The sequence below is a fragment of the Methylobacterium sp. CM6246 genome, from assembly GCF_054818005.1.
In genome coordinates this window covers 5,291,342-5,738,725 of record NZ_JBTXKY010000001.1, presented here as the reverse complement: position 1 = coordinate 5,738,725, position 447,384 = coordinate 5,291,342, and the positions used below count along the sequence as shown (strand labels likewise).

The following is a 447,384-nucleotide window of genomic DNA, read 5'->3' as shown; positions in this document are numbered from 1 at the left end:
GGGGATAGAGCCAAGTGCGCCACAGCCGGGCGAGGAGGGGGACGGTGTCGCCGGGCAGGCGCGCCATGGAGCTTACCGGTTCGGGCCTTTCACCGGGCTCCTTTGGCAAGACCCGCGGCGGCAGCGGTTTGCAGCCGCTGCCGCCGCGGATCAAGTTTTTTGGTTCTTCTGGATTTTTAGATTTTTAGGTTTTTGATCGGGCGCCGTGCCGTCAGCGGTCGTCGCCGCCAGGGCCGCGCTCGCCGTCGCGGTGGTGATGCCAGCCGCCGTGGCGATGGCCGCCCATCGGGCGGGCGAGGATCATCGCGCGCCGCTTCTGGCCCTCGTCGAGGCTCGCGTAGAGCGGCTGCGAGGCGTCGGCGAGCTTGCGCAGGGCCTCGCCCCGGGCGGTCGTGGCGTCTGCCATCGCCCGCAGGGCGGCCGGCGCGTCGTCGGCGATCTTCGGACGATCGCGCATCGCCGCGCGCCGCTCCTGGCGCAACTTCACCATGTCGCGCAGGGCGGCCTCCACCGGCGGCCACAGCTTCTCCTGGTCGGGATTGAGCTTCAGCCCGGCATGCAGGCCGGCGATCCGGGCATCCGCGAAGGCGGCCCGATCCTCCGGGGTCAGGGCGCTCCAGCGCCCGTGGCCCCGCGCGCCGTCAGGACCGCGGTCATGCGCTGCGGCCGCGCCGACGAGGCCGAGGCCGAGAACACCGGTGACGAGAAGGGCGGCACTCAAACGTCCAGTCATGGCATGCTCCATCTTACGCTCGGCTGCCGCGGCGATGACCCGGCGGCGGCCCACGACCCGCATCAGGGGCCCCCCCGTGTATCCCGCTTGTGTATGTAACATTGTTACACTACAGGCTCGCTGGCTCCGGTGGATTGGGAGGACGACAGGTGCGCGGGACGGTTCGGTTGGCGTGGCTCGCGGGCCTCGCCCTGTGGCTCGGCGTGTCTCCCCCGGCCCGGGCGGCCCCGGACGGCGAGAAGGTCCGCGCGGTGGCGAGCTTCTCGATCCTGGGCGACCTCGTGCGCGCGGTCGGCGGACCCTACGTGGCGGTGACCACCCTGGTCGGCCCGGATTCCGACGCGCACGGCTTCAGCCCGTCCCCGGCCGACGCCAAGAAGCTCGCAGGAGCCGACATCGTGTTCGTCAACGGCCTCGGGCTGGAGGGCTGGCTCGATCGGCTGATCCGGGCCTCGGGCACCCGCGCCCCGGTCGTCGTCGTCTCCGCGGGGGTGAAGACCATCGCGGCCGTCGACGATCACGCGCATGCGGAGGACGGGCACGACCACGGCACCCACGCGGTCGATCCGCATGCCTGGCAGAGCGTCGCCAACGTGCGGATCTACGTCGCCAACATCCGCGACAGCCTGGCGAAGGTCGATCCGGCCCATGCCGACGCCTACCGGGCGGCCGCCGAGGCCTACACGGCGGAGCTCGATCGTCTCGACACGGCGGTGCGACAGGCCGTGGAGAAGATCCCCCCGGCGAACCGCCGGATCATCACCACCCACGATGCGTTCGGCTACTTCGCCGACGCCTACGGGCTGCGCTTCATCGCGCCCCAGGGCGTGTCCACCGACAGCGAGGCGAGCCCCCGGGACGTCGCGACGATCATCCGGCAGATCCGCCGGGACAAGGTGCCGGCGGTGTTCCTCGAGAACATCAGCGATCCGCGCCAGATGGAGCTGATCGCGCGGGAGGGCGGCGCCCGGATCGGCGGCAAGGTCTATTCGGACGCCCTGTCTGGTTCGGACGGGCCGGCGGCGACCTACCTGGACATGATGCGCTCGAATCTGCGGGCGTTCGACGCGGCCCTGGCCCCGGGCTGAGCCGCCGGAGCCGCGGCTTATGCACCCCGATCCGCCCCGGTGCTTCAACCGGCGCGTGCGCAAGCCCGCATTCTTTCCCGCCCCGGGAATGACATAGCGTAAACTGCCGGTTAAGAGGCCGCCTCTACCCTGAAACGAAACGGGTGCCAGCCGATCCTCGTACCCGGGGGCTCGGGCCCTTGGGGCCTGGCGAGATCGCGTGGCTCGGAGATCGCGTGGCTGGGATATTGCGTGGCTTGGGGGCCTGACCGCTGGCGCTTTTATCGGCTCGTGGGGCGCGAGGCCGCGCGGACCCTCCGTGCCGTCGGCGCCAGCCTGACCGCCTCGCCCGACATCCTGACGCGGATGCGCGTAACCGGGCTGGTGATCGCCCCGCAGGACCTGCGCACCTCCGACGCGACCTTCGCGGACGACATCTATTCCGGCCTGTTCGTCTTCGCCGGACGCTCGCTGGCGGCGAGCGGCGGCTCGCCCTTCGACTACGCGGCGCCCTCGCTGGAATGGGCCGATGAGCTCTACGGCTTCGGCTGGCTGCGCCACCTCCGGGCGGCCGACACCGCGCTCGCCCGGGCTAATGCCCGCGCCTTCGTGGCCGATTTCATCGCTGGCCGGGGCGATGCCGCGCTGGCCCGCCACACCCCGGTGGCGGCGCGGCGGCTGATCTCGTTCCTGTGCCAGTCGCCCCTCGTTCTCGAGGGCGCCGACCACACCTTCTACCAGAACTTCCTCAAGGCCATCGCGCGCAACGCCCAACAGCTCGAGCGCGACCTGCGGCGGGGCGTGCCGCCGCAATGGCGCCTGAGCGCCGCCGTGGCGCTCTGCTACGCCGGCCTGTGCTGCGACGGCATCCAGCCGATCCTGCGCCGGGCGACCCGCATCCTGTCGCGGGAGCTCGACCGGCAGATCCTGACCGACGGCGGCCACCGCTCCCGCGACCCGCGCTACGCCATGGAGCTGCTCCTCGATCTCCTGCCCCTGCGCCAGAGCTATCTCAGCCGCAGCGTCGAGCCGCCGGCCGCGCTGCTGCGGGCGGTGGACCGGATGCTGCCGCTGCTGCGGCTCCTGCGCCACCCGGACGCCTCACTCAGCCACTTCAACGGCATGGGCGCCACCGATGCCGACCATCTCGCGACGCTCCTGGTCTACGACGGCGCGCTCGCCCGGCCGATGATGCACGCGCCGAATTCCGGCTACGAGCGCCTGGAGGGCGGCCGGGTCATCGTGGTCGCCGATGTCGGCAAGAGCCCGCCGCTGCCCTACTCGCTCAACGCCGGAGCGGGCTGCCTCGCCTTCGAGATGTCGAGCGGGCCGCAGCGCATCGTGGTCAATTGCGGCCTGCCCGCCAGCGGGCCGGACCTGCGCCTGCTGGCCCGCTCCACGCCGGCCCATTCCACCGCCAGCGTCGCCGACGCGTCCTCTTGCCGATTCCTCACCGCGACCGGGTGGTGGGGCGAGCGCCTGGCGGCCGCGTGGCTGATCCGCCGGCGCGGCGCCGTGGTCCTGCGCGGTCCCGCCGCCGTCGCGTCCGAGCGGGTCGAGGAGGCCGACAGCGTGATGCTCGCCGCCCGGCACGACGGCTACGCCCCGGATTTCGGCATCGTGCACGAGCGGCGCTGGCAGCTGTTCCCCACGAATACCCGGCTCGAAGGCCGGGACGCGTTCCTGCGCCAGGGCAAGGCCCGGGTGCGCGGCCACGACGTGGCGATCCGCTTCCACCTGCATCCCGGCATCGCCGTGCGCGGGGTGCCGGATGGGCTCGAACTGGCCTCCGCGCTGGGCGAGGTCTGGGTGTTCCGGGCGTCGGCCGCGGAGATCGCGATCGAGGAGAGCGTGTACTTTTCCGGCCTGACCGGGCCGCGCCGTACCGACCAGATCGTTCTGTATCTGCGCGTCTCCGACGACGTCGAGGTGCGCTGGAGCTTCGAGCGCCTGGCCTCGGCGCCGATGCGGGGCGCCATCGCGCCCTGACTGGGGCGGCTGGCCCCCCGCACCGGTTCCATGCTACCGCGCGCCGAAATCACAAGGTTCGGCAAGCAGCTATGGCGCACGATAAGGTGCGGGTCTCCCGCGCGCTCCTCTCGGTCTCGGACAAGGCCGGCCTCGTCGATTTCGCCCGGGCGCTGCATGCCCGCGGCATTGCGCTGATCTCGACCGGCGGCACCCATCGCGCCCTTCAGGAGGCCGGCCTGCCGGTCACCGAGGTCGCCGACCTGACCGGCTTCCCCGAGATGATGGACGGGCGGGTGAAGACCCTGCACCCGGCGGTGCATGGCGGCCTGCTCGCCATCCGCGACAACCCCGAGCACCAGGCCGCGCTCGCCGCCCACGGCATCGGGGCCATCGACCTGCTGGTGGTGAACCTCTACCCGTTCGAGGCGACCATCGCGGCCGACAAGCCGGAGGCCGACTGCATCGAGAACATCGACGTCGGCGGCCCGGCGATGATTCGCGCGGCCGCCAAGAACCACGCCGACGTCGCGGTCGTCACCGACGTCTCGGATTACCCCGCGGTGCTGGCGGCGCTGGAGCAGACCGGCGGCGCCATCGGGTCCGAACTGCGCCGGCATCTGGCCCAGAAGGCCTTCGCCCGCACCGCTGCCTACGACGCCGCCATCGCCAACTGGATGGCGGTCCAGTTCGGCACCGAGACGCCCGGCCAGTTCCGCGCCTTCGGGGGCGCGCTGGCGCAGGGCCTGCGCTACGGCGAGAACCCGCACCAGTCGGCCGCCTTCTACCGGGCGCCCGGGAAGGTCCGGGCCGGCGTCGCGACCGCGCGCCAGCTGCAGGGCAAGGAGCTGTCCTACAACAACTTCAACGACACCGATGCCGCCTACGAATGCGTCGCCGAGTTCGATCCGGCCCGCGCCGCCGCGGTGGCGATCATCAAGCACGCCAATCCCTGCGGCGTCTCCGAGGGGGCGAGCCTGCTCGAAGCCTACGAGCGGGCGCTGAGCTGCGACCCGACCTCGGCCTTCGGCGGCATCGTCGCGCTGAACCGGACGCTCGACGCGGAGGCCGCCCGCCGGATCGTCGAGATCTTCACCGAGGTGATCATCGCCCCGGACGCGACCCCGGAGGCCGCCGCGATCGTGGCCGCCAAGAAGAACCTGCGCCTCCTGCTGGCCGGCAGCCTGCCCGACCCGCGGGCGCCGGGCGAGACCGTGCGCACCCTCTCCGGCGGGCTGCTGGTCCAGGGCCGCGACGCGGTCGTGGTCGACGACATGCCGCTCACGGTCGTGACCAAGCGCGCGCCGAGCGAGGTCGAATTGGCCGACCTCCGCTTCGCCTACCGGGTCGCCAAGCACGTGAAGTCGAACGCCATCGTGTACGCTAAGGGCGGCGCTACCGTGGGAATCGGGGCGGGCCAGATGTCCCGGGTCGATTCCTCGCGCATCGCCGCCTGGAAGGCCGCCGAGGGTGCCAAGCGCCTGGGGCTCGCCGACAGCCTGGCGGTGGGATCCGTCGTGGCCTCGGACGCCTTTTTCCCGTTCGCCGACGGCCTGCTGGCCGCGGCCGAGGCGGGGGCGACGGCGGTGATCCAGCCGGGCGGCTCCATGCGCGACGCCGAGGTGATCGCGGCCGCCGACGAGGCGGGCTTGGCCATGGTGTTCACCGGCCACCGTCACTTCCGTCACTGACGGCCCCGATCCGGCAGAGATCGCGACGTTCGCGCAAACGACGGAGCGGTGGTTCGCCGCCGCCGCTCCGGGGGCGGTTCGGCGTTAACGCTTTGCGGAGAAACGTGCGCCGCTGCGAAGGCTTGAGACGCGGCGGATGCGCCCGCCGGTAGCTTGCCGACCGATCTATTGGCGCAGCCTCGACCAGCGACAAGCCGGTCTAGCAGAATCGATTTTACAGAACAGAATAATAGATAGCCGAATACGCGGCATTTGACACGATTTGCGTCGGATCTATCCGGGGCTTGATATTTTGGCGCCCGGGCGTCATGAAAAATTTGCCGCTCGACGGAACTTTGTCGTCGGACTACGCGCTCTCTTCATGGATCGCGTGTGCGGTGCCCGTGGCATTGGGCTTCGGAGCCCCCATTTCGGGGATGTTGTTTCAGTGTCCTGCGCTGAACAACCTTGGGCCAGGTGACGCGATGTTACTCGCTGCAGTTCTGTTCGTGATCGGATTGCTGATCGGCTGGGCTTATACCATGCTGGTCATGATCGCGACGTCGTTTCTGATCCTGGTCGGCGCCGTGCTTCTGTTCGCGTTCGGCCCCGGTCTCGACCTGCTCCACGTGCTGATCATCCTCGGCTATCTCACCGCGCACCAGTCCGGATACCTGTTCGGAGCCTATTGCAGCGGGTATTTCGACGGTAAACGCAACCGCCAATCGCCGCTACCATAGCCAGACCGGACCGCCGGCGAGGTTGTAGATAAGCGCCCAGACGGCAATCATGGTTGTGTTGGCACCGATAACTGCGACGAGCGGCGGCCTGCGTCCGGCCCTGCGATGTAAGTGCGTCACAGCCTCGTCCACGATCCGTTCCCTCTTGTGTCTCAAAGCGTATCGAAGACGGAAGAGAACCGCTTTTGGTTCCACCAAGACTGATTCTTGATCGGCAACAAGCGGTTGTCAGCATACAACCTGTGTGTTTGTGTCGGCCGACTTCGGAGCTGCCCGTACCATTGGGTGCAAAATAATAATAGCCTTTTCGTGTCCGAATTCGCGGCAATGCCAATCTTGAGGCTGGCCGTCCCTTCTTCATGAGGCGGGATCCTCAATAGGCTGCCGATCAGCCAGTACCGAAGTTGTCGGAGCGGATGCGTGACGAAGCGCACCGGAGGCAGCAGCCCCCGAGCCCGCCCGCGCAGGTCCCACCGCGACCCTGGAAACGAAAACACCCGGACCGCGTCGGCGGCCCGGGTGTCGTCACCTGAGGAGGGTCGTGGGTCGGATCAGGTATCGGCGAAGATGTCGCGATCCTTGGTCTCGGGCACGAAGATCAGCCCGATGACGACCGTCGCGACCGCGATGACGATCGGGTACCAGAGGCCGTAATAGATGTCCCCGGTCTGGGCCACCATGGCGAAGGCGGTGGCCGGCAGCAGGCCGCCGAACCAACCGTTGCCGATATGGTAGGGCAGGGACATCGAGGTGTAGCGGATCCGGGTCGGGAACAGCTCCACCAGCATGGCGGCGATCGGGCCGTAGACCATCGTCACGAACACCACGAGGATGAACAGCAGGCCGATCACCTGCGCCACCTGGGGCCGGAAGATGTCGAACGGGTTCGCCATCTTGACGATGTCGGCGTCGCCGGCCTTCGGGTAGCCGGCCGCCTGGAGCGCAGCGGTCACGGCCTTGTTGGCCTCCGGCGCGCCGCCCTGCGGATAGGCGATCTCGGTGTCGTTCACCCGAATCGTCGCGGGCTGGCCGGGGGCGCCGGGCGCGGTGGCGTATTTCACCGAGGCCTTCGACAGGAAGTCCCGGGCGAGGTCGCAGGGCGCCGTGAACACCCGGGTGCCGACCGGATTGAACAAGGTCCCGCAGGCGGCCGGGTCGGCCGAGACGGTGACCTTCACGTTCTCGATCGCGGCTTCGAGCTTCGGGTTGGCGGTGGCGGTGATGCCCTTGAAGATCGGGAAGAACGTCGCCGCCGCGATCGCGCAGCCCGCCAGGATGATCACCTTGCGGCCGATCTTGTCCGACAGCCAGCCGAACACCACGAAGAAGCCGGTGCCGAGCAGCAGCGACCACGCGATCAGCAGGTTCGCCGTGTAGCCGTCGACCTTCAGGATCGATTGCAGGAAGAACAGCGCGTAGAACTGGCCCGTGTACCAGACCACCCCCTGGCCGGCGACGAGGCCGAACAGGGCGATGATCGCGAACTTGGCGTTCTTCCACTGGCCGAACGCCTCGGTGAGCGGCGCCTTCGAGGTCTTCCCGTCCTCCTTCATCTTCTGGAAGGCCGGCGATTCGGACAGCTGCAGCCGGATCCAGACCGAGATGCCGAGCAGCAGGACCGAGACCAGGAACGGGATGCGCCAGCCCCACTCGGCAAAGGCCGCCTCGCCGGTGAGGCTCCGGGTCGCCAGGATCACCAGCAGCGACAGGAACAGGCCCAGCGTCGCCGTGGTCTGGATCCAGCTCGTGTAGAAGCCGCGCCGGCCATTGGGGGCGTGCTCGGCCACGTAGGTCGCCGCGCCGCCATACTCGCCGCCGAGCGCGAGGCCCTGGGCCAGCCGCAGGACGATCAGGATGATCGGCGCCGCGATCCCGATGGTGGCGGCGTTGGGCAGGATGCCGACGATGAAGGTCGACAGGCCCATGATCAGGATCGTGATCAGGAAGGTGTATTTGCGCCCGACGAGATCGCCGATCCGCCCGAACACCAGCGCGCCGAACGGCCGGACGATGAAGCCGGCCGCGAAGGCCAGCAGCGCGAAGATGTCCCGGGTCGCCGGCGGGTAGGCCGAGAAGAACTGGGCGCCGATGATCGCGGCGAGCGACCCGTAGAGATAGAAATCATACCACTCGAACACGGTGCCGAGTGAGGAGGCGAAGATCACCCGCTTCTCGGCCGAACTCATCGGCCTCGCGGCGTCCCCCGCCCGTGGGATCGCAGTTGCCCCAGCCATGACCCGGTTCCTCCCTGACGACACGTGCGGCCGATGGCGTCGGCTGCGAATCTACGGACTGCGGGCCCTGCACGGGGCGCAGATCACGTATGCGTGACTGTAAGGAACCTGTTGGTCAATCCGCAATCTGGCGGTGGGGCCGGTCATCAACATGGCGGCTTGCGGTGGGTGCGATCCGCCGCTCCGGCGCCGGCCCGGGCGCTCGAACGACGAAGGGCGCGGCTCGCGCCGCGCCCTCCGATCCGTCTGCGTCGGCTCGGCTCAGTGAGCGTGCGCGCCCACCGCTCCGATGCCGGTCTCGGAGCGCACGAACTGCGCCTCGAAGGCGGCGCGCTCGCGCTGGGCCTTGCGGGACCGGTCGAGGCTCGACACGGCCCAGATCGTGAAGAACGCCAGCGGCATCGAGAACAAGGCCGGGTTGTCGTAGGGGAAGATCGGTGCGGCGTTCCCGAACGTCACCACCCAGACCGCCTTGGACAGCACGACCATCCCGACCGCCGAGATCAGCCCGACGAGGCCACCCGCGAGCGCCCCCCAGGTGGTCGTGCCGCGCCACAGGATCGACATGGCGAGCACCGGGAAGTTGCAGCTCGCCGCCACCGCGAAGGCCAGCCCGACCATGAAGGCGACGTTCTGGTTCTCGAACACGTAGCCGAGATAGATCGCCACGATCCCGATCACCACGGCCGAGAGCTTCGACAGGTTGACCTCGTGCTTCTCGGTGGTGCGCCCGCGGGCGATCACCTGGGCGTAGAGGTCGTGGCTGACCGCGGAGGCGCCAGCCAGCGTCAGGCCCGCCACCACCGCCAGGATGGTCGCGAAGGCCACCGCCGAGATGAAGCCCAGGAAGTACGGGCCGCCCACCGCGTTGGCGAGGTTGACGGCGACCATGTTGGTGCCGCCGATCATGTCCTTCAGCTTGTCGAAGGTGCCCGCCGCGCCGAGCTTGAAGTAGCTCGGGTCCGACATCAGCAGGGCGATGCCGCCGAAGCCGATGATGAACGTCAGGATGTAGAAGTAGCCGATCAGGCCGGTGGCGTAGAACACCGACTTGCGTGCGGCCTGCGCGTCGGCGACCGTGAAGAAGCGCATCAGGATGTGCGGCAGGCCGGCGGTGCCGAACATCAGGCCGACGCCGAGCGAGATCGCCTCGATCGGGTTCGAGACCAGGCCGCCGGGCGCCATGATGGCGTCGCCCTTCGGGTGGACCTGAACCGAGCTGGCGAACAGCGCCTCCGGGTTGAAGCCGTATTTCAGCAGCACCGCGCCGGCCATGAAGGTCGCGCCGCCGAGCAGCAGGCAGGCCTTGATCACCTGGACCCAGGTGGTGGCCTTCATGCCGCCGAAGGCGACGTAGACGATCATCAGCACGCCGACGATGATCACCGCGTAGAGGTAGGGCAGGCCGAACAGCAGCTGGATCAGCTTCCCGGCGCCGACCATCTGGGCGATCAGGTAGAAGGCCACCACCACCAGGGTGCCCACCGCCGAGATGATGCGGATCGCGGTCTGGTCCAGGCGGAAGCTCGCGACGTCGGCGAAGGTGAACTTGCCGAGGTTGCGCAGGCGCTCGGCGATCAGGAACAGCACGATCGGCCAGCCGACCAAGAAGCCGGTGGAGTAGATCAGCCCGTCGAAGCCCGAGGTGTAGACCAGGCCCGAGATGCCCAGGAACGAGGCGGCCGACATGTAGTCGCCGGCGATCGCCAGGGCGTTGGTGCCGGCCGAGATGCCGCCGCCCGCGGCGTAGAAGTCGGCGGCCGACTTGGTGCCCTTGGCGGCCTTGTAGGTGATGCCCAGCGTCAGCAGGACGAAGAACAGGAACATGCCGATGGCCGGCCAGTTCGTGGCCGATTGCGAGACGGCGCCGAGGTCAGGCCCGGCCGCATAGGCCGCGCAGGCCGTGATCGTGGCCAGCGTGAGGCCGAGGAGTATGCGGTTCATCGGCCGACTTTCCGCTTCAGTGCGTCGCTCAGCGCGTCGAAGCGCGTGTTGGCCCGGGCCACGTAGATGCCGGTGAGCGCGAAGGCGAACAGGATCACGAACACGCCCATGAACAGCCCGAGCGAGGCGGTGCCGCCGCCGACCTTCACGGCGAGCAGCGACTTGTCGAAGGCGATCAGGCCGATGAAGCCGAAATAGACCACCAGCATCAGGATCGTCAGGATCCAGCCGAACCGGGTGCGCTCGGTGACGAGCTGCTTGAATTCCGGGGTCCGGACGATCCGGTCGATCTGCGGATCGACCGTCGCGGCGGGCTTGCGGGTTGATGGGGGCGCCGTGCCCCCGCGAAGGCCGAGTGTCGAGCCGCTCATGGCGTATTCCTCCCGCGAGGGCGCTTCGGCCCTCCGGTTCCTCTTGAGACCAAGGTTCGTGATTTGTGTTGGGAACGGGCGCCGGACCGGCACCCGCCTCGTCGTTCCTGCGCGGTCCGGCCGATCAGGGCCGGTTCTGCCGGTTCTCGATCAGATCCTCGACCACGGCAGGTTCGGCCAGGGTCGAGGTATCGCCCAGCGAGCCGAAATCGTCCTCGGCGATCTTGCGCAGGATGCGGCGCATGATCTTGCCGGAGCGGGTCTTGGGCAGGCCGGGGGCGAACTGGATCAGGTCCGGCGAGGCGATCGGCCCGATATCCTTGCGGACCCAGGTCACGAGCTCCTTGCGCAGGGCGTCGTCGCCTTCCTCGCCGTCGTTGAGGGTGACGTAGGCGTAGATGCCCTGGCCCTTGACATTGTGCGGGTAGCCGACCACCGCCGCCTCGGCGACCTTGGGGTGGGCGACCAGCGAGGATTCGACCTCCGCGGTGCCCATCCGGTGGCCCGAGACGTTGATCACGTCGTCGACCCGGCCGGTGATCCAGTAATAGCCGTCCACGTCCCGGCGGGCGCCGTCGCCGGTGAAGTACTTGCCCGGATAGGTCGAGAAGTAGGTCTGCTCGAACCGCTCATGGTCGCCGTAGACCGTGCGCATCTGGCCGGGCCAGGAATCCGCGATGCAGAGGTTGCCCTCGCACGGGCCCTGCAGAACCTTGCCCTCGGCATCGACCATCTCGGGCTTCACGCCGAAGAACGGCCTCGTCGCCGAGCCCGGCTTCAGGGCTGTGGCGCCCGGGAGCGGGGTGATCAGGATACCGCCGGTCTCGGTCTGCCACCACGTGTCGACGATGGAGCAGCGCCGATCGCCGACAACATTGTAGTACCATTCCCAGGCTTCCGGGTTGATCGGCTCGCCGACCGAGCCGAGCACCCGCAGCGAGGCCCGCGAGGTCTTCTTCACCGGACCTTCGCCGCCGCCCATCAGCGAGCGGATCGCGGTCGGCGCGGTGTAGAAGATGTTGACCTTGTGCTTGTCGACCACCTCCCAGAACCGGGAGGTCGACGGGTAGGTCGGGATGCCCTCGAACATCAGCGTGGTCGCGCCGTTGGCGAGGGGCCCGTACACGATGTAGCTGTGGCCCGTGACCCAGCCGACATCGGCCGTGCACCAGTACACGTCGCCCTCGCGGTAATCGAAGACGTATTGGTGGGTCATCGAGGCGTAGACCAGGTAGCCGCCGGTGGTGTGCACCACGCCCTTCGGCTGGCCGGTCGAGCCCGACGTGTAGAGGATGAACAGCGGGTGCTCGGCCTCCACCGGCTCGGCCGGGCAATGGTCGGTCACCTGCTCGGCGGCCTCGTCGTAGTAGACGTCGCGGCCCGCTTCCATGGCAATGCTGCCGCCGGTGCGGCGCACGACGATCACGTGCTCGACCAGATCGGTGCCGATCCGCTTGATCGCCTCGTCGACATTGGCCTTCAGCGGCACCTTGCGGCCGCCGCGCAGGCCCTCGTCGGCGGTGATCACCACCTTGGAGGTGCAGCCCTGGATGCGCGATGCCAGCGAATCCGGTGAGAAGCCGCCGAACACGATGGCGTGGATCGCGCCGAGCCGCGCGCAGGCCAGCATCGCGTAGGCGGCCTCGGGGATCATCGGCATGTAGAGGGTGACGCGGTCGCCCTTGCCGACGCCGCGGTTGCGCAGGACGTTGGCCATCCGGCAGACCTGCGCGTGCAGCTCCCGGTAGGTGATGTGCTTGGATTCGTCCGGGTTGTCGCCTTCCCAGATGATCGCGGTCTGGTCGCCGCGGGTCTCCAGGTGCCGGTCGATGCAATTGTAGGCGACGTTGGTCTTGCCGTCCTCGAACCACTTGATCGAGATCTTGCCGGGCTCGAAGCTCGTGTCCTTCACCCTGGTGAAGGGCGTCATCCAATCGATGCGCTTGCCGTGCTCGGCCCAGAAGGCGTCCGGATCGGAGACCGACGCCTCGTACAGCGCGCGATATTGGGCGTCGTCGACGTGAGCACCCTCACGCCACGCAGCCTGCACCTCGACGACCTTGCCTTCCATGGCGTTCCATCCCTGTTTGGTGCCCGATCGTATCGCGGCGTCGGCCGCGCAGCCAGGACTTCCAAAGTAACGTAGCCTACATCGTGCGATGTCGGTATCGTCGCCAAGCCGCTTTCCCCGCCGACAAAGACGCGGAAATAAGTTGGGCGCAATTTAAGGCTTGAGTGAAGGTCGGCCGATGCGCTGTCAAGCGGAGCTTGGCGGCATGCACGTCAGCCGCGGCCGGGTGTTTCCGAATACTTCGCGGAAACGGTCAGGTGAGTGCGCCGGGGGGGCGAACTCACCCGTTCGCCGCCCGCCGCGTCGGCATGATGATCTCCACCAGCGTGCCGTCCTCCGGCCGCGCCGAGAGCTTGAGACGGCCGCCATTGGCCTCGACCAGGGCACGGGGCAGGGCGAGGCCGTCCTCGACATCGCCGGCCGATCCGGCGGCGGGCACCGTTGCCCCGGCGCCGGTATCCCGCACCCGCAGCGCGATCGCCGCGCTCTCGGTCGAGCCGGTGGAGACGATCACCTGTCCGCCCGCAACCGAGCGCCGGATCGCGTGCTCGATCACGAGGCAGGCCGCCCGGCTGACCGAGCGCTCGTCGGCCTCCAGGTCGTCGAGGTCGGTGGAGAAGCTGGTGCGCACCACGATCCGGCCGCGGGCGGCCTCGCTCTGGAGCCGCGCGACGCAGCCGGCCACCACGTCGTTCAGCGCGATGCGGCGCGGATCGAGCCGCAGGGCACCGGCCTCGACGGTGGCGAGGTCGAGGAGTTCGCCGACGCGCTCCAGCATCAGCTCGCCCGATGTCCGGATCTGGGCGAGGCAACCGCGATAGCGCACGTCCCCGAGGGGGCCGAACGGCTCCTTCAGCATCGCGTCCGCCAGCTCGATCATCCCGGTCAACGGACCCCGGAAGGCCCGATCCAGGCGCGCCAGCGCCGAGTCGAGGCCGCCGCCGGGGGCCGCGGTCGGCCCCTCGGCGCTCGGCTCAATCTGGGCGGCAAGGGGCGGCGCGGCGTTCAGGACGGCGACCCGGCGCCCGTCGACCCGGGCGGGCGAGACGCCGAGCGTCAGCGCCCGTCCGGCCACAGAGACCGAGCCCGGGCTTCCGGCCGCACCGCGCAGGACGTCGGCCACGGCCAGCACGCTCCCCCGATCGAACAGCGCGACGAAGCTGCCGCCGACGATCTCGCGGGGATCGCACCCGAACAGCTCGGCGGCCGCCCGGTTCAGCGCCACGATCCGGCCGGCGGCGTCGAGGGTCAGGACGCCCGCCTCCAGCGCGTCGAGGGCGGCTTCCGCGGCGGCGGTGCGTTCGGCTTGCGCGGCGCGCGCGAGCCGCTCGGCCGTGAGCGCGCCGGCCGGGTCGGCCTCGTCGAGGGGGCGCAGGACCAGGCAGGTCGCCGGCCGGCCTTCCCAGGTGCAGGCGCCGCCCATCACTTCGACCGGCCGGCTGCTGCCGTCGGCCGCCGCGACGGCCGTCCGCCGCGCGGCCGGCTCCGGACCGTCCGGCTGGGGCACCCCACGGAACAGCCGCTCGAGGCCGGCCGTCGTGAGTGCCGGAACGTCGGCGTAGCCGGTCAGCGCAAGGGCGGCCTGATTCGCCGCCAGGATCGCGCCGTCGCGATGCACCAGCGTCGGCAGCGGCAGTCCGGCCAGGAAATCGGGATCGCGCGAGACCGCGGATTCGCGGGCCTCCGGGCCGTCGGCGAGGGAGCCAGGAATGGAATCGGCAAGAGAACCGGCAAGAAAGCCGGCATGCGGGCCGGGGAACGGCATGACCGCGCCGCCCCGGGGTGCCGGGATGTCGGTCTCCGCGTCGTCGCCGGCGTAACGGGCTCCGAGCGCCCGCGCGATCTCCCGGAAGGCGGCGTGCTCGTCGGTCGAGAGCGGCGGCGGCTCGACGACGGTTGCGGCAGGGGAAGGCGGCTCGGAGAACGGCTCGGAGGGCGCGGGAGCGGCGTCGGCCGGCGTCTCGGTCGGCTCCTCAGCCGCCTCCGGTTGCCTCTCCACGCTGGTGATCGCGGGCTTCGGCCCGGCCGGGATCGGGGCGGGAAGCTCGGCCGGCGGGACAGCCTCGGCTGCCGCCGGCTCGACGCTCGCGGGTTCCGGCGCGGTCGGCACCGGTACGGACAAGGCGGAGGCATCGGGCGCCGGCACCGGCTCGGGCGACCGCTCGGGAGCCGCGGCCGGCGCGATCGGGGCCGTGGCCGCCTTCGAACCCAGCGCTGCCGGCACGCTGCGCACCAGCCCGAACCCGCCGAAGCCGGAGAACGCCACATCCCCCCGCCCCAGTGGTGCGCCGGACAGCTCCACCTGGAACGGGCCGTCGCCGAGATCCAGGCAGGCCGGCTCGGCGCGGAAGGTCATGCGTTCGGCAAGCGCCGCGAACATCCCGTCGGCGCCGGTGATCCGGCCGGTCCCGGCGAGCTCCTGCCAGCGCTGGCCGATGAGGCCGGTGAGGCCCTCGGACCCGGTCAGCGTCGTCAGCGCCCCGGAGGCATCGCTGCGCCACAGGAAGCGGTCCCCCGTGTTCAGGGCCGGCGCCTCGACCGGGACGGCGGCGGGCGCCGGTTCGCTCGCGGGTGCCTCCGGCTGCCGCGCCGCCGGGACACCGTGTCGTGGGCGCGGCAGCTTCACCGGGGCTGTCGGAATCACCAGGAAGACCGGCCGGCCGTCGTCTCGGGTCCCGCGGACGACCTGGCAGAGCGTTGGCGGGGCGATCCGCCTCGCGTCGAGGGCGAGGCGCGCGAGCCGGGGCGCGGTGTCGTGCGGGTTGGCCCGGGCGACATGACCGGCGAGGGTCGCGCGGTCGGCCTGCCCGAGTGCCGCGCAGAGGGCCTGTCCCGCCGGGGAGGCGAGCAGGATCCGCCCGTCGACCGGGTCGATCACGAAATGAAGGCCGTCTCGGTCGGCCAGCGCGGCGGCCAGGCTGGGCAGGCGCGCCCAGGCCGCGAACGCAGCGACGAGGTCGGCCTCGGCTGCTCCAGCGGTCGATGTCTGTCTCGTCTGCAAAGCCCGCGACCCCGAACCTACGCCCGATCCCTCGTCCCCCGGCCCGCTTTGCCCGAGAAACACGCCCAACCGTACCCCTATTGTAAAGCCACCTGGGTTGCGACGCTGGACTCTTGCGCCGAGCGTCACACGTTTACGTCATGTCAACCTTAATGATGACGGCGCAGGTGGCATATGGCGGCGAATCAGTTATTGTGCAGTGCACAAGGCGCCATCAAAAGCCGAATTGAGAGGAGACGTCCATGAGCAACCCCCCGAATTACGAAGTCCCGACCGAGATGCGCGACTTCGCCGAGAAGAGCGTCGATCAGGCCCGCAAGGCGTTCGATAGCTTCATCGGCGCGGCCCGCCGCACCGCCGACACCGTTCAGGGTTCGGCCGAGGTCGCCCGCACCAATGCGCAGGACGTCTCGTCCCGCGGCTTCGAATATGCCGAGCAGAACGTGAACGCCGCGTTCGACTTGGCGCAGAAGCTGGTCCGCTCGCGCGACGTGCAGGAGGCCATGCAGCATCAGGCCGAGTTCGTGCGTAGCCAATTCGCCGCCATCCAGGCGCAGGCGAAGGAGTTCAGCGGCATCGCTCAGAGTGCGATGCAGCAGGGCGCCGAGCGGGCCAAGACGGCGATGCAGCAGAGCGCCGACGAGACCCGCAAGGCCATGGAGCAGGGCCAGGATGCCGTCCGGCAGACGACCCAGAACGTCCAGGACGCCGCCGACCGCTCGTCGCACTGACGCCGTCCGCGCTTTGACCTGTCTCTGCGGCCCGCTTCCGGTTTCCCGGAGGCGGGCCGTCTCGTTTTCGCCGGTATTGCCATCGAGAGCCGCCGGAGCAGGAACGATGCGCCTGCGTCGCGCGAAAGGATCACGGATGCGCCTCACCTCACACGGCCGATCCGGGCTGCGGGCCCCGTTCCGGCTGACCCTCGCCGCCTTGGCGTTCGCCGCCGCGCTTCCGGGCTCCGTCGCTCAGGCTCAGTACGGCGGTGGCTATGGTGCGCCGCCGCCGGGTTACGACGATCCGGCCGACGAGGGCCCCTATCGCCCCGCCCCGCGCCGCCGTGAGCGCCAGCCGGTCGGCTACAATTGCGATGCCATTCAGCAGGGCCTCACCGGGCCGAAGCCGTTCGCATGCCCGCTTCCGGGTCCGCGCCCCCTCGGGGTCCGCTGCTTCTGCGACCTCCCGATCGCCTCGTTCAGCCCGCCGCAGACCGCGGTCGGCCGCGTGGTCCCCTGAGAGGACGCGGGTCTTCAAGCCCAACAGGATCGCCGCTGCGCCTCCACCCAAATGTCTCCGGTGGTTTGAATTCGTGGACGAAGCGCGGGTCTCCTCTTCCGCGCCAACTGGCGGATTCAAACATCGAGGTCGGCAGAAGGCACGGGGGACACCGCGGATCTCCCTCCCCCCTCTGCGGGGGAGGGTGGCCCCCGAAGGGGGTCGGGAGAGGGGAGCGACGGTGCAGGATCGGGCTCTGCCCGGCATGCCGGTCGCGCCCTTATCTGAACCCGGGTCCCCTCTCCCGACCCGGCCTAACGGCCGGCCCACCCTCCCCCGCAGAGGGGGGAGGGAGACGCGCTTGGGGTCAGCCTTGGCCCTCATCCGGCAGCGATGTGTGAACGTCGCAGCTCGCTAGGGGAGGGGGCAACGCGCGCCCTTCACGAGCCGATGCGCGAAAAACCTGGCACTTCCGCAGGCAGATTCCACCCGCATCGGGTCATGCGTGACTCTGCAATGTCCTGTCGAGCGGATCGGCGCGTTCCATCAAAACGCCGTCCGTCGCCCCTGTCATAAGCCGGCTTTCGTTCGCCGCCCACGCACATCCCACCTTGCGTAATCCGAAGCCCGCCACCTACAAGTTGGGCAAGGGAAACGTCGCCCCAACCGGGTGACGACGGGACGGCGCGGGCCGCGTGGCACCGCCCCGCAGGGAGAGAGACGCGTGACATTCGCTCGGTACGGCGCAGCCTTGGCGCTGCTCTGCGGACTCGGCTCGCTGTCGCCGGCGCGGGCCGCCGAATGCGCCAATCGCGGCCAGCTCGACGACACCTATTGCGACACGAACCAGGATCTCGTCGCCGACATCCCGGCCAAGACCCGCGATCCGAGCGTCATCGTGTTCGCCTACACGCCGGTCGAGGACCCCGCGGTCTACGAGAACGCGTTCAAGCCGTTCACCGCCCACCTGTCGCAATGCACCGGCAAGCGTGTCGTCTACTATCCGGTCCAGTCGAACTCGGCCGAGATCGAGGCGATGCGCTCGGGGCGGCTGACGGTGGCGGGCTTCTCCACCGGGCCGCTGGGCTTTGCCGTGAACATGGCGGGCGCGGTGCCGTTCGCCGCCAAGGGGACCGAGAAGGGGGCCGAGGGCTACAACCTGATCGTCGTCGTGAAGGCGAGCAGCCCGTACAAGACGCTCGCCGACCTCAAGGGCAAGCGCGTCGCCCACACCGCCCCGTCGTCGAATTCCGGAAACCTCGCCCCGAAGGCGCTGTTCCCCGAGCAGGGCCTCAAGCCCGGCGAGGATTACAAGATCGTCTATTCGGGCGGTCACGACAAGTCGGCGCTCGGCGTCGGCACCGGCGATTACGACGCCGCGCCCGTGGCCTCCGACGTGTTCAACCGGATGGTCGCCCGCGGCACGATCAAGGGCGACGATTACCGCGTGATCTACACCAGCGAGAAGTTTCCGAGTTCCGGCTTCGCCTACGCGCACGATCTCAAGCCGGAACTCGCCGAGAAGCTGAAGCAATGCTTCTACGACTTCCGCTTCCCGCCCGACATGGTGAAGGATTTCGAGGGCGATGACCGGTTCGCGCCGATCACCTACCTCAAGGACTGGGCCATCGTGCGCAAGGTCGCGGAGGAGTCGGGCACGCCCTACAACAAGGCGGCCTACGAGCGCGAGGCCGCCCGCGAGGCCGAGGCCGCGCGCAAGAAGGCCGAAGGCGCGCCCAAGCCGTGACCGCGTCCGCTGCGCTGCGCGCGCCCGGGACCGAGGTGCGGGCGGAGGATCCGCGCGCCCTGGTGATCCGCGGGCTCGTCAAGGAATACCGGGCCGGGCAGCCGGTCCTGCGGGGCATCGACCTGGTGGTGCCGGGCACGGGCCTCACCGCGATCATCGGGCCGTCCGGCACCGGCAAGAGCACGCTGATCCGGTGCATCAACCGATTGGTGCAGCCCACCGCGGGCGAGATCCTGTTCCGCGGCGAGGACTTGGCCAAACTGTCCGGCCGCCCCCTGCGCCGGGCGCGACGGCGGATCGGCATGGTGTTCCAGGAATACAACCTGGTCGAGCGCCTCTCCGTGATGGAGAACCTGTTGTGCGGGCGCCTCGGCTACGTGCCGGTCTGGCGGGCGTGGCTGCGCCGGTTCCCCGAGGCCGATATCCAGCGCGCCTTCGATCTCCTCGAGTCCGTCGGGCTCTCCGGCTTCGCCACGCGCCGGGCCGACGCCCTGTCGGGCGGCCAGCGCCAGCGGGTCGGCATCGCACGGGCGATCATGCAGGAGCCCGAGATCGTGCTGGCCGACGAGCCGACCTCGTCGCTCGACCCCAAGAGCTCGGTGGAGATCATGGAGATCCTGTCCCGGCTCGCGGCCGAGCGCGGGGTGCCGGTGGTGGTCAACATCCACAACGTGGCGTTGGCCCAGCGCTTCGCCACGCGGATCGTCGGCATGTCGGGCGGGCACGTCGTCTATGACGGGCCGCCCGATCGCCTGAGCGAGCGCGACCTGCGCGGCATCTACGGCGGCGAGAACTGGCTCGAATGAGCGCCGTCCCCCAGCCGGCCGACCGGAGCGCGGCCGCCCGCGTCGCCTTCCGCCCCAACTGGACCGCCCGGGCCGGCTGGCTGCTGCTTGCGGCCTACGCCGTGTATGCCGCCAGCCAGCTCGGCTTTGCGCCCGAGCGCTTCGCCACCGGGCTCACCCACGGCCGGCAATTCCTGGCCCGGATGTTCCCGCCGAACTTCTCCCGGTGGGAGCTGATCCAGTCCGGCATCGTCGAGAGCGTGCAGATCGCCGTGATCGCCACCGTGATCGGGATCGTGATCGCCCTGCCGATCGGCTTCCTGGCCGCCCGCAATCTGATGCCGGCCTGGGTCACGTGGCCGACCCGGGCGCTGATCGCCCTGTGCCGGTCGTTCCACCCGATCATCGTGGCGATCCTGTTCGTGAAGGCGATCGGCTTCGGGGCGCTGGCCGGCGTGATGGCGCTGATCGTCGCGTCCGTCGGCTTCATCGCCAAGCTGTTCGCCGAGGCGATCGAGGAGATCTCCCTGAAGCAGGTCGAGGCGGTGCGGGCGACCGGCGCCGGCTTCCTGTCGACGCTGATCATGGGCGTGCAGCCGCAGGTGTTGCCGCGCTTCATCGGCTTCGCGACCTACCAGCTCGATTCCAACCTGCGGAACTCGACCATGGTCGGGATCGTCGGCGGCGGCGGCATCGGAGCGACCCTGTTCACCGCCTACCAGCGCTTCGACTACGACGTGGTGCTGGCGATCCTGATCGTCATCGTGGCGCTGATCATGGTGGCCGAGATCGTCTCGGGCTGGGCCCGGAAGGTGTTCCAGTGAGCGCCGGCACGGCCTTGGCGGCCCCCCCGCGGCGCTGGCAGCGCTTCTCGCCGTGGAAGCGCGTGGCACGGCTCGCCTTCACGCTGTTCGCCGTCGCCGCCTTCGTGGCGAGCCTGCGCACGATCGAGGTGATCCCGGAGTTCCTCTACGACGCCCCCGACCAGATGGCCGACCTGTTCGGCCGGATGTGGCCGATGGATGCCGGCTATATCGGGCCGACGCTGCGCGCGCTGGTGGAGACCCTGCACATCGCCACGCTGGGCACGCTGATCGCCATCGTGATCGCGGTGCCGATCGGGCTGCTCGCCGCCCGCAACATCACCCCCAGCCTCCCCCTGAACCTGTTCGCCAAGTTCGTGTTCGTGACCTCCCGGTCTGTGAATTCCCTGGTCTGGGCGCTGCTGTTCGTGGCGGTGTTCGGCCCGGGACCGCTCGCCGGAACGCTGGCGATCGCGCTGCGCTCGGTGGGCTTCACCGGCAAGCTCCTGGCCGAGGCGCTTGAGGAATCGAACCGCGGCTCGATCGAGGCCCTGCAGGCTGCGGGCGCCGGGCGGCGGGCCACGCTGCTGATGGGCTACTGGCCGCAGGTGAAGCCGGCCTTCTGGTCGATCGCGCTGTTCCGGTGGGACATCAACATCCGCGAATCCGCCGTCCTCGGCCTGGTCGGGGCAGGCGGCATCGGGGTCGCGCTCGATACGGCGCTGAATCTGCTCTACTGGGATCAGGTCGCCGTGGTGCTGGCCGCAATTTTTGCGGTGGTGATCGTGGCCGAGATCGTCGTCACCACGGTGCGGGCAAAGGTTCTCTAGCCTTCATCGAGATGTGGTGAACGCGGGATAAGGCGCGTTCTCAGTCCGGGCTTCGCATCGGAGAACCGGAACGATCGGTGCGATGCATGGACGGGGCGCCGATCCGGACTCCACGGGCGGAACCTTTCGAAGCTCACGATCGCCGTGTTCGCCTGACGCCGCCGTTCCGATACCCGCGCGGCACGCGGCATTATCAAAAGTTGTCAAATGGCGGCGCAATACGCGCGCAGTCGCGATAAGGCGCCGCCAATTTTTAATCCCCACCGGTGCGTGCGCGCCGGCACGTCACGATGGCGTTGGCGTCCCCATATCAGTCTCAAGCAAGAGGAAGCGGGTTCGACCAATCGAACCGTACTTGTAAGAGCGTGAGTTTATTTATGAAGACCCGTATCGCCGCCGCCGTCACCGCCCTTCTCCTTGGCGTTGCCCCGCTCTCGTCTGCCATGGCCGATAACGGTGCCCGCTGGACCGGCTTTGCGCCCTACGACGTCGAAGCCACGCATTCGCTCGGCCTCGGCGTCCACGACAACCCCTACTACGAGGGCTGTCCGATGAGCTCGGCGGCCGAGGGCAACGCCAACCAGCAGACGCGTCCCGTGAAGCAGTACGGCCAGACCGCCGGTGGAAACCGCTGCTGATCGGTCGCGGGACCCGTCCCCCGCCCGGGATCGGAACAGCGTGATGGGTGCGACCCCGGCGTAAGCGGCGCGCCTCGCACCCCAAACCTCTCGCGCTTGGGAGAGGGAGCCCGTCGCAGCCGCCATGAGCGATGGCGGGCTCTTGATGGAAGACTTCGCCATCAACCCGAAGGGCATTGAGGAGCCGTCGCGCCATGACACGCACGAGCCTGAAGCGAGCCGGACTGATCCTCGGCCTGATCGCGTCGCCGGCGTGCCTCGACGCTTCGCAGGCCGACCCCGTCACCGGCACGGGCGGCGGACCCGAGACGACCGTGAACGCGCCCTACCGCTCGTCGGTGGGCCAGACGGTCCCGCCGGGGCGTGCGGCGGCTCCGCTGCACGATCCGAACGCGCGGACGACGCGCCAGAAGGATCTCGACCCCGTCCTCGGCAGCATCTGCGACGCTTGCTGAGCCGGTGTCCAACCACCCTGATACCCGATCGAAACCAACGGGATAGGTCATTTGGATTGTTTGCACCCCTCCGGTGCCCTCGACAGTCAGGGCCAGGAGGTCGCCCTGCGTCAGGGTGGCGGCCGCGGTAGGCGCAGTCCGACGCCGCGGCCCCGGTGGTCCGTCAACGACGGTGGGTTGCCATCGCCCCCCCCTGGCCGCGGCTCTTCGGCCGCTCGCGGTGGTCGAAGTGCTGTCGCCCTCGACGATGGACTATGGCAGGGGCGGCAAGCTCAAGTTCTACAAGTCCCTGCCGACGCTGCGCCACGTCGCTCCGATCTACCGGGACCAGATGCGCGTCGAAACCTTTGAGCGGACGGATGAGGGGTGGCGCATTCATGTTTCGACCGCACCAGAAGGCGTCTTGAGGTCCGATGCGGTCGATCTCGAGATCGACCTCGACCGGACCCGTTTCGATGCCCCCGTGCGGCGACCGAGCTTGGACGCCGACGAAGCGCGCTGAGCCTCGTTCCGTCCGCCATCTGCGACGGCCGGGGTCGAGGGATGGTGGTGGGCCGAGGTGGAGGCGCGGAGACTTACCGTTATGCGGCGGTCGTCCAGACGACGCCGCGTCGTTCCGGCGACGATGCAGCGCCGACAGGTGCTCGGCAACGAAAAAGCCGGCCGGTCACGACGGTGACCGGCCGGCTTCATGCCCAGAAAGCTCTGTGCGCCCGGATCACCTCACCCTCAGCCTCACGATGAGGCGGGTACCGAAGATCCGGATCCGTCGTCAGCTCAGTTCAGCACGACGACCTTGGCGCCGACCTTCACACGCTCGTACAGATCGGTGACATCGTCGTTGGTCATCCGGATGCAGCCCGAAGACACCGCCTGGCCGATCGTGTCCGGCTCGTTGGAGCCGTGGATGCGGTATTCGGTGCTGCCGATATACATGGCGCGGGCGCCGAGCGGGTTCTCGATGCCGCCGGCCATGTAGCGCGGCAGGTCGGGGCGGCGGGCGATCATGGCCTTCGGGGGCGTCCAGGACGGCCACTCGCGCTTGGCGGTGACCTTGTTGACGCCGCTCCAGCTGAAGCCCGGCCGGCCGACGCCGACGCCGTAGCGGATCGCCTCGCCGTTACCCATCACGTAGTACAGGCGGCGCTCGGCGGTGGAGACCACGATCGTGCCAGGCGCGTACGGGGCGTTGAACGCCACGATCTCGCGGGGGATCGGCTGGACCTGCGCCTGCGGCGCGTCCTGCACGCCCTGGCCGTAGCCCGGGGTGCCCTGGTACCCGTACTGGCCCGGATCCGAATAATACTCCTCGGCGCCGTTGGTCCCGAAGGGATCGTAGGCCGGGGCGGCCAGCGCCGGCGCGGCGGACAGAACAGTTGCGGCAAGGAGCGCCGCGAGGGCGGTGGCCGAGGTCTTCATGGTGTGCCTGCCTGTGCGATAACCTTTGCTATTACAAGCGTGAGCATAGGTTGGCAGTTCCACCCGCCGAAGAAGATTTTCGCTGACGTTGGAATACGTAAGCGGGTTCGCGCGTGCCGCGCGCCACACCCTGCGCTCTGCATCGCCCCGCTCCGAACATCAGTAACCATCGTTCGTGATCACCGACGCGTCACGCGACCTCGTCGGTGTGAACGTCGAAGCGCGCCAGGTGGGCGTAGCCGAAATTGGTCGAGATCGCGCAGTCGGTGGCATCGCGGCCCCGGGCCATGACGATGCGGCCGATCCGCTGGCGATTGTGCCTCGCGTCGAACGTGTACCAGCGCGGGCCGTCGGGTCCCTGGAGGTAGACCTCGAACCAGGCGGAGAAATCCATCGGCGCCGGGTCCTTCGGCACGCCGATGTCGCCGAGGTAGCCGGTGGCGTAGCGGGCCGGGATGTTCATGCACCGGCAGAACGCCACCGCGAGATGCGCGAAGTCGCGGCAGACGCCCTCGCGCTGCATGAAGCCGTCATGGGCGGTGCGGGTCGCGTCGGCGCGCTGGTAGTCGAACCGGATGCGCTCGTGCGTGTAGGCGACGATCGCCTGCACCCGGGCCCAGCCCTCGAGCGTGTTGCCGAACAGCGACCAGGCCGTCTGGGAGAGCTTGTCGGTGTCGCAGTAGCGGGAGCCCAGCAGGAAGACCATCACGTCGTCCGGCAGGTCCTGGACCGGGATCTGCTGGGCCTCCGGGACGTAGGCGTCGAGGAGCCCGGAATCCTGGATCGTGAAGTCCGCCGAGATCGTCATCAGGCCGGGCGGCGCGACGATGCGATGGCAGACGTTGTCGTACACGTCCCGGTACGTATGCGACGGGACCCACGGATCGAACCGGATCTCCTGCGGGGTCAGCAGGTCGGGCATCCGGGAGGGATGGACGCTGAGCATCAGGACCATGGGCGTGGGCTGGGTCAGGCTGAAGCCGATATCGTAACCCGTCCTGATCTTCATCGCGGCCACCTGCTGTCCTCTCGCCCCGGCGGGTCGCCCCGCATGTTCCATCCGGATCCGCGGGCTCAACGCGCCACGATCGGCGGATGAGCTTCAAATCCTGGTGTTCGTGCCTCGTCGTCAGGCAGTTCGACCACATCGACGTCCACCCGCATGCCGAGATCGTCGCTGGCGAGCCCGAAGAACGAGCCGTGCAGCGGCACGGCCTGCGCCGGATCGCGCGCCACCGCCACGCGGATCAGGTCGCGGTTGCCGACGATCCCGTTGGTCGGGTCGAACTCGATCCAGCCGGCGCCCGGCAGGTAGACCTGCAGCCATGCATGGGTCGAGCCGCCGCCGACATGGCGGGCGCGGTCGTTGCGCGGGTTATACAGGTATCCGGAGACGAACCGGGCGGCCATGCCGAGCGCCCGGACCGCCTCCATCATCAGCACCGCGAAGTCCCGGCACGAGCCGCGCTTGCTGCGCAGGGTCGTCAGCGGCTCCTGCACGCCCTTCTCGGAGCGGGCGAGGTAGGTGAAGTTCGCCCGCACGCTCCGGGTCATGTCGGCGAGCAGCTCCTGGGTCGGGATCCGGCCGTCGGCCGGGATGAAGCTGCGCGCCCAGGCATCGACCTCGTGGCGCGGATCGGGCCATTGCCGCTCGATCGACCGGGACAGGTCGGGCATGTCCTCGACCCCGTACCCGAACGGGTAATGGGTGGCGTGGGGCGCCAGCGGGAAGACCGGGGCGTGCTCGGGGGTGTGGTCGAGGGTGATCCCGCACACGAAGGTCAGGGTCTCGGCCCGGCCCCCGAAGGTCGCCACCGCGACGCAATTGCCGAACACGTCGAACATCCAGCGCAGGGCCGTGGGCTCGGGTGTGATCTCGAGTGAGGCCTCGATCAGGCGCTGGTCGTAGCTGTCCCGGGGCCGGAACATGATCCGGTGCTCGCCGAAGGCGACCGGGCGCCGGTACCGGTAGACCGTGCGGTGACGGACGGACAGGATCGGCAAACTGGAGGCTCCTCGCGCCGATACGTCGACCGTCAATGCAAGGGCCGGGCCTGTCGCCGTCTCAGGTGACCGGCGGTGCCGGATCCGTGGTCGCCCGCTCGGCCTCCACCAGCACGTCGAAGGGGCGCCAGGGCTTTGCGATGAACACCGCTTCGCTCGGCAGGTCCGGCCGGCGGGCGCCCTGGCCGGTGGTGACCACCAGGCGGGCCCGGGGCCACAGGGTCGCCACCGCGCGGGCGAGCTGAAGACCGGTCATGGCGCCCGCGAGCTGGATGTCGGCGAAGACCAGGGCGACGTCGCCGCCGCGGGCCTGGAGCACGACCAGGGCGGCCTCGGCGCTGTCGCAGCCGACGACCTCGAGCTCGGTCTCCTCCAGCAGAGTCTCGGCCAGCGCGCGCAGCTGCGGGTCGTCCTCGACCACCAGCGCCAGGCGCGGGCTCGCCGCCTCGGCGGCCTGCGGGCTCGGCGTCGGAGCGACGGACGGCTCGACCTCGGCCTGCCGCACCCGGCGCACCAGGGCGGCAAGGTGTTCCGGCACGCCCTCCGACATGAGGTCGTCGTAGATCGACGCCAGCGTCTGCCCGATCTGGTCGAGCGGCATGCTGCTCGGCGAGAGCGTATCGGTGAGCGGCGCGGCCGTGCCCGTCAGAGGCTTTCTCAAGAACTTCCCCCGAAGTCTCCGTGTCACGCCGCAGGTGAGCGCGGCGCTTGTGGACGAACGTCGACGGGACGCCGGGAGTTGCGCGCGAGACCGCGAATAGAGGCCCGCTCGCTGTGCTGTTACTGCGTGGCGACGCCGGTGGCGGCGTCCGCGTAGGCCATGATCCCCGAGACCGCCTGGACGTTCTGGTACCGCGTGCCGCGGGTGCTCATCATCGCCTCGAACTTCTCGTGGACCTGCGCCACCGAGAGGCTGGCCGGCTTGCGGTGCCGGCCGCGGCCGACGAAGCGTCCGGCGGCGAAGAAGATCGAGCGGTTGGCCCGGGCCGGGCCGGGCAGCAGCACGGCCGCGGCGGCGGCCGGCTTGTTGACGACGTTGGCCAGGAACTCCCCGGCATCGTCGGCGCCCAGGAAGTGGGCGAGGTAGACTTCGCCGAGGGTGAGTTCGCGGCCGATGCGCTGGGCGATGCGGCCGGCGTCGCGCTTCAGCATCTCGCCGGCCATCAGCGCCGAGAGATAGGGGTCGCGGCGCAACTCGAGCACACGGGCGCGCTCGGCGGCGTCGGTGATCGCCGGCCGGTCGTTGGGGTCGGCGGTGACCAGCGCGGCCTCCTTCTCCAGCCCGTACTTGGCGCCGAAGTCGCGGACCACGCCGAGCCAGGTGCGCTCGATGAACTGATAGAGGCCGGTGGCCGAGGAGGTCTTGGCCTGGACCGCGGTGACGAAGCTCGACTCCTTGTCGGCCACCGCCATGAGCAGGACCGGGTCGGTCTGCACCGCCTGGGCGGCCCGCACGATCGTCTGCACCAGGTGGCGCCGGATCTTCATCGGGCCGAATTCGAGGATGTCGTTCGGGTCGCCGCCGGCGCTCTCCGAGAGCAGGAAATCGTAGGACACGCGGTCGACGCCGTTGGAGCCTACGGCGGTGTCGAGGTCGTGCACGGCGGCAAAGCTCGCAGACGCGCGCAGCGGGGTCCGCTCCAGCTCCTCGCTGAGAGCGACGGTGTGGATGCGCGGGCGCGGCATCGGCGGCTCGGTGGCGGCCTGCGCGGAGGAGACCGCCTGGCTCAGCCCGACCTTGCCGAGATCGACCCCCGAGCCGATCAGCGCGGCGCTGAGGCCGCCGGCGATCAGCGATATCGTCAGCACCGAGCGGGCCAGCGCCGGGACGCTCCCGTGGGCACGGCCGAGCATCGGCTGTGCGGTGATGGCATCGGCCCGGCCGGAGCCGAACCGGCCCTGCTGACCCGTGACGTTCCTCGGCGATCCGACCGTGCGGCCCTGCATCGTCTACCCGAATCCTCACGCGCCCTTGACGGCGCCACGGACACACCATCGCTTGACAGATGTGGCGACAACACGGCCGTGCTTGTGGCGGCGATGGGGCGGGCCGGGGTGATTTCGCGGCGGGGCGCCCGTGACTCGGGCCTGATCCGTCCTTAAGAGGGCGGCATGCGGGTCGCGCCTGAAACGGGTGGCGGCCCAGTCCCTTGAGCCCTGCTTAGAGTTCTGCCCCGATGAGCGGCGTCAACGAGATCCGGTCGACCTTCCTCGACTTCTTCGCGCGTGCGGGACACGAGGCCGTGCCCTCCTCGAGCCTCGTTCCGAAGAACGATCCCACGCTGATGTTCACGAACGCCGGCATGGTGCAGTTCAAGAACGTCTTCACGGGCGTCGAGAAGCGCGGCTACGACCGGGCCACCACGGCGCAGAAGTGCGTGCGGGCCGGCGGCAAGCACAACGACCTGGACAACGTCGGCTATACCGCGCGCCATCACACGTTCTTCGAGATGCTCGGCAACTTCTCGTTCGGCGACTACTTCAAGGACCGCGCGATCGAGCTGGCCTGGACGCTGATCACCAAGGAATTCGGCCTCAAGCCCGACCGGCTGCTCGTCACCGTCTACGCCGACGACGACGAGGCCGCGAACCTGTGGAAAAAGATCGCCGGCTTCCCGGATGAGAAGATCATCCGGATCGGGACCTCCGACAACTTCTGGCAGATGGGCGACACCGGCCCCTGTGGCCCGTGCTCGGAGATCTTCATCGACCAGGGCCCGGCGCTCCAGGGCGGACCGCCCGGCTCGCCGGACGAGGACGGCGACCGCTTCCTCGAGTTCTGGAACCTCGTGTTCATGCAGTACGAGCAGCTGGAGCCGGGGGTGCGCAACCCGCTGCCCCGGCCCTCGATCGATACCGGCATGGGCCTGGAGCGCATGGCCGCGATCCTCCAGGGCGTGCACTCGAACTACGACACGGACCTGTTCAAGGCGCTGATCGACGCCGTGGCGCACGCCGTCTCGCGGGCGCCCGAGCCCGCCACGATGGCGTCCTACCGGGTGATCGCCGACCACCTGCGCGCCGCCTCGTTCCTGGTCGCCGACGGCGTGCTGCCGGGCAACGAGGGGCGCGGCTACGTGCTGCGCCGGATCATGCGCCGGGCCATGCGGCATGCCGAGATCCTCGGCGCCCGCGAGCCGACCATGTACCGCCTGGTGCCGACGCTGGTGCGCGAGATGGGCCAAGCCTATCCCGAGTTGATGCGCGCCGAGGCGCTGATCGGCGAGACCCTGAAGCTGGAGGAGACCCGCTTCCGCCGCACCCTGGAACGGGGTCTGTCGATCCTCGATTCCGAGACGCGCGATCTCAAGACCGGCGAAAACCTCTCGGGCGACACCGCCTTCACCCTGTACGACACCTACGGCTTCCCCCTCGATCTCACCCAGGACGCCCTCAAGGCCCGGGGCATCGGGGTCGATACCGAGGCGTTCACGGCCGCGATGCAGCGCCAGAAGCAGGCGGCGCGCGAGGCCTGGAAGGGCTCCGGCGAGGCCGCCACCGAGACGGTCTGGTTCGGCATCCGCGAGCGCGTCGGCGCCACCGAATTCCTGGGTTACGAGACCGAGGCCGCCGAGGGCATCGTGACCGCGCTGCTGCGCGACGGCGCCGAGGTGAAGAGCCTCGAGGCGGGGCAGACCGGCCTCGCGCTGGTCAACCAGACGCCGTTCTACGCCGAGTCCGGCGGACAGGTCGGCGATACCGGCCTGATCCTGGCGCCAGGCCTGAAGGTCCGCGTCACCGGCACCGAGAAGAAGCTCGGGGACCTGTTCGTCCACCACGTCAGCGTGGAGGCGGGTACCCTCGGGCTCGAACAGGCCGTGGAGCTGAAGGTCGACCACGCCCGCCGCAAGGCGATCCGTGCCAACCACTCGGCCACGCACCTCCTGCACGAGGCCCTGCGGCAGGTTCTCGGCGACCACGTCGCCCAGAAGGGCTCTCTGGTCAGCCCCGAGCGGCTGCGCTTCGACATCAGCCATCCGAAGCCGATCGAGGCGGACGAGCTGGCCCGGGTCGAGGACATCGCCAACGCGGTGCTGCTCCAGAACGCCCCGGTGGTGACCAAGCTGATGGCCGTGGACGACGCCATCGCGTCCGGCGCCCGGGCCCTGTTCGGCGAGAAGTACGGCGACGAGGTCCGGGTCGTCTCGATGGGCCTGCCGGTGGACGCGTCCGGCGCCGAGACCGACCGCGGCCGGCTCAAGAACTTCTCCATCGAGCTGTGCGGCGGCACCCATGCCGGGCGCACCGGCGATATCGGGGCGATCACCATCGTCAGCGACAGCGCGGTCGGGGCCGGCGTCCGCCGGATCGAGGCGCTTACCGCCGACGCGGCGCGCCGCCACCGGGCCGAGGAGGCCCGCACGCTGGCCGCGCTGGCGGGCATCCTGAAGGCCCCGGTCGCGGAGGCGCCAGACCGCCTCACCGTGCTAATGGAGGACAAGCGTCGCCTGGAGCGGGAGCTCGCCGACACAAGGCGCAAGCTGGCGATGGGCGGTGAGACCGGATCGGGGTCCAACGCCCGCCAGAGCGAGATCGGCGGCGTGGCATTCCGGCGCTCGGTGGTCGAGGGGCTCGACATGCGCGACCTCAAGCCGATCATCGACGAGGAGAAGAAGCGCCTGGGCTCCGGCATCGTGGCGATCGTCGGGGTCGCGGCCGACGGCAAGGCGGGCCTCGTGGTCGGCGTCACCGAGGACCTGACCGGACGTTACGACGCGGTCGGGCTGGTGCGGGCCGGGGCGGGCGCGCTCGGCGGCAAGGGCGGCGGCGGCCGTCGCGACATGGCCCAGGCCGGCGGCCCCAACGGTGCCGGTGCCGAGGCTGCGCTCGACGCGATCGAGCAGGCGCTGACCGACGCGGCTTGAGGCGGGACGGTCCCGCCCACGGCCTCATCGCGAGGTGGCGTAGCGCAGCGAAGCCCTCGAAGGAGGGCTCCAGAACGCTCAAAGCTTCTTGAAGCCTACGAACCACTTAGGTTCGAGGCGCCCCCTCTCCCGTGCGGGCAAACGGATTCACGCATCGGGGTCGGCAGGATACGCTGGAGACTCCGCGGCACTCCCCCCCCCTTTGCGGGGGAGGGTGGCCCCCGAAGGGGGTCGGGAGAGGGGAGCGAGGCTGCTGGATAGGGCGCTCGCCCTCACGCCCGCTCTGCTTCACCCGGAAGCCGGGCTCCCCTCTCCCGGCCCCTGATGACGCAGGGGCCACCCTCCCCCGCAGAGGGGGGAGGGAAGGCGCGGGGTCGTTCTGGAGTGCCATACCCGTCGATCGGACGGTGAAACCAAACGCGAAATGTGAATCCGCTGGCCTGCTCGGGAGAGGGGACCCGCGCCTCCTGCGCCAGCGGCAGAACCACGCCTCTGACCGAAACCTGTGTCGGCGGTAGCCGCAAGGGTGAGGAGAGCGCGTCGCGCTTCGCCGAAGACGATGTGCGCACAGCGTAGGGATGAGGTGAAAGGTTTGGATATCCGCCGGTCGGCCGCGACCTCACCGTCATTGTCGGCGCAGCGAGGCAACCCAAGACTGCACGCGATGGTAACCTCGCCCCAAACGCAAAACCTGCGTCCGGGGCGAAGTGATGCGTCCTACTTCCCGCCGCCGCCGCCCTGGGGGGCGACCTGCGAGGGCTGGTTGGCGTTGCCGGCCGCGGCGGAATCGGTGGAGATCGAGTCCGCCGGCCGTCCCGTCGGCGAGTAGGTGAGGGCGCCCTCGGCACCGGTGGCGTTCGATTGCGGCGTCACCACCCCGGGGGCGCCGGGCGGCACGACCACCACGGTGCCGGTGGGGGATTCGGTCACTTGGGCGGAGGCCGGTCCGACCAAACAGGTCGCGAAGGCGGCGGCAAGAATCATCCGGGTCATGAAGGTTCCTGTCTCTGTGGAGAAGGAAGCTTCGGTCGTGCGCAATTGATCCGTCGCGGGACCGCGACTGCGTCACCGTGAGCGCGGGTCAGTTCACCCGCGTCCAGGTCTGGCGCTTGCAGAACACGCTCATCACGCACCCCGAGACTTCGAGGGCGTTCGGGCCGGTCAGCCGCAGCGCGCCGGAATAGGTCTTCCCGTCGTTCGGGTTGTAGAGAGAGCCGCTGTAGCCCGATCCGTCCGCCTGGGGGGCGTTCAGGATCTGCACGCCGACGACGCTGCGGACCCGCAAGGCCGGGTCCGGGTTCTTGGCGTCCAGCGCCTTGCCGGGGGCGCTGACGATGGTGCCGCAATAGCCGCCGCCGCAGGGGGTGACCTTCACCCGGGAGCTGCCGGTCTCGGTCAGCCAGAGGCCCGCCGGATCGGCCGCCAGGGCCGGACCGCCGGCCGCCAGAGCCGCCAGTGCCGCCGAGACCGCAAGTAGCGCCGAAACCGAACGCCGCATCCTCATCCTCCCGAACCGATTCTGTGGGACGCCGTCTTACCGCGACGCTTCGGGCAGCGCACCGCCCAGATAGGTCTCGGCGACCTCGCAGAACGGTTGTCCGGCCCCGGTGGAGAGCACGGCGTCGATCTCGAACAGCTTGTCGTCGGGGCCGGGTGCCGCCGGCTGCGCGAAGGGGCGGACCGCGATGGTCTGCCGGGTCGGCTCCAGGGGGCGCACCACCCGGCCGAAGGGCGTGCGGGTGCCGTCGAGGGTCGCGTTCATCTCGGGCGTCAGGCGCGCCGGGACGTACCAGTTGTCCGCCTCCGACAGCACCCGGTCGCCGCAGGCCAGCCGGACCCGGCGGTAACGCACGGGCTCGTCGGGGCCGATCGCCAGGCGGGCACGCTGGGCGGCGCTGAGCGGCTTGTCGGCCACGTCCATGCGCCGGGCGACGAGATGCGGGTCGCCGGCGAGCTTGTGGTCGGCGCACCAGCTCTCCAGCGCCAGGGTCGCGCTGTGCGCCGCCAGCACGCGGCCCTGCAGCGCGGCGATCAGCGCGGCCTGCGGCTGGGTCGCGGCCGGAGCCTCCGCCGCGACTGCCGACGGCCTCATCGGAAGGCCCGCCAGCGCCGCCGCGAGACCGAGATGGAGCGCCCAGTCGCGCCGGACCAGGAAGGCGACGCAGCGTCTGACGGCCCGTGGATCAAGGGCGGCGAAGGTGAGTCTGGGCATCGGGAATCCCCGGAGAGCGTAATTCGGTCCACCGCATCGTCTCGGCCCGAATCCCCCCGGGTGGAGGCGTCCTGTTGGTCTCACGCCCGGTCGGGCGCGTCCGGCCTCGCGGGCGAACGTTTACCCAACCTCGGCCTTTGGGTCGAGGCCGCTGCTACCGCCGGGCTGGCGGCAGGTCGGTGCAGAGGCCGAGCGCCGCCTCGGCCGCGAGCCCGATGGTCTCGCCGAGCGTCGGGTGCGGGTGGATCGTGCGGCCGATGTCGGTGGCGTCGGCGCCCATCTCGATGGCGAGCACGATCTCGCCGAGCATGTCGCCCGCGCTCGGCCCCACGATGGCGCCGCCGACGATCCGCTGCGTCTCCGCGTCGAACAGCAGCTTGGTCAGCCCGTAATCGGCGCCGTTGGCGATGGCCCGGCCCGAGGCGGCCCAGGGGAAGCGCGCCACCGCGACGGCCCGGCCGGCGGCTTTCGCGGCGGTCTCGGTGAGGCCGGCCCAGGCGATCTCGGGATCGGTATAGGCCACCGACGGGATCACCGCGGCGTCGAACCCGGCCTTGTGGCCGGCCGCCACCTCGGCGGCGACGTGGCCCTGGTGGACCGCCTTGTGGGCCAGCATCGGCTGCCCGACAAGGTCGCCCACCGCCAGGATGTGCGGCACGGTGGTCCGCATCTGCGAATCCACGGGCACGAAGCCGCGCTCCACCGCGACGCCCGCCGCGTCGAGGCCCAGCCCATCGCCGTTCGGACGCCGACCCGCGGCCTGGAGTACGAGGTCGTAGACCCGCGGCTCCGGCTCGCCCGCGAGCGTGACGGCGATGCCGTCCGGGGTGGCGGTGGCCGAGACAACCTCCGCGCCGGTCAGGACCCGGTCGAACCGGTGGGCGTTGCGCTTGGTCCAGACCGCCACGAGGTCCCGGTCCACCCCCTCCAGCAGGTTCGGCAGGCGCTCGACCACGTCGACCCGGGCGCCGAGCGCGCTGTAGACCGTCGCCATCTCCAGGCCGATGATGCCGCCGCCGATCACCAGCAGGCGGCGGGGCACGAACGGTAGCTCCAGCGCGCCCGTCGAGTTCACGATGCGGGGGTCGTCCGGCAGCATCGGCAGGGACACCGGCGACGAGCCCGCCGCCACGATGGCGCTCCTGAACGCGACGGCGCGGCTGCCGCCCGCCTGCAGCGCGACCGAGACCGCGTTCGCCCCGGTGAAGCGCGCGGTGCCGCGCACGACGTCGACCTTGCGCTGGCGCGCCATCTGGGTGAGCCCGTCGGTCAGGCGCCGCACGGTGCCGGCCTTGAACGTCCGGAGCTTGTCGAGGTCGATCGCCGGCGGGCCGAAGCTGATCCCGTGGGCGGCGAGGCGACCGGCTTCTTCCGTGACGGCGGCCACGTGCAGCAGCGCCTTCGAGGGGATGCAGCCGACATTCAGGCAGACGCCCCCCAGCGTCGCCTCCCGCTCCACCAGGATCACGCGCTGCCCGAGGTCCGCGGCCCGGAAAGCGGCCGCGTAGCCGCCGGGCCCGCCGCCGATCACGAGGACGTCGCAGGACTCATCCGGGGGCGCGACGGCGGGCGCATCGACGGACGCTGTCGTCTCCGCCTCCCTGGCCACGCGGGCGATCAGGGTCCCGGCCGAGACGGTGTCGCCGAGGCCGACCAGGATCTCGATCAATCGGCCGGCGAAAGGCGCGGGGATGTCGAGGGTCGCCTTGTCGGATTCGACCACCAGCAGAGTCTGGTCGCGCGCGATGGCGTCCCCCGGCGCCACCGGGATCTCGATGACGGGCACGCCGGAAAAGTCGCCGATATCGGGGACGCGGATCTCGCGGGTCTCGGTCATGGCGGCGTCCGTCACAGCACGGCCCGGCGCAGGTCCGACAGGACCGACGCGATGTGGCCAAGGAAGCGGGCGGCGGCGACGCCGTCCACGACCCGGTGGTCCCAGGACAGGCTGAGCGGCAGGATCAGGCGCGGCTGAAACGCCTTGCCGTCCCAGACCGCCTCCGTGCGCGAGCGCGCCGCGCCCAGGATCGCGACCTCGGGGGCGTTGATGATCGGGGTGAAGCCGTCGCCGCCGATGCCGCCGAGCGACGACACCGAGAAACAGCCGCCCTGCATCTCCGAGCCCGCGAGGCTGCCGGCCCGGGCCTTGTCGGCGAGCGCCGCCATCTCGGTGGCGATCTCGATCAGGCCCTTGCGGTCGCAATCGCGCACCACCGGCACCATCAGGCCCTTCGGGGTGTCCACCGCGAAGCCGACATGGACGTAGTCCTTGAGGACGAGGTCGGAGCCCTCCAGGGAGGTGTTGAAGCGCGGATAGGCCCGCAGCGCGAGGGCGGCGGCCTTGATCAGGAAGGCCACCATGGTCACCCGCGCCGGCGGTGTCCGCGTCTCCGTGTTGAGTCCGACCCGGAACGCCTCGATCTCGGTGACGTCGGCCCGGTCGAAATTGGTCACGTGTGGGATGGTCAGCCAGTTGCGGCTGAGATTGGCCCCGGAGATTGTCTGGATCCGCGACAGGGGCTCGCGCCGCACCGGTCCGAATTTCTCGTAGTCGACCTGCGGCCAGGGCGGCAGGCCTGCGCCGATGCCCGAGGAGCCTGCCGGTCCCTGAGTGAGGGCCGATCCCTGAGTGGGGGCCTGGAGCGCCGCCTTGACGAAGGCGTGCAGGTCCTCCCGCAGGATCCGCCCCTTGGGACCCGTGGGGAGCACGCGGTCGAGGGTGATTCCGAGTTCGCGGGCGAGCTGGCGCACCGACGGGCTGGCGTGGACGTCGCCGGCGGGGGCGGTGCTTGGGTTGTCACGCGCCACTGCAACGCGCGCGCTCCCTCCCCCCTCCGCGGGGGAGGGTGGCCCCCGAAGGGGGTCGGGAGAGGGGAGCGCCGTATCCGGAAGAGTGGCGACAGGTGTGAAACCCGCCCCGTCGCGCTGCCCCTCTCCCCCCCTGCTTCGCAGGGTACCCTCCCCCGCAGAGGGGGGAGGGAGAGGCGCGTCGGCCGCCTCACCGCCCTCCGCAGGCTCGACCATAAGAATCGGTGTCCCCTCCGAGACCTTCGATCCGATCCCGACCAGCAATTCCCGCACGGTGCCGGCCACCGGGGAGGGGACTTCCATGGTCGCCTTGTCGGATTCGATGCTGAGGATCAGGTCGTCCACGGCGAGGCGGTCGCCCGGCTTCACCAGGAGTTCGATCACAGGCACGTCCCGGTAATCGCCGATATCCGGGAGGGCGATCTGCAGCGCGGCGCTCATGCGGGCGGGTTTCCGTGGCTTGTCTGGAGCGGATTGTCGTTTGGTGCGGGCGGGGCCCGGGGGGCCTCGCGAAGCGTCTGCGACGTCCGGTGGCTTCCCACCCGCGACCTCATCCTGAGGTGCTGCGCAGCAGCCTCGAAGGAGATCTCCAGGGATCGCGCGGCCGGCTGGAGGGCTCCTTCGAGGCATCCGCTACGCGGACGCACCTCAGGATGAGGTCGCGGGTGGGAGTTCCTCAGGTCGCACTGGCCGTCAGATCGTCCAGGGCGCCGGCGTGTCCGCGTCGATCCCGTAGCGCCGGATCGCCTCGGCGACCGTGGCGCGCGGCACTGTGCCGGCCTCGGCCAGCGCGTGCAGAGCTGCGACCACGACGTGCTGCCGGTCCACCTCGAAGAAGCGGCGGAGCGCGTTGCGGGTGTCGCTGCGGCCGAATCCGTCGGTGCCGAGCGTCACGAACCGGGCGCCGAGATAGGAGGCGATCAGCTGCGGGTAGGCCCGGACGTAGTCGGTCGCCGCCACGATCGGCGTCGCGCCCGGCAGCAGGGCCGCCACGTGGCTCTTGGGCGGTTCGGCCTCCGGGTGGAGCATCGCCCGGCGCTCGGCCTCTCGCGCGTCGCGTGCGAGCTCGCTGAAGCTGGTGACGCTGAACAGCTCGGCCGCGATCCCCCAATCCTGCGCCAGCAGGGCTGCGGCTGCGATCACCTCGGGCAGGATCGCGCCCGAGCCGAGGAGCCGCACCGCCGCAGGGCCGGTGTCCGGGCCCGCCAGGCGGTACATCCCCTTCAGGATGCCCTCTTCCGCGCCCGCCGGCATCGACGGCTGGGCGTAGTTCTCGTTCATGGCGGTGAGGTAATAGAAGGCGTCCTCACCCTCTTCCATCATCGCCCGGGCGCCGCGATCGACGATCACCGCCATCTCGTACGCGAAGGCCGGATCGTAGGCCCGGCAGTTCGGGATGCCGGCGGCGGCGAGGTGGCTCGACCCGTCCTGGTGCTGCAGGCCCTCGCCGCCGAGCGTCGTGCGGCCGGCCGTGGCGCCGATCAGGAAGCCGCGCGCCCGCTGGTCGGCCGCCGCCCAGATCAGGTCGCCGACGCGCTGGAACCCGAACATCGAGTAGTAGATGTAGAACGGCAGCATCGACAGGCCGTGGACGCTGTAGGCCGTGGCCGCCGCGGTCCAGGACGAGATCGCCCCGGCCTCGGTGATGCCTTCCTCCAGCAGCTGACCGTCCCGCGCCTCGCGGTAATACAGCATCGAGCCGGCATCCTCCGGCTCGTAGAGCTGCCCCTCGGGGGCGTAGATCCCCACCTGCCGGAACAGGTTGGCCATGCCGAAGGTGCGCGCCTCGTCGGCGACGATCGGGACGATGCGCGGCCCGAGATCCTTGTGCTTCAGCAGGTTGCCGAACAGGCGGACCACCGCGGTGGTGGTCGACATCTCCTTGCCGGCCGCCTCGAGGGCGAACCCCGCATAGGTCGAGAGCGGCGGCACGGTAACGGTCGGCGCCGTGCGGCGGCGGGCCGGCAGCACGCCGCCCAGCATCTCGCGGCGTTCGCGCAGGTAGCGCATCTCGGCGCCGTCTTCGGCCGGCTTGTAGAAGGACAGGCCCTCCACCTGCGCGTCGGTGAGGGGCAGGGCGAAGCGGTCGCGGAAGGCGCGGAGCGCATCCACGTCGAGCTTCTTCGCCTGGTGGGCGGTCATGCGCGACTCGCCCGCGCCGCCCATGCCGTAGCCTTTCTTGGTCTTGGCCAGGATCACGGTGGGGCGGCCCTTGGTGGCCTTGGCGGCGGCGAAGGCCGCGTAGAGCTTGCGGAAATCGTGGCCGCCACGCTTCAGCCGGTCCACGTCGGCATCCGACATGTGCGCGACGAGTTCGCGGACCTCCTCGTCCTCCCCGAAGAAGTGGGCGAGGTTGTAGGCGCCGTCCTTGGCACCGAGCGTCTGGTACTTGCCGTCCACGGTGTCGGCGAAGCGGCGCAGCAGGGCGTGGTTGGTATCGCGGGCGAAGATCCCGTCCCACTCGGAGCCCCACAGCACCTTGATGACGTTCCAGCCCGCCCCGCGGAACAGGCTCTCGAGCTCCTGGATGATCTGGCCGTTGCCGCGCACCGGGCCGTCCAGCCGCTGCAGGTTGCAGTTGATCACGAAGGTGAGGTTGTCGAGCTTCTCCCGGGCGGCGAGCGCGAGGCCGCCGATCGATTCCGGCTCGTCCATCTCGCCGTCGCCGAACACACCCCAGACGTGCCGGGCGGAGGTGTCGGCCAGCCCCCGGTGGCCGAGATAGCGCATGAACCGCGCTTGGTAGACGGCGTGGATCGGGCCGATGCCCATCGAGCCCGTCGGAACCTGCCAGAAATCCGGCATCAACCAGGGATGCGGATAGGAGCACAGGCCGTCGCCGGCGATCTCCTGGCGGTAGTGCTTCAGCTGCTCCTCGGAGAGCCGGCCTTCCAGGAAGGCGCGGGCGTAGACGCCCGGCGCCGAGTGCGGCTGGAAATAGACGAGGTCGCCGTCCGGACCGCCCTTGAAGAAGTGGTTGAACCCGACCTCGAACAGCTCCGCCGCCGAGGCGTAGCTCGCCACGTGCCCGCCGAGCTCGCCGTAGGCCATGTTGGCCCGCACCACCATGGCCAGCGCGTTCCAGCGCATGATCGAGGTGAGCCGTTCCTCGATGTCGAGGTCGCCCGGGTAGCGCGGCTGCTTCTCCAGCGCGATGGTGTTGCGGTAGGGCGAGTAGGGCAGGGCCTCGTCGAGGATGCCGATCTCCTTCGAGCGCCGCTCCAGCCGGTCGAGGATGAACCGCGCCCGGGCCGCGCCCTCGGTGCGGAACAGCGATTCGAGGGCGGCCAGCCAATCCTGGGTCTCGGCCGGATCGTGATCGACCTCGGCGGACCGCGCGATCGTCGTCCTCGGCGGTATGGCGTTCATGGGTGCGGCTCCCGATTTTGATCGGAGCATACGAGCTTCCCGGCGGCGGGATGTGCCGAATTTTTGTCATCGAGGGCCGATGATTGGAATGTTTTGCTCGATATTTGCGTTACGACGGTCAATCGTACCGCTTGTGAGCCGCTAAAGTGGCTTCAAGATAAGCGACCCGGTCATTTCGCGGCGCCGCAGGCAAACAGGAACACAGGCAGAGTGAGATCCTGCACCCTCGGAGGCTCCGGATGACGGGGAGGCATTTGGGTTTGGGTGCAAGACCCAGGGCGGCCGGACGAACAGAGAATCGAAGGCGCTTGCCCGGCGCGCAGCGGTGCCGCCAAAAAACTTTCCTGCCGTCACGTGCTCAGCGGCATGCTATGCCCGTGGCAAACCGGAGAGCGAAACAATGGCCTCCCGACCGGCCCATCTCGACCCCGCCAGCCTGCGCATCCTCGAACGCCTGCAGCAGGACAGCGAGATCAGCATCGCCGACCTCGCCGAGCAGGTCGGGCTCTCGACCTCGCCGTGCTGGCGCCGGGTCAACGACCTGAAGGAGGCCGGAATCATCCGGGGCTGCGTCGCGGTGGTCGATCCGATGAGCCTCGGGCTCGCGGTGAACGTCTTCGTCCACGTCTCGCTGGAGAAGCAGACCCAGGCGGCCCTCCAGGCCTTCGACGAGGCGGTCCGCAGCCGCCCCGAGGTGATGGAATGCTACCTGATGAGCGGCGAGGCCGACTACATGCTGCGGGTGGTGGTGGAGGATCTCGGCCAGTACCAGCGCCTGGTGCTCGACCACCTCACGCGCATTCCGGGCGTCGCCAACATCCGCTCCAGCTTCGCGCTGGGTCAGGTGAAGTACACCACGGCGCTGCCGCTCGGGCACCTGACGCGGTGAGCCGGCCGTTCGCGGAATAAAGTATTGTCAGATCGGCCAGCGGAGCCGGCCTGAACCGGCGGCGTCACGCTGAAAGTAAAATGGTGGAGCCTAACGGGATCGAACCGATGACCTCTTCCATGCCATGGAAGCGCTCTCCCAGCTGAGCTAAGGCCCCACTTGTCCGCCGCGGTTTGGGTCCCGCAGGGTCTCGCCGACCGGCTGGCGTCCGGCGAGGCCGGTTCTATAGGCGGCTCTTTCCGCGGACTCAACCCCCTTTTTCGGGATTCTTCGTCGAAACGCCGACCGTCTTGGACTCTCCACGGACGCTTCGTGAACTCTTCGAAGTCTGGGCGCCGGAACGGGTCGAGTTTCTTCGTCAGTCTCGAGATCGCTGCCGATCAGACCGCAAGCGTCGTCGCCGGGATTTTCCTCCCCGACGACGGTGTCGCCCCCGGCCGAATCCCGTCCTCGGCGTCGGCTGGCCGCGCCTCAGGGGTGGCGCCGCGACACGCCTGCTCGCCGCGAGGTATACCGCACCGCATCTCGGGCAGGCGACAGGCCTGCGGGCGCCGTCGTCGAACGTCGCGCCGCCACGCGGGCATTGGCGCGTCATGCCAAGTTCGTGGCGGGCCACGCACTGATACCTCGTCGCCTCCGCTGCCTTTAGAAGTCGCTCCCGGTAGTCGCGGCTCCCGCACCTGTCCATCGCGCTGCAGACCCCGTTTCCGGCGGGACGTCGGGGGAGCGCGACGGATGACGCGGGCCGGTGCGCGTGTTAACCGCGCCGCCAGCTCACGGTCCGATTGCAGCGCCGCGGCGCACCCGCACGACGCGCCGGATCCCGTCCCACCTGAGATTCCCGAACGGACATCCCGTGTCGCACGACTCGCCTCCACAGCCCCTCACCGCCGCACCGGGCAGTCCGCTCAAGGGGCGCCTGCGTCCCCCGGGCGACAAGTCGATCTCCCACCGGGCCATGATCCTCGGGCTGCTGAGCCAGGGCGAAACCCGGGTCGAGGGCTTGCTCGAAGGTGACGACGTGCTGCGCACCGCCGCCGCCGCGAAGGCGCTGGGCGCCGGGATCGATCGACTCGGCGAGGGGCGCTGGCTCGTGCGCGGCGTCGGCATCGGCGGCCTCACCGACCCGGCCGACGTGCTCGACTTCGGCAATGCCGGCACCGGCTCGCGGCTGATGATGGGTGTGGTCGGCGGCCAGCCGGTCACCGCGACCTTCGACGGCGACGCGTCGCTCCGCTCGCGCCCGATGCGCCGCATCCTCGATCCGCTGACCCGCATGGGCGCGCAGGTCCTGTCCGAGGCCGAGGGCGGGCGCGTGCCGCTGACCCTGCGCGGCCTCAACGAGGCGATTCCGATCACCTACGAGACCCCGGCAGCCTCCGCGCAGATCAAGTCCGCAGTGCTGCTTGCCGGCCTCAACGCCCCCGGCATCACCACGGTGATCGAGGCGGCCGCCACCCGCGACCACACCGAGCGGATGCTGCGCCTGTTCGGCGCCGAGGTCCGCGTCGAGGCTCACGGCCCTGGCGGCCATGGCCGCAAGGTGTCGCTCACCGGGCAGCCCACCCTGCGCGGGACCGACGTCGTGGTCCCGGCTGATCCGTCCTCGGCGGCGTTCCCCCTCGTGGCGGCGCTGATCGTGCCCGGATCCGACGTGACGATCGAGGGCGTGATGATGAATCCGCTGCGGACCGGGCTGATCACCACCCTGCTGGAGATGGGCGCGCAGATCGAGCGCTTGGCCGAGCGGGAGGAGGGCGGCGAGACCGTCGCGGACCTGCGTGTGCGCGCGAGCCGCCTCTCTGGGGTCGATGTCCCGGCCGAGCGGGCGCCCGCGATGATCGACGAGTACCCGGTGCTGGCGGTGGCCGCGAGCTTCGCCGAAGGCCGGACCCGGATGAATGGCTTGCACGAATTGCGGGTGAAGGAATCCGACCGGCTCGCTGCCGTCGCGGCGGGCCTTGCCGCTACCGGCGTCCGGCATAGCGTGGAGGGGGACGACCTTGTCGTCGAAGGCGACGGCACGGCTGCGCCCGGAGGCGGCACGGTTGCGACGCATCTCGATCACCGGATCGCCATGGCGTTCCTGGTGATGGGGCTCGCAGCGAAGGCTCCGGTCGCGGTGGATGACGGGGCAATGATCGCCACCAGCTTCCCGAGCTTCCTGCCGTCCATGCAGGCCCTCGGCGGCCAGATCGGGGCCTGACATCATGCCGCTCGTCATCGCGATCGATGGACCGGCCGCCTCCGGCAAGGGAACGCTGGCTAAGCGACTGGCCGACCATTACCGGCTGCCGCATCTCGACACCGGGCTCCTCTACCGCGCCGTTGCGCTGTCCATGATCGATTTCGGCCTGTCCCTGGACGATTCGGAGGCCGCGTCCCGGGCGGCCCAGGCCCTCGACGCCGACAGGTTGGATGATCCGCGCCTGCGCGACCGCGCCATGGGCGAGGCGGCCTCGCGGATCTCGGCAGTCCCAGAGGTGCGCGCCGCCCTGCTGGCTTGGCAACGCCGCTTCGCGGCCGATCCTCAGGGCGCCGTGCTGGACGGTCGCGACATCGGCACGGTGGTTTGCCCGATGGCCAGCGTGAAGCTGTTCATCACCGCCTCGTCCCAGGAGCGCGCCCGCCGTCGCCACCTTGAACTCAGCGGACGCGGCGAAGCCGCGACCTTCTCGGCGATCCTGTCCGACATCGAGGCCCGCGACGCCCGCGACGCCTCCCGGGCCGCAGCGCCGCTGCGCATGGCCGACGACGCGGTCCGCTTGGACACCACCACCCTCGACCCGGACGCAGCCTTCGCCGAGGCCCGGAGCATTGTCGAGCGCGCTCGCGGGGACGGCGAATAGGCGCCACCCACAACCCCGTGTTGACCCCCCGGCCCCGCTCACCTATTGCGAACGCGCCGTCCCCGCGCGGCCGCCGCAGGGCGGTCCCCGGACGCGAGCGCGTAGCTCAGCTGGTAGAGCAACGGACTTTTAATCTGTAGGTCTTGGGTTCGAACCCCAACGCGCTCACCAATAAATTCAGTGGCTTGCTGGTTCGCCTAGCGATTCAGACCACGCATCGGGTAACAAATGGGGTAACGGGAGCTTTCGGCTTATTGGCGTTACCCAAGTCATCGCCGACCGCTCGCCTCGTTCGGACCCATGCTGCCAGCCCTGACCGCCCGGTCAATGACGGGTGAGCTATCGGTGCTCCGAAACGTCGCTGACGAGCACCGCCACTGCGGGGCCTCCCATCTCTGCCTCGAAGCCATCGCCGCGAGGGTAAGTGTGTCCCGCTCCTTCGCCAAGTGCGCCATCCGGACGGCTCGGCGGCTGGGCATGGTCGAGGTGGTGGAGCGCCGACGTACGGGTGCCAAGAGCATCTCTAACGTCGTGACCATCGTCGCCCGGGAGTGGTTGGCCTGGATAGCCCGCGGTGCCCGCATAGGGGGCAGAAATCAGCCCACCACGGGTAAGAGAGATTTACAGAGGGAATTCTAAGCGGCGGCAATGGCGAAGGGCTGCCGGGAGCAGCGGTTGACACGCCACGGCGCGAGTGGGCGAGATTTGTGCGTGGGTGGTAGGCTGCTACAGCCCCGCCGACCTCTACGGCGGCAGCAGTAGGTCGAGGCATGATACGAGTGAGCCCGATCCCGCTGGGTGTCTTATGCGCCTGAGGCTTGTACTGGCGATTCTCGCGATCGGGATGGCGTACCAAGCGCTAGCCGTGGACGGGGTTACCGACCCTCTGCGGCAGTGGACGGGCGAGATCAGCGCAGCGATCCAAAGGCAAATGAATCCGCAGGCCGCTGCGGGTACTCGTGGAGGCACAGTCGTTATCCGATTTACCGTGCTGCGCTCGGGCGATGTGAGAGACGTGAGCCTCGCCCGTTCGAGCGGCGTTGATGAAATCGATATAGCCGCGCTGGCGGCAGTGCGGGGTAGCCTGCCGGTTGCTCCAGCCGGTGTGACGCAGCAGAGCCTGACAGTCTCGATGCCGCTCAACTATCGTGTGCGGCAGCCCGCTTCTGGAAGTATCAACAATGATTTACTACCGTCGACAGGCGGAAGCGGAGAAAAGCCAGAACAGGTCCAAAATCTGGAAGGCACAATTCAGAAATCATTTGTAGGTCCAGATATACCCAAGTTTGACGTTGATCGTGAATGTGCATCGTACATTCAGCCCGATCATATTCGCCTCTGTGTCGACCTAGAACAGATGGCTTATAATAATTTGAAAACAGTATGGAATAGTAGTTCCGTTTCTGCGCGCAATTCGGCTATCAAATCTGCTTCTGATGCTATGAATTCAAAAGCATACTATCAAGTATTGTACGAATATGTTCTGCTAGAGATTCGCTTAGAAGAACAGCGACACCCAAAGGCTCCGCCGCAGTTCAGGCGCTGAGCGAGCGTAATGAGTAGCAGGATGAGGCCAAGCGGGGGAACCTTAAGCTGTCGCATGGATGAGTTCATGTCGACTGGCCTCGCGCGAGGGCCGGCCGGGATTCGCCAAATGCCATTTATGGAACGCGATTCCGGGTCGGTTTCAAATGCTCGCCATTAGAATTCCGGGGCCGCAATTAATCCGGATTCGAGCCGGCCGCGGGCCTGGTGATTCCGATCCCGCGGCCGCGCGCTCTATTTGAAATGGGCGAACAGTCCTGTCGGCTCGAAACTTGCCTGGAATGGCCCTTGTCTCCGATCACGCCAGCGGTTGCCAAGCGGCGCCACGATGCTCTGCGCGCCTGTGCTGCGAACCCACAGGGGCTACGCGGCGGCGCCTATCCGAGCGTGATGCCGGTGTTGGAAGCCGCGGGGCTGGTGACTCGGCGGGCCGAAGGACGCCGAGCTACATACTGGTTTCTCACGCCTGCCGGGCGCGAGGCGCTCGTTGGGACAGGCAAATGATCGACAATGCCATCACGGACGCTCTGATGGCTCGCCCTCGACGATCTGATCGCAGAGGTCCGGGCGAAGGGGTCGAGGCGGATCATAACCACCACCGAACGCGATGCCGTCCTATGCTTGAGGGCTCAGACCCGATCGCAGTGGGCGTAACCGTTATCACGTCCCGCGGCCACACCGTTGAGGCTGACGACGACATCGAGAACTGGCGCGTGGAGGGCGGCGACTGGCTCACCGTCGGCGATCTGCTGGCGCTGGTTATCTGCTTTGGCCTGAACCCGGGGACCGGGAGGCTGCAGTAGCGATGCCCGTCGAACGCAACGGCGCCCGTCCACGCAGGGACACACGCGCCCGCATCCTGGCGGTTCTGACCTGGTAGCCTGCGACCGCTGTACAGATCGCCGAACGGGCCGGGACCCCGGGCCGGGAGGCCGCCCAAGTGCTGGCCCGCCTCGAGGCTGATGGCCTGGCTACTAGGGAGGAAGGGCGCCGACAGTTTCCGCGGTGGCGGGCGCTTCCGGTCGCTCTCGCCGCGCTACGACCCGACAGCGATCCCGAAACGTGACTTCGTGCTTGGGCTACAACTCGCAGGCTGCCTAAAACGTGACCCGTGCCATGGCGATGGGATAGATCGCCGCGAGCTGCGCCTCGACACAGCCCCTCGTCTCCTTCCAGACTTCGATCGTGAACGGCACGCACGGCGGGACCGGTGTCGTGGGCTGGACCGGCGGCGGCAGCGTAATCGCGGCCAGGCACAGGTGCTCGTATTTCCGGGCCGGCGGCGACCCGGGCGGGCGCTGGTAGCGGCACAAGGCCGTTAGGTGGCGCAGTACCTCGAGGGTCGACATGTCTCGGTCGAGCCGCTCCCGCAGACTGGTGACGGTGTACTGGCCGTCAGATCCCTCGCTCGGTGCAGAACACGTAGTCCGGAATTGGCGGTAGGCAGTAAGAAGGGCTGACCTAAAAGCAGATGGGGTGGATGGCTCCCGCTCCAACTGACGGCATCTCGGTGCCAAGATGTGGTTGCTGTCGAAGCAGCAGCCACGCAGATGCAGGAGCCATCCCCATGGAGATCACCACCGTCGGCATTGATCTGGCCAAGAGCATTTTCTAGGTTCACGCCGTTGATGCAGCTGGGCACGTCGTCGTGCGCAAGGCGCTGCGGCGGGCGCAGGTCGTGCCGTTCTTCGCCAAGCTGCCTCGATGCCTGGTCGGCATAGAGGCGTGCGGCACGTCCCATCACTGGGCCCGGGAACTGACGAAGCTCGGCCATGAGGTTCGGCTGATGCCGCCCGCTTACGTGAAGCCGTATGTGAAGCGCGGTAAGACCGATGCGAACGACGCCGCTGCCATCTGCGAGGCGGTGACGCGCCCGAGCATGCGCTTCGTGCCGGTGAAGTCGACCGAGCAGCAGGCGGCGCTGGCGCTGCACCGGACGCGCGACCTGCTGGTCAAGCAACGCACGCAGTTGGTGAACATGATCCGCGGCCTGCTCGCCGAGTTCGGGATCGAGATGGCGCGGGGCCTGCGGCACGCGCTCGAACTGGCAGCCCGGCTCTCGGCCGGAGACGCAGCCGAGGTACCACCACTGGCGCAACGCGTGGTGACCGGGCTGGCCGACCAGATCGGCGCCTTGCAGATCCAGCTCACCCGCCTGGAGAAGGAGTTGCTCGCTTGGCATCGGGAAAACGACCTGTCGCAGCGCCTGGCGACGATCCCCGGTGTCGGTATCGTCTCGGCAACGGCGCTGGCCGCCTCGGTGAGCGAGCCCGAGCGCTTCCGCTCCGGTCGGCAGTTCGCGGCCTCGTTGGGACTGACACCGCTGCAGAACTGTAGCGGCGGCAAGGAGCGCCTGGGTCGGATCTCGCGCATGGGCGACCGCTACCTGCGCCGGCTGCTCGTAGTCGGCATGACTTCTCTGGTCCGGCGCGCGAAGGCCGCGCCGACGTCGGTCGACTCGCGGCTGCCGGCCCTTCTCCAGCGCAAGCCGGTGCGCGTCGTGACCGTTGCGGCCGCCAATCGCACCGCGCGGGTCGCCTGGGCGATCATGACCCGCGGCGGCACCTACCGCGCACCCGCGGCCACGGCCGCCTGACCGCACGGCGCGGAGGTTTTTCCAGGTTGCGAGGACGATGAGAGTTGATGGCGAACCGGTCAGACCGGGAGCCGGGACACCCCGCTGAATGTCCAGGGCATCATAGCCCGCAAAGCAGAGTGGGACCCAGCTCGCGGATACCATCAGGGCCAGCGGTCACATGAACGACTGCATCAACAGGCCGGACACAAGACTGCACCCGACCAACGCGTCAGAAGCTCAATTCGCCGCTTGCAATGCGGGAGCCATCCACACAGGACATTCAGCTTTGCGCCCAACCCGGCCATTCGGCGAGCCCGAGACGCATCTCCGAAGCGGACGTTATAAGATGTGAGCTCCCCCGCCGGTCTAGCGCAAAATCAGAGGGCCCTCAGCGCGATCTCGATGATGCGACGTCTTGCTGACGACCTGCTTGCCATACCTCGACGATGCGGGAGCTGTTGGCGATGTCCTCGGACGGGTCCGCGGCTAGGATGACGAGATCCGCGCGGCGGTTAGCTTCCAGGCTGCCGCGATCGGTTAGATCGAGAAGTTCCGCCGCCCGCGACGTCGCGGTGATCAGAGCCTTCATGGGTGTGAAGCCCGCCTGTACCATCAGCGTCAACTCGCGGTGCTCCGCCACGCCTGGTATGCGCTCGGGTGCCGCGCCGCTGTCCGTCCCGAACCCGATCCGCACGCCGGCGTCGTCAAGACGCTTCAGGTTGGCAAGGTTCACAGCTAGAGAGTCGCGAGCGGCCTGTGCTTTGGCGCTCGTGCGCGTCTCGCGTTGCCAGGTGGGATCCTCGAAAAGGGCCTTGAGCTCAGGCGCGAGCGCCGTTTGGACGAAGGAGTTCTGCGCCCAAGCCGGTGCGTCAGCGTAGGCGAAAGTCGCCTCATCCAGGGCGAGTGTCGCGATGTACCAAGTGTTGCGCGCCTTCAGCAGCGCGATGAAATCCGCATCGACTGGCTTGTCACGCACCCCATGCGCCAGCACATCCACGCCGGCGTTGGTGACCGCACGCGCGTCCTCCAAGTCGTGTACGTGCGCAGCGACCCGCAAACCAAGCCGATGTGCCTCGTCGATCACGGCCGCGTAGATCACTGGCTGCATCTTGGCCGGCACGGACCCGCCGAAGTCGTCGAGCCATAGCTTCACCATGTCGGTGCCGCGCGCCTTCATCGCACGGACCGCCTCGCGACCCTCATCAGCGTTCGCAGGGCGGAAAAGCTGATCCGCGCTCACGCGGATCATCGCCTGTGGTGGTCCTCCATTGGGTACGCCAATACCGCGATCGACGCCGAACAGATCCGCGCCGGGGATCCGTCCCGCGTGGGCCTCGGCACGGATCTCGGGCATGATCGCGCCGTTGAGCCCAAGCGCCATCACCGTAGTCACACCCCGGGCCGTATAGGCCTTGAGCTGGGCGAGGATGTTCTCGCGCGTGTAATTCTGGGCGCCCACCTCAACGCCCTGCACGATGCCGACATGGGAGTGGTCGGAGATCAGCCCCGGCATGATCGTGCGGCCGCGCTGCTCCCGGACCTCAGCATCGGACGGCACCGTGACCGCGGATTTTGGACCTGCTGCGACGATGCGGTCGCCGTCGACGATCAGCACCGCATCCTCGATAGGCTGGGCCGATCGACCGTCGATCAGCCGCACTCCCGTGAAGGCCAACGGTTTTGCGACGGCACTTCCGACGCAAATCAGGCTCATGGCAGTCCCCACAGCCGGCAGAAGCGCGTCCCATCGCATCGCACATTCCTCCCGATCCACCGCAAGACATTGGCGGTCGCTATGTTTGGCGTGCGACCTCAGATCCTGCGTATGTTCCAAGCGTCGATGTGAGGGCTTTCCGGCGCGGTTGTCGAGGTGTGTCGTTCAGCTCAAGCGTCGCTGGTCTGTGACAAACATCGCGGTAAGGGAGATCATGATGCGGCGGCGTGAACTGCTCCTGGGCATGGCGAGCCTCGCCTCGACCTCGTCCGCACGGGCTCAACAGCCTGACTCTGTTCTTCATCTAACTCTGGGGACCGCCACGCCAGGCGGTTCTTTCCCCGCCTTCGGTCGCGCACTGATCGCAGCGGTCCATGAGATCGACCCAGGTGTGATAATCGGGCCGAGGATCACGAAGGGCTCGACGGAGAACCTGACCCTGCTCAAATCGGCTGAGCTCGATCTTGCCCTTGTGCAGGGCGAGTACGCCTACGAGGCTCTATCTCGCCAGAGTGCCGACGGCGGTGGCTTGAAGGTTGTGGCCCCCATCGATGCCTCGCCCGGCATGTTTGTGGTCCGAGCCGCCAGTCCGGTTCAAAGCATCCCGGATCTGCGCGGTCGTGCCGTCGCGCTCGGCACGCGCGGCTCCGGCTTTACGATCATGGGTCGAACCGTGCTCCAGGGCTCTGGAATCGATCCTGACCACGACATTACGCCGATCCTTCTCGACGATGCCGGCGACGGCGCCACACAGGTTCTCGACGGCCGCGCAGCGGCCTTGTGGGGTGCGAGTCTCGGCTGGCCGGGCTTCAAGACCCTCGCGGATGCGCCGGGTGGCGCCCGCTTCTTCGGCCCGCGCCCGGAAGCGGTCCCCAAGATCCTGACGATTCGGGCCTCAATGCGCCGCCTGACTGTTCCGCCCGGCTCCTTCCGCGGACAGGACGCGGCGATCGCGACCGTCGGGTCTTGGAGCTTCATCCTAGGCCGGCCAGGGCTTGATGACGCCTATGTCACGCGCCTCGTGCGGGCGATCGATCGCGGCCGGAACACTTTGGCCCGGCTCTATCCTCAGGGCAGCGAGAGCGACCCGCGCAACCTGGTCTCGAACGTACCGACCACATGGCTGCATCCGGCGACTGCGGCGTATCTCCGTGAGGTCGGGGCCAATCTCGAGTGATAAGCGAGCGACGACTTTTAGGCTGCGGCGTTTCGAGCTAAGCCGGTGCGGCCAAACTCGGCGTTTGAACCGACTGGCCCGTGAGGAAGCCCGAGATGATCCGCTCGCTGTGCGTTGCCGTGGCGACGCTCGCCCTGACGCTGCCCGCCGTACGCGCCGACGAGATCAAGTCGGGTGAAGCACCTGCTTCCTCCGTAACGACATCCTCGGCACCCGCGACGCAGGTCCCCGAAATCGCGTTCGACTCGGTCCCAGACTTCCTGAAGCTGCCGCCGGACATCAATTTCGGCGAGGTGGCGGGCATCGCCCTGAACTCGAAGGGCCATATTTTCATCCTGTCACGCGGGGCGACACAAGGGCCGGCCTACGGCGCCGCCGCCGCCCAGCTCCTGGAGTTCAATCCGGACGGCACCTTCATCCGGGAGATCGGCCACGGCCTTTACGCTTGGTCCTACGCCCACGTCGTGCGCGTCGATCGCGAGGACAACATCTGGGTCATGGACAAGGGCTCGGACATGGTGGTGAAGTTCACCCCAGAGGGCCGCGTCGCCATGGTCTGGGGGCGTAAGACCGAGGCTGCCGACGATACTGCGGAGCCTTGGAAGCACCCCACGCCGCCGCTGCCGCCTGTGCAGGGCCAATTCCGGCAGGTCACCGATGTGGCCTGGGACAAGGCGGGCAACGCCTACATCAGCGACGGCTACATCAACTCGCGCATTGCCAAGATCGACAAGGACGGCAACTGGGTTGATTCGTACGGCAGCTACGGCACCGAGCCGGGTCAGTTTCGCACCCTGCATTCCATCGCCGCGGACGCGAATGACAACATCTACATCGCCGATCGTGGCAATGCCCGCATCCAGGTGATGGATACCGCTGGCCACATTCAGCGGATCATAAAGATCGAGGTGCCGTTCGATTATGACAAGGCGCGCGCCATCATCCGCGGCAAGCCGGCAAGGGACCGCACCACGGTCGATCTGTTCACGCCGGGCGCGCCCTGGGCTTTGTGCATCACGCCCGGGCCCAAACAAGTGCTTTTCGTCGCCGACGCCTTCCCGGGGCGGATCTACAAGCTGTCTCTCGACGGCAAGGTGCTGGGCGTGCTTGGCGAGACGGGCAAACAGCTCAAGCAGTTCGGCTGGATCCACGAGATCGCCTGCCCGTCCGAGAACGAGATCTATGTCGGCGAACTGCTGAACTGGCGCCCGCAAAAGCTGGTGCTACACCCGTGATTGTGCAGGCGTTCGCTTCGCGCCCATCTGAGACGTTCAAAATCTTCGCCTCAGTGCCTTGAAGCGGGGCCCGGCCGGATCAAGCTGTCCCCGTAGCGCGAACTGCGTTCACCGTCTGAAAATAGCGGTCAAGCCGCATAGGCCAATGAAGGTCCGCATGGTCTCGTTCGGGATCGCGACGTCTACCGCATCGAACGATAGGCCGCCGGCCCGGCACCCGTGTCGTCCGAGAACAGTCGCGAATTGGGAGCGCGAATGGGCCAGCTCCATCACGCCATCATCTAAGCGGAAGCAAAGTTCGCCGCAGCGGTAGTCCAGTTCATCACGGCGCGTTGAGCGCTCGGCGAGCGGTTCAAGCCCGCACGGCAAGCTATTCCCGCCGTCAATGACGACAAAAAATGCTGCACCGACCTTAGATGGAGAATTGTATCTCCATGTTTCTGGTCGTCTCGCATGAACGAACTCATCAAATTGCCGCACTGGCCCGATGAATGCATAATACGATATGCTGCTGTACGTAGCCGTCGAGCCCCCCGTCCAGATTGATCGAGGCGAATTTAAGGTATGGCGGCGATTGTCCGACTGGCCCTGTTGCGGCCCTACACCTTTGTCGTGATGTCGATCCTGATCCTAATCTTCGGGGTCATGGCGATCGTGCGCACCCCGACCGACATCTTCCCCCGTATCGGCATACCGGTGATCAGCGTCGTCTGGCAGTACACCGGGTTGCAGCCCGACGACATGGCGGGGCGCATCGTCTCTGTGTTCGAGCGCTCGCTGACCACCACGGTCAACGATATCGAGCACACCGAGTCGCAATCGGTCCCGGGCTACGGGATCGTGAAAATTTACTTCCAGCCAGGTGTCGACATCACTGCGGCGCAGGCGCAGGTCACCTCTATCTCTCAGACGCAGCTCAAGCAGCTGCCGCCGGGCGTCACGCCGCCCCTGATGCTCGCCTACAACGCGTCGAGCGTGCCGATCATCCAGCTCGCCCTGTCCAGCGACAGCCTCTCGCAGACAGCGCTCAACGACCTCGCGCAGAACTTCATCCGGCCTCAGCTCACCACGATCCCCGGGGCGCAGCTGCCCTACGCCTACGGCGGCGCCGCGCGTCAAGTGCAGATCGATCTCGACCAGTCAGCGCTGCACGCCCACGGCCTGTCGGCGGCCGACGTCGGCGCAGCCTTGGCCCGGCAGAACCTGATCAACCCGGTAGGCACCCAGAAGATCGGGACCTTCGAGTGGATCGTCGACCTCAACGACTCACCCAAGACCATCGAGGCGTTCAACGACCTGCCGGTCAAGGTCGTGGACGGCGCCGTGGTTTTCATGCGCGACGTCGCCCACGTGCGCAACGGCTCGCCGCCCCAGACCAACGTCGTCCAGCTTGACGGCAAAAAGGGCGTGCTGATGTCGATCCTCAAGATCGGCAACGCCTCGACCTTGGACATCATCGCCGACGTCAAGGCGCGCCTGCCCGCCATCCAGGCGGGGCTGCCGACGGGCGTCGACCTCAAGTACGTGGCCGACCAGTCGGGCTTCGTGCGCGAGTCCGTGGTGGCGGTGGTGCGCGAAGGGGTCATCGCCGCGGCGCTGACAGGCCTGATGATCCTGGTCTTTCTGGGCAGCTGGCGCTCGACCCTGATCATCACCGTGTCGATCCCGCTCGCCGTGCTGTGCTCGCTGATCGCGCTCTCGGCGCTCGGGCAGACCATCAACGTGATGACGCTTGGCGGGCTCGCCCTGGCGGTCGGCATCCTCGTGGATGACGCCACCGTGACCATCGAGAACATCAATCGACACATGGAGGAGTTCGGCGAGGACATCGTCACCGCGATCACCCGCGGGGCGCAGGAGATCATGCCGCCGGCCACCGTCGCCCTGTTTTGCATCTGCATCGCCTTCGTGCCGCTTCTGGCGCTTGGCGGCGTGGCGGGCTTCCTGTTCCGGCCGCTGGCGATGGCGGTGGTGTTCGCGATGATCGCGTCCTACGCGCTTACCTACACCCTGGTGCCGACGCTGGCGCGCTACCTGCTGACCGAGCACGCCCACGGACAGGATCCGGCCGGCAAGCCCAGCGTCTTCGCCCGGTTTCAGCGCGGCTTCGAGCGCCGCTTCGAGGCCCTGCGGCAGGCCTATCTCGGGCTGCTCGGCTTGGCGCTGTCGCGCCGGAAGTCCTTCGCGGTCGGCTTCCTCGCGGTAGTCGGCCTGTCGTTCGGCCTCGTCCCCTATCTCGGGCGGGACTTCTTTCCGGACGTGGATGCGGGGGCGCTACGCATCCACCTGCGGGCTCCCACGGGCACGCGCATCGAGGAGATGACGGCGTTGACCGGGCGGGTCGAGGGAAGGCTGCGCGCGCTGATCCCACCGGGACGCGTGGCCAGCGTTGTCAACAACATCGGCCTTCCGATCAGCGGCATCAACATTTCCTACGGCAACAGCGGCACCATCGGTACCTTCGACGCCGACATGCTTGTGACCCTCGACGAGGCCGGAGGCGGCGGCGAGGGCGGCCGATCGACCGCGGCCCTGACCCGGCAGCTGCGCGAGCGTCTGCCGCAGGATTTTCCAGGCGTGACCTTCGCTTTCCTGCCCGCCGACATCGTCAGCCAGATCCTGAACTTCGGCTCCCCCGCTGCGCTGGATGTGCAGGTCGCCAGCCGCGACGTGGCGGGGGGCCGCGCCTACGCCAACACGCTCCTGGCCCGGGTTCGCCGCGTGGCCGGGGTGGCGGACGCGCGCATCCAGGAGCAGGCGCGCAACCCCGCGCTGCGGGTCGATTTCGACCGCGCGCTCGCCGGGGTCGTCGGCCTGACCGAGGGCGACGCGGCCGCGAGCCTCCAAGCTACGCTGTCGGGCAGTACGCAGACCGCCCCGACCTACTGGCTCGACCCACGCAACGGCGTGTCCTACCCGGTCTCTGTCCAGACGCCGCAATATTCGATCGACACGCTGGGCGCGCTCAACAACCTGCCGATCACCGCCGCCCGCTCGGAGCAGCTCCTGGGGGGCTTGGCGACGATCCACCCGGAGCCGCTCAGCGCGGTGGCGACCGACTACAACATCGCCCCCACCGTCAACATCCTGGCCACGACGCAGGACCGTGATCTCGGCGGCGTCACCGCGGACATCCAGCGGGCGATTGACGAGACGCGGGCCGACCTGCCGAAGGGGGCGACCGTCACAGTGCGCGGGCAGGCGGTAACCATGGCGCAAGCCTACCAGCAACTGCTCGTGGGCCTCGCCTTCGCGATCGTGCTCATCTACCTGCTCATCGTCGTCAACTTTCAGTCCTGGGTCGACCCGTTCGTCATCGTGACGGCGCTGCCGGCGGCGCTCGCCGGCATCGTGTGGATGCTGTTCGCCACGCACACCCACGTCTCGGTGCCAGCGCTGACGGGGGCGATCATGTGCATGGGTGTGGCGACCGCCAACTCGATTCTGGTCATCAGCTTCGCCCGTGAGCAGCTCGACGCGGGACGCACGGCGATCGAGGCTGCCCTGGCGGCCGGGGCGACGCGTCTGCGGCCTGTGATGATGACCGCGCTGGCAATGATGATCGGCATGGCGCCGATGGCGATCGAGCCGGGTCAGAACGCGCCGCTCGGCCGCGCCGTGATCGGCGGACTGCTGTTCGCCACGCTTGCGACGTTGTTCTTCGTGCCGGTGGTGTTCGGCATCGTGCATGGGCGGCCCCGCCGCGCCGGGGCCCGGCGCGAAGACGCTTCCCCCCAAGCCCTCTCATCCCCATCAGCCTAACCCCAGATCCCGCATGCACCCCACCCAACACGTCAAATCCGAGGACGCCGCGCACGCGGGCGCCCAGCCAGCTGTCGCGTCGCCTCGCCCCCCATCGGGGCGCCGGGTCAGCCTGCTGCTGGCGGGCGTGGCAATCGGCGCCGCGGCGCTCGCCTGGGTCGGCATCAACGACCGGGCGAAGGGGATGCAGGAGGTCGAGAGCTGGACCGAACAGCAAGCAGTGCCCACCGTCCGTATAGTGCACGCGCGGCGCGGGCCCATGGACGAGGACCTGACCTTGCCCGGGTCGCTGAGCGCCTTCTACACCGGTACACTGTATGCCCGCGCCAGCGGCTACGTCACGGCCTGGCATCGTGATATTGGCGCCCGCGTGCGCAAGGACGAGGTCCTAGCCGAGATCTCGGCGCCCGACCTCGACCAGCAACTCGCCGAGGCGCGCGCCACCCTCGTTCAGCTCCAGGCCGCGGTCGACCAAGCTCAAGCGAACGCCGATCTCAGCGCGGCCACCAACAAACGCACCGCCCGCCTGGTAACGCAGGGCTGGTCGAGCGAGGAACGCGGCGACACCGACCGCTTCACCGCGGCCTCGCGTACGGCGGCCCTATCGGTGGCCAAGGCGAACATCGTCGCCCAGCAGGCAAATGTCGGGCGTCTGGAGGAACTGACACGGTTCAAGGAGGTCCGAGCACCCTTCGATGGGGTCGTGACCGCGCGCAACGTCGATATCGGCGACCTGCTCACCGCGGGGGGCACCTCGGGTCGGCCGCTCTATCGGGTCTCGGACCTCCACCGGGTGCGTGCCTACGTGAACGTGCCGCAGGTCTTCCTCGCCGTGATGAGGCCGGGGCTGAAGGCTTCCTTGCACGTGCCTGGGCAGGAGGCATCGTTCGACGCAGAGGTGACCTCGACCGCGAACGCCATCGCGGAAGACTCCCGCAAGGGTCTCGTGGAGCTCCAGGCTGACAACCCGGAAGGCAAACTCTGGCCGGGGGCGTTCGTGGAGGTGCGGTTCCACGTGCCTTCAGACCCGGGGACGCTGCGCGTGGCCGCCACCGCGCTGGTTTTCGACCGCAACGGCACGCAGGTGGCGCAGGTGGGCGACGACCACCGGGTCGCGCTCAAGCCTGTGACGCTCGGGCGGAACCTCGGCAACGAGGTCGAGGTGCGCGCCGGCGTGGGCATTGCCGATCGGCTGATCGACAACCCTCAGGAGTTCCTGGCCAGCGGAGACGTCGTCCGCGTCGCTGGAGAGGAGGCTGCGCCGCGCACCGCCTCAGCGAACTGACGATCGCCCCCCGCGGCCGACGTTCCCGGCCCCCGCGCGGTGCAACTCTACCCGCTATCGCGATTGGAACAGGCTGTCGTGCCGCCGGACCGCACGGCGCTTCCACTGGCCGCCGGCGGCCACGTAATGGCAGTTGGCCGCGGCTGTCTGCTTTGCCGTCTCGAACGCGCTGAACCTGCCGGACGGCTTCCGGCCAGATCCCGCCGTTCCAGATAGGTTGTATGAATGTCTGTGATAGGTGGTTTACTGCTTGTCTGATTTCGGCCGGTAACTATGTAGCGCGGACGCCTTTTCGAAGTTTGACGAGATGCAAAAAAGTTCGGCGATCGCTGGCACTCAAACTCGACATCAACTTTATGATTGTAATTGACGATGCCGCGCCCAATCAGGCCGCATGCTGCTGATAATCTTTGATCTCGGGCTCAGTGATCCGCTTTACGGATCAAAGTTCCGCGTTAACGACCTAGGGTTGGACGCGACCACTTTACCGATGAAGTGGCCTCGTTGATGTTTGCCCCTTGCCACTGTTACGCCTTCGCCGCGATCATGGCGCTGACGCGTGTGGCCAATGTCTCGACTGGGAAAGGCTTGGTGATCATGGCCATCCCAACATCGAGGAACCCCGTCGGGGTCGCAGCGCCCTCGGCATACCCGGTGATGAACAGGACCTTCAGGTCGGGGCGGGTCTCACGTGCCTGATCGGCCATCTGACGACCGTTCAACCCAGGCAGGCCGACATCCGTGATGAGAAGGTCGATTTTCGCGGATGTCTGCAGGACCTGCAGTCCGGTGGGGCCGTCAACGGCCAGGAGCGTCCGGTAGCCGAGGTCGTGGAGTACCTCGACGACAAGGTCGCGAACCACCTGCTCGTCCTCGACCACCAACACGATCTCGCCCTCGCCACGCTGGAGTTCGGGCACCTCCGCCACGGTCGCCACCTCGGCACCGGCGCCGTGATATCGAGGGAGGTAGATGCCGATGGTGGTGCCGACGCCGACCTCGCTCTCGATACGGGCATGCCCCTCGGACTGCTTGGCGAACCCGTATATCATCGAAAGGCCGAGACCGGTGCCCTGGCCGAGAGGCTTCGTGGTGAAGAACGGGTCGAAGGCCCGTGCGATGATCTCCGGCCGCATGCCCGTACCGGTGTCCGTCACCCGGATGCAGACGAACTCTTCCGGTATGTCGCCGGGCCTCGGGTCCGCGACCGCCTCGGAAAGATGACCATTGCGGGTCTGAATGGTGAGGGAGCCCCCGTTTGACATAGCGTCGCGCGCGTTGATGGCGAGGTTGAGGATCGCGTTCTCAAGCTGGTGCGGGTCGCATAGCGTCGGCCAGAGGCCGTGTGCCGTCTCGATCCGCAGCTCTATGGCCTCGCTGATGGTCCGCCGCAGCAGGTCCGACATACCGATGATGAGGGCGTTCGCATCGGTCGGCTTCGGGTCTAACGGCTGCCGGCGCGCGAAGGCGAGGAGGCGGTGCGTCAGCGCGGCCGCCCGGTTGGCCGATGACATCGCCGTCTCGACGTAGCGGCCGATGTTTTCCATGCGGCCCTTGGCCATGCGCGATTGCAGCAGGTCGAGCGACCCGACGATGCCGGTCAGCAGGTTGTTGAAATCGTGCGCGATGCCCCCGGTCAGTTGGCCGACAGCCTCCATTTTCTGGGCCTGCCGCAGATCATGTTCCATGCGCCCGCGTTCGAGGGCCTCGGCCCGAAGCCGCTCGTTGGCCTCCGCAAGCTCGGCGGTCCGGGCGGCGACCTGGCTCTCCAAGTTGGCGCCCGCCTCGCGAAGCTGGACTGCCTGGGTTTCAAGCTCGGCATAAAGCGCCACGACCCCGCGGTTGGTCTCAGCGAGCTCGGCGTTGAGGCGGAGTGCCTCTTCCTCGCGCTCGGCGATCTCCGCCAGGCTCCTGAGCAGGTCGCGGTTCTGCTCCCGCATCGCCGCGCTCGGGTCCTCTGGGCGGGCCCGGGCCACGGCGTCCGCCATCGCGGCCAGCCCGGCCCCGGTGAAGGACTTACCTCCGGCGGGCAGGAGCTTGCCGAAGGTGACGACGGTGCCGCGTCCGACGGTCGAGGAGATCTCGAACCGGTCCATCAAGCGACGCGAACCCGTGATGCCGATGCCGAGCCCGGTGGTCGACCGGTAGCGGCCTTCCAGGATCGCGTCCAACTCGGGGATACCCGGCCCCGCGTCGCTGATCCTGATTGCGAGGGATTGTCCTTCCCTGCCGTCGTCGACGCCGTACTCGACCTTGCCGCCGCCGGCGTAGCCCAAAGCGTTCCGGGCGATCTCCGAGACCGCCGTAGCGATCCGGGTCTGGTCCTGCACTCCGAACCCGAGGCGCTCACCGAGGCCGCGGACGCGCTGGCGCACCGCGATGACGTCCTCCTCCCGTTCGATCGAAGTGGTGAGGAGTGGCCACCTCACGAGGATCCTCCTCGGATGACCACGACCGTGGCGTCGTCGCGTACGCGGGTAAAGTCGCGATACAGCACCCCGGCGATGAGGCTCGGGTGCGCCCCGACGAGCCCGGGATAGGCTTCGAGCGACCAGCTCGTCCCGATACCGTCGGAGCACAGCACGAACAGTCCGCCGACGGGAAGCGGGTACTCGAACTCCTGGATGCGGCGGGCCACATGGCCGGCGGTCCCGGCGAGGGAGACCGTACGCTTGGTCTCGCCGCGGCCCACGACGGCCCCTGCGACGTTCCCGATGCCGGCGAAGGTCACCAAGCCCTTGTCCGGCTCATAGCTGGCGACAGAGACCGCCCCTCCACGGGTATGGCCTAGACCGGCATGGACGGCGGCGAGAATGTTGCCCGGCGCCTCGTGCTCGTACTTGCGGAACAGCCGCACCGCCTCCTGGGAGGCCTTCGCTGCCTCAGGGCCATGTCCGAGCCCATCGGCGACGATGATGGTCCATCCTGTACCGCGCCGACGGATGCAGTACGCGTCCCCGTTCACCGTCTCGCCTCTCAGCGGCACCGCCACCGCGCCGGCGAAGGGCTGGACCGCCGCATCCGCATCCTTGGCCGTGGGGTTGGCGACGAGGCGGGAGAGGATCCCGGTGCCCTTGCCAGGCCAGGACACGATGTCGAAGGCCTGGGACTGTCGTCGCACCGCCCCAAGACCGTTGCCGGCGCTTCCCCCGGTCGAATGCCCGTCGCGCATGGCATCGGCGAGATTGGCTAGGCCGGTACCCTTGTCCAGGGCCAGGATCTCAACCCCGGTCCCGGTCTCGTCCTCGAACGCGTTCAGGATGATCTCGCCGGAAGCCCCGTACTTGACGAGGTTGGTCGACAGCTCCGTCGCGACGATGGCGACGCGACCGGTCGCTGTCTCCCCGAACCCCAATCCCTGTGCCAATCCGGTCGCACGCCGGCGGGCCTCGGCGACCTGGCTGGCCTCCGTCACGGGTACGCTGATCATCGCCTACTTCCAGCGCGCGATGGTTACGCGGGTCCCGACGCCGACGGCCGACTCGATATGGAACTCGTTGGACAGACGTTTCGCTCCGCCCAGCCCGAGGCCGAGGCCGCCGCCCGTGGTATAGTGATCGGTCAACGCCTTCTCGATGTCGGGAATGCCGGGCCCCTTGTCCGAGAACGACAGCCGTACGCCCTTGCGCATGCCTTCCTGCAGGACATCGATGCGGACCTCCCCGCCGCCGCCGTAGTCGAGGGCGTTGCGGGCGAGCTCGCTGGCCGCGGTGACGATCTTGGTCTGGTCGACGAGCCCGAGACCGACCTCGATGGCACGCGCACGCACGGCCTGCCGAACACGGACCACGTCATCGCCGGAGCCGATGGGAAGGGTCTCAGTCTTCGCGACGGGCACGTGCGCTCCCGTCTTCATCGTCCTCGTGGAGGCGGGCCTGCATCATCGCCATGCCGCGCTCGACGTTCAGGGCCGTCTTGATGCCGGTCAGTTCGAGCCCGAGCTCGACGAGGGTGATGGCAACCGCCGGGCGCATGCCGACCACGACAGTCTCGGCATCAAGTACGCGGGAGATGGCGGCGATGTTGTCGAGCATGCGCCCGATGAAGGAGTCGACGATTTCCAGCGCCGAGATCTCGATCAGCACGCCGCGGGCGCCCGTCGAGACGATCCGGTTCGTCAGATCCTCCTCCAGGGCGAGGGCGAGCCGGTCGTGCATGTCGACCTGGATGGTGACGATGAGCACGCCGCCGAGCTTGAGGATCGGGATGCGGTCCATGATGGCGGTCCCGGTCCTCAGGAAGCCGACGGGACGACGGGTTGCTTGCGCACCACCGTTCGGCCGGTCCGCCTCAGGGCAAGGGCGAAGGCGTCCGCTAGGGTCGCTTTGGAGACCACGTTCAACTCCACGCCAAGGTGGACCATGGTCTGCGCGATCTGTGGCCGGATGCCGGAGATGATGCAATCGGCGCCCATGAGGCGCGCCGCCGCGATCGCCTTCAGAAGGTGCTGCGCCACCAAGGTGTCGACGGTGGGCACGCCGGTGATGTCGATGATGGCGATCTCCGCTTCCTCGTCGACGATGGCCTGGAGCAGGTTCTCCATGACGACGCCGGTGCGGGCGCTGTCGAGGGTGCCGATCAGCGGCAAGGCGAGGATGCCGTCCCACAGCCTGACCACCGGGGTGGACAGCTCGGCGATCTCCTGACCCTGGCGCCCGATTACCTCCTCGCGGCTCTGGAGGAACACCTCCATCGTGTGGAGCGACAGCTGGTCGAGCAGGTGGCTCGTCGATAGGATCCCACCGGCCAGGGCCTTGGCGTCATCAGCGTGAAGCCGGGTCAACGAAGAGAAGATCGGCTCTTTGAGCGACAGGACGAACTTGGCGGTGTCGGTCGGCGTGAAGCCCTGGATGGCGCGGGACCGCGAAATTTCGCCGAGGGTATCGCGAAGGGTCGCGTAGGCCTCCAGGTCCCCGTTCGAGCTGCCGGACGCCAGGGCATCGCGCAATTGCCCGAGTACCGTCTTGGCCTGGGTCTGAAGTTCGGCCTCCCGGATGCGGCCCGTCTGTAGCGCTCCGCCGGACTTGAGAAGGTTCAGCCATCCCGTGAGGATCGCGTCTTCTTCCTCGGATACGACCCGTACCAGGGCCGCGGTTCCCTCGTTCGCCATTCGTAGATTCCTCGTGCCCGCGCCCGTTTGGCAAGGGTCACTGCAATGCTCGGGTGGGCATAGCCCCTTGCCGAGGGAAAACCTAGCGAGCCCAAACGTTTGTACCTGGGCTGCATGCTTCGAGCATCGTCATTCGTCGAAGTTGCGACCTCCCCGCACGGAACCGGCGGTCACCACCGCCCTGGATCCCGTCGCGATAACGAACGGCGGATCGTGCGCCCGACCGGATCGAACCGCTAAGATCCGTTTAAACGAGTCGTTCATTCGGGAAGCAGGTCTTTCTCTCCCGGGAAAAATGGAGGTTCTGCGACGAATTTCGTTCTATCGGATACCAAGCGGCGGCGAGAACCGGTCGCTTTCCAAAGCATCCGGGGCGTGACACTCCCCATCCATGAGCAGCCTGCACAAACTGATCGGGACGGTCGCCCGCCGACGTCATTCGCCGGTCACGGATTACGGCGTCACGTTGCTGCTGGTCGGCGCCATGACGTTCGTCCGGTTTCTGGCACCGGCCCATGTCGCACCGTTCCTGCTGTATATTCCGGTCCTGCTCGTCGTCACCCTGGCTTTTGGCTGGGGTGCCGGAACGTTTGCGCTGTCGTTGTCCACCCTGATCGCCGCGTGGTTCTACACGCGCGATGGGATGCTCGGCAGCGTCGACGTGGCCCTGCTGTGCCAGTACGTGACTGTCGGCGCGACCATGGTTTGGATCTGCCACGCGCTGCGCCGGTCCGTGGTGCAGAACGAAGCCACTCTGGAGCGGCTCAACGCGGCGAACCACATTCTCGTCGACAGGGAGACGGCGTTGACCAACGCCAACGCCGTGGCGGAGGCCGCTAAAAAAGCGGCCGAGCAGGCCAACGCCGCGAAGAGCGACTTCCTTGCGAACATGAGCCATGAACTCCGGACCCCGCTTTCCGCCATCATCGGCTACAGTGAGATGATGGGCGAGGAGATCGCGGACGGCTGTGCGGCGCCGGACCTCGTGGCCGACATCGGCAAGGTCGAACGTAACGCGCGCCACCTGCTCGGGCTCATCAACGACGTGCTGGACCTGTCCAAGGTCGAGAGCGGCAAGATGGAGGTCTACGCCGAGGATTTCGCGGTGGAGGACATGATCCGCGACGTCGCGGGTTCTGTCGCGACGTTGGTCGGCAAGAAGGGCAACGGCCTGGAAATGCAGTTCGCCCCCGGGCTGGGCCGGATGCATTCCGACCTTACCAAGACGCGGCAGGTGCTGTTCAACTTCCTGAGCAACGCGGCCAAGTTCACAGACAAGGGTACCATCACGGTTGCTGCCTGCCGCATGACGGACGCATCGGGTGACGACCAGCTATCGTTCTCCGTCTCGGACACCGGAATAGGCATGACGGCCGAACAGGTGTCGCGCCTGTTCCGGCGCTTCGAGCAGGCCGACGCCTCCACGACGCGTAACTTCGGCGGCACCGGTCTTGGTCTTTCGCTCACGCGTGCCTTCGCCGACATCCTCTTCGGGACCATCACGGTGTCCAGTGTACCCGGCCAGGGCAGCACCTTCACGTTCGACGTGCCGGCGACCTACGTCCCACCCGTCGACGAGCAGGCCTCGCCCGATCCGGACGTCATCGGCGATGGCGGGGCGGAGGGCGACATCATCCTGGTCATCGACGACGATACGGATCAGCTCGCCCTCACGACGCGGTTCCTCCACCGCGAGGGCTTCCAGGTACGGACGGCCACGAACGGCAGGAGCGGGCTTGACCTTGCCCGGAAGCTGAGGCCGCGAGCCATCCTGCTGGACGTGATGATGCCGGGCGTGGACGGATGGTCTGTGCTGAGCCAGATCAAGGCTGACCCGATGCTGGCGCCGATCCCGGTCGTGATGGTCACCTCCGTCGACCAACGCAAGCTGGCGGCGTCCCTCGGCGCCTCGGACTACATGCTGAAGCCGGTCAACTGGGCTCGGTTCGGCAAGATCGTGAACCAGTTCAGGCTGGCGGAGCCGGACCGGCGTGGCACCGTCCTCCTGGTCGAGGACGAGGCCATGACCCGCATGGCGATGCGCTCCACCCTGGAGGAGGACGGCTGGTCGGTCGTAGAGGCCTCGAACGGCGAGGAGGGCCTGAAGCAAGTGGCCAATGCGAGGCCGGATGTTGTGATCGTCGACCTAAACATGCCCGTCATGGACGGCTTCGCCTTCCTGGAAGGCGTTCGGGCCGTGCCCGGCTGTGCGGACATCCCGGTGCTCGTCCTGACAGGCCGGGAGTTCTCGGCAGACGACCGGAGCAAGCTTCGCGGTGCCAGCCAGATCCTCAATCGTGGCGACCTGGCGTCGGCGAGCCTAGCTGAAAGGCTGAGGAACCTAACGGTCTAGTAGGGGGCGAGGATGGTTCAGCACATTGGTATCATAGCCATTTCGGCGTCTGCTTCGGAGCATCTAATTTCGCAGTCTGAACGACCGGGTTGGGTTGGTAGCAGGATGGCGGCTTTTCCGAACGACCCTCTCCAAAGCGGATAGGCGGCTTTCGGCCAGACTACGCCATGCCGGATAGCCGATGGGCGCAAAAGCGGTCGTTCGGCTTTGCGCCCCAATCGGTCGTTCGAAGCACCATCCCCGATCCCCTGAAGCGGACGTCAGGAATTCTCATCCCAGTAGCTACCCGCGTCCAACGCCGCGCGGCTGAGATCAAACAGGTCAACGGCTTTCACTCGATGCGCACAATGTCCGTTCAGGTTCGGTCCGGGATATCCAGATCGAGCAGTGCTGAGCCCAGCCCCTTACCGTGTGCATCGAGCGCCAACGAGCGCGTCACGCCGCCGCCCAGGGCGCCCTGCAACACGAAATTCAGCGCCCCGATCTTGGGTAGCGCGTAGCGGATGACCTCGCCGGTCACGATCTCGCAGAAGTGCTCCTTCACCCGCTCGGGCGTGACATGCGCCTCGAGATGCCCGTAATCCGCCATGTCGTAGGCGATCAGCGCGATGTTCGACGTATTGCCCTTGTCTCCGGTGCGGGAGTGGGCGAGCGCGCGCAGCTTCATCCTTGAGTCTCCCGGCTCTCAGGCTTCAACGAACTGCACGCGCGGCTGAGCGAGCGTGGCCGGGACGAGGACCGACTGCACCGCCACCACCTCGCGTGCCGACTTCCAGGCGCCGCCGCCGCCGGCCGGCCCGTTGGTGTAGAGCGTCTCGACCTCGTTGCCGATACGCACCGCCTCGGCGAGGGTCTCGGTGCGACCGGCGACGCGGAGCCGGACCTCGTATGGCTCCCGCCCGCCCGACAGCGCCTCCCCGTGCAGGCTATCGACGCCGATCAGGTCGCAGCGCAACTCGCTAACCACCACGCCAGTGAGCGCAAGGCGCTCACGCACCACCTCAAGGGCGAGCCGACCTCGGGCCAGGGCGCCGGGCCCAGCATAGGAGATCTGCCCCTCGCCGATGTAGGAGTCGACGTACCCGACCGAGACCTTCAGGAACCCAGTCGCCGGCGAGCCCGTCGCACCTGTCGCCCGCACGCGATTCGGGCCGATCTGTTCCATCTCGACCTCGGAGAAATCGCCGACCACATCAGGCTGGAGATAGCGGGCCGGGTCGTGCACCTCGTAGAGCATCTGTTCCTTGCAGGTAGCGAGGCTGATCCGGCCACCTGATCCGTCGACCTTCGTGATCTCGACTGTCCCATCCTCCGCCACGATACCGATGGGAAAACCGAGGCGCGCCAGACCGGGGACGTCCTTGCAGCCGGGATCGGCGAAGTAGCCGCCGGTAATCTGGCCGGCGCATTCGAGCAGATGGCCGACGAGGGTGCCGCGGCCCAGGCGCTTCCAATCGTCCATCGCCCAGCCGAACTCGTGGACCAGGGGAGCGAGGAACAGGGCCGGATCGCCGACGCGGCCGGTGACGACCACGTCGGCCCCGTCCGCGAGGGCTGCGACGATCGGGGCCGCGCCGAGATAGGCGTTGGCCGAGACGATGCGATTGCCGAGGCTGGCCGCTGGCGCGCAGCTCTCCTCCAGTGTGAAGTCGCCGGCTCGCACCGCGTCGAGCAGGTCGTCCCCCGTGACGGCGGCGATCCTCAGCCCGGTAAGACCGAGGTTCCGCGCGAGTGTCCGGGTCTTCTGCGCGGCGGCGATCGGGTTGGCCGCGCCCATGTTGGTAACGATGCGGATGCCGCGGGCCCGGCACGGCGCGAGCACCGCCCGCATGCGAGCCTCCAGCAGCGGGTCGTAACCGCCCTCCGGGTCTCGCAGCTTGGCCTGCTGAGCCAACGCGATTGTGCGCTCGGCCAAGCACTCGAACACGAGATAATCGATCTCGCCCCTCTCTGCGAGTTCGACTGCGGGCTCGATACGGTCGCCGGCGTAGCCCGCGCCGGCGCCCAAGCGGACGGTTCTCATGGACGGATCTCCGCTGTCAGAGGGGGAAGACGCCGAGGACGACGCAGGCGAAGGTCATCACCACCGAGGCCGCGAGCAGGAACGGGAAGGTGAACTTCTGGTGGTCGGCGAGATCAATCCCAGTCAGGCCGCAGACCAGGAAGGTCGCCGGCGTCAGCGGGCTCACAGGAAAGCCCGTAGTCATCTGACCTAGCAGCGCGCCCTGCGCGACCTGTACCGGCGGCACGCCGAGCTGGTGGGCGACCTCGGATACGATGGGTAGGACGCCAAAGTAGAACGAGTCCGGGTCGAACAGCATCGACAGCGGCATCGACACCAGGCCCAGCGCGAAGGGGATGTGGCCGCCCATTTCCGGCGGCACGAAGGTCACGGCGGTCTGGGCCATCGCCTTGAGCATGCCGGTGCCCTGCATGATTCCGGTGAACACGCCGGCGGCCAGGAGAATCGAGGCCATCAGAATCGCGGCTTTGGCATGCGCGTCGATGCGCTGACGCTGGGCGTCGACCTGCGGATAGTTGATGATCAGCGCCAGCGCCGTGCCGAGCATGAACATCAGGGCCGGTGGCACCTTCTCGGCCATGAACACCATCGTCCCGAGAACGGCGACGGTGAGTAAGATGTTGATCCAGAACCGGCCCGGACGGCGCAAGGCTCGCTCTGCATCGCTCAGCGTGCGAGCAATCGTAGCCGAGCCGGGGGCGATCCCTGCAGCGGCGGTACCGGGAGCAAGCGCGAGACGACGCTCCTCCCGCAGGCCGAGCCAGTACGAGACGGCGAAGATAAAAACTAAGCCGACCAGTTGCACCGGCACCAACGGCGAGAAGATCTCCGGGATCGGTAGCTTGAGCGCAGCCGAGGCGCGGATCATCGGCCCGGTCCAGGGCAGGAAATTGACCCCCGCCGCCATCGACGCGGCGCAGGCCAGGATCCGCCGGTCGATCCCGACCCGGTCGTAGAGCGGCAGCATCGCGGGAATGGTGATCAGGAAGGTCACCGCGCCCGAGCCGTCGAGATGAATGAGCAGGGCAAGCAGGGTGGTCCCCGGCACGATCCGGGTCGGGCGCGTCCCGACAGCAGCGAGGATCCGATCGACGATCGGATCGAGCATTCCCGCGTCGCTGACGATGCCGAAGAACAGGATCGCGAACACGAACATGCCGACGACACCGGCGAGGTTCTGCAATCCGGTCAGGACGAACTTGCCGGTGTCGAGCCCGAACCCGCCGATCAGCGCGGCCGCCACCGGTATGACAATCAGGGCCACAAGCGGGGACATGCGCTTGGTCAGGATCACGGCGAGCAGCAGCGCAATCGTGCACAAGCCGAGCAAGGCCAGCATCTGTTCCCCCCAATGGACTGCAGCGCTGTTTGAGTCCGCGCTTCTGCCCGACCAGAAAACGGTGAGGTACTGCATGATGCAATTGAAAAGATCCGATGGCAGAGATAGCCGGAGATTATGGATCTCAATCTGCGACAGGTGCGGGCCTTTGTGTCCGTCGTCCAAGCCGGAAGCTTCACCCGCGCCGCCGCCCTGCTGAACCTGTCCCAGCCTGCGCTCACGGTGCAGGTTCAGCGCCTTGAGGAGATGCTCGACGCACGTCTCCTCGACCGTACCAGCCGCACGGTCGCGCCGACGCGCCTTGGCCGCGAGTTGCTACCGGTGTTTCTTCGGGTCCTGCGGGACCTCGACGCAGTAGTGATCGACACCCGCGATCTTGCAGCTCAACGCCACGGGATTGTGCGCGTCGCAACGCTGCCATCCTTCGCGGCGAGTTCGCTATCGGAGGCGATCGCTCTCTTTCGTGCCGAGCATCCACGCATGAAGTTCGTGATCAAAGACGTGATCGCGCAACGGGTGCTCGACCTCGTGCGAAGCGAAGTAGTCGATCTGGGTATCGTCGGCGGCGATGTCTGCGATCCGGAGATCAGTGTGCTGCATCGGACCAATGATATTTTGCACGTGGTCTATCCCCGCGACCATCCGATCAGCGTGTTGCCGAGCGTCACCGTCGAAGCTCTGGCCGCGTATCCTCTGATATTGATGGATCCTGCCACGAGCGTGCGGACCGTAGTCGATTTGGCGTTTACCGCAGCTGGTCGGCTCCCCATCGTGGCCTGCGAGGCGACTTACATGATGACCGCAGTCGGCATGGTTCGGGCCGGCCTCGGCCTGACGATCCTACCTGGCTCGGCGCGTGAGATACGGGCTGAGCCCGAACTTCATTCGCGTCCGATCGATGATCCGCACTTCAAGCGTCCGGTCTGCCTGATCAAGAAAGCAGGCCGGACGATACCCACAGCTGCCGAGACGTTTTGTATGCTGTTGTCAGGACTGATCGTACACCCGGTGGGTTAGTCGGGCTGAACCATGCCGGGTTTCCCGGAGACTCCAATGCTTGGGAGGATGGAGCGATGACGAAGTGACCCCAACCATATTCCTCCGAGATCCGCCCCCGCGCACAGCACGATGCACGGGCACTCGGAAGGGTTGCATCTCATCTGGCTTCAACCGGATGCGCTCTTGCAGCTCGAACATGAGCACCGTCTCGACATCTCCGTGACCAACCTGCTCGGCGACTTAGCGACCTTCGAGGGCACCGTGAACGTGCCGGAGTTCAAGTTGATCGTCCTGCGTGTGCGGCGCGGTTCGAACTCATCCGAACGCTAAGAACGCCTAACAGAACGGCACCGAGCTTGGTTTTCAGCGTTGGTTTGGCATGGCCAGACTGCTTCTCCCCGATGATCTCTGGGATGAGATCGCGCCGCTCCTCCCGCCGCCTCGGCCGCGTCCGAAGGGCGGGCGTCGTCCAATTGAGAACCGGGCCGCACTCACGGGCATCCTGTTCGTGCTGCGCTCGGGGCTGCCGTGGGAAATGCTGCCGGCCGAGATGGGCTGCGGCTCCGGCATGAGTTGTTGGCGGCGACTGCGGGATTGGCAGGCGGCGGGCGTTTGGAGCCGTCTGCATGACTTGTTGCTGGAGCGCCTGCACGCAGCAGGGGAGATCGACTGGAGCCGGGCTTGCCTGGACAGCGCGTCTGTCCCGGCCAAAAAGGGGGGCCTGCCACCGGCCCGAACCCGACGGATCGGGGCAAGCCGGGCACGAAGCGCCATCTCGTCACCGACGCGCGCGGCACGCCGCTCGGCTTCTGCCTGAGCGGTGCCAACCGGCACGACACCGTCATGATGGCGGCCACCCTCGATGCCATCCCGTCTGTGCGGAGCGGTCGGCGCGGACGACCGCGACGTCGTCCAGACAAGCTGCACGCTGACAAGGCTTACGATGCCAGACCCCGCCGCCAGGAGTGCCGGGTGCGGGGGATCGTGCCGCGCATCGCACGTAGGGGCATCGAGAGCAGCGAGAAACTCGGTCGTCATCGTTGGGTCGTGGAGCGCACCCACGCTTGGTTCAACCGATTCCGTCGATTGCCCATCCGCTACGAGCGACGCGCAGACATCTACGAGGCCTTCACGAGCCTCGCCGCCAGCCTCATCACTCTCAACCAGATCAGACGGTTCTGTTAGGCGCTCTAAATGTGTGGTCCAAATCTGAAGGCTCTGTACCGATCGCGAGGGGCTGCTTGCAACCCTTCTCTGAAGTTGGGGGGCCGCTTCTATGCAATTGGTGGGAGTCGCTCTTACGTCCGGAGCGGCCGGATTTCTGCCGATCCGCTTCGGGCGGCAATGCCATCGCAGCGGACATGGGCGTCCCGACCGCTTACGACCCACCCAGGTCGCGCAGATCGCCACTGGCGCACCCTGAAGTCAGCCCTTCGTCGGGCGTTCGCCAGCTTCTGCAGCTAGCCGGGCCGGCCCGCCAGCAACCGATATAATCTCCGGCGATCGTCAAGGCACGATTTCTCCGAAACCTTGCAGCTTGAGCATCGCGAAAGCTACGCTCCGGCCCGGCGCCGTCGAAGAACGTGCGCTGTGCAACGGGATCTGCAGGCCGACGCACCGACCAACGGCGCGCGGCGGCGTCCCGCGGGAGGTTGGACAATGGCAGATTTGTCGCGTCGTACCTGGCTCGGACTCGCTGGCGCCGTGGCGGCCGTGGGGCCGGCCGCCGCCGTGCCCGACCGCTTCGACCTGCTGATCAAGGGTGGGGAGGTCATCGACCCGAGCCAGTCGCTGCGGGCCAAGCGTGACGTCGGCATCCGCTTCGGCGTGGTGGCCGCCCTCGAGCCGGATATCCCCGCCGAGCGCGCCAAGCAGACGATCGACGCCTCCGGCAAGCTCGTGCTGCCAGGGCTCGTCGATCTCCACGCCCACACCTATCCCTACGGCTCGGCGATCGGCATCCCGGCCGACGAGACCGTCCCGTTCTCGGGGGTGACCACCGTCGTCTCGGCGGGCGACGCGGGAGCCAACAACATCGCGGCGCTCCGGCGTCACATTGCAGCCCAGACGCGGACGCGGATGTTCGCGTTCATTCACATCGCCAACAACGGCCTCTCCGCCTTCCCGGTGGCCGAGCTGTACAATCTCGACAACGCGCAAGTGGAGGCCTGCGCCCTGGCGATCGCCGAGAACCCGGACTTCGCCATCGGAGCCAAGGTCCGGATGTCCGAGAACGTCATCTTCAAGCATGGGGCCGAACCGCTGAAGCGGGCCATTCAGGCCTGTGAGATGTCGGGGCGGCCGGCGAAGGTGATGGTCCATATCGGCGGCGTCGAGACGCCGGCGCTGATGAGTCAAATCCTCGATCTGCTGCGGCCGGGCGATATCCTCACACATTGCTACTCGGGAGCGCCCAACAGCGCCGGTCAGTTCACGAACATCGTTCAGGACGGCAAGCTGCTGCCGGCCGCCCTGGAGGCCAAGCGCCGGGGGGTCGTGTTCGACATCGGCCATGGCGGCGGCTCGTTCGACTTCACCGTCGCCGAGGCTGCGATCGCGCAGGGCGCGCCGCCGGACACGATCTCGTCGGACCTGCACGTCTTCTCCGGCAACACCCCCGGCATGCCCTTCCTTCCGGTGGTGATGAGCAAGTTTCTGCCGCTGGGCTTCAGCCTGGAGCAGGTGATCGCGATGGCGACCCACAAGCCGGCCGGCATTATCGACCGCGTCCCGAAGCTCGGAACCTTGCAAGTCGGCGCGCCCGGGGATGTCTCGGTGATGGAGTGGGTTGAGCGCCCGCTCTCGATGGTGGACACCCGCAACAATCGACGCGACGGCAAGGGCTTTCTAGCGCCGGTGCAAACGGTCAACAACGGCGTCCCGTTCGGCCGCCCCTACCAGTCGCCCTTCTCCGTGCGCTAATCCGCGGAGCGATGCGGGCGGCATTCCACACCAGCAGGAGCTATCGGCGTCGCTACCGAGCGTCGCATTGGGACCACTCGGCATTGTCGCGCGGAAGCGGACCGCCGCAAAACCGCACCGTGCCAAAAGTGTTGGACGGTTGACGAAGGGCAGCTTTCAGGACGCGCCTACGGCTGTCTGCACCGCTGCCATGGGTGGCAAGGGGATCGTCTGCTTTTGCGCCGGGCCGTCTCTGAAGCGGACATGCGGCTATCGGCCAGTTCCGGTCCAGTCGGCGGGCGCCTCCGAACGGCTGGGTTGGGTGGTTTGCGGTCCGTCGGCTTCGGAGCGGAGCCTGCGTCAAAGCCAACATTGCTCAAGCAGGTTCACCAGCCTCAATCATGCGCCGAACCATTGCGTCATAGCTTGGCCGATGGCCGCCGCGTCGGGCGCGGTGTCACCTGCCCAGGCGACGATCCCGTCGGGCCGCACCAGCACGGCCTGCAAGCCCAGCCGGTCCTGCACGTTCCCCGCGACATAGTCGATCCTTACGGCTCGTCGGTCCGCTAGCGCCCGAAGCGGCGAACCGGGAACGAAGTCCAAGAGCAAGCCCCTGCCTTCGCGCAAGGGGCTGCAGGCCCTCCGCCCGTCGCTCAGCACGAAATCGGGAACGCTGCACCCCGTCAGCGGATGGCTGCCGCCGAGATCGTAGCGGATTGAGACGCCCCACACGCGCTCGGCGAAGTACGTCGCGCCGTCTGGGGTCTGGATAAGGTCGCGGATGATGGCTTCGAGCGCGCGCGAGCTTCGGCTCGGCCGCATCAGCGCGACCTGGGCCCGCGACCAGTCGAGGACGCGTGCACCGACCGGATGCCGTTCGCGCTCATAGCTGTCGAGGAGGCCCGCCGGCGCATCACCGCGGATCGTGGCTGCGAGTTTCCAGCCCAGGTTCATCGCATCGCCGAGTCCGAGGTTGAGGCCCTGCCCACCCAGCGGCGAATGGATGTGAGCGGCGTCGCCGGCTAGCAGCACGCGGCCGGTGCGATACGCGCTCGCCTGAAAGGCGCGGTCGGTCCAGGTGGTGGCGAGTTCGAGCTTGGTCACGGTGACATCGACGCCCGAGATCCTGCGCAGGACCGCCTCAACGTGTTCGCGCGTGATCGGCGTGGTGCGATGGAAGGCGCCCCCGTCGAAGTCGGCCATCGCGATCGTGCCGGGCGGCGTGAACAGGTACATGCCCTCCGCGGTGTAGTGGCGGCCGGGCGCGAGCGCGTCCGCGCCGGCTAAAGCGGCTTGGATGGAGTACCCTGTAAATTCAGGCTCGGTGCCCTCAAAGCCGATGCCTGCCGCCTTGCGCACCACGCTGCGGGCGCCGTCGCAGCCAACGAGCCAGCGGCCTTGGAACGCCTGACCGCCTGCGTGGACGACAACGCCCTCATCCATCTGAGCGAAGCCCTCGACACCCCTGCCTCGTAGGAGCTCTACGCCCGACGCCTGCACGCGCGCGGCCAGCACGCCTTCGATGCTCGCCATATCCGCAGCCAAGTTGCTGACCGGTCCGGGAAGGCGATGTGGCCAGCGCGCGGTGTCGATCTGGTCGTGGAAAAACTGGATGCCGGCAAAATGGCCGCCCGGACGGCGCGGCTGCTTCATCCCATGCGCTGTCCCCGGCGTTGCGCGGGTGGCCGCGCGGGCCTCAATCTCGCCCAGCAGACCGCGTCGGTCGAGGCTTTCGATCGTCGGGACCGAGAGGCCACACAGCCCGAACGGAGCACGCTTCAAGGGTGAGGACGGATCGCGCGCCTGTTCGAGGACCAGGACAGAGCAGCCGGCTAGCGACAACTCGCAGGCGAGGAACAGGCCGACGGGACCTGCGCCAGCGATGATCGTATCGTAAAGCGTCGTTGATGCGGGCATGATTGGGCTCCGATGTCGATGTTCGACCGGAGCGTTTCCCGAACCTGAGACCCGCACGGACGAACAGCCGGACGCGCCAGGGCGTCCTTCGTTCGTCGTGGGGATCTGCGGCACGGAGCCAAAGACCAGAGCTTTCGTCACCGAAAGGACTTGGGCTTACCAAACCAAGTCTGCCTTTTCCGACGTCGTCAGGATAGCGCGCCCGCAAACAGGCTGCAATGGCCACGCTGCGCAGGTTGGAGAACCGCGTTCTCAACAAGGTCCGCTTGCGGGTACGGCACAACGTTAGTCCACCGTCTGGCTAGGGTCGGTAGGAGCTCGTCCGCTTTTGCGGCCGGTCTGCTCCGAAGCGGACCAGCCGCTTACGGCCAGATTACGCCATGCCGGATAGCCGATGGGCGCAAAACCGGTCGTTCGGCTTTGCGCCCATCCCGGTCATTGGAAGCTTGCGAGCAACATCTCCAAAGCGGACTTCACCCTCCGCACCGGACTCGAGTTCGGCATCACTGCCCTCGATGAAAAAAACGGAAGCCGATGAAGTCTTGCCGAGGTAGCAAACTGACGTCTGAGGCGAGGAAGCGAGCGATAGGTCGAAAGGTCGGCTGGGTGAAGATGCCCAGAATCTCCCGCTACGGCTGCAGGATCTTGGCCGCATGGCCAGCCACGCTGGGCGTCGAGCTTCCCCAGCGGCTCGTCGGTGAGCAACAAGCGCGGCTCGTTGTCGAGTGTCCGGGCGAGGTCCGCCCGCTGTGCCATTCCATCGGATAGCTGGTGCGAGAAGACCTCCGCGAAGCCGTTGAGGCCGACAAGCGCTAGCGCGTGATCGACCCAAGCGGGAAAAAATCGCCCGATGCCGCGGGCCGCATGTTGTGTCTGGCGCCATCATCCGGTGGAGGCCCGCATCCGGCACCAGGAAAGGATAGGGCGATGTTTGTCCAAAAATTGGACTAAATAGCTATAAATTCGGCCATGAATGAAATTTATTTCCTCATTAACCAAGTTGTATTTCGTATATACCGGCTGGACTCGACGATCAGCTAGGTGCATGTGCTTGTGAAATCTCGATTTTGGATGCGCCTCAGGGCCCGGCCACCGCTCCAGGCGGTTGCGGCAACGGCCGCCCTGAGTCTCTGCCTCTCGGCGCCGGTGCATGCCTCCGAAAGCGTTAAGGTCGGCCTCGCCATACCACCGACGGTCACCGACGGCAGTGTTCAAGCGATCGCCGAGGAACTCGGCTTCTTCAAGCAAGAAGATCTTGATGTCGCTTACGTTGTACTGCCAGGGGCCGGGGCACTGCTTCCGCAGCTGCTGCAGAAGACCATCACGGTCGCTCTACCACTGCCCGAAACTCTGCTCAGCGCGCACAAGGCGGCCGAGCCGCCGCTGCCGGTCGCCTACTTCTACAATGCCGGGCCCCGCAACACGCTCGAACTCGCTGTCCGCGCCGATTCCGACATCCGCAGCCTCGCCGACCTGAAAGGCAAGCGGATTGGCGTCGGGGCGCTGACCTGGGGAACGATCCCTCAGACGCGCGCACTGATGCGCTCAGTCGGCCTGGAGCCCGGACGGGATGTCAGCATCGTGGCGGCCGGTGTGCTCGGGGCCGGCTTCCACGCCTTGCGAGAGGATCGCGTCCAGGCGCTCAACTTCAATAGCTCCTGGATCGACATCATGGAAGATCAGGGGATTCCGGCGCGCCGGCTGGACTATCCACCCGTTTTCCGACGCATGGTCGTCAACGGGTTCCTCGCGCACCGCTCGACGCTGGATCAGAACCCCGCGCTTCTTGAGCGCTTTGGGCGGGCCTGGACGAAGGCGCTCGCCGTATGCGACCTCAACCCGAAAGCATGCATCGAGGCGTTCTGGCGCAAGAATCCATCCGTGGCGCCGCAGGCGGACCGCGACAAGGCCCTGGATTCGAGCGTCCGGCTGCTCAGGCGGTGGATTGAGCCGGTGATGCGAGACGAGGCCGGCGCCGCCCGCGTTTCGGGCGCCTTCGACCTGACGATCATCGCGGCCTATGTCCACGAGATGCACCGCTACGGCGAGTTCGCGACGGCCGACCTGCCCCTCAATGCTTATTTCTCAAACGCCCTCGTGCCGGCCTTCGCACGGTTCGACCGCGCGGCCCTCGAGGTGCAGGCGCGCGCGCTGAAATGACGGACGCGCCCGATCTCGACCATGTCCGCCTCGAGGCCGTTCGCTTCGCTTATCGCGGGTCTGCCGGAGCTCCCATCCTCGAGAACCTGTCGCTTTCGGTGGAGGCTGGGGCCTTCGTCGCGATCCTCGGGCCGTCGGGCGGCGGCAAGTCCACGTTGCTGAAGCTTTTGTCCGGCTTGGTTCGGCCGCAGGGCGGAAGCGTCCGGATCGACGGCACACCGGTGACCGGCCCGCGCCGCGACGTCGGCACGGTGTTCCAGAAGCCGATGCTCCTGCCGTGGCGGACCGTGCACGACAACGTCCTGCTGCCGGCCGGCTTCGCGCGCGCGGCGTCAACCCACGAGGTCGCGCGCGCCGACGCGCTGCTGGCGACCGTCGGCCTCTCCGACAACTCGAAACTTTATCCGAGCCAGCTCTCTGGCGGCATGGCCCAGCGGGTCGGGCTAGCGCGGATGCTGCTGCACGATCCGCGCCTCCTGCTGCTCGACGAGCCCTTCTCGGCCCTGGACGCTATGACTCGGGAGCATCTCTCCCTCGAGTTGCAGCGGCTCTGGATGGAGGAACGCCGCACGGCCCTGTTCGTCACACACTCGATACCCGAGGCGCTGTTCCTGGCCGACCGGGTCGTCGTGCTCGCGGGGCGACCGGGACGCATCCTCGCCGACATGCAGGTGCCCCTGCCGCGTCCGCGCACTCTCGAGACGCTTAGCGGCTCGCAGTTCGGGACCCTCGCGCTCGAACTCCGGCGGCTCTTCGACGAAGCCGCACGGAAGGGAGCCCACGCCGCATGATCCTCTTCCGCAACGTCGTCCCGCCTTTGATTACGCTGGCCCTGGTGCTGGCTGTATGGACCTACGTCACCGGACCGGGAGGACTGCCGAGCTACCTGCTGCCGGATCCGGTCTCTGTCGGTCGCGCCTTGTGGACCGGGCTCGTCAGCGGCGAGTACGGGCCTCACATCCAGTACACCCTAACGTCGACGCTCCTCGGCTACGGCATCGGGTCGGTCGCAGCCATCATGATTGGCATCTTAGTGGCCGAAAGCCGGACCTTCGAGCGCTTCGTCTTCCCCTACATCGTGGCGATCCAAGCCATGCCGAAGGTCGCGCTCGCGCCACTGATCCTGGTTTGGTTCGGCTTCGGTCTCGCCTCCAAGGTCGTGCTGGTCGCGCTGATCTGCTTCTTCCCACTCCTCGTGAACACGATCGCGGGCATCCGTCGGACCGACCCCGAGCTCATCGACATGGCCCGCTCGTTCTCCCGCCCGGGCTGGTGGATCTTTCTGCACGTGAAGCTTCCGGCGGCCGCAGGGGCGATCTGCGCAGGCCTTGAGATCGGGATCGTGCTGGCGCTCATCGGCGCGATCGTCGGCGAGTTCGTCGCCGCCGAGAAAGGAGTTGGCTACCTGATCGGCTCCGCGACGGTGAACATGAACGTCGCCACCATGTTCGCGGGCGTCCTGATGCTTGCCGGGTTCGGCATCGTCGGGAGTACGCTCGTGCGCTTCGCTCAAAGGCGGATCGTCTTTTGGGAGCAGGCGCCGGATCAATCGAAGCAGGGAGAGCGCGCATGAGCCTGAATTTGATGCTGACGGAGGCGCTCGCCTTCGTATCGGCTTCTGAACTCGTTCAGCGCCTGAAGACCCGCGAATTCACGGCTCGTGAGCTGCTCGAGTTTCACCTCGACCGCGTGGAGCGTCTCAATCCCCAGATCAACGCGATCATCTTCACCGATCTTCCGGCGGCGCGGGAACGCGCCGACGCGGCCGACGCCGCCCTGGCTCGCGGAGAGATCTGGGGACCGCTTCACGGACTCCCGATGACCGTGAAGGAAACGAACAATGTCGCCGGTTGGCCGACGACCTACGGCGATCCGGTCCTGACGGAGGCGATCCCGACGCACAGCGCCGTCATCGTTGAACGGCTGCAGGCGGCCGGCGCGATCATCTTCGGCAAGACCAACGTGCCGATCAACGCTCTCGACTGGCAGAGCTACAACGCGATCTATGGCACCACTCGCAATCCATGGGATCTAGACCGGACACCAGGCGGCTCGTCCGGAGGATCGAGCGCGGCGCTCGCCGCGGGGCTCGTTCCGCTTGAGCTCGGGAGCGATGCGGGCGGCTCGATCCGGTTTCCGGCCCATTTCTGCGGGGTCTACGGCCACAAGCCGACACCCGGCATCGTCCCCGTTTCTGGCAACGAGCGCGGGACAAGCCTTCTTGACAACGACCTCGTGGTGAGTGGCCCGCTGGCCCGGACTGTCGCTGACCTCACCTGCGCGCTCGACGTCATCGCGGGATCGGCGGGGCCGTCCGCCAAGGCCTGGCACCTGGACCTCCCGGCGCCGCGGGCGACGCACCTGGCCGAGTTCCGGGTAGCCTACGTGACCGACTCACCCGTCGCCGAAGTGGACGAGCCAATCAGGGCCGCGATCCGGGCCCTGGCCGAGCGCATCGCAGGCCTCGGTGCCCGGGTCACGGCCGACGCGCTTCCCTTCCACGATCATGCAGCGCATCACGCGACCTATCTTCAGCTATTGCGCGGATCGGCTTCGGCTCGCCTTCCACAGGCAATTTTCGAGGATGCCGTTCTTCGCCTCACGGAAACGGGCTCGAACGCGACGCCCTACGTCGCGCGGATGGCCCAAGCGCACGCGCAGCGCCACCGCGACTGGATCCTGGCCGAAGAGCGCCGGGCCGCTTTGAAGCGGGATTGGGCAGCTTTCTTCGAGCGCTACGACGTCCTCCTCGCCCCGGTCACGGTCTGCGCCGCCTTCCCGATCGACGAGGCGCGACCGCGGGAAGAGCGCGTCCTGCAGATCAATGGACACGCGGTCGACTACAACGATCAGTTGTTCTGGGCGGGGTTGGCAACGCTGCCGTCCCTGCCGGCGACGGCGGTCCCGATTGGCTTCGATGGTCACCTGCCGATCGGCATTCAGATCATCGGGCCGTATCTCGAAGACCGGACGACGCTTGCCTTCGCGGCCGAACTCGAACGTCTGCACCCGTTTGCGCCGCCCCCGCGCTACGCGCCGCCGACCGGCCGATGAAAGCCTAACTGTTTGGTTGCGGAACGTCGTTGGGATGCGGCGCGTTGGGCGATCAAAGCCTATGCGTGGCGGTTTGCAGGTGTGCGCCGCCGTTCTTCCAGGAGGGCTCGCTGATGCTCGCCATCCATCCCCAAGCCCGCACCACCCCGGCTGTCCGCGCCGAGATCGCCCGCTCGTACGAGCGCTCCGGTGTGCTGGCCAAGCGCTACGGCGTGTCCACCGAGACCATCCGCAAATGGCGCAATCGCGGTCCCGATGCGTGTCAGGACCGCTCGGCTCGGCCCCACAAGCTGCCCTGGAAAGCCACCGATGAGGAGCGCGCCATCGTGTGCGCGCTCCGCCGCTCCACCGGCTTTCCTCTGGATGCACTGACCTTCATCGTCAGCCACTTCCTGCCACACCTGAACCGGGATGCGGTCTACCGCATCCTCAAGGCCGAGGGCCTGAACCGGCTGCCGCCCGCCGAGCAGGCCCGCAAGCCACACGGCAGCTTCAAGGACTACGAGGTCGGCTTCATCCACGTCGATGTGAAGCTCCTGCCCAAGCTGCAGGATCGCGACCGCGTCTCGCGCAAGCGCTACCTGTACGTCGCCATCGATCGCGCCTCCCGCTACGTGCACCTCGCCGTCAGAGACGACGAGACCACGGCCTCGGCGGTGGCCTTCCTCACGGACGCGCTCGGGGCCTTTCCGTTCAAAGTCACCCACGTGCTCACCGACCGCGGCTCATGCTTCACGGCCGATGCGTTTGAGGCCGCCTGCCAGCGGCATGGTGTGCAGCATCGCAAGACGCGTCCCTACACGCCGAAGACCAACGGCATGGTCGAGCGCTTCAACGGGCGCGTCCAGCGCGAGGTGCTGGGGATCACGCTCTACAGCCACGCCGACCTGGAGATCGTGCTGCGCGGCTTCAACGCGGCCTACAACGGCCGCCAGCAGCGCGTGCTCTAGGGGCTCTCGCCCGAGATGGTACTGCGCCAGCGTCTCGAAGCCGATCCCGCATTGGCCAACCCAACCTACAGACCGCCCAGTTCTACTATCATCAAACGCGTCCTCCGCGTCGTTGCAGATGCCAAGGAGGTCTCACATCCAGACAGATTTCGTCTTCGTAGAGGCCCTAGCACTTAGTGATTTTGGCAGGAGATTTATATGCTTCTGGGCGGCTTAATGTCGGAAAGTACTTTCACAGAAATGCGCTAATCGAGATTTAAGCAATCAAATTGGCGGCAAGCGCACCGATAGGCTGGCGTTAGGGCTGGCACGCTCCATGCCTCTGTGGGATGCTCACCAGGGCAGGTAAGTGTCTCAGAGGGTTCATGCGGAAGTCGTACGCCGAACTGGCGTCCATTCAGCCGATGAGTGTAGTGGGCCTGCCGTCGGCTACACTGAAGGCGAACCAAGCCTATGACGCCCTCCGGCGGGAGATCGTCTCCTGCCGCCTGCTGCCGGGCACGCGGTTCACTGAGACGGAGCTTATGGAGCGCTTTGCGCTGGGCAAGGCCAGTTGCCGGATCGCGCTCCAGCGCCTCACGCAGGACGGCTTCGTCGCCTCTATGCCGCGGCACGGCTACCGGGTCGCGCCGGTCACCGTGAAGGACGTGGACGAAATCTTCGCCCTGCGCACCGAGCTGGAGCCGCTGGCGGCCCGCGGTGCCGCCGGGCGGGTGAACCGAGGGCAGCTGGAGCGGCTCGAACAGGCCTGCCGCCGACGCATCAACGTCGATGTCGGCAACCAGATCGACTTCTTCCTGGAAGCCAACCGCAGCTTCCACATGGCGATCGCCGTGGCGTCCGGGAATCAGCGGCTCTGCCGCGCCCTCTCGGGCCTTCTCGACGAGATGACCCGCCTCGTAGCTCTCGGCTTTGGCGTGCAGGGCGTGCGGCCCAACATCGAGAACGACCACACCGCCATGATCGAGCATCTCGTGGCGGGGGACGCCGAGAGCGCCGCCATGGTGGCGCGCCGCCACGTCGAGACGTTCCGCGCCATGACCCTGGAGAAGGTGATCGCGAGCCTGCGCGACACCGCCGTGATCGGGCCGGCCGCGCCTGTCCAGGCGGACGGGAGCGGGCGGTGAACGCGGTCGAGATCGACCATGTCGGCAAGTGGTTCGGCCAGCGCGAGGGCGCGCCGCTCCACGTCCTCCAGGACATCGACCTGACGGTGCCGCAACGGGCGGTGGTGGCGATCGTCGGCGCGTCGGGCTGCGGGAAGAGCACGCTGCTCAACATCATCGCCGGGCTGATCGAGCCGGATGCCGGCGGCGTGCGCCTGTTCGGCACGGCGGCCCGGGAATTCCGCAACTGGCGCGCCATGACCTACATGTTCCAGGAGGACCGGCTCCTGCCGTGGCGCACGGCGGCGCAGAACGTCGCCTTCGGGCTGGAGGCCAGCAGCATGCCAGCCGCCGAGCGCCGCCGGCGCGTTGACGAGACCCTCGACCTCGTCGGCCTGTCGCGCTTCCGCGATGCCTACCCGCACGAGCTTTCCGGCGGCATGCGCAGCCGGGTCGCCCTGGCCCGCAGCCTCGTGACCGAGCCGAGCCTCCTGCTCCTCGACGAGCCGTTCTCGAAGCTCGATCCGACGATCCGCGCCCAGATGCATTCCGAGTTGCTGCGCATCGCGGCCTTGCGGGCGATGACTCTGATTTTCGTGACCCACGATGTGGAGGAAGCGGTGGTGCTGGCCGACCGGATCGTCGTGCTGCAGCCGTATCCGGGTCGCGTGCGCCTCGTTCAGGAGGTTGCCCTCAACCGCCCGCGGGATCCGCTCTCGGAGGCGGTGACCGAACAGGTCCGCCGCCTGCGCCTCGCCCTCTCGGGGGAGCCGGTCCCATGCTAGTTCGAACGCCCGAAGCGGTGCTGCGCCGCCCGAAGGCCGGCGTCGTCCGCACCCATGGCGGCACGCTCCTGCAGCGTCTGGCCCTGATCGGGCTCGCCCTAGCCGCCTGGTATGTCGGCTCTCTCCACGCGCCGAGCTTCGTCCTGCCGAGCCCGGCCCGCGTCTGGACGGCCTGGACCGGCCTCGTCGCCACGCCGAGCTTTGCCGCCGATCTCGGCATCACCCTCGGCCGCGTCGCTGCGGGCTTCGCGCTCGCCGCCCTGGTCGGCCTGCCGCTGGGCCTCGCGCTGGGCGTAAGCCGGGCGCTCGGCGGGTTCTTCGAGCCGGTGCTCACGGTGATGAACACCGTCTCGTCGGCGATTTGGGCGATCTTCGCGCTGATCTGGTTCGGGCTGTCGAACTGGACCACGATCTTCGTGGTGTTCATGACCGCGATGCCGCTGATCCTGACGAACGTCTGGCAGGGCACCCGGACGGTCAGCGCCGAGCATCTCGAACTCGCCCGCACCTTTCGCATGCCCCGGCGGAAGGTGCTGACCAAGATCTACCTGCCGACCATCCTGCCGGCCTTCTTTTCGGGCGCCCGGCTCGCCATCGGCTTCGGCGCCCGGGTGGTGCTAGTGGCCGAAAGCCTCGGGGCGAGCAGCGGCATCGGATACCGGCTGCGTCAAGCCGCTGACCTCGTGCAGACCGATCAGGTCTTCGCCTGGACCCTCACGCTCGTCGCCCTGATGATCGGCCTGGAGACCATGGTCCTCAAGCCAGTAGAGCGGCGCCTGTTCGCCTGGAAGAAGGCGAGCCCGGCATGAGCGCGGCCCCGGTCACCCTCGTCGCCCCGCCAACCGAGTTCAGGAGTCCGCATTGACACGGATCGGTGCCCTTCTCGCCTGCGCGCTGCTCGCGGCGGCGTTACCCGCCCGCGCCCAGGCGCAGAGCGTCCGCATCGGATACTGGAGCTCGGGCATCAGCCTCGGCTTCGGCGCGGTGCTCGAAGCCGGCCAATTCATGGAGAAGCAGGGGCTGACGCCGGAATACGTCAAGTTTCCGGACGTCAACGCACCCACCAAGGCGATGGCGGCCGGCGCCATCGATTTCGCCATCGCGGCGAGCGCCGGGACCTCGCTGAGCGTCATCGCCGACGGCCTGCCACTCAGCATCGTACTGGCGACTCAGGTGGCCGATCTCGACTTCGTCGTGCCGGCGGATTCGCCGATCCGGTCGATGACGGATCTCAAGGGCAAGAAGATCGGCACGTCGCCGGCGGGCAGCGGGACCGCCGCCATCGCGGCCGCAATTCTCGAAGGCAATCACGGGCTCAAGCCCGCCGATTATCAGGCGGTGCCGGGCAACGACTCACGGCTGGCGCAATTCCTCGTCCAAAAGGACATCGACGCGGCCGCCTTGCGGACCGTCACCCTGGCGCTTCTGCCGGACGTCAAGATGCGCCGGCTCGGGACGTTTCGCGAGGAATGGAAGCGTCTCACCCAGCAGGACGCCCCGCCCGTGCTCGGCGTCGGCCTGATGCGCAATGCCTGGATGACGCAGAATCCGGAGGGCGCCGCCAAGGTGGTCGTGGCGATGCGCAAGGCCTTCGAATACGGCAAGGCGGACAAGCCCGGCGTGGCCAAGATCCTGATGGCCTCCGCCAACCTGAGCGCCACCGATGCCGCGGCCTACGCGGCGCTCTGGGACGGCATTTACACCGTCAGCCTGGAACCTGCCGACATCGCGTCGCTCAGGCGGGAATTCGAGGTCTTCAAGGCGGTCGGCGCCGTCCAGGGTAGCCTGCCTGAGGGGGCCCTCGTGCCGGGACCCTACGAGCAGTCGAAGGCCATCCCCTAACCGTCGGCAAGAAGACCCGACGCTTTACCGAGAGGAAACAGGTCCCCCATGTCAGACACGATGCGAGCTCTCGTGCTGGAGGCGCACGGCGACATCGACACGCTGAAGGTCGTCGCCGACTACCCGAAGCCCGCTACGGGCCCCGACGAGGTCCTCATCCGGGTGGGCGCGTCCTCGTTCAACTACCACGACGTGTTCACCGTGAAGGGCATGCCCGGCATCAAGGTGCCGATGCCGGTGGTGATCGGCCTCGACATGGCCGGCCAGATCGTCGAGCTCGGCGCCGGCGTCGCGGGCTGGCGCGTCGGCGACCGGGTGCTGGTCAACCCGCTGAACAAGGCCAAGGGCCTAATGGGCGAGATGCTCGACGGCGGCATGGCCGAGTATTGCCGGGTCTCGACGAGCCAACTGATCGCGATGCCGCCCGACGTGAGCTACGCGGACGCTGCCTCGCTACCCGTGGCCTACGGCACCGCCCACCGAATGCTGATCACCCACAACACCGTGAAGGCCGGCGACAAGGTCCTGATCCTAGGCGCCAGCGGCGGCGTCGGCACCGGCTGCGTGATGCTGGCCAAGCAGCTCGGCGCCGAAGTGATCGCCTGCGCGGGCAGCGCCGAGAAGATGGAGGCGCTGACGGCGCTCGGGGCCGATCACGTGGTCAATTACCGCGAGACCGACTTCTCGAAGTGGGCAATCCAGACCTACGGCAAGCCGCAACGCCGGACTTACGAGGGCGGCGTCGACGTGGTGATCAACTTCACCGGCGGCGACACCTGGGTGCCCTCGCTCAAATGCCTCAAGCGCGGCGGCACGCTCTTGGTCTGCGGCGCCACCGCGGGGCACGATCCGAAGGAGGATCTCCGCTACATCTGGAGCTTCGAGCTTAAGGTGATCGGCTCGAACAGCTTCTACGACGACGATCTCGCGGCCCTGATGGACATGATCCAGGCTGGCACCCTGAAGCCCACGATCGACAGAATTTTGCCCCTGGAGGAGGCCGCCGAGGGCCTGCGGATGATCCGCGACCGCGAAGTCATGGGCAAGATCGTCGTCACGCCGTAGGAGCAACCGCTATGTCAGATACCCAGACGCCCGCGCCCCTGAGCCGGGAAGAGGTGGAGGCCCTGCTCCAACGTGGGCCGTTCCACCAGTGGCTCGGCCTGTCCGTCGTCTCGGTTGGCGAGGGCGAGATCACCTTGAAGGCGACGTGGCGTCCCGAATGGGTCGTCAACACCGAGCGCGGCTACGTCCATGGCGGCATCCTGGCGACCCTGGTCGATCTGACCGCCGACTGGGCGCTGGTGTCCAAGACCGGTCGCGGTGTGCCGACCGTGGACCTGCGCGTCGACTATCACCGCCCGGCGATGAAGGGCGACCTGACCTGCCGGGGCATGGTGGTGAAGTACGGCGGCCAGCTCTCGGTGGCAGAGGCGCAGATCCTAGACGCCGAAGGCCGGCTGCTCGCCAGTGGCCGCGGCGTCTACATGACCGCACCGCCGAAATGAGCGGTTGCGCGGAAAGGGCGGCCCTTCCGGATCCCGCCCTCGACCACGTGGTTATCAACGTCCTTCGGCGCATGGATGCCGCGGCGGCGTTGTTCACCGCTCTTGGCTTCCAGTTGACCCCGCTTGGGCGCCACTCCCTCGGATCCATCAATCACCTGATGATGACGCCCGGCGCCTATCTAGAATTGATAGGTGTTCCCGAGGACGGCCCACAGCGACAGGACGTGCTTGATAGCCCGTTCGGGCTGAACGGGCTGGTCCTAGCGAGTAGCGACGCGGACGAGATCTTCGCGCAGCTCACGGCGGCCAGCCTGCCGGTCGGGCCGCCAGTGGCGTTCTCGCGGCCGGTGACCCTCGGAGACAGGATTGAGGAGGCTCGCTTCCGGACGGTGCGCCTGCCCACGCCGATGTTTCCCGCGGTCCGGATCTACCATTGCCAGCACCTAACCCCGGATCTGGTCTGGCGGGAGCCCTGGTTCGCGCACCCGAACGGGTTCTGCGGCATTGGAGGCCTTACGGTCACGAGTCTGGAGCCCGACGCGGAGGCACCGCGCTACGCCGCCGCCTGCGGCGCGACGGCCGAGCGAGCCGAGGGGGCGTGGACCATCCGCCTGGGTGAGACCCGCGTGACGATCAAGTCGGGTCCGGCGGCGCGCTTCGCCGGCTTGGTGCTGCACTTCACCGACCTGATCGTGCTCGAGGCCCGAGCTCGCGCCGTGCCGGACGCAGACTGGGCCTGGGTCTCCTCCGAGGAGGCGGAACTAACGCTGCCGGAATTCCAGCTCAAGCTTTGCTGCAGGAGCGCCCGATGCGCCCTGTGATCAATCTCGGTGACCTCATCGACCGCACCGGCGATGCCGACGCAGCCATGATCATCGGGCTGCATTCGGGAGCTGAGCCGGCCATCCTGTCCAGAGCTGTCCTCGACGCCATGGCCGACGCCTTCGCTCGCGGCCTGCTCCGCGGCGGCCTGCGCCGGGGCGAGCGCGTCGCGATACTGTCGGCCAATCGACCCGAATTCATCGCGCTCCTGCTAGGGGCGATGCGCGCTGGAATCGTCCCGACGCCGGTGAACTACAAGTTCCCTGCAGCCACAATCCGGCGCGTACTTGTCGATTGCGGCGCGCGTCTCGTCGTCTGTGATGCAGCGCGGCGCGTGCAGCTTCCCGTCGACCTACCGCCGGATTTGCGCGTCGCCAATTTTGATGCCGCGGGTGAGCATGGGATCGGACCCTGGCTCGATCCGGGTCCGTTCGACCCGGTAGACCCGCGTCCCGACGAAATGGGCCTGCTTCTGTACACGTCCGGCTCCACCGGCCATCCGAAAGGCGTGATGCTCTCACACGCCAGTCATCTCTGGGTAGCCCGCACGCGAATGGCGGAGGACGACCTGCGGGAGGACCGGGTCCTGATTGCGGCGCCGCTCTACCACATGAACGCGCTGGCGCTGGCGCTCCTGGTCTGCGCGTCCGGCGCCACCATGGTGCTGCTGCCGCAATTCGAGGCCCGGGCTTACATCCAGGCCATCAGCCAGCATCGCTGCACGTGGCTGACTGCGGTGCCGCCGATGATCGCTATGATGCTGCGGGAGGTCGATACTCTCGCGCAGGCCAATCTGAAGAGCGTGCGAGTGGTGCGGATGGGCTCTGCGCCAGTCAACGACACGCTAGCGCTCCAGATCCGGGCGCTCCTGCCTAATGCTCGGATCATCAACGCGTACGGTACCACCGAGGGCGGGCCGATCGTGTTCACGCATCACCCCAACGGACTGTCAACGCCAATAGCATCTGTGGGCTACCCACATCCAGGCATCTCCGTGCGTCTTGTCGGCCCGGAGGCCCCAGAAACCGGGGTGCTGCAGATACGCAGCCCGGCCCTCATGCTGGGTTATCACAACAGGCCGGATACGCCGTCGCCGATTACCACTGACGGCTACTACGACACCGGTGATATCTTCCGCCGTGATGAGCACGGCTTCCATACCGTCCTCGGTCGGACAGACGACATGTTCGTTTCAGGCGGCGAGAACATCTTCCCGGGCGAGGTCGAACTGGTCATCGAGAGTCACCCGGACGTGCTGCAGGCCTGCGTGGTCCCGGTCGAGGACGCGATCAAGGGCACCAAGCCGGTGGCCTTCGTCGTGCTGCGCCCGGGTGCCCGAGGCGACGAGGCTGCGATCAAGCAGCACGTCCTGGCCAACGCCCCTGCTTATCAGCATCCGCGGCGGGTCTGGTTCCTCGATACGATGCTCCTCGCCTCGACCAACAAAATCGACCGAAGCGGTCTGCAGCAAAAAGCAGCGTCGGAAATCGGGTGAGATAGATTGCAGTAGTCGATCGCTGCTGCGCTGAAGGGACAACGAATTCGCGCAAAGGTCCGCTTTATTACTAAAACTTTCGTACAGCGCACCGGCTGCTTACGGCCAGAACCCGTCGTTGCAAATAACCCCTATAAATGTCTGTGACGGGTGGATTTGCGACGGTCCGCTCCCGGGCGGGAGTTGGAAAAAGCAGACACTGCCGTCGCGCCCGCTCACGACACTTTGCAGGCCTTGGGAAGGTCCGCTTCCAGGCCGCCGATGGAGCAGAGGTCGACATCGAGATTTGGGGAGTCTGCCGTCCCGCTATCAGCTTCGATGCCTGCCTTGCCGAACGTGTTAATCCGGTAGCTCGATATGGGCTGCGAAACCGGTGAGGTTCAGTCTGACCCGCTCGGGACGCAACTCCATTGACGGGATCGTGTAATCCCCGCCGTTCTGGCGGCGGAATGGCAGGCTGAGCCGGTCAGCGTCGGATCGTTGGGGACAATGAATAGGCCCGTGTTCGCGCCGATGGGTCAGGGCTTCACATCCGGCCGGGGATCGGCCACGAAGCCGTCGCGGTTCGGCATCCGGATCGCGGCCAAGGTGCCGGCATCCAGGATCGCCCCGTCCGCCACGACGCCGTTCAGGTGGAGGATGTAGGCCGAGACTGCGTAGACGTCTGCGTCACTCAGGGATTGTGGTGCATTCAAAGGCATTGCGCGCCTTATGTAGTCGAACAGCGTCGGCGCGTAGGGCCAGAAGCTGCCGACGGTCTTAATCGGCTTGACCGTGGCCAGCGTTCCCTGGCCGCCGACCAGTCTCTCGCCGGTTCCACCCTCGCCGTGGCTCCCGTGGCAGGACGCGCATTGCGCCTCGAACACCGAGCGTCCCTGGGCGACGCTGCCGCTGCCCGGCGGTAGTTTTCGGCCGTCGCGGTCGATGTCGATGTTCCAGGCCGCGATCTCCGCCTCCGCCGCCGGCCGGCCGATCCCGAGGCGCTCGGCCGCATCGGCGGCCGCGGTCGTTGCAAACAGGAACAGTGTGGCAATCAGGGCCCGCTCTTCAAGCGTAGCCATTGGCGACCTCGCCGCTTGCCGCGATACACCAGGGCACAACCGCGTTGTTGTGGTAGAAGGAGTTGAGCCCGCGTACCGATGTAAGGCCCTCGAAGCTCGGCTGGATGTACCCGGTCTCGTCGATCGCCCGGCTTGAGATGGTCGTCGGCTCCCCATTCCAGGTCCAGGGGAGGCGGAACCGAGTCAGCGCCCGGTTCAGGACCGGCTCCTGTAGGGCGGCGTCCTGCCAAGTCCTTCCGGCATCGACCGAAACCTGCACGCTGGTTATCTTGCCGTGGCCAGTCCAGGCGAGGCCTGTGATCTCGTGGAAGCCTGGAGCGATCCGCTGCGTGCCGGAGGGCCGCGTGATGATCGACTTTGCCTCCATGACGAAGGTGAATTGTCGTGCGGTCCCGTCCGGCATCAGGTCGGTGTACTTGGCCGTCTCCTCCCGGGAGAATGCCGGCTCGGCGGTCACGTTCAGCCGCCGCAGCCACTTCACGCTCATGTTGCCTTCGAAGCCGGGCAGGAGCACCCGCAGGGGATAGCCCTGCTGCGGGCGCAGGCGCTCGCCGTTCTGGCTGTAGACCAGCAACGCGTCGTCGAGGCATTTCGCGATCGGGATGCTGCGGGTCATCGCGGCGGCGTCGGCCCCCTCGGCCACGACCCAGCGGGCGTCGGGCTTGAGACCGGCCTCCCGCAGCACCGTCGCCAAGCGGACGCCGGTCCATTCTGCGCAGCTGACGAGGCCGACCAGATCCGAGGCGGTGCGGCCCGCCTTGATCGCCTCGAAGCCCGGATTGCCGGAGCATTCCAAGAAATGGATGCGCGATTCCGAGGGGAAGCGGCGGATGTCGTCCAGGGTCAAGACGAGGGGCGTCTCCACCAGCCCGTGGACCAGCAGCCGATGCTGGGTAGGGTCAATATCGGGGATACCGCCGTGGTGGCGCTCGTAAAACAGCCCGTTCGGCGTGAGGATGCCATCGAGGTCCTGCAGCGGCGTGCGGCTCGAGGCCGAAGTGTATTGCTTCAGGCCCTTCGGCACGTTGCGGATGAGGCCGCTCTCGAAGCGCGAGGGCTGGCCGTAGGTCTGGCTGCCGACATCGGCGCCCGGGGCCTTCATCCAAGGGGGGATGTCTGGCGGCGATGCTTCCTCGGCCCGGCCGCGGCCGGGCGTACCGCTGCCAGCCAGAAGGCCGGCTGCCGCCGCCGCGCTTTGCGTGAGAAAACGTCGCCGGGCTGCGGGGTGCCTTTTCGGATCGTCCTGACTCATCGCATCGCCCTCCGTGTTCGCGATGGGCGGCTTGGAACCTGGTGCAAGGCAATTGGGCCGGGCCTACGCAACGCCGGACGAACGAATGCCTCGCACCCCGCTGCAGCTGCCATCAATGCAGGATCCACCCGATCAGACAGATCAACGCCGCGGACGCAGCGATGTAGCCACGCATCCGGCTTTCCGCACAGGCAGACTGCGGATCGAAACCGTGAGGCGGCTCATGATCTCGGATGTCGTCGCTCAGGGACATGGTCAAAGCTAAGCCGTGCTCCGTCTCGGTGGCGGCGAGGCCCAAGCCTGCATCCGCTCGATCCCGCTGCACACCCGGCCGGTGGATCCTGCCGTCCCAAGGGGACGGTCGAGATCCGATCCCGCTCGTCGCGGGCCTGCAAGGAAGATGCGCTGCGGAGCCATGATCGTGTCGATCCCGGCGCCGGCGGTCAAACGAAACGAACGCTTTTATTCGGCCGCTTCGGAGGACAGCGTTCTTCAGATCTCAGGCGGAACACGCACGCCTTTGCTCAATCGACGGCCACCCCGCAAAACCGGCTTTCGATTCACACGCCGGCCGGATCGTCCGGAACCGTCGCGGCCCGGACGGGCGGGCGCGAGCCCAGGTGGTCCCGGAGTGTCCGGCCCTCGTAGTCGTTACGGAACTGGCCGCGGCGGCGCAGCTCGGGCAGCACCAGCTCGATGAAGTCGTCGAGGCCCCCGGGCAGGGTCGCCGGCATGATGTTGAAGCCGTCGGCGCCCTTGGCCCGGAAGCGCTCCTCCATCTCGTCGGCGATCTGGGCGGGCGTCCCGACGATCTGCGAATGGCCCCGCGCGCCGGCGATCCGCAGGTAGAGCTGGCGGAGCGTCAGGCCCTCCCGGCGAGCGAGATCGAACATCAGCTGCTGGCGGGATTTCGCACCCTCGGCCTCGGGCAGCTCCGGCACGGGACCATCGGGATCGTAGCCCGACAGGTCGAAGCCGCCGACCATGCGCTCCAACAGGGCCAGGCCCACCACTGGGTCGATCAGGTCCTGAAGCGCGTCGAACTTGGCACGCGCCTCCGCCTCGGTGCGACCCACCACCGGGAACAGCCCCGGCATCACCTTGAGGTCGTCCCGGGCCCGGCCGAAGCGGGCCATCCGCTCCTTCAGGTCGCCGTAGAACGCCACCGCCTCGTCGAGCGTCTGGTTGGCGGTGAACACGATCTCGGCGGTGCGCGCCGCCAGATCCTTGCCGGGTCCCGAGGACCCCGCCTGGACGAGGACCGGCTGCCCCTGGGGCGTACGCGAGATGTTGAGCGGGCCCCGGACCTCGAAATGCTTGCCGCGATGGTTCAGCGGCCGGAACCCGTCCGGCTTCGAGAACTGGCCAGAGGCGCGGTCGAGGATCACCGCCCCGTCGTCCCAGGTGTTCCACAGGCCCAGGACGACGTCGACGAACTCCTCGGCCCGCTCGTAGCGGTCGGTGTGGCGGGCGATCTGATCGGTGCCGAAGTTGGCGGCCTCGGCATCGGTCGTCGAGGTGACGAGGTTCCAGCCGGCCCGTCCGCCGCTGAGGTGATCGAGCGAGGCGAAGCGCCGGGCGACGTTGTAGGGCTCGTTGAAGCTGGTCGAGGTGGTGGCGACAAGCCCGATCCGGCTCGTGACTGCCGCCAGCGCCGACAGCAACGTCACCGGCTCGAAATGGGCCGAGCGGGCGGTGCGCTCGCTGGAGCGCAGGTTGCCATCGCGGATACCGGTGCCGTCCTCGAGGAACACGAGATCGAACTTCGCGGCCTCGGCCCGGCGCGCCCAGCCGACATAGCGTTCGAGATTGAGCCCGCCATCGGCTTCGCTCGACGGGTGGCGCCATCCGGCCACGTGATGCCCGGTGGCGTAGAAGAAGGCACCGAGGCGAAGCGTATCCTGTGTCATCGGCCCATCGGGGTTGGAGGAGGGCCGCGCCGCGTCAGCGCACCATGCCCCAGCGCCGGACCGTGAGCCGCTCGAACGTCGCGAACACGACGTTCTCGACGATGAGCCCGATCGCGATGACCAGCAAGAGGCCGGCGAAGACCCGGTCGGTATAAAGCTCGTTGCGGTTTTGGTAGATGTACCAGCCGAGCCCGCCCTGACCGGAGGCGGCGCCGAAGACCAGCTCGGCCGCGATCAGCGTGCGCCAGGCGAAAGCCCAGCCGATCTTGAGCCCGGACAGGATCGCCGGCAGGGCCGCCGGGATCAGGATCTGCCAGACATAAGCCAGACCGGTCAGGCCGTAATTGCGCCCGGCCATGCGCAGGGTCTCGGGCACGCCCTGGAAACCCGCAAACGTGTTCAGCGCCAGCGGCCACAGCACCGCGTGGACCAGCACGAAGATCAGGCTGCCGGATCCGAGCCCGAACCAGAGCAGGGCCAGCGGCAGCAGCGCGATGGCCGGCAGCGGGTTGAACATCGCGGTCAGGGTCGAGAGCAGGTCACGGCCGAACTGGGTCGAGACCGCGAGCGTCGTCAGGCCGAAGGCCAGCACCACGCCACCGAGGTACCCTTCCGCCAGCACCGTGAGGGAGATCCGGGCCCGCGCCAGGAGTTCTCCGCTGCCCAGGCCCTCCGCGAGGGCCGACAGGGTGGCGCCGAAGCCGGGCAGCAGGAGGTCGTTGTCCTGCCAGCGCGCCAGCGCCTCCCAGACGAGGGCGAGCGCGACCAGGATCAGGCCTTTGCGGAGCCAGCCCTGCTGCCAGATCCGGGTCGACAGCGGCAGCACGCGCACGACCGGAGCTTCCACGAAGGGCGGGAGCACAAGGTCGTATTCGGAGCGGATCGGCGGGCGGACGTGCTGAGTCATCGCGCTGGGGCCGCCGGCCCGGAGGGGTCGGTGGGCGTCTCGAACAGGCGCTCGTGCAGGCGCCGAATCGCGGCCTGGAACGCGTCGCTGCCGACGCTCGTCAGGTCGAAGGCGTGGCTGTTGTACTCGCCCCGGATCCGGCCGGGATGGGGCGAGAGCAGCGCCACCCGGTTGCCGACCACGAGCGCCTCCTCGATCGAATGCGTGACGAACAGCAGGGTGAAGCGCACCTCCTCCCAGAGCGCCAGCAATTCCTCCTGCATCTTGCGCCGGGTCAGCGCGTCGAGGGCCGCGAAGGGCTCGTCCATCAGCAGCACCTTGGGCTGCGTGGCGAGGGCGCGGGCGATGGCGACGCGCTGCTTCATGCCGCCGGAGAGCTGGTGCGGGTAGCTGTCGGCGAAGGGCGTGAGGCCGACCTTGTCGATGTAGTGCCGCGCCCGGGACTCGGCCTCGCGCCGGCCGAGGAGACCGGCGGCACGCAGCGGGAAGGCCACGTTCTGCAGGACGGTCTTCCACGGCGGCAGCTGGTCGAATTCCTGGAAGACCACGATGCGGTCCGGCCCCGGCCCGCGCACGAGCTCGCCGCCGAGGGTAATCGATCCCTCCACTGGCGGGATGAAGCCGGCGATCGCCTTGAGCAGGGTGGACTTGCCGCAACCCGAGGGGCCGAGCAGGATGAAGCGATCCGCCTCGTAGACATCGAACCCGACCCGGTGGGTCGCCCGGACCACGCGCTCCGGGGTGCGGTATTCCAGGGTCAGGTCCGAGACCCGCAGCAGCGGCGCCGGCAGGGACGCCTGCGGTGTCAGAGCTTCGTCGTGTCGGGGGCTCGGCTGAACCGCCCCATGCCGCTGCCCCGTCGCAAGATCGTGGTGCTCCTCGACCAGGCTCATCCGCTCAGCTGCCCGTCGCGATACGGGGATTGGCGAAGAAGTATTCGTCGAGCGCCTTCGGTTCGTTCCGGATCGCGCCGACCCGGTGCATGAACTGCCCGAGCCCGAGCGTGTTCTGCGGCTCGACCTTAAACGTGACCTCCGGGTTCCGGATGACCTTGAGCAGCAGGTCGCGGTCGATCCGGCTGTTGGTGGTCCGGATGTAGATGTCGGCCGCGATCTCCGGATTGTCGGTGATGAACTGCGCCGCCTCCGCGAGGGCGTCCACGAAGGCCGTGTAGGTTTTCGGGCTGTCCCGGTAGAATTTCTCCGTGGCGTACAGGACCGTCGAGGAGGCGGGGCCGCCCTGGACCGCGTAGGAGTTCAGGACGACGTGGGCGTTCGGGGTGCCGGCCAGCTCCTGCTCCTGGAACGGCGGGTTGCCGAAATGGCCGGTGATCTCGGTCCCGCCCTTGATGATGGCGGCCGACGCCTCCGGGTGCGGGACCGCGACGCTGATCGTGTCGAGCCGGGCGAAGTCCTTGTCGCCCCAGAGCTTGGCGGAGGCCCATTGCAGGATGCGGGCCTGAACCGACACGCCGACCGCCGGCAGAGCGATCCGGTCCTTGTCGGTGAAGTCGCCGATCGTCTTCACCTCGGGCCGGTTGGAGACGAGGTAATAGGGAAAGTTGCCGAGCGAGGCGACGCCCTTGACGCCCTGCCGGCCGCGGGTGCGGTCCCAGAGCGTGAACAGCGGCCCGACCCCGGCTGCCGCAACGTCGATGCTCCCCGACAGGAGCGCATCGTTCACGGCCGAGCCGCCGGAGAGCTGCGCATACGTGACCGTGATGTCGAGGTCGGCTTTCGCGCCGTGTTTCTCGATCAGCTTCTGGTCTTCCGCCACGTTGAGCAGCAGGTAGACGATGCCGAACTGCTTCGCGATGCGCAGCTGCCCCTCGGCGGCCTTGGCGGGGCCGACGATGGCGGCGGCCAAGCCGGCCCCGAACACGGCGGCCGCTCGCCTGCGCGAGAACAGTCTCTGTCGCGTGCCAGTCATGTTTCCTCGCGGTATCAGTCTAAGGCACGCGAACACGGCCTGATCACCGACCGGAATCTGCCTTCGACGGGGCTCACCGTCAACGGGAACGTTCTTTTTACAGAACGAGGTCCGAGAGATACTGCTTCTCTCCGGGCAGGAGATCGAAGAATATTCTCTTCAGCAGCCCGCCGAGCCCAGCGAATTTGGTCGCCAATGCCGGAATAAGAAAGCCTATTTTTCCTGCCCGGGCCCGCTGCGGCGATCCGTTCCCCAAAACGACCGGACGCGTCGGCGCCCGGGCGATCGGAGAGGACCAAGCCGCTATCCATCCTTCGAAGCGGAGATGGTTTGCGTCGAAATCCGATGATCTTTGGAATACTCGATCCGGCGGCTCTGGTTTAGTTTGCACGTCACAATCAACGCCCTGCGGCAACAGCAATCGCCCTGACCGGATCGCATCCGGACCTCCCCGCTTCGTCCCGAGCGGGGTTGGTCTCGCGGGCCGAGCCTGCGCGCGGCGGCTGCAGCATCCCGTCAGACACATCGGGGATGCGCCTGAGCGCGCCCGCGACTGCGAAAGCGACCATGAAGTCCCGCGCAACCCTCCGCCGCCCAGCCGCCGCAGGCCTGTCGACCCACAACACCGGCCCCGCGCTGCGCTGCGTCGCGGCACTGCTGCTCCTCGCGTTGGCTGCTGGCCCGGCGCTCGCCCGGGTGAAGGTCGGCGTCACCCCCGGCTCGCTGGCCGATTCCGTTTACGTCGCCGCGGAGGAGGCCAAGGCCCAGGGGCTCGATGTGCAGGTGGTCGAATTCACCGATTGGACGACGCCCAATCTTGCCCTCGCCAACGGCGATCTCGACGTGAACTACTTCCAGCATCAGGCCTTCCTCGGCAACGCCGTGAAGGAAACCGGCTTTCCGCTGAAAGGCGTCGGCCTCGGCATCCTGCCGAATATCGGTCTGTACTCGGAGAAGCACGCGAGCCTGGCCGCCCTTCCGGACGGGGCCAGGGTGGCGGTGGCGAACGATCCGGTGAACCAGGGCCGGGGCCTCGCCCTGCTCGAGACCGCCGGGCTCATCAAGCTCAAGGACGGCGTCGGCGCGAAGGCGACCCTCGACGACGTGGTCGCCAATCCGAAGAAACTCACATTCGTCGAGATCGAGGGGCCGCAACTGGTCCGCGCCGTCTCGGATGTGGATCTCGCCCAGGGCTATCCCGGCCACTACGTCAATGCCGGCCGAGCCGACTACGCCAGCAAGGCGCTGATCTACTCGGGCGTGGGCGACCAATATTACGCGATCCGGTTCGTGACCCTGGCCGACCGGGCCGACGACCCCGAGATCGCGAAGTTCATCGGCCTCTACCAGACCGCGCCGGCGGTGCGGGCGCGGATCGACGCGTCCTTCGCCCACGATCCCAACCTCTATTCCCTGCCCTGGCTGCCGCACGCAGCCCCATCCCAGAGTTCCGTCCGATGAGAATCCTGAATGTCCTCGCCGCCGCCGCCGTCCTGTCGCTCGGCGCGATGGCCGCCCGGGCGGAGACCCTCAAGGTCGGCGTCGTGCCGGGCGCCTATGCCGACGCAGTCAACGTCGCGGCGGCCGAGGCCAAGACGCAGGGCATCGACGTCAAGGTGATCGAGTTCAGCGACTGGACGACGCCGAACGTTGCGCTGGATGCCGGCGACATCGACGTCAACTTCTTCCAGCATCGCCCCTTCATGGAGAATGCCGAGAAACAGAAGGGCTACGCGTTCGCGATCGTCGGACTCGGGATCCTGCAGAATCTCGGGCTCTATTCCCTGAAGCACAAGAGCTTCGAGGCGATCCCCGTGGGCGGCACGGTGGCGATCGCCAACGATCCGGTGAACCAGGGCCGCGGCCTGCTGCTGCTCCAGAGGGCCGGTCTGATCAAGCTGAAGGACACGGTCGGCTTCCTCGGCACCCTCGACGACATCACGGAGAACCCGAAGAGGCTCAAGTTCACGGAGGTCGAGGGGCCCCAGCTCGCCCGCATCACCGGCGATGTCGATCTCGCCCAGGGCTATCCGCACTTCATCGTCGCCGCCGGCACCTTCGATCCCACCAGCGGCCTCATTTATACCGGCATCGAGGACAAGCTCTTCGCAGTGAGCTTCGTCACCAAGGCGGCGCGCAAGGACGATCCGACCGTCACGAAGTTCGTCCGGATCTTCCAGAGTTCGGAGGCGGTCAAGCGGCAGATCCACAAATCCTTCGCCAACAGCGACAAGCTCTACGTTCTGGCGTGGCAGAACTGATGGCCGGCCTCGCCTTCGACAGCCTGCGCGCGCCCGCCCGCTGGATCGCCCGGGACCGGCCCGGAATCGCCGCCGCCGCGCCCGCGATGACGCCGGCGCCGGAGAACCGCACGGCCGGCACCGTGCGGTTCGAGGCGGTCTCGAAGACCTACCTGTCCGCGGCCGGCCGGGTTCGGGCCCTCGATACCGTCGACCTCGACGTGCCCGCGGGCGCGATCTTCGGCATCATCGGCCGCTCGGGAGCGGGCAAGTCCAGCCTGCTGCGCACGGTCAACCGACTGGAGGAGCCGACATCTGGCCGCGTGCTGGTGGACGGCGCGCCGATCGAGGCGCTCGACACCGCCGGGCTGGTGGCCCTGCGCCGACGCGTCGGCATGATATTCCAGCACTTCAACCTGCTCTCGGCCAAGACCGTGCGCGGGAACGTGGCGCTGCCGCTCAAAGCCGCCGGCCTGCCGACGCATGAGATCGCAGCCCGGGTCGACGAGGCGCTGCGCCTGGTCGGGCTTGAGGGCAAGGCGGACACCTATCCGTCGCGGCTCTCGGGCGGCCAGAAGCAGCGCGTGGGCATCGCCCGCGCCCTGGTCAGCCGCCCGGAGATCCTGCTCTGCGACGAGGCGACCTCGGCGCTCGATCCGGAGACGACCCTCACGATCCTGAACCTGCTGCGGGACATCAACCGGCGGCTCGGGATCACCATCATCCTGATCACCCACGAGATGAGCGTGATCCGGGAGATCTGCAGCGACGTGGTGGTGCTGGAGAAGGGCGCTGTCGTCGAGACCGGGCCGGTCTGGCGGGTGTTCGGCGCTCCGGAGCATCTCACCACCCGGGCGCTCCTCGAACCGTTGAGCCGCGGCCTTCCGGCGGATCTGGCCTCCCGCCTCCGGCCGCACCCCGCGCCGGGGACCGCGACGGTGCTGGCGATCACCTATGCGGGCCAGGCCGCGCCGGATCTGTCGGCCCTGGCCGCTGCCGCGGGCACACCCGTGCGCCTGCTCCAGGCCGGTATCGAGCAGATCCAGGGCCACGCTGTCGGCCGGATGCTCGTGGCCATCGAGGCGGCGGGGCCGGACGCGGAGGATAGGCTGCGCGGGCTCGGAGTAAGCGTCGAGAGGATCGGGTATGTCGCCGCAGATGATTGACCGCCTCTGGCAGGCCTTCCTCGACACGCTCGTGATGGTCGGCGTCTCGGCCGGGATTGCGGTGCTCGCCGGCATCCCGCTCGCCCTCTTCCTGGTCACGTCGGAATCCGGCGGCATCTTCCCGGCGCCGAAGGCCAACCGGGTGGTCGGGACGATCGTCAACGGCTTCCGCGCCGTGCCCTTCATCGTCCTGCTCGTGGCGCTGATCCCGTTCACCAGGCTTGTGACCGGCACCACCATCGGCGTCTGGGCGGCGATCGTCCCGCTCTCGGTCAGCGCGACGCCGTTCTTCGCGCGGATCGCCGAGGTGTCTCTGCGCGAGGTGGATGCCGGGCTGATCGAGGCGGCCCAGTCCATCGGCTGCCGGCGCCGGCACATCCTGCTGCACGTGCTCCTGCCCGAGGCGCTACCGGGGATCCTCGGCGGCTTCACGATCACGGTCGTCTCGATGATCGGCGCCTCCGCGATGGCGGGGGCGGTCGGCGCCGGCGGCCTGGGCGATGTCGCGATCCGGTACGGCTACCAGCGCTTCGACACCACCGTGATGGCGGCGGTGATCGCGGTGCTGATCGCCCTGGTCTGCCTGGTGCAGTTCACGGGCGACCTGACGGTGCGGCGGCTGCGCGCCCGCTGACGGTCCCCCCGGCAGGCGCGCCACACCCGGCGGCCTTCGCGCGCGCCCTCTCTCCGTCCGAGATGATCCGATCATGAGCCTGCAGCACCGCGCCGACGACCGCGTCGGCGGTCCCGAGGACCGGCGGCCGCTGCCGCCCAGCCGCCCGCACCGGATTTCCACGGATGCGGAGGCGATCGAGGTCGCCCGGGTGGTGGCCGCCCGCTTCGCCGACGGCGCCGCCGGGCGCGACTGCGACCGCATTCTGCCCTGGACGGAGATCGAGGCGTTCACCGCGAGCGGCCTCGGCGGCATCACCGTGCCGCGGGCCTATGGCGGCGCGGATGTGGCGCACGCGACCCTGGCCAAGGTGTTCGCCATCCTGGCCGCCGCCGACGGCTCGGCCGCCCAGATCCCGCAGAGCCAGTTCGGCGTGCTGGCGCTGGTGCGGGCGGCGGCGACCCCGGACCAGCAGGCGCGGATCTTCGAAGCGGTGCTGGCCGGCCACCGGATCGGCAATGCCGGGCCGTCCCGCAACGGCAAGGCGATCACCCAGGTCGAGACGCGGCTGGCGTCGGGGCCGGACGGCCACCGCCTCACCGGCACACGCTACTATTCCACGGGCGCCCTGTTCGCCCACTGGATCCCGACCCGCGCGGTGGGCCCGGACGGGCAGCCGCTGCTGGTCTGGGTGCGCCGGGACGCCCTGGGGGTGCGGGTCGTGGACGATTGGCAGGGGTTCGGGCAGCGGACCACGGCCAGCGGCACGGTGCTGTTCGAGGCGGCGCCGATCGAGGACGGCCTGACCATCGAACTCGCGCCCCTGGCCGAGCGGCCGGCCCTGTTCGGCCCGGTCTCGCAGCTCGTGCAGGCGGCGATCGATGCCGGGATCGCCCGGGGCGCGACCGAAGCCGCCCTGGACTTCGTGCGGACCCGGACGCGGCCCTATCTGTTCACCGTCGAGACCATCACCGAGGATCCGCACCTCCTCGGCGAGGTCGGGCGGCTGGAGGTCGACCTGCACGCCGCCGAGGAAGTGCTCGCCCGGGCCGGCCGGACGCTGGATCGCATCGCCGCCGCTCCGGTCACCGCGCAGAGTTCGGCCGAGGCGTCGGTCGCCGTCGCCGAGGTCAAGATCCTGACCACGGAGGTCGCGCTGGAAGCCGCCGAGCGCCTGCTGGAACTCGCCGGCGCCTCGGCGACCCGCGCGAGCTATAATCTCGGTCGCTTCTGGCGCGACGCGCGGGTGCATACGCTGCACGATCCCGTCCGCTGGAAATACCATCTGCTGGGGGATTACACCCTGAACGGCGCGCTGCCCGCCCGGCACCAGTGGAACTGAGCGCCATGCCGCTTCAGCCGCACGAATCCGCCTTCACCCGGAAGCCCGAGCCGCCGCGCCGGGTGCCGGTGCTCGCCGACGATGCCGCCGCCCTCGCGGCCGCCAGGACCCTGGCCGACGACCTCGCCGAAGCGGCCGTCACCCGCGACCTCGACCGGCGGCTGCCCTTCGCGGAGATCGAGCGTTTCACCGAGACCGGCCTCTGGGCGATCACGGTGCCGTGCGAATACGGCGGCCCAGGCGTGAGCGCCGCCACGGTCGCGCAGGTGATAGCGATCATCGCGGCATCGGACGGGTCGATCGGCCAGATCCCGCAGAACCATTTCTACGCCGTCGAAGTGCTCCGCAACGGCGGCACTGAGGCACAGAAGCGCGATCTGTACGGGCGGGTTCTGGCCGGCGAGCGGTTCGGCAACGCGCTCGCCGAGATCGGCCAGCGGGACCACACCCGTCGCACCCGGCTCGTGCGCGATCCGTCGGGCTGGACCGTCGAGGGGCGCAAATATTACTGCACCGGCTCGCTGTTCGCCCATCGCATCCCGGTGATGGCGAATGCCGAGGAGGACGGCCGCGCCGTGGCCTATCTAGTGTTCATCCCCCGGGACGCCCCCGGCGTCACCCTGGTGGACGATTGGGACGGGTTCGGCCAGCGGATCACCGGCTCGGGCTCGATCCTGTTCGAGCGCGTGCGGGTGGAGCCGGACTGGGTGGTGCCGTTCCAGGCCTCGATGGACCGCCCCACCGCGATCGGCCCCTTCGCCCAGATCCTGCACGCCGGGATCGATCTCGGCATCGGACAGGGCGCCTTCGCGGCGACGCTGCCGTTCGTGCGCGACCGGGCCCGGCCCTGGATCAATTCCGGCGTCGCGCGCGCGAGCGAGGACCCGCTGACCCTCCACGCGCTGGGCGACGTCCGGGTGCGTCTGGCCGCGGCCGATGCCCTGCTGGAACGGGCCGGCCGCTTCGTCGATGCCGCGCAAGGTGAGCCCGACGCGGACAGCGTCGCTGCGGCTTCCGTGGCGGTGGCCGAGGCCCGGGCGTCCAGCCATCGCGCCGGGCTGCTCGCGGCCAACACGCTGCTCGAACTCGGCGGCACCTCGGCGACCGACCGGGCCGAAGCGCTGGACCGCTACTGGCGCAACGTCCGCACCCACACCCTGCACGATCCCGTGCGGTGGAAGTATCACTGGATCGGCGCCTACCACCTCGACGGCCGGCTGCCGCCCCGGCATGGAGCGCTCTGATGGCCGCCAGGAAGCAGATCCAGCTGAACGCGTTCAACATGAACTGCGTCGGCCACATCAACCACGGGCTGTGGACCCATCCACGCGACCGCTCGTCGGAGTACAACACCCTGCGCTACTGGACCGATCAGGCGAAGCTCCTGGAGCGCGGCCTGTTCGACGGGCTGTTCATCGCCGACATCAGCGGCGTCTACGACATCTACGGCGCCGGCATCGACGTGACCGCCCGCGAGGCGGTGCAGCTCCCGGTCAACGATCCGAGCCTGCTGGTCCCCGCCATGGCGGCGGTGACCGAGCATCTCGGCTTCGGGGTGACGATCAACGTCCACACCGAGGCGCCCTACACCTTCGCCCGGCGCCTCTCGACCCTCGATCACCTCACCGGCGGCCGGATCGGCTGGAACATCGTCACCGGCTACCTCGACAGCGCCCATCGCGGCCAGAGCGGCGGCGCCCTGCCCGCCCATGACCGGCGCTACGACTATGCCGACGAGTATCTGGAGGTTCTCTACAAGCTCTGGGAAGGCAGCTGGGACGACGCGGCCGTGCGCCGCGACCGGGAAGCCCGGGTGTTCAGCGATCCGGCCCATATCCGGCCGGTCTCGCATCACGGCGCGTTCTTCGACGTCGAAGGCTACCACCTGTCCGAGCCGTCCGTGCAGCGGACCCCGGTCCTCTACCAGGCGGGCGCCTCGGGCCGCGGCCGGGCCTTCGCCGGGCGCCACGCCGAGTGCGTGTTCATCTCCGCCCGCGACCGGGGGGCGGCCCGGGAGGCCGTCCGGGCGATCCGGGCCGAGGCGGTGGCCGCCGGGCGCCATCCGGAGGACGTGAAGGTGTTCGTCGGGCTGGCGGTGATCCCCGGGCACAGCCGGACCGAGGCCGAGGAGAAGCGGGCCGAGTACCAGCGCTACGCAAACCCGGAGGCGGGCTTGGCGCATTTCTCCGCCTCCACGGGGATCGACTTCGCACGCTACGGCCTCGACGAGGCGATTCCCTACGGTCCGGGGAACGCCATCCAGTCCGCCAATGCGGCGGCCGCCAAGCGCGGATTGACCAAGCGCGACCTGCTCGGGGAGCTGCAACTCGGCGGGCGCTACGCGGTCCTCGCGGGCGACGCCGTCTCGATCGCCGACGAACTCCAGGCCTGGGTCGAGGAGGGCGAGGTCGACGGGTTCAACCTCAGCCGGATCGTCGTGCCTGAGAGCTTTTCCGACTTCATCGACATTGTAATCCCCGAACTTCAGGATCGAGGGCTCTACAAGACCGCGTACGCGAACGGATCATACCGGCACAAACTGTTCGGGCAGGGCGACCGGCTGCCCGAACGCCACGCTGCCCATGCCTTCCGGGGTCCGCCAGTCGGCCGCGCGCGAGCTGTATAAGGGATGCGTGGAGCGTGCGCTGAGGCGAGCGGGCGGCGCTTCGTTGCTGAAGCTACCATCCTCTCCGAAGTGGACTGGTAGCTTTCGGCCACCTTCGGTCATCTGGAAGCGATGAAATTTCCGGCAAGCAGACGTTCCGACGCTCTAAGTAGGGTCGTGAACGACGCGACGGCGGTAAGGGTTGGCGCAAGCGACGGCCTGACCGGGTAGGTCGACGCGATGGCGGCGGGCGAACTCGACAAGCCGCCGCAGGGCAGTCTGCCGAAGCATGCTGCGGGGATCCCCGCCGCAGCGGCATCACGGCCGGGGAGGTGCGGGGTCACCTCCAGAGGATCGAAGGCCACAAGCTGACGTTGTGCGGCTTGCCGGAGCGCTGGCTCGCGGTCGCCCTTCGTCATCCGCAGCACGTCCAATGGGCGCATCGTCAGCACCTTGCTTCCGGCGGTGCGAGCCAGCGCAACGCTGTCTTGGCCGCTGCCACGGAAAAGGTCCGGCCCTGGCCGAGCCCGGCGCGCATAATTTCGTACCGGATGTTCGTTCGCAGGACGATGCGGCCAATATCGATGTCAGCGCCAAGGACTCCCGCCAATTCGGTGGAGTCGATCGCCAGGGCCGCGGCGATTTCCTCATTGCTGGCCCCGTATGCCGCAAGCGCCGTCGCACACCGCCTTCGCCGGCCCGCTTCTCCGCAGGGCAGACGGCTGAGCACGTCGACCAGAGCAATAATCGGATCTGGAGCGATTACAGGCCCCGGTTTCCGCCCTGCGCCAGGGCGATTTCCGCCGTGCTGACCGGCCATTTTTGCCCCCAACTTGAATTGAGAAATCGGGCTTGAGGAAATTAAATCTGCGAATGCGACCCTGTGCGGTCAGAAGCCCTCGCGGCCCGGACTTTTGCCTCCCCCCTCCCTTGGTAATCAGAGCGGGCGATCAAGCTGACACGGGCTCCAGCGTGGTCCGCATCATGTCGGCGGCTGCAGCGGCCCGCGCGTAGGCGTCAGGAGCGACACGACGGTCTCGGGGTGGGCTACCTCCCGGATCTTTGCGACGGGCGCTGTTGCCTCTCGCTGACACTCTGTGACGGCTCTCTGGTAGGCGGTGGCAGGGAGGTCGCCTTCAGCCTGCACCGTCTTCACGTCGATCGGCAGGACGGGCGTGCGCCGGATCAGGTCTATCAGCATGTCGGTGGTATCGTCCCGGGTCATGCCGCCACCGGCTCGGGAGCTGCGCGAGCGGCGAGCGCATGCACGGCAACATCGATGTCGTGGAATTGCCCGATGGCTTCACAGGCTGGGATGTAGGCGTAACAACCGCCCCGACAGGGGGCAACGGATCCAATCAGGACTCCGGCTTGATACAGGTCGAGGGCCATGACGAGGCCTCCATGTACGCGTTACAAGCATTCACGCTAGCACGATAATCTTTCCAAGTTAAATCCGTTCCCGGTTTGGACACAGAGCCGATCTGGAGGCGTGCACGGCCTTTGCTTGGCCGGATCGATCGCGCCGACTCCGTTACGCTGGTCCTCAGCAGCTCCTTCCTTGCTCGGGTGCCGGTGCTGTTTGGCTTCCGAATGTCCGACTCCACTTCGGCGGATCGTCGACTCGGCCTTCCGCTCTTCATGCTCTAGGCTGGCGAGCTGCGCCCGGGTCGGGATTGGATCGGTCATCACGCTACCATCTAATCCGAATTACGGTGTGAGCCTGTACTGCCAAATCCGATTTGACAACGGCCGCCCCGGTGCGGAGCGGCCGACAGACCCGCAAGCTGCGGTTTTTACAAGGTCAGGTGTCCGGCGTCGCAAATTTCTTGAGGTGCTTCATCACTTCCGGAACGGGACGCCTTAGAAGGGCAAGTGCTTTCCGAAGGTCCTCCAGCTCGTCCTCCATCATAGAAATGTGCTCCATCGCGTGGCCAATTGCTCCCGTCCGCTCTCTGTCGCGTAATTCAGCACCCCGTTCATCTCCGAACTCGCTGAGGCATTTCGCCAGGAACACCTCACGCTCAATCTTTATATCCGGTTCGATATATTTATCAGACTCCCGATAGCAGACATCCCAAATATTATTGAAAAGCCATACACCACTGTGATATATTTCGGAAGACATGCGATTTATTCCACTCAATGCCGCGTCGCGGTCAGGTCGAGCGTCTCACCCACCGTGGACCTGAAGCCACCGATCCGGATCTGAAACTGCCACTGGTCCGCCTTCTCAGGCTTTGCGCCGCCGCATCGCCAGACCTGCCACTCCCAGCGCCCGTTCACTTCCTCTGGCAGGAGAGTGACAACCTCGAACCGGCCCGGGTCGGACCAGTCGTTGCGCCGGGCGATGTGAAAGCCAGGGCGCGCCTCGTCATCTTCGAGGCACGGCGTGAGGCGGGGGGAAACGGTGATCGCGCGGGCCATCAAGCTTTCCCTCCGGTGACCCGCTGGCGCAAGATGCGGCGCTCGATGACCACGGCCGGGCGAGGCAACGGCTGAGAAACAGGCAGCGGTAGCTCTTCCGGCCGCGACACGACCGCCTCTCTCAGGGGAGGCATTACCGAAGCGACCTGTGCGAACACGGCGAACTCGTCATCGTGCCGCTCAGCCAGGACCCGTGCTTGCGTCTCAGCCTCGGCAAGGCTGGCATGCTCGAAAGGTCGGCTCGCGATCCGGATCAAAATCCCGGACTCCTTGTGGCGCCGTGCAGTCAGATAGCCACCGCGGATGCATTGTCCCGGCTTTCCGATGGGGCCGGTGGTCTCAGGGGAGGTTGGTTTTGGGTAAGTCATGGCGATCTCTAACTAAGGAATTGCGGACAGAGGCTCAGCGGTGCGCGAGCCGGGTGGTGATCGCGTCGAGACGGTCGATCGTGTCGAGATCGGCGGCGATCTGCCGGATGAGGGCGGCGCGCAGCGAGCGGATAGCCTCGCGGTCGGGCTCCGGGCCTCGCATGGTGGCTATTGCGGTCGAGACCGGGCCGAGCTGCGGGCGCGGGTGCGGGGCGGCCGAAGCCGTGTTATGGATTTGCATGGCTGATTTCCTGCTCAGGGATTTGGCTGAGGCTCGGGGGCGCCGGCCGGCGCTTCCCGGGCCGTTTCGTCTCAGGCGCGCGGCGAGCCGCCGCCGTATTGATCCGCGAGCGCACAGAGCGCCTCGACGGCCTCCATGGTCCTCTGAGCGTGCCCGCTGGCCTGGGTCGTGGCCGAATCCGATGGTGGGCCGGCCGCTGACACCGCCGCCGCATATCCCAGCGCTGCCTGCAGGTTCAATGCGGTCGCCGCCATCAGAGCCGCCATCCGCAGAGTGATCCCGTGCTTGCTCCACTCACCGCTTGCCGACGTCGAATTGAATAGCTCCTGAAATTCGTCGGCAGTGATCGCACCAGCGCGGGCTGCATAAAGCCGCTGGGCCATATGCGCCGCCATCGCGACCGCGGGATGCAATGGGCCGTGATCATTCCGGTGAGGCTCATTTTTTCTCTTTCAGACATGACTTCTCCTTCGGGCCAGAGCCCGGCTGCACACCGCCACAGCCTGCGGCGGATTTCTAATGCGTGAGTGAGGTCGATCGAACGTCTGTGTCGTCGATTGATCGACAGGCATCTAGATACCTGTTTCTCTATCCCTGTAGATAGCTAATCGACGAAGACGAATACTTGGATTACCGAAATACTCAAATCGAATAGTTCGGGTAACTCGAGAATTGCGGATATCGGGAGGCTGCTACGATGAAGAGTGTTCGCGTCAGGATGTCGGGGAGGCGGAGGCGCCGGGCGATGCGCTGACCCAAGCCAATCCAGCCAAGATATTAATAGTAGTTACAGAAGTGACACTGGCCACAGCGGTTACAGAAGTGACACTGGAACACGTGCACAAACGTCACTGGCACAAAGTCAGAAACGTCACTGGCTTCTGATTTTATTCCCGAACTTTGCACCCCGTTTTTGAGCCGGCATTTGACCGGTATCAGCCGGTCGGTCCGTCGCGCTGTGTCGAGCTTCCGCCGCGGCTTGCTCTGCCTCTGACAGGGTATTGAACCGCTTCCATCGGACCGTAGCGGCGCCGTTCTCGCTGGTCGGCAGCCATGCCAGGCGAAAGAGGCTGGGTGCCCCAGGAAAATCGCCATACCCTCGAGTGCCCTTCCGAGGCATATCGACGAAGCCGAGGACAAGTGCTTCGGCTATCGCCCTGCGGATGCTCCCGCGCCGAATCCCGGCTCGCTCGAAATCATCGTAGGTGACCGGGAGCGAACCGTTCTGGCCGCCGCCGTGAGACATGTGTTCGACACACACACGGTCGACCACGAGGCGTGCATTCTGGGACATCGCACGCCATGCCGGACTCTCCACCATCTCGCGTGTGAACCAGACAAAGGCTTGGCCCTTTGGGACGCTGTTCAACTTCCTGAATTTCGAATCCAGGAATTTGCCAGTTGAGCGCCCAGTTGCGTTGACCCTTCGGGCGGTGAGGTTCTCGCTCATGCGGCACCGCCGGGTGCCAGCAGCAAAGTCCAGCATGCGGCCCTAATATTTCCCTCAATCGCCTGAAGCTCAGCGCGAGCGATGTCAGGGGCGACGCCGCGCCGCCGAAGTGTCTCGGCTTGGATGCCGAGCTGCCGAGTGAGATGAGCCTCGGCCTTCGTGGCTGTTCTGGCCTGCGCCATGTGCGCGGCGTGTCGGCGGATAAACCCCCGATCTCGTGAGCGGGGAAACGGAACGACGATCGCGCTCATGCCGCATCTCGACGACGCGCTGCGGACGCCTGGGATCGCTCCCAAATCAGAAGCTTGGAAAGCGGATAAAGCTTGCGCCGGTTGATCACCATCGGCGCCGGGAAGCCCAGTGCTTCATCCCGGTCCCATCTATTCAGCGTCGCCGCCGAAATTCGATATCTGCTGCGCACCTCGGCGCTGTTTAACCAGTTCTCTGTATCGCTCATCGGTCGTTCCTGTTTGTCTGCGAGCGACCGATTCAATATGCGTGTTTCTAGGTGCCTTCCATGGCATCCGTATTACCGGGCAAATTACCAAAATACCATGCGTCGTTGTCCGCACGGTCACGCCGCGGATCTAGCTTCCAACGCTGAATGGCTCGATTTAATGTATTCAAACTGGGTTTTCCAAGACCGGTCGCCTCATGTACTAAGTTGACGAAGCGATGAAGTTTGTTTGTGCCGGTCGCAGACCCAGCAACTTGTCTGCCGTGTTGTTCCCAAGTCGTGAAAAGACTTGGCCATATAATAGATGTTACAAGGTTGTTGTTTGCCTCGTGGCGCGGAGGAAGAAAATAATATCCCCTTAGCAAATTATCATTGTTTGCAAGAATACTTGAACTGCTTGCAACATCTGCGACCAAATTTTGTAATTTCTCCAGAGATATTGATTTATCTCGCCATAGTGGCTTACGTTCAAGTCCTTTTATGCCAAGCTCATGGCCCAATATTTCAAATAAATCATGCAATGGAGTATCGCAAACTGTTTCGTCTGATAAAAGATTTGAAAGTAGGAGCGCTGCGGCGGAGATCTGAGATAGTTTGGATCTAATCTTGCCGACCGAACCCATTTTTTTTTTCGTAATATAAGACATTCGATACAATTCAACTCGCATATATATGGAAATGGCTGCGTGGCATGATTGCTCATAATGTTTTAAGCTAAGAAGTGTGCCTATTTCTTGGATTTGCTCGCGTGAAAACGGCAATTCCCGACATATCTCTTCACAAGTCATTACGATTGCTTTTTTGCCGTATGAATGCAGGCTTTTTTTGATAGAAGTACGTCGAGGTGCGCGGCCCACAGCTCCATCGCTTCGCGTCGGTCATCTTCGTAATCGTGGCGCTGGTAAATGCCGACGATTCCGGCGTGCGTGCCCGACGTGTGATTCAACGCCTTCTCGACGACGTGCACCGGTATCTTGAGCCGCCCGCATCCGCTGGCGAAGGTCCGTCGCAGATCGTGCAGCCGCCAGGGCGCAGCTTCATCACCATCAGGCAGCAGCGCAGCAGCAAGGCTCTGGAGCCGCTCCGTGGCCTTCGATACACCGCTGAACGCCGTCTCACCGGTGGTGGTGAACAGCAAGCGTGGGCGTTGGCCGACACGCGGTAGTCGGCGGAGAATCTGCAAGGCGTGCGGGGCGAGCGGCACGACGTGGGCGCGATCGTTCTTCGCCCGGCCGCGCGGGATCGTCCAGGTCGCGGCGTCGAGGTCGAATTCCCGCCATTCCGCTTCGAGCACCTCGGACCGGCGCTGGCCGGTCAGAATAAGCAATTGGACGACAGGACCGAAGGGATAACCGATCTGTTCTGCTGCCTTCCACGCGGCGACCAATTCGCTATCGGACAGCACGCGGTCGCGCGACACCTCGGGGGAGGGCGGTTTGAGGCCGGCCATCGGCGATGCCTCCAGGATCCCGCGCTCGACCGTCCAGGCGAAGAACCGCCTTAGGGCCGCGAACAGCCGATTCGCGTGAATGGTGGCACCGCGAGCGACCACTGCGTCGAGGGCATGCAGCACATCTTTCCGGCCGATTGTTCGGACGTCTCGATCTTGCCACCGGTCCGTGGCGTCGAGGGTGCGGGTCAGGAACGATTCGGTTTCGCGCCAACTCCGATTCCGAGGTTTGGCGTATCGCTCGATGTAGTCCGCCGCGACTGCACCGAATCGCATCGTCTCCGTTGCCGAGGGCTCAGATTTGGCAGCCTGTTTCTCGCCGGCCGGATCCCGCCCTTCAGCAACAGCTCGGAGCGCGGTACGGGCGGCCTCGCGAGCCTCGGTCAGGGGCACTCGCGGATAGGGCCCAAGGGTGAGCTTCTTAGGCTTGCCGTCTGCCCGGTACCGGACAGCCCAGGACTTCCCGCCGCTCGGTTGGACCACAAGGTAGAGGCTGGGCAGCGCGCCGTCCGGCACCTCACGACGCTTGGTCGGATCAGGCTTTGCCGCTTCGACCGATTTCAGGGTCAGGACAGCCAACGTGTACCCCGGGGCGGCGTTACCCGGGCCAGGATGCGGCAGCGGGGTATCGCTCGGGTAACGGAAATGCCGCGCCCGATGGCGTTACCCCATGAGTGATGGATGAGCGATCACTGCGCGTCAAGCCATTGCGTGCCAGTGACTTGATGAGCGGTAGATGCACGGATTTAAGCGGCGACGAAACGGTCTCGAACGGACTTTTAATCTGTAGGTCCTGGGTTCGAGTCCCAGCGCGCTCACCATGCAATTCACGATGATGAAGACCCGAATGAGATCGGGCTCCGGCTTGATCCGATCGCGTACGGATGACCAAAGGCGGCAGACGAGAAGTAAATAGTTAGAAAATCAGAAAAATTCTACGTTGTCCTTGTGTGTGCTTATCTTGTGTGCCGTGAAGATTGCGATTCGCAGTTTCGGGCCAATCGGTCCTCACACGCAGAACAGAACCCCGGCCGTCCGCTCTTTCCGCCAGATTAGTTTCACGGCGTAGCGTATTTCGGTGTTCGCCAGCACGAGGTCGAACGCCGTCTCCAACGTGACAGCCTGGGAGCCGAGGAATTCCAGCATAGCGCCGCCGTCGGAAAGGTTCTGGATCCGGCAGGGAAAGCGCGATCCGTCGGGGTGCTGCGCGAAGGCCAGGAGCGCCGTTGCCTTGCGGTCGCTGGTGCGTCGCTCGACGAAGCCGCTCGGGGGCCTGGCGGTGCGGGGCATGGCCGAATGACCCTGGAAATCTCGGCCGATATGCCGCGATGTCAGTAAAAATGCGCCGAAAACACTAATGATCGATTGACTATGGTTGTATCTTCACGAAATTAAAGTTCCGGATTGAGCCTCCGACGTTGTGCGCGGATCGGCGCACGCCGCCCTCTGTCACGAGCGGCGTGCATCCGGCGATGCGCTGAGGCTGCTACCGACGCTCATCCTTGGGCATTGACGGTCCTTTGCCCGCCTTGATGAAGCGGCCGACGAACAACCCGACCGGGATCGACAGCAGGAACCAGTTCCGCAGGAATCGCAGCGACTTCGACACAGGTCGCTCTCCTCATCTCGATGTGTTGCGCATCAGATCACGATGCTCTGTGGGACCCAAACGCACGGTCCGACCACCGCGTTCGAGCCAGTTGCCGGAATCATGGCTTTTCCGATGCCGAGCCGGCAGGCTCGGCGCACAACCTCGACGCCCCCAGCACCCACGGGGCCCCGGAGACGTTCCATGCGCATCCGCCCCCGCCTCGCAGTCTTGTCATGTCTCGTCTCGGCCGCCTTGCCGGCCACCATCCGCGCCGAGGCGCCCGGCGTCGCGCCCACCCCTGCAGCGCCCCCATCCTGGACCACGGGGCTCTCCCACGATGTCCAGGGCAGCGGCCTGCCGGGCCTCGACGGCGGCCACGCATTCCTGTGGAACCGTCCAGGGGGTTTCGATCCTGCTTCGACGCTGCGGGTCGACCGGCACATCCCGGAGGGGTCGGGAGAGCCGGGCCACACCTACAAGGCGCTGTGGGCGCTGGGCTCGTCGGGCCCGCAGAATGCTGGCTACGAGTGGACGATCACGGGCGAACTGCACAACCGGAGCCTGGCCAGCACCGGAGCGCAGAACGTTGCCGTTAACGGCACGATCTTCAAGGAGCCCAACGGCATCGGTCCGGTGGGGCCGTCCTGGGCCGGAAACTTCAACTGCGTGGACATGACCCAGGAGGCCGACCCGGTCGCCTCCTGCATCGGAGCCGAGATCGACGTTTCCGCGCAATCGCCGACGACGGATCGCAATCGCCAACGGGTCGGCCTTCAGATCTCCACGGGCGGCGTTCCGGGCGCCCACACCGGCTACGGCGTCCTGCTGGGCAACCTCCCCGGCTCGGTGACCGACCGTGGTTTCTCGTTCCAGGGGGAGGGCACCTACGGGATCGGGATCGACACCGCGGCCGGCCGTTTCACCGGTGTGCCGATCCTGCTGGGCGCGGGCCAGTCGATCGCGCTCGACGGCAACCGTGACGGTGCCTTCGCGCGCACCTTAGGCTTCGATGGCCGGGATCTGGTCTACGGGACCGGGAACGGTCCCGTGTTCCGGGTGAGCGATGGGGGACGGGTTCAGGCCGCCTCCGTCCGGGAGACGCCATCGAACCCGCCGCGGAGCAGCCGTGAGACCTGCTCGCCGGGCGATCATGCCTGGGACGAAGCCTTCGAGTATCGCTGCGTCGCCCCCGACCGCTGGAAGCGCGCTGCGCTCAGCGACTGGTGAGTGTGGTGCTCAGGCTCGGCGGAAGGGCAGGATCGCCACAAAGGCGGCAGCCGCGGCGCCGATCACGCGCAGGAGCGCAGAGACCGGACTGTCCGGCGAGATCACCATCCACTCGAACAGCATCGCCCCCGACAGGAGGAGCAGCACCGAGACGAGCAGCGCTTCGCCCGAGACCACGTATGGCTTGGCCTTCATGTATTTCCCCCTGGCGCTTTTCTTGATCGTTCGCACCAGGGTGTTAGCGGATCGGCGACCGGAAGGCGAACCAGCGCCGGTTCAGGCTCAGCGGTCGAAGATGCGTACCACCGCGCGGGTCGCCGGATCCACAACCACGACTTTGTCGCCGGGGGCCACGAAGTAGCCGTAGCGGCGCAGGCGCGGGTTCTGTGTATCGGTGAACGGCGCAAGTTCGACATCAGCCGGCACGATGGTACCCGGCCGAAGCGGGATCGATCCGACGATCGGGCCCGGGCCGACCGGACGGCGCACGATGTAGTCGCGCACGACGACCTCATCGTCGGGACCGAAATCGTCCTGATCCACGACCACGCCCTGCGCGAAAGCGGATCCGGTGAACAGCGCGGCAAGCCCGAGGGCTGCGGCGAGGCTTGCGCGTGTCGACATGCGAGGCTCCGTGACGTCCAGGACCCGCGGAAACACCGCCCATCACGAATGCGTTCCCGCACGCTACAACGCGCGGCGTCAGCGCCCGACCTGCGCGGCCTCGGCCAACGGCACCGGCGACCAGCGGGTGATCTGCACGTAACCGTCCAGCGCGGCGATCACGACGTGCCGGCGATGGCGGTGCACGACGGTGCCGGGCGTGTGCGGGTGGCGCTCGCGCCAGCCCTGCGCCGCGGCGACGTAGACCCGCGCGTCGCCCAGCCGGGCGATGGTTTCGACGGTACCGAATGCCCGGACCCGGCGCAGGATCGACTCGACATCCTGGCGGAAGTCGAGGGTCCGGTCGCCGTCGGTGGCCCGGGGCCAGTACGACCCGTCGCCCTGAGGCTCGGCACGTCGCCAGCGTGCGGCAAGGTCCTTGCCGATCGGTCCTGACGCGAGACGCCGGGCCGCCATCTGGCACTTCGCGAGCACGGTCTCGTGGGACTCGGCCGATTCGAGGCCGAAGATCTCCTGGGCCAGGATATCGCCGGTGTCGAACCCGTCGGCGAGCACGTGAGCCGTGACACCCCAGGTCTCGTACCGGTCCAGCACCGCGCGAAACAGCGGGTAGGGGCCGCGTCCGGTCGGTAGCGGTGAGGGGTGGATGTTCAATCCGTAGGCAACCCGTCCGCGCCAGCCCTTCACAAGCCAGGGATAGCCGGCGACAACCAAGGCCCAATCCTTGCCATGCTCTGCCTGAAGGGCCTCGATGTCGCGCTCGTGGATACGCGACAGTTGGATCGGCAGGCGCATCGAACGAGCGCGGGCGACCAGCACGTCGTTGTGGTCGTAGACGCCGTCGCAGGGCCGGGTGAACAGCTTGACCGGCTTCCAGCCGGCCTCGACGAGGCCCTCGAACACGCCGCCGAGGAAATCGATGCCGGCGAACGCGAACTTCATGCTTGCCGCCTGCGACCTTGTGCACGTGGAGAGGGTGGGCCGGCCGCCTGCTCGGCAACAGCACCGGCCTTACTTTGTCCGGGCCAGGTTGGGTAGCAAGAGGCCCGTGCGTGCGACAGGTTCTGATCTACGGAGGCACGGGGGGAATCGGCCTGGCGACCGCCCGGGTTCTGCGGGCGCGCGGCTACGCCCTGCATCTCGCGGCCCGGGACGGCGACCGGCTGGCGCAAGCGGCCGACGAACTCGGCGATACGACCTTTACGGCGGGGGACGTCGGCGATCCGGACTTCTTCGCAGCTGCCAGCGAGGCGGCGGGGCCTTGCCTCGCGGGTCTGGTCTACGCGGTCGGCACCATCAACCTGCGACCGCTCGGACGGCTGACCCGGGCCGATGTGGAGGCCGACTTCCGCTTCAATGCGCTCGGCGCCTTCTCGGCCGTGCAATCCGCCGCAGCCGCACTCAAGTCCGGCGCCGGCGATTCGGGCTCCGGTGTCGTGCTGTTCTCGACGGTGGCCGTGGCACAGGGCTTCCCGGCGCACGCCTCGGTGGCGATGGCCAAGGGTGTCGTCGAGGCGCTCGGCCTGTCGCTTGCGGCCGAACTGGCACCGCAGATCCGGGTCAACGTGGTTGGGCCTTCACTGACCCGGACGCCGTTGGCCGCCGCCATCACCGGAAACGAGACTTTGGCCCAGGGAATCGCCGCCATGCACGCACTCCAGCGTCTGGGGCGGCCGGAGGATATCGCGGCGCTCGCGGCCTTCCTGGTGTCGGACGAGGCTGGCTGGATCACCGGGCAGGTAATCGGGGTCGATGGTGGGCGCGCCAACCTGCGCACGAAGGGCTGACGGGGTGCCGGCGAAGCTCGCTCGGCGGACCGGAGGGGTCTTACGGTTCGTCCTCGGCGATCAGCTGAACCGGCGCGTGTCGAGCCTGCTCGACCTTGATCCCGAACTCGACGTCGTCCTGCTCGTCGAGGTGCGGGGCGAGGCGACCTATGTCCGCCACCACAAGCAGAAGATCGCCTTCCTGTTCGCCGCCATGCGCCATTTCGCGGCCGAACTGGAGGCCGAGGGTATCGCAGTCGACTACGTCCGCCTGACTGATCCCGGCAACACCGGCAGCTTCACGGGCGAGCTGGAGCGGGCTGTCGCTCATCATGCACCCGATACCGTCGTCGTCACCGAACCCGGTGAGTGGCGGGTCTGGGAGATGATGCAGGACTGGCGCGAGACGCTGCCCGTCCCGGTGGAGATCCGATCCGACAACCGCTTCCTGTGCCCGCGGGCGGATTTCGACCGCTGGGCCGAGGGGCGTCATCATCTGCGGATGGAGACCTTCTACCGCGGCATGCGGCGTCGGACCGGACTCCTCATGGATGGTGGCGAGCCAGTCGGCGGTCGCTGGAACTTCGATCCTGATAACCGTAAGCGCTTACCGAAAGGGCACCAGCTGCCGGACCGGATCGGGTTCCAGCCCGATGCGACCACCCGGGATGCCATCGCGCTGGTGGAGCGTGAGTTCGCCGGCCATTTCGGCGACCTCGCGGCCTTTTCCTGGCCGGTAACGCGGGCCGACGCGCTGGCCGCCCTCAAGCACTTCATCGAACAATGCTTGCCCACCTTCGGCGATTACCAGGATGCCATGAAGGCCGGTGCGCCGTACCTCTACCACGCGCTGCTCTCGCCGCCGCTCAACGCTGGACTGTTGACCCCGGAGGAAGTCTGCTGGGCCGCCGAGCACGCCTATCGGGACGGCACTGCGCCGCTCAACTGCGTCGAGGGGTTCATCCGGCAGATCCTCGGGTGGCGGGAATATGTCCGCGGCGTCTACTGGGCGCGGATGCCCGAGTATCGGGAAACCAATGCACTGGATGCTGGAAGGAACCTCCCGTGGTTTTATTGGTCGGGTGAGACGAAGCTGAATTGCATCGCCAATGTGGTCGCCGATACCCGGCGCCACGCCTACGCCCATCACATCCAACGCCTGATGGTGACCGGAAACTTTGCCCTGATCGTAGGCCTGGATCCGGCACAGGTCGAGGAATGGTACCTGATCGTGTTCGCCGATGCCTACGAATGGGTCGAGCTGCCCAACGTGCACGGCATGGTGCTGTGGGCCGATGGGGGCGTGATGGGCTCGAAGCCTTACGCCGCCTCAGGCGCCTATATCGACCGGATGTCGGACTACTGCACGGGTTGCGCCTACGACGTGAAGGTCAAGGCGGGGCCGGACGCCTGCCCATTCAACTACCTGTACTGGAATTTCCTGATCGAGAACGCGGATACGCTTTCCGGGAACCCGCGCATGACGATGCCGTATCGGACCCTCCGGGCCATGAGCGACCAGCGCCGGGCCGAGATCCGTGCGGATGCGGGCCGTTTCCTCGGCGCCCTCGAATCCGAGCGCGCTCACCAGGGCGACCAGACCGCCAACGCCACGTAGGGTGAGGCGCTTCGCCGGGCCGTCTCGGTTTGGAGACCGGCCGACACACGGAAGCTGTAGCGGGCGATGGCGAAATCGGTTGCGTGCAAGCCGAGATTCCATTTCCGATAGCCCGTCTCGTCTCCGTAGACGCTGATTTCAGGGCCGAGATAAGCACCGCCTATCCGATAGCCCCAGGCCAGCCGTGTCCATAAACTGTCGCGCGTCGAGCCGGCGACAGCGGTCGCCTGCAGGAGCGTATTGTCCGTCGGGCGTGCCCAGATTTCGGCGTGTAGGCGCAAGCCATACGCGGCTGGCGAAACCGCCACGGCGCGCCCGTCGGCCAGCATCTCCATCGAGCCTTCAGGCCCCGCGAAGATTGCGGCCGTTCCCCAATCGAAGAACCATTGGTAACCGAGCACCGCGGCCGCGTTGAACGCGTAGCGCGTGCGCGGAAGGCCGAAGTCGCCGCGTTCGCGTTGCAGGCCGCTTCCGACGCTCGCGAGTATGACGAAGCCGTCCTGATCGAGGGGGCCGAGCCCGAGCTTCGCGCCGATGGTCAGGAACGTCGCAGCGCCGGCGTCGACGCTGCCGAACAGAAGCGCATCGATCTCTCCGCCGCATGCCGGAGAAGCCTGCGCAAAGAAAAGAAAAGCCGCAAGGGCGGGTCCGAGCCGTCTGCTCCGGCTTATTACGAAGGCTTTGCTCCTGCACACGGATCCGTCCTGTGTGGCGAGCCTTATACCTACAGGCAAACGACGTAGAGTGTCGCTCTACTCATCGTAGGTTCACTGGAAAATTACGTGAAGCTGCGCCAACGTGCTGTCCGAGATCTGCGCCGATTCGAAAATATGCTTTGATTGACGTAAGATATGCTTCAGGGTGAATCGAGCTGACCTCAGGTAGGGATCTCCGGCCGGGCGCCCACGATAAATTCGTGCGGCAGCCCCGCGCTTGGCCTGCCGGGTGATCTCGGCTAGAGCCCGCGCCAGGACAGCGAAGGTTGGCGGATCCTTGACTGCCGGTTCACGAACGTCGGACGTCCTCACTGTGCTGGCGAGCCAGGAGGGGGAGCGCCTTACCGTGGGCGACATCGTCGCGGTCCTGCGGGATCGCGCCTTCGCGCTGCTCGTGGTGCTGCTCGGCTTGCCGAACTGCTTGCCGATGCCGCCGCCGATCCCGCTGATCTGCGGGCTCCTGCTGCTGCTTGTGGCGGTTCAGATCGCGGCCGGCATGTCGGCGCCGTGGCTGCCACGGATCCTGCTCGGCCGATCGATCGCGCTCACCGATGTAAGGCGCGCCGTCACCCGGGCGGTGCCGATCCTACGGCGTCTGGAGCGCTGGTCGCGTCCCCGCGTCAGCGTGTTCGAGACCGCGCTGGGCATGCGCGGGATGGGGATCGCCCTGTTGGCGCTGGCGCTGGCGCTGATCGTGGCCGCACCGATCGTCGGGCAGATCCCTCTGGGGCTCGCCGTCTGCCTCGTGGGCCTCGGCCTCGTCGAGCGCGACGGCCTTGTCGTCATGGGCGGATTGGTGATCGGCCTCTTCGGCGTCGCCATCAATGCGGGCTTCGCCTACGCGGTCATCGCCGGGATCGTTAGCCTCCTGAACCTTTAAGCCGCACGGATCAGAGCCGGTAACGGATCTGGTCGGTCCAGAAACGCTCGAGGCGGCCCAGAGCCGTATTCAGCCGGCCGAAGTCGTCGTCCGAAATGCCTCCGATCGGCGCGATCGTGCGGGCATGCTTGTCGTAGAGCCCCTGGATGATCTCGTGGACCTGCTGGCCCTTCTCGGTCAGGCTGATCCGGACCGAACGACGGTCGGTCTTCGAGCGGGCGTGGTGCAGGTAGCCGGCCTCGACGAGCTTCTTGACGTTGTAGGAGACGTTGGAGCCGAGATAGTAGCCCTTCGTCCGCAATTCGCTCGCGGTCAACTCCTTGTCGCCGATGTTGTACAGTAGCAGCGCCTGGACGCTGTTGACGTCTTCCCGGCCGCGGCGCTCGAACTCGTCCTTGATCACGTCCAGCAGCCGGCGGTGCAGCCGCTCGACCAAGTGAAGCGCCTCCAAGTAGGAGCCCTTGGCGGACGGGGTCTCCTCGGGGGCCTCGCTCTTCGCGACACGGGCGCTCTGGGTCTTCATCGTCTGCCTCACCGTCTGATGCCGCGGCGCCCGTTCGATGCGGTGCCGCTGATGATGGCTAAGCTACGTACCGGGAATGAAAGGCGATTTAAGCGACAGGATGAATTCCCGATTTACTCTTCGCGTTAAAGACAAACTGAAGCGAAGATCAGAACGCTTCGTTCACCGTGCTTCCTGGGCGGCCAGCCAGGACAGCATGAAGTACATCAGCACGACGGTCAGGCCGAATACGAGCAACGGCACCGGCATCGGCACAAGTTGCGGGGTCAACACCGCCAGCGTCATCGCGGATGTCACGGCCAGCAACCAGATCACGCCGCCCCACGCGCTCGTCAGCCACAGGCCGATGGCGGCCGACGCGTCCACCACGGCGAAGTAGACGATCGCGGCCTGGCGGCCGAACGGCTCGATTTCGAAGGGGCGCGACTCTGGCAAGACGTCGAGGATCGTCGCCCAGGACGCGATGCTCTTGGCCAGCCAGAACAACGCGGTGATCCGCATGAACCAGACGAGGACCGTGTCCCATGTCCCGGGAGCGGGCCCCGGCGCGCGCTCGATCCGGTCGGTGGGCGTATCGCCCGGCCGAACACCCTTGCGCCGGATCGGGAAGGAGGCGGGCACTACGGCGTGTCCGTGGGTGAGAAAAGCCAATGCATCGTCGGGGGCCGCGATTGATGGGGGATGCGCTGGGTTGAATCGGTTCCGGCGCCCTGCGTCAACGGTCTGATTTCACCGTGCTCGGAGGGTGTGCTAGTCCGACAGCCCCAGCGCCGATGCGCCGCGCGACCCACGCTTCACCGCGCGCACGATACCGAAGCCGCATGTCAGACACCTTGCCAGAGCCGCGCCCGATCGCCCTGGAGGCCGCTCGCGAGAGCGCGCGTCCGGACGTGCTGAAGATCACGCAGCGCCCGCGCCGCAACCGAAAGGCGGAGTGGTCGCGGCGGTTGGTGCGTGAGCATACGCTCACGGTCGACGACCTGATCTGGCCGATGTTCGTGATCGAGGGCGAGGGCCGGCGAGAGCCGATCGCCTCGATGCCAGGGGTCGAGCGGCTCTCCGTGGACGAGATCGTACGCGACGCGGAACGTGCGGCGCGGCTCGGCATCCCGGCGGTGTCGTTCTTCCCCTACACCGAGGTCGCGCTGCGCGATCCGACCGGCTCCGAGGCGCTCAACGCCAACAATTTGGTCTGCCGCGCGGTGCGGGCCGTGAAGCGGGCGGTGCCCGAAATCGGCGTGATGACCGACGTGGCGCTCGATCCCTATACCAGCCACGGCCACGACGGGCTGATGAAGGACGGCGCGATCCTGAACGACGAAACGGTTGCGATCCTGGTGGAGCAGAGCCTGATCCAGGCCGAGGCCGGCACCGACATCATCGCTCCTTCTGACATGATGGACGGGCGCGTCGGCGCGATCCGGGCCGGGCTCGACAAGGCCGGTTTCCTCGACGTGCAGATCATGGCCTACGCGGCCAAGTATGCGAGCGCATTCTACGGGCCATTCCGCGATGCGATCGGCACCCAGGCAGCGCTGGTGGGCGACAAGCGCACCTATCAGATGGACCCGGGCAACTCTGCGGAGGCTCTTCACGAGGTCAGGCTCGATCTCGCAGAGGGAGCCGACTCGGTGATGGTGAAGCCGGGGCTGCCCTATCTCGACATCATCCGGCGGGTACGGGACGAGTTCCAGGTTCCGACCTTCGCGTATCAGGTGTCCGGCGAGTACGCGATGATCGAGGCGGCGGCCCGCAACGGCTGGCTCGATGGTGACCGCGCGATGGTGGAGGCTCTCCTCGCTTTCAAGCGCGCCGGTGCCGATGGGGTTTTGACCTACCACGCGCCCCGGGTCGCAGAGCGCCTGCGCACCATCCGGTGAGGCATGGGCGCCGCTGGCTCCTCGGAGCGGCGGTGGTGGCGGGTTTCCTAGGGGGGCTCGCGGCCTGCCAGGACACGCTCCGCCAGGAACGCGTCGCGACCTGCCGGCGTGCTCTCCCGGCTGTGGCGCCGCAGCCCGGCATCCGGTTGCTGCGCGCCGCGCCGGGGCCAGCCGCGGATACTGTCCGGGTCGATTATGCCGAGGGCAACCGTCAGCATTGGCTGACCTGCCGCTTCGATGCTGGCGCGACGCTCATCGCGCTGGCCACCGAGGGGAGCAGCCTGTCCGGTTCTTCGCTCTACCTGCTGAAGCGGTTCTACCTCGACACGCCGGACGCGGAGGCCGATGATCCGGCGCAGCGCTGAACGCACGCGCATCCGCTCTTGCGGCGGTCGCTTTCCGCACCCACGTTTCGATCGGCCGCCTCGCTTGCAGGACGCGACACCATGCAGAATCCCCAACCCGGTTATGCCGAGCAGCGCTACGAGGCCCCCGGCTACGCGGCTTCGCTGCCCATCCCGTTCGTGCGTGCCAGCCTCGGGGCCCGCACCGTCGCGTACCTCCTCGATATCCTGTTCATCTTCGGCTTCACCGCCCTGTTGACGCTGTTGATCACGGTCGTCGGCGTGGTGACCTTCGGGCTCGGCTGGACCTTGTTTGCGGTGCTTCCGGCGAGCGGCGTGATCTACAGCGCCATCACGGTGGGAGGAGCCAAGCAGAGCACCATCGGGCAGCGCCTGATGGGCCTCCGGGTTGTCGCCCCCGAGCGCGGCGGCCCCGTGGACTTCATCAGCGCGGCTGTCCACGCGCTGCTGTTCTACGTTGCGGTCTCGACCTTCCTTCTGTGGTGCCTCGATGTCGCGTTCGGCCTGATGCGCGCCGATCGACGCCTGGGCCACGACCTGCTGCTCGGCCTGGCCGTCGTCCACGACCGCTGAGATCCCGTAGGCGCGACGAAATTCTCATGCGGCGAGCGGCCGGGGGCATTGAGCCCGGCCGCGTCGCCTGTACATTGGTACGCCGGCGCCGCAAGGACCACCCGGTGCAGGGCCAAGACCAAGCGTGACGAGTCACCCGCGCGACACTCCGCAATTCTACCTGACCGCGCCTTCGCCGTGCCCGTACCTTCCGGGCCAGGAGGAGCGAAAGGTGTTCACGCATCTGGTCGGGCGCCGTGCCCGGGACCTCAACGAGATCCTGACCCAGGGTGGCTTCCGCCGCTCGCAGACCATCGCGTATCGCCCGGCCTGCGAGACCTGCCGCGGCTGCATCTCGGTGCGGGTGGTGGTGGATGACTTCCAGCCGACCGCCAGCCAGAAGCGGATCCTGGCGCGCAACGACGACTGGATCGGCGCGCCGGAACCGAATCGCCCAGCCTCGGAGCAGTACGCTCTGTTCCGCCGTTACCTCGACGCCCGCCACGGCGATGGCGGCATGGTCGACATGACGGTGCTCGACTACGCCATGATGATCGAGGACAGCCACGTCGACACGCATCTGGTGTCGTACCGGCGGCGTGGTCCGGACACGGCGATTACCGGCCGCGGGTTCGGCCCGCCGCTCGCCTACTGCCTCACCGACGTCCTCGCGGACGGCCTGTCGATGGTCTACTCGTTCTACGATCCGGAGGAGGCCGGGCGCTCGCCGGGCACCTACATGATCCTCGACCACATCCAGCGCGCCCGTCGCCTCGGGCTGCCGTATCTCTACCTCGGCTATTGGGTCGAGGGCTCGCGCAAGATGGATTACAAATCCCGGTTTCGCCCGCAGGAGCGCCTGATGGGACAGGGCTGGGTCCGCGTGCCCTGACCGGGATCGACATCAAACGGCATGCTCTCGCGTGGCGCTGGCCTGCGTGAACCGCATTGAGCGGCCGGGCCGCCGCATGCTACCGGCCACGCACGAACTCCGGACCGTGCCGAGGCCCCCATGATCCCCCGTTACAGCCGCCCGACGATGACGGCGATCTGGTCGCCCGAGAGTCGCTTCAAGATCTGGTTCGAGATCGAGGCCCATGCCACCACGGCGCTGGCCGAGATCGGTGTCGTGCCGAAGGCGGCGGCGGAGACGATCTGGGCCAAGGGCAAGGATGCGGCGTTCGACGTGGCCCGTATCGACGAGATCGAGGCGGTGACGAAGCACGACGTCATCGCGTTCCTCACCCACCTCGCCGAAATCGTCGGCCCGGAGGCGCGCTTCGTCCACCAGGGCATGACCTCGTCGGACGTGCTCGACACCTGTCTCAACGTCCAGCTCGTGCGCGCCGCCGACATCCTGATCGCCGATGTCGACGCGCTGCTGGCGGCCCTGAAAAGCCGGGCGCTGGAGCACAAGCTCACCCCCACCATCGGCCGCTCACACGGCATCCATGCCGAGCCGGTGACCTTCGGCCTCAAGCTCGCACAGGCCTATGCCGAGTTCGAGCGCAACCGCCATCGCCTGGTCGCAGCCCGCAAGGAGGTCGCCACCTGTGCGATCTCGGGCGCGGTCGGCACCTTCGCCAACATCGATCCGCGGGTCGAGCAATACGTCGCCGAGAAGATGGGCCTGACCGCCGAGCCGGTCTCGACCCAGGTCATCCCGCGCGACCGCCACGCGATGTTCTTCGCGACGCTGGGCGTCGTCGCCTCGTCACTCGAGCGCTTGGCCATCGAGATCCGCCACCTGCAGCGCACCGAGGTGCTCGAAGCGGAGGAATTCTTCTCCGAAGGTCAAAAGGGATCTTCGGCGATGCCGCACAAGCGCAACCCGGTGCTCACCGAGAATATCACCGGCCTCGCCCGGATGGTCCGGGGCTACGTCGTCCCAGCCATGGAGAACGTGGCGCTCTGGCACGAGCGCGACATCTCGCATTCCTCCGTAGAGCGGATGATCGGCCCGGATGCTACGGTGACCCTCGATTTCGCGCTGGCCCGCATGACCGGGGTGATCGAGAAGCTGCTGATCTACCCGGCCAACATGCAGAAGAACCTCGACCGCCTTGGCGGCCTGGTCCATTCGCAGCGGGTGCTGCTGGCGCTCACCCAGGCCGGCGTGTCCCGCGAAGATTCATACCGGCTGGTCCAGCGCAACGCGATGCCGGTCTGGCGCGGGGAGGGCGACTTCCTGGCTCTGCTGAAAGCGGATGCCGAGGTGACGGCGGCGCTGACGCCCGAGCAGATCGAGGAATGCTTCGACCTCGGCTATCACTTCAAGCACGTCGACACGATCTTCGCGCGCGTCTTCGGCGCAGCCTGAAAACCGCTGCACGAATCCTGCTTGGGCCCGTGACGAACACAGGAAGGCAATCCGTGACCGCTCCCCGCATCGTCTACCTCAACGGCGCATTCCTTCCTTTCGAGGAGGCGCGCGTACCGATCATGGACCGTGGCTTCCTGTTCGCGGACGGAATCTACGAGGTCTCGGCGATTATCGACGGCAAGCTCGTCGACAACGCCGCGCATCTCGCCCGCCTGGATCGCTCGCTCGGCGAGATCGGCATCCGCAACCCGCACGACGCGGCCGGATGGGAGAAGCTGCAGACCGAGCTCGTCGCGCGCAACGGCGTCCGCGAGGGGCTCGTCTACATGCAGGTCACCCGCGGTGTCGCCGAGCGCGACTTCGCCTTCCCGAAGGCCGGGACAGAGCCGACCGTGATGATGTTCACGCAGGCCAAGACCGTCCTGGCCAACCCGCTCGCCGAGACCGGCGCCCGGGTCATCACCGTCGAGGACCTGCGTTGGAAGCGGCGGGACATCAAGTCGGTGGCCCTGCTGGCGCAGGTTCTCGCTAAGCAGCAGGCCGCCGAGGCCGGTGTCGCCGAGGCCTGGATGGTCGAGGATGGCGCCGTGACCGAAGGCTCGTCGTCCACAGCGTTCATCGTGAGCCGCGAGCGCGTGCTCGTCACGCGGCCGCTCTCGACGGCGCTGCTGCCGGGCATCACCCGGGCCTGCGTGTTGAGGCTCGCCGGGGAGGCTGACCTCAAGGTCGAGGAGCGGTTGTTCTCGGTCGCCGAGGCCTACGACGCCCAGGAGGCGTTCTTCACCAGCGCCTCAGCCTTCGTGATGCCGGTGGTCGAGATCGACGGCCGGTCGATCGGCGAGAGCGGCCCCGGTCCGCTGACCCGGCGCCTTCGCGAACTCTATATCGAAGCCGCGCGTCAGGGTTGAGTGGCCCGGGCCACGCAGCAAACAGGAACGGATCCGACACAAGTCTGTTGCTCTCGGAACTCGTGTTCCAAGAGGGGAGACCAACCTTGTCGCGGAAAATCCTGCTCGCCGCTTTTGCGGCGGCCCTGTTTGCTGTTCCCGCCTATGCCCAGAACCCGGATGCGCCGCTGAAAGGCCGCGATACCGATCCGGCCCTGCCGCCATCGACCCAGACGCCACCGGATCGCGTCCGCCCCAGCGCCGACGCGCCACCCAAGGATCAGTCGCTCAGCGACAAGCTCCAGAAGAACGACGGTGTGATCAAGCCGCCGGAGTCCGGCACCACTGGCACCGTGGTGAAGCCGGACGAGACCGGTTCGATGCCGGTGATCAAGCCGCAGGAACTCCCCGGCCGGAACTCCGGCACCGAGGCGAAATAAGCGCGTTCCGCGGAGCGTGCGGGCTGCCATGTGGCAGCCTTGCTTGATTTCGCCGCGCGGATCGCGGAAACGGCTCACGACGTACGCAGCCCGCACCCGTGGGCTGCTCCGTCCCGGTTTCCGTCGCGGGTAAGCAGGCAGGCATGGCCAACGTCGTCGTTGTAGGCGCCCAGTGGGGTGACGAGGGCAAGGGCAAGATCGTCGACTGGCTCTCCGAGCAAGCCGACATCGTCGTCCGGTTCCAGGGCGGCCACAACGCCGGCCACACGCTCGTCATCGACGGGGTGACGTACAAGCTGGCGCTCCTGCCATCCGGGGTCGTGCGCGGCGGTAAGCTCTCGGTGATCGGCAACGGGGTCGTGGTCGATCCCTGGCACCTCGTGGACGAAATCGAGCGCATCAAGGCGCAGGGCGTCGAGGTTTCGCCTGCTTCGCTGCGGATCGCCGACAACGCCACGCTGATCCTGCCGCTCCACCGCGAACTTGATCATTTCCGTGAGACCGCCAACGCCGGCCTGAAGATCGGAACCACGAAGCGCGGCATCGGGCCCGCTTACGAGGACAAGGTCGGCCGCCGCGCGATCCGGGTGGTCGATCTGGCCGATATCGATGCGCTGCCGGCCAAGATCGAGCGGGTTCTGACCCACCACAACGCGCTTCGGCGCGGCCTCGGCATCGAGGAGGTGAACGCCGAAGCGCTGCTCGCCGAACTCACCGCGATCGCGCCCAAAATCCTGCCCTTCGCAGACACCGTCTGGTCGCTCCTCGACGACCAGCGTCGGGCCGGCAAGCGCATCCTGTTCGAGGGCGCGCAGGGCGCGCTGCTCGACGTCGATCACGGCACCTACCCCTTCGTCACCTCCTCGAACATCGTGGCCGCTCAGGCGGCGACGGGGTCCGGCCTCGGCCCGGGCGCGATCGGCTACGTGCTCGGCATCGCCAAGGCCTACACGACCCGGGTCGGCGAGGGGCCGTTTCCCACCGAGCTGCATGACGAGATCGGCGAGACCATCGGCGCCCGTGGCCGCGAGTTCGGCGTCAATACGGGCCGCAAGCGCCGCTGCGGCTGGTTCGACGCGGTCCTGGTGCGCCAGACGGTTCGGACCTCCGGCATCCATGGCATCGCGCTCACCAAGCTCGATATCCTCGACGGGTTCGACGAGATCCGCGTCTGCACCAGCTACAAGCTCGACGGGCAGACGATCGACCACCTGCCGGCGAGCCAAGCCGCGCAGGCCCGGGTCGAGCCGGTCTACGAGACCATTCCGGGCTGGTCGGAGACGACTGCGGGCGCGAGATCCTGGGCAGATCTGCCGGCGCAGGCCATCAAGTATGTCCGCCGGATCGAAGAGCTGATCGGGGCGCCGGTGGCGCTGCTGTCGACGTCGCCCGAGCGTGACGATACCATTCTGATGCAGAATCCCTTCGAGGATTGAGGGCTGAAGCCCTATCCCGTTGATGACGCACCTTTTCTGCTGTTCGGCATGTATCCAGCCCGCGTCCGCTTGATCTAGAACCAGCCTATGGCGGGCGGCGGTCTCAGGGATCGACCGCCCGGTACGATATCGGAGGAACCGACTCGCGGGTGCCGATCCGCGCGGCGGGCAGACATCACCGGCCGGCGGCCGATCCCGATCGTCGTTCGGGAACGAACGTCGGTCCTCGGCCATCGACCGGTCCTGCCGGGCGACGGCCGAAGGCGCGGACCTGGGCAACATGGCCGATTATTACCCGCTTCTGGCACGCGCGCTCGATGCGCTGCCCGACCGATCACCCGCCCTGCGCAAGGCGGTCTACGACCGCGCCCGCAACGCCCTCATCAGTCAGCTCCGCTCGCTGGATCCCCCGCTCTCGGAAGCGGATATCGATCTCGAACGCCGGGCGCTCGACACTGCGATCGAACGGCTCGAAGTCGATCACGGGGGGCTTCCGGCGCCGGCCAACGACGCCGCGGTCGCTCCGCCGGAGACAAGCCCCCGGCCGGCCCCGCCCGCGGAGATCCCAGAGCCGGCGCCGCCCATTCCTTCGCCGCCAACCCCGTACCGCGAGCCCATCCCGGTCCAGGCGCCGGAGCCGGTTCTACCCGCCGCGCCGCCGCCCTTCGCCCCAGCGGCTGCGCAGGAGCCGGAACTACGCGACGCGCCGATCGCGATTTCCTCACGGCGGCCGGGGCCGTCGCCGGCCGCTGCGACCTTTGAGGAGCCGCAGTCCGAGGCCGATCCGGCTCCCGACACCGGGGATGATGCGGATCCCGCGGCGGCATCGGGCGACGGCGGCAACGGTCGCCAGCGTCCACGGATCGAGGTCGTCCCGCCGCGGTCGGGGCGCTCGCGCATCCTGCGCAACGCCTTCGTTGGAAGCGTCCTGGCGATCGTGATCGGATTGATCGCGGTGGCGGCGTTCCTGCTTCGCGACCGGCCCCAGAATCTGCCGTCCAGCTCGACCGAGACCGCAGATTCGCAGCAGACGGACAGCGAAACGAAGTTCGGCGACCGGGTCGGCGGCGAGTCCGCACCCACACCGCGGACGCCCCCACGTGCGGAGAACGGCACGCCGCCTCGCGTCGCGCCGGCGCCGGCCCAGTCAAACCTTGCCGTCGCCCAGCGTGCGGAACTGATCGAGGAGGGGACGGGCACCGACAATGCGCAGCCGACGCGGACGACCGGCCGGGTAACTTGGCGGCTCGACACGGTGAATGGCGAGCAGGGTCAGCCGCTCCAGAACGCCGTGGTCGCGACTGTGACGATCCCGGATGCCGGGCTGACGCTGGTGATGACGATCCAGCGCAATCTCGACGCGACGCTGCCGGCCTCACATACGGTGAGCCTCGCCTTCACCCAGCAGAGTGGGACGGGGCGGACGGTGCAGGATGTCGGCCTGCTTCAGGCCAAGGACGACGAGAACGGGCGCGGCTCGCCGGTCTCCGGCCTGCCGGTGCGGGTCCGGGACAACCTGTTCCTCATCGGTCTGTCGTCGCTACAGAACGACGTCGATCGCAACACGGACCTGCTGCTCCACCGCAACTGGTTCGATCTGGCCGTCCGCTACACCTCGGGCAAGCGCGCGGTGCTGACCTTCGAGAAGGGCAGCGCCGGCGCCCAGGTGTTGCAGAGCGCTTTCGACGCCTGGCAGTAATCGTGGCCGGCGCGCTCCGGCGCGCCGGATTGCACGGTCAGTGAGCCTCGATGCCGGTGCGCGGCAATTCGCGGTTGGCGATGTTGCGCTTCACCGCCTCCTGCACCTTCTCGAACGCCCGAACCTCGATCTGGCGCACACGCTCACGTGAAACGCCGAACTCGCCGGATAGGTCTTCCAGCGTGATCGGATCGTCCGCGAGGCGCCGGGCCTCGAAGATCCGCCGCTCCCGCGGGTTCAGCACGCCGAGGGCGTCGCGCAGGGCCGAGAGGCGGTTCTGCCCCTCCTGTTCACGGGCCAGCACCGTCTCCTGGCTCGGGGCGTTGTCGACCAGCCAGTCCTGCCACTCACCTTCGCCTTCCTCGCGCAGGGGAGCGTTGAGCGACGTGTCACCGGACAGGCGCCGGTTCATGTCGATCACGTCCTGCTCGGGCACGCCCAGGCGAGTCGCGATCTGCTTGACCTGATCCGGCCGCAGGTCGCCCTCGTCCAGCGCCGAGATCTTCCCCTTCGCCTTGCGGAGGTTGAAGAACAGCTTCTTCTGGTTGGCGGTGGTCCCCATCTTCACGAGCGACCAGGAGCGCAGGATGTATTCCTGGATCGCCGCCTTGATCCACCACATGGCGTAGGTCGCAAGCCGGAAACCCTTGTCGGGATCGAAGCGCTTGACCGCCTGCATCAGGCCGACATTGCCCTCGGACACGACCTCGCCAATCGGCAGGCCATAGCCGCGATAGCCCATGGCGATCTTGGCCACGAGACGCAGGTGCGAGGTTACCAGCCGATGTGCGGCCTCACGGTCGCCGGCATCCCGCCAACTCTTGGCCAGCGTAAATTCTTCCGTCGGCTCCAGCATAGGGAACTTGCGGATCTCGTCGAGGTAGCGCGAGAGGCCACCTTCATTGGCGAGCACGGGCAGCGTACCGGCCATGGCATTCTCCTGGACTCTTGTCCCCCTGACGGGCGGACGCGACGGGCAACAGTGCCGTCCACTCGGGCCGCTCTTGAGCCGACCCTCCCGACCACCCATGTCATACGGGTACGTCGGACGGGCCGGTCGCGGTTGGGCACCCCCATATTGCCATCAACGCGCGACCGGCCGATTGGTCGTACCATGTCACGATCTGACGCGGCTCGCCGTGACCTTTCGCACGCCGCGCGGCTACGGTTTCATCCCCGATCCTAAGCCGTCAAGCTTTCGCCAGGGCGTTCACCAGCGCGGCGATATCGGGCGGGATCGGGCTTTCGAACCTGAGGGTCTCGCCGGTGCGCGGATGCCTGAAGCCCAGCAGTTCCGCGTGCAGCGCCTGACGTCCCAGCGTGGCGAGCGCGTCGCGTGCATCCGGCGACAGCCGGGCCGCCTTGGTGCGGAACGCGCCGCCATAGACCGGATCGCCCAGAAGCGGGTGGCCGCGATGGGCGAGGTGGACGCGGATCTGGTGCGTTCGGCCCGTCTCGAGGCGGCAGCGCACGAGGGCGACCTCCGGGTAGGTCTCGGCGACCGCGTAATGCGTGACGGCGTGCCGCCCGGCCTCCTCGGAGACCACGGCGATCTTCTCGCGGTTGTGGCGCGACCGGGCCAGGCTCGCCTGGATCGTTCCCGCTCGCGGATGCGGCACGCCCCAGACCAAAGCCGCGTAGGCCCGCTCCAACGGCCCCGTCCGGCCATGGTCCGCGAACTGCGCCGTCAGTCCCTGATGGGCTGCATCGTTTTTCGCGACCACGATCAGGCCGCTCGTGTCCTTGTCGAGGCGATGCACGATGCCGGGCCGGCGCACGCCACCGATCCCCGACAGGCTCGCGCCGCAATGACCGATCAACGCATTGACCAAGGTTCCTCGCTCGTGTCCCGGCGCCGGATGCACCACCAGCCCGGCCGGTTTGTCGATCACGACGAGGTCGTCGTCCTCGTAGGCGATCACCAAGTCCACAGCCTCGGCCGCGGGTTGGGCATCCGCGGCCGGTGGCACGTCCAGGCTGATCTGTGCTCCGACGGCGACCTTCGCAGACGGGTCGCGCACCTGCGTGCCATCCCGGCGCACGCAGCCCGTACGCACGAGATCCTGGAGCCGCGCCCGCGACAGATCCGGAAACAGCGCCACCAGTGCCCGGTCGAGCCGGATCCCCCCCTCGGCCACGGTCCCGACCCGTTCTTCGTCGTTTGCGTTCACCACGACCTCAATCTGCGCTCCACCGCACCGAACCGTGCGGAATCTCGAGAGAAGGCCCTTGCCCCCCCGGCGGGGCGTGGCTATAGCACCTGCGCGCCGCCGGAAAGCTCCCATCGTCTAGCGGTCTAGGACGTCGCCCTCTCACGGCGAAAACAGGGGTTCGATTCCCCTTGGGAGCGCCACCGGTGCATTTCTCCACATCGTTGGGTTCGGTAGGGCGCGAGCGAGCGCTTGCGCTGAACCTATTGAGCGAGCCGCACCACCTCGCTAGCCGGTTGGGTGCCGGATAGCGGGTTGTCGCCCGATGTTGCGGCCTCTGACAGCAGGTTTCCTGCACACCCCCGGAATGAGTTTTCTGCATCTCGGCTTTGAATAATTTTAATCGGCGTTCCAGCCGAGCGCCGGATTAAGCGGCTTGAGCGGACGTCTACACCTCACTGCGCCAGGCTTCGCTTCGCCATCCGTCCCGCCTGGCCGAAGAGGAAATCCATGCGTTCTTTCGTTCTCGGCGCTGTTCTCGCCGCCCTGATCCCGCTTTCGGCCCAGGCCCAGGAGGCTGGTGACGCGGCTGCCGGCGAGAAGGCGTTCGCCCCCTGCAAGGCGTGCCACAACTTCCAGAAGAACGGGGTGGGTCCGGATCTCAAGGGCGTGGTCGGGCGCAAGGCCGGCACCTACGAGGGCTACAATTACTCTGCCGCGCTGAAGAATTCCGGCCTCACCTGGGACGAGGCCAACCTTCACGAGTGGCTGAAGAACCCGAAGGCAAAGGTTCCCGGCAACAAGATGATCTTCCAGGGCTTCACCGACGACAAAAAAATCAATGACGTGATCGCCTACCTGAAGGCCCAGTCCTGAGGAGGCTCTCGATCGAAGGATCGAGCGACTCAGCACAGATGAGATATTCCGAGTCATTGAGGTCGGAATAATCCCTGGTGATCACAAAAAATTTGTGGCAGATATTTCGTTCTGGAAGTCATCACGATAGCTTTACTTCGGTGAATGGTATTGCTATCGTTTGATCGGTCGCCGGCGTAACGCACCGAGCGTCATATTCCTTGAGCCCCGCCGGCTTCTGCCGCGCGGGGTTTTTCTTGCTCTCGAATCTTTGGCGCACCGCGTCGGCGACCGAGATCGCAAAAGTCCAACTTGTCGCGACAGCGGATGACCCTGGCAGTCCTGGCCGTCGCGCGTCACCTGATGCTAGCGAAGGCCCAGCGCTTGATGGACCAGAACGAATGTCCGGAAGCCCTCGAGAACCACGGCACCATCTATCTGATCTGAGGCGGCTTGGCCTTAGAGGCCCGGACCTGTCGGACCAGCTCCGGATGCAAATTTGGGTGGAACCGCCCGACGCATGGTTGCAGGTTTACTGCGCGTTCTGCTTGTTGCGCCGGCTTTTGAACCGTTGGGCGTGTGAGTGCGTTCCCGAAGACTTCGGTCAATCAGGATAAACGATGCCCATTCGCGTTCTCACAGCTGCGGCCGTCGCCAGCCTCTTCCTTGCCGGGCAAGCGTCTGCACAGGCCCCTGCCACCGTGCCCGCGGCCCCTGGAACGCCGGGCGTCGTGGCGCCTCAGAGCAGCACCACCGGCGGCAACGCCGCCGTGACGGCATCGCCGACAGGTCAGCCGGCCGATACGCGGTCCAACAGCTCCTCGTCCGCCGGAAATGCCAACCAGCCCGAGCGCGCCGTGCCCCAGGGCGGCGGCGGTGGCGGAAGCAGCAAATAACGATCGAGCCTCTTCGGGCTGCGTCGTTCAGCATGTTGAATGGCGCGACGATCAAGACGGCCTCGGATCCCGCAGTGACGCAGGGGTCCGGGGCCAACAGTTCGCCCCAAGAAAAGGGGCCGCGTTTTATATCGGCCGGCTTATGAGCTGCAGCGCGCTTGCTGCCAATCAGCAGCTGAGACGGCGGCCTTCGGCCATTCCGATCTTCCGGTAGTGATACAGACCGGACTTCACTTGCCCGCTGATGACCGCACGGCGGACGTCCGGATTGCAGCGCAGATACTCCATCTCGTCGAACGCATAATCGCCTCGTCCGCCGCGGGGTGCACGATCATAATCCCGCCCGTAATCACGGCGGTCCCGCGAATCGTAGTCCCGTTCGCGACGGTCATAGTCGCCGCGGTCGTAGCCGTAATCTCGGCCGCCATAGGGTTGGGCCAAGGCTGGGGCCACGGCGCTGAGGAGCGCCAGACCCAAAACGGTCGCTGAAATCGCCTTCATGCGGACTTCCTTATCGGTACGAAGCAAGAACGAGTTTGGGGAAATGTGGTTCGACGCCGGAGTTGCAGTCGCTGTCTCTACGTCAGTCGTCATGTTCGTGGCCGGCCTTGCAGGACAAAGCGGCGTACCGGAATAATCTCTCATGTGCGCGGGTTCCGTCCAGGACAAAGAGCTGGAGGAGAACCACGAGACCGGTTCGTGCCGTTCACGAATGCGCGGCGTTCTGCATGGTTGGAGGCGCCTGCGGACATCGTGTCGATCATCGCGGTGTCGCGCGGTTAAGTGCGCGCCAGGTGCCGCCCGAAACCACCATCTGTGCTAATCGATCACCTCGTCGGCCGTCGCGAGGAGCGACGGCGTGATCGTCAAGTCGAGGGACGCGGCGGTTTTCAGGTTGATCAGGGTCATGAAGCGCTCGCTCGCCTGCACCGGCAGGTCGCCGACGGACGCCCCGCGCAGGATCCGGTCGATGTAGCCGGCGGCCTGCTGGACGTCCCGGGCCACACTGGTCGTGTAGGCCGCGAGCCCGCCCATGCGGACCTGGGCCGCGTAGGCGTAGACCGCAGGCATGCGTTGCCGGGCGGTCAAGTCGATGATCTGCCGGCTGTAGACTCCGGTGATCGCATCCGGCAGCACGATCAGACCGCCATGAGGTTCCTCGGCGAAGGTAGTGATCGCCCGTACGATCTCGGCCGCGTCGTGGACGCCGCTGGCCTCGGCCTGGATGTGAAGTTCCGGGCCGATCCGGGCGAGCTCGGCACTGTAGCCGGCAAACCGCGTGCGGTAATCCGGATTGATGATGGCGCGCGCCCGCGTCACGCCGGGGCTGAGTTCCTTGAGGAGCTGCAACCACTTACCGACGAATGTGTAGTCGAAATTCGTGAACCCGGTCAGGTTGCCGCCTGGACGCGACAGGCTGGCGACCAGGCCGCCGCCGACCGGATCCTGCGCTTGGATGAACACCACCGGTGTGGTCGTGGTCGCCTGCTGAAGGGCCGTCGTCCCCACGACACCTTGCGCGAAGACCAGATCGGGCTTGGCCGCCAGGATCTCGTCGGCCTGCCGGCGCATCTTCGCGCTGTCGCCGTCGCCGTACCGCAGGTCCACGGCGAGGTTCTGGCCCCAGGTCCAGCCGAGCTTCTGCAGGCTGTCCTTGAGCGTGCCGACAATGATCGACACATCCGGATGACCCTCGTCGTAGACCAGGAGGACACCGAGACGGCGCCGAGCCGGGGTCTGGCCGCATCCGGCCGCGGGCCAGGCGACGGCACCGCCGAGGCCCACAAGGACGTCGCGTCGCCTCATGCGCGTATTCCCGGAGAACTCCGGCTGAGGCAGTTGCGCGGTCGGCCGATCGAAGGACGCGCCATCCCGCCTGCTGCTCGATTGACAGAGAACCGTATTTCGCGTGTCGGCCATCGCGGACTGCGGGTCGAGGGCATGATCGGGCTCAACGGACTTCGATGCGCGTTCCGGACGCGCCGTTGAGCAGGCGCTTGAGATGGAACGCCGACAGGGCATCGTCGGGCCGAAGCCCGATCAAGGCTGCGAAAGCCGGCATGGCGCCGGCCTCACCCGCCTCCAGCTTGGCGAAGGCATCGAGATAACGGTCCAGCATCGCCGCGTCGTACTCGGCCTCGGTCAACGGCTCGAACGCACGCAGCGCCCCCTGCTTGCCGCGCAGGACGAGATCGCCGACCGGGCGCCCGCGGAACTGCTCCGTCCGGATCACCACGCTCTGGCTGACGCAGATCCGCGTGCCGAAAGCCTTGTTGGCGTTCTCGAGACGTGCGGACGTGTTGATGGTGTCGCCGTAGGCCGTGTAGTCGAAATACCGGCCCCCCCCGAAATTGCCCACGATGGCCGGCCCGGCATGAACGCCTATCCGGGTCGCGCCGATCTCGATCCCCCTGTCCCGCCAGCGGGCCCGGAAAGCCTCGGAGGCGGTGTCGAGGGTGAGCGCGCAGGCGACCGCCCGCGCGGCATGGTCTGGTTGGTCGCCGGGGGCCCCGAAGAGGACGTGGATGGCATCTCCGACGATCTTGGCGACCGTGCCCTCGTGCGCGAACACGAGATCGGTCATCTCGGCGAAGTAACCGTTCAGGATTTCGGCGAGCTGGGTCGGGTCCAGGCTCTCGACCAAACTGGTGAACCCGGCGATGTCGGTGAACAGCGAGGCCACCTCGCGCCGCGCGCCGCCGAGTTCCAGGCCCGACGCGTCGCCGGCCAGGCGTTCGGCGAGATTGGGCGAAAAGTAGCGCGCCAGGGAGGCGTGCGCGCGCTCGGCCAGCATCTGTCTCCGGCGACCCTCGCGCAGTGTCCCGACGTGCCGGAGCGTCCGCGCGATGGTGGTCTCGAAATCGGTGAAATCGATCGGCTTCGTGAGGAAGTCGAACGCCCCGCGATTCATGGCGGTGCGGATGTTGGCCATGTCTCCGTAGGCCGAGACGATGATCGTCGAGGGCTTGTCGTCGGATTCCTGCAGCTTGGCGAGCAGCGTCAGCCCGTCCATCCCCGGCATGTTGATGTCGGATACGACCATGTCGACGTCGCAGTTCTCGGCCAGCAGGTTGAGCGCCTCGTTGCCGTCATGCGCGAACAGGAATCCGACCTGGCCGTCGCGGATCTGACGGCGGAACTTCTGGGTGATCAGCGCCTCGAGATCCGGCTCGTCGTCGACGACCAGGATCTTTGCCGGCGGTGCCTCGGCGATCATGCCGTCCCCGCGATGGAGGCCAGGCGACGGTCGATCTCACCCCGCAGCAGGTCGAAGTCGATCGGCTTGGTGATCAGATCCACCGCGCCGCCCGCCAGGACCTTCTCGCGCGTCTCCGCGTCGCCGTAGGCTGTGATCATGATCACCGGGACGTTGGGGCGTGCGGCCCGAACGAGCGGGAGGAGCTCCAGCCCGGTCATGCCCGGCATGTTGATGTCGGAGAACATCAGGATCAGGCTGGCTCCGTCCGCGGCTTTCACGCAGGCCAGGGCCTCGGGAGCCGAATGCGCGAATTCCATAGCGAAACGCCCGGCGCGCAACTCGCGGCGAAACTGCTGCCGGAACAGGTCGGTGACATCGGGCTCATCGTCCACGACGAGGATGATGACGTTCATGGCTCGCTCTTTTCCGCGGCGACGATCAGCTGCGCGGCCTTTGCGCCGTCGCGCGGCAGCGTGATCGTGAATTCGGTGAACTGGCCGGCCTCGGTGGCCACGTCGATGGCCCCGCCATGCTGCTTCACCAGGATGTCGTGGCTCAGGGACAGGCCGAGGCCCGTACCTTCTCCGGCCGGCTTGGTCGTGAAGAACGGATCGAACATCTTGGCCTTGACGCTGTCCGGGATGCCGGTGCCGTTGTCGCGCACACGGATTTCGACGCTCTCGCCCAGATCGCGGGTCGTCACCGACAGGGAAGGCTCGTAACCCGGCCCGGTTTCCACGGTCTTGCGCTTCTCGGTGGCGTAGAATCCGTTCGACATCAGGTTCAAGAGGACGCGGGTCAATTCCTGCGGGTAAACATCCGCGGCGCCGGCCGCCGGATCGAGATTGCGGTTCAGGGTGATGTTGAAGTCCGGCTGGGCCGCGCGGGCGCCGTGATAGGCGAGGTTCAGGCTCTCTTCGACCAGGGCGTTGATGTCGACCATGCGGTGCTCGCCGGACCCGGAACGGGAGTGCAGCAGCATGTTCTTGATGATTGAATCGGCGCGCTGGCCGTGCTGCACGACCTTTCCGAGGTTGCCCTTGAGCAGATCGGCGATCTCGTCGACCTCCTCGCGGATCTTCGGATCGAGCGCGGCGGGCTGAAGCGCCTCCTGCAGTTCCTCGACAAGTTCGGAGGACAGGGACGCGAAATTGTTCACGAAGTTCAGGGGGTTCTTGATCTCGTGGGCGATCCCCGCGGTGAGCTGCCCCAAAGAGGCGAGCTTCTCGGACTGGACCAGCCGGTCCTGCGCCTTGTGAAGATCGTCGAGGGACTTGTTGAGGTCGTGGGTCCGCTCCTCGACCTTGGCTTCCAGAGTCTCGTAGGATTCCTGGACGCGGCTCGCCATCAGGTTGAATCGGTCGGCCAGGGTCTCGATCTCGTCGCCGGTGCGGATCACGATGCGCTCCGACAGGTCACCGGATCCGAAGCGTTCCGCGCCGTCCTCGAGCTGGCGGATCGGCACGACCAGGCGGTGGGCGAGGAAGGTCCCGGCGACCGTCGCAAGCATCACGCCGAGACCCATCAGGGCTAGGGTCTGGACCACTGAGGCGTAGAGCGGCGCCATCGCCTCGCTCAGCGGCACCTGCACGAACACGATCCAGTCGACCCGCGGGATGGCGGCATGGGCCGCCAGCACCGAGCCACCGTCGAACGCGGTGGCGATCCCGTAATCCGTCGTGTCCGGATTGGCGCCGGTCCGGCGGGCCGCCAGGGCGGTCGCGACCTCCGGCAGGGTGGAGAGGTCCGTGTCCCGCAGGACGAGGCTCAGATCCGGGTGCGCGATCAGCCGCCCGCTGGCTGTCACCACGAAGGCGTAGCCGCCCGCGCCGTTGTGGATGCTGCTGACCACGTCCCAGATCAGCTTCAGGTTGACCTCGGCCACGGTGACGCCGGGGTTGCGCCCGGTATGGGCGACCGAGACGGTCATGTACGGCTCGGATCCCCGCCGGAAATAGACCGGGCCGAACCAGACCTTCTCGGCGAGCGCTTGGATGAAGCGTGGCGCCGTCGAGAAATCCTTGCCGCTGCCGACGACGTCAGGTTCCAGGCGCGAGATCCGCAGCTGCTCCCTGCCGCTCGGATCGAGATAGGCGACCTCCGTGATCGCGGGCGCCTGCCGCAGCAGTCGGATGAAGTCGTAGCGCTGCTGTTCCGGAGTGATGCGGCGCCATTCGGCCCGGGTGGTCCAGCCGATTTGGCTCTCGATCTCGGAGATGAAGGATTCGACCCGCTCGGCAGCCGCGTGCGCCTTCTCGCGCTGAACCTCGATCGCGGTTCGTTTGGCGTCGCCGTAATTCAGCAGCAGGTCGACCACGCCGTTGATGAGCAGCACCAGGGTCACGAGGCCCACAAAGGCGACCGCGAACTTCGCCGCCAGCGGCAGGCGGAAGCGTCGGGCCCGGATCTCCAGGCCCGCAGGCGCAGGGACAGGGTCCACCCGCATCATTCGACGATCTCGTCCGCTTGGGCGAGCAGCGCCGACGAGATCTCCAGTCCCAGTGTCCGTGCCGTCTTCAGGTTCACGATGAAGTCGAACTTCGTCGGCGCCTGCACCGGCAGGGTCGCTGGCTTCTCGCCGTGGAGGATGCGATCCACGTAAGCCGCCGCACGGCGCACGGCATCCGCCGGGTCGGGACCGTACGACATCAGGCCGCCGCGATGCGCGAAGCGCCGGATCGCGAATACCGCCGGGACGCGATGCTGAGCCGTCAGAGCGACGATGCGGTCACCGTTGGCCTCGCTGAACGTCCCCGGGGCCACGATCAGCCCGGCCTCGCCCCGGCGCCCCAGATCCGCGACGAGCGGCTCGATCGCGTCGGCATGGCTGACCATGACGACATCCGTCTCGATGCCGAGGGAGGCCGCCGCCGTCCGGAGCGCCTCGGAATAGAAGTTGCCGCGCCGGATTTCCGTGTTGGCATTGGACAAGAGCGCGACGTGTCTGATCGTCGGCAGCGCTTCCTTGAGGGCCGCCAGCCATTTCCCGGCCAGAGACGCCTCGTACAGGGTGAAGCCGGTGACGTTGCCGCCCGGTCTCTGAAGGCTGGCGACGTATCCGGACCCGACCGGGTCGGAGGCACCGACGAAGATGATCGGAATCGTTCGGGTCAGGGACGACACGGCGGAGAGCTGCGCGTTCAGGAACGCGAAGATCACGCGCGGCTCCGACCGCACGATCTCGGCCGCCAAGGCGCGGGTATGCTCCACATCCGCCCCACCCCAGCGGTCCTCGACGCGCAAGTCCGCGCGGCCGTGATCGCGCAGGGCCGCCCGGAACAGGGCCGAGAGGGTGCGGCCCTCGGTGCCGCCGTCCGCGAACGGCCAGAGCGCCGTCACCCGGGCTTGCTCCTCGGCCGGTGCAGCCAGCGGCCATCCCGCAGCGGCCCACGACAACCCGGCAAGGACGCTGCGCCGCCTCATCCGATCACCGCGCCGGTGCTTCCGCCATCGCGACCCAAACCCTGATTCCCCCCGACGCCCGATCGAGAACTTACGGCACGCTTGCCCACGCCACCAAGGCTGAGCCCTGGACGCGGTTATCAGAATGCCAGGCGCATCCCCCCGACGATGTTGCGTGGCGCACCTGCGAACACGGACCCCGTGGTGGTCGCCAGTACGGCGGCGCCGTTCTGGAGGCCGGTCGTGCCGCTAAGTGAGTTGGCGATCGTCTGGGCCGATGCGGCGTAGGTCGTGTCGAACAGGTTGCGCACCTCCAGGTAGAGGTTCAGCCGCTTCGCGTAGCCGCCGGTCAGCTCCGTCGCATAGTGCACGTTGGCGTTGACGATCGCGAAGCCGGGTGCCTTCAGCTGGTTGGCGTTGTCGATGTAGAAATCGCCCTGCACCACCGTCTCGACGAACGCCCCGAGCCCGGCCAGCGGCCCCGCCGGCACGTCGTAGCCGACCCGGGCCAGGAGCTGGTGGGCCGGCACGCCGGGGATCTGGTTGCCCGCCCGGTCGAACCGGCGCGTGAAGCTGCCGGCACTCAGCTGCTCGGTGTACCGCGTGTAGATCTGGTCATCGAACGTGTAGGCCAGGACCCCACGCCAGCCCGGCGCGAAGGCCCAGTCGGCCCCGACCTCGAGGCCCCGATGCTCTGAGGCCGGCGCGTTGAACGTGTAGGACAACAGGCCAGCGCCCGGCGATTGCGAGACCAGCTCGTTGCGGAAGAACTCGTAGAAGCCGGTCACGCTGAAACGCAACGTCTCGGTCGGGCTCCAATCCGCCCCGAGGTCGAAGCCGAGATTCTCCTGGGTCTGAAGCTGGGTGTTGTTGCCCGGCAGGCCGGCCGATGTGACGAACAGGTTGCTGGCGGCCGGCGTGGTGTACCCGGTGGCGACCCGGCCCCGGAGCGCCCAGGTCTCGTCCGGCCGGTAGACCAGCGCGATCTCGGGGGCGACGTTCAGGAAATTGCGGTCGGCATCCGCCACCGTCCGGGTCGCTCCCCCGGCGGTGTAGCTGTAGGCGAGGTTGCGGCCGGTGATGGCTGTATCCTCGGCGCTGATCCCGAGCACGCCGGTCCACCGGTCAGACAGGGCGAGCTCCAGCCGCGCCCGCCCGCCGAGATTCGACTGCACCGCGTCCTGGACGCCGATCAGCGCCCCGAGCCTCGGGCCGCCATAGGGCGCCCGGTTGTAGGTCGTGCTGTGGTTGTCGATCGTGTTGTAGGCGAGCGCGACGTAGCCCACCGCCGGCAGGCCGAACAGGTCGCCGCGCCGCGTCAGGTCGGTCAGGAAGTTCCAGGCCGGGAACGAGCCGCGGCCCGAGGTCGTGTAGAACGGCTGGTTGAAGTTGCGTTCGTCGAAGCCGAGCTGCGTGCGCCAGGTGGTGAACGCGTCGATGTCGTGCTCCCAGCGTGCCGCCACGACCGTGCGCCGGTCCTTGCGGCCGAACGCGCCCTCGTCGGCGGTGACCGGCACGGTCGCACCGAATGCTCCGTTGCGGAACAGGCTGAAGGTCGTGCAGCCCGGGGCAGCGATCGCGGCCGCCGCGCAGCCGCGTTGGTACGGATTGATCCGGTACTGCGCCAGGGAGGAGCGGGCCGCGAGATTCGTGTCGAGGTTGTTGTTGATGACCTTCAGGGTGAAGCGGTTGTCCGGCGTCGGCGTGTAGCTGGCGAGCAGGTTGATGGTCTGCGTGTTGAAGCTCGAATGATCCTGATACCCGTTGGCGCGGACGTCGCTGGCGAACAGACTGATCTCGAACGGCCCGCTGGCCTTGCCGACGGTGAAGTAGGTGTTCAGGTAGCCGAAGCTGCCCGCGTCGGTGCCGATCTCGTAGCCGTCGATCTCGCGGCCGGTGCGGGTGCGGAACGCGATGGCGCCGCCCGTGGCATAGTTGCCGAACAGGGGCGATTGCGGTCCGCGGAACACGTCGATGCGGCTGTAGGCCCGCGGGTCGGTCAAGTCGAAGCGGGACGCGCCATCGGGCTGAGTGAGGATGAAGCCGTCCTCCAGCACCACCGTATTCTTGATCACCCCGGTGGACCGGGCATTGTTTCCCCGGATCGAGATGATCACGTCGCGCCCGCCATTGCCCTGGCGGACGGTGACGCCCGGGCTGTTGGCGAGCACCGAACCGATGCTGGTCGCGGGGCGATCGGCGATAGTGTTTTCGCGGCCGATCCCGGTGACCACCTGGCCGACCGGGTGCTCGATGACCGACGGGGCCGAGCCGGGAGGGGCGGCGATGCCGAAGGGTGACGCGATGGCGGTCCGCCCGGAGCCGGGATTGGCCGCACCCTCTACGGAGAGTTCGTCGAGCGTGACGGATTGCTGCGCCGAGGCGGGGAGGGCGCCGCCGCCGAACAGCAGGGCCAACGCGCCGAACCGCGCGGCATTCTGGTGGATCAACATCCTGAATTCTCGTCTGATCGATCTGGGGACCGGACGGCACAGTCGCCGCACGGGAGCGCACGTGATCAGGCGATGAGGGGCGGCGCCCGGGGTTGGCCGGTGATGCGCTGTGGCGCGTCCGGCCGCGATGGGGGCGGAATCGGCCACGCCACCGCGATCCAGCGCAGCGGCCGGGCGACGGTGGGGCTGCCCGTAAGGGGCGGGGGGACGATCCCGGCGCGACACAGCCGACAGACCTCACAGGCCGGGGGCGCGACCGGTTGCTCCACGGTGGCGCTGATCGCGTCGTCTCCCGCCGGGTGACCGCACAGGATCGCCCCGGGCAGCATCCCGGGTGCGGTCAACGCCATCCGCAGAGCGGCCATCGGGGCGAGCGCCTGCACCCAGAGGGCGAGCAGGATCAGCCCGGCTCCGAGGAATCGGGTACGCGTCCCAGGATGCGCGAAATCGGTCGTCACGGGCGTCGAGCCCGTCAGTCTGGAGTCAGGCGGTCCTACGCCGGTGGGCGACCTGAACGGCGCAGTCGATCGTGAGCATGCCCAGGATCGCGAGTCCGGTCAGGGGAAACAGCACGCCGAGCCCGGCGATCACCAGGGCGACGGTCGCCACCACCCGCCGGTCCCGCGGCCAGGGCGGCACACCGAGTCCGCCGGCTGGGCGCCGCTTCCACCACATCGTGGCGGCGGTGACGGCGAGCAGGATCGTGGCAAGGCAGAACGCCAGCATGGCGAACTGGTTGATCCGGCCCCAATGCTCTCCCTTGTGGATGCCGATCCCATACTGGATCGCGCGCGCGACCGAGCCGAGGTCGGCAAAGTGGACGTCGACCAAAGGTGCGCCGGTGTACTGATCGAGGGAGATCATCCGTTGCTGCGCGACGTCGTGCGGGTAGACGGCGGCCGCGTAGACGCCGTCGACTCCGACCGGGAGCGCGAGTTCGTAGCCCCGCTCCATCCCGAGCCGCGTGAGAATGTCCGCCGCCTGATCGATCCCGATCGGTTCAGCCGTCCGCCCAGCCGGCAGCGAGCGCGGCACCGGCGCATCCTGCAAGGTCCAGCCCGCATCCGGCAGCCGCGCGCGCAGCGGCACTCTCGAGACCGGTTTGCCGGCCCACAGGATCGCCGGCTGGCCAAGGCCTGCAGCGTTCGACCAGGTCCGGAGCTGCTGCCCCCACCAGATCGACCAGGGTAATCCGGTGATCGCCAGGAACAGCAGGCCGCTGCCAGCCACGAGCCCGGTCACCGCGTGCAGGTCGCGCCACCAGACCCGGCGGCGCGGCGTACCCCGCAGGCTGACGATGCCGCCGCCCTGGCCGCGCGGCCACCACAGGTACAGGCCGGTGACGACCAGGATGATGGCGAAGCCCGCCACAACTTCGATCACCGCGTTGGCCAAGGCGCCGAAATAGCTGAGGCTGTGCAGCTGCCGCACCACCATCATGAACTCGCCGTCGCGATCCACACGGTCGAGCACCGAGCCGGTATAGGGATCGAGGTAGACGAGGCGCTTGCGTCCCCCCTCGGACAGCGTGACCACCGCCGATGCGTCGGGTGCGGCCGGGTCCGCATAGGAGACCGGTACCCCATCCGGTTCGGCCTGCAGGGCGTTGAAGATCAGGCGGTCCGGCCCGAGCGGTGCCGTCGCCTGGACGGCCACGCGGGTCCGGTAGGCGAACAGGCTGCCGTTGATCTCGTCCTTGAACAGGTAGAGCGCCCCGGTGGCCGACAGGGTGATCAGGAACGGCAGGCACAGCAGGCCGGCGTAGAAGTGCCAGCGCCACACGGCACGATAGACGGCCTCGCGGGATGCGCGCAGAGCGGCGACGGCCCCGAACACTGGGGCATCGCCGTGCAGAAGAATCGACATGGGAACGGTCCGGGCCTGAACGATCGGGAAGCGGGATCGTCAGGCGGCGGGCGGACCTCGGGCGGAGGTGGCGGTGCGCGGCGGGCCCGTCTTCGGGCGCTCGGCTTCCGGCTGCCAGGCGAGGCGCGAAGCCGGCGCGAACGGCCACACGACCAACGCCGGCTCGGGCACGGGCAGCGCGACACTTCCGGCCTGCACGAGCGTGCAACACGGATGGGCGTGGTGCGCGACAGTTTCGTTGTCCGGCGCCCCCGAGCCGTGCTCGGCGCACAGGACCGCACCGGGCAGCCCGACCGCGCGGGCCGGCGTCGCAAAGCCGAGGAAAGCCTGAAGCAACAGCGCGTAGAGCGCGACCATCCCGATGATCGCGCGGCCTTGAACCGTCTGGGGCAGGCACCGGCGCATGGCGTCGTTGTTAGGCGTCTCCGCCACCTGCCGTCAACGGGATGCCGGAAGCGCGGAAGCGGCTTCCCACGCGACGTTCGTTCAGCCGGCTGCGCGCAACTCCGGCAGCGCCTCGGTGCTCCAGACCCGGACATGGGCGTCGATAGCCAGCGCCTCGTCCACGTCGGCGGGTGCCGTGCGGTACGGGCCGGCGAAGTGTTCGCAGGCCCGCTCGACGATGTCGCTGATGCCGTAGAATCCGATCCGGCCGGCGATGAAGGCTGCCACCGCCACCTCGTTGGCCGCGTTCATCACGGTGGGCGCCGCACCGCCAGCGGCCAGCGCCGCCCGGGCGATGCGCAGGCACGGAAAGCGCTCCTCGTCGGCCGCCTCGAAGGTCAGCGCGCCGAGCTTCACGAGATCCAGGGGCCGGCCCCGGGCGATGGTCAGGCGGTCGCCGAGCCCGAGGCAATGCGAGATCGGCACGCGCATGTCGGGCAGGGCCAGCTCCGCGGTCACGGCGCCGTCGAGCCAGTAGACGAGGCCGTGGATCACCGATTGCGGGTGCACGACCACGTCCAGGCGCTCGGGCTCGATGCCGAACAGGTGGTGGGCCTCGATCAGCTCCAGACCCTTGTTCATCAGGCTGGCCGAATCGATGTTGATCTTCATGCCCATCGACCAGGTCGGATGGGCCGCGGCCTCGGTGGCGGAGGCGGCGGCGATCCGCTCGCGGGTCCAGGTCCGGAACGGGCCGCCGGACGCCGTGATCATCATGGTGCGGACATCCGCCAGCGGCCGGCCGGCGAGCGCCTGGCTCAGGGCGTCGTGCTCGGAATCCATCGGCAGGATCGTGGCGCCGTAGCGCGTGGCGTCGCGCATGAAGGCGTCGCCGGCACAGACCAGGCTCTCCTTGTTGGCGAGCGCGACCTTGCGGCCTAGCCGGAGCGCGGCGTGGGTCGATTTAAGACCGGCGGCGCCGCTCACCGCGGCGACCACGATGTCGGCGTCCCGGGCGGCGGCCTCCATCACAGCGCTCTCGCCGGCTCCGTTGGCGATGCCGCTGCCCGAGAGCGCCTCGGCCAGCGCCGGGCCAGCGGTCTCGTCGGCCAGCGCCGCGAAGGATGCGCCGAGCTCGCGCGCGACCTTGGCCAGCGCGATGGCGTCGCGACCGCCGACGACGGCGCCGGTGCGGAACCGGTCCGGATGCTGGGCGAGCAGGTCGGCGGTGGAGCGGCCGATCGAGCCGGTGGCGCCGAACACGGTGACGATCTGGGTCACGGGTTAAACTCCCTCATCGTCATGGAATAGCGTCATGGGATCAGGCCGCTCCCGCGCAGGGCGAGATAGAGCCCGGCCAGCACGGCGACTGCGAAAAACCCGTCGAGCCGGTCCATGACGCCGCCATGGCCCGGGATGATCTTGCTCGAATCCTTGACCCCGTAGCGGCGCTTCAGACCGGACTCCACAAGGTCGCCGGCCTGGCTCAGCACGGAGGCCAGGGCGCTCACCCCGGCGACCATCGGCAAGGAAGCGGCGCTCGGCAGTTCCAGACCGGCGAGGTCGGCTGCCATGGCCGCAAGCGACCCGGCCACGACGGCGCCGATCAGGCCGCCGATGGCGCCCGACCAGGTCTTGTTGGGCGAAACCCGGGGCATCAGCTTCGGGCCGCCGATCTTGCGGCCGGCGAAGTAGGCGGCGATGTCGGTGGACCAGACCACGGCGAACATCCAGGCCGGGCCAATGAGGCCGATCCCGGGATCGTCGCGCAGGGCCACGGGCACCGAGGCGATCGCGGCCGCCCCGAGTACGCCGGCGAGCACACGCAGGCGGCCGGAGGCGGTGCGGGCCACCGTGGCGCAGGCCGCGGCCCCGAGGAGCAGGACGGCGATGCAGGCGAGGGCGGGTGCGCCGCCACGCTGGCACAGCAGGAGGGCGGCGAGCGTCGCCGCGCCGAGCGCGATCAGCACCTCGCACGGCTCGGTGCGGCTCATCACCATCCACTCGGCGAAGCCGATGATGCCGGCAGCGAGCCAGATCCCGGCGAACGGCCAGCCGCCATAGACGAGGGCCGCCAGGATCGCGGGGGCGAGCACCACGCCCGAGGCGACGCGCAGCCAGAGTTCGCGCTGCCCGGAGGGGCGTGCGACCGGTGGGGCGGTGGGGGTCACGCGCGTCTCGGCCTTCGCCTCAGACGTGCATGATCTCCTTCTCCTTCGAGGCGAGCACGCCGTCGATCTCGGCGATGTACTGGTCGGTCGCCTTCTGGACGTCGGCAGCCTGGCGCTTCTCGTCGTCCTCCGAGATGGCGCTGTCCTTCAGGAGCTTCTTGAGGTGGTCGAGCCCATCCCGGCGGACGTGGCGCACGGCGACGCGCGCCTCCTCGGTGTACTTGTGGGCGACCTTGACCATCTCCTTGCGGCGCTGCTCGTTCATCTCGGGGATGCGCAGCCGGATGGTCTGGCCCTCAGTTTGCGGGTTGAGGCCGAGATCGGATTCGCGGATCGCCTTCTCGACGGCGGTGACCATGCTGCGGTCCCAGACCGAGATCGAGAGGAGCCGCGGCTCCGGCACGCTCACGGTTGCGACCTGTGCCATCGGCATCGAAGAGCCGTAGGCATCGACCTGGATCGGATCGAGCAGCGAGGGCGTGGCGCGTCCGGTCCGCAGGGATCCGAGATCCTTGGAGAGCGACGCGACCGCGCCCTGCATGCGGCGCTTGATGTCGTTGAGGTCGAATTCCGGTGTGGCCATGGTGGTGGTCCCGACAGATCTGACGTCGTCTTCTCGCCCAGTACGGGCAGTCGCGGCCTCAATGGCGGAATTTTCCCGGTGCCGCAAACCTCTGGAGCATCGTCCCGAAAGGTGACGACCTGTTTTTGGACACCAACGATGCGCGTCGAGGAGCGCGCGTCGCGGGCCGGATCAAGGCGCCACGAGGGTCGAGGGTGCCTCGCCGGACAGGATCCCGGCGATCGAGCTCGGCGGATGCAGCGAGCCGACCACGATCGACAGCCGGCTCTCGCGGGCGAGCGCGAAGGCTGCGGTGTCCATCACCTTGAGGTCGCGGGCGATCGCCTCGTCGTGGGTCAGGCGGTCGTAGCGCGTGGCGTGCGGGTCTTTCTTGGGGTCGGCCGAGTAGACGCCATCGACCTGCGTGGCCTTGAGCACGGCGTCGCAGCGCAACTCGGCGGCGCGCAGCACCGCGGCCGTGTCGGTGGTGAAGAACGGGTTGCCGGTTCCGCCGGCCAGGACCACCACCTGACCCTTGTCGAGGTGGTGCAGGGCCGGTTGGCGGGCATAGGTCTCGCAGATCGTCGGCATCGATACCGCCGACATGGTCCGGGCCGGCACGCCCGCAGCGTTGAGCGCGGTCTCGATCGCCAGTGAGTTCATCACGGTGGCCATCATGCCTAGGGAATCACCCGTGGCCCGGTCGATCCAGCCGGCCGCCGAGATGCGGGCGCCACGGATCATGTTGCCGCCGCCGACCACAATGGCGATCTCGGCCCCGGACTCGATCGTGCGGGCGATGTCCTCGGCGAGTGCCGCCAGCGTCGGCGGATGGAGCCAGTAGCCGTCCGGGGCGGCCAGGGCCTCGCCCGACAGCTTGAGGAGGATACGGCGAAACGGCGTCGCTTCCGGCATCTCGATCTCCGGTTCCATACCGCATCACCCGAACCCGCGAGGCTTCTACGTCAGCCGCGGGATCGGCGTCGAGGGGCGGACGCCGATCCCGGCGGGGATCACGGGGACGAAGTCCCACCGACACGCGATCGACGTGCAGCTTTGGCAGAGGAGCGGGGCACGCCATCGGGATGACCACCCGGGATTTCATGCGCATCGCACTCGTCATTAACGTCGCGTCCGGGGCCGTGGCGTCCGGCACGACGCCGGAGGCGATCCGGGAGAAGCTCGTGGCGGCCGGGATCGAGCCCCTGGGGGAGGCCGACCGCGGGGCGGCTCTGCCGGTACGGATCGCCGCCGCCGCGTCGGAGCCGGGCATCGACGCCCTGGTGGTCGCTGGTGGCGACGGCACCATCGCGTGCGCGGCCGCCGCCCTCGTCGGGAAAGCGACGCCACTCGGCATCCTGCCGCTCGGCACCCTGAATCTCCTGGCCCGTGACCTCGGCGTGCCGCTCGATATCGATGCCGCGGTGGCGGCCCTCGTCTCGGGCACCCGGCGGCGGATCCACGTCGGTGAGGTCAATGGCCGCACGTTCCTGATCAACTCTGTGCTCGGCCTGCCGGCGCGGGTGACGCGGCACCGGGAAGTCCATCGCCGGCAACTCGGCTCGCGCAGCCTGCTGCGCTGGATCCACGGGGTTTTGCGCCATCTCGTACGCTATCCGCGGCTGACCGTGACCGGCACGATCGACGGCGTAGCGCGAACCTGGCGGTCCCGGCTGCTGGCGGTGGTGATCGGCGACTATGTCGAGCGGCCCGGCCACGTTCTGGTGCGGTCACCGAACGATGCCGGGCAGCTCACCCTCTACGTCCTGTCGCAGCTCTCGCTGGTGCGAACCCTCCGCCTCGCCCTCGGCTTCGCGTTGGGCGACTGGCGGCGGCTGCCGGACGTGGAACGGCTGCCGGCCGCCAACCTGACCATCGCATCGGAGACCCGGGCGCTGCGGGTCATGAACGACGGCGAGGTGATGCTGCTCCCGACTCCGCTGCGCTACCGGATTCACCGGCGGGCACTGACCGTAATCGTCCCCGGGATGGGCGAACGCCGGTGAGACGGATCAGTCACATCTCCGACCTGCATTTCGGCCGTACCGACTCGGCCGTGGCGGAGGCCCTGATCAACGAGCTGAACGCCGATGCGCCGGACCTGATCGTAGCGTCTGGCGACTTCACCATGGCTGCACGGCCGTCGGAATTCGCGCAGGCCCGCGCCTTCCTCCATCGCCTGAAGACGCCTTGGATCGGGGTGCCGGGCAACCACGACATCTCGCCGTTCCGGCTGGTCCAGCGCTTCGTGTCCCCGTTCACGCGCTATCGGCGCGCCATCGCGGCCGAGACCGAGCCGTGCTTTGAGGACGCCGAGATCGGGGTCGTCTGCCTCAACACCGCACGGCGCTGGGCGCCGGAGCCGAATTGGTCGCACGGCGTGATCCGCCGCAGCCAGCTCGCCCGAGCGGAGGCCCGTCTCTGTGCGATGCCCGACCAGCTGTTCAAGATCGTGGTCGGCCACCACCCGTTCCTGCCGCCGCCCTGGGACCCGGGAACGCGCACGGTCGGGCACGCCGACCGGGCCTTGGCCTTGTTCCGCCGGTGCGGCGTGGGGCTGACGCTCGCCGGCCACCTGCATCGGCACTATGCGCGCTACGCGGAAGGAGGGGGATCAGTCCCCGATACGCTCGACCGGACTCTGGTCCCAGCACGCCCGGGGCGGCTGCTGACCATTCAGGCCGGCTCGGCGGCCTCGACGCGCCTGCGGGGCAACGAGCCCAATTCCTATAATCGCATCATCGTCGCGGAGGGCTGCGCCACCGTCCGGGTCCGGGTCTGGGACGGGGGCGCCTGGATCGATCTAGCGCCGGCATGACTGAAGCGTTCACGCCGGCGCCGTGTTTCAGCTCCCGGCGAACAATCCGACGGAGCCCAGAAGGGTCATGACCAAACCGGACGCGAACACGCCGATCATCAGGTAGGAGAAGGTTTTCAAAGCCATGGACGGCATGTAGCGCGGCCGTATCGAATCGCGTGTGCGCTGCAGCACGGGGCGTCGGGGATGAGGATCCGAACGCAGCCCGCGCAGCGTCTTATGGGCAGCGATGGGCGGAGATCAGCCCGGCCGCTCATAGGCAAGGTTCGGACCGAAGCAGGCACTTCAGTTCTTCGCAAGACCCCGTCCGGACCTTCTAACTCGCCGTATCCGAGGTTACGCTCGCAACCCGGATTGCCACCGCGAAAGGAAGTGCCGTGCCGGACGGAACGACTGCATTGAAGCCAAATGAACCGGACTACGACCGCCTGCTTCGGGCGAACCTCGAACGGGTGTTCAACGAACGCGACAGCGCCAAGCGTGATCACGCGTTGGATGAACTCTTCGTTGCCGATCCGGTCATGTATGAACCGGCGGACGTCGTCAGGGGGCGCGCCGCAATTTCCGCCGTCGCCGGCAAGCTCCTCGAGGAGTTCGGGGCAAATTTCCGCTTCGTGCCTGATGGCACTGCGACCGGGCATCACGGGTTCGGCGTTCTGCGCTGGCATGCCGGCCCACAGGATGGCCCGGTCATCCTCAACGGCTCAGACGTTGCGGAAGTCGTCGAGGGTCGGATTACGCGCCTTTGGGTGATGCTGGACCCACCGCCACAGTAGTGGCGCGTGCTGGACGTCGACACGGTGCATCAGATGCCGAGATGAGCGTCCGCTCGAGGGCAGCAATCGATCGGTGTCGAGGGAACGATTCCAGCCCGCCACCGCCCTGGAACGGCCAAGCCGCGTCGTTCAAATCGTGGCCCCGCCCATAAGAAACCCCGCCCGGCTCGCACCGGGCGGGGTTTCGAATTTCCGAACCCAAAGGTCCGAAAAGGATCAGGCGCGGCCGGCCTGCTGGGCGACTTCGGTGGCGAAGTTCGGGCCCTCTTCCTTCTCGATGCCTTCGCCCAGGGCGTAGCGGACGAAGCCGGTCAGGGCGACGGCGCCGCCGACCTTGCCGGCGGCTTCCTTGAGCACCTGGCTGACCGTCTTCGAGCCGTCGTGCACGAAGGGCTGCTCCAGGAGGGTGACCTCCTTGTAGTAGCTCTTGAGGCCGCTCTCGACGATCTTGGCGAGCACGTGATCCGGCTTGCCGGCGTTCTTCTCGCGCAGGATGTTCGACTCGCGCTCCAGGGTTGCGGCGTCGACGCCCGACGCGTCCAGCGCCACCGGGTTGGTGGCGGCGACGTGCATGGCAATCTGGCGGCCGAGCGCCGACAGGGCCTCGACGTCACCCTCGGACTCGAGCGCCACCAGCACGCCGATCTTGCCGAGGCCGTCGGAGACCTGGCTGTGGACGTAGGAAGCGATCACGCCCTTCTTGATCTCGAGCTTGGCGACCCGCCGCAAGTTCATGTTCTCGCCGATTGTGGCGATCAGGCTCTGCAGCTTCTCCGAGACGGTCTCAGTGGCGCCCGGGAAATGGGCGGCCTGGAGACCCTCCAGCGTGCCGTCGGTGTTGAGGGCGATCTTGGCGGCTTCGCGGGCGAAGGCCTGGAAGGCGTCGTTGCGGGCGACGAAGTCGGTCTCGGAATTGACCTCGACGATCGCGGCGTGATGGCCGGCGGATTCCACGGCGACCAGGCCCTCGGCGGCGACGCGGCCGGCCTTCTTGGCGGCCTTGGCGAGGCCCTTCTTGCGCAGCCAGTCGATGGCCGCCTCGATGTCGCCCTGCGTCTCGTTGAGCGCGCCCTTGCAGTCCATCATGCCCGCGCCGGTCTTCTCCCGGAGCTCCTTCACCATCGCGGCGGTGATGTTGGCCATGGCGGTCCCTTTCGTATGGTCTGGATGAGAGAGGCCCGGCACGCGGGTGAGCGGCCGGGCCCGATAAGGTTGGATCCGCGACACCCCGATGGCCGGAGCGTCGCGAGGTCCGGAAGGCTTACACCGCGGCGGCGGCCTCGACGAAGCCGCGAGCCTGCGAGACCCACGAGTCGCGATCGATGCGGCCGTTAAGCTTCAGGTCGGAATCGACCTTAGCGACCTCCTCGGGCGCCATCGCGGCGATCTGCCAGTAGTGGTAGATGCCGGCATCGTTGAGCTTCTGGACGATCTGCGGACCGGCGCCGTGGAGCTTGGTCAGGTCGTCCGGCGCGCCGCGCGGGGCGGCGAGCAGCTCGAAATGCTCGGTGGTCTCGGCGAGCATCGCCACGTCGGCCGGATCGAGCGCGTCGGACTCGACCGAGACGGCGGCGGCGTCGTTGGCCGGCAGCTCCTCGGCCTGCGGCTCCTCGGAGGCGCCCAGATCGACGCCCGACGACCCTTGGGCCCGCGAGATGCCGTCGATGGCGGCCTTCGCGATCAGGTCGCAGTAAAGCGCGATGGCGCGGCCGGCGTCGTCGTTGGCCGGAACGATGTGGGTGATGCCGTCCGGGTTGCAATTGGTGTCGACGATCGCGGCCACCGGGATCCCGAGGCGGTTGGCCTCCTTGATCGCCAGCTGCTCCTTGTTGGTGTCGATCACGAACAGCAGGTCCGGCACGCCGCCCATGTCCTTGATGCCGCCCAGTGCCTTCTCCAGCTTGTCCTTCTCACGGGACAGCATCAGGCGCTCCTTCTTGGTCAGGCCCGGGCCGCCGGTCTCGAGCGTCTCGGTGACCTTGCGCAGGCGCGAGATCGAGCCCGAGATGGTCTTCCAGTTGGTGAGCATGCCGCCCAGCCAGCGGGAGTTCACATAGTACTGGGCCGAGCGCTTGGCGGCGTCCGCGATCGTGTCAGCGGCCTGGCGCTTGGTGCCGACGAACAGCACCCGGCCGCCCTTGGCCACGGTGTCGCTCACCGCCTGAAGCGCGGTATGCAGCGCCGGCACGGTCTGGGCCAGGTCGATGATGTGGATGTTGTTGCGGGTGCCGAAAATGTACGGCTGCATCTTCGGGTTCCAGCGGTGCGACTGGTGACCGAAATGGGCGCCCGCCTCGAGCAGCTGACGCATAGAGAAATCGACGGCCATATCTTTTTACTCTCCGGTTGGATCCGCCGCGGAGGGATGCAGCCGCCCGAAAGATTCGGTCGGCCACCGGAAGACGCCTCATTCAGGCATGAGGCCGGCTCCGCGTGTGGGATGGGCGGGCGCTTAGCAGAGGACGGGGCTCGATGCAAGGATTCGGGTGACGCGCAGGGAGCGGCTCGAGGCGTTCGCAACCGGTCGCGCTCGGCTCTGACGATGCTCCGATGGCTGCCGTCGCATTCGCTATGCTGACGTTCGCCGGAGGCCGCTTCAAGGGGCGGCAAACACCGCCGCAACATCGGGCTCGTTCATCACCCGATACCCCCCGGCCGGAAGGTCGGTCGGCAGGTCGAGCCCCCCGATTCGGTCCCGATGCAACGCCACGACATGATTGCCGATCGCCGCGAACATCCGGCGGACCTGGTGGTAACGGCCCTCGGTCAGCGTGACCGCGCAGTGGGCCGGATCTTCCACCTCCAACTGCACCGGCAGCAACGGCCGGTCCTCACCCTCCAGCATCAGCGTGCCGGACGCGAAGGTGGCCGCTTCGGTCCCGTCGAGTGGCCGGTCCAGGGTGACCCGGTAGCGCTTCGCCACGTTCGCCTTGGGGGCGATGATCCGATGCAGCAATGCGCCGTCATCGGTGAGCAGCAGCAGGCCCGAGGTCTCCTTGTCGAGGCGCCCCACCGTCGAGAGCGGCGGGTCGCGCCGCCGCCAGCGCTCCGGCAGCAGCCCGTAGACCAGCGGGCCGGCCTCCTTGTGCGAGCAGGTCACGCCCAGCGGTTTGTGCAGCATCAGGCACAGCCCCGGCAACGGATCGACCGGTGCGCGGTCGATGGTCAGCCGCTGCGGGAGGTCCGGATCGAGGGCGATCCGGTCACCGGCATCCGCCACCTCCGCGCCGTCCAGCAGGATCGCGCCGCCCCGCGCCAGATTCTGGATCTCGCGGCGCGATCCGTAGCCGAGGTTGGCGAGCAGCTTGTCGAGCCGGACGGACTTCGTCGCCTTCATCGGCGCGCCTCGTAGACCCGGTAGCCGCCGGCCTGCACCGTGACCGCGACGTCGCGGAAGGCCGCCCCCAGGGCGGTCTCGTACGGGAGGTGCGCGTTGGCCACGAGCCACAGCGTGCCGCCCTTCCGCAACGCCTCGGCGGCCCGGGCGATGAACGTCCGGCCGAGCGCCTGGTCCTCGGTGCCGCCATCGTGGAACGGCGGATTCATGACGACGAAATCGAGGCTCCCCGGTACCGTGCCGCCAGCCCGGATGTCGGCCCAGACGATCGTGGCGCGCGGGTCGGCGACGTTGCGATGCGCCATGTCTACGGCGCGACGATCGACCTCGACCAGCGTCAGCGCCGTGACGGCGGGCGAACCCAGGATTACCCGGGACAGGATCCCGAGGCCGCAGCCGAGATCGGCGCCCCGTCCCTTCATCGCCGGAAGGTTGGCCAGGAGCAGCGCCGTGCCGGGATCGAGCCGATCCCAGGAGAAGATGCCCGGCTGCGTGCACAAGGCCAGGTTGTCGACGTGGCGCGGCCCGCCCTCGTCGATCGCGGCCGCGAGCCCGGCCGGTTCCGGCGGCCGCACCAGCGTGCAGATCCGGTGGTGGCGGCGCGGCTCGTCGGCCGCTTGGCATTCGAATGCGGCCAACTCCTTGGCCAGCCGGGCACCACCCCGGTCCTTCGGGGCGAGCGCCATCATCCGGCCGCCGGGCACGAGGGCCCGCAACGTATGGGCGAGGACGTAGCGCCGCTCGATAGTGCCGGGCGGTGCCAGCACGGTCGCGGCGTCGAGGCTGCCCTCGGACAGATCTTCGAGCCGGGCAGAGCCGGGGATCAGGGGGGACAGCTGGACGGCGTCACCGGGGACCTCGGCGAGGTCAACCGGCGGCAGGCCGTAGACGGCGTGGCGCATGAATGATTCAGGATCTGGAGAGCTGGCATCGGAACGCGAATCCACGGCGGAGCGGGAAACCCGCGCCCGACTCGGATCATCCGGGGGGAACGATGCCTGTTACACTGGAATGGGCCCGGAAGCCCAGCCTCAGGATCCGCGCACCTCGCCGTCCGATCCCGACCGAGCCTCCAACCGGCAACCGGTGCGTGTGTGCAAACTGACGCGGCCACAGCCGTTCACGAAACCCCGGATCCGGGTCTATCGTGTCCGCCATGAACGTTCCGATCGATCCGCGCCCGTCCCTGCAGCATCCGGACGACGATCCCTATCTCTGGCTGGAGGAGATCGACGGGCCGGAGGCGCTGGCCTGGGTCGAGGGGCGCAACACCGAGACCCTCGCCCGCTACGGCGATGCCGCCTTCGCCCGGGACCGCGACATCGCGCGTGTAATCCTCGATCGGCCGGATCGGATCCCGCTGGTCTCGCGGCGCGGCGGACAGCTGTACAATGTCTGGAAGGATGCCGAGCATCCGCGCGGTCTGTGGCGGCGCACCGACGAGGCGAGCTTCCGGACCGGGGTGCCGGACTGGGACATCCTGATCGATCTCGACGCCCTGGCCGTCGCGGAGGGCGAAGATTGGGTCTGGGCCGGATCGTCGATCCTGAAGGACGGCCATGATCGCGCCCTGCTCTCCCTCAGCCGGGGCGGCGGCGATGCGAAGGTCGTGCGCGAATTCGACCTGACGGCCCGCCGCTTCGTGGCCGACGGCTTCGTCCTGCCCGAGGCGAAGGGCGGCGCTGCCTGGCTCGACCGCGATACGCTGCTGGTGTCGAGCGCCTACGGCGACGGAATGGCCACACGTGCGGGCTACCCGCGCACCATTCGGATAGTATCGCGCGGCTCGGATCCACAGGCCGCCGCGGTGCTGTTCGACGTGCCCGAGACCAGCATGGCCGCATGGGCCTCGGTCGATCGGGAGACGGGCGTCGAGCGGCTCGTCTTCATCGAGCAGGTCGGCTTCTTCGATACGAAGATCCACTTGGGCGACCGGACTGGCCCGCGCACGGAGCTCGACCTGCCCTCCGACGCGGATGTGCAGATCGACCGGGATTACCTCGCCGTGCGACCGCGCCGGCCCTGGCCCGTGGACGGCGTAGAGCACGCGACCGATACCGTGCTGGCGCTGCCGCTCTCCGGGTTCCTGGCCGGACGCCGCGACTTCGCGGTGCTGTGGCAACCGGACGAGCGCCGCGCGCTCCAGGACGTGTTCTGGTCGGCGGGGCGCCTGTTCGTGCATGCGCTCGACGATCTGCGCCCGACCTACACGGTTTGCACGCCGGGGGACGATACCTGGACGACGCAGCCGTTGGAGGGGCTGCCGGCGCTCGGCAGCGTCAATGTCTGGCCCCTCGACGGCGATCCCGAGGAGGCGGACGGCACGCTGCTGGCGCTGGTGCACGACCCCGTGACGCCCGCGACGCTCCTCATCATCGCGCCGGATCTCGGAGCACCCGCGGTCTTACGCGCAACGCCGCCGGCCTTCGACGCGCGTGGATTGCGCGTGACCCGGCATGAGGCGATCTCGGCCGACGGAACGCGCGTTCCCTATGTTCAGACCGGCCCGGAGGGCCAGACCGGCGAGGCCCCGGTGCACATGACCGCCTACGGCGGTTTCCGGATCCCGCTGCTGCCGAGCTACGCGCCGGTTCTCGGGAAGCTCTGGATGGAGCGGGGCGGTACGAACGTCGTCGCCAATATCCGCGGCGGCGGCGAGTTCGGGACGCGCTGGCACGGTGCCGGCCGCCGCGAGGGCAAGGCCCGGGCGCATGACGACTTCGCAGCGGTCGCGGCCGACCTCGTCGCGCGCGGCGTGACGCGGCCGGGCCGGATCGCCGCGGAGGGCGGATCGAACGGCGGCCTGCTCATCGCCAACATGCTGACCCGCTATCCGGAGCGGTTCGGGGCCCTGTTCTGCACGATCCCGCTGATCGACATGCGCCGCTACACCAAGCTCCTGGCCGGGGCGAGCTGGATCGCCGAATACGGCGATCCGGACGACCCGCAGGACTGGGCGTTCATCCGTGCGATCTCGGCCTACCATGCGGCTGAAGCAGACCGGCCCTACCCGCCGATCCTGCTGGCTACGAGCCGCCGTGACGACCGCGTGCATCCGGGCCACGCACGCAAGATGGCCCGGAAGCTGAACGCGCTGGGCTATGACGCGGCCTTCTACGAGCCGGCCTCGGGCGGACACGGCTACGGCAAGGACAATGCCGAGGCGGCGGCCTTCCTGGCGCTGGGCCTGACCTTCCTGCGCCGGTCGATCGGCTGGTCCGAACCGGACGCCTGACGAACGCGAGACCCCTGAATGTCTCAGGGGCTCAGCCGCCGAACCCCGCCAAAGGGCCTCGCCCCTTGATACCCGGTTCAGCCGCGCGGGAATTCGAGACCCATCTCGCGGTAGCGGGCCGGGTCGTCGGCCCAGTTCTCCCGGACCTTCACGTGCAGGAACAGGTGGACCATCGTGTCCGCCGCCTCGGCGATTTCGATGCGGGCCGCCTGGCCGATCGCCTTGATGGTCTGGCCGCCCTTGCCCAGGACGATCGAGCGCTGGCTCTCGCGCTCGACGAAGATCGTCTGCTCGATCCGCACCGACCCATCCGGCCGGATCTGCCACTGGTCGGTCTCGACCGTGGACCGGTATGGCAATTCCTCGTGCAGCCGGTCGTAGATCTTCTCCCGGGTGATCTCGGCGGCGAGCATGCGCAGCGGCGCGTCCGAGACCTGATCCTCCGGATAGAGCCACGGACCCGATGGCATCCGGGCGGCGAGCGCCCGACGGAGATCGCCGACGCCATCGCCCTTGAGCGCTGAGATCATGAAGGTCTCGGCAAAGGGAGAGGCCGCATTGAGCTTGGCGGCGAGATCGAGCAGCCGCTCGCGCGGGATCAGGTCGATCTTGTTGAGGATCAGCATCTTCTCGCGCTTCACCCCGCCCAGTCGGCTCAGGATCGCCTCGACCTCGTCGTCCAGGCCCTTGCGGGCGTCAACCAGCAGGCACACCGCATCCGCGTCGGCGGCGCCGCTCCAGGCCGAATGCACCATCGCCCTGTCGAGCCGACGCTTCGGCGCGAAGATGCCGGGGGTGTCGACCAGGATGACCTGGGCTGATCCCTCGATCAAGATGCCGCGCACCAGCGCCCGGGTCGTCTGCACCTTGCGTGAGACGATCGAGACCTTCGTGCCGACCAGGTTGTTGAGGAGCGTCGACTTGCCGGCATTCGGCACGCCGATGAGCGCGACGAAGCCCGCCCGGGCATCGGCGGGCGTGCCCGGGAGCGCCGAGGGGGCCTTCGGTGCCGAGCCCTCGGCCGGGCCGTCATCCTGTGCGTCGTCGTGATCGTGATCGGTCATGCTGTCTCCGTCGGTCCCGCCTCGGGGACGGTACCGATACCCTCGCGCTCCATCAGCGCGCGGGCGGCCTCCTGCTCGGCGACACGCTTCGAGGTGCCCTCGCCGTGTCCCGGCTCGAGCCCCTCGACCTGTACGGCAATGCGGAACCGGGGCGCATGATCCGGGCCGGTGCGCTCGACCACCGCGTAAATGGGGATCGGCAGGCTCCGGCCCATTGCCCATTCCTGCAAGGCGGATTTCGCGTCGCGGCCGCGATGGGCCGACAGGGGCTCGGTCGGGTGGAAATGCGCCTCGACGATCAGGCGCGCCGCGTCGAAGCCGGCATCGAGGTAGACCGCCCCGAGGATCGCCTCGCACACGTCGGCCAGGATCGTCTGGTTGCGGCGACCGCCGCCCATCACCTCGCCCTGGCCGAGGATCAGGTGCGGCCCGACCTCCCAGGAGGCCGCCACCGCCGCGCAGGTCTCCCGGCGCACGAGGCCGGCCAGGCGACGCGACAGGTCACCCTCGTCGGCGTCCGGAAAGGCGGCATAGAGCCGGTCCGCCACCGCCAGCCCGAGCACGCGGTCGCCGAGGAATTCCAGGCGCTGGTAGCTGCCGCCGCGTCCGATGGCCTTGCTGGTATGGGTCAGGGCCCGGGTCAGCAGGTTCTGATCGGCGAAGGTGTGGCCGATCCGCTCCTCCAGGACGCCGAGCGGCGGCCTGGGCTTGTGGGAACGCCGCGCCCGGGAAGACGGTCGGGCCTGTCCAGCCTCGTCCAAGTCCGGGCCGTTCAATGGATGGTCGAGAACAGGCGCGACCAGCGCACGTGGGCCGGCCAGTTCCAGAGCTGCCAGGCCGGGGTGCCCTCGTCGATCGAGAAGAAGATCATCTCGGCGCGCCCGACCAGGTTGGCGAAGGGCACGTAGCCGACGCTGGCGAGATCCCGCGAATCGGTGGAATTGTCCCGGTTGTCGCCCATCATGAAGAAATGACCGCTCGGCACGGTGTAGAGTTCGGTCTTGTCCCAGAACCCGTTGTCGCCGTCCCGCTCGATCACCCGGTGGACGACGCCGTTCGGCAGCGTCTCGAGGTATTGGGGCACCTTGGTCGCCTGGCCGTAGGGATCGGTCGTCTCGTAATCCGCGATCCGCTCGCGCTTGACCGCCTTGCCGTTGATGTTGAGCACGCCGTCGATCATCTGGATCTTGTCGCCCGGCAGCCCGATCACGCGCTTGATGTAATCGGTTGCATTGTCCTTGGGCAGCTTGAACACCGCGATGTCGCCGCGCTTCGGCTCGGCCGCCCAGACGCGCCCATCCGCCTGAATCGGAATGTATTCCGACAGCGGAAGCGAGTACTTCGAGTACCCGTAGGAGTACTTGGATACGAACAAGTAATCGCCGATCAGCAGCGTCGGCACCAGCGAGCCCGACGGGATGTTGAACGGCTGGAAAAGCAGCGTGCGCACCACGAGGGCGATCAGCAGCGCCTGGACGCCGACCTTCAGCGTCTCGCGGATGCTGGCCCAGGTGCCGGTCTCGACCGGTTTCGTCAGCGGCTTGCCGTCGTGATCCACGCGTGCGCGTTCCATCTTCAGACTCAGATTCCGTCGCCGGAGCACGCCCCGGCTCTTCCGTTATCGTACGATGGTCCCGGAAAGCCTGCTTCCGCAATCCCGCATCATACGCCCGCCGCCAGCAGGGCACGGCCCCGCCGCTCGCGGCGGATCAGCGGTTGTCCCGAGGAATGCGCCGCAATCGTGTCCGCTGCGTGCGGCGGTCTAGACCAAGCGCGAGCCCCCCGCAACGCGCGAGGGGTGCGGGGTAATCCGCCATCCCGAATCTTAACCGGATGACGAAGTCGGCAGCGCCTCGATGATCACGAAGGCTTGAGCCATCGGCGGGTCGTCCGTCAGGCTGACGTGCAGGCGGCCCTCATGCCCCGCGGGCAGCAGTTCGGAGAGGCGTGCGGCGGCGGCGCCGGAGAGCCGCAGGGTGGGCTGGCCGGAGGGCAGGTTCACCACCTCCATGTCGCGCCAGAACACGCCGGCGCTAAGGCCCGTCCCCAGGGCCTTGGCACACGCCTCCTTGGCGGCGAATCGCCTGGCATAGCCGGGCGCCCGCGCGGCGCGGCGATCGCAGCGCGCCCGCTCCCCGTCCGTGAACACCCGGTGTGTGAAGCGATCGCCGTGCCGCTCCAGCGTCCGGGCGATCCGGTCGATGTCGCAGAGATCCGAGCCGATGCCGATGATCATGCGCGCCGGCCACGATCCATCGCGGCCCGCATGTTCCGGACAGCCTGGGCGAGCCCTACGAAGATCGCGTCGGCGATCAGCGCATGGCCGATATTCAGCTCCCGGATCTGCGGCAGCGCCGCCACCGGGCCGACGCTGTCGACCGTGAGCCCGTGGCCGGCATGGATCTCAAGGCCGAGGCCGGCGCCGTGCTGGGCGGCCCGCGTGATCCGGGCCAGCTCGTGGGCGATGCGCCCGTCGTCCCCCGCCACGGCGGCCTCGCAGTAGCTGCCGGTGTGCAGCTCGACGACCGGAGCGCCGAGCGCGGCGGCCGCCTCCATGATCGCCGGTTCGGGCTCTACGAACAGCGACACCCGGATGCCGGCCTCGGCGAGGGCCCGGATGCGGGGGGCGAGATGAGCGCGGCCGCCGACGATGTCGAGGCCGCCCTCGGTGGTGCGCTCCGCACGTTTCTCCGGCACCAGGCAGGCGGCGTGGGGCCGGGTCGCCAGGGCGATCGCCACCATCTCGTCGGTCGCGGCCATCTCGAAGTTCAGCGGCACCGTGAGGTCGCGCTTCAGCGCGGCGATGTCGGCGTCCCGGATGTGGCGGCGGTCCTCGCGCAGATGCGCGGTGATCCCGTCCGCTCCGGCCTCGACCGCCAGGAGGGCCGCGCGAACGGGATCGGGATACTGCTCGCCGCGTGCATTGCGCACGGTGGCGACGTGGTCGATGTTGACGCCGAGGCGCTGCTTCTCGAAGGTCGTGTTCTCGGACGTCATGGGCTCATCGGTCCCGGGGCCGGCCTGCTCCGGCAGGCGCCCTCGAAGCGCCGATATGCTGGCGGCGCGCCCCATCGGCAAGACGGACTGGCACGTTGGCCGAGCGGACGCGTTCGGACCTGCCGCCCTTGCCAGTGCGGGAAAAAACCAGTATGCGCCGCCCCTCGCGTTCGCTCCGGCCGGGGGCTGAACGGACGGTGCCGCTCGCGGCATAGGGTCTTGAACGACCCGTCGTCCGGTGTCTCCGCCTTCGATCAACCGCTCGGGCCTGAAAATCGGCTCGAAGGGCTTGGCGCCGAGCGTATCGCGAAATGAACCGGCCCGAACCAGCTGCCTTCGGGCGGCCGGGCTCCTTTTGACACTGAAAGGCCCGAATATGCCTCTCTACGAGCACGTGCTCTTGGCCCGGCAGGACGTGACGTCCCAGCAGGTCGAGACGATGATCGACACCTACAAGGGTGTGATCGAGCAGAACGGTGGCCGCCTCGAGAAGATCGAGATGTGGGGCGTGAAGTCCCTGGCCTACCGCATCAAGAAGAACCGCAAGGCGCATTTCGCGCTCCTCAACATCGACGCCCCGCCGGCTGCCATTGCCGAGATGGAGCGCCAGATGCAGATCTCCGAGGACGTGCTGCGCTTCATGACCGTCCGGGTCGAGGATCTCGATTCCGAGCCGTCCGCGATGATGCAGAAGCGCGACCGCGACGACCGCAAGGATCGCGAGCGCGGCCGGCGTCGTGACGATGACGGCTTCGGCGGTGGTGGCGGCGGCGGCTTCGGCGGCGGCGACCGTCCGGACCGTGGCGATCGCGGTGGCGATCGTCCCGAGCGTACGTTTGGCGGGGAGGCCTAAGCCATGGCATTTGGTGCTGGTGCGGGTGCTGGCGGCGGACGCCGTCCCTTCTTCCGTCGTCGTAAGACCTGTCCGTTCTCCGGCGCGAACGCGCCGAAGATCGACTACAAGGACGTCAAGCTGCTATCCCGCTACGTGTCGGAGCGCGGCAAGATCGTGCCGTCGCGCATCACTGCGGTGTCGGCCAAGAAGCAGCGCGAGCTCGCCCAGGCGATCAAGCGCGCCCGCTTCCTCGGCCTGCTGCCCTACGTGATCAAGTAGGCTGATTCGACCGTCCGGCCCGGGCTAGACCCGGGCCGGTCCTCACAGAGCGATCTGGCATCGCTCGATCGTTGGGGCGCAGTGTCGCCTCTAACCCTGCCTTGATGGCAGCGGGACAGCGGAATCCATGGCACAACATATCGGCATCGGTATCGGCGCGGGCCTCGTCTCCGCACTCCTGTTCGGAGTGTTGTTGAAGGCGACCCCGCTGGCGATCGTGCTCTACCTCGTGGCGCCGCTGCCGATCCTGATCGTCGGCCTGGGCTGGAGCCACAAGGCGGCGTTGGCCGCCGCAGCGGCCGGCAGCCTGGCGCTGGCCCTGGTGATCGCGCCCTTCATGGGCCTCGCCTACGCCGCCTACATCGCCCTTCCGGCCTGGTGGCTCGCTTATCTGACCCTGCTCGGCCGCGAGACGTCTTCCGGCCTCGAATGGTACCCCACCGGCCGCCTGCTCGGCTGGACCGCCGCCACCGCGGCGCTGGCGTTCATCGCCATTGCGGTTCTGTCCTCGCCGAACCACGCGGCCTTCGACGCGCAACTGCGCGGGCTCGCCCGTACGCTGGTCCAGGTCCGCGATCCCGCTGCCCGTCCGACGCCGGACCGTCGTGCCGAGGTGCCCCAGCCGGAGGTGACCGAGTCCGGTTCGGACCCCGCGTCGGACACGGAGCAAGCACCCAAGGCCGGCGCCGACGAGGCCGAGGTGACCCGGACCGAGGTCGCGGACGCGCTCGCGCGCGTCGTCCCGGCCTTCGCGGCCAACGGTCTGGCTTTGCTCCTCACCTTCTATCTCTGGGCCTCGGCCAGGATCGTGAAGATCTCCGGCCGGCTGCCGCGGCCCTGGCCGGACCTGCCGGCGACCGCAATGCCGCGCACCACCCTGGTGACCCTGGCCGCGGCCGTGCTGATGTGCTTCGCCCCCGGCTACGTCGGCGTGTTCGGCGTGGCGCTCGTGGGGGCGTTCAGCGCGGCTTTCGCGCTCCAGGGTCTCGCGGCGTTCCACGACCGCTCGCGCGGCCGGCCCGGTCGCGGGCTGATGCTGTTCGGCATGTACCTCATCCTGTTCGTGACCCAGGGTGTGGCCCTGGTGGCACTCACCCTGTTCGGCTTGGCCGACACCGCCCTCGATCGCCGACGTCCCAAGGACAACCCGGCGCCGTGAGTCCCCGGCCCGCGAGGCCGACCAACTGAAGGAGAAAAACGATGGAAGTGATCCTGCTCGAGCGCGTGGCCAAGCTTGGCCAGATGGGCGAGACCGTGAACGTCCGCCCGGGCTTCGCCCGCAACTTCCTGCTCGCCCGCGGCAAGGCCCTGCGCGCGACGGAATCCAACAAGAAGCACTTCGAGTCGCAGCGCGCCCAGCTCGAGGCCCGCAACCTCGACCGCAAGAAGGACGCCGAGGCCGTCGCCGAGAAGCTGAACGGCCAGAGCTTCATCCTGATCCGCCAGTCGGGCGAGACCGGCGTGCTCTACGGCTCCGTCTCCACCCGCGATCTCGCCGAGGTGGTGGCCAAGGACGGCTTCACGGTCGATCGCGGCCAGTTCATCCTGAACCAGCCGATCAAGACCCTCGGCCTGCATAACGTCCCGGTGGTCCTGCACCCCGAGGTCGATGTCCAGGTCACGGTCAACGTCGCCCGCAGCCCCGAGGAGGCCGAGCGTCAGGCCCGCGGCGAGTCGGTCACCGAGCGCGAGGCGTTCAACCTCGACGACCTCGGCCTAGAGGTCGGCATGGCGTTGGCCGATGCCGGCGAAGGTGCCGACGACCGCGGCTGATTCTCTCGGGACGACCGGTTTTCGCCGCTCCGCAAGGGCCCTCCGGGTCGCGCGGGGCGGCGCAGGCCGGAGCCCTGTATACCGGTGAAGACTGGGGATCGGTCCCTCCGAGACTTGACACGTTCCAGTTTTGTTCCAGCATGGACGCCCGCCCCTCGCGAGAGTCGGCGGGCGTCCGTTCGTCCGGGCCGGGGCCGGACGAACCGGCCGTCGGCTAGGCTTCAGTAACCATACTGAGGCCAAGGTCGCGCGGTGTGATCCTGGTGCGCCCGCCGCGGCGCCTGAATTCGGAGTCGTCCGCCGATGGCCCTGCCCAATGCGCTCACGGCCAAGCTGGAAGCGGTCCAGGCCGAGTACCGCGTCGCCCCGCACAACATCGATGCGGAGCAGGCGCTGCTCGGCGCCATTCTGGTGAACAACGACGCCTATTACCGGGTGTCGGACTTCCTGCTGGCCGAGCACTTCATGGAGGATGCCCACCAGCAGATTTTTTCCGTGGCGGCGTCCCTGATCCGGGCCGGCAAGCTCGCCACGCCCATCACTATGAAGACCTATCTGGGCGACGCCGATTTCGGCGGCCAGACGGTGATGCAGTACCTCGCTCGGCTTGCCGCCGACGCGACTACGGTGATCAACGCCGGCGCCTACGGCCGCACGATCTACGACCTCGCCATCCGCCGTCGCCTGATCACCATCGGCGAGGATCTGGTGAACGGGGCCTACGAAGCTCCGGTCGAGCAGGCGCCCCGCGACCAGATCGAGGAGACCGAGCGGCGCCTCTACGAGCTCGCCGAGGCCGGCAAGTACGATGGCGGCTTCCAGAAGTTCTCCGACGCGCTCACCGCCGCGGTCGACATGGCCGCGAAGGCCTACCAGCGGGACGGCAAGCTCTCGGGCATCGCCACCGGCCTGTCCGACCTCGACGCCAAGATGGGCGGCCTGCAATCCTCCGACTTGATCATCCTCGCGGGCCGCCCGGCCATGGGCAAGACCTCGCTGGTGACCAACATCGCCTTCAATATCGCCAAGGCGTATCGCGGCGAGAAGCAGGCGGACGGCACGATGCAGACCGTCAACGGCGGGATCGTGGGGTTCTTCTCCCTTGAAATGTCAGCCGAGCAGCTCGCCACCCGCATCATCGCCGAGCAATCGGGCGTGCCGTCCTACAAGATCCGCCGCGGCGACATCCGGCCGGAGGATTTCTACAAGATCACCGACGCCGCGCGGGATATGCAGACGATCCCGTTCTACATCGATCAGACCGGCGGCATCTCGATCGCCCAGCTCGCTGCCCGCGCCCGGCGCCTCAAGCGCCAGAAGGGGCTGGACTTGCTGATCGTCGACTACCTGCAGCTGCTCTCCGGCTCCGGCAAGCGCAGCGACAACCGCGTGCAGGAGATGACCGAGATCACCACCGGCATGAAGGCGCTGGCGAAGGAGCTGGCTGTGCCGATCATCGGGCTGTCGCAGCTCTCGCGTCAGGTCGAGAACCGCGACGACAAGCGCCCGCAGCTCTCGGATCTGCGTGAATCGGGCTCGATCGAGCAGGACGCCGACGTGGTGATGTTCGTGTTCCGCGAGGAATACTACGTCAACAACAAGAAGCCGCGGGAGGGCACGGAGGAGTTCTTCGCCTGGGAGGCAGAGATGAACCGCGTCCACGGCAAGGCCGAGGTGATCCTGGGCAAGCAGCGCCACGGTCCGACCGGGACGGTGGAGCTGCAGTTCGACGCGAACATCACCCGGTTCTCGAACCTCGCCCAGAGCGAGCGGCTGCCCGAGCAGATGTGATAGAGACTCGTCCCGAAAGGCGGCTGCCGAATTTCGGGAAAAGGTCACACGGATCAAAAGGCTACCGCATCTTGTGGGTTCTGATACCCGGCATGATGCGGTCGTGTGGCGATGACCGTGTGAACGGGCGGCTGCGAGGATGTGGTCGTGACAGATCCGAACCGGGCGCCGCAGAAGCTGTAGCCGGCGCGGTACGAGGACGATGTCTATGCCTGGACGCAGGAGCAGGTGCATCTCCTTCAGGCGGGTGCTTGGGCGCGTCTCGCCATCGAACATCTTGGGGACGAGATTGCCGAAGTGGGCCGCAGCGAACGCCACGTGCTGACGAGCGCCGTCTGCGTGATCCTGCTTCACCTACCGACGTGGGATCATCAGCCCACGCGGCGGAGCCGCAGCTGGATGACGTCGATACCGACGCAGCGCAGCTTAGTGGCGGAGCGTCTTGAGGACAGCCGAAGCCTCAAGTCGCAGATCCAGGCGTTCATGAATCGGGCCTATCATCGCGCGCGGATCGAGGTGGCAGGGGAGACTGGGCTTGATGAGGGCGCCTCCCCGCCGTTCTGCCCCTACGACTTTACCGCGATCATGACCCGGCCGATTCCCTGGCTGCCGGACGACGGCGAGCCCCGATCGACGCGCAGGTAGGGTCGCCCCCGGCGGTCTGCGGTCGCTGCGAACCATCGCCGGATCCGGCCGTTGAGCGGAAGACGAATGTCCCGCCGCCGCAGGATCGACGATGACCGAGCCGACCCCTCCCAAGATGCCGTATTGGCACGTCTATACCGACGGGGAGGGGGTGAGCCGCCAGGAGCTCTTTTCCATCGAGCGCTTCACGTTCGAAGGGATCAACCCCGAGACCGCGCCGCAATGGAACGACAAGATGGACCCGGCGCCGTCGGTGGTGACCTTCACGGTGCTGCCGGTGGGTTGGGTCGGCGAGTGGCATGAGAACCCCCGACCGCAATGGATCGCGATCCTGTCTGGCCGCTGGTTCGTGGAGACCATGGACGGCCACCGGGTCGAGATGGGCCCGGGCGAGCTGATGATGGGCGAGGACCAGAACACCAGGGTCCGCGATGGTAAGAAGGGCCACCTCTCGGGCACCGTCGGCGACGAGCCCTGTACCATGATCGTGACGGGGCTCCAGGTTGAGCCGACCGTCAACCAGCCCGGCCGCTTCAAGTAGGGCCCGCGGCATGGACGGCTTCGAGCTGACGCAGCCGCGCTTCAAGGCGTATGTGCTGCCGAACGCGCCACTGGAAAAGCTCGCCGACGGCTTTCGCTGGACCGAAGGCCCTGTCTATTTCGGCGACCGCAACGAGTTGCTGTTCTCGGATCTTCCCAACAACCGGGTGATGCGCTGGACGGATCAGGCCGGGCTGAGCGTCTATCGCGAGGGAAGCGACTTCGAGAACGGCCACACCCGGGATCGCCAGGGGCGGCTTCTGTCCTGCTCGCATCGCGGCCGGCGGATCCACCGGACCGAACTCGACGGCCGCATCACCAGCCTGGTCGAGCATTATCAGGGGCGGCGGCTCAACTCGCCCAACGACATCGTCTGCAAGTCCGACGGCACGATCTGGTTCTCGGATCCGCCCTACGGCATCCAGACCGATTACGAAGGCGGCAAGCAGGAAGCCGAGCTTCCTGCTTGCCTCTACCGGTTCGACCCCCGCGACGGGTCGCTGCGCGTGGTCGCAGACGACTTCCAGGGTCCGAACGGCCTGTGTTTCTCCCCCGACGAGCGTAAGCTGTACGTTGTCGAGACCGGGCTGCAATTCGCAACGGACCCGATCCAGCACGTGCGCGTGTTCGACGTCGCCGAAGATGGCGGCCTGTCCGGTGGGGCGATGTTCTGCAAGATCGCGCCCGGCAATGCCGACGGGATCCGCTGCGACGAGCATGGCAATGTGTGGTCCAGTGCCGGCGATGGCGTACACTGCATCGACCCCGGCGGCGAATTGATCGGCAAGATCCTGGTGCCGACGACGGTCGCGAACCTCACCTTCGGTGGCCGCAACGACAGCCGCCTGTTCCTATGCGCCTCGCATACGCTGTACGCGATCTACACCAACGTGCGCGGGGCGCGGCTGCTATGAGCGGCGTCCGGGCCATCGTCGGCTTCGGCCGCACCGTGGCGGACCTCGCCGTCACGGAGGCCTTTTATCGCGACGGTCTCGGCTTCGAGCGGATCGCTCCGCCGGAACCGGTGCCGACCGCCCAGGCCGAGGCGATGGGTCTGACGGGGCTGCAGGCCCGGCAGCTGCGCCTGCGTCTCGGCGGCCAGATGGTGACGTTCCTCACGGTCGAGCCCCCCGGCGCGGCTTACCCGGTCGATCCTGCGGCGACCGATCCGTTCTTCCAGCACCTCGCGATCCCGGTGCGCGACATCGATGCTGCGATGGCGCAGCTCGGCCGGGTCGAGACGACGCCGATCAGCCAGGGCCGCGCGCAGGTCCTCCCCGCGTCCTCGGGTGGCGTCACCGCGTACAAGTTCCGCGATCCGGACCGGCATCCTCTGGAACTGATCTTCTTCCCCGACGGGGAGCCGGCCGCGCGCTGGCGGGCCGCGCCGGGCCTGTTCCTCGGGATCGACCATTCGGCGATTACCGTCGCCGATCTCGATCGGACGCTGTCGTTCCTCACCGGCGCCCTGAACCTGCACGTCGCGCAAACCGGCCTGAACCGGGGGCCCGAGCAGGCGCGGCTCGACGGCCTCGATGATCCCGTGGTCGACGTGATGGCGCTCACGCCGCCCGCACCCGCGCCGCACATGGAACTGCTGCACTACCGTCAGCCGGCCGGCTCGAAGCGGTCAAACACGGTGTTCGGCGCGGCCGACCGTGCCTCTACGCGATTCGTCTTTTCCGTGGCCGATATGGACGGGCTGCTCGAGGCACTCCGTGTCGCAGGGTTTGCACGTCGTTCGTCCGTGGATGGCGAGGCTGCCTATTGTGTGGGACCGGATGGCCATGGGTTCCTGTTCGTGAAGGCTTGAGCCCGCGGACGGACGCTGCGTGTTGCGCACTTGACGCGTCGCCCCTCCGGCGTCCAATCCGGCCGCCCCGGAGGTCAGACCGATGCCGTTCCTCGCACTGCCCTTTCCGGCCATCGATCCGGTGGCGCTCGCGATCGGGCCGATCACGATCAAATGGTACGCGCTTGCCTACATCGCCGGCCTGATCGGCGGGTGGTACTACGCGCGCCGCCTCGTGATGGCCGACAGCCTGTGGGGTGTGGTCAAACGCCCGCAGGTGGTCGACATCGACGACTTGGTCGTCTGGGTCGCGCTCGGCGTCGTGCTGGGGGGCCGGATCGGCTACGTGCTGTTCTACAATCTGCCGATGTACCTCGCCGACCCGATGGAGATCCTGGCGATCCGCAACGGCGGCATGTCGTTCCACGGTGGCTTCCTGGGCGCGATCCTGGCCTTCCTGCTGTTCGCTCGAGCCAAGAAGCTCAACGGCTACACCCTTCTCGACATCGGCGCCGTGGTCGTGCCGATCGGCCTGTTCTTCGGGCGGATCGCGAACTTCGTGAACGGCGAGTTGTGGGGCCGCGTCGCGCCCGACTTCGCTTACGCGATCGTGTTCCCCACCGGCGGGCCGCTTCCGCGCCATCCGAGCCAGCTCTACGAGGCGGCAACCGAAGGGCTGCTGCTGTTCATTGTCATGGCGTTGAGCGTCCGCCGGTTCGGCTTCCGCAAGCCCGGTCTGCTCGGCGGGATATTCGTGTTCGGCTACGCCCTGGCCCGGACGATCTGCGAGTTCTTCCGCGAGCCGGACCGGCAGCTCGGCTTCCTGTTCGGCGACCATCTCGGGCCGATGGGCGGCGGCGTGACCATGGGCATGCTGCTCTGCGTGCCGATGATGATCGTCGGCCTCACCTACATCGTTCTGGCGGCGACAGGGCGGACCCGTCCGCGCAACGCGGTGGCGGCGTCCGACCCACGGGAGGCGGCGCGCGAGGCGCCCGCGAAGGCGTGACGCCGCTCGGAGCCGAGATCGCGGCGCTGATCCGGCACGGCGGCCCGATCGGCGTCGACCGCTACATGGCCCTGTGCCTGGGACACCCGGTCCACGGCTATTACCGCACCCGCGATCCGCTTGGGGTGCAGGGTGACTTCACCACGGCGCCCGAGATCAGCCAGATGTTCGGCGAGCTGGTCGGCGCCTGGGTGGCCTACGTTCACGGGCGAATGGGGCGGCCGGACCCGCTCATTCTGGTGGAACTCGGCCCCGGTCGCGGCACGCTGATGGCCGACGCCCTGCGAGCCCTGAGGGTGGCGGCCCCGGGCGTGCGGGTGTCGCTTCACCTGGTCGAGACCAGTCCGGTCCTGCGGGACGTGCAGGCGCGCGCCCTGGCCGGAACGGATCCCACTTGGCACGCAGGCCTGGAGACTCTGCCCGAGGGTCCGGCGATTTTCATCGCCAACGAGTTCTTCGACTGCCTGCCGGTCTGCCAGTTCGAGCGCCGGCCGAGCGGTTGGCACGAGCGGCAGGTCGGCCTTGGGCCGGAAGGCGGGCTCGTCTTCGGGCTAGCCCCCGAGCCCGCGGTGGAGATCGAGGCCCCGGGCACGGAAGGCGCTCTGCTGAGCGTCCCCGGTGCCGGGCTCGCGCTGATGCGGACGCTGGCCCGCCGGCTGCGCGCGACCGGCGGCACGCTGCTGGCGATCGATTACGGCCATGTTCGGCCGGGCTTTGGTGATACCCTCCAGGCTCTCGCGGGGCACCGCTTCGCCGACCCGCTCGCGGCACCGGGCGAGGCGGATCTCACGCATCACGTTGATTTCGCGGCCCTGGCCCGGGCCGCCCGTGCCGAGGCGGCAACGATCCTCGGTCCGGTTGAGCAGCGGGAATTCCTTCTTGCCCTCGGTCTGCTGGAGCGCGCCGAGCGGCTGAAGGCGCGCGCCACGGCAGATCAAGTGCTTACGATCGATTCGGCCGTGGAACGGCTGACGGATGCTAGCCTGACCGGCATGGGCAGCCTGTTCAAGGTCCTGGCGGTAACCGACCAGGATCTCGGGCCGCTGCCCGGATTTCCCGAAGCCTGAGGCTTCGCGTCCGGACGGCGGCTGAGGATGTGGTCAGCCGAACGAGCCGAAACCTGCGTCGGATCCACTCGCGGCCCGCGGGGTGGGCGGTGCCGGCGGGTTCAGGTCAGACGGGTCGATGTCGCCGCGCTCGCGCACGACGGGATGCTCGGCGGTGCTGGGGCTCCGGTGTTCCGGAACCTCGGGCGCCCTGGTCTCGATCGGGGAGTCGTTCTCGGTCCGTCGTGACATTGCGATCCTTCTCGGAAGAATCCGGTACCCGGACTCATGCTGCAATGCAGCAAGAATCTGACGGTTCCACGACATCGTCAAGGGCCGGCCGTTCCGCTATCGAGCGCGGCAGCACAACCGCTAGGGAGCCGACCGTGACCGCAGGCATGTCCATCGAGGCGCCGGAACTTTCGTCGCATGCCGGTCTGCGCCATGCCTTCTTCACGCGGGCCGGCGGCGTCTCGGAGGGCGTCTACGCGTCGCTCAACGGCGGCCTCGGCTCGCACGACGCACCGGACCATGTGGCCGAGAACCGGACCCGGATGTGCGCCCAGTTGGGCCTGGCGTCGGACCGCCTCGTGAGCCTCTACCAGGTCCATTCTGCCGTGGTCGTCACCGTGGAGGCCCCGTTCCCGGCTGCGGACCGCCCAAAAGCCGACGCCATGGTGACGCGGGTCCCGGGCCTCGCCCTGGGCATTGCCACGGCCGATTGCGGCCCGATCCTGTTCGCCGATCCCGAGAACGGGGTGGTGGGCGCCGCCCATGCCGGCTGGAAGGGCGCGTTGACGGGGGTGATCGCCGCGACGGTGCAGGCCATGGAAGCCCTCGGTGCGCGGCGGCAGCAGATCGTAGCTGTACTCGGTCCGACGATCGGGCAAGCCTCCTATGAAGTCGGCCCGGACTTCATCGCGCGCTTCCGCGCCGAGGCTCCCGGCCAGGAGCGCTTCCTGGGGGCGGCGAATCGCGATGGGCATGCGCAGTTCGATCTTCCGGGCTTCATCCTGGCAAGACTCGGCGAGGCGGAGATCGGCGAGGCCGCGATGCTCGGCCTGTGTACCTACGCGGACCCGGAGCGCTTCTACAGCTATCGCCGGACCACGCATCGCGGAGAGGCGGATTACGGGCGGCTGATCTCCGCTATCGCACTGACCCCATGATGGTATCGGACGACGCCCAACGCCAGCGTGGACGTTGCGTCCAGGGGGGTGCGACACTTTGTCAAACGAAAATCGTGCGAAAAAGCGTGGCCATAAGCGAACCTTGACCATTCGAGCGCGTTTTGACCCACGAGGTGCCGGGGAAAAACGGCGGATTGCCAGAGGGGCCGCGATGAGCGGTCGGCGATACCGCCCGCGTAAAGCAGCCCTGGAACCGCTGGACGATTGTCAGATCCGCGTTCCGTATCGGTCCCGAGAGGCCGAAGCGGAGCAACCCGTGAGGACCAGAAGATGAAATCCCTGCTTCGCGCCACCACCGCCCTCGCGGGCGTCGCTCTCGCCGGCTCGGCCTTCGCCGCCGACCTGCCGCGCCGCGCCGCCCCGCCGCCGATCTTCACCCCGGTTCCCGTGTTCACCTGGACCGGCGCTTACTTCGGTATCAACGCCGGCTACGCCTTCGACGCCAGCAGCCGCTCCAACAACTCGGTCTTCGGCATCCCGGCCCCCTACGCCGCCGTCGGCACCACCGCCACCTTCCGCGACCGCAGCCAGGACGGCTTCTCGGGCGGCGCCCAGGTCGGCTACAACTATCAGTTCACCCCGGGTTCGGGCGTGGTCGTCGGCATCGAGGCCGACGCCCAGTACCTCGACTTCGGCCGCAACCGGAACAACGCCTTCATCAGCGGCGCCGTCGCCCCGGGCTACTACGTCACCGACCCGCGCGGCCTGTCGAGCCTCGACTATTTCGGCACCGTGCGCGGCCGCCTCGGCTACGCCTTCGACCGCACCCTCGTGTACGGCACCGGCGGCTTCGCCTACGGCTCGGGCAGCGCCGACCGCTCGTTCGGCGGCTACGCCGGCAACGACAGCTTCCGCACCGGCTACGCCGTCGGCGGCGGCATCGAGTACGCGCTCCCCACCGACTCGTTCCTGAACTTCTTCCGTTCGAGCGCCGTGACGCTCAAGGTCGAAGGCCTGTACGTCAACCTGGATCGCGGCAACCGCAACCAGGGTGCCCTGGTCGTCAACGCCGCCAACCTCGTCCCGGTGGCCTACAGCGCCATCGGTCGTCGCGACGACGAGTTCGCCGTCGTCCGCGCCGGCCTGAACTACAAGTTCGGCTCGTACTAAGATCTGAGTTCGGCGCGCTCCCCGCGCCGGCCTCGTGGGAACAGGTGAGAAAGCCCGGCCGAAAGGTCGGGCTTTCTTGCGTCGGGGGCCTGCACGCGCTGAGATGAAGTTTTCGCAACCGCCCCTGACAAAGCGTCACCGCACACCCATGTCCTCTGCGGCCGTGCGGCGCGTTCGAGCCCGCGGGTACGACTCGAGGAGGACGACTCCATGAATAGCGAAGAACGCGACGTCATCTCCGGTATCTTCCAGCGTCTGGAGCAGGCCCAGACCCAGCCCCGCGACGCGGAGGCCGAGCGCTTCATCGCCGACAAGCTCCGCACCCAGCCCTATGCTCCCTACGCAATGGCTCAGCTGATCTATGTGCAGGAAGAGGCGATCAAGAGCCTGAACCAGCAGCTCGAGCAGGCGCGCAGCCAGGCCGCTCCGGCTCAGTCCTCCGGCGGTGGCGGTTTCCTGTCGAGCATCTTCGGTGGCGGTGGCAGCCAGCGCCAGGAGCCGCAGCCCGGCTACGGGCAGCAGCAGCGGCCTGGCGGCCAGCCCTGGGGCGGCGCGCCCCAGGGCAATCCCCAGCAGGGCTATCCCCAGCAGGGTTACCCGCAGCAGCCGGGCTACCCGCCGCAGCAGCAGGGCGGTCCGTGGGGCGGGCAGCCTCAGGCAGCTCCGGCCCGGGGCGGTGGCTTCATGGCTACCGCGCTCCCGATGGCGGCCGGCGCGGCCGGCGGCATGCTGCTCGGCAGCGCGCTGTCGAACGCCTTCGCGGGTGGGCATTCGAGCCTCGGCAGCGCCGCGGCAGCAGGCCTTGGCGGTGGCGGTGAGACGGTCGTGAACAACTACTACGGCGACGGCGGCAACCAGGATCTCGGCTCGGCCCTCGACGGCGGCGGCGGTGGCGGCAGCGACTTCCAGGATGCCAGCTTCAGCGATCCCTCCGGTGATTTCGGCGGCGATCTCGGCGGTGGCGACGACAGCGACTGGACCTGATCGATCCAACCAGACCGAAACGAGGCCCGGTCGCGCCCATGCGCGGCCGGGTTTTTTCTTGCCGACTTGGACGACTATGCGAGGCGGCTACAGTTTCGAACGCACTGTCGACAAGGCGCCAATGGCCGAAGCTTCGATGTTCAGTCGTGTCGACTTCAGCGCGCGAGCTTGAGCCGATCCGACGCGGCCGGACTTTGTATCGTGGCCGGCGTCGCTCCGGGTTCCGGTCCTGAACTCTCCCAGTGGGCGAAGGCGACGCTGGCGAGAATGAGTGCGATGGCGACCGGGAACAGGAAGCGTGACATGGGCCGGAAACCGAGGTGTGGGGCCTCGGTTCCGGCGGTGCGGCTATCGGGCCGGAGCCGTGGTGCCTGTGCCAGCTCCGACGCCCGGCCGCGCGGTGCCGGTGCCCGGCACAGTCGCCGCACCCGCCGCGCCCGTTGTGGTGCCGGTGGTCGCGGCAGGTGCGCCCTCGTTCATCTTCTGGCTGTTGCTCTTGACCGAACCGGGATTGTTCATGTTGCCGGTCGCACTGCCGCCGCCGGCGGGCTGCTGGGCATAGGCGGTACCGGTCAGGGCGACGGCGAGCGCGGCCGCGAAGCCGTAAGTCTTGATGCGCATGTGCGTTTCCTCGGTTCGGCCCGTCTTCGGGCTCCTAAGACAACGCGGCCGGACCCGGTCTGTTCGCTGGGGATGTGACTTCACCTGAGGCGGAGCAAAGGAGCGGCGTGGTCAGCGGCTCGGCGGATCGATCCACACCCGCGGGCCCGGGACCGCGGGATGGGCCGGGGCCTCGCTTTTCCGGGCCGGCCGAATCGGGGCAGCGTCGGCCTTGGTCGCCGGCGTGATCGATCCGGTCGTCAGTGGATCGGCCCAGGACGATGCGAGTTCGGCGACCTGCAAGGGCGGCGCCGGCAAGTTGCTCTGATACCCCGCCACGATGGCAGCTAGCCCGGTGCCGACCAGGACGAGGGCCAGCCCGTCGATGATCCTATGGCCCAGTCTCGGCATATCACCCACGCGTGTTGAGGAGCCTCCTGGCTACGACCGTAGGCTTAACGAACTGTGCCCTGATCCGGCGGATCGGCACGGGCCTGCGCAACGATCCGGGTCGCCGGGCGCTTACCGCGACACGATCCGATGAGAGGCGACATCCGTGGAAGCCAGTGACCTGAAGCAGCACCCGCCCTTCCGGGTGATCACGTCTCGCGATGGCCATGAGGTCATCTCCGAGGATGTCGAGACTGAAATCGCCGCGCGGACCCGGTTCGCGTCGGCGATCGACCTGTGCAAGACCCGGGACGACGCGCATTCCCACCGCGTCACTCTGCAATCCGCCGGCGCGACGATCGCGGTCTGGCCTGAAGCCTGCGCGTGATCGAGAGAATTGGCCATGCGTGATTTGTTGCCGAGGGCCTCGAGCCTTGGGGCTCTGCTCATCGCGCGCAAGCAGACGCTGGCGGTCGCCGAGTCGTCCTCCGGGGGGCTCGTCGCGGCGGCGCTCCTGTCGGTGCCTGGCGCCAGCGCGTATTTCCTCGGTGGCGCCATCGTCTACACGGCCGAGGCCCGCGCCTGCCTGCTCGGCATCGACGCCGCTGCGATGGCCGGCCTGCGCTCGGCCTCCGAAGGCTATGCCGCACTCCTGGCCCGAACGGTCCGGGAACGGCACGGCGCGACCTGGGGTATCGCCGAGACCGGCGCCGCCGGCCCAAGCGGCAACCGCTACGGCGATGCGGCCGGGCACACCTGCCTGGCGGTCAGCGGACCGGTCACGCTGGTGTCCACGATCGAGACCGGCGGCGCGGACCGGGTCGCGAACATGCGGGCCTTCGCTGGCGGCCTCCTCGATCTGCTGGACCGGGTTCTCACGGAGGAGCGCTGACCGGCGCGGGGCGTCGGCGGGCCGGAACGGGCCTGTCGGCCCGACGTTCCGCCTTGTCGAACCGGCCTCGCTCCAGGAGATCCACGTGCCTCAGAGATACCCGCTTTGGTTGTGGGTCGTGCGCCATGGCGAAAGCTCCGGGAACGTCGCCCGCGACGCAGCCCAGGCTGCGGGCGCCGCGCGCATCGACATTCCGGAGCGCGACGTGGACGTGCCGCTCAGTGCGCTCGGCCATTCTCAGGCGGAGGCTCTGGGGCGCTGGTTCGCCAGCCTCCCCGACGACGAGCGCCCGAACCTCGTCCTCGCCTCGCCGTACCGGCGCGCGGTCGAGACGGCCGAGGGGATCTGCAGGGCGGGCGGCGTCGCATCGGCGACGCCGCGGCTCCTCGTGGACGAGCGGCTGCGCGAGAAAGAGTTCGGCATCCTCGACCGGCTGACGCGGATCGGGATCGAGAGACACCATCCCGAGCAGGCCGAACTGCGCCGCGATCTCGGCAAGTTCTACCATCGCCCGCCGGGCGGCGAGAGCTGGTGCGACGTGATCCTGCGCTTGCGCAGCGCCCTGGACACGGTCGGCCTGCACCATGATGGGCGCCGGATCCTCCTGGTCGCCCACCAAGTGGTTGTGCTGTGTCTGCGCTACCTGTTGGAGGAGATGACCGAGGCCGAGATCCTGGCGATCGACGCCCGGGGGGACGTGCCGAATTGCGGCGTGACCGAGTATGCATTCTCGGCCTCCGCGGCACCCGGCGGCGGGCTTGTGCAGATCCGCTACAACTTCGTCGCACCCCTTGAGGCGGAAGGCGCTCCCGTTACCTCCGAACCCGGTGCCGACGCGACTGCGACGTAACTCGTGCACGGCGGCAGCCTGAGCGCCCGGGGGAAACCATGAGCACCGTCACGCCGGTCACCGAGCACATCCTCCGCAGCATGGCCCCGCCCGAGCCGGACGGCGACAGCAAGGACGGACGTGGCCGCGTCCTCATTGTGGCCGGATGTACGGGCCTGCCCGGCGCGGTGCTGCTGGCGGCCCATGCGGCACTCCGGGTCGGCGCCGGAAAGCTGCAACTTGCGGTCTGCCAGGACCTGGCGATCCCGATCGGGATCGCGGTGCCGGAGGCGCTGGTCGTCGGGCTCAAGCAGACCGAGGACGGTGGCATCGACCGATCCTGCGCCGAGGCGCTCGCGAAGCGGGCGGCCCGCGTCGATGCGGTTTTGGTCGGACCCGGCATGTCCGAGGATGCCCACGCAGAGGGCGTCACCGAGGCTCTGGTCCGCGGAGCCGCCGAGGCCGCGCTCGTCCTCGATGCCGGCGCCCTTGCCGCGTTGCGTGCCGTCCCCGACCTGACGCGGAGACTGACCAAGCCGGCGATCATCACCCCGCATGCCGGCGAGATGGCGCAACTCCTCGATGAGGATCGTGCGGCGATCGAGGCGGATCCATTGGCAGCGGCCCGACGCGCGACCGAGCGCTTTGGCACGGTCACGGTCATGAAGGGTGGCCGAACCCATGTGGTCGCCCCGGATGGCCGCGCCTGGTGCTACGAAGTCGGCCATGTCGGGTTAGCCACGTCGGGCTCCGGCGACACGCTCGCGGGCCTCGTCGTCGGCCTGCTGGCCCGCGGTGCCGAGCCGGAGGCGGCCGCCCTTTGGAGTGTGTACGCCCACGGCGAGGCCGGGCGCCGGCTCGCGCGCCGCTACGGCGGCATCGGGTTCATGGCCCGCGAGATCCCGGGGGAGATCCCTTGCATCCTGGCCGAGGTCATGACGTAGCGGCTTGCCGACGGCACCGGACCGGAGCGTTCGCAACGGCAGAGGATGGCTTAAACGCTGGGTCTCACTCCGCCGCAGTCGCGGAAAATTCGCCTTCCGGAGGCGAACCGAACTGTGCCGCGTGCAGGCGGCGATAGACGCCGTCGGCATCGAGCAATGCCGCGTGCCGCCCCTGTTCGACGATGCCGTCCTCACCCAGGACCACGATGCGGTCGGCGTCGCGGATCGTCGCCAGCCGATGGGCGATGACCAGGGTCGTGCGTCCCTGTGCGAGGTCGGCCAGCGCCTGCTGGATCTCGCGCTCGGTCTGCGTGTCGAGGGCCGAGGTCGCCTCGTCGAGGATCAGGATGGGCGGATTCTTGAGGAACACCCGCGCGATGGCGATGCGCTGCTTCTGCCCCCCGGACAGCCGCACCCCGCGCTCGCCCACCACCGTGTCCAGCCCGGTGGGCAGGCTGTCGATCAGCGCGCCGAGCCGGGCGCGGCGGGCCGCCTGGTCGATCTCGGCCTCGGTGGCGTCGAGGCGTCCGTAGGCGATGTTCTCGCGGATCGTGCCGGCGAACAGGAACACGTCCTGCTGAACGATGCCGATTTGCCGCCGGAGGGAGGCGAGGGTGAGGGCGCGCACGTCGATGCCGTCCAACGTCACCCGCCCCGCCGCGACCTCGTAGAAGCGCGGCAGCAACGCGCAGAGCGTCGTCTTGCCGACGCCCGACGGGCCGACGAAGGCGATTGTCTCCCCCGCGGCGATGGCCATGTCGAGCCCGGCGAAGATCGGGCGGCTCGCGTCGTAGCCGAAGCTCACGCCCTCGAAGCGGATGTCACCGCGCAGGGTCCCCGCATCGATGGCGTCCGGCCGGTCGACGATATCGGGTTCGGTGGCCAGCAGGTCCTGGTAGCGGCGAAAGCCCGCCACCCCCTTCGGATAGGTCTCGATCACCGCGCCGATCTTCTCCAGCGGGCGGTAGAAGACGCCGACCAGCAGCAGGAAGCCGACGAAGCCGCCGGCGGTCAGGTCGCCGCGGACCACGAAGGCCGCGCCGCCGAGCAGCACTGCGATCTGGACCAGGCGTAGGCCGAGATAGTTGATCGACAGGCTGGCCGCCATGAGCCGGTAGGCTTCGAGTTTGGTGTCCCGGTAGCGGGCGTTGTCGCGGGCGAACAGGGCGCGCTCGTGCTGCTCGTTGGCAAACGCCTGCACGACCCGCATGCCGCCGACATTCTCCTCGATGCGCGCATTGAAAGCGCCGACCCGGCCGTATTGCGTCTGCCAGTTCCGGGTCATGCGGCCGCCGTAGCGCAGGCTCACGAAGGCGATGACCGGCAGGATTGCACCGGTGATCAGCGCCAGGGTCGGGTGAACCCAGACCATGAGGGCGAAGGCCCCGATGAGTGTCATCACGGCGATGAACAGATCCTCGGGCCCGTGGTGGGCGACCTCGCCGATCTCTTCCAGATCCTTCGTCACCCGGGCGACGAGGTGACCCGTCTTCTGCCCGTCGTAGAACCGGAAGGAGAGCTTCTGCAGGTGATCGAAAGCCCGAGCCCGCATCGTGGTCTCGATGTTGATGCCGAGCACGTGGCCCCAGTAGGTCACCACCACCATCAGGCCGGCATTGGCCACGTAGACCAGAGCGAGGCCGCAGGCCGCCAGCACGATCAGGCTCCAATCCTGCTGCGGCAGCAACCGGTCGACGAAGACCTTCACGGCGATCGGAAAGCCGAGTTCCAGCAGGCCGGACAGCACGGCGCAGCCGAAATCCGTCAGGAACAGCGTCCGGTGCGGCCTGTAATAAGCGAGGAAGGCCTTCAGCATGGCGGACGGGTCAACGCTTGGTGGCGCGTTCGAGGGGGCAGAGCGCCCCGCAGGACGGGACGCCCGGAAGGCGGTGGCGCAGGCAGCAGACTCGCCGCCGCCGGCAGCCCGACGCATCTGCGCACAGGGCCTGCGCGAGGGGGTTCCTACCGCAGGCGAGCGTACCGCGCCATCCGAGCCTGGTCGCGGCGGCCGTGCAAGCCGGGTCATTTGCGCCGCCGAGTTCCCCGGCGACGTAGTCGAGGATCACCGCCGCGTTCCCCCACAGGACCCGGGGGGCGATGCCGCATCGGGCGTGGCACATCTCGACGAACGGGCTCAGGTGCCCCTCGACCAGACCCGCCAGGCCGGACGCGCAATCCGACGACCGGCAATCCGGGGTCTCCGCCGGGACCAGGAGGCGGGCGGGCCGGCCGGCATCGTCGAGTTCGAGACGTGTCGTGTCGAAGCCCAGCGGCAGCGGGCGCCCGAGGCGGATCAGGGCGGTCAGGGCCGGTGTCGCGAGAGCTGCTAGGTAGAACTGGCTCCAGTACGAGACCAGGACGCGCCGGTCGGCGGCCCCGTATCCGGCTCCGAAGGTTGCCAGCGTCGCGTCGAACACGGCCGGCTCGCGCAGCGCGGCGACGGGAAGCGCCGTGGGACCGCCGGGCCCGACGGCGACGCCGCCCCGGTACGCCTGCAGGGAGGCCGGGACGCATGCGGCGATCTCGGCGATCATCGTGCCCCCACTCCGTCGGCCCGCAGGGTCCGATCGACCGTCACCACCAGCGCCGCCACCGCGGCGGCGTAGATCGGCAGCGCGGCTCCGAAATAGGAGGGCCACCCGATCCACTCGGCCAGAGCCGGGGCGGCGACCCGGAGCGGCATCGCCGCGAAGAATGCCGCGCCGAACAGCAGCGCATAGTCCGTGGCCGGCCTCGGTCCCTGCGCCCAGCGGTAGATCATGTTGAACACCGGCACGCCCAGGATCCCACCGCAGACGAAGTTCAGGATGGTCGCCGCGACCGCAACACCCACTGCGCCGGCGGCACAGGCGGATGCCATCACGCCGCCGGAGGCGAGGACGCCGACCGCCCCGATGGCGATCAGCCGGGCCGTGCCGAAACGTGCGGCGAGGCCGCCCGCGACAAGCGCCATGACGAGGTTGATCGCCGGCAGCACCGTGCCGGTGAGAAAGCCGACCTGCGCGAGCGGCACGCCGAGATCGAGCAGCGCCAGCGTGTTCGGCCCCGACAGGAGGTAGGCGGCGGCGAAGTAGGAGCCGAGTACCAGAATCCGCGCGCCGAGGGCGCGCAGGCGGGCGAACGACCCCGACCACCGTTCCGGCAGACCGCCGGACCCGCGGAGCCGGGCCTCCGGGTAGCCGAGGATCGGCAGGAGACAGAGGGCGTCGAGCGCGGCGCAGGCGAGAACGGCAACCCGCCATCCAAGGATATCGTAAGAGCCGACCAGGACGCCCACGCCGAGGATGCCGCCGAGGGACGCCCCGCAGAGCTTGGCCGAGGCGACGAACGCCCGTCGCTCCGCCGGGATCGTTTCGACGACCAGGGCCTCCAGGGCGATGTCCATGGTGGCGACGCAGGCGCAGGCCGCGATCGCCAGCAGGAGCAGCGCCGACACCGGCCAGTGCTCGCCGAAGCTCAGGACGCCCAGCAGCAGGACCGTCACGCCCTGTGCGGCGACGATCCATCCGACCCGGTGGTCGAGGAACGGCAGGCGGATCCGGTCGATGGCACCGGCCCACAAAAAGGTCAGGCCCACCGGCAGGTTGATGAGCTGCAACAATCCGACTTCGGCGAGATCGAGCCCCCGGACCCGCAGGATCAGCGGCGCTCCGCCGGCGAGGAATCCGAGGGTCGCCCCGAAGGTCATGTACAGGCAGAAGAACGGCGCGAGGGGGCGAACGCCCGCCAGGGACCCGCCCAGACGCACCCCGACCTCGGCGTCGCTTGCCCGGGTCACCGGGTGCAGCATCGCATGCGCCGTCCGGCCTCGGGATCTTTGCCCCAAGCCTCATCGTGCCCCGATCGAGGTCCGTGTCGGCAGCGCCAGTTTATAATCAAACTAATTCAATATTCTTCTTTCGGTATACATGTTTAAACCGTGCGAATCGAACCCGGCAAGCCTTCGATGCTGGACAATATGCGCGCGGAGACCCGCGACATCGACCCGCCCTACCGCTCCGGCCCATACCCGGCCAGGAACACCCGGACTGCGCCGTCGACCTGATATCGGATCTCGGCCGCGCCCGCCGCATTGCCGGCCGCAAAGAGCAGCCGCGTCATCTGGCCGGCCTGGCAGAGGTGCAGGAAGTGCCTTGCCGCGAGTTCGGTGTCGGCGACGCGGAGCCGGCCGGCCCGCACCTGGGCGTCCAGATAGCTAGACAGCCGCGCCACGCCGCAGGCCGGACCGGCCTCGTAGAAGGCCTGTCCGAAGCGCGGGAATTTCTCGCAGGCGCCGATCACCATACGGACCACCGCCACGTGCTCCGGCCGACCCATCTCGGTCAGGAAGCTGGCGCCGAGTTTCGTCAGCACGGCCGGCACGTCGGGATCGTCGGCGTCCAGGGTGAACAGGGCCTCGGCCAGGCTGCTCTTCTCCCGGATGATCAGCGCCTCGAACAGATCCTCCTTGCTGTCGAAGTAGACGTAGAGCGTGCCCTTCGAGACGCCGGCCGCCCGGGCGACCTCGCCCATGCTGGCTCCGTCAAACCCCGCCGCCAGGAAGACCGTGCGCGCGCCGTCGAGGATCTGTCGCCGCTTGTCGCTCTCGATCGGTGACGATCCCCGTTCCAGCACCGCGCCCTGAATCATCGCCCACTCCGCGTCCAAGACGCCGTTTCCCTTGACCGAACCGTTCGGTCAATTTACTCTGAAGTCAGATTCGACGTGCGTCAAGGCACGTCCGGTGTGTTGACCGAACGGTTCGGTCATCAGGTCAGAGGCGTACGATGTCCCTACGCGAGGATGGCGACCGGTCCGGTGCGCACAGCGAGCCATCGGACGAGGAGCGTGCCGAAGGGCCCGCACCGGCGACCGTTCAGCCCCGTCCCGCCGTGATGTCCACGACGGCCCCGATCGTTCAGGAACCCGGACCGGCCAGGAAGCGCCCGCTCCGGCGCATGGTGCTTCTGGGAGTTCTGGCTGCAGCCCTGGCCGGCGGCGGCTACGAGGGCTGGCAATGGTGGAGCGTAGGGCGGTTCTTCATTTCGACCGACGACGCCTATGTGCAGGCCGATATCTCGGTCCTGGCCGCCAAGGTCTCCGGCTATCTCGAATCCGTGCCCGTGGTGAACGGCCTCTCGGTCAAGAAGGGCGACGTGATCGCCAAGCTCGACGACGGCGATTATCGCCTCGCGCTCCAGGCCGCGCAGGACAAGCTCGCCACGCAGGAGAGCACGATCGTACGGATCGGCCGGCAGGTCGAGGCCGCGCAGGCGCAGGTCGCCCAGGCCTCCGCCCAGATCGACGCGAGCCGCGCCGATGCCGTTCGCGCCCAGGCCGACTTCGCCCGGGCGACCCAGATGCAGGCGGATTACGTCGCCAAGTCGCGGATCGACCAGGCCCGCGCCGACCGGGACCGGACCGAGGCTTCCGTGAAGGGCATGGAGGCCGGGCTGCTGGCGGCCCGGGCCAACGTCGACGTGCTCCAAGCCCAGAAGCGCGAGGCGGAGCGCCTGTCGGCCGAGTTGCGCACCGCGGTCGACCGCGCCCGGCGCGACCTCGATTTCACGGTGATCCGCGCCCCGTTCGACGGCGTGGTCGGCAACAAGGCGGTCGAGGCCGGCGCCTATGTGGCGCCGGGCACCCGGGTCGCGGCCCTGGTCCCGCTCCAGAGCGTGCGCATCGACGCGAACTTCAAGGAGACGCAGGTGCAGCGCATGCGCCCGGGCCAGCCGGTGATCGTGACGGTGGACGCCTACCCCGATCGCGAGATCCACGGGGTGGTCGAATCGTTCTCGCCGGCCTCCGGTTCGGTGTTCAGCCTGCTGCCGCCGGACAATGCCACCGGCAACTTCACCAAGATCGTCCAGCGCCTGCCCGTGCGGGTGCGCGTGCCCGATGAGATCGCCCGCGAGGGGCTGCTGCGGCCCGGCCTCTCGGCCGAGGTGCGGGTCGATACCCGGACCGGCACCGACCGCTCGGTCCTCGACCAGGCCGCGAACCGGCGGTTCGACGCGGCAAGCCGCTGAGCCCGACCATGGCCGCCACCGTCGCCGCCATCCCGGCCGGAGCCCCGGCCGCCGAGCCGCCGATGGACCGCCGCCGCATGGTGGCGTTCTTCTGCATGGTGTTCGGGATGTTCATGGCGATCCTGGACATCCAGATCGTCTCGGCCTCCCTCAACGAGATCCAGGCCGGCCTTTCGGCCTCCGGGGACGAGATCCCCTGGGTCCAGACCAGCTACCTGATCGCCGAGGTCATCTCGATCCCGCTGTCGGGTACCCTGTCGCGGGTGCTCTCGACGCGCTGGATGTTCGCGATCTCGGCGGGCGGCTTCACGCTGATGAGCGTGATGTGCGCGACCTCCTCGTCGATCTCCGAGATGATCGTCTGGCGCGCCGCGCAGGGCTTCATCGGCGGCGGCATGATCCCGACCGTGTTCGCCGCCGCGTTCACGATCTTCCCACCGTCCAAGCGTACCATCGTGTCGCCGATGATCGGTCTGGTGGCGACGCTGGCGCCAACCATCGGGCCGACGATCGGCGGCTATCTCACCGACCTGATGTCCTGGCATTGGCTGTTCCTGATCAACGTCGTGCCCGGCATCGTCGTGACGGTCTCCACCTGGATCCTGATCGATTTCGATAAGCCGAACTACGGCCTGCTGAAGTCGTTCGACTGGGCCGGCCTCGCGTTCATGGCGGGTTTCCTCGGCTGCCTCGAATACGTCCTCGAGGAGGGTCCGAACCACGATTGGCTGCAGGACGAGGCGGTCTTCGCCTGCGCGGTGGTCTGCGGGGTCTCGGGACTGCTGTTCTTCTGGCGTGTGTTCACGGCCAGGCAGCCGATCGTCGACCTGCGCGCCTTCTCCGACCGCAACTTCGCCAGCGGCTGCGTCGCGAGCTTCGTGCTCGGCATCGGCCTGTACGGGCTGACCTACATCTACCCGGTCTACCTCGCCCGGGTGCGCGGCTACTCGGCGCTGATGATCGGCGAGACCATGTTCGTCTCGGGCCTGTGCATGTTCGCCACGGCGCCGATCGCCGGCCGGCTGTCCGGCAAGGTCGATCCGCGGATCATGATGGGGATCGGCTTCGTGGGCTTCGCCTGCGGCACCTGGATCGTCACCGGCCTTACGAAGGACTGGGATTTCTGGGAGCTGCTGTGGCCGCAAGTGCTGCGCGGCTGCTCGCTGATGCTGTGCATGATCCCAATCAACAACATCGCGCTCGGCACCCTGCCGCCGGCCCGGATGAAGAATGCCTCCGGGCTCTACAACCTCACCCGCAACCTCGGCGGCGCGGTCGGCCTGGCTCTGATCAACACCGTGCTGAACGCCCGCTGGGACCTGCATCTCGCCCGGCTCCACGAGCGCTTCACCTGGGCCAACACCGCCGCCCTGGAGCGCCTCGACTCCATGCAGCGCGGATTCGACTCCTACGGCAGCGCGGCCCCCGGCATGGCGCTCAAGGCCATGTCCAACACGGTCCGGATCCAGGGCCTCGTCATGGCCTTCGAGGACGTGTTCCTGGCGCTGACGGTCCTGTTCCTGGCGATGGCCTGCGCTGTGCCGCTGATCCGCCGGCCCCGCGCGGCGGCTGGCGGGGGCGGGGGACACTGACGGCTTGCACTGCGTAGGCCCGAGGATATCGGGGATCGTCTGTCGCGATGTGCGCCCCGCGACCACCCGCGTCAGGCCCGGAGGATTGCGTTGGCGGTCAACCGCACCGATCTGCTAGACCGGCCGGATGGCCGGCCTGAGAAGCCGGTGCAGAGACGGCCAGGGATCGGCTTATGGACTTTCTCAACGCGATGGGCGGGACCGCCGGCGGCTTCTTCGGAGCCGTGATCCCGTTCCTGTTCGTGCTCACCGTGGTGGTCTTCGTCCACGAGATGGGCCACTTCCTGGTCGGCCGCTGGTGCGGGGTCGGCGTGCACGCCTTCTCCCTCGGCTTCGGACCGGAACTGGTCGGGTTCAACGACCGGCGTGGCACCCGCTGGAAGCTCTGCGCCATCCCGCTCGGCGGCTACGTCAAGTTCCACGGTGACGCCAACGGCGCCAGCATGCCGGATCCGGAGACGATCGCCCGGATGTCCCCGCACGAGCGGGCGATCAGCTTCCCGACCCAGCCCGTGGCCAAGCGCGCCGCGATCGTCGCCGCCGGACCCGTGGCGAATTTCATCTTGGCGATCCTGCTCTTTGCCGGAGCGATCTGGCTGGCCGGGCGCTACGAGCTGCCCGCCCGGGTCTCCTCCGTGGAACCCGGCAGCGTCGCAGCCCAGGCCGGCTTCCAGCCCGGCGACGTGATCACTGCCATCGACGGCGAGAAGATCGGCGACTTCAACGCCATGTACCGCACCGTGACCGGCAGTGCCGGCACACCGCTGACCTTCACGGTGGAGCGGGCCGAGCAACCGATCACCATCCAGGCGACGCCCGCCACCTACGAGGAGAAGACGCCCTTCGGCCGTCACCGGATCGGCCGGCTCGGCATCCGCTCGCCGGCCGGGTCGGAGGCGCGGCTGGTCCGGTACGGAGCGCTCGATTCCCTCGATCTCGGCGTGCGCGAGACCTACTTCGTGGTGGAGCGGACCTTCTCCTACCTGAGCAAGCTCGCAACCGGACGGGAATCGGCCGATCAGCTGTCGGGTCCGATCGGCATCGCCCGGGTCTCCGGCGAGGTCGCCAAGAACGGCGGCGTCGGAGGGCTTGTCGGCCTCATCGCGCTGCTCTCGGTCTCGATCGGCCTCTTGAACCTCTTTCCGGTGCCGCTTCTCGATGGCGGGCACCTGTTGTTCTACGCCTTCGAGGTCGTCCGCGGTCGTCCGCTCAGCGAGCGCGCCCAGGAGATCGGGTTCCGGATCGGCCTCGCGCTGGTCCTGATGCTGATGCTGTTCGCCGCGTGGAACGACATCCTCAACCTCGGCGCGTCCTGGCGGAACACCTGATCCGGGGATCCCGCGCGGGCACCGGTCCGGTCTCCACCGGAATCGGTGCCCTAATCCCGCCGCGATACCGCCCGGAGACTGCCCCGAAGGCGCCCCGGGCGGTGCCTAAAACAGCTTTAATGCCAGCATTGGCGGGTGCGAAAACAGGTGTGGCCTCAGAGATTTACGGGCCATTCACCATGATTGGGGCTTTGCCCGCGTGGTCCGCCCTCCGTTAAGTGGCGCGAAGGCCACGACCCCCCAAAATCCCCTGACGATGGCCTCCCGCGCGTTTGCTTGGCAGGGGAATCCCGCTAAGAGCTACGCTTGGACCTGAAGCCACGCTTGGACCAGGGTGACAGGACGACCGGTCAACGGTCGCCTGTGACGGGCTAACCCCCGCGACCAGAACAGAAACGGGCGATTGCATGATGTCGTTGACGGGGAAGCCCCGACGTAAGTCGGTGCGGAAGACCATCGTCCTAGTCGCCGCCGGTGCGGGCCTGGTCCTGAGCGGTGCCGCTCAGGCGCAGCAGATCGTCGTCCAGGGCAACCAGCGCGTCGATGCCGACACGATCCGGTCCTACGTGACCGGGACGGCGTCCGGCTCCGCCGAGGAGGCCCGGCGCAACCTGCTCGCCAGCGGCATGTTCTCGGACGTGAAGGTCGCCCAGTCCGGCGGTCGCACGGTGGTCACCGTCCGCGAGAACAACCTGATCAACCGGGTCGTGTTCGAGGGCAACAAGAAGGTCGAGAAGGCGACGCTCGAGGGCATCGTCGAGGCCAAGGCGCGGGGCCCCTACAGCGAGGCCATCGTCAACGCCGACCTCGCCCGCATCCGCGACGTCTACAAGCGCTTCGGCCGCGGCACCGCCAAGGTCACCTACCGGACCGTGGACCTGCCGAACGGCCGGGTCGACGTGATCTACCAGGTCGACGAGGGCGACAAGACCGGCATCATCTCGATCAACTTCGTCGGCAACAACGCCTACTCGGAGCGGACCCTGAAGGGGCTGATGAGCTCCTCCGAGATGAACTTCCTGTCGTTCATCAAGACCTCCGACGTCTACGATCCGGATCGCATCACCACCGACCTGGACCAGGTGCGCCGCTACTACCTGAAGAACGGCTACGCCGACTTCCAGGTGGTCAGCGCCGACGCCCGCTACGTCGAGGCCGACAGCTCGGGCTACGTCATCACCATCACGGTCAACGAGGGTGAGCAGTACAAGGTCGGCGCTGTGGCGGTGGATTCCCGCCTGCCCGGCATCGACACCGCCAAGCTCGACAGCAACATCACCGCCGCGGTGGGCGACGTCTACAACGCCGACGACGTGGAGCGGACGCTCAACAACGTCACCCGCGAGGTCAACCGCGCCGGCTATCCGTTCGCCCAGGTCCGCCCGACCGGCCAGCGCGATCCCGCGACCCACCAGGTCTCGCTGGGCTTCGTGGTCGAGGACGGCCCGCACGTCTACGTCGAGCGCATCAACATCCGCGGCAACACCCGCACCCGCGACTACGTCATCCGCCGCGAGCTGGATATCGCCGAGGGCGATGCCTACAACCGCGTGCTGACCGATCGGGCCGAGCGGCGCCTGAACGGCCTCGGCTTCTTCAAGAAGGTCCGGTTCTCCAACGAGCCCGGCTCCGCTGCCGACCGCGTGGTCATCAACATCGATGTCGAGGATCAGCCCACGGGTTCGTTCTCGGTGGCGGGCGGCTACTCCACCCAGGACGGCATCATCGGCGAGGTCTCGGTCTCCGAGTCCAACTTCCTCGGCCGCGGCCAGTATGTCCGCCTCGCCGGCACGGGCGGCCAGTACTCGCGCGGCGTCGATTTCTCGTTCACCGAGCCGTACTTCCTCGGCTACCGGCTCGCCGCCGGCTTCGACGCCTTCTACAAGTACTCCGACCTGACCCGGTACTCGCGCTACGAGACCACGGTGTATGGCGGCCAGCTGCGCCTCGGCCTGCCGATCACCGAGGAGTTCGGCATCACCCTGCGCTACTCGCTGTACAACACCGAGCTGAAGGTCCCGAACACCCTCAAGCGGCCGTACAACGACTGCTCGACGCCGATCCCGGGCTACACCGCCACCTACGCGGGCGGCACGATCGACCCGAACAGCGGCCGCAACATCGGCGGCCAGTCGGTCTACCCGAACTGCGCGTATGACGGCGAAGCGTCGATCGCCATCAAGGGCTCGCAGGGCAACACGCTGACCTCGCTGGCCGGCCTGACGCTCGCCTACTCGACCCTCGACGTGGTCGGCGCACCGCGCAACGGCCTCTACGCCGAGCTGAAGCCCGACGTGGCCGGCCTGGGCGGCGACTCGAAGTTCTTCCGCGTCACCGCGGATGCGCGCTACTACAAGGAGCTGTTCGAAGACGTGATCGGGTTCGTCCGGTTCCAGGGCGGTCACATCAACGCCATCGACGGCAAGCCGCTGCGCGTCACCGACGAGTTCTTCCTCGGCCCGTCGCTGGTCCGCGGCTTCGCGCCGAACGGCATCGGCCCGCGCGACGTCGGCATCGCCGACGCCCGCTCCAATGCCATCGGCGGTTCCACCTATATCGGCGGTACCCTCGAAGTGCAGTTCCCGCTGCCCCTCATCCCGCGGGATCTGGGCCTGAAGGGCGCGGTCTTCGCCGATGCCGGCACGCTGTTCGGCTATAGCGGACGGCGTAACTTCAACGTGAACGGCGACGGCTTCATCAACGGCATCTCGCCCCAGACCGGGAAGTGCAACTTCTCCGCATTCAACATCGGCGTCGAGCCGGAATGTGTGAACGTCCGCGACACGGCTGCGATCCGCTCCTCGATCGGCGCGTCCATCCTGTGGAACTCGCCGCTCGGCCCGATCCGGTTCGACTACGCCTACGCCCTGACGAAGGACGAGGGCCAATCGGTCTACGTGCCGCTGCTCGGCAAGGTCGGCCATATCGGCAAGGATCAGACCCAGGCGTTCCGCTTCTCCGGCGGCTCGCGGTTCTGATAAAAACCACACGCGCTGGCCGGATTTCTCCGGCCGGCGCGTTGCCCTGCATGTCAGATCCCGATTTCTTCGCCGCGACCGGCTTCCTCACCCTCGCCGATGTCGCCGCCGCCGCCGGTGCGTCCCTGCCCGAGGGTGCGGACCCGGAATACCGGCTTACCGCCGCGGCCCCGCTCGAGAGCGCTGGGCCGAACGACCTCGCCTACATGGACAATGCCCGCTACGGCGACGCGCTCACTGCGACCCGCGCCGGCGCCTGCCTGGTAAGCCCGCGCTTCGCGGCGCGCTGTCCGGCCGGGACCGTTGCGCTGGTCAGCCGCGACCCATACCGCGCCTACGCGGCCCTGCTCGGCCGCCTGCACCCGGACGCCCTGCGTCCCGGTTCTCAGTTCGGCGGCCGCAGCATCGCTCCAGGCGCCCATGTCCACCCGGAAGCGCGGCTGGAGGAGGGGGTCACGGTCGATCCCGGCGCCGTCGTCGGGCCGGGGGCGGAGATCGGGTCCGGGAGCGTCATCGGCCCGAACGCGGTGATCGGCCCCGGCGTCCGAATCGGGCGCGACTGCTCCATCGGCGCCGGCACGACCCTGAGCCACGCGTTCCTCGGCAACCGGGTGATCCTGCATCCCGGTGTCCGGCTCGGACAGGACGGTTTCGGCTTCGCCATGGGCGCCACGCACCTCAAGGTGCCGCAGATCGGCCGGGTGATCGTCCAGGACGATGTCGAGATCGGCGCCAACACCACGATCGACCGGGGCGCCTCGCGCGATACGGTGATCGGCGAGGGCACCAAGATCGATAACTTGGTCCAGATCGCCCACAACGTCGTCATCGGCCGCCATTGCGTGATCGTCTCCGGGGTCGGCATCTCGGGCTCGACCACGCTGGAGGATTACGTGGTGCTCGGCGGCCAGGTCGGCGTGGTCGGCCACCTGCGCATCGGCCGTGGCGCCCAGATCGCCGGCTCGTCCAACGTAAACCGCGACGTCCCGCCGGGCAGCCGCTGGGGCGGCACCCCGGCCAAGCCGGTGCGGGCGTGGTTCCGGGAGTTGACGACGCTGGCGCGCCTGGCCGAGCGCTCGGGCAAGGATGCGGAGAAGGATCCGCCTTCGGACGCCGTCTGATCGTAGCCCGGTGCCGGGAAACCCTTGCGCTTCCGCCGATTTCTTCCGAAGAGGGCGTCCGCCCGTCATGGCGGGCGGATATCGGTCCGCCCGAAGGCGGTGACGCAAGGTACGGGATTCGATGAGCGAGGCGGCGCGCGACACCGACGAGGAGCTGGGCACAGCCGACATCCAGACGTTGCTGGAGCTGCTGCCGCACCGCTACCCGTTCCTGATGATCGACCGCATCGTCGAGATCGATCGCGACGAATCCTGCGTCGGCATCAAGAACGTCACCGCCAACGAGCCGCAATTCATGGGGCATTTCCCCGGAATGCCGGTTTTCCCCGGCGTCCTGCTGATCGAAGGCATGGCCCAGACCGCCGGCGCGATCTGCTGCCGCCACATCCGGACGGATGAGTTGCGGACCAAGCAGGTGTTCTTCATGACCATCGACAAGTGCAAGTTCCGCAAGCCGGTCACCCCCGGCGACCAGGTGCGCTTTCACATGAAGAAGATGAATCACCGCCGGACCATGTGGTGGTTCCGGGGTGAGGCCCGGGTCGACGGCGTGCTGGTGGCGGAGGCCGAGATCGGCGCCATGCTGGTGACGGAGTGAGCGACGCCTTCATCCACCCGAGCGCGGTGATCGAATCCGGCGCCGAGATCGGGGACGGCGTGCGGATCGGCCCGTTCTGCCACGTCGGCCCAGAGGTGGTGCTAGGGGAGGGGTGCGAGCTCCTCAGCCATGTGGTCCTTGCTGGCCGAACCACGATCGGCCCCCGCACCCGGATCTTCCCGTTCGCCTCCATCGGTCACCAGCCGCAGGACCTGAAATATCGGGGCGAGGCCTCGACGCTGACGGTGGGCTCCGACTGCCTGATCCGCGAGGGCGTGACCATGAACCCCGGCACCAGCGGGGGCGGCCTCGAAACTTCGGTCGGGGATCACTGCACCTTCCTGGCCAATTCCCATGTCGGGCACGATTGCCGGGTGGGCGACCACGTCATCTTCTCCAACAACGTGATGCTGGCCGGCCATTGCAGCGTCGGCGATTACGCGATCCTGGGGGGCGGCGCCGCCGTGATCCAGTTCGCGCGGGTCGGGGCGCACGCCTTCGTGGGCGGCCTCTCCGGCCTGGAGAACGACTGCATCCCGTACGGCATGGTGCTCGGCAACCGCGCCTACCTGTCCGGGCTCAACATCATCGGCCTGCAGCGCCGGGGCTTCGCTCGGGAAGACATCCACGCGCTGCGCAGGGCTTACCGGCTGCTGTTCGCGCCGGAAGGTACGCTGATGGAGCGGGTCGAGGACGTCGCCGTGACCTTCGAGTCCCACGCCGCCGTGTCCGAGATCCTTGCCTTCATCCGGGCGGGCGGGAAGCGCTCGATCTGCACGCCCCGCGAGCTTCCGGTTCCGATCGGGGCGGCCTGAGCCCTCCGCCATGGCCGATGCCGCGCCGCTGCCCGAGGGTACGCTCGTCCTGATCGCCGGCGCCGGCCGGCTGCCGGAGCTGGTCGCCGAGTCGTTGAACCGGACAGACCGGCCGTTCCGGCTGATCGCGCTCCGCGGGTTTACCGAGCGGTCCCTGCGCGCCCGGGCCGACGCCACCGTCGACCTCCTCGATCTCGCGGCGATCCTCAAGCTGCTGCGCCGATGGGGGCCGGCCGTGATGGTCCCGGCCGGCGGCGTGTCTCGGCCGAGCCCGGCGGCGCTCCTCAATGCCGGTGCGGCCTTGCGAAATCGCGAGACCCTGCGCGCGATCGCCGGCGGCGGCGACGACCGGCTCCTGCGCGCTGCCCTGGCGCTGGTCGAGGAGGAGGGCCACCGGGTGCTCGGCGTCCACGAGGCCGCGCCGGACCTGCTCTGCCCGGTGGGCCGGCTCGGACGCCTGGGTCCCGATATGGATGCCGGCCTGTCGATCCGCACCGCGCGCAGGGTGCTCGACGCGCTCTCGCCCTACGATCTCGGGCAGGCGGTGGCGGTCTCCGGCGAGCGGGTGATCGCCGTCGAGGGGCCGGAGGGCACCGACCGCATGCTCGCCCGCGCCCGGGCGCTCGGGCGCAAGCCGTTCGGTCGGGGGCGGGCGCTGCCCGCGACCGTGCTGGTCAAGGCGCCGAAGCTCGGCCAGGACTTGCGCATCGATTTGCCGGCGATCGGCCCCCGGACCGTGCGCAACGCCGCCGCGGCCGGCTGCGTTGGCCTCGCGCTGGAAGCCGGCGGCACCCTCGTGATCGACCGGGCCGCCACTGCCGCGGAGGCCGACCGCCTCGGCCTGTTCCTGGTCGGCTACGGAACCGCGCCATGAGCGCCGCTCCCGTGTCCGCATCGAAGAAAATCTGGCTGGTGGCCGGCGAGGATTCCGGGGATCAACTCGGTGCCAAGCTGATGCGTGCGCTGCGCGCTGCGGCGCCCGGGACCGTGTTCGGCGGCGTCGGCGGCGAGGCCATGACCGAGGAGGGGTTCACCTCCCTGTTCCCCCTCGATGACGTCGCCGTCATGGGTTACCTGCCGGTGCTCGCCCGGGCTCGGACGCTGCTGCGGCGCATTCGCGAGACCGCGACCGCGGTGGTGCGGGCCCGGCCCGACGTCCTGGTGATCATCGACAGCCCGGGCTTCACCCACGCGGTCGCCCAGCGGGTCCGGAAGGCGGCGCCCGGCATCCCCATCGTCGATTACGTGTCGCCGAGTGTCTGGGCCTGGCGGCCATGGCGGGCCAAGGGCATGCGCGGCTTCATCGACCACGTGATGGCGTTGCTGCCGTTCGAGCCGGACGCGCATCTGCGCCTCGGAGGCCCGCCCTGCACCTATGTCGGCCACCCGTTGATCGAGCGGTTTCCGGACTTGCGCCCGTCCGCGACGGAGGTCCGGCGGCGGGCGGCGGTCCCCTACCGCCTCGTGGTCCTGCCGGGCTCCCGCCGGGCAGAGATCGACCGGCTGATGCCGGTGTTCGGGCGGGCGTTGGAGCTTGTCTCCCGCGTCCTCGAGGTGGAGGCTGTCCTGCCGGCCGTGACCCGCCACCGGGCCCTGATCGAGCGGCTGGCTCTGAACTGGCCGGTTCCCGTTCAGGTGCTGACCGGCGAGGCGCCGAAATATGCCGCGTTCCGAGGGGCCCGGGCGGCGCTCGCGGCCTCCGGCACCGTCACGCTGGAACTGGCGCTGTCGGGCGTCCCGATGGTTGTGGCCTACAAGGTCTCACGCGCGGAGGAGTTCATTGCCCGCCGCCTGATCCAGGTGCCCAGCATCGTGCTGCCGAACCTGATCCTGGCCGACAACGCCATGCCGGAATTCGTCCAGGCCGATTGCACGCCCGAGCACTTGGCCGAGGCCCTTCTGCCGCTGCTGGCGGGCGGCCCGGAGCGCGACGCGCAGAGCGACGCGCTTGCCCGGATCGACGGAATGATGCGGCTCTCCGGCGACGACATGCCGAGCCGGGCCGCAGCGCGGATCGTTCTGAACGCCGCCGGGGAACGGACGATCGGGCTGGCCTGACGGGTGAGTTGCTCGCTCGCTTCAGGAGCAAACCCAAGTCCTGACTTGGGGCGCATCAGCCGGAGCGGTCCGACCGCGATACGAAACGCGATAATCAGCCGCCGCGCCGCCCGCAGCGCACGTAGGCCGCTGTGCCGCGCCCGCTCGACCAGGTGAGGCGGTCGCCTTCGACCACGAGCCGCACCTGCGAGGACCAGTGCCGGCCGCGGTCGCTGCATTCGGCGGCGACCACCCAGGCGTTGCCGACGCGGTGGCCGTCGTGGAAATTGCAGATGGTGCGGCCGGCCCGGGCTCGCTCCGGCGTGATGGTGGCCGGGATGTAGCCCCTGCGTCGGGAGCGTGCCGAGCAGGCATCTGCGGTTGGCCCCCAGATGCCGGCATAGTCGGGATTGGCCGGGCTCGCTTGCCTCGGGGATACCGGTGCCGCCGGGGGAACGATCGCCGCCTGCGCGCCTGGATCCGCAGGGCTCCGAACACCGGGCGAGGCCACCGGAAGCGCGGCATCCAGGCCCTGCACCGCTGGTGCGGCCTCGTCGAGCGCGTCGAGCATCACGACCCGACGGCCCTGGGGCTTCGGGGCCGGAGCGGGCCGGGTTTCGGCCGGCTGCGTCCGGAACGGCATGTCCTCGGTGAGGTAGATCGCGCTGTAGGCGAAAAGCCCGGCCCAGCCGAGAACGAGGAACGCGGGCACGACGAAGCGGCGCTTGGAGCCGGTACGGGGTTCATCACCCGGATCGGCCAGCACGACCGCACCCATCCTCACCCCCTGATCCAGGCATCCGACGCCGATTCGGTCGCCAAGATGATGGGGAAAAGGATGCCCGAACAAAGGGCTATGGGGAACTGTCGTGTCGCTCAGCGTCCGAAGATCCCTTTCAGGAACTGGGCGGTGCGGTTGCGCTTGCGCTTGCGCTCCAGTTCCGCGGCGTCCTTGAGCCAAGCGACCTGCACCACCCGGCGCTCACCCTCGAACGGCTCGTGGCCGTGCCAGGAATTGTCGGCCCGCAGGAACGCGAACATCGTCCCCATGGTCGGGGGAACCTCCACGGCGAAGGGCGCGTAGTTGCGGCCGTCGTAGAGCACACGCAGGCGTCCGGCGGCCGGGGCGTCCCAGGCGTCGTTCATGTAGACGAGCAGCGTCAGCACCTTCGACGGGCCGTCGGTGTGGATCGAACCGTATTTCAGCTGGCTCTTCCGCATGATCGTGGTCAGCCGCGGACAGGAGACGAGATCGATGGCGAACTTCTCGCCGAGGATCTCCGAGAACGCGTCGCTCTCCAGTTCGTCGATCAGCGCCTTGAACCGGCCCTTGAGGGCGACTTCATCCACCGTGAGGTAGCCGGGCTTGGCGATGTCCGGGAAGTCGCGCCGGATTGCCTCGATGGCGTCCGGGTTCAGGACGTTGGTACCAAGCGTGTACGGGTAGGGCTCGCGGGCCACCGGGGCGGCACGCACCGCGGAAACGTCGAGGATCGAGAGGGCGGACATCTGCGGGTCCCTGGTATCCGGCGCGCGACGGCCGGCACGCCGGCGCCAGGGGCGCGTGCCGGAGGATCATCGGGGGGGCGGGCCGGGCGCGCGCCTTGGGCGTCGGCGGTCACCAAATCTCGAGCGCTTTCCCTGATCCTGGAATCCCATAATCCGGTGATTGCGGCGGTCCAACGGCGAAAGCCGTGTGGTGGCGCATTCCGGTGACAGTCTCGGGCCGCCCGGCCGTGCAGGATGGCGCGATGCCCGAGGACTTTCTTCTCGGGTGCGTACCCGGAACCCGTCCGCGATGAGGCCGCTGGTCCTCGCCTTGCTGTGCGTTCACCTTGTCGCGATGGCGGCCGGGGTGAGCGCGTTCGCCCAATCGTCGCGGTCGTCGCGCCCCGCTGGGCCGGCGCGGATGAGTTGCGCCGAGGCGATGGCGCTCGTGAAGAGCGAGGGCGACGTGGTGATCGCCGGCGGTACCGTGCCGGAGCGTTTCGTCAGCGGCCCGGGCCAGTGCAGCGGCGGCGAGATCGCCGAACTGCGCTTCGTCCCCACCCGCGACAATCCGCAATGTCCGATCGGCTATCGCTGCCGCGAACCGGGCTTCGAGGAGTGGAACTGGTAGCGCGTGACCCGCCGTAGCGTGGCCTCGGCCGGATCGTGACGAAACTTTCACGTGACAGCGGCCGCGAAGTGCCACGTTCTCGCCATGACCCAGGGCCAAGGCCGCCGGGTTGCGTTCCCGAATGAACGCTCACGTTAGGCGGGAGACACGCGTGGCTTCACTCAGGACCGGGCTCGGGATCCAAGCCGTGCTCACGGCCGTGGCCGCGCTGATCCTGCTGGCGCTTCCGGGGATCCCCAGCCCACCGCTTTACGTCTCGCTCGCCGGCTTCGCGATGGCCGGTATCCTGATCGCTGCCAACGGCATCTCGGCCTACCTGAAGGTCTTCGTCTCGGTCTACGGGTTCGGCTACCTGCTGCTCGCCGGTCTGAAGACGAGCGCCGCCATGGGCCTGCTGCCCCCGGTGGTGGCGGCGCTGCTGCCGCCGGACTTCGCCGCCACCGGCGCGGTCGTGTTCGGCGCCATCGTGCTCGGCGTCTCGCATCTCGGTCCGATCCGCGCGATCACCGACATCGCCGACCCGTATTTCGCCAACCGCGACAAGCCGACCAAGGAGATCGGCCTGTTCCGCTGGTTCGGCAGCACCGAGGGCCGGATCGGCCGCAACTTGGTCGCGCTGTCGATCTTCGTGAACTTCGCCGACGTGGCGCTGACCCTGCGGTTCAACTTCTTCTACCGCGACATCTACAACGCGCTGCAGGAATACGACGCGACGGCGTTCTGGTACCAGTTGCTCTGGATCTTCGTCCCCCTGGCGACGCTCAACATCGCCATCGGCATGTTCGACCTATTCGTCGATTCCTCGCTGCACATCCGCTGGCGGACGTGGCTGACCCACAGCCTGTACGAGCGCTGGCTGGGCAACGGTACCCATTACCGCATCCCGTTCACCGACGAGGAAGCCGACAACCCGGATCAGCGGATCCAGGCCGACGTGAACCTGTTCATCCAGCAGACCGCGAGCCTGTCGATCCGGCTGCTGAGCCAGGCGGCGCAGCTCGTCTCATTCATCGTGATCTTGTGGACCCTGTCGCGCGACTTCGTCGTGCCGTTCACCGATACGGTGATTCCGGGCTTCCTGGTCTGGCTGGTGATCGCCTACGCGGTGGTCGGCACCTGGCTCACCCACCTGATCGGCCGGCCCCTGATCGGGCTCAACTTCCGGCAGGAGCAGGTCGAGGCCGATTTCCGCTTCTCGCTGGCCCGCAACCGGATCTACTCGGAGCAGATTGCGCTGCTGCGCGGCGAGCGTGCGGAGGCGACGCGGCTCGGCTCGCTGTTCCACATGATCATCGACAACTACGTCGGCATCATCTTCCGGCGCATCAAGCTGATCGCCTTCACGTTCAGCTACCGGCAGGCCAGTGTGATCTTCCCGATGGTGCTGGCCGCGCCGTCGTTCTTCGCCAAGAAGATCACGCTCGGCGCTCTGCAGCAGACTTCGCAGGCGTTCTCGCAGGTTCAGAGCTCGCTGTCCTTCTTCGTGGACTCGTACACGACCCTCGCCTCGTACAAGGCCAACACCATCCGTCTCGGCTCCTTCCGCCGGGCGATGAGCAAGGCCGAGGCGCTGGAGACGGCGGGCTACGGTTTGATTCAGGGCAATGAGACCGCCAACGGCGTCACCGCCCGCGGGCTGGTACTCGCCCTGCCGGACGGCCGCGAGATCGTCTCGGCCCCGGAGCTGACCCTGCCGCAGGGCGGCGCCACCCTGGTCACCGGCCCCTCCGGCTCAGGCAAGTCGACGCTGTTCCGGGCGATCGCGGGCATCTGGCCGTTCGGCAAGGGCCGGGTGGACGTGCCGGCCGGGCAATCGACGCTGCTGTTGCCGCAACGGCCCTACATCCCGCAGGGGACGCTGCGCGGCGCCGTGGTCTACCCGAACACCGTCGATCAGTTCTCGGACGACGCGATCCGCGATGCCCTGAGTGCGGCCCAGCTGCCGCACCTGATCGACCGCCTCGACGAGACCGACACCTGGGAGCGGCGACTGTCCGGCGGCGAGCAGCAGCGCCTCGCCATCGCCCGGGCGATCCTGGCCAAGCCCGCCTGGCTGTTCCTCGACGAGTCGACCGCGTCGCTCGACGAGCCGTCCGAGGCCAAAATCTACCGGATGCTGCGCGAGCGGCTGCCCGATACCACCATCGTATCGATCGGCCACCGCTCGACCCTCGACGCGTTCCACGACAAGCGTATCGTGCTGGAGCCGCAGGGCAACCTGTTCACGCCCCGGGAACGCCGGGAGCCGCAGCCGGCAGAATAAGTGCCATTTATCCCGGAAGCCCGGGGAAAATGCCCCGCAGAAGTTGCGCGTTGGAAATATTAAGGAACCTGTGACTGCGGGGTCCGTTTGTCATGCGATAAATAAATCGGAGGAACGCATGACCATGATCAAGACCCTCGCGGGCGCCGGCGCTCTCATCTTGATGTCGACTGCTGCTTTCGCGGCGCCTTGCGCGACCGGGACCACCGTGACGCGCGACAAGGAAGCCAGCAAGGCCTCGACCGTGGATCCGAGCGTGAAGACCCCGACCACCCCCGGCGCCAAGGCCGAGTCGCCCGGCACCGTCGGCGCCATGACCAATGCCGGCACCGCGACCTCGCCGTCGGACGTGCAGGCCCAGTCGCAGGGCAAGCCGACCGCTGCGCAGGCCGGCAAGGGCGGCGACGACTGCTGATCTGCTGTTGATCTGACGTGACGACGAACGCCCGCCCGGCCCCGCCGCGGCGGGCGTTCTCTTGAACGAAGACGCTTACGCGGTCCGGCGTAGCTTGGAGGCTGTCCGGGCCGCGCGGGTGACGGCGTCGCGATCCAGGGCTCCGGGTTTCACGACCCAGCTGCCGCCGACGCACAACACCGACGGAACGGCCAGCCAATCCGGAGCGGTCGCCTCGGTGATGCCGCCGGTCGGGCAGAACTTCACCCGGCCGAACACGGAAGTCAGCGCCTTCAACGCCTTGATCCCGCCCGCCGCCTCGGCCGGGAAGAACTTGAACCGGTCGAGACTGTGGTCCAGGCCGCGCATGATGTCGGCGGCGGTGGCGATGCCCGGCAGGTAGGGCACGCCGTTGGCCTTTGCGGCATCGGTCAGCGGGTCCGTAAGCCCCGGCGAGACGATGAACTCCGCCCCGGCTGCCAGGGCGCTGTCGAGATCGCCGGGGTTCAGGACCGTGCCGGCCCCGACCACCGCCCCCTCGACCTGGGCCATCTCGCGGATCACCTCCAGCGCCGCGGGCGTCCGCAGGGTGACCTCGAGGGCCGTCAGCCCGCCGGCCACCAGCGCCTCGGCGATCGGCCGGGCCTGTGCGACATCCTCGATGACGAGGACCGGGATGACGGGCACGGAGCGCATCAAAGCGTCGATGCTGGTCAGATCGTTCATGATCGGCTTCTCCGGTTCGACGTTCAGAGGCCGGCCGCGGCGAGCATGGCGGAGGCGCCCCGCTCGGCGGTGTCGGCCCCTTGGCGCATGAAAGCGAACAGCTCCCGGCCGGTTCCGGCCTCGGGAACCGGCTGAACGGCCTCCTCGCGGGCGGCCAACTCGGCGTCGTCAACGAGGACCTCTAGGAGGCCCTCGGCGGCGCTGAGGCGGACGATGTCGCCGTCGCGGATCCGCCCGATGGCCCCACCGCCGAGCGCTTCCGGGCTCAAATGGATGGCCGCCGGCACCTTGCCGGAGGCGCCGGACATGCGCCCGTCCGTCACCAGGGCGACCTTATGGCCGCGATCCTGGAGCACGCCGAGCGGTGGCGTCAGCTTGTGCAGCTCGGGCATGCCGTTCGCGCGGGGGCCCTGGAATCGGACCACAACGACCACGTCGCGCTCCAATTCGCCGGCCTTGAACGCCTTGAGCACGTCGTCCTGGTCCGAGAACACCCGGGCCGGGGCCTCGATAGTCCGGCGGCTCTCTTCAACGGCGCTGGTCTTGAACGTCGCCCGGCCGAGGTTGCCGGTCACCAGCCGCATGCCGCCATCCGCCTGGAACGGGTTGCCCGGCCGGCGGATCATGGTGTCGTCCAGGCTCTCCGGCACGGCATCCTGGAAGGCGAGTTCGTCGCCGTCGAGCTTCGGGTCGCGGGCGTGGTCGCGCAGGGACTGGCCGGCCACCGTCAGGATGTCGTCGTGCAGCAGCCCGGCATCGAGCAGGGCCGCCATGACGAAGCTCATGCCGCCGGCGGCGTGGAAGTGGTTCACGTCGCCCGCGCCGTTCGGGTAGACCCGGGCGATCAGCGGCACGGCGTTGGACAGCCGGTCGATATCCTCCCAGTCGATCACGATGCCGGCGGCGCGCGCGATGGCCGGCAGGTGGATCGCGTGGTTGGTCGAGCCGCCGGTGGCGAGCAGGCCGACCGCGGCGTTCACGATCGCCTTCTCGTCCACGCACAGGCCGAGCGGCCGGTAATCGTTGCCGGCGGCGCCGATCTCGGTGAGCCGATGGATCGCCGCCCGGGTCACCGCCTGGCGCAGCTTCGTGCCCGGATTGATGAACGAGGCGCCCGGCATGTGCAGGCCCATCATGTCCATCATCATCTGGTTCGAGTTGGCGGTGCCGTAGAACGTGCAGGTGCCGGCGCCGTGATAGGAGGCGGATTCGGATTCGAGCAGCTCCGCCCGGCCGACCTTGCCCTCGGCGTAGAGCTGGCGGATCCGCTGCTTCTCCTTGTTGGCGAGCCCGGAGGGCATCGGCCCCGCCGGGATCAGGATCGTCGGCAGGTGGCCGAAACGCAGCGCCCCGATCAGCAGGCCGGGCACGATCTTGTCGCAGATGCCCAGCAGCGCGGCGCCGTCGAACATGCCGTGGCTCAGCCCCACCGCGGTGGAGAGCGCGATCGTGTCGCGCGAGAACAGCGACAGCTCCATCCCTCGCTGCCCCTGGGTGACCCCGTCGCACATCGCCGGTGTGCCGCCGGCGACCTGCGCGGTGGCGCCGCGCTCCCGGGCGAACACCTTGATTTGATCGGGATAGCGCCCGTAGGGCTGATGCGCCGACAGCATGTCGTTGTAGGCGGTAACGATGCCGATGTTCATCACCGTCCGGCCGTCGCGAAGCGCCGGCTTGTCCTCGCCGGAGGCGGCGAAGCCGTGGGCGAGGTTGCCGCAGGCGAGCGTCGGCCGGTGCACGCCCGAATCGCGCTCCCGGGCGATCAGGTCGAGATAGGTCCGCCGGGACTCGCGGGAGCGCGCCACGACGCGCTCGGTGACCGCCGCGACCTCGGGATGAAGCTCGGTCATGCTCGTTCCTCCGTCAGGATGCCGGCGGATCGCAGGGCCGGCACTGATCCCGGCCGCGACCGCGTCGCACCGGGCTATCTAGGCGGTGCCCGGGACGATGTAACCCGGTTGTGGCGCAGGGCGGCCGAGCGCGGCTGCCGACGATGGCCGTCCCAATCACACCCTCATCCAGAGGCGCGAGCGCAGCGAGCCTCGAAGGATGTCTCCAGGGAGCGCGTCTGACTGGAGGGCTTCTTCGAGGGCGACGCTATGCGCCGCGACCTCCCGATGAGGTCGCGGGTGGGAAGCTTGGGAATGACGGGTGTTCAATACTCCCAGAAGATGCGCTGCAGCTCCTTGGTGTCCTGCGTCTTGGTCAGTGCCACGGCGGCCAGGATCTTGGCCTTGGCCGGGTTGAGGTCGTGGGCGACCACCCAGTCGTATGTGTCGTCGGGCTGCTCGGCGTTGCGCAGGACCAGGCCGTCCGGCACCCGCGAGGAACGGATCACGATCGTGCCCTTGGAGCGGATGTCCTTCAGCTTGTCCACGAGGTAGCCCGCCACCGAGCCGTTGCCGGTCCCGGCGTTGACGATCGCCTTCGCACCGGCCTGAACCTCCGCGTCGTAGACGCCCGGGATCATGTTGCCCGAGCCGTACACGATACCCACCAGCGGCAGACTGTCGATCTGGTCGATGTCGAATTCCGAACTCTTGTTGTGGCGCTTCGACAGGGAGCGGAAGAAGTAGGTCTTGCCCTCGATGACCATGCCGAGCGGCCCCCACTGGCTGTAGAAGGCGCTGGGGACGACGTTGGTCCGCTTATTCACGTCGCGGCCGGACTGGATCGTGTCGTTCATCGTGACGGTGACGCCCTGGCCGATCGCCTCCTTGCTGGCCGCGACCGTGACCGCATCGAGGAGGTTGAGGGCGCCGTCGGCCGAGATCGCCGTGCCCGGCCGCATCGAGCCGACGACGACGATCGGCTTGTCGCTCTTCACTACGAGGTCGAGGAAGAACGACGTCTCCTCGAGAGTGTCGGTGCCGTGGGTCACGACCACGCCATCGACGTCGTCCTGCTTCAGCAGGGTGGAGACCCGCTTGGCGAGCTGGACGAGCTGCGCGTCGGTGAAGCTTTCCGACGCAATCTGGAAGACCTGCTCGCCGCGCACGTTGGCGATGGTGTTCACCTGCGGCACCGCGGCAATCAGCTTGTCCACCGGCACCTTGGCGGCCGTGTACGTGGCGCTGTTGGCCGCGTCCGCCCCGGCGCCCGCGATCGTGCCACCGGTGGCCAGGATGACCACGTTCGGCTTCTTGACGGCCGCAGCGGTGCTGGAGTCGGTCATCTCGCGGGCGCCGGACGGGGTGGCCCCGATCGTGCCGGCCAACAACAGAGCCAGGGTCGCTCCGCGCAGGGAACAGGCCGCGCCGCTTCGGCAGGAGATCATCGGGGATCCTTGACGTCTGAAGAAGAATCGCGAGTCGGGCTCGCGTCCGGGATCGTAGACCCCGCTCGCCGGGAGGCAAGTTTCATGCAGCGACGACGCTGGCCGATGGATCCATTTCGTAAGCTTGGGCGTTCCACTGCGACGCTGTTCGTTCGGAGGTAGACCCCAATGCTGCATCTCGCCGGACTGCTCGACGAACTCGAGCGGAGCGAGCCCGCGCGGGCCGCGATGGCGATCCTCGAATCGGCGCTGGCCCGGCGGTCGGTCGAGGAGCAGACAGCGTTCTGGCGGGCCGTCGATCTTTATTACGTCTCGCGCAAAGCACCGCCGGAGCCCGTGGGGGGCGCCTTGGGGGTCGACCTGGGGACCGCGCCGCAGATGGCTATCGCCCTCTGAATTGACGCCGCGCGCTGCCCGGTTGGGCTCGATCGCTTCAAGGCGTCGCCAAGCGGTTCACGTCGCCAGCGCGCGGAACTGCCGACCTTCGGTCGAGCAGGCGGTTGAGATAGCGCCGCGCCGGCTGCTCGATCAGGAACAGACTCACGAGCCCCATGGCGATCGCGGGCAGGACCAGGGCCTTGCTGGCCGTCCCGCCGAGCCGATCCTGGAGCACGTAGAAGGGCTGCTGCCACAGGTAGATCGCGTACGACCACGCGCCGAACAGCAGCAGCGGTTTCGCACTCAGGCCCCGGTGCAGGAGGGCCGGTGCGCTCGGCAACGAGGCCACCGCCAAGGCCAGGAGCGCGGAGCCCAGACTGTACTTGATCGGATCGGGCACGGCCGCGACGTTCAGGGCGAGGCCGGCCAGCGCCAGGAATGCCGGCCGCCACGACGTCCGCGGCGCGCTCCGGCCGACCGTCAGGTAGGCGGCAGCCCCGAACAGTATCGACGCCACCCGAACATCGCTGCGCCAGTAGACCGCCGTGTAATCGCCGCCCAGCGCAGTCGAGACCGCGCCGTTGAGGCTGGCGAGGGCTGCCAGGGCGGCGAGAACCGGGGCCACGGGAAACGCGTGCCGGCGGCTGAGGAGCGCGATCATCCCGAGCAGGATGTAGCCGTGCTCCTCGATGCAGAGCGACCAGATGTGGTCGACATTCGGCACCTCCGGAAACCACAAGTGGTAATAGTTGTAGGTCAGCGTCAGGGCTGCGACGCAGCCGTAGAACTGCTGGTCGTGGCCCGTGGCGAGGACGAGCCCGGTCATTGCCAGCACGAAGCAGATCAGCGCCGGATAGATCCGGGCGGCCCGGCGGAGGAAGAACGTCTTCAACGGCGTGCCGCGTTCGAACAGGATCTCGGCCATCAGGCGGCCGCTGAGCACGAAGAAGAACTCCACCCCGAAACGGCCGAGATTGATGCCGCGGGTCGTGCCGAAGTGGCCGACGAGCACGAGCAGGATCGCGCAGCCGCGCCACCCGTCGAGGAAAGGCCAATGACGCGGGGGCATGGTGCGCCTCTCGAACCTCAGGTTCGACAGTCTGGCGGCGCGCTGCCTTGGCTTTGCGAGATGACCTTAGGGGGTAGGTTCTTGAGGCGCGTGCCACCGGCGGTTCGAAAGGGGTAGGGTCATTGCGAGGCCCGATCCTGGACCGGTGCCGGTCCCGACCCACGCGGGTGGGGCCGGGCTTCCGCTGGGCGACCTCGCAAGACGTTGAACGGTCATCGGTTCCGCGTTCGGCGTCGCGGCCCGGGAGGCCGTAGCGGCGGCCCGGGCCCCTGCGGAAGTCGAGCTTTCCGGCGCTCGGGTCAATCCGCGGCCGTTGCTCCGTGCGCGATCAAAACACCGAGATCAGCACGATGCCGGCTGCCATCAGCAAGCCGCCGATCAGCCGACCGATCCCGGCGCGGACGCGCTTCATGCCGAGCCAACCGAAATGGTCGATGGCGATGGAGGTGAACAGGTTGGCGGTGATCAGCAGACCGTTGAAGGCGCCGGCTCCCACCTTGTCGACGAACAGCAGGCCGGCGAACACCGCCACCGCCCCGGCGATGCCGCCCAGCGCGCCCCACCACGGCACCCGGGCTACGTCCGCCCGGGTCGGCAGCGGGGTCGGGCGGAGCAGGAACACGAACAGGAAGACCAACGCGACCGGGATGAATGACACGGTGGCGGCGAGCCAAGGATTCACCAAAGCGCCGCGCAGCTGCGCGTTGAGCACCACGCCGACCGCCTGGAGCGAACCCGCGACCAGGATGAACGGGTAGAGCAGCTTGGCCATCAGGCCGCCTTCGCCTGATTCGGCCTTCTCGTCTTCCGATTTCGGTCCGGTGGCGCGGGCGATGAACACGATGCCGACCACCATCAGCAGCCCGCCGAGCCACGGCATCGCCTTGAAGCCCCCGGCCTTCAGACCGAACAGGCCGAGGCTGTCGAGCGCCAGGGAGGTCAGGATGTTGGCCGTGATGGTCAGGCCGTTGAACGGGCCGGCCCCGACCTTGTCGACGAAGGCGAGCCCGCCGAACACCGCCACCGCGCCGGCCACCCCGCCGAGCGGCGCGTACCAGGGCATCGTGCCGAGGGTCTGCAGCGTCGGCAGCGGCGTCGGCATGGTGAAGAACAGGATCGTGAACACGATCACGATCGGCATGAACGAGTAGGTCGCCGCGAGCCACGGGTTAACGAGCGCGTCGCGCAGGCGCGCGTTCATGGAATTGCCGAGCGCCTGCAAGGCGCCGGCGACCAGGATGAAGGGATAGAGCAGGGCGGCGTTCAAGATCGGGGTCTCCGGTCGTGGGAGGGCGAGGCGGTTTGGTGCGGCGTCGTCCTGGGAACCGGAGACCGGGCTCTCAGACGAGCAGCAGGGCGGCGAGGGCCAGCACGAGGGCGGGCGGCATCACCAGCAGGCCGAGCTTCAGGAACTGCCAAGCCGACACGTCCTCGCCTTCGCGGCGGATCGCGGTGAGCCAGAGGATCGTAGCGAGCGAGCCGGTGACCGACAGGTTCGGCCCGAGATCGACGCCGATCAGGATCGCGCCCGCGACCTTGTGGGAAACCTCGGCGGCCTGGACCGCAGCCCCGGCGAGCAGCCCGGCCGGCAAATTGTTCACGAGGTTGGTGCCGAAGGCGACGAGGGCGCCGCCCGCCCAGGCGGTGGCGGTGGGATCGCCCTGGGCGTAGCTCTTCAGGGTGTCGGCCAGCAGGGTCAGCACACCGGTCTTCTCCAGCGCCTCCACCAGCACGAACAGGCCCGCCACCAACGGCAGGACCGCCCAGGACACGTCCTTCACCACCTCGACCAGGCCGCCGCGGTTGAGCGCCACCACCAGCAGGGTCGTGGCGAGGCCGGCCACGAAGGTCGGCAGGCCGAGTTCGATGCCGGCGGCCGAGGCGCCGATCAGCGCGCCCGCGGTGGCGATAATGCCCAGGCCCGCGACCTTGCCGCCGAGGCCGAGCTGTACGGCCTCGACATCGGTCTTGATGGTCTGGCCCTTGAGCCGGCTGTTCTGGGTCAGCCGCAGCACCGCGTAGGTGGCGACGATCGCCAGCGCCGAGGGCAGTGCGAACGTGGCGAGCCACTGGCCGAGAGGCGGCATGTCGGTGGCGAACACCACCAGGTTGGCCGGGTTCGAGATCGGCAGCACAAAGCTCGCCGCGTTGGCGATGAAGGCGCAGATGAACAGGTAGGGCAGGGGCTCCGCGTCGGCGGCCTTGGCGGCGGCGTAGACCGCGGGCGTCAGCACCACCGCGCAGGCATCGTTGGACAGGAACACCGTCACCACGGTGCCGACGAGGTAGATCAACAGGAACAGCCGGGTCGGCGAGCCCTTGGCGGCCCGCACGGCGAGGCCGGCGAGCCAATCGAACAGCCCCTCCTTCCGGGCGATCTCGGCCAGCAGCATCATGCCGACCAGGAACAGGTAGACGTCGGTGCCCTTCAAGACGCCGTCGAGGGCGACATGCCAGGGCAGGAGGCCGAGCACGACCAGAAGGGCGGCGCCGAGCACCGCCCAGATCGCCTCCGGCCACGAGAACGGGCGCACGATCACGCCCAGGGTGGCGAGCGCGGCGATGCCCCAGGTCGCCAAATTCGGTGTCAGGCTTAATCCAGCGAACACGTCTAACGATCTCCCCCCGGAGGCGTGGCGAGGCTCACCACTTGGTCACGATCACCACTTGCGGCCGTAGCGGTTGGGTCCGAGCTGGTCGCCGCGGATACCCTTCCCGACCCAGCTCTGGATCCGGCCCGCGTCGCTACCCGGATTTTCCGGCATCGGCGGCGCGGCCGCATGGTCCGAAAAAGCGATTACCGGCTCGATCACGTCGGTGTCGACGTAGTCCGGGCCGTGCCCGGGCCAGCATTCATGCACCGCCTCGACCTGGATGCTGCGTCCGCCGCCGTCCCAGGACAGCGCCGCCGCATAGCAGCGCGCCCCCTCCGCCCGGTGCATCAGGATCCACGGGCCTGTATCGACCCGGCAATGGACGTAGCGCGGCGGTGCGTCCGAGAGCACGACGGCCCGGACGGCGATCCGCCCGTCGGCGTCGAGCGCCATGCCGCACGTCACATCCGTCGTCGGCAGCGTGGCGACGCGGCGGTCGGCCGGGCTTGTGATCAGCACGAACGGCGCGGTCCGGTCGAGGGCGCGGAACCGCCAGCTCGTCACCGGCCCATCGATCGCCGCGACCGCGTAACCGACCGAGCCGTCCTCGTTCTGCCCGACCGAGCGGGCGGCGGCGTAGAGGGTCCGGCCATCGGGTGCGAGCTCATTGTAGTGGGTGTGGCCCATCTCCAAGAGGCGGACCCGGGTCGCCCAGACCAGACCTCCGATATCGAGACGGTCATCGGGCTCGCGCAGGTCGTCCGGATAGGCGTGCACGAACACGGCACACGGTATTTTCTTGTCGGCCGCGTCGGTGAGCTGATCGCTCAGCCACTGGGTCTGGCAACCGCCGAGCCGAAAATCGAGGCCGATGCCTTTCCGGCTGAAACCGGGGCTGATCATGTCGACGAACAGGCAGCGCACGCCCTGGATATCGGCGCTGGCGCAGTAATGCGGGATCGGCAGGACCGGCCAGGTCTCGGGACAGCCGGACGGCGGCTGTTCCAGCTCCCAGGTGATCGGTTCCGGCAACCGGGCCCCCAGGCTCGCCGCGAAGGCGTGGAACGCGTCCATCCGCCCGTGCTGGCGGTCGTGGTCGCCCGGGATCAATCGCAGCGGCAGGTGCGGATGCCGGTCGAGCGCGTCCTTCAGGATGCGGTATTCCGCGGCATAGCCGTTCTCGGCCAAATCGCCCGGCAGGTAGACGAAGTCGAACAGGTCCTGGGGGGCGATCGTCGCGATCTGATCGAGGATCGCGGCGAGGTCGCGGGCATTCTGCGCGTCGGGATCCTGCAGGTGCAGGTCGCCGACATGCAGGAAGACGAGCGGCTCGCGCGCAGGCGAGGACTGGTGGTCGGGGGCGGACATCGGAGGTTCCCGTCGGCGGTTCAGACGGCCGCCGGTACGGCCGGCGGAAGGCCGGAGCCGCTATCCGGTGTGCCGCTCGCGGCTTCCCCGCCCCGTGTCTCGGGCATCAGCGTCAGGTAGAGGACGAAGCCGAGCCCGGCGATCGCGGCCAGCGCCAGGAAGGCGGTGGAATAGCCGGCCGACACGATGATCAGTCCGGCCAGCGTCGCGCTCACCGAGGCGCCGATCCCCTGGGCCGTGGCCACCGCCCCCTGGGCTGCGTTGAACCGCCCGGCGCCCCGGGTCAGGTCGGCGACGACGATCGGGAACAGGGCGCCGTAGATGCCGGCCCCGACCCCGTCGAGGAGCTGGACGCCGACCAGCCAGAACGGGTTGTCCGAGAGCGTGTAGAGCACGCCGCGCAAAGCCAGCACGCCGAAGGCCGCCAGGAAGATCGGTTTGCGGCCGATGATGTCGGCCCGGGCGCCGACGAACACCGCCACCGGCACCATCACGCATTGTGCGGCGACGATGCACACGGCGATCAGCGACGTCGCGTGGTCCTTGCCGGAGAGATGGGTCAGCAGCTGCCCGACCGAGGTCAGCATCGCGGCGTTGGACAGGTGGAAGATCGCGCAGAGGACGGCGAACAGCATCAGCGGCTTGTTCTGCAGCAGCGTCTTCAGGCCGGAGGGCTGTTCGTCCGCCCTGGCCTCCGCCTCGGTCATGCCGCGGGCGAGGTCGTCGTCGATGGCATCGGCCGGGACCAGCAGCATGGCACCGATCGAGAGCGCGGCCAGCACGCCCATCAGCCAGAATACCACGATCGGACCGAAGAAGTAGGCCAAGCCGCCGGCGATGGCCGCGGAGGCGGCGTTGCCGGCATGGTTGAAGCCTTCGTTGCGGCCGATCCGCTTGGCGAACATCTTCGGGCCGACGACGCCGAGCGTGATCGCGGCCAGCGCCGGCGGGAAGATGGTGCCGGCCACGTGAGCGATCGATTGCGTGGCGGTCACGAGGTAGAAGTTCGAGATGAACGGCAGGATCAGGCAGCTCGCCGTGACCGCGATGGCACCCCCGATCACGATCGCCCGCTTGTGATTGGTGGCATCGATCAGCGCGCCGGCCGGCGTCTGCGCCACGAGGCCCAGGATGCCCGCGATGGTCATCACCAGCCCGGTGGTCGCCTCGTTCCAGCCCTGGTCCGGCCCTCGGACCGCGATCAGGTAGATCGCCAGATAGGGCCCGAGCCCGTCGCGCACGTCGGCAAGGAAGAAGTTGAGGGCGTCGAGGCCGCGCAGGGCCTTGGTGGAGGGAGTCCGGACGGTCGCGCCGCGCGCCGCCGCTCCGGTATCGGTCCTGTCCATCCTGATCCTGGCCCCGCCCGAATGCCGCCGCGGCCGGACCCGGTCGGGGACGGCACGTGACGAGCTTGACGCCCGCTTAATCCATCTGTTCCCTGTAATTGTTCGAGAAGACTCGTTCGGGGACGATTCTCAGGCCTGTGAAGGGTTTACCCACCCTTGGCCTCGCCGGATGCGTCGGGATTCGCGACATCAACCGTCGCTTCTGCCGACAGGTCTGTTCCCGGAGCGGCGAGCCCGTAGCGCTCGATCTTGGCGTAGAGGAGCTGGCGCTGGATTCCGAGGCGGCGAGCGGCCCGGGCCCGGTTTCCGTCCGCTTCGCGAAGCGCCACGGCGATCATGGTCCGCTCCAGGCGGGCGACGGCGCCGGGTAGATCGCCCGCGAGCCAGTCCGCCGGCCATCCCCCCGGGGCGCCCCCATCCCCGGAAAGCGGTGCGGCACGCGCCGTCGGGAGATCGATCGCGTCGGCCGCGATCACCCCGCAGCGCACCAGCACCGCGGCACGCTCGACGGTATTGCGCAATTCGCGGACATTGCCCGGCCAGCCATAGGCCAGCAGCCGGGACGCGGCGCCCGCGCTCAGCCGCTTGCCCGAGGGACCGAGAAAATGCTCGGCCAGCGGCACGATGTCGGCCAGGCGCTCGCGCAGGGGCGGCAGCAGGATCGGCACGACGTTGAGGCGGTAATAGAGGTCGGCCCGGAACCGGCCCTGGTCCACCAGCACCGGCAGGTCGCGGTGGGTCGCGGCGATCAGGCGGACATCGACGCGCCCCGACCGGCCGCCGAGCGGCGTGACCATGCGGTCCTGGATCACCCGCAGGATCTTGGCCTGCATCGGCGGGGGCATGTCGCCGATCTCGTCGAGGAACAGCGTGCCGCCTTCAGCCTGATGGAAGGCGCCGGCCCGGTCGGCGACCGCGCCCGTGAAGGCGCCGCGGACATGGCCGAACAGCTCGCTCTCCAGCAGGTCGGGTGGGATCGCGGCACAGTTGACCGGCACGAACGGCCGTCCCCGGCGGGCGGAATAGGCGTGGAGCGCGCGTGCCACCTCCTCCTTGCCGGTCCCGGTCTCGCCCTGGATCAGCACCGTGGAGTCGGTGTCGGCGACGAGACCGATCGTCTTCTGGACCCGGCGCATGCCGACACTCGAGCCGATCAGGCCACCCTCGGGATTGCCGTCGTCCGGATCCGGCCTGACGCTCGACAGCATCGCATCGAGGGCGGCGGCGAGCTCGGAGCGCCCGACCGGCTTGGTGAGGTGGTCGTGGGCGCCGAGGCGCATCGCCTCGATCGTATTGGCCGGGCTCGCGAAGGCGGTGAGCACCGTCACGGGCGGCCTGGCCTTCAGGGCGCAGATCCGCGCCAGGGTCTCCATGCCGTCGAGGTCGCCCGGCATCCGCAGGTCGAGCAGCACAGCCGAAACCGGCTCCGTCTTCATAAGCGCCAGGGCCTCCGCCCCGGAGGCGGCCGGCAGGGGCCGGTGGCCGAGATCAGCCACGGTCTCGGCCAGCCCCTCGCGCAGGGCGGAATCGTCGTCGACGATCAGGATGGTCGCCATGGCAGGTCCAGCACGAAGGTGGTCTCGGGCGCGCCATCGATCAGCCTGACGGCGCCGCGATGCGCCAGAGCGATCTCACGCACGATTGCGAGACCGAGGCCGGTCCCGTCCGGCCGTCCGGTCACGAACGGCTCGAACAGCCCGGGGCGGATCGCGGGATCGATGCCGGGGCCGGTGTCGCTCACCCGCAGGTGCAGGCGCACCGCGCCCTCGACCGCCACGCGTTCGGCAGTGAGGCGGACCCGGCCCCCCGGGGGCGTGTGCTGGAGCGCGTTGAGCAGCAGGTTGTCGAGGGCGCGGGCGATCTGGGCCCCGTCGATCTGCGGCCGGTCCGCTCCGCGCAACGCGTCCCCCTCGATCGCGATCCGCACGGCCCCGGCGCTCGCCAGATCCTCGTGCAGGCGCGCGCAATCGGACAGCAGCGCCGCGATGTCGGTGGGGCTGCGGGTGAGCGTGCGGGCCTGGGTGAGGTTCAGGAGGTCGCGCAGCAGGTGATCGACCCGGGCGATCTGGCCGAGCACGCTCTCCAGGGCCACGGTGGCCCGCTCCGGGGTGCCGCTGGCCAGGGCGTTCTCGGCCTTGAGCCGCATCGCCGCGATCGGATTGCGGATCTCGTGGGCGATGCTGGCCGCGAGGCGCCCGACGGCCGCCAGGCGTTCCGCGGCCACGACCCGCGCCCGCGCCTCGCGGAGGCGCCCGCCCGCGGCGTTGAGGGCATCGACCAGCCGGTCGAGCTCGCGCTCGCCGGTCCGTTGCAACCGCGGCAGGTCCTCTCCGTCCGGCGGGGGCGCGGCCAGGGCGGCCTCCAACCGGGCGATCCGGCCCGAGAACCCGTACAGGAACCATCCGAGGAAGGCGGCCGAGCCCAGCACGGTCACGGCCAGGAAGCCGAGGCCCGCCAGGAAGCGTGTGTAGGCGGGCCCGTCGTTGACGTGAGCGCGGCCCATCGTCCAGGCGGTCAGCCCGGGTTCGGGTCCGTGCAGCGGGCAGCCCTGAACCAGTAGAACCTGCGTGCGGCTCGGCCGGCGGAACGCCACGGCGTGGTCCACCCGCAGGGCCTGGGCGTTCACCCCCGCGATGCTGTCGCGCTCGGCCTCGGGGAGGTCGGTCTTCGGCCCGGTGCCCTCGTAGGTCGGGTACGCGTAGGCGACCGGGCCGTCCGCGGCACTCCAGACACCGCCCTCGATACCCGGGAAGAGTTCGAGCGCCGCCCCGACGGTGCCGCCGAGCTCGCTTCGCGGGATGGTACCCTTGGTGCGGCGGGTGAGAGCGGCGTAGCGGTCGATGATCTCCCGGCAGGCCCGCCCGACCGCGACCTCCGCCTGCGCGACCTGGACGGCCGTGGATTGGCTGTAGAAGCCGAACATCAGGTAGGCGGTGGCCGCCGCCGAGGCCAGCAGCAGGATCCAGAGGGCGAGCAGCCGGGCGCGCAGGCTATAGGCCGTCACGGCGCAGGGTCCTCCGGGGCGACCGTCGCCCCCGCTCAGCCGATATCCGGGTGGGCACGCTGTGGAAACGGTGGCACATACCGGTGTGATCGGAATCGGCCGCTGGACCTCGCGGCAATAGCGCGCTTTTGTCGAAGCGTTCCGCAAATCCGCTGCCGGAGACGGATGGTGTCACAGTCTCGCGTCGATCGGTCCGCGCTCGACGAACTCGAAGGTGTCATCGGCACCGAGAAGCTCGCGCGCCTGCTCGATCGCTTCGCCACCAGCCTCGCCACGGCGTTCGACGGCGCGGACCAGGGCGAGGCCGACTACGCCCGGGAAGCCCATACCCTGGTCTCGATGTCGGGGATGCTCGGCTGCTCGGACTTGTCCCAGGCTTGCCGCACCTTCGAACAGGCCGCGAAGCTCGGCGGCGGCGACCTCGCGGGGCAACTCGCACATCTCCGAAGCCTGCGCGACGAGACCATCGCGGCCCTGCGCGATCTGCGCGAAGCAACCCCCGCGGACCGCTGACCGTCAGCCGGCCGTCACGGCGGCCAGCGGCGCCTCGAAGGTCAGCACCGCGCCGGTCGGCGGGTAGCTCAACCGCGCCGTCCCCCCGAAGCTGTGGGCCAGGCTGCGGGCGATCAGCCGCGTCCCGAACCCTGTCCGGGTCGGCGGTTCGACCAGCGGGCCGCCGACCTCCTCCCAGCAGAACCGCAGGGTGGCGCCGTCACCCGAGCCTGCGATATCCCAGGCGATCAGCACCTGCCCGGTGGGCACCGAGAGCGCGCCGTACTTGGCGGCGTTGGTGCCGAGTTCGTGCAACATCAGCGCCAGCACCATGCCGTGGCGCGGGCCCAGGGTGAGGTCGTCGCCCTCGACCCGGAACCGGCCGGCGACGCCGTCGCCGTGCAGGGACACCGCCCCCTCGACCAGGCCGACCAGGGAGGCCGCCGCGAAGGAGCCTTGCAGCAACACGTCGTGGGCCTGGGCCAACGCCAGCAGCCGCGCGGCCAGAGCTTCCCCGGCCGCCTCCAGCGAGCCGGCGTTGCGCAGGGTCTGCGCCGCCACCGCCTGAACCATGGCCAGGGTGTTCTTCATTCGATGGGACAGTTCCTGCATCAGCAGGGTCTGGCGCGCCTCGGTGAGCTTCAGCTCTGTGATGTCCCGGGACGCGGCCAGGATCCGCTCGGGATGGCCGCGCTGGCCGCCCACGGGCGTGACCCCGATGTCCCACCACGTCACGGAACGGCTGGCCTCCAGCTTGGCCTGGAAGCGGCTCGCGCCGCCGAGGCGCGCCTTGTCCAGGGCCACTGCCACGGCCTCGCGGTCTTCCTCGCGGGTCCAGATATCGATCCAGGGACGACCGATCGTGTCCGCTGGGGTCCGGACACACAGGCAGGCCGGGCCGTTCTCGCCCGCGGTGATCACGCGCCCGTCGCGGTCGAGCACCTCGAGGACATCCGCGGCGGCCTGGAGCATCCCGGGGGCGGTCAGCTCACCGGCCCAAGACGGCGCCGACCACGCGGCGGCATCCTCCAGGGCGTGGTGGTGCAGCGATTGGCCCCCAGTGGCGTGGCGCGGCTCACGGCCGAGGCGACCGGCCTCGACGCGGCTCGCGGCCTCGATGATGCGGCCGAGGCGCCGGCTGCGCTGCCGTTCCGAATCCGCCTGGCCGGTGGCCTGCATCAGCAGGGCCCTCAGGCGGATGTTCTCCGCTTCGAGCGCGACCAGGCGTCGATCCGACCCGTCCGCGCGCGCCAGCATGAGGCCCGCATCCATCGCTCGCCCCCCATCTCAGCGTCCACCCCCGCGGCGCGCGCGCCATGGGGGACCCACCGAAGACGAGGTGCGGCGACGCGATGTCGAGGCCCGGAGGCGCCGGCGGATCGAACCGCTTCTGGTGGCGCACCCCGCTCGCAACCTCGCGAATCGAAGGGTTCTCGACGCTAGCACGAGATTCCGGATAATCAAACGAACTGTGTATTCGGCGCGGTCCGACAACTAGTTTCGCCGCCCACTAAGGCGGCGAAACCGATCACTTGTTCCGCATCAGCAGAACCAGCCAGCCGATGCCGAGGATGAAGATGACGAGGCCGATCGAGACGAAGACCGGCGTGCCGAGGTCGATCAGCCGGGGCGCCAACTGGGTGGCGAAGGCCGCCACCACCAACGCGACCGCGACCCGGGCGGCGGCCCGCTCGATGCCACGGGTGACCTTGTCCAGGCCCTTGATCTCGATCTCGACGGTGACGCGGCCCTGCTTCAGACGCACCAGCATCAGGTGGATTAGGGTCGGCAGCTCCGAGGCCGCGCCATAAAGGCCGACACCCAGGGCCTCGGCCTTCTGCTTGAGGGCGCCCAGCGAGAACTGCGTCTGCATGCTCGCCTTGACGGTCGGTCCGGCCGCCGCGAACAGGTCGAAATCCGGATCGAGGTGGCGCATCACGCCGTCGGCGGTGACCAGCCCCTTGAACAGGATCGCCAGGTCGGTGGGCATGGCGAGGTCGTTCTCGCGGGCCATGTTCATGAAGTCGGTGAGCACCAGCCCGAGGTTCAGCGGGATCGAGGAGTGGCTCTCGACGAAGGACGTGGCCGAGACCTGAAGCTTCGTGAGGTCCGGATTGCTGGTGCCGGTCCAGTCGAGGAGCACGGCCATCAGGCCGTCCGCGTCCTGCTTGAGCATCGCGCCGATGAGCACCAGCAACTGCGAGCGCCGCCGCTGCGACAGCCGGCCGATGATGCCGAAATCGATGAACCCGATCTTGTTGCCCGGCATCGCCAGCATGTTGCCGGGGTGCGGATCGGCGTGGAACACGCCCTCGATCAGCGCCATCTGCAGGAAGGCGTCGGTGCCCTTCTGGGCGAGCAGCTTCTTGTCGAGCCCTGCCGCGCGGAGCGCCGCATCGTCGTTGGGCGGGATGCCGTGGATGAAGTCCTGGACCAGCACCCGCTCGGAGCAATACTCCCAGTGGATCTTTGGGAAGACGATGTCGTCGCGGTCCTCGAAGATCTGCGCCAGCAGCTCGCAATTGCGCGCCTCGTTGAGCAGGTCGAGCTCGCCGTTCAGGCCGTCGGCGAGGTGGCGCATCTGCTCCCGCGGCTGGTAGCGGGCCATGTCCGGCCACTCGTTCTCGACGATCCGGGCGCCGTGGGCCATCAGGCGCAGGTCCGCCTCGATGATCTTGCGCAGGTTCGGACGCAGCACCTTGACGATCACGTCCTCGCCCGTGTGCAGGCGCGCCCGGTAGACCTGCGCGATCGACGCGGAGGCGATCGGGTTGGTGTCGAACTCGGCGAACACCTCGTTGGGCGGGGCGCCGATATCCTGCTCGAGCTGCGGGCCGATCTGCTCCCACGACACCGGCACGACCTGGCTGTGGAGCTTCTGCAGCTCCTCGGTCCAGGTCGGCGACAGCAGGTCCGGGCGGCTCGCCAGCACCTGCCCGAACTTGATGAAGGTCGGGCCGAGCGCCTCGATCGCCCGGCGCAGGCGTTCGGGCTCGGACAGCCGGGTGACGTCGACCCGCGGCCGGCGGCGCGGCAGCAGCGGCAGGTAGCGCAGGCCGAGGCGGTCCACGACGCGCGTGACGCCGAAGCCGATCAGGATCGACGCGATCTCCGACAGCCTCTGACGGTCGCGGGCGGCAACGAAGGCTGTCTTCAGCATGAAGGGGGCGATCCGGTCGGACACGATTGGGCGTCCGGACAGCACGAGCATAAGGACTTTTTTGCGGTCGCGAGGCCCGGGCGCCTCCTGAAGGCGACAATAGAGCCGCCTCTGGAAACATCCCACGGGCGTCAGCCCCGGGTAACGTCAAACGGCCGGTGATCGACCGCACGTCCGTTGGAGCGGACCCCGAGGGCCGACTTTAGATCAGGGCGCGCTCCCAATCCTGCCGGCTATGAAGCACGTGAACGATCCGGATTGCTGCGCCGTCCTCGATATCGGCGATCATGCGCGCCGCGTGGGGACGAAGCCGCATGGGCGGCTTCAACGCACGCCGCTCCCGGGCCATACGGGGATCGGCGGCCAGCATCCGGAACGTGTCGAACAGGCCGTTCCGATCGCGCTCGGCTTGGGTCGAGCCGAGACGCAGTGCGTCGGTCGCGCCCGCCGTCAGGTCCGGGGTGCCGCGGCCGGGATGGGCGCGACACCGGGCGACCGGCGGGCGTCGCCGAAGCGGGCGTTGACCACCAGCAGCGTCACCACCACGGCGGAGAGGGCGAGCGCGGCCAGGAAGTACAGGCCGGCCTCGAAGCTGCCGGTGGTCTCGCGGATCCATCCGACCATCGACGGGGCGACGAAGCCGCCCAGATTGCCGATGCAGTTGATCAGCGCGATTCCGCCCGCCGCCGCGCTGCCGCTCAGGAACACCGACGGGAGCGCCCAGAACGGCGCCTTGGCCCCGTAGAGCCCTGCGGCGGCGAGCGCCATGAACGCCACCGCCCAGAGCGAGCCGGTGGCGAAGCCGGCGAGCGCCAGCCCAGTCGCGGTGAGTCCGAGGGCTGTGGCGAGCGTCACCCGGCGGTCGTCGTACCGGTCCGAGATCCAGCCGACGGTGAGGCCGCCGACGACGCCGAAGATATAGGGAACGGCGGTCATCAGGCCGGTCTGCATGTCGGACAGGCCGGTGCTCTTGAGGATTTGCGGCAGGAAGAACGCCAGGCCGAGATTGGCGCCGGTGTTGGCGAAGTAGATGAAGGACAGCGCAATCAGCCGAGGATCCGAGAGGGCCGTGCGCAGGCTGGTCCCGTGGGTGCCGGCGACACTGCTCTGCTCGGAATCGATCAGGGTCTGCAGGGCGGTGCGGTCGGCCGGCGCGAGCCAGTGCGCGTCCTTGGGCCGGTCCGGGATCAGGGCTAGGAACACGAAGCCGAACAGGGTGGTGGGAATGCCCTCCAACAGGAACAACCACTGCCAGCCCTTGAGGCCCAGGGTGCCGTCGAGCTGCATGATCGTGGTGGAGAGCGGCGCGCCGATCGCGAGCGAGACAGGGATTCCCACCGCGAAGGCACCGAAGATGCGGGCGCGATACGCCTTCGGGAACCAGTAGGTGAGGTAGAGGATCACCCCCGGGTAGAACCCGGCCTCGGCCGCGCCGAGCAGGAAGCGCAGGACCAGGAAGCTGGTCGAGCCCTGCACGAACATCATCGCGGCCGAGAGCAGGCCCCAGGTGATCATGATCCGGGCGATCCAGCGCCGGGCGCCAACCTTCTCGAGGATCAGGTTGCTCGGCACCTCGAAGATGAAATAGCCGATGAAGAAGATCCCGGCACCCAACCCGAACACCGCCGGCCCGATGCCGAGATCGGCGTTCATCCGCAGGGCCGCGAAGCCGACGTTGATCCGGTCTATATAGGCCATGACGTAGCCGATGAAGAGTAGCGGCATTAGCCTGAAGAAAACCTGCCGGACGATCCGGTCCTGTTCGCTGGCGATCATGGTTTCCTCGTTTTTGTTCTATTTTGTATTTGCACCGTCATCGCGAGGGTTGGCGAAGCGACCCGGTGCAGCGCGCGATCTTCGAGCGATGCTTGTCCCTGGTCTGCTTGACTGCGCCCGCGATGACGCTGGGCTCGTTTCGAGCCTTCTCAGAATGCCGGCTCGAGGCCGCTGGCGCGGTAGGCGTCGGCAGCCTCCGGCGTGGTCAGCCCGGCCAGGAAGCGCAGGGCGCCGGCGCGGTCGGTGGCGCCGCGCAGGAGCGCGGCCGAGAAGGTCGTGACCTCCTGAACAGGCTCCGGGAACGGCCCGACCACCTCGATGCCCGGCACGACCATCAGTTCGCTGATCTGCTGGACCGCGATGTCGGCCTCGCCCGAAACGAGCTTTTCCGCAGTGAAACCCTGCGGGATGATCGTCGCCCGGGCGTTCACCGCCTCGGCGAGTCCGAGCCGCGGCAGCAGGCCAGCGAAGTAGATGCCGCTGGCACCGGTGCGCGAATAGGCGACGGAGCGCGCCTCCAGCAGTGTCCGCTTCAGCGCGTCGACACCGCCGATATCCGGATGCGCCGCCCCGGCCTTCACGGCGATGCCGTAGCGGGAGCGCACGGCATCGACCCGGGTGTCGGGCTCGACCTGTCCTGCGGCGATCAGCCGGTCCATCGCGTCGGACAGCACGAACACCGCGTCGGCGGTCTCGCCCGCCTCCAGCGCCTTCATGATCACCGCTGTCGGCGCCCAGTCGATCGCCGCCCGGCCGCCCGCCGCCTCGAAGGCGGGGACGACATGAGCGTCGAAGGCGCCTCGCACCACCAGGGCGCATTTCAGCCGGGTCGTTTCCTGGGCGTCCGCCATGCCGGCTCCGGTCGTCTCGAGGTCTGTCATCACCGGGCCGGCGGCGCGGTGCGGGAATAATCGAGGGCGGTGAAGCCGCCGCCCTGGTAGCGCTCGATCACAGGGTCGCCGCTGGTCTTGCCCTCCAGAGCCGGGGCGTAGGAATCGGCACTGTCCTGAGGCGCCCAGCCGATGGTGTCGCGCCCGTCCCGGCGCCACCACGTCATGCGGCTGTTGTTCGAGGCGCCCCAGATCACCACCGATCCTTTCGGTCCGAGGGTCGGAGCCAGGGTGGCGCGGGTGATCAGCCGGGTCAGGTCGGCGTAGGACAGCCAGGTCGCCAGCATCCGCGCGTCGGTCGGCTCCGGGAAGCAGGAGCCGATGCGCAGGAAGACGCTCTCGACCCCGTGCTTGTCCCGGTACAGGCCGCCCATCATCTCGCCGTAGGCTTTCGACAGGCCGTAATAGCCGTCCGGCGCCAACGCGCAGTCGTCGTCCAGCACCTCGGTTCGCTCATGGAACCCGATCGTGTGGTTGGAGGCGGCGAACACCATGCGGGCGCGCTCCCGCCGGGCCGCCTCGTACGCGTGGTAGAGCCCGCGGATGTTCGGGCCGATCACCGTCTCGAACGGGTGCTCCACCGAGATCCCGCCGAAATGCAGGATCGTGCCGCAGCCCTCCGCCAGGCGCAGGATCGCCGGGCCGTCCTCCAGGTCGGCGACCTGGAAGCGCGCGCCCTCCGGCAGCGGATCGGGAAACGGCACCCGGTCTGTCAGGCGCAGCGTCCAGCCCTGCGCGCCGAGCGCCTTCGTCAGCACCCGGCCAAGCGCACCGGAGGCGCCGGTGAGGAGGATGGGCTTTTCGGGGATCGTGTCGGTGGGGGCGCTCATCGGTTCGCTCCGGGATCAGGCGGTTTTCACCGCGTTGAGAGGCGAGGCCGCCTGCGGGTCGTGCGGGCGCTTCACGAAGACCGCCATCGCGACGACGCCGGCCGCGGCAATCACGGCGGCGATCACGAAGGCGCTGGCGTAGCCGCCGAGATACTGCACTGCGAATCCCGTGGCGGTCGGCCCGATGATGCCCGAGATGTTGCTCAGCAGGTGGACGAATCCGCTCACGCCGCCGACCCGTGCCTCCGGCACCAACTCGTGGATCGTCGCCCAGCACGATTGCACCGAACTCGTCAGCATCAGTACCGCCAGCGCGATCAGCGCGACCGCCGTCGCGGCGTTCGGTGCGGCATTGACGGTGATCAGCGCGATGCCCGCGATGGCGAGCGGCACGATCGTGGTGATCTTCCGCGCCGCCAGCTTGTCGTCCATGCGCTTGTACAGGAGGTCGGCGACGATGCCGCCGCCCACATAGCCCACGAACCCGCAGGCCCAGGGGATCGAGGCTACGAACGCCATCTGCTGCACCGGCATGTGCAGGGCGTCGGTGAGGTAGCTCGGGAGCCACGAGAGGAAGATGTAGAGGGTGTAGTTCACCGCGAACATGCCGAGACCCAGCGACAGGGTGCTCGGCAGGAACAGATAGCCGCGCAGCGACCGCTCGTGGTCGGAGGCGGCGAGATGCGACACGGCCCGGCTGCGCTCGACCAGTTCGATCTCTTCCGCGGAGACCCGGGGGTTGTCCCGGGGCCGGTCGGTCATGAGGATCCGCCACGCCACCACCCAGAGCAGGCCGACGGCGCCGATGGCGACGAACGCCACCCGCCAGCCGTACTGGATCGCCAGCAGGCCGACGACGGGCGCCGCAATGGCACTGCCGACGGTCTGGCCCGAGAAGGTGACCCCGATGGTGCGCGCCGTCTCCTCTCGGGGAAACCACGTGGTGATGGTGCGGTTCGTGGTCGAGTTCATCGGCCCCTCGGCGAAACCGAACAGCGCGCGGACCACGAACATCTGGGCGAACCCGGTCACCGCGCCGGTGAGCATGCACAGGACCGACCAGGAGGTCGCCGCCCAGGTGTAGACGCTGCGCGGGCCGTAGCGGTCGGCGAGCTGGCCGCCCACGAAGGCGAACAGTGCGTAGCCGAAGAAGAAGGTGCTGAAGATCACCCCCAGCTCGGAGGGCGACAGGTTGAGGTCCTGCTTGACGAAGGGCGCGGCCACGCCAAGCGCGGCGCGGTCCATGTAGTTGATGATCCCGGCGATAAACAGCAGAGCTGCGATCAGGAACCTGTATCGTTTGGAAAACATCGGGCTTCCTCCGGATTGTCCATTTTTTGTTTTGTATTTTTTACAAGAACGCGATCGTGCAGGGGCTCGAACTCTGGCGTGAGCCCGTCTGGGTGAGATCCCCGGATCCGGGGTCGATGGTGAATTCGGCCAGGCTGTCGCCCTGCTCGTTGGCGACCAGGAGGCGGACCCCGTCCGGCGCCAGCGTCATGAAGCGCGGGTCCCGGCCGCCGGATGGCGTCCAGCCGGCCGGTTCGAGGTGGGAGTCGGCCACGCGGAAGCGCGCGATCCCGTCCTGGCCACGGTTCGAGGCGTAGACGAAGCGCCCGTCGGGCGTGACCACGATCGCCGCCGCCGTGCTCGCTCCGAAGAAGTCCGGCGGCAGCGTCGGGACGCACTGGAGCGGCGTGAGCGTCCCGGACGGCGCATCCCACCGGCAGGTGGCGACGGTGGAATCCAGTTCGTTGACCAGGAAGGCGAGGGCCCCGCCGGGATGGAACGCGATGTGGCGCGATCCGGCGCCCGGGCGCAGCACGGCTTCGGAGGCGATCTCCAGGTGGTGGCCGCCGATCCTGAGGATGAAGACCCGGTCGAGACCCTTGTCGGGCACCAGAACGTGGCGTCCGTCCGGCGACAGGACCACGTGGTGCGGGTGAGCGCCGGCCTGCTCGGTCCGGTGCGGGCCGGGCGCGCCGGGCATCGGGAGAACCTGCGCGGCCGGTTCCAGCCCGCCATCGGGCCGCACCGGCATCAGCGCGACCGAGCCGCTGGCGTAGTTCGCGACGATCAGGAACCGCCCGCTCGGGTCGAGCGCTTGGTGGACGCTGTTGGTACCACCGGTCTCCGCGCTGCCGAGGCTCCGCAGGGTGCCGTCCGGCGTGACCGTGAAGGCGGTGGCCGCCGCGCCGTCGCCCTGGACCGTGTAGAGCACACCGCGGGTGGGATCGGTCACCAGGAAGGACGGGTTGTCCAGCCCGTCGACCCGGCCGAGATGGGTCCAATCGTCGAGCCCGGCTCCAACACGGTAGACGTCGATGCCCTGGCCACGCGCCCGGCGCCGCGCGGTGGTGAAGCAGCCGACGAAGGCGAGGCCGAGGGGGGAGCGGGGCGCGTCGTCGGTCATGCCGGTCTCCGGATCAGCTCCGCCGCGGGACGCGGCGCAGGAAGTCCGGGTTCAGCTCGGACAGGCGGTTCACCCCGATCAGCGCCATGTCGCGGTTGAGCTCCTCCTTGAGGATCCGCATGGCATGCTCGACGCCCGCCGCCCCGCCGAGCGCCGCGCCGAACATGAACGGCCGGCCGAGCAGGACGAAATCGGCGCCGAGCGCCAGGGCCTTCATCACGTCGGTGCCGCGGCGGATGCCGCTGTCGACGATGATCTTCAGGTTGCCCTTCCGGGCGGCGATCTCGGGCAGCACGTCCAGGGGTGCGATGGCGTGGTCGAGCTGGCGGCCGCCATGGGTCGACAGGATCACGCCGTCTGCGCCGCAGTCCTTCGCGATTTCAACATCCTCGGGGGCCAGGAGCCCCTTCACGACGAGGTTGCCGGACCACTGCTTGCGGATCGCCTCCAGGTTCTTCCAGGAGAGCTGGTCTCGCGCGATGGTGTTGCGCACCGCGCCCTGCGACATCATCGGGGGGCCGCGCTCGGCCTCGGTGTTCTCGAAATGCGGGGCGCCGTGCTTCAGGAATGTCCGGGCGACGGTGCCCAGCAGCCAGCGCGGATGGGTCGCGCTCTGCCACGCGACCTTGGGCGTGACCTTGATCGGCATCGAGAAGCCGCTGCGGGTGTTGTGCTCGCGGTTGCCCAGCGTCGGGGTGTCGGCCGTCACCACGAAGGTGCGATAGCCGGTGGCCGCGACCCGGTCGAGCAGGCGGTCGATCCGGGTCTGGTCCCCCGGCAGGTAGCCCTGGAACCAGGCCTGCGGGTTCTGGGCGTACACGTCCTCCAGTTTGATCAGCGAGGAGGCGCTGAGGATCATCGGCAGGTTCATCCGCCGGGCCGCCTCGGCGAGAACGATGTCGCCGCGATAGGCGATGAACGCCGCCCCGCCGAGCGGCCCGACCCCGAAGGGGGCCGCGTAGGTGTGGCCGAACAGGTCTGTGACGGTGTCGCGGCCGGAGGTGTCGCGCATCAGCCGCGGCACGAGCGCATAATCAGCGTAGGCACCGCGGCTATGGGCGAGCGCCGCCCCGGTCTCGGCCCCGCCGGACACGTACTGGAAGATCATGTGCGGCAGCAGCCGCCGGGCGTGGCGCTCGAAATCATCGAGTGCCAGCAGGTCGCGGAACCGATAGGGCGTGACCGCGTCGCTGCGCTTGAGGCTGGTGACGAGGGCCTGCGGGCCGGCGATGCCGGGGGCCGCGGTATCGGCCTGCCCCACCGTGGGGGCCTCGCGCTCGGGAGCCCCCAGGCCGGAAGCCGGCTGGTCGAACGTCGCCATCCCCTCCTCCCTGGTTTTCAGCGGACCCGGATGTCTGCGGGCCGGCAGTCAATTTGAAAGCGCTTTCAGATAGCCAGCAACGTTCGGGAGTGTCAATATACTGCCGGTCCAGGCAACGCTTAGGCGCGGACGCGTACCGGGGGAGAGTCGAATTTCCGTGTTGGATGGGCCGGGTGAGATCCTCGAACCGCCGTCGCGCAGCCCGGTGGCGCGGGACGTGGCCCATCGCGCCGGGGTCTCGACCGCGACGGTCTCCCGGGTGCTCAACGGCTCGGCCGGGGTCCGGGCCGACAAGCGGGACGCCGTGATGCGCGCCGCGCAGGATCTCGGCTTCGTTGCCAACGGCGCCGCGCGGGCCCTCTCGACCCGCCGGTTCATGGCCGTCGGGGCCGTGGTCCCCAACATCGAGAACGAGGCGTTCGTGCGCGTCCTGTCGAGCTTCCAGGAGCGGCTCCGACAGGCCGACTACACCCTGGTCGCCGCCAATGCCGGCTACGACCTCGAGGACGAGCTGCGCGAGGCGACCTTCCTGCTGGAACGCGGCGTCGACGGGCTGATGCTGGTCGGCGACATCCACCACCCGGATCTCCATGCCCGCATCGCCCGGCACGGCATCCCGATGGTGCAGACCTTCAGCCTGTCGCGGGAGCGTCCCTGCGTCGGCTTCGACAACGCCGCTTCCGCGGCCCGGGCGGCGAACTACCTGATCGATCTGGGCCATCGCCGGATCGGGGTGATCTCCGGCCTGCGCAAGGACAACGACCGCGGCGGCGCCCGCGTCACCGGCATCGCGCAGGCGCTGGCGGCGCGCGGCCTGACGCTCGCCCCCGAGCACGACATCGAGATCTCCTATGGCATCGGGGGCGGCCGCGACGGCTTCCGCCAGATGCTGGCGGGCGGGCGTCCGCCCACCGCGATCATCTGCGGCACCGACCAGATCGCCTTCGGGGCGATGATCGAGGCCCGGGCAAGAGGGCTCGACGTACCCGACGACCTCTCGGTGATCGGCCACAACGATTCCGATTTCGCACCCTTCCTCGACCCGGCGCTGACCACCATCCGGATCCATTCCGCCGAGATCGGCCACGCTGCCGGGGACCACCTGATCGCCCGGATGCAGGGCCGCCCGATGGTGCGCCTGACCCAGATCGACGCCGAGCTGATCCTGCGCGCCAGCACGGCGCCGCCGCGCAAGCAGGACCTCGATTGAAGCGGATCAGCGATATCTTGCCACCGTTTTGAAATCGCTTACAACACCGTCATCGCCAAACGGACGCCCAACCGCGCCGCATCCCGGGAGACAACATGGCCCCGCGCATCGTCCTCCTGCACGCGACACCGGTCGCGATGGCTCCGATCCAGGCGGCCTTCACGGAGCGCTGGCCCGAGGCCGAGACGGTCAACCTGCTGGATGACGGCCTGTCCCTCGACCGGGCCAAGGAACCCGGCGAGATCTCGGAAGGGATGATCGACCGGTTCGTCCGGTTCGGGCGCTACGGTCACGACATGGACGCCGACGGCATCCTGATCACCTGCTCGGCCTTCGGACCGGCCATCGACCGGCTGATCGAGTCCGTGCCGGTGCCGGTGCTCAAGCCGAACGAGGCGATGTTCCGGGCGGCGATTGCGCAAGGCGAGCGCATCGGCATGCTGGCGACCTTCGGCCCCTCGATCGGCACCATGACCGATGAGTTCGAGGAATTCGTCGGCCAGGCCGGCCGGCCGGCGAGCCTGCGGACGATCCTGGTGGACGACGCCATGGTGCGCCTGCGCGCCGGCGACGCCGAGACCCACAACCGGCTGATCGCGGCCCGCGCTTCGGAACTGTCCGACTGCGACGCGATCATGCTGGCGCATTTCTCGACCTCCCGGGCGGCCGAGGCCGTGCGCGCGGTGGTCGATGTCCCGGTCCTGACGGCGCCCCACGCGGCGGTGGACCGGATGCGCGCGATGATCGAGACGGCTGGGAGGGCCTGATCCATGAAGCTCGGTACCTTTTCCGACCGCCTCAGTGGCCATTGCGGGTTCCTGTTCACGGAGCGGCCGCTGGCGGAGCGGTTCGCCGCCGCGGCCCGAGCCGGGTTCCGGGCGGTGGAGCACCCCAACCTGTTCGCGACCCCGGCCCGGGACGTTGCGGCCTGGCTCGATCGGGCCGGCGTGCCGCTGGTTCAGACCGGCTTTCCGGCCGGCGACGCCTCCAAGGGGGAGAAGGGCTTCGCGGCCCTGCCGGACAAGGTCGCGTATTTCCGCTCCACCATCGAGCCGACCCTGGACTATGTCGCGCAGCTCGGCTGCCGGATGGTCCACCCGATGGCGGGCGTCCGGCCGGCCGGCGCTGAGCCCGCGCGGCTGTGGGACACCTATCTCGACAACCTCGCCTTCGCGGCCGACGCCGCCAAGGCCCGCGGCATGACGGTGATCGTCGAGCCGATCGGCCCGGGCTCCATCGCCGATTACGTGATCGACGACCCGCTCAAGGCCGTGGATGCGATCCGTGCCGTGGGCCGGGACAACGTCAAGCTGCTGTTCGACGCCTATCACTGCGTCTGCCTCGGCCATGACCCGGCGGCGCTGATCCGGGCACACGCACCGCTGATCGCCCATGTCCAGATCGCCGACAATCCCGGCCGGCACGAGCCCGGCACCGGTACCATCGCGTTCGACCCGATCCTCGAAGCGCTGGAAGCCGTTGGCTATGCCGGCTTCATCGGCTGCGAATATCACCCGGCCGCGGGCACAGAGGCGGGCCTCGGCTGGATGCGCGCAGCCTCGGCGTAGGGCCGGTGGCCGTCAGAACCGCGCTGCGACGCCGCCCATGATGGTGCGCGGCTGGCCCGGGGTGGCGTAGCGGTTCTGGAAGGCGCTGTCGTAGTAGATCGCGTCGAACAGGTTGTCGACGTTGAGGTAGACCCGGACATCCGGCGTGATCTGATAATACGATATCAAGTTCACCACCGTGTAGGCGGGCATCGTGAACGTCGACACGGCCGTCCCGGCGACGCGCTGGCCGACCACGTTGAGCCCGCCCCCGAAGCCGAGCCCCTTCAGGGCGCCGCCCTGGACCTCGTAGACCGCCTGCATGGCAAAGCTGTTGGCAGGAATGTTGGCCAGTCGGGTCCCGACCGGGATCGTGTTGTCCCGCGCCACCGCCGCATCGACATAGGTGTAGGTGCCGATCACGCGCAGGCCCGGCGCCAGCTCGCCTGCCAGGGTGAGATCGAAGCCGCGGCTCTGCACCACGCCGGCGGCGACGTTGAAAGCGGAATCGACCGGGTCCGTGGTCGGGACGTTGGTGCGAAGGATGTCGAACACGGCCGCGGTGGCGTTGAGCCGCCCTTCGAGCAGGCCGACCTTCACGCCGGCCTCGTAGCCCTCGCCGCCCTCGAAGGCGAGGGGCTGGCCGCGCCGGTCGAAGCCGGTGCTGGGCTTGAACGAGCGCGCGTAGTTTCCGTAGACCGCGACCGCGTCGGACAGATCGTAGACCAAGCCGAAGCGCGGCAGCGCCTCCGTGCCGCGCAGGTTCGTCGTGCGGTTATTCAGATAGGACGTCGAGTCCTGTCCGACATCCTCGACCCGGACCCCCACCAGGGCGTGCAGCTGAGGGGTGACGTCGATCTGGTCCTGGACGTAGCCCGCGTAGCTCTCCGTGTGCTGCAGGAAGTTGGTGATGGTGGGCAGGCTGCGCGGCAGCGCCTGGCCATAGCGCGGCGCCAGCAGGTCGAGCAGGAACGGATAGGTTGCGGCGTTCGAGCGGTCGAAGATCTCCCGGTAGCGGTAGCGGTCGTATTCGAGGCCGAGCAGCAGCGTGTGGTGCAGGAAGCCGGTGTCGAACTTGCCGGCCAAGTTGACCTGCACATCGGTGTCGGACCACGTCAGGTCGCGCCGTTCCAGGTTCCGGCGCAGGTTGCGGCCGTCCGGCAGGAAGCCGTTGGCGGCCGCGCCGACGCCCCAGCTCTTCAGGGACCCGCCGAGCACCTGCGCGCCGGCCGTGAGCACCCAGTCCTGGTCGAACCGGTGCTCGATCCGCAGCTGGCCCAAGGCGTCCTGGACCACGCTCTGCGGCAGGCCGGGCTCGCCGAGGAAGCGGGAGCGCGGGACGTTGCGCAGTCGGCCCTGGAGGGGGACGATGCCGCGATCGAAGGTCGTGCCGGTGCTGACGAAGGCGCCTTCCAGGGTGATCGTCGTGTCCGCGCTGGGCTTCCAGGCAAGGACGGGGGCGACGTGGTAGCGGTCGCCGCTCACGAAATCGCGAAAACTGCCGTTGTCCTCCACCGCGCCGGTGATGCGGGCGAGCACCTGGCCGTTTTCGTCGAGCGCCCCGGTGGCGTCGAAGGTGCTGCGCTTGGCGCCGTAGCTGCCGTACTGCGTGCCGATCGCCAGCGATCGCTCGGCCAAGGGCTGCTTGGTGACGATGTTGAAGGTGCCGCCGGGATCGCCGCGTCCGTACAGGAAGGCCGACGGACCCTTGAGCACTTCGATCCGCTCGATCGCGACGATGTCCGGCGCGTTCGGGTAGCCCCGACTGATCGGGAATCCGTTGCGATAATAGTCGAACACGGAGAAGCCGCGGATCGTGACTTCGGTCAGGCCGAGGCCGCCGAAACTGTTGGCGCGGCCGACGCCGGCCAGGTCGAGGGCGGTGTCGATCCGCGTAGCGGCCGCGTCCTCCAGCACCTGCCGGGTTACCGGCACGACCGTCTGCGGGACGTCGCGCAGGGGCGTATCGGTGCGGGTGGCGCTGATCGTGGTCGCGGGGGCGTAGCCCTCCGGGGCCCGGGACGGACCGCCCTGACCGGTGACCGAGAGTTCTTCGAGTTGGACCTCGTGATTCGCCTCGAATGCAGGTTCTGCCTGAGCCCGATCCGAGCTCATCACAGCAGAGCAGCCGATGATGAGCGCCGACGCAGCGAACTTTGCGCCCCAACAAGAAGTAATCGGTCCGGATTGTTTGAAGTTTTTCACCACGTTCTCAAGCCAAGCTGCGTTCAGGCTGCCGGTATGGTTTCTGTGAACCAAAACGGTCAAGCTTGATCGCGGGCCTGTGCCCGGCGCAAAACTTGGAATGACTTTGAACTAGCCGTGGGATATCTTACGAGCGCTCAAAACTGCCCGCAGGCAGGGCCGGCGCGTTGCTGTCGCGCAACATCGCGGGCGGGCGGTTCGCGCGTGTCTTCGACACCGTGGTCTGGCTACGCAGCCCCGAACAGCCGCGCCCGGCGCTCCAGCACGGCCGGCCAGACTTCCGGGTTCACCAGGCGGGGCGGGGTCTCACCGCGCAGAAGGCCGATGATCTGCTCGGCGCCCCACGAGGCCACGTTCCGGCGCGCCTCGTGGGTGACGCCGGCGGTGTGGTAGGTCGCCACCACGGTGTCGAGCTGCAGCAGGCCGGAATCACGGGGCGGGGGCTCCGGTGCCCACACGTCGAGGCCGGCCCCCGCGAGATGGCCGGCCGTGAGGGCATCGGCCAAAGCCGCCTCGTCGTGAACGCCGCCCCGGGCCGTGGTGATGAACAGCGCGCCGGACTTCATGGCCGCGAAGGTCGTGGCGTCGAAGCTGTCCCGGGTCGTGTCGTCGAGCGGGCAATGCAGGGACACGATGTCGGACTCGGCGAGCAGCCGCGCGCGATCCACCGGCTCTGCGCCGCGCGCTCGGATCTCGTCGGCCGCGAGCAGCGGGTCGTAGGCCAGGACCCGCATGTCGAACCCGCGGGCGAGCTTTGCGACCTCCCGGCCGGTATGGCCGATGCCGACGAGCCCGAGGGTCGCGCCGCCGATCTCACGGCCCATCAGCGATTCCCGCGAGAAGCCCCGTTCCGTCCGCAGCAGCCGGTCCGAGACGCAGATCTTGCGCGAGACGGCGAGCATCAGGCCGATGGCAAGTTCCGCCACCGAGCGGGCATTGCCGCCGACCTGGTTGACCACGGCGACGCCCGCCCGGGTACAGGCGGCCGCGTCCACCGTGTCGAAGCCCGCCCCGCCGGACGACACCGCCAGCAGGTTCGGGCAGCCGGCCAGAAGGCCGTCGGTGACGTGCCAGCGGCGGGGCAGCTCGTCCCGTGCCGGGGAGACGTGGAAGACATGCGCCTGCGCCAGCAGGGCCTCGAGCGTTTCCGCCGGGCCCTGCAGGTCGCCGACCTGGAGGTCGATATCGGGCTCGGCCCTCAGCCGCGCATCGAAGACCGGGTTGATCCAGAGATTGAACCGGCAGACGCGCTTGAGGGCCGCCATCGGGTCAGCCCTTCACAACGGCGTCGATCGCATCGACCACGTGGTCGATGTTGTGGGTGTTGACCGCCGCCACGCAGATCCGGCCCGTCTCCAGGGCATAGACCTCGTGCTCGGTGCGCAGGCGGGTCGCCTCCTCGGGGCTCAGCCCGGTGTAGGAGAACATGCCCTTCTGCGTCTTGATCGCGTCGAAACCACGCTCGGGGTGGCGCTGCTGCAGGCTGTCGGCCATGCGCACCCGCATGGAACGGATCCGCTCACGCATCTCGGCCAGCTCCCGCTCCCAGTCGGCGCGCAGCTCCGGATCGGTCAGCACCATCTCGACGATGGCCGCGCCGTGGGTCACCGGGTTCGAGTAGCTCGCCCGCACAAGCCGCTTGGCCAGGGACTCGACCTTGGTCTTCAAAGCCGGGGTTTCGGCGACGATCGTCAGCGCGCCGACGCGCTCGCCGTAGAGCGAGAACGACTTCGAGAACGACGAGGCGACGAAGAACTCCTGGCCCGACTCGGCGAACAGGCGCACCGGTGCGGCGTCCGCATCGAGGCCGTCGCCGAAGCCCTGGTAAGCGATGTCGAGGAACGGGATCAGGCCGCGCTCCGCGAGCAAGGGTGCGAGGTCGCGCCACTCGTCGGGTGTCAGGTCGGCGCCGGTCGGGTTGTGGCAGCAGGCGTGCAGCACCACGATCGAGCCCTTGGGCAGCGTCTCGAGGTAGGCGCGCATCGCCGGGTAGTAGACGCCGCCGGTCTCGGCCGAGAAATACGGGTAGTCGACGACGGTGAAGCCGGCCTGCGTGAACAGCGCCTTGTGGTTTTCCCAGCTCGGGTTGCTCACCGCCACGGTGGCGCCGGGATTGAGCACCGCGAGCACGTCGGCGCCGGTCTTGAGGGCGCCGGTGCCGCCGATGCTCTGGAGCGTCGCGGTGCGGTTCTGCGTCAGGATCGGGGCGCCCGCACCGAACAGCAGGGCCTGGACCGCGTCGCGGAACGGCTTGGTCCCCTCGATCGGCCGGTAGGTCTTCGGCAGACCCTTCTCGATCCAGCGCTTCTCGGCGGTCTGCACGGCGCGCAGGCGCGGCACCTTGCCCTCGGCATCCGTGTAGACCCCGACCACAAGGTTGAGCTTTTTCGTGCTCGTGTCGGCGTTGAAAGCCTCGAACAGGCGCATGATCGGGTCGAGCGGCGCGTCCTGGATGCCGGCGAACAGCGAGGTCATGATCGTCAATCGTCCCAGAGGGTCTTCGATGCGGCGCGAGCGGGCGGATCTGTCCGAAGTCGCGGGTCGGCCGACGCCCTTATTTCCCACATCGCGCCTGCCCGCCAGCGCTTCCGCGCGCAGCTGCATCCCGATCCGCTCAAGGATGAATGGATTTTGAAACCGCAGGCCGCGAACGCGTTTGGGTTCGCCTCCTCTGTCCGCGAAAGCCCGTGGCCAGCTTGTCGGACCGGTGCACGGGCCCTGCGATGCACGCTTCCCGCCCGGCGCGACTGCCCATAACGTGTGGCGATGAAGCAGATCCTCGCCCCGATCGTCGCCGTTCTCCTGGCCGCGGCACCGGCCGCCGCTCAGGCCCCGGTGCGGATCGGCCTGTCGGCGCCGCTCACCGGGCCGGATGCCGCCTTCGGCCAGGGGCTGCGGCAGGGCGCCGAGCAGGCCGTCGCCGACCTGAACCGCGCCGGCGGCGGCCGGCCGAAATTCGCCCTGGTGCCGGCCGACGATACCGGCGATCCCAGGCAAGCCCTCGCCGCCGCGAAGAAATTCGCTGCCGACGGCGTGCGCTTCGTCGTCGGGCCACTCGAATCCGGGGCGGTCGCGGCGGCGGCCCCGGTCTACGAGGAGGCCGGCGCCGTGATGGTCGCGCCCGGCGCCACCTATACGCCCCTGACCGGCCGCGGGTTGTGGAACCTGTTCCGGCTCGGCCCGAGCGACGCGCAGCAGGGCCGAGCCGCGGGGAGCTATCTCGTCAAGGCGTTCGCCGGCCGGCGGGTCGCCATCGTCAACGATCGCTCGACCTACGGGCGCGGCCTCGCCGAGGCGGTGGCGGCGCGCCTGAAGGAGGCCGGCACCCCGGAGGTGCTGTTCGACGGCTTTCCCCGCGGCACCCGCGACCTCTCCGATCTGGTCGGACGGCTGAAGGCGGCCCGGGTCGAGGCGGTGTATTTCGGGGGGCTCGCCCCGGAGGCCGCCACCCTGGTTCGCGCCCTGCGCGAGGCGTCCATCGGTGCTTCGCTGGTCGCGGGCGACGGCATCCTCGATCCCGCGTTCGCGGCTGTCGCCGGTGCGGCCGGGGAGGGGACCGTGATGACCCTGCCGCCCGATTCCCCGCGCCTGCCCGAGCCGAAGGGCAGCAAGGCGCCGGCGCGCAGCCCCGAGGCCGAGAGCGTCGCGGCGTCGGGCTACGCGGCGGTGGAGGTGCTGGCGCAAGGCTTGGAGCGCGCCCGTGCGGCGGACCCGAAGGCCGGACGCGTTCCGGACGGCCGCAAGGTCGCCGAGGCCCTGCACGGCACCCAGCCGGCGCGCACGATCCTCGGGCCGGTCGGCTTCGACGAACGCGGCGACCGGATCACCGGACCGGTCACCCTGCGGGTCTGGCGGCGGACACCGGACGGGCGCCTGGACTACGCCGGCAACGACGTCTCCGGTCCGTGAGGGCGGGCCACTCGGGAGCGCGATCCGGGGACGTGCCGGACGCGGCATTCCGGAGATGCCCTCCGGTTTTTTCGAAAAGATGAGGCCAAATCAGCGTTTGCGCGCATCATCCGGGGCTCGATATCCAGTCCGAAGCGCACGGCGTGACTTGCCGCGGGATCGTACGACGACTAAATGCGGGCAGCGTCGCTGAGCAGGCGCGGACCGTCCGTCGGATCGGATCCGCGCCCTGTGGCGTTTCCCGAGCTTGATGACAGCCGTAGAAGTTTTGCCGGAACGCCTGCTGCCGGACGGTCCGACTGGAGAAGGTGCATGGCGAAAGAAGAATTGATGCAGTTCGACGGTCTCGTGATCGAGATCTTGCCGGACGCGCGCTACCGCGTACAGCTCGACCAGGGCCACGAGATCGTCGCCTACACGGCCGGCAAGATGAAGAAGAACCGCATCAAGACGCTGGCGGGTGATCGGGTCACGGTCGAGATGTCGCCCTACGATCTCGAGAAGGGCCGCCTCGTGTTTCGTCATAAGGACGAGCGCTCCGCGGGTCCGCGTCCGCAGGTGCGGGGCGGTCAGTTCCGCCGCCGCTGATGGCTGAGCGCGCGACCCGGGGTTCCTCGGTCGCGCCGGCCTATCTGCTCCTCACGCTCACGGCGCTGCTCTGGGCCGGGAATGCGGTCAGCAGCCGCTGGGCCCCCGGCCACGTCTCGCCTCAGGTGATCACGACGCTGCGCTGGGCGGTGGCCTGCACGGCGCTCGCGCCGTTCGCGGCCCGCAGGCTCGTCGCGGAATGGCCGCTCCTGCGGCCCCACTGGCTGCGCATCCTGCTGATGGGCGGCCTCGGCTACACAGCCTTCAATTGCCTGTTCTACACTGCCGGCGTCCATACCGGCGCGGTCAACCTGGCGCTGTTCCAGGGGGCGATCCCGGTCCTGGTGATCCTGCTCAACCGCGTGGCCTACCGGGTGCCGGTCACCGCCGGCCAGATGATCGGCGTGGTCCTGACGCTGATCGGCGCCGGCATCGCCGCGACCCAAGGTGACTGGTCGGTCCTGACGCGCCTCGATTTCAACCGGGGCGATGTCCTCGTGTTCGGCGCCTGCCTGCTCTACGCGGGCTACACGATCTTCCTGCCGACGCGTCCGAAGGTTACGGCGCTGGCGTTCTTCGCCGCCATGGCGATCGCCGCCTTCGTGACCTCGCTGCCGCCCCTCGCCGTCGAGTGGGCTACGGGGCACGCGGTCTGGCCCGGGCTGGCGGGCTGGGCGATGGTCGCCTTCGTTGGCCTGGGCCCATCGCTGATGGCGCAGCTGTTCTTTATGCGCGGGGTCGAACTGATCGGCCCGAACCGGGCCGGCCTGTTCGTCAACCTCGTGCCGATCTTCGGCGCGGGTCTCGCCGTCCTGCTGGTCGGCGAGCCGTTCGGGGCGACTCAAGCCGTCGCCCTGGCCCTGGTGCTCGGGGGGATCGCCTGTGCCGAGCGCCTGAAGCCGGCGCCGGCCGCAGGGGCGATCCCCGAAGCCGCCTATTCGCAGACGCGGACGCGCCGGATGTAGACGTCGCCGTAGGGGTCGATCGTGCGGCGGCGCTCGAAGTGGCAGACCGGACCGTAATCCTCTTCCACGTAGACAGGCGGCGGGGCGCGGTAGACCGGCCGGCCCGGATAGTAGCCATTGTTGGCCGACGACGCGATGGCGCCGCCGACTGCGAGGCCGCCGAGCACGCCGAGGGCCGCCGCGCCGCCGGCGCCGATCCCGTCACGGGCCTGGGCGGCCGGCGAGAGGGTGGCGAGGCTCCCGACGATGAGGCTCGTCGCGAGAAGGTACTTCATGACATTCCCCCTGATGGGTGCGATTCGGTCAGGCGTAGGCTGACTACCACACTTCAGCTTTGGGGCGTTTGTTCGGCCGCACATCACGACTTGACGTGGGGTGTTCCGACGCACCAAACCCGGATCGGACGCATCAAAACAACAACCGCGAGCGGAGGCCGGCATGGTGACACGGGGCTTCGTCGGGCGCAGGCAGCCGCCCGAGACGGGCGCGCGCATCCCGCCCGGCCAATATCTCACCGAGGATTTCCCGATCCTGCAGATCGGCCCCAACCCGACCGTGGATCCGGCCACCTGGCGGTTCACGCTGCGCGAGGGCTCGCGGCCGATCAAGACGTGGAGCTGGGAGGACTTCGAGGCTCTGCCCCGTACCACCTGGCAGGGGGACATTCACTGCGTCACCAAGTGGTCGAAGTTCGACACCGCCTGGGAGGGCGTGAGCTTCGACGACCTGCTGGCCGATGCCGGCATCGCGGCGCCGACCGGGTATCTCCTGGCCGAATCCTACGACGACTATACCACCAACGTGCCGGTGGCCGACCTCGTGAACGGCCGCGCCATGGTGGCGACGCGCTATGCCGGCCAGCCGATCCACCCAGATCACGGCGGCCCGGCGCGGCTGCTCGTGCCGCACCTCTATTTCTGGAAGAGCGCCAAGTGGGTGAAGGGCCTTCGCTTCACCCAGACCGACACCGCCGGCTTCTGGGAGCTGCGCGGCTATCACATGTACGGGGATCCCTGGCGTGAGCAGCGCTACACCGGTGACTAAGCCGATCGTCTTCCGCTGGCACCAGGCCGAGATCACCGCGATCGCGCCCGTCACCCCGCAGGTGAAGAGCTTTCGGCTGCGCTGTGACATCGCTCAGGCCTACCGGGCCGGCCAGCACGTCGATGTCCGCCTGACCGCCGAGGACGGCTACCAGGCCCAGCGCAGCTACTCGATCGCCTCGGCGCCCGACGGCAGCGGCACCCTCGAGCTGATGGTCGAGGCGCTGCCTGACGGCGAGGTCTCGGGCTGGTTCTCGGAGGCCGCCGAAGTCGGCGACCGGGTCGAGTTGCGCGGGCCGATCGGCGGCTCGTTCTCCTGGGACGGTCCGGACGGCGGCCCGCTGCTGCTGGGGGCCGGCGGATCCGGCGTGGTGCCACTGCTGGCGATGCTGCGCCGGCGTGCGCTGGTCGCTCCGCAGATCCCGGCGGCCCTGATCTACTCTGCCCACACCCGCGCGGGGGCGATCGCGCTGCCCGAGCTGGAGCGCCTTGCCGGCGACGGAACCGGATTCTCCCTGCACATCACCACCACCCGGGATGCCGGTGGCCGGCGGATCGACGCCGCCCTCGTGGCCGGCGCCCTGACGCGGCTCGGACGACCCGAAAAGGTCTTCCTCTGCGGTTCGAACCGATTCGTCGGCGCGGCCTCCGACTTGATCCTGGCGGCGGGCGTCCCTGCGGGCGTGATCCGGACCGAGCGGTTCGGGAGCTGATCAGGGGCTGAAGATCAGGACGAGGTAGACGAAGAACACAACGAGGTGCACGGCGCCCTCCAGGACCGTCGTTCGCAGGCCCGAGAAAGTCTGCGTGCTCAGGATCAGCGTGACCGCCAGCAGCGTCATCTCGGTCGGCTTGAGGCCGAGCACCACGGTCTGGCCAGTCAGCAGGCCGATCGTCAGGATCGCCGGCACCGTGAGGCCGACCGTCGAGGTCGCCGCGCCCAGGCACAGGTTGATCGCTCGCTGCAACTCGTTGCGGGCGATGGCCTTCAGCGCCGAGATCGCCTCCGGGGTGAACACGATGGCGGCGATCAGCACGCCGCCGAGCGCGGAGGGCGCACCGAGCGCCGCGATGCCGTGGTCGAGGATCACCGCGAGACTTTTGGCCAGCAGCACGATCGGAACGACGTTGGCGAGCAGCAGGACGACGTGCTTCGCGATCGCGCCGCGCGAGGTCGAGCCCGAGGTGGACCCGCTGTCCGCCTCCTCTTCCGCATCCTGGAAGAAATCGCTGTGCCGGCTGGTCTGGATCAGCAGGAACACCCCGTAGAGCGCCAGCGTGAACACCGAGAAGGTCACGGCCTGCAGGGTGGTCAGGGTGCCGTCGGCGGTCGAGCTGGTGAAGTTCGGGATGATCAGCGCGACAGTCGTCAGCGGGATGATCACCGACAGGAAGGCCGAGGCCCCCTGCAGGTTGTAGCTCTGCTGGTGGTGGCGCAGGCCGCCCATCAGCAGCCCGAGGCCGACCACGCCGTTCAGGACGATCATCAGCACGGCGAACATCGTGTCGCGGCCGAGCGTCGGCGCATCCTTGGCCGAGAGCATCACGGCGGAGATCAGCGCCACCTCGATGATCACGATCGACAGCGTCAGCACCAGGGTGCCGAGCGGCTCGCCGAGGCGATGCGCCAGCTCCTCGGCCTCGTGCACCACCCCAAAGGCCGCCCAGACGATGACCGCGAGCAGCCAGGCGAACAGGCCGCCCGCGAACCAGGGCTGCGACAGGTCCCCGAGCCAGGCCTTCCCGAACCACGCGAAGGCGAGAACCGTCGCCCACGCCACAGCCAGCCGCAGGGCTCCCGTCATGATCTTGGTGGTCCCCGGCCGGATCGTTTTGGTGGTGTCGCGCAAGGTGTTAGACTACCTCATAGGCGATTCCTGTGACGTGACCAGCGGTGGCGTCGAGATAGGGGAACGCGATGCGCATGTCCGTGACAGATGCCAACGCGCAGCTCACGGAACTCGTCCGGCGCGCGGAGACCGGCGACGCGGTGATCCTGACTCGCCATGGCCGGCCGGTCGTCCGCATGGTGGCCGTGGAGCCGAAGCCAGATCGGACGGTGCGCCGGGCGCTCATCGAGGCGATTCAGGTCGCCGCTTCCGCATAGCTCACCCCTGGCCCGCGCGCCGCCCGCAGCCAGGATTTCCTCTACGACCCGGACGGCCTGCCCGGATGATCGCGAATGACACCTCCGCGCTCATGGCGATCCTCCAGAACGAGCCGGAGGCGGAGCGTTGCATCGCCCTCATCGAGCGCGAGAACAGGCTCGTGATGTCGGCGGCGACGGTCGCCGAAGCGTTGATCGTGTCGGAGCGCCGGAACATCGGCGACGAGATGGGCCGCCTGATCCACGGGCTCGCCATCGAGATTGTGTCGGTCACCGCAGCCTCGGCCGGACGCGTCGCGGCATGCTATCGGCGCTGGGGCAAGGGCCTGCATCCGCCCGGTCTGAACTTCGGAGATTACTTCACCTACGATGTCGCCAAGGAACACGGCTGCCCACCGCTGTATGTCGGTGCGGATTTCAGCCGGACCGACATCACCGCACCGGTCTGCTGACGCGCAACCGGCCCATGCCGTGGTGGGAGTGGTCATCGGGCCCCGTAGGCGCTACCTTGTCGGGACCCGAATAAAGTCCGGTGCCTGATTCCTCCGCCGCGCGATGGCGCGCTGCCGGGCGCGGCGCGGCCGTTGAGAGTTTCCGAAACTTGCCCTTCCCGACCCTGCCCGCCCCCCTCGCGCGGGCCCTGTCCGAGCGCGGCTACGCCGATCCCACCCCGGTCCAGGCCGCGGTGCTGGAAGCGGCGGCCGGCGCCCGCGACCTCCTCGTCTCCGCCCAGACCGGCTCCGGCAAGACCGTGGCCTACGGTCTCGCCATGGCCGACATGCTCTTCGGCCGAGGGGCGGATGAGGAGGCCGGCGCGTCCGAGATGCTGCCGCCCGCGGGCGCGCCGCTCGCCCTGGTGATCGCCCCGACGCGCGAATTGGCGCTCCAGGTCCAGCGCGAGCTGCTTTGGCTCTACGCCCCGGCCGGCGGTCGCGTCACCGCCTGCGTCGGCGGCATGGATCCCCGCCGTGAGGCCCGGATGATGGCCGACGGCACCCATATCGTGGTCGGCACCCCGGGCCGGCTGCGCGACCACCTCGAGCGCCGCAACCTCGACCCGACCAACCTGCGCGCCGTCGTGCTCGACGAGGCCGACGAGATGCTCGACCTCGGCTTCCGCGAGGATATCGAGTTCATCCTCTCGGCCACCCCGCCGGAGCGCGCGACCTACCTGTTCTCCGCGACCCTGCCGAAAGCGATCGAGGCCCTGGCCGAGCGCTACCAGCGCAATGCCCTGCGGCTGGCGATCAAGGGCGAGAGCAAGGGCCACGCCGACATCGCCTACCGGGCGGTGCGGATCATGCCGCGCGAGACCGAGCACGTGGTGCTCAACCTCCTGCGCGAGGCGGACGCGCCGACCGCGATCGTGTTCTGCAACACCCGCAACGCGGTGCGCCATCTCCAGGCGAGCCTCACCGAGCGCGGCTTCTCGGTGGTCGCGCTCTCGGGCGAACTCGGCCAGGGCGAGCGCAACGCCGCCCTCCAGGCCCTGCGCGACGGCCGCGCCCGGGTCTGCGTCGCCACCGACGTGGCGGCCCGCGGTATCGATCTGCCGTCGCTGAGCCTCGTGATCCACGCCGACCTGCCGCACGACGCCGAGGTGCTGCAGCACCGCAGCGGGCGCACCGGCCGGGCCGGGCGCAAGGGCACCTCGGTGCTGCTGATCCCGAACTCCCGCCGCCGCCGCGCCGAGCAGATGTTCGCCACCGCCAAGGTCAGCCCGGAATGGTCGGGGCCGCCCTCGGCCGACGACATTCGCAAGCTCGACGGCGAGCGCATGCTGTCCGACCCGCTCTTCTCCGAGCCGCCGGCCGAGGAGGATGTCGCGCTCGCCGGCGCCCTGCTCGCCGGCAAGACGCCGGAGGAACTCGCCGCCCTGCTGGCGCGGGTCTACCGCACCCGCCTGCCGGCGCCCGAAGAGGTCAGCGATCCCGGCGAGGGCCGTGCGCCGCGCGGCGTCAGCGAGCGCCCGCCCTACGACCCGATGAACCCCGAGCAGATCGCCGCCCTGGGTCCGGCGGTGTGGTTCCGGCTCAATCTCGGCCGGCGCGACAACGCCGACCCGCGCAGGCTGCTTCCGATGCTGACCCGCCGCGGCGGTATTGGCCGCCAGGAGATCGGCGCGATCCGGATCTTCGACCGGGAGACCAAGTTCGAGATCCGCGGCAACGCCGCCGCGCGCTTCGCGGAGGCGTTCGCCCGCAACGGCTCGCCGGAGATTCAGGTCGAGGCCTTGGCTGGGGATGCCGGCCCGGCCGAGCGCAAGACCAGCCCGAGTGGCCCGAAGGGGTTTGCCAGCCCGCGCGCCGGCAAGCACCAGCGCCAGGCCGAGCGGTCCGGTCCCCGGCCCGATCACAAGCCGGGCCGGAACACCGGCCGGAGCTGATCCTGTCGAAATCCTGAACGGGGGCGACGCTGCGCCCCCGGACGGCCTTGGAGCGCCGCCCCGAACGCCACCCGCCCCGCGATCCGCAAAGACGATGCGGATCGCGGGGCGGGCGTATCGATCCGGTCCGGTACCGGGCTTGAGGCGCTAGAACACCTTCTTCATCGCATCGCCGAGTGCGTCGACGCTCTCCTTCAGCTTCCGGCCGGCAGGCGCCAGGGACGGAAGCTTGATGCCGAGCACCTCGGTCTCCTCGTCGGCCGGCTCGGCCTGCGCGACGGTCGCGGCGCCGGGCTTGATCGCATCGGCGGTCTTCTTCGCCACGGGTGGCTTGCTCACGGCCACCGCCTTGCGGGCAGGCTTCTCGGGTGAGGCCGGAATTGGCGTCGCCGCAACCGGCTTCGGCGCGGGCGTCGCGGCGGGTACGACCGCATCGCGGGCCCGGACGGTCTCGGACGCCCGCGGCTGCTGCAGCGCGGCGGTGCGGGTCGGCGGTAGAGGCACGACCTGCCGGGCGGCGGTGATCGGCGCGACCGGCGTCGGCGTCGGGATCCGCTTGGTCGGCGCCTCAGGCGCGGCGACGCTCTTCACGGGCGGTGGGGCGCTCGGTGTGCTTCTGGCCGGCACGGACATGGGCGGGCTCGCGACGACCGGCGCGGGCGCCAAGGCCTCCGGCAGGACGGCCATGCGCAGAGCCGGCTTCTCGGGCTCAGCCGGCTTCGGGGCGTTGGGAGCGGTGGAAGCCATTCCGGCCACGGCCGGAAGACCGTCCTTCAATTCGGGCCAGTCCGCAGCCCGGCTCGGCGGTCCCAGCTTAACGGGTGTCGGGGCTGCGAGCCCTGCCATCAGGGTCGAGGCGGCGACCCCGAAGCCCGCCAGCGCGCTCACGCCGACCAGCCCGGCTAGGACCAGTCGCAGGCTGGGCTTGCGTCCGGGACGGAGCGCCGGCGACCGATGCGGCCGGGTGTCGGACGGGTCCAGGGCGAGGTCCATCATGGTCCGGGGTCTCTGACACGGTGCACGACGCGCGCGACCGGGCCCCCCACGACCGGCCGCCGTTCTCCATCAATTTGGAGATGGGTCGACTCTGCCGTCGATAGAGAAACCGCAATACGGCGCAAAGATGTCGCGCCGTATTGGGTGCCCGGCCAATCGAGGCTCGGCTATCCACAAAATAAGCTGAAGCCGCTTAAGAATCCGTAGTCGCTTCCATTGCCCCGGTTCGGCTTCGACGGCGGCGATGCGCCACCCATCCGCGGGGCCGGTCCGTCATCGTCCGATGTGACCCGCGGGTCCGGGCGGCAGAGGCTTCGCCGCCGGGTCAGCGCGAGCGCGGCTCCCGAAGGCGGCCGCTGACGTCAGGGGAAAAGACGATGCGAATCAAAAAGCTAGCGCATCGTACCGGTTCCGGTCATCGGGACGATGCGCTATGCGTCTCGCCGTGGATACGACACCGACCCAGCCTCCCATCTCGGCGGCACCGCCCGACAGGCGTCGTGCCGGCTTCTGGTCCTGGACCGACTGGTCGACCCGGGCCCGGCTGGTCGCGGTCGTTCTGTTCATCGACGCGCTGGCTGCCCTGATCTCCTGCGGGGTGATCGTGCTCAACGCGCGCAACGCGGTGCGGGTCGAGACCCGCGCCTCGCTGGCCACGGTCGAGTCCCTGGTCGCCGACACGATCCGCCTGTCCGACACCGCCTCTCCGGACACGCTGCTGCAGACCCTGGACCTCCGCTTCAAGGTCCTGCGCCACGTCCGGGTCGCGGTCCTGGAAGCGGACGGCGACCAGGTCGGCAAACCGATGCCGCCGCACCGGTCCGAGCGCGAGGCGCCCCATTGGTTCGCCGACCTGATCATGCCGCCGATCGAGCGCCACACCCTGCCGATCGTGGCGAATGGACAGACCCTCGGAACCGCGCAGATCACCACCCAGCCGATGGACGAGATCGACGAGATCTGGGGTTATGCCCGGGCGCTCTCGATGACCACCTTGGCCATCAATGCCGCGATGCTGATCGCGCTCTACCTGGCCCTCGGGCGCATCCTGGCGCCGCTGCAGCGGCTGGGTGCCGGCCTGACGAAGCTGGAGCATCACGATTACACCGCGCGCTTGGAGCCCCCCGGCGCCCGGGAGCTGGCGGTGATCGCCGAGCGGTTCAACAAGGTCGCCGCCGCGCTGAGCGAGGTCCGCGCCGCCAACGGCCGGCTCAACCGGCAATTGCTCACCGCGCAGGACGACGAGCGCCGCCGCACCGCGCTCGAACTGCACGACGAGTTCGGCCCCTGCCTGTTCGCCCTTGAGGCCAACGCCGCGTCGATCGCCCGGATCGCCTCGGGCGCGGCCGAGCCCAATCGTGAAAAGCTCGCCACCCGGGCGGCCGAGATCAGCGCCATCGTCGGGCAGGTCCAGACCGTCAACCGGGAATTGCTGAACCGCCTGCGCCCGCACGGGCTCGGGCAGGCGCCGCTCGCCACCTGCCTCGACCTGATGCTGCGCGGCTTCGGTCAGCGCCATCCCGCCACCGTCTTCGTCGGCCGGTTCGACAGCCTCGCCCGCTGCTATGGCGACCTCGTGGACCTCACGGTGTTCCGCTGCGTGCAGGAGAGTGCGACCAATGCCGTGCGGCACGGCGCCGCCACCCGGGTCGAGGCCGAGGCCGTGGAAGCGGACGGCCAATTGCGCGTCACGATCCGCGACGACGGGACGGGAATCCCGCTCGAACACCGCACCGGGCTCGGTCTGTCGGGGATGCGCGAGCGAGTCGAGGCGTTGGATGGTACCTTCGCCCTTGACAATGCCGGCCCCGGAGCAATCGTCAAGATCACGATCCCCGTTCCGCCGGAGCGGGTCGACGAGAACAACAACGCGCCGAGCGCATGAACGCCATCGCCTCCCAGATCGACGCCGCCGCCACACGCTTACCGGTCCTCGTGATCGACGATCATCCGATCGTCCTGCAGGGCTGTCGCCGGGTCCTCGAGGATTCCGGGGTCGAGACCATCGCGGAGGCGACCACGGTGGTCGGCGGCTACCGGATCTTCCACCGGCTGCGGCCGCCGGTGGTGATCTGCGACCTGACCTTCCAGGGCAGCGGCATGGCCGGGCTCGGCCTGATCCGCCGTATCCGCGCGGTCGCCCCGGAGACGCGCATCCTGGTGTTCAGCATGCACAACGATCCGGTGATCGTGGCGCGGGCGCTCGAGGCCGGCGCGTTGGGCTACGTGCTGAAGGACCACGCTTCGGCGGAGCTGTTCGAGGCGTTCGGCAAGGTCAGGGTCGGCGAGGTCTACCTCGACCGCCGGCTCGCCACCGAGGTCGCCATGCTGAGGGCCGACGCGCGCCGGACGCCGGAATCCCAGCTCACGCCCCGCGAGCAGCAGATCCTGGCGCGGCTGGCGCAGGGCCGCTCTTACGGCGCCATCGCGGCCGACCTGTCGGTGAGCTATAAGACCGTCACCAACGCCTGCTCGCAGATGCGCCAGAAGCTCGGCGTCCGGACGCTGGCCGAGCTGATCCACGTGGCCGTCACGCACGCCCAGCGGCAGGGCTGACGCCCAAACAGAAACCGGGCAGGAGTTGCCTGCAGGAGCTGCCTTTTGACCGACGGTGACACCGGCCCGAACGCGTTCTCCCGCGACGCGTGGGCGCGCAACGCGGCGGCCTACGAGACGATCCGTTCGATGCCGTTCAACGCCGAGCTCGCCGCCGGCACGCTGCGGCAGGATCGCTTCCGCCACTACATCGTGCAGGACGCGCATTACCTGATCGGCTTCGGCCGTGCGCTGAGCCTCGCCGCCGCGAAGGCGCCGGACCCGGACGGGATCGTGCAATTCTCGCGCGCCGCGCAGGACGCCATCGTAGTGGAGCGCGCGCTCCACGGCGGTTTCTTCCGGGATTACGCGATCGGCCCTGAGACCTTCGCGGCGACCGCGCTGACGCCGGCCTGCCACCACTACGTCTCGTACCTGCTCGCCGCGGCCTATGCCGAGCCGTTCGAGGTCCTCTGCGCGGCCCTGCTGCCGTGCTTCTGGATCTACAAGGCGGTGGGCGACGACATCCTCGCCCGCGCCGCCGCCGACAACCCGTACCAGTCCTGGATCGACACCTACGCGGGCGACGAGTTCGCCGCTTCCGTGGCCGGGATGATCGCCGCCACCGACCGGGCCGCCGAGCAGGCGTCGCCGGTGGTGCGCGTGCGGATGCACGAGGCCTTCACGCAGGCCACCCGGCTCGAGTGGCTATTCTGGGACAGCGCCTATCGGGATGCGGCGTGGCCATTGTGACGATCCCGGGCCGGGCGTGACGCCACCGGACCTCAGTCGCCGGGCGATCCTGGCGGCGACGGCCGCCGCGGCCGCGTTCGGGCCCGTCCGGACCGGAGCCGCCGACGCGCCGGGTCCGATGGCCCAGGATCGCCCGGTCCGGATCGCCATGATCCTTTACCCGGGCATGACCGCCCTCGACGTGGTCGGCCCCCAGGCGCTGCTCGCCGGCCTCGCCCCCAACAGCCTGCACTGCGTGGCGCAATCCGCGGGGCCGGTCGCCAGCGACACGGGCTTGAGCCTGGTCGCGACCCACTCGTTCGAGACCTGCCCGCCCGATCTCGACGTCCTGCTGGTCCCAGGCGGTGACGGCACCCCCGGGCAGATGTGCGACGCGGCCCTGCTGGGCTTCCTGCGGGCACGCGCCCCCGGTACGGCCTGGGTGACGAGCGTCTGTACCGGCTCGCTGATCCTCGGGGCGGCCGGCCTGCTCAGGGGCTACCGCGCCACCTCGCACTGGTGCGTACGCGACGCGGTGCTGCCGCTGCTCGGCGCCGTGCCGGTGGCCGAGCGGGTGGTGTTCGACCGCAACCGGGTCACCGCGTCCGGCGTCTCGGCCGGGCTCGATCTCGGGCTGGCACTCGCCGCCCGCCTGCGCGGACCCGACTATGCCCGCACTGCCCAGCTGGTCGCCGAATATGCCCCGGAGCCGCCGTTCCGGGCCGGGACGCCTGCTCAGGCCGGTCCTACGATCGTCCGGGCGGCGGACGCGATCCTCGCCCCGTTGGTGGCGGGGTCGATCCGGGCGGCCCGGGGGGACTGAACGCCCGAAAGCGATGCAGCCGCGCCACGCTTCGCGCCGACGTTGTGCGGCGTCCTTGACGGGGCGCCCTGCGAACCGAACTGTGCCGTCAGGAACCGCCGGAGCCGCCATGTCCCTGATCGCACGCCTGCGCGCCTACGCGACCGAGGCTCTCGGGGTCGGCGCCTCCGAGCCGGTGGACGACACGCATCTGGCCGCGACCGCGCTGCTCGTACATGTGGCCCGGGTCGACGGGATCCTGGCGCCCGCCGAGAGCGACCGCCTGTCCCGGATCGTGCAGGGCCGCTACGCCGACGGGCCGGACGCGGCCCGGGCGCTGATCGAGCGCGCCGCGGCGATCGATGCCGAGACGCGCGACGTGGCGAGCCTCGTCGAGATGATCCCGCACGAGGCCAACACCACGGAGCGCCAGGAATTGCTGACCATGGCGTGGTCGGTGGCCGCCGCGGACGGCATCGTGGACGAGTTCGAGGAGGCGCTGGTCGAGCGCCTCGGCCGGTTGCTCGGCTTCGATGAGGCGGCGGTCACCGCGGCCCGGCGGACCGGGCAGCAGGGCGTCGGCGCCGTCTGACCGCGCGGGCCGGCCGATGATCGCCAGCCTCGCGCTGATCCTCCTCGCCCAGCTCGTCGGCGAGGTCCTGGCCCGGGGCGCCGGGGTGCCGGTGCCGGGTCCGGTGATCGGCATGGGGCTGATGTTCGCCTTCCTGCTGCTGCGCGACAGCCGCCTCGGCCTGCCCCGGATCCTGCCGCAGCCGCTGACCAACGGCACCCTCGAATCGACGGCGCGGGGGCTCCTGATGAACCTGTCGCTGATGTTCGTTCCGGCCGGCGTCGGCGTGGTCGGGCGGCTCGACCTGCTGCGGGCCCAGGGGCTCAAGCTCGCGATCGTGCTGGTGATCTCGACCGCCCTGTCGCTGCTGGTGACCGTGCTGGTGTTCCGCGCGGTCGCGTCCCGGGTCGAGCGGCGGCGACCGGACGGCGAGGCCTGAGCGGTGGCCGGCGATTTCTCGCTCTGGGTCTACCTCGCCGGCACGCCGCTGCTGTGGCTGACCGTGACGCTGACCTCCTACGTCCTGGCCGACCGGCTCGCCGCCGCCACCGGGCGCCACCCGATCGCCAACCCCGTGCTGATCACGGTGGTGCTGGTCGGCAGCGTCCTGGCGGTGACCGGCACGCCCTATCCGACCTACTTCGAGGGCGCCCAGTTCGTGCACTTCCTGCTCGGACCCGCCACGGTGGTGCTGGCGATGCCGCTCTACGAGCGCCGTGCCACGGTCCTGCGCGCCCTCGTGCCGATGCTGGCCGCCTTGGTGGCCGGCGCCGCCACGACCCTCGCGGTCGTGATCGCGCTGGCGCGCCTGCTCGACATCCCGCAACCGATCCTGATCTCGCTGGCGCCGAAATCCGTGACCTCGGGGGTGGCCATGGGCATCGCCGAAGCGCTGGGCGGCGACCCGACGCTGACCGCGATCCTGGTGATCCTCACCGGCATCATCGGTGCGATCCTGGTGACGCCGCTGATGAACGTCCTGCGGATCCGGGACATGCGCGCCCGGGGCTTTGCGGCGGGACTCGCCGCCCACGGCATCGGCACCGCCCGGGCCTTCCAGGTGAGCGAGACGGCCGGCACTTTCGCGGGCATCGCCATGGGACTCAACGCGTTCCTGACCGCGATCCTCGCGCCCCTGGCGCTGCACCTGCTGTTCTGAGCGTCAGCCGTCGAGCTGCCCGACGACCGCCTCCGCGAGCGACAGGCTCGACGTCAGGCCCGGGCTCTCGATCCCGAACAGGTGTACGATCCCGGGCAGCCCGTGCTCGGCCGGCCCATCGATCCGGAAGTCGGCCGCGGGCTCGCCGGGGCCGGTGAGCTTCGGGCGCAGGCCGGCATAGTCCGGGTACAGCACCCCGTCCGGCAGGCCCGGCCAGTAACGGCGGATCGCACCATAGAAGCTGTCCGCCCGCCGCGGATCCACCCGGTAGTCGACCGTGTCCACCCATTCCACGTCGGGACCGAACCGGGTGCGGCCGGCCAGATCGAGGGTGAGGTGGATGCCCAGCCCGCCGTCGATCCGCGGCGCCGGATAGATCAGTCGCGAGAACGCCGGCTTGCCGGTGCACCCGAAGTAATTGCCCCGCGCCAGGCGCAGCACCGGCACCCGGTCGGCCGGGTAGCCCTCCGTGCCCGAAGCGAGCACCGGAGCCCCGAAGCTTGCGGCATTGATGACCGCGTCGAAGGCCATCTCGCCCGGCTCGCTGCCCCCGAACGCCGCGTGCCACTGGCCGTCCCGCCGGGACAGGCGCTCCACCGGCGTACGCAGGGCGAGGACGCCGCCGTGATCCTCGATGACGCCGAGCAGTGCCAGCATCAGCGCGTGGCTGTCGACGATGCCGGTCCGGGGCGCATGCAGCGCCAGGGTGCAGGCGAGCGCCGGCTCCAGCCGCCTCGCGGCTGCGGCGTCGAGAAGCTCCAGACCGGGGACGCCGTTCTCCTCGCCCTGCTTGCGGATCGCCGCGATCGCCTCGGCCTCCGCGGCGTCGGCCGCGACGATCAACTTGCCGCAGGCGCGATGCGGCACTCTGTGACTCGCGCAGAAGTTGTACAACCGTTCGGCACCGTCGACGCAGTGGCGGGCGCGCGCGGAACCGGCAGGATAATACATGCCGCCATGGATCACCTCGGAACTACGGGCCGAGACTCCAGTCCCGAAGGCATCCTCCGCTTCCGCCAGGATGACGGAGTGCCCGCGGATCGCGAAGGCCTGCCCCACGGCAAGTCCGACGACGCCGGCGCCAACGACAAGAACCTGCATCCGCAACCCTCTCGGCTGTCGCCCCGACCAAGCCGGTGAGTCCTCAATACCGCACCCAAGCGCGGATGAGGGCCCGCATCTTGATTCGGCGTTGACCCTAATTATCAATTCTAAGTAGAAACAGCGCCGCAATAGACACGCGCAGTGGTTGTAAGCGCGGTGAGTGGGCGCATAATGCAATGACGCGCTGCCCCAGGGCAGACCGGATTTCGTCCCCGGCGGCCATCTCGGGCACCCGGCAGTACAGCACCTCTAGCGACCCGACAAAGCCGCATCTTCGGACAGGAAACCTTAGGAGATGACCATGCTGACGACCTCCCCGAGCGTCGAACTCGCTGCCAAGATCCTCAGCGCTTACGTGACCAAGAACAATGTGCCGGCCGGCGCTCTCCCAAGCCTCCTGTCCGAAGTCCATCGTTCGATCACTGCCCTCGACGTTCCGATGGAGCAGCCGGTCAAGCGGCCGACCGAGGCGCAGATCCGGGCCTCGATCCGGCCCGACACCATCATGAGCTTCGAGGACGGCAAGTCCTACAAGGCCCTGCGCCGGCACCTGACCCTGCGCGGCCTCACCCCCGAGGCCTACAAGGCGAAATGGGGCCTGCCGGTGGATTACCCGCTGGTCTCCGCGGCCTACAGCGCCCGGCGTTCAAAGATCTCGCGTGAGATCGGCCTCGGTCAGAAGCTGCGGATGCAGCAGGCGGCCGAGTAGTAGCGGCCCCTCACCGAATGTCGGGGCCGGCCGTACGTGTCATGGCCGGCCTTCTGCCGCGGAGACCTCCTGGATCAGCAGGGCCACGAGACCGGACCAGCCGGTCTGGTGCGCCGCGCCGACGCCCCGGCCGGTATCGCCGTGGTAATACTCGTAGAACAGCACGAGATCGCGGAAATGCGGGTCGTCCTGTTCGATCCGGCTGTCCCCGTAGACCGGCCGATCGCCGCCTGGCGCGCGGGTCGAGAGACCGATGAGGCGGCGCGACAGCATCTCCGCGATCTCCTTGAGCGAGTAGGTCCGTCCCGAATGGGTCGGTGCCTCTACGCGGAAATCCGGCCCGTAATAGGCGTAGAACTGCTCCAGGCCGGCGATCAGCAAATAGTTCACCGGCATCCAGACCGGTCCGCGCCAGTTCGAGTTGCCCCCGAACAGGCGCGAGCGCGACTCCGCGGGCTCGTAGGCGAGCCCCATGTCGCGGCCGTTCCAGGGGAAGCAGAACGGCTGGTCCGCGTAGCTGCGCGAGACCGCCCGCAGGCCGTGCGCGGACAGGAACTCGGCTGGGTCGAGGGCGCGGTGCAGCAGCGCCTTCAATCGGTGCCCGCGCAGCAGGGACAGCAGCACGGTTTGGCCCTCGCCCGGCACGCTCCAGCGCGAGACCAGGGTCGCGAGGTCCGGCCGGTTCTCGAGGAAGAACCGCATCCGGTTCCGCAGCGAGGGCAGCTTCTCCAGGTCGCGCGTGCTGATCGTCGTGACGGCGAAGATCGGGATCAGCCCGACCATGGTGCGGACCCGGATCGGCAGGCGGCTTCCGTCCCGGGCCTCGATCACGTCGTAGAAGAACCCGTCCGCCTCGTCCCAGACTCCGTCGCCGGTCGCCGCCGCGATGAGCAGGAAATGCTCGAAGAACTTCTCCGCCATGTCCTCGTAGGTCGGATCCCGGAGCGCCAGCTCGATGGCGATGCGCATCAGGTTGAGCGCGTAGGCCGCCATCCAGGCGGTCGCGTCCGACTGAGTGAGGGTCGCGCCGTTGCCGACCGGCTTCGAGCGGTCGAAGATGCCGATGTTGTCGAGGCCGAGGAAGCCACCCTGGAACAGGTTGCGGTCGTCGGAATCCTTCCGATTCACCCACCAGGTGAAGTTCAGCGTGAGCTTGTTGAAGATCCGCTTCAGGAAGACGTGGTCCGGAAGGCCCGTCAATTTCCGGTCCAGCTCGAACACCCGCCAGGCGGCGAGCGCGTGGATCGGCGGGTTGGCATCGCCGAAGCCCCATTCGTAGGCCGGCAACGCCGCGTTCGGATGGGCATAGGCCTCGTCCACCAGGAGCAGCAGCTGGTTCTTGGCGAAGTCGGGGTCGAACAGCGCGAACACGATCGCCTGGAGGGCGAGATCCCAGGAGGCGAACCAGGGATATTCCCACGCATCCGGCATCGAGATGATGTCGTTGGCCCGCAGATGCGCCCAGTCGGCGTTGCGGCCGTGCCGGCGCTGGGGCGCGGGGGCCGGCTGGGCCGGGTCGCCCGCGAGCCACTCGCGCACGTCGTAATGGTAGAGCTGCTTGGACCAGAGCATCCCGGCCAGCGCCTGCCGCTGGACGAGCCGCATGTCGGGGTCGGTGATCGATGCTTGCAGGGCGGCGTAGAACGCGTCCGCTTCCGCCGCGCGGGTGGCGAACACCGCGTCGAAATCCGCGAACGGCTCGCCGGGGGCGGTCTCGGGTCGCAGGCGCAGCCGCAGCGTGCGGGTCTCGCCGGGGCCGAGATGCAGGTCGTAGCGCGCGGCGCATTTCGTGCCGGACAGGTGGTTGGCCGCCCCGGCCTCGCCCTGGACGACGCACCGGTCGATCCCGTCCTTGTAGAAACCCGCCTCCGGGCCGCTGCCGAACAGCATATGGGTGTTGGTCTCGTTCTCGGTGAACAGCAGCGCGGCCGCGTCCTCGGCGAAGAAGCGCATCGGCGGCACGCCAGGATGACGCGCCCAGACCGACCCGTCCGAGCCCGCCTCCAGCTCCGGCTTGGCGGTCCCGGCCTTCCAGGACCACAGGTTCCGTGCCCAGAGCTGCGGCAGGAGGGTGAGGCCGGCAGCCTCCGGGCCGCGATTGGTCACGCTGACACGCATCAGCAGGTCGTCGGGGGCCGCCTTGGCATAGGCGATCTCGACGTCGAAGTAGCGGCCCTCGTCGAACAGGCCGGTGTCGAGCAGCTCGAATTCCGGGTCGTCGAGGCCGCGGCGGCCGTTTTCCTCAACCAGGCGTTGATACGGGAACTCGGCCTGCGGATACTTGTACAGCATCCGCATGAAACTGTGGGTCGGGACGCCGTCGAGGTAGTAGTACAGCTCCTTCACGTCCTCGCCGTGGTTGCCCTCGGCGTTGGTGAGGCCGAACAGCCGCTCCTTCAGGATCGGATCGCGTCCGTTCCAAAGGGCCAGCGCGAGGCACCAGTTCAGGTGCCGGTCGCCGAAGCCCCCGATGCCGTCCTCGCCCCAGCGGTAGGCCCGGGACCGGGCGTGATCGTGGGGCAGGGACTCCCAGGCATCGCCGTCGGCGCTGTAATCCTCCCGGACCGTGCCCCACTGCCGGTCGCTGAGATACGGCCCCCAGCACCGCCAGGCCGGATCGGTCCGCGCCTGTACGAGGCGCTGTCCCTCGGCGGTGTCGAAGAGATCCGGGACGCGGTTCGGCTCGCTCATACGGACGATGCTCCCGGTTCGGTGGCTGACTTCGTGCGCGGATATTGCCGCGGTTCTACGGGGACAAGTGAATTCCAGCGCGCGACTTCTTCGGTCACGCTCATCCAACCTGCAAGCGGCGTTCTGGCGAACACAGGATAATCCATCCCGTCGTTCCGGGGCCGCAAAGCGGCGCCCCGGGATGACGGGTTGATGCTTCATGCGGCGACGTCAGACCTGAAATATCGGCGGATCGTATGTCCGTATGCGATTGCCCTGCTCGACCGCACCGAGCGTCCTCACCCGACGGACAGGATGCGCAACCCGTCCGGCCCGGCATCGACCGTCAGCGCCCGGTAATCCGGAATCGTCGCGTGCGTCGTCTCGATTGGCGCGTGGTGGGTCGCGGTGACCACCACGACGCTGGCGCCCGCCGCCTCGCCGGCCTGGATGCCGGCTGGCGCGTCCTCGAAGACGAGGCAATCCGAGGCCGCCACGCCCAGGCGCTCGGCACCCAGCAGGAAACAATCCGGCGCGGGCTTGCCCCGGGCGATATCTTCGGCGGCGATCAGCAGGGTCGGGACCGGCATGGTGGCGGCGTCCAGGCGGCGCAGGGCGAGCGCCCTCGGCGCCGAGGTCACGATCGCCCAGCGCTCCGGCGGCAGCGCGCGCAGGAACGCCCGGGCCCCCGGGATCTCGACGATGTCGCCGACATCGTCGATCTCGGCCCGGGTGATCGCCGCGGCCTCGGCCTCCGGGTCGACCCCGGGCAGGCCGAGCCGGCGGATCGTGTCCACCGAGCGGACCCCGTGAATGGTCGGCAGGAAGGTCGCCACGTCGAGGCCGTGGCCCTGCGCCCAACGCGTCCAGGCGCGCTCGGCGGAGGCGATCGAGCTGATGATCGTGCCGTCCATGTCGAACAGGAAGGCGGCGAAGCGGCGCGTCGGCGGGATTCGGGGCAGGATTTGAGATGTCATGCCCGGAGGGCTACGCGGACCCGGGCGGGCGGACAACCGCGCCGCACGCACGGCCGCCGTCCGCCCGGTCATCGCCAGCCGGCGTCAGGTGTCCGAGGTCTCGGAGCCCGGCGCCTGACGGTTGGCCGCGTGGTCCTGGTATTGGTCGGTCTGGACCGCCTTGCTGTCGAGCCCGCGCTCGTCGCTGTGGCGGGACTTGTCCCGGTTGCTCAGGACATCGTTCTCGCCCAGCACGCCGTCCGGAAGCTCGGTCATGCCGCCGGTGCCCGAGCTCTTGCCCTGACCGCCCGGTCCCATGTGGTGCTTGTCGGCCTTCGCCATGTCACGCTCCTCATCATCCAGGTGGTGTGGACGCCGGGAGATGGAGTCCGGGATCGGCGCGACAAGGCGGCCGGGCTCAGACGCCGTGGCCGCAGGGGCGAGCGCTTCACGGGCCGACGCCGATGGTGTAGCGCGGATACAACCCTGGACCGGATCCGGTCCGTACGCGCGAAAACCGTATCAGAGCCATGCCGAGCCGCATCGACGCCACCTTCGCCCGGGCCCGCGCGGAGAACCGGGCCGTCCTCGTCACCTACGTGATGGCGGGCGATCCCGATCCGGAGACCTCCCTGGAGGTCCTGAAGGCGCTGCCCGGCGCCGGCGCCGACATCCTGGAGTTCGGCCTGCCGTTCACCGACCCGATGGCCGACGGCCCGGCGATCCAGGCCGCGGGCCTGCGCGCCCTCAAGGCCGGCCAGGGTGTCGCCGGCACGCTCGACCTCGTGCGCCGCTTCCGGGCGGAGAACGACGGCACGCCGATCGTGCTGATGGGCTACTTCAACCCGATCCACACCTACGGGGTCGAGCGGTTCCTCGACGACGCGGTGGCGGCCGGTGTCGACGGGCTGATCGTGGTCGACCTGCCGCCGGAGGAGGATACCGAGCTGTGCCTGCCGGCTTTGGCCAAGGGGCTCGCCTTCATCCGGCTCGCCACGCCGACCACCGACGAGCGCCGCCTGCCGGCCGTCCTCGCGAACACCGCGGGCTTCGTCTACTACGTGTCGATCACCGGGATCACCGGCACGGCGACGCCGGATTTCGGCAAGGTCTCGGAGGCGGTCGCCCGCATTCGCCGCCACACCGACCTGCCCGTGGTGGTGGGGTTCGGGGTGAAGACCGGCGCCCACGCGACGGCGATCGCCAAGGGTGCCGACGGCGTCGTGGTCGGCTCGGCGCTGGTGGACACCCTGGTCCGCGGGCTGGATTCCGAGGGCCGGCCGCAAGCCGGCACCGTCCCCGCGGTGGCGGCCCTGGTCCGCGAACTCGCGGCCGGCGTGCGCGCGGGCGGCGCGGACCGGGCGGCCTGAACCCCGGATCACCGCGCGCCCTGGCGGCGGCGAACACGGCACCTGATATCAGCGCGAGCTTGAAGCGAACGGACGCGAGTCGATGGTCGAACCGATGAACTGGATCTCGGAGGTCGTGCGCCCCCGGATCAAGACCCTGTTCAAGCGCGAGACGCCGGAGAACCTCTGGGTCAAGTGCCCGGATACCGGCCAGATGGTGTTCCACAAGGAGGTGGAGGCGAATCACTGGGTGATCCCCGGCTCCGAGCATCACCTCAAGATGAGCGCCGCCGCGCGCCTCAAGATGATGTTCGACGAGGGCACCTGGATCGACGTGGCGCTCCCCGAGGTCGCCGTCGACCCGCTCAAGTTCCGCGACGAGAAGCGCTACGTCGACCGCCTCAAGGAGGCTCGCGCAAAGACCGGCCTGCAGGACGCGTTCAAGATCGGCTTCGGCCGGGTCGGCGGCCTGCCCATGACGCTGGCGGCGCAGGAATTCGGCTTCATGGCCGGCTCGCTGGGCATGGCGGCCGGCGAGGCCTTCGTCCGCGGCGCCGAGACCGCCCTGGAGAAGCGCACCCCCTACGTGCTGTTCTCGGCTTCCGGCGGGGCGCGCATGCAGGAGGGCATCCTGTCGCTGATGCAGATGCCCCGGACAACCGTGGCGGTGCGCCGGCTGAACGCCGCGCGCCTGCCCTACATCGTGGTGCTGACCAACCCGACCACCGGCGGCGTCACCGCCTCCTACGCCATGCTGGGCGACGTGCACCTGGCCGAGCCGGGCGCGCTGATCTGCTTCGCCGGTCCCCGGGTGATCGAGCAGACCATCCGGGAAAAGCTGCCGGACGGCTTCCAGCGGGCCGAGTACCTGCGCGAGCACGGCATGGTCGACCAAGTGGTCCACCGGCACGCCCTCAAGGAGACGATCGCACGGATCTGCGGCCTGCTGACCAACGCCGCGACGCCCGAGACGCCGGTCGTCCCCGCCCAGGCGGCGGCTTAGGCCACGCCATGACCTGCTCCGATGCCCTCATGGCGCGATTCCTCGCGCTCCATCCGCGCACCATCGACCTGTCGCTGGGGCGGATCGAGCGCTTGCTGGCCCGGCTGAACCACCCGGAGCGGCGCCTGCCGCCGGTGATCCACGTCGCCGGGACCAACGGCAAGGGCTCGACCATCGCGTTCATGCGGGCGATCCTGGAGGCCGGGAGCCTGGCGGCCCACGTCTACACCTCGCCGCACCTCGTGCGGTTCCACGAGCGGATCCGGCTCGGCGGCATCGGCGGCGGCCAGTTCGTGGACGAGGATCGGCTGGCCGACGCGTTCTCGCGCTGCGAGGCCGCCAACGACGGCCAACCGATCACCATGTTCGAGATCACCACGGCGGCGGCCTTGCTGCTGTTCTCCGAGAGCCCGGCCGACGTGCTGCTGCTCGAGGTCGGGCTGGGCGGCCGGCTCGACGCCACCAACGTCATCGCCCAGCCGGCCTGCGCGGTCGTCACGCCGATCGGGCGTGACCATGCCGAGTATCTCGGCGACACGGTCGAATCCGTGGCGGCCGAGAAAGCCGGGATCTTCAAGCGCGGCTGCCCGGCGGTGATCGCGGCGCAGGATTATGCCGAGGCGGACGCCGTGCTCTGCCGGCACGCCGAAGCCGTGGGCGCGACCCCGATCCGGGTCGGCAACCAGGATTTCTCCGCGCACGACGAGCGCGGCCGCATGGTCTACCAGGACGAGACCGACCTGTTCGACCTGCCCCGGCCGCGGCTCGCCGGGCGCCACCAACTGGTGAACGCCGCCACTGCGATCACGGCTCTGCGGGCCGCTGGATTCGGCGATATCGGCAACGCCGCGCTGGAGCGGGGCCTCACGGAGGTCGATTGGCCCGGCCGGCTGCAGCGACTCGGCCGTGGGCGCCTCGCCGCACAGCTCGAGCCCGGCGCGGAGCTGTGGCTCGACGGCGGTCACAACATCGACGGCGGCCGGATCCTCGCCGCCGCCATGGCCGATCTCGGCGAACGCAGCGACGTGCCGCTGGTACTGATCGTCGGCTTGCTGAGCACCAAGGACGCCGACGGCTTCCTGCGCAACTTCGTCGGGCTGGCCCGGGCGCTCATCGCGGTCCCGATCACCACCTCGTTGGCGGCACGGCCGGCCGAGGAGGTGGCACGCATCGGCGAGGCGGTCGGTCTCTCGACCCGGACCGCCCCGAGCGTCGAGGCCGCCCTCGGTCAGGTGAAAGACATCGTCTTCGAGCAGCCGCCGCGGATCCTGATCTGCGGCTCGCTGTACTTGGCCGGACTTGTGCTCGCCGCCAACGACACGCCCCCCGTCTGATTCGGCGCGCGCCTTTGTCTTGAGCGCTGGCTTTTTTCGGCGTTTCGGTTAGTGGCCCGGCAAGCGTCGTCGATTCGCCGCATTCGGAGGCGCGAATTGCCTCCAACGGCTACGCTTTCACCCTGCTGTGGCAGCTTAGCTACATCCTCGTCAGGACCAATCGCCTAGCTTTGGCGTCGATCGGGCTTGTGCTGGGGATCACAGTAATGAAGACGCTTCTCACCTCTCTGGCGGCGTTCACCGCGCTGACCGCGGCGGCCACCGCCGCCGACCTGCCGCGCCGCGCTCCGCCGCCGGTGTTCACCCCCGTTCCGGTGTTCACCTGGACTGGCTTCTACTTCGGTATCAACGCCGGCTACGGCTTCGATGCCAGCAGCAGCGACAGCAACCGCGGCTTCGTCCAGACCGCCGGCAGCCCGGCCGTCCAGACCGCCGGTGGCCTTGTGCCGTACCGCGCCCTGGCGCCGCTCGGCTCCTCGCTGATCTACAACCGCAACAACCGCGAAGGTTTCTCGGGCGGTGGTCAGATCGGCTACAACTATCAGTTCACCCCGGGCTCGGGTATCGTGATCGGCTTCGAGGCCGACGCCCAGTACCTCGATTTCGGTGGCCGTCCGCGCTACGCCACGAACGCCGCCGCCATCAACCCGTCCTTCGTTCCGGTCAACGGCACGCTGAACACGCTGGACTTCTTCGGCACCGTGCGCGGCCGCCTCGGCTACGCCTTCGACAAGACCCTCGTGTACGCCACCGGCGGCTTCGCCTACGCCACCGGCACCGATGACGGCGCCCGCGTCGGCCTGCAGAACTTCGCCGGCCGTCGGGACGACTTCAAGACCGGCTACACCGTCGGCGGCGGCGCCGAGTTCGCGCTCCCCACCGATTCGTTCCTGAACTTCTTCCGGTCCTCGGCCGTGACGTTCAAGGTCGAAGGTCTGTACGTGAGCCTCGACCGCAACCGCACCGGCCTGCCGCTGGTCGGTGCTGCCGTCACCGGCGCTGGCGTCCTGCCGGTCTACTCCGTTGCCACGTCCAGCCGGAACACGAACGACTTCGCCGTCGTCCGCGCCGGTCTGAACTACAAGTTCGGCTCGTACTAAGACCGAGCGCATGGTCCCGGGCGCAAAGCCCGGGACTTGAAAAACGGGTCTCGAAACGGAGAAAGCCCGGCCTCTCGGCCGGGCTTTCTTATTGACGCGACACCCGAAAATGTCAGTCGCTTACGCGACCTGCGCGCCGATCCAGCGGGAAAGGTCGCCCTTCGGGGCGGCGCCGACCTTCTGGTCGACCCGCTCGCCGTTCTTGAACAGCAGCAGCGTCGGGATCGAGCGGATGCCGTACTGGGCGGCGATCTGCGGGTTCTCGTCGACGTTGACCTTGGCGATCTTCACCTTGCCCTGGAGATCGGTGGCGATCTCTTCGAGCGCCGGGCCGATCTGGCGGCAGGGGCCGCACCATTCCGCCCAGAAATCGACCACGACGGGCTCGGCGGACTTGAGAACGTCCTGCTCGAAGCTCGCGTCGGTTACCTTGACCGTCGCCATAACGTCACCTTTCAGAACCGGCCGCCGATCGGGCGGCCTCGGACGGGCAGGGGCCCGCGCGGTTCGATCAGACTTGGCGACGGGCCGCCGCGCGGTCAAGAAGCCGCGCAGGCCGCACGGCGCGGCGGCACGGGAGGCGCGTCACGATGTGCGCTGGCGCATGCGGGACCGGGGGGCTGAGAGAACGCCCTTTCGGAAAAGACCGTCGCAGTGCGGTTTTTTTTCCCGAGCGGACGCTTTTCGCGGTCCCCCAAAAACATCGTTTCGAACGTCGGCCGCTGGAAGTCCGAAAACGACGATGCGCGATCCCGGAGAAGCGACTCAGTCAACCACACCCGACTGAGATCGCGCGCCGCCCTAGCTTGCCGCGCTGCGTCTCCAATCACGGCGTGCGCCGGGAGAACGGATTGATTCGATCGGGCGCCATCGGTCCCGGGCGCGGCCGTCCCGACTCGGACATGCGGAAGTCAGCCCTCGATTCCGGCTTGGTCCAGCGCCGACCGGATATCGGCTGCGCTCAGCGTCCGGATCACCGGACCCGACGTCCAGATCAGCATCGGCCGAATCGTCCGGTCCGGATAAATCTCGCCGAGCAGGTGCGCGTAGAGCGCGATCTGTCCGGCTTCCGTAGGCGGTAGCGGTGCATCCTCGGGCGGTGGGCGGCCGGTCTTGAAGTCGGCGATCCGGATCGTGTCGGCCGCGACGGAGAGGCGGTCGACGCGGCCCTGCACCACCCGTTCGCCGCCGCCGGTCCTGACACGGCCGGACAGGTTCACCTCCGCTCGGGCGTCGGATGCGAACAGGGGGGCGAGGTCCGGATCGTCGATGATCCGCATCACCGATCGGACGATGCCCGAGGTTGCAGGCCGCGGCAGGCCGGGGGCGCGGGCTCGCACGAAGGCGAGGCCGGCCGCCTCCCGGCGTCCGGGCTCGACCCGGGGCAGGTGCTGCAGCAGGGAATGGATCAGGATGCCCCGACGCCGCGCCTGGGCGTCCGCGAGGCGCGGCGGGGGCACCCGGGTGCCGTCGGCCGCCTGCAGGGCGCCGGACGGGTTGAGGACCGGGATCTCTGGTTCCGGCGGCACGGGGCTGCGCAGCCAATCCGGCTCCGGCTTCGTCATCGCGATCGGCGACGGCGTCTCCGGCGGACGGTGCTGCGTCTCGACGCCGTCCTGCCAGAGCGTTGCGGGTCCGTAGGGCAGCTCCAGGGCCTGCCCGGTGCCGAGGGCGGCTTCCAGCCCGGCCCGGACCATCCGGCACCAGGCGGCCTCGCTCTCGCGCTCGTGGCCCCGGAACGGCGCTACGATCAGCCGGTCCGCGGCCCGGGTCATCGCCACGTAGAGCAGGCGGTTGTGCTCCTGCCGCGCCCGGGCGAGCAGGGCCGCGCGGGCCTCGCCGGTGGCGGCGCAATCCTGCGTCTTCCCGCTGGACCAGACCGGCGGCAGCATCGCGCGGCCGGCCGGCAGCGGCAGAAGCGGCGGGTCGTTGCGCCCGAGCGGCTCGCAGCCGTCGATCACCACGACGACCGGCGCCTCCAAGCCCTTGGCCCCGTGCACGGTCATCACCCGGACCTCGTCGCGGCCCGATTCCATATCGCGCTTGACCGTGTGGCCGGCCTCGGCTCCCACGTAGCGGGCCAGAAAGCCGCCGAGCGAGGGCGCGTCCTCGCCGGTCTCGGCCTGGGCGGCGGCGGCCAGGAAGACGTCGATGGCGTCGCCGGCCTCGCCCCCGAGCCGGGCAACCAGCTTGGCCCGCCCGCCCTGCGGCCCGAGCAGCCGCGCGTAGAAGCCGAACGGGCCGTGCAGACCCGCCAGGGCGATCCAGTCCGAGAGCGCGGCGAGCCCGCGGATCGCCGCGGCATCCCCAGCCTCGGCGTGCCGGTGCAGGGAATCCTCCAGGGTCTCGGACAGGTCCCGGCGTGCGGCGAGCCGGACCAGATCCTCGTCGGTGAGGCCGACCAGCGGCGTCTTGAGCGCGGTGGCGAGCGTCAAATCGTCGGCCGGCAGCAGGCCGGCCCGTCCGGCGGCCACGAGGTCGGCCACCGCGATATGGGCCGAGACCTCCAGCCGGTCCTGGCCGGCGACAGGGACGCCGAGGCCCTTCAGGGACCGGATCACCTCCTCGAAGGCCGGCCCGCGCTTGCGCACCAGGATCAGCACGTCGCCGGGGCGCCAGACCCGACCGGTGGCGTCGCCCTGGATCGTCCAGGTGCGCACCGCCTGCGCCACACGCCGCGCGGTGACGATCGCCGGGGCGCTGGTCTCGGGCGCGTCCACGGGCGCCGTCCAGGCATCCGGCTCCGGGGCGGGCTCTGGCTCGGCGATCGGCCACAACTCCACCGCCCCGGGGACGCCCGGCCGGGCGCTGGCATGAACGGTCCGACGGGCCACGTCTTCGAACGACAGGCCCTCGTTGTGCGCGTCGAGGGCGAATACCGCATCGACCGCCTGGAGCACCATCCCGGTCGAGCGGAACGACAGGGTCAGCGGCACGTCCTCGAACGTCAGCCCGGCCGCCCGCGATTCCTGGATCCAGGCCGCCCGGGTGAGCGCGAATTCCCGCGGCTCGGCGCCCTGGAAGCCGTAGATCGACTGTTTCGGGTCGCCCACCGCGAACCGGGTCCGGGTCCCGGCCCGGGCGCCCTCGCCGGCGGCGAATTCCTGGGTGATCGCCCGCAGGATCTCCCACTGCTCCGGGTTGGTATCCTGCGCCTCGTCGACCAGCACGTGGTCGATGCCGCGGTCGAGCTTGTACAGCACCCAGCCGGCCCCGACCCGGGCCAGCAGGTCCAGGGCCTTGTGGATCAGGTCGTCGAAATCGAGCGCGCCGAGCCGGGCCTTCTGGGCCTCGACCCGGCGCTGGATCTCGGCGGCGAGCTGGAACAGGGCCTGGGTGCGGGCATGCGCCCGCGCGGCGCGCAAGTGATCGAACAGCGGTTCCAGCCGGTCGCGCTCGGCGATCAGGCTCGCCTTCACGTCGGGTGGGACACCCTTGGTGCCGAGGCTGGTGTCGGCCTTGGGCTCGTCCTTCTGGGTGAAGAACACCCCACGGTAGAGATCGAGCGCCTCGGACCGGTCCGGCAGATCCTCGGATCGCGCCCGCTCGGCCTCGGCCCCCGCCAGGGCGTCGGCGAGCTTCTCGTCGTTGGCCTTGCCGGTGCGCAATCCCGTGATCAGCGCCGGCCGGTCCTCGGGTCTGCAGCCCGGGCCGCCGTCCAGGATCGTGGCCTCGACAGCCTCCGCGTTCTCTTCGTCGGCTAGCCCGAGTGCCCCGTGCAGGTCTGCGAAGGAACGGTCCATAAGGGCGCGGTCGCCGATCAGACTTCGCGCACGCAACGCCGAGCGGATCGCCGCCCGCAGGGTGTCGCCCGTCGCCTCCGGGGTGACCCGCGCCAGCGCCTCACTGAGCGGCGTGTCGCCATTCGACACCGCGTCGGCCAGCACGTTGGCCATCTCGATGTCGAAGATTTCCCGGGCCTTGGTCTCGTCGAGCACCACGAACCGCGCCGGAACGTTCGCCTCGAACGGGAACATGTGCAGCAGCCGTTCGCACAGGGCGTGCAACGTCTCGATCTTCAGGCCCCCCGGCGTCTCCACCGCCCGGGCGAACAGCCGCCGCGCCATGCGCAGGCGCTCGGCGTCGGCGCGCTCGCCGGTCAGCGCCACGAGCTCCGCCGCCAGCGCGGCATCGTCGAGCGTCACCCAGCGGCCGAGCAGGCGGAACACCCGGATCGCCATGTTGGCGGCCGCCGCCTTGGTGAAGGTCAGACACAGGATCCGGCCCGGGGGCGCCCCATCGAGGAGCAGCCGCACGACGCGGTCGGTGAGCACCTTGGTCTTGCCCGCACCGGCATTGGCCGACACCCAGGCCGAGGCGCGGGGATCGGCCGCCCGGCGCTGGTTGGCCTGGGTCAGGTCGTCGACGACGAAGGGTCTGGACGCGGGTACGCTGCTCAAGGTCTCGTCCGGGTCGGCTGGCGGACCTCTCTACAACAGAAACGCCGCCGCGGGCCGAGCAAGGCGTCACACCGGGCGTTGCGGGATTGCCCCCGGCGCAGCCGCGCCGCATGGATGCAGCCACCCGCCACGCGACACCGAAAACGCCCGTGACCCAGCCGACATCCGAGCCGGCGCGCCCGCCGATCCGCTTCCGCGGCCGCTCCTTCATGGCCACCGTGCTCGCCCCCGTGCCGCCCGTGGCCGAGTGGCTCGGCGACCTCGACGCCCTGAACCGCCGCGCGCCCAACTTCTTCGCCGGCCGGCCGGTGATCCTCGACCTCGCCGGTCTGCGACTCACCCGCGAGGATCTCGACGGCCTGCTCGCCGAACTCGCCGTCCGCCGGATCGCGATCCTGGGCATCGAGGGCGCGCCGCCCGCGATCCTCACCCCCGAACTGCCGCCGGCGCTCTCGGGCGGCCGCCCGGCCGGCGAGGTCGCCACCCCGGGTGAGGATGCGCCCGCCGAGCCGGCCGCCAAGGAGATCGCCCGGTCGCTGATCCTGGATGTGCCGGTGCGCTCGGGCCAGACCGTGCTGCATCTCGAAGGCGACGTGACTGTGCTCGGCGCCGTGGCCTCGGGGGCCGAGGTAATCGCGGGCGGGTCGATCCACGTCTACGGTGCCCTGCGCGGCCGCGCGGTCGCGGGCGCCGCCGGCAATCCCGGCGCTCGGATCTGGTGCCGTCGATTCGAGCCGGAACTGGTGGCGATCGACGGCCTCTACCGCGCCGCCGACGACCTCGACCCGACCTTCCAGGGGCAGGCCGTGGAGGTGCGGCTCGTGGAGGACGCGATCAAGCTCAGTCTGTTCGAGCGCGGGTAAGGAAGCGACTTACCATCTTCCCGGGCGCCCGCCCGACGAACAGTCGGAATCCATTTCCCCACCGGATGGTCTGACGCCGGACTATGCGAAGATTTGACAATTCGATCGCAAACGCGAGGCCTGAAACAGCGCCGCGAGAAATACGTTTTCGTGTCGATGTTTAAGACGAATCAGCCGACCCTTCAGGCGCTCGCGTGCCGACGGGCGGGACGCAAACGCTGAGGTGCGGATTGTCCCCGATGACGGGGTCCGAGGTCCGCACAGATCCGCCGATACCAGGATCCCGGCAGAATTTGCCGACCGGATCCAAAACTTAACCCTTCGGTAACCATGCCAGCCGTCAATGGTCCGGTAAGGACTCTTAACGGGCCGACATGAGCGAAACCCTCCCCGAGCCGATCGAAGACCCGCAGACCGCCCCCGCGGCGGCTCCTGCGCCCCGGCCGCTCAGCCTTCGCGGGCGGGCGTTCAAGGGCCTCGCCCTCACCCCCGAGCCGCCGCTTCCCGAGTGGCTTGCGGGCCTCGACGCGGCGCTGAAGCGCTCGCCGACCCTGCTGAAAGGCCGGGCCGTCATCTTGGATTGCGCCCAGTTCAAGCCTGAGCCGGACGCGCTCGAAACGTTAATGAACGAACTTAAGGCCCGTGGCATCACGGTTCTGGGGATCGAGGGGATCGACGCCGTCGCTGCTGGATTCCCACCGCTGCTGGTGCAGGGGCGTCCGTCGGACACGGTCGAGATGCCGGCGGCGCCCGCCGAGCCGGAGCCGCAGGTGGTCACCTCGATCACCGTCGAAGGCTCGGTCCGCTCCGGTCAGAGCGTGATCAACCCGACCGGCGACGTAACCGTGATGGGGTCGGTCTCCTCGGGGGCCGAGATCCTCGCCGGCGGGTCGATCCACGTCTACGGCGCTCTGCGCGGTCGCGCGATCGCCGGTGCCGCGCGCAACCCGCGCGCACGAATCTACTGCCGCAAATTCGAGCCCGAGTTGCTGGGGATCGACCGCCTTGTGCGGACGGCGGAGGACATGGGCACGGCCCTGCGCGGCAAGGCCGCTCAGGTCTGGCTCGATGGCGGCAACATCCGAATGGCAAGCCTGGATTAATCCAGTTCTGGATCAAGGGAGATCGACGCGTGGCAAAGGTTCTCGTCGTCACATCGGGCAAGGGCGGCGTCGGCAAGACGACGACGACCGCGGCCCTCGGAGCGGCCCTGGCACAGGGTGGACAGAGCGTGTGCGTCGTCGATTTCGACGTCGGCCTGCGCAACCTCGACCTGGTCATGGGTGCCGAGCGCCGGGTGGTCTATGACCTCATCAACGTCGTCAACGGCGACGCAAAGCTGCCGCAGGCCCTGATCAAGGACAAGCGGCTCGACACCCTGCACCTGCTGCCGGCCTCGCAGACCCGCGACAAGGACGCGCTCACCGATGCGGGCGTCGCCCGGGTGATGGAAGAGCTGCGTGACCGGTTCGACTGGGTGGTGTGCGACTCGCCCGCCGGCATCGAGCGCGGCGCCCAGCTCGCCATGCACCACGCCGACGTGGCCGTGGTGGTGACCAATCCCGAGGTCTCCTCGGTGCGCGACTCCGATCGGATCATCGGGCTGCTCGATTCCAAGACCGCCAAGGCGGAGAAGGGCGAGGAGATGGAGAAGCACCTCATCCTCACCCGCTACGACCCAATGCGGGCCGACCGCGGCGACATGCTCAAGACCGAGGACGTGCTCGACATCCTGTCGATCCCGCTGCTCGCGATCATCCCCGAGAGCCAGGAAGTGCTGCGCGCTTCGAACCTCGGCTGCCCGGTCACCCTCAACAACCCCCTCTGTGCCCCGGCGCGGGCCTACGCCGATGCGGCGCGCCGGCTGAAGGGCGAGGACGTGCCGATGAGCATGCCGACCGAGCGGAAGTCGTTCCTCGACAAGCTGTTCATGCGGAGGGCGGCATGAGCATCCTCGGCATCTTCCAGAAGCGCAATTCCGGCGCGGTCGCCCGCGACCGCCTGCAACTGATCCTCGCCCACGAGCGCGCCGAGTCGGGTCGCCCCGACCTGGTGATCCAGCTCCGCGAGGAGATCCTGGCGGTGATCGCCAACCACGTCTCGGTCGAGCCGGACAAGGTGAAGGTCACCCTGGAGCGCGGCGAGGGCGTCTCGACGCTGGGCCTCGACATCGAGCTTCCGCTCGGTGCCTCGGCCAAGCTCGATGCGAAGCTGGCGGCCAAGCTCGCCGAGGTCGCGGCCAACAAAGTCGGGCGCAAACCCGCCGCCAAGAAGGCCGCTTGAGCCGGGCCGGGATCGTCACCGCCTGCACGAACCTGCGCAAGCCGCGCCCGCGAAGCCGGGCGCGGCTTCGTCATGTCGATCTCGACCACGCGTGGTTACGCCCCATCTCGCTTCGGCGGCGATAGGCCGTCGATCGCGTCGGGAGAATGGACCGTGCCGAGCGCCCTCACGGATGACGGGATCCGCCTCCATTACGAGGAGAGCGGACGCGGTACGCCGCTGATCTTCGTGCACGAGTTCGCGGGGGACCACCGCAGCTACGAGGCGCAGCTTCGCCATTTTAGCCGACGCTATCGCGCCATCGCGTTCAACGCCCGGGGTTACCCGCCGTCCGACGTTCCGAACGCCGTCTCGGCTTATTCGCAGGCCCGCGCCGCCGACGACATCCTGGCGATCCTCGATCATATCGGCGCTGCGCGCGCCCACGTGGCCGGAATCTCGATGGGCGCCTTCGCGACCCTGCACTTCGGGCTGCGCCATCCCCACCGCGCCCTGTCCCTGTGCCTCGGCGGCTGCGGCTACGGCGCGGAACCCGACCGGCAGGACCTGTTTCGCGCCGAGGCCGAGGCAACCGCGACGATCCTGCGGCGGGACGGCATGGAGGCTTTCGCCGAGCGCTATGCCTACGGGCCGACCCGGGTCCAGTTCGAGACCAAGGATCCCCGCGGGCACGCCGAATTCAAGCGCATGCTGGCCGAGCATTCTGCGATCGGATCGGCCAACACCCAGGCGGGTGTGCAGAAGGGGCGACCGTCATTGTACGACCTGCAGGATGCGCTGGCGCAGATCGCCGTGCCGACCCTGATCGTTTCCGGCGATGAGGACTGGCCCTGCCTCGCTCCGAGCCTGATGCTGAAACAGGTCATCCCGTCGGCCGCGCTGGCGATCCTGCCCAATACCGGCCACGCGCTCAGCGTCGAGGAGCCCGACGCCTACAACCGCCTGCTGGGTGAGTTCCTGGCGCAGGTCGAGGCCGGGCGCTGGCCGCTGCGGGATCCGCGGGCGATCTCGACCACCATCACGGGTATCAAGGGCTGACCGGCTCCCGCGGGATGAGCCGGAACTTCGCGAAGCGCTGAGGCTGCGTGGTGACCACGGCGTGGGGCAGGATCGGTTCCCGGTCCTCCAGTTCGAGCCGGAACCGGGCCAGCAGCCGTGCCAGCGACAGCACCGTCTCGATCAGCGCGAATTGGGCGCCGATGCAGACGCGCGGGCCGGCCCCGAAGGGCAGGTAGGAGAACCGCGCCGGCGGCTTCGCGTCGGGCAGGAAGCGTCCGGGGTCGAACGCTTCCGGGTCCGACCAGAGCAACCGGTGCCGGTGAAGAACCCAGGGGCTGACCATCACGATGTCGCTCTTCCTGACCGGATGGCCGGCGAGGGTGTCCGGGCCGAGCGCCCGCCGCACGATCACGAACGCCGCCGGGTACAGGCGCAGGGTCTCGTCCACCGTCGCCCGGATCAGTGGCAGGCGCCCGTCGCTCTGGCAGCCGGTCGGATTGCTGAGGTCGGCGGCCCGCGCCTCGGCGGCAAGCCGCTCCTGCAGTTCGGGGGCGAGCGCCAGCATGTAGGCGGCCCAGAACAGGGTGCCGGCCGTGGTCTCGTGGCCGGCCAGGATCATGGTTGCGACCTGGTCCCGCAATTCGGCCGCACTGAACGGCGCGCCGGTATCGGGGTTGCGGGCGGTGGCGAGCAGGTCGAGCAGGTCTCCGGAATGGCCCTCGTCCCGTGCCGCAGCCTGGCGGGCCGCGATGATACGGTCGAGGAACGGGATCCACCGTCGCCGGAACCGCCCCCGGGCCCAATCGAGCGGCACCGGCCAGCCGGGCGGGATCACGATGTCGAGGAGGTGCGGGCGGCCGATCTTGACGCTGTACTCGGCGATGAAGTCGCGCAGCTCCGGACCGTACCGGTCCATCCCGACCGAGAACATGCTCCGCCCGGCGATCTCGAGCGCCAGCCGATGGAAGGCTGCGAACAGGTCGATCGGACCCTCGGCCGCCTCGGAGACGATGCGATCCATCCCGTCGTTCACGGCAGCGGCGATGTGCGGCACGAGGCCATCGATCGCCCGGGGCGTGAATGCCGGCGCCAGTGTGCGGCGCTGGTGGCGCCAGGCCGAGCCTTCGCTGATCAGCAGGCCGTCGCCCAGGATCGGCCGCAGGATCCGCATCGTCCCGGTGGTGCGGGCGTAATTGGCCTGGTTCTCCACCAGGAAGTGCCGGATCGCCTCGGGGTCGTTCAGGACGTAGCTCGACCGCCCGAGCAGGCCGCGCCGTGTGATCGGCTCCTCGAACGCGCGCCGGGGGAAGCCCGCCAGGCCGTTGTCGCGGATGGAGCGTAGATAGTCCGGAAGCGGAAGCTCGCGCTCCGCCAGGGCCGGGTGCGGCGGCACCAGGCGCGGAAGGCCGGCGAGGCTCGGATCCGTCCGGTCCGAAGTCGCGATCGCGTCCGATGATGGGGGCATGTCTGCCCATTCTGTGACGGAGTCGCGCCGGACTGTAAACCGTCGGATCGCCCCGGTCGTGCGCCCCGGCACCGTCAAGCGCGACTCACTCGGCGGCGTTGCGCAGGCGGGACTCGTTCGGCCGAAGCTGCAATCGTGCTGGAAAGCGGGCCGCCTCGGCCTCGCTCGACAGGCTCGCCACGAGACTGCCATGGGGTAGCACCGCGCCCGTCACGTCGAGCAGCGTATCGACCCCACGCTCCAACTGCTCGCTCACCCGGTCCACCACCAGGATCTCCGGATCGCGCAGCAGCGCCCGTGCCAGGCCGATCCGGACACGCACCCGCTCGGTGAGCAGCAGGCCGCGATTGCCGACCTGCTTGTCGAGGCCGCGCCGCTGGACCGGGCGCTCCAAGTCGAACTCGCGGAACACCGCCCGGGCCTCGCGCTGGATGATCGCCTCGCCGTGCATGCGCGCCGTGTCGATACGGCCGAACAGCAGGTTGTCGAGGACGGTGCTGCGCGGATTGATCCGGTTCGGGTCGTACGATTCGATGTCGCAGCCGTCGTGCCCGTGCATGAACGCCTGGACCACGCCCCGCGCCCCGACGATCCGGAGCAGGAGCGGCTGGTCGAGCAGACCGAAGCGCATCCGCGGCTCGACGTAGGCGAGGGCGAGCGCCATGAACGCCACGCTGTCCGCCTCGTCCAGCCGGCCCTCCGCGGGCAAGCGGGCGAGCCGGCGCAGGTAATCGGGCAGGGCGTCCGGGGTGATCAGCGAGAAGCGCCGGAACAGCGGGTGACCGGGCGGCACGTCGGCGAAGATGTCCTTGAGGTTCTGGGCGATCGCCACGCCCATGCGGTCGAGTTCGTCCAGCAGCTTCACCCGCTCCAGCGCTTCGCGGAACAGGCGCACCCCCGCGAGCCGTCGCGGATCCGTCAGCGTCGGGTCGCGCGGAACCCCGAACATCAGGTTCTCGGCGACGGTCGCCTGCGCGTTGAAGCTGCCCCGCGAGAACGGGATCACGAGGTCCGCGAGCCCACTCTTGGCGAAATGCTCGCGCAGATGCTCCCGGGCGGCGATCATGCGGCGGCCTGCCGGCGTGTCGTGGACGACCGTGCTCAGGGCTCCTAAACCGAATCGATAGAGGTCGTCGCCGAGATCCAGGCGGAACATCAGGTCTAGCAGGCGTTCGTCGAGTTCGCGGGCATCGCGGACGCCGAACCGGGCGTAGTCAATCCAGGGATCGTCGATGCTGTCCGCCGGATTGCCGGTCTTCACCGCCTCGTTGATCCGCGTCTTGCTGAGATCGATGCCGCGGGTCCGCAGCGGCTGGATTCGTAGCCCGTACAGCAGGTTGTCGCGCACCGTCCCGGGGAACAGGACGGGTTCGAGATCCGCGAAGGCGATACGGCGGGAGCGGACGGCCCGCGGCAGGGTCGACAGGTCGTGATCGCCGACCCGGACCGTGCCGCCGGGCGGGACGCGCAGCCCAGCGAGCACCCGAGCGAATTCCTGTGCGATCGGCCCCGGCGGCACCAGCGCGAGCCGAGACGGCAGATCGGCCTCGACGTCCGTGGTCTCGATCGGCAGCCCCCCCTGGGGATCCCGCAGCGCCAGCGCCTCCACGCGCAGCGGTCCGCCGAGGCGTGGCAGTGTCGCCCGCGAGTCCCGTTCCGCCGGCTGGAGGCGCTGCGGCCCGAAATGCGCCGCCACGGTCTCGTACTTCACCTCGACGTCGAGGCGCTGCTGATCCCAGTCGATCAGCTCCTTCAGGGGAGGTGGGAGATCGCGATAGGCGGCGAGCACCGCCACGAGCTGGCCGATATCGAGCTCGCCCTTGAGCGCGAACACGCCGCCGATGGCGTAGAACAGGAACGGCGTCACCTGCGCGAGCAGGTTGTTCAGGTACTTGACCGCGAATTTTCGCCGATAGATGCGCAGGCGCAGGTCGTAGAGGCTGTACAGCCGGCCGCCGATTTCGGCCCGTTCCCAACGTCCGGTGTCGTTGAGCGTCACCGCCGGCAGGCCGTCGAGCACTTCGGCGACCCGGCCCGCGAGGTTGCGCGAGGCGATCTGGCGCTGGCGGCTCAGCAGGATGATCTGGCGCCGGAGGCGCGGGATCACGGTCATCTGCACCGCCACCATCCCGCCGGCCGCGAGGCCGAGCCAGACGTTCTGCATCATGATGAACGCCAGGGCGGTGGCTGCCTGGGTTCCCAGGAAGACCGGCACCACGATCGCGTCGCCGATGAACGAGCCGATCGGCTCGACCTCGTCCCGGATGATCGTCGCCGTCTCTGAGGATTTCACCTCCCGCTGCGCCTCGGGGGTAAAGCGCAGCATCAGGGAGAACAGCTGATAGCGCAGCCGGCGCAGCATCCGCTCGCCCAGAATACCCTTCTGCAGGTTGATCCAGAACTTGAAGGCGCCGTTGATCAGGACGAGCGTGAGGAACAGGGTCGAGAGGCCCAGCAGCAGCTCGAATCGGTCGAACTGGAAGCCCTCGAACAGCCGCGTCGTCCCGCCGCCCAGCAGGTCCGGCCAATCGATCGTGATCTCCAAGAAGGGTGCGGTCGCCTCGCCGTGCGCGAAGGCCTTGCCGGTGATGGCATCGTTGACGATGCGCTTGGGCAGATCGAGGGAGGCGAAGTAGAACGGCAGCGAGGCCAGGACCACCGCGCAGATCTTGAGCTGGTCGGCCTTCGAGTAGCGCCAGATATACGGGAAGAGCCGCGGCTCAAGCTCGCGCATCGGATCCGTCCGGTGAAAGCCCGTCCTGGCGAAATCGATGCGAGCCGGGTGTGCGCGCACGCACAGATCTGAGCGAAAACTCCATCGAACGACGCGGTTCCATCCCTCGGGCTCGACGCCGCGCGCGATCGTCAGCGCGGCGGCACGATGACGTCACTGCCCTGAGGCCGGACGGCAGCGTCATCGCGGCGTCATATAGGGCATGCCGGCCACCCGGCGGCACCCTTCGATCACGGAACGGCTACCAGCGAAGACTGCGCGTCCGTACGGCGCTGCGGATCGGAGCGATCGCTTCAGGTCGCCTTGAACGCACCAGCTCCGGCCGGCGCATCTCGGCCGCACCACCGGAGGCGCGCAACACGATCGACGCGGTGCCGAATCGAGGCGGGCGGCCGACGCGTCCATGCCGCTGCCGATCGCCGTCTCGCGTGCCGTTCTTCTATGCCTGGTCATCGGATCCGCCCGTTTGGGCCCATGTCCCGCTGCCGGTCTCGGACGGGGAGGGGCGGCGAATCGCCACCGCCAGCCGGCCCGCGCGGACGACGGTCGATCGCCAATGGAACGACGCCCGACAATCACCGTAGCCGGCGTCCGCGAAGATACACGTGTGCGAGCGCGCGAATTTCGATTTCTTCCGCCAGTGAATTCTCTGTCGCGACCTGTGGTTTATTGGGGTATGGGCGTTCCGTAATACACCGGCATGCGTGCGGCGGCCTTGCCGCGGGGCGCGCGGGCTTATATTGCGACGCAACCATCACGACTCCGTACCTCACCCGGCGCGGACGGCCGCGCCGCGCGGCCGCCAGGGAGCCGGCACAACCCGTTTCGGGCCACCATGAATCTGCGCAACATCGCCATCATTGCCCACGTCGACCACGGCAAGACGACGCTCGTCGACAAGCTGCTGGCCCAGTCCGGCACCTTCCGCGAGAATCAGCGGGTCGAGGAGCGGGCGATGGACTCCAACGACTTGGAGAAGGAGCGTGGCATCACGATCCTGGCCAAGGCGACCTCGGTCGTGTGGGAGGACACCCGCGTCAACATCGTCGACACCCCCGGCCACGCCGATTTCGGCGGTGAGGTCGAGCGCATCCTGTCGATGGTCGATGGCGTGATCGTGCTGGTGGATGCCGCCGAGGGGCCGATGCCCCAGACCAAGTTCGTGGTCGGCAAGGCCCTCAAGATCGGTCTCCGCCCGATCGTGGCGATCAACAAGGTCGATCGTCCGGATGCGCGCATCAACGAGGTCGTGAACGAGGTGTTCGACCTGTTCGCGGCGCTCGACGCCACCGACGAGCAGCTCGATTTTCCGATCTTGTACGGGTCAGGCCGCAACGGCTGGATGGCCGACACCCCCGAGGCGGATCCGTCGGTGGGCCTCAAGCCGCTGTTCGAACTCGTGCTCAAGCACGTGCCGCCGGCCAAGGTCGAGGAAGGTCCGTTCCGGATGCTCGGCACCCTGCTGGAGGCCAACCCGTTCCTCGGTCGCATCATTACCGGCCGCATAGCCTCCGGTACCGTCAAGCCGAACCAGCAGATCAAGGTACTGTCGCGGGACGGCAAGGTGGTTGAGACCGGCCGCGTCTCCAAGATTTTGGCCTTCCGGGGCCTGGAGCGCGCGCCGATCGATATCGGCGAGGCGGGCGACATCGTCTCGATCGCCGGCCTGATCAAGGGTACGGTGGCCGACACGTTCTGCGATCCCCAGGTGGACACCCCGATCCAGGCTCAGCCGATCGATCCGCCGACCGTGACCATGTCGTTCATCGTCAACGATTCGCCGCTTGCCGGCACCGAGGGTGACAAGGTCACCAGCCGCATGATCCGCGATCGCCTGTTCAAGGAGGGCGAGGGTAACGTCACGCTCAAGATCGAGGAAGCGTCCGACAAGGACTCGTTCTACGTGTCCGGCCGTGGTGAGCTTCAGCTCGCCATCTTGATCGAGACCATGCGGCGCGAGGGCTTCGAGATCGCTGTCTCCCGTCCCCGCGTCGTCTACGAGAAGGACGAGAGCGGCGAGCTCCTCGAGCCGATCGAGGAGGTCGTGATCGACGTCGACGAGGAGCATTCCGGCGTCGTCGTCCAGAAGATGTCGGAGCGGAAGGCCGAGATGCTGGAGATGCGCCCTTCGGGCGGCGATCGCCTGCGCCTCGTGTTCCACGCCCCGACCCGCGGCCTGATCGGCTACCAGGGTGAGTTGCTCACCGACACCCGCGGCACGGCGATCATGAACCGCCTGTTCAAGGCCTACGAGCCTTTCAAGGGCGAGATCGCGGGCCGGCGCAACGGCGTGCTGATCTCCAACGACAAGGGCGAGGCCGTGGCCTACGCCATGTGGAACCTCGAGGATCGCGGCCCGATGATGATCGAGCCCGGCTGGAAGGTTTATCAGGGCATGATCATCGGCGAGCATAACCGCGAGAACGATCTCGAGGTGAACGTGCTCAAGGGCAAGAAGCTCACCAACATTCGCACCACCTCGAAGGACGAGGCCGTTCGCCTGACGCCGCCGATCCGCATGACCCTCGAGCGTTCGCTCGCCTGGATCCAGGACGACGAACTGGTCGAGGTGACGCCGAAGTCGATCCGGTTGCGCAAGACGGTGCTGGACCCGAACGACCGCAAGCGCGTCGAGCGGTCGTCTAAGGACACTGCCGCCTGAGCTGAATGCGCGGCAACCGGGCACTCAGCTCCGGTTGCCGACGGGACTATAGGCTGGTCCCTTGTTGACCCACAGGACAGCGTTGCCAGGGCAGATTGCCTTGGCGGCCCGTCCCGGGTGGGCCGCGTGAACCCAGTGATCTCGATGCCCATCGACCCGCATTCCAGCCAGCAGGCTCGCCCGGCTGCACCTTTTCGGGTCGGTCAGGACGGAGACGGCCGCTGGATCGCCGTGGAGACCGGCGGCAGGGCAGGGGGATTGTTCCGGACCCAGCGGGACGCCATCCGCTACGCCTGTGCCGTAACTGGCTGCCGCCCGGACGAGGTCGCGCTGGCTGTCGAGCCGCTCAACTTCCGCGTGTCGTAAAAACCAAGGACGCTCTGGTTTCGGGCCGTTGGGCGAGGGCCCGCTTCGCTGTGTCCGCGCGGGCAATGGCGTTTTTCGCCAGATCCCAAAACGTTCGCCGTCGGACTGCCATTCTGCTTCGTGTGATGTCAGGCCGTCGCACTTTGGCGCCGAAAAGGCCGTGAACGCGTAGCCGCAGCCTGCCGCTGACGACGAGGCACAACCCCATCGCCATCGTTTCTTGAACGGGCTCTCAACTGCTGCCCGGGTCGGTTTCGTCGTTTTGGCTGTCTCCGCCCTGGGGGCCCATCCCAGGATTACCGTCGGTCTTCTCGTTTGGGTCCTTTACCGCGTCGGGGGCGACGTTGGCCGGCTTCTTCGGCTTCGGATCTTCGCGCTCGCTCACGGTTTATGCTCCTGCTCGACGCGGTAATGGCCGTCGGCGACTTTCTCATCGGCGGCTGGGCCGCGGGATGCCTTCTGGTCCGAATGACCGCCCGAGGAACCGCCGACCGCTGGTGGTGCCCGTCCGGGCTCGCCGGATTGACCCCAACCTTCCTTGGGCTCGGCCTTCGGCGCGCCGGCTCCCCCCATATCGGTGATCGCCGCCTGTTCGGAGGTCTGATGACCGCCACCCGCAGGGTGTTCACCCGGCGTGCCCACCGTGTCGTCGGGCTTGCGGGTGACCGTGCCGGAATCGCTGGTGAGCCGGGCCATCAGCGCTTCCCGTCGTCTTGGCCGACCGCCGCGGTTGCACGATCGATGGCCTCGTTCATGTTCGCGCCCTTGCCGAAATCGCCCTGAAGCTTCTTCAGGTTCTCCGGGGGTGTCTCGGCCTCGGTTGCGTCCGTAGCATCCGATCCGGGCGTTCCGGACGCGATTCGGGCCGCCTCTGCGTCGCCGGCCGGATTGCGCTTCAGGTCGGCCTGGGTGTTGGCCGGCAATCCCACGTCGAGGGGCGAGTCCTGGCCGAGATCCTGGCCGTTGCGGTCGGCATTGGCGTCGAAGTCCTTCAACGACGGCCGTTTCGTCTGATCTGCCATGGCTGCTGCCTCTCGTTCGTCGCGCTGTGGCGGGACAACGGGGGCGGGTGGTCAGGGTTGCGTCGGGCCAGCCGGTCCAGCTCGGGTTGATCGTGCGACTGAGGCCTCAAGGGCCCACGATCTTCGGCACGACGTTCTGCGTCAGCGCCAACACCGCATCCTCGGCGTGTCCGGGACTGTCCGCCCGGGCCTGGATCGTCAGCAGGTCGCCGTCACGCAGGATCACTGCGGTCGATCCCCCGCCATTCCCCAGCGCATAGACGGTGATCCACCCGACCGCCGGACTGACCGGCAGGGCTGAGAGGCGGCAATCGGGGTTCTGCTTGATGCAGAGCGATTCGAGTTTCGCCAGTGATGTCTCGCCGGTCCGTACGCGCTTCTCGGTCCCGTCGGTCAGGCGTCCGAGTTGAACCTCGACGTTCGGCGATCCCTTGCACGGGGAGCAGGTCAGGTTGAGGTCCAACGGAGTCGCCTGGACGGTTGCCATGCTGCCGATCGCGACGCGGACCGGGTCCAAGAGGCCCGTGAGGTCGTGGCTGACGAAGCCTTGCGCCCGCGCGGCCGGGGCAACGAGGCAGCCGAGAAGTATGAGGAGGTAACGCATAGGGGCCAATCCATCCGGTCACGGGTTCGCCGGCGTCGGGCGGTATCCCTGAAATCAGATGACCGATGCGCAAAGGATTTCCAAGGTACTCCTGGGAATGCGTTGTCCCGCGACGCGAAGATCGCGAGTGACGCCAGAAGGCAATGTTGCTTATTTGTTAAGTAACTGAAATTACTGCAACATTGAACGCCGCATAACAGCACTAGCAAGCCGATTATTAGCTAAAATTTACAATAACTAAGTCGTCTTTATTGTAAAAATTTTCGAAAGATTGCGCCAAGTGCCGCGAGGCAATTTCGTTGCCCGGCTTTGTGACCGTCCACTTCCGGAGCGAATCGAATTTCGCATAGAAAGATCACAGTTAAAGCCGCGCCGGCTGCTTGAGAGCCGGCGCGGCTTGAAACGGTATCTGCGTCGGATCGGGCTAGCCGATTCCGTCGAACAGAGCTGACGAGATGTAGCGCTCGGCGAACGAGCAGGCGATCGTGACGATTCGCTTGCCCTGGAACTCCGGCCGCTTGGCCAGCTCGAGCGCTGCGGCGACGTTGCCGCCGGTGGAGATGCCGCCCGGGATACCCTCGAGGCGGGCCAGCGCCCGTGAGGTCTCGAAGGCGGTGTCGTTGGAGACCTTGAGGACGCCGTCGAGGATGTCCGTGTGCAGGTTACCGGGGATGAAGCCCGCGCCGATGCCCTGGATCTTGTGCGGACCGGGCTGGCCTCCGGAGATGACCGGCGAATCCACCGGCTCGACGGCGAAGACTTGCAGCCCCGGCAGGCGCGGCTTCAAGACCTCGCCGACACCGGTCACCGTCCCGCCCGTGCCGACGCCAGCCACGAACGCGTCGAGCTTGCCGCCCGTGTCGGTCCAGATCTCCTCGGCGGTGGTCTTCCGATGGATCTCGGGGTTGGCCGGGTTCGAGAATTGCTGCGGCATCACCGAGCCGGGGATCTCCTTCAGCAGTTCCTCCGCCTTGGCGATAGCGCCCTTCATGCCCTGTGCACCCGGGGTCAGCGCCAGTTCGGCGCCGAGAAACGCCAGCATCTTGCGCCGCTCGATGGACATCGTCTCGGGCATCACCAGGATCAGCCGGTAACCGCGGGCCGCGGCCACGAAGGCCAACGCGATTCCGGTATTGCCGGATGTCGGCTCGACCAGCGTACCGCCCGGCTGCAGCTTGCCCGAGGCTTCGAGGGCGTCGATCATGTTGACGCCGATCCGATCCTTCACGCTGGAGATCGGGTTGAAGAACTCGAGCTTCAGCAGGATCTCGGCATCGACGCCGTGCTCCTTGGGCAGGCGGTTGAGGCGCACCAACGGAGTGTTGCCGATGGTCTCTGTGATCGAGCCGTAGACACGGCCGTGTCCGACCTTCGCCGGCGCGTTGAGGGAATCGGCCATCGCGGAACTCCTGCAGGTGACGGGTCGAACAGATGTCGGGTCCGCGCGGTCCGGGCCAAGGGGGGCTGCGGCAGGCCGGCAGACGGGAGGCTGCGATATCGCGTCGCCGAACCCGGTGCAATTAGGCTAAGTGGCCTGTACGAAAGTTCTTTTTGCCAATTCCGTGGATTGAAGACGAATATGGGAGACCGTCGCTGACGCGCAGGGCTTTTGTGGAATATTGTTCTCCCGAAGCGATCGCGGTAAGCCGTCCGATAGAGGTGTCACATGGAACGCGATGGTGCCGCAGCGACTCGCCGCGTGGCTCTCACGGCGGCTTTCGGCCTTCTGGTCGCCCGAACCGCGCGGGCTGCCGAGACGGCGCACGTCGTGCTCGCCACCGCGACGGCCGGTGGCGGCTTCCCGGCTTTCGGGGACGCCTTCGCGATGGCGATCAAGGCGGCGGATCCCGATCTGACTATCGAGACGCGCGCGAGCGGCGGATCGGCGGAGAATGTCGCGCTCCTGCGGGCCGGCCGGGTCGATCTGGCGCTGATCCAGGGGGAATACGCCTATCCCGCACTGGCCGAGCCCGGCGGCCTCACGGTCCTGGCTCCGATGTATCCCACGCCGGGCTTGTTCGCCGTCCCGGCAGCGAGCCCGATCCACTCCGTCGAGGATCTGCGCGGGCGGACGGTGGTGCTGGGCACGCACAAGTCCGGATTGACCGTCATGGGCGGCAGTGTCCTCGAAGCGTCGAGCCTCGACCCGGCGCACGACATCCGCCCGATCCTGCTCGACCGGGCGGGCGACGGCCCGCCCATGGTTCAGGATGGCCGTGCTGACGCGCTCTGGGGCGGCGGTCTCGGATGGCCCGGTTTCATCGCGATGGCGAATGCGCCGGGCGGCGCACGCTTCTTCGGCCCATCCGAAGCCGGCATCGCGCGCCTCGCACGACCCGGCGCGGCTCTCAAGCGCCTGACCGTGCCGGCCGGCAGCTTCGCCGGGCAGCCCGTCGCAATCGAGACGGTGGGCTCTTGGAGCCTCGTCCTGGTGCGACCGGGCTTCGATCCGGAGACGGCTTTCCGAATCGTCCGCGCGCTGGCCCGGGCCGACATGGCTGCGCGGCATCCGCAAGGTGCGGACACCCATCCCAAAAATCTCGCCGGGGTCGTGCCGGCATCCCAGCTCAACCCCGGCACCCTGCGCTATCTCGGCGAGACCGGCGTTTCGGTTCGCTGACGCCCGGTCTCTACCGGAACGAGGCGACGCGGCGGTCGCGCTTGCGCTCTGCAGCGGGCTGGTAGGCAATTTCGGCGTGGTGGGTGCAGTACGGCAATCCTGTGATCGAGCGCGCGCCGCAGAACCGGAACTCCGGCGTGGTCGGATCGCCCAGTGGCCACCGGCACATGGATTCCCGCAGGTCCATGATCGTGACCCGCTTCGACACCGCCAGGGCCACCGGCTCGGGGGCGGGGGCCGGCGTCGGGAAGACCGGTGCCGGCCGATGCGCCAGGATCGCCACCGGCTCAGGAGCCTGCGTCTCGACCACCGCGATGGCGGTCTCGATCTCGACGGCCTTGGGGGTTGGCGTTGAAGCGGGAGCCTCTTCGGCGCCCCGGGCGCGACCGCCCAGGCCGAGGCGATGCACTTTGCCGATCACCGCGTTGCGGGTGACGCCGCCGAGCTGCGCCGCAATCTTGCTCGCGCTTTGCCCGTCTTCCCACAGCCGGCGCAGGAGCGCCACGCGATCATCTGTCCAGCTCAGGCCCGCTTCCATAGTCCCCCTCCGCCCCCTGCGGCCCGCGCGCTCAGCCGAGGTGACGCAAGGCGTTCCGGGCCGATCAAGACCCTCGCAGCTCATCAAGAGCCGTGCGAACCGCACCCGTGCGCGTCACCCATGCGCCTCGGCTGCCGCACCACGTGCGACACCCTGTCTCGTCAGGCCACGACCGGACCCTAGCGCGGCGCTCGCGCCGCTTGCAAGGGCGGCTCATTGCCCGAGTCGCCCCCTGTCCACCGGCAATGCCCGGTCGGCCTTGGAAGGTGGTTACCCGTCGCCGGAGGGCGTCGTGAGCCCGACGTGACGTGTCGCCGGCGTCACAGCCCGACGTAATCGCATCACAATCGTACCGAATGCTAAGCTTGACCGGAACGAGGTCACGGCCGAGCTGCTTCCTTGTGGCAGAAGGGGCGAGCGTTGCTGTTTTCCGAGGTGAGGACGATGGGTTACCGTCAGGGGGGTCTGCGCGCGTTACTCGCGCTCGGGCTGGCCGGCCAGGTCGCGGCCTGCGGCAGCGTCCCACGCACGGCCTACACCGCCGAGCAGGCGGCGCTCGCCAGCGTGCCCGGGATACCGGGCGCACGCGTCTACGCCGACGCATCGGTCGATACGATCGCGGAACTCGCCGGCAATCCGCTGCGCCGTTCAGCGGGCTTCAACTACCTGGCGCTGTCGGGCGGCGGTGGCGACGGCGCCTACGGGGCCGGCGTCTTGAACGGTTGGACGGCATCGGGCACGCGCCCGGAATTCACTCTGGTCTCCGGCGTGTCGACCGGGGCGTTGATCGCCCCCTTCGCGTTCCTGGGACCGGCCTACGACGCGTACCTCACCGAGTTCTACACCAGCGGCGTCGCCGGCGAACTCGTGACGTCGCCCAGCATCTCCAACATCCTGTTCGGCTCCGGCCTGTTCGGCGACGGGCGCCTGCGCAACCTGATCGCCCGCTACGTCACCCCGGAACTGCTCACCGCCATCGCCGAGGAGCACGCCAAGGGCCGCCGCCTGATGGTGGTGACGACCAACCTCGATTCGCAGCGCTCGGTGATCTGGAACATGGGCGCCATCGCGTCGAGCGGTGCGCCGAACGCCCTGGATCTGTTCCGCGACGTGCTGGCTGCGTCCGCCAGCGTCCCGGCGGTGTTCCCGCCGCAGATGATCGACGTGAACGCGGCCGATGCCCGGTTCCAGGAGATGCATGTCGACGGGTCCGTGGTCACCCCGGTCTTCACGCTGCCGCAGACGCTGCTGCTGCGCGACGGGAAGATCCGCACCGGTGGCAAGGCCAACATCTACGTGGTGATCAACGGCCGGCTGGAGCCCGACTTCGAGGTGACGAAAAACAACACCCTGTCCATCGTCGAGCGTTCGTTCACGACGGCGAGCCGCGCCCGCTCCCGTGCAACCTTGACCGCGACCTACGCGCTGGCCCGCAGCAACGGGATGAGCTTCAACCTCACATACATCGACGAGGACGGCCCGAAGGCCTCGGCCGCGAAGGGCTTCGACACCGCCTACATGCGGGCGCTCTATCAGGAGGGTCTCGGGAAGGGCCGCACCGGCACCTTCTGGCAACACACCGTCCCGGCCTCGCCGACGCTCAAGCAGACCGCGGCGGCGGTCGCGAACTGACGGTCGCAAACAGCGACGCCGCGCATCCGACCGGGCGCGCGGCGCTGCGACTGTGGTTACTTGCCCAGGATCTTGGTGACCAGGCGGCCGATCGGCGTCGCGGTGCTGGCGTTCCGGTCATCGCGGTCGATGGGGCGATTCTCGTTGCCGAGAAGCTTGGTGACGATGCGTCCGATCAGGCTCATGGATCTCTCCCGGCGTTCGCGCCAAAACGGCGCAGCTTGCCCATTAACGGGTGATGCGTGCGGGGCGTTCCCGGCGGAACGCCGTCAGACCTGCATCAGCCGGATGTTGTTGGTGTTCCCCACGGTGTGGAACGGGATTCCGGCCGTCACGACGATGATGTCGTTCGGCTTCGCGAAGCCCTCCGCCCGCGCGTACTGGCCGGCCTTGGCGGTCATCTCCTCGTAGGAATCGACGTCGTCGGTGTGGACGCTATGCGCGCCCCAGAGCAGGCACAGACGCCGCGAGGTGGCGAGACTCGGGGTCAGCGCCAGGATCGACGACGCGGGGCGCTTGCGCGCGACCCTGGCGGCCGTCGTCCCGCTCGTGGTGTAGGTTACGATCGCGGCGGCGTGCACCGCCTCGGCCAAGTCCGCTGTGGCGGTGGCCACCGCGTGGGGTGGGGTCTCCTCCTCGCTGGGCTCGGAAGCCGCCACGATCGAGTGGTAGAGCTTGTGCCCCTCCACGCTGCGGATGATCCGATCCATCATCGACACGGCTTCGACCGGGTACTTCCCGGTGGCCGATTCCGCCGACAGCATCACCGCGTCGGCACCGTCGTAGATCGCCGTCGCGACATCCGATGCCTCGGCCCGGGTCGGGGCCGGGGCCTGGACCATCGAGTCGAGCATCTGGGTCGCCACGATCACGGGCTTCACGGCGAGCCGACAGGCTCGGATCAGCTCCTTCTGCCGCCCGGGCACGTCCTCGTGCGGAATCTCGACGCCGAGATCGCCCCGGGCGACCATCACGGCATCCGAGAGCCGGATGATGTCGTCGATCCGTTCCAGCGCCTGCGGTTTCTCGATCTTCGACATGATGCCGGCGCGATCACCGATGATGCCGCGCGCCTCGATCAGGTCTGATGGTTTCTGGACGAAGGACAGCGCGACCCAGTCGACGCCGAGGTCGAGCCCGAAGGCGAGGTCCCCACGGTCCTTCTCGGTGAGGGGCGACAGGTCCAGGAGCGTACCCGGCAGGTTGACGCCCTTGCGGTTCGAGATGACGCCGCCCGTGATCACCTCGGCGGTGATCGCGTCCCGCTCCGGCCCGAGGACGCGGACCCGCACCCGCCCGTCGTCGATCAGGAGTTCCTGTCCGGGCACCACCGCGGTGAAGATTTCCGGGTGGTGGAGCGGGATCGCCTGCTTGTCGCCGTCGGCTCCTTCGAGGACGAAGCGGATCGTCTCCCCGGCGACCAGATCCTGGCGTCCGCCCTGCAGCGTGCCGATGCGGATCTTCGGTCCCTGCAGATCCTGCAGGATGCCGATCGGGCGACCGACCTCCCGCTCGAGGGCGCGGATCGCCGCGTGGACCTTGGCGTGGTCCTCCTGCACGCCGTGGCTGAAGTTGAGCCGGAAGGTGTCGACGCCGGCGAGGAACAGGTCGCGCAACCGGTTTGGTGCCGAGCTGGCCGGGCCGACCGTAGCGACGATCTTTGCGTGGCGGTGACGGCGCATGCGGGCCTCTGCCATGAAGACGATCTCCGGGAATCGGCCGGGCGATCGGGCCCGCCGACGGCCCCCACATTGGTAAGAATGGGCGCGGAGGCGAGCTTTTTCTGGCGGTCCGGAGACATTCGCCGTTCGGACCGCGCCCTATTTGGCGATCTCCCGGGCGATGCCGGCGAGCCCATCGTCGTAGATTCCGGTGATGTCCTTGAGGGCGTCGGCGTCGCTCATGCCCTCGGCGTCGAAGGTCGCGGTCCAGACCACCGTGGAGCCCGTGCCGTTCGGGCGGACCGCCAGGGTAGCGTTGTAGGCACGCACCGGCAGCGGGCCCTGGATGAAGCTGTAGCTGTAGCTCATGGCCGCCTCGTCGCGGGCGGTCTCGACCTCGACGATCGTGCCCAGGCCGCCCTTCGCCACCAGACCGCGGATCTGTGCGCGGATGCCGTCGTCGTCGTCCTCGCGCGAGAGGATGCAGCGCTCGACCTGCGGGTGCCACAGCCCGATCGCGCAGAAATCGCCGATCAACGCCCAGATTGCGGCGGGCGGTGCCGGGATGTCGCGGCTGCGGGTGACCTCGAGGGCGCAGGCCGGGCCGGCCGCCAGCAGGCCTGCGGCGCAGATCACCCACAGGGCGGGTCGTTTCACGATGGGGCCTCCGCAGAACGTCGTCGATGGAAAGTAGGGCGCCTGCCGAGCGAAGCCCATCGGGCTACCGGGGCCGACGATGCCTGGATACCAATGGGTCAGGCCGGTAAGACGACGCTGCCGATCGGTCGCCACGACGGTGCGCTTCGATGGGTACCCCTTGACAGGCTTTGAGTCGGAGACGCCGATGGACGATCGCCCCTGGCCGGCCTTCATCGCAGAGCGTGGCTGGCGGCCCCTGTCGCGCCGCTGGCGATTCGCTTGTGCGCTCGGAATCGCGGCTCTTGCCTCCGCGCCGGGGCTGGCCATGGCCGCGCCCGGGGATAGCCCGCCAGCCGTGTCTTTCGAATCCTGCCGCGGCGATTTGATCGCCTGGGCGACAACGCACGACGTCCCACATTCCGTCGCGCAGGCGCAGTTGGGTGACTTGCAGCCGGACGCGGAGGTGCTGGCGGCGACGCAGAATCAGGGAGAGTTCGTCCGGCCGATCTGGGACTACATCGAGGCCAGCGTGACGCCGGCGCGGATCGAGGCCGGTCAGCGCAAGCTGGCGGAGCTGGCGACACCGCTGGCGGCCATCGAGGCGCAGTACGGCGTCGACCGCTACACGCTTGTGGCCTTCTGGGGCGTCGAGTCGAGCTACGGTGCCGTCCTCGACAATAGCGCCGTGGTGCGGCCCGTGGTGCGCGCGCTCGCGTCGCTGAGCTGCGGGGATCCCAGCCGGTCGTCCTACTGGCGCGACGAGTTGACCGCCGCGCTGCAGATCATCGCCCGTGGAGAGGCGCCCCTCGACCGCATGCCGGGCGGCCTGACTGGGTCCTGGGCCGGCGCGATGGGCCATACCCAGTTCATGCCCAGCGTCTACCAGCGCTACGCGGTGGATTTCGACGGGGATGGGAAGCGGGACATCTGGACGTCGGCCCCGGACGCACTCGCCTCCACGGCGAATTATCTGCGCGATCACGGCTGGCGGTCCGGCGAAGGCTGGGGCTACGAAGTGGTGCTGCCGGACGGGTTCGAAGCTGCGCTGGCCGACGAGACCACGCCGCGCAGCCTCGCGGCGTGGCGGGACCTCGGCGTGAGGCTCACCCGGGATCGCCCCATCCCGGACGAGGCCGCGACGGCGACCCTGATCCTGCCTGCGGGAATTCGCGGGCCCGCCTTCCTGCTCCGGCCGAATTTTTCCGCGATCCTGCGCTACAACACGGCTCTGGCGTATGCCTTGACCGTGGCGCTGCTCTCGGACCGCCTGCGCGGCGATCCGGGTCTGTCGCGCGACTGGCCCCGGGGTGACCGGCCGCTCACCGGGGACGAGCGCCGCGACCTTCAGACCCGGCTGAGCGAGCGCGGCTACGCCACCGGCGGCGTCGACGGGAAGATCGGCCCGAAGACCCGGGCGGCCCTGCGCGCCTATCAGGGTTCGCAGGGGCTGCCGGCGGATGGCTACGCCGACGCGGCGCTGCTGGACCGCATCCGCGCGGCGCCATGAGAGGCGCCGCAGGCCAGATGGGCGCTCAGGCCAGGAAGGCCGGCTCGTCCCGGGCCAGGACCCGCTTGACGCTTTCGAGGTGCAGGCGCGCGCTCTCGGCGCGGCCGGCGGCTTCCTGAGCGGCCACGCGCTTCACGATCTCCTCGGGGACGGTTTTGATTGTGCGGCCCGCGCTCATGGCGAGCACCTGTGCCTGGGCGGCGCGCTCCAGGTAGTAGAGGTCGTCCCAAGCTTCCGCGATGGTCTCGCCCAGCACCATGACGCCGTGGTTCTTCAGGAACACCACGTCGGCCTCGCCGGCACTCCGGGCGATCCGTTCGCCCTCGCTCGCGTCGAGCGCCAGCCCATTGTAATCCTCATCCACGGCGATACGGCCGTAGAATCGCAGGGCGGTCTGCCCGGCCCAGAGCAGCGGCTGCCCCTCCAGCATGGCCAGCGCCGTCGCGTAGGGCATGTGGGTGTGGAAGGCGGCCCGGGCGTTCGGCTTCAGCCGGTGCAACTCGGCATGGATGTGGAAGGCCGTCGCCTCGGGCTGGCCGTCGCCCTCGACCACGTTGCCGTGGAAATCGCACAGCAGCAGGCTAGACGCCGTCACCTCGGCGAAAGCCAGGCCGTAGGGGTTGACCAGGAACAGGTCCGGACGCTCCGGCAGCACAGCCGAGAAGTGGTTGCAGATCCCCTCTTCGAGGCCGTTGCGCGCGGCCCAGCGCAGGCAGGCCGCCAAATCGATCCGGGCGCGGCGGACGCTGTCCGCGTTCAGGGGCTCGTTGGCGCGCACGGGGGGCGTTCCAGAGGCTGTGACGGCGTGCGCCATGCGGGAAGGCTCTCTCTATCTCGGTTCGGATCCGGGCCGCCGGAATCAGGCAGACCGGTATTATACGCGGTCGCGCGGCCCTGCGGACCATTGTTGCGTGGATACCATCAGGCTTGCCCGTCGGTGACGCCGCCGACGAGGTTGAGCCCGAGCAGGAAATCGGAGGCGAAATCCGTGCGCACCACCGGATCACGCCCCATAGGCTCCCGCAACGCTTCGCGTTCGGCCCGGCGGGCCGCCACCGCCTCGGCCACGGTGACGCTGCGGAACGACAGCGTGGTCCCGCCCTGCGCCTGAGCGAGGCGCCCGAGATCCGGCCCGATCACGGTGGCGATCTTCGGATAGCCGCCGGTCGACTGCCGGTCCGCCATCAGGATGATCGGCAGGCCGTTGCCGGGCACCTGGATCGCCCCCATCGCCACCCCGTCCGAGACGATGTCGTGGCCCTTGGTGTGCTTGAGCGGCGTTCCGTCGAGGAAGCAGGCCATGCGGTCGCCGCGCGGCGAGACGGTCCAGGGGCCGGCCAGGAAGGCATCGATCTGGTCGGAGGCGAAATAGTCGTCCTGCGGGCCGAGCACGACCCGGATTTCCATCGGATCGCGGTCAAGCCAGGGCGCGATCAGCCGGTGCGCCGAGGCCTCGCCGGGCCGGGCCTCGGCCACGGGAAGGCGGTCGCCTGCAGCCAGTCCGCGACCGTCCAGGCCGCCGAGGCCGGAGCGGGTGTGGGTCGCGGTCGATCCGAGCACCGGCGCCACGTCGAGCCGCCCCTGCACGGCGAGGTAGCCCCAGGCGCCGGACGAGCCGGCGCGCACCGTCAGCGTCCGGCCCGCCTCCAGGGTCAGCGCGACCGCGTCGGGAAGGGGAACTCCGTCGAGGGTGATCCGGAAACTCCGGGAGACCATGGCGATGCCGAGCGGCCCGCCGTCGGCCGTGACGGTGAGGCCGCCGGTGGAGACCTCGATGGCGGTGGCGTCCAGGGGATTGCCCGCCGCGCGGTTGGCGGTGGCGTGCATCAGCGGGTCCATCGGGCCCGCGGCCGTGATGCCGTAGCGCAGGTAGCCGTGCCGGCCGCCATCCTGCAGCGTCACGCCGGGCCCGGCGGCCTCGATGACGAGGGCGGTCATCGATCGGCCTCCCCACGGCGGGCGACCGGCTCGCCCGCCGCCTCCCGGGCGGTCAGGGCATCGAAGGTCGCGACGTCCACGGCCTCGAACCGGATCAGGTCGCCGGCACCGACGAAGAAGCTCTCGCTGCGCTCCGGGGCGTAGAGCCGGGCCGGAGTGGCGCCGATCACGTACCAGCCCGTGGGCATCGGCACGGTGGCCACTGCGGCCAGGCCTCCGCCGACCACCACGGCGTTTTTCGGATGCGGGGGCCGCGGGCTCGCGCGCCTGGGTACCGCGAGGGTCTTGGGCAGGCCGCCGAGATAGGCGAAGCCCGGTGCGAATCCGTACATGTAGACCCGGTAGGTGGCTCCGGCATGGGTCGCCACCACGGCGTCGGCGGAGAGCCCGGTGCGTTCGGCGACCTGCGCGATGTCCTCACCGTGGGGAGCGTCGTAGCAGCAGGGCAGCGTCCAGAGGGTCGGCGTGCCGACACGGGCGACGGCGCCGGCGACCAGCGCCCGCACTCGCTCCGCCAGCGTCTCACGGTCGAGCACCAGCGGATCGTAGTGGAGCATCAGGGAGCGGTAGGTCGGCACGCGCTCGCGCAATCCCTCCGGCGGATCGGCGCCGAGGGCGTCGTCGAGCGCCAGGACCCGGTCGCTGATCGTGGGATCGACGGTGCTGCCGAATTCGACCACCAGCGCTGCCTCACCGGAATCCAGCAGCCGCGGTTCGCTCACCGCGTCGCTCATGGGCGGAACGGCGCCAGGGTCACGCCGGCGCCTTCCAGGCGGGCGCGCACCGCCCGGGCCGTGGCGACCGCGTGCGCGGAATCCCCGTGGACGCAGATCGAGCGGATCGGCGTCGGCAGGGACTTGCCCGAGGCGGTGAGGATCGCCCCGCCCTCGACCATGCGGAGGACCCGGTCTGCGACCGCATCGGCCTCGGTGATCAGCGCGCCGGGCCGGTCGCGCGCGATCAGCAGGCCGGCTTCGGTGTAGCCGCGATCGGCGAAGATCTCCTGGTGGACCTCAAGCCCGCATGCCTCGCCCGCCGCGACCTGGGCGGTGAGTGCGATGGCCAGCAGTGCCAGGTCCCGATCGACCGCCCGGACCGCTCTGGCGATCGCGTCGGCGACGGCCCGGTCCTCGGCGGCCAGGTTGGCCAGCGCGCCGTGCGCCTTCACGTAGGTGACCCGGTGGCCGGCATAGGCGCCGAGCGCCTGCGCGGCGCCGATCTGGTAGGCGACGAGCCGTTCGATCTCGGGCGGGGTGAACGGCATGCGCCGCCGTCCGAAGCCCCAGAGGTCCGGAAAGCCCGGATGGGCGCCGACCGCCACGCCGCGCGCCTTGGCCAGCGCGAAGGTGCTGGCCATGATCTCGGGATCGCCCGCGTGCAGGCCGCAGGCGACGTTGGCGGAGGTGACAATGCCGAGGATCGCCGCATCATCCCCGCAGGCGTAGGTGCCGTAGCCCTCGCCGAGATCGGAATTCAGGTCCACGCTGGCCAACGGACTCGTCCCTTCCTGCTGCGTACCGCTCCGGGCAGGCAGGCCTGGAGGGCGGCCCGCATCGCGACCGGATCACGCTCCTTCCACACCGCCGACGCTCAGAAGTCGAGAGCGCCGGGGCGGCTGGAAGCGCGAGAGCACGAGCAAGGCCGATGCCGCGTGGTCATTTCCAGCGTGCCGGAAGCCTTTCGCGCGCAGCGCAGATCTCGGGGGCAGATCTCGGTGGCGCAGGTTCAAGGGTGCCGGCCGGATGCGGGCGGAGCGATGAGGCGTCGGCCCAGCAGAGCCAGGGTCGCGCGTCGACCGAGCTTCATCATCGGATAGAGCAGGCGCGCGCGGGACGGGCTGCGTAGCAGCCACGATAGGGCGCGGCCGATCGGGCCCCGATCCTCGCTAAGGGTCGAGAGCAGGACCAAGGCGTCCGGGCCGTAATACAGGGTCCGGCCGTGGCGGACGACCATGCCGTTGTCGAGGTCGTAACCGCGCCGGGTCAGGTCCTCGACCACCGGGCCGCCCTCCCGGGCATCGACCAGTGCCACGGTGCCGACCGATCGGCGCAGGGCCATCAGGCGCACGTAGTTGCTGCAGAACGGGCATTCGCCGTCGTAGACGACCGTGAGAGCTGCATCGGTCATGGCTTCAGATCGATCCGATGCTCGGCTTCCGAGACCAGCCTGCGGACCGGCACGCCGTCCTGCAGGCTGAGGCAGACCGATTCCCGCCGATAGATGTAGGCGACGATGTCGTGCAGGCCCACGCCGTCGAAGCTCGCTCCGTGCTGGAGCGGGACGAAGAAGTGATGCGGGTAGAAAGCATGGGGGAACGACCCCAGCCTGTCGGCAATTGCGGTGACCAGTCGGTGATAGCCGCGGATGTAGGCATCGACCGCGGGCCGATCGATCTCGATCTTGGCGAGGTCTTGCCCGGCGCCGTCCCGGGCGGTGAGGACCGGCACGTCGCAGGACAGCGACGCGACTACTTTCCGGTAGACCTGGGTTCCGCCATTCGGGTTGTCGAGGGCGAAGGCGGTCTCCGCATCCGGCGATCCGTAGGCCATGTGGGCGAAGGGATACGAGTAGAAGGTGAAGAAGTTCGTCGGGACGTAGTGGCGCCCGCCGTCCTTATCGACCGCCTGGAAGTACAACTTATTATTCGCTGCGGTGTCGTACCAGCCGAGCCGCGCCTGAGTCATGAAGCTGTTGTCGCTCAGGATGAACAGCACCGAGAGCACCCCGACCATCAGCGGCGGCCGCTGGTAATGCCGGCTGATCACCACGGCGCCGATCGCCAGGTTCAGCAGGATCCACGGGGCGAAATTGGCGCCCATGACGACCACGATGGACAGGTGCATCGCGTCGAAGCCGAGCAGCAGGATAACGAGCCAGCGCCGCGGCATCAGGATGCCGACCAGGGCCGCCCCTTGTCCGACCAGGATGAGCGTGTTCGTGAGGGGCCCGGCATGACTCAGGATCGCCCGCATGCCTTCCACCAGCCAGGCCCAGCTCGCGTAGAAGACGTGGTTGTTGTCGAGGCCGACGCTGAACAGTTTTCCTGGGTCGTTCGCGAGCAGCCAGGATGTCGGGCCGGCATCCAGCGTCACCTTGGCCAGGAAGGATGAGTAGTAGTTACCGAGGTGGATGCTGATCGCGGCGGCGATGAGAACCTTCGAGAACAGCGCACCGGCGGTGGCGATGTCGGTCCTGGCGGCAGCGGGCACGCCCGGCGATGCGCTCACGCGGGCCGTGAGGGCGATGACGCCGAGACCGGCCAGCAGGCAGAAGCTGACCTCCGCCAGGGGCACGACGTCGATGATGTGTCCGTGCCAGAGCCCCGTCACCCGGCTGACGGCGAGCTTGCTCCAGACCAGGTAGGCCGCGCCCACCACGCCGAGCGACGGCCAGCGCAGGCATAGGATCCCGCAGGCTACGGCGGCGATCCAAAGTGCCACGAGGGCGACGAGGGTCGCCAATGCCTTGAAGCCGTGCTCGACCACCGGGAAGAGCGGGTAATGCACGAGGGCGTAGGCCCCGGAGATCACGCCGATCAATTGGAGCAGCCGGACGGCGGCGGTGTCGGAGGCGGCGTAGGTCCGGCGCAGCATCGCGGCCGCCAGCAACAGCGGCAGCACGATAATGTAGTAGTTGTTCCGCTCGTCGACGATCCGCGACAGCTTGATCACCATCAGGAGCGCGGTGATCTGCGCGAGCAGGATCAAATACGGCCGGGCCTGCGCCAGCGAGAACGGTCCGGCCAGCCAGGATTCTCGGACCGTGAAGGTCTTGGTCGGATCCGAACTCGAGAGAGATCTGCCCATCGTCACGCTTCGCTGCCGGAGTGTGATGGCGGCCGCAGCGGCAGTGCGGCGACCGGGTTGCGTTCGATGGCGCGGTGATGGCCCTCGACGCTTCGGCAATCAGAGTGTCATGGTTCGGGCGCGGGCCAAGGGTAAGGTCGGCGCCGTATGCCTACGTCTTTCGTTTGTATTGCTGGCTTCGTCGCCGAGCCCCGGCACTGGAAGAGGGTGGCCACGGCATCCGCGCCGCGCGGCGGCCTGTTCTTCGCTCATCCGAATGGATCGTCGGCGCTCTGCGTCCGTCGAAAACGCTGAACGGAGTGAGCGCCGGGCAGCGCAGGTCAGATCCGGAGGCTGCACCGCAGCGAGCGACGTGCCGTGGCCGAGGATCCCGCACGCGAGGACGCGAGGTGGGCGACCGGATGCCCTGAAGACCGGTGTCGAGAACGGCGCTGCAGCCGCCTCTATTGCGGGGACATCGTGGAGTAGGGCGAGACTTCGTCGACGAACACCGTCTGGCCCGTCATGCGCGCCGTCAGAAAACGGCGCCGGGCCGCCAGCAGCGGCTGGAACAGGCGATTGCTCTTCAGGACGCCGCCGAACCGGGACCCGGATGTGAAGACCGTCGATTCGAACGGTTTTATCGAGACCGGGTTCGGCGATATCACCCGGGCCCGGGCGATAGCCTGGCGCTCGAAGAAGTATTCCCAGTTGTCGGCAGCCGCCACGACCGGCCGGTTCACCTTCAGGATGCCTTCTGCCGCCTGCCGCGTGATCACGTAGGCGGCCGTCGTTCCGAGCCCTGCCATGTTCATGGGCAGGCACAGCCGGTAGTCGCCGATCGAATCGGCGTTCACGGTGCTGAAGGCGGCGCGATGCTGCGGCCGATTGTAGAGCAGGACGACGTCGCCCCGGCGCAGGGTCGCCTCGACCCGGACCAGGATGTCGTGGATGTCCGGCGGCAACACTGCGTCGTCCTCGACGATGAGGGCCCAGGGTAACCTGCGATCGATCATGGATTCGTAGGCGGCCAGGTGCGAGAGGGCGCAGCCCACCTGTCCCGGGCTCAGATCGGATCCCGGCGACGCGTCACGGCCGGCCACCGACCCGTCGATACCCAGAATTTCGAAATCCGCCCCCCAGACCGTATGGAGATGCCGGGTAATATAGGCATGTCTCTCGCGAAACCGCGGGATCGATATTGCAATGCAGCACATTGTACCAGCCCTTGATTTGGAATCATGCGCTGAAGTTAACAAACTTGCAAACACATTTTGCGGTCGAATTCAGTAATCATTGTTTAAAAGTTTCGCCCTGCGCTGACGTTTCCGCACGCGGACTCTGCTGGGATGAACGCCTCGTCCAATTAGCCGGAGCGGAAAAGCGGGAAAATGATTTTCTAGTCAAGAGCCGGGGATCGCAAGATTCATGAAACGTCATCCACGTGTATCTTCGAGAAATATTCGCGTGATCCGGAATTAGATTGCATACGAAGTGCGGACGATACGCTGCGCATCCTGCTTCCGCCTATGCGGCGGCTTCGGACTGGTAGGGGTAGGCCCCTGCTTCCAGCCGGACTGATCGTCGATCAGGCCGTCGGCCGGTGCCGCAGGACCGGAAGGATCGCCGCCAGCAGGAACTGATGCATCCCGTGATTCACGAACAACGGGCACTCGAAGCAAATGAAGACCACGAGCTGCGCGAGGAACAGGATCGGCCAGGCTTCGACATAGCCCGGAGACCGGGTGAAGTGCGCGATGACGCGACGTGCCGTATCGAGCAAGACGCCCGTGAAAATGATCAGGCCGACGACGCCGAATGCCACCGCAACGTCGATGAAGTTGTTGTGGAAGAACCAGAGCTTCTGCTTCGTGGTGAAGTGGAGGTAGGGCGCCGTGGTGATCGGGCTTTCCCAGTAGGCTTTGTAGCCGATCCCGACGAGGGGCTCCCGCCAGAACTGATCGATGCCGAACTGCCAGAGGATGGTGCGGCCGGTCAGGGTCGTGTCCTTGCCGAGGTCCGAGAGCAGGCTGGCGGAGAGGTCCGCTCCGTAGGTCGCGGCGACCAGGATGCCGATTCCCGCGAGCGCGATGGCAAGCCCGAGGCAGAAGCCCGTCACCAGGTTACCCTGTCGCCACGCCATGACCACGCAGAGTGGGGAGAGCCCCACTGCGCCGGCCACCAGGGCGGTGGCGGAATGGGACGAGACCAGCAGCATCACGGCGCCCAGGAAGGCCGCCCCGGTCAGGAGCCGGTGCCAGCCCTGGAGGAACAGGCAGGCGGCACAGAGGAGCTGGAGGCTCATCAGGCTCCCGAGCACGTTCTTGTGCGAGTAGACCCCGGACCATTCCCCGCTGAGGCCGCGGGTCATGCCGGGGGCGGCAACGCCCAGCGCCAGCGACAGGATCTGCCCGCCCAGCAGCCCGAGGAAGACGATCCTGACGACGCCCGATAGCCCCATCGTGGCGCGCAACGCGATCCCCGCCACGACCGTGGCGAGCAGCTGGAGGCCGTGATAGGCCGAGATGTCCGGGGTCAGCGACCATGCCGCCGACATCACGGCGAGCGCCGGCCAAAGCAGGATGACGGGCCGGCTGCCGAACAGCGTGCTGGCGAGATCGCGCCGTAAGACCAGGAAGGCGAGAGCCGCCAGGTCGGCGCCCAGCCAGACCGCCTTATCCAGACCCGGGAGCTTGACCTGCTCGCCGCTGATCGGCGCGAGCAGGATCAGCAGGACCCAGAGTATCGCAGCGGGCTCGAGCCGCGGCAGACCGTGGGCGCCGAGCCGGCGGCGCGACGGGCGGGCGACATGCCAAGCACCACGCTCATCGAGCCCGCCGGTTGGAAGCCAGGCCGATCCGGTCTCGTCCGGTCCGAAACCCGCCATGTCTCGACGAAACGCCATCGCCCTCAGCCTTCGACGTCCCGAGCGCTCCGCGCCGACGCATGGCCGAGGCTCCCGACGGCTTCGCTTGGAGGCGAACCGTCAGCCCGTCCAATACCGCCAAACGAGGTAGGCCGGTCCAACCCGCCCGACGCTGCGGGCCGAAGACAGGAAGGCGCCCCGGATTTGGGACGGACGGATGCACGCCGCTGTAGTCGGCGTGGACCGACTCCACCCTGCTCGCCAGCGTCGGTGCGATCGGCGGGTGGGACCGACCAGTGAATCAAACCGAGCCCCGGCCAGGATCCCGGTTCCGCCATTGACGAAAGCACGCCCGCACAATAGATGATGACCATAATTTTTGCGAAGGATCGGATCGATGTGGAGGCGGGCCATGGACGTGAGATGGATGCTCGCGCTTTCCGCATCGGCGCTGGTGGGCTGCTCGCCGGCCGAGACTGCCGTACCTCAGGAGCCGCCGCTGGTGCAGACCATCGAGGTCGTTCCGGGAACGAGGGGCGTCGTGCGCTATACCGGCGTCGTCCGGGCCCGCACGGAGAGCAATCTCGGGTTCCGGGTCGGCGGCAAGATCTTCGAACGCCTCGTCGATCCGGGGGATCATGTCCGGATCGGGCAGCCCCTGATGCGTCTGGACCGGACCGACTTCACCCTGGCGCTCAACGCGGCGCGCGCCTCCGTCGAGGCCGCGCGCGCCCAGATGATCAAGGCCAAGGCCGACGAGGAGCGTAGTCGCAAGCTGGTCGGCGACGGATGGACCTCGAAGCAGACCTACGACCAGAACAAGGCGGCGGCAGATGCCGCCATCGCCCAGTTCGCCAACGCCGAGGCCCAGGCGAGCCAGGTTTCCAACCAGGCCGGCTATTCCGAACTCCAGGCGGATGCCGATGGCGTCGTGATGGAGGTCCCGACCGAACCCGGTCAGGTGGTCGCCGCCGGCCAGACCGTCGTCAAGCTGGCGCGCGATGGTGCCCGCGAGGCGGAGGTCTTCCTGCCGGAGGCGAGCCGCCACTTGGCGCGGGGCACCGCCTCGGCGACGCTCTACGCAGAGGGCCAGGCGACCTATCCGGCACGGCTGCGCGAACTGTCGGCTACCGCCGACGCGGCCACCCGGACCTACCGGGCGCGCTACATCCTGTCCGGCGGCGGCGAGGACGCGCCGCTGGGCGCGACCGTGACGCTCCGGCTCAAGCCGGCGGAAACCGGACGTTCCGCATCGGTCGAGGTGCCGCTCGGGGCCCTGTTCGACCAGGGACAGGGCTCGGCGGTCTGGAAGTTCGATGCCGGCACGAAGACGGTCTCCGCCCAACCGGTCTCGGTCGCGCGCATGTCCGAGGAAGAGGCCGAGGTCGTGTCCGGCCTCAACCCCGGCGACCGCATCGTGTCGCTCGGCGCGCATCTCCTGAAGGCGGGAGAGAGCGTGCGCCAAGCGCCCCCGACCCTGACGGGAGTCGCCCGATGACCGGCTTCAACCTCTCCGCCCTGGCGGTCCGCGAGCGGGCCGTCACGCTCTTCCTCATCATCGCGGTGACGGCCGCCGGCTTCTTCGCCTTCCAGAAGCTCGGCCGCGCCGAGGATCCGGCCTTCACGGTCAAGACGATGTCCGTCTCGGCCGCCTGGCCCGGCGCCACCACCGACGAGATGCAGCGGCAGGTGGCCGACCCCCTGGAGAAGCGCCTGCAGGAACTCGTCTACTACGACCGCGTCGAGACCACGGTTCGGCCGGGCCTCATGCTGATGAAGGTCTACTTCAAGGACAGCATGCCGCCGGCCAAGCTCCAGTCGGAGTTCTACCAGGCCCGCAAGAAGCTGTCCGATCAGGCGTCCACCCTGCCGCGCGGCGTGATGGGCCCGCTGTTCAACGACGAGTTCTCGGACGTCTACTTTGCGCTCTATGCCCTCCAGGCCCAGGGTCTGCCGCACCGGCACCTCGTGCTGAAGGCTGAGGATCTGCGCCAGCGTCTGCTGCGGGTGCCGGGGATCGAGAAGATCAACATCCTGGGTGAGCAGACGCAGAAGATCTTCGTCGAGATCTCCTATCAGCGTCTCGCCACGCTCGGCATCACCGGCCAGCAGCTCCTGTCCGCGCTGGCCAACCAGAACGACGTGACCCCGGCAGGCTTCGTCGAGACCGCCGGGCCCCGGGTCTACCTGCGGCTCGACGGTGCCATCGACAGCTTGGACGTCCTGCGGAACCTGCCGGTGAGCGCGGGCGACCGCAGCCTCAAGCTCGGCGACATCGCCGAGGTAAAGCGCGGCTACGAGGATCCGAAGGTCTTCGCGATCCGCAATGACGGCGAGCCGGCTCTGATGCTCGGCCTCGTGATGAAGCCCGGCTTTAACGGGTTGCAGCTCGGCGAAGCGTTGAACGCCGAGGAGGTCGCGATCCATCACGCGTTGCCGACCGGCATCACGTTCACGAAGATCACCGACCAGGCCAAGGTGATCGACGACGCCATCCACGAGTTCATGGTGAAGTTCTTCACGGCGCTGTCCGTGGTGATCGTGGTCAGCCTCGTCGCCCTCGGGTTCAGGGTCGGCATCGTCGTGGCGCTCGCCGTTCCTATCACCCTCGCCGCCGTGTTCGTGGTGATGATGGTCACCGGGCGGGATTTCGACCGCATCACCCTCGGGGCGCTGATCATCTCGCTCGGCCTGCTCGTGGACGACGCCATCATCGCCATCGAGATGATGGTGGTGCGCATGGAGGAGGGGGCCGACCGCATCGAGGCGGCCACCCATGCCTGGAGCGCCACCGCCGCGCCGATGCTCACCGGCACGCTCGTCACCATCGCGGGGTTCCTACCCGTGGGCTTCGCCGCTTCCACGGCGGGCGAATACGCCGGCAACATCTTCTGGGTGGTCGGCTTCTCGCTGATCATCTCCTGGATCGTGGCCGTGACCTTCACGCCCTATCTCGGCGTCAAGCTCCTGCCCAATATCAAGACGGTGGAGGGTGGCCACGAGGCGATCTACGCGACGCGGAACTACCAGCGCCTGCGTCGGATCGTGCGGGCCTCCGTCGACCACAAGTGGATGGCGGCCGGCATCACCGTGGCGCTGTTTGCGGTGGCAGTGGTCGGCATGGGCAAGGTCGAGAAGCAGTTCTTCCCGAACTCGGAGCGCCCGGAACTCATCGTCGAGGTGACCCTGCCGACGGGCACAGCCTTCGCGACCACGGAGGCCAGCGTGAAGAAGGTCGAGGCGGCCGTGCGTCAGCTGCCCGAGGCGCGCGAGATCACCAGCTACATCGGCCAGGGCATGCCCCGCTTCGTGCTCTCCTTCGACCCGGAGCTGCCCGACCCCGCCTTCGCGCAGATCGTTGTGCAGACCGCCGACGCCGCAGCCCGTGACGCGCTTCGGATCAAGGTCCGCAAGCTTGTGAGTGACGGCCTCTTCCCCGAGGCGCGCGTGCGCGTGCTGCAGATCGTGTTCGGGCCGCCCATCCGCTTTCCGGTCGCCTTCCGCGTGGTCGGGCCCGATCTCGACGTCATCCGCGGTATCGCGGCCGAGGTCGCCGACGCCATGGCCTCCAACCCGAACATGCGGCTGGTGCACCTGGATTGGGGTGACAAGACTCCGAGCCTGCACCTTGTCCTCGACCAGGAGCGCCTGCGCCTGATCGGCCTGACCCCCAAGGAGGCCGGCCAGCAACTGCAGAGCTACCTCAACGGGACGCCCGCGACCCAGGTCCGCGAGAACCTGCGCTCCGTCGACGTGCTCCTGCGCAGCCCCGGACCGGAGCGCCGCTCGCTCGGCGAGATCGGCGACCTCACGCTGGCCACCCATGACGGACGCCAGGTCCCACTATCCCAGGTGGCGCATCTGGAGAGCCGCAACGAGGATGCGGTACTCAAGCGCTACAATCGCGAGACCTACATTCGGGTGCAGGGCGACGTGCTCGACGGCAAGCAGCCGCCGGACATCCACGCGCAGGTGCTGCCGCTCCTTGACCCGATCAAGGCGAAGCTGCCGCCGGGCTACCGGATCGACACCGCCGGTGCCGTGGAGGAGAGCGCCAAGGCGATGAACGCGCTGGTGGCGGTCTTCCCCCTGATGCTGATCGTGACGCTGACGGTCATCATGCTGCAGGTGCGGTCGTTCTCGACCATGTTCATGGTGTTCGCGACCGCACCGCTGGGCCTCGTCGGGGCGGTCCCCACGCTGTTGATCTTCCAGCAGCCGTTTGGATTCAACGCGATCCTGGGATTGATCGCGCTGTCGGGCATCCTGATGCGCAACACGCTGATCCTGGTGGATCAAATCCACCACGACCGCGCCTCCGGCCTGTCGGACTACGAGGCCATCGTGGAATCCACCGTGCGGCGGGCGCGGCCCGTGATCCTCACGGCGGCTGCCGCGATGCTGGCCTTCATCCCGCTGACGCACTCGGTGTTCTGGGGGGCGCTCGCCTACGTCCTGATCGGCGGCGTCGGCGTGGGCACGCTCCTCACGCTGCTGTTCCTGCCGGCGCTCTATGCCTTGTGGTTCCGGGTGGCGCGGGAACCCCGCACAGGCCGCGCCGCCGCCGGCTCCGGCGCGGTGCCGGTTCGGTCCGGGGGGTAGCCCGGACTTCCAGGATCGCGCGTTCGGCAGCGAACGTGCGGTCGGCCGGCCGGCCTGCATTGATGCCCCCCTCCGCAGGCCGGTCGACCGAAATCGTCAATCCCTGTCGCCGAGCTCGCGGCTCAGTGGCCGGACCCCATCGAAAGCCAGCCTGTCCCACCCTTCTTTAGATGATGAAACGCATCTATATCGGTCTCAGGAACGCCGAAGGATCAGGTCATGCCCAGAGTTTCCCAAGAGCAGGCCAAGCTCAACCGCCGCCGCGTCGTCGAGGTCGCTGCGTCGCTGTTCCGGGAACGCGGCCTCCATGGCGTCGGGGTCGCCGACATCATGGCGTCGGCCGGCCTCACCCATGGCGGGTTCTACGGTCAGTTCTCCAACAAGGAGGCCCTTGCCGCGGAGGCGTTCGACAGCGCGCTCGACGAAGAATACCGCGGGAGCCTCGACACCCTCATCGCCAACTACCTGTCCCTCACGCATGTCCGGTCACCCGGTATGGGATGCCCTCTCGCGGCCCTAGCGAACGACGTGGCCCGGGAGCCGCGGGGCGGTCCTGTCCGGGCGCGGTTCACCCAGGGCGTCGAGCGCATGGCCACCATCCTCGCAGGCCTTACGCCCAGGGGAGCCAAGGAGCGCCGCAGGCAACGGTCCCTGGCGACGCTGTCGACGATCGTCGGTGCCGTCGTGTTGGCGCGAGCAGTCGACGACGAGGCTCTCGCGAGCGAACTGATCCGGGCAGCGCAGGCTGCCGTCACCGAATGACGTCGGCCAGGCCGGGACGGCCCGCATTTTTTTGCGAGTGCGTCCTCATCGCCTGAACGCGCGACCGTGCCGATCCTGGCCGGACCCGCAGGTGCCGCGCGACGTCCGCGGCGTACCCAGGACTCCGCCAGAGGATAACGATGCGCGAACGAATCGTGGTCACGGGAATGGGCGTCGTCTCCCCGCTCGGCTGCAGCGTCGAAGGGATGTGGCGCCGGCTCGTCGGATTCGAATCCGGTGTTCGGCGCTTGCCGGACGACCTCGTCCCCGACATCGACGCGAAGGTCGCCGGGCTCGTGCCGTCCCGGGACGAGGATCCGGACGGGTTCGATCCGGGCGCCCTCATCCCGGTCAAGGACCTCCGCAAGATGGACCGGTTCATCCAGTTCACGTTGACGGCCGCGGAACAGGCCCTTCGGCAGTCGGGCTGGAAACCCTCCAGCGAGTGGGAGCGCGTCCGCACCGCGACCATCGTGGCCTCCGGCATCGGAGGCTTCCAGACCATCACGGACGCTGTGGAGACCGTGCGCACCCGCGGCGCGCAGCGCCTGTCGCCGTTCACGGTGCCGGCCTTCCTGGTCAACTTGGCCGCCGGCCATGTCTCCATCCGCTACGGCTTCAAGGGACCGCTCGGGGCTCCCGTCACCGCCTGCGCGGCGAGCGTCCAAGCCATCGGGGATGCGATGCGCCTGATTCGTGCCGGCGACGCCGATGTCGTCGTCTGTGGCGGTGCCGAGGCCTGCGTCACACGCGTCGCGCTCGGCGGCTTCGCCGCGGCGCGCAGCCTCTCGACGGCGTTCAACGACACGCCAGCCGCCGCGTCGCGGCCCTTCGACCAAAGACGCGACGGCTTCGTCATGGGTGAGGGCGCCGGCATCCTCGTGCTAGAAACTCTGACGCACGCGCAGGCGCGTGGCGCCGTCCCGCTGGCCGAACTGGTCGGGTACGGCACAAGCGCCGACGCCTACCACCTCACCGCCGGTCCCGCGGATGGCAGCGGCGCCCGCCAGGCGATCACCACGGCCCTGGCCATGGCAGGGCTGGAACCCGCCGCCATCGGCTACGTCAACGCGCACGCGACCGCGACGTCGGTCGGCGATTCGGGGGAGCTGGCGGCGCTCAGGTCCGTCTTCGGCGAGGACGGTCCGGCCATTTCCTCGACGAAGTCCGCAACCGGCCACCTCCTCGGCGCCGCCGGCGGTCTGGAGGCGATCATCACGGTGCAGGCATTGCGCGAGGGCGTCTTGCCGCCCACCCTCAATCTGACCGATCCCGACGCGGGCGCGTCAGGCCTGGACCTCATCGGACCGGAGGCTCGGCGGGCCTCTGTGGACTACGCGCTGTCGAACGGTTTTGGGTTCGGGGGTGTCAACGCCAGCATCATCCTCAAGCGGATGAACTCTTTTTGAAAATCGATTCACGGATATTAGTAAACGACGAGGCCATACACGGGTGTTCGGAGCTTATTCCAATCTCGAATGAATCCAGACGAAGTCTACGGGTTGTACGGTGCTGTCGCCGGGGAGAGAGGCTCCATCAACAAGGACTTCGTGTTTCATCCGTATCGCGCGCAAATCAGCCTGCGTTGCGCTGCAGGCCTTGGCAAGCCCGCACATCGTGTCGAACCGGTTGCTGAGCGCATTCAGGCAACGAAAAACCCGCCAAGTCACTGACCGGGCGGGCTGAATTCGATGGCTGGGGGACCTGGATTCGAACCAGGACTAGAGGAGTCAGAGTCCACCCCGGTGCTTTGTAAAAACTCAGCTTTTTCCCCGACTGAGGGAAAAAGCGACCATGAAAGATCAAAGGGTTAGCGGCGGAAACCCGACCGAGAAACCGCCTCGAACGAATACTGCAAAAGAAAACGCCGTCGCGGGGGTGAAGGCCCGCAACGGCGCTGAAAAGAGCGGCTCCAACCAAAGAACCGATCTCAGAGATAGGGCGGATCGCCCGATTCTGGCAAGCGCCCTGACGGCGGTTCTGGACCACCAGGGCATGGTGATCTGCGTACTCGCCGGCCGCGCCCAGGCACGCGCTTTCCTGCGGGGAGGCGCCTGATGCCGACGATCCTCTGCCAGCTCAAAGCGGTCCTCCGCTTCATGTCGACGCCCGACGCCGACCCAAACATCCGGGCGTGCCAAGCGGCTCTGCTCCAGGCCATCGAAGCCTTGGAGCGCCACGTCCTCGCGAGCGGGGAGGCGTCTCGATGAGTGCCCCGCAGACGATCCCGCCCCTGCCGGTGCCCGGGACCAAGTTCCCGCCTCTGCCGGCCGCCCTGGACGCGATGCGGGCCGAGCCCCGCTGGCTGGTGTGGAGGTGGGAGCCGCACGCCAAGTCCGGCAAGCTGACCAAGGTGCCGTTCATCGCCGACGCGCCGCGCTCCAAAGCGGCCAGCAGTCGGTCGAACACGTGGCGCTCCTTCGAGGTGGCGGTCGCCGCCTACGAGACCGGCCAGGTGCACGGCATCGGCTTCGCTCTGGCCGGCTCGACCTTCGGCATGTTCGACCTGGACAATTGCCGGGACCCGGAGACGAGGGAGATCGAACCCTGGGCCCAGGCGCAGGTCGATCGAGCCGCGAGCTACGCCGAGGTCACCACCTCGGGCACGGGTCTCCGCATTATCGGGCGTGCGACGGGTCCGAAGGTCCATCGGAACCAGGCGGTGCTCGGTTCGAACGGCGGCCGCATCGAGACCTACCGGAGCTGTGAGCGATACGTCGTAGTCACCGGCTACCATCTGCCGGGCTCGCCGGACAGCTTGGCCGATCTGGATGCCGAGATCGACGCCACGGTGGAATTGCTCGACCTAGCGACGAGCTGTGCGGCCAAGGCTGCTGGTCCAGACTTCGAGCCCGAGCCGCCCGGAGCCCGCGCGGCGCCCCGGCGCGAGCTGCCGGACGAGCTGATGCGGCTGGTCGAGTGCGGGGCGCCTGAGGGCAAGCGTTCCGACGAGTTCATGCACACCGTCGGCTGGCTCAAGGACTACGGTTGGGGCGTGGCCGAGATCGTCGACCTGCTTGCGCGGCATCCAGCCGGCATCGGCGAGAAGTACGCGGACCGGCTGGAGAAGGAGGTCCGGCGCTGCTGGGACAAGGCGGCGTCACGGCCGCGCCGGCAGCGGAGCGCTTCGACGATCGACGAGCTCGTAACCGAGGATTCGGCCACGATCCGCTTCGTCGAGCTCTACCGCGACCGCCTGCGCTTCTGCCACGACCACAACGGGTGGTTCGAGTGGACGGGCGCGGCGTGGCGCCAGAACCGGGTGGGGATCGCGTTCCGCTGGGCGCGCGAGCTGGCCCGGGAGCTTGCGCGGTCCCTCGGCGACGACCTCAAGGGCAAGGCCGTCCTCGGCAAGACGGCGTTCGCCGGGGGCGTCGAGAAGTTCGCCCGCACCGACGCGGCCTTCGCCGTGACCCAGGAGGCCTGGGATCCTCACCTCTGGCTGCTGGGCACACCCGGCGGGACGATCGATCTCCGGACCGGCGAGCTGCGCGAGCCGGACCCTGCCGACGGCATCACCAAGCTGACTGCCATCGCACCGGCCGAGGGGCCTGATTGCCCCCTGTGGCTGGCCTTCCTGGACCAGGCGACTAAGGGCGACCCGCAGATGATCCGGTTGCTGCGGCAGCTGGCCGGCATCGCGCTCACCGGTGAGACCCGGGAGCACATCCTCCCCTTCGCCTTTGGTGACGGCGGCAACGGCAAGGGCGTGCTGGTCAACACCCTGGCCCGGATCCTGGGCGACTACGCGGTGACCGCGACCATGGACACGTTCATGGCCTCGCACGGGGACAAGCACTCGACCGACCTCGCCATGCTGCGGGGGGCCCGGCTGGTGACGGCATCGGAGACCGAGGAGGGCAGGGCCTGGGCGGAGAGCCGGATCAAGCAGATGACCGGCGGCGACCCGATCACCGCCCGGTTCATGCGGTGCGATAATTTCACCTACGTGCCGCAGTTCCTGCTGCTGATCATGGGCAACAACAAGCCCAACCTGAACAGCGTCGACGCTGCCATGCGCCGGCGGTTCATCATGCTGCCGTTCGAGAACAAACCGCTCGTGGCGGACCCGCTGCTGCCGCAGAAGCTCCAAGCCGAGTGGCCGGGGATCCTGCGCTGGGCGATCGAGGGGTGCCTGGACTGGCAGCAGAACGGCTTGGTGCGGTCCGAGCGGGATAAGGCGGCGACCGAGGAATACTTCGCCACGCAGGACGCCTTCGGGCTTTGGCTGGCCGAGGAGTGCGATTGCGAGCCGGGCAACGAGTTCAAGACCGCCACCAGCACCGAGCTATTCAACGCCTGGCAATCGTTTGCCCGGCGCTCGGGTGAGACCGCCAGCTCCCACAAAGACTTCGCCAGCCGCATGGAGAAGCGTGGGTTCCAGAAGCACAAAAGCCACGGAACGATGGTGTACCGCGGCCTTCGGATCCCAGTGCGCAGCCCTTTCCATGAGGCCGCAGAATGACCCGGACAGCTCGCGGGGAGGGTCGGGGAGCTTCCTCGGTATGTGTTCACGTACGCGCACGCACGCACGTATGGGGAGATACGGAAAACGGTCCCCAACCCTCCCCACGCTCCCCCACTTCAAACCCTGTGTCACCGGTCATCGCGATGCGACGCGACTTGCCGCGGTGCCTGATCCCGTTCGACCGCCGCGAGGGTCTCACGACCGCAGAGGCCGCCGCTCGCGCCGCCCGGACCGAGCGCACCATCAGGATGTGGTGTCGGGACCATGACATCGGCCGGCACGTCGCGGGCGGCCCCTGGCTCGTCTCTCGGGTCGCGCTGGCGATGTTCCTGAACGACGACGCGGCAGCGCTGCGTGCCTACCTCGCGGGCGATAGAGCCGGCCCGGCGGTCGCGCCGTACTTCCTAGACGAAGGATTGGGCGACCTCATCCGAGGCTGATCGGTGCACGCCGCGGAAATGGCGACGTATCGAAAGCGGCCCGTTGCGAGCACCTTTCTGCACCAGTCACCTAGACCTGGAGCCAAACGATGAGTGCCGCCGGTAGATCTCTGCAGTTCACGGACATTGTGAAGTTCAGGGGCGAGCCCGGCTTCAGCGCGGCTGTGGTGGAAGCTGCTCGTCGGAGCCGCACCAGCACGCCGGAGTACCTGCGCCGCATTGTGCGGGAGCGGCTTGCTGCCGACGGCGTGGCACTGCCCGAACTGGATACCCCCATCCAGCGCCAGGCGGCCTGAGCCATTTTTAGCGGGCCGGAACCGATGATGGTGCGGTTCGGCCCTGTGCCGTTCGGCCCATGGAGCACGGGCCGGAGCGACACCCGAGGCGATAGCGGCCGGCCGCCGGAGTACCTCCGAGGTGCAGTGCCGCGGTCGACCCACACAGGCCAGGCAGAGGGCCTGTGTGGCCGTCGGGCAACACTAGGTTCTCCCAGGAAGATCGACGGGTCGCGGGCTGTAGAGGCGCGGCTCCGCCCTCCCGGCAACTTCGATTTTTGAGGTCTACACCTTGTCCGAACGGCTCTCCCTCAGAGAACTCGCCAGGCGCCTCAACCGGGATCCCTCGGGCCTCGGCCGGCTGGCCAAGAAAGGGGTCATCCCCAAGGGAAGCGATGGCAAGTTCGACGAGGTGGCGGTCCGCCGGGCGCTCCTCGCGAATGTCGACCCGGACCGTCAGAAGGAGACCGTAGACCGTCTACGGTCCACGCCGCGGCGGTCTACGGTCAACGGCTTGCCCCGCCCCCAGATCGGCACCTTCCCGACGCCGGCCGCCTACCGTGCCCGCACCGACCTGCCCGACGCCTTTGCCGCCGGTGCGCTCTACGGCGCCCACGTCGTCGCCTTCGCCCTGCCGACCGCCATGGCCTGCGCCCTCGTCGAGGCCGGGATCTCGGCGGCGGCCACCATGCAGGCCCACGCCGCGGCTTGCGACGACACCCGCTTGATCGTGGGCGATGTAACCGAGGCGCTGGGCCTCACCCCCGCCGGGGACGACGACGCCGGTCCGCACGCTCCGACCGCCTTCCAGGGCTTCGACCCGCGGATGGCAGCAGCGGCGGTCGCGCCATGATCGCCCACTTCCCCTTCTCCCATCGTGGCGACGCCGGTCGACTGCTCCGGGCGTCGCTGCGGTCCCCGGGGCCGTACCGGGGCGCGGGCCGCGCAGGGGGACGGCGCGGCCCGCAACCATTCCCTCACCTGAAGGAGCTGCATCCGTGAAGAAGCTCGCCAAAGACCTCGCCGGCCTGATCGGCATCAGCCGCAAGGAGACCGATCTCGACACGCTCGCCGCGGCGCTGGCCGAGGGTCGCGAGCAGATCGAGGTGGCGACCCGGGATCGCGAGGCAGCCGAGGGCGCCTACCGTGACCGGATCCTCGACGCCACGCCGGCCGAGCTGGAGAAGCTGCAGGCGGCCAAGGCCCGGGCGACCGTCGACCTCGACCGGTCCGAGGCGCTGGTGGCTGCGCTGACGAGCCGTATCGCCTACGTCCGCGACGACCAGCAACAGGCCGGCCGCCGGGCCCGGTACCAGAACGCCCAGGCACTGGCCCAGGCCGCGCAGCAGGCCCTGGCCCAGGACTACCCCGACATCGCCCGGCGGGTGCACTCGCTGCTCCGCACCGTGGCGGAGGCCGAGGCGGCGGTGATCGAGGCGAACGCCGAGCTGCCCGACGGTGCCGCTCCCATCCGCTCCCCGGAGCGGGCCGTCCGGGACGCCGCCCGCCTGCCGCTCGACATGAGCACGGCCGAAGTCGATCTGTGGAGCACCGTCGGCAACATCGAGCCGCTGCCCGAGGCCGATCAGTCCCGCGTCCGGGCCATACGGGGGAACTCCGATCACGGGACGATCGACCGTGATGGCCGGGACATCCCGTGCGTCCGGGTGACCTACCGACGCGACGTGGTGCTGTACGATGACGCCGGGCAGTCCCTCCCGCCCCTGGCGGCCGGGATCAGCCTGCCAGCGTTGTACGCAGGCACCACGGCGTTCTGGTCCGCCGCCCACGCGACTGAGCGTAGCCCGGCACAGATCTTGGCCGAGATCGCCCAGATCGAGCCCCAGGCGTCGCCGTCGTGGCGCAAGCCTGTGGCCGAGCCGATCCCGCACCGCTTCACCTACTGGCCGGTGGCGACCCCGCTAGATCCGGATCCGGCCGCGGGCCTATCCGAGGCTGAAAGGGCGCCGGGCGGCGGGTTCATGTTGCAGGGGGCGGCATGACCGCCGCCGCTGACCGCCTCATTCAGGACGGGTGCCTCGTCCTCTACGGCATCGTGGGTGCCGGTCTCGATTTCGGGGGCGATGATGGCCCGGGATGTTTCACCGCCGGCGATGTTGTCGCCGCCCTCGCGATGCTCGGCCGCCGCACGGATGTCACGGTGCGGATCAACTCGGCGGGCGGCATCGCCACCGAGGGTTCGGCGATCCACGCGGTGTTGTCCGCCCACGCCGGCCGCGTGACGACGGTGGTGGAGGGCGTCGCGGCCTCCGCCGCGTCGATCATCGCTATGGCCGGCGCGGACCGTGTCATCGCCCGCGGATCGCTGATGATGATCCACGATCCCTCCGGCCTCACGGTCGGCACGGCCGACGACCACGAGGGCACCGCCGGCGTCCTACGCACCCTGGCCGCGTCCATGGCGTCGATCTACGCCGATGCGACCGGGCGCTCGGAGGCCGAGGTCCGGGCCGAGATGCGGGCCGAGACGTGGTTCACCGCCGAGGACGCGGTGGCGAAACGCTACGCGACCCGTATCGGCACAGCATCCGTTCCTGCGACCGCCGCGGCGGCGTTTCCGTTCCGAGCCTATGCCCATGCGCCCGCGCAGCTGGTGGCTTTGGCGGATGCCCGGGGATGGAGCCGGGGCGCCTTCACAACCGCACACGCAGCGGGCCGCTCGACCGGCGGCGGCCGAGGCCCGGTAGCGCCCCGGATGGTGCCGCAGGCCGAGGCTCGGGAGCGCGCGATTACCGAAATGTGTGCCCTGGCCGGTCAGCCCGAGCGAGCCGCCGCGTTCATCGCCTCCGGTAAGGGGCACCTCGCGGTGCTCGCCGAGCTGAGGGCCAGATTTGGGCCGACGCCGACCGCACGACAGGCTGCACCTATCGATCCTCTGGCGAGCATGCGTCGGGAGATCGCCCGTCCTGGCCTGGCGCCACTCTGATCAGCGCATACGGAGATGCATCGATGACAGTGGAAACCCATGTCGATCCGACCCCTAACGCCGAGGGATCGGGTGTCGCACTGCCCGCTGAGACTTGGGAGAGGCTGTCCGTGGTGGTGCTCGCCGGCGACCGCGCAGTGTTCACGATCGACGAGGCCGGCAACGTCCAGGTGCCAGCGACCTTCGCAATGCGGTCGGAGGTCGGCGTCGCCCTGGCCCGCGCGAGCGCCGTGCTGGCAGCGCAGCCCGAACCGAACTCGTCGCAGCAGATCCTGAACATGGTGTTCCGGCAGCTCGGCGAGATCAACACCGCCGCGTCGCGCGAGGCCTACGCCAAGCTCGAAGCCGCCGTGAATGGCCAGACGGAGGCGCTGACAGCAGCGACGACTGCCCTCGATGCAGCGACCGCGGCCATCGGCGATGCAATCCCGACCGTCCCCGGCACCCACTGAGGAGAACCGGCCATGGCATCCAAGGTCATCGAGGCAAAGCTCCTCATCACCGCCGAGCAGCGGGTCGAGGCCGAGATGGCCAAGGTCGCCAAGGCGGTCAAACAGGGCTTGGAGGTCGGCAAGTACACGGCCGAGATCGAGAAGCTGAACAAAGCGTGGGAGTTCAACGCGCAGGCGACCAGGGCCGCGCAGTCCGTGATGCAGGCCCGCGGCCCCCTCGAAGCGACCGTGCGGGGTATGCAGCGTGTCGGGTCGGAGGCCGCCCGGCTGGCCCGGGAGTACGACGCGGCGAAGAAGGCCGCGGCCGACTTCAGCAAGTCCTCGTCCTTCGTGAAGGGCAGCGAGCAGGCCGTGAAGCTGGCCTCCGAGGTCCGGCGCCTCGGGGAGGCGCACCGGATGGCGGTGGGTGAGACCAAGGCCCTGACGGCGGCGTTCAGCGCAGAGACGGCTGCCCTACGTGCCGCCGAGGGAGCGGCCTCCCGCCTGGGCGTGGATCTGTCCCGGGTCGAGCAGCAGCAGCGCAACCTGGCCCGCAGCACCGATCAGGCCGCCGCTGCCTTCAAGCGCCAGATCGCCGTCGAGGATCACGCGGCCAAGCAGAGCGTGGTCCGACAGGAGCGTTCTGCGGCCCGACAAGGCTTGGTGTCCGCAGGTGCCGTGGTGGTCGGCGGAAAGATCAGCTCCACCGCGAAGGCGGCCGAGCACAGCTACGCCGAGTTCGACATGGAGATCCGCCGGCAGGTCGCCATGGCCGGCCTGACGCCGGCGGAGCGCCAGAGCCGGATCGACCAGGCTGTGCGCCTCGGTGGCTCCTCGACCTTCAACGACATCCAGGTGCTGCACGCACAGCGCACGCTCGCCGGCCGCGGCGTCCGGAAGGATCTGGTCGAGCCGTTCGTGGAGGAGATCAAGGACTACGCCCAGGCGATGAACGTCGACCTGCCGAGCGCGGCCAAGACCCTCGAAGGCATCGTGTTCTCAACCAACCAGCACATCGACGATGCGGCATCGGCCAAGAAGGTCATGCGCCGGAACGTCGATCTGGCGGTGAAGACCGCAAAGGTCGGCGGCCTCGAAGACCACGACATCCAGGCCGCGTTCAAGATGGGCGGCGCGACCTCGACCGGGGCCGGGTTCTCGATCGAGACCATGGACACCATCTTCGCGCTGCTCCGGAAATCCGGCTACTCGGGCGAGGAGGCCGGGACCGCGGCACGCGGCATCTCGTCGAAGTTCATCGCCCCCTCAAAGGGGGGCCTCACCGCCCTCGACGCGATGGGCGTGAAGTACCAGAACTTCGTGCGCATGCCGGACGCGCTGAACGCGGACCGCCTCGGCAGCTCGGTGAAGCGCAGCTTCGGCAAGGATATGTCGCCCCGGCAGATGCAGCGCTTGCAGGCGCTCATGAACGATCCCGACGCCCTGCTGGACCGGGACAAGTTCACGGCCGATGCCACCGGGATCATCGGGCAGAGCTTCGACAAGAACAAGAAGGGCCAGCTCAAGGCAGCCGACGCCCACGCGATCGCCAAGACGGTCGGCGATTTCTACAAGATGGCAGCGGAATCGGTAGACACCGAGGGCCTGCTGCGGGCGGTCATCAACGCCCACCCGACCCAGGCACAGCTCAACGCTCTGGTCACACGCGAGCACGGCGGCAAGCTCGGTTCGATCGCCCAAAAGCCCGAGCTGTTCGACGAGTACCGCAAGAAGATCGCGGAGACCCCGGAGGGGTTCGCCAAGTCCATCGGCGATGCGGTCATGGGCGGGTTCTACGGCGCGCTGAAGCGCATCGAGAACACCCGCCTCAACGTCGAGACCGCGATGGGCCGGTCGCTGGACAACAACGGCGAGAACGGCGGGCTGCTCTCGAAGGCGGCCTCGGCGATTGCCGACTTCCAGCAGCACATTGCCGAGCTCGACCCCAAGCTGGTCGCGGTCGGCACGACGGTCGCGGTGGTCGGCGGGAAGATCGCGGAGGCCGCCGGTACCCTGGGCCTGATGGGGTCGGCCCTGGCGCTGACGAAGTCGGCCGCCTCCCTCGAACTGGCCGCTGCGAAGCTGGCGGTGAACGGCGGCCTGCCGGACGGGGTGAAGAAGGGCGGGAAGCTGGCCGGACTGGCCAAGGGCGCCCTCGGGATCACGGCGATCGGTGGGCTGGCCGAACTGGCCGAGCACTACGACACCCTGAAGATGCCGGAGTTCTCGAAGGACGGCATCGGCCGCGGCCTCCTTGGCGCCCTCGACCCGAACCTGCCCGACATGGTGCTGGGCAAGAAGGCCGACGAGGTCGGGAAGGATGCCGGAACCAAGGTCGGCAAGGGCGTGGCTGACGGCGTGAAGGAGAAGGCCCCGGAGGTCGAGGCCGAGGGCAAGACCCTGTTCCAGCGGCTCAACGAGCAGTTTCGCCAGGGCATCTTCGTGCCGATCCATCTCGCCCCCGGCGAGGGTATGGGCGGCGGGGCCGGAGGTGGCGGTGGGCTGATCCAGAAGGCCAGCTTCGGCGGTGGCGGTGACCTCGGCGGGATGATCCGCAAAGCCAGCCTTGGCGGCGGCGGCGGCGGTGGCGGTTCGGGCGGTGTCGGCGCCGGCGTCCAGCGCTACGGCGGCGGATCAGGTGGCGGCGGGGGTATCTCGGCTCGCGATCTCCGCAACATCGATCCGCAGTTCGCGGCCCATATCCGTGCCTCGGCGCTCTCGCAGGGCATCGATCCGGACATCGCGCTCCGGATCGCCAACAGCGAGGGCTTGCGAGGCTCGAACCCGAACCGCCTGACCCCGGGCGACTACGAGAACGGCAAGCCCACCAGCTTCGGCCCCTTCCAGCTGCACTACGGGCGCTCCGGCGGCCTCGGCAACCGGTACACCGCCGAGACCGGGCACCACGCGAGCGACCCGCAGCACTGGAAGGAGCAGATCGACTTCGCACTCCGGACAGCCCGCAAGGAGGGCTGGGGCGCGTGGTACGGCCGGAGAGGCGCTGGCATCGGCGTTCGGGACGGCATCGGTACGGTGAAGCCGGTCCCTATGCCGAAGGAAGGCCCCGTGGCAGCTAGGACGCCGGATGAGCCCCGGCTGGTGCGAGGTCTCGACGGCAAGGAGGGCCTTGACCTCGGCAACGGCACCATGCGCATGCCGAACGGTGCGATCCGCTCGATCCCGCGGGGTATGCCCGAAATCCCGGAGGCTCCCCCTGGTGGCATCGGGGGTGGCGGCGGCCGCGCTGGCGGGATCAGCCAGCACGTCGAGGAGTTCGGCCGCCACGTGGACCGGCTCGCCGACATGGGCTTCCACGGCCAGATCGAGGTGACGGGACTGCACAGGGCCGGAATGCGGGCCACGGCGCTCAAGGTGCGCGGGCGCGGCGGGCTCACCGCCGACATGGGCGTGACGGAGCCGGGCGCGAAAGAGGATCTGGCGGACTGGAGCTGAAGCCTCAGGATTCGGGGGCCAAGCCAACCTTGACGATTGACGCCACACGACCCCGCGGAGCACCATCCGCTCAATTAGAGCGGGAGGGGGCGGCATGGAGTTCATGTACGTGGTGGGAGGCGGCGCGATCGTCGTCTTCCTTCTGCGGACCGGCGCGCGCCTAGCGATGGATGCCGCACGTCGGAAGCGCATGATGGCCAAGTACGGCGATGCTCAGATCGTCGACCTCATCATGGCCGAGAAGATTTGCCAGGGTATGACCCGCGAGCAGCTGTGCGACTCCTGGGGCAGGCCCGATGGCATCGCGGAACGGCTGCTGAAGACCAAGAAGGTCGAGACATTCAAGTACACGAAACTCGGTCGTAACCGGTTCGCCAACCGCGTTGAGGTTGAGAACGGTGTCGTGGTCGGGTGGCAAAAGCGGTGACGCCGATTGTGGCTTGAAAGTCGGTCCTTAAGGTAAGCGCGCGAATCGAACTTGGTCGCCATTGCCAAGCTAGGGTTGTACCGGCATCTTCCCGCTAAGGTTGTGGGAAGTGGCCGATGCTCAAGCGCGTTGTGATTGCTGCCTGTCTAATTGCCGTCGCAGGAGGCGCGAAGGCTGCGGACGAAGACAAAGCCAAAATGATGTCCTCTGTACTCGAAGCAATGGGCTTCAAACAGAGTAATGCAATAACGAACAATAGCTCGTGCAAGATCATAGTTGATGCTGATCAGGCCGAGGTCATCAAGTCAGTCCCTGTGCTTCAAAAGATGGATTTGTTGAATCAAGACATGAGCAAAGGGGAGCTTATGAGAGCCCCCACAAAAACCACCTTCGCGATCGCTTTGCAGATGGCGCCGATACAAGTCAAAATTCTGTATGATACCGAGCCGGTAGCGGATAAGTGCTTCTTCTTGTACAATCTGATATCTCAAGACGACTATGGAAACACAAAGAGAGATATTTTATTCTCCTATAAATTCGATAGAGCAATTTACAACAAAATCAATTGGGATAAGTTTAAAAGTCAAAGCTTAGTCAAGGTCTCGAAGGATTTCTACGTCAACCCTGAGATCATGTCGCGGATTAACGAAGAGTGACCCCTCCCGGCAGGGGCGCTACCGGAAGTTGGCGAGAAAATACCTAGTATTCAAGCATACGAAAGTGGCGGTCGAGAGGTGCCGGAATGCCGTTCGGAAAATCCTTCCATCCCGCAACGCTTGAGTCTGGAGTCTGCTCGCCAATAAATATCAAGATTTGCGAGAGCTCAAACGCCGTTATGTCTTGCTTGGGTTCGAAGTGATAGCGCTTGCCGAACCATGGCTTTAGTTGGCCCATTTGATTTGGAAAATTCGTCATTCCAGCTCCATTGCTGATGCTTGTGCATCGCCGGTAGCCCTTAAGGGCCTGCGCAACGCAGCCTTCAGCGGACACGCGATGATGCCGAATGGTATAGGAATGACAAGTGTGCGCCGCGCTGATAGCGTGGTGCCATTGGGCTCGGCTGATGAACGGCGGGTCGACCGAGAGTAGGCAGATGGCGACGGCGCCGACCAAGAAAACTGGTCGTCAATACAAATCGATCGGCCAAACCTACGACGGTGTGCGCGTGCTGGCGCCTAAGACTAAATCGACCAATTTCACGACAGCGGAGATCCGTGCCGCCGTAGCCAACGCGCTCAAAGACCTTCAAAAGACGAAGACGAAGAAGCCGCTTGCTGCGTCCAACGCGATGCGCGTTGTGCGGCGCGACGATGGGCAATATGCCGTCATGCGGCCTGGCGCCAAGCGGGCTAGCGCGATCCTGCCGACCCAAGCTCAGGCAGTGGCTCGCGCACGTGAACTCGACAAAAAAGGCGCAGCTCCTATCGCCAAGCGTGTTCGTAAATCACCTGCTGGCAAGAGGCGGACGTGGCGCGAAACGTAAGGCCCGCACGCCGTCCTGCTCTTCCGAAGAGCACCAACGATCGAGACGTATTTATCAACTGTCCCTTTGACCCAGGGTACAAAGCCTTTTTCTTTGCCATCGTTTGGACAGTCGTTCGCTGTGGATTTCTAGCCCGGTGCGCGCTCGAATATGCCGATGGAGCACAAAACAGATTAGAGAAAATCAAGATCATTATCAGTGAATGCCGGTACGCCGTGCATGATATCTCGCGCACCGAGTCCAATGCTGCAGGTTTGCCTCGGTTCAACATGCCGTTAGAGCTCGGGCTTTGGTACGGCGCTCACCATTTTGGCGGGAAGCCCCAGGAGGACAAGCGCTGCATTGTCTTCGACCGAGAGCCTTATCGTTTCCCGCAATATATCAGCGATATCGGCGGACAGGACGTTACCTCGCATGGAGCTGAGGTCGACCAGTTAATCGTGGAATTGACCGCTTGGTTGCGTCTTCTGCCGGAGGCTAGTGGCGCCGGAGGTGGTCAAGCCATGGTTCGTGAGTACCATCGCTTTGAGCGCTTCCTACCCAGGCTAAGTGCGGCTAAGGACATGCGGCCCGACGAATTGCTGTTCGGCGACTATAACGAGATTGTCAGCGAGTACGTGGCCGGACTTCGGGCACAGCCGGGGGAGGCGCTTGAGGCGGAGCTCGCTCCCCCGGCGGCTTAGCTGAGGTTCTAACCACGCTCCCGCCTGGCGATTGAGTATGCTTCGTAGGGCGCTCGAAGCACCTGACAGCGCTGGCGTTCTTCGACGCGATCCACAGCCCTCCACCGGCATCGCGCGAGCCCAAGCTGCACCCCGCTGAACCGCGCACCCAGATCTGGCATGTTCCGCATTCGTTCCAGAATGGAGGCGATGGCGGTGGGCTCTCTGCGGGATGTTCTGCCGGGCCGGGTCTACGTGGACTGCTCGTCCTGCAAGCGGTCCGGTCGGTACTCGGTCGCCAGCCTCCGCGAGCGGTTCGGGCCGGATATGTCGACGCTCGACATCCTGCGCACCCTGACGGCGTCGTGCCGATACCAGCGCCCGACAGGGTCGCCGCCGGCGCGGAAGTACGAGCACCTGTGCCTGGCCGCGATCACGCTGCCGCCGCCGGCCCGGCCGACGACACCGGTCCCGCCGGGCGTGCCGTTCACGATCGAGGTTTGGAAGGAGACGGGCGGCTGCGTCGAGGCGCAGCTTGCGGTGATCTATCCCATCGCTATGGCGCGGGCGGCGTTCGAGGCTGCGTGCGAGTTGTGGCCGAAGCACGAGGTCACGCTTCGGGATCGGTGCCGGATCGTGGCACGGCGAGAGCGGCCGATGGCGTTTGCCATCGCAGTGCCCGCCACAGCTCCGTCTCTCAACGATCGGACTAACTGAAATGTCACACTTCAGCGGCAGTGTGGCAATACGGACCATGTTTTATCGGTGGATGTTCCCGTTTTGTTCGCATAAGATGCGACCGAATGACTCGGTCGATCGCGCGACTCGCGACATGACTGCGGTCGTTGGAGGTGCCAGCCTGCCGTTAACCATGGGATACGGAGAATTGCGGGGACGGCGCCTCTGCGAGCGACTCCGACCTAGTCGGGGGAGGTAGCGTTTGAGTGGCAGTGAGGGTTCCGATCATGAAGCTCAGCGAAGCTCTAGCGGCGGCGGCGAAGAAGACGGAACACCAGCGGGAATTCCTGCGCCAGGCTCTCAAGAAGCCCGAGCAGACGGTGGTCAAGACGGAGCCTCGGCAGTCGACACCTCAGAGGGCGACCGGCCAGCGATAGGCCCTAAGCTCTACTCGTCAGGGAGTTGGGACCGGGATGTCGCAAACGATGACGCACTAGATCCGGTCCGCAAGCCCCCGTGGCGCGACTACTCGCGGATTATACACAGCGCGAGTTTTCGCCGCCTTCAGGGTAAGACGCAGGTTTTCCCAGTCCACGAGTCCGACTTCTTCCGCAATCGACTAACGCACTCACTGGAGGTTGCGCAGATTGCAGAGGGGATCGCTCAGCGGTTAAATGCGACGCCGTCGTTCGAGGCTGATCCGATCAACGAGCGTGCTTGCATGAATGCAGCGCTGATCCATGATCTGGGCCATCCTCCGTTCGGTCACAACGGTGAACGGGCGTTGGATGACGCGATGCGCGCCTACGGCGGATTCGAGGGGAACGCGCAGACTATCCGCATTATAGCTCGACTGGAGAAGAAGTTTCTTCGACAGCCCGCGTCTTCGGATGACGTTGATTATTGTGACGAAGATAGCCGAGCTGGCTTGGGGCTGACCTATCGGACCATCCTGTCGGCGCTTAAATACGATCGCGTGATACCGCACACAAGAGGCGAGCAAGAGAAGCTCGTAAAAGGTTATTATGCTACTGAGAAAAACATTATTGACCGCGCAAAATTCGCAGTAGATCCGGAATGGACCGATCGCCATTCGTTTAAGACGATCGAGTGCTCTATCATGGATATCGCGGACGATATTGCTTATTCAACCTACGATCTTGAGGACTGTTTGAAAGCTGGCTTCTTGTCGCCGGCCGAAATTTTGGCAACCGATCAAGGGCTCTTTGATCGTGTAGCCGAAGAGGCCAATAAAAGCCTCAAAAACAAAATTGATGGTCAGGCTGCCGTCCGCATATTTTCCGAAGTGTTCAGCCAGGTGTTCGATAGTTTTAAGTCTAGCGCAGAGTTTTCTATCGAGACTTTTGTGGATGTATATAGATTGTCGCGGAGCATGTCAGAGGATGGATATGTTAGGACTGCGCTTTCATCAACCTTAGTTCATGATGCAATCAGCTGGGTCAAAGTCGATTACAACGAAGACGCGCCATGGTTAAGTAAGGCGTATCTACCGGAGGAACGTCTCGCAATAGTCGAAGTGCTCAAGCACTTCACCTACCTTAAAACGATCCACTCGGCACGAGTTAAGGTCGGCGAGTATCGCGGCTACGAGGTCATAACCAAGATCTTTGAAGCTCTGGCAGAGGCCAAAGGCAACCTCTTGATGCCGGAAGATCTGAAGGCTTCGCACAAGACCTTCGAGCACAATGCCAGCGCTCGGAATCGCGCAATCTGCGACTTCATCGCTGGGATGACGGATCGATACGCGTTGGAGTTCTATGCCCGTCTCCATTCAGATGATCCTCAAAGTATCTTCAAACCTATCTGAATGACACCAACGCCTGTGGCCATGAGGAGCGGGCGCCGACAGCACGCCGTAGATCCCTAGGATGCCGACCGCCTCCTACCTCTCCCGCCGCGCGCTCGCCGCCGAGCTGATGATCAGCGAGAGCACCTTAGACGATTACGTTCGCAGGGGCCTCCTGCCGCCGCCGATCCGGATCACGCCAAATTGCTTTCGCTGGCGCTGGGCGACCGTGGACGAGATCCTGCGGTCCGGGGAAGCTCCGAGATGGTCGACACGAGAGCCGAGCGAGGCTGAGGATATCGCCCATGCGCTTGAGGCGATTAGGGCAGCGAGACAGCCCAAGCTCCAGGACCGCGTTGCGGCTGAAGGCTACGCCCTGGCTGTAGCGGCCTCGCAGCAGGGGGCGGACGGAGGTCCAACCTCCGAGGAGAGGGCCGCCCGAGTGATCGCGGCCTCGAAAGAGCGGTCACGCCCGGCCAAGAAGCTAAGCGAGGCAGAGCGCGTTTCGCAGGCCGCGGAGGCTTCACGGCGGCGTTCGAACCTAACCCAAGCCGAGGCAGAGAGCGTTGCACGGGCAATCGCAGCCTCGAAGGAGCGGTCACGCCCCAAGAGAAAGCCTAAGGCCCCCTGAAACTCGATCAGCTTCAGGACGCCTACGGGGCTGTGGCGCTACACCTTGCGTAGCCGCACGCCCGGCCCCTCGCCGTTTTCCTCGATGAAAATGACGCCGGCCACTTCGAACGCCTGGAGCAGCTTGTCCCGGGTGTCGGCATAGCCGCCTAGATCGCCATCCGCGGTTTCGAGGCGCGCGACGGTAGGCTTTGACACGCCCGATTTCGTGGCGAGGTCACCCTGCGACCAGCCGAGAAGTGCCCGAGCTGCCTTCACCTGCCGGATCGTCGCCATGCCAACCTGATATTTTTGCTATTGACTTCCGGTCTGGCCGGGATGATATCTAAACTATCAGGTTTGAGGACCGAGAGCAACGCGGCCAAGGCCTGATGCCTGCGCGAAAGCGCGGTTCCAATCACATCCCGAAGCCTTCAGCCCCGGAGATCCCCGGTCATGGCAACGCCCCCGCTCGCCCTGCGTCAGGCCAAACGCAGGCTCCATCTCCACCGGCAGACCACGACCGACGCGCTGCTCGACCAAGAGCTGCTCGACTACGAGCCCGTCATCCGCGCGACCCGGCCTGACACGCCGTACGTCCGGGCGCCGCGCATCCTGGACCTCGCCGGTGAGCTGGTCACCGCCACCCTGATCATCGCCGGGGGCGTGTTCGCCTACGGCTTCATGCCGACCGTCTGAGGAGGTCCCGATGCAGCTCGCCCACCCCCTTCCTGATGCGCCGGATCCGCATCAGCACGCCGTCGAGGCCCTCGACCCGATCCAGGCCATCCGCCTGGGCCTGGAGGAGTTCTTCGCCGCCCTCGGGGTCTTCGTCGACTTCGAGGCGCCGCTCGCCGCCGAAGGAGACCGCTCATGAGGCCCGCACGCCCCTATCGACAGGCACTGGACCTGCGCCAGCGCGCGGCCGCCCTTCGCCACAACATGGCCCGCAGGGCCAAGCCCAAGCCGCCGGCGGTGATGCCCTCGGCGACCGGTGTGGCCGCCGCAATCGATCTCGACGTGCTCTCCGTCCCCGACCTTGAGAGGCTGCACGACACCGCCGCGCTGATCGCCGAAGTCTGCGCTGCGATCGGCTGCCAGCCACGCAGCCTCACCCGGGCCCAAGACGGGTCGGAGGAGCCCACCGCCTCCGGCCGCCTGGCCGGCTGGCAGGGCGCGGTCTGCACATCGCTGATGGACCGCTGCATCGATCGCCTGGGCGACATCGCCGAGGCCGCCCGCCGCGACGGCGCGGCAGAGCTGCTCGCTACCACCGCTGAAGCCCTGCGCACGAGGCTCTGAGACATGGGTGACCTTATTCGCTTTCAGCCCCGCCCGAAGCCGACGCGGGCGCTCGACACCCGCACTCGCATCGAGGGCGCGCTCGCCCTGGCCCTCGATGCGGTGGACCATCTCGTGGCCGCGCTCGACGAGGTCGACGGGGATCCGGACCTTGAGGACGGCGGCGATGCTGAGCCGAGCCTGGGCGCGCCGGAAGGTCATGCCTCACAGATCGTGTGGCTGTGGGGCGGCGACCGCGATCTGGAGGAAGCCTGAGCCGTCGCGGCGCCGCTCGCGCAAACCGTGCGGGCGGCCAGGGTCCCTCGGGATCCGCACAATGCCGCAGGATTTAGGAATTGAATTTCCAATCCTATGCGCCCAGGTTCGCCGGGCGCTGGGAATGGAGACCGTGATGCCCGAACCAATGTCGCTGCTGGCCGCCGCCAAGGCTGTTGCGGAGATCGCCGAGCTGCCCTGGACCCAGGTCCTGGCCTACTACCGGGCGCTGCAGGAGCCGACCGGGGATGGAACGGTAGCGTGGCTACCCAAGAGCGTCGGGCGCTCGGTCTGGATGGCCCATCCGCACTTCATCACGCCGCTGTTGATCGCGTTGGCAACGGCGGGGCACCCGGAGCGGTCGAACCAGGCTGTCGATTGGGTCTACCGCCTGACCCCGAACGGGCGCCCGCGGAACCTCGACGAGCTCCCTGCGGCTGGCATCGAGGCGCCGGTGCTGCGCGAGTTCGTTCGGTACCTCACGGATCCGGCCGAAGCACGGAAGCTCTCGTTCATCCGCTTCGAGCCGTCCGACCTGCGGGTCCAGTTTGTCCCCTCCAAGGGTGAGCCGGCGACCTACCGCTTCCACGTCTCGCTCGACAAAGCCCCGGGCAACATGCGGCCCCGGGTACCCGGGATCAGCCCCGATGGCCGGATCGCCGCCTACGTGATGGCGCAGATCGCCCAAACCATCGTGTGGCGCACCCCGGATCGTGCTCCGTTCCAGACGAGCGCCGATGCCGAGGCGCTCTGAACCCTTCCCATCCGACGTCTTCAAAATTCTGCCTTGCTTTTTAAAAAGCTGTGTGGAATTTATGGTGACGTTGCGGACACGCGGACGAGACCGATGGAAGCTTCACAGATTGAAAGCTGGGCCTTTAGCCGGTCCAATGCAGTTGTCCTGACCGGGCTCACGAACGCGCAGATCGGCAACTTCATCAGCAAGTACGACCTGTTCCCGGGGCGGCCGAAAGGGCAGGGCTTCCACATCAGCTTCCGCCTCCGGGAACTGATGAAGCTCGCCGCAGCCCAGGCGATGGTCGACCTCGGTTTGCGGCCGGAGCAGGCCGCGATGGCGCTCCGCGGGATCCAGGGCCCCTATGGAGCGATGCTCCACAACGGCGCGAACCAGTTGGGTCACGCCCCGGGGACCATCGCCTTCACGCGGAACGCTGATGGTCAGTGGGTCGCGACCGACAGCCTCGACAAGGTCGTGAGTATTCAGATCCGCGCGTGGCCGATCTTCGACGACTTGTGGCCCCGCGTCCGGTCCAAAATTCGGGAAGAGTGCACGCCTGACTTCATGGCGCCGTACCCCGGCGACGTCGAGGTCGGCCTCGCAGCTTTCGAAGCCGAGATCGCGAAAATCCGAGCGCAGCGCTGGAATGAGGGGAGCTGAGATCGTGGCCCGTCGACAAGTCATCACCCAGGCCGCGATCGCCCGCGCCGTTAAGGGCGCGCAGTCCGCAGGGCTCAAGGTCGACCGCGTCGAAATCGAAGCCGGAAAGATCGTGCTCTACTCCGGGACCGGCGCCGTGAAGGATTCGGTGTCCGAGTACGACGCATGGAGGGCGAAGCGCGATGCGCGTTAGGCTGAAAGGCATCAACTCTAAGACCAAGGTCTTGGCCGACGGGTCCAAGCGGACCTATCACTACGCATGGAAGGGCGGGCCCCGGATCGAGGGCGAGCTTGGCACCCCAGAGTTCATGGCCAGCTACAACGCTGCCGTGACGGGGAGGGCGAAGCCCGTCGAAGGCATGCTGCTCTCGGTGCTGAACGAGTTTCAGGAGAGCGAGGCGTTTCGCGGGCTCGCCGATGTGACCCGCAAGGACTACGCCCGGCACATCCGAAGCATCGAAGCCGAGTTCGGCGACTTCCCGATCGCTGGCCTCACAGACAAGCGCAGCCGGGGCGATTTCAAAGCGTGGCGTGACAGGCTGGCGAGGTCATCGAAGCGTCAGGCCGATTATGCCTGGAGCGTTCTGGCCCGCATTCTTTCGTGGGCGCTCGACGGTGGCCGCGTGCCGGCCAACCCGTGCGAGAAAGGCGGCCGTCTCTACAAGGCCGAGCGCAGCGACAAGGTCTGGTCGGAGGCGGACGAGGCGGCGTTCCTCACCTCCGCGCCTCAGCACCTGCACCTGCCGCTGATCATGGCGCTCTGGACCGGCCAGAGGCAGGGAGATCTGCTTCGACTGCCGTGGTCCGCCTACGACGGCACCACGATCCGCCTCCAGCAGAGCAAGACCAAGGTTCGAGTGGTCATTCCTGTCAGCTCGATCTTGAAGGCCGCGCTCGATGCAACGCCGCGTCGCAGCCCGATCATCGTTCTGAACTCGGACGGTCGTCCCTGGACCAGCGATGGCTTCCAGTCCTCGTGGGGCAAAGCCAGTCGCAAGGTCGGGATCCGCGACGTAACGTTTCACGACCTGCGTGGCACGGCAGTCACACGCTTGGCGCTGGCTGGCTGCAGCGTTCCGGAGATCGCGACACTGACCGGGCATAGCCTGTCGGACGTGCGCTCGATCCTCGACGCCCACTACTTCAATCGCGATCCAAAACTCGCGCTCGCCGCCATCGAGAAGCTCGAAAGGAGAACACTTTCTCCCGACCGGGCTCACGACCGTGCCGTTACGTTCTAGCGGCTAAATTGAAAAAGCTGAGTAGGAACAAGTGGCTGGGGGACCTGGATTCGAACCAGGACTAGAGGAGTCAGAGTCCACCGTTCTACCGTTAAACTATCCCCCATCGCGTCGGTCGGCCCAAGGTCGGCACGACCGAACAACGTCCGCGCCGACGTGGCGGCTCGGGCGTGGGCGGTGAGATAGGCGCAATGCGGTGACAGGTCAACCGCTCGTTCTGCGGTTGACGCGGCGCCCGGGGCAGCCATAACCGGGGGGCCGCAGGCGCGGCCGGGAAGGGTGGCCGAGTGGTTTAAGGCAGCGGTCTTGAAAACCGCCGTGGGGGCAACTCTACCGTGGGTTCGAATCCCACCCCTTCCGCCGCCCGGCGGTTCGTAGCCGTTCGCAGGCGTTCACTAAACCGCTCAAATCGCTCAGTAATCTGCAATCAGCCGTTCGCAGCGGTTCGCTGGCATTCGCTCAAATTCGCGATTACCATGTGGGTACGATCGCGGGTGGATTAGACGTGGCAGGCAAGCTGACGGCACTGGGTGTAGCGCGGCTCAAGGCGCCCGGCATGTACGGGGATGGCGGTGGCCTGTGGCTTCAGGTCAGCGGGAAGGGCGCCAAGAGCTGGATTTTTCGGTTCACCCTGCGCGGAAAATCTCGCGAAATGGGGTTGGGGCCCGTCAACACGTTCTCGCTGGCTGAGGCGCGCGACAAGGCGCTGACATGCCGGAAGCTCTGTTACGCGGGCATCGACCCGATCGAGACGCGCCGTGAGCAGCGTCAGGAGGCCTCAGTGGAGGCCGCGAAGGCGATCACCTTCCGCACCTGCGCTGAAGCCTACATCGCCGCCCACAAGGCTGGCTGGCGCAACGAGAAGCATGCCGCCCAGTGGGTCGCCACCCTTGAGACCTACGCCTACCCGGTGTTCGGCGACCTGCCGGTGCAGGCAGTCGATACCGGCCTGGTGCTGAAGGCTCTGGAGGCGATCTGGAACACGAAGCCGGAGACGGCGACGCGGGTGAGGGGGCGGATCGAGTCCGTGCTCGACTGGGCAGCGACCCGTGGCTACCGGCGCGGTGAGAACCCGGCGCGCTGGAAGGGCCACCTCGCCAACCTGCTGCCGAAGCGATCGAAGGTCCGGAAGGTCGAGCACCATCCCGCGCTGCCGTTCAAGCAGGTGCCGGAATTCATGGCGCTGGTCGCAGCGCAGCCCGGCACGGCCGCGAAGCTGATGGCCTTCACGATCCTCACGGCAGCGCGCACGGGCGAGGCGCTGGGCGCCCGCTGGTCCGAAATCGACATAGAGTCCGGCATCTGGACCGTGCCGGCCGAGAGGATGAAGGCCGGATCCGAACACCGGGTGCCGCTGTCGGCGGCGGCGCTGGCGATCCTGGCCGAGATGCGCGGCCTCGACGCCGAGTTCGTGTTCCCCGGCGGCCGGCGCGGCAAGCCACTGTCCAACATGGCGATGCTGGTGTTGCTCCGTCGGATGGAGCGCGCCGACCTGACGGTTCACGGCTTCCGCAGCTCATTTCGGGATTGGGCGTCAGAGGCCACGCACTTCCCGTCCGAGGTGGTGGAGATGGCGCTGGCGCACACCGTCGAGTCCAAGGTCGAGCGGGCCTATCGCCGTGGCGACCTGTTCGAGAAGCGGCGTGAACTGACGGCCGCATGGGCGGCTCATTGCTCAGACGCGTGAGCTTAGGGGACGATCTTGAAGGACTCGGAACTCTACGCCCATCGCTCCGATCTCAACGATGCCGCGATGGAAAAGGCCGAGCGGCGGATCAGAAGTCGCATCGACAACACATTGCACAAAATCGGCCGGGACATTGGCCTAAGCCATATGGATCCAGGCGACGTGCAGCGACTGCAGTATGCAGCCCAGCAAATCAAAGAGGGTGCGCCGCGCATCTTATCGATAATCGATCGATTGAAGGAAGAGGAGCACTCTTGCTTCAGGTCGTTCATGCGCGGCTTAGATGATTTGACAGAAGGACTGGTCGAGGCGGCGACCCGCCTTGCTGCAACCCCTAGTGGGTCTAATTTTTTCGGTAAGCTTGAGCGAAACAAGCTTACCAATCCCTCCAGAATGGGTCGCGATGCCAAGCGTAGCGATCGCTCTGAAGTGCTGGATCGCGAGTTGGGTAGGCTTATTGACAAAGGACTTGGGGGTGAAAGCCTGAGGCGAGCGCTGATAAAAATCTTTTTCGATAGCAAGATCGAAACATCACTTGCTCAACCTTCTCTAAGCACAGTCAATACATGGGCTCGCTTCTACCGCCGTAATGGCGACTGGAGACCGACTAAATAGACCTATTGAGCCTGCGAAAACCTGCAGCTCTGGCAGTGCTGCACGTGGCCAACTGCTCGCTATAGCTCCAGTATTCGTACGTCTTCGCTGGCTACCCGGCGAACGTAGAGGAAAGCAGCCATGAACACCGAGAGGTTTCAGGCGGCGCAGGCAGACCTGCGTCCGTCAACGCTGAAGCTTTTGCATAGGCCCAACGAGGTCCGCGAAGCGCTCGGCATAGGCACAACCACGCTCTACCGCCTCATCGGCGAGGGCAAGCTGAAGGTGGTGAAAATCGGGGCCTCGACGCGGATCACCGACGAGTCCTTGCGTGCCTTCACGGCGTCTCTTGAGATGGAGGCCGCGTAGCAGCATGGCCCAGAAACAAGTTGAGGGACGGAGCGCCGGCCAGCGCTCACGTCCCTCGGAATGTCTATCTCGCCAGATTGACCATTCCGAAATAGCACCCGCCCCCTTCCGCGTCCATAGGCTCACCAGCCGCTTCGGCCTCCCGCCCGCGACCGCAGCGGTGCTTGCCGAACTCGCGTTTCCGACCCTCGACACATGGAGGGCGACGCGATGAGTGTAGCCACCCTCAGACAGATCATGCGCGAGACCGACGCACGGTTAGACGCGGCCAATGGTGATGCCGAAGTTCGTCGCGTCGGCATCGACCACATGCACGCCCTCGGCGCCGACCTCGCAACGACAGCGTACCTGACGCTCGTGTCCCGACCGGACCTGACTGCGGATCAGCAGGCCAGCTTTCTGAAGGACACGATCGGGGACCTGATGATGTCCATCGAGGACACATTCGCCACCCAAGGCGTGCGGGACGTTGCGCTCCTCGCTGATCACCTTGAGGCGGCCGAGACCGGCTTCGTTGGTCGCCTCGACGAGCTGTTCTCCGTGGTGCGGATCGGAGGCCAGGCATGAACGCTCCGTTCCATAGCCCCGAGCGGACGGCGATGGCCGTTCACACCTTCGATGCGGTCGCCGAGGCCGCGTCGATTGCCGAGTCCTATTCCCGCATGGCCTCGGAGATGGCGGCGATCGGTGACAGCCGCGGCCTTCGGTACGCGCTGCGCCAGGCCGCCGTCGCTCTCAGCAGCGCGGCGGACGCTGCAGCGCTGCTCAGTCCCTCCGGTGGACGGGGAGGGGCCTGATGTCAGAACGCGCCTACAACGGACCCGTACTGGACTGGCCATCCACTGCCGAGGATCACGACGATCGGTTCGGCGACCAGCATCAGCAGAAGGAGCGCGCCACGCCGGCGCGCTTCCCCCTCATCGCCTTCAATCAGATCCGTCTGAGCACCAGCCCGCGGTTTCGCGTGCGGGGCTTGCTGCCGATCCGCGGCCTCGCCGTTGTGTGGGGCCCGCCCAAGTGCGGCAAGAGCTTCCTGGCGTTCGATATGTTGATGCACGTCGCGCTCGGCTGGCCGTACCAGGGCCACCGGGTCGAGCCCGGCACCATCGTCTATTGCGCACTGGAGGGCCAGCAGGGCTTCGAGGCCAGAAAGGTCGCCTTCGAGCAGGCGCACCTAGACTCGTTCGATGGCGAGGTGCCTTTCTACCTGATGCCGGCGACGCTCGCTCTGGTCGCGGATGCCGCCGAACTGATTGGGCGATCCGCGCGCAGTTGCCTGACGGCGAGCCTCCTGCAGTGGTCTGCCTCGACACGCTCAATCGCAGCTTCACCGGTTCGGAGAGCGACGACCGGGACATGACCGCCTACGTGCGCGCCGCAGACTCTATTCGCGACGCCTTCGGCTGCCTGGTGGTCATCGTCCACCACTGTGGGCTCGAAGGCACCCGACCTCGCGGCCATTCCGCCCTGGCCGGCGCGGTAGACGCCCAGCTTGCCGTGAAGAAGCTCGGCGATGGCTTCCTGAGCTGCACCGTCGAGTTGATGAAGGACGGGCCGGACGGCGAGACGGTCAACTGCCGGCTGGAGCGTGTCGAGGTCGGTGTCGATGATGCGGGCGAACCGATTACGTCATGCATCGTCAGGCCGGAAGAGGCTACCGGCGGTCCGACTGTCGTCGAGCGGCCGAGAAAGCCATTGCGACCGGAGCAGCGCGTCGCCCTGGACGCCCTGTCGGAAGCGCTGATCACCCACGGGAAGCCGGCACCACACTCCTGCGGGGCGCCGGCCAAGACGAATGCGGTTCACCGAGACGCATGGCGCGAGGAGCTTTACCGCCGCGGCGTGCTGGACCGAGCCCACTCCAACCCGAGCGTAGCTTTCGGTCGCCTCCGCAACGGATTGTCCGCCGTAGGGGCCATTGCAGAGCGCGACGAGCTGATCTGGAGACCTAACCTCGTGCCCTAACACCTAACACCCTCTTAGAGGGGGTGTTAGGTTAGGTTAGGTCCGGCACACGCCTAACATGTTAGCCAGACGTTAGGTTAGCGTTAGGTGTTAGGGGAGGGCAGGGCGCGGTAGCGGGTATGTCGCCCAGCAGAACCGAGTCAGCTCCTTCGATGAACGGGGATCGACGCTGGCAGGATCAGCGACGTGAACGGGGCAATCTGAGCGACGTGCGCTGTGCGGAATCGCTTGGCAGGGGGCTGTAGGACAGGCAGCGTGTCTGCCCCACACCGCCGATTAAATCTGACGCGGGCAGCGCGACCCCTCGGAAACCCTAGCGGCGGATGGGTCATCCGCCCCGCAGGCCAGAAAACTCTGCAACGTCAGTGCGTTGAGTTTAGGTCCGGCCTGCTACCCACACTTCGCCCCACGATCACGGGCGGTTCCAATCTGATCCGGTGCCGCCCCTACTGCTTCGGCCTCTGGCTCGGCGGGGCCGACTGATCGGTCTGCGGCTCCATCTTGGTAGAGTCCGCTTTGGTGGGCGTGTTGTTCTCGGCCTTCTTGTCGTCGCAACCGGCCACACCGAGGGCGAGCAAGGCGATGAGGGCGAGGGGCTTCACGGCGTTCATGGCGATCTCCACGCGGCCTAGTGATGGGCGCGGAGAACGCCGGGTGGATCGGGACCGTTCCGCATGCCCCTTCCTGCGCCTCAGCGAGTCAGTGAAGCCGATCCACCTTGAGTGGGCTGACACCTAGCGGCGCGATGCCCAAGTCGATCCTGCGCCGCTCCCTTGGGCCACAATGCTCGTCCCGGAAGGCGAAGACGACCATGCCGGTGCGCTCGCAGGTCACGCTTACCGATGTCACGCCATTTCGAAGGTGCTGGCGCGGGTACTGCGCTAAGGCGTGCGCAGTAGCGGCTTCGAGGCTGCACGGCCAAAGCTTTGTGGCCACAACCTGCTTCTTCCTCAAGAATTCAATCCTGTATGCCACTGTTCCCTCCATTTTTGGGCAACATAAGCGGATGCGCGTGAGTCGGAATGCAGTCGTTTTGCATAGCTTCGGATCGACACATGCGGCCCACACACCCACCGCAGGAGGCGTTCGGCTGTTCGACGGCACAGACCGCATGTGCACCGAATGCGAATGCCGGCGAACGCAGGCGAACTACAGCGAACAATACTTGATAAAATTGGACAAAAGCAAGAAATACAACTATATACGACAGACCACAGCCGGTCGGTCGAATGTCAGCCCAAGCACAGCCCGCCAGTCCTCGTTCACCCAAGCAGCGCTCGGCGCTCGCCAACGGCAGCCGTCCGTTCCTCGTGACCGTGCCCGGCAGCACTGAGGCGGCCAGGCACTACAAGTCAGTGCTGGACGAGGTGGAGGCCGAGCGCGGCGGCAAGGCAGCCATGTCGGTCACCGCACGCGAGGCCGCCCGCGCCTATGCCGGACTGGCTGTCGAGCTGGCCAAGCTGCACGCGGCCATGGCGGGCGGCCAGAACGTGGATCTGGAAGCCCTGGGCCAGATCGGCGACCGGATGGACCGCCAGGCCCGCAGGATGGGCCCTCCGAAGGCCCCTGAGCGGCCTGGGCTGCGTGAGCGCTACGGAAGGCGCCCGGCATGAACCCGGCCTGCCGCCCACTCTGCACCATGCGCGAGGCCCTGGCCGATCCCGCGATCTTCGGGGAGATCCTGCCCGGCGAGACCTGGGCGCCGTGGCGCGCCATCCTGATCGCCTCCCGCGGCGAGCCGCTGACCGACGACGAGCGGGTAATCTTCACTACGCTCACCGGCCGCGAGCGCGAGCCTGAGCATCCCGTCGATGATTTGTGGGGCATCGTCGGCCGTCGCGGCGGCAAGTCCCGCGCCTTCTCCGTGCTCGGCTCCTACCTGGCCGGTCTGGTGGACTATGCCGCTCTGGCTGCTCCTGGCGAGCGGGTGAAGCTGCCGATCATGGCCTCAACCACGGTCCAGGCCGCGAAGGTGTTCAGCTACGTGCTGGGCGTGTTCACGCACTCGGACGAGATGCGGGACATGGTCGAGGGCGAGCCCACCGCCGACACGATCCGGTTGAAGGCCGGCGTGGACATCGAGGTCCGGCCGGCGAACTACAAGACGATCCGCGGTGAGACCCTGGCAGCAGCGCTCTGCGATGAGGTGGCCTTCTGGCACCTGGAGAACAGCGCGAACCCGGACACGCTGATCCTCGACGCGATCCGCCCTGGCCTGGCCACCACCGGCGGCCCGCTCTGCGTGCTGTCGAGCCCCTATGCCCGCAAGGGCGAACTCTACCGCACCCACCAGCGGGACTACGGCCCGAACGGTGATGCGGCCGTGCTGGTGCTGCGCGCGCCGTCCCAGACCATGAACCCGAGCCTGGACCCCGCGGTGGTGAAGCGGGCCTACACCCGCGATCCGGCTGCGGCCTCGGCCGAGTACGGCGCTGAGTTCCGCAAAGACGTGGAGGCCTTCATCACCTTGGAGGCGGTTCAGGCGTGCATGGACCTAGGCGTCCGTGAGCGCCCGCCGGTTCAGGGCGTCCGCTACGTCGCCTTCGTGGATCCGGCCGGCGGCGGTGCCGACAGCATGACCCTGGGCATCGCGCATCGCGAGCGCGACCTGATCTTCCTCGACGTGGTTCGGGAGGAGGTGGTCGGCACCTCGCCCGCCGTGGTGGTCGAGCGCTTCGCAGACACCCTGAAGGCCTACGGCGTCACGAAGGTTACCGGCGACCGGTATGCCGGCGAGTGGCCCCGGGAGCAGTTCGCCAAGCGCGGCATCACCTACGCCACCTCCGAGAAGTCCAAGACCGAGATCTACGCGGCCTTTCTGCCGATCCTGAATTCGGAGCGTGCCCGGCTGATCGAGGCGCCGAAGCTTGAGGCGCAGATCGTCTCGCTGGAGCGGCGCACCACCCGCGGCACGGGGCGGGACATCATCGACCACCCGCAGGTGAAGGGCGCCCACGACGACGTGGCCAACGCCGCGGCCGGCGCGATCGTCAACGTCGATACCGCCGCTAAGCCCCTCATCGTCACGGCGGAGGCTCTGGCGTGGTCCAGGCTCCCGGGGCCCCGCACTCACCGACGCTTGGGGATGCGCTGATGGCCATCACTAGCAAGCTCACGAAGAAGACTGGTCCGCTCGACCCGTTCGCGCGTGCGGTGCTGCGCGAGCTGAATAAGCGCGTGGCGATCGGGATCCCCGGCGACAGCATGCACGCCGCCGAGAAGGGCGAGGCGCCGATCAGCAATGCCGTGCTCGGCTACCGCTTCGAGCACGGAGATCCGGAGAAGAACCTGCCGGAGCGGCCGCACCTCGTGCCCGGGATCGAGAGCATCCGCGAGCAGGCAGCGGCCCGTCTCAAGAAGGCGGCCGAGCAGGCGTTCCTGGGCGACCTCTCGGCGCCGGAGAAGGCCCTGCATTCCATTGGCATCCTCGGGGTCAACGCGGTCCAGGCTCAGATCACGGACGGCGCCTTCGCGCCCCTGGCCGAGCGCACGATCAAAGCTCGGATCCGGCGCGGTCGCACCGGCACCAAGCCAATGCTGGACACCGGACAATATCGCCGGTCGTTCAGCTACGTCGTGACAGCCAGAAATCTTATTGACGACCACAAGTAGGCACGCAGGAGTAACACAGATGTCGATGTCGCCCGTAGATATGGAAATGATCCTCAAATTCTACATGTCCAAGCTCTCCGAGCAGGAACTCGCTGAGCTTGACGAGAAGCTTGCCGGCGGCGTGCCGCCCGAGGGCGAGATGGCGTCTGATGCCGCGATCAAGCGCCGGCAGTGGATCGACCTCGGTCCGCAGGCCCGCAAGGCGGCTCGCGATGCTCGCCAGCGCCGGCATGCCCCGGCCGCCGATAGCGCCGAGTACGCCCGCATGTTCCCGCACGCCAACCGCCTCGGCTGAAGGAGGGCACCATGACGAAGTCGAAGCCCATGCTCGCCTACGACAGCTCCGAGCATCTGTTCGAGAGCACCGGCATTCGGGGACCGCGCCGGGAGGGATGCAAGATCAACCTCCCGGCCTCTCGCGGCCTCGCAGCGGATACTCAGCTTGCGGAGGATGTGCTCGGCCGGCCAGCTTCGGCGCGGCCAGCACCCCGGCGGCAGACCGATGCCGAGCGCGCCGAGTACGAAGCCATGTTTCCGCACGCCAACCGGCTGGGGTGTGCCTGATGCCCAGGAACGCCCTCACCCTCATCTCACCGGCCCGCACGCCCGAGCGGCAACGCCTGGCTGATGCCATCCTGGAGCGCGACCGGCGGGCCGCGCTGGTGGAGGCCAAGCGCGCCGAGAAGGATAGCGTGATGGAGCAGTACCAGCCGCTCTGGTCCCGCCGCTTCGCCCTGGAAGACGATCTGAAAGGCACTCACCACCGCCGGGTGAATGAGACGGAGCGCCTTCAGTCCCTGCTGAGTGGCGAAGCCCCGCCTGCAGTCGATCCTATCGAGGTGATGCAGGCCGAACTCGCCAAAGTGAACGCCGAGGTCGAGCGGCTGCGAGAGCAGGAAGCCACCCTCGATAGCGACCTGCAGCTTCTGGAAGGCGCGCATCGCATGTCGGTCAGCGCGGTGGCCGATGCTGTTGGCACCGTGATCCTCGCCGATCCTACGCCGGCCGCAGTGGCTGCCGAGTACCGCCGGCTCAAGGTGCAGCTCGCCATGCTGGACCGCGCCATTCAGGGCCCGCTCAACGTCTACGATCCGAGCACCGGGTACTCCATGGCCGGTCACTCGATTGCGCGCGGCTTCTCCCTGCCAGACTGCCCGTGGCAGGCAGCACGGGACCGGCTCTCGCGTGATCCGGACGCCCAGTTGCCCACCCTGCAGGAAGTTCTCGCCGACCCGGTACCGAGGTCAGCAGCCTGAATGCAGCGCGATCACCGGGGCCTCCAAGGGCGAGGCAACCGGCCGCGCAGCTAGTGCGGGTTGAGCTTCACCCGTACGGCGCCAAGCCGCTGAGTGGCGCTCTCCAAATAACCGGCAGCACAGGGCGGGGCTCCTCTCCAGAGTCTGCGTCCTTCAACAGAGCCTCCGGCGCGCACGACGTGCCGGGGGCGCTATTCGAGGATTGAGATGTCTGAGCAGTACCTGCGCAACATGTCCGTCGAGATCGAGGGCGGCGCGACCTGGACCTACCGTGGCGACGAGAACGGCGGGCAGGGCCTGCGCATGACGTTCGAGATCACCATGGCCGACACCTCGACGCCCAACGTCGCGCGGATCGGCATCTTCAATCTGGCGGACAAGAGCACCCATCCGGCCTTCTTCAGAGGCAAGACCGTGACGGTGTCGGCCGGGTACGTGACCGGCCAGTCCTACGTGCTGTTCAAGGGCGAGATCCAGCAGGCCCGCAACCTCCGCGCCGATGTGATCGACAAGGTTCTGGCGATCCTGGCGACCGACAAGAGCGGCCCGCGCAACTTCGCCGTCGTCAACAAGACCCTGTCTGCTGGCCACACCTACTACGACCGCGCCATGGTCTGCGCGGATGCCATGAAGGCGCTCGGCGCCGGTATCGGTTTCATCGACAAGGACGCTCTGTCCAAGACCAAGTTCTCCCGAGGCTGTGCGCTGCATGGTGGGGCCAAGACCCATCTGCGCGAGATCGCTTTTGCGACGGGAACCTCGTGGTCGATCCAGAAGGGCAAGCTACAGATCCTCGGCAACAAGAACTCACTGCCCGGCGGTGACATCGTCCTGAACAGCAAGACGGGCCTGGTCGGCCTGCCGATGCAGACGGTCAACGGCATCGAGGGCGTCTGCCTGCTGAATGGTGAGATCTATCCGGGACGTGTCGTTCAGATCGATCAGAAGTCTATTCAGGCCGCCGAGTGCGATCCGAGCATCACCGGCGCGCCGAACAACGAGCTGTTGGATCTTTACGGCATCTCAGCCGATGGTCGGTACAAGGTCATCTACAACGGACACGTCGGTGACACCCGCGGCGAGCCGTCCTTTACCAACTTTATCTGCGTAAAGCTGAGCGCCGGCTCAGTCCCCTACGCCATGGCCGCCAGAGGGATCGGATACCCAACCAATGGACAGTGAGAGCCAAGACTACCTTGAGCCCCGCTCTTTCGACGGCGCCATGAAGGGCGTCCGGGTGGGCCTCGGTCACTACGGCATCGAGGCGGATGACGAGATCTGCACGCAGGTCGCCGTGTCGGTGCTGACCGCCTTCGTGGTCACGGGTGGCCTTGAGCCCGAAAGCCTTGAGCGGCTGCGCGGCCTGGTCCTGCGCGCCGCCGCAGCACAGTTGGAGCATTGAGCCATGGCGCCCGAATTCGAGATCGCCGGACACCGCTACCGCTTCGACGGCATGAAGGCTCAGACGGAGACCCGGATCCAGCGCCGGTTCGCCCCGCTGATCGCCGAGGCGCTGCCACTTGTGCTGGCGTCCAGCTCGCGGCTGGCACTGCGGCCGAACATCGACATGATCAAGATCTCTCAAGCCGTATTCGGCGCTTGGGGCAAGCTGTCCGACGACGACACGGACATCATCGAGCGCGCGAGCCTCGGCGCCCTGTCCCGGGAGGTCGGCGGCGAGTGGCACCAGGTCTGGCCCAAGGGCGACCCTGAACCTGCCTTCCCCGACATCGACGGCGCCGTGATGCAGCTCCTGATGGGCAGCGCCCTCGGCTTCACGGTCAAGCGGTGGATCGACGGCGGCGGCGACCTGGTGCCGGCCGAGATCCGCACCGCCATGAACAAGCTACACTGAGGGGACGACCATGGCCGACAACTGGCTCTCATCCTTCGCGGTCGCCCTCGGGTTCGAGGTCAACACCGCCCAGCTCAACACTGCCAAAAAGTCGATCGCCGACTACGAGGCCGCGGTGAAATCCGCCGAGAAGCGCATCGAGGACGCTCGCTGGGCCGGTGCGAAGACCGAGCAGGACTTCGCCAAGCTGACGATGGAGACGAACCTCAAGGAGGCGCGGGCTGCGCTTGCTGCCGCCGAGCAGAAGGAGAAGGCCGAGCAAGAGGCCGCCCGGAAGCGGGATGCCCGGCACAAGGATTTCGTGGCCGGCATGTCGAAGCTGGCGCTGGCAGCCACCGCGATGGCGACCGCGGTAGGCTACGCGACGAGCCGTGTGGCGCAATCCTTCGACCACCTCGGGTTCGTGTCTCAGCGGACCGGAGGCACGGTCCAGGGCCTCAACTCACTAGCCTACGCCTTCAAGCAGGTCGGCGGCTCGTCGCAGCAGGCCATCGGTGCGGTCGAGAGCTTTTCCAAAGCCATCCGCGAGAACCAAGGCGTAAAGTCCTACGTCCAGAGCCTCGGCGTGGACATGACCAAGCCCGCCGAGGAACAGCTTCTGGACTTCGCGGACAAGGCGAACTCAGGACAGTACGATGTCGACTTCCGCAAGGCTGGTATCGCCGGCATAAGCGAAGAGGATTTCAAGCTCCTCACGCAGTATTCTGCCAAGATCAAGGAATTCCGCGCCGAGTACAACGCGACGACCAAGGCGCTCGGGATCGACTCGGGCAAGGCGGCTGAAGCCTCGATGGCGTTCCAGCGGACCATGACGCGCTTACAGGCAACGATTTCCGCGCTCAGCGACAAGCTGATGGTCAGCCTGGCGCCAGCCCTGGAGCGGATGCTGAAGGGCTTCAACGACTGGATCGCGGCCAACCCCGGCAAGGTGGACGAAATCCTGACCGGCATCTCCAACGCGGCGATCTGGCTGGCGACGAAGCTGGGTGACCTGCTGAAGCTGTTCACCGGCTCGAACGGCGACGAGTTCATGAAGAAGTGGGAGGCGTTCGGCGACCGCATGCGGCAGTTCGCCGACAACGTGGACCGCATCGCCAGCGGGATCGAGAAGATCGCCCGGTTCCTGTCGTGGTCGTCGGGCACCAACACCGTGTTGGGGAATGGGAAGCGCACGGCCGAAATCCTCGACGCGATGCGAACCGGACAGCCCATCCCGCCGGGCGTCGTGGCCACGCCGGGCGTCACCGCGGGCCCGGTGGCGGACAAGCGCAACTGGTACGAGCGGCACGCCCCGACCTTCCTGGGCGGCAAGCCGGATCCGAATGCGCCTGCGGACGCCCGTGGCGGCCTTCGTGCTCGTGCGGCACGTGCGATGCGCGGAGACCAGTCCGGGGGCGTGGCGGCCAATCCTGGCGCCTACAAGGACGTGCTGGACCACATCGCCCGATCCGAGGGCACGGCGAAGACCCCTGGCGGCGGCTACAACACGTCGTTGGCGAACGGCCTGCTGCTGCCAGGCGGCAAGGAGCAGGATCTGACGAAGCTGACCCTCGACCAGATCGACGCCTTGCAGACTGGGATGCTCAACCATCCGTCCAATCGTTGGAATAGCAGCGCCATCGGCCGCTACCAGGTCGTGCGGACGACGCTCCGGGCACAAAGGGAAAAGCTCGGCCTGAAGGGTTCGGACCTGTACGACGAGAAGCTACAGGATCGTGTCGGTGCCAATCTCGCCCGCCAGCGTGGCGCCGATCCTACGGGCCTCAAGAACGAGTGGGCGTCGCTCGTTGGCGCTAAAAATGCGACCGCTGTTGAGCTGATGCGCAAGGTTGACCCGAAGGCATCCACGATGCCGGCGGATCGGCGGCCGATCGAACTCAAGGCGCCAAAGATCGAGGTGAAGGGCGCGGACGGCTCGACCGCTGCACCGCAGATCCATATCCCTGGTGTGCCTCGGATGATGCAGATGCCGGACTTCGACGCGATGAAGGCGATGACGCCCCAGCCGCCCGGTGCCAACTCGGTGGTGAACAACGGCGGCAGCACCAGCAAGTCGGTGAACCAGACGTTCAATCAGAACACGACGATCAACGGATCCGACAACCCTCGGCAGGCCGCCCGCATCATGGAGTCGGCGTTCGGCAACATGCACAGCTTGGCGCTGCAGAATGCTCAGTCGGCGACTGTGTAGGATCTTCGGTCGGGTGCATACGCTCCCTCGGAGAACTCGGAGAGTGTGTTTGCTAGTAGTCACTTCGCTGGGTCAGCCGCATGGTCATGGCCGAGCACCGGGCCCAGCATCAGCCTGACCAACGCAGCGTAGGAGCAAGGTCCAAATGTCTATCGTGAAATTAGGAAGTGAGCCGGACCATCTCCAGCTCCATCTCCCCAATGATGCGGTCGATCGTATTCGCAATCTCGTCGAGCACAACATTCGCTGGCTTCGCGGCGATGATCCCGCTCGTGTTAAATCGGATGCGAACAGTGAACCTAAAATCATAATCCAACTCGTTGGGCGAACCGGAGAGTGCAAAGTTGAGGCACTTCGCAGAGGGATCCCACTCGTCCTCACCTAGGCCGGCCGCTATCCAGCTTGGTCCCGCATTCAGGTGGAGCATTTCAGCGGCTGGATGACACTCAAAGTCGCATATCGCCCGGTGCTTATCTGCGAGGCCAAGAGCATGCAGTTCATAAAGCAGACCACCACCTGGCTCTGATAATTTAACAATTTCTCGAATTGACTGTGGTAAATGACGGATCTTATTCTTAAAATCTTTGTTGCTAGTTATTCGGTCTTCTTCTGATTTCGGCGCGCCCCGAAGTGGAAACTGGGTGTGCTCGTCCGGCTTTCCTGCGAGTCGCGCGCAAGCGCATGCCGAATGATCCAGTGCTTGGCGAAGATTTTGCACTGCGTCCGCAGCAATAGCATTAATTTCCTCAAACGGTGGCGCGTCGATGTATAATCTGTGTGCGTAAACCATCCTATAAAGCTCTAGAGCGCGCTGAACCGGATCATTGCTTCCCGCCTGCCGATGACGAAGTATTATCTGACCGCGTTCATATAGATTTCCATCATCTTGAGAGAGAGGCTCTACTTTCTGTTGCGAAAGCACCTGAGGGTAGTACTCAACTAGCGCGCCGCTAAACGCTAACATATGCTCGCGCGCACGTGCAAGTTTGCTTCTAGCGCTTCGAAATTCTGCATGAATTTTCTCAGTCACGATTTTGCTCGTTGAGGATGGTGACAGCCGTCAGGATGGCCTTAGCAGCCTCAGTTCGCGCCTTCCGGATCCTCGCCATATCACTTAGACAATTTCAGTCGCTGTATTTCCATTGCGCCGCGATCTGCGATTAATGCCTCATATATATCGAAAATAGAATTGTTGAACTTATCTCGCTTACTCGAATGCATGAACTGATAATCTGGGTAATTAGGATGGCCGGATTTGCTGGCGTTTTTCCAACAATCCCACATAAATTGGAACTGGTGCTCAAATTCTTCTGGTATACTCTGTTCCGAAATTGGCATCAGTCGCTCCGCGACGTAACGCATCCGGTCCGTGTATGAACCTGCCGCTCGCGACAAGCATCTAACGGCATCGCGAAATCTGACCACTAGGCTGGAGTCGGCGCCCCAGTCGGGACGCAACGAACGCCGAGACGCCGAGCCCGCGCTGCGCGGATCACCACCAGTGTCGCTCACTTCAGATAGCCCTTCGCCTTCAGATGCTCGGTGAGGATCTGGCGGATGGCCTCAGATCGATGCTGCCCGTCCGGTCCATCCTCGGATCGAAGCGCATCGAGAGCAGCGGCCTGCTCAGCCGTGAGGCGAAGCTGAACCTGCACCGGAACAGTCTGCCCGGGAGGTCGGCCGCGGCGTTTCGCGTTTACGGGAATTGACATCCACATATTTTCCCGTTTACAACAAACACGGGCCGAACGGAAGGGCTCAATCTTCCATCCGGCCCTGACCACCAACCGCACTTGGGATGCTGTTCATGGCTATCCACCACCCTACACCGCCCTTTGGCGGCGGTGAACGCCCGCGCTTGCCTTCAGCACAGGTAGGACCGGTTACACAGGCTATCCGTGCGATGCGGCGGCCAACTTGGCCACTGCATGGTGTTCGCCAACTTGGCGACGACCTCCCTCAGGGCATTCGCGCCCTGTCCCGCGCCGAGGTCGAGAACCTGGTCGGTGGACTGATCGACCTCCTCGACGGCTGGGACGGCGACGCCGACCACGAACCAGATTTGGATCGTGAGCCAGAGGCGCTGGAAGCCTCGGCAACCGAGTGGACCGGCCACGGCGCTCACCGCTTCAATGTCGGGAGGGCGGCATGAGCACAACTTCTGTTCGGCAGGACCTTGGCATCGCGCTGCTGCGCTTCGAGGAGCCGCTGGCGGATATCCAGCGGTTCGGGAAGCTGATCCGCCATTTAGGCGGGCACCACGACGATACACCGGCCGACTGCCTGTACGCCCTCGGCTGCTCTATCGAGGACGCCGCCTCGCGCCTGGCAAAGGCGTGGGAGGCTGCGCGCCAACTGGAACTAGCGACGCGGGAGAACGGACGATGACCGCCTCCACCCGCCGCGCCGCACTCAGCGCCATCCTCGCCGCTCCACTCACAGGTGGGGCCGTCATGGCCCTCCCTTCGATGTCGCCCCCAAATCTGGGGCGGTCCGACCTTGCCGAAGCCTGCCTCTGGGCTATCCGGCATGTCGACTACATCAACACTGCCGCCATCGCTGAGCACTGGGACGATGACCGGGTCAGTGATGAGGGCGACCTGTCCGACGCGGTAATAGACCGGGCCATCGCGGAGCCGTCACTCTCGCTGTCGGACCTGCAGGCCAAGGCGCAGCTTTGCCTCAAGGACTTCGAGGATCACGCGCTGCCGTTCAGAACCGACAGGGACGAAAGCAGCCTCGATGCGGGGCAAAGGCTGGTCCTGGCCGTGCTGCGGGAAGTGATCAAGCTATGCGCGTGATCTACGCCTTCCTCGCGGTCCGGATGCTCCGGCTTGCCCGCTTCGATCTCGCCCGATCCGACATGCTGTACCGGGACGGTGATGCGGCGTTCGCTCGGTCCCGAGATCGGGTGCGACGAGCTGAGGCTCTGGCCGCTCGGGCGGACCTACCGTCGCTGGCCTCAATGCGGTGAGGAGGTGGTGTTTCACCACCCCCTTTAGCCGATGCAGGCGCCAAGTTGGCATCTGCACGGGCGGCCACGACGAACGCAGATCTGCGTCGGCCCAAGTGGCAAACTCTGCCACTTGCTCGGCGGAAGAGTCGCCAACTTGGCGAAGGCTAAGTTGAACTTAGGCCGCCAGGCCTCTCAGGATCACGCCGACCGCAACGAACGCCCCGGCTGAGTAGGCAACCGTGAAGGCTAGCTCGAACATGATCGGCGGCCGCTTTCTGCGAAGGCGCTGCTGGCTGGTGGTGTTCCGCCGTGGGGGCAGATCCGACCGACAACCCAGGGCTGAACAACTTGTTTCCAGCACGCCTTTGGATTTTGCAGCATCCACGCCCGCCGGGCCGCCACCGTCGAAGTGAAACCGTCGGCGGGCGTGAAAGGTCGAGAGGGGGCCCCGACGGAGACACGATAGCGATAGGAGGTTGACGTTGAGTTGCCGGTTTTCAGCAACATCCACGCCCGCCCCTCTGCGCTTTGAGGGGTACTTCGGGACGGGCGTGGAAGGTCGGCGAAAGAGCCGACATCCGAAACTACTGCCAATGGTTCCGCCACGCAACGGTCTCGCAAAATGTATCGCAACCGATCTGGTTCTAGGGCTAGACTATCTAAATAACGGCAGTCCTACTCCGATAATTAAGAGACCGGAAAGGAAAAAGATGCCGCTTGCGAACTCAAGAATGATCTTCAGACGGCCGCAGACTAGCGAAGCTGCAGCCGAAACTGTGCCGACTATTAAGCAAATCAGACTCATTACGGTCACCGCGACGCCTCCCCGTCGGAACTGGGGTGCAATCTACGACTGAAAATCGAGAAAGGTTTCAATCAGAAAGTGTGATCGGCTCGTCGGCGATGGCACGGGCGGTTCGTGCATCCCGTAGGAGTCACTTCAGCCCTAGAAGTTCCCCACCGTTCGCCAGCAGCCGCGATCCGGATGTGGGATGAAACGTGGGTAGGTCATTAATCATGGGAGCTAAGTCTATGATAGAAGATGCTAATCAATCTCGCCAGGGCGGACACCCCTTCCGCCGCCGCGCCTTCCTGCGAAGCGGTTTCGCCGCTCTGGACATACGGTGCGTCGGCTCGCGCGGCGGATCCAAAGTGGTCCGATGCGCATGATAACGAAGTCCAGCCTCGGATTTACGCGCCCTTAAGGATGCATTCGCAATCTCCGCGCGACGGGAGGGCGCGGAATGCTCGATCAGTATGGCGGGCGGGCACGCGGTGCTGCGTCGGGGGCGGCTGCCATGCGCAGCCTCACGAAGGCTCGGGACCATCGCGCGTCAGGGCGCTTCGATCGGGCCGAGTCGAGCCTGCGCCGTTTGCTCGATGCCGAGCCGAACCATCCCGAAGCGCATTACGAACTCGGCCAGATCGCCGCCAGCCGCACGCCCGAGAAGGCTGTGGCCCATTTCGTCACGGCGCTGCGGGGCGCCCCGGAGCGACCGGGCTACTGGCTGGCGCTCGCCACCGCGCTGCTGGCCGTCGAACGGCAGCCCGATGCGCGCGCGATCCTGGAGCGCTACAAGGCGCAAGGCTTCGGGCCCGAGGCGCAGCCGCTCATCGCGGCGTTCCTGGAGCGTACCTTCGCGGCGGCGCAGATCCGCTACGATCACGGCGAGTTCCTGCCGGCGGAGGCCCTGCTCGACCTGGTTCTGCTCCTCGACGACAGCCACGCGCACGCAACCTATCTCGCCGGCGCCATGGCGGCCCGGACGAACCGGCCCGAGCTGGCCTACGACCTGATCAGCATCGCGCTCTACCGCGAGCCGGAGAACCCGCTGTTCTTCAGCGGGCTCAGCTCCGTGCTGACCAACCGCGGCGACCATGACGGCGCCATCTCGGCGCTCGAGAAGGCCCTCGAGCTCGATCCCGATCTCGCGATCGCGCATGCCAACATCGCCGGCGTCTACCAGCGGCGCTTCCGCTACGGCGAAGCCCTGCGGCATGCCGAGCGGGCGATCGTGCTGGAGCCCGAGAATGCCGGCGCGCACAGCAACCGCGGCAGTGCTCTGCTAGCCCTCGGGCGCCTGGGCGAGGCCGTGGAGGCGTTCGACCGCGCCCTCGATCTCGACCCGTCCAAGCTGTTCGTCGCCTCCAACCGCCTGTTCGCGAAGCTCTACGCGGCGGATATCCCGCACACGGAATACGCCGACGATGCGCTGGCCTATGGCCGCCGCTACGCGGATCCGTTGCTGCGCCGCCGCTCCTTCGCCAACGATCGCGACCCGGAGCGCCGGCTGCGCATCGGCTTCGTCTCTGGCGATCTCTGCAACCACGCCCTGGTCCGCTTCTTCGAGCCCTACCTGCGCGCCGTCGACCGGGAGGCCTTCTCGATACAGGCCTACATGACCCACGCGAGCGAGGACGCGATTTCCGAGCGACTCAAGCCGCTGTTCGACGTCTGGACCAACCTCGCCTGCCTGGACGACGACGCTGCGGCCGACCGGATCGAGGCCGACGGCATCGACATCCTGGTCGATCTCTCCGGGCACAGCGCCGGCAACCGTCTGCTCGTGTTCGCGCGCAAGCCCGCGCCGGTTCAGGCGACCTGGATCGGGCATCCCGGCACCACCGGGCTGGCGGCCATCGACTACCGCATGACCGACCCGATCACGGACCCGCCCGGCCTAGCCGAGCCCCTGCACGCGGAGCGGCTCTGGCGCCTGCCGCGAGTGACGGCGACCTACAGGGGCGTCGACGACCTGCCGCCAGTCCGCGAGCGCGCGCCTTTCGAGGATGCGGGATACATCACCTTCGGCTGCTTCAACCGCCTGACCAAGGTGTGCGACGCGGCCCTGAAGACCTGGGCCGACATCCTGCTGGCGGTGCCTGACGCGCGTCTGTTCATGGTGGTGGGCGATATCGGAACCGCGGAAGTCCGCGAGGCGGTCGATACGCGCCTCGCCGCGGCGGGGATGCCCCTCGATCGGGTGGTCTTCCAGCCTCGGGTCAACACCGGTTACCACGAACTCTACCACCGGGTGGATATCGCCCTGGATCCGTACCCTTACAATGGCGGCACGACGAGCTACGACACCCTATCGATGGGGGTGCCGTTCGTGACCCTGCGTGGCGCACACGCGGCGGCACGCACGGGCGTTTCGGTGCTCACGGCGATGGACCTTCCCGATCTGATCGCCGACACCGAGGACGCCTACGTCGCGATCGCCCGGGATCTGGCCACGGATCCGGAGCGCCTTCGCGGGATCCGGAGCGGGCTTCGCGAGCGTCTGCACGGCAGCGCGCTCATGGACCACGCCAGCTTGGCCGAGGATGTCGCGGTGGCGTTCCGGGGCATGTGGCGCTGCTGGCTTTCCGGCGCGCAGGTCTGATCGTACACTCGGGACCGGGCTTCGCCGATAGCCCGCTGACGATCCGGGTCTCCGGGCCCCGCGTGATGGCTGCGCTGCGACGTGGCGCCCTCCCGTCCTGCGTTGTTGCGATGGGCGCAATGGATCGGTTCCCCTATGCGAGGCTGAGTGCCTCCGCGCGCGGCTCCAAGTCCTGGATTCGATGCGCTGGCTGACGCCGAACCGGTATCCACCTGAGCGGCGAGCGCTCGGAGATCGAACTGTTGGAAGCGCAGGCCTTGCACTGCCGGTTGTTTGGACGAGCCGGCAATGGCTCACAACCGTGACGCCCAGAGCACCAGGAGCCGACGTTTGGATTTTCGATGCTCTGGGAATGGTATCCAGAACAAGGACGTAATTGGGCTGCGCCGTATCGATTTGCGAAAACAAATACTACTATGAAAATAACTGCTAGAAAGAAGTGCGTTTCACCGTAACGATTTCGATATTTGGTTCTGTAGGCCAAATTATTCGACCTGTTGGTCCGAAAACAGTGCGTTTGATCAGTGTCGGATCAATATTTTTAACCATGCCGCACGGAAACATTTTTTCAGAGATCGAATTAATTGCTCGGCAAGCGGTTGGACGATACATCGCAGGAGCCGCCAATAAGACGGCTTCTCGATCAAAAGGATCGTCCCGATGTCTTCCAACGTCACCCTCACCGCCGCCACCCGCCAGAACCTGCTCTCGCTGCAGGATACGGCCTCGCTGACCGCGACCACCCAGAACCGGCTCTCCACCGGCCTGAAGGTTTCCTCGGCGCTCGACAACCCGGTGAGCTTCTTTACTTCGCAGTCCCTCAGCCAGCGCTCGGGTGACCTCGGCAACCTGCTCGACGGTATCTCGAACGGGATCCAGTCGATCCAGGCCGCCAACCAGGGCATCACCTCGATCCAGAAGCTGGTCGATCAGGCCAAGTCGGTCGCCAACCAGGCGCTGTCCACCCAGATCACCACCACCGGTACCGCCTCGACCGCCTACTCGGCCCCGGCCGCCGCCACCACCTTGAACCTCTACGTCAACGGCTCCGCGACCACCGTCGCGCTGGCCTCGACCGACACCCTCGACCAGGCCCTGACCAAGCTCAACACCGCGGTCGGCGCCGGCAGCTTCTCGAAGAGCACGGACGGCACCAAGATCGTGATGAACGCGTCCTCGGACGTGGAATTCAAGACCTCGGCCGACCAGACCGCACTCGGCTTCTCGGGCGGCACGGCGTCCTCCGGCCCGACCTACGGCACCACCGCCGCAGCCGGCCAGAGCTCGGACCTCAGCGTGTCGGGTGTGACGGCCCGGGCGACGCTCGCCTCGCAGTACAACAGCCTGCTGACCCAGATCGATCAGCTGGCCGGCGATTCGAGCTTCAACGGCACGAACCTAATCAACGGCAAGGGCGACAACAACAACCTGACGATCAACTTCAACCCGAAGGGCAACTCGAACCTCACGGTCAGCGCGACCGACGAGACATCGAGCGGTCTGGGGTTGACCTCGATCACCAGCAGCTCGGCGAAGACGTCGACGATCGGGCAGGGCAACTTCCTGCTCAATTCCGACATCAACACGACGCTGGGCAAGCTGACGACCGCCTCCAGCCAGCTGCGTACCGACGCCTCGACCTTCGGTTCGAACCTGTCGGTGGTGCAGAACCGTCAGGACTTCAGCAAGAACCTGATCAACGTGCTCGATACCGGCGCGTCGAACCTGACCTCGGCTGATCTGAACCAGGAGGCTGCGAACTCGCAGGCCCTGTCTACCCGTCAGTCGCTGGGCATCTCGGCCCTGTCGCTGGCGAACCAGGCGCAGCAGGGTATCCTGCAGCTCCTGCGGTAAGCCTCGTCTCACGCACGATCGGAACGGCCGGGGCCTCGCCCCGGCCGTTTCCGTTTATACCGCGTCCGGTTCTGTCCGGACGCGGGCGCCGTCAGGTTCGCTTGCCGGGTGTCGCCCCCGCCCGGCGGAGCGCGTCCGCGAGGGCGCCGCCCGTCTCCACGGGCGGACCGGAGCGCATCCGCTTCGGGTCCGGCGACGGATCGCTGGGACGCCGCACCGGCGGGCCGGGCTCGATCGGATCATCGAGCCGCATCGACAGGGCGATGCGCTTGCGCGGAACGTCGACGCTGAGCACCAGCACCCGGACTACCTCGCCGGTCCGGACCACCTCGGTAGGAGAGGCGATGCGACGGCGCGCCATCGCGGAGATGTGGACGAGACCGTCCTGATGGACGCCGATATCCACGAAGGCGCCGAAGGCCGCGACGTTCGTAACGACGCCTTCGAGCTGCATGCCGGGGCGGAGGTCGCCGATGCTCTCGACGCCCTCCTCGAAGCTCGCCGTTCGGAAGGCCGGACGCGGATCGCGGCCGGGCTTCTCCAGCTCGCTGATGATGTCGCGCACGGTGGGGGTGCCGAAGCGCGCATCCGCGAAGGTTTCGGGGGAAAGCTGGCTCAGGGTCGCGGCATTGCCCAGCAGCACCCGGATGTCGCTCTTGGTCGCCTGCAAAATCCGCCGCACCACGGGGTAGGATTCCGGGTGGACGCCCGAGGCATCGAGGGGATCGTCTCCGCCCTGGATGCGCAGGAAGCCGGCAGCCAGCTCGAACGTCTTGGGTCCGAGGCCCTGGACTGCCTTGAGCGCCGTGCGCGTCCGGAACGCGCCGTTCGCGTCGCGATGCGCCACGATCCTGTCGGCCATCGACGTACCGAGGCCGGAGACCTGCGCGAGCAGGGCCGGGGAGGCGGTATTCACATCGACGCCCACCGCGTTCACCGCGTCCTCGACCACCGCCGAGAGTTGCCGTGACAGCTTCGTCTCGCTGATGTCGTGCTGGTACTGCCCGACTCCGATCGATTTCGGGTCGATCTTCACCAGTTCGGCGAGGGGATCCTGCAGTCGGCGGGCGATCGACGCGGCGCCGCGATGGGACACGTCGAGGTCGGGCAGTTCCCGTGAGGCGATCTCCGAGGCCGAGTAGACCGAGGCGCCGGCCTCCGACACCGTGACCTTGGCGAGCGTCAGGTCAGGATTGGCCGCCACGATCTCGGAGGCGAGCCGCTCGGTCTCCCGGGAAGCTGTGCCGTTGCCGATGGCGATCAACTCGACCTTGTGCGTGCGGCAGAGGCGTCCGAGGCTCGCGACCGCCTCCTTCCAGCGCCGCTGCGGCTCGTGCGGATAGGTGGTCTCCACCGCCACAATCCGCCCGGTCCGGTCCGCGACCGCGACCTTCACGCCGTTCCGGTAGCCCGGATCGAGCCCCAACGTCGCCCGGCCGCCCGCGGGGGCTGCGAGCAGCAGATCCTTCAGGTTGCCGGCGAAGACCTTCACGGCCTCGTCCTCGGCGCGCTCGAACAGTCGGGTCCGCAGATCCTGCTTGATCCCGGTGCGAATCTTGGTGCGCCAGGCGACCCGCACGACGTCCAGCAGCCAGGCATCGGACGGCCGGCCCCGCGCGGCGATGCGGTGCCGGCTGCAGATCGCGGTCTCGAACGGGCCGGGGCGGCCGGGCTCAGATTCCTCACCGTCGGCGGTGAGGGCGACGTCCAGGATGCCCTCACGTTCTCCGCGAAAGATCGCCAGGATCCTGTGCGAAGGCATCCGCTCGAGGCGCTCGCTCCATTCGAAGTAATCCGAGAACTTCGCGCCTTCCGCGGCCTTACCCTTGCGGATCTTCGACGTTAGCTGGCCGCTCCGCCAGAAATCCGCGCGTAAGCGGCCGACCAGATCGGCATCCTCCGCGAGGTGCTCGATCAGGATCGCCCTGGCGCCCTCCAGGGCGGCTTCGGTGTCGGCGATGCCCGTCTCGGCGGACACGAACGCCGCAGCTGCGCGCTCGGGGGCGGTGTCGGGCTTGGTCAGCAGGGTCTGGGCCAGAGGCTCGAGCCCGGCCTCCCGGGCCGTCTGCGCCTTGGAGCGGCGCTTCGGCTTGAACGGCAGGTAGAGGTCTTCGAGGCGCGCCTTGGTGTCGGCAGCGTCGAGGGCGGCGGCGAGCGCCGGGGTCAGCTTCCCCTGGGCGCGCACGCTCGCCACGATGGCGGCCCGGCGGTCGTTGAGGTCGCGCAGGTAGACCAGCCGCTCGTCGAGCTTGCGCAACTGCGTGTCGTCGAGCCCCCCGGTATTTTCCTTCCGGTAGCGTGCGATGAACGGAACCGTCGCACCGCCGTCGAGGAGCGCCACGGCTGCGGCGACCTGCGCCTCCCCGACCCCGAGTTCCTGGGCGATCAGCGCGTTCACGGATGTCATGCGGGCTCCGGCGGGCGAAGGGCGGGGCCCTGCCATAGCCGCCGCGCGGTCGGATGCAAGGCGCCGGGCAGGCGCCCGCCTTCATCGGCCGCGGCTCTGACGGTCTTTAAGGGCGTGCCCCGCCATCGGGGCACGCCCGCGCCCAAGGGGGGGATCAAGTTCGGGACGCGTGATTGCGACGATGGTCTTGCGATCGAACGGCAGAGTGGCCGCGGCTCTACGGTATCCCGAAACATGTCCAGCGCCGTCGCTGCGAAAACATCTCCGATGGCGCTGCGGATGACCCGAGGTATGAGGCTGACCCGGTCGTCCATTGATCCGCCGCAACCCGTCATCACCCCGTCGTCGATTGGTGCCGGAATCGGGTCCGCTTGTTCTGGACTGGCGAGCAGCCCGTGCGCTTCGAGATTCGCGCCACCGACCGGACGCAGTGGACCTGGGTTCTCGTGGACGAGACCGAGGAGCCCGTGGCCGAGTCGCGGCGGGACTTCCCGTCTCAGGCGCAGGCCACGGCGGCCGCGATGGCGTTCGCCCAGCTCGTGGCCCGGGCCGGGCGACATCTCGCCGGCGCTCCCCGGGCCGGCGGCTTCCTGTAGCGCGCCGGGCGTCAGGCGCGGTGACGCAGCAATCCCATCACGCTCCAGCAGGCGATGAAGCAGCCGACGCCCATGGCGCCGAGGCAGCTGATGGTGCGCACCGGCTCTCCCCGGGCCAGCACGATGGCGAGGGCCAGGGGCAGCAGGAGGATCGCGAACACCAGGGTCATGGACAGCTCCGTTTGGGCTGAGCCGACCCTGGTCCTGAATGGTTAATCAGCCCTCACGCGGGCCATTCCGAATGTGCCGCCGCGGATGTGGGGCGCGGTCCTGCGTCGGCGAGCGGGTCGGAGTGGGCGCTCCACTGCAAGTGCCTCCGCGTGATGCGGGCTACCGCGTCACGAGCCGTGAAATGCGTCGTCGCTCACCTGTTCCAGCCACGTCACGGCCTGACCGTCCAGCCGCTCCTGGATGGCGATATGGGTCATCGCCGTCGTCGCCGTGGCACCGTGCCAGTGCCTCTCACCGGGCTCGAACCAGACGACGTCGCCCGGCGCGACCTCCGCGATGGGACCGCCCTCGCGCTGGACCCAACCGCGCCCGAAAGTCACGATCAGCGTCTGGCCGAGAGGGTGCGTGTGCCACGCGGTCCGCGCACCCGGCTCGAAGGTCACGCTCGCCATGGCGACGCGTGCGGGATCGGGCGCATTGTGGAGTGGGTCGATCCGTACCGTCCCGGTGAACCACTCGGAGGGTCCCGGGCCCGAAGGCTGGCTTCCGCTGCGCTTGATGTCCATTCGATCGATCCTCCGTCGTCTCGAAACCGTTCCTCAGAGCGACCAACCGCCATCGACGGAAATCGACGCACCGGTCACGAACGCGCCGAGGTCGGAGCACATCCACAGGACGGCTTCCGCGATCTCCTCAGGCTTGCCGAGCCGCCCGACCGGCTCGAGGTCGATTGCCTTCTGGATATCGCCACCGGTGAAGCGGTCCATCATCGGCGTCTCGATGTTCCCAGGCAGGACGGCGTTCACCCGGATGTTCGATTTCGCGTAATCGAGGGCGGCGGACTTGGTCAGCCCGATCAAAGCATGCTTGGACGCGGCGTAGCTCGCCCCACCCGCGACGCCCCGGATGCCCGCGCCGGACGCGGTGTTGACCACCACGCCGCCGCCCTGGCGCAGCATCTGCGCGATCTCCTGCTTCATGCACATGAACGTGCCGCGCAGGTTGATGGCGAGGATCCGGTCCCACGCGTCGAGGTCGATCCGGTGGACCGGAGCGGCCGTGTTCTCGACGCCCGCGTTGTTGAAGGCGCAGTCGAGCCGGCCGAACCGCTCGACCGTGCCGGCCACCGCGTTTTCCACGTCCTCCGGCACTGACACGTCGCACCGGATCGCCAGCACTTCGCCGCCGCCCGCTTCGATTGCGCCGCGAACCTGTTCCAGCGGAGCCTCCATGCGGTCGGTGATCGCGACGCGCGCGCCTTCCTGCGCAAAGGCGAGCGCGGCGGCGCGGCCGATGCCGCTGGCAGCACCCGTGATGAAGGCGACCTTTCCGGTGAAACGGCGCATGTCTCGATCTTTCCGCTGACCTCGATGAGGTGCCTGACCTAGACCCCGCGCGGGTCGCCGGTCAGCCGTCCCTTCCTCATCGGAACGATGAGTCGAACTCATCGCCGGGCGGCGCGGCCTCTACAGGCCGAGCGGTTTCACTGCGCGGATCAGGTCCAAGAGGAGCCGCAATCCAGTCGGGAGCTGGCGGCGTCCGGGATAGTAGAGGTGGAAGCCCGCACCCGTCGGGACCCAGTCCGCCAGCACGATCCGCAGCTCGCCTCGGGCCACGGCGGGTCCGACGCAGGGCTCTGGAAGATACGCGAGGCCACCACCTGCCACCGCGAGCGTGAGGGCGAAGTGCGTGTTGTCGATCGTCACCGCGCCCGGAACGTCGATCGCGAACGCCTCGGACCCCTTCTCGAACTCCCACCGGTAGAGGCTCTCGTCGCCGAGGCGAATGCGCAGGCACCGGTGTGCCAAGAGGTCGGACGGATGATCGGGCGTTCCGTGCCGGTCGAGATAGCCAGGAGCGCCGACCACCACCCAGCGCAGATCGGCCGACAGGCGTTGCGCGACCATGTCCTGGGGCACCGTTCCGCCATAGCGGATGCCCGCATCGGCCCCGGTCTCCACGACGTCGAGCAGCTCGTTGGACACCCGGACGTCGATCTCCACCTGCGGATGACGCGCGTGGAACAGGGGTAGAACCGGGGCAAGCAGGAGCGTGCTCGCATGTTCGAGCACGTTGAGGCGGATCCGCCCCGTGGCCTCGGTCGGCTCACGGTGCCGGTTGAGCACGTCGAGGGCGCTTCCGATCGCCGCGAACGGTGCGTCCAGCGAAGCGAGCAGATCCTCTCCAGCCGCGGTCAGGGTCACGCTCCGGCTGGTGCGGTTGACGAGGCGCACGCCGAGGCGTGCCTCCATCGCCTTGAGTGCGTGACTCAAGGCAGACGCGCTGACGCCAAGCGCGAGGCCCGCCCGTCTGAAGCTACGGTGGCGCGCGATGGCGACGAAGGTTCCAAGGTCGGCGAGATCGGTCCGATTGATCCGCATCGTCTTGTCCCGAAGGCCTGCGGCCACCGTTCGAGAACGGTTCTAGCCGGGCGCGATCCGCAGGGCGCACACCTCCGCACCGCTCTCGTCCGTGACCCAGAACCGCCAATTCGGGCTGTCCCAGAATGTCCCGCCGAGATCCTTCAGCATTTCGGCGGCGGCGACCACCGCCTGGACGCGAGCTGCGTGCTGGTCCGCAAGCTCCAGACCGTCCTCATCGAGGCTGGTCACGTGATCCTGGTAGTGAAAGTAGTAGCGCGGCATCGGCAAACCCCCGTGCAGTTCGAGCGGGAGTCCAGACGAGTCTCTCAGCCACCGGCGCTCGTGCAGTCAGCCGGCGATACTCGACGCTACCAGTAACGCAGCGCGTTGTCGCCGCCTGTGCGGCGATAGGTATCTGTGGGCGGGTGCTTCAGGACTATAAGCCCGAAGCATCCGCCTTCCAGAGCCCCATCGGTCACTCCCCGGTGCTGGCCTGATCCAGACGTACCAGACGGTCGAGGAGGGCGCGGTCGTGAAGCAGCGCCATGCGTTCCTTCGGAGACAGCCAGGCCCGAGCCTCCGCCACGGTTGCGGCCTCGCAGATCTTGGCGGTGGCCAGGGTCTGGTCGGGGTCGATGGCCCCTCGGGGCCGTGACAGCCCGACGGGGAGCATGCGGGCATGGGCCTCGGCCAGTACCGGATCGGCGTGGAGCGCGCTCAGCGCGTCGGCCTCGTCGAGGCCCTGTGCGGCGTTGCGGGCCGCCAGGATGCCGGCCCGGACGGCGATCTCCGGCGGGGTCGCCTCCTCGGGGGTCGCGAGCAGACGACGGCTCTTGAGTGCCAGCCCGAGGCCGAGCTGGCCGCTGGCCCAGGAGATCGGGATCGCCAAGACCAAGCCCAGGATCGTCGGGCTCATCCAGAGGAACAGCGAGGTCGCGAGCGCGAAGGCTGCGATGCCGGCGACCAGGCCGAGCGCCGTATGCCAGCGATGGCGGGCGACGATGTCGCGCATCGGGATCGAGCCGTCGTCACGGCGCTGCGGGTTCCAGCCGGTGTCGCGCCCGAGCAGGATGCCCATCACCGAGCCGGACTGGATTACCATGGCCACCGGCGCCACCAGGGCCGACAGCAGGACCTCCACCAGGCTCGACAGGATCAGCCGGCCGGCGCCGCCGCAGGCCCGGCGCACCGGCCCATCGAGGAGGGCCACGATCAGGCCCAGGAGCTTCGGGGCCAGCAGGACCGCCATGGTCAAGCCGAACAGCTGGAGTGCGCGAACGGGGTCGAATCGCGGGAAGACCGGCGAGAACCCGGCGCCGCCGAAATAGTCCGGCCGCTCCGTGGCGGTCTGCAGGACTAGGAGGATACCAACCACGAGCTGGCACAGCCAGAGCGGGGAGGCGAGGTAGCCGGCGATACCGGTGGCGAAGTGCTGGCGCGTGGCCGGGTGCAGGCCGGCCGCCCCGATCACCCGGGCATGCTGCAGGTTGCCCTGTGCCCAGCGGCGATCGCGGACCGCCACGTCGATCAATGAAGGCGGGCTCTCCTCGTAGGAGCCGGGCAGTTGCGGCAGCATGTAGACCGCCCAGCCGGCGCGGCGGATCAGAGCGGCCTCGACGAAGTCGTGGGACAGGATGTGGCCGCCGAAGGGCGGCTTGCCCGGCAGGTCCGGCAGCCCGCAGGCCTGGGCGAACGCCCGCGTGCGGATGATCGCGTTGTGGCCCCAGTAATTGCCGTCGCGACCCGACCAAGCAGACAGCCCGGCGGCGATCACCGGCCCGTAGATCCGGGCGGCGAATTGCTGGAGACGGGCGAACAGGGTGTTGCGGTTGATGATCAGCGGCAGCGTCTGGACGATGCCCGAATCCGGGTCGGCCTCCATGGCGGCCGCGAGTGCCACCACGGCCGGACCGCTCATCAGGCTGTCGGCGTCGAGAACCAGCATGTGGTCGTAGTGGCCGCCCCAGCGGGTGACGAAGTCGCCGATATTGCCGGCCTTGCGGTGATGGTTCTTCGGCCGATGCCGGTAGTACAGCCGGGCATCCGGGCCGAGGCGGTGGCGCAGGTCGAGGAAGGCGCGCTCCTCGGCGATCCAGGCGTCGGCTTGCGTCGAATCGGAGAGCACGAACCAGTCGAAATGGCCGCCCAGGCCAGTGGCCTCCACGGCTTCGCGCATGGCCTCGACGCCGGCAAAGGTTCGGGCCGTGGCCTCGTTGTAGACCGGCATCAGCACGGCGGTGCGGGTGTGCAGCGCAGTCGGGACCGGGGCCGGACGCGGCTGGCGCAGGAGCGTCGCGAAGCCGAGCAGCCCGTTGGTGAAGGCCAGCGCGATCCACGAGAAGGTCAGGCAGAACAGCACGACCAGGACGAGCTGCAGGGCGGTCGGGCTGCCCGAAACCGACACGGTCTCGACCATCTGCCATCCGCCGAAACCGGTCAGCGCCAGCGCGCCGCCGAACACGAATAGCCGGGCCGCCCACGGGCTTTTCTGCGGCCGCGTCGGCCGGTGGCCGGCCGCGCGGTCCCAGCTGGAGAGGTCCTGCACCGGCATCGCCAGGGGCGCCTCGGGCGGCATCGCAACAATCTTGTCGGGGCGCGCGGTCCCGGCATCCGGGCTGGATGCGGGCGGCGTCAACGTGGTGGTCTCGTCCAGGCGCACGGTCGGGTGTGATCCTCGGGATGATGGGCGACGAAAAATTACGACGTCCAGCGGAACAGCCAGGTCTCGCTGGCCCGCTCCTGGCCGCGCCGGAGTCCGAGACGCAATTCGCTCGCCCGCTCGCTGCCGGGATCGAGCTCGAACAGCACCCGCAGGGTCCGGCGCTCGGGATAGGAGAACCGGTCCTGCCGGGTGATCGTCCCGGCGGAGGCGCTGAGCGCCACCTCGATCTCCTCGGGCCGGGTCAGCCCGTCACCCTCGAAATCGACCGCGAACAGGCGCCGGTTGCCGGTGCTGCCGTGGCCGCACCGGCTATCCTTCACCCGGGCGAGTTCGGGGGGTAGCGGATCGGGCCATCCCCTGGACCAGTGCTGGCGGCAGAGGAAGCGCATCTCGCCGCCCTTGGCGAGCTTTGCCTTCGGGCGCCAGTAGGCGAACACGTTCTCGTTGAGCTCGGAATCGCTCGGGATTTCGAGAAGCGTCACGGCCCCCTCGCTCCAATCGTCCTGCGGCTCGATCCACAGGGACGGGCGCCGATCCCAGCGCCGGCGGTCGTCCTCGAAGTCGTCGTACGAGCGGGCGCGCTGCATCAGGCCGAAACCCTTCGGCCCCCGGTCCAGGAAGGCCGAGACCTGCAGCGCCTCGGGATTGTGCACCGGGCGCCAGATCGGCTCGCCGTAGCCGTTGCGGATCGCCAGCCCCTCCACCGAGAAGGCGGCGGCGCGCAGGTCGTCGACCTTCTGCCGGTCGAGCGGCCCGAACAGGTAGCTGCCCTGCATGCCGCCGAGGCCGATATGGTCGAGCTCGGCCCGGGCGAACATGGTGCCGTCGATCCCGGCCACGGAGGCCTCGCGGCCCGGCGTCAACGTGAGCTTGAACGCGGCGGCGGCCGATTCCGACTCGACCAGCGCGTGGACGACGATCGGCCGCCCGGGCTCTGGTACCTCGATGAACAGGGCGCGGAACAGCGGGAATTCCTCGCCGCGGGAATCGGCCGGTCGCAGGGCGAGCGCCCGGGCGTTGATGCCGAAATCCTGGCCCTCGGCCACCAAGCGGAAGAACGAGGCGCCCTGGAACAGCGCGAAGTTCGACAACTCGGTCCCGTCGCCGAAGCGGGCGCGCAGGCGGAACCCCGAGAAGGCGGTGTCGGCGTTCAGCTCCGGCAGGGCGATGTGGGCGGCGATCAGGCTGTCCCTGTCGTAGGCGATCGGCTGCACCAGCCCGTTCTCGACGACGAAGAGGGACACCGGCGTGTCGAAGATCGACCCGCGCAGCAGCGGCTCGATCTCGTAGCCGAAGTCCCGGCCGGCCCAGACCGCGCGGCCGGGCACCGGGTGGATCGCCTCGTAGGCGTCCCGGGACAACCCCTTCAGCACCGCCGGCACGTCGTCGGTCTTCGGCGCCGCGTAGGGCGCGGAGGCCCGGGCCCGGGCGATGTCGGCGAGGGTCCCGGCCTCGAACGGCGCGCCGGCGCCCGGCAGGGTCGTCGCCGGGTTGGCGCCGGCCGGCTCGGCCGCGCGCGCGATCGCCGGCAGGGATCCCGCGGCGATACCCACGGCTCCGGCCAACAGGGCACGGCGGGTGGGGGCGGCGGCGAATCCGTCGGCGGTGGTCATGCGGGCCTGCATCTCAGGTGTCGGAACGGTGCCTGTATACCGGGAGGCCGGCTGAACCCAGGGTTAAGCCGCGACCCCGACGGAACGGGCGCGAGTCCGTTGACTTAGAGCAAGCCGGCTCTCTAATTCTTGGGACTGAATCGCACGGGGGAGGAAGCATGGGATCGTTGCGGGTCACAGGCCACGGCGTGGATCTCGGAGAGAGTCTGCGCGGCCGTGTCGATGAGCGGATGTCCGCGACTTTGACGAAGTATCTCGACTCGCACATGAGCGATTCCTGCACCGGCCACGTCACGCTCCGGCGCGACGGAACGGCCTACCGCACGGATTGCGTCCTGCACCTCGTGTCGGGGCTGACCATCGAGGCGGTCGGCGTCGCCCACGACGCGCGGTCGAGCTTCGAGCAGACCGCCGACAAGCTCGAGACGCGCCTGCGCCGCTACAAGCATCGGTTGAAGCAGCACGCCACCGGCCCCAACGATCCCGCGGCGATCGAGGCCGCCTACGCGGTGTTCGCCCCGCCGGACGAGGTGGACGAGGACGAGCCGGAGGACGGCGATGCCCACCCGCCGATCGTGGCCGAGAGCACCAAGACCCTGCAGCGTCGGACCATCGGCGAGGCGGTGACCGCGCTCGACATGACGGGATCCCCAGTGGTTGTGTTCGTCCACGCTGGCACCGGACGCGTCAACGTCGTATACCGGCGCAGCGATGGTGCGATCGGCTGGGTGGACCCGCCGGGCGCCGTCGACTGACGCGTGTGGACCGGGAGGAACGGAGCCGGAACCGGCCCGTTCTCCGGCCCATTGATAGTCAGGGGCGTCATCCGATACGCCTCTGCGACGAGGCCCGTTCCGACGTGGATGGGTGACGGGGCAACGGTCGATCGATGCCAATTCTGGAATTCCTCGACCCCGAATCGGTCGTGCAGTCGCTGCGCGCGCGGGCCAAGAAGCAGGTGCTTCAGGAGCTCGCGGCGCAAGCCGTGCGCCGGCTGCCGGCGCTCGACGAGCGACCTGTGTTCGATACGCTGCTCCAGCGCGAGCGCCTCGGCTCGACCGGAATCGGCGACGGCGTGGCGATACCGCATGGCAAGCTGCCGGGGCTCGACCGGTTGTTCGGCCTGTTCGCCCGGTTCGACCGCCCGGTGGATTTCGAGGCCCTGGACGGACAGCCGGTGGACATCGCGTTCCTGCTGCTCGCCCCCGAAGGCGCGGGTGCCGATCACCTGAAGGCGCTGGCCCAGGTCGCCCGGGTTCTTCGCGAGCCCGGCATGCTCAACCATATCCGCGCCGCCCGCGATGCCAGCGCGCTCTATGCTTTGCTCACCCGCTCGACGGCGCCGCAGGCCGCCTGATGCCGATGTTCCGTGTCGCCGCGATCCTGGTGATCCTCGGGGTGCTGCCCAGCGTCGCGCAGGCGCAGGGTGAAGCCACCTGCGGCCGGGATGTCTTGGTGGCCCAGTCGATGCAGCGTCAGGCCCTGGAGCAACTCGAACAGGCGGATGGCGACGATGCCAAGAACTGCCGCATCTGGCGCCGCCACGTCGACACGATGCGCCGGGTCGCGAGCGTTTACGGACGCTGCCTCTCGGGTTCCGAGCGTGCCCGGAGCCTCGCCCAGGTGCAAGGCTCGGACCGAGAGTTCTCGGCGGCGATCAAAGCGCGCTGCGGCGCGCATTGAGGTCTGGCCTCGCGATTAAGCGCCCGGTTTATCGTCGCCGCTTCTACTCTCGCTCGACCATCGACCCTGTCAGTCCGGGTCCGCGCAGCGGAGCCACGGATCCTTGGTCACAATAAATCCAGGTCTTGCCCTGTCGGCGGCTCCCGATTCGGGGGCTCGCCTGCGGGGCCGCGCTAGGACACGGCCGGCTCGGTAGATCGGACGACGGATCGTCATCCGAAAATCTCAATCGAGTCCGCGCATCATCAGCGGCTCGGCCACCATCTTCACCGGTTTGCCGCGGCCGATCAGGATCGCCGCCCGGGAGCGCTCCGGATCGTCCTCGAAGCGGGTGCGGACCCAGCTCGCCAGGAACTTCACGTATTCGGAGGCGAGGAGCCTGGCCGTGGGCGGGCTCCGCCACCAGCGGTCGGCATCAAGACCCTCGGTTACGACCGGATGCGGCAGGACGCGGTCGCTGTCCTGTAGCGCGTGGTCGAGCTCGATGAGTGTGCGCGGCATGTGGTAGTTCGAGGTCACTACCGCGACGGTGTTGAAGCGGTGCGCCCGCATCCAGCGACGGGTCTCAATAGCATTGCCGATGGTGTTGCGGGCCCTGTAGTCGAGATCGACGCAGCAGGCGATCAGGGCGCGCTGGGTCGGGTTCAGCCGGGTGATCTCGTCGCGGCTGGTGCGCTCGTTGACGCCGGTGATGAGAAGGCGTCGCCCGTAGCCGCCGGCCAGCAAATCGATTGCGTCGCCGATCCGCTGCGCCCCACCGGTTAACGCAACGATCCCGTCGGCCCGATCGGCCGGGCTCCGCTCGTGCCGGGCCAGCGTGCTGACGAAGACCAGGAAGCCGACGAAGAGGGCCAGGCTGCCGGCGCAGGCGGCAAGTCCGCAAACCCAGACGGTCAGCCGGTGCCGGGGATGCGACCGCTCCGGTGCGGGACCGCGGCGCGGGAGAACCCGCTCGTTCCAGGCCCAGCCGAGGGCGTCGGTCGGGTAGGGGGCCGGTGCGCGTTGCATCCGCGTGGTCATCCTCCGGAGGATCGGCGCCGAATGCGGCGGCCCGGAGGCGGCCCGATCGACCCCATCCACACCGCCGCGATAACCTTTCCCAACCCTTAACGGTTTGCCACGACCCCCTGTTTCCCCTGCATGGCCATGTTGTTACGCGGTCAGGACAGGAAGCGCCGGACGGTGATCCGCGAGACGATCCCCGTGACCAGCGAGGCAATCACGCCAATCAGGATCACGCTGGCATAACCGCGCAGCCCGACCTGGACGGCGCCGAATAGGGCTTCGACCTCCTGTCCGGCCGGGCCGGACCGGGCCGCCCGGGCCAGCAGTCCGGCGATCGCGAAGGCCAGGATCGCCAGGCCGGCACCGATCGCACCCCCGCGTAGACCCAGCCCGAAGAACCGGCGCTGGAACGCGCGGGCGATGTAGTCGTCGTCGGCGCCGACGAAGTGAAGCACCTCCACCACCTCGCGGTTGCCCGCCATGGCACCCCGCGTCGCGAAGGTGACGGCTAGACCGGTGGCGACCAGCACCAGCACCACCATCCCGATGCCTATGCCCACGAACGCGTTGGCCGCCGTCGAGAGCCGTTGGAGCCAGAGCGCGTGGTCGTCGAGGCTCGCCACCCCGGGCAGCGCCTCGGTCAGACGGGTACGCAAGCGCTTCAGGTCCGCGCTCCGGTTGTCGGCGAGCTTGAGTGCGATCAGGCGCGGGACAGGCAGGTCCGACAGATCGAGCCCGCTGCCGAGCCAGGGTTCCAGAAGCCGCTCGGCCTCCGCCTTGGAGAACACCCGCGCTTCGGCAATCCCGGGTTCGGACTTGGCGATGGTCTCGGCCCGGGCGACGTCGGCGTCGACTTCCCGGCCGGGGCCGGGCCGTACCTGGATCGTGACTTCCTGGGCGACGTCGCCCTGCCATTGCCCGGCATTGGTGGCGACGATTTCGGCGGCGCCCGCACAGAGGCCCGCCAGGAAGGTCAGGATCGCGATGACGGCCGCAAGCGACCGCCCGGCCGCGGTGTCGGTGGGGACCAGGGCGGCGTTGCGGCGCAGGCCCGTGGGCAGGACCGGATCCGCCGGGCCGGACGCGGAAGCTGGTTTGGGCCGGGCCGTCGCGGGGGCGCTCATTCCTCGATCCGCAGCCCGCCTTCGCCCAGCACCATGCGGCGGGCGTCGACGGCGTCCATGATGCCGAAATCGTGGGTCGCGATGATCACCGAGGTCCCGAGCTTGTTCAATTCAAGGAACAGTCGCAGCAGGCGGCGCCCCAGCCCGGGATCGACGTTGCCGGTGGGTTCGTCCGCGAGCAGCAGGTCCGGCCGGGCGATCAGTGCCCGGGCGATGGCCGCGCGTTGCTTCTCCCCGCCCGACAGGAGGGGCGGCAGGGCGTGCATGCGCTCTCCGAGGCCGACCCAGCGCAGCAACTCCACCACCTCGGCGCGGTAGCTGGTCTCCGACCGGCCCTGGACGCGGAGCGGCAGCGCTACGTTCTCGTAGGTGGTGAGGTGATCGAGCAGGCGGAAATCCTGGAACACAACCCCCATACGCCGCCGCAGTCCGGTAAGCGCCTTCGCGGAGATGCCGCTGACCTCCTCGCCGAAGATCGAGACGAGGCCGCGGGTCGGGCGCACCGACAGCAGGATCAGGCGCAGCAGCGTCGTCTTGCCGGCGCCCGACGGCCCGGTGAGGAACTGGAACGAACGCGGCGCGATCCGGAAACTCACGTCCGACAGCACCTCCGGCCCGAGGCCGTAGCGCATGCCGACGTTCTCGAACTGCACCACCGGCCGCTCCGCGCCGGGCAGCAGGCTCTTCATGCTCGCCTGTACGTTCAAAGCCGTGCCGGGTTTCGCCGATCCAAGGTGCCGAAATCGCCGGATGGGCGGGCGTTTTCAAGGCCGGTCAGCTTTCACTGACGCTTAACCCTCTTCGGCCACGCTTTCTCAACTGATTTTGCCGTCCGGCTCCAACCTGGACGATCGGACGGGGGATGCGATCCCGAACGGTACCTGCCCGCCGGACCGGAGGCGAGCGCCCTGAGCGAATGGCCCGCGTATGCTGATCGTCTGCCCGAGCTGCGCCAGCGAATACCGGCTCGATGCCGGCAAGGTCGGCATGGAGGGCCGCTCGGTCCGCTGCGCCGCCTGCCGCGAAACCTGGTTCATCACCCCCGCCGACGTACTGGCCGGTCACGAGGCCGAGTTGGCCGAGCGGGCTGAGGCGGAGCCCGATCCGGTCGCCGACGCAGCCTGGCAAGAAGCCTCCGCCACGGTCCGGGCGGCCACCGACGTGCCTGAGCCACCACGAGCCCGCCGGCGCGCATCGCCGCGAGCCGACCGCGCCAAGGGCTGGCGCAGCGTTCAGGGCCTGTCGCCATCCCTCGCCGTCGGGCTGACCTTGCTGGCGGCCGTGCCTCTGATCTGCCTTGCCCGTGCCAGCGTGGTCCGGGCGGTCCCGCAGGCCGCCGCCCTGTTCGCCCGGGTCGGCTTGCCGGTGAACCTCCGCGGCATCGAGATCCGGGATGTCGTGGCCTTCAGGAATCCGGCCGAGGATGGCCGTCCGGCGGAACTTGTGATCGAGGGTGACCTCGTCGGAGTCGCCCGGACCGACGTACCGGTGGCGGCGCTGAGCGCCGAGATCCGCGACGCCGCCGGACGCGTGATCCGATCCTTCCCGGTCGCGCCGCCGCGGGCCGTGCTCGGGATGGCCGAGACCGGGCGGTTCCGCGGCACCCTGACGAGCCCGCCCGCATCGGGCCGGGCCGTGGTCCTGCGCTTCGCCGATGCCGAGACCGCACGCGATGACGCCCAAACTCCGCCCGGCGGCCACTGAAGCGAATCGAAGCCGGCTCCGGTCGGCCGGAAGTGGGATCGATCGACATCGCGCGTCGGGATGCCGGCGTGGAATTCTCTATGCGGCAATTGACCTGCGGTCTCGGCAGGACGGCAGGTCAAATCCATCCGCATGGCTTTCTCGGTCGTCAGCCGGGATCGATCCGCACATCGCACAGCCTGCGGCGGCGCTAGATCGATCTCCGATGCCGCGTCGACGGACAGGATCGGGCGGCGGCCAGGGACCACTGTTCTTGATCTCGTCGTCCGGGCGACGCGCACGAGGGATGCCATGTGATGAGATTTGGGCGGCAACGGTGACCTGTAACGGTCGGCGATTTTCGGAAATCGTCGAGGGTTTTGCGTCTACTTTTAACTGACGCGACAAGGAGTTTCAGGTCCGGAAAGGGTTTCCTTCCGCCGTGATCTGCGGCGCAGTGACGATTTTGCTCGCCTATTGCCTCTTGAGAACGGATCTGAAACTCTAGGTCAGCAGACGCACGGCGAGCGATCGCCAATACTCGAATTTAAGGTTGTGGGGCGGGTCCGCCGTGGTTGCCAAGAAAACCGTCCCGATCTTCTTTGGAACGACGGATGCCGTCGAGCCGAAACAGGCGTTCGACTATTGGCGCAGCACCGTCATGGCTGGCACCGACCTGGAGCGACTCGACCCGGAGGTCCCGTTCGCGGCCTCGCGCATGATCGCGGCATCCCGGCACGGATCGATCTTCCGGACGATCAGCCAACCCTTCAGCCTGGAGCGCAAGCCGCACCACGTCCGCAGCGACGGTCGGGACGAGATGGGCATCATGCTGGTCATTCGCGGCCGCGGCTACATCGAACAAGGCAACAACGGCGCGCTGCTGAATGCCGGCGACATCACCTTCCAGACCTGGGGACGGCCGGGCGGCGGCGGGAGTCTGTCCGACTACGAGGAAATCCGTCTCGCCGTGCCGCGCGCGACCTTCTTGGCGCATATCGGCAACGTCGACGACTTCGCAGCGAGGAAGTTCGCCGCCGGCCCGCTGAACGAACTCTTCGCGGCCTATCTGCGCGCGTTCGCGGGGTCGGTGGAAGCGATGTCGGATGCGGAGACCGGGATCGCGGTCGAAGGTGCGCTCCACCTGCTCCGGGGTGTCATCAACGGCCAGAATGCCCGGGCGGACAACGAATTGTCGGCGAACGCCCTCCGGTCCCTGGCGCTGGCGCGGATCGAACACCGCCTGCATGATCCGACGTTCGGCCCGGATGCTCTGGCGGCCGACCTTCGCATCTCCCGCAGCCGCCTCTACGCGGCCTTCTCAGGGGGGGAGGGGATCGCAGCGACAATCCGCGACGCGCGGCTCGACCGGGCCCACGACCGGATCATCCTGATGCGCAGGGCCGGGGTCCGGGTCTCGTCGATCATGGCGACCTGCGGCTTCACCGACCCGGCCGCCTTCAGCCGCGCCTTTCGACAACGCTTCGGCTTCTCGCCGCGGGACCTCCTGGCCCAGACTGTCGTCTGACCGGGTCCGGGCCGCCGTGACGCTGACCGCGAGGGTGCGGGCGAGCACCGTGGCGGGCAACGGCCCGGCTCATAACCGAAGCGTGGCTTGAGGTGGCACGACGTGCCGCCTCCTGCGTCGGCGGGGCTGATAGCGGACCGCCGCGTAGGCTTGCCGCCGGGCGCGCGTCACGCGGCTGGCTTTGGACGGGTTCGGGCGTTGCGAGGCGAGGGCACCGTGAGTGTCGAGGCGAAGGTCCCCATCTTCTTTCAGACGACGGATGCCGTCGGGCCGAGGCATGCGTTCGCGTACTGGCGGGACGCGGTGCTCAGTGCCGCGACCATCACGCCGTTCGATCCGGACGTTCCCTTCTCGGCCAGCCGCATGGTCGCGCCCTCCGCGCGGGGGACGCTGCTGCGCACCGTCAGCGCACCGGTGGGCGTGGATCGCACCGCGCGTCATATCGGCCGCGACGGACACGACGACATCGCAATCATGCTGGTAGCGGGCGGGCGGGGCTTCATCGAGCAGGGCAGCAACGACGCGCTCCTGGGCGCCGGCGACGTGGCCTTCCACGCCACGGGCAAGCCCGGCACTGCCGGCAGCAGCATCGGCTACGATGAGATCCGCCTCTCGGTGCCCCGCGCCATCTTTGCGGCGCAGATCGGAAACCCGCAGGATCTCATCGGCACGAAGCTGAGCGCCACGCCGCTGCGCGGGCTGCTGAGCGCGCATCTCGACGCCTTCGCGACTTCGGTCTCCGCCATGTCGGAAGCCCAGGCCGATATCGCGATCGACGGCGCCCTCCACATCCTCCGCGGCATCGTCCAAGGCCGGCGGCCGACGGAGGACAGGGAATTGTCCGTCGACGCGGTACGCTCCCTGCCCTCGCCCACATCCAGCGCTGCATGCACGAGCCAGGGTTCGGCCCGCTGCCGCTGGCCGCATCCCTGCAGATTTCCCGAAGCCGCCTCTACGCCGCCTTTTCGGGCGGGGAGGGGATCGCGGCGACGATCCGCGACGCGCGGCTGGACCGCGCCCATGACCGCATCGTCATGATGCGGTCGGCGGGCGCCCGGATCGCATCGATCATGGCGAGTTGCGGCTTCACCGACGCGGCTGCGTTCAGCCGGGCCTTCCGGCAGCGCTTCGGTCTGTCGCCCCGGGATCTCCTCGCCCAAGGGAACGGATGATCAGATCCGCGTAGCGCGCGGATCAGCGGCTGGCCGCCCAGGCGCCGCCGCCTCGCCGGCAACCGATCGCACCCGGTGTGCGAGGCGCTGCGCCAGGCGGATCCCGACGATGCCGACCCGCGCGAGCCGGATCTGGCCCGGCAGCTGACGGGGACCGATCGGCCGATACGCCAGACGCGGGCTGGCGCGCTCGGCCTCCGCGATGGCCTGACCGAGGGGGAGCGCAGCGATCCGGCCGGCCTCCGCCGGGTCGATTCCGATGGCCTGCGCCCAAGCGAGACTCCTCCGCAGGCTGCCGGTGCCGTGCAAACGCCGGAACCGCCGCCGCCAGAGATGACGCCGCACCACCCGCGAAAAAATCTCCATCCGGGCGTCACAGAGCGCGTCCGGCTCCTCGCAGCGGGAGCGGATCGTGTCGGCTACGCCCCCGGGAGCCCGGCCGGTGAGCCGCGCCGAGATCGTCACGCAGACATCGGTGGCGTGCCGGACCCGCAGGCCGTGTTCGATCAGCCGGGCGATGAACGCGCCGTCCTCGCCGAGCGGGATCTCCGGCATGCCCCCGACCGCACGGTAGGCCGTCCGGGTCACCGCCAGGGTCGCGCCGATCGCGGTCCGGTGGCAGGGCCACGGGTCGTTCGGGTCCGGATCGATCCGCGCTTCGGCCTCGGTGATCAGGGCATCGTAGATGTCCTCGAGGTGCCCGCGGGCAGGGAGGGACGGCGGCAGGAGCGCGGCTTCCGCCGCGTCGAGTTCGACCCGGCCGGCGACCGCGTCGGCGCCGGCCTCGATGGCGGCGCGATTGCGGACGACCCAGTTCGGCGGAACGCGGCTATCCGCATCGGTTGACAGGATTATCCCCATATTCCCCGCATCCCCGAGCCAGGCGGCGGCGAGATCCATTGCCTTGCGCCGCGCCCAGCCGGCATGCGCGCCGGAGAACTCCTCGCTCGCGACCCGCACCGGGATCGATAGGGCCGGCGCCAGCCGTGCGACGAGGGCGTCGGTGCCGTCGGTGCAGTTGTTCAGGAACAGGACGAGCCCGAGGCTTCCTGGGGCGAGCCCGACCTGCGCGTCGATGGCCTGGAGACAGGCCTCGATCCGCTCGACCTCGTTGCGCACCGGGATCGCGATGATCGCGGTGGGCGTAGCATCGGCTGGCTTGGTGGTGCGCGTCACCGGGTCGGTCTCCGTCTGCGCCCGCACGGACGGGACCGGACGCGGGCCGCCCGGCTATGCCCGACGCTGCCTGAACGAAACCGGAAGGGGCAGCTCTGGCGGGATCGATCCGTCAGAGCGTCTTTTCCAGCAGGCCCTCGATCCACTCCGGCTGGGTCTCGCCCACCGAGCGGCCCATCTCGGTCTCGCCCTTGTAGGCGATCAGCGTGCTCTGCATCCGCACATTGAGACGCCGCAGCAGGTCCCTCTGACTGTCGAAATCGATATCGAAGATCTGGAGATCCTTGAAGCGCGGCTCCGAGGCGAGCTTGGCCAGGATCGGTTTCTGCGTCTTGCAGATCGGGCACCAGGGGGCGCTGACTTCGATCAGGATCGGCTTGCCGCTCTTCTGCGCCGCCTCGAACGACGCGGCTGAGAACGGCATCGCCTCACCGGCAAGAGCCGGCGACAGGCTAGCCGCGAGGGCGAGACAGGCGAGCGCAAGCGCGGCGCGTCGGCTCTTCATGATGCATTTCCTCCGGCGCCAGGGCCTTGATGGTCTTTCGGCGTCCTCCCCGGTGTCGTTACACGATGGGGTCCGGAACGCGGCGCCGAAGGTGGGATCCGGCGCCGCCGCCCCGTCACATCATCGAGAGGCGTCGCCGAGCCGGTCCTGTTCGATCAGATCCGCGATGTCCTGCACGTCCACGGCGTCCATCGGCCGCCGGATCCGCAATGCCCGCGTGGGGGCACCGGCCCGCATCACAAGCACGATGGTCTCCATGTCCGGGCAGCCGGGATCTGCGCAGGCGATCTCGTTCACCGCAAGCGCGTCGGCCTCGCTCATGCCGAGCGCAACGATCAGCTCCTGCTTCAGACGCGCCGCGATCCCGGCACGCTCCGCCGAGCGCGTGCGCCACGCTTTCAGACTCACGAAAGCCATGCCGAATGGTTTTCCCTGTGGCGAAGGCGGCGGTGCTATGCCCGTCGTTTAGAGGGTGCGACGCGATTCGACCGATGTCGATCCGATCGTGTTGCGCCTTTTAGGACGGGTCAAGCAGTCGACCCCCGTTCGTGACCGAAACAAACGTCGTGCTCGACCGTAATGCCTGCGCGCGCGCAGAGGACATGAAAACTTGCGACCCTGGCGAGACGGACCGGGTGACCGGCGAAGCTATCACCACGGGAACCTCAAGGAGGCCCTGATCGAGGCCGCGCGCCGGTTCATCGCCGAGCGCGGGATCGGCGGATTCGCGTTGGTCGATGCCGCTCGCCTGGTCGGGGTGACGCCGGCCGCCCTCTATCGGCACTTCCGCGGCCGCGATGCGCTGCTCGAAGAGCTGGCCGGGCGCGGCTTCGCGGAACTCGCGGCCCGCCTGGCACGGGCGCTGACCTCCCGGGGTACGCCCCTCGAGCGCTTCACCCGGATGGGCGAAGCCTACCTCGCCTTCGCCGAAGAGGAGCCGGCTTATTACGCGGCGATCTTCGAGACCCGCGGCACCGTCGCCGAGCCGTCCGACACGGAGGCGGGTGCGCCTGGACGCCCGTCCCCGTTCGACCTGCTGGTCGAGGCGCTGCAGGCGACCTTCGCGGATGGGTTCGGGGGCGTCGCGCCCCGGTTCATCGCCCTCGAGGTCTGGGCGCTGGCACACGGCATCGCGACCCTGTCGGCTGCCGGGCATCTGCCGCGGGGGCCGGGCTTTCCGGACAAGTACGAGCTTCTGCGCGCCGGCGTGCTGGCGCTGGTCCATGGTGTTGCGCAGCCGGGTGAACGCGCCCGGTCTTGAAAGCGTGCCCCGGCACCCGCATGTTAACTCCGTTCACATGAGCAGCGGAGCCAAGCCGTGACCACGCAATCCTCTTCCCCCTGGGCGACCGGCAAGCTCTGCCGCTCCGGCCCATTCCCCCGCCGGTCTCTCGAAATCGGCGCGATCGTCGTCGGGTTCATCTATTGGTGGCCGGTCGGCCTCGCCCTCGTTGCCTGGAAGATCGCCGGCTACCCGGCCTTCTCGGAACTGCGCGACGCCGCACGCCGGGGTGTCGCCGGTTTTGAGGGCAGCGGGCGCTCGGCCTCGCGCTTCGCCCGGGCCTTCGAGGCCGCCAACCGCGGCGGCACCGGCAATGCGGCGTTCGACGCTTACCGCCGGGCCGAGCTCGATCGGCTCGAAGCGCAGCGGAAGGCTCTGGAAGACGAGAGCCGCGCCTTCACCGACTTCGTCGAGGAGCTGAAGCGGGCCAAGGATCGCGAGCAGTTCGACGCCTTCATGGCCAAGCGCCGCGGCGAGGGCGGCCAGGACCGCTCCTACACCGCCTGAAGACATGGCAGAGGCGGGGCCCGGCGGGATAGCCGGGCCCCGTTCATATGGATTCTTAGGCCGCCCGCACCGTATTGAGGAAGCGGGACACTTCCACCGTGAGGCGCTCGGATTGCCGCGACAGCTCTGAGGCCGCGCCAAGCACCTGCGCCGCCGACTGTCCGGTCGCCTCTGCTGCCTCCGCGACGCCCGCGATGTTGCTGGTGACCTCGCCGGTGCCGATAGCGGCCTGCCCGACGTTGCGGGCGATCTCCTGCGTCGCCGCGCCCTGTTCCTCGACCGCTGCCGCGATCGAGGTGGCGACGGTGCTGATGTCCTGGATCCGAACGGTGATCGATCCGATCGCGGTCACAGCCTGTCCCGTCGATCCCTGGACGCGGGCGATCTGGCCGGCGATCTCCTCGGTCGCCTTGGCGGTCTGCTCGGCCAGCGCCTTCACCTCGCTCGCCACCACAGCGAAGCCCCGTCCCGCATCTCCGGCGCGGGCCGCCTCGATGGTGGCGTTGAGCGCCAGCAGGTTGGTCTGGCCGGCGATCGACGAGATCAGTCCGACCACGTCGCCGATCCGGGCGACGGCAGCGCTCAGCTCGTGTACCAGCGCGCTCGTCTGCCCGGCCTCGTCCACGGCGCTCTGGGCCAGCTTGGCGGACCCGTCCATCTGCCGGCCGATCTCCTGGACCGACGAGCCAAGCTCCTCGGCGGCCGCCGCCACGGTGTTGACGTTGCTGGCGGCTTCCTCCGCCGCGGACGCCACCGCGCCGGACTGCGCCGAGGTCTGCCCAGCCATGGCCGACAGCGCGCTCGCAGTGGTCTGCAGTTCCGTCGCAGAGGACGAGACCCGACCGATGATGCCACCGACCGCCTTCTCGAAGCTGTCGGCTATCTCGCGCATGCCGGCCTTGCGCTGCTCCTCGGCGGCGGCGCGCGCCTGCTCAGCCTCGACCTCGAGCGCGCGAGTGCGGATCATGTTGTCCTTGAACACCTCCACGGCCGCCGCCATGGCGCCGATCTCGTCGTGCCGGTCCCGGGCTGGCACCGTCACGCCGGTATCGCCGCCCGCAAGCCGCGACATGATTTCGGTCATCCGCTGGATGGGGCGCGAAATCCGGAACAGGGAAAAAGCCGCCGCCACGAGCGCCGCGATCACCGACAGGATGACGTTGCCCCAGGCCGCCGCGGACGCTGTCTTGGCCCGATCCACCGCCTCGTCGACCTCCTGGGTTGCGTTCCGCTCGTTCAGGGCGACCAGGTGCGAGAGCGCGGCGCGCGTCTCGTCGTAGAGCCTCACCGTGTCGACCCCGCCGAGCTGCGCGAGCGCCTCGGCCTGCTTGCCGGAGGCGATCAGCCGTCGCATCGCGCCGTCGACCTGCTCGTAGCGGCTCCACAGGGCGACGAATGCATCGTAAAGCCCCCGCTCCTCGGGGGTGGAGATCAGGCGCTCGTAGGTATTGCGCCGCTCGGCAAGCCGCGTGAGCGTCGTCGCGAGCTGCGCCTCGCCGATCCTGAGGCTGTCGGGATCCTTGGAGAGGGTGATCAGGCGGAACTGCTTGATCCGCACCTCCGAGGCCGCGACCTCGACTGCGTTGATCCGCGATACCGACGGAAGCCAGTTGCTCGCGACCTCCGTCATCGCATGCCGAATGTCGGCAAGCTCGATGATCGATAGACTTCCCTAACCTGCCGCGAGCAGGGCGAACAATCCAAATATGGCTGCAAGCGTGGTCTTGAGTGAAACGGTGAGGCGCATGGCTTTGAACCGATACCCGGATGATAGCGTCAGCTAGCAGATGGGGTGTGTCTTTGAAAAGTCGGCGAGTAATGTTTGGCGTCAATTTCTGTTTCAGACGATCAAGGATTTGATTGACGCAGAATTGGGCATCTTCGCTATTTAATATGTTTACTTAGATTTCAAATCTGAGGACATATGCTTCGAATACGTATGTTTGATCGATTCAAAAGAGCATCACGTCAAAATGAGTTTGGGTCTTTATCAAAATGAGGTCGGTTTTTTTAAGGGTCAGGCGCGCAGACGCGTCGTCACCCGACCGCTGCGCCACGCCAACGTCATTCGGGGTTCCAGTCAACGCGCGGCCTCGATCGGGCCTGAATAGGTGTATTCGCGGCGTGTCACGTTGCGCCCGGGCGTCCGCTCCTGCATTCCTGCCCCTCTGGGGTGGAGGGATGTGCGATGCCGGCGAGTCGGGTCACGGTGGTCGATCACCCCCTGGTGCAGCACAAGCTCACCTATCTGCGGGACAAGAACCGCTCGACGAAGGGGTTTCGCCAGCTGCTGAACGAGATCGGCATGCTGCTCGCCTACGAGGTGACGCGGGACCTGCCGCTGGAACCCGTCACGATCGAGACGCCGATCCAGCCGATGGAGGGCCGCCAGATCCAGGGCAAGAAATTGGTTTTCGCGCCCATCCTGCGGGCGGGTGTCGGTTTCCTCGACGGGATGCTGTCGCTGGTGCCCTCGGCCCGGGTCGCCCATGTCGGGCTGTACCGCGATCCCGAGACGCTCGAGGCGGTCGAGTATTACTTCAAGGCCCCATCCGATCTCGCCGACCGAACCGTGCTGGTGCTCGACCCGATGCTCGCCACCGCGAATTCCGCCATCGCGGCGCTCGACCGGTTGAAGGCCCGCGGAGCTTCGGACCTACGCTTCGTCTGCCTGTTGGCCGCCCCGGAGGGTCTGGCGAAGTTCCAGGCCGCGCATCCCGACGTCCCGATCTGGACGGCTGCGATCGACAGCCATCTGAACGACCATGGCTACATCGTGCCGGGCCTGGGCGATGCAGGGGACCGGATGTACGGCACCCGCTGACCGAACAGCCCCCCGGCTGAGCCAATTCTATCGATCAGTCCGCCGGTGTTTCGCACATTGGTCGGATGCACATTGTATTCATCACGCCGAATGCTACAAAAATCGTCCGATCCCCGATGCGGCGCCAAAAGCCGCACGGCCCGGAGGAGGAATCAGCATGGCGATGGATCGCAGCGTGACGAGCCGGGCGGTGACCCTGCTGGCGGCAGCCGGGTTGTTGGCCGCGGGTGAGGCCCGGGCGGCGGACCCGATCAAGATCGGGGTGATCGCGGAGGCGCAATCGGTGGTCGGGGCCTCGATCCCCCAGGCCGTCCAGCTCGCCGCCGACGAGATCAACGCGAAGGGCGGCATCGACGGGCGCCAGATCCAGGTGGTCTCCTACGACGACAAGAGTTCGGCCTCCGACGCCGTCCGGGCGTTCCAGCGGGCGGTCTCCGAGGACAAGGCCCACGTCGTTATCGCCAGCTACATCTCCGAAGTCGTGCTGGCGTTGATGCCCTGGGCGGCCCGGCTCAAGACCCCGATGATCACCCCGGGCGCCGCCTCCAACGAGATCAGCCTGGCGGTCCACAAGGATTACGCCCGCAACAAGTACACCTTCCACGGTTATCTCACCTCGGCGGCTCTCGCCCAGTCGATCTGCGATTCGACCAAGGACATGCTGCTCGACCTGATGAAGGTGAAGACCGCCGCGATCATGAGCGAGGACGCGGCCTGGACGCGTCCGCTCGACGCGGGCTACGAGAAATGCCTGCCCGAGATCGGCGTGAAGGTGGTCGATCACATCCGGTTCTCGCCGGATACCGGCGATTTCACGCCGATCTACAATAAGATCGAGGCCGGCAAGCCGGACCTGATCGTCACCGGCATCTCGCATGTCGGCGTGCAGCCGACCGTGCAGTGGCGCAACCAGCAGGTGCCGTTGGCCATGACCGGCATGAACTCGCAGGCGACCTCCTCGACCTTCTGGGCCAACACCAACGGGGCGACCCAGGGCGTGATCTTCCAGAGCATCGCGGTGCCGGGCGCCGCGATCACCGACAAGTCGCTGGCCTTCAGCGAGGCCTTCAAGAAGCGCTTCGGCAGCGATCCGTCCTATGCCGGCTACATGGCCTACGATCAGGTCTATTACACCGCCGACGCGGTGAAGCGGGCCGGCTCCACCGAGGCCGACAAGCTGGTCGAGGCCCTGGAGAAGACCGACTGGGTCGGCACGGTGGGCCGGACGCAGTTCTACGGCAAGGACGACCCCTTCACGCACTCGATCAAGTACGGGCCGGGCTTCGTCACCGGGCTGATGGCGCAGTGGCAGGACGGCAAGCAGGTCGCGATCTGGCCGACGAGCCTCGCGCAGGGCAAGATCGTTCTGCCCCCGGCCGTGAAGGCGGCGGCGCGATAGTCTGCCGGCTCCACAAGGGGCGGCTTGCCAAGCGCGCCCGTTGCCGCAAGTACAGCCCGACCGCGTCTCCCGGGGCGCGGCCGGGAATACGTACGCGTTGAGGATGCTTCGATGGCCAGCACCGCCCTGCCCGAGACCATGCGCCGGATCCATTTCACGGGACCGGGCGGGCCGGAGGTGCTCGCCGTGGAGACTGCGCCGCTGCCGAGCCCCGGGCCGGGCCAGGTCCTGATCGAGGTGGTGGCCGCCGGCGTGAATCGCCCGGACGTCATGCAGCGGGCCGGCCTGTATCCGCCGCCGCCCGGCGCCACCGAGATCCCGGGCCTCGAAGTCGCCGGCCGTGTCGTGGCTTTGGGGGAGGGGGTCGATGGTCTCGCCGTCGGCGACGAGGTCTGCGCCCTCGTGATCAGCGGCGGCTACGCGGAGTTCGCGGTCGCCGAGGCCGCCCATTGCCTGCCCCGCCCCAAGGCTCTCTCGCTCGTCGACGCGGCCGGGCTGCCGGAGACCTTCTTCACGGTCTATTCGAACGTGGTCCAACGCGGCCGACTCGCCAAGGGCGAGAGCTTCCTGGTGCATGGCGGATCGAGCGGCATCGGCGCCACGGCGATCCAGATGGCCAAGCATCTCGGCGCCCGGGTGTTTGCCACCGCGGGCTCGGCCGAGAAATGCCGCTTCTGCGAGGATCTCGGAGCCGATGCCGCCATCGACTACAAGCAGGCCGACTTCGCCGAGGAGATCAAGCGCCTTACCGATGGGCGCGGCGTCGACGTCATCCTCGACATGATCGGCGCGAGCTACCTCGCTCGCAACATCAAATCACTGGCCCCTGACGGCCGCCTGGTGATGATCGCCCTCATGGGCGGCTACAAGGTGGACGGCCTGAACATCACCCCGATCATGCGCAACCGGCTGACCTTCACGGGCTCGACCCTGCGGCCGCGCCCGAAGGCCGACAAGGCAGCGATCGCCGAGGGCCTGCGCAAGGATGTCTGGCCGGAGCTCGAGGCGGGGCGGATCCGTTCGGTCACGCACGCCTCCTTCCCGCTGGAACAGGCCCAGAAGGCCCACGCGCTGATGGAATCGAGCGCGCATCTCGGCAAGATCCTGCTCACCACCGGTCGCTAACAGGCGCGCCCGACAGGAACCCGCCTCGACGGCGCCGCGTTGGCGGCCGGTAACGAAATCGTGTCGCGCGCGTCGCGTCCGGGTGGGGAGGGTGTGAAAATGGTGGAGAAACTGAACCAGCAGGAAAGCCGGCAGGGCCAGCGCGGCAAGCCCGTCCTGTGGGTCCTGGTCGGCAGCCTCGTTCTTCTGGCGATCGCGACGGTCGGCCTGCTGACCTGGAACGGCGCCAACTCCCCGAAGGATTATGCCAGCCAGAGCCAGGATGCGTCCCGGCGTGAGGTGACCGGCTCGGTCAACGGTCAGTCCGGCAGCGCCACGCCGTCGAACAGCACCGCGGTCCCGGGCGGCAACCCATCCTACCCGCAGCCGGCCCAGCCGAACGCAAACGGCGGCACGGCGAAGTAAGGTTCGTGATTCGGGGCGGCGCCGGGCGCCGTCCCGTGTGACGTTCGCTGCGACCCGACGTTCAGCGCGTCGGGATCGGGGTCGGCCCACGATAGTCGTAGAAACCGCGCTTGGCCTTGCGACCCAGCCAACCGGCCTCGACATACTTCACCAGAAGCGGGCAGGGCCGATACTTGGAGTCGGCCAGACCTTCATAGAGCACCTGCATCACGGACAGGCAGGTATCCAGCCCGATGAAGTCGGCCAGTTGCAGCGGCCCCATCGGGTGGTTCGCGCCGAGCTTCATGGCGGTGTCGATCGACTCGACTGACCCAACGCCTTCGTAGAGCGTGTAGATCGCCTCGTTGATCATCGGCAGCAGGATGCGATTGACGATGAAGGCCGGGAAATCCTCCGACATCGTCGAGATCTTGCCGAGCTTGGCGATGAACGCCTTGGCCGACTCGTAGGTGGAATCCTCCGTGGCGATGCCGCGGATCAGCTCGACGAGTTGCATCACCGGCACCGGGTTCATGAAGTGGATGCCGATGAACCGCTCCGGGCGGTCGGTCGCCGCGGCCAGCCGGGTGATCGAGATCGACGACGTGTTGGTCGCCACGATCGCATCCGGGCGCAGGGACGCGCAGAGGGTCGAGAAGATCTCTCGCTTGGTCGCCTCGTTCTCCGTGGCGGCCTCGATCACGAGGTCGGCAGGGCCGAGGTCGGCGAAGCCGGGCGCCGGCTTGATGCGCGACCGGATCTCCCGGCTTTCAAACTCTTCGATCGTGCCCTTGGACACGAGCCGCGACAGACCCGCGTCGATCGACGTCAGGCCGTTCTCGAGACGGTTCGGGTCGCGGTCGTTCAGCAAGACGTCGAGACCGGCGGTAGCGCAGACCTGCGCGATGCCGCTGCCCATCTGGCCCGCGCCGATGATGCCGACCCGCTTGATCTCCATGTCCATCTGTCGACCTGTGCCCCCGTACGGACGTTGCTGCGCGCCTGCCCGAGGGGGTGGACCGCGCCAACGCCGCGGCCCGTGCGAATACGGGCCGTCCCTGACTTCTAGACCATTCTCGTTCGCAGAAGGAACCCGTCGACAGGCGCGTTGCGACAATGCTCGCCCGGTGAACCTCGCCGGGCGAGCGCGACCGTTACTGCCCCTTTGCCTTGCCGATCTCCGCCTGGAAGTCCGGTACAACCTGGAATAGGTCACCGACCAATCCGTAATCCGCCACTTGGAAGATCGGCGCATCTTCGTCCTTGTTGATCGCGACGATGACCTTCGAATCCTTCATGCCTGCAAGGTGCTGGATCGCCCCTGAGATGCCGACAGCGACGTAGAGATCCGGCGCCACGACCTTGCCGGTCTGGCCGACCTGCCAGTCGTTCGGCGCGTAGCCGGCATCGACCGCCGCGCGCGAGGCGCCGACAGCGGCGCCCAGGGCATCCGCCAGGGGCTCGATCAACGCGTGGAATTTCTCGGACGATCCGAGCGAGCGGCCGCCCGACACGATGATCCGGGCCGAGGCCAGTTCCGGCCGGTCGGACTTGGCGATCTCCTCGCCCTTGAAGGTGGAGCCACCGGACGCGGGCGCCGCCGCGGAAACGGCTTCGACGGTGGCGGCCGCGCCGCCCTGTTCCGCCGCCTTGAACGCCGCGGTGCGCACCGTGATCACAGTCTTGCCGGCGGGGATCTGGACGGTCTGGATAGCGTTGCCCGCGTAGATCGGGCGCTCGAACGTATCGGGCGAGATCACCTTGATGATGTCCGAGACCTGCGCGACATCGAGCAGGGCGGCCACCCGCGGCAGCACGTTCTTCCCCGTCGTCGAAGCCGACGCGATGATGATGTCGTAGGGTCCCGCAATCGATGCGATCAGCGCGCCGAGCGGCTCGGCGAGGTCGTGGTCGTAGATGCCGTCCTCGGCGTTCAGCACCTTCTCGACGCCGTCGAGCTTGGCTGCCGCCTCCGCGACCGCCTTCGAGCCGGCGCCCAGCACGAGGGCGTGGACCGGCGCACCGATATCCTTGGCGGCGGTCAGCGCCTTCAGGGTGCCGTCCTTGATCTGGCCGTTGCCGTGCTCGACGAAGAGGAGTGTCGTCATGGTCGTCTGGTGCCCTTGGAGGTGATGGCGCGCCGCTCGACCGGGACGGGAGCGGCGCGAGCGAGTTAGATCACGCCGGCTTCGACCTTGAGCTTCTGGACGAGCTCGGCGGCCGAGCCGACCTTGACGCCGGCGGAGCGCCCCGGCGGCTCGGCGGTCTTGAGCACCTTGAGCCGCGGGGTCACATCGACGCCGAGCGCTTCGGGGCTCAGCTCCTCGAGCGGCTTCTTCTTGGCCTTCATGATGTTCGGCAGCGACGCGTAGCGCGGCTCGTTGAGGCGCAGATCGGTGGTGACGATCGCCGGGAGCTTGAGCGTCACGGTCTGCAGGCCGCCATCGACCTCGCGGGTCACGTCGAGGCTGCCCTCAGAAGCCTCGATCTTGTACGCGAAGGTGCCCTGCGGCCAGCCGAGCAGCGCGCCGAGCATCTGGCCGGTCTGGTTCGAATCGTCGTCGATCGCCTGCTTGCCCAGGATCACGAGCTGCGGCGTCTCTGTCTCGACCACGGCCTTCAGGAGCTTGGCCACCGCCAGCGGCTCGCAGTTCACGTCGGTCTTGACCAGGATGGCCCTGTCGGCGCCCATCGCGAGTGCGGTGCGCAGGGTCTCTTGCGCCTGCTGCGGGCCGATCGACACGGCCACGATCTCGGTGACGGTGCCCTTCTCCTTCAAGCGGATCGCCTCTTCGACGGCGATCTCGTCGAAGGGGTTCATCGACATCTTGACGTTGGCGAGTTCGACCCCGGAGCCATCGGCTTTCACGCGGATCTTGACGTTGTAGTCCACCACCCTCTTGACGGGCACCAGCACCTTCATGGCGGTCTCGATCCTTCCCCGTGGATTCTTGTTGCCGGACCCGCCAGGCCTTCAAGCGTTCGACGCACGGGGACGGCGGGTCCGCAAAGCGGGCGGACCGTAACGGCCACATTTCGGCCTTGTCAACGCGAGGCGGTAAAAGCTCCTGCCTGGCTGGACTGGTCTTCGCGGCCGCGACGACCCGTTCCGATTCGCCTCAGCGATTGGCGCCCGGCACCCAGAGCACGTCGTCGACCCCATCCGCGTTCGCGGTACGGCTCGCCACGAACAGGAAGTCCGAAAGGCGATTGAGATACTGAACCGCCTCGGGCGAGACGATCTCGCCGTCGCGGTCGGCGAGGCTCACTGCCAGGCGCTCGGCACGCCGGCACACGGTGCGGGCGAGATGAAGCGCCGCCGAGGCCGGCGACCCGCCAGGGAGCACGAAGGATTTCAGCGGTGCGATCGACGCGTTGAGGGCGTCGATGTCGCGCTCCAGCCGCTCGACCTGGCTGGCGACGATTCGCAGTGGCTCGTAGGGCAGGGGCTCCGGGCTGGGCGGGGTCGCAAGGTCGGCGCCCAGATCGAACAGGTCGTTCTGGATCGCCCCGAGCATCCTGTCGAGGGCGCCCTGCGTGTGCAGACGGACCATCCCGATGCAGGCATTGGTCTCGTCGACCGTGCCGTAGGTCTCGACCCTCAGGTCTGCTTTGGATCGGCGCTGCCCATCGGCCAGGGCGGTGGTGCCCTTGTCGCCGGTGCGTGTGTAGATCCGGTTGAGCTTGACCAAGGGACCTGCGCCTCACAACGGATGGCGAACCCGGCGAGTTCGCGACTCGTAGGGCCTAGAGCCCTTCAGGCGGTCGCGCAATTGGTGCCGTTATCAGAACGTGTAGCCGATCTTGCCGCCGAAATTGGTCAGGCCGCGGTTGTTCGCGCACAGGCCGGCGTTCGACATGTGCTCGACCGTCGCCATGACGCTCCAATGCTCGGTCAGGCGATAGCCCAGAGCCGCCGCCTCGCGGAACATCGGCGAGCAGCCGAGCGTGTTGAAGCCGTAGGGCGTCTGCGCCTTCGGCCCGGTATAGCCGTTATGGGCGACGCCGCCGAAGAAGCCGTCGAGGAAGACGCGTCGACCCAGGGTCTCGGGGAAGATGTCGACGGTCCAGGTCGCACCGAGATACGCGTAGCTGGTCCGGCCGCCCGTGTTGTAGCTGCCGCCCACCGTCGGACGCGGCACGAAGGCCTGCCAGAACGGGTCGGCGCTCACCTGCGGCTTGGCGAACAGGATCTCGCCGTTGACGTTGGCCTTGCTGAACCCTGGAAGCTTGCCCTCGGCGCTGCCCGGATCCTGCACGGCGCCGCCGATGCGCACCTCCGAGACGATGCTCAGCGGCTGGGCCGGGGCCGCATAGGCCGCAGGCAAGGGCGGCGCGTCAGCCGCGGAGGCTGGCAGGATGGCCGCACCGATGATGAGGCTGACGACGCAGGTGCGGAGGGCGGCAATCATGGGGCTCGGCCGGTTGGGCAAGGCGGTCTGTCTCTACCGAGCGTAGCACGGCGCCTTGGGACGCCGGCGGCCAATTCATCCCGGACCCCCGCGAAAGGTGCGCGGTGCGGCGACATGGACACAGTGAGACGGCGGCCCTGACGGCGGCTGCCGGATCCGGAGACGGCGTTCAGGCCGAGCGCCACCAGACGACACCCATGATGACCAGGATCGCCACGAACTGCAGCAGAACGCGCAAGCGCATAAGCTTCTGAGAGACATTGGCGCTGCCGCCCCGCATCATGTTGGCAAGGCCGAACAGCAGGACTACGGCAACCGCCGCGCAGGCGACGAAGACGAGCAGATTGGACGACATGACGGGAGGAATCCGAACCCGACGGGCGCCGGGATCCGGCGCGCCGCCGCTTGACGAGAGGCATTCGGCTCGCTCGGCCGACAAGAAGCCGGTCCGGCGAGCCGATCACGAGACTGCAGCGAAGGCCGGCTAACCGCGGGAAGCCGGACTTCGCTGTCAATTACGCCGGAGCAGGCGCTCGAAATAGTCGAGCTCCTCCCTCGGCCTAGTGGGATCGCCGAGCTTGCGCCGCAGCTCTTCCATGATGCGGCGCGCCCGCTGGACAGCCGATTCGTCGGCGGTCGGCACGCGAACCCGGCCGTCGCTCATGTCGCGACCTTTGGTCGGCCGGCCGAGCGGGTCGTCGTCGCGAGCGCCGGCCTGGCCCTGCTGACCAGGCTGCTGGCCGCCTTCCTGCTGACCTTCGCCCTGGCCCTCGGCCATTTCCTGCATCTGCTGCGCCATGCCTTCCGCGCCCTTCTTCAGGCCTTCGAGCGCGCGACCCTGAGCATCCACGGCTTCGTCGGCATCGCCCTGCTTGAGAGCGTTCTCGGCCTCACGCATGGCGTCCTCCGCATCAGAGAGGCCCTGCTCGCCGCGCATGCCGTTCTCCTTCATGCGCTGCTCGAGATCCTCCAGGCGCTGCCGCAACGCCTGCTGCCGATCGCCGACATTGCCCTGATCGCCCTGGCCCTGCTTCTGACCCTGTTTTCCCTGTCCCTGCTGTCCCTGCTGTCCCTGCTGTCCCTGCTGGCCCTGCTGACTCTGCTGCCCTGGGCTCTGCTTACCCTGGCCCTGTTGCGGCTGCCCGCGGTTGCCCTGCTGCTGTTGCTGCCCGCGGTTCGACGGCCGCTGCTGGCCGTTGCCCGGCTCCTGGCCATCCTTGAAGGTCTCGTCGCGCAGGCCCTGCTGCTCGCGTGCCATCGCGTCGAGGTCGCGCATCTGCTTCTGCATCTCGCGGCTGGCCTGATCGGATTGACCGCCCTTTTCCGCGGTCTGTAGGTTCTCGAGGATGTTGCGCAGCTGCTCCATCAGGCGTTGCGCCTCGGCGGTGTCGCCGCGCTTCATCGCCTCGGCCATGTCCTGGATCATCTTGTCGAGATCCTCGGGCGTGACCGTCTTCGATTGCTGGTTGTTCTGGCCCTTCTCGCCCGGATCGCGCGGCTGGCGGCTCTGCTTCTGCGCCATCTGCGAGAGGAACTTGTCGAGGGCCTGCTTGAGGTCCTGCGTGAGGCGCTTGATCTCGTCGTCGGGGGCGTTGCGCTCGATCGCCTCCTTCAGCCGGTCCTGGGCCTGGCGCAGCTGCTTCTCGGCATCCGACAGGTCGCCGTCCTCGATCTTCAACGCCATCTCCCACAGGAGGTCGGCGACCTCGATCAGGTCCGCATCGGACTTCGCCCGGCGCAGGCGCTCTGTCGCAGTCCGGAGGCCGAGGAAGACCGGCGGCTGCGGCGTGAACATGTCGGGGGCGACCAGGAGCGCGTCGAGGGCGCCCTGCACCCATAGACGGTCCGCATCCGGCGCGGTGACGAGGCGGCGGCGGTCCTCGGCAAGCGCCCGCGCCAAAGGATCGCGGAACTGCCGCGCCGGGAGCGTGATCTCGGCGGATGCCGTACGCCCCTCCTGGCCAGCCTCGTCCTTGACGACGATCTGATAGCGCACCCGGGCGCCGGACCATGGGCTATCTGTGAGATCGACCAGGGTCTTGGTGTCAGTCTCCCCGGAAGCATCGGCCGGCAACGCCAGGTTGATCCGTGGGACCGGGGCCAGCGAGCGGCCCGCCCTCAGCGGTTCGATCACGCCTTCCGCTGAGCTGATCCCGTAATCGTCCTTGGCGCGGTAGGTGAGGTTGAAGGTGCCGCGGCCGTTCACCTCCGGGCCGCCGACGGCCGTCACCTCGGGCGGCCGGTCCGGGATCGCGTCCACGGTCAGCTTCTGGCGACCGGCGGGCGTCACAATGACAAGTTCAGCCCCACCGACGATGCGGTAGCGCTCCTCGCGCAGGTCCGGCCGTTCCTCCTGACCGGGGATCGGCGTGAGCCCGGCATTCGGCGTCAGCGTGGTGTTCGCCGCGGCCTTTCCCTGACCGGCGATGCGCACGATCAATTGCGCGTTGACCGGTGCCCGCAGGTGTTGGTCGCTGCCGTCCATCGCGATCAGGAGCGGCGGCAGCCGGGTGTAGAGCGGCGGATCGATCCAGCCGTCGACCCGGAAATTCGGCCCTGGAGCCACCGGCTCGTGCCAGTCGAACGCGGCTGCGACGCGCGCCCGCCATTCGGGTCCGGCCACGAACAGGCTGGCCACCGCGGCCACCACGATTCCAGCCCGCAGGGCATAGGGATCGCGTCGCGTCATGCCGGGGCGCGGCAACCCGACCCGCAGGGCCGCGACCGCTTGTGCGGCCCTGCGCTGATGCAGTGCCCAAAGGGTCCGGCTGCCAGGATCCGCGGCGCCGACTGCCAGCGTATCCTGCGCGGCCGAGGCCGGTCCATGACGCAGGGCCGGATCGCGCGTGGCCGCCTCCCGGTCGAGCCGGGCCAGGGCCACCCGGCGATCGGGCCGCGCGAGTTGCGCCAGCGGCAGCAGCGCGACGATCAGCAGGAGAGCCAGAATGGCGAGCCCGATTTGCCGCCAGAGCGGGTCGAGATCGAGCCAAAGACCGGCCCAGGACAGGGCGAGGAACAGCAATCCGACGCCGAGTCCGCGCCATAGCACCGGCCAGGCTTGCTCCCAGAGGTATGCCGCCCGGGCCTGGGCGACGAGCCGGTCGAGCCGCGCGGCGGCCGCTTGTCCCGTCCCGGTGCCGGTCGTGCTGTCGAAGCCGTCCCTGTCGTTCACGCCGACCGTTCCGCCTCAATCGCGAGGATATATCGGAGGTGCCCGAGAGGATCTGGGTTCCGACACCAAGAGGCTAGCATGGTGGGCCGGGTCAGTCGGCGGGTCAAATCGGCGCGATGGTCTCAGAGCGTGGGCTACGTAGTCGCCTTGGTCGCCACCAGCATGTTGCCGCATGCCAGCTCTGAGAAGGCGTCCGGCGGAAGCGCATTCAGGAATTTCCACCACACGGGATCCTGCTGATCCATCGAGACCATGTCACTGACCGTCAGGCGCGAGAAATCGTGGCGGAGCTGCGGATCGATGAGGTGATGGGCGAAAGCCCGAGGATCCACTGGATCGTGTAGGCCGCCGTCTGGTGGGCGCCAGTATAGGCCATGTCCGTCTTGAATCCGTTGTCCTCGAACAGGCTGATCAATCCTTCGCGGGTCGCATTAAAATAATGCGACGGATAGCCGTGGACTGGCTGCAGAAACGGCCAATCGATGAAAACTTGACCGCTCGGCTTGAGCATCCGCGCGATCTCTTCGATCACGAGCCACGGCTTGCGCGTGTGCTCAAGAACCGCGAAACATCCGACTCCGGATAAAGTCCCCGATCGTATCGGATAAAGACAGTTCGGCTCGACGATCAAATCGGCAGAACGGGATGGATAGACCTCCAGGTAGAGGCAATTTTCGAAGGTGCGTTCGCGGTAGCCGCAGCCCAGATCGAGAAATAGCTCGTCGGGGCAAGCCCGAACCAAGTTCGCGAACATTTCAACTTCGTGATTGGCGCTCTCACTCTCGTAATCACGTAAATCGAAATGTCGATCTGTCCGGTTCGGCTCCTGATCAAATGGCGCTTGTAGAGCGGACCTGAACCGCTCGTATTTTGCTGTGCGCAGGTCGCGCATGACCACACGTCCTTCTCTGAACGAGCCCCGCTGAGGCTCGAAGGACGTGGCTAATGAACAAAGGCTGCTTCAAGCTTGCGCTTAGATCAGCCTATCAGCCAACTTCAACGATTTCCGATTAAATTTGGCCTGCCGGGACGACGCCCGTCCGGCAGCTGCCGATCTTCAATTGTGCGCCTGGATGAAGTTGCGCACCTGCGGGTAGATCTGCGTTTCCCAGCGCTTTCCGGCAAAGACGCCATAATGGCCGACGCCGGCTTGAAGGTGGTGCGTCCGCATGTAGGGGGCGAGCCCGGTACAGAGGTCGTGCGCCGCCATGGTCTGACCCGGGGCGCAGATGTCGTCCCGCTCGCCTTCGACGGTCATCAGCGCGGTGCGCTTGATCGATCCCAAGTCGATCGGTTCGCCCCGGTATGTCAGCTCGTTCTTGGCGAGCGTATAGTCCTGGAACACAGTCTTGACCGTTTCCAGGTAGAACTCGGCCGCGAGGTCGAGGACGGCGAAATACTCGTCGTAGAAGGTCTCGATCGCCTCGGCCTTGGACTCCTCACCGTTGGCCATGTGCCAGAACAGGTCGTTGTGGCCCTGCACGTGGCGCTTGGCGTTCATCGACATGAACGCCGAGACCTGCACGAAGCCCGGATAAACCTTCCGGCCGGCGCCCTTGTGACGCGACGGGACCGTGGCGATCAGGTTCTTCTCGAACCATGCGATCGGTTTCGAGGTCGCGAGTTCGTTCACCCCGGTCGGGTTGATCCGGCAATCCACCGGGCCGGCCATCAGCGTCATGCTGCGCGGGGCGGCCGCATCCTTCGCCTGCGCCATCGCGGCGGCGGCGACCAGCGCCTGCACAGTCGGCTGGCAGACCGCCACCACGTGCGATCCCTCGCCCATGACTTGGAGGAACTGGATCAGGTGCGCGACATACTCGTCGAAGCCGAACCGGCCAGCCGAGAGGGGGATGTCCCGGGCGTTGTGCCAGTCGGTGATGTAGACGTCGTGATCGGGCAGCATCACGCGCACGGTGGCGCGCAGCAGCGTCGCGAAGTGGCCCGACAGCGGCGCGACCAGCAGCACCTTGGGCTGCTCGGTGTGGATGTCCTTCTTGAAGTGCAGCAGCGTGCCGAACGGCGTGACCGTGACGGCTTCCTCGCTGACCGGCACGCTCCGGTTGCCGACGGTGACCGAATCGATCCCGTAGGCGGGCCGCGCGAAGGTCAGGCCCGTCCGCATCATCATGCGCGCGTTGGCCGACATCCACCGGGCCGGCTCGCTCCATCGGATCCAGGGCGACCAGGCGTCGTTCAGCATCCGTCCCCAGGCCCGCGTCTGGGCGGCGAGGTCGGTCTGCAGGTCGAACGCGTCGTACATCATCGGGCGGGCACTCGCGGGCGCCCGGCCCGACACGCGGGCGATCGGGACGGCAAACTCGGGCGGATGCCGGGATGTGGACTGCATCAGCATGGCCGGAGAGCATCTGCCCGCGGCACGGAGGCTGCAACCGCCCAGAGGGTGCATGCCAACAGGAAAGCGTAGGCCGTGGCTTTGATGTACCAGCTCTAAACTGGACACCCGCCGCACGGCCGTAGCACCGCGCGGTGGATCAAAACAGGTGCCGGCCAGCTCAGATTGTCTGGTTGTAGGCGCCGATTTGGGTATTCTCCCGCAGGACCGCAGTCACGGCCTCGAACATGGCGGCAGGCGCTCTTCGGAAGCCGGGCTTTCGATCACCACGACCAGCTCCGGCTTGTTTGACGACGCGCGCACGAGGCCCCAGGTGCTGTCCTCGGTGGTGATGCGTACGCCGTTGACGGTGACGAGATCGACGGTCTTTGAACCGGCGATCGGCTCGCGCGCGTCCCTCATGGCGCGCAACCGCGGTGACGGTCTCCACGACTCGGTACGTCACGTCGTCGGCACGATGTGGGGACATGGTCGGCGAGCCCCAGGACTTCGGCAACGCCCGGTAGAAGAATCCGGCAGTCGCCGGTAGAGGTCGGCCATCGACGTCCCGGGGTTGCGGTCGAGCATCTCCAGCACCGCGATGGCGGTAATCAGGCCGTCGTCGCAGGTGCGCCTGATCGGCTCGTTGAAGACGAAGTGGCCGGACTTCTCGATGCCCGCCAGCGCTCCGAGCTCGTTCACCTTCCGCCTGATGGACCTGGGGCCGGCCTTTTGGTGATCGGTCTCGATCGCCGGAGCCTGCAGCTCTGGGCGATGTGGAAGAGCCCGGCGGATTTCAAGACGACCACGAAGGTCGGGCCGGGATCGTGCATGCCGAGGTCGCGCGCCAGCATCACGCCGATCGTGTCGGCAGAGAGCGCCTCGCCCTCGTTATCCACGACCCCGCAGCGGGCGGCGTCGAAGCCGAGGTCGATATCGACGCCGTGCTCCTGTCACCGCGTGCGCGATGGCGTGGAGCATCACCATGCCATCGGAGTTCCGATTGTAGCGCGGGAACGAGCCGTCCGGGTCCACGTCCAGCAGCACGACCTCGATGCCCGGCGCCCCCATCAGGCGCGGTGCGAAAGCACCCGCGGTGCCGTTGCCGCAGGTGGCCACAACCTTGCGCTTGCAGGTCAGCGGCTTCGCCCGCGACTTGAGGTCCGCTCCGCTTCAGGTCAGCAAAACTTCGCGTGACTTGGCTCGACCGCCGAACTGCGGCGGAGCTTACCAAACATCTCGTCTCGCTGAAGGTCAGTCCGTCCTACGAGGCGCGGCGGACGACCCGGAAGGGCTCGGCTTCGGTGCGGCGATGCTCGCAGGCGATCTTGAGGTAGCGGTCGCCGCCACCGGGCAAGCCGGCCTGAGCCGCCATGGTCTGGGCATGCATCAGGCATTCCATCGGTGAGTGTGCCGGCGCGATGATGATGTCGAGGGCGGTGTCGCGGGAGCAATCCTGCGCCAGCAGGGTGCCGGCACAGACCAGGGCGACGGACAACAGTTCGGACATGACGGACCTCAGCTTCGTGGATCGAAGGGTCCGCGGGGTGCTCTGGCGTCCGAGCCGCCGCGTTGTCGTTGCCTGGGTGTTTCCTTGCCTAGATCGGATATTTCAAAGCACGCGGCGTGCCAGCCGCGCTCGTCTGTCGTGAAGAATCGGATTTAATCGGGCTCAGTCCCGAGCCGAAAGCCACTGGGTCTCGGGTTCGGCCGCCGGGAGCAGGGCTGCGACGTCGTCCAGATCCACCACGTAATGGTCCGTCAGCACCCGCCACATCTCGGCCGAGGACCTGACCTGTGGCCTCAGCCCATCCAGAGTGTGGGCGAGCAGCGTCGCATTCACGAGCTTCGGACGTGCCAGAAGCGGATCAGCGTTCAGCATCGGTTCGACCCCGTTTCGGTGCCCGCACACTCCGCCGGGTTTAGTTAACGCGTGGTTACGTCGTCGCCTTAAACCTTCACTTTGTCTTGAGCTGTTCGAATCATGTCTTGGCCGGCGGGTGATATCCGCATCGGACCAGACCATGCACATGCCCCGGCGCGGCGAGTCCTGATTTCGGCACTGGGCAACGTGTTGGAGAGCATTATCCCGAATGCCGGCGGCCGGTATTCGCAGGGCGTCGATGCGGATCGTGATCCCCGCGCGCCGGGACGCCTCCGATCACCGGCGCACGACGAAGGCCGTCTCGTCACCGGTTCCGATCGGTCCGGTTCACAAGCCCGACCCCATCCCTTATCAGGCGTGAGAGATCGAGACGGTCCCGGCGGAATGGGGACGCGCCACCCTTTCGCGCGATCATCCGCGCTGCGGCGCGGCCTCGACCCACCCGTACCGCTCTCGGACCATGCCCTTGTCGTGATGCACCTGCCACCGACCGATCTCCCCGGCGGCGGGCGCTCCAAGCCGAATGTACGAGCGGAACACCATGGACGCCACACCTGAAGTGATCGGCGCGCCGCAGGGGCCGGCCACCCGGTTCGTGCTCGCCTCCGGATCGCCGCGCCGCCTCGCGCTGCTGCAGCAGATCGGCATCGAGCCGGATTCGCTCCTGCCCGCCGACATCGACGAGACGCCGCGCAAGGCCGAGCCGCCGCGCGAACTGGCCCGACGCCTCGCCCGCACCAAGCTCGCCGCCGCGGAAGCCGCCCTGCACCATCAGGACCAGAAGGTCCCGACCTGGTTGCTCGCGGCCGACACGGTCGTCGCGGTCGGGCGACGCGTCCTGCCGAAGGCGGAGAGTCCGGACGAGGCTGCCGATTGCCTGCGCCTGCTGTCCGGGCGTCCGCACCGGGTCTTTACGGCGATCTGCCTGCTGTCGCCGAACGGCCGGCGGGAGCGGATCGTCGAGACCCGCGTGCGCTTCAAGCGCCTCTCCGGCCGCGACATCCAGGGCTATCTCGCCTCGGGCGAGTGGCGCGGCAAAGCGGGCGGCTACGCGATCCAGGGCTTGGCCGGCGCCTTCGTGGTGAAGCTCGTCGGCTCCTATAGCGCCGTGGTCGGCCTGCCGCTCTACGAGACGATGAGCTTGCTCGACGGCGAGGGCTATCCGGTCCGCGCCGCCTGGGGGAGCCTGGCATGAGCGCGTGGCCGATGAACCCGGAGCGCTGCCCGATCTGCCGGCGCCCCTCCACCGAGCCGTTCCGGCCGTTCTGCTCGCAGCGCTGCGCCGATGTCGATCTCGGCCGCTGGCTAAACGAGCGCTACACGATCCCGGTGGAACTCGATCCCGATGCTCCACCGCCGGAGCCGGAAGACGAGGGCTGACGACGCGGGCTGAAATTTTCCGACGCCCACGTCACGTCGATGTCACGGCAAGGCTGGACAGGCCTCGAACTCCTCACTATACCCCGCGGCGTCCGAGACCCACAGCGGCCCGGACGACGCCCAGGTAGCTCAGTTGGTAGAGCATGCGACTGAAAATCGCAGTGTCGGTGGTTCGATCCCGCCCCTGGGCACCATCCGTCCGCTAAGCGGTCGATGGTGTCGACGTAATCATTTTCTCATACTAGAAGTCTTCGTGGCCCTGAACGCCGTCTGCGTAGGGCGCGACGTCTTTGAGTCACTGACCAGCTCCCGGGTTGCCGGGACGAGTGTCGGCGTTCGATTTCGCATCGTTGGCGTATTTGGCCGCGAAGTGCGTTCGCCGCTCGCGCGCGTGTTCGAGCCCGTACGCAACGTCGGATCGCCCGCCTCCGCATTCCTGCCGATCAAGCGCAACGCGATTCGATCCTCTAGGGCAGCCGCAAGCGCGCTCGCGCACCGAAAATGTTTCGTGCATCGCACTGAAAATTATTTGGTATACCAGTGGAGTGGCATCTCCAGACAAGCTTCGCTACGCTGCTCCCCACACGGCTCGAGCCGATCCGTAGACCACCTCAACCCGTACGCCAGCGGGCCGGTCGCGCGATAAGACGAAGCCGAACGTTGGGAGTGGAAGCATGCCGCGCAACATCCTGATCCTGGGCGCCTCATACGGCTCCCTGCTGGGCACCAAGCTCCTGATGGCCGGTCACAACGTGACCCTGGTGTGCCGCCGCAAGACCGCGGACCTGATCAACCAGGAGGGGACGGAAGTCCGCATCAAGCTGCGCGACGAGCCGAACCACCGCGCAATCCTGTCGCGCGACCTGCCCGGCACCCTCGACGCCGCGCCGCCGGAAGACATCGATCCGTCGCGCTACGACCTCGTCGGCCTTGCCATGCAGGAGCCGCAGTACAACAATCACACGATCCGGGTGCTGATGATCAAGATCGCGGCGGCCAAGCTGCCGTGCCTGTCGATCATGAACATGCCGCCGCTGCCGTATCTCAAGCGGATCCCGGCCCTAGCCGCCATGGACCTCGACAACGCCTTCACGAATGCCGGCGTCTGGGATCGCTTCGAGCCGGGGCTCGTGTCCCTCTGCTCGCCCGATCCCCAGGCGTTCCGTCCGCCGGACGAGGGTGCGAACGTGCTCCATGTCGGCCTGCCCACCAACTTCAAGGCAGCGACCTTCGCCGACGAGGCCCACAACCGGCTGCTGCGCGAGCTGGAGGCGGATATCGATGCCGTCCGCCTCGACGGCCACGATGTGCCGGTGAAGCTCAAAGTGTTCGATTCGCTGTTCGTTCCGCTGGCGAAGTGGTCGATGCTGCTCACCGGCAACTACCGCTGCATCACCCCGAAGGAGCCGCAATCGATCCGCGACGCCGTGCACGGTGACCTGGCCAAATCCCGCGCCATTTACGAGCATGTCGACGCCATCGCGCGCAAGCTCGGCGCGGATCCGCAGGACCAGGTCCCGTTCGAGAAATACGCCAAGGCCGCGGAGAGCCTGCTCAAGCCGTCCTCCGCGGCGCGGGCGGTGGCGAACGGCACGCCGTTCATCGAGCGCGTCGACCTGCTGGTGAAGCTGATCTCACACCAGCTAGACATGCCCGATGCCGAGATCGACCGCACGGTCCAGATCGTCGACCGGAAGCTCGACGAGCGGGTGATCGAGGGCTGACCGGGCGCGGCGTCGGCAACACCGCTGGATGGTTTGCCGGATACGGTTGTAGCCGACCGCGCTCCCGGGTAGATCCGCCCGCTCTGGCGCGCGGCGAGGGGCATGAATGGGTGATGACGTGGCCGCTCTCCTTCTGGCGCTGGCCACCGAGAACGCCGAGTTGCGGGCGCAGCTCGCCGCCGCCCAGGACATGTTGATGGAGACGGCGATCGACGCGGGCCATCTGCATGCCCGGATCGAGACGGTTCAGGACGAGCGTGATGCCTGGCGGGCCGAGTCCGAACGGCTGGCGCGGCGGAACACCGGAACCGGGTGACGGCGGCAGTATCGCGGGCGCGGAGCATTCCGGCGGCGGCCGGCCGGACCAGCGATCCGTCGTCTCCGATGCGAAAATCAAACCTTGCATCGGGGATTAATTCGCTCTGTGTTCCAGCGGTGACAAACACGCAAAAGTTGAGGTTTTGCGAATTCTGGCTCATTGAAGTTGCGGCCCGTTCCACTAAACCAGGTTAAATTCCGGTTCGGAACCAGATACTGCGATGCCCAAATTCAAGCCGCTCGAATGCCAGACTTGTTCGACACCTTTCCGGGGGACGCTCGACGCGCTGGACGTGACCGGCAGCTGGTCCTGGGATGGCGCTTCAAATCGCGTCCGTGCAGACATGTTCGTGGCGCTACTGTTCAATGTCGATCCGGAGGCGGCTGAGGCGGGGCTTCCGGCAGCGGCGTTTTCGGCGGGTATCCATCCGGAAGATCGGGATAGGGTGCTGGCCCTTCTCCGTCGGCGCGTCCGTGACGGCGATCTCTACGTCATCGAATACCGGGTCCGTTCGGCGGACGGCGTCACCCGGTGGGTGCTCGGCCGTGGCAGATTCCTAGCCGATCACCGGGGAAGGCCTATCAGCGGCCACGGGATCATCGTCGACATCACCGATGTGCGGAGCGGGGAGCGTGCTGCCGGGGCACTCAGCGCGCTCGATCACCATGAGGCGGAGACGCCACTGGAACGCGCGGCGGACTTCGCCATGGCGGCGCATCGCGCGATCTGCGAGCTGCAGGATCCGGCCCTGCGGGCGCGGGCCGACGCGCTCCTGCTCGATCTCGGCCGCAGGCTGGCCGATCAGGAGCGGCAGGCTCGCCGCGCGCAGCTGAACTGAGGCGTGCGGAGGCGTCAGGCCGGCTCCGGATCGGTGATGTGCAGGTAGGTCGGGTCGAACTCCGCAGCGGCCCGCAAACCGTCCCAATCGTGAACCGTAAGGCGCCGGCTGCGCAACGTGATCAATCCGGCGGCCTTCAGGTCGCGGATGGTGCGGTTCACATGGACCGGCGTGATCCCCAGGGCGTCCGCCAATTCCGGCTGCGTCATCGGCAGGTCGCAGGTGAGATCGGGGGCGAGGCCGACGACGCCCAGACGGGTGATCAATTCGCAGAACAGGTGGGCCATGCGCGCGAACGCCTCCCGGCGTCCGGTATTGAGCATCCACTCACGGACGAGGGCGGCGTCGATCAGTGTCGCCCGCCACAGCGCGTCGCCGAGGCGCGGGAACGCTCGCAGCAGCGCGCGAACCGCCTCGTGCTGGACGAAGCCGACCTTGCTCGGGCCGACGGCGGCGATGCTGATGTCGAGGACCTTCAGGTGCAAGCTCTGCATGTCGGGGATATCACCCGCGACATGATAGGCCATCACCTGACGCTTGCCGCCCTGCGTGGATTTGTAGGTGCAGGCGATACCCTCGAGCAAGGCGAAGCAGCGCCCCGGCTCGTCACCCTCCCGCACGATATCCTGATAGGCCTCGAACTGCGCAATCTGCATGGGCACGGCGTTCAGCGCGGCCCGCTCGTCATCCGTCAAGGTGAAGAGGGCGATGCTCTCGATACGACGGATGAAGGGATGGCGATTGGTCTGGTCGAGAGCTCCCGTCATCATACCCCCACCGGCTGGCGAGCGTATCCAGTCTCGCAGCCCTCAGCGCTCGCGTTCGAGGGCTGATCCGGGGACGGCATAGCAGCAGCCTATGGCCTCGACCATAGGCGGGTGACTGGTGTTCACCGGTGGACAGCACGCCATGTCGTCGAAATGCGCCGTGCGCTCCGAGGTCGCTGGCGACCAACGGACGAGCAGTCGGATTCTATGCGCGACGTCTCGACCCAGGGATCATGCGGATGTGCATCCATGTTGGATAGGGATTAGGCGCTCAGGAGCGTTTCTGGCGGACCACCTCGGATGCCGGTGCGGTGTCGCGGAGGCGGTCAGCCTCTTTCCCCACACCGGCCAATACCGAGACGAAAAAGGAGATCGGCGCGATGTCGGCCATGGCCGCGCAGACCTCCCTCCAGTCCGCGGCCAAACAGGCCGCATCCAACGTCAACGAGACGTGGCGGCTGCATCCGAAGTCTTGGGCTCATCTGTACAGGAGATCGGCCAGCAGGTCGACGGCTCGGCCAAGCTCGCGCTGGGTGCCGTCACGGAGGCTGTGCAGACCGCAATCTCCGTTCAGGAACTGAGCGCCACGGTAGCCTGGATCGGCGACGTGGTCGGGCTGATCTCGTCGATCGCCGGGCAGACTTACCTGCTTGCGCTCAATGGCACTATCGAAGCGGCTCGTGCCGGTGCGGCCGGCCGCGGCTTCTCGGTCGTAGCCTCCGAGGTGAAGGCCTTGGCCGAGCAGACCGCCAAGGCGACGGAAGAGATCGCCGGCCAGATCGCCAGGGTCCAGGCTTCGACTGGCCAGGCGGCGTCGGCCTTCGGGTCGATCACCGCGCGCATCCAAGAAATCAACGGCGTGGCGATCAGCATCGCCACGGCAGTCGAGCATCAAGGTGCGTCGACCGGGGGATCGTTCGCAACGTCGGTCAAGCGGCGACGGGCACGGCTGAGGTCACCTGCAACAACACCGGTGTCGCCAACGCCGCCGAGGACACAGGCGTCGCGGCAATCCAGGTCCTGAATGCGGCCTCGGAACTGTCGCGGCAATCCGAGCACCTCGCCGCCGAAGTCGCGCGCTTCCTCGACACGGTACGGGCCGCCTGATCGCTCGCTCGGGGCAGGCCGGCCCACTGCGAAGGGCCCCAAGGGGCTGGAAATCTCGCGGCTGTCCGCGCACACACGCGATGCGGCGCCGTCGCCGTGCAGCCTGAGGGAACGGTCCGATGAACACGGCAGATCTCGCCCCGCATGCCCACCAGGTCCTGCGCGAGGCGACGCTGCCCGAATTGCCGAACCATTACCGCGGCAAGGTACGGGACAATTACGACCTCCCTGACGGGCGGCGCATCCTGATCACCTCGGACCGGATCAGCGCTTTCGACCGGGCGCTCGCCGCGATCCCGTTCAAGGGTCAGGTGCTGACCCAGACCGCGCGCTACTGGTTCGAGCGCACGGCCGACCTCTGCCCGAACCACGTCCTGGCCTACCCGGACCCGAACGTCGTGGTCGGCCGCCGCCTGGAGATCCTGCCGGTCGAGGTGGTGGTGCGCGGCTATCTCGCGGGCACGACCTCGACCTCTGTGCTCACGCGTTACAGGGCCGGCGAGCGGGAGATGTACGGGCATCGCTTCCAGGACGGCATGCGGCCGAACGAGCGCCTGGGGAAGCCCATTATCACGCCCACCACCAAGGCGTTCGACGGGGGCCACGACGAGCCGCTGACGGAAGCCGAAATCCTGGAGCGCAACCTGCTCACCCCGGAGCAATGGCGGACCGTCTCCGAAGCGGCCCTGGCGCTGTTCGCCCGCGGCCAGGAACTGGCGGCCGAGCGCGGGCTGATCCTGGCCGACACGAAGTACGAGTTCGGCACCGATCCGGAGGGGCGCATCGTGCTCGCCGACGAGATCCACACCCCGGACAGCAGCCGCTACTGGTTCGCGCAGAGCTACCCCGAGCGCTTCGAAGCGGGGACCGCCCCGGAGAGCTTCGACAAGGATTTCGTGCGCAACTGGGTCGTGGCCCGATGCGACCCGTATAAGGACCCGATCCCCGAGATCCCGGCCGAGATCGTGCTGGAAACCGCTGCGGTCTACATCCGGGCCTACGAGACGATCACCGGTGCGCGCTTTACGCTCCCCAAGTCGGACGACGTGCCGCTCGACCGCGTTCGGCGCAACATCGCCGCCTATCTCGCGGCCGAGCCGGTCGTCTGAGGGCGGGACGGCGCCCGAGCGCCGCCCCATTTGGTCGCGTCAGGCGGCCGCCTTGATCGGGGCCGGGGTCGGCGCGTCCATGGCGCGCAGGTAGATGTCGAGCAGCGTCTCGTGCTCGTCACGCTCGTCCTTGTCCTGCTTGCGGATCTTCAGGATCTCCTTGAGGATCTTAACGTCCAGGCCTTCGCCCTTGGCCTCGGCGAAGATCTCCTTCTTCGCCTCCGTCAGGTCCTTGATCTCCTCCTCCAGCCGTTCCACGCGCTCGATGATCGAGCGGATGCGGTCGCCCGCGACGCCCACGGTGTCGGTCATGTCGGTCATGCAAAGCCTCGTCGTATGACGGGCCGTACCCTCGCGGCAGAGGGTAAGCAGGGCGTTAAGGCCGGGGATCGCCGGCGCCGATCCGGCCCTCGATCCACCCGACGATCGCGTCCGCCACCTGATCGCTGTTCGATTCCAGCATCATCATGTGGCCGTTGCCGTGGATCCCGTGCTCGGCCAGCGCCAGCCGGTCCGGCTTGGCGCCCGCCTGGGTGAGGAAGGCCGCCGTGCAATCGTCCATGGTCGCCCGGAACGAGGCCTCCGCGGTCACGATCACCGCGGGCACCTTGGCGAGGTTCGGCAGGGCGCGGGCGGGCTCCGCCTGCAACCAGCAGCGGATCTTGTCCGGCCCGGCCGCGCGCTCGGCCTGGACCACGGTCAGGTCCGTCGGGCCACTCACCGGCGGCTCGAAATGCAGCGGCACGCGGGTGATGCCGTAGGGGCGGGCCCGGGCGTCCCCGACCCGCTCGTACCAGTCGGTGCCGCCTTTGAACCGGACGTCGAAGAAGGTCGGCCCGTTCGGCTCGACGGCGACATGGGCCTTGACGAGGTCGGGCCGCTGGTCGGCGACCGCCCAGCCGAAAACGCCGGCCTGCGAATGGGTCAGCACGATCGCCGGCCCGATCTTTTCGAGCAGCGCGATCAGCGCCGGATCGACCAGCTCCTCGCTCTTCAGGGCGCTCGCGATGTAGGGCACCTGAGAGCGGTAGAACGCGTCGAAAGCCGCGTTGCCGCGCAGGCCCGGCCCGCCCGGCCATTGGGTATGCAGCTTCGCCTGCGGGTAGAGCCCGGAGCGTTCCTGGCCGGTGAACACGGTCTCGAGGTCCTCGGCGGGCAGACGGGCGTAGGGTCCGTACGTCTCCGCATCGCCGCCCGAGCGGCCCCGCCCGACCTGATCGACAACGTAGACCGCAAACCCCTTGGCGGCGAAGCGGTCGGCCCAGCCGGACCGTCCGTCGGGCGTCCCGAGGAAGTTGGTCCCGGTCTGCGCCGTGCCGTGAACCATCACCACCGGATAGGGCTGCGTAGCCCGCTCCGGCGCGCGATACGCGACGAACATCTGCCCGTGGGCGGTCGTCCGGTTGTTCGCGGTCTCGTAGCGGCCACCGACGAAGAAGTAGCCGGCGGGTCGGGTCGGCTTGAAGGGCCCGGCTTCCTCGGACCGAGCGCCCTGAGCGGCCCCGAAACAGAGCAGCGCCAGGGCGCCCGTGACGGCGATTTTCAGCATCGTGTCCTCCCGCTTTCGTGTCACGCGATCGGCGGGAGGCCAGTCATCGGGCGTACGGGCCGGCCGCCTCGTCGTTGTCGTCGGCCCGCCGGGTTCAGGCGTGGGCGAACCGGCGCTTCTTGCCGAGCGCCTCTTCCACGGTGCCGGCACCGTCGAGATAGCCGTGCACCTTGGGGTTCGGCATGATCAGCGAACCCACGAACGCCACCGCCATCAGCACGGTCACGTACCAGAAGAACGTGCTCTCCATGCCGGCGTCCTTGAACCACAGGGCGACGAACTCGGCGGTGCCGCCGAACATGGCGTTGGCCAGCGCGTAGGACAGGCCGACGCCAAGGGCGCGCACGTTGGTGGGGAACAGCTCGGCTTTCACGATGCCGCTGATGCCGGTGTAGAACGACACCACCGACAGGCCGAGGGTGATCAGGGCGAAGGCCAGGTAGGGATCCTTGTTGGTCCCGAGAGCGGTCATCAGCGGCACCACCATGAGCGTGCCGAGGCCGCTATAGAGCAGCATGTTCGCCTTGCGACCGATCCTGTCGGACAACGCGCCGAACAGCGGCTGGATCGCCATGTACACGAACAGCACGCAGGTCATCACCTGCGACGCGGAGGTCTTCGGCATGCCGGCGGTGTTGACCAGGTACTTCTGCATGTAAGTGGTGAACGTGTAGAAGCTCAGGGAGCCGCCGGCCGTGTAGGCCAGGACGACGCAGAACGCCCGCCAGTGCTTGAACAGCTCGGCAAAGGTACCGGCGGTCTCCTTGTCGCCGGCTTCCTTGGTCTCGGCGAGCGAGCGGCGGAGGTACAGCGCCACCACGGCCAACCCGGCGCCGATGAAGAACGGGATGCGCCAGCCCCAGGCGGTCAGCTCCGGGGCGGTCATCACCGTCTGGAGCAGCACCAAGACCAGCGACGCGAGCAGCTGGCCGCCGATCAGCGTGACGTACTGGAACGAGGCGAAGAACCCGCGCTTTCCCTTGATCGCGACCTCGCTCATGTAGGTCGCCGAGGTGCCGTATTCGCCGCCCACCGACAGGCCCTGAAGCATGCGTGCAAGCAGCAGCAGGACGGGGGCCAGCGTGCCGACATGTTCGTAGGTCGGCAATATGCCGATCAGCAGCGAGCCGAAGCACATCATCAGCACCGAGACGACCATCGAGGTCCGCCGCCCGACCCGGTCGGCGATGCGCCCGAACAGCCAGCCGCCCACGGGGCGCATGAAGAAGCCCACCGCGAAAATGCCGGCGGTCTGGAGGAGCTGGCTGGTCGAATCGCCCTTGGGGAAGAAAGCCGGCGCGAAGTAGAGCGCGAAGAACGCGTAGCAATAGAAGTCGTACCACTCGACCAGATTACCTGAGGACGAACCGACGATCGCCCAGATCCGACGCTTGCGGTCGGCGGCGTCGTCGGCGGCACTCGGTGCGATACCGATCGTATCGTCCCTCAGGGCGGACATGGCGTCTCCGTCTTGCGGTTCATCGGCCGGTAACAGCCGGCCTATTCTTCGATGGCGGCGACGTTACAGGCGACGACCGTGATCGCAAGTCCGTGATCGGACTTTGGCCGGGACAGCGGCCGACAGTGTCATTTGTCTTCGCCCTGGATCGCTGACCGGCACGGAACGGTTTTGCGCGGGACCCCGTTGCGGCCCGGCACGGGTGCCGACGGCACCACAACCACAACGGGACGACAGGCCATGGCGCGGATCTTCAGGGACACGGTGGCGGCCGCCATCCTCATCGCCGGCGCGGCGACGGCGTTTGCGCAGGGAGGCCCCGGCGGCGCTGGCGGCGGCCCGGGCGGTGGTGGTGGACCGGCGGCGGGCGGCGGCGCTGGAGCGGGTGGCGGAGCCGGACCGGGCGGTGCCGGCGGCGGCATGCGCGGTGGAGCGGGTGGAGCCGAAGGCGGCGGGATGCGCGGCGGTTCGGACGGTGGAGCACGGGGGGGCGAGTCGGGCGGTCCGGCCTCGCGCGGTGCAGACGCGCCCGGGCGGTCGGGACAGGCCGGGGGTGCCGGCGAGCGCAGCGGCGGCGCAGATCGGAACGGCCCGGGCGGCACTCCCGACGCTGCAGAAAGGGGTGGCCGCGACGGCGGCCCGGTCGAACAGCGCGGCGGTCGTGACGAGACCGGCCCAGGCCAGCGCGGTGACCGCGGCGGCCGCGACGAGACAGGCCCCAACCAGCGCGGCGATCGAGGGGCTGCAGGTGAGCGCGGCGATCGTGGCGGGCGCGACGGCGTGCGGGGCGGTCGCGGCGGCGGTTCGGCCCGCGGTGCGGTGGGCCGTCTCGACACCCGTCAGCGCACCGAGTTTCGCGGCTCGATCACCCGGCTCGGTGTCTCGCCGCTGCGGGACGTCGCGTTCGGCCTCGCGGTCGGAACCGCGATCCCGCGCTCCGTCAGGCTCCACCGGCTTCCGCCCGCGATCATCGAGATCGTGCCGGAATACGAGGGATATGACTTCATCCTGGTGCGCGACGACATCGTGATCATCGATCCCGATACTTATGAGATCGTCGACGTGATCCCTGCATGATGTGCGGGATGGTCGCTTCGCCCCGCGCGCAAGCATGACCGACAAACACCTGCTCCGCCGGGGGCACGGATCCCGGCGGGCAGCATTTTGATGAGAGATTCAAGAAAGCCCTGACACTCACCTTGATGCGCAGCAAGAGATTGCAAGATAACCGAAAGCTGTGAAGAATAGAGAAGCGGTCGGCACGGTTGATGATTCTGAACCAGCAGCTGAGACGCTTCGATGAAGATCGAGCGTTCAGTGTCCGCGGAGAGCATTCCAGTGATCGACAACAAGTATCGGTGTCGATTTACGGGTGCAGGTCCTGCGGGGGTGATCGATCGATTAGCGGCTGACGAGGGCAGGGCATGTCGGGACAGGAATTCAACGCGGTCGGACCTGCGCGCGGCTGGCGACCGCGCCTTGGAGTCTCCGGCCGCGCCATGCTCCTGATCCTGAGCGTGGTCTGTGCCGCCTTCGGCGCAAGTTCTGCCTATCTCTACGCCACGCAATCCTCCGCCCTACGGGCTAACCTCAACGCAAACATGGCGAGCCTGAGCGTCGCATCGGCGCGGAGTGTCGGAAACTGGTTGCGCGGCAAGCTCGACGTGACACAGCTCATGGCGCAGCAGATCGCGCTTGCCGGAATCGGGCCGGAGGCGAACGACGTCCTCGGTCTGCCGATGGCGCGCAACCTCTTCTTCGGTGCGTATATCGGCCGTCCGGACGGCTTTTACACAATGGTGCCCAAGTCCGAGCTGCCCTCCGGCTACGACCCGCGTGAGCGTCCGTGGTACAAGGATGCCTTGGCGGCCGGGCAAGCTGTCTTGACCGAGCCCTATATCGACGCCGGAACCAACGCCGTCACGATCACTGCGGCGGGGCCAGTCTTCGGCAAGAACCGGGCGGTCCTCGGCGTGATCGGAGGCGACTTCGACAGCGCCGCCCTGACCCGGATGATCGCCGAGGTCGGCGCGGGCGGCAAAAGCTACGCCTATTTGGTGTCGCGCGGTGGAACGGTGCTGGCCCATCCGCGCGCGGAGCTGATCGGCAAACCGCTGTCGGACTTGATCGCGGGGCCGCCGCCGAAGATCGGCGGCGACCTTGCCGAGACCCAGGAGGGCGGCCGGGCGACCTTCACCGCCTTCGCCCGCGTCCCGAACCTGCCGCCATCGCTCGACTGGTACATCGCGCTCTCGGTTGACAGCGCCGAGGCGCTGGCTTCGACCACGCTGTTGGCGAAGGAGCTGGCGGTGGCCACCCTTCTGGTCCTGCTCGTGCTCGGCCTCGTCGTTGGCCGGCTGATGACGCTCACCGTCTCGCGTCCGCTCAATCGCTTGGTTGGCGTCCTGCAGCGCATGAGCCAGGGCGCGCTCGATACCGAGATCGCCGAGGCTCGGCGCGGCGACGAGATCGGCCTGGTCGGCCAAGCGGTCGAGGGCATCAAGGCTTTGGTGGCGCAGCGGGCGCGCGACCAGGCCGAGGTGAAGCGCGGGGCGGACGAGGCCGCCGAATCCGAGCGCAGGCGCGCGATGAATGCGCTGGCCGATGGCTTCGAGCAGGCCGTCGGGGCGATCGTCGGCATGGTCTCGTCCTCGGCCACCGAGCTTGAGGCCACGGCCCAGACCCTGACGGCGAGCGCGACCCAGGCTGCGGCGCAATCGACCAGCGTCGCGGCCGCCGCCGAGGAGGCGGCCACCAACGTCCGCACGGTCGCGGCCGCAGCGGAGCAACTCGGCACCAGCGTCCGGGAGATTGCCGGGCAGGTGGAGGGCTCGACCACCCTGGCGCAAGCGGCGGTCGGCGAGGCGGACCAGACCGGCCATCTGGTGCAGGACCTGGCCCAGGCGGTCTCGAAGATCGGCGACGCGGTCGGGCTGATCTCCAGCATCGCGGCCCAGACCAATCTCCTCGCCCTGAACGCGACGATCGAGGCCGCGCGCGGGCGAGGCCGGACGGGGCTTCGCCGTCGTTGCGTCCGAGGTGAAGGAACTGGCTGCCCAGACCGGACGCGTCACCGAAGAGATCACCGGCCTGATCGGTCGGATCCAAGGATCGACCGACCACGCCACGCAGGCGATCGGCGGGATCATGACGCGCATCCGCGACATCAACCGCGTCACAGGCGCGGTAGCGGCCGCGGTGGAGCAGCAGGGCACGGCGACCCAGGAGATCGTGCGCAACGTCAGCCAGGCGGCGAGCGGGACAGACGAGGTCACCACGAACATCACCGGCGTCGCCGCGGCCTCGGAGCAGACCGGCACGGCCGCCCATCAGGTGCTCGACGCGGCCTCCGCGCTCTCGCGGCAATCGGCGCAGCTGTCTCGCGAGGTTGCAGACTTCCTGCACACCGTCCGGGCCGCTTGAGCGCGGCCCGACGGGCGGCTGTCAGCGGCTGCCGTCGAGCAGCTTCGAGACCACCCGGGCGGTGTAATCGACCATCGGGACGATACGGGCGTAGTTCAGCCGCGTGGGCCCGATCACGCCGACGACGCCGACGATCTTCTGCGACCCGTCGCGGAACGGCGCGGCGATCAGCGACGAGCCCGAGAGCGAGAACAGCTTGTTCTCCGAGCCGATGAAGATCCGCACGCCCTCGCCGCCCTCGGCGCGGGCCAGGAGGTCGATGACGTCCTTCTGGGTCTCGAGATCGTTGAACAGCAGGCGGATGCGCTCGAGGTCCTCGACGGCGCGCAGGTCGTCGAGCAGGTTCGCTTGACCGCGCACGATCAGTTGCCGGGCTTCGCTCGGGCCCACCGGCGTCGCGAGGCCTGCATCGACCAAGCGCTCGGTCAGCGCGTCCAACTCGCGCTTCATCGCCTTGCGGCCAGCCTCGATCTCGGCGCGCAGCGTGCCGAGGGTGCGGCCCTGCAGCCGGGCATTGAGGAAGTTCGTGGCCTCCTGGAGCGCGCCGGCTGGCAGACCCGGCGGCAGGTCGACCAGCCGGTTCTCCACCGAGCCGTCGTCGGAGACCAGCACCACGAGGGCGCGGGCCGGATCGAGGCGGACGAACTCGATGTGCTTGAGGTGGACGTTCGCCTTCGTGGTCAGAACCACGCCAGCGCCGCGCGAGATGCCCGACAGCATGGTCGAGGCTGCGGCCAGCGCCGAATCGAAGGTGTGGCCGGAGGCGGCGGCGCGCATCTCCGCCTCGATCCGGGTCTGCTCCTCCTGGCCGACATCGCCGAGTTCGAGCATGGCATCCACGAAGAACCGCAGCCCGAGCTCGGTCGGCAGCCGGCCGGCCGAGGTGTGCGGCGCGAAGATCAGGCCGGAATGCTCCAGGTCCGCCATGACGTTGCGGATCGAGGCCGGCGACAGCGCCATCGGGAGGATGCGCGCCAGGTTGCGCGACCCCACCGGCTCGCCGGTCGTGAGATAGCTCTCGACGATCTGCCGGAAGATCTCGCGGGCGCGCTCGTTGAGGGCGGCGAGCGCCTGCATCGAGGGGTCTTGCGGAAAGAGGCTGTTGGAATCGGTCACGCGGTCATCCTGTCGTGCGATCATGTCCGCCCGGTGTCCAGGGATCAATCCGTACGGCGATGCTTGCCCGCGCAGGCTCCGCGGCCTAAGAGCCCGGCCCTCACTCTCTCATCAGAAAGGGCCCGCGATGAGGCCTTCGAAGCGCGCCGCCGACGAGCTGCGGCCGGTCACCCTGGAGCGCGCGGTCTCGCGCTTCGCCGAGGGCTCCTGCCTGGTCAGCTTCGGCAACACCCGCGTGCTCTGCACCGCCTCCCTCGAAGAGCGCGGTCCCCCGTGGCTGCGCGGCTCCGGCAAGGGCTGGGTCACCGCCGAGTATGCGATGCTGCCGCGCGCGACGCATGACCGGACCCGGCGCGAGATCAATTCGGGCAAGCCGTCGGGCCGCACGCAGGAGATCCAGCGGCTCATCGGCCGGTCACTCCGCGCGGTCACCAACCTGCCCGCAATGGGAGAGCGCCAGATCACCGTCGATTGCGACGTGATCCAGGCCGATGGCGGCACCCGGACCGCGGCGATAACCGGTGCCTGGGTGGCGCTCTACGATTGCTTCGCCTGGATGCGCACCCGCTCGATCATCTCGGTGGACCCGCTGCGCGACCACGTCGCGGCCGTGTCTTGCGGCCTGTACAAGGGCACACCGGTGCTCGACCTCGACTACGCCGAGGATTCGGCGGCCGAGACCGACGCGAACTTCGTGCTGACCGGCAAGGGCGGCATCGTCGAGGTGCAGGGCACCGCCGAGATGGAGCCGTTCTCCGAGGCCCAGCTCCTCGAATTGCTGCGGCTGGCCCGCGCCGGCACCGACCGGCTGGTGGCGCTCCAGAAGGAGACGATCGCGTGAGCCGCAGGCTGACCGGCAAGGTGGTGATCGCAACCCACAACGCGGGCAAGCTCACCGAGATGCGCGAGCTGCTGGCACCGTTCGGGATCGAGGCGGTCTCGGCCGGCGAGCTGGGGCTGCCCGAGCCTGACGAGACCGGCACGATGTTCTCCGAGAACGCCGCCATCAAGGCGCATGCCGCCGCCAAGGCGACCGGACTGCCCGCCTTCGCGGACGATTCCGGCCTCTGCGTCGATGCACTGGACGGCGCGCCGGGCATCTTCTCCGCGCGCTGGGCCGGTCCGACCAAGGACTTTTCCGGCGCGATGGCACGCATCGTCTCGGAGCTGGAACAGCGCGACGCGAGCGACCGGACGGCGCATTTCGTCTCCGCGCTCGTGCTCGCCTGGCCGGACGGCCATACCGAGCTTTTCGAGGGCCGTGTGTTCGGCACGCTCGTTCCGCCGCGGGGCGATGCCGGCTTCGGCTACGATCCGATCTTCCAGCCGGACGGCCATGCCCGGACCTTCGGCGAGATGAGCGCCGAGGAGAAGCACGGTGTCGATTGGCAGAAGGGGGAGGGGCTGTCGCACCGCGCCCGGGCCTTCGTGTTGTTGAGCCGCGCCTGCCTGGCGCCGGCGGCCTGATTGCCAAACCGCGCTGGCACGCGCACATCCCGGCGATCATGACTTCGACCGGCCCGGACCATCCGACCCGCGACGCGGGCTTCGGCATCTACCTGCACTGGCCCTTCTGCGCCGCGAAGTGCCCATATTGCGACTTCAACAGCCACGTCCGGCATGCGGGCGTGGATCAGGCGCGCTACCTCGACGCATTCCGGGCGGAGATCGCCCACAGCGCCGCCCGTACCCCGGGCCGCACCGTCACCAGCATCTTCCTCGGCGGCGGTACGCCGTCGCTGATGGATCCCGCGACGGTGGCGGGCCTGCTCGACGCGGTGGCGGCGCACTGGGCGATGGCCTCGGATATCGAAATCACCCTGGAGGCCAACCCGTCGAGCGTCGAGGCCAGCCGCTTCCGCGGCTACCGGACCGCCGGGGTGAACCGGGTGTCGCTCGGCGTGCAGGCGCTGGACGACGCGTCGTTGAAGAAGCTCGGGCGGCTGCACAACGCCGAGGACGCCTTCGCGGCGATCGGCATCGCGCAGGCGGTGTTCGACCGGACCTCGTTCGACCTGATCTACGCACGCCCCGACCAGACCCCCGCCCTGTGGCGGGCCGAGCTAAACGAGGCGCTCACCCGCGCCGCCGAACACCTGTCGCTCTACCAGCTCACCATCGAGCCGGGCACGCCGTTCCACGGCCTCGCCGCCGCCGGCAAGCTGGTGACGCCCGACGACGAGGCGGGCCGGATCCTCTACGACGTGACCCAGGAGGTCTGCGGGCAGGCGGGCCTGCCGTCCTACGAGATCTCCAACCATGCCCGGCCGGGCGCGGAATCCCGCCACAACCTGCTCTACTGGCGCTACGGCGAATATGCCGGCATCGGGCCGGGGGCCCATGGGCGCCTTGTCACGCCGGCCGGCCGGATCGGCACCGTCACCGAACGCAACCCGGAAGCGTGGCTCGCCCGCGTCGAGCGCGACGGCCACGGGATCGTCGAGACCGAGACCCTGGCGGCGGCAGACCAGGCCGACGAGTTCCTCGTGATGGGCCTGCGGCTGACTGAGGGGATCGATCCCGAGCGCTACGCCGCCCTGAAGGGCCGGCCGCTCAACAGCAACCGGATGGGCATGCTGGTCGGCGACGGCCTGCTCCATCGCCTGCCGGGCGGCCGAATCGCTGCCACGCCCCGCGGTGCGCCGGTGCTGAACGCCCTGGTGGCCGAACTCGCGGCCTGACGGGCTCGATCATCAAGTCCCGGGCTTGGCCAGGACGCGCGGTGCCGCGCTGACCACGGTCGCGGCGTTGTTGCGGATCTCGTAGACCGCCAGCGCCCGATCGCTGAGCCCCTCTGGCCGAAACCGGAAGGTGCCGTCCGTTCCAGAGAAGCCAGAGGCGTTGGTCAGCGTCGTCTCGGCGAATCGTTGCGATCCGTATTGCCGGTTCAGCGCCGCCGACAGCATCACGGCGTCGTACGCGAGGGAGGCGACCCGCGGCGGCACGGCACCGAACCGGGCCTGGTAGCGACCGCTGAAACTAGAGAAGCCGCTTCGGTCGGGCGAGGCGAACCGCCCGCCCTGGAGCGCGGGCAGCGCGTAGAGCGACGGCTCGTTCCAGAGTGCCGTGCCGACCGGCCTGACCCGGGCCGGGCTGTAGCCGGCCTTGGTCAGCGCCGCCGCCACCGCCGGCATCGCCTCTGCGGTATCCGGGATGAACAGCGTATCGGCCGTCGCGCCGGCCCCCGTGATGACGCGCGCCAGCCGCTCCACCGCCGGCCCGGGGGCCCCCGACGGATATCGTTCGACCGCCGCGACCCGGGCCCCCTTGCGGGCGACCGCCTCACGGAACTCGGCCTCGACGGCGTTGCCGTAGGCGGTCTCCGGGATCAAAGCCGCGAAGGAGCGCCGGCCGTCGGCGACCGACTCGTCGACGATCCGGTCGACCTCGGGCTGCGGCAGGAAGCTGAGAAGATAGATCCCCCGGGCGGCCACGGAGGCATCCGTCGAAAATCCGATCACCGGTTTGCCGGCGGCCCGGGCGGGTACGGCGGCGGCCTGGACGTTGGCGGCGAAAACGGGACCGAGCACGATGTCGGCGCCCTCCTTCAGGGCCTCCTGAGTCGCCTCCCTGGCACCGTCCGAACTGCCGCGGTCGTCCTCGATCAGGATCGTCAGGTCCGGTTGCTGGGCCTCGTCGAAGGCGAGCTGCGCGGCGTTGCGCATGGCCGTCCCGACGGCCACTCCAGTGCCGGTCAAAGGCAGGACCAGCGCGACCTTCACGGTTCCCGAGCCGATACGGTTGCCGCCAGCCGCCGCCGGGGTGAGGGGGGCAGCGTTCTGGTCCGCCGCGACCGATGGGGCACCGCCCTGCGGCACGTCGGCCGGCGGCGACAGTTCGGCCCGGGGCTGCCCGCCGCGCCGGGCCGCGCGTCCGTCCCCGAATCCGCCGACGCAGCCACCCAGCGCCAAGGCACTGAGTGCAACGGTCAGGGCGGTGACCCGCACGAGACGGTTCCGCCCACACTTCGGACGCGCCATGGCGGTCTCCTTCGGGCAGGTTCGAACAACCTGACCGGGCATTTTTCAAATGTAAACGCGCCGACACCGACTTGCCCCCGGACTCGACGTGCAGCCGCGACGCGGGGCCGGCACTGTGGCAAGATCACCCGCGATGAACCGTCGATTCGATGCCCCGGGGCCAGCGATCTCAACCAAACCCACTTCCACACCCCCGTCCCAGAGGCCCGGTGCGGACCGCCCGCGGAACACCACGTTCACGGCCTTCGGCCTCGCCAGCGAGACGGAGCCGTTGGCGCCGGGTCTGCACATTGTGGCGACGCCGATCGGCAACCTGCGCGACATCACCATCCGGGCGCTCGCGACCCTGGCGGCGGCCGACGCCGTGCTGGCCGAGGATACGAGGGTGACCCGGACGCTCTTGGCGCATTACGGGATCACGACCCCTTTGCTCGCCTATCACGAGCACTCGAACGAGGCCGTGCGCGACCGGATGGTGGCCCGCCTCCGGGCCGGCGAGGCCCTGGCCCTGGTCTCGGATGCCGGGACGCCGCTCGTGTCGGATCCCGGATACAAACTCGTACAGGCGGCGATCGAGGCCGAGGTCGCGATCACGCCCGTGCCCGGGCCCTCCGCGGTCATGACTGCGCTGGTGGCCGCCGGCCTGCCCACCGACCGGTTCTTCTTCGAGGGGTTCCTGCCCCAGAAGGCCGGGGCCCGGCGCAACCGCCTCGAAGCCCTGATCCAGGTCCCGGGCACGCTGGTCCTGTTCGAGTCGCCGCATCGCCTGCCGGAGATGCTGGCCGACGCCGCATCCGTGCTCGGCGCCGACCGTCCTGCCGCGGTGACCCGGGAACTGACCAAGTTCTACGAGACGATCCGCCGGGACACGCTGGGCTCGTTGAGCGAGCGGTTCGGCCAGGAGGGCGCGCCGAAGGGCGAGATCGTCGTGATCATCGGCGCGGCGACGGCGCCGGAGCGCACGGCCGAGGGTGACGCCGCCCTGGACGAGCTGATCCGCACCGCCCTTGAGCGGCACTCGATCAAGGACGCAGCGAGCCTCGTCGCGGACGAGACCGGGCAACCACGCCGCGCCATCTACACCCGGGCGCTGGCGCTGGCCCGGGACAGCCAGGACTGAGACGAGCCGTGCCGGATCGCATCCTGCAGCGCCGCGCCGCCTATCTGCGCGGGCACCGGGCCGAGTGGCTGGCGATGGCGGCGTTGCTGGCCAAAGGCTACTGGCCGATCGGCCGACGAGTCAGCTTCGCCGGGGGCGAGATCGACCTGATCGTCCGGCGTCCACGCACCATCGTGTTCGTGGAGGTCAAAGCCCGGTTCCGGCTGGACGATGCCCGAACGGCGATCGACGCCGCGAAGCGTCGGCGCTTCTCCCGCGCGGTGCGGGCGTGGGTCGGCCGCAATCCCTGGTGCGCTGGGATGACGCTTCGGGCCGACGCCGTGTTAGTCGGCGACGGCGCGTGGCCAGTGCACGTGCCGAGCGTCTTCACCATCGAAGGGTTGTGAGGCAGTCGGCTTTTCGGGTCCCATCATCGGGCGCCGAAACGCGGCAGGCCAATGACCGGACGATTCGACCGGTCAGCCGCGGGCGGCCCGGATCGCGCTGATCAGCGTCCGCTTGAGGTCGGCCTGACTGAACGGCTTCTGCACCACGGGCCTGTCGCGGAATGGCTCGCGGATGCCGGCACCACCGTAGCCCGTGGAGAACACCAGGGGCAGGTCCCGCTGCACGATCGCTTCGGCCACCGGGTAAATCGGTTCGCCGGCCACGTTCACGTCGAGAATCGCGATCTCGAACGTTTCCTGAGCGGCCATTTCGAGGGCGGTCGACAGGCGTGCGGCAGGGCCGACCACGGCGCAGCCGAAGTCGAGCAGCATGTCCTCGAGCAGCATCGAGATCGCAGCCTCGTCTTCGACGACGAGGACGCGGACGCCGTTCAGGACGTCATCGTTGGGGTCAGCAGTCACGCCGGGCCGTCTTCCCTTCGATCGCCCCCGTCGCCGGGGATCTTGCCGTGCGGTTGGTGTCGCCTCGCGAGCCGCAGGAGCAGCGCTTGGAAGCGCCGAGGCAGCGCGCCGGACGGTCCGCGAGACCACCCGTGGCGTCGCCTGGAATACCGGACGTGTCAAGCGTTCGCAGGTCGTTCCGGCATCAATGGTGGCCGCGATGTTAACTCACGATACATTTTTGTCGCCCTCCGGCACGGCCGGCCTAGGAGGGCAATTCGCAAGTCGCATCAATCGTCCTTGAACACGACCTTCGCGCCCCGGGAGACGTGCGCCGCGAGGTCGCGGGCGTTCCAGTTGGTGAGTCGGATGCACCCGTGGGACTCGGTCTTCCCGACCTTCTCGGGCTCGGGCGTCCCGTGGATGCCGTAGCTCGGGATCGCGAGGTCAATCCAGACGAGGCCGACCGGATTGTTCGGTCCCGGCTTGATCGAGAACTTACGGTTCGTCTTGACGCCCTTGAACGCGTATTTCGGATTGTAAGTGTAGTCCGGGTCGAACGCGACGCCCTTGACCTTGGTCTCGCCGCTGGGCGCAGGCTTCTCGGAACTCCCGATGGAAGCCGGGTAGAAGGCTAAAAGCTTGCCGTCCGCCCCGAAGGCGCGCACGTCGCGGCTCGTCTTGTACACCTCGATCCGGTCGACCTTCGGCTCGTGCGGCAAGTCTTTCGCCTTCGGCTTGTCGGTACCCATCGGCTCGACAGCCGCCACCGTGAGCGATGTGCCGGCCTTGTCGAGCGGCTTGTCCGGATTGAGCGCGCTGACGAGGTCGCGGCTCATATGGAAGCGCTCGGCCAGCATCTCCCGCGGATTGGTGTAGCCCAGTTCCTCGAGGTCAGCCTGCGCCTCCATCTTCGGCGGGATTTTCTCGACGTAGGGCCCCGAGGCATCCGCATCGGTGACCGCGTAGTCGGACACCACCGGCTTGTCGCTCGTGGCCTGAAGCTTGTCCCAGAGTTCCCGCGTCATATCCTGGGTCGCGGGTAGGCCCTGCGCCGCCGCGAAGGCCGAAAGGGCATGCTGGTAGTTCTCGCCCTTCAGGCCGTCGATGGCGCCTGGATAGAACCGGGCCCGATCCAGAAGCACTTGCGCCTTGACGATCAGCGGGTCGGGCTTGGCATCGGATGTCTTTCCGGCGCGCGCCTTCATGTTGGCCGTCCTGGATTTGTCCGACTTCTCGTCCGGCTTGTCGGCATTGGGCGCCTTGAAGGTGGCGCCGTTGATCACCTCCGCTGTCAGCGCGGGCGCCTTGTCGGACGGGGCGGCGTGACCCGGCGCGGCGACGCCGATTGCCAGCAGAGCCGCGCAAACCGGCAGCGAAGGTCTCCGCATCATCGACGTCATATTCCCCGGGAGCGGACACGCTCCGGTCGCACAAGCTTCGAGGGTGCGGGAACGTTCCGCGCCGAACCGACACCACTCCATTACTCGCACAGCCGGTGGCCGGCATTGCGCTCGCGCTCGTCGAAGTGGAAGTGGTTGGCGTGGGCCGCGTTGGTGCCGGGGCCCAGAACGGTGCGGAAGAACCCGCAGGCTTTCCCGCGCACGGAGGCCAGGAAGTCCGCCTCCTCGGACCCCGCCGGCATCGCCTTGACCGGGATGCTCGCGCGACCCGCGAAGGCGAAACCCATCACGTCCACGGCGGCCGCAAAGGCATGATCGCTGAGCTTGGCGTCGACATCGTGGTTCTGTCCCCGGCAGACATAGGTGCCCCCGAGTTCGAGCCCGGTGAGCGGATGCTTGAGCGTGCGGTCGGCCGCGACCTGAACTTCCGTCGCCCAGCGCGCGAAGGATTCCGCGACCTGGCATGTCAGCGTCGCCCCCCCCGGCAGCGCGATGCCATCGGCGAGCTTGGTCACCTTCAAGGGTAGCGGTGCGGTGCACTGGCCCTCGGCGATGGGCGGCAGCGGTTCGAACTCCACGCCGAGGCGCTTGAGCCGCACCCGGCAGGCGGTGTCGTCCGGCGGCGCGACCTTGAGGGCCAGCGCCGCCTCGCCGGACAGTTCCGGCGGTCGCTCCGGCGGTGTCGGCGGCGGTGTCGGGATCTCGGGCTTCTGAGGCTCCGCGGCGGCGTCCTTCGGCGGCGTCAGCTCGGCAGGACGGGCCGGTGGCGTCGGCTTTGCGGCCTCGGGTGTCGGCGCGGATTTCTGCTCCGCCGGCTGTGCGGGCTTCAGCGCGTCCGGCCGTTCCGGCGGGAGCGGCGGCGGAACCGGGCGTGTGGCGGGCGCCTCGGCCGCCGCACCGGGGAGGGCAGCGGGCGCCCACAGGCCCAGCGCGAGGACGCCGCGCGCCAGAAGAGTCGTCGGTCGGAGGAGCGGCATGGGACCTCGAAGCGTGGGCGTGGGACGGGAGGAAACGAACGGAACCGCATTCGGATCGATCCGACCCTGTTGACGGGGCCGCCTATCGGGCCTCTGTCTTCCGGGACGCGGCCGCGAACCCCATCTCGCGGCCTGACGGGGCGGACCGAAGGCATGGTCCGGCCGACGCACCACCGAGGACCGAATGGCGGACGTAGCTGATGCCGGGCTTCCGAGCCTGCCGCAGGACAATCCCTTCCGCGACGCCCAGTGGAGCACGCCCTATGGGTTGCCGCCGTTCGAGCGCATCCAGGCTGCGCATTACATGCCGGCCTTCGATGCCGCGCTCGCCGTCCACGATGCCGAGATCCAGGGCATCGCGGCCGACACGGCGCCCGCCACCTTCGCCAACACCGTCGCGGCGATGGAGCGGGCCGGCCAGGCCCTCGAGCGGGTCGCCGGCGTCTTCTACAACCTGACCGGCAGCCACACGAACACGGACCTGCAGGCGATCGAGCGGGCGATCGGCCCGAAGCTCGCCCGGCACGGCAGCGCCATCTATCTCAACCCACAGCTCTGGGCCCGCATCTCGGCGGTCGACGCCGAAGCGGAGGGGCTCGGGCCGGAGGAGCGCCGGGTGCTCGAGCGCTATCGCATCCGCTTCCGCCGCGCCGGCGCCGAACTCGGACCGGACGATAAGGCACGCATCGCCGAGATCGCCGCCCGGATGTCGGAACTCGGCACCCAGTTCAGCCAGAACCTGCTCGCCGACGAGAGCAGCTTCACCCTGCCGCTCTCCAGCGAGGACGACCTGTCCGGCCTGCCGCCGTTCCTGCGCGCCGCCGCCGAAAGCGCGGCCCGGGAGCGCGGGCTGGATGGTCACGTCATCACCCTCTCGCGCTCGCTGATAGAGCCGTTCCTGGTGTTCTCCACCCGTCGCGACCTACGCGAAAAGGCCTACGCGGCCTGGACCCGGCGCGGCGAGAACGGCGGCGCCACCGACAACCGCGCCATCATCGTGGAGATGGTGGGCCTGCGCGCCGAGCACGCCCGACTGCTCGGCTTCGACAGCTTCGCGCATTTCAAGCTCGACGACACGATGGCGGCGAGCCCCGACGCCGCCATGGAGCTGCTGCGCGATGTCTGGGCGCCGGCCCGGGCGCGGGCGGGCGACGAGCGCGAGCGGCTTCAGGCGATCGTCCGGCAGGAGGGCCACAATTTCGCGCTCCAGGCGCACGATTGGCGCCACTACACCGAGAAGCTGAGGCGGGCCGAGCACGACCTCGATGAGAGCGAGGTGAAGGCCTACCTGCCCCTCGACCGGATGATCCAGGCAGCCTTCGATACGGCGTCGCGGTTGTTCGGGTTGACCTTCGAGGCGTTGTCCGACGTGCCGCGCTATCATCCGGATGTGCGGGTGTGGCGGGTCGGCAACCCGGACGGGTCCGAGGTCGGGTTGTTCTTGGGCGATTACTTCGCCCGGTCCTCCAAGCGCTCCGGCGCCTGGATGAGTGCGTTCCGCTCTCAGGAGCGCCTGACCGGCACCGTCACGCCGGTGATCGTCAACGTGATGAACTTCGCCAAGGCGCCCGCCGGCGAGAGCGCGCTCCTGTCCTTCGACGACGCCCGCACGCTGTTTCACGAGTTCGGCCACGCCCTGCACGGGCTCCTGTCGGATGTGACCTACCCGCTGCTCTCCGGGACGTCTGTGTCGCGCGACTTCGTTGAATTGCCGTCGCAGCTCTACGAGCATTGGCTGGAGCAGCCCGAGGTGCTCAAGGCCCATGCCCGGCACCACCGCACCGGCGAGCCGATGCCCGACGCACTGTTGCGCAAGCTCCTGGCGGCACGCACCTTCAACCAGGGTTTCGCGACCATCGAGTATACCGCCTCGGCGATCGTCGACATGACGCTCCACCTCTCGGCGGGGGGCGAATCCGGCCTCGACGTGCCGGCCTTCGAAGCGGATGCCCTGCAGCGGATCGGCATGCCGGCCGAGATCAGCATGCGGCATCGGACGCCGCACTTCGCCCACATCTTCTCGGGGGATGGCTACGCGGCCGGGTACTACAGCTATCTCTGGTCCGAGGTGCTGGATGCCGACGCCTTCGATGCCTTCAAGGAGGCCGGCGACATCTTCGACCCGGAGACGGCGAAGCGGCTGCGGACCTTCGTGTACGGCGCCGGCAACCTGCGCGACCCGCGCGACGCCTACACAGCCTTCCGCGGCCGGATGCCGAGCATCGCGCCGCTCCTGAAAAAGCGCGGGCTCGCGGCCTGACGCGGAGGTGGCCGGTAAGGGTTTCGTAAACAAACGTCCTTAACGAACGCTTGCAGGCGGACCCTGCAGACGGAGTTGGGGGCAATGACGAAGATCGAAGCCAAGCCGGCCCTCTCTCCCGACGAACTGCTGAAGGCCGTCGTGGCGGGCAAAGCGAATCCGAAGCCGGAGCCGGTCTCCGCACCTGCGGCGGTGCGATTCGCGATGCCGGCCCTGGCTGGTCCAGAGGTCCGGCGCTACGCGATCGCGGGCACTGCCCTGGCGCTCGGGCTGATCCTCGGCTTCGCCGCGCGCCCCGGCGCCGGCGGCGCGCCGAGCGACGCCGTCCTGGCGCTGAGCACGACCGTCGATGCCGGTCGGACCGAAACCGCCCGGCTCGGCGCCGACATCGCCCAGCTTCATCAGGTGCTCGCCGACCTGCGCGCCGCCACCGACACGGCCCGCAAGGAAGCCGGCAGCCGCAGCAGCGCCCTGGGCGAGCGCTTGGCGCAGCTCGATAAGAATCTGAACACCAAGTCCGCAGCGCTGAGCGAGCGTATCGAGCAGGGGGAGCGCGAGCAGAGCGGACGGATGACCAATCTCGCCGCGCAACTGGAGCGCCGCGCGTCCGTCGCAGCGTCGGCCGTCAAATCCGAGCCGACACAGACCGGGAGCCTCGCTGAGACCCGCGCGGCCGACGCGAAGGTCGCCGAGGCGAAGGCCATCGATGCCAAAGGCTCGGAGACCAAGGGTTCGGAGGCCAAGGGTTCGGAGGCCAAGCCGAAATCCGTCGCGGCCGAAAAACCCGCGGTGATCGACGGCTGGGCTGTGCGCGACGTCTACGACGGGGCGGCGATCCTGGAAAACAAGCGCCGCCGCATCGTCGAAGTCGGGCCTGGAGACATGCTGCCGGGGATCGGCCGGGTCGAGGGTGTCGAGCGCCGCGGTCGGGAGTGGGTCGTGGTGACCCGTCAGGGTCTCGTTACGCCCCAGCCCTGGTAATCCCTCTACACACCAAGATTCGTCAGCGCCCCTGGAAGGTCGCCGAGGCGAGTTCGTCGCTGGTGCCGGGGAAGCGTGGCTCGATCGTCAACGGATCGGCGAGGGCGGAGGCACGCTCGACCCGGCGGCGTCCATGGCGCAGGGCGCGGGTCTGAGCGGCGCGGGTCGGATGCAGGATCGCCGCGAGCAGCGCCTGGCCCTCGAAGGCGGCATCCAGATTCTTGGCGTCGAAGACGGGCATGGCCGGCCTACCTGAGTGCGATCCGGTCACGCGCCGAAGGCGATGGTCCGAATTGCATCCCGAATAACGGGGATCGCGTGGACGGGTTCCGCCAAGCTCTGACGGCGAAACCACTTTTTTACGATCGTTCAGGACTGGCGCGAAAACGGTGCGGCGGCGCACGTGCCGCGGCCGAAAAACGGGTCCCGGAGGGTTTGGGCCGCCCCGGGACCGAGGACGTCAGACGAACTGGTTGAGGCCCGGGATCGAACCGATGATCGGTCCCATGGCGTCCTCGCCGACCTTCTCACGGCCGAAAGCGAACAGCTCCTGGCCGAGCGGCTGCATCTGGCCCATGGGCACACCGGCGCCCATCAACTTCTGGCCGAGCGCCATGACGCCGCCGCCACCCATCATGCCGCCGAGCATGCCCATCAGGCCGCCACCGCCGCTCTCGCCGGCATTCGACTCGGCCACGAGAGCTTCGGAACCGGGGAGCGCGGCCATGAGCTGGCCCACCTCGGATTCCGGCCCTTCCTTCTGCAGGAAGGCCAGGATGTGCCCGATGGCCGTCTGCGCGGTCGCGGCGTCGAGCCCGGTGCGGGCGGTAACGCGGGCGAGCAATTCTTCCATGACGCTGATCTCTTAGGAACGTTTCCAGACGTCCTTCGACTCTGAAGCGGCGGAAATCAAGCGCGGCTCCCGACTTCGCTGGGAAACACCGGCCCGGACGACGCCTGGAACATCCGGACGCCCCGAAGAGTCAGCGCAGGCGCCGACGCGGCCTTGCGACTCAGGGCGAGGCGTGGCCTCGTCGACGGCGAAACAAGTGGGATCAGCGTTGATCCACGGAAGGTCCGCCGCCGCACCAGCCGTTGCCCGATTGGGTTCACACCGGCGGATCGATCACGGGCGCATCGGGAGACACGGGTGAGCGATCTCAAGACCCTACGCGGCCTCTCCGGCCTGAGCCCCGAGCCGGCCAGCCTGAAGAGGGCCGCACTCGTCCTTATCGACATCCAGAATACGTACCGCGAGGGCGTGATGCGCCTGTCCGGCGTCGAGCCGGCGGTCGCGGAGGCCGCGATCCTTCTCAAACGAGCCCGGGAATCCGGCGTGCCGGTCTTCCACATCCAGCACAATGCCGGCCCCGGCTCGCCTTACGACATCACCGCGGAGATCGGGCAGATCTCGCAGGAGGTCGCGCCGCAGGACGGGGAGGCCGTGATCACCAAGGCCTTTCCGAGTTCGTTCGTGGGCACGGATCTCGAGGATCGGCTCAAGCGGGCAGGCGCCACCGACCTCATCCTGGCCGGCTTCATGACCCACATGTGCGTGAACTCGACGGCGCGCTCGGCCTTCAACCTCGGCTTCCATCCCACCGTAGTCGCCTCGGCGACCGCGACGCGCGATTTGCCGGCGCCCGACGGCTCGGTGGTGCCGGCGGCCCAGCTACAGGCCGCGAGCCTCGCGGGCCTCGGCGACCTGTTCGCCGTGATCGCCCGCGACGTGGACGCGGTCCGCCCTTGATCGTTCGACGGGGACAGTAATTTCTGCGAAACCCGGGCGCGAACATTCGGGGTTAGACTCCGAAATCTCCGGTTCTGCCGTCTTGACTGCTGCATCGGACATGTGTGCGATGCAGCATCGGGCCGAGAGCGGCGGAACATCACCGCTGGCCGCACAGTTCGGCTCCGAAAATGCGGAGCTTGAACCATGCGCATCGAGAACGTCGCCGATCTGATCGCCGAGACCCTTCAGGAGGCCGGAGTCGCGCGTATCTACGGCGTTGTGGGCGACAGCCTGAACGGGATCACGGAGGCGCTGCGCGCGCGCGGAAAGATCGACTGGATCCACACCCGCCACGAGGAGGCGGCGGCCTTTGCGGCAAGCGCGGAGGCGCAGGTCACCGGCAAGCTCGCCGTATGCGCGGGCTCGTGCGGCCCCGGCAACCTGCACCTGATCAACGGGCTCTACGACGCACACCGGAGCCGGACTCCGGTCCTGGCGATCGCCGCGCAGATCCCGTCCGCTGAGATCGGCTCGGGGTACTTTCAGGAGACCCGCCCGACCGCGCTGTTCCGCGAATGCAGCCATTACTGCGAGTTGGTGTCCGACCCGTCGCAGATGCCGTTCGTGCTCGAGAACGCGATCCGCGCCGCCGTGGGAGAGGGGGGCGTCGCCGTCATCGTCATCCCGGGCGACGTCGCGCTGCGCGATGCGCCCAAGCGCGCGTTGGCCACTCGGGCCGGGCTGATCCCGGCAAAGCCTGTAGTTCGTCCGGCCGATGCCGAACTCGATACGCTGGCGGCCATGCTCAACGCCGGCAAGCGCGTGACGCTGCTGTGCGGACGCGGCTGCGCCGGCGCCCATTCCGAGCTGCTTCAGCTTGCCGAGGCGCTCAAGAGTCCAATCGTGCACGCGCTCGGCGGCAAAGAGTTCGTCGCGTTCGACAACCCCTACGATGTCGGCATGACCGGATTGATCGGGTTCTCGTCCGGCTACGCCGCCATGATGGCGTGCGACACCCTGCTGATGCTGGGCACGGGGTTCCCGTACAAGCAATTCTACCCGCAGGACGCGAAGGTCGCCCAGGTCGATCTGCGCCCCGCCGAACTCGGCCGCCGCTGCCGCATCGAGCACGGCCTCGTCGGCGATGTCGGCGCGACGATCCGGGCGCTGCTGCCGCGCCTGAAGCCGAAGGCCGACCGGTCGTTCCTGGATTCCAGCCTGAAGCACTACGCCAAGGCCCGCGCGGGCCTCGACGATCTCGCCACCGGGAAGCCGGGCGGCCCGCTCCATCCGCAATATCTCGCGAAGACGATCAGCGAGGCGGCCGCGGATGACGCGATCTTCACCGCCGATGTCGGCACCCCGACGATCTGGGCGGCACGCTACCTGGAGATGAACGGCAAACGGCGCCTGCTCGGCTCCTGGGTTCACGGCTCGATGGCCAATGCCCTGTCCCAGGGAATCGGCGCGCAAGCCGCGGAGCCGAACCGGCAGGTGATCGCGCTTTGCGGCGACGGCGGTTTCGCCATGCTGATGGGCGACTTCCTAACCCTGCGTCAGCACCGCCTGCCCCTGAAGGTCGTGGTGTTCAACAACGGCACCCTCGGCTTCGTGGAGCTGGAGATGAAGGCGGCGGGCTATCTCGAGACCGGCGTCGCGCTCGACAATCCGGACTTCGCCGCGATGTCGCAGGCCGCCGGCATCTTCGCCCTGCGGGTCGAGGACCCAGCCGAGCTGCCCGGCGCCATGCGCGAGTTCCTGGCCTTCGACGGCCCCTCGCTGCTCGATGTGCGCACCGCCCGCAACGAGCTCTCGATGCCGCCCAAGATCGACGGGCAGCAGATGAAGGGCTTCAGCCTCTACGTGCTGCGGGCCGTGATGGATGGGCGCGGTGACGCAGTTCTCGACCTCGCCAAAACCAACCTCATCCGGTAGACCTCTCTCTGAATTCTAGACCCGTTCCAGTCCAGCGGAGCGGGCGATCCAGGGAGAATCCGGACCATGCGGGTCGGCCTGTTCGTGCCGTGCTACGTCGACGCTTTCGAGCCGGAAGTCGGGATCGCCACGCTGGAATTGCTGGAGCGGGTCGGTTGCACGGTGGAATACCCGTTCGACCAGACCTGTTGCGGCCAGCCGATGGCCAACACCGGCTGCCACGCGGAGGCCGCCGCCACCGAGGCCCTGTTCGTCAAGAACTTCTCGGATTTCGACTACGTGGTGGCGCCCTCGGGCTCCTGCGTGCACCAGGTCCGCGAGCACCTGACCGCGATCCCGCAGACGGACGAGGTCAAGAAGGTCCGGGCCAGCACCTACGAGCTCGTCGAGTTTCTGCACGACGTGCTGAAGATCGAGGCTCTGCCCTGGGCGGAGTTCCCGCACAAGGTCGCCTATCACGGCAATTGCAATGCGCTACGCGGTATCCACCATGCCCGACCGTCCGAGATCGTGAAACCGTACTTCTCGAAGCCCCTCGACCTGCTTCGCCTCGTCAAGGGCGTCGAGCTGGTCGATCTCGCCCGGCCGGACGAGTGCTGCGGCTTCGGCGGCACCTTCTCGGTGTTCGAGCCGGCCGTCTCGGCCAAGATGGGCTACGACAAGGTCGCCGACCAGAATCGGGCCGGGGCCGCATATGTTGTCTCGGCCGATTCCTCGTGCCTGATGCATCAGAAGGGCTGTGCCGAACGCCTCGGCCTGCCGCTCCGCTACATCCACATCGCGCAAGTGCTGAACGGAGCCGCCGCATGAGCGTCGAGGATCTGAACCCGCGCGCCCACGATGGTCTCATCCACCCGGAAGTCCGCGCTGCCGACGACGAGAGCGAGCGCGGCCAGGATGGCGGCCGCCTCCAGCACGCCGAGGCCGCGACGAAGCCGATCCGCGCGCCGCAGACCCGCGAGCCGCAGCCCCGCGGCGCGAAAATCCGCGGCGATCGCCCGATCGATCAGGGCGAGGCCGCCGAGCGCTTCCTCGCCGCGCCGCTCCACCAGGCCGCCCACGACGAGCGCCTGTGGGACCTGCGCAAGAAACGCGATACCTCGGCGCACGGCATCCCGGAATGGGAGGAGCTGCGGGAGCTCGCCTCCGCCATCAAGGCGCACACGCTCACCCATCTCGACCAGTATCTCGAGCAGTTCGAGGCCGCCGCGAAAGCCAACGGCGTGCAGGTCCACTGGGCTGCGGACGGCGCCGACCACAACCGCATCGTCCTTGAGATCCTGCGCAGCCGCGGCGCCAAGACCCTCGTGAAGTCCAAGTCGATGCTCACCGAGGAATGCGGCTTCCGCCACCACATGGCCGCCAACGGCATCGAAATCATCGAGACCGATCTCGGCGAGCGCATCCAGCAGCTCGACAACGAGGAGCCGAGCCACATCGTGGCGCCCGCGGTCCACAAGACCCGGATGGACGTGGCCGAAGTCTTCGCCAAGACGCTGGGCACGGATCCGGACAACGACGACGCCCATTACCTCGCCGAAAGCCAGCGCGAGACGACCCGGCCCTACATTCTGAAGGCCGATGCCGGCATGACCGGCTGCAACTTCGCCATCGCGGAGACCGGCACCGTCGTCACCTGCACCAACGAGGGCAATGCCGACTTGTCCGGCAACGTCCCGCCGCTGCAGATCCACTCGATCGGCATCGAGAAGATCATCCCCAAGGTCGAGCATCTCGGGGTGTTCATCCGGCTGCTGTCGCGCTCGGCGCTCGGCTCGCCGATCACCCAGTACACTTCGCATTTCCGCGGACCCCGCAAGGGCACCGAGATGCACATGGTACTGGTCGATAACGGCCGCTCGGCCCGGCTCGGGCTGGAGGAGTTCTGGACCTCGCTGAAGTGCATCCGCTGCGGTGCCTGCATGAACACCTGTCCGGTCTACCGGCGTTCGGGCGGCCTCTCCTACGGGGCGACCTATTCGGGCCCGATCGGGTTGATCATCGACCCGACCTTCAACAAGCGGAAATACTCGACCCTGCCGTTCTCCTCGACGATGAACGGCTCCTGCACCAACGTCTGCCCGGTCAAGATCAACATCCACGAGCAGATCTTCGCCTGGCGCAAGGTCCTGGTCGAGGAGCATCACATCCCGGCGCTCAAGCAGGGAATGATGAAGGCCGCGGGTGCGGTCCTGTCTCGGCCCGTCGCCTATCGGGCGGCGATCGGCGCCGCGGATTCGGCGCTGAAGGTGCTGCCGCGCTTCGCCGTCTACAACCCGCTCAACACCTGGGGGAAGAAGCGCGAGATGCCGGATGCGCCGCGCCAGACCTTCCACGCCTGGTACAAGCAGAACCGGATGCAGAAGGCGGTCAAAAACACCGCTGCAAAGGAGACCGCTGCGAAGGACACGGCCCGATGAGCGCGCGCGCGGACATCCTGGCGGCGCTTAAGGCGAACCGTCCGGCGGGCGATTATCCGCTGCCGAACGTGCCGACCTTCGCGCCGCTGGTCGGGGACGACCTGATCGAGGAGTTCGGCGAGCGGCTGAAGCGCATGGGCGGCCGGATCGAGGACGGCCGCACCGGCGACCCACTGATGGGCGTGCGCGAGCGGTTGGCGGATTCGAAGGTGATCGCCTCCGCGGTCCCGGAGATCGACGGCAACCGCGACCTACGGGCGGTACGCTACCCACAGGAGGTCGAGGACGTCGATGTGGCGGTGGTGCGCGCCGTGTTCGGCATCGCCGAGACTGGCTCGGTACTGTTCACGGAGGGCGAGCTGATCGTGAACGCCGTCGCCTACCTGGCCCAGCACCTGATCGTGCTGCTCGATCCCGCCGACATCCTCCCCAACGTTCAGGCGGCCTACAAGCGACCGGAATTCGGTCGTTCTGCCTACGCGGTGCTGCATACCGGGCCGTCGGCCACCGCCGACATCGAGGGCGTGCTGATCCACGGCGCGCAGGGCGTGCGCTCGCTCACCGTCCTGCTGCTGCCGCGCTCCGCGGAAAGATCGGTCTCCTGAGCCGGAACCGCCGATAAGGCGCGCACCTTGCTTGGACAGCGATCATCTCGTCGCCCGGCAAGGAGATCCGATGCGCTATACCCTTGGCTGCAGCCTGTCCTATAATATTATCTCGGACACGACTTTCATCTTCAATTTGGAGGTGGCCAAGCTGAGGAGCGTCGAGATCCTCAGCGAGAGCCTCGTGCTGACGCCGAACCTGAAGCGCGACCTCTACACCACCCCCGACCTGCTGAACCGCTATCTCGGCGTCAACGTGCCCATGGGTCAGTTCGCGCTGGAGTATAATGCGGAGGTGGACCTGACCGTCCACCGGGCCGACCCGGCAACCATCAACGAGACACCGATCGGTGAACTGCCGCTGGACATCCTACCGTTCCTACTGCCGAGCCGGTTCGTCTCCTCCGATCGGCTGACGCCCTACGCGCAGGCCGAGTTCGGCGCGCTGCCCAAGGGCCACAGCCGGGTCAACGAGATCTGCAACTGGATCCACGACCACATCACCTACCAGCCCGGCACGAGCGACGGCGAGACCACGGCGGACGAGTCGCTCCTGAAGCGGGCCGGCGTCTGCCGCGACTTCGCGCATATCGGAACGGCGTTCTGCCGGGCACTCGGGATCCCGGCCCGGTTCGTGAGCTGCTACGCGCACGGTCTCGTGCCGAGCGACTTCCACGCGGTGTTCGAAGCCTATCTCGACGGGCGCTGGTGGCTGTTCGACGCGACCCGTCAGGCGGATCTCGACGGGCTGGTGCGCATCGGCGTCGGGCGTGACGCCGCCGAGATCGCCTTCTCGACGCCGTTCGGCAACATGCAGCCGGTCAACCAACAGGTCCGGATCCAGCGCACGGACGGGCAGGGCAGCCCGATGCCGCGCACGGTCGATGCCATCTCCACCGAGGTCCCCGCACCGAATGCCGGTGCGGCCTGACCGGACAGCCGTATCGGATCACGCTATCCTGGGATCCTCGGAAAGCAAGGACGGGGGAAAACCGCATGGCCTACCGCCACGTCGTCGGCCCGCGCACCCACGTCTTCGCCGACCTCGCCACACTGATGGCCAAGGCGACGCCGGTCCGCTCCGGCGACCGGCTCGCCGGGGTCGCGGCTGAATCGGCCGAGGAGAACGCGGCGGCGCGCTGGTGCCTCGCGGAGGTGCCGCTGGCCGAGATCCTGGCCCGCCCGCTGATCCCGTACGAGAAGGACGACGTCACCCGGCTGATCCTGGATACGCACGATGCCGCCGCCTTCCGGGAGATCGCCCACCTCACGGTCGGCGATTTCCGCGAGTTCCTGCTGACCGCCACCCCGGAGGTGCTGACCCGGATCGCACCGGGCGTAACGCCCGAGATCGCCGCTGCGGTCTCGAAGATCATGCGCAACCAGGACCTGATCTCGGTGGCGCGCAAGGCCCGGGTGGTCACCCGGTTCCGCAACACGATCGGGCTGCCGGGCACGCTGGCGGTGCGGCTGCAGCCCAATCATCCCACAGACGATCCGAAGGGGATCACCGCGGCGATCCTCGACGGGCTCACCCTCGGCTGCGGCGACGCCGTGATCGGCATCAACCCGGCCTCGGATTCGGTCCAGGCGCTCGGTGACCTGCTCCACCTCCTCGACGGGGTGATTCAGAAGCACGCCATCCCGACCCAGGCCTGCGTGCTCACCCACGTCACCACGACGCTCGCCGCCATGGAGCGCGGCTTGCCGGTCGACCTCGTGTTCCAGTCGATCGCCGGGACCGAGAAGGCCAATGCCGGCTTCGGAGTGACGCTAGCCCTGCTGAAGGAGGCTCATGAGGCCGCGCTCGCGCTTAAGCGCGGCCCGCTCGGCGACAACTGCATGTATTTCGAGACCGGGCAGGGCTCCGCGCTCTCGGCCGATGCCCATCACGGCATCGACCAGCAGACCCTGGAGGCCCGGGCCTACGCGGTCGCCCGGCCATTCCGGCCGCTCCTGGTGAACACCGTCGTGGGCTTCATCGGGCCGGAATACCTCTACGACGGAAAGGAGATCATCCGGGCGGGGCTGGAGGATCATTTCTGCGGCAAGCTGATGGGCGTGCCGCTGGGCGTGGACGTCTGCTACACCAATCACGCCGAGGCCGATCAGGACGACATGGACACGCTGCTGACGCTGCTCGGCGCGGCCGGCTGCACCTACATCATGGGCGTCCCGGGGGCCGACGACGTGATGCTCAACTACCAATCCACGTCGTTCCACGATTCCCTCTATCTGCGCGAGGTGCTGGGCCTGAAGCGCGCCCCCGAATTCGAGGCCTGGCTGCACGACATCGGGCTGACCGACGGGGCCGGCGCCCTGCTGCCGGGATCGGGCGCGCCCCTCCTCACCGCCGCGCCGGACCTCGCCGCGTGAGCGACCTGCGGGAGATCTGGTCCAGACTCGCCGGCCTGACGCCGGCCCGGATCGGGCTCGGACGCGCAGGCAGCGGCCTGCCGACCCGGGAGGTGCTGCGCTTCGGCCTCGATCATGCCCAGGCCCGGGATGCCGTCCACGCGCCGATGGATGCTGAGGCCCTGGCCGCATCCATGGCGGAACTCGGCCTCTCGACCATCCCGGTCGCGTCCCAGGCCCCGGACCGGGCGACCTACCTGCGCCGCCCGGATCTCGGGCGGCGGCTAGACCCGAACGACTTGCCGAAGCTCGAGGCCGTGGCCGATGCCGCCGATCTCGCCGTGGTGGTGGCCGATGGGCTCTCGGCCCGGGCCGTGCACGAGAATGCGGCGCCGTTGCTGATGGCGTTCACGCCCCTTGCGAAGAATGCCGAGTGGCGCCTCGCGCCCGTGGTGATCGCCCGGCAAGCGCGCGTGGCGCTCGGCGACGCTGTCGGCCAAGCCCTGAAGGCTCGGGCGGTGGTGATGCTGATCGGCGAGCGGCCAGGCCTGTCCTCCCCCGACAGTCTCGGCATCTACCTGACGCTCGATCCCAAAATCGGCCGCTCGGACGCGGAGCGCAACTGCATTTCGAATGTGCGGGCCGCCGGCCTCACCCATGAGCGCGCCGCGTTCAAGCTGCACTGGCTGCTCGCGCGTGCGCTGACCCTCGGCCTCAGCGGTGTGAACCTGAAGGACGAGAGCGACCACGCTTTGGAATCTGCTCCCTCGGCCGCCGCCCTGCCGGAGCCTGGCCGAAGCTGAACGGAAGCGCGTGTTTCGTGCCCGGCGCCGAACGAGTGTCGGATCAGTCACGCGGAGAGCAGTTCATAGCCCACGCCTGCGGTCTGTAGATCGTCATCGACATCCGATCCATCACCCACCGTCATCCCGGGGCCGCGAAGCGGAGCCCGGGATCAAGAAACGCAATCAGTTCAGTGCCTTGTGCGATCGGCGCCTCTGAATCCCGGGCTCGCCTGCGGCGCCCCGGAATGACGGCGGCGTGTTCTGAGCGGCAAGGCTCCGACGATACCGCTCGTCTATGAGCTTCAGAACCCGTGTCGATTGAGCCTAATCTGCCGGGTCGGGTGGCCGAAGGATTATCCTTAACCTTATCTCGTGCCGGCAATCGACCCCAAGCGTGGCTGTGGCGGGGTCGCAACACCGTAAAACGAACCCGGGTCCGCCCCGAGACCTGCCCGCAAACGCCGCGATCCCGCCATAGTCCGGGCCCACCTCACCCTCCGCGGTAAACGGCAAGTTCGACAACGATTTACCGTTTCGAAACGAGGTTTTCCCGAGCACGCGGACGGCCCATCCGGCGCATCGCGAACGGCGACGCGCCGCGGCTTCCTGCACCCTCGGGACTGGCGGCGCGAAGGCTTGGTTCGGGTTGATGGACACGCGGTTGAACGACAAGTCGAAGCTGCCCAGCCGTCACGTCACGGAGGGGCCGGATCGGGCCCCGCATCGCTCCTATCTCTATGCGATGGGACTGACCCGGGAGCAGATCCACCAGCCGCTGGTGGGTGTCGCCTCCTGCTGGAACGAGGCAGCCCCCTGCAACATCTCGCTGATGCGCCAGGCGCAGGCGGTGAAGAAGGGCGTTGCGGCGGCCCATGGGACCCCGCGTGAATTCTGCACCATCACGGTCACGGACGGCATCGCCATGGGCCATGGCGGCATGCGCGCCTCGCTGCCGTCCCGCGAGGTCATCGCCGACTCGGTCGAGCTAACCATGCGCGGCCACGCCTACGATGCCCTGGTCGGCCTCGCCGGCTGCGACAAGTCGCTGCCCGGCATGATGATGGCGATGGTCCGCCTCAACGTGCCGTCGATCTTCATCTACGGCGGGTCGATCCTGCCCGGCTCGTTCCGTGGCAAGCCCGTCACCGTGCAGGACCTGTTCGAGGCTGTGGGCAAGGTCGCGGTCGGCGACATGAGCCTGGAGGACCTCGACGAGTTGGAGCAGGTCGCCTGCCCGTCGGCCGGCGCCTGCGGCGCGCAGTTCACCGCCAACACCATGGCGACCGTCTCCGAGGCAATCGGCCTGGCGCTGCCCTATTCGGCCGGCGCCCCGGCGCCCTACGAGATCCGGGACAAGTTCTGCGCCACCGCCGGCGAGAAGGTGATGGAGCTGCTGGCCAAGCAGATCCGCCCGCGCGACATCGTCACCCGCAAGGCGCTCGAGAACGCCGCCACCGTGGTCGCCGCCTCCGGTGGATCGACCAACGCGGCCCTGCACCTGCCGGCGATCGCGCATGAATGCGGCATCGAATTCACGCTGTTCGACGTCGCCGAGATCTTCCGGCGCACGCCCTACATCGCCGACCTCAAGCCCGGCGGGCGCTACGTCGCCAAGGATATGTTCGAGGTCGGCGGCATCCCGCTGCTGATGAAGACCCTGCTCGACCACGGCTTCATGCACGGCGACTGCCTGACGGTCACCGGCCGCACCATCGCGGAGAACATGGACCGGGTGACCTGGAACCCCGACCAGGACGTGGTCTATCCGGCCAACCGCCCGATCACCCCGACCGGCGGCGTCGTCGGCCTCAAGGGCAACCTCGCCCCCGAGGGCGCGATCGTGAAGGTCGCCGGCATGCCGGCCGAGAAACAGGTCTTCACCGGCCCGGCACGGGTGTTCGACGGCGAGGAGGCCTGTTTCGAGGCGGTGCAGTCGCGCACCTACAAGGAAGGCGATGTCCTCGTCATCCGCTACGAGGGTCCGCGTGGCGGCCCCGGCATGCGCGAGATGCTGTCCACCACGGCGGCCCTCTACGGCCAGGGCATGGGCGACAAGGTCGCGCTGATCACGGACGGGCGCTTCTCCGGCGCGACCCGCGGCTTCTGCGTCGGCCATGTCGGCCCCGAGGCGGCGGTCGGTGGGCCGATCGGCCTGATCCGCGACGGCGACATCATCACCCTCGACGCGATCCAGGGCACGCTCAACGTCGCGTTGTCGGACGCGGAGTTCGCCGAGCGCCGCAAGGCCTGGGCGCCGCGGACCAACTCGGCGACCTCCGGGTATCTGTGGAAATACGCGCAGGGCGTCGGCCCGGCGCTGTACGGCGCCGTCACCCATCCGGGCGGCGCCAAGGAGCTGGAGAGCTATGCGGACGTCTAGGACTGACCTCAGCCGGCGCAGGGCGCCGGCCGGGGCCGATCCCGGTCGGTCCCGCCTGATCGCCAGGATCGCGGCGTCGGCCGGCGTCCTGATCCTGCTCGCCCTGCCCACGGATGCGCCGCGCGCGCTCGATGCCAGCGTCCGCGCGCCGGTCCAGGTGCCCGTGGCGGACAAGAGCTACCGGTCGGCCAAGGACGCGCTGCGGGCCGGGGTGCGCGAGTACAATGCCGGCGACAAGCAGGGCGCCGCCCGCGCCCTCGAATACGCCGCCGGGCAGGGCCATGCACTGGCCCTTTGGAAGCTCGGCCGGATGTACGCCGAGGGCGACGGCGTGCCCCATGACGACCTGAAGGCGTTCGAGTTCTTCTCCCGGATCGCCGACGCCAGCACCGACGACGGTCCCGATCCGCAGAACTCGGCGGTCACCGGCAGTGCGTTCACGGCGCTCGGCACCTACTTCCTCGAGGGGATCAAGGGCACCTACGTGCGTCCGAACCCCGAGCGCGCCTACGACATGTTCAACTACGCGGCGTCGTATTACGGCGAGCCGAACGCGCAGTACAACCTGGCCCGGCTCTACCTCGACGGCACCGGGGTCGAGGCGGATCCCCGGCAGGCCGCTCGCTGGTTCAATCTTGCGGCCGAGAAGGGGCACCACCCGGCGCAGGCTCTGCTCGGCGACATGCTGATGAACGGGTTGGGCGGCGTGCCGGTCCAGCGCGTGAAAGGCCTGATGTGGCTATCGCTCGCCCGCGAGGGCGCGGAGGGCCGCAAGGACGCTTGGATCGTCGCGCTCTACGACAAGAACTGGGCTGCCGCCAACGAGGACGACCGAGCCGAGGCGCAGAGCCAGCTCCAGACCGTCGGCTCGATCCGACGGCGGCATTAGAGCCCTGCTCTGACGCCGCCGCCGACTTGCCTCAGCCCTTCTTGGCGTCCTGCGCGGTCTTGAACGACGGACGTGCCAGGGTCTCGGCGATATAGGCCGCAAGCTTGGGCCAGCGGCCGGCATCGATCTGCGCATCGGCCACGTGGAAATTGTAGAAACCTGTGGCGATCGAGATGTCGGCGATGCTGAAGGCGTCACCCACGAGGTAGGGGCCCGAGATCTGCCGCTCCAGATAATCGAACAGCGGCGGTAGATCCGCGTCGAGCGCCTTCGTGACGGCGGCCTCGTCGGTGGGCTTGCCCATCATGTTGGGCTTCAGGATCCGCTCGACGAACGGCACGATCAGCTTTCCGAACAGCTCGGTATCGCCGAACTTGTCGAACCAGACCGCGCGGCCGAGGGCCTGTGGGTCGGAGGGCACCAGGGCCGGGGTCGGGTGCTTGCGCTCGAGATACCAGAGGATCGCCGAGGAATCCGCGAGCTTGAACCCGCCATCCTCGATCGCCGGGATCTTCCCCAGCGGGCTCGCCGCCCGGAAATCCGAATCGGGCGCGTGGAACATCACCGGCCTGTGCTCGTAGGGCACGTTCTTCTCGGTGAGCGAGACCAGGACCTTGCGGACGTAGGGCGAGTAGCCGGTACCGTAGACGATCATTACAACTCCATCGGGGACGCGACGGCCGGATATCGATCCGCCTGCCCCTGCATGGCAGATAGGGCCGATCGCCGGTGCGCCGACCGCGTCACGGTCACCGCTCCGTGATCGCGGCCCGGTCGCCTCACCAAGCCGGCGCGGTAATCGCCGTCACGAAGGACGGCCGGTCGAGCGTCAGCGCGACCCAGCCGGCGAGCTTCGGCCAGCGACTGGAATCCACCTGAACCTTGGCGAGCCGGAGATTGTGGAACGGCGCCGCGACCGCGATGTCGGCAATCCCGAAGCTGCCGCCCACCAGGAACGGCCCAATGATCTGCGATTCGAGGTAGTCGAACAGGGGCGGCAGATCCGTGTCGAGCGCCTGCTGCGCCAGCGCGTCGTCACCCGGGATTTTGAGCACCCGGGGCTTCAGGAAGCGCTCCGCGAACACGACAGAGAGTTTCCGATCCAGCTCGACTTCGCCGAACTTGTCGAACCAGCGGGCGCGGGCAGCCCCTTGCGCATCGGCCGGGATCAGCGCGGGCTGCGGGGTGAGGCGCTCGAGATAATCGAGGATCGCGCTCGAATCGGCCAGCCGAAAGCCGTCATGCTCGATCGCCGGGATCTTGCCGATCGGGCTCGCCGCCCGGAATGCGGCATCGTCCGATTGCGGCGCCACCGGCCGGTGCTGATAGCGGATACCCTTCTCGACCAATGCCACCAGGACTTTTCGCACGAAGGGCGAGAGGCTGCTGCCGTAGACGATCATGGTCGAATCCCCCGATGAACCGGCATCGCTCTTGAGCTGTTGCCGGCAGCGATGCAATCGGTGGCGATGTCATCGTTTCACGTCGACCAATTCGTCGTGTTCCACTCACGATCATCTTGATCTCGAGGCGTTCGACTTCTCAAACCGTTTGATGAGACGATCCCGTTTCAAACGAGATAGGCGGTCGATCCAGAATATACCGTCGAGTTGATCGATCTCATGCTGGATCACGGCGGCCGAAAAGCCGTCCGTCTCCTCCTCGTGGGCGGCGCCGTCGAGGTCGCGGTAGTTGAAGCGGATCCGGCTCGGCCTTGTGATGCGCTCGCGCACGCCGGGCATGCTGACGCTGCCCTCTTCATGCGGCGCGGTCTCCGGGGAGGCCCAGAGGATCACCGGGTTGACGTAGATGCGCAGATCCTCGTCCGGCGACATACGGACCACCACGATCCGCGCGAGGATGCCGATATGCGGTGCCGTCAGGCCCATGGCGCTCACGGCGGAAAGCGTGTCCGCCACGTCGTCGGCCACGGCTTTCGTTTCGGGTCCGAACGCATCGATCGGTTGTGCCGGCAGCGAGAGTTTCGGGTCGGGGAACAGGACGAGAGGGCGGGCCGGCATGGTCGGTTGGTTCACCTGAAGCGATGCAAAATGCGTGCGGCTTGCATGGAAGGCGGGCGGCGCGGGTGGTCGTCGAAGGGCGATTAGGACCCGATCAGCCACGGATGCAAATGCGCTGGCGTGAAACCGAACCGCTCGCGCGCGCTTTGGACCTACCGATCCGTCGAGGCCGCCATGCTGTACGAACTTGCCACGCTCTCCTGCCCGTTGCTGGCGCTCGGCGAGGCTGGCGACGGCGTCCGGGCCTGGGTTGAGGACGGTGACGCGAAGGGACAGGTGATCGGCTGCTGGCGCACGGAGTTCGGCACGCTGGGGCGGATCATCGTGTTGCGCGGGTTCGAGGCGCCGGAAGACATGACGGCCGAGCGTCGGCGCGCCCTTCTCAGTGCCAACCCGTTTCATGCGGGACGCGTGGTGACCGCGCTGGAGATGGACAGCTACGCGCCGTTCCCCTTCCTACCGCCGATCCGCACCGGATATCGGGGTGGGGTCTATGAAGTCCGGACCTACCGCCTCAAGCCCGGCGGCCTGCCGGCAACGCTCGCGGGCTGGGAGGCGGCGATCGAGCCGGCCCGTCCGTATACCGAGCATCTCGTCGTGAACCTCTACGCCCTCGATGGCGCTTCGCGCATCACGCATATCTGGGCCTTAGCCAGCCTGGAGGAGCGGGCCGCATTGCGCGCCAACGCCTACGGCGCGGGTGTCTGGCCGCCGAAGGGCGGTCCCGACCAGATCGCCGAAGCGACCTCGACGATCGCGCTGCCGCAGGGAGTCTCGCCGTTGAGCTGAGCCCGCAGTCTCGCAGATTCGCGGCGCCATCGCGACCGGATGGCACGAAGGACCGTCCCTGCGTGGGGCTTTCAGCCAGCCGTCAGCTCTACCGTCACCGGTACGTGATCGGACGGCTTGTCCAGGCCGCGCAGGTGCTTCTGCACGGCGGCCGAGACCAGACGGTCGGCGGCCTGCGGCGACAGCAGGAGGTGGTCGATGCGGATGCCGGCGTTCCGCTGCCAGCAGCCCGCCTGGTAGTCCCAGAAGGTGAAGAGCCCGTCGCGCGGATCGCAGGCGCGCAGGCCGTCGGTGTAGCCCTCGGCCAGGACGGCGCGGAACGCCGCCCGCGTTGCGGGGAGGAACAGCGCGTCGGAGCGCCACGCTTCCGGGTCGGCCGCGTCGGCGGGTTCCGGGATGACGTTGTAGTCGCCCGCGAGCACCACGGCGGTCTCGTCCTCCATGAGGGCGCGCGCGTGGATCCGCAGCCGTTCCATGAAGCCGAGCTTGTAGGGGTATTTCGGGCTGTCGACCGGATTGCCGTTCGGCAGGTAGATCGAGGCGACCCGCACCGGTCTGGTCTCGGCGCCGGAGATCAGCGCCTCGATGTAGCGCGATTGCTCATCGGATTCGTCGCCCGGAAGTCCGCGCCGGATCTCGCTTATCTCGAGCGGCGCCCGAACCAGCAGCGCCACGCCGTTATAGGCCTTCTGGCCCAGCGTCTCGACCGCGTACCCGGCACCCTCGACTTCGGCACGCGGGAACGCCTCGTCCTGGCATTTCAGCTCCTGCAGGCAGACCACGTCGGGCTTCGCCTCGTCGAGGAAGCCGAGCAGATGCGGCAGCCTCTGCTTGATCGAGTTGACGTTCCAGGTCGTGATCCGCATCGCCTCGCTTCCCGGTCGCCGTCTGGAGCGCTCGCCGCCAAAGTTGGTCCCGGAGCGGCTGAAGCGTCATCCGCGCTTCGCGCCGCGCTGACAAGGCCATGGCGGCGCAAGATCGGGGCGATATAGACGCCAGGATGACGATGGGGTGGTTCGAGCCGGTCATGGCTTACTGCGAGCGGACCGGGCCGGAGGTCTGGGCCGAGCCGGTCAACGCGGCGTCGAACGCCGCCTTCCTGCTGGCCGCCGCGGCCGCGGCGCGCCGGGCCCGCGCCGCGAGGACGCCGGACCGCGCGTGCCTGGGACTGGCCGGGCTGATCGCCGTCGTCGGATGCGGATCGTTCCTGTTCCACACCCTGGCGGTGACCTGGGCGATGTATGCCGACATCATCCCGATCACGCTGTTCATCGTCGCCTACCTGGCGCTGGCGCTCCATCGCATCCTGCGGCTGCCGCGCATCCGGGTGGAGGCGGCGACTGCGGGCTTCGTCCTGTTCAGCTTCACCCTTGTCCCCACCCTCGACGGGCTGAGCGGGTCCGATATCTCCGCCCTGACCAACGGATCGATCGACTATGTGCCCGCGGCGCTCGCCCTGTTCACCGTGGCGGCGCTCGATCGGCCGGAGCACCGCTTCGTCGGCACCGGCCGGCGGCTCACGGAGATCGGCGTGCTGTTCCTGGTCTCGCTGACCGCCCGCACCCTCGACCGATCCGTCTGCGCGGCGCTGCCGACCGGCACGCACGCGCTCTGGCACGTACTCAATGCCGTCGTCCTCTACGCCCTGGTCGTCACGGCGGTCCGGCACCGCGACGCGGTCGAATGAGGGCGCGGGCGGTTTTGTTGCGGGCCGGACGGAATTCTTGCACAGATGCGCCGCATCGGTGACCCGGCTCATCGCGAGTCCCGTGCACGGAAGGAATCATGACAGTGAGCTACCGCATCGGCGTCGCCGGGCTCGGCACCGTCGGCGCGTCCGTCGTCCGGATGATCGCCCGCCGCCATGACACCTTGACCGCCTCCGGCCTCGACATCCGCGTCGCCGCTGTGTCGTCCCGTGACCGGACCCGCGACCGTGGCCTCGACCTGGCCGGCGTGACCTGGTTCGACGATCCGGTGGCGCTCGCCCGCTCCGGCGAGATCGACTGCGTGGTCGAGCTGATCGGTGGCGCCGAGGGGCCTGCCAAGGCCGTGGTCGAGGCGGCGCTGCAGGCCGGCAAGACCGTGGTGACCGCCAACAAGGCTCTGCTCGCCCGACACGGCGCGGCGCTGGCGGCGCTCGCCGAGACGAACGGCGTCGCGCTCGCCTACGAAGCCGCGGTAGCCGGCGGTATCCCGGTGATCAAGACCCTCCGCGAGGGCCTGCCCGGCAACGCCGTGGCGCGCGTCTACGGGATCCTCAACGGCACCTGCAACTACATCCTCAGCCGCATGGAGCGCGAGGGCCTGACTTTCGAGGCCTGTCTCAAGGACGCGCAGGCGCTGGGCTACGCCGAGGCGGACCCGACCTTCGACGTCGAGGGCTTCGATACCGCCCACAAGCTCGCGATCCTGACGAGCCTCGCCTACGGCACCGTCATCGACGCGGACGGCGTGTCGGTGGAGGGCATCTCTCGGGTGCAGCCCCTCGACCTGCGCATGGCCGACGAGCTCGGCTACCGGATCAAGCTGCTCGGCGTCGCCCAGGCCTCCGAGGCCGGGATCGAGCAGCGCGTCCACCCGACCATGGTCCCCAAATCCTCCGCGATCGCCCAGGTGATGGGCGTGACCAACGCGGTCACGATCGACGCCGACGCAGTCGGTGAGCTGACGCTGATCGGCCCGGGCGCCGGCGGCGAGGCGACGGCTTCTGCAGTGGTCGCCGACATCGCCGACGTGGCGCGCGGCATCGTCCGCCCGACCTTCGGGGTGCCGGCGGCGTCGATGCGCGCCAGCGAGCGGGTCGAGATGCAGCGGCACGAGGGCGGCTATTACATCCGGCTGACTGTACACGATCGCCCCGGCGTCGCCGCCGGCGTGGCCCAGCGGATGGCCGAGCGGGAGATCTCGCTGGAGAGTATCCTGCAGCGCCGCACCGAGAGCGCCGGGACGGATCCCCGCGGACGTTCGGGCCGGCCGGTGCCGCTGGTGCTAATTACCTACGCGGCCACCGAGGGCAACATCCGCGATGCACTCGACGCGATCGGCGCCGACGGCCTGCTGGCCGAGCCGCCGCAGGTCATCCGCATCGAGCGTGAATAAGAGTGCACAAAGACTCGGCATATGCCGCAATGTTGATGCAAGATAGGTGATACTTTCGCGGCGCGCGTAGGCTGACAGGCGTTGGTCGACGACGATCAAACCGGGATCCGACTTCAAGATCGGACCCGGACAGAGGCAGGAAGCGATGGCCGTGGCCCCCAAGTCCGAACCGCGTGGCGTTCCGCGCACGCTCGCCCTCGAACTCGCCCGCGTCACGGAGCGTGCCGCCATCGCGGCGGCCCGGCTGCGGGGCAAGGGCGACGAGAAGGCCGCCGATCAAGCCGCTGTCGACGCGATGCGGGCGGAGCTCAACAGCCTGCCGATCCGCGGGACGGTGGTGATCGGTGAAGGCGAGCGTGACCAGGCTCCGATGCTGTTCATCGGCGAGCAGCTCGGCCAGGGGGAGGGGCCCGAGGTCGACATCGCGGTCGATCCCCTCGAGGGCACGACCCTCTGCGCCAAGGACATGCCGGGTGCGATCGCCGTGATGGCCATGGCCGAGCGCGGCTCGCTGCTGGCCGCCCCCGACGTCTACATGCAGAAGATCGCCATCGGCCCCGGATACCGGCCCGGTCTGGTCGATCTCGACGCCAGCCCCGCCGACAACATCGCGGCGCTGGCCCGGGCCAAGGGCGTCGATCCCGATCAGATCACCGCGCTGATCCTCGACCGCCCCCGGCATGCGGGCTTGATCGCGGAAGTCCGCGCCGCGGGCGCCGCGGTGCGGCTGATCTCGGACGGCGACATCGCCGGCATCATCTTCACGGCGAGCCCGGGCGAGACCGGCATCGACATCTATCTCGGCACCGGTGCCGCCCCCGAGGGGGTGCTGGCGGCTGCAGCCATGCGGTGCATCGGCGGCCAGATGCAGGGACGGCTGATCCTGGACACGGCCGAGCGCCGCCGCCGCGCTGCCGAGATGGGCATCGACGACCTCAACCGGAAATACGATCTGGTGGATCTCGCCAGCGGCGACGTGATCGTGGCCGCCACAGGCGTGACCGACGGCGCTCTGCTCCGCGGCGTCCGCTTCCGGCCCGACCGGATCCAGACCGAGACGGTGGTCTACCGCTCGGAGGCCGGCACGGTCCGGCGGATCCTGGGGGAGCACCGCCGCACCCTGGCCTGACGCTGCTCCCCAAATCCGAAAAAATCAGTTCAGGACGACGACCTTCGAGCCGACGTTGACCCGGCTGAACAGGTCGATCGCGTCCTGGTTGATCATCCGGATGCAGCCCGAGGACACGCTCTTGCCGATCGAGAACGGCTCGAGGGTGCCGTGGATGCGGAACAGCGTGTCTTTGTTGCCCTGCCAGAGATACATGGCGCGCGCGCCCAGCGGGTTGCGCAGGCCGCCCGCGACGCCGAGGCCGCTCTGCAGCTTGTCGACCTCGCTGGCGAGCTTCGGGCTGCGGGCGATCATCTCCTTGGGCGGGTACCAATCCGGCCAGGCCTGCTTGGAATTGACCGTGGCGGTGCCGGACCACGAGAAGCCCTGCTTGCCGACGCCGACGCCGTAGCGGCGGGCGCGGCCGCCCTGCTCGACCAGGGTAAGTTGGTGGGCCCGCGGGTCCACGATGATCGTGCCCGGCTCGTAGGGGCCGTTATAGGCGATCTCCTGCCGGAGGTAGGCCGGGTTCATCTTCTTGTAGTTGAAGGCCTGGACCGGGAATACGTCGTCCGGGATCGGCCCATACGCCTTGGCGTAGTCGATCGGACCGTCGTCGGGCGCGCGCAGCACGGCCTTCGCCTTCGCCGCCTCGATCGGGGAGAGACCCTCGGCCGGTGGCGTTCCGGCGGCGCGCCGGGGCAGCGCGGTCGGATCGTCGAAATCCGGAGCGTAGACCGGGGCCGCCTGCGGCGCCGGGGCGGCCTGAGGAGCCGGGCGGACCACCGGCGGGCGGCCGGTATAGGGCAGGTAGCGGTCGCCGCGGCGGACGTAGAACGCGCCGTTCTGGTCCTGATAGAGCTGTCCGTCGTCGCCGAACCCATCGATCCCGGATTCGGCGACCGGGCCGCGACCTTGAGCGTGTGCTGTCGAGGCGAGCGCGAGGACGGTGAAGCCGGCCAGGAACAGGCGGCGGAACGGGGCGGACATGGCGCGGTTTTCCCTGGATGGCGCGGCGTCACCGGGAGCGTGCGGCGGCGCGCGATCGAGCAGGCCAGCACGAATACGCAGCCAAGCTCATTCCAGGCCTTAGCAAAGATCCTGCGGCATCGCCAAGTTGCATGCGTCCTCACCGGGTGAAGTCTGCTGTCGCCGCGTGTACTTCTCCGCACTTGTGTTGCGTTCCTGCCTCAACCGCCTGCCCCGCCGTTCACCCTGATGCAGGAACGGGCGGGACGAATCCGGTTCCGAGCGGCACCGGCCTTGCGCCGGCCAGCAACCTCCGGTTGATGCCAGCCAACGGCATTTTCGTCGGGCGAAAGGTCTTGGTCGTGCACGCGCGTGTTTTGGTGAGCGCTACAATTCTGGTTGCGGCGCTGGTTGTCGGACCGAGCGCGCAGGCCCGCCGGGCCGCGACGGCGGAGCCGACCAAGGTCGCCGAGCCGGCCGGGACCTGGACGTCGGGGACCCAGCCCGAGCGCGAGTGCGGCCGCGCCCGTCGCAAGTTCTGGGTGCCCCAGGAGGGTTGGATCGTCCGTACCGTCGTTTCGTGCCGTTGAGGGGGCACCGCTGAGGCGCGCGGTTTCGCGGATCGCCCGATTCCGGGGCAGGGTTGCCCGGATCGACGCCAATGCTGCCGTCGGCCGAGATCGTGTTTTTTTAGGTCGGATGCGTTGCCGGACGGTCGTGACAGCACGCAAAGTCTCGTTCGCGCATAGCGCCCCACGCCACCTCATCCCGGGTGGCGTGGGGCCAGCTGCGTCTCGCCTGTCAGTGCAATCGCGGCGAAGCAACCGAGGAAAACACCCCGGTCCGGGATCGCGCTGGTGAGCTTCGCTGCGGTTTGAACGACGGCGTGGGCCGATTGAAGGCCGTACTGGCCAGAGCGATCTCAAGAACCCTGTGGCGCCCCCAAAAAATTTGGCACGCATGCTGCATTGCCGAAGCGCCGCGCCCTGCTGCGGCGGTGGAGCAACGACGCTCCAAACAGCGGACGGTGTGAGTCCGGATCCCCGGCATGAGCGACCGCGTAGCGGTTCGCCTCACTTAGACGAGCACCAGCTATGGCCAGCTTCAAGACGGCGATGAAGTCGGGTCACCCCCCGACACTGTTTGCGGCGTTCCTCTACTTCGACTTCTGCTTCGCCATCTGGGTCCTGAACGGCGCCATGGGCCCATTCATCACCGAGACCTACAAGCTTACGCCGGCTCAGACCGGGTTCATGATCTCGCTCCCGATCTTGGCCGGCGCGCTGATGCGCTTCCCGCTCGGAATCCTCGCCCAGTATATCGGCCGGAAGAACGCTGCGATCACGGAGATGACCGTGATCATGATGGCGATGGCCTACGGCTTCTTCGCAGTCTCCTCGTATAACGATGTGCTCGCCATGGGCGTGCTGCTCGGCATCGCGGGCGCCTCCTTCGGCGTGGCTCTGTCCCTCGGCTCGGGCTGGTTCCCGGCTGAGCACAAGGGCTTGGCGATGGGCATTGCGGGGGCCGGCAATTCCGGAACCGTGCTGGCCGTGCTGTTCGCCCCGCCGCTGGCGCAGGCCTACGGCTGGCAGACCACTTACGCCTTCGCGGGCGTGGTGATGCTGATCCCGCTCGCGGTCATGATCGTGTTCGCCAAGGAGCCGCCGGATACCGCGCACCAGTCGTTCAAGGAGCACGTCTCCTGCTTGTTCACCAAGGACGGCTGGGCGTTCTCGCTGATCTACGTGATCACCTTCGGGGGCTTCGTCGGCCTGTCGAACTTCCTGCCGACCTTCTTCTATGAGCAGTTCTCGGTGACCAAGGTGGAGGCCGGCCGCCTGACCATGCTGGCGGCCTTCATGGGCTCGGGCATCCGGATCGTCGGCGGGTATTACGCCGACCGGATGGGCGGGATCGCGGTCCTATCGGTGGTGCTGCTCGCGGCGATCGCGACCTTCCTGTCGCTGATGGCGACGCCCTCGCTCGCCGTGACCACGCTGCTGTTCATGCTCTGCTTCGCGGCGCTCGGTGCCGGCAACGGCGCCCTGTTCCAGCTCGTGCCCCTGCGCTGGCCGGCCAACACCGCCGTCGCAGGCTCGATGATCGGCGAGGTCGGGGCGCTGGGCGGCGCGATCCTGCCGAACGTCATGGGCCTCTCGAAGCAGTACACCGGCTCGTTCTCACTCGGCTTCGTCGGCTACGCGGTGTTCACGACCGCGGTGCTCGGATGCCTGATGCTGTGGCAGCGCAAGTGGGTCGGTAGCTGGGTCGGTCCGCGCGGCAAGGCGCTGGGCGGCGAGGCGGAGACCGGTCAGCTCCAGCCAGCGACGGTTTGACGGAACCGACACGATCCAGACCCGCAAACGTCCAACGGGAGCCGCAAGGCTCCCGTTTTTCGTTCGAGGCGCTCAAATTGAATTCGTGCTGGGTCCCCTCGACGCATGGTTGCCTTCCGGTGCAAGAGGCGTTTGAATAACGAATACCAAAATGCGCACGTCCCTCCGGACGGGGCGCGAGGCGACCGCGAAACGCGGCGTTTCCGAGGGAGGAATGGTCGATGTTGAAGCGCGTCAGCGCCACCAACGCCGTGCTCGGCCTGCTCTGCGTGATGTATTTCATCACGTATCTGGACCGCGTGAACATCGCGACCGCCGGCGCCGAGATCATCCGCGAATTCGGCATGTCGAAGACCGACTTCGGTCTGATCCTGTCGGCCTTCGCCTACCCGTACGCGATCTTCCAGGTGATCGGCGGCTCCGTCGGCGATAAGTTCGGGGCGCGGCGCACGCTGCTGGTCTGCGGTCTGGTCTGGGCCTCGGCCACGATCCTGACCGGTTTGGTCGGCGGCATCGTCAGCCTGTTCCTGGCCCGCGTACTGCTCGGCTTCGGTGAGGGCGCGACCTTCCCGACCGCAACCCGGGCCATGCAGAACTGGACCGCGCCGGGCCGGCGCGGCTTCGCGCAGGGCATCACCCACGCCTTCGCCCGGCTCGGCAACGCCGTGGCGCCGCCGATCGTGGCGTTCCTGATGTACCATTTCGGATGGCGCACCAGCTTCGTGATCCTGGGCGGGATCAGCTTCGTATGGGTGGTAATCTGGTACCTGTATTTCCGAGACGATCCGTCCGATCACCCGAAGATCACCGCCGATGAACTCGACGCGCTGCCGCCGCCGCGCAAGGTCGGCGCGAAGCAATCGGTGCCGTGGGGACCGCTTGCCCGGCGCATGCTGCCGGTGACGATCACGTATTTCTGCTACGGCTGGACCCTGTGGCTGTTCCTCGGCTGGCTTCCGAGCTTCTTCAAGGAGAATTACGGCCTTGACCTGAAGAACTCGGCCCTGTTCGCGTCGGGGGTCTTCTTCGCCGGCGTCGTCGGCGATACGGTCGGCGGCATGCTGAGCGACTCGATCCTCCATCGCACCGGCAACGTGAAGCTCGCCCGCCTGTCGGTGATCGTGGTCGGCTTCCTCGGCGCGGCCGCGAGCCTGGCGGGCGTGTTCCTCACCCGCGACCTGACCCTGGTGGCGCTGCTGCTGTCCTCCGGCTTCTTCTTCGCCGAGCTGGTGATCGGCCCGATCTGGTCGGTGCCGATGGACATCGCGCCGAAATATGCCGGCACCGCCAGCGGGCTGATGAACACCGGGTCGGCCATTGCGGCGATCGTCTCACCGATCGTGTTCGGGCTCATCGTCGACCTGACCGGGAGCTGGACATTGCCGTTCGTGGGCTCGGTCGGTCTCTGCCTGCTCGGGGCGGCCCTCGCCTTCACGATGCATCCCGAGCGCGAGTTCGTGGACCCCGTCACCGGGCCGGTGGGTCCCGTGGCGCCCGCGCCGGCCGGGGAGTAGCGCCGCGATGGTGGAGACGACCGGACGGTCCGGGCCGCTCGCCGGCATGCGGGTGATCGAGCTGGCTCACATCATGGCCGGCCCAGTCTGCGGCCTGATGCTCGCCGACATGGGCGCGGAGGTCATCAAGGTCGAGAAGATGGACGGCGACGACACCCGCCGCACCGTCCCCCCGGCGCTCGAGGGCGAGAGCGCCGCCTACATGATGATGAACCGCGGCAAGCGCGGGCTGAGCCTCGATCTCAAGAACCCGGACGGCTTGGCGGTGCTGCGCCGGCTGCTCGGGACGGCCGACGCGCTGATCGAGAATTACCGCGGCGGCACCATGGAGCGCCTCGGCATTGGCTACGACACCCTGCGGCAGGAGTTTCCCGCACTGGTCTACTGCTCGCTCTCGGGCTTCGGCCGCACTGGACCCTATGCCGACCGCGCCGGGTTCGACTTGGTCGCGCAAGGGATGAGCGGTCTGATGTCGGTGACCGGGGAGGGCCCCGGCCGGCCGCCGATGAAATGCGGACCGCCGGTGACCGACATCACCGCCGGGATCCTGGCCGCCATGGGCGTGCTCGCGGCCTATGTGCACCGGCTGAAGACCGGACGGGGCCAAGCGGTCGACACCTCGCTGTTCGAGGCCGGGATCACCCACACTTACTGGCAGTCGGCCATCGCCATGGCCACCGGGATCGCCCCGGGGCCGATGGGCTCGGCCCATCCGCTGAACGCCCCCTACGAGGCGTTCGCGACCGCCGACGGATGGATCACCATCGGGGCGGCCAACCAGACCAACTGGCTGCGGATGCTCAAGGCGATCGACGCCGAGGCCCTGGCCGAGGATCCGCGCTTCGCCCTCAACCGCGACCGCATGGCCAACCGCCACGAACTCGCCGCCACCCTGGCGCCGATCTTTTCCGCGGAGACGTCGGAGGTCTGGCTCGGACGCCTCGAAGCCGGGGGCGTCCCGGCGGGGCCGGTGCTCGACGTCAACGCCATGCACCGGGACCCGCAGACGCTCGCCCGCGAGATGGTGGTAGAGGTCGAGCACAGCCGGGTCGGCCGCATGAAGACGCTCGGTCTGCCGGTGAAGTTTTCCGACACGCCCGGTCGGGTCCACGGACCTGCGCCGTTGCTCGGCGAGCATTCCCGAGCGATCCTGGGCGAGGCGGGCTACACCGCCGCCGAGATCGACGGCCTGATCGACAGGGGCGTGGTCCGCGAGACCGCGGCCTGAATCCTCCCCGACCCGGAGACGCAGCGATGAGTGCCACGCCCGCCACCGACGAGCTGCTGTTCACCACCGACGCGGCCGGGATCGCCCGGATCGTCCTCAATCGGCCGCAGGCGCGAAACGCGCTGACCTTCGCGATGTACCAGGGGCTGATCACCTGTTGCGATGCGATCGCCGCCGATCCGGCCGTGAAGGCGCTGATCATCACCGGTGCCGGCGACAAGGCCTTCGCGGCCGGCACCGACATCGCCCAGTTCCGCAGCTTCGAGACCGCCGAGGACGCGCTGGGCTACGAGCGCTTCATGGACCGGGTGCTCGGCGCCCTGGAACGGCTGCGGGTGCCGACCATCGCGGCGATCGCCGGCGCCTGCACGGGTGGTGGCGCCGCCATAGCGGCGGCCTGCGACCTGCGGATCGCCACGCGCGACGCCCGATTCGGCTTCCCCATCGCCCGAACCCTCGGCAACTGCCTCAGCCAGGGTAATCTCAAGCGGCTCTCGGGGCTGATCGGTCCGGCGCGGGTGAAGGACATCATCTTCACCGCACGCCTCGTGGGCGCCGAGGAGGCGCTGTCCATCGGCCTCGTCGGCGAGGTGGTGGACGACCGCGCGGCGCTGACCGACCGCGTCGACGCCCTGGCACAGCTGCTCGCCGGCCACGCGCCGCTCACCATGCAGGCCACCAAGGAAGGCCTGCGCCGCCTCGCCGAGGAGGAGCCGACCGCCGACGGCGCGCCGCATCCCGGCGATGACCTGATCCTGCTGTGCTACATGAGCCGGGATTTTCGGGAGGGCATGGAGGCGTTCCTGGGCAAGCGCACGCCGGAATGGAGCGGCCGTTGAGCCCTTCGCTCACCCGGGCTCCTGGCAGACATCGACCCAGACGGCCCCGGTCAATTCGGCCATGCGGCCGGGGGTGATGCGCACGGCGCTGTTCGTGCTGCCGGCCGCCGGGACGACCTCGTCGAAGGCCCGGAGCGAGACGTCGCAATAGACCGGCAACGGCGCGGCCAGCCCGAACGGGCAGACCCCGCCGACCGGGTGGCCCGTGAGCGCTTCGACCTCGCCGAGATCGAGCATCCGGACCTTGCCACCGAACACGGCCTTCGCCTTCCTGTTGTCGAGGCGCGCGTCGCCGCGGGTCACCACCAAGGCGACCTGATCGCCGATGCGGATCGAGAGCGTCTTGGCGATCTGAGCCGGGGCGACCCCGTGGCCGGCGGCGGCTTCCGCCACGGTCGCAGTGCGGGTGGACAGCTCGATGACCGCGATGTCGGGCGCCTTGTCGGCGAAGAACGCGCGGACCGTCTCAAGACTCATGAAGGTGTCCTTCGGGTAACGCAGGCCGTGGCGAGGGCGGCCGATAGATCAGCGAAGCATCCGGAACACCCGCGTCGCCGTTCATAGAGGATGCGGGCGTGGCGGGGAAAGCGCTGCAGTTTGACCTGCAGCCAACTCCGCGCTGAATCGGGATGCGCCGCCGCGAAGCGACTATCTTTTGCGGCGGTTTGGGCGCAGGCTCATTGCATTACCGGAAGAGCGGCAACAGGCTCCGGTGACTGAGGACGGCATGTCCCCGCCTGTGATCGGCGGACGAAGACATGGCAAACCTCCTCGTATTCCCGGCCACCCCGTCCGGTGCGCCGACGACCTACCAGGCCTACCGGTTCTCCCCGAATGGCAGCGTCCGTTCGACCGTCCCGGTGGACGCCCTGGATGACGACGCGGCCGAGCGCCACGCCACCACCCTGCTAGACGGTCACCGCATCGAGCTCTGGGCCCGCGGGCGCTTCATCGCGCATGTCAAACCGTAGGCCATCGCTGCCGCGACCGCGCCGTCACGTCACCCGCCTCGAACCGAAGGATCGACACCATGGCCTCCGAGAAGCAGCGTAGCAATCGTGAGACGAAGAAGCCCAAGAAGGCGGTGCCGAAGATGAATGCGGCGGCCCCGTCGCAGAAGAACCCCGTCTCGGCGGCCGTTAAGAAGTCCGAGGGACGCTGAATTCAAGCGGATCGGTTCGCGCGTGTCGGCATTGTACAACGCGCGATGCCGGCAGCGTTGCCAGACTTAAAAACCACGTCTGGCGAGATCGGATTTCGAGGGTTTTTAACCGACCGTGCACCGCGTTTCGGTGCGGTCGCCCACGGGCTTGCGCACCGGAAACCGGTGCGGGATCCCTCATCCCGAACAACGCGACGTCCTAAAACGCGGCCTCTTTGGGCCGCCACGCGCGGCCTTCTCCGTGCGGGCGAGGGGACCCACGTTCCATCCCGCCCCCGTATTGCCCGGCCCGAGCGGCGGATCCGCCTGCGCGCACGGGAGAAGAGCCCCACCACGCTCTTTGGCTCATCCCCCCGAATCTTACGCGCTCTTAGCGGGAAGTCCTTCAGGATGACCTGAGCGGGCCGGCACAGCCTCCTCGAACACGCTCGGGACCCGCCGCCCCGCCTTCACCCCTTCAACGGTCGTGCCTGCAGGATCGCCGCCCGCACGAAGGGCCGCTTCAACTGCGTGCCGACATTGGCGCGCCCGACGAATTCCTGGGCACCGGGATGGCTGCGCACCGCCTTGACGAGGTTCAGCCGGTGGCCGCTGCGGAACCGGTAGGGCTCGCCCACCGCCCCGGCGAGGAACGCCTCGACGCTGGCGTCGATCTCGTCCTCGGCGATCACGTTCGCCGTGTGCAGCATCTGGATGGTCTGAAGGTCGGTCATCTCGAATAGATAGGGCAGCGGCGCCGGTCACACAGCGAAGGTTACCGGCACCGCCGTTTGTTGGGAAGTCCGGCGCTACCGCGTCGTAGCGAGGAGCAGGTCCGGCAGCCACATGGCGATCCCCGGCACCAGGCACAGGATCAGGATCGCCGCCGCCATCAGGATCACGAAGGGCAGGGTGCCCCAGATGATGTCCGAGAGCGGGATGTCGGGGGCGATGTTCTTGATGACGAAGATGTTGAGGCCCACCGGCGGGTGGATCAGCCCCATCTCCATGGTGATGGTCATCACCACTCCGAACCACACCAGGTCGAAGCCCGCGGCCTTGAGGGGCGGCAGGATGATCGGGGCGGTCATCAGGATGATCGAGACCGGCGGCAGGAAGAAGCCGAGCACGATCACCAGGCCGAGGATCGTCACCAGCAGCACCCAGGGCGAGAGCTGCATCGCCACGATCGCGGCCGCGGCCGATTGCGACAGGTGCAGGTAGCTCATCACGTAAGCGTAGAGCAGCGACATGCCGATGATCAGCATCAGCATGGTCGATTCCCGCAACGTCGCGATCAGGATCGGGCTGACGTCCCGGAACCGCCACACGCCGTAGATCGCGGCGATCAGGCCGAGCGCCAGCAGGCCGCCGAGACCGGCCGTCTCCGAGGGCGTGGCGTAGCCGCCGTAGAGCGCCACCATCACGCCGGTGAGCAGGACCACGAACGGCAGCACCCGCGGCAACGTCGAGAAGCGCTGGGCCATGCTGTATTGTTCGTCGGCCAGGATCGGCGAGGCCGGTCCGCCGCGCTCCAGCACCGCCTTGGCGGCGGTGAATTCCGACCGGAACCGGTACATCGCCCAACTGGCGAACAGGGCGACCAGCAACAGCCCCGGTCCGATCCCGGCCAGGAACAGGCGCCCGAGGGATTGCTCCGAGGCGACCGCGTACAGGATCATGGTGATCGAGGGCGGCAGCAGGATCCCGAGGGTCCCGCCGGCCGCGATGATCCCGGCGGCGAAGCCCGGCGAGTACCCGCGCTTGCGCATCTCCGGAATGCCGGCGGAGCCGATTGCCGAGCAGGTCGCCGGGCTCGAGCCCGCCATGGCGGCGAACAACGCGCAGGCGAAGACGTTGGCGATGCCGAGGCCGCCGGGGATGCGATGCATCCAGGCATGCATCGCCGAATAGAGGTCCTGGCCCGCCCGGGACCGCCCGATCGCCGCGCCCTTCAGGATGAACAGCGGGATCGACAGCAGGGTGATCGAGGCCATCTCCTCGTAGACGTTCTGCGCGACCGTATCGAGGGAGGCGCTCGGCATGAACGCGACCATGAAGGCCAGCGCCACCGCGCCGAGCGCGAACGCGATGGGGATGCCCGACAGCATCGCCCCGAGGGTGGCTCCCGCATACAGGAAGCCGATCGCCGCCGTGCTCATCACTTGACCCTCGCGTCGACCGTCCGGCCCATCGGATCGGGCCCCTGCGGGGTGACCGCGGGCGCGTCGCGCATATCCTTGTTGACGTCGGCGCCGATGCCGATCTTCGGCTTGGCCCAGCCCGCCGCCCGCGGCCCGTAGAGCAGAGCCTCGGCGATCTGCAGGACGAATTGCAGGCACAGCAGGCTCATGCCGGCGGCCATCAGCGTGTAGGGGATCCAGAGCGGGGGCCCCCAGGTCGATTGCGAGGTCTGGCCGTCGACCCAGGCCTCGTGGTCGAGGGACCAGCTCTTCCAGGCGAAGAACAGGCAGAACATCAGGCTGATCACGTCTACCAGCAGCAGCCGGACCCGGTTGACCGCCGGCGGCAGCAGCCCGGTCAGCGCCTCGATCGCGACGTGACCGCGCTTGGCCTGGACCCCGGCGGCGGAGAAGAAGGTCGCCCCGACGATCAGGAAGACCGCCATCTCGTCCTGCCAGTCGGTGGGCTCCTTCAGGAGGTAGCGGACAACGACGCTGTGGCTCAGCACTAGGCAGGCGCCGACGAGGCAGAGGCCGCCGAGGCCGAGGATCACGCGGTTGATGCCGCGCAGCGCCCGGTCGAACAGGCCGAGCAGGCCGGGAAGGCGCGGCTCCTCTGCGCCCTTGCCGTCCGGGATCGCGGTGGCGGCGTCGAAGCCGTGGCTCACGCGACCTGCTCCGCCAGCTTCAGCAACTCCGCGCAGCTCGCGTTGCGGCCGGCATAGTCCTTCCAGGCGGTCTCCCGGGCGAGTTCGCGCCACTGGCTCAGCGACTGCTCGTCGAGCTGCGAGACCTTGGCGCCGGCCTTGGAGAAGATCGCCTCCACCCGGGTGTCATCCTCCTTCGCGCCGGCCTGCCCGAAGGATTCGAGCTCGGCACCGACAGCCATGATCAGGTCCTGCTGGTCCTTCGGCAGGCCGGAGAACACCGTCTTGGACATCATGATCGGCTCGAGCATGAACCAGTAGGAGCGCTCACGGCCCGAGGTCAGCGCCTTCGCGAGCTCCTCCAGGCGGAACGAGATCAGGCTGGTGGACGAGGTGATCACCGCGTCACAGGCCCCGGTCTGCATCGCAGCGTAGGACTCGTTCGACGGGATCGACAGGGTGGCGGCACCGGCCTGCTTCATCATCAGGTCCATCTCGCGGGAGCCGCCGCGGACCTTCATGCCCTTGGCGTCGGCCGGCGCGATCAGCCCCCGCTCGCGGCTGGCGACACCGCCGGCCTGCCAGACCCAGGAGACCAGCACGATCCCCTTGGACTCCAGCAGCTCTGTGAGCTTGCGGCCCACCGGCGCCGACTTCCATGCGAGAGCCTGCGCGTAGGAGGTCACGAGCGCCGGCATCAGGCCGATGTTCAGCTCCGCGATCTCGCCGCCCGCGTAGGGGCTCGGGTAGAGCGACATGTCGAGCGCGCCCTTGCGCATGGCGCCGAACTGGGCGTTCGTCTTCATCAGGGAGGAGCCCGGATAGACCTGAACCTCCAGCGCGCCCTTCGAGCGCTCGCCGACCGCCTGGGCGAATTTTCGGCACATCCGGTCCCGGAAATCGCCCTCGTCGATGGTCCCGCCCGGGAACTGGTGGGACAGCTTCAGCACGGTCGCGGCTTGCGCGGCGCCGAGGCCGAATCTCAGGATGGCGGGCGCCGCGAGGGCGGCTGCAACCAGCGAACGACGTGTTGGCGTCATGGCGTTCTCCCGCACCGCACACTTGGCGGCATCAATTTTGTGCGTCGCAATACTGATATGCTGCGCTTGTATGCACGAAAGACGCTCTTGTATATTTTGTCAACACTGAAGCATATGTGACTGGCGGAACGTCGGCCGGTGTTTCAGGAAGCCGAAGCAGGCAGCGTCCATGGTCGGCGCAGAGGGACCGGAGGGATGAGTCACGCCCAGCGCCTGAGGCAGCGGATCGAGGACGAGATCGTCTCGGGCGATCTCGCGCTCGGGTCGCGCCTCGATGAGAACCAGCTGGCTTTGCGCTTCGGCGTCTCGCGCACGCCGATCCGGGAGGCGTTGCTGCAACTGGCGGCGACCGGCCTGGTCCAGGCCAAGCCGCGGCGGGGCGCCATCGTGAGCGCGCCGGAGCCATATCTCCTGCTTGCGATGTTCGAGGCCATGGCGGAGATCGAGGCGGCCTGCGGCCGTCTCGCCGCCCGGCGCCTGGTCCCCGAGGATTCGGAGGCCCTGCAGGCGGCGCTCGCCGGCTGCAAGGCAGCGATGGCCCAGGAAGATACCGAGAGCTACTACGCCGAGAATTACGTGTTCCATACGGTGGTCTACCGGGCGAGCCGCAACGCCTTCCTGGCCGAGCAGGCCCTATCGCTGCACCGTCGGCTTGCGCCCTACCGCAGGTTGCAACTACGGGTCCGGCAGCGGCTTCCGCAATCGTTGGCCGAGCATGAGGGGATCGTGGCCGCGATCATGGCCGGCGACGAAGTCGCGGCGGCCGAAGCCCTGCGCAGCCACGTCATCGTCCAGGGCGACCGCTTCACAGATCTGTTGGCCGGACTCCGGACGCCGAGCGCCGCTTGAGCGTGCGGGGGGACAGCTTAACCGTAAACCCCGGCTACGATTGCTTAGCTTGCCGATCCGACTCGACTAGAAGTGGAGCTATCGGCATGTTCGTCCCGAGAAATCGGGGAAGGTCATGCTGAAGGACATCGTGAGAAGCGCCGGGCGCCGGGCCGGACTCGACATCTTCCGGGCGAGCACCGAGCCGTTCCGCTGGAGCCATACGGTCCACGATTACCACCCGGTGGTGCCGTCCTCCCGCTGGACGCCCGGAAGCGCGCCACACGGCCAGCTCCGATCGGTCCTGGCCCGGGAGAGCGCAGCCTACGACGCGTTCCTGACGGCATTGGAAGCGCAGGCCGACCTGCTCCACAGCGTCCCCCACGATCCCGCCATCGGCGATCCGGCGACGCCGCACTGGAACAACACCTGGTTCACGGCCCTCGACGCGGCCGCCCTGATGACGATGCTCGCCTGGAAGCGGCCGGCCCGCTACCTCGAGATCGGGTCCGGCTGCTCCACGTGCTTTGCCCGCTACACGATCGATGCGCTGGCATTGCCGACCGCGATCACCTCGATCGACCCGATGCCCCGCCGCGAGATCGATGCGCTCTGCGACACGACGCTTCGCACGCCCCTCGAAGGCTGCGACCTCCGGATCTTCGAAGAGTTGCGCGCCGGGGACATCGTTTTCTTCGACGGATCACACAGATCCTTCGCCAATTCCGACGTGACGGTGTTCTTCTTCGAAGTCATGCCCCGGCTCGCCCCGGGCGTGATCGTGCAGATCCACGACATCTTCATCCCGGACGACTACCCGGCCGCGTGGAACTGCCGACTGTACAACGAGCAGTACCTGCTCGCCGCCATGCTGATGTGCGGGGCGCCGCCGTTCCGGGTGACCGCCCCGGTGATGTATCTCTGCCAGGATCCGGCGACGAGCGCCCGGGTGGAGGCGGTCTTCGCCGCCCGCGGGCCGGGGCCCGACATACCGTTCCTCTATCCCAACGATTCCCGCACCCCGGGCGCCTCGTTCTGGTTCGAGATGACGGCTCAGTCGACCTCGACCACCCCGTAATTGGCTGCGATCACGGACTTTTTCCCGCGGATGTGCTCGCGCATCAGGGTCGCGAGGGCGGTGCCGTCCCGGGCGCGCAGCAACGCGATCATGCGCTCGTGCTCCGAGACGGCCCGGGACCACTGGTCCGGGGTCTGCCGGGCGGAGTAGCGCGATCGCTGGATCCGGCCGGACAGGCTCTCGTAGATGTTGGCGAGGACGGTGTTGCGGCTCGCCGCCATGATGCCTTCGTGGATCTGCCGGTTGCGGCTGAAATATCCAGCCTCGTCACCCGCCTTCCAGGCCGCCACCATCGCTTCGTGGTCGGCCTCGATCGCGTCGATCTCGGAATCCGAGATCGTCCGGCAGGCGAGATCGCCCGCAGTGGCTTCGAGCCCGGCGATCACCTCCATCATCTCCTCGAGTTCGGTCTCTGAGATGCTGGCGACGCGCGCCCCGCGGTTGGGGAGGAGTTCGAGCAAGCCCTCGGTCGCGAGGATCTTGATCGCCTCTCGCAGGGGCGTGCGCGAGATCCCGAAACGCTCCGTCAGTTCGCCTTCGTTGATCCGCGCCTTCGGCTCCATCTCTCCGGAGCGGATCAGTTCGCGCATCCGGTCCGCCACCTCGTCGTGAAGATAGCGGCGGCTGATCCCGATGCCGGGGTCGATCTTGTTCATGGGCCCACGGTGCACGCACGGTCAAAGCAACCTATGTGCATGTGTAGGTGCCCGGCAATTCAGTGTCGAGGCGGCGGGGCATGCACGAGCGCGTCATCGAGGAGGCGGGCCACGTGTTCCGCGCGCAGGCCGAGGCCGTCGTGGATCTGGTGACGGCAGCTCGTTCCATCGGCCACCACGATGTCGCCGGGCCCGGCCGCGCGCAGGGCGGGGAAGAGGGACAGCTCGGCCATCGCGAAGGAGGTCTCGATCGTCTCGGCACCGTAGCCGAACGCCCCGGCCATCCCGCAGCAGCTCGATTCGATGACCCGGACATCGAGGCCGGGCACGCTCCGCAGCACCGTTTCCACCGAGCCCATCACGCCGAAAGATTTCTGGTGACAATGCCCGTGCAGGTGCGCGATGCGGCCCCCCTGGTCGGCAAGCGGCAGCGTGATCCGCCCGGCCGCCAAGTCTCCGGCCAACAGCTCCTCGAAGAGGAACGATTGCCGGGCCAACAGAGCGGCCTGGTCTCTCGGCAGCAATGCGGAAAACTCGTCTCGGAAGGTCAGCAGGCAGGACGGCTCCAGGCCGACCACGCGGGCGCCGGCCTGGATAAACGGCAGGAGCGTGTCCAGGGTCCGGCGTGCCTCGGCGCGGGCGCGGTCGGTCTGGCCGGAGGCGAGCCAGGTCCGACCGCAGCAGAGCGGGCGCCGCCCCCGGGTCGGATAGACCCGGTGGAGCCGGTATCCCGCCACCCGGAGCACCCGCTCGGCCGCCTCCAGGTTCTCCCGCTCGAAGGCGCGGTTGAAGGTGTCGCCGAACAGGATGATGTCGCGGAAATCGCCCGTCACGTCGCCGGGATGCGCCGCCTCGCCCTGCTCGCTCCAGGGGCGCCGCCAGCGCGGCAGCGACCGCTTGGCCGAGAGACCGACCATCCGCTCCGAGAGGGCCGCCAGCGCCGGGTGCCGGTCGCGCAGGTTGAGGAGCGGGGCGAGCTTGGCGGCGATCCCGGCGTAATGCGGCATCAGGCCGATCAGCCGGTCGCGCAGGGGCAGCCCGTGGCGGGCGTGGTAGTGGTGCAGGAACTCCACCTTCATCTTGGCCATGTCGACCCCGGTCGGGCATTCCCGCCGGCAGGCCTTGCAGGAGACGCACAGGTCGAGGGTGCGCTTCATCGCCTTGCTGGTGAAGGCGTCGGGCCCGAGCTGACCCGAGATGGCGAGGCGCAGGGAATTGGCCCGGCCGCGGGTGAGGTGCTCCTCCTCGCGGGTCGCCCGGTAGGACGGGCACATCGCCCCACCGGCGAGCTTCCGGCAGGTGCCGTTGTTGTTGCACATCTCGACCGCCGAGCCGAAGCCGCCCCAGTCCGACCAGTCGAGGGCGGGCTTCACGGGCTCGGTCACCGCGTAGTCGGGCTTGAACCGGAACAGGCTCCGGTCGTCCATGCTCAGCGGCCGGACGATCTTTCCGGGATTGAGCCGGTTCTCGGGGTCGAACGCGTCCTTCACCGTCTCGAACGCGCCGGTCAGGACCGGTCCGAACAGCGGCGCGATGTATTCCGAGCGTGAGATGCCGTCGCCGTGCTCGCCGGAATAGGAACCCTTGTACCGGCGCACCAGGTCGGAGGTCTCCTCCGCGATGGCGCGCATGCGCGTCACGTCGCCCCCGTCCTTCATGTCCAGGATCGGTCGGACATGGAGGCAGCCTACGGAGGCGTGGGCATACCAGGTGCCGCGGGTACCGTGCTTGGTGAACACCGCGGTGACCGCATCGGTGTAGTCGGCGAGGTGCTCCAGCGGCACCGCGCAATCCTCGATGAACGAGACCGGCTTCGCGTCGCCCTTCATCGACATCATGATGTTGAGGCAGGCCTCGCGCACCTCCCACACGGAGCGCTGGCGCGCCGGCTCCAGGATCTCCACGACGGCATCGGCATGGCCATGGTCGGCCATGCAGGCGTCCAGGCGCTTCAGGTCGCGCTTCAGGGCAGCGAGGTCGTCCCCGGCGAACTCCGCGAGCAGCAGGCAGTTCGGCTTGCCGCGGGTGATGTCAGCCAGCGTCGCGCGGAACAGCGGGATGTCGGCGCCGAGCACCAGCACGTTGTTGTCGACCAACTCGACCGCCACCGGATCGAGCGCCACGATGTGCTGGGTCGTCTCCATGGCGGCCCGGAACGACGGAAAGTGGCAGACGCCCATCACCCGGTGCGCGGGCAGGCGCGACAGCTTGAGGGTGACCGAGGTCGTCGCGGCGAGCGTTCCTTCCGAGCCGACCAGCAGATGCGCGAGGTTCGGGCGCGGCTCGATCAGCGCATCGAGGTTGTATCCCCCCACACGCCGCTGGACCTTCGGGTAGCGGGCTTCAATCTCGTCGCGATGGCTCTCGGCCAGCGCGCGCATGCGCCCCGCCAAGGCTTCCGCGTGGCTGGCGCCCGTGACACCGGTGGCCGCGTTGCCGGTGAGGCCGAAGCCGAACGCCTCGCCGCCGGGAAGCAGGGCGTCGATCGCCAGGACGTTGTCGCTCATCTTGCCGTAGCGCAGCGAGCGGGCGCCGCAGGAATTGTTGCCGGCCATGCCGCCGATGGTGCAGCGGGTCGCCGTCGAGGGCTCCACCGGGAAGAACCAGCCGTCCGCCTTCACGCGGGTGTTGAGCCGCTCCAGCACCATGCCGGGTTCGACGGTGATCGTGCCGGCCTCGGGGTCGTAGGCGCGGACGCCGTTGAAGTGGCGCGAGCAATCGAGGACGAGGCCGGAGCCGATCGGCTGCCCGTTCTGAGAGGTGCCGCCGCCCCGCAGGATCACCGGGGCGCCGTGATCGGCGGCGATCCGCAGCGTCGCAGCGATATCCGCGGCCGAGCGCGGCAGCACCACGCCGGCGGGCATGATCTGGTAGATCGACGCGTCGGTGCTGTAGCGGCCGCGGGTGAACGCATCGAACCGCGCTTCGCCCTGAAGTTGCTCGGCGAGTTTGCGCGCCATTCCGCCATCCAGGCGTGCCGCCGCCCGCGGCGATGCCGCAGTTCGAGCCTTGGCTTGCGTCACGGCCGATCCCTCCCGAAGGCGCGTCCCCGCCCATGGAGCGATCGTATTCAAAATTCACGAGAGAGGGAACGGCTGGTTGAGGGAGTGGCCTTTAGGCACACGCCAATGACAACGCTGTCGACCGAACGATTGGACGCCCCAGCATCCACCGCGTCATCCCGGGGCTGCGTGGCGGGGTCTGGGATCCATAGACCCCGCCAGCCAAGGATTTTGCACCGTTGGTGGTTATCGATTTCTAGGTCGGATGCGACGCCCCGGGATGACAGTGTGATCTTCGCTGCCCCCGGTCTATCGCCGGCCCAGGAGTGATTTTGGAAAATTCAAGATCTGCCGTAATGGAAATCCATCAATACAGTCCTGACGTTCGTTCTACACATGGTAGGTTTCTACCTGAAATGAAACCGCATACATAATCTCAATGGTTATCCCGCGGGACGCCGGACGCCTGCGCTACCTTCTGGAACTTCACGGCACCCTTCAGCACCATGCCTTCGTCGAGCTGCGCCACCTGGTCGCGGTAGATCTCTTGCCAGGGCGTTTGCGTGGCCGGGAATGGGAAACCGCCCCGGGACGCCAGGTCCGCGCGGCGGCGGGCGAGTTCCTCGGCCGGGAGCAGGATGTCGGCCCGGCGCGTGTTGAGGTCGATGCGGACCCGGTCGCCGGATTGCAGCAGCGCCAGGCCGCCGCCCACCGCCGCCTCGGGCGAGGCGTTGAGGATCGCGGGCGTTCCCGAGGTTCCGGATTGGCGGCCGTCGCCGATACAGGGGAGGGAGGTCACGCCGCGGCGGATCAGTTCCCCCGGCGGCTGCATGTTCACCACCTCGGCGGCGCCGGGATATCCCACCGGACCGGCGCCGCGCATGATCAGGACGGTGTTCTCGTCGATCCCGAGCGACGGGTCGTCGATGCGGTGGTGATAATCCTCCGGCCCGTCGAACACGACGACGGGGCCCTCGAACGCCATCGGGTCCTCGGGGTTGCGCAGGTAGCGGGCGGCGAATTCCTCCGAGATCACGCAGGTCTTCATGATCGCGGAATCGAACAGGCTGCCCTTGAGGTTGAGGAAGCCGGCCCGCTCCATCAGCGGTGTCGCGTAGGCCCGGATCACGTCGCGGTTCCAGCTGTGCCGCCCGCGATAATTCTCGCCGACGGTGAAGCCGTTGCAGGTCGGGGCCTCGGTGTGGACCTTCCCGGCGTCGATCAGCTCGGCGAACACGGCGGGCAGGCCGCCCGCCCGGAAATACTCCTCGCCGAGCCAGCGGCCGGCGGGCTGCATGTCGACCAGCAGCGGGATCTCGAAGCCGACCCGCTCCCAGTCGTCGCAGGAGAGCGGCACGCCGATATGCTTGGCGATGGCGTTGATGTGGATCGGCGCATTGGTCGAGCCGCCGATGGCGGCGTTGGCCACGATGGCGTTCTCGAACGCCTCCCGGGTCAGGATGTCGGACGGCTTGAGGTCCTCCCAGACCATGTCGACGATGCGCAACCCGGTGGCGTAGGCGGCCTGCCCGCGCTCGCGATAGGGGGCGGGGATCGCCGACGAGCCGGGCAGGGCGAGGCCCAGTGCCTCGGCCAGCGCGTTCATGGTCGAGGCGGTGCCCATGGTGTTGCAATGGCCCGTGGACGGGGCCGACGAGCCGACGATGTCCATGAACTGCTGGAAGTCGATATCGCCGGCGGCATGCCGCTCGCGGGTCTTCCAGACGATCGTGCCCGAGCCGGTCAGCTCCTTCTGGAAGTAGCCGTTGAGCATCGGCCCGACATTGAGTGAGATCGCCGGGATGTTCACGGTGGCGGCGGCCATCAGGCAGGCCGGCATGGTTTTGTCGCAACCGGTCAGCAGCACGACGCCGTCCAGCGGATAGCCGTACAGGACTTCGACCAGCGACAGGTAGGCGAGATTCCGGTCGAGGGAGGCGGTCGGCCGCTTGCCGGTTTCTTGGATCGGGTGACACGGAAATTCGAAGGCGACGCCCCCGGCCGCCGTGATGCCGTCGCGCACGCGCTTGGCCAGTTCCAGATGGTGCCGGTTGCATGGCGACAGGTCGGAGCCCGTCTGGGCGATCCCGATCAGCGGCTTGCCCGAGCGCAGCTCCGCGGGCGTGAGCCCGAAATTCAGGTAGCGCTCCAGGTACAGCGCGGTCATGCCCGGATTGTGCGGATTGTCGAACCACGCCTTCGAGCGCAGGTCGGCGGGAGATACGCGGCGCTTCTCGCTCATGGTCGAATCCTCAGATCGTCATGCCACCGTCGATGGAATAGCTCTGGCCGGTCACGAAGGCGGCCTCGTCGCTCGCCAGGAACACCACCAGCGGGGCGATCTCCTCGGCCGTCGCCAGCCGACCCATGGGCTGGCGGGCGATGAAGGCCTTGCGGGCCTCCACGGGATCGTCGAACGCGTTGATCCGGTCCGCAAGCGAGGGCGTGTCGACGGTGCCGGGGCAGATGCAGTTGCAGCGGATGCCGCGGCCCACGTAATCCGCCGCCACCGACTTGGTCAGGCCGATCACCGCGGCCTTGGTCAGCCCGTAGACGAAGCGGTTCGGCAGCCCACGGAGGGAGCCGGCGACGCTCGCCATGTTGACGATACTCCCGGCGCCAGCCTCGAGCATCCGTGGCAGGACCGCGCGGATCGTCCAGAACTGCGACCGGACGTTGAGATTCACCGCGAAGTCGAAATCCGCGTCGCTGGCATCGAGCACCGTGCCGGCATGGACGTAGCCCGCGCAGTTGAACAGCACGTCGATCCGGTCCAGCCCGCCGGCCAAGGCCTCGATCTGCGCCCGGTCGAGCACGTCGAGGGGCGCGGTGGTGACGTTGGCTACGCCCTCGAAGGTTCCGAGTGCGTCGGCCCGGACGTCGGTGGCCAGCACCCGCGCGCCCTCGCGCGCCAGCGCCAGGACGCTCGCCCGGCCGATGCCCTGACCTCCGGCCGTCACCAATGCTGTCTTGCCCGCGAGACGCATGCGCCCGTTCCTCCCGATCGCGCGGTCGTGGTGCCGCCTGTTCGCCAATCTGCCGTGATCCGATCCGCGGCGTAAACCGTGCCGCAGGGGTTCAGGACAACATCCGCGTGTCGCCGTCGATGGCGATCGCCTGCCCGGAGATCGTCCGGCCCCGCGGCGAGCATAGCAGCAGGATCTGGTCGGCGAGCTGCCGGGCCGTGACGTAGTCCTTCACCGACACGAACGAGAAGGCGCGCGCCTCCATCTCGGCAAAGCTCGTGCCCTGCTGCTGCGCCTTGGCCTCGAGGACCCGGCGCTGCCGGTCGCCGGCCACCAGCCCGGGTAGGATCGCGTTCACCCGGATGCCCGCCTCGCCCAGCTCGATCGCGAGGGACTTGGTGAAGCCGATCACGCCCCATTTCGCCGCCGCGTAGGGGCTGCGCAGGCCGAAGCCGAACTTTCCGGCCGCCGATGACAGGTTGACGATCGAGCCGTTGCTGCTCGCGCGCAGGTGGGGCACCGCAAGGCGCGCGCAGTTGAACTGGCTGGTCAGGCAGACCGTCAGGCAGCGGTCCCATTCCTCCGGGGCGATCTCCTCGACACGCCCGGTCGGCCCGGCGATGCCGGCGTTGTTGACGAGCACGTCGAGGCCGCCGAGATGCTCGACCGCCGCCGCCATCATGGTGCCGACCGCGTCCCGGTCGGCGACGTCGGTCCGGCAGCGCCCCACCGCTTCCGGAAGGGCGGCCAGGGCCTCTTGGTCGATGTCGCAGGCGAAGACCCGCGCGCCTTCCTCGAGGAAGGCATCGACGATGCCGCGCCCGATTCCGGCGGCGCCCGCGGTCACGAGCACGCGCAGGCCGGCGATTCCGAGATCCATGGTCGTTCCTCCCGTCCAGGCATCGTTTCAGAGGCGTTCGTCGCCTTTTGGATGAAGCCGATGCGCACCAAAACTATGCGTCCCGCAGCCCTCCGCGGGATAGGATGAAGTCGGCCGCCTCGCGAATGTCCGCGGCCAGGGCGGCGGCGGCAACGGCACCGTCCCGCGCCTCGATCGCCGCCAGCGCCTCGGCATGCCGGCGCAGGGCGAACCCCTGGAGCAGCCGTTCCGGATGTGCGCGCAGGTCCAGGTTGATGACCGGGCCGGCCTTCAGCCACAGCCGGGCGATGATCGCGTGCAGAGGCTCCAGTCCGCAGGCCGCGTAGATCGCGAAGTGCAGGTCGCGGTTGAGCCGGACGGCCAGGGTGCTGTCCGGCTGCGCGGATGCGGCCTCCCGGCGGAACGCCGCCTCGGCCCGTCGGATCGCGCCGAGTTCCGGTTCGCTCCGGCGCTCCGCGGCGCGCGCCGCGGCCATGCCCTCGACGGCCATGCGGGTCTCGGCCAGCGCCTGGAAATCCTGCGCCGTCATGATCGGCACCCGGATCGCCCGGGTCGGGGCCACCTCCAGGACGCCGTCGGCGACGAGGCGGCTCACCGCCTCGCGCACCGGCATCACGGAGACGCCGAGTGCCGCCGCGCTCTGGCGCAGGGACAAACGGTCGCCGGGAGCGAGTCGGCCGGACGCAAGCAGGTCCGATAGGGCCTCGTACGCGGTGTCGGCGAGGGTGCGCCGCTCGAGCTGGGGTAATTCGGCCAGGGCCGACATGGAACTCATGTGCCGACACTAGACGGATCTGGCACTATCGCGCTAGTGATCTGTGATCACAGTTTGGGTGAGGGCCGTCAGAGCCCATCAAGAATGCCCGGCTGGAGGAAACGCACGGGAGCGGAACGATGACGGATCGGTTCGGGGATTCTCTCTCTCGCCGCGGCCTGCTGCGAGCCGGCGGCGCGGCTCTCATCGCACCGGCGCTCGCCAGCCCGGCCTTGTCCCAGGGGCAGGCGGACGTGGTCCGGATCGGCCACCTGACCCCCCGTACCGGCTTCCTCGGGCCCCTGGGCGAGTTCGCCGTTCAGGCCGCGCAGCTCGCCGTCGAGGAGATCAACGCCGCCGGCGGCATCGCCGGCCGGAAGGTCGAGCTGCTGGCCGAAGACAGCGTCAATCCGCAGACCGCGTCGGCCAAGGCCGAGCGCATGGTCCAGCGCGACCGCGTCGCCTGCCTGGTCGGCGAGATCAACTCCGCCTCGGCTCTGGCGATCAGCCAGGTGGCGCAGCGCGAGAAGGTGCTGTTCATCAACACCGGCGCGAACTCGGACGCGCTGCGCGGTTCCGACTGCAAGCGCTACCTGTTCCACGTGGAGGCGCAGAACACCATGATGGTCCGCGCGGCGGGCCGGGCGCTGGTGGAGAAGGGCCTGATCAAGGGCAAGAAGGTCTACGCGCTGACCGCCGACTACGCGTTCGGTCACGACCTCCTCAAGCAGGCCAAGAAGTTCTTCACCGCGAACGAGGCGACGCTTGCGGGCGAGGACCTGATCCCCACCGAACTCACCGACTTCTCGCCGTTCCTGCTCAAGCTGCGCCAGAGCCGGCCGGACCTCGTGATTTGCAACCTCGCGGGCGCGCAGATCACCAATTTCCTCAAGCAGTACAGCGAGTTCGGATTGCCGTTTCCGGTCGCCGGCTTCGGCTTCGATACGGCGTTGGCCTGGGGCGCCGGCCCCGGCAACTTCCTCGGCACCTGGCCGGTGGTGTGGCACCACCGGATCGACTCGCCCTCGGCCCAGAAATTCGTGGCGGCGTTCCGGGCGAAGTACAAGAAGCCGCCGGAGAACCAGGGTTGGGGCGACTACACGGCGATGAAGATCGTCGCCCAATCCATGAACGCGCTGAAGTCGACCGATTCCACCAAGATCGTGGAATACCTGGAGAAGGGCGCGACCTTCGACATCGCCAAGACCCGGGAGGGCTATTTCCGTCCCTGGGACCACGAGCTGATGCAGGAGATGTACGCGATCACCGCGCTCCCGGCGGACCAGGTGAAGAACCCCTACGACATCTTCACGGCGACCGGGCCGCTGCCCGGTTCCGGCGAAAGCCTGGAGGTGCTCGCCACCACCCGCGACGAGAACGCCTGCACCTTCCCGGCGTGAGGCGGCCATGCAGCTCGTCTTCATCCTCGAGCAGGTGCTCAACGGCCTGCTGATAGGCGTCCAGTACCTGCTGATCGCGCTGGGCCTGTCGCTGATCTTCAGCCTCGGCGGGATCGTCAACCTCGCACACGGCGCATTCTACGCCATCGGCGCCTACCTGACCGTGGTGCTGACCCCGACGATCGGCTTCGGCGGAGCGCTCGTCGCCTCGCCGCTGCTGGTGGCCGTTCTTGGCCTCGTGATCGAGCGGTTCCTGCTCCGGCGGTTCTACCGGGGCGATCCGACGCTCGGCCTGCTGCTCACCTTCGGCCTCGCCATGGTGGCCGAGCAGGCCCTGCGCATGGCCTTCGGGGCAGCGCCGCTGCCCTACGGAATCCCGGGTTGGCTGCGGGGCCAGGTGTTCATCGGCGACCTGATCTACTCGCGCTACAGGCTCTCCATCCTGGTGGTGGCGCTCGCCTGCGTCGGCGGCCTGTGGCTGCTCCTGACCCGCACCAGCTTCGGCCGCGTGGTCCGGGCCGGCGTCCAGAACCCCGACATGGTCGCGGCACTCGGCATCTCGCTTCGGCCGTACATGAGCGCGGTGGTGACGATCGCCGTCGGGCTGGCGGCGCTCGCCGGGACCATGATGGCGCCGGTGACCGGGGTTCACCCCGCGATGGGCGCCGAGATCCTCACCTTCGCGTTCGTGGTGGTGGTGATCGGCGGGCTCGGCTCGTTCTGGGGTGTGGTGCTGGCCGCCCTGATCGTCGGCGTGGTCCGGGGGCTCACCGCCTATGCCTACCCGCCCGCGACCGAGGCAGCCGTCTACGGTCTCATGGTGCTCGTCCTGCTGCTGCGCCCGCGCGGCCTGTTCGGCGAGCAGATCGCCCGATTCGAGTGAGCGGGAACAGCCCCATGTCCGGAACCGCCGAACC

At 68.0% G+C, this 447,384-nt stretch carries 432 protein-coding genes, 8 tRNA genes and 8 pseudogenes (2 of these 448 only partly in view); 244 read left to right on the top strand and 204 right to left on the bottom strand.

What is annotated here, in order from left to right; translation table 11 throughout:
• Together ACYQPG_RS27740 and ACYQPG_RS27735 are read right to left on the bottom strand one after the other, a co-directional pair.
• Positions 1-67 carry the 5' portion of an ABC transporter ATP-binding protein gene (locus ACYQPG_RS27740; RefSeq protein ID WP_461232182.1) on the bottom strand. The gene continues 1,694 nt to the left of window position 1, outside the view, so the window shows 67 of its 1,761 coding nt (coding positions 1-67); the start codon lies at positions 65-67; its stop codon lies beyond the left edge, outside the window.
• A 144-nt stretch (positions 68-211) separates the two neighbouring features.
• Positions 212-733 (bottom strand): Spy/CpxP family protein refolding chaperone, encoded by a 522-nt coding sequence (locus ACYQPG_RS27735; RefSeq protein ID WP_419831094.1) that lies wholly within the window; start codon positions 731-733, stop codon positions 212-214.
• Between the two features lie 149 nt (positions 734-882).
• Between ACYQPG_RS27735 and ACYQPG_RS27730 the strand changes: the two genes are divergently transcribed.
• From ACYQPG_RS27730 to ACYQPG_RS27715, 4 genes are all read left to right on the top strand, one after another.
• The gene (locus ACYQPG_RS27730) at positions 883-1,821 is read left to right on the top strand and encodes a metal ABC transporter solute-binding protein, Zn/Mn family (protein ID WP_461232181.1); all 939 of its coding nucleotides are present in this window, start codon (positions 883-885) and stop codon (positions 1,819-1,821) included.
• A 231-nt stretch (positions 1,822-2,052) separates the two neighbouring features.
• Positions 2,053-3,789, top strand: coding sequence for a heparinase II/III family protein (locus ACYQPG_RS27725; protein WP_461232180.1), 1,737 nt, complete (start codon positions 2,053-2,055; stop codon positions 3,787-3,789).
• Between the two features lie 71 nt (positions 3,790-3,860).
• Positions 3,861-5,459: a bifunctional phosphoribosylaminoimidazolecarboxamide formyltransferase/IMP cyclohydrolase gene (gene purH, locus ACYQPG_RS27720; protein WP_461232179.1), complete on the top strand. Its 1,599-nt coding sequence runs from the start codon at positions 3,861-3,863 to the stop codon at positions 5,457-5,459.
• Positions 5,460-5,767: 308 nt separating this feature from the next.
• Complete coding sequence (locus tag ACYQPG_RS27715; protein ID WP_461232178.1) at positions 5,768-6,178, top strand: hypothetical protein; 411 nt, start codon at positions 5,768-5,770, stop codon at positions 6,176-6,178.
• A gap of 551 nt (positions 6,179-6,729) precedes the next feature.
• On the opposite strand, the gene ACYQPG_RS27710 is transcribed toward ACYQPG_RS27715, so the two are convergent.
• The 5 genes from ACYQPG_RS27710 to ACYQPG_RS27690 all read right to left on the bottom strand — a co-directional run bounded on the left by ACYQPG_RS27710 (position 6,730) and on the right by ACYQPG_RS27690 (position 15,799).
• Entirely contained in the window at positions 6,730-8,412 is a 1,683-nt protein-coding gene (locus tag ACYQPG_RS27710) for an MFS transporter (RefSeq protein WP_419830726.1), read from the bottom strand.
• A 261-nt stretch (positions 8,413-8,673) separates the two neighbouring features.
• Positions 8,674-10,356: a cation acetate symporter gene (locus ACYQPG_RS27705; RefSeq protein WP_147940068.1), complete on the bottom strand. Its 1,683-nt coding sequence runs from the start codon at positions 10,354-10,356 to the stop codon at positions 8,674-8,676.
• The gene (locus tag ACYQPG_RS27700) at positions 10,353-10,727 is read right to left on the bottom strand and encodes a DUF485 domain-containing protein (protein WP_147909857.1); all 375 of its coding nucleotides are present in this window, start codon (positions 10,725-10,727) and stop codon (positions 10,353-10,355) included. The genes ACYQPG_RS27705 and ACYQPG_RS27700 overlap by 4 nt, the downstream gene beginning before the upstream one ends.
• A gap of 124 nt (positions 10,728-10,851) precedes the next feature.
• A complete protein-coding gene (acs, locus tag ACYQPG_RS27695) occupies positions 10,852-12,798 on the bottom strand; it encodes an acetate--CoA ligase (RefSeq protein ID WP_461232177.1) in 1,947 nt (648 codons plus the stop codon).
• Positions 12,799-13,078: 280 nt separating this feature from the next.
• Complete coding sequence (locus ACYQPG_RS27690) at positions 13,079-15,799, bottom strand: sensor histidine kinase (RefSeq protein WP_461232176.1); 2,721 nt, start codon at positions 15,797-15,799, stop codon at positions 13,079-13,081.
• Between the two features lie 242 nt (positions 15,800-16,041).
• Here ACYQPG_RS27690 and ACYQPG_RS27685 point away from each other — a divergent pair, with 242 nt between their 5' ends.
• From ACYQPG_RS27685 to ACYQPG_RS27645, 9 genes are all read left to right on the top strand, one after another.
• Complete coding sequence (locus tag ACYQPG_RS27685; RefSeq protein ID WP_461232175.1) at positions 16,042-16,530, top strand: phasin; 489 nt, start codon at positions 16,042-16,044, stop codon at positions 16,528-16,530.
• Between the two features lie 136 nt (positions 16,531-16,666).
• A complete protein-coding gene (locus tag ACYQPG_RS27680) occupies positions 16,667-17,032 on the top strand; it encodes a hypothetical protein (protein WP_419830723.1) in 366 nt (121 codons plus the stop codon).
• Between the two features lie 703 nt (positions 17,033-17,735).
• Positions 17,736-18,758, top strand: a complete 1,023-nt coding sequence (gene phnD, locus ACYQPG_RS27675; protein WP_147909932.1) for a phosphate/phosphite/phosphonate ABC transporter substrate-binding protein — start codon at positions 17,736-17,738, stop codon at positions 18,756-18,758.
• Positions 18,755-19,564 carry a phosphonate ABC transporter ATP-binding protein gene (phnC, locus tag ACYQPG_RS27670; RefSeq protein ID WP_246691993.1) on the top strand — a complete coding sequence of 270 codons (810 nt, stop codon included), beginning with the start codon at positions 18,755-18,757 and terminating at the stop codon, positions 19,562-19,564. The genes phnD and phnC overlap by 4 nt, the downstream gene beginning before the upstream one ends.
• Complete coding sequence (phnE, locus tag ACYQPG_RS27665) at positions 19,561-20,367, top strand: phosphonate ABC transporter, permease protein PhnE (RefSeq protein WP_147909931.1); 807 nt, start codon at positions 19,561-19,563, stop codon at positions 20,365-20,367. The genes phnC and phnE (ACYQPG_RS27665) overlap by 4 nt, the downstream gene beginning before the upstream one ends.
• Positions 20,364-21,176 carry a phosphonate ABC transporter, permease protein PhnE gene (phnE, locus tag ACYQPG_RS27660; protein ID WP_147909930.1) on the top strand — a complete coding sequence of 271 codons (813 nt, stop codon included), beginning with the start codon at positions 20,364-20,366 and terminating at the stop codon, positions 21,174-21,176. The genes phnE (ACYQPG_RS27665) and phnE (ACYQPG_RS27660) overlap by 4 nt, the downstream gene beginning before the upstream one ends.
• Before the next feature lie 377 nt (positions 21,177-21,553).
• A complete protein-coding gene (locus tag ACYQPG_RS27655; RefSeq protein ID WP_461232174.1) occupies positions 21,554-21,814 on the top strand; it encodes a hypothetical protein in 261 nt (86 codons plus the stop codon).
• A 194-nt stretch (positions 21,815-22,008) separates the two neighbouring features.
• Positions 22,009-22,269 (top strand): hypothetical protein, encoded by a 261-nt coding sequence (locus ACYQPG_RS27650; RefSeq protein WP_419830721.1) that lies wholly within the window; start codon positions 22,009-22,011, stop codon positions 22,267-22,269.
• Between the two features lie 220 nt (positions 22,270-22,489).
• The gene (locus ACYQPG_RS27645; protein ID WP_461232173.1) at positions 22,490-22,771 is read left to right on the top strand and encodes a hypothetical protein; all 282 of its coding nucleotides are present in this window, start codon (positions 22,490-22,492) and stop codon (positions 22,769-22,771) included.
• Between the two features lie 275 nt (positions 22,772-23,046).
• Here ACYQPG_RS27645 and ACYQPG_RS27640 read toward each other — a convergent pair whose 3' ends face one another.
• The 5 genes from ACYQPG_RS27640 to ACYQPG_RS27620 all read right to left on the bottom strand — a co-directional run bounded on the left by ACYQPG_RS27640 (position 23,047) and on the right by ACYQPG_RS27620 (position 27,639).
• Complete coding sequence (locus ACYQPG_RS27640; protein ID WP_147909927.1) at positions 23,047-23,688, bottom strand: L,D-transpeptidase; 642 nt, start codon at positions 23,686-23,688, stop codon at positions 23,047-23,049.
• 190 nt (positions 23,689-23,878) lie between these two features.
• A complete protein-coding gene (locus ACYQPG_RS27635; RefSeq protein WP_461232172.1) occupies positions 23,879-24,697 on the bottom strand; it encodes a transglutaminase-like domain-containing protein in 819 nt (272 codons plus the stop codon).
• Between the two features lie 65 nt (positions 24,698-24,762).
• A complete protein-coding gene (locus ACYQPG_RS27630; RefSeq protein WP_147898787.1) occupies positions 24,763-25,692 on the bottom strand; it encodes a transglutaminase family protein in 930 nt (309 codons plus the stop codon).
• A gap of 61 nt (positions 25,693-25,753) precedes the next feature.
• Complete coding sequence (locus ACYQPG_RS27625; protein ID WP_461232514.1) at positions 25,754-26,293, bottom strand: response regulator; 540 nt, start codon at positions 26,291-26,293, stop codon at positions 25,754-25,756.
• A 179-nt stretch (positions 26,294-26,472) separates the two neighbouring features.
• On the bottom strand, positions 26,473-27,639 hold the full coding sequence (locus tag ACYQPG_RS27620) for a transglycosylase SLT domain-containing protein (protein ID WP_461232171.1): 1,167 nt from the start codon (positions 27,637-27,639) through the stop codon (positions 26,473-26,475).
• Positions 27,640-27,869: 230 nt separating this feature from the next.
• Between ACYQPG_RS27620 and alaS the strand changes: the two genes are divergently transcribed.
• Positions 27,870-30,557, top strand: a complete 2,688-nt coding sequence (alaS, locus tag ACYQPG_RS27615) for an alanine--tRNA ligase (protein WP_461232169.1) — start codon at positions 27,870-27,872, stop codon at positions 30,555-30,557.
• Positions 30,558-31,274: 717 nt separating this feature from the next.
• Here alaS and ACYQPG_RS27610 read toward each other — a convergent pair.
• The 6 genes from ACYQPG_RS27610 to mdeB all read right to left on the bottom strand — a co-directional run bounded on the left by ACYQPG_RS27610 (position 31,275) and on the right by mdeB (position 38,946).
• Positions 31,275-31,550: a hypothetical protein gene (locus ACYQPG_RS27610; RefSeq protein WP_461232168.1), complete on the bottom strand. Its 276-nt coding sequence runs from the start codon at positions 31,548-31,550 to the stop codon at positions 31,275-31,277.
• Between the two features lie 88 nt (positions 31,551-31,638).
• On the bottom strand, positions 31,639-32,055 hold the full coding sequence (locus ACYQPG_RS27605; RefSeq protein WP_147909923.1) for a DUF2147 domain-containing protein: 417 nt from the start codon (positions 32,053-32,055) through the stop codon (positions 31,639-31,641).
• A 36-nt stretch (positions 32,056-32,091) separates the two neighbouring features.
• Positions 32,092-32,769, bottom strand: a complete 678-nt coding sequence (locus ACYQPG_RS27600) for a hypothetical protein (RefSeq protein ID WP_147909922.1) — start codon at positions 32,767-32,769, stop codon at positions 32,092-32,094.
• Between the two features lie 154 nt (positions 32,770-32,923).
• Complete coding sequence (gene lpdA / locus ACYQPG_RS27595; RefSeq protein WP_461232167.1) at positions 32,924-34,606, bottom strand: dihydrolipoyl dehydrogenase; 1,683 nt, start codon at positions 34,604-34,606, stop codon at positions 32,924-32,926.
• An 11-nt stretch (positions 34,607-34,617) separates the two neighbouring features.
• The gene (locus ACYQPG_RS27590; RefSeq protein WP_461232166.1) at positions 34,618-36,018 is read right to left on the bottom strand and encodes a 2-oxo acid dehydrogenase subunit E2; all 1,401 of its coding nucleotides are present in this window, start codon (positions 36,016-36,018) and stop codon (positions 34,618-34,620) included.
• A gap of 252 nt (positions 36,019-36,270) precedes the next feature.
• Positions 36,271-38,946, bottom strand: a complete 2,676-nt coding sequence (mdeB, locus tag ACYQPG_RS27585) for an alpha-ketoglutarate dehydrogenase (RefSeq protein ID WP_419830713.1) — start codon at positions 38,944-38,946, stop codon at positions 36,271-36,273.
• A gap of 400 nt (positions 38,947-39,346) precedes the next feature.
• Here mdeB and ACYQPG_RS27580 point away from each other — a divergent pair, with 400 nt between their 5' ends.
• Positions 39,347-39,835 carry an Lrp/AsnC family transcriptional regulator gene (locus ACYQPG_RS27580; RefSeq protein ID WP_147909750.1) on the top strand — a complete coding sequence of 163 codons (489 nt, stop codon included), beginning with the start codon at positions 39,347-39,349 and terminating at the stop codon, positions 39,833-39,835.
• 81 nt (positions 39,836-39,916) lie between these two features.
• On the opposite strand, the gene ACYQPG_RS27575 is transcribed toward ACYQPG_RS27580, so the two are convergent.
• Both ACYQPG_RS27575 and ACYQPG_RS27570 read right to left on the bottom strand, forming a co-directional pair.
• Positions 39,917-39,992: transfer RNA gene (locus ACYQPG_RS27575), tRNA-Ala, on the bottom strand.
• A 201-nt stretch (positions 39,993-40,193) separates the two neighbouring features.
• Complete coding sequence (locus ACYQPG_RS27570; RefSeq protein WP_306440321.1) at positions 40,194-40,523, bottom strand: FYDLN acid domain-containing protein; 330 nt, start codon at positions 40,521-40,523, stop codon at positions 40,194-40,196.
• 168 nt (positions 40,524-40,691) lie between these two features.
• Here ACYQPG_RS27570 and aroA point away from each other — a divergent pair, with 168 nt between their 5' ends.
• The 5 genes from aroA to ACYQPG_RS27545 all read left to right on the top strand — a co-directional run bounded on the left by aroA (position 40,692) and on the right by ACYQPG_RS27545 (position 45,032).
• Complete coding sequence (gene aroA / locus ACYQPG_RS27565; RefSeq protein WP_461232165.1) at positions 40,692-42,041, top strand: 3-phosphoshikimate 1-carboxyvinyltransferase; 1,350 nt, start codon at positions 40,692-40,694, stop codon at positions 42,039-42,041.
• Between the two features lie 4 nt (positions 42,042-42,045).
• The gene (cmk, locus tag ACYQPG_RS27560; RefSeq protein WP_147940804.1) at positions 42,046-42,684 is read left to right on the top strand and encodes a (d)CMP kinase; all 639 of its coding nucleotides are present in this window, start codon (positions 42,046-42,048) and stop codon (positions 42,682-42,684) included.
• A 95-nt stretch (positions 42,685-42,779) separates the two neighbouring features.
• Positions 42,780-42,855 (top strand) — tRNA-Lys (locus ACYQPG_RS27555).
• A gap of 634 nt (positions 42,856-43,489) precedes the next feature.
• Positions 43,490-44,230: an energy transducer TonB family protein gene (locus ACYQPG_RS27550; protein ID WP_461232164.1), complete on the top strand. Its 741-nt coding sequence runs from the start codon at positions 43,490-43,492 to the stop codon at positions 44,228-44,230.
• Between the two features lie 616 nt (positions 44,231-44,846).
• Positions 44,847-45,032, top strand: coding sequence for a hypothetical protein (locus ACYQPG_RS27545; RefSeq protein ID WP_461232163.1), 186 nt, complete (start codon positions 44,847-44,849; stop codon positions 45,030-45,032).
• A 294-nt stretch (positions 45,033-45,326) separates the two neighbouring features.
• Here ACYQPG_RS27545 and ACYQPG_RS27540 read toward each other — a convergent pair whose 3' ends face one another.
• Positions 45,327-45,578 carry a hypothetical protein gene (locus ACYQPG_RS27540; RefSeq protein ID WP_461232162.1) on the bottom strand — a complete coding sequence of 84 codons (252 nt, stop codon included), beginning with the start codon at positions 45,576-45,578 and terminating at the stop codon, positions 45,327-45,329.
• A gap of 218 nt (positions 45,579-45,796) precedes the next feature.
• Between ACYQPG_RS27540 and ACYQPG_RS27535 the strand changes: the two are divergent.
• Positions 45,797-46,825 (top strand): annotated as a pseudogene (locus ACYQPG_RS27535) (IS110 family RNA-guided transposase).
• 370 nt (positions 46,826-47,195) lie between these two features.
• Here the strand turns inward: ACYQPG_RS27535 and ACYQPG_RS27530 are convergent.
• Positions 47,196-48,521 (bottom strand): amidohydrolase family protein, encoded by a 1,326-nt coding sequence (locus tag ACYQPG_RS27530; RefSeq protein WP_461232161.1) that lies wholly within the window; start codon positions 48,519-48,521, stop codon positions 47,196-47,198.
• Between the two features lie 217 nt (positions 48,522-48,738).
• On the opposite strand from ACYQPG_RS27530, the gene ACYQPG_RS27525 reads away from it, so the two are divergent.
• The 4 genes from ACYQPG_RS27525 (at position 48,739) to ACYQPG_RS27510 (ending at position 55,980) form a co-directional block, all read left to right on the top strand.
• On the top strand, positions 48,739-49,698 hold the full coding sequence (locus ACYQPG_RS27525; RefSeq protein WP_147940964.1) for a TAXI family TRAP transporter solute-binding subunit: 960 nt from the start codon (positions 48,739-48,741) through the stop codon (positions 49,696-49,698).
• Between the two features lie 95 nt (positions 49,699-49,793).
• Entirely contained in the window at positions 49,794-50,933 is a 1,140-nt protein-coding gene (locus tag ACYQPG_RS27520) for a peptidyl-alpha-hydroxyglycine alpha-amidating lyase family protein (protein ID WP_147940963.1), read from the top strand.
• 564 nt (positions 50,934-51,497) lie between these two features.
• Positions 51,498-54,695, top strand: coding sequence for an efflux RND transporter permease subunit (locus tag ACYQPG_RS27515; RefSeq protein WP_461232160.1), 3,198 nt, complete (start codon positions 51,498-51,500; stop codon positions 54,693-54,695).
• A gap of 13 nt (positions 54,696-54,708) precedes the next feature.
• Positions 54,709-55,980, top strand: a complete 1,272-nt coding sequence (locus tag ACYQPG_RS27510) for an efflux RND transporter periplasmic adaptor subunit (RefSeq protein WP_461232159.1) — start codon at positions 54,709-54,711, stop codon at positions 55,978-55,980.
• Between the two features lie 527 nt (positions 55,981-56,507).
• On the opposite strand, the gene ACYQPG_RS27505 is transcribed toward ACYQPG_RS27510, so the two are convergent.
• From ACYQPG_RS27505 to ACYQPG_RS27485, 5 genes are read right to left on the bottom strand one after another with little or no spacing between them, the layout of a single operon-like run.
• A complete protein-coding gene (locus tag ACYQPG_RS27505; protein WP_461232158.1) occupies positions 56,508-58,409 on the bottom strand; it encodes an ATP-binding protein in 1,902 nt (633 codons plus the stop codon).
• Complete coding sequence (locus tag ACYQPG_RS27500; protein WP_461232157.1) at positions 58,406-59,410, bottom strand: SpoIIE family protein phosphatase; 1,005 nt, start codon at positions 59,408-59,410, stop codon at positions 58,406-58,408. Before ACYQPG_RS27500 ends, ACYQPG_RS27505 begins: the two co-directional genes overlap by 4 nt.
• 3 nt (positions 59,411-59,413) lie before the next feature.
• Positions 59,414-59,818 (bottom strand): anti-sigma regulatory factor, encoded by a 405-nt coding sequence (locus ACYQPG_RS27495; protein WP_461232156.1) that lies wholly within the window; start codon positions 59,816-59,818, stop codon positions 59,414-59,416.
• On the bottom strand, positions 59,799-60,197 hold the full coding sequence (locus tag ACYQPG_RS27490; RefSeq protein ID WP_147941608.1) for an STAS domain-containing protein: 399 nt from the start codon (positions 60,195-60,197) through the stop codon (positions 59,799-59,801). The genes ACYQPG_RS27495 and ACYQPG_RS27490 overlap by 20 nt, the downstream gene beginning before the upstream one ends.
• 17 nt (positions 60,198-60,214) lie before the next feature.
• Entirely contained in the window at positions 60,215-61,090 is an 876-nt protein-coding gene (locus ACYQPG_RS27485; protein ID WP_461232155.1) for an STAS domain-containing protein, read from the bottom strand.
• A 466-nt stretch (positions 61,091-61,556) separates the two neighbouring features.
• On the opposite strand from ACYQPG_RS27485, the gene ACYQPG_RS27480 reads away from it, so the two are divergent.
• Positions 61,557-63,443 carry an ATP-binding response regulator gene (locus ACYQPG_RS27480; protein WP_461232154.1) on the top strand — a complete coding sequence of 629 codons (1,887 nt, stop codon included), beginning with the start codon at positions 61,557-61,559 and terminating at the stop codon, positions 63,441-63,443.
• 355 nt (positions 63,444-63,798) lie between these two features.
• Here the strand turns inward: ACYQPG_RS27480 and ACYQPG_RS27475 are convergent, their stop codons facing one another.
• The 3 genes from ACYQPG_RS27475 to ACYQPG_RS27465 are packed head-to-tail and all read right to left on the bottom strand — an operon-like array spanning position 63,799 to position 66,805.
• A complete protein-coding gene (locus tag ACYQPG_RS27475; RefSeq protein ID WP_461232153.1) occupies positions 63,799-64,110 on the bottom strand; it encodes an AtuA-related protein in 312 nt (103 codons plus the stop codon).
• A gap of 18 nt (positions 64,111-64,128) precedes the next feature.
• Positions 64,129-65,466, bottom strand: coding sequence for an acyclic terpene utilization AtuA family protein (locus ACYQPG_RS27470; RefSeq protein WP_461232152.1), 1,338 nt, complete (start codon positions 65,464-65,466; stop codon positions 64,129-64,131).
• Positions 65,467-65,482: 16 nt separating this feature from the next.
• Positions 65,483-66,805 (bottom strand): CitMHS family transporter, encoded by a 1,323-nt coding sequence (locus tag ACYQPG_RS27465; protein WP_461232151.1) that lies wholly within the window; start codon positions 66,803-66,805, stop codon positions 65,483-65,485.
• A 117-nt stretch (positions 66,806-66,922) separates the two neighbouring features.
• On the opposite strand from ACYQPG_RS27465, the gene ACYQPG_RS27460 reads away from it, so the two are divergent.
• The 4 genes from ACYQPG_RS27460 to ACYQPG_RS27445 all read left to right on the top strand — a co-directional run bounded on the left by ACYQPG_RS27460 (position 66,923) and on the right by ACYQPG_RS27445 (position 70,726).
• Positions 66,923-67,822, top strand: a complete 900-nt coding sequence (locus ACYQPG_RS27460) for a LysR family transcriptional regulator (RefSeq protein WP_461232150.1) — start codon at positions 66,923-66,925, stop codon at positions 67,820-67,822.
• A gap of 165 nt (positions 67,823-67,987) precedes the next feature.
• Entirely contained in the window at positions 67,988-68,134 is a 147-nt protein-coding gene (locus ACYQPG_RS27455; RefSeq protein ID WP_461232149.1) for a hypothetical protein, read from the top strand.
• A gap of 49 nt (positions 68,135-68,183) precedes the next feature.
• A protein-coding gene (locus ACYQPG_RS27450) for an IS5 family transposase (RefSeq protein ID WP_147942043.1) occupies positions 68,184-68,989 on the top strand; the annotation gives its coding sequence in 2 pieces (ribosomal slippage) (positions 68,184-68,520 and positions 68,520-68,989; 807 coding nt in all).
• A gap of 474 nt (positions 68,990-69,463) precedes the next feature.
• Entirely contained in the window at positions 69,464-70,726 is a 1,263-nt protein-coding gene (locus ACYQPG_RS27445) for an amidohydrolase/deacetylase family metallohydrolase (protein ID WP_147856758.1), read from the top strand.
• Between the two features lie 378 nt (positions 70,727-71,104).
• On the opposite strand, the gene ACYQPG_RS27440 is transcribed toward ACYQPG_RS27445, so the two are convergent.
• Positions 71,105-72,622 carry an FAD-dependent monooxygenase gene (locus ACYQPG_RS27440; protein WP_461232148.1) on the bottom strand — a complete coding sequence of 506 codons (1,518 nt, stop codon included), beginning with the start codon at positions 72,620-72,622 and terminating at the stop codon, positions 71,105-71,107.
• Between the two features lie 669 nt (positions 72,623-73,291).
• A pseudogene (locus ACYQPG_RS27435) lies at positions 73,292-73,483 on the bottom strand (ATP-binding cassette domain-containing protein); the annotation flags it as partial.
• A gap of 210 nt (positions 73,484-73,693) precedes the next feature.
• Between ACYQPG_RS27435 and ACYQPG_RS27430 the strand changes: the two are divergent.
• From ACYQPG_RS27430 to ACYQPG_RS27370, 13 genes and pseudogenes are all read left to right on the top strand, one after another.
• Positions 73,694-74,782 (top strand): ABC transporter substrate-binding protein, encoded by a 1,089-nt coding sequence (locus ACYQPG_RS27430; protein WP_461232147.1) that lies wholly within the window; start codon positions 73,694-73,696, stop codon positions 74,780-74,782.
• Positions 74,779-75,573, top strand: a complete 795-nt coding sequence (locus ACYQPG_RS27425) for an ABC transporter ATP-binding protein (RefSeq protein ID WP_461232146.1) — start codon at positions 74,779-74,781, stop codon at positions 75,571-75,573. The genes ACYQPG_RS27430 and ACYQPG_RS27425 overlap by 4 nt, the downstream gene beginning before the upstream one ends.
• Positions 75,570-76,355, top strand: coding sequence for an ABC transporter permease (locus ACYQPG_RS27420; protein ID WP_461232145.1), 786 nt, complete (start codon positions 75,570-75,572; stop codon positions 76,353-76,355). Before ACYQPG_RS27425 ends, ACYQPG_RS27420 begins: the two co-directional genes overlap by 4 nt.
• Positions 76,356-76,366: 11 nt before the next feature.
• Positions 76,367-77,836: an amidase gene (locus ACYQPG_RS27415; RefSeq protein WP_461232144.1), complete on the top strand. Its 1,470-nt coding sequence runs from the start codon at positions 76,367-76,369 to the stop codon at positions 77,834-77,836.
• Between the two features lie 113 nt (positions 77,837-77,949).
• A pseudogene (locus ACYQPG_RS27410) lies at positions 77,950-78,963 on the top strand (IS481 family transposase).
• Positions 78,964-79,151: 188 nt separating this feature from the next.
• A complete protein-coding gene (locus ACYQPG_RS27405) occupies positions 79,152-79,913 on the top strand; it encodes a GntR family transcriptional regulator (RefSeq protein WP_461232143.1) in 762 nt (253 codons plus the stop codon).
• Complete coding sequence (locus ACYQPG_RS27400) at positions 79,910-80,677, top strand: ABC transporter ATP-binding protein (protein ID WP_461232142.1); 768 nt, start codon at positions 79,910-79,912, stop codon at positions 80,675-80,677. The genes ACYQPG_RS27405 and ACYQPG_RS27400 overlap by 4 nt, the downstream gene beginning before the upstream one ends.
• Positions 80,671-81,486 carry an ABC transporter permease gene (locus ACYQPG_RS27395; protein WP_461232141.1) on the top strand — a complete coding sequence of 272 codons (816 nt, stop codon included), beginning with the start codon at positions 80,671-80,673 and terminating at the stop codon, positions 81,484-81,486. Before ACYQPG_RS27400 ends, ACYQPG_RS27395 begins: the two co-directional genes overlap by 7 nt.
• A gap of 52 nt (positions 81,487-81,538) precedes the next feature.
• Entirely contained in the window at positions 81,539-82,519 is a 981-nt protein-coding gene (locus ACYQPG_RS27390) for an ABC transporter substrate-binding protein (RefSeq protein ID WP_461232140.1), read from the top strand.
• A 48-nt stretch (positions 82,520-82,567) separates the two neighbouring features.
• Positions 82,568-83,584 (top strand): quinone oxidoreductase family protein, encoded by a 1,017-nt coding sequence (locus tag ACYQPG_RS27385; protein WP_461232139.1) that lies wholly within the window; start codon positions 82,568-82,570, stop codon positions 83,582-83,584.
• Positions 83,585-83,595: 11 nt separating this feature from the next.
• Positions 83,596-84,027 carry a PaaI family thioesterase gene (locus ACYQPG_RS27380; protein WP_461232138.1) on the top strand — a complete coding sequence of 144 codons (432 nt, stop codon included), beginning with the start codon at positions 83,596-83,598 and terminating at the stop codon, positions 84,025-84,027.
• Positions 84,028-84,074: 47 nt separating this feature from the next.
• Positions 84,075-84,848, top strand: coding sequence for a VOC family protein (locus tag ACYQPG_RS27375; protein WP_461232137.1), 774 nt, complete (start codon positions 84,075-84,077; stop codon positions 84,846-84,848).
• Positions 84,836-86,344, top strand: coding sequence for a class I adenylate-forming enzyme family protein (locus tag ACYQPG_RS27370; protein ID WP_461232136.1), 1,509 nt, complete (start codon positions 84,836-84,838; stop codon positions 86,342-86,344). Before ACYQPG_RS27375 ends, ACYQPG_RS27370 begins: the two co-directional genes overlap by 13 nt.
• A 518-nt stretch (positions 86,345-86,862) precedes the next feature.
• Here the strand turns inward: ACYQPG_RS27370 and ACYQPG_RS27365 are convergent.
• The 7 genes from ACYQPG_RS27365 to ACYQPG_RS27335 all read right to left on the bottom strand — a co-directional run bounded on the left by ACYQPG_RS27365 (position 86,863) and on the right by ACYQPG_RS27335 (position 93,403).
• Positions 86,863-87,405 carry a c-type cytochrome gene (locus tag ACYQPG_RS27365; protein ID WP_461232135.1) on the bottom strand — a complete coding sequence of 181 codons (543 nt, stop codon included), beginning with the start codon at positions 87,403-87,405 and terminating at the stop codon, positions 86,863-86,865.
• Positions 87,392-88,657, bottom strand: coding sequence for a sulfite dehydrogenase (soxC, locus tag ACYQPG_RS27360; RefSeq protein ID WP_461232134.1), 1,266 nt, complete (start codon positions 88,655-88,657; stop codon positions 87,392-87,394). The genes ACYQPG_RS27365 and soxC overlap by 14 nt, the downstream gene beginning before the upstream one ends.
• A gap of 112 nt (positions 88,658-88,769) precedes the next feature.
• Positions 88,770-88,955 (bottom strand): hypothetical protein, encoded by a 186-nt coding sequence (locus tag ACYQPG_RS27355; protein WP_461232133.1) that lies wholly within the window; start codon positions 88,953-88,955, stop codon positions 88,770-88,772.
• A 262-nt stretch (positions 88,956-89,217) separates the two neighbouring features.
• Positions 89,218-90,567, bottom strand: coding sequence for an LLM class flavin-dependent oxidoreductase (locus ACYQPG_RS27350; protein ID WP_461232132.1), 1,350 nt, complete (start codon positions 90,565-90,567; stop codon positions 89,218-89,220).
• 34 nt (positions 90,568-90,601) lie between these two features.
• Positions 90,602-91,474 (bottom strand): ABC transporter permease, encoded by an 873-nt coding sequence (locus tag ACYQPG_RS27345; RefSeq protein WP_461232131.1) that lies wholly within the window; start codon positions 91,472-91,474, stop codon positions 90,602-90,604.
• Positions 91,471-92,367, bottom strand: a complete 897-nt coding sequence (locus tag ACYQPG_RS27340; RefSeq protein WP_461232130.1) for an ABC transporter ATP-binding protein — start codon at positions 92,365-92,367, stop codon at positions 91,471-91,473. The genes ACYQPG_RS27345 and ACYQPG_RS27340 overlap by 4 nt, the downstream gene beginning before the upstream one ends.
• 4 nt (positions 92,368-92,371) lie before the next feature.
• Positions 92,372-93,403 (bottom strand): ABC transporter substrate-binding protein, encoded by a 1,032-nt coding sequence (locus ACYQPG_RS27335; protein WP_461232129.1) that lies wholly within the window; start codon positions 93,401-93,403, stop codon positions 92,372-92,374.
• Between the two features lie 567 nt (positions 93,404-93,970).
• On the opposite strand from ACYQPG_RS27335, the gene ACYQPG_RS27330 reads away from it, so the two are divergent.
• From ACYQPG_RS27330 to ACYQPG_RS27300, 7 genes are all read left to right on the top strand, one after another.
• Positions 93,971-94,864 (top strand): MetQ/NlpA family ABC transporter substrate-binding protein, encoded by an 894-nt coding sequence (locus ACYQPG_RS27330; protein ID WP_461232128.1) that lies wholly within the window; start codon positions 93,971-93,973, stop codon positions 94,862-94,864.
• Positions 94,861-95,664, top strand: a complete 804-nt coding sequence (locus tag ACYQPG_RS27325; protein ID WP_461232127.1) for a MetQ/NlpA family ABC transporter substrate-binding protein — start codon at positions 94,861-94,863, stop codon at positions 95,662-95,664. The genes ACYQPG_RS27330 and ACYQPG_RS27325 overlap by 4 nt, the downstream gene beginning before the upstream one ends.
• Entirely contained in the window at positions 95,664-96,809 is a 1,146-nt protein-coding gene (locus ACYQPG_RS27320; protein WP_461232513.1) for a methionine ABC transporter ATP-binding protein, read from the top strand. The genes ACYQPG_RS27325 and ACYQPG_RS27320 overlap by 1 nt, the downstream gene beginning before the upstream one ends.
• On the top strand, positions 96,790-97,443 hold the full coding sequence (locus ACYQPG_RS27315) for a methionine ABC transporter permease (RefSeq protein ID WP_461232126.1): 654 nt from the start codon (positions 96,790-96,792) through the stop codon (positions 97,441-97,443). The genes ACYQPG_RS27320 and ACYQPG_RS27315 overlap by 20 nt, the downstream gene beginning before the upstream one ends.
• Positions 97,444-97,516: 73 nt before the next feature.
• A complete protein-coding gene (locus tag ACYQPG_RS27310) occupies positions 97,517-98,764 on the top strand; it encodes an SfnB family sulfur acquisition oxidoreductase (protein ID WP_461232125.1) in 1,248 nt (415 codons plus the stop codon).
• Between the two features lie 5 nt (positions 98,765-98,769).
• Positions 98,770-100,008, top strand: a complete 1,239-nt coding sequence (locus tag ACYQPG_RS27305; protein WP_461232124.1) for an SfnB family sulfur acquisition oxidoreductase — start codon at positions 98,770-98,772, stop codon at positions 100,006-100,008.
• Positions 100,008-101,390: an LLM class flavin-dependent oxidoreductase gene (locus ACYQPG_RS27300; RefSeq protein WP_461232123.1), complete on the top strand. Its 1,383-nt coding sequence runs from the start codon at positions 100,008-100,010 to the stop codon at positions 101,388-101,390. Before ACYQPG_RS27305 ends, ACYQPG_RS27300 begins: the two co-directional genes overlap by 1 nt.
• A 961-nt stretch (positions 101,391-102,351) precedes the next feature.
• Here the strand turns inward: ACYQPG_RS27300 and ACYQPG_RS27295 are convergent.
• From ACYQPG_RS27295 to ACYQPG_RS27240, 12 genes are all read right to left on the bottom strand, one after another.
• Positions 102,352-102,594 (bottom strand): hypothetical protein, encoded by a 243-nt coding sequence (locus ACYQPG_RS27295; protein WP_461232121.1) that lies wholly within the window; start codon positions 102,592-102,594, stop codon positions 102,352-102,354.
• Positions 102,591-102,761: a hypothetical protein gene (locus ACYQPG_RS27290; protein ID WP_461232120.1), complete on the bottom strand. Its 171-nt coding sequence runs from the start codon at positions 102,759-102,761 to the stop codon at positions 102,591-102,593. Before ACYQPG_RS27290 ends, ACYQPG_RS27295 begins: the two co-directional genes overlap by 4 nt.
• Positions 102,762-103,173: 412 nt before the next feature.
• Positions 103,174-103,497, bottom strand: coding sequence for a hypothetical protein (locus ACYQPG_RS27285; protein ID WP_461232119.1), 324 nt, complete (start codon positions 103,495-103,497; stop codon positions 103,174-103,176).
• 14 nt (positions 103,498-103,511) lie between these two features.
• Positions 103,512-103,796, bottom strand: a complete 285-nt coding sequence (locus ACYQPG_RS27280; protein WP_461232118.1) for a hypothetical protein — start codon at positions 103,794-103,796, stop codon at positions 103,512-103,514.
• Positions 103,796-104,164: a hypothetical protein gene (locus ACYQPG_RS27275; RefSeq protein ID WP_461232117.1), complete on the bottom strand. Its 369-nt coding sequence runs from the start codon at positions 104,162-104,164 to the stop codon at positions 103,796-103,798. Before ACYQPG_RS27275 ends, ACYQPG_RS27280 begins: the two co-directional genes overlap by 1 nt.
• A gap of 34 nt (positions 104,165-104,198) precedes the next feature.
• Positions 104,199-104,405: a hypothetical protein gene (locus tag ACYQPG_RS27270; protein ID WP_461232116.1), complete on the bottom strand. Its 207-nt coding sequence runs from the start codon at positions 104,403-104,405 to the stop codon at positions 104,199-104,201.
• A gap of 71 nt (positions 104,406-104,476) precedes the next feature.
• The gene (locus ACYQPG_RS27265) at positions 104,477-104,800 is read right to left on the bottom strand and encodes a hypothetical protein (RefSeq protein ID WP_461232115.1); all 324 of its coding nucleotides are present in this window, start codon (positions 104,798-104,800) and stop codon (positions 104,477-104,479) included.
• A gap of 476 nt (positions 104,801-105,276) precedes the next feature.
• Positions 105,277-105,855 (bottom strand): hypothetical protein, encoded by a 579-nt coding sequence (locus tag ACYQPG_RS27260; protein ID WP_461232114.1) that lies wholly within the window; start codon positions 105,853-105,855, stop codon positions 105,277-105,279.
• On the bottom strand, positions 105,852-106,106 hold the full coding sequence (locus ACYQPG_RS27255) for a DUF6074 family protein (RefSeq protein WP_461232113.1): 255 nt from the start codon (positions 106,104-106,106) through the stop codon (positions 105,852-105,854). The genes ACYQPG_RS27260 and ACYQPG_RS27255 overlap by 4 nt, the downstream gene beginning before the upstream one ends.
• The gene (locus ACYQPG_RS27250; protein WP_461232112.1) at positions 106,103-106,312 is read right to left on the bottom strand and encodes a DNA-binding protein; all 210 of its coding nucleotides are present in this window, start codon (positions 106,310-106,312) and stop codon (positions 106,103-106,105) included. The genes ACYQPG_RS27255 and ACYQPG_RS27250 overlap by 4 nt, the downstream gene beginning before the upstream one ends.
• A gap of 47 nt (positions 106,313-106,359) precedes the next feature.
• Positions 106,360-107,100: a hypothetical protein gene (locus ACYQPG_RS27245; RefSeq protein ID WP_461232111.1), complete on the bottom strand. Its 741-nt coding sequence runs from the start codon at positions 107,098-107,100 to the stop codon at positions 106,360-106,362.
• Positions 107,100-108,341 (bottom strand): tyrosine-type recombinase/integrase, encoded by a 1,242-nt coding sequence (locus ACYQPG_RS27240; RefSeq protein ID WP_461232110.1) that lies wholly within the window; start codon positions 108,339-108,341, stop codon positions 107,100-107,102. Before ACYQPG_RS27240 ends, ACYQPG_RS27245 begins: the two co-directional genes overlap by 1 nt.
• Positions 108,342-108,489: 148 nt before the next feature.
• Here ACYQPG_RS27240 and ACYQPG_RS27235 point away from each other — a divergent pair.
• A tRNA-Ser gene (locus ACYQPG_RS27235) sits at positions 108,490-108,583 on the top strand.
• A gap of 187 nt (positions 108,584-108,770) precedes the next feature.
• On the opposite strand, the gene ACYQPG_RS27230 is transcribed toward ACYQPG_RS27235, so the two are convergent.
• Both ACYQPG_RS27230 and ACYQPG_RS27225 read right to left on the bottom strand, forming a co-directional pair.
• Positions 108,771-109,052 (bottom strand): PilZ domain-containing protein, encoded by a 282-nt coding sequence (locus ACYQPG_RS27230; RefSeq protein WP_147909753.1) that lies wholly within the window; start codon positions 109,050-109,052, stop codon positions 108,771-108,773.
• Between the two features lie 196 nt (positions 109,053-109,248).
• Positions 109,249-109,371, bottom strand: coding sequence for a hypothetical protein (locus ACYQPG_RS27225; protein ID WP_281407101.1), 123 nt, complete (start codon positions 109,369-109,371; stop codon positions 109,249-109,251).
• Positions 109,372-109,554: 183 nt separating this feature from the next.
• Here ACYQPG_RS27225 and ACYQPG_RS27220 point away from each other — a divergent pair, with 183 nt between their 5' ends.
• Positions 109,555-110,580 carry a hypothetical protein gene (locus tag ACYQPG_RS27220; RefSeq protein ID WP_147909754.1) on the top strand — a complete coding sequence of 342 codons (1,026 nt, stop codon included), beginning with the start codon at positions 109,555-109,557 and terminating at the stop codon, positions 110,578-110,580.
• A 9-nt stretch (positions 110,581-110,589) separates the two neighbouring features.
• On the opposite strand, the gene ACYQPG_RS27215 is transcribed toward ACYQPG_RS27220, so the two are convergent.
• The 3 genes from ACYQPG_RS27215 to ACYQPG_RS27205 form a co-directional block, all read right to left on the bottom strand.
• Positions 110,590-110,775, bottom strand: coding sequence for a hypothetical protein (locus tag ACYQPG_RS27215; protein WP_147853280.1), 186 nt, complete (start codon positions 110,773-110,775; stop codon positions 110,590-110,592).
• Between the two features lie 87 nt (positions 110,776-110,862).
• A complete protein-coding gene (locus tag ACYQPG_RS27210; RefSeq protein WP_419830710.1) occupies positions 110,863-111,204 on the bottom strand; it encodes a DUF1236 domain-containing protein in 342 nt (113 codons plus the stop codon).
• Between the two features lie 78 nt (positions 111,205-111,282).
• Positions 111,283-112,146, bottom strand: a complete 864-nt coding sequence (locus ACYQPG_RS27205; RefSeq protein WP_419830709.1) for a formyltransferase family protein — start codon at positions 112,144-112,146, stop codon at positions 111,283-111,285.
• A 110-nt stretch (positions 112,147-112,256) separates the two neighbouring features.
• Here ACYQPG_RS27205 and ACYQPG_RS27200 point away from each other — a divergent pair, with 110 nt between their 5' ends.
• Complete coding sequence (locus ACYQPG_RS27200; RefSeq protein ID WP_461232109.1) at positions 112,257-112,991, top strand: SDR family NAD(P)-dependent oxidoreductase; 735 nt, start codon at positions 112,257-112,259, stop codon at positions 112,989-112,991.
• Positions 112,957-114,588: a cryptochrome/photolyase family protein gene (locus ACYQPG_RS27195; protein WP_461232108.1), complete on the top strand. Its 1,632-nt coding sequence runs from the start codon at positions 112,957-112,959 to the stop codon at positions 114,586-114,588. The genes ACYQPG_RS27200 and ACYQPG_RS27195 overlap by 35 nt, the downstream gene beginning before the upstream one ends.
• Here the strand turns inward: ACYQPG_RS27195 and bcsS are convergent.
• Positions 114,555-115,283 (bottom strand): cellulose biosynthesis protein BcsS, encoded by a 729-nt coding sequence (gene bcsS / locus ACYQPG_RS27190; RefSeq protein WP_461232107.1) that lies wholly within the window; start codon positions 115,281-115,283, stop codon positions 114,555-114,557. The two genes, ACYQPG_RS27195 and bcsS, sit on opposite strands and share 34 nt — an antisense overlap.
• A gap of 298 nt (positions 115,284-115,581) precedes the next feature.
• On the opposite strand from bcsS, the gene ACYQPG_RS27185 reads away from it, so the two are divergent.
• Positions 115,582-116,184 (top strand): exopolysaccharide biosynthesis protein, encoded by a 603-nt coding sequence (locus tag ACYQPG_RS27185; RefSeq protein ID WP_281407102.1) that lies wholly within the window; start codon positions 115,582-115,584, stop codon positions 116,182-116,184.
• A gap of 10 nt (positions 116,185-116,194) precedes the next feature.
• Here the strand turns inward: ACYQPG_RS27185 and ldtR are convergent, their stop codons facing one another.
• The gene (ldtR, locus tag ACYQPG_RS27180) at positions 116,195-116,707 is read right to left on the bottom strand and encodes a transcriptional regulator LdtR (RefSeq protein WP_147853274.1); all 513 of its coding nucleotides are present in this window, start codon (positions 116,705-116,707) and stop codon (positions 116,195-116,197) included.
• A 162-nt stretch (positions 116,708-116,869) separates the two neighbouring features.
• Entirely contained in the window at positions 116,870-117,328 is a 459-nt protein-coding gene (locus tag ACYQPG_RS27175; RefSeq protein WP_461232106.1) for a DUF6163 family protein, read from the bottom strand.
• Between the two features lie 200 nt (positions 117,329-117,528).
• Between ACYQPG_RS27175 and hemB the strand changes: the two genes are divergently transcribed.
• The 9 genes from hemB to ACYQPG_RS27130 all read left to right on the top strand — a co-directional run bounded on the left by hemB (position 117,529) and on the right by ACYQPG_RS27130 (position 126,289).
• Positions 117,529-118,587, top strand: coding sequence for a porphobilinogen synthase (gene hemB / locus ACYQPG_RS27170; RefSeq protein ID WP_147909761.1), 1,059 nt, complete (start codon positions 117,529-117,531; stop codon positions 118,585-118,587).
• Positions 118,588-118,622: 35 nt separating this feature from the next.
• The gene (locus ACYQPG_RS27165; protein ID WP_246691991.1) at positions 118,623-118,952 is read left to right on the top strand and encodes a hypothetical protein; all 330 of its coding nucleotides are present in this window, start codon (positions 118,623-118,625) and stop codon (positions 118,950-118,952) included.
• A gap of 81 nt (positions 118,953-119,033) precedes the next feature.
• Complete coding sequence (locus tag ACYQPG_RS27160) at positions 119,034-119,525, top strand: RDD family protein (RefSeq protein WP_147909763.1); 492 nt, start codon at positions 119,034-119,036, stop codon at positions 119,523-119,525.
• Positions 119,526-119,649: 124 nt separating this feature from the next.
• Positions 119,650-120,396, top strand: a complete 747-nt coding sequence (locus ACYQPG_RS27155) for an arginyltransferase (protein WP_147940810.1) — start codon at positions 119,650-119,652, stop codon at positions 120,394-120,396.
• 120 nt (positions 120,397-120,516) lie between these two features.
• Complete coding sequence (purB, locus tag ACYQPG_RS27150) at positions 120,517-121,824, top strand: adenylosuccinate lyase (protein WP_419830706.1); 1,308 nt, start codon at positions 120,517-120,519, stop codon at positions 121,822-121,824.
• 53 nt (positions 121,825-121,877) lie between these two features.
• Entirely contained in the window at positions 121,878-122,735 is an 858-nt protein-coding gene (locus ACYQPG_RS27145) for a D-amino-acid transaminase (protein ID WP_419830705.1), read from the top strand.
• Positions 122,736-122,821: 86 nt separating this feature from the next.
• A complete protein-coding gene (locus ACYQPG_RS27140; protein WP_147909768.1) occupies positions 122,822-123,154 on the top strand; it encodes a hypothetical protein in 333 nt (110 codons plus the stop codon).
• Between the two features lie 143 nt (positions 123,155-123,297).
• On the top strand, positions 123,298-124,590 hold the full coding sequence (locus ACYQPG_RS27135) for an adenylosuccinate synthase (RefSeq protein ID WP_147909767.1): 1,293 nt from the start codon (positions 123,298-123,300) through the stop codon (positions 124,588-124,590).
• Between the two features lie 280 nt (positions 124,591-124,870).
• Positions 124,871-126,289 carry a histidine kinase gene (locus tag ACYQPG_RS27130; protein ID WP_461232105.1) on the top strand — a complete coding sequence of 473 codons (1,419 nt, stop codon included), beginning with the start codon at positions 124,871-124,873 and terminating at the stop codon, positions 126,287-126,289.
• A gap of 37 nt (positions 126,290-126,326) precedes the next feature.
• On the opposite strand, the gene rpoH is transcribed toward ACYQPG_RS27130, so the two are convergent.
• Both rpoH and ACYQPG_RS27120 read right to left on the bottom strand, forming a co-directional pair.
• A complete protein-coding gene (gene rpoH, locus ACYQPG_RS27125; protein WP_147853264.1) occupies positions 126,327-127,220 on the bottom strand; it encodes an RNA polymerase sigma factor RpoH in 894 nt (297 codons plus the stop codon).
• A 259-nt stretch (positions 127,221-127,479) separates the two neighbouring features.
• Entirely contained in the window at positions 127,480-128,463 is a 984-nt protein-coding gene (locus ACYQPG_RS27120) for an RluA family pseudouridine synthase (RefSeq protein WP_419830703.1), read from the bottom strand.
• Positions 128,464-128,566: 103 nt separating this feature from the next.
• Here ACYQPG_RS27120 and ACYQPG_RS27115 point away from each other — a divergent pair.
• Both ACYQPG_RS27115 and ACYQPG_RS27110 read left to right on the top strand, forming a co-directional pair.
• Positions 128,567-128,642, top strand: a tRNA-Glu gene (locus ACYQPG_RS27115).
• A gap of 307 nt (positions 128,643-128,949) precedes the next feature.
• Complete coding sequence (locus ACYQPG_RS27110) at positions 128,950-129,315, top strand: c-type cytochrome (RefSeq protein WP_419830702.1); 366 nt, start codon at positions 128,950-128,952, stop codon at positions 129,313-129,315.
• Between the two features lie 1,043 nt (positions 129,316-130,358).
• Here the strand turns inward: ACYQPG_RS27110 and ACYQPG_RS27105 are convergent.
• The 14 genes from ACYQPG_RS27105 to pyrH form a co-directional block, all read right to left on the bottom strand.
• Complete coding sequence (locus tag ACYQPG_RS27105) at positions 130,359-130,691, bottom strand: hypothetical protein (protein WP_147908141.1); 333 nt, start codon at positions 130,689-130,691, stop codon at positions 130,359-130,361.
• 318 nt (positions 130,692-131,009) lie between these two features.
• A complete protein-coding gene (locus tag ACYQPG_RS27100; RefSeq protein ID WP_461232104.1) occupies positions 131,010-131,996 on the bottom strand; it encodes an ABC transporter substrate-binding protein in 987 nt (328 codons plus the stop codon).
• Between the two features lie 145 nt (positions 131,997-132,141).
• Positions 132,142-133,407, bottom strand: a complete 1,266-nt coding sequence (locus ACYQPG_RS27095; RefSeq protein ID WP_147908139.1) for an adenylate/guanylate cyclase domain-containing protein — start codon at positions 133,405-133,407, stop codon at positions 132,142-132,144.
• Positions 133,404-133,802, bottom strand: a complete 399-nt coding sequence (locus ACYQPG_RS27090; protein ID WP_147908138.1) for a response regulator — start codon at positions 133,800-133,802, stop codon at positions 133,404-133,406. The genes ACYQPG_RS27095 and ACYQPG_RS27090 overlap by 4 nt, the downstream gene beginning before the upstream one ends.
• Positions 133,799-135,835: a sensor histidine kinase gene (locus tag ACYQPG_RS27085; RefSeq protein WP_461232103.1), complete on the bottom strand. Its 2,037-nt coding sequence runs from the start codon at positions 135,833-135,835 to the stop codon at positions 133,799-133,801. The genes ACYQPG_RS27090 and ACYQPG_RS27085 overlap by 4 nt, the downstream gene beginning before the upstream one ends.
• Positions 135,835-136,812, bottom strand: a complete 978-nt coding sequence (locus ACYQPG_RS27080; RefSeq protein WP_461232102.1) for an ABC transporter substrate-binding protein — start codon at positions 136,810-136,812, stop codon at positions 135,835-135,837. Before ACYQPG_RS27080 ends, ACYQPG_RS27085 begins: the two co-directional genes overlap by 1 nt.
• Before the next feature lie 119 nt (positions 136,813-136,931).
• Positions 136,932-139,244 carry a TonB-dependent receptor family protein gene (locus ACYQPG_RS27075; RefSeq protein ID WP_461232101.1) on the bottom strand — a complete coding sequence of 771 codons (2,313 nt, stop codon included), beginning with the start codon at positions 139,242-139,244 and terminating at the stop codon, positions 136,932-136,934.
• A gap of 65 nt (positions 139,245-139,309) precedes the next feature.
• The gene (locus ACYQPG_RS27070) at positions 139,310-139,702 is read right to left on the bottom strand and encodes a DUF2946 family protein (protein ID WP_147908134.1); all 393 of its coding nucleotides are present in this window, start codon (positions 139,700-139,702) and stop codon (positions 139,310-139,312) included.
• A 25-nt stretch (positions 139,703-139,727) separates the two neighbouring features.
• Positions 139,728-141,110 (bottom strand): PepSY-associated TM helix domain-containing protein, encoded by a 1,383-nt coding sequence (locus tag ACYQPG_RS27065; RefSeq protein ID WP_419830697.1) that lies wholly within the window; start codon positions 141,108-141,110, stop codon positions 139,728-139,730.
• 39 nt (positions 141,111-141,149) lie between these two features.
• Positions 141,150-141,542 carry a hypothetical protein gene (locus ACYQPG_RS27060; protein WP_461232100.1) on the bottom strand — a complete coding sequence of 131 codons (393 nt, stop codon included), beginning with the start codon at positions 141,540-141,542 and terminating at the stop codon, positions 141,150-141,152.
• A 54-nt stretch (positions 141,543-141,596) separates the two neighbouring features.
• On the bottom strand, positions 141,597-142,775 hold the full coding sequence (gene dxr / locus ACYQPG_RS27055; protein WP_461232099.1) for a 1-deoxy-D-xylulose-5-phosphate reductoisomerase: 1,179 nt from the start codon (positions 142,773-142,775) through the stop codon (positions 141,597-141,599).
• A gap of 32 nt (positions 142,776-142,807) precedes the next feature.
• Positions 142,808-143,665 carry a phosphatidate cytidylyltransferase gene (locus ACYQPG_RS27050; RefSeq protein WP_461232098.1) on the bottom strand — a complete coding sequence of 286 codons (858 nt, stop codon included), beginning with the start codon at positions 143,663-143,665 and terminating at the stop codon, positions 142,808-142,810.
• A 19-nt stretch (positions 143,666-143,684) separates the two neighbouring features.
• Positions 143,685-144,248: a ribosome recycling factor gene (frr, locus tag ACYQPG_RS27045; RefSeq protein ID WP_147855135.1), complete on the bottom strand. Its 564-nt coding sequence runs from the start codon at positions 144,246-144,248 to the stop codon at positions 143,685-143,687.
• A gap of 171 nt (positions 144,249-144,419) precedes the next feature.
• On the bottom strand, positions 144,420-145,142 hold the full coding sequence (pyrH, locus tag ACYQPG_RS27040) for a UMP kinase (RefSeq protein WP_147908130.1): 723 nt from the start codon (positions 145,140-145,142) through the stop codon (positions 144,420-144,422).
• A gap of 188 nt (positions 145,143-145,330) precedes the next feature.
• Here pyrH and ACYQPG_RS27035 point away from each other — a divergent pair, with 188 nt between their 5' ends.
• From ACYQPG_RS27035 to ACYQPG_RS27025, 3 genes are all read left to right on the top strand, one after another.
• Entirely contained in the window at positions 145,331-146,233 is a 903-nt protein-coding gene (locus tag ACYQPG_RS27035) for a diacylglycerol/lipid kinase family protein (RefSeq protein WP_461232097.1), read from the top strand.
• Positions 146,230-147,045, top strand: coding sequence for a metallophosphoesterase family protein (locus tag ACYQPG_RS27030; RefSeq protein WP_461232095.1), 816 nt, complete (start codon positions 146,230-146,232; stop codon positions 147,043-147,045). The genes ACYQPG_RS27035 and ACYQPG_RS27030 overlap by 4 nt, the downstream gene beginning before the upstream one ends.
• Before the next feature lie 377 nt (positions 147,046-147,422).
• Positions 147,423-147,821, top strand: coding sequence for a nuclear transport factor 2 family protein (locus ACYQPG_RS27025; protein ID WP_461232094.1), 399 nt, complete (start codon positions 147,423-147,425; stop codon positions 147,819-147,821).
• Between the two features lie 216 nt (positions 147,822-148,037).
• Here ACYQPG_RS27025 and tsf read toward each other — a convergent pair whose 3' ends face one another.
• The 4 genes from tsf to ACYQPG_RS27005 all read right to left on the bottom strand — a co-directional run bounded on the left by tsf (position 148,038) and on the right by ACYQPG_RS27005 (position 152,060).
• Positions 148,038-148,964 (bottom strand): translation elongation factor Ts, encoded by a 927-nt coding sequence (gene tsf / locus ACYQPG_RS27020; protein WP_461232093.1) that lies wholly within the window; start codon positions 148,962-148,964, stop codon positions 148,038-148,040.
• Between the two features lie 118 nt (positions 148,965-149,082).
• Entirely contained in the window at positions 149,083-150,150 is a 1,068-nt protein-coding gene (locus ACYQPG_RS27015) for a 30S ribosomal protein S2 (protein WP_419830691.1), read from the bottom strand.
• A 267-nt stretch (positions 150,151-150,417) separates the two neighbouring features.
• A complete protein-coding gene (locus tag ACYQPG_RS27010; protein ID WP_419830690.1) occupies positions 150,418-151,158 on the bottom strand; it encodes a pseudouridine synthase in 741 nt (246 codons plus the stop codon).
• A complete protein-coding gene (locus ACYQPG_RS27005; RefSeq protein ID WP_419830689.1) occupies positions 151,155-152,060 on the bottom strand; it encodes a class I SAM-dependent methyltransferase in 906 nt (301 codons plus the stop codon). The genes ACYQPG_RS27010 and ACYQPG_RS27005 overlap by 4 nt, the downstream gene beginning before the upstream one ends.
• 254 nt (positions 152,061-152,314) lie before the next feature.
• On the opposite strand from ACYQPG_RS27005, the gene ACYQPG_RS27000 reads away from it, so the two are divergent.
• The gene (locus ACYQPG_RS27000; protein ID WP_419830688.1) at positions 152,315-154,393 is read left to right on the top strand and encodes a prolyl oligopeptidase family serine peptidase; all 2,079 of its coding nucleotides are present in this window, start codon (positions 152,315-152,317) and stop codon (positions 154,391-154,393) included.
• Positions 154,394-154,470: 77 nt separating this feature from the next.
• Here the strand turns inward: ACYQPG_RS27000 and era are convergent, their stop codons facing one another.
• The 5 genes from era to ACYQPG_RS26975 all read right to left on the bottom strand — a co-directional run bounded on the left by era (position 154,471) and on the right by ACYQPG_RS26975 (position 158,454).
• Positions 154,471-155,457, bottom strand: a complete 987-nt coding sequence (gene era / locus ACYQPG_RS26995) for a GTPase Era (protein ID WP_419830687.1) — start codon at positions 155,455-155,457, stop codon at positions 154,471-154,473.
• Positions 155,454-156,233, bottom strand: a complete 780-nt coding sequence (rnc, locus tag ACYQPG_RS26990) for a ribonuclease III (RefSeq protein WP_419830686.1) — start codon at positions 156,231-156,233, stop codon at positions 155,454-155,456. The genes era and rnc overlap by 4 nt, the downstream gene beginning before the upstream one ends.
• Complete coding sequence (gene lepB / locus ACYQPG_RS26985; protein WP_147853668.1) at positions 156,230-157,030, bottom strand: signal peptidase I; 801 nt, start codon at positions 157,028-157,030, stop codon at positions 156,230-156,232. Before lepB ends, rnc begins: the two co-directional genes overlap by 4 nt.
• A gap of 252 nt (positions 157,031-157,282) precedes the next feature.
• Complete coding sequence (acpS, locus tag ACYQPG_RS26980; RefSeq protein ID WP_419830685.1) at positions 157,283-157,693, bottom strand: holo-ACP synthase; 411 nt, start codon at positions 157,691-157,693, stop codon at positions 157,283-157,285.
• On the bottom strand, positions 157,690-158,454 hold the full coding sequence (locus ACYQPG_RS26975) for a pyridoxine 5'-phosphate synthase (protein WP_419830684.1): 765 nt from the start codon (positions 158,452-158,454) through the stop codon (positions 157,690-157,692). Before ACYQPG_RS26975 ends, acpS begins: the two co-directional genes overlap by 4 nt.
• Positions 158,455-158,830: 376 nt before the next feature.
• On the opposite strand from ACYQPG_RS26975, the gene rpsF reads away from it, so the two are divergent.
• The 11 genes and pseudogenes from rpsF (at position 158,831) to ACYQPG_RS26920 (ending at position 168,185) form a co-directional block, all read left to right on the top strand.
• Complete coding sequence (gene rpsF / locus ACYQPG_RS26970; protein WP_147853665.1) at positions 158,831-159,307, top strand: 30S ribosomal protein S6; 477 nt, start codon at positions 158,831-158,833, stop codon at positions 159,305-159,307.
• Positions 159,308-159,310: 3 nt separating this feature from the next.
• Positions 159,311-159,568 (top strand): 30S ribosomal protein S18, encoded by a 258-nt coding sequence (rpsR, locus tag ACYQPG_RS26965; protein ID WP_091712669.1) that lies wholly within the window; start codon positions 159,311-159,313, stop codon positions 159,566-159,568.
• Positions 159,569-159,695: 127 nt separating this feature from the next.
• Positions 159,696-160,727 carry a DUF2232 domain-containing protein gene (locus ACYQPG_RS26960; protein WP_147939150.1) on the top strand — a complete coding sequence of 344 codons (1,032 nt, stop codon included), beginning with the start codon at positions 159,696-159,698 and terminating at the stop codon, positions 160,725-160,727.
• Positions 160,728-160,768: 41 nt separating this feature from the next.
• Complete coding sequence (rplI, locus tag ACYQPG_RS26955) at positions 160,769-161,341, top strand: 50S ribosomal protein L9 (RefSeq protein ID WP_147908117.1); 573 nt, start codon at positions 160,769-160,771, stop codon at positions 161,339-161,341.
• 303 nt (positions 161,342-161,644) lie between these two features.
• Positions 161,645-163,132: a replicative DNA helicase gene (locus ACYQPG_RS26950; RefSeq protein WP_147853662.1), complete on the top strand. Its 1,488-nt coding sequence runs from the start codon at positions 161,645-161,647 to the stop codon at positions 163,130-163,132.
• A 204-nt stretch (positions 163,133-163,336) separates the two neighbouring features.
• A pseudogene (locus ACYQPG_RS26945) lies at positions 163,337-163,777 on the top strand (DUF29 domain-containing protein); the annotation flags it as partial.
• A gap of 91 nt (positions 163,778-163,868) precedes the next feature.
• On the top strand, positions 163,869-164,318 hold the full coding sequence (locus ACYQPG_RS26940; protein ID WP_147908115.1) for a cupin domain-containing protein: 450 nt from the start codon (positions 163,869-163,871) through the stop codon (positions 164,316-164,318).
• A gap of 10 nt (positions 164,319-164,328) precedes the next feature.
• Positions 164,329-165,231 (top strand): SMP-30/gluconolactonase/LRE family protein, encoded by a 903-nt coding sequence (locus tag ACYQPG_RS26935; protein ID WP_147939152.1) that lies wholly within the window; start codon positions 164,329-164,331, stop codon positions 165,229-165,231.
• Positions 165,228-166,130, top strand: a complete 903-nt coding sequence (locus ACYQPG_RS26930) for a VOC family protein (RefSeq protein WP_461232092.1) — start codon at positions 165,228-165,230, stop codon at positions 166,128-166,130. Before ACYQPG_RS26935 ends, ACYQPG_RS26930 begins: the two co-directional genes overlap by 4 nt.
• A gap of 82 nt (positions 166,131-166,212) precedes the next feature.
• Positions 166,213-167,118 carry a prolipoprotein diacylglyceryl transferase gene (gene lgt, locus ACYQPG_RS26925; RefSeq protein WP_147908112.1) on the top strand — a complete coding sequence of 302 codons (906 nt, stop codon included), beginning with the start codon at positions 166,213-166,215 and terminating at the stop codon, positions 167,116-167,118.
• Entirely contained in the window at positions 167,115-168,185 is a 1,071-nt protein-coding gene (locus ACYQPG_RS26920; RefSeq protein WP_461232091.1) for a class I SAM-dependent methyltransferase, read from the top strand. The genes lgt and ACYQPG_RS26920 overlap by 4 nt, the downstream gene beginning before the upstream one ends.
• Before the next feature lie 33 nt (positions 168,186-168,218).
• Here the strand turns inward: ACYQPG_RS26920 and ACYQPG_RS26915 are convergent, their stop codons facing one another.
• Positions 168,219-168,416 carry a fibronectin-attachment protein (FAP) gene (locus tag ACYQPG_RS26915; protein ID WP_147908110.1) on the bottom strand — a complete coding sequence of 66 codons (198 nt, stop codon included), beginning with the start codon at positions 168,414-168,416 and terminating at the stop codon, positions 168,219-168,221.
• 146 nt (positions 168,417-168,562) lie between these two features.
• Between ACYQPG_RS26915 and pgeF the strand changes: the two genes are divergently transcribed.
• The 3 genes from pgeF (at position 168,563) to ACYQPG_RS26900 (ending at position 171,448) form a co-directional block, all read left to right on the top strand.
• Entirely contained in the window at positions 168,563-169,333 is a 771-nt protein-coding gene (gene pgeF, locus ACYQPG_RS26910; protein WP_419831093.1) for a peptidoglycan editing factor PgeF, read from the top strand.
• Positions 169,334-169,624: 291 nt separating this feature from the next.
• A complete protein-coding gene (locus tag ACYQPG_RS26905) occupies positions 169,625-170,464 on the top strand; it encodes an outer membrane protein (protein ID WP_147939155.1) in 840 nt (279 codons plus the stop codon).
• A 210-nt stretch (positions 170,465-170,674) separates the two neighbouring features.
• On the top strand, positions 170,675-171,448 hold the full coding sequence (locus ACYQPG_RS26900; RefSeq protein ID WP_419830680.1) for a DUF2076 domain-containing protein: 774 nt from the start codon (positions 170,675-170,677) through the stop codon (positions 171,446-171,448).
• Between the two features lie 155 nt (positions 171,449-171,603).
• On the opposite strand, the gene ACYQPG_RS26895 is transcribed toward ACYQPG_RS26900, so the two are convergent.
• The 3 genes from ACYQPG_RS26895 to ACYQPG_RS26885 all read right to left on the bottom strand — a co-directional run bounded on the left by ACYQPG_RS26895 (position 171,604) and on the right by ACYQPG_RS26885 (position 172,459).
• Positions 171,604-171,753, bottom strand: a complete 150-nt coding sequence (locus tag ACYQPG_RS26895; protein ID WP_461232090.1) for a hypothetical protein — start codon at positions 171,751-171,753, stop codon at positions 171,604-171,606.
• 43 nt (positions 171,754-171,796) lie between these two features.
• Entirely contained in the window at positions 171,797-172,069 is a 273-nt protein-coding gene (locus ACYQPG_RS26890; RefSeq protein ID WP_246692687.1) for a hypothetical protein, read from the bottom strand.
• A 111-nt stretch (positions 172,070-172,180) separates the two neighbouring features.
• A complete protein-coding gene (locus tag ACYQPG_RS26885) occupies positions 172,181-172,459 on the bottom strand; it encodes a hypothetical protein (protein WP_246692688.1) in 279 nt (92 codons plus the stop codon).
• 145 nt (positions 172,460-172,604) lie between these two features.
• On the opposite strand from ACYQPG_RS26885, the gene ACYQPG_RS26880 reads away from it, so the two are divergent.
• The 4 genes from ACYQPG_RS26880 (at position 172,605) to ACYQPG_RS26865 (ending at position 175,103) form a co-directional block, all read left to right on the top strand.
• Positions 172,605-172,826 carry a hypothetical protein gene (locus ACYQPG_RS26880; protein WP_147939158.1) on the top strand — a complete coding sequence of 74 codons (222 nt, stop codon included), beginning with the start codon at positions 172,605-172,607 and terminating at the stop codon, positions 172,824-172,826.
• A gap of 15 nt (positions 172,827-172,841) precedes the next feature.
• Entirely contained in the window at positions 172,842-173,330 is a 489-nt protein-coding gene (locus ACYQPG_RS26875) for a CinA family protein (RefSeq protein WP_147939159.1), read from the top strand.
• 85 nt (positions 173,331-173,415) lie between these two features.
• A complete protein-coding gene (locus ACYQPG_RS26870; protein WP_461232089.1) occupies positions 173,416-174,180 on the top strand; it encodes a histidine phosphatase family protein in 765 nt (254 codons plus the stop codon).
• A gap of 38 nt (positions 174,181-174,218) precedes the next feature.
• Positions 174,219-175,103, top strand: a complete 885-nt coding sequence (locus ACYQPG_RS26865; protein WP_461232088.1) for an NAD(P)H-hydrate dehydratase — start codon at positions 174,219-174,221, stop codon at positions 175,101-175,103.
• Positions 175,104-175,167: 64 nt separating this feature from the next.
• On the opposite strand, the gene ACYQPG_RS26860 is transcribed toward ACYQPG_RS26865, so the two are convergent.
• From ACYQPG_RS26860 to ACYQPG_RS26845, 4 genes are all read right to left on the bottom strand, one after another.
• Positions 175,168-176,919 carry an ABC transporter ATP-binding protein gene (locus tag ACYQPG_RS26860; RefSeq protein ID WP_147909815.1) on the bottom strand — a complete coding sequence of 584 codons (1,752 nt, stop codon included), beginning with the start codon at positions 176,917-176,919 and terminating at the stop codon, positions 175,168-175,170.
• Positions 176,920-176,929: 10 nt separating this feature from the next.
• Entirely contained in the window at positions 176,930-177,637 is a 708-nt protein-coding gene (gene fhuF, locus ACYQPG_RS26855) for a siderophore-iron reductase FhuF (RefSeq protein WP_461232087.1), read from the bottom strand.
• The gene (locus ACYQPG_RS26850; RefSeq protein ID WP_419830676.1) at positions 177,634-178,893 is read right to left on the bottom strand and encodes an MFS transporter; all 1,260 of its coding nucleotides are present in this window, start codon (positions 178,891-178,893) and stop codon (positions 177,634-177,636) included. Before ACYQPG_RS26850 ends, fhuF begins: the two co-directional genes overlap by 4 nt.
• Before the next feature lie 200 nt (positions 178,894-179,093).
• On the bottom strand, positions 179,094-179,732 hold the full coding sequence (locus tag ACYQPG_RS26845; RefSeq protein ID WP_461232086.1) for a TetR/AcrR family transcriptional regulator: 639 nt from the start codon (positions 179,730-179,732) through the stop codon (positions 179,094-179,096).
• A 137-nt stretch (positions 179,733-179,869) separates the two neighbouring features.
• On the opposite strand from ACYQPG_RS26845, the gene ACYQPG_RS26840 reads away from it, so the two are divergent.
• The 9 genes from ACYQPG_RS26840 to lpxB all read left to right on the top strand — a co-directional run bounded on the left by ACYQPG_RS26840 (position 179,870) and on the right by lpxB (position 191,601).
• Positions 179,870-181,111 carry an HlyD family secretion protein gene (locus ACYQPG_RS26840; RefSeq protein WP_419830675.1) on the top strand — a complete coding sequence of 414 codons (1,242 nt, stop codon included), beginning with the start codon at positions 179,870-179,872 and terminating at the stop codon, positions 181,109-181,111.
• Positions 181,112-181,119: 8 nt separating this feature from the next.
• A complete protein-coding gene (locus ACYQPG_RS26835) occupies positions 181,120-182,703 on the top strand; it encodes a DHA2 family efflux MFS transporter permease subunit (RefSeq protein WP_461232085.1) in 1,584 nt (527 codons plus the stop codon).
• A gap of 173 nt (positions 182,704-182,876) precedes the next feature.
• Positions 182,877-184,031, top strand: coding sequence for a M50 family metallopeptidase (locus ACYQPG_RS26830; RefSeq protein ID WP_147909820.1), 1,155 nt, complete (start codon positions 182,877-182,879; stop codon positions 184,029-184,031).
• A 407-nt stretch (positions 184,032-184,438) separates the two neighbouring features.
• Positions 184,439-187,009 carry an outer membrane protein assembly factor BamA gene (bamA, locus tag ACYQPG_RS26825; RefSeq protein WP_147909821.1) on the top strand — a complete coding sequence of 857 codons (2,571 nt, stop codon included), beginning with the start codon at positions 184,439-184,441 and terminating at the stop codon, positions 187,007-187,009.
• Positions 187,010-187,059: 50 nt separating this feature from the next.
• Positions 187,060-188,130, top strand: coding sequence for a UDP-3-O-(3-hydroxymyristoyl)glucosamine N-acyltransferase (gene lpxD, locus ACYQPG_RS26820; RefSeq protein ID WP_147909822.1), 1,071 nt, complete (start codon positions 187,060-187,062; stop codon positions 188,128-188,130).
• Positions 188,131-188,251: 121 nt separating this feature from the next.
• Positions 188,252-188,728, top strand: coding sequence for a 3-hydroxyacyl-ACP dehydratase FabZ (gene fabZ / locus ACYQPG_RS26815; protein ID WP_147909823.1), 477 nt, complete (start codon positions 188,252-188,254; stop codon positions 188,726-188,728).
• The gene (gene lpxA / locus ACYQPG_RS26810; RefSeq protein WP_147939168.1) at positions 188,725-189,543 is read left to right on the top strand and encodes an acyl-ACP--UDP-N-acetylglucosamine O-acyltransferase; all 819 of its coding nucleotides are present in this window, start codon (positions 188,725-188,727) and stop codon (positions 189,541-189,543) included. Before fabZ ends, lpxA begins: the two co-directional genes overlap by 4 nt.
• 10 nt (positions 189,544-189,553) lie before the next feature.
• Positions 189,554-190,417 (top strand): LpxI family protein, encoded by an 864-nt coding sequence (locus ACYQPG_RS26805; protein ID WP_461232084.1) that lies wholly within the window; start codon positions 189,554-189,556, stop codon positions 190,415-190,417.
• Positions 190,414-191,601, top strand: coding sequence for a lipid-A-disaccharide synthase (lpxB, locus tag ACYQPG_RS26800; protein WP_461232083.1), 1,188 nt, complete (start codon positions 190,414-190,416; stop codon positions 191,599-191,601). The genes ACYQPG_RS26805 and lpxB overlap by 4 nt, the downstream gene beginning before the upstream one ends.
• A gap of 94 nt (positions 191,602-191,695) precedes the next feature.
• Here the strand turns inward: lpxB and ACYQPG_RS26795 are convergent, their stop codons facing one another.
• Positions 191,696-192,358, bottom strand: coding sequence for a peptidase inhibitor family I36 protein (locus ACYQPG_RS26795; protein WP_147939171.1), 663 nt, complete (start codon positions 192,356-192,358; stop codon positions 191,696-191,698).
• Between the two features lie 98 nt (positions 192,359-192,456).
• Entirely contained in the window at positions 192,457-193,089 is a 633-nt protein-coding gene (locus ACYQPG_RS26790; protein WP_461232082.1) for a 2OG-Fe(II) oxygenase, read from the bottom strand.
• A 289-nt stretch (positions 193,090-193,378) separates the two neighbouring features.
• Here ACYQPG_RS26790 and ACYQPG_RS26785 point away from each other — a divergent pair, with 289 nt between their 5' ends.
• The 3 genes from ACYQPG_RS26785 to ACYQPG_RS26775 all read left to right on the top strand — a co-directional run bounded on the left by ACYQPG_RS26785 (position 193,379) and on the right by ACYQPG_RS26775 (position 196,377).
• Entirely contained in the window at positions 193,379-193,699 is a 321-nt protein-coding gene (locus ACYQPG_RS26785; protein WP_147908755.1) for a hypothetical protein, read from the top strand.
• A 151-nt stretch (positions 193,700-193,850) separates the two neighbouring features.
• Entirely contained in the window at positions 193,851-195,962 is a 2,112-nt protein-coding gene (locus ACYQPG_RS26780) for an ABC transporter ATP-binding protein/permease (RefSeq protein WP_419830671.1), read from the top strand.
• Positions 195,963-196,080: 118 nt separating this feature from the next.
• On the top strand, positions 196,081-196,377 hold the full coding sequence (locus tag ACYQPG_RS26775) for a hypothetical protein (protein WP_147908753.1): 297 nt from the start codon (positions 196,081-196,083) through the stop codon (positions 196,375-196,377).
• A gap of 75 nt (positions 196,378-196,452) precedes the next feature.
• Here the strand turns inward: ACYQPG_RS26775 and eda are convergent, their stop codons facing one another.
• From eda to ACYQPG_RS26760, 3 genes are all read right to left on the bottom strand, one after another.
• Positions 196,453-197,082 (bottom strand): bifunctional 4-hydroxy-2-oxoglutarate aldolase/2-dehydro-3-deoxy-phosphogluconate aldolase, encoded by a 630-nt coding sequence (eda, locus tag ACYQPG_RS26770; RefSeq protein WP_461232081.1) that lies wholly within the window; start codon positions 197,080-197,082, stop codon positions 196,453-196,455.
• Between the two features lie 23 nt (positions 197,083-197,105).
• Complete coding sequence (gene edd / locus ACYQPG_RS26765) at positions 197,106-198,932, bottom strand: phosphogluconate dehydratase (RefSeq protein ID WP_147908752.1); 1,827 nt, start codon at positions 198,930-198,932, stop codon at positions 197,106-197,108.
• A 305-nt stretch (positions 198,933-199,237) separates the two neighbouring features.
• A complete protein-coding gene (locus tag ACYQPG_RS26760) occupies positions 199,238-200,359 on the bottom strand; it encodes an asparaginase (protein WP_419830669.1) in 1,122 nt (373 codons plus the stop codon).
• A gap of 168 nt (positions 200,360-200,527) precedes the next feature.
• On the opposite strand from ACYQPG_RS26760, the gene ACYQPG_RS26755 reads away from it, so the two are divergent.
• A complete protein-coding gene (locus ACYQPG_RS26755; RefSeq protein WP_419830668.1) occupies positions 200,528-200,755 on the top strand; it encodes a hypothetical protein in 228 nt (75 codons plus the stop codon).
• Positions 200,756-200,792: 37 nt separating this feature from the next.
• On the opposite strand, the gene ACYQPG_RS26750 is transcribed toward ACYQPG_RS26755, so the two are convergent.
• The 7 genes from ACYQPG_RS26750 to ACYQPG_RS26720 form a co-directional block, all read right to left on the bottom strand.
• Complete coding sequence (locus ACYQPG_RS26750) at positions 200,793-201,806, bottom strand: acyltransferase family protein (RefSeq protein ID WP_419830667.1); 1,014 nt, start codon at positions 201,804-201,806, stop codon at positions 200,793-200,795.
• A gap of 328 nt (positions 201,807-202,134) precedes the next feature.
• Complete coding sequence (locus tag ACYQPG_RS26745; RefSeq protein ID WP_419830666.1) at positions 202,135-203,073, bottom strand: DMT family transporter; 939 nt, start codon at positions 203,071-203,073, stop codon at positions 202,135-202,137.
• 73 nt (positions 203,074-203,146) lie between these two features.
• Positions 203,147-204,415 carry an arsenic transporter gene (locus ACYQPG_RS26740; protein ID WP_147908747.1) on the bottom strand — a complete coding sequence of 423 codons (1,269 nt, stop codon included), beginning with the start codon at positions 204,413-204,415 and terminating at the stop codon, positions 203,147-203,149.
• Positions 204,416-204,466: 51 nt separating this feature from the next.
• Complete coding sequence (locus ACYQPG_RS26735) at positions 204,467-205,768, bottom strand: metallophosphoesterase family protein (RefSeq protein ID WP_461232080.1); 1,302 nt, start codon at positions 205,766-205,768, stop codon at positions 204,467-204,469.
• 20 nt (positions 205,769-205,788) lie between these two features.
• On the bottom strand, positions 205,789-207,114 hold the full coding sequence (locus tag ACYQPG_RS26730; RefSeq protein WP_461232079.1) for an MFS transporter: 1,326 nt from the start codon (positions 207,112-207,114) through the stop codon (positions 205,789-205,791).
• Positions 207,115-207,260: 146 nt separating this feature from the next.
• Positions 207,261-208,670, bottom strand: coding sequence for a sigma-54-dependent transcriptional regulator (locus ACYQPG_RS26725; RefSeq protein WP_419830665.1), 1,410 nt, complete (start codon positions 208,668-208,670; stop codon positions 207,261-207,263).
• Positions 208,655-210,118, bottom strand: a complete 1,464-nt coding sequence (locus ACYQPG_RS26720) for a sensor histidine kinase (protein WP_419830664.1) — start codon at positions 210,116-210,118, stop codon at positions 208,655-208,657. The genes ACYQPG_RS26725 and ACYQPG_RS26720 overlap by 16 nt, the downstream gene beginning before the upstream one ends.
• Positions 210,119-210,283: 165 nt before the next feature.
• On the opposite strand from ACYQPG_RS26720, the gene ACYQPG_RS26715 reads away from it, so the two are divergent.
• Positions 210,284-210,631, top strand: a complete 348-nt coding sequence (locus ACYQPG_RS26715) for an Hpt domain-containing protein (RefSeq protein ID WP_246691979.1) — start codon at positions 210,284-210,286, stop codon at positions 210,629-210,631.
• Between the two features lie 3 nt (positions 210,632-210,634).
• On the opposite strand, the gene ACYQPG_RS26710 is transcribed toward ACYQPG_RS26715, so the two are convergent.
• From ACYQPG_RS26710 to ACYQPG_RS26670, 9 genes are all read right to left on the bottom strand, one after another.
• Positions 210,635-211,882, bottom strand: coding sequence for a sensor histidine kinase (locus ACYQPG_RS26710; protein ID WP_461232078.1), 1,248 nt, complete (start codon positions 211,880-211,882; stop codon positions 210,635-210,637).
• 256 nt (positions 211,883-212,138) lie between these two features.
• Positions 212,139-213,770 (bottom strand): ABC1 kinase family protein, encoded by a 1,632-nt coding sequence (locus tag ACYQPG_RS26705; protein ID WP_147908740.1) that lies wholly within the window; start codon positions 213,768-213,770, stop codon positions 212,139-212,141.
• Between the two features lie 202 nt (positions 213,771-213,972).
• Entirely contained in the window at positions 213,973-214,200 is a 228-nt protein-coding gene (locus ACYQPG_RS26700) for a type II toxin-antitoxin system RelE/ParE family toxin (RefSeq protein ID WP_419831092.1), read from the bottom strand.
• A gap of 20 nt (positions 214,201-214,220) precedes the next feature.
• On the bottom strand, positions 214,221-215,546 hold the full coding sequence (locus ACYQPG_RS26695; RefSeq protein ID WP_147908738.1) for an MFS transporter: 1,326 nt from the start codon (positions 215,544-215,546) through the stop codon (positions 214,221-214,223).
• Between the two features lie 149 nt (positions 215,547-215,695).
• On the bottom strand, positions 215,696-216,397 hold the full coding sequence (locus tag ACYQPG_RS26690) for a molybdate ABC transporter substrate-binding protein (protein WP_419831091.1): 702 nt from the start codon (positions 216,395-216,397) through the stop codon (positions 215,696-215,698).
• A 29-nt stretch (positions 216,398-216,426) separates the two neighbouring features.
• On the bottom strand, positions 216,427-217,266 hold the full coding sequence (locus ACYQPG_RS26685; RefSeq protein WP_461232077.1) for an NAD-dependent epimerase/dehydratase family protein: 840 nt from the start codon (positions 217,264-217,266) through the stop codon (positions 216,427-216,429).
• Positions 217,267-217,281: 15 nt separating this feature from the next.
• Positions 217,282-218,577, bottom strand: a complete 1,296-nt coding sequence (locus ACYQPG_RS26680; RefSeq protein ID WP_147908735.1) for an MFS transporter — start codon at positions 218,575-218,577, stop codon at positions 217,282-217,284.
• 40 nt (positions 218,578-218,617) lie between these two features.
• Positions 218,618-219,679, bottom strand: coding sequence for a lactonase family protein (locus tag ACYQPG_RS26675; RefSeq protein WP_419830661.1), 1,062 nt, complete (start codon positions 219,677-219,679; stop codon positions 218,618-218,620).
• Positions 219,680-219,692: 13 nt separating this feature from the next.
• Entirely contained in the window at positions 219,693-221,000 is a 1,308-nt protein-coding gene (locus ACYQPG_RS26670; protein WP_461232076.1) for an alpha-hydroxy acid oxidase, read from the bottom strand.
• Between the two features lie 157 nt (positions 221,001-221,157).
• Between ACYQPG_RS26670 and ACYQPG_RS26665 the strand changes: the two genes are divergently transcribed.
• The 3 genes from ACYQPG_RS26665 to ACYQPG_RS26655 all read left to right on the top strand — a co-directional run bounded on the left by ACYQPG_RS26665 (position 221,158) and on the right by ACYQPG_RS26655 (position 223,778).
• Complete coding sequence (locus tag ACYQPG_RS26665) at positions 221,158-222,210, top strand: LacI family DNA-binding transcriptional regulator (RefSeq protein ID WP_419830659.1); 1,053 nt, start codon at positions 221,158-221,160, stop codon at positions 222,208-222,210.
• Between the two features lie 95 nt (positions 222,211-222,305).
• On the top strand, positions 222,306-222,977 hold the full coding sequence (locus ACYQPG_RS26660; protein WP_419830658.1) for an aspartate/glutamate racemase family protein: 672 nt from the start codon (positions 222,306-222,308) through the stop codon (positions 222,975-222,977).
• Positions 222,978-222,980: 3 nt separating this feature from the next.
• Entirely contained in the window at positions 222,981-223,778 is a 798-nt protein-coding gene (locus ACYQPG_RS26655; RefSeq protein ID WP_147908730.1) for a hydroxypyruvate isomerase family protein, read from the top strand.
• Positions 223,779-223,790: 12 nt separating this feature from the next.
• Here the strand turns inward: ACYQPG_RS26655 and ACYQPG_RS26650 are convergent, their stop codons facing one another.
• The 3 genes from ACYQPG_RS26650 to ACYQPG_RS26640 all read right to left on the bottom strand — a co-directional run bounded on the left by ACYQPG_RS26650 (position 223,791) and on the right by ACYQPG_RS26640 (position 228,437).
• Entirely contained in the window at positions 223,791-225,872 is a 2,082-nt protein-coding gene (locus ACYQPG_RS26650; RefSeq protein ID WP_419830657.1) for a TonB-dependent siderophore receptor, read from the bottom strand.
• A gap of 317 nt (positions 225,873-226,189) precedes the next feature.
• Positions 226,190-227,227: a hydroxyacid dehydrogenase gene (locus ACYQPG_RS26645; protein ID WP_419830656.1), complete on the bottom strand. Its 1,038-nt coding sequence runs from the start codon at positions 227,225-227,227 to the stop codon at positions 226,190-226,192.
• A gap of 4 nt (positions 227,228-227,231) precedes the next feature.
• Positions 227,232-228,437: an amino acid aminotransferase gene (locus ACYQPG_RS26640; RefSeq protein WP_419830655.1), complete on the bottom strand. Its 1,206-nt coding sequence runs from the start codon at positions 228,435-228,437 to the stop codon at positions 227,232-227,234.
• 291 nt (positions 228,438-228,728) lie between these two features.
• Between ACYQPG_RS26640 and ACYQPG_RS26635 the strand changes: the two genes are divergently transcribed.
• From ACYQPG_RS26635 to ACYQPG_RS26625, 3 genes are all read left to right on the top strand, one after another.
• Positions 228,729-229,871, top strand: a complete 1,143-nt coding sequence (locus ACYQPG_RS26635; RefSeq protein WP_419830654.1) for a branched-chain amino acid ABC transporter substrate-binding protein — start codon at positions 228,729-228,731, stop codon at positions 229,869-229,871.
• A 312-nt stretch (positions 229,872-230,183) separates the two neighbouring features.
• Entirely contained in the window at positions 230,184-230,459 is a 276-nt protein-coding gene (gene infA / locus ACYQPG_RS26630) for a translation initiation factor IF-1 (RefSeq protein WP_007561169.1), read from the top strand.
• On the top strand, positions 230,459-231,424 hold the full coding sequence (locus ACYQPG_RS26625) for a DMT family transporter (RefSeq protein WP_461232075.1): 966 nt from the start codon (positions 230,459-230,461) through the stop codon (positions 231,422-231,424). Before infA ends, ACYQPG_RS26625 begins: the two co-directional genes overlap by 1 nt.
• Here the strand turns inward: ACYQPG_RS26625 and ACYQPG_RS26620 are convergent.
• Complete coding sequence (locus tag ACYQPG_RS26620) at positions 231,394-231,699, bottom strand: hypothetical protein (RefSeq protein WP_147896884.1); 306 nt, start codon at positions 231,697-231,699, stop codon at positions 231,394-231,396. The genes ACYQPG_RS26625 and ACYQPG_RS26620 overlap by 31 nt on opposite strands.
• Positions 231,700-231,862: 163 nt before the next feature.
• Between ACYQPG_RS26620 and ACYQPG_RS26615 the strand changes: the two genes are divergently transcribed.
• Positions 231,863-232,468 (top strand): sulfite oxidase-like oxidoreductase, encoded by a 606-nt coding sequence (locus ACYQPG_RS26615; RefSeq protein ID WP_419830652.1) that lies wholly within the window; start codon positions 231,863-231,865, stop codon positions 232,466-232,468.
• Positions 232,443-233,180 carry an FAD-binding oxidoreductase gene (locus ACYQPG_RS26610; protein ID WP_461232074.1) on the top strand — a complete coding sequence of 246 codons (738 nt, stop codon included), beginning with the start codon at positions 232,443-232,445 and terminating at the stop codon, positions 233,178-233,180. The genes ACYQPG_RS26615 and ACYQPG_RS26610 overlap by 26 nt, the downstream gene beginning before the upstream one ends.
• Here the strand turns inward: ACYQPG_RS26610 and ACYQPG_RS26605 are convergent, their stop codons facing one another.
• The gene (locus tag ACYQPG_RS26605) at positions 233,181-234,272 is read right to left on the bottom strand and encodes a calcium:cation antiporter (protein WP_419831090.1); all 1,092 of its coding nucleotides are present in this window, start codon (positions 234,270-234,272) and stop codon (positions 233,181-233,183) included. It abuts the gene before it with no gap.
• Positions 234,273-234,385: 113 nt separating this feature from the next.
• On the opposite strand from ACYQPG_RS26605, the pseudogene ACYQPG_RS26600 reads away from it, so the two are divergent.
• The 3 genes and pseudogenes from ACYQPG_RS26600 to ACYQPG_RS26590 all read left to right on the top strand — a co-directional run bounded on the left by ACYQPG_RS26600 (position 234,386) and on the right by ACYQPG_RS26590 (position 236,960).
• Positions 234,386-234,643 (top strand): annotated as a pseudogene (locus tag ACYQPG_RS26600) (type II toxin-antitoxin system Phd/YefM family antitoxin).
• On the top strand, positions 234,640-235,026 hold the full coding sequence (locus ACYQPG_RS26595) for a type II toxin-antitoxin system VapC family toxin (RefSeq protein ID WP_461232073.1): 387 nt from the start codon (positions 234,640-234,642) through the stop codon (positions 235,024-235,026). The pseudogene ACYQPG_RS26600 and the gene ACYQPG_RS26595 overlap by 4 nt, the downstream one beginning before the upstream one ends.
• Before the next feature lie 149 nt (positions 235,027-235,175).
• The gene (locus ACYQPG_RS26590) at positions 235,176-236,960 is read left to right on the top strand and encodes a DEAD/DEAH box helicase (RefSeq protein WP_147957844.1); all 1,785 of its coding nucleotides are present in this window, start codon (positions 235,176-235,178) and stop codon (positions 236,958-236,960) included.
• A 147-nt stretch (positions 236,961-237,107) separates the two neighbouring features.
• Here ACYQPG_RS26590 and ACYQPG_RS26585 read toward each other — a convergent pair whose 3' ends face one another.
• On the bottom strand, positions 237,108-237,956 hold the full coding sequence (locus tag ACYQPG_RS26585; RefSeq protein ID WP_419830649.1) for a hypothetical protein: 849 nt from the start codon (positions 237,954-237,956) through the stop codon (positions 237,108-237,110).
• 433 nt (positions 237,957-238,389) lie between these two features.
• Here ACYQPG_RS26585 and ACYQPG_RS26580 point away from each other — a divergent pair, with 433 nt between their 5' ends.
• The 7 genes from ACYQPG_RS26580 (at position 238,390) to ACYQPG_RS26550 (ending at position 243,755) form a co-directional block, all read left to right on the top strand.
• Positions 238,390-239,841: an ATP-binding protein gene (locus ACYQPG_RS26580; protein ID WP_461232072.1), complete on the top strand. Its 1,452-nt coding sequence runs from the start codon at positions 238,390-238,392 to the stop codon at positions 239,839-239,841.
• Positions 239,838-240,512, top strand: a complete 675-nt coding sequence (locus ACYQPG_RS26575; RefSeq protein ID WP_007561188.1) for a response regulator — start codon at positions 239,838-239,840, stop codon at positions 240,510-240,512. The genes ACYQPG_RS26580 and ACYQPG_RS26575 overlap by 4 nt, the downstream gene beginning before the upstream one ends.
• Positions 240,513-240,557: 45 nt before the next feature.
• Positions 240,558-241,244 carry a thiaminase II gene (gene tenA, locus ACYQPG_RS26570; RefSeq protein ID WP_246692555.1) on the top strand — a complete coding sequence of 229 codons (687 nt, stop codon included), beginning with the start codon at positions 240,558-240,560 and terminating at the stop codon, positions 241,242-241,244.
• A 16-nt stretch (positions 241,245-241,260) separates the two neighbouring features.
• Positions 241,261-242,046 (top strand): DJ-1/PfpI family protein, encoded by a 786-nt coding sequence (locus ACYQPG_RS26565; RefSeq protein ID WP_419830647.1) that lies wholly within the window; start codon positions 241,261-241,263, stop codon positions 242,044-242,046.
• Positions 242,047-242,155: 109 nt separating this feature from the next.
• Positions 242,156-242,617, top strand: coding sequence for a tellurite resistance TerB family protein (locus ACYQPG_RS26560; protein ID WP_147906776.1), 462 nt, complete (start codon positions 242,156-242,158; stop codon positions 242,615-242,617).
• Positions 242,618-242,633: 16 nt separating this feature from the next.
• Positions 242,634-243,035: a CidA/LrgA family protein gene (locus ACYQPG_RS26555; protein WP_461232071.1), complete on the top strand. Its 402-nt coding sequence runs from the start codon at positions 242,634-242,636 to the stop codon at positions 243,033-243,035.
• Positions 243,036-243,038: 3 nt separating this feature from the next.
• Positions 243,039-243,755 carry an LrgB family protein gene (locus ACYQPG_RS26550; RefSeq protein WP_147906778.1) on the top strand — a complete coding sequence of 239 codons (717 nt, stop codon included), beginning with the start codon at positions 243,039-243,041 and terminating at the stop codon, positions 243,753-243,755.
• A 3-nt stretch (positions 243,756-243,758) separates the two neighbouring features.
• Here the strand turns inward: ACYQPG_RS26550 and ACYQPG_RS26545 are convergent, their stop codons facing one another.
• Positions 243,759-244,856: an NAD(P)/FAD-dependent oxidoreductase gene (locus ACYQPG_RS26545; protein ID WP_461232070.1), complete on the bottom strand. Its 1,098-nt coding sequence runs from the start codon at positions 244,854-244,856 to the stop codon at positions 243,759-243,761.
• A 304-nt stretch (positions 244,857-245,160) separates the two neighbouring features.
• On the opposite strand from ACYQPG_RS26545, the gene ACYQPG_RS26540 reads away from it, so the two are divergent.
• Positions 245,161-245,568, top strand: a complete 408-nt coding sequence (locus ACYQPG_RS26540; protein WP_147906780.1) for a Ros/MucR family transcriptional regulator — start codon at positions 245,161-245,163, stop codon at positions 245,566-245,568.
• A 39-nt stretch (positions 245,569-245,607) separates the two neighbouring features.
• On the opposite strand, the gene ACYQPG_RS26535 is transcribed toward ACYQPG_RS26540, so the two are convergent.
• The 3 genes from ACYQPG_RS26535 to ACYQPG_RS26525 form a co-directional block, all read right to left on the bottom strand.
• Entirely contained in the window at positions 245,608-248,259 is a 2,652-nt protein-coding gene (locus tag ACYQPG_RS26535) for an MGH1-like glycoside hydrolase domain-containing protein (protein ID WP_461232069.1), read from the bottom strand.
• Between the two features lie 278 nt (positions 248,260-248,537).
• Positions 248,538-249,215, bottom strand: coding sequence for an HAD family hydrolase (locus ACYQPG_RS26530; RefSeq protein ID WP_147906782.1), 678 nt, complete (start codon positions 249,213-249,215; stop codon positions 248,538-248,540).
• 84 nt (positions 249,216-249,299) lie between these two features.
• The gene (locus ACYQPG_RS26525; RefSeq protein WP_147906783.1) at positions 249,300-249,536 is read right to left on the bottom strand and encodes a hypothetical protein; all 237 of its coding nucleotides are present in this window, start codon (positions 249,534-249,536) and stop codon (positions 249,300-249,302) included.
• 188 nt (positions 249,537-249,724) lie between these two features.
• On the opposite strand from ACYQPG_RS26525, the gene trpA reads away from it, so the two are divergent.
• From trpA to ACYQPG_RS26505, 4 genes are all read left to right on the top strand, one after another.
• Positions 249,725-250,564 (top strand): tryptophan synthase subunit alpha, encoded by an 840-nt coding sequence (gene trpA / locus ACYQPG_RS26520; protein ID WP_147906784.1) that lies wholly within the window; start codon positions 249,725-249,727, stop codon positions 250,562-250,564.
• A gap of 82 nt (positions 250,565-250,646) precedes the next feature.
• On the top strand, positions 250,647-251,546 hold the full coding sequence (accD, locus tag ACYQPG_RS26515) for an acetyl-CoA carboxylase, carboxyltransferase subunit beta (protein WP_147906785.1): 900 nt from the start codon (positions 250,647-250,649) through the stop codon (positions 251,544-251,546).
• Between the two features lie 8 nt (positions 251,547-251,554).
• The gene (locus tag ACYQPG_RS26510) at positions 251,555-252,880 is read left to right on the top strand and encodes a bifunctional folylpolyglutamate synthase/dihydrofolate synthase (RefSeq protein WP_461232068.1); all 1,326 of its coding nucleotides are present in this window, start codon (positions 251,555-251,557) and stop codon (positions 252,878-252,880) included.
• A gap of 206 nt (positions 252,881-253,086) precedes the next feature.
• Positions 253,087-253,980, top strand: a complete 894-nt coding sequence (locus ACYQPG_RS26505; RefSeq protein ID WP_147906787.1) for an outer membrane protein — start codon at positions 253,087-253,089, stop codon at positions 253,978-253,980.
• A 120-nt stretch (positions 253,981-254,100) separates the two neighbouring features.
• Here the strand turns inward: ACYQPG_RS26505 and trxA are convergent, their stop codons facing one another.
• Positions 254,101-254,424: a thioredoxin gene (gene trxA, locus ACYQPG_RS26500; protein ID WP_007561219.1), complete on the bottom strand. Its 324-nt coding sequence runs from the start codon at positions 254,422-254,424 to the stop codon at positions 254,101-254,103.
• A 467-nt stretch (positions 254,425-254,891) separates the two neighbouring features.
• Positions 254,892-258,380 (bottom strand): double-strand break repair helicase AddA, encoded by a 3,489-nt coding sequence (gene addA, locus ACYQPG_RS26495; protein ID WP_461232067.1) that lies wholly within the window; start codon positions 258,378-258,380, stop codon positions 254,892-254,894.
• Positions 258,381-258,490: 110 nt separating this feature from the next.
• On the opposite strand from addA, the gene minC (ACYQPG_RS26490) reads away from it, so the two are divergent.
• The 5 genes from minC (ACYQPG_RS26490) to ACYQPG_RS26470 all read left to right on the top strand — a co-directional run bounded on the left by minC (ACYQPG_RS26490) (position 258,491) and on the right by ACYQPG_RS26470 (position 262,564).
• On the top strand, positions 258,491-259,243 hold the full coding sequence (gene minC / locus ACYQPG_RS26490; RefSeq protein WP_419830644.1) for a septum site-determining protein MinC: 753 nt from the start codon (positions 258,491-258,493) through the stop codon (positions 259,241-259,243).
• Positions 259,244-259,617: 374 nt separating this feature from the next.
• Positions 259,618-260,346 (top strand): septum site-determining protein MinC, encoded by a 729-nt coding sequence (gene minC / locus ACYQPG_RS26485; protein WP_461232066.1) that lies wholly within the window; start codon positions 259,618-259,620, stop codon positions 260,344-260,346.
• Between the two features lie 29 nt (positions 260,347-260,375).
• Positions 260,376-261,191 (top strand): septum site-determining protein MinD, encoded by an 816-nt coding sequence (gene minD / locus ACYQPG_RS26480; protein WP_147906791.1) that lies wholly within the window; start codon positions 260,376-260,378, stop codon positions 261,189-261,191.
• Positions 261,188-261,526 carry a cell division topological specificity factor MinE gene (minE, locus tag ACYQPG_RS26475; protein ID WP_007561229.1) on the top strand — a complete coding sequence of 113 codons (339 nt, stop codon included), beginning with the start codon at positions 261,188-261,190 and terminating at the stop codon, positions 261,524-261,526. The genes minD and minE overlap by 4 nt, the downstream gene beginning before the upstream one ends.
• Before the next feature lie 153 nt (positions 261,527-261,679).
• Positions 261,680-262,564, top strand: a complete 885-nt coding sequence (locus ACYQPG_RS26470) for an alpha/beta fold hydrolase (protein WP_419830643.1) — start codon at positions 261,680-261,682, stop codon at positions 262,562-262,564.
• Here ACYQPG_RS26470 and ACYQPG_RS26465 read toward each other — a convergent pair.
• Positions 262,554-263,990 (bottom strand): cytochrome P450, encoded by a 1,437-nt coding sequence (locus ACYQPG_RS26465; RefSeq protein ID WP_419830642.1) that lies wholly within the window; start codon positions 263,988-263,990, stop codon positions 262,554-262,556. The two genes, ACYQPG_RS26470 and ACYQPG_RS26465, sit on opposite strands and share 11 nt — an antisense overlap.
• 85 nt (positions 263,991-264,075) lie before the next feature.
• The gene (locus ACYQPG_RS26460) at positions 264,076-266,724 is read right to left on the bottom strand and encodes an ABC transporter transmembrane domain-containing protein (protein WP_461232065.1); all 2,649 of its coding nucleotides are present in this window, start codon (positions 266,722-266,724) and stop codon (positions 264,076-264,078) included.
• 835 nt (positions 266,725-267,559) lie between these two features.
• Between ACYQPG_RS26460 and typA the strand changes: the two genes are divergently transcribed.
• A complete protein-coding gene (gene typA, locus ACYQPG_RS26455) occupies positions 267,560-269,386 on the top strand; it encodes a translational GTPase TypA (RefSeq protein ID WP_147937600.1) in 1,827 nt (608 codons plus the stop codon).
• Positions 269,387-269,512: 126 nt separating this feature from the next.
• Positions 269,513-269,752 (top strand): RAG2 PHD domain containing protein, encoded by a 240-nt coding sequence (locus ACYQPG_RS26450; protein WP_348642414.1) that lies wholly within the window; start codon positions 269,513-269,515, stop codon positions 269,750-269,752.
• 232 nt (positions 269,753-269,984) lie between these two features.
• Here ACYQPG_RS26450 and ACYQPG_RS26445 read toward each other — a convergent pair whose 3' ends face one another.
• The 5 genes from ACYQPG_RS26445 to cysK all read right to left on the bottom strand — a co-directional run bounded on the left by ACYQPG_RS26445 (position 269,985) and on the right by cysK (position 272,777).
• Positions 269,985-270,137 (bottom strand): hypothetical protein, encoded by a 153-nt coding sequence (locus ACYQPG_RS26445; RefSeq protein WP_461232064.1) that lies wholly within the window; start codon positions 270,135-270,137, stop codon positions 269,985-269,987.
• Positions 270,134-270,448, bottom strand: a complete 315-nt coding sequence (locus tag ACYQPG_RS26440; protein WP_147906795.1) for a hypothetical protein — start codon at positions 270,446-270,448, stop codon at positions 270,134-270,136. Before ACYQPG_RS26440 ends, ACYQPG_RS26445 begins: the two co-directional genes overlap by 4 nt.
• Positions 270,448-270,774 (bottom strand): hypothetical protein, encoded by a 327-nt coding sequence (locus ACYQPG_RS26435; RefSeq protein ID WP_147906796.1) that lies wholly within the window; start codon positions 270,772-270,774, stop codon positions 270,448-270,450. Before ACYQPG_RS26435 ends, ACYQPG_RS26440 begins: the two co-directional genes overlap by 1 nt.
• 106 nt (positions 270,775-270,880) lie before the next feature.
• Complete coding sequence (locus ACYQPG_RS26430; RefSeq protein WP_147906797.1) at positions 270,881-271,378, bottom strand: hypothetical protein; 498 nt, start codon at positions 271,376-271,378, stop codon at positions 270,881-270,883.
• A 424-nt stretch (positions 271,379-271,802) separates the two neighbouring features.
• Positions 271,803-272,777, bottom strand: a complete 975-nt coding sequence (gene cysK / locus ACYQPG_RS26425) for a cysteine synthase A (RefSeq protein WP_147906798.1) — start codon at positions 272,775-272,777, stop codon at positions 271,803-271,805.
• A 267-nt stretch (positions 272,778-273,044) separates the two neighbouring features.
• On the opposite strand from cysK, the gene ACYQPG_RS26420 reads away from it, so the two are divergent.
• A complete protein-coding gene (locus tag ACYQPG_RS26420; RefSeq protein ID WP_419830641.1) occupies positions 273,045-273,998 on the top strand; it encodes a TAXI family TRAP transporter solute-binding subunit in 954 nt (317 codons plus the stop codon).
• A 10-nt stretch (positions 273,999-274,008) separates the two neighbouring features.
• On the opposite strand, the gene ACYQPG_RS26415 is transcribed toward ACYQPG_RS26420, so the two are convergent.
• Entirely contained in the window at positions 274,009-274,536 is a 528-nt protein-coding gene (locus ACYQPG_RS26415; protein WP_147906800.1) for a GcrA family cell cycle regulator, read from the bottom strand.
• A gap of 444 nt (positions 274,537-274,980) precedes the next feature.
• Between ACYQPG_RS26415 and ACYQPG_RS26410 the strand changes: the two genes are divergently transcribed.
• The gene (locus tag ACYQPG_RS26410; RefSeq protein WP_147906801.1) at positions 274,981-276,168 is read left to right on the top strand and encodes a patatin-like phospholipase family protein; all 1,188 of its coding nucleotides are present in this window, start codon (positions 274,981-274,983) and stop codon (positions 276,166-276,168) included.
• Positions 276,169-276,224: 56 nt separating this feature from the next.
• On the opposite strand, the gene ACYQPG_RS26405 is transcribed toward ACYQPG_RS26410, so the two are convergent.
• The 3 genes from ACYQPG_RS26405 to ACYQPG_RS26395 all read right to left on the bottom strand — a co-directional run bounded on the left by ACYQPG_RS26405 (position 276,225) and on the right by ACYQPG_RS26395 (position 278,486).
• Positions 276,225-276,353, bottom strand: a complete 129-nt coding sequence (locus ACYQPG_RS26405) for a hypothetical protein (RefSeq protein ID WP_007561257.1) — start codon at positions 276,351-276,353, stop codon at positions 276,225-276,227.
• A gap of 84 nt (positions 276,354-276,437) precedes the next feature.
• On the bottom strand, positions 276,438-277,850 hold the full coding sequence (pyk, locus tag ACYQPG_RS26400) for a pyruvate kinase (RefSeq protein ID WP_461232512.1): 1,413 nt from the start codon (positions 277,848-277,850) through the stop codon (positions 276,438-276,440).
• 138 nt (positions 277,851-277,988) lie between these two features.
• On the bottom strand, positions 277,989-278,486 hold the full coding sequence (locus ACYQPG_RS26395) for an SRPBCC family protein (protein WP_419830640.1): 498 nt from the start codon (positions 278,484-278,486) through the stop codon (positions 277,989-277,991).
• A gap of 187 nt (positions 278,487-278,673) precedes the next feature.
• On the opposite strand from ACYQPG_RS26395, the gene ACYQPG_RS26390 reads away from it, so the two are divergent.
• The gene (locus ACYQPG_RS26390; protein WP_461232062.1) at positions 278,674-279,975 is read left to right on the top strand and encodes a lytic murein transglycosylase; all 1,302 of its coding nucleotides are present in this window, start codon (positions 278,674-278,676) and stop codon (positions 279,973-279,975) included.
• 25 nt (positions 279,976-280,000) lie between these two features.
• Here the strand turns inward: ACYQPG_RS26390 and ACYQPG_RS26385 are convergent, their stop codons facing one another.
• The 8 genes from ACYQPG_RS26385 to ACYQPG_RS26350 form a co-directional block, all read right to left on the bottom strand.
• Positions 280,001-280,789 (bottom strand): aldolase, encoded by a 789-nt coding sequence (locus ACYQPG_RS26385; protein WP_419830638.1) that lies wholly within the window; start codon positions 280,787-280,789, stop codon positions 280,001-280,003.
• A gap of 107 nt (positions 280,790-280,896) precedes the next feature.
• Positions 280,897-281,913: a 5-oxoprolinase subunit C family protein gene (locus tag ACYQPG_RS26380; RefSeq protein WP_419830637.1), complete on the bottom strand. Its 1,017-nt coding sequence runs from the start codon at positions 281,911-281,913 to the stop codon at positions 280,897-280,899.
• A complete protein-coding gene (locus ACYQPG_RS26375) occupies positions 281,910-282,647 on the bottom strand; it encodes a 5-oxoprolinase subunit B family protein (protein WP_147906805.1) in 738 nt (245 codons plus the stop codon). Before ACYQPG_RS26375 ends, ACYQPG_RS26380 begins: the two co-directional genes overlap by 4 nt.
• Positions 282,644-283,405: a LamB/YcsF family protein gene (locus tag ACYQPG_RS26370; RefSeq protein ID WP_461232061.1), complete on the bottom strand. Its 762-nt coding sequence runs from the start codon at positions 283,403-283,405 to the stop codon at positions 282,644-282,646. The genes ACYQPG_RS26375 and ACYQPG_RS26370 overlap by 4 nt, the downstream gene beginning before the upstream one ends.
• Positions 283,406-283,638: 233 nt before the next feature.
• A complete protein-coding gene (locus tag ACYQPG_RS26365) occupies positions 283,639-284,040 on the bottom strand; it encodes a DCC1-like thiol-disulfide oxidoreductase family protein (protein WP_419830634.1) in 402 nt (133 codons plus the stop codon).
• Positions 284,037-285,719, bottom strand: coding sequence for a hypothetical protein (locus ACYQPG_RS26360; RefSeq protein WP_419830633.1), 1,683 nt, complete (start codon positions 285,717-285,719; stop codon positions 284,037-284,039). Before ACYQPG_RS26360 ends, ACYQPG_RS26365 begins: the two co-directional genes overlap by 4 nt.
• A 443-nt stretch (positions 285,720-286,162) precedes the next feature.
• The gene (locus ACYQPG_RS26355) at positions 286,163-286,801 is read right to left on the bottom strand and encodes a glycosyltransferase family 25 protein (protein ID WP_419830632.1); all 639 of its coding nucleotides are present in this window, start codon (positions 286,799-286,801) and stop codon (positions 286,163-286,165) included.
• Positions 286,802-287,286: 485 nt separating this feature from the next.
• Positions 287,287-288,603, bottom strand: a complete 1,317-nt coding sequence (locus ACYQPG_RS26350; RefSeq protein ID WP_461232060.1) for an O-antigen ligase family protein — start codon at positions 288,601-288,603, stop codon at positions 287,287-287,289.
• A 373-nt stretch (positions 288,604-288,976) separates the two neighbouring features.
• Here ACYQPG_RS26350 and ACYQPG_RS26345 point away from each other — a divergent pair, with 373 nt between their 5' ends.
• From ACYQPG_RS26345 to fabF, 4 genes are all read left to right on the top strand, one after another.
• Complete coding sequence (locus ACYQPG_RS26345) at positions 288,977-290,062, top strand: efflux RND transporter periplasmic adaptor subunit (RefSeq protein ID WP_147937587.1); 1,086 nt, start codon at positions 288,977-288,979, stop codon at positions 290,060-290,062.
• Positions 290,059-293,166 (top strand): efflux RND transporter permease subunit, encoded by a 3,108-nt coding sequence (locus ACYQPG_RS26340; protein ID WP_419830630.1) that lies wholly within the window; start codon positions 290,059-290,061, stop codon positions 293,164-293,166. Before ACYQPG_RS26345 ends, ACYQPG_RS26340 begins: the two co-directional genes overlap by 4 nt.
• Before the next feature lie 219 nt (positions 293,167-293,385).
• Positions 293,386-293,928 carry a TetR/AcrR family transcriptional regulator gene (locus tag ACYQPG_RS26335; RefSeq protein WP_147937585.1) on the top strand — a complete coding sequence of 181 codons (543 nt, stop codon included), beginning with the start codon at positions 293,386-293,388 and terminating at the stop codon, positions 293,926-293,928.
• A 140-nt stretch (positions 293,929-294,068) separates the two neighbouring features.
• Positions 294,069-295,337 (top strand): beta-ketoacyl-ACP synthase II, encoded by a 1,269-nt coding sequence (gene fabF, locus ACYQPG_RS26330; RefSeq protein ID WP_461232059.1) that lies wholly within the window; start codon positions 294,069-294,071, stop codon positions 295,335-295,337.
• A gap of 283 nt (positions 295,338-295,620) precedes the next feature.
• Here the strand turns inward: fabF and ACYQPG_RS26325 are convergent.
• A tRNA-Gln gene (locus ACYQPG_RS26325) sits at positions 295,621-295,703 on the bottom strand.
• A gap of 19 nt (positions 295,704-295,722) precedes the next feature.
• On the opposite strand from ACYQPG_RS26325, the gene ACYQPG_RS26320 reads away from it, so the two are divergent.
• The 12 genes from ACYQPG_RS26320 (at position 295,723) to ACYQPG_RS26265 (ending at position 307,025) form a co-directional block, all read left to right on the top strand.
• Entirely contained in the window at positions 295,723-295,986 is a 264-nt protein-coding gene (locus ACYQPG_RS26320) for a hypothetical protein (protein WP_461232058.1), read from the top strand.
• Positions 295,986-296,138: a hypothetical protein gene (locus ACYQPG_RS26315; RefSeq protein ID WP_461232057.1), complete on the top strand. Its 153-nt coding sequence runs from the start codon at positions 295,986-295,988 to the stop codon at positions 296,136-296,138. The genes ACYQPG_RS26320 and ACYQPG_RS26315 overlap by 1 nt, the downstream gene beginning before the upstream one ends.
• Positions 296,135-298,393: a phage/plasmid primase, P4 family gene (locus ACYQPG_RS26310; protein ID WP_461232056.1), complete on the top strand. Its 2,259-nt coding sequence runs from the start codon at positions 296,135-296,137 to the stop codon at positions 298,391-298,393. Before ACYQPG_RS26315 ends, ACYQPG_RS26310 begins: the two co-directional genes overlap by 4 nt.
• Before the next feature lie 146 nt (positions 298,394-298,539).
• Positions 298,540-298,836 carry a hypothetical protein gene (locus ACYQPG_RS26305; protein ID WP_461232055.1) on the top strand — a complete coding sequence of 99 codons (297 nt, stop codon included), beginning with the start codon at positions 298,540-298,542 and terminating at the stop codon, positions 298,834-298,836.
• A gap of 89 nt (positions 298,837-298,925) precedes the next feature.
• Positions 298,926-299,132: a hypothetical protein gene (locus tag ACYQPG_RS26300; RefSeq protein ID WP_461232054.1), complete on the top strand. Its 207-nt coding sequence runs from the start codon at positions 298,926-298,928 to the stop codon at positions 299,130-299,132.
• A gap of 271 nt (positions 299,133-299,403) precedes the next feature.
• On the top strand, positions 299,404-299,964 hold the full coding sequence (locus ACYQPG_RS26295; protein ID WP_461232053.1) for a hypothetical protein: 561 nt from the start codon (positions 299,404-299,406) through the stop codon (positions 299,962-299,964).
• Between the two features lie 145 nt (positions 299,965-300,109).
• Positions 300,110-301,114: a hypothetical protein gene (locus ACYQPG_RS26290; protein WP_461232052.1), complete on the top strand. Its 1,005-nt coding sequence runs from the start codon at positions 300,110-300,112 to the stop codon at positions 301,112-301,114.
• Positions 301,111-302,058: a head maturation protease, ClpP-related gene (locus ACYQPG_RS26285; protein ID WP_461232051.1), complete on the top strand. Its 948-nt coding sequence runs from the start codon at positions 301,111-301,113 to the stop codon at positions 302,056-302,058. Before ACYQPG_RS26290 ends, ACYQPG_RS26285 begins: the two co-directional genes overlap by 4 nt.
• A 23-nt stretch (positions 302,059-302,081) precedes the next feature.
• The gene (locus ACYQPG_RS26280; protein ID WP_461232050.1) at positions 302,082-302,510 is read left to right on the top strand and encodes a hypothetical protein; all 429 of its coding nucleotides are present in this window, start codon (positions 302,082-302,084) and stop codon (positions 302,508-302,510) included.
• Positions 302,511-302,522: 12 nt separating this feature from the next.
• Positions 302,523-305,942 carry a phage tail tape measure protein gene (locus ACYQPG_RS26275; RefSeq protein WP_461232049.1) on the top strand — a complete coding sequence of 1,140 codons (3,420 nt, stop codon included), beginning with the start codon at positions 302,523-302,525 and terminating at the stop codon, positions 305,940-305,942.
• Between the two features lie 94 nt (positions 305,943-306,036).
• On the top strand, positions 306,037-306,369 hold the full coding sequence (locus ACYQPG_RS26270; protein ID WP_461232047.1) for a hypothetical protein: 333 nt from the start codon (positions 306,037-306,039) through the stop codon (positions 306,367-306,369).
• Between the two features lie 116 nt (positions 306,370-306,485).
• Positions 306,486-307,025: a hypothetical protein gene (locus tag ACYQPG_RS26265; RefSeq protein WP_461232046.1), complete on the top strand. Its 540-nt coding sequence runs from the start codon at positions 306,486-306,488 to the stop codon at positions 307,023-307,025.
• Positions 307,026-307,068: 43 nt separating this feature from the next.
• Here the strand turns inward: ACYQPG_RS26265 and ACYQPG_RS26260 are convergent, their stop codons facing one another.
• On the bottom strand, positions 307,069-307,284 hold the full coding sequence (locus ACYQPG_RS26260; RefSeq protein ID WP_461232045.1) for a hypothetical protein: 216 nt from the start codon (positions 307,282-307,284) through the stop codon (positions 307,069-307,071).
• A gap of 178 nt (positions 307,285-307,462) precedes the next feature.
• On the opposite strand from ACYQPG_RS26260, the gene ACYQPG_RS26255 reads away from it, so the two are divergent.
• The 5 genes from ACYQPG_RS26255 (at position 307,463) to ACYQPG_RS26235 (ending at position 311,630) form a co-directional block, all read left to right on the top strand.
• Positions 307,463-307,852: a DUF2188 domain-containing protein gene (locus ACYQPG_RS26255; protein ID WP_461232044.1), complete on the top strand. Its 390-nt coding sequence runs from the start codon at positions 307,463-307,465 to the stop codon at positions 307,850-307,852.
• Positions 307,837-308,535: a hypothetical protein gene (locus ACYQPG_RS26250; RefSeq protein WP_461232043.1), complete on the top strand. Its 699-nt coding sequence runs from the start codon at positions 307,837-307,839 to the stop codon at positions 308,533-308,535. The genes ACYQPG_RS26255 and ACYQPG_RS26250 overlap by 16 nt, the downstream gene beginning before the upstream one ends.
• Positions 308,536-308,724: 189 nt before the next feature.
• The gene (locus ACYQPG_RS26245) at positions 308,725-309,231 is read left to right on the top strand and encodes a hypothetical protein (protein ID WP_461232042.1); all 507 of its coding nucleotides are present in this window, start codon (positions 308,725-308,727) and stop codon (positions 309,229-309,231) included.
• A gap of 223 nt (positions 309,232-309,454) precedes the next feature.
• Positions 309,455-311,020, top strand: coding sequence for a dGTP triphosphohydrolase (gene dgt / locus ACYQPG_RS26240; protein WP_461232041.1), 1,566 nt, complete (start codon positions 309,455-309,457; stop codon positions 311,018-311,020).
• 61 nt (positions 311,021-311,081) lie between these two features.
• Complete coding sequence (locus ACYQPG_RS26235; protein WP_461232040.1) at positions 311,082-311,630, top strand: helix-turn-helix transcriptional regulator; 549 nt, start codon at positions 311,082-311,084, stop codon at positions 311,628-311,630.
• Positions 311,631-311,668: 38 nt separating this feature from the next.
• Here ACYQPG_RS26235 and ACYQPG_RS26230 read toward each other — a convergent pair whose 3' ends face one another.
• The gene (locus tag ACYQPG_RS26230; RefSeq protein WP_461232039.1) at positions 311,669-311,905 is read right to left on the bottom strand and encodes a helix-turn-helix domain-containing protein; all 237 of its coding nucleotides are present in this window, start codon (positions 311,903-311,905) and stop codon (positions 311,669-311,671) included.
• Between the two features lie 159 nt (positions 311,906-312,064).
• Here ACYQPG_RS26230 and ACYQPG_RS26225 point away from each other — a divergent pair, with 159 nt between their 5' ends.
• The 8 genes from ACYQPG_RS26225 (at position 312,065) to ACYQPG_RS26190 (ending at position 315,805) form a co-directional block, all read left to right on the top strand.
• Positions 312,065-312,307: a hypothetical protein gene (locus tag ACYQPG_RS26225; protein ID WP_461232038.1), complete on the top strand. Its 243-nt coding sequence runs from the start codon at positions 312,065-312,067 to the stop codon at positions 312,305-312,307.
• Positions 312,308-312,317: 10 nt separating this feature from the next.
• The gene (locus ACYQPG_RS26220) at positions 312,318-312,485 is read left to right on the top strand and encodes a hypothetical protein (RefSeq protein ID WP_461232037.1); all 168 of its coding nucleotides are present in this window, start codon (positions 312,318-312,320) and stop codon (positions 312,483-312,485) included.
• A complete protein-coding gene (locus ACYQPG_RS26215; RefSeq protein WP_461232036.1) occupies positions 312,482-312,910 on the top strand; it encodes a hypothetical protein in 429 nt (142 codons plus the stop codon). The genes ACYQPG_RS26220 and ACYQPG_RS26215 overlap by 4 nt, the downstream gene beginning before the upstream one ends.
• A gap of 3 nt (positions 312,911-312,913) precedes the next feature.
• The gene (locus ACYQPG_RS26210) at positions 312,914-313,165 is read left to right on the top strand and encodes a hypothetical protein (RefSeq protein ID WP_461232035.1); all 252 of its coding nucleotides are present in this window, start codon (positions 312,914-312,916) and stop codon (positions 313,163-313,165) included.
• A 136-nt stretch (positions 313,166-313,301) separates the two neighbouring features.
• Positions 313,302-313,919, top strand: coding sequence for a hypothetical protein (locus tag ACYQPG_RS26205; protein WP_461232034.1), 618 nt, complete (start codon positions 313,302-313,304; stop codon positions 313,917-313,919).
• Between the two features lie 93 nt (positions 313,920-314,012).
• Positions 314,013-314,564, top strand: coding sequence for a hypothetical protein (locus tag ACYQPG_RS26200; protein ID WP_461232033.1), 552 nt, complete (start codon positions 314,013-314,015; stop codon positions 314,562-314,564).
• A gap of 4 nt (positions 314,565-314,568) precedes the next feature.
• A complete protein-coding gene (locus ACYQPG_RS26195; protein WP_461232032.1) occupies positions 314,569-314,757 on the top strand; it encodes a hypothetical protein in 189 nt (62 codons plus the stop codon).
• Positions 314,747-315,805: a tyrosine-type recombinase/integrase gene (locus ACYQPG_RS26190; protein ID WP_461232031.1), complete on the top strand. Its 1,059-nt coding sequence runs from the start codon at positions 314,747-314,749 to the stop codon at positions 315,803-315,805. Before ACYQPG_RS26195 ends, ACYQPG_RS26190 begins: the two co-directional genes overlap by 11 nt.
• 32 nt (positions 315,806-315,837) lie before the next feature.
• On the opposite strand, the gene ACYQPG_RS26185 is transcribed toward ACYQPG_RS26190, so the two are convergent.
• A tRNA-Gln gene (locus ACYQPG_RS26185) sits at positions 315,838-315,911 on the bottom strand.
• Between the two features lie 167 nt (positions 315,912-316,078).
• Here ACYQPG_RS26185 and ACYQPG_RS26180 point away from each other — a divergent pair.
• From ACYQPG_RS26180 to ACYQPG_RS26145, 8 genes are all read left to right on the top strand, one after another.
• Positions 316,079-316,165 (top strand) — tRNA-Ser (locus ACYQPG_RS26180).
• A gap of 145 nt (positions 316,166-316,310) precedes the next feature.
• Positions 316,311-317,492, top strand: a complete 1,182-nt coding sequence (locus ACYQPG_RS26175; protein ID WP_461232030.1) for a tyrosine-type recombinase/integrase — start codon at positions 316,311-316,313, stop codon at positions 317,490-317,492.
• A 15-nt stretch (positions 317,493-317,507) separates the two neighbouring features.
• Positions 317,508-318,107: a hypothetical protein gene (locus ACYQPG_RS26170; RefSeq protein ID WP_461232029.1), complete on the top strand. Its 600-nt coding sequence runs from the start codon at positions 317,508-317,510 to the stop codon at positions 318,105-318,107.
• A 120-nt stretch (positions 318,108-318,227) separates the two neighbouring features.
• Positions 318,228-318,455, top strand: coding sequence for a helix-turn-helix domain-containing protein (locus ACYQPG_RS26165; RefSeq protein WP_461232028.1), 228 nt, complete (start codon positions 318,228-318,230; stop codon positions 318,453-318,455).
• Positions 318,456-318,692: 237 nt separating this feature from the next.
• Positions 318,693-319,022 (top strand): hypothetical protein, encoded by a 330-nt coding sequence (locus ACYQPG_RS26160; RefSeq protein WP_461232027.1) that lies wholly within the window; start codon positions 318,693-318,695, stop codon positions 319,020-319,022.
• On the top strand, positions 319,019-319,252 hold the full coding sequence (locus ACYQPG_RS26155; RefSeq protein WP_461232026.1) for a hypothetical protein: 234 nt from the start codon (positions 319,019-319,021) through the stop codon (positions 319,250-319,252). Before ACYQPG_RS26160 ends, ACYQPG_RS26155 begins: the two co-directional genes overlap by 4 nt.
• Positions 319,252-319,815, top strand: coding sequence for an AAA family ATPase (locus ACYQPG_RS26150; protein WP_461232025.1), 564 nt, complete (start codon positions 319,252-319,254; stop codon positions 319,813-319,815). Before ACYQPG_RS26155 ends, ACYQPG_RS26150 begins: the two co-directional genes overlap by 1 nt.
• The gene (locus ACYQPG_RS26145) at positions 319,752-320,420 is read left to right on the top strand and encodes an AAA family ATPase (RefSeq protein ID WP_461232024.1); all 669 of its coding nucleotides are present in this window, start codon (positions 319,752-319,754) and stop codon (positions 320,418-320,420) included. The genes ACYQPG_RS26150 and ACYQPG_RS26145 overlap by 64 nt, the downstream gene beginning before the upstream one ends.
• A gap of 446 nt (positions 320,421-320,866) precedes the next feature.
• On the opposite strand, the gene ACYQPG_RS26140 is transcribed toward ACYQPG_RS26145, so the two are convergent.
• The gene (locus ACYQPG_RS26140; protein WP_461232023.1) at positions 320,867-321,031 is read right to left on the bottom strand and encodes a hypothetical protein; all 165 of its coding nucleotides are present in this window, start codon (positions 321,029-321,031) and stop codon (positions 320,867-320,869) included.
• A 618-nt stretch (positions 321,032-321,649) separates the two neighbouring features.
• On the opposite strand from ACYQPG_RS26140, the gene ACYQPG_RS26135 reads away from it, so the two are divergent.
• The 10 genes from ACYQPG_RS26135 to ACYQPG_RS26090 all read left to right on the top strand — a co-directional run bounded on the left by ACYQPG_RS26135 (position 321,650) and on the right by ACYQPG_RS26090 (position 329,334).
• Positions 321,650-322,033 carry a hypothetical protein gene (locus tag ACYQPG_RS26135; protein ID WP_461232022.1) on the top strand — a complete coding sequence of 128 codons (384 nt, stop codon included), beginning with the start codon at positions 321,650-321,652 and terminating at the stop codon, positions 322,031-322,033.
• Complete coding sequence (locus tag ACYQPG_RS26130; RefSeq protein WP_461232021.1) at positions 322,030-323,514, top strand: hypothetical protein; 1,485 nt, start codon at positions 322,030-322,032, stop codon at positions 323,512-323,514. Before ACYQPG_RS26135 ends, ACYQPG_RS26130 begins: the two co-directional genes overlap by 4 nt.
• Positions 323,514-324,032, top strand: a complete 519-nt coding sequence (locus ACYQPG_RS26125; RefSeq protein WP_461232020.1) for a hypothetical protein — start codon at positions 323,514-323,516, stop codon at positions 324,030-324,032. The genes ACYQPG_RS26130 and ACYQPG_RS26125 overlap by 1 nt, the downstream gene beginning before the upstream one ends.
• Positions 324,033-324,051: 19 nt before the next feature.
• Positions 324,052-324,327 (top strand): hypothetical protein, encoded by a 276-nt coding sequence (locus ACYQPG_RS26120; RefSeq protein ID WP_461232019.1) that lies wholly within the window; start codon positions 324,052-324,054, stop codon positions 324,325-324,327.
• Between the two features lie 11 nt (positions 324,328-324,338).
• Complete coding sequence (locus ACYQPG_RS26115) at positions 324,339-324,596, top strand: hypothetical protein (RefSeq protein WP_461232018.1); 258 nt, start codon at positions 324,339-324,341, stop codon at positions 324,594-324,596.
• Entirely contained in the window at positions 324,596-325,288 is a 693-nt protein-coding gene (locus ACYQPG_RS26110; RefSeq protein WP_461232017.1) for a hypothetical protein, read from the top strand. Before ACYQPG_RS26115 ends, ACYQPG_RS26110 begins: the two co-directional genes overlap by 1 nt.
• 207 nt (positions 325,289-325,495) lie before the next feature.
• Positions 325,496-326,470, top strand: a complete 975-nt coding sequence (locus tag ACYQPG_RS26105; RefSeq protein ID WP_461232016.1) for a hypothetical protein — start codon at positions 325,496-325,498, stop codon at positions 326,468-326,470.
• On the top strand, positions 326,460-326,690 hold the full coding sequence (locus ACYQPG_RS26100) for a hypothetical protein (protein WP_461232015.1): 231 nt from the start codon (positions 326,460-326,462) through the stop codon (positions 326,688-326,690). The genes ACYQPG_RS26105 and ACYQPG_RS26100 overlap by 11 nt, the downstream gene beginning before the upstream one ends.
• Positions 326,691-326,693: 3 nt before the next feature.
• Positions 326,694-327,143, top strand: a complete 450-nt coding sequence (locus ACYQPG_RS26095; RefSeq protein WP_461232014.1) for a hypothetical protein — start codon at positions 326,694-326,696, stop codon at positions 327,141-327,143.
• Between the two features lie 10 nt (positions 327,144-327,153).
• On the top strand, positions 327,154-329,334 hold the full coding sequence (locus tag ACYQPG_RS26090) for a hypothetical protein (protein WP_461232013.1): 2,181 nt from the start codon (positions 327,154-327,156) through the stop codon (positions 329,332-329,334).
• A 160-nt stretch (positions 329,335-329,494) separates the two neighbouring features.
• Here the strand turns inward: ACYQPG_RS26090 and ACYQPG_RS26085 are convergent, their stop codons facing one another.
• Complete coding sequence (locus ACYQPG_RS26085; protein ID WP_461232012.1) at positions 329,495-330,364, bottom strand: hypothetical protein; 870 nt, start codon at positions 330,362-330,364, stop codon at positions 329,495-329,497.
• Positions 330,365-331,141: 777 nt separating this feature from the next.
• Between ACYQPG_RS26085 and ACYQPG_RS26080 the strand changes: the two genes are divergently transcribed.
• From ACYQPG_RS26080 to ACYQPG_RS26060, 5 genes are all read left to right on the top strand, one after another.
• Positions 331,142-331,486 carry a hypothetical protein gene (locus ACYQPG_RS26080; protein WP_461232011.1) on the top strand — a complete coding sequence of 115 codons (345 nt, stop codon included), beginning with the start codon at positions 331,142-331,144 and terminating at the stop codon, positions 331,484-331,486.
• The gene (locus ACYQPG_RS26075; RefSeq protein ID WP_461232010.1) at positions 331,483-331,722 is read left to right on the top strand and encodes a hypothetical protein; all 240 of its coding nucleotides are present in this window, start codon (positions 331,483-331,485) and stop codon (positions 331,720-331,722) included. Before ACYQPG_RS26080 ends, ACYQPG_RS26075 begins: the two co-directional genes overlap by 4 nt.
• Complete coding sequence (locus tag ACYQPG_RS26070; protein ID WP_461232009.1) at positions 331,719-332,135, top strand: hypothetical protein; 417 nt, start codon at positions 331,719-331,721, stop codon at positions 332,133-332,135. The genes ACYQPG_RS26075 and ACYQPG_RS26070 overlap by 4 nt, the downstream gene beginning before the upstream one ends.
• Positions 332,136-333,588: 1,453 nt before the next feature.
• Complete coding sequence (locus ACYQPG_RS26065) at positions 333,589-335,676, top strand: tetratricopeptide repeat protein (RefSeq protein WP_461232008.1); 2,088 nt, start codon at positions 333,589-333,591, stop codon at positions 335,674-335,676.
• Positions 335,677-336,336: 660 nt separating this feature from the next.
• On the top strand, positions 336,337-337,530 hold the full coding sequence (locus ACYQPG_RS26060) for a flagellin N-terminal helical domain-containing protein (protein WP_147906816.1): 1,194 nt from the start codon (positions 336,337-336,339) through the stop codon (positions 337,528-337,530).
• Positions 337,531-337,621: 91 nt separating this feature from the next.
• Here the strand turns inward: ACYQPG_RS26060 and ACYQPG_RS26055 are convergent, their stop codons facing one another.
• Positions 337,622-339,937 (bottom strand): Tex family protein, encoded by a 2,316-nt coding sequence (locus tag ACYQPG_RS26055; protein WP_419830600.1) that lies wholly within the window; start codon positions 339,935-339,937, stop codon positions 337,622-337,624.
• 395 nt (positions 339,938-340,332) lie between these two features.
• Between ACYQPG_RS26055 and ACYQPG_RS26050 the strand changes: the two genes are divergently transcribed.
• On the top strand, positions 340,333-340,533 hold the full coding sequence (locus ACYQPG_RS26050) for a hypothetical protein (RefSeq protein WP_419830599.1): 201 nt from the start codon (positions 340,333-340,335) through the stop codon (positions 340,531-340,533).
• An 11-nt stretch (positions 340,534-340,544) separates the two neighbouring features.
• Here the strand turns inward: ACYQPG_RS26050 and ACYQPG_RS26045 are convergent, their stop codons facing one another.
• The 7 genes from ACYQPG_RS26045 to ACYQPG_RS26015 all read right to left on the bottom strand — a co-directional run bounded on the left by ACYQPG_RS26045 (position 340,545) and on the right by ACYQPG_RS26015 (position 347,342).
• Entirely contained in the window at positions 340,545-340,703 is a 159-nt protein-coding gene (locus tag ACYQPG_RS26045; protein ID WP_187193372.1) for a hypothetical protein, read from the bottom strand.
• Between the two features lie 168 nt (positions 340,704-340,871).
• On the bottom strand, positions 340,872-341,270 hold the full coding sequence (locus tag ACYQPG_RS26040; RefSeq protein WP_147906819.1) for a (R)-mandelonitrile lyase: 399 nt from the start codon (positions 341,268-341,270) through the stop codon (positions 340,872-340,874).
• Between the two features lie 33 nt (positions 341,271-341,303).
• On the bottom strand, positions 341,304-342,050 hold the full coding sequence (locus ACYQPG_RS26035; RefSeq protein WP_419830598.1) for an SDR family NAD(P)-dependent oxidoreductase: 747 nt from the start codon (positions 342,048-342,050) through the stop codon (positions 341,304-341,306).
• A gap of 120 nt (positions 342,051-342,170) precedes the next feature.
• Complete coding sequence (locus tag ACYQPG_RS26030; RefSeq protein WP_419830597.1) at positions 342,171-343,085, bottom strand: LysR family transcriptional regulator; 915 nt, start codon at positions 343,083-343,085, stop codon at positions 342,171-342,173.
• A gap of 42 nt (positions 343,086-343,127) precedes the next feature.
• Positions 343,128-343,349: a DUF6894 family protein gene (locus ACYQPG_RS26025; protein ID WP_147906822.1), complete on the bottom strand. Its 222-nt coding sequence runs from the start codon at positions 343,347-343,349 to the stop codon at positions 343,128-343,130.
• A 193-nt stretch (positions 343,350-343,542) separates the two neighbouring features.
• Positions 343,543-345,726 carry a glucans biosynthesis glucosyltransferase MdoH gene (mdoH, locus tag ACYQPG_RS26020; RefSeq protein ID WP_461232007.1) on the bottom strand — a complete coding sequence of 728 codons (2,184 nt, stop codon included), beginning with the start codon at positions 345,724-345,726 and terminating at the stop codon, positions 343,543-343,545.
• Positions 345,727-345,764: 38 nt separating this feature from the next.
• Positions 345,765-347,342 (bottom strand): glucan biosynthesis protein, encoded by a 1,578-nt coding sequence (locus ACYQPG_RS26015; protein WP_419830595.1) that lies wholly within the window; start codon positions 347,340-347,342, stop codon positions 345,765-345,767.
• Positions 347,343-347,500: 158 nt separating this feature from the next.
• Here ACYQPG_RS26015 and ACYQPG_RS26010 point away from each other — a divergent pair, with 158 nt between their 5' ends.
• The 3 genes from ACYQPG_RS26010 (at position 347,501) to ACYQPG_RS26000 (ending at position 349,025) form a co-directional block, all read left to right on the top strand.
• Positions 347,501-348,097 carry a ribosome hibernation promotion factor gene (locus tag ACYQPG_RS26010; protein ID WP_147853104.1) on the top strand — a complete coding sequence of 199 codons (597 nt, stop codon included), beginning with the start codon at positions 347,501-347,503 and terminating at the stop codon, positions 348,095-348,097.
• A 134-nt stretch (positions 348,098-348,231) separates the two neighbouring features.
• Positions 348,232-348,699, top strand: coding sequence for a PTS IIA-like nitrogen regulatory protein PtsN (gene ptsN, locus ACYQPG_RS26005; RefSeq protein ID WP_147906825.1), 468 nt, complete (start codon positions 348,232-348,234; stop codon positions 348,697-348,699).
• Complete coding sequence (locus tag ACYQPG_RS26000; protein WP_147906826.1) at positions 348,699-349,025, top strand: hypothetical protein; 327 nt, start codon at positions 348,699-348,701, stop codon at positions 349,023-349,025. Before ptsN ends, ACYQPG_RS26000 begins: the two co-directional genes overlap by 1 nt.
• A 225-nt stretch (positions 349,026-349,250) precedes the next feature.
• On the opposite strand, the gene ACYQPG_RS25995 is transcribed toward ACYQPG_RS26000, so the two are convergent.
• From ACYQPG_RS25995 to ftsE, 3 genes are all read right to left on the bottom strand, one after another.
• Positions 349,251-350,033, bottom strand: coding sequence for a YdcF family protein (locus ACYQPG_RS25995; protein ID WP_419830594.1), 783 nt, complete (start codon positions 350,031-350,033; stop codon positions 349,251-349,253).
• A 152-nt stretch (positions 350,034-350,185) separates the two neighbouring features.
• Positions 350,186-351,154, bottom strand: a complete 969-nt coding sequence (locus ACYQPG_RS25990) for a cell division protein FtsX (RefSeq protein WP_147906828.1) — start codon at positions 351,152-351,154, stop codon at positions 350,186-350,188.
• Positions 351,151-351,843, bottom strand: coding sequence for a cell division ATP-binding protein FtsE (ftsE, locus tag ACYQPG_RS25985; protein ID WP_147906829.1), 693 nt, complete (start codon positions 351,841-351,843; stop codon positions 351,151-351,153). The genes ACYQPG_RS25990 and ftsE overlap by 4 nt, the downstream gene beginning before the upstream one ends.
• A 238-nt stretch (positions 351,844-352,081) precedes the next feature.
• Between ftsE and ACYQPG_RS25980 the strand changes: the two genes are divergently transcribed.
• From ACYQPG_RS25980 to ACYQPG_RS25965, 4 genes are all read left to right on the top strand, one after another.
• Entirely contained in the window at positions 352,082-352,858 is a 777-nt protein-coding gene (locus tag ACYQPG_RS25980) for a zinc-ribbon domain-containing protein (protein WP_461232006.1), read from the top strand.
• A 550-nt stretch (positions 352,859-353,408) separates the two neighbouring features.
• Positions 353,409-354,365, top strand: a complete 957-nt coding sequence (locus tag ACYQPG_RS25975; protein WP_147906831.1) for a helix-turn-helix domain-containing protein — start codon at positions 353,409-353,411, stop codon at positions 354,363-354,365.
• Between the two features lie 216 nt (positions 354,366-354,581).
• Positions 354,582-355,403 carry a hypothetical protein gene (locus ACYQPG_RS25970; protein WP_461232542.1) on the top strand — a complete coding sequence of 274 codons (822 nt, stop codon included), beginning with the start codon at positions 354,582-354,584 and terminating at the stop codon, positions 355,401-355,403.
• Entirely contained in the window at positions 355,295-355,537 is a 243-nt protein-coding gene (locus ACYQPG_RS25965; protein ID WP_419831088.1) for a helix-turn-helix domain-containing protein, read from the top strand. Before ACYQPG_RS25970 ends, ACYQPG_RS25965 begins: the two co-directional genes overlap by 109 nt.
• On the opposite strand, the gene ACYQPG_RS25960 is transcribed toward ACYQPG_RS25965, so the two are convergent.
• The 3 genes from ACYQPG_RS25960 to ACYQPG_RS25950 form a co-directional block, all read right to left on the bottom strand.
• On the bottom strand, positions 355,538-356,713 hold the full coding sequence (locus ACYQPG_RS25960; RefSeq protein ID WP_419830591.1) for a glycosyltransferase family 2 protein: 1,176 nt from the start codon (positions 356,711-356,713) through the stop codon (positions 355,538-355,540).
• Between the two features lie 112 nt (positions 356,714-356,825).
• Positions 356,826-357,218 (bottom strand): thioredoxin family protein, encoded by a 393-nt coding sequence (locus tag ACYQPG_RS25955; RefSeq protein ID WP_461232005.1) that lies wholly within the window; start codon positions 357,216-357,218, stop codon positions 356,826-356,828.
• A gap of 120 nt (positions 357,219-357,338) precedes the next feature.
• On the bottom strand, positions 357,339-357,635 hold the full coding sequence (locus ACYQPG_RS25950) for a hypothetical protein (RefSeq protein WP_419830590.1): 297 nt from the start codon (positions 357,633-357,635) through the stop codon (positions 357,339-357,341).
• A 193-nt stretch (positions 357,636-357,828) separates the two neighbouring features.
• Here ACYQPG_RS25950 and ACYQPG_RS25945 point away from each other — a divergent pair, with 193 nt between their 5' ends.
• Entirely contained in the window at positions 357,829-358,479 is a 651-nt protein-coding gene (locus ACYQPG_RS25945; RefSeq protein ID WP_147906836.1) for a TetR/AcrR family transcriptional regulator, read from the top strand.
• A gap of 57 nt (positions 358,480-358,536) precedes the next feature.
• Complete coding sequence (locus ACYQPG_RS25940) at positions 358,537-359,007, top strand: DUF2852 domain-containing protein (RefSeq protein ID WP_147937571.1); 471 nt, start codon at positions 358,537-358,539, stop codon at positions 359,005-359,007.
• 55 nt (positions 359,008-359,062) lie between these two features.
• Here the strand turns inward: ACYQPG_RS25940 and ACYQPG_RS25935 are convergent, their stop codons facing one another.
• The gene (locus tag ACYQPG_RS25935; RefSeq protein WP_461232510.1) at positions 359,063-360,667 is read right to left on the bottom strand and encodes a methyl-accepting chemotaxis protein; all 1,605 of its coding nucleotides are present in this window, start codon (positions 360,665-360,667) and stop codon (positions 359,063-359,065) included.
• A gap of 528 nt (positions 360,668-361,195) precedes the next feature.
• Here ACYQPG_RS25935 and upp point away from each other — a divergent pair.
• From upp to ACYQPG_RS25915, 4 genes are all read left to right on the top strand, one after another.
• Positions 361,196-361,831, top strand: coding sequence for a uracil phosphoribosyltransferase (gene upp / locus ACYQPG_RS25930; protein WP_147853118.1), 636 nt, complete (start codon positions 361,196-361,198; stop codon positions 361,829-361,831).
• Positions 361,832-361,988: 157 nt separating this feature from the next.
• Positions 361,989-363,230 carry an ABC transporter substrate-binding protein gene (locus tag ACYQPG_RS25925; protein WP_147937568.1) on the top strand — a complete coding sequence of 414 codons (1,242 nt, stop codon included), beginning with the start codon at positions 361,989-361,991 and terminating at the stop codon, positions 363,228-363,230.
• A 111-nt stretch (positions 363,231-363,341) separates the two neighbouring features.
• Positions 363,342-364,355, top strand: a complete 1,014-nt coding sequence (locus ACYQPG_RS25920; RefSeq protein ID WP_419830589.1) for an NAD(P)H-quinone oxidoreductase — start codon at positions 363,342-363,344, stop codon at positions 364,353-364,355.
• Positions 364,356-364,454: 99 nt separating this feature from the next.
• Positions 364,455-364,760, top strand: coding sequence for a hypothetical protein (locus ACYQPG_RS25915; protein ID WP_147906841.1), 306 nt, complete (start codon positions 364,455-364,457; stop codon positions 364,758-364,760).
• Positions 364,761-364,821: 61 nt separating this feature from the next.
• Here the strand turns inward: ACYQPG_RS25915 and ACYQPG_RS25910 are convergent, their stop codons facing one another.
• From ACYQPG_RS25910 to ACYQPG_RS25855, 12 genes and pseudogenes are all read right to left on the bottom strand, one after another.
• Positions 364,822-365,703 (bottom strand): 3-hydroxybutyryl-CoA dehydrogenase, encoded by an 882-nt coding sequence (locus ACYQPG_RS25910; protein WP_419830588.1) that lies wholly within the window; start codon positions 365,701-365,703, stop codon positions 364,822-364,824.
• A gap of 190 nt (positions 365,704-365,893) precedes the next feature.
• Positions 365,894-366,847, bottom strand: a complete 954-nt coding sequence (locus ACYQPG_RS25905) for an electron transfer flavoprotein subunit alpha/FixB family protein (RefSeq protein WP_419830587.1) — start codon at positions 366,845-366,847, stop codon at positions 365,894-365,896.
• Positions 366,848-366,912: 65 nt separating this feature from the next.
• Positions 366,913-367,662, bottom strand: a complete 750-nt coding sequence (locus ACYQPG_RS25900) for an electron transfer flavoprotein subunit beta/FixA family protein (RefSeq protein WP_147906844.1) — start codon at positions 367,660-367,662, stop codon at positions 366,913-366,915.
• A 196-nt stretch (positions 367,663-367,858) separates the two neighbouring features.
• Positions 367,859-368,431, bottom strand: coding sequence for a cob(I)yrinic acid a,c-diamide adenosyltransferase (locus tag ACYQPG_RS25895; RefSeq protein WP_419830586.1), 573 nt, complete (start codon positions 368,429-368,431; stop codon positions 367,859-367,861).
• Positions 368,432-368,524: 93 nt separating this feature from the next.
• Positions 368,525-369,151, bottom strand: a complete 627-nt coding sequence (locus ACYQPG_RS25890; RefSeq protein ID WP_147906846.1) for an acyloxyacyl hydrolase — start codon at positions 369,149-369,151, stop codon at positions 368,525-368,527.
• A 169-nt stretch (positions 369,152-369,320) separates the two neighbouring features.
• Positions 369,321-369,506 (bottom strand): twin transmembrane helix small protein, encoded by a 186-nt coding sequence (locus ACYQPG_RS25885; protein WP_147906847.1) that lies wholly within the window; start codon positions 369,504-369,506, stop codon positions 369,321-369,323.
• A gap of 156 nt (positions 369,507-369,662) precedes the next feature.
• Positions 369,663-372,323 carry a TIGR02302 family protein gene (locus ACYQPG_RS25880; RefSeq protein WP_461232004.1) on the bottom strand — a complete coding sequence of 887 codons (2,661 nt, stop codon included), beginning with the start codon at positions 372,321-372,323 and terminating at the stop codon, positions 369,663-369,665.
• Between the two features lie 265 nt (positions 372,324-372,588).
• Entirely contained in the window at positions 372,589-373,215 is a 627-nt protein-coding gene (locus ACYQPG_RS25875; RefSeq protein ID WP_419830584.1) for a methyltransferase domain-containing protein, read from the bottom strand.
• A gap of 165 nt (positions 373,216-373,380) precedes the next feature.
• Complete coding sequence (locus tag ACYQPG_RS25870) at positions 373,381-374,589, bottom strand: polyhydroxyalkanoate depolymerase (RefSeq protein WP_419830583.1); 1,209 nt, start codon at positions 374,587-374,589, stop codon at positions 373,381-373,383.
• A gap of 250 nt (positions 374,590-374,839) precedes the next feature.
• Positions 374,840-375,822 (bottom strand): annotated as a pseudogene (locus tag ACYQPG_RS25865) (phosphohexomutase domain-containing protein); the annotation flags it as partial.
• A gap of 100 nt (positions 375,823-375,922) precedes the next feature.
• Entirely contained in the window at positions 375,923-376,168 is a 246-nt protein-coding gene (locus ACYQPG_RS25860) for a hypothetical protein (protein WP_147906850.1), read from the bottom strand.
• 162 nt (positions 376,169-376,330) lie between these two features.
• The gene (locus tag ACYQPG_RS25855; RefSeq protein ID WP_147853130.1) at positions 376,331-376,540 is read right to left on the bottom strand and encodes a hypothetical protein; all 210 of its coding nucleotides are present in this window, start codon (positions 376,538-376,540) and stop codon (positions 376,331-376,333) included.
• 544 nt (positions 376,541-377,084) lie between these two features.
• On the opposite strand from ACYQPG_RS25855, the gene ACYQPG_RS25850 reads away from it, so the two are divergent.
• The 6 genes from ACYQPG_RS25850 (at position 377,085) to ACYQPG_RS25825 (ending at position 380,804) form a co-directional block, all read left to right on the top strand.
• Positions 377,085-377,738, top strand: a complete 654-nt coding sequence (locus ACYQPG_RS25850; RefSeq protein WP_147906852.1) for a Maf-like protein — start codon at positions 377,085-377,087, stop codon at positions 377,736-377,738.
• Positions 377,735-377,923: a DNA gyrase inhibitor YacG gene (locus ACYQPG_RS25845; protein ID WP_419830582.1), complete on the top strand. Its 189-nt coding sequence runs from the start codon at positions 377,735-377,737 to the stop codon at positions 377,921-377,923. The genes ACYQPG_RS25850 and ACYQPG_RS25845 overlap by 4 nt, the downstream gene beginning before the upstream one ends.
• Positions 377,924-378,041: 118 nt before the next feature.
• Positions 378,042-378,117 (top strand) — tRNA-Phe (locus ACYQPG_RS25840).
• Positions 378,118-378,597: 480 nt separating this feature from the next.
• Entirely contained in the window at positions 378,598-379,647 is a 1,050-nt protein-coding gene (locus ACYQPG_RS25835; RefSeq protein WP_147937560.1) for a ketopantoate reductase family protein, read from the top strand.
• Between the two features lie 106 nt (positions 379,648-379,753).
• Complete coding sequence (locus ACYQPG_RS25830) at positions 379,754-379,963, top strand: hypothetical protein (protein ID WP_147937559.1); 210 nt, start codon at positions 379,754-379,756, stop codon at positions 379,961-379,963.
• Positions 379,964-380,186: 223 nt separating this feature from the next.
• On the top strand, positions 380,187-380,804 hold the full coding sequence (locus ACYQPG_RS25825; RefSeq protein WP_419830581.1) for a PAS domain-containing protein: 618 nt from the start codon (positions 380,187-380,189) through the stop codon (positions 380,802-380,804).
• A 14-nt stretch (positions 380,805-380,818) separates the two neighbouring features.
• Here the strand turns inward: ACYQPG_RS25825 and ACYQPG_RS25820 are convergent, their stop codons facing one another.
• On the bottom strand, positions 380,819-381,571 hold the full coding sequence (locus ACYQPG_RS25820; protein ID WP_147906867.1) for a Crp/Fnr family transcriptional regulator: 753 nt from the start codon (positions 381,569-381,571) through the stop codon (positions 380,819-380,821).
• 380 nt (positions 381,572-381,951) lie between these two features.
• On the opposite strand from ACYQPG_RS25820, the pseudogene ACYQPG_RS25815 reads away from it, so the two are divergent.
• Together ACYQPG_RS25815 and ACYQPG_RS25810 are read left to right on the top strand one after the other, a co-directional pair.
• A pseudogene (locus ACYQPG_RS25815) lies at positions 381,952-382,678 on the top strand (methyl-accepting chemotaxis protein); the annotation flags it as partial.
• Positions 382,679-382,797: 119 nt separating this feature from the next.
• A complete protein-coding gene (locus ACYQPG_RS25810; protein WP_147937555.1) occupies positions 382,798-383,787 on the top strand; it encodes a phosphoribosylaminoimidazolesuccinocarboxamide synthase in 990 nt (329 codons plus the stop codon).
• 39 nt (positions 383,788-383,826) lie between these two features.
• Here the strand turns inward: ACYQPG_RS25810 and ACYQPG_RS25805 are convergent, their stop codons facing one another.
• The 3 genes from ACYQPG_RS25805 to ACYQPG_RS25795 all read right to left on the bottom strand — a co-directional run bounded on the left by ACYQPG_RS25805 (position 383,827) and on the right by ACYQPG_RS25795 (position 386,795).
• Positions 383,827-384,108, bottom strand: a complete 282-nt coding sequence (locus ACYQPG_RS25805; protein WP_461232003.1) for a DUF2312 domain-containing protein — start codon at positions 384,106-384,108, stop codon at positions 383,827-383,829.
• A gap of 55 nt (positions 384,109-384,163) precedes the next feature.
• Positions 384,164-385,336, bottom strand: coding sequence for an alpha/beta hydrolase (locus ACYQPG_RS25800; protein WP_419830579.1), 1,173 nt, complete (start codon positions 385,334-385,336; stop codon positions 384,164-384,166).
• 94 nt (positions 385,337-385,430) lie between these two features.
• Positions 385,431-386,795 carry an MFS family transporter gene (locus tag ACYQPG_RS25795; protein WP_147906858.1) on the bottom strand — a complete coding sequence of 455 codons (1,365 nt, stop codon included), beginning with the start codon at positions 386,793-386,795 and terminating at the stop codon, positions 385,431-385,433.
• Positions 386,796-387,035: 240 nt separating this feature from the next.
• Here ACYQPG_RS25795 and ACYQPG_RS25790 point away from each other — a divergent pair, with 240 nt between their 5' ends.
• Both ACYQPG_RS25790 and ACYQPG_RS25785 read left to right on the top strand, forming a co-directional pair.
• Complete coding sequence (locus ACYQPG_RS25790) at positions 387,036-387,872, top strand: DUF1236 domain-containing protein (protein ID WP_147937552.1); 837 nt, start codon at positions 387,036-387,038, stop codon at positions 387,870-387,872.
• A gap of 347 nt (positions 387,873-388,219) precedes the next feature.
• Positions 388,220-390,218 (top strand): annotated as a pseudogene (locus tag ACYQPG_RS25785) (methyl-accepting chemotaxis protein).
• 21 nt (positions 390,219-390,239) lie between these two features.
• Here ACYQPG_RS25785 and hrcA read toward each other — a convergent pair.
• Positions 390,240-391,295 carry a heat-inducible transcriptional repressor HrcA gene (gene hrcA / locus ACYQPG_RS25780; protein ID WP_147906967.1) on the bottom strand — a complete coding sequence of 352 codons (1,056 nt, stop codon included), beginning with the start codon at positions 391,293-391,295 and terminating at the stop codon, positions 390,240-390,242.
• 166 nt (positions 391,296-391,461) lie between these two features.
• On the opposite strand from hrcA, the gene rph reads away from it, so the two are divergent.
• The 3 genes from rph to hemW are packed head-to-tail and all read left to right on the top strand — an operon-like array spanning position 391,462 to position 394,015.
• A complete protein-coding gene (rph, locus tag ACYQPG_RS25775; RefSeq protein WP_461232002.1) occupies positions 391,462-392,175 on the top strand; it encodes a ribonuclease PH in 714 nt (237 codons plus the stop codon).
• Positions 392,172-392,801: an RdgB/HAM1 family non-canonical purine NTP pyrophosphatase gene (gene rdgB, locus ACYQPG_RS25770; protein WP_147906954.1), complete on the top strand. Its 630-nt coding sequence runs from the start codon at positions 392,172-392,174 to the stop codon at positions 392,799-392,801. The genes rph and rdgB overlap by 4 nt, the downstream gene beginning before the upstream one ends.
• 38 nt (positions 392,802-392,839) lie before the next feature.
• On the top strand, positions 392,840-394,015 hold the full coding sequence (gene hemW, locus ACYQPG_RS25765) for a radical SAM family heme chaperone HemW (RefSeq protein ID WP_461232001.1): 1,176 nt from the start codon (positions 392,840-392,842) through the stop codon (positions 394,013-394,015).
• 12 nt (positions 394,016-394,027) lie between these two features.
• On the opposite strand, the gene ACYQPG_RS25760 is transcribed toward hemW, so the two are convergent.
• Positions 394,028-395,314: a penicillin-binding protein activator gene (locus ACYQPG_RS25760; protein WP_461232000.1), complete on the bottom strand. Its 1,287-nt coding sequence runs from the start codon at positions 395,312-395,314 to the stop codon at positions 394,028-394,030.
• A 133-nt stretch (positions 395,315-395,447) separates the two neighbouring features.
• On the opposite strand from ACYQPG_RS25760, the gene rsmI reads away from it, so the two are divergent.
• Together rsmI and ACYQPG_RS25750 are read left to right on the top strand one after the other, a co-directional pair.
• On the top strand, positions 395,448-396,434 hold the full coding sequence (gene rsmI / locus ACYQPG_RS25755; RefSeq protein WP_147906953.1) for a 16S rRNA (cytidine(1402)-2'-O)-methyltransferase: 987 nt from the start codon (positions 395,448-395,450) through the stop codon (positions 396,432-396,434).
• Positions 396,431-396,820 (top strand): YraN family protein, encoded by a 390-nt coding sequence (locus tag ACYQPG_RS25750; RefSeq protein WP_461232508.1) that lies wholly within the window; start codon positions 396,431-396,433, stop codon positions 396,818-396,820. The genes rsmI and ACYQPG_RS25750 overlap by 4 nt, the downstream gene beginning before the upstream one ends.
• Positions 396,821-396,892: 72 nt before the next feature.
• Here ACYQPG_RS25750 and ACYQPG_RS25745 read toward each other — a convergent pair whose 3' ends face one another.
• The 3 genes from ACYQPG_RS25745 to ACYQPG_RS25735 all read right to left on the bottom strand — a co-directional run bounded on the left by ACYQPG_RS25745 (position 396,893) and on the right by ACYQPG_RS25735 (position 399,641).
• Positions 396,893-397,282, bottom strand: a complete 390-nt coding sequence (locus ACYQPG_RS25745) for a response regulator (protein ID WP_147906951.1) — start codon at positions 397,280-397,282, stop codon at positions 396,893-396,895.
• A gap of 269 nt (positions 397,283-397,551) precedes the next feature.
• Complete coding sequence (locus ACYQPG_RS25740; protein ID WP_461231999.1) at positions 397,552-398,655, bottom strand: L,D-transpeptidase family protein; 1,104 nt, start codon at positions 398,653-398,655, stop codon at positions 397,552-397,554.
• 89 nt (positions 398,656-398,744) lie between these two features.
• Positions 398,745-399,641: an extensin family protein gene (locus ACYQPG_RS25735; RefSeq protein WP_461231998.1), complete on the bottom strand. Its 897-nt coding sequence runs from the start codon at positions 399,639-399,641 to the stop codon at positions 398,745-398,747.
• A 184-nt stretch (positions 399,642-399,825) separates the two neighbouring features.
• Here ACYQPG_RS25735 and ACYQPG_RS25730 point away from each other — a divergent pair, with 184 nt between their 5' ends.
• Both ACYQPG_RS25730 and ACYQPG_RS25725 read left to right on the top strand, forming a co-directional pair.
• Positions 399,826-401,901, top strand: a complete 2,076-nt coding sequence (locus ACYQPG_RS25730; RefSeq protein WP_461231997.1) for a M3 family metallopeptidase — start codon at positions 399,826-399,828, stop codon at positions 401,899-401,901.
• An 84-nt stretch (positions 401,902-401,985) separates the two neighbouring features.
• Positions 401,986-402,882, top strand: a complete 897-nt coding sequence (locus ACYQPG_RS25725) for a hypothetical protein (protein WP_461231996.1) — start codon at positions 401,986-401,988, stop codon at positions 402,880-402,882.
• 22 nt (positions 402,883-402,904) lie between these two features.
• Here the strand turns inward: ACYQPG_RS25725 and ACYQPG_RS25720 are convergent, their stop codons facing one another.
• On the bottom strand, positions 402,905-403,123 hold the full coding sequence (locus ACYQPG_RS25720) for a hypothetical protein (protein ID WP_461231995.1): 219 nt from the start codon (positions 403,121-403,123) through the stop codon (positions 402,905-402,907).
• Between the two features lie 219 nt (positions 403,124-403,342).
• The gene (locus ACYQPG_RS25715; RefSeq protein WP_147854372.1) at positions 403,343-403,735 is read right to left on the bottom strand and encodes a DUF2267 domain-containing protein; all 393 of its coding nucleotides are present in this window, start codon (positions 403,733-403,735) and stop codon (positions 403,343-403,345) included.
• 297 nt (positions 403,736-404,032) lie between these two features.
• On the opposite strand from ACYQPG_RS25715, the gene ACYQPG_RS25710 reads away from it, so the two are divergent.
• From ACYQPG_RS25710 to ACYQPG_RS25665, 10 genes are all read left to right on the top strand, one after another.
• On the top strand, positions 404,033-404,632 hold the full coding sequence (locus tag ACYQPG_RS25710) for a cysteine hydrolase family protein (protein WP_461231994.1): 600 nt from the start codon (positions 404,033-404,035) through the stop codon (positions 404,630-404,632).
• A 186-nt stretch (positions 404,633-404,818) separates the two neighbouring features.
• On the top strand, positions 404,819-406,549 hold the full coding sequence (poxB, locus tag ACYQPG_RS25705) for a ubiquinone-dependent pyruvate dehydrogenase (RefSeq protein ID WP_461231993.1): 1,731 nt from the start codon (positions 404,819-404,821) through the stop codon (positions 406,547-406,549).
• 66 nt (positions 406,550-406,615) lie between these two features.
• Positions 406,616-407,359: a (Fe-S)-binding protein gene (locus ACYQPG_RS25700; protein ID WP_147906944.1), complete on the top strand. Its 744-nt coding sequence runs from the start codon at positions 406,616-406,618 to the stop codon at positions 407,357-407,359.
• Positions 407,356-408,969, top strand: a complete 1,614-nt coding sequence (locus ACYQPG_RS25695; RefSeq protein ID WP_419830571.1) for a lactate utilization protein B — start codon at positions 407,356-407,358, stop codon at positions 408,967-408,969. The genes ACYQPG_RS25700 and ACYQPG_RS25695 overlap by 4 nt, the downstream gene beginning before the upstream one ends.
• On the top strand, positions 408,966-409,574 hold the full coding sequence (locus ACYQPG_RS25690; RefSeq protein ID WP_419830570.1) for a LutC/YkgG family protein: 609 nt from the start codon (positions 408,966-408,968) through the stop codon (positions 409,572-409,574). Before ACYQPG_RS25695 ends, ACYQPG_RS25690 begins: the two co-directional genes overlap by 4 nt.
• Positions 409,575-409,644: 70 nt before the next feature.
• Positions 409,645-410,505, top strand: a complete 861-nt coding sequence (locus tag ACYQPG_RS25685; RefSeq protein WP_461231992.1) for a transglutaminase-like domain-containing protein — start codon at positions 409,645-409,647, stop codon at positions 410,503-410,505.
• 65 nt (positions 410,506-410,570) lie between these two features.
• Positions 410,571-411,950, top strand: coding sequence for an ethanolamine ammonia-lyase subunit EutB (locus ACYQPG_RS25680; protein WP_461231991.1), 1,380 nt, complete (start codon positions 410,571-410,573; stop codon positions 411,948-411,950).
• Positions 411,947-412,732, top strand: coding sequence for an ethanolamine ammonia-lyase subunit EutC (gene eutC / locus ACYQPG_RS25675; protein WP_461231990.1), 786 nt, complete (start codon positions 411,947-411,949; stop codon positions 412,730-412,732). The genes ACYQPG_RS25680 and eutC overlap by 4 nt, the downstream gene beginning before the upstream one ends.
• A 631-nt stretch (positions 412,733-413,363) precedes the next feature.
• Complete coding sequence (gene ilvD / locus ACYQPG_RS25670; RefSeq protein WP_147906938.1) at positions 413,364-415,094, top strand: dihydroxy-acid dehydratase; 1,731 nt, start codon at positions 413,364-413,366, stop codon at positions 415,092-415,094.
• The gene (locus ACYQPG_RS25665) at positions 415,081-415,983 is read left to right on the top strand and encodes a tetratricopeptide repeat protein (RefSeq protein ID WP_147906937.1); all 903 of its coding nucleotides are present in this window, start codon (positions 415,081-415,083) and stop codon (positions 415,981-415,983) included. The genes ilvD and ACYQPG_RS25665 overlap by 14 nt, the downstream gene beginning before the upstream one ends.
• A 31-nt stretch (positions 415,984-416,014) precedes the next feature.
• Here ACYQPG_RS25665 and ACYQPG_RS25660 read toward each other — a convergent pair whose 3' ends face one another.
• The 3 genes from ACYQPG_RS25660 to ACYQPG_RS25650 form a co-directional block, all read right to left on the bottom strand.
• Entirely contained in the window at positions 416,015-416,638 is a 624-nt protein-coding gene (locus tag ACYQPG_RS25660; RefSeq protein WP_147906936.1) for a glutathione S-transferase family protein, read from the bottom strand.
• Positions 416,639-416,762: 124 nt separating this feature from the next.
• Positions 416,763-417,386, bottom strand: a complete 624-nt coding sequence (locus ACYQPG_RS25655) for a glutathione S-transferase family protein (protein WP_419830568.1) — start codon at positions 417,384-417,386, stop codon at positions 416,763-416,765.
• 111 nt (positions 417,387-417,497) lie between these two features.
• Entirely contained in the window at positions 417,498-418,004 is a 507-nt protein-coding gene (locus ACYQPG_RS25650) for a peptide deformylase (protein WP_419831085.1), read from the bottom strand.
• Between the two features lie 174 nt (positions 418,005-418,178).
• Between ACYQPG_RS25650 and ACYQPG_RS25645 the strand changes: the two genes are divergently transcribed.
• A complete protein-coding gene (locus ACYQPG_RS25645; RefSeq protein ID WP_419830567.1) occupies positions 418,179-418,793 on the top strand; it encodes an NIPSNAP family protein in 615 nt (204 codons plus the stop codon).
• Positions 418,794-418,864: 71 nt separating this feature from the next.
• On the opposite strand, the gene xth is transcribed toward ACYQPG_RS25645, so the two are convergent.
• Positions 418,865-419,659, bottom strand: coding sequence for an exodeoxyribonuclease III (gene xth / locus ACYQPG_RS25640; RefSeq protein ID WP_147906932.1), 795 nt, complete (start codon positions 419,657-419,659; stop codon positions 418,865-418,867).
• A gap of 134 nt (positions 419,660-419,793) precedes the next feature.
• Here xth and ACYQPG_RS25635 point away from each other — a divergent pair, with 134 nt between their 5' ends.
• The 3 genes from ACYQPG_RS25635 to glpX all read left to right on the top strand — a co-directional run bounded on the left by ACYQPG_RS25635 (position 419,794) and on the right by glpX (position 423,024).
• On the top strand, positions 419,794-420,480 hold the full coding sequence (locus ACYQPG_RS25635; protein WP_461231989.1) for a ceramidase domain-containing protein: 687 nt from the start codon (positions 419,794-419,796) through the stop codon (positions 420,478-420,480).
• A 98-nt stretch (positions 420,481-420,578) separates the two neighbouring features.
• Positions 420,579-421,895, top strand: coding sequence for a homoserine dehydrogenase (locus ACYQPG_RS25630; protein ID WP_147906930.1), 1,317 nt, complete (start codon positions 420,579-420,581; stop codon positions 421,893-421,895).
• Between the two features lie 145 nt (positions 421,896-422,040).
• Positions 422,041-423,024, top strand: coding sequence for a class II fructose-bisphosphatase (glpX, locus tag ACYQPG_RS25625; protein ID WP_147906929.1), 984 nt, complete (start codon positions 422,041-422,043; stop codon positions 423,022-423,024).
• A gap of 24 nt (positions 423,025-423,048) precedes the next feature.
• On the opposite strand, the gene ACYQPG_RS25620 is transcribed toward glpX, so the two are convergent.
• Positions 423,049-423,993, bottom strand: a complete 945-nt coding sequence (locus ACYQPG_RS25620; RefSeq protein WP_419830565.1) for a L,D-transpeptidase — start codon at positions 423,991-423,993, stop codon at positions 423,049-423,051.
• A 359-nt stretch (positions 423,994-424,352) separates the two neighbouring features.
• On the opposite strand from ACYQPG_RS25620, the gene ACYQPG_RS25615 reads away from it, so the two are divergent.
• The 5 genes from ACYQPG_RS25615 (at position 424,353) to ACYQPG_RS25595 (ending at position 429,892) form a co-directional block, all read left to right on the top strand.
• The gene (locus ACYQPG_RS25615; RefSeq protein ID WP_246691966.1) at positions 424,353-424,562 is read left to right on the top strand and encodes a hypothetical protein; all 210 of its coding nucleotides are present in this window, start codon (positions 424,353-424,355) and stop codon (positions 424,560-424,562) included.
• A 504-nt stretch (positions 424,563-425,066) separates the two neighbouring features.
• Positions 425,067-426,311, top strand: coding sequence for a nitrate/nitrite transporter (locus tag ACYQPG_RS25610; protein WP_419830564.1), 1,245 nt, complete (start codon positions 425,067-425,069; stop codon positions 426,309-426,311).
• 221 nt (positions 426,312-426,532) lie between these two features.
• Complete coding sequence (locus ACYQPG_RS25605; RefSeq protein ID WP_147906925.1) at positions 426,533-427,825, top strand: MFS transporter; 1,293 nt, start codon at positions 426,533-426,535, stop codon at positions 427,823-427,825.
• A 7-nt stretch (positions 427,826-427,832) separates the two neighbouring features.
• On the top strand, positions 427,833-429,053 hold the full coding sequence (locus tag ACYQPG_RS25600) for a CaiB/BaiF CoA transferase family protein (protein ID WP_419830563.1): 1,221 nt from the start codon (positions 427,833-427,835) through the stop codon (positions 429,051-429,053).
• Positions 429,054-429,079: 26 nt separating this feature from the next.
• The gene (locus ACYQPG_RS25595) at positions 429,080-429,892 is read left to right on the top strand and encodes an enoyl-CoA hydratase/isomerase family protein (RefSeq protein ID WP_461231988.1); all 813 of its coding nucleotides are present in this window, start codon (positions 429,080-429,082) and stop codon (positions 429,890-429,892) included.
• A 9-nt stretch (positions 429,893-429,901) separates the two neighbouring features.
• Here the strand turns inward: ACYQPG_RS25595 and ACYQPG_RS25590 are convergent, their stop codons facing one another.
• Positions 429,902-430,369 (bottom strand): YbaK/EbsC family protein, encoded by a 468-nt coding sequence (locus tag ACYQPG_RS25590; RefSeq protein WP_419830562.1) that lies wholly within the window; start codon positions 430,367-430,369, stop codon positions 429,902-429,904.
• Positions 430,370-430,650: 281 nt separating this feature from the next.
• Here ACYQPG_RS25590 and ACYQPG_RS25585 point away from each other — a divergent pair, with 281 nt between their 5' ends.
• Positions 430,651-430,863, top strand: coding sequence for a hypothetical protein (locus tag ACYQPG_RS25585; protein ID WP_147937529.1), 213 nt, complete (start codon positions 430,651-430,653; stop codon positions 430,861-430,863).
• Between the two features lie 59 nt (positions 430,864-430,922).
• Positions 430,923-431,054 carry a hypothetical protein gene (locus ACYQPG_RS25580; RefSeq protein WP_281406478.1) on the top strand — a complete coding sequence of 44 codons (132 nt, stop codon included), beginning with the start codon at positions 430,923-430,925 and terminating at the stop codon, positions 431,052-431,054.
• A gap of 449 nt (positions 431,055-431,503) precedes the next feature.
• Here ACYQPG_RS25580 and ACYQPG_RS25575 read toward each other — a convergent pair whose 3' ends face one another.
• The 4 genes from ACYQPG_RS25575 to dctP all read right to left on the bottom strand — a co-directional run bounded on the left by ACYQPG_RS25575 (position 431,504) and on the right by dctP (position 434,903).
• Positions 431,504-431,767 (bottom strand): hypothetical protein, encoded by a 264-nt coding sequence (locus ACYQPG_RS25575; protein WP_147906920.1) that lies wholly within the window; start codon positions 431,765-431,767, stop codon positions 431,504-431,506.
• Positions 431,768-431,842: 75 nt separating this feature from the next.
• Entirely contained in the window at positions 431,843-433,195 is a 1,353-nt protein-coding gene (locus ACYQPG_RS25570) for a TRAP transporter large permease (RefSeq protein ID WP_461231987.1), read from the bottom strand.
• Positions 433,195-433,884: a TRAP transporter small permease gene (locus tag ACYQPG_RS25565; RefSeq protein WP_419830560.1), complete on the bottom strand. Its 690-nt coding sequence runs from the start codon at positions 433,882-433,884 to the stop codon at positions 433,195-433,197. The genes ACYQPG_RS25570 and ACYQPG_RS25565 overlap by 1 nt, the downstream gene beginning before the upstream one ends.
• Positions 433,881-434,903 carry a TRAP transporter substrate-binding protein DctP gene (gene dctP, locus ACYQPG_RS25560; protein ID WP_147937527.1) on the bottom strand — a complete coding sequence of 341 codons (1,023 nt, stop codon included), beginning with the start codon at positions 434,901-434,903 and terminating at the stop codon, positions 433,881-433,883. Before dctP ends, ACYQPG_RS25565 begins: the two co-directional genes overlap by 4 nt.
• A gap of 195 nt (positions 434,904-435,098) precedes the next feature.
• On the opposite strand from dctP, the gene ACYQPG_RS25555 reads away from it, so the two are divergent.
• Both ACYQPG_RS25555 and ACYQPG_RS25550 read left to right on the top strand, forming a co-directional pair.
• The gene (locus ACYQPG_RS25555) at positions 435,099-435,752 is read left to right on the top strand and encodes a GntR family transcriptional regulator (RefSeq protein WP_147906916.1); all 654 of its coding nucleotides are present in this window, start codon (positions 435,099-435,101) and stop codon (positions 435,750-435,752) included.
• A 115-nt stretch (positions 435,753-435,867) separates the two neighbouring features.
• Positions 435,868-436,809: a class I SAM-dependent methyltransferase gene (locus ACYQPG_RS25550; RefSeq protein WP_419830559.1), complete on the top strand. Its 942-nt coding sequence runs from the start codon at positions 435,868-435,870 to the stop codon at positions 436,807-436,809.
• Here the strand turns inward: ACYQPG_RS25550 and ACYQPG_RS25545 are convergent.
• From ACYQPG_RS25545 to ACYQPG_RS25520, 6 genes are all read right to left on the bottom strand, one after another.
• Positions 436,785-437,465, bottom strand: coding sequence for a GntR family transcriptional regulator (locus tag ACYQPG_RS25545; protein WP_419830558.1), 681 nt, complete (start codon positions 437,463-437,465; stop codon positions 436,785-436,787). The two genes, ACYQPG_RS25550 and ACYQPG_RS25545, sit on opposite strands and share 25 nt — an antisense overlap.
• Before the next feature lie 59 nt (positions 437,466-437,524).
• Positions 437,525-440,425 (bottom strand): FAD-binding and (Fe-S)-binding domain-containing protein, encoded by a 2,901-nt coding sequence (locus ACYQPG_RS25540; RefSeq protein ID WP_419830557.1) that lies wholly within the window; start codon positions 440,423-440,425, stop codon positions 437,525-437,527.
• Between the two features lie 478 nt (positions 440,426-440,903).
• Positions 440,904-442,709 (bottom strand): IlvD/Edd family dehydratase, encoded by a 1,806-nt coding sequence (locus tag ACYQPG_RS25535; protein WP_147906912.1) that lies wholly within the window; start codon positions 442,707-442,709, stop codon positions 440,904-440,906.
• Positions 442,710-442,719: 10 nt separating this feature from the next.
• Positions 442,720-443,454, bottom strand: a complete 735-nt coding sequence (locus ACYQPG_RS25530) for an SDR family oxidoreductase (protein ID WP_419830556.1) — start codon at positions 443,452-443,454, stop codon at positions 442,720-442,722.
• 91 nt (positions 443,455-443,545) lie between these two features.
• Positions 443,546-444,313, bottom strand: coding sequence for an SDR family oxidoreductase (locus ACYQPG_RS25525; protein WP_419830555.1), 768 nt, complete (start codon positions 444,311-444,313; stop codon positions 443,546-443,548).
• 73 nt (positions 444,314-444,386) lie between these two features.
• Positions 444,387-445,088, bottom strand: coding sequence for a GntR family transcriptional regulator (locus ACYQPG_RS25520; RefSeq protein ID WP_419830554.1), 702 nt, complete (start codon positions 445,086-445,088; stop codon positions 444,387-444,389).
• A 119-nt stretch (positions 445,089-445,207) separates the two neighbouring features.
• Between ACYQPG_RS25520 and ACYQPG_RS25515 the strand changes: the two genes are divergently transcribed.
• The 3 genes in view from ACYQPG_RS25515 to ACYQPG_RS25505 are tightly spaced (at most 14 nt apart) and all read left to right on the top strand, a layout consistent with a single transcriptional unit that may run on beyond the window.
• On the top strand, positions 445,208-446,467 hold the full coding sequence (locus tag ACYQPG_RS25515; protein ID WP_147906908.1) for an ABC transporter substrate-binding protein: 1,260 nt from the start codon (positions 445,208-445,210) through the stop codon (positions 446,465-446,467).
• A 7-nt stretch (positions 446,468-446,474) separates the two neighbouring features.
• Complete coding sequence (locus ACYQPG_RS25510) at positions 446,475-447,350, top strand: branched-chain amino acid ABC transporter permease (protein ID WP_147853605.1); 876 nt, start codon at positions 446,475-446,477, stop codon at positions 447,348-447,350.
• 14 nt (positions 447,351-447,364) lie between these two features.
• On the top strand, positions 447,365-447,384 hold the 5' portion of the coding sequence (locus tag ACYQPG_RS25505; RefSeq protein WP_419830553.1) for a branched-chain amino acid ABC transporter ATP-binding protein/permease. It continues 2,539 nt past the right edge of the window; the window shows 20 of its 2,559 coding nt (coding positions 1-20); the start codon lies at positions 447,365-447,367; its stop codon lies beyond the right edge, outside the window.

Bases quoted from the DNA above. Each gene is read 5' to 3' on its own strand.
- ACYQPG_RS27735 (WP_419831094.1), bottom strand. From the start codon at position 733: ATGACTGGACGTTTGAGTGCCGCCCTTCTCGTCACCGGTGTTCTCGGC.
- purH (WP_461232179.1), top strand. From the start codon at position 3,861: ATGGCGCACGATAAGGTGCGGGTCTCCCGCGCGCTCCTCTCGGTCTCG.
- ACYQPG_RS27715 (WP_461232178.1), top strand. From the start codon at position 5,768: ATGAAAAATTTGCCGCTCGACGGAACTTTGTCGTCGGACTACGCGCTC.
- ACYQPG_RS27710 (WP_419830726.1), bottom strand. From the start codon at position 8,412: ATGGCTGGGGCAACTGCGATCCCACGGGCGGGGGACGCCGCGAGGCCG.
- ACYQPG_RS27705 (WP_147940068.1), bottom strand. From the start codon at position 10,356: ATGAACCGCATACTCCTCGGCCTCACGCTGGCCACGATCACGGCCTGC.
- ACYQPG_RS27700 (WP_147909857.1), bottom strand. From the start codon at position 10,727: ATGAGCGGCTCGACACTCGGCCTTCGCGGGGGCACGGCGCCCCCATCA.
- acs (WP_461232177.1), bottom strand. From the start codon at position 12,798: ATGGAAGGCAAGGTCGTCGAGGTGCAGGCTGCGTGGCGTGAGGGTGCT.
- ACYQPG_RS27685 (WP_461232175.1), top strand. From the start codon at position 16,042: ATGAGCAACCCCCCGAATTACGAAGTCCCGACCGAGATGCGCGACTTC.
- ACYQPG_RS27680 (WP_419830723.1), top strand. From the start codon at position 16,667: ATGCGCCTCACCTCACACGGCCGATCCGGGCTGCGGGCCCCGTTCCGG.
- phnE (WP_147909931.1), top strand. From the start codon at position 19,561: ATGAGCGCCGTCCCCCAGCCGGCCGACCGGAGCGCGGCCGCCCGCGTC.
- ACYQPG_RS27655 (WP_461232174.1), top strand. From the start codon at position 21,554: ATGAAGACCCGTATCGCCGCCGCCGTCACCGCCCTTCTCCTTGGCGTT.
- ACYQPG_RS27650 (WP_419830721.1), top strand. From the start codon at position 22,009: ATGACACGCACGAGCCTGAAGCGAGCCGGACTGATCCTCGGCCTGATC.
- ACYQPG_RS27640 (WP_147909927.1), bottom strand. From the start codon at position 23,688: ATGAAGACCTCGGCCACCGCCCTCGCGGCGCTCCTTGCCGCAACTGTT.
- ACYQPG_RS27635 (WP_461232172.1), bottom strand. From the start codon at position 24,697: ATGAAGATCAGGACGGGTTACGATATCGGCTTCAGCCTGACCCAGCCC.
- ACYQPG_RS27625 (WP_461232514.1), bottom strand. From the start codon at position 26,293: ATGCCGCTCGACCAGATCGGGCAGACGCTGGCGTCGATCTACGACGAC.
- ACYQPG_RS27620 (WP_461232171.1), bottom strand. From the start codon at position 27,639: ATGCAGGGCCGCACGGTCGGATCGCCGAGGAACGTCACGGGTCAGCAG.
- alaS (WP_461232169.1), top strand. From the start codon at position 27,870: ATGAGCGGCGTCAACGAGATCCGGTCGACCTTCCTCGACTTCTTCGCG.
- ACYQPG_RS27610 (WP_461232168.1), bottom strand. From the start codon at position 31,550: ATGACCCGGATGATTCTTGCCGCCGCCTTCGCGACCTGTTTGGTCGGA.
- ACYQPG_RS27605 (WP_147909923.1), bottom strand. From the start codon at position 32,055: ATGCGGCGTTCGGTTTCGGCGCTACTTGCGGTCTCGGCGGCACTGGCG.
- ACYQPG_RS27600 (WP_147909922.1), bottom strand. From the start codon at position 32,769: ATGCCCAGACTCACCTTCGCCGCCCTTGATCCACGGGCCGTCAGACGC.
- lpdA (WP_461232167.1), bottom strand. From the start codon at position 34,606: ATGACCGAGACCCGCGAGATCCGCGTCCCCGATATCGGCGACTTTTCC.
- ACYQPG_RS27590 (WP_461232166.1), bottom strand. From the start codon at position 36,018: ATGAGCGCCGCGCTGCAGATCGCCCTCCCGGATATCGGCGATTACCGG.
- mdeB (WP_419830713.1), bottom strand. From the start codon at position 38,946: ATGAACGCCATACCGCCGAGGACGACGATCGCGCGGTCCGCCGAGGTC.
- ACYQPG_RS27580 (WP_147909750.1), top strand. From the start codon at position 39,347: ATGGCCTCCCGACCGGCCCATCTCGACCCCGCCAGCCTGCGCATCCTC.
- ACYQPG_RS27570 (WP_306440321.1), bottom strand. From the start codon at position 40,523: ATGGACAGGTGCGGGAGCCGCGACTACCGGGAGCGACTTCTAAAGGCA.
- cmk (WP_147940804.1), top strand. From the start codon at position 42,046: ATGCCGCTCGTCATCGCGATCGATGGACCGGCCGCCTCCGGCAAGGGA.
- ACYQPG_RS27550 (WP_461232164.1), top strand. From the start codon at position 43,490: ATGCGCCTGAGGCTTGTACTGGCGATTCTCGCGATCGGGATGGCGTAC.
- ACYQPG_RS27545 (WP_461232163.1), top strand. From the start codon at position 44,847: ATGCTTGAGGGCTCAGACCCGATCGCAGTGGGCGTAACCGTTATCACG.
- ACYQPG_RS27540 (WP_461232162.1), bottom strand. From the start codon at position 45,578: ATGTCGACCCTCGAGGTACTGCGCCACCTAACGGCCTTGTGCCGCTAC.
- ACYQPG_RS27530 (WP_461232161.1), bottom strand. From the start codon at position 48,521: ATGAGCCTGATTTGCGTCGGAAGTGCCGTCGCAAAACCGTTGGCCTTC.
- ACYQPG_RS27525 (WP_147940964.1), top strand. From the start codon at position 48,739: ATGCGGCGGCGTGAACTGCTCCTGGGCATGGCGAGCCTCGCCTCGACC.
- ACYQPG_RS27520 (WP_147940963.1), top strand. From the start codon at position 49,794: ATGATCCGCTCGCTGTGCGTTGCCGTGGCGACGCTCGCCCTGACGCTG.
- ACYQPG_RS27515 (WP_461232160.1), top strand. From the start codon at position 51,498: ATGGCGGCGATTGTCCGACTGGCCCTGTTGCGGCCCTACACCTTTGTC.
- ACYQPG_RS27510 (WP_461232159.1), top strand. From the start codon at position 54,709: ATGCACCCCACCCAACACGTCAAATCCGAGGACGCCGCGCACGCGGGC.
- ACYQPG_RS27500 (WP_461232157.1), bottom strand. From the start codon at position 59,410: ATGATCAGCGTACCCGTGACGGAGGCCAGCCAGGTCGCCGAGGCCCGC.
- ACYQPG_RS27490 (WP_147941608.1), bottom strand. From the start codon at position 60,197: ATGGACCGCATCCCGATCCTCAAGCTCGGCGGCGTGCTCATCGTCACC.
- ACYQPG_RS27485 (WP_461232155.1), bottom strand. From the start codon at position 61,090: ATGGCGAACGAGGGAACCGCGGCCCTGGTACGGGTCGTATCCGAGGAA.
- ACYQPG_RS27475 (WP_461232153.1), bottom strand. From the start codon at position 64,110: ATGAAGCTGCGCGCGCTCGCCCACTCCCGCACCGGAGACAAGGGCAAT.
- ACYQPG_RS27470 (WP_461232152.1), bottom strand. From the start codon at position 65,466: ATGAGAACCGTCCGCTTGGGCGCCGGCGCGGGCTACGCCGGCGACCGT.
- ACYQPG_RS27465 (WP_461232151.1), bottom strand. From the start codon at position 66,805: ATGCTGGCCTTGCTCGGCTTGTGCACGATTGCGCTGCTGCTCGCCGTG.
- ACYQPG_RS27460 (WP_461232150.1), top strand. From the start codon at position 66,923: ATGGATCTCAATCTGCGACAGGTGCGGGCCTTTGTGTCCGTCGTCCAA.
- ACYQPG_RS27445 (WP_147856758.1), top strand. From the start codon at position 69,464: ATGGCAGATTTGTCGCGTCGTACCTGGCTCGGACTCGCTGGCGCCGTG.
- ACYQPG_RS27440 (WP_461232148.1), bottom strand. From the start codon at position 72,622: ATGCCCGCATCAACGACGCTTTACGATACGATCATCGCTGGCGCAGGT.
- ACYQPG_RS27430 (WP_461232147.1), top strand. From the start codon at position 73,694: ATGCGCCTCAGGGCCCGGCCACCGCTCCAGGCGGTTGCGGCAACGGCC.
- ACYQPG_RS27425 (WP_461232146.1), top strand. From the start codon at position 74,779: ATGACGGACGCGCCCGATCTCGACCATGTCCGCCTCGAGGCCGTTCGC.
- ACYQPG_RS27420 (WP_461232145.1), top strand. From the start codon at position 75,570: ATGATCCTCTTCCGCAACGTCGTCCCGCCTTTGATTACGCTGGCCCTG.
- ACYQPG_RS27415 (WP_461232144.1), top strand. From the start codon at position 76,367: ATGCTGACGGAGGCGCTCGCCTTCGTATCGGCTTCTGAACTCGTTCAG.
- ACYQPG_RS27405 (WP_461232143.1), top strand. From the start codon at position 79,152: ATGCGGAAGTCGTACGCCGAACTGGCGTCCATTCAGCCGATGAGTGTA.
- ACYQPG_RS27395 (WP_461232141.1), top strand. From the start codon at position 80,671: ATGCTAGTTCGAACGCCCGAAGCGGTGCTGCGCCGCCCGAAGGCCGGC.
- ACYQPG_RS27385 (WP_461232139.1), top strand. From the start codon at position 82,568: ATGTCAGACACGATGCGAGCTCTCGTGCTGGAGGCGCACGGCGACATC.
- ACYQPG_RS27380 (WP_461232138.1), top strand. From the start codon at position 83,596: ATGTCAGATACCCAGACGCCCGCGCCCCTGAGCCGGGAAGAGGTGGAG.
- ACYQPG_RS27370 (WP_461232136.1), top strand. From the start codon at position 84,836: ATGCGCCCTGTGATCAATCTCGGTGACCTCATCGACCGCACCGGCGAT.
- ACYQPG_RS27365 (WP_461232135.1), bottom strand. From the start codon at position 87,405: ATGGCTACGCTTGAAGAGCGGGCCCTGATTGCCACACTGTTCCTGTTT.
- soxC (WP_461232134.1), bottom strand. From the start codon at position 88,657: ATGAGTCAGGACGATCCGAAAAGGCACCCCGCAGCCCGGCGACGTTTT.
- ACYQPG_RS27350 (WP_461232132.1), bottom strand. From the start codon at position 90,567: ATGACACAGGATACGCTTCGCCTCGGTGCCTTCTTCTACGCCACCGGG.
- ACYQPG_RS27345 (WP_461232131.1), bottom strand. From the start codon at position 91,474: ATGACTCAGCACGTCCGCCCGCCGATCCGCTCCGAATACGACCTTGTG.
- ACYQPG_RS27340 (WP_461232130.1), bottom strand. From the start codon at position 92,367: ATGAGCCTGGTCGAGGAGCACCACGATCTTGCGACGGGGCAGCGGCAT.
- ACYQPG_RS27335 (WP_461232129.1), bottom strand. From the start codon at position 93,403: ATGACTGGCACGCGACAGAGACTGTTCTCGCGCAGGCGAGCGGCCGCC.
- ACYQPG_RS27330 (WP_461232128.1), top strand. From the start codon at position 93,971: ATGAAGTCCCGCGCAACCCTCCGCCGCCCAGCCGCCGCAGGCCTGTCG.
- ACYQPG_RS27325 (WP_461232127.1), top strand. From the start codon at position 94,861: ATGAGAATCCTGAATGTCCTCGCCGCCGCCGCCGTCCTGTCGCTCGGC.
- ACYQPG_RS27320 (WP_461232513.1), top strand. From the start codon at position 95,664: ATGGCCGGCCTCGCCTTCGACAGCCTGCGCGCGCCCGCCCGCTGGATC.
- ACYQPG_RS27315 (WP_461232126.1), top strand. From the start codon at position 96,790: ATGTCGCCGCAGATGATTGACCGCCTCTGGCAGGCCTTCCTCGACACG.
- ACYQPG_RS27310 (WP_461232125.1), top strand. From the start codon at position 97,517: ATGAGCCTGCAGCACCGCGCCGACGACCGCGTCGGCGGTCCCGAGGAC.
- ACYQPG_RS27305 (WP_461232124.1), top strand. From the start codon at position 98,770: ATGCCGCTTCAGCCGCACGAATCCGCCTTCACCCGGAAGCCCGAGCCG.
- ACYQPG_RS27300 (WP_461232123.1), top strand. From the start codon at position 100,008: ATGGCCGCCAGGAAGCAGATCCAGCTGAACGCGTTCAACATGAACTGC.
- ACYQPG_RS27295 (WP_461232121.1), bottom strand. From the start codon at position 102,594: ATGACCCGGGACGATACCACCGACATGCTGATAGACCTGATCCGGCGC.
- ACYQPG_RS27290 (WP_461232120.1), bottom strand. From the start codon at position 102,761: ATGGCCCTCGACCTGTATCAAGCCGGAGTCCTGATTGGATCCGTTGCC.
- ACYQPG_RS27285 (WP_461232119.1), bottom strand. From the start codon at position 103,497: ATGTCTTCCGAAATATATCACAGTGGTGTATGGCTTTTCAATAATATT.
- ACYQPG_RS27280 (WP_461232118.1), bottom strand. From the start codon at position 103,796: ATGGCCCGCGCGATCACCGTTTCCCCCCGCCTCACGCCGTGCCTCGAA.
- ACYQPG_RS27275 (WP_461232117.1), bottom strand. From the start codon at position 104,164: ATGACTTACCCAAAACCAACCTCCCCTGAGACCACCGGCCCCATCGGA.
- ACYQPG_RS27270 (WP_461232116.1), bottom strand. From the start codon at position 104,405: ATGCAAATCCATAACACGGCTTCGGCCGCCCCGCACCCGCGCCCGCAG.
- ACYQPG_RS27265 (WP_461232115.1), bottom strand. From the start codon at position 104,800: ATGGCGGCGCATATGGCCCAGCGGCTTTATGCAGCCCGCGCTGGTGCG.
- ACYQPG_RS27260 (WP_461232114.1), bottom strand. From the start codon at position 105,855: ATGAGCGAGAACCTCACCGCCCGAAGGGTCAACGCAACTGGGCGCTCA.
- ACYQPG_RS27255 (WP_461232113.1), bottom strand. From the start codon at position 106,106: ATGAGCGCGATCGTCGTTCCGTTTCCCCGCTCACGAGATCGGGGGTTT.
- ACYQPG_RS27250 (WP_461232112.1), bottom strand. From the start codon at position 106,312: ATGAGCGATACAGAGAACTGGTTAAACAGCGCCGAGGTGCGCAGCAGA.
- ACYQPG_RS27245 (WP_461232111.1), bottom strand. From the start codon at position 107,100: ATGACTTGTGAAGAGATATGTCGGGAATTGCCGTTTTCACGCGAGCAA.
- ACYQPG_RS27230 (WP_147909753.1), bottom strand. From the start codon at position 109,052: ATGCCCCGCACCGCCAGGCCCCCGAGCGGCTTCGTCGAGCGACGCACC.
- ACYQPG_RS27220 (WP_147909754.1), top strand. From the start codon at position 109,555: ATGCGCATCCGCCCCCGCCTCGCAGTCTTGTCATGTCTCGTCTCGGCC.
- ACYQPG_RS27215 (WP_147853280.1), bottom strand. From the start codon at position 110,775: ATGAAGGCCAAGCCATACGTGGTCTCGGGCGAAGCGCTGCTCGTCTCG.
- ACYQPG_RS27210 (WP_419830710.1), bottom strand. From the start codon at position 111,204: ATGTCGACACGCGCAAGCCTCGCCGCAGCCCTCGGGCTTGCCGCGCTG.
- ACYQPG_RS27205 (WP_419830709.1), bottom strand. From the start codon at position 112,146: ATGAAGTTCGCGTTCGCCGGCATCGATTTCCTCGGCGGCGTGTTCGAG.
- ACYQPG_RS27195 (WP_461232108.1), top strand. From the start codon at position 112,957: ATGGTGGGCGCGCCAACCTGCGCACGAAGGGCTGACGGGGTGCCGGCG.
- ldtR (WP_147853274.1), bottom strand. From the start codon at position 116,707: ATGAAGACCCAGAGCGCCCGTGTCGCGAAGAGCGAGGCCCCCGAGGAG.
- hemB (WP_147909761.1), top strand. From the start codon at position 117,529: ATGTCAGACACCTTGCCAGAGCCGCGCCCGATCGCCCTGGAGGCCGCT.
- ACYQPG_RS27160 (WP_147909763.1), top strand. From the start codon at position 119,034: ATGCAGAATCCCCAACCCGGTTATGCCGAGCAGCGCTACGAGGCCCCC.
- purB (WP_419830706.1), top strand. From the start codon at position 120,517: ATGATCCCCCGTTACAGCCGCCCGACGATGACGGCGATCTGGTCGCCC.
- ACYQPG_RS27135 (WP_147909767.1), top strand. From the start codon at position 123,298: ATGGCCAACGTCGTCGTTGTAGGCGCCCAGTGGGGTGACGAGGGCAAG.
- ACYQPG_RS27130 (WP_461232105.1), top strand. From the start codon at position 124,871: ATGGCCGATTATTACCCGCTTCTGGCACGCGCGCTCGATGCGCTGCCC.
- rpoH (WP_147853264.1), bottom strand. From the start codon at position 127,220: ATGGCCGGTACGCTGCCCGTGCTCGCCAATGAAGGTGGCCTCTCGCGC.
- ACYQPG_RS27110 (WP_419830702.1), top strand. From the start codon at position 128,950: ATGCGTTCTTTCGTTCTCGGCGCTGTTCTCGCCGCCCTGATCCCGCTT.
- ACYQPG_RS27105 (WP_147908141.1), bottom strand. From the start codon at position 130,691: ATGAAGGCGATTTCAGCGACCGTTTTGGGTCTGGCGCTCCTCAGCGCC.
- ACYQPG_RS27100 (WP_461232104.1), bottom strand. From the start codon at position 131,996: ATGAGGCGACGCGACGTCCTTGTGGGCCTCGGCGGTGCCGTCGCCTGG.
- ACYQPG_RS27095 (WP_147908139.1), bottom strand. From the start codon at position 133,407: ATGATCGCCGAGGCACCGCCGGCAAAGATCCTGGTCGTCGACGACGAG.
- ACYQPG_RS27090 (WP_147908138.1), bottom strand. From the start codon at position 133,802: ATGAACGTCATCATCCTCGTCGTGGACGATGAGCCCGATGTCACCGAC.
- ACYQPG_RS27085 (WP_461232103.1), bottom strand. From the start codon at position 135,835: ATGCGGGTGGACCCTGTCCCTGCGCCTGCGGGCCTGGAGATCCGGGCC.
- ACYQPG_RS27080 (WP_461232102.1), bottom strand. From the start codon at position 136,812: ATGAGGCGGCGCAGCGTCCTTGCCGGGTTGTCGTGGGCCGCTGCGGGA.
- ACYQPG_RS27075 (WP_461232101.1), bottom strand. From the start codon at position 139,244: ATGTTGATCCACCAGAATGCCGCGCGGTTCGGCGCGTTGGCCCTGCTG.
- ACYQPG_RS27065 (WP_419830697.1), bottom strand. From the start codon at position 141,110: ATGTCGATTCTTCTGCACGGCGATGCCCCAGTGTTCGGGGCCGTCGCC.
- frr (WP_147855135.1), bottom strand. From the start codon at position 144,248: ATGGCCACACCGGAATTCGACCTCAACGACATCAAGCGCCGCATGCAG.
- pyrH (WP_147908130.1), bottom strand. From the start codon at position 145,142: ATGCCGGAAGCGACGCCGTTTCGCCGTATCCTCCTCAAGCTGTCGGGC.
- ACYQPG_RS27035 (WP_461232097.1), top strand. From the start codon at position 145,331: ATGCGCATCGCACTCGTCATTAACGTCGCGTCCGGGGCCGTGGCGTCC.
- tsf (WP_461232093.1), bottom strand. From the start codon at position 148,964: ATGGCCAACATCACCGCCGCGATGGTGAAGGAGCTCCGGGAGAAGACC.
- ACYQPG_RS27015 (WP_419830691.1), bottom strand. From the start codon at position 150,150: ATGGCCGTCGATTTCTCTATGCGTCAGCTGCTCGAGGCGGGCGCCCAT.
- ACYQPG_RS27010 (WP_419830690.1), bottom strand. From the start codon at position 151,158: ATGAAGGCGACGAAGTCCGTCCGGCTCGACAAGCTGCTCGCCAACCTC.
- ACYQPG_RS27005 (WP_419830689.1), bottom strand. From the start codon at position 152,060: ATGCGCCACGCCGTCTACGGCCTGCCGCCGGTTGACCTCGCCGAGGTC.
- ACYQPG_RS27000 (WP_419830688.1), top strand. From the start codon at position 152,315: ATGAACGTTCCGATCGATCCGCGCCCGTCCCTGCAGCATCCGGACGAC.
- era (WP_419830687.1), bottom strand. From the start codon at position 155,457: ATGACCGATCACGATCACGACGACGCACAGGATGACGGCCCGGCCGAG.
- lepB (WP_147853668.1), bottom strand. From the start codon at position 157,030: ATGGAACGCGCACGCGTGGATCACGACGGCAAGCCGCTGACGAAACCG.
- acpS (WP_419830685.1), bottom strand. From the start codon at position 157,693: ATGATCATCGGCATCGGCTCGGATCTCTGCGACATCGACCGGATCGCC.
- ACYQPG_RS26975 (WP_419830684.1), bottom strand. From the start codon at position 158,454: ATGACGTCCGAGAACACGACCTTCGAGAAGCAGCGCCTCGGCGTCAAC.
- rpsF (WP_147853665.1), top strand. From the start codon at position 158,831: ATGCCTCTCTACGAGCACGTGCTCTTGGCCCGGCAGGACGTGACGTCC.
- rpsR (WP_091712669.1), top strand. From the start codon at position 159,311: ATGGCATTTGGTGCTGGTGCGGGTGCTGGCGGCGGACGCCGTCCCTTC.
- ACYQPG_RS26960 (WP_147939150.1), top strand. From the start codon at position 159,696: ATGGCACAACATATCGGCATCGGTATCGGCGCGGGCCTCGTCTCCGCA.
- rplI (WP_147908117.1), top strand. From the start codon at position 160,769: ATGGAAGTGATCCTGCTCGAGCGCGTGGCCAAGCTTGGCCAGATGGGC.
- ACYQPG_RS26950 (WP_147853662.1), top strand. From the start codon at position 161,645: ATGGCCCTGCCCAATGCGCTCACGGCCAAGCTGGAAGCGGTCCAGGCC.
- ACYQPG_RS26940 (WP_147908115.1), top strand. From the start codon at position 163,869: ATGACCGAGCCGACCCCTCCCAAGATGCCGTATTGGCACGTCTATACC.
- ACYQPG_RS26935 (WP_147939152.1), top strand. From the start codon at position 164,329: ATGGACGGCTTCGAGCTGACGCAGCCGCGCTTCAAGGCGTATGTGCTG.
- ACYQPG_RS26930 (WP_461232092.1), top strand. From the start codon at position 165,228: ATGAGCGGCGTCCGGGCCATCGTCGGCTTCGGCCGCACCGTGGCGGAC.
- lgt (WP_147908112.1), top strand. From the start codon at position 166,213: ATGCCGTTCCTCGCACTGCCCTTTCCGGCCATCGATCCGGTGGCGCTC.
- ACYQPG_RS26915 (WP_147908110.1), bottom strand. From the start codon at position 168,416: ATGTCACGACGGACCGAGAACGACTCCCCGATCGAGACCAGGGCGCCC.
- pgeF (WP_419831093.1), top strand. From the start codon at position 168,563: ATGTCCATCGAGGCGCCGGAACTTTCGTCGCATGCCGGTCTGCGCCAT.
- ACYQPG_RS26905 (WP_147939155.1), top strand. From the start codon at position 169,625: ATGAAATCCCTGCTTCGCGCCACCACCGCCCTCGCGGGCGTCGCTCTC.
- ACYQPG_RS26900 (WP_419830680.1), top strand. From the start codon at position 170,675: ATGAATAGCGAAGAACGCGACGTCATCTCCGGTATCTTCCAGCGTCTG.
- ACYQPG_RS26895 (WP_461232090.1), bottom strand. From the start codon at position 171,753: ATGTCACGCTTCCTGTTCCCGGTCGCCATCGCACTCATTCTCGCCAGC.
- ACYQPG_RS26890 (WP_246692687.1), bottom strand. From the start codon at position 172,069: ATGCGCATCAAGACTTACGGCTTCGCGGCCGCGCTCGCCGTCGCCCTG.
- ACYQPG_RS26885 (WP_246692688.1), bottom strand. From the start codon at position 172,459: ATGCCGAGACTGGGCCATAGGATCATCGACGGGCTGGCCCTCGTCCTG.
- ACYQPG_RS26875 (WP_147939159.1), top strand. From the start codon at position 172,842: ATGCGTGATTTGTTGCCGAGGGCCTCGAGCCTTGGGGCTCTGCTCATC.
- ACYQPG_RS26865 (WP_461232088.1), top strand. From the start codon at position 174,219: ATGAGCACCGTCACGCCGGTCACCGAGCACATCCTCCGCAGCATGGCC.
- ACYQPG_RS26860 (WP_147909815.1), bottom strand. From the start codon at position 176,919: ATGCTGAAGGCCTTCCTCGCTTATTACAGGCCGCACCGGACGCTGTTC.
- fhuF (WP_461232087.1), bottom strand. From the start codon at position 177,637: ATGATCGCCGAGATCGCCGCATGCGTCCCGGCCTCCCTGCAGGCGTAC.
- ACYQPG_RS26850 (WP_419830676.1), bottom strand. From the start codon at position 178,893: ATGCTGCACCCGGTGACCCGGGCAAGCGACGCCGAGGTCGGGGTGCGT.
- ACYQPG_RS26845 (WP_461232086.1), bottom strand. From the start codon at position 179,732: ATGATTCAGGGCGCGGTGCTGGAACGGGGATCGTCACCGATCGAGAGC.
- ACYQPG_RS26840 (WP_419830675.1), top strand. From the start codon at position 179,870: ATGTCCCTACGCGAGGATGGCGACCGGTCCGGTGCGCACAGCGAGCCA.
- ACYQPG_RS26835 (WP_461232085.1), top strand. From the start codon at position 181,120: ATGGCCGCCACCGTCGCCGCCATCCCGGCCGGAGCCCCGGCCGCCGAG.
- ACYQPG_RS26830 (WP_147909820.1), top strand. From the start codon at position 182,877: ATGGACTTTCTCAACGCGATGGGCGGGACCGCCGGCGGCTTCTTCGGA.
- bamA (WP_147909821.1), top strand. From the start codon at position 184,439: ATGATGTCGTTGACGGGGAAGCCCCGACGTAAGTCGGTGCGGAAGACC.
- lpxD (WP_147909822.1), top strand. From the start codon at position 187,060: ATGTCAGATCCCGATTTCTTCGCCGCGACCGGCTTCCTCACCCTCGCC.
- fabZ (WP_147909823.1), top strand. From the start codon at position 188,252: ATGAGCGAGGCGGCGCGCGACACCGACGAGGAGCTGGGCACAGCCGAC.
- ACYQPG_RS26805 (WP_461232084.1), top strand. From the start codon at position 189,554: ATGGCCGATGCCGCGCCGCTGCCCGAGGGTACGCTCGTCCTGATCGCC.
- lpxB (WP_461232083.1), top strand. From the start codon at position 190,414: ATGAGCGCCGCTCCCGTGTCCGCATCGAAGAAAATCTGGCTGGTGGCC.
- ACYQPG_RS26795 (WP_147939171.1), bottom strand. From the start codon at position 192,358: ATGGGTGCGGTCGTGCTGGCCGATCCGGGTGATGAACCCCGTACCGGC.
- ACYQPG_RS26790 (WP_461232082.1), bottom strand. From the start codon at position 193,089: ATGTCCGCCCTCTCGATCCTCGACGTTTCCGCGGTGCGTGCCGCCCCG.
- ACYQPG_RS26785 (WP_147908755.1), top strand. From the start codon at position 193,379: ATGAGGCCGCTGGTCCTCGCCTTGCTGTGCGTTCACCTTGTCGCGATG.
- ACYQPG_RS26775 (WP_147908753.1), top strand. From the start codon at position 196,081: ATGACCATGATCAAGACCCTCGCGGGCGCCGGCGCTCTCATCTTGATG.
- eda (WP_461232081.1), bottom strand. From the start codon at position 197,082: ATGAACGATCTGACCAGCATCGACGCTTTGATGCGCTCCGTGCCCGTC.
- edd (WP_147908752.1), bottom strand. From the start codon at position 198,932: ATGACCGAGCTTCATCCCGAGGTCGCGGCGGTCACCGAGCGCGTCGTG.
- ACYQPG_RS26760 (WP_419830669.1), bottom strand. From the start codon at position 200,359: ATGATCTCCTGCCGAAGCGGCGCGGCCTGTTCCCTGCGCGGAGCGACC.
- ACYQPG_RS26755 (WP_419830668.1), top strand. From the start codon at position 200,528: ATGCTGCATCTCGCCGGACTGCTCGACGAACTCGAGCGGAGCGAGCCC.
- ACYQPG_RS26750 (WP_419830667.1), bottom strand. From the start codon at position 201,806: ATGCCCCCGCGTCATTGGCCTTTCCTCGACGGGTGGCGCGGCTGCGCG.
- ACYQPG_RS26735 (WP_461232080.1), bottom strand. From the start codon at position 205,768: ATGTCCGCCCCCGACCACCAGTCCTCGCCTGCGCGCGAGCCGCTCGTC.
- ACYQPG_RS26730 (WP_461232079.1), bottom strand. From the start codon at position 207,114: ATGGACAGGACCGATACCGGAGCGGCGGCGCGCGGCGCGACCGTCCGG.
- ACYQPG_RS26725 (WP_419830665.1), bottom strand. From the start codon at position 208,670: ATGGCGACCATCCTGATCGTCGACGACGATTCCGCCCTGCGCGAGGGG.
- ACYQPG_RS26715 (WP_246691979.1), top strand. From the start codon at position 210,284: ATGGTGTCACAGTCTCGCGTCGATCGGTCCGCGCTCGACGAACTCGAA.
- ACYQPG_RS26710 (WP_461232078.1), bottom strand. From the start codon at position 211,882: ATGGATGCGGGCCTCATGCTGGCGCGCGCGGACGGGTCGGATCGACGC.
- ACYQPG_RS26705 (WP_147908740.1), bottom strand. From the start codon at position 213,770: ATGCTGAAGACAGCCTTCGTTGCCGCCCGCGACCGTCAGAGGCTGTCG.
- ACYQPG_RS26695 (WP_147908738.1), bottom strand. From the start codon at position 215,546: ATGATCGCCAGCGAACAGGACCGGATCGTCCGGCAGGTTTTCTTCAGG.
- ACYQPG_RS26690 (WP_419831091.1), bottom strand. From the start codon at position 216,397: ATGGCGGACGCCCAGGAAACGACCCGGCTGAAATGCGCCCTGGTGGTG.
- ACYQPG_RS26685 (WP_461232077.1), bottom strand. From the start codon at position 217,266: ATGAGCGCCCCCACCGACACGATCCCCGAAAAGCCCATCCTCCTCACC.
- ACYQPG_RS26680 (WP_147908735.1), bottom strand. From the start codon at position 218,577: ATGTTTTCCAAACGATACAGGTTCCTGATCGCAGCTCTGCTGTTTATC.
- ACYQPG_RS26675 (WP_419830661.1), bottom strand. From the start codon at position 219,679: ATGACCGACGACGCGCCCCGCTCCCCCCTCGGCCTCGCCTTCGTCGGC.
- ACYQPG_RS26670 (WP_461232076.1), bottom strand. From the start codon at position 221,000: ATGGCGACGTTCGACCAGCCGGCTTCCGGCCTGGGGGCTCCCGAGCGC.
- ACYQPG_RS26660 (WP_419830658.1), top strand. From the start codon at position 222,306: ATGGCCCCGCGCATCGTCCTCCTGCACGCGACACCGGTCGCGATGGCT.
- ACYQPG_RS26655 (WP_147908730.1), top strand. From the start codon at position 222,981: ATGAAGCTCGGTACCTTTTCCGACCGCCTCAGTGGCCATTGCGGGTTC.
- ACYQPG_RS26650 (WP_419830657.1), bottom strand. From the start codon at position 225,872: ATGAGCTCGGATCGGGCTCAGGCAGAACCTGCATTCGAGGCGAATCAC.
- ACYQPG_RS26645 (WP_419830656.1), bottom strand. From the start codon at position 227,227: ATGGCGGCCCTCAAGCGCGTCTGCCGGTTCAATCTCTGGATCAACCCG.
- ACYQPG_RS26640 (WP_419830655.1), bottom strand. From the start codon at position 228,437: ATGACCTCGCTGTTCGCCGGCATCCAGGACGCGCCGCTCGACCCGATC.
- ACYQPG_RS26635 (WP_419830654.1), top strand. From the start codon at position 228,729: ATGAAGCAGATCCTCGCCCCGATCGTCGCCGTTCTCCTGGCCGCGGCA.
- infA (WP_007561169.1), top strand. From the start codon at position 230,184: ATGGCGAAAGAAGAATTGATGCAGTTCGACGGTCTCGTGATCGAGATC.
- ACYQPG_RS26625 (WP_461232075.1), top strand. From the start codon at position 230,459: ATGGCTGAGCGCGCGACCCGGGGTTCCTCGGTCGCGCCGGCCTATCTG.
- ACYQPG_RS26620 (WP_147896884.1), bottom strand. From the start codon at position 231,699: ATGAAGTACCTTCTCGCGACGAGCCTCATCGTCGGGAGCCTCGCCACC.
- ACYQPG_RS26615 (WP_419830652.1), top strand. From the start codon at position 231,863: ATGGTGACACGGGGCTTCGTCGGGCGCAGGCAGCCGCCCGAGACGGGC.
- ACYQPG_RS26605 (WP_419831090.1), bottom strand. From the start codon at position 234,272: ATGACGGGAGCCCTGCGGCTGGCTGTGGCGTGGGCGACGGTTCTCGCC.
- ACYQPG_RS26595 (WP_461232073.1), top strand. From the start codon at position 234,640: ATGATCGCGAATGACACCTCCGCGCTCATGGCGATCCTCCAGAACGAG.
- ACYQPG_RS26585 (WP_419830649.1), bottom strand. From the start codon at position 237,956: ATGATGGACCTCGCCCTGGACCCGTCCGACACCCGGCCGCATCGGTCG.
- ACYQPG_RS26580 (WP_461232072.1), top strand. From the start codon at position 238,390: ATGCGTCTCGCCGTGGATACGACACCGACCCAGCCTCCCATCTCGGCG.
- ACYQPG_RS26575 (WP_007561188.1), top strand. From the start codon at position 239,838: ATGAACGCCATCGCCTCCCAGATCGACGCCGCCGCCACACGCTTACCG.
- ACYQPG_RS26560 (WP_147906776.1), top strand. From the start codon at position 242,156: ATGTCCCTGATCGCACGCCTGCGCGCCTACGCGACCGAGGCTCTCGGG.
- ACYQPG_RS26555 (WP_461232071.1), top strand. From the start codon at position 242,634: ATGATCGCCAGCCTCGCGCTGATCCTCCTCGCCCAGCTCGTCGGCGAG.
- ACYQPG_RS26545 (WP_461232070.1), bottom strand. From the start codon at position 244,856: ATGCAGGTTCTTGTCGTTGGCGCCGGCGTCGTCGGACTTGCCGTGGGG.
- ACYQPG_RS26540 (WP_147906780.1), top strand. From the start codon at position 245,161: ATGCTGACGACCTCCCCGAGCGTCGAACTCGCTGCCAAGATCCTCAGC.
- ACYQPG_RS26535 (WP_461232069.1), bottom strand. From the start codon at position 248,259: ATGAGCGAGCCGAACCGCGTCCCGGATCTCTTCGACACCGCCGAGGGA.
- ACYQPG_RS26530 (WP_147906782.1), bottom strand. From the start codon at position 249,215: ATGACATCTCAAATCCTGCCCCGAATCCCGCCGACGCGCCGCTTCGCC.
- ACYQPG_RS26525 (WP_147906783.1), bottom strand. From the start codon at position 249,536: ATGGCGAAGGCCGACAAGCACCACATGGGACCGGGCGGTCAGGGCAAG.
- trpA (WP_147906784.1), top strand. From the start codon at position 249,725: ATGCCGAGCCGCATCGACGCCACCTTCGCCCGGGCCCGCGCGGAGAAC.
- accD (WP_147906785.1), top strand. From the start codon at position 250,647: ATGGTCGAACCGATGAACTGGATCTCGGAGGTCGTGCGCCCCCGGATC.
- ACYQPG_RS26510 (WP_461232068.1), top strand. From the start codon at position 251,555: ATGACCTGCTCCGATGCCCTCATGGCGCGATTCCTCGCGCTCCATCCG.
- ACYQPG_RS26505 (WP_147906787.1), top strand. From the start codon at position 253,087: ATGAAGACGCTTCTCACCTCTCTGGCGGCGTTCACCGCGCTGACCGCG.
- trxA (WP_007561219.1), bottom strand. From the start codon at position 254,424: ATGGCGACGGTCAAGGTAACCGACGCGAGCTTCGAGCAGGACGTTCTC.
- minC (WP_419830644.1), top strand. From the start codon at position 258,491: ATGGATGCAGCCACCCGCCACGCGACACCGAAAACGCCCGTGACCCAG.
- minC (WP_461232066.1), top strand. From the start codon at position 259,618: ATGAGCGAAACCCTCCCCGAGCCGATCGAAGACCCGCAGACCGCCCCC.
- minE (WP_007561229.1), top strand. From the start codon at position 261,188: ATGAGCATCCTCGGCATCTTCCAGAAGCGCAATTCCGGCGCGGTCGCC.
- ACYQPG_RS26465 (WP_419830642.1), bottom strand. From the start codon at position 263,990: ATGCCCCCATCATCGGACGCGATCGCGACTTCGGACCGGACGGATCCG.
- ACYQPG_RS26460 (WP_461232065.1), bottom strand. From the start codon at position 266,724: ATGCGCGAGCTTGAGCCGCGGCTCTTCCCGTATATCTGGCGCTACTCG.
- typA (WP_147937600.1), top strand. From the start codon at position 267,560: ATGAATCTGCGCAACATCGCCATCATTGCCCACGTCGACCACGGCAAG.
- ACYQPG_RS26440 (WP_147906795.1), bottom strand. From the start codon at position 270,448: ATGGCCCGGCTCACCAGCGATTCCGGCACGGTCACCCGCAAGCCCGAC.
- ACYQPG_RS26435 (WP_147906796.1), bottom strand. From the start codon at position 270,774: ATGGCAGATCAGACGAAACGGCCGTCGTTGAAGGACTTCGACGCCAAT.
- ACYQPG_RS26430 (WP_147906797.1), bottom strand. From the start codon at position 271,378: ATGCGTTACCTCCTCATACTTCTCGGCTGCCTCGTTGCCCCGGCCGCG.
- cysK (WP_147906798.1), bottom strand. From the start codon at position 272,777: ATGGCCGATTCCCTCAACGCGCCGGCGAAGGTCGGACACGGCCGTGTC.
- ACYQPG_RS26420 (WP_419830641.1), top strand. From the start codon at position 273,045: ATGGAACGCGATGGTGCCGCAGCGACTCGCCGCGTGGCTCTCACGGCG.
- ACYQPG_RS26415 (WP_147906800.1), bottom strand. From the start codon at position 274,536: ATGGAAGCGGGCCTGAGCTGGACAGATGATCGCGTGGCGCTCCTGCGC.
- ACYQPG_RS26410 (WP_147906801.1), top strand. From the start codon at position 274,981: ATGGGTTACCGTCAGGGGGGTCTGCGCGCGTTACTCGCGCTCGGGCTG.
- ACYQPG_RS26405 (WP_007561257.1), bottom strand. From the start codon at position 276,353: ATGAGCCTGATCGGACGCATCGTCACCAAGCTTCTCGGCAACGAGAAT.
- pyk (WP_461232512.1), bottom strand. From the start codon at position 277,850: ATGCGCCGTCACCGCCACGCAAAGATCGTCGCTACGGTCGGCCCGGCC.
- ACYQPG_RS26390 (WP_461232062.1), top strand. From the start codon at position 278,674: ATGGACGATCGCCCCTGGCCGGCCTTCATCGCAGAGCGTGGCTGGCGG.
- ACYQPG_RS26385 (WP_419830638.1), bottom strand. From the start codon at position 280,789: ATGGCGCACGCCGTCACAGCCTCTGGAACGCCCCCCGTGCGCGCCAAC.
- ACYQPG_RS26380 (WP_419830637.1), bottom strand. From the start codon at position 281,913: ATGACCGCCCTCGTCATCGAGGCCGCCGGGCCCGGCGTGACGCTGCAG.
- ACYQPG_RS26375 (WP_147906805.1), bottom strand. From the start codon at position 282,647: ATGAGCGACGCGGTGAGCGAACCGCGGCTGCTGGATTCCGGTGAGGCA.
- ACYQPG_RS26365 (WP_419830634.1), bottom strand. From the start codon at position 284,040: ATGACCGATGCAGCTCTCACGGTCGTCTACGACGGCGAATGCCCGTTC.
- ACYQPG_RS26360 (WP_419830633.1), bottom strand. From the start codon at position 285,719: ATGGGCAGATCTCTCTCGAGTTCGGATCCGACCAAGACCTTCACGGTC.
- ACYQPG_RS26350 (WP_461232060.1), bottom strand. From the start codon at position 288,603: ATGGCGTTTCGTCGAGACATGGCGGGTTTCGGACCGGACGAGACCGGA.
- ACYQPG_RS26345 (WP_147937587.1), top strand. From the start codon at position 288,977: ATGGACGTGAGATGGATGCTCGCGCTTTCCGCATCGGCGCTGGTGGGC.
- ACYQPG_RS26340 (WP_419830630.1), top strand. From the start codon at position 290,059: ATGACCGGCTTCAACCTCTCCGCCCTGGCGGTCCGCGAGCGGGCCGTC.
- ACYQPG_RS26335 (WP_147937585.1), top strand. From the start codon at position 293,386: ATGCCCAGAGTTTCCCAAGAGCAGGCCAAGCTCAACCGCCGCCGCGTC.
- fabF (WP_461232059.1), top strand. From the start codon at position 294,069: ATGCGCGAACGAATCGTGGTCACGGGAATGGGCGTCGTCTCCCCGCTC.
- ACYQPG_RS26320 (WP_461232058.1), top strand. From the start codon at position 295,723: ATGAAAGATCAAAGGGTTAGCGGCGGAAACCCGACCGAGAAACCGCCT.
- ACYQPG_RS26315 (WP_461232057.1), top strand. From the start codon at position 295,986: ATGCCGACGATCCTCTGCCAGCTCAAAGCGGTCCTCCGCTTCATGTCG.
- ACYQPG_RS26310 (WP_461232056.1), top strand. From the start codon at position 296,135: ATGAGTGCCCCGCAGACGATCCCGCCCCTGCCGGTGCCCGGGACCAAG.
- ACYQPG_RS26305 (WP_461232055.1), top strand. From the start codon at position 298,540: ATGCGACGCGACTTGCCGCGGTGCCTGATCCCGTTCGACCGCCGCGAG.
- ACYQPG_RS26300 (WP_461232054.1), top strand. From the start codon at position 298,926: ATGAGTGCCGCCGGTAGATCTCTGCAGTTCACGGACATTGTGAAGTTC.
- ACYQPG_RS26285 (WP_461232051.1), top strand. From the start codon at position 301,111: ATGACCGCCGCCGCTGACCGCCTCATTCAGGACGGGTGCCTCGTCCTC.
- ACYQPG_RS26280 (WP_461232050.1), top strand. From the start codon at position 302,082: ATGACAGTGGAAACCCATGTCGATCCGACCCCTAACGCCGAGGGATCG.
- ACYQPG_RS26275 (WP_461232049.1), top strand. From the start codon at position 302,523: ATGGCATCCAAGGTCATCGAGGCAAAGCTCCTCATCACCGCCGAGCAG.
- ACYQPG_RS26270 (WP_461232047.1), top strand. From the start codon at position 306,037: ATGGAGTTCATGTACGTGGTGGGAGGCGGCGCGATCGTCGTCTTCCTT.
- ACYQPG_RS26265 (WP_461232046.1), top strand. From the start codon at position 306,486: ATGCTCAAGCGCGTTGTGATTGCTGCCTGTCTAATTGCCGTCGCAGGA.
- ACYQPG_RS26260 (WP_461232045.1), bottom strand. From the start codon at position 307,284: ATGACGAATTTTCCAAATCAAATGGGCCAACTAAAGCCATGGTTCGGC.
- ACYQPG_RS26255 (WP_461232044.1), top strand. From the start codon at position 307,463: ATGGCGACGGCGCCGACCAAGAAAACTGGTCGTCAATACAAATCGATC.
- ACYQPG_RS26245 (WP_461232042.1), top strand. From the start codon at position 308,725: ATGGCGGTGGGCTCTCTGCGGGATGTTCTGCCGGGCCGGGTCTACGTG.
- ACYQPG_RS26235 (WP_461232040.1), top strand. From the start codon at position 311,082: ATGCCGACCGCCTCCTACCTCTCCCGCCGCGCGCTCGCCGCCGAGCTG.
- ACYQPG_RS26230 (WP_461232039.1), bottom strand. From the start codon at position 311,905: ATGGCGACGATCCGGCAGGTGAAGGCAGCTCGGGCACTTCTCGGCTGG.
- ACYQPG_RS26225 (WP_461232038.1), top strand. From the start codon at position 312,065: ATGGCAACGCCCCCGCTCGCCCTGCGTCAGGCCAAACGCAGGCTCCAT.
- ACYQPG_RS26220 (WP_461232037.1), top strand. From the start codon at position 312,318: ATGCAGCTCGCCCACCCCCTTCCTGATGCGCCGGATCCGCATCAGCAC.
- ACYQPG_RS26215 (WP_461232036.1), top strand. From the start codon at position 312,482: ATGAGGCCCGCACGCCCCTATCGACAGGCACTGGACCTGCGCCAGCGC.
- ACYQPG_RS26210 (WP_461232035.1), top strand. From the start codon at position 312,914: ATGGGTGACCTTATTCGCTTTCAGCCCCGCCCGAAGCCGACGCGGGCG.
- ACYQPG_RS26205 (WP_461232034.1), top strand. From the start codon at position 313,302: ATGCCCGAACCAATGTCGCTGCTGGCCGCCGCCAAGGCTGTTGCGGAG.
- ACYQPG_RS26200 (WP_461232033.1), top strand. From the start codon at position 314,013: ATGGAAGCTTCACAGATTGAAAGCTGGGCCTTTAGCCGGTCCAATGCA.
- ACYQPG_RS26190 (WP_461232031.1), top strand. From the start codon at position 314,747: ATGCGCGTTAGGCTGAAAGGCATCAACTCTAAGACCAAGGTCTTGGCC.
- ACYQPG_RS26165 (WP_461232028.1), top strand. From the start codon at position 318,228: ATGAACACCGAGAGGTTTCAGGCGGCGCAGGCAGACCTGCGTCCGTCA.
- ACYQPG_RS26160 (WP_461232027.1), top strand. From the start codon at position 318,693: ATGCGCGAGACCGACGCACGGTTAGACGCGGCCAATGGTGATGCCGAA.
- ACYQPG_RS26155 (WP_461232026.1), top strand. From the start codon at position 319,019: ATGAACGCTCCGTTCCATAGCCCCGAGCGGACGGCGATGGCCGTTCAC.
- ACYQPG_RS26150 (WP_461232025.1), top strand. From the start codon at position 319,252: ATGTCAGAACGCGCCTACAACGGACCCGTACTGGACTGGCCATCCACT.
- ACYQPG_RS26140 (WP_461232023.1), bottom strand. From the start codon at position 321,031: ATGAACGCCGTGAAGCCCCTCGCCCTCATCGCCTTGCTCGCCCTCGGT.
- ACYQPG_RS26135 (WP_461232022.1), top strand. From the start codon at position 321,650: ATGTCAGCCCAAGCACAGCCCGCCAGTCCTCGTTCACCCAAGCAGCGC.
- ACYQPG_RS26130 (WP_461232021.1), top strand. From the start codon at position 322,030: ATGAACCCGGCCTGCCGCCCACTCTGCACCATGCGCGAGGCCCTGGCC.
- ACYQPG_RS26125 (WP_461232020.1), top strand. From the start codon at position 323,514: ATGGCCATCACTAGCAAGCTCACGAAGAAGACTGGTCCGCTCGACCCG.
- ACYQPG_RS26120 (WP_461232019.1), top strand. From the start codon at position 324,052: ATGTCGATGTCGCCCGTAGATATGGAAATGATCCTCAAATTCTACATG.
- ACYQPG_RS26115 (WP_461232018.1), top strand. From the start codon at position 324,339: ATGACGAAGTCGAAGCCCATGCTCGCCTACGACAGCTCCGAGCATCTG.
- ACYQPG_RS26110 (WP_461232017.1), top strand. From the start codon at position 324,596: ATGCCCAGGAACGCCCTCACCCTCATCTCACCGGCCCGCACGCCCGAG.
- ACYQPG_RS26105 (WP_461232016.1), top strand. From the start codon at position 325,496: ATGTCTGAGCAGTACCTGCGCAACATGTCCGTCGAGATCGAGGGCGGC.
- ACYQPG_RS26100 (WP_461232015.1), top strand. From the start codon at position 326,460: ATGGACAGTGAGAGCCAAGACTACCTTGAGCCCCGCTCTTTCGACGGC.
- ACYQPG_RS26095 (WP_461232014.1), top strand. From the start codon at position 326,694: ATGGCGCCCGAATTCGAGATCGCCGGACACCGCTACCGCTTCGACGGC.
- ACYQPG_RS26090 (WP_461232013.1), top strand. From the start codon at position 327,154: ATGGCCGACAACTGGCTCTCATCCTTCGCGGTCGCCCTCGGGTTCGAG.
- ACYQPG_RS26080 (WP_461232011.1), top strand. From the start codon at position 331,142: ATGGCTATCCACCACCCTACACCGCCCTTTGGCGGCGGTGAACGCCCG.
- ACYQPG_RS26075 (WP_461232010.1), top strand. From the start codon at position 331,483: ATGAGCACAACTTCTGTTCGGCAGGACCTTGGCATCGCGCTGCTGCGC.
- ACYQPG_RS26070 (WP_461232009.1), top strand. From the start codon at position 331,719: ATGACCGCCTCCACCCGCCGCGCCGCACTCAGCGCCATCCTCGCCGCT.
- ACYQPG_RS26065 (WP_461232008.1), top strand. From the start codon at position 333,589: ATGCGCAGCCTCACGAAGGCTCGGGACCATCGCGCGTCAGGGCGCTTC.
- ACYQPG_RS26060 (WP_147906816.1), top strand. From the start codon at position 336,337: ATGTCTTCCAACGTCACCCTCACCGCCGCCACCCGCCAGAACCTGCTC.
- ACYQPG_RS26055 (WP_419830600.1), bottom strand. From the start codon at position 339,937: ATGACATCCGTGAACGCGCTGATCGCCCAGGAACTCGGGGTCGGGGAG.
- ACYQPG_RS26045 (WP_187193372.1), bottom strand. From the start codon at position 340,703: ATGACCCTGGTGTTCGCGATCCTCCTGCTGCCCCTGGCCCTCGCCATC.
- ACYQPG_RS26040 (WP_147906819.1), bottom strand. From the start codon at position 341,270: ATGGACATCAAGCGCAGCGGAAGCCAGCCTTCGGGCCCGGGACCCTCC.
- ACYQPG_RS26035 (WP_419830598.1), bottom strand. From the start codon at position 342,050: ATGCGCCGTTTCACCGGAAAGGTCGCCTTCATCACGGGTGCTGCCAGC.
- ACYQPG_RS26030 (WP_419830597.1), bottom strand. From the start codon at position 343,085: ATGCGGATCAATCGGACCGATCTCGCCGACCTTGGAACCTTCGTCGCC.
- ACYQPG_RS26025 (WP_147906822.1), bottom strand. From the start codon at position 343,349: ATGCCGCGCTACTACTTTCACTACCAGGATCACGTGACCAGCCTCGAT.
- ACYQPG_RS26015 (WP_419830595.1), bottom strand. From the start codon at position 347,342: ATGACCACCGCCGACGGATTCGCCGCCGCCCCCACCCGCCGTGCCCTG.
- ACYQPG_RS26010 (WP_147853104.1), top strand. From the start codon at position 347,501: ATGGGATCGTTGCGGGTCACAGGCCACGGCGTGGATCTCGGAGAGAGT.
- ptsN (WP_147906825.1), top strand. From the start codon at position 348,232: ATGCCAATTCTGGAATTCCTCGACCCCGAATCGGTCGTGCAGTCGCTG.
- ACYQPG_RS26000 (WP_147906826.1), top strand. From the start codon at position 348,699: ATGCCGATGTTCCGTGTCGCCGCGATCCTGGTGATCCTCGGGGTGCTG.
- ACYQPG_RS25995 (WP_419830594.1), bottom strand. From the start codon at position 350,033: ATGCAACGCGCACCGGCCCCCTACCCGACCGACGCCCTCGGCTGGGCC.
- ACYQPG_RS25990 (WP_147906828.1), bottom strand. From the start codon at position 351,154: ATGAGCGCCCCCGCGACGGCCCGGCCCAAACCAGCTTCCGCGTCCGGC.
- ftsE (WP_147906829.1), bottom strand. From the start codon at position 351,843: ATGAAGAGCCTGCTGCCCGGCGCGGAGCGGCCGGTGGTGCAGTTCGAG.
- ACYQPG_RS25980 (WP_461232006.1), top strand. From the start codon at position 352,082: ATGCTGATCGTCTGCCCGAGCTGCGCCAGCGAATACCGGCTCGATGCC.
- ACYQPG_RS25955 (WP_461232005.1), bottom strand. From the start codon at position 357,218: ATGAAGAGCCGACGCGCCGCGCTTGCGCTCGCCTGTCTCGCCCTCGCG.
- ACYQPG_RS25950 (WP_419830590.1), bottom strand. From the start codon at position 357,635: ATGGCTTTCGTGAGTCTGAAAGCGTGGCGCACGCGCTCGGCGGAGCGT.
- upp (WP_147853118.1), top strand. From the start codon at position 361,196: ATGCCGGCGAGTCGGGTCACGGTGGTCGATCACCCCCTGGTGCAGCAC.
- ACYQPG_RS25925 (WP_147937568.1), top strand. From the start codon at position 361,989: ATGGCGATGGATCGCAGCGTGACGAGCCGGGCGGTGACCCTGCTGGCG.
- ACYQPG_RS25920 (WP_419830589.1), top strand. From the start codon at position 363,342: ATGGCCAGCACCGCCCTGCCCGAGACCATGCGCCGGATCCATTTCACG.
- ACYQPG_RS25915 (WP_147906841.1), top strand. From the start codon at position 364,455: ATGGTGGAGAAACTGAACCAGCAGGAAAGCCGGCAGGGCCAGCGCGGC.
- ACYQPG_RS25910 (WP_419830588.1), bottom strand. From the start codon at position 365,703: ATGGACATGGAGATCAAGCGGGTCGGCATCATCGGCGCGGGCCAGATG.
- ACYQPG_RS25905 (WP_419830587.1), bottom strand. From the start codon at position 366,847: ATGACGACACTCCTCTTCGTCGAGCACGGCAACGGCCAGATCAAGGAC.
- ACYQPG_RS25900 (WP_147906844.1), bottom strand. From the start codon at position 367,662: ATGAAGGTGCTGGTGCCCGTCAAGAGGGTGGTGGACTACAACGTCAAG.
- ACYQPG_RS25890 (WP_147906846.1), bottom strand. From the start codon at position 369,151: ATGATTGCCGCCCTCCGCACCTGCGTCGTCAGCCTCATCATCGGTGCG.
- ACYQPG_RS25885 (WP_147906847.1), bottom strand. From the start codon at position 369,506: ATGTCGTCCAATCTGCTCGTCTTCGTCGCCTGCGCGGCGGTTGCCGTA.
- ACYQPG_RS25875 (WP_419830584.1), bottom strand. From the start codon at position 373,215: ATGCGCGACCTGCGCACAGCAAAATACGAGCGGTTCAGGTCCGCTCTA.
- ACYQPG_RS25870 (WP_419830583.1), bottom strand. From the start codon at position 374,589: ATGATGTACGACGCGTTCGACCTGCAGACCGACCTCGCCGCCCAGACG.
- ACYQPG_RS25860 (WP_147906850.1), bottom strand. From the start codon at position 376,168: ATGTCCGAACTGTTGTCCGTCGCCCTGGTCTGTGCCGGCACCCTGCTG.
- ACYQPG_RS25855 (WP_147853130.1), bottom strand. From the start codon at position 376,540: ATGCTGAACGCTGATCCGCTTCTGGCACGTCCGAAGCTCGTGAATGCG.
- ACYQPG_RS25850 (WP_147906852.1), top strand. From the start codon at position 377,085: ATGGACGCCACACCTGAAGTGATCGGCGCGCCGCAGGGGCCGGCCACC.
- ACYQPG_RS25845 (WP_419830582.1), top strand. From the start codon at position 377,735: ATGAGCGCGTGGCCGATGAACCCGGAGCGCTGCCCGATCTGCCGGCGC.
- ACYQPG_RS25835 (WP_147937560.1), top strand. From the start codon at position 378,598: ATGCCGCGCAACATCCTGATCCTGGGCGCCTCATACGGCTCCCTGCTG.
- ACYQPG_RS25830 (WP_147937559.1), top strand. From the start codon at position 379,754: ATGGGTGATGACGTGGCCGCTCTCCTTCTGGCGCTGGCCACCGAGAAC.
- ACYQPG_RS25825 (WP_419830581.1), top strand. From the start codon at position 380,187: ATGCCCAAATTCAAGCCGCTCGAATGCCAGACTTGTTCGACACCTTTC.
- ACYQPG_RS25820 (WP_147906867.1), bottom strand. From the start codon at position 381,571: ATGACGGGAGCTCTCGACCAGACCAATCGCCATCCCTTCATCCGTCGT.
- ACYQPG_RS25810 (WP_147937555.1), top strand. From the start codon at position 382,798: ATGAACACGGCAGATCTCGCCCCGCATGCCCACCAGGTCCTGCGCGAG.
- ACYQPG_RS25805 (WP_461232003.1), bottom strand. From the start codon at position 384,108: ATGACCGACATGACCGACACCGTGGGCGTCGCGGGCGACCGCATCCGC.
- ACYQPG_RS25800 (WP_419830579.1), bottom strand. From the start codon at position 385,336: ATGCTGAAAATCGCCGTCACGGGCGCCCTGGCGCTGCTCTGTTTCGGG.
- ACYQPG_RS25795 (WP_147906858.1), bottom strand. From the start codon at position 386,795: ATGTCCGCCCTGAGGGACGATACGATCGGTATCGCACCGAGTGCCGCC.
- ACYQPG_RS25790 (WP_147937552.1), top strand. From the start codon at position 387,036: ATGGCGCGGATCTTCAGGGACACGGTGGCGGCCGCCATCCTCATCGCC.
- hrcA (WP_147906967.1), bottom strand. From the start codon at position 391,295: ATGCAGGCGCTCGCCGCCCTCAACGAGCGCGCCCGCGAGATCTTCCGG.
- rph (WP_461232002.1), top strand. From the start codon at position 391,462: ATGAGGCCTTCGAAGCGCGCCGCCGACGAGCTGCGGCCGGTCACCCTG.
- hemW (WP_461232001.1), top strand. From the start codon at position 392,840: ATGACTTCGACCGGCCCGGACCATCCGACCCGCGACGCGGGCTTCGGC.
- ACYQPG_RS25760 (WP_461232000.1), bottom strand. From the start codon at position 395,314: ATGGCGCGTCCGAAGTGTGGGCGGAACCGTCTCGTGCGGGTCACCGCC.
- rsmI (WP_147906953.1), top strand. From the start codon at position 395,448: ATGAACCGTCGATTCGATGCCCCGGGGCCAGCGATCTCAACCAAACCC.
- ACYQPG_RS25740 (WP_461231999.1), bottom strand. From the start codon at position 398,655: ATGATGCGGAGACCTTCGCTGCCGGTTTGCGCGGCTCTGCTGGCAATC.
- ACYQPG_RS25735 (WP_461231998.1), bottom strand. From the start codon at position 399,641: ATGCCGCTCCTCCGACCGACGACTCTTCTGGCGCGCGGCGTCCTCGCG.
- ACYQPG_RS25730 (WP_461231997.1), top strand. From the start codon at position 399,826: ATGGCGGACGTAGCTGATGCCGGGCTTCCGAGCCTGCCGCAGGACAAT.
- ACYQPG_RS25725 (WP_461231996.1), top strand. From the start codon at position 401,986: ATGACGAAGATCGAAGCCAAGCCGGCCCTCTCTCCCGACGAACTGCTG.
- ACYQPG_RS25720 (WP_461231995.1), bottom strand. From the start codon at position 403,123: ATGCCCGTCTTCGACGCCAAGAATCTGGATGCCGCCTTCGAGGGCCAG.
- ACYQPG_RS25715 (WP_147854372.1), bottom strand. From the start codon at position 403,735: ATGGAAGAATTGCTCGCCCGCGTTACCGCCCGCACCGGGCTCGACGCC.
- poxB (WP_461231993.1), top strand. From the start codon at position 404,819: ATGCGCATCGAGAACGTCGCCGATCTGATCGCCGAGACCCTTCAGGAG.
- ACYQPG_RS25700 (WP_147906944.1), top strand. From the start codon at position 406,616: ATGCGGGTCGGCCTGTTCGTGCCGTGCTACGTCGACGCTTTCGAGCCG.
- ACYQPG_RS25695 (WP_419830571.1), top strand. From the start codon at position 407,356: ATGAGCGTCGAGGATCTGAACCCGCGCGCCCACGATGGTCTCATCCAC.
- ACYQPG_RS25690 (WP_419830570.1), top strand. From the start codon at position 408,966: ATGAGCGCGCGCGCGGACATCCTGGCGGCGCTTAAGGCGAACCGTCCG.
- ACYQPG_RS25685 (WP_461231992.1), top strand. From the start codon at position 409,645: ATGCGCTATACCCTTGGCTGCAGCCTGTCCTATAATATTATCTCGGAC.
- ACYQPG_RS25680 (WP_461231991.1), top strand. From the start codon at position 410,571: ATGGCCTACCGCCACGTCGTCGGCCCGCGCACCCACGTCTTCGCCGAC.
- ilvD (WP_147906938.1), top strand. From the start codon at position 413,364: ATGGACACGCGGTTGAACGACAAGTCGAAGCTGCCCAGCCGTCACGTC.
- ACYQPG_RS25665 (WP_147906937.1), top strand. From the start codon at position 415,081: ATGCGGACGTCTAGGACTGACCTCAGCCGGCGCAGGGCGCCGGCCGGG.
- ACYQPG_RS25660 (WP_147906936.1), bottom strand. From the start codon at position 416,638: ATGATCGTCTACGGTACCGGCTACTCGCCCTACGTCCGCAAGGTCCTG.
- ACYQPG_RS25655 (WP_419830568.1), bottom strand. From the start codon at position 417,386: ATGATCGTCTACGGCAGCAGCCTCTCGCCCTTCGTGCGAAAAGTCCTG.
- ACYQPG_RS25650 (WP_419831085.1), bottom strand. From the start codon at position 418,004: ATGCCGGCCCGCCCTCTCGTCCTGTTCCCCGACCCGAAACTCTCGCTG.
- ACYQPG_RS25645 (WP_419830567.1), top strand. From the start codon at position 418,179: ATGCTGTACGAACTTGCCACGCTCTCCTGCCCGTTGCTGGCGCTCGGC.
- xth (WP_147906932.1), bottom strand. From the start codon at position 419,659: ATGCGGATCACGACCTGGAACGTCAACTCGATCAAGCAGAGGCTGCCG.
- ACYQPG_RS25635 (WP_461231989.1), top strand. From the start codon at position 419,794: ATGACGATGGGGTGGTTCGAGCCGGTCATGGCTTACTGCGAGCGGACC.
- ACYQPG_RS25630 (WP_147906930.1), top strand. From the start codon at position 420,579: ATGACAGTGAGCTACCGCATCGGCGTCGCCGGGCTCGGCACCGTCGGC.
- glpX (WP_147906929.1), top strand. From the start codon at position 422,041: ATGGCCGTGGCCCCCAAGTCCGAACCGCGTGGCGTTCCGCGCACGCTC.
- ACYQPG_RS25620 (WP_419830565.1), bottom strand. From the start codon at position 423,993: ATGTCCGCCCCGTTCCGCCGCCTGTTCCTGGCCGGCTTCACCGTCCTC.
- ACYQPG_RS25610 (WP_419830564.1), top strand. From the start codon at position 425,067: ATGGCCAGCTTCAAGACGGCGATGAAGTCGGGTCACCCCCCGACACTG.
- ACYQPG_RS25605 (WP_147906925.1), top strand. From the start codon at position 426,533: ATGTTGAAGCGCGTCAGCGCCACCAACGCCGTGCTCGGCCTGCTCTGC.
- ACYQPG_RS25600 (WP_419830563.1), top strand. From the start codon at position 427,833: ATGGTGGAGACGACCGGACGGTCCGGGCCGCTCGCCGGCATGCGGGTG.
- ACYQPG_RS25595 (WP_461231988.1), top strand. From the start codon at position 429,080: ATGAGTGCCACGCCCGCCACCGACGAGCTGCTGTTCACCACCGACGCG.
- ACYQPG_RS25590 (WP_419830562.1), bottom strand. From the start codon at position 430,369: ATGAGTCTTGAGACGGTCCGCGCGTTCTTCGCCGACAAGGCGCCCGAC.
- ACYQPG_RS25585 (WP_147937529.1), top strand. From the start codon at position 430,651: ATGGCAAACCTCCTCGTATTCCCGGCCACCCCGTCCGGTGCGCCGACG.
- ACYQPG_RS25580 (WP_281406478.1), top strand. From the start codon at position 430,923: ATGGCCTCCGAGAAGCAGCGTAGCAATCGTGAGACGAAGAAGCCCAAG.
- ACYQPG_RS25575 (WP_147906920.1), bottom strand. From the start codon at position 431,767: ATGACCGACCTTCAGACCATCCAGATGCTGCACACGGCGAACGTGATC.
- ACYQPG_RS25570 (WP_461231987.1), bottom strand. From the start codon at position 433,195: ATGAGCACGGCGGCGATCGGCTTCCTGTATGCGGGAGCCACCCTCGGG.
- dctP (WP_147937527.1), bottom strand. From the start codon at position 434,903: ATGACGCCAACACGTCGTTCGCTGGTTGCAGCCGCCCTCGCGGCGCCC.
- ACYQPG_RS25555 (WP_147906916.1), top strand. From the start codon at position 435,099: ATGAGTCACGCCCAGCGCCTGAGGCAGCGGATCGAGGACGAGATCGTC.
- ACYQPG_RS25550 (WP_419830559.1), top strand. From the start codon at position 435,868: ATGCTGAAGGACATCGTGAGAAGCGCCGGGCGCCGGGCCGGACTCGAC.
- ACYQPG_RS25545 (WP_419830558.1), bottom strand. From the start codon at position 437,465: ATGAACAAGATCGACCCCGGCATCGGGATCAGCCGCCGCTATCTTCAC.
- ACYQPG_RS25540 (WP_419830557.1), bottom strand. From the start codon at position 440,425: ATGGCGCGCAAACTCGCCGAGCAACTTCAGGGCGAAGCGCGGTTCGAT.
- ACYQPG_RS25535 (WP_147906912.1), bottom strand. From the start codon at position 442,709: ATGAGCGAGAAGCGCCGCGTATCTCCCGCCGACCTGCGCTCGAAGGCG.
- ACYQPG_RS25530 (WP_419830556.1), bottom strand. From the start codon at position 443,454: ATGCGTCTCGCGGGCAAGACAGCATTGGTGACGGCCGGAGGTCAGGGC.
- ACYQPG_RS25525 (WP_419830555.1), bottom strand. From the start codon at position 444,313: ATGGATCTCGGAATCGCCGGCCTGCGCGTGCTCGTGACCGCGGGCGCC.
- ACYQPG_RS25520 (WP_419830554.1), bottom strand. From the start codon at position 445,088: ATGAGTTCCATGTCGGCCCTGGCCGAATTACCCCAGCTCGAGCGGCGC.
- ACYQPG_RS25515 (WP_147906908.1), top strand. From the start codon at position 445,208: ATGACGGATCGGTTCGGGGATTCTCTCTCTCGCCGCGGCCTGCTGCGA.
- ACYQPG_RS25510 (WP_147853605.1), top strand. From the start codon at position 446,475: ATGCAGCTCGTCTTCATCCTCGAGCAGGTGCTCAACGGCCTGCTGATA.